Origin of the sequence: Sphingomonas sp. (genome assembly GCA_019635535.1) — a bacterium.
Classification (GTDB): Bacteria; Pseudomonadota; Alphaproteobacteria; order Sphingomonadales; family Sphingomonadaceae; genus Allosphingosinicella.
Window position 1 is genome coordinate 1,928,424 of record JAHBZH010000001.1, and the last position, 444,213, is coordinate 2,372,636.

Annotated in this window: 466 protein-coding genes and 12 tRNA genes (2 of these 478 running past the window's edge); 224 read left to right on the plus strand and 254 right to left on the minus strand. The window is 67.9% G+C overall.

The window, feature by feature from the left end; genetic code table 11:
* Window positions 1-243 carry the beginning of an amino acid permease gene (locus KF780_09870; protein MBX3562104.1) on the minus strand. It extends 1,167 nt beyond the left edge of the window, so only the first 243 of its 1,410 coding nucleotides appear in the window; the start codon lies at window positions 241-243; its stop codon lies off the left edge, out of view.
* A 238-nt stretch (window positions 244-481) separates the two neighbouring features.
* Window positions 482-784, minus strand: a complete 303-nt coding sequence (locus KF780_09875) for an Hpt domain-containing protein (GenBank protein ID MBX3562105.1) — start codon at window positions 782-784, stop codon at window positions 482-484.
* Between the two features lie 68 nt (window positions 785-852).
* On the opposite strand from KF780_09875, the gene KF780_09880 reads away from it, so the two are divergent.
* Window positions 853-3,144, plus strand: a complete 2,292-nt coding sequence (locus tag KF780_09880; protein MBX3562106.1) for a hypothetical protein — start codon at window positions 853-855, stop codon at window positions 3,142-3,144.
* On the opposite strand, the gene KF780_09885 is transcribed toward KF780_09880, so the two are convergent.
* The 30 genes from KF780_09885 to tkt all read right to left on the minus strand — a co-directional run bounded on the left by KF780_09885 (window position 3,145) and on the right by tkt (window position 31,947).
* Window positions 3,145-3,408 carry a DUF1467 family protein gene (locus KF780_09885; GenBank protein MBX3562107.1) on the minus strand — a complete coding sequence of 88 codons (264 nt, stop codon included), beginning with the start codon at window positions 3,406-3,408 and terminating at the stop codon, window positions 3,145-3,147.
* 3 nt (window positions 3,409-3,411) lie between these two features.
* Window positions 3,412-5,049, minus strand: coding sequence for a ribonuclease J (locus KF780_09890; GenBank protein ID MBX3562108.1), 1,638 nt, complete (start codon window positions 5,047-5,049; stop codon window positions 3,412-3,414).
* 103 nt (window positions 5,050-5,152) lie between these two features.
* Window positions 5,153-5,935, minus strand: coding sequence for a type III pantothenate kinase (locus KF780_09895; GenBank protein ID MBX3562109.1), 783 nt, complete (start codon window positions 5,933-5,935; stop codon window positions 5,153-5,155).
* A gap of 11 nt (window positions 5,936-5,946) precedes the next feature.
* Window positions 5,947-6,642: a biotin--[acetyl-CoA-carboxylase] ligase gene (locus KF780_09900; protein ID MBX3562110.1), complete on the minus strand. Its 696-nt coding sequence runs from the start codon at window positions 6,640-6,642 to the stop codon at window positions 5,947-5,949.
* Complete coding sequence (nuoN, locus tag KF780_09905) at window positions 6,627-8,069, minus strand: NADH-quinone oxidoreductase subunit NuoN (GenBank protein MBX3562111.1); 1,443 nt, start codon at window positions 8,067-8,069, stop codon at window positions 6,627-6,629. Before nuoN ends, KF780_09900 begins: the two co-directional genes overlap by 16 nt.
* A complete protein-coding gene (locus KF780_09910) occupies window positions 8,069-9,598 on the minus strand; it encodes an NADH-quinone oxidoreductase subunit M (protein MBX3562112.1) in 1,530 nt (509 codons plus the stop codon). The genes nuoN and KF780_09910 overlap by 1 nt, the downstream gene beginning before the upstream one ends.
* Window position 9,599: 1 nt before the next feature.
* Window positions 9,600-11,654 carry an NADH-quinone oxidoreductase subunit L gene (gene nuoL / locus KF780_09915; GenBank protein ID MBX3562113.1) on the minus strand — a complete coding sequence of 685 codons (2,055 nt, stop codon included), beginning with the start codon at window positions 11,652-11,654 and terminating at the stop codon, window positions 9,600-9,602.
* Between the two features lie 3 nt (window positions 11,655-11,657).
* On the minus strand, window positions 11,658-11,963 hold the full coding sequence (gene nuoK, locus KF780_09920; protein MBX3562114.1) for an NADH-quinone oxidoreductase subunit NuoK: 306 nt from the start codon (window positions 11,961-11,963) through the stop codon (window positions 11,658-11,660).
* A 139-nt stretch (window positions 11,964-12,102) separates the two neighbouring features.
* Window positions 12,103-12,714 carry an NADH-quinone oxidoreductase subunit J gene (locus KF780_09925; protein MBX3562115.1) on the minus strand — a complete coding sequence of 204 codons (612 nt, stop codon included), beginning with the start codon at window positions 12,712-12,714 and terminating at the stop codon, window positions 12,103-12,105.
* Window positions 12,715-12,875: 161 nt separating this feature from the next.
* A complete protein-coding gene (gene nuoI / locus KF780_09930) occupies window positions 12,876-13,367 on the minus strand; it encodes an NADH-quinone oxidoreductase subunit NuoI (protein MBX3562116.1) in 492 nt (163 codons plus the stop codon).
* Window positions 13,364-14,185: a hypothetical protein gene (locus KF780_09935; GenBank protein ID MBX3562117.1), complete on the minus strand. Its 822-nt coding sequence runs from the start codon at window positions 14,183-14,185 to the stop codon at window positions 13,364-13,366. The genes nuoI and KF780_09935 overlap by 4 nt, the downstream gene beginning before the upstream one ends.
* Window positions 14,179-15,252: an NADH-quinone oxidoreductase subunit NuoH gene (gene nuoH / locus KF780_09940; protein ID MBX3562118.1), complete on the minus strand. Its 1,074-nt coding sequence runs from the start codon at window positions 15,250-15,252 to the stop codon at window positions 14,179-14,181. The genes KF780_09935 and nuoH overlap by 7 nt, the downstream gene beginning before the upstream one ends.
* Window positions 15,253-15,382: 130 nt before the next feature.
* Window positions 15,383-17,404 (minus strand): NADH-quinone oxidoreductase subunit NuoG, encoded by a 2,022-nt coding sequence (nuoG, locus tag KF780_09945; GenBank protein ID MBX3562119.1) that lies wholly within the window; start codon window positions 17,402-17,404, stop codon window positions 15,383-15,385.
* Window positions 17,405-17,407: 3 nt separating this feature from the next.
* Window positions 17,408-18,151, minus strand: coding sequence for a hypothetical protein (locus tag KF780_09950; protein ID MBX3562120.1), 744 nt, complete (start codon window positions 18,149-18,151; stop codon window positions 17,408-17,410).
* A gap of 4 nt (window positions 18,152-18,155) precedes the next feature.
* Entirely contained in the window at window positions 18,156-18,821 is a 666-nt protein-coding gene (locus tag KF780_09955; protein MBX3562121.1) for a hypothetical protein, read from the minus strand.
* Window positions 18,818-20,110 (minus strand): NADH-quinone oxidoreductase subunit NuoF, encoded by a 1,293-nt coding sequence (nuoF, locus tag KF780_09960; GenBank protein MBX3562122.1) that lies wholly within the window; start codon window positions 20,108-20,110, stop codon window positions 18,818-18,820. Before nuoF ends, KF780_09955 begins: the two co-directional genes overlap by 4 nt.
* Entirely contained in the window at window positions 20,100-20,264 is a 165-nt protein-coding gene (locus tag KF780_09965; protein MBX3562123.1) for a hypothetical protein, read from the minus strand. The genes nuoF and KF780_09965 overlap by 11 nt, the downstream gene beginning before the upstream one ends.
* A complete protein-coding gene (locus tag KF780_09970) occupies window positions 20,261-20,653 on the minus strand; it encodes a hypothetical protein (protein ID MBX3562124.1) in 393 nt (130 codons plus the stop codon). Before KF780_09970 ends, KF780_09965 begins: the two co-directional genes overlap by 4 nt.
* A 107-nt stretch (window positions 20,654-20,760) precedes the next feature.
* Window positions 20,761-21,423: an NADH-quinone oxidoreductase subunit NuoE gene (nuoE, locus tag KF780_09975; protein MBX3562125.1), complete on the minus strand. Its 663-nt coding sequence runs from the start codon at window positions 21,421-21,423 to the stop codon at window positions 20,761-20,763.
* Window positions 21,423-22,643: an NADH-quinone oxidoreductase subunit D gene (locus KF780_09980; protein MBX3562126.1), complete on the minus strand. Its 1,221-nt coding sequence runs from the start codon at window positions 22,641-22,643 to the stop codon at window positions 21,423-21,425. Before KF780_09980 ends, nuoE begins: the two co-directional genes overlap by 1 nt.
* Window positions 22,640-23,482: an NADH-quinone oxidoreductase subunit C gene (locus KF780_09985; protein MBX3562127.1), complete on the minus strand. Its 843-nt coding sequence runs from the start codon at window positions 23,480-23,482 to the stop codon at window positions 22,640-22,642. Before KF780_09985 ends, KF780_09980 begins: the two co-directional genes overlap by 4 nt.
* 2 nt (window positions 23,483-23,484) lie before the next feature.
* The gene (locus KF780_09990; protein ID MBX3562128.1) at window positions 23,485-24,045 is read right to left on the minus strand and encodes an NADH-quinone oxidoreductase subunit B; all 561 of its coding nucleotides are present in this window, start codon (window positions 24,043-24,045) and stop codon (window positions 23,485-23,487) included.
* Window positions 24,036-24,413: an NADH-quinone oxidoreductase subunit A gene (gene ndhC / locus KF780_09995; protein ID MBX3562129.1), complete on the minus strand. Its 378-nt coding sequence runs from the start codon at window positions 24,411-24,413 to the stop codon at window positions 24,036-24,038. Before ndhC ends, KF780_09990 begins: the two co-directional genes overlap by 10 nt.
* A gap of 129 nt (window positions 24,414-24,542) precedes the next feature.
* Window positions 24,543-25,361 (minus strand): inositol monophosphatase, encoded by an 819-nt coding sequence (locus KF780_10000; protein MBX3562130.1) that lies wholly within the window; start codon window positions 25,359-25,361, stop codon window positions 24,543-24,545.
* Between the two features lie 162 nt (window positions 25,362-25,523).
* Entirely contained in the window at window positions 25,524-26,087 is a 564-nt protein-coding gene (gene efp / locus KF780_10005; protein MBX3562131.1) for an elongation factor P, read from the minus strand.
* A 36-nt stretch (window positions 26,088-26,123) separates the two neighbouring features.
* Window positions 26,124-26,834: a thiamine phosphate synthase gene (gene thiE / locus KF780_10010; GenBank protein ID MBX3562132.1), complete on the minus strand. Its 711-nt coding sequence runs from the start codon at window positions 26,832-26,834 to the stop codon at window positions 26,124-26,126.
* Window positions 26,835-26,837: 3 nt separating this feature from the next.
* A complete protein-coding gene (locus tag KF780_10015) occupies window positions 26,838-27,731 on the minus strand; it encodes a fructose bisphosphate aldolase (GenBank protein MBX3562133.1) in 894 nt (297 codons plus the stop codon).
* Between the two features lie 23 nt (window positions 27,732-27,754).
* Window positions 27,755-28,954 (minus strand): phosphoglycerate kinase, encoded by a 1,200-nt coding sequence (locus KF780_10020; protein MBX3562134.1) that lies wholly within the window; start codon window positions 28,952-28,954, stop codon window positions 27,755-27,757.
* A gap of 4 nt (window positions 28,955-28,958) precedes the next feature.
* Window positions 28,959-29,966: a type I glyceraldehyde-3-phosphate dehydrogenase gene (gene gap, locus KF780_10025; protein ID MBX3562135.1), complete on the minus strand. Its 1,008-nt coding sequence runs from the start codon at window positions 29,964-29,966 to the stop codon at window positions 28,959-28,961.
* A 13-nt stretch (window positions 29,967-29,979) separates the two neighbouring features.
* Window positions 29,980-31,947 (minus strand): transketolase, encoded by a 1,968-nt coding sequence (tkt, locus tag KF780_10030; GenBank protein MBX3562136.1) that lies wholly within the window; start codon window positions 31,945-31,947, stop codon window positions 29,980-29,982.
* Between the two features lie 125 nt (window positions 31,948-32,072).
* On the opposite strand from tkt, the gene KF780_10035 reads away from it, so the two are divergent.
* The 4 genes from KF780_10035 to KF780_10050 all read left to right on the plus strand — a co-directional run bounded on the left by KF780_10035 (window position 32,073) and on the right by KF780_10050 (window position 33,562).
* Entirely contained in the window at window positions 32,073-32,285 is a 213-nt protein-coding gene (locus KF780_10035) for a hypothetical protein (GenBank protein ID MBX3562137.1), read from the plus strand.
* The gene (locus KF780_10040; GenBank protein MBX3562138.1) at window positions 32,285-32,614 is read left to right on the plus strand and encodes a cell division protein ZapA; all 330 of its coding nucleotides are present in this window, start codon (window positions 32,285-32,287) and stop codon (window positions 32,612-32,614) included. The genes KF780_10035 and KF780_10040 overlap by 1 nt, the downstream gene beginning before the upstream one ends.
* A gap of 154 nt (window positions 32,615-32,768) precedes the next feature.
* On the plus strand, window positions 32,769-33,353 hold the full coding sequence (locus tag KF780_10045; GenBank protein ID MBX3562139.1) for a 5-formyltetrahydrofolate cyclo-ligase: 585 nt from the start codon (window positions 32,769-32,771) through the stop codon (window positions 33,351-33,353).
* Window positions 33,344-33,562, plus strand: a complete 219-nt coding sequence (locus KF780_10050) for a DUF2842 domain-containing protein (GenBank protein ID MBX3562140.1) — start codon at window positions 33,344-33,346, stop codon at window positions 33,560-33,562. The genes KF780_10045 and KF780_10050 overlap by 10 nt, the downstream gene beginning before the upstream one ends.
* Before the next feature lie 64 nt (window positions 33,563-33,626).
* Here the strand turns inward: KF780_10050 and KF780_10055 are convergent, their stop codons facing one another.
* The 5 genes from KF780_10055 to KF780_10075 all read right to left on the minus strand — a co-directional run bounded on the left by KF780_10055 (window position 33,627) and on the right by KF780_10075 (window position 36,553).
* Window positions 33,627-34,325: a hypothetical protein gene (locus KF780_10055; GenBank protein ID MBX3562141.1), complete on the minus strand. Its 699-nt coding sequence runs from the start codon at window positions 34,323-34,325 to the stop codon at window positions 33,627-33,629.
* Between the two features lie 123 nt (window positions 34,326-34,448).
* Window positions 34,449-34,525 (minus strand) — tRNA-Asp (locus KF780_10060).
* Window positions 34,526-34,599: 74 nt separating this feature from the next.
* Entirely contained in the window at window positions 34,600-35,817 is a 1,218-nt protein-coding gene (locus KF780_10065; protein ID MBX3562142.1) for an AI-2E family transporter, read from the minus strand.
* 45 nt (window positions 35,818-35,862) lie between these two features.
* Window positions 35,863-35,947: transfer RNA gene (locus KF780_10070), tRNA-Leu, on the minus strand.
* Between the two features lie 54 nt (window positions 35,948-36,001).
* A complete protein-coding gene (locus KF780_10075; GenBank protein MBX3562143.1) occupies window positions 36,002-36,553 on the minus strand; it encodes a DUF805 domain-containing protein in 552 nt (183 codons plus the stop codon).
* 381 nt (window positions 36,554-36,934) lie between these two features.
* Here KF780_10075 and KF780_10080 point away from each other — a divergent pair, with 381 nt between their 5' ends.
* Window positions 36,935-38,053: a GGDEF domain-containing protein gene (locus KF780_10080; GenBank protein ID MBX3562144.1), complete on the plus strand. Its 1,119-nt coding sequence runs from the start codon at window positions 36,935-36,937 to the stop codon at window positions 38,051-38,053.
* The gene (locus KF780_10085; protein MBX3562145.1) at window positions 38,050-38,625 is read left to right on the plus strand and encodes a hypothetical protein; all 576 of its coding nucleotides are present in this window, start codon (window positions 38,050-38,052) and stop codon (window positions 38,623-38,625) included. The genes KF780_10080 and KF780_10085 overlap by 4 nt, the downstream gene beginning before the upstream one ends.
* Here the strand turns inward: KF780_10085 and KF780_10090 are convergent.
* From KF780_10090 to KF780_10100, 3 genes are read right to left on the minus strand one after another with little or no spacing between them, the layout of a single operon-like run.
* Window positions 38,622-40,418: an acyl-CoA dehydrogenase C-terminal domain-containing protein gene (locus KF780_10090; protein MBX3562146.1), complete on the minus strand. Its 1,797-nt coding sequence runs from the start codon at window positions 40,416-40,418 to the stop codon at window positions 38,622-38,624. The two genes, KF780_10085 and KF780_10090, sit on opposite strands and share 4 nt — an antisense overlap.
* A gap of 19 nt (window positions 40,419-40,437) precedes the next feature.
* Window positions 40,438-40,863: a MerR family DNA-binding transcriptional regulator gene (locus KF780_10095; GenBank protein ID MBX3562147.1), complete on the minus strand. Its 426-nt coding sequence runs from the start codon at window positions 40,861-40,863 to the stop codon at window positions 40,438-40,440.
* Between the two features lie 46 nt (window positions 40,864-40,909).
* The gene (locus KF780_10100) at window positions 40,910-41,209 is read right to left on the minus strand and encodes a DNA-binding protein (protein MBX3562148.1); all 300 of its coding nucleotides are present in this window, start codon (window positions 41,207-41,209) and stop codon (window positions 40,910-40,912) included.
* 152 nt (window positions 41,210-41,361) lie between these two features.
* Here KF780_10100 and KF780_10105 point away from each other — a divergent pair, with 152 nt between their 5' ends.
* Together KF780_10105 and KF780_10110 are read left to right on the plus strand one after the other, a co-directional pair.
* The gene (locus tag KF780_10105; GenBank protein MBX3562149.1) at window positions 41,362-42,816 is read left to right on the plus strand and encodes an amidophosphoribosyltransferase; all 1,455 of its coding nucleotides are present in this window, start codon (window positions 41,362-41,364) and stop codon (window positions 42,814-42,816) included.
* A complete protein-coding gene (locus KF780_10110) occupies window positions 42,816-43,526 on the plus strand; it encodes an SDR family NAD(P)-dependent oxidoreductase (GenBank protein MBX3562150.1) in 711 nt (236 codons plus the stop codon). Before KF780_10105 ends, KF780_10110 begins: the two co-directional genes overlap by 1 nt.
* On the opposite strand, the gene KF780_10115 is transcribed toward KF780_10110, so the two are convergent.
* The 4 genes from KF780_10115 to KF780_10130 all read right to left on the minus strand — a co-directional run bounded on the left by KF780_10115 (window position 43,516) and on the right by KF780_10130 (window position 48,523).
* On the minus strand, window positions 43,516-44,082 hold the full coding sequence (locus KF780_10115) for a hypothetical protein (protein ID MBX3562151.1): 567 nt from the start codon (window positions 44,080-44,082) through the stop codon (window positions 43,516-43,518). The genes KF780_10110 and KF780_10115 overlap by 11 nt on opposite strands.
* 40 nt (window positions 44,083-44,122) lie before the next feature.
* On the minus strand, window positions 44,123-45,388 hold the full coding sequence (locus KF780_10120) for a class I SAM-dependent methyltransferase (protein MBX3562152.1): 1,266 nt from the start codon (window positions 45,386-45,388) through the stop codon (window positions 44,123-44,125).
* 147 nt (window positions 45,389-45,535) lie between these two features.
* Window positions 45,536-46,558: a 2-oxoacid:ferredoxin oxidoreductase subunit beta gene (locus tag KF780_10125; GenBank protein ID MBX3562153.1), complete on the minus strand. Its 1,023-nt coding sequence runs from the start codon at window positions 46,556-46,558 to the stop codon at window positions 45,536-45,538.
* Between the two features lie 84 nt (window positions 46,559-46,642).
* Window positions 46,643-48,523: a 2-oxoacid:acceptor oxidoreductase subunit alpha gene (locus tag KF780_10130; GenBank protein ID MBX3562154.1), complete on the minus strand. Its 1,881-nt coding sequence runs from the start codon at window positions 48,521-48,523 to the stop codon at window positions 46,643-46,645.
* 140 nt (window positions 48,524-48,663) lie between these two features.
* Here KF780_10130 and KF780_10135 point away from each other — a divergent pair, with 140 nt between their 5' ends.
* The 6 genes from KF780_10135 to KF780_10160 are packed head-to-tail and all read left to right on the plus strand — an operon-like array spanning window position 48,664 to window position 53,902.
* A complete protein-coding gene (locus KF780_10135) occupies window positions 48,664-49,134 on the plus strand; it encodes an RNA pyrophosphohydrolase (protein ID MBX3562155.1) in 471 nt (156 codons plus the stop codon).
* A 19-nt stretch (window positions 49,135-49,153) separates the two neighbouring features.
* The gene (locus KF780_10140; protein MBX3562156.1) at window positions 49,154-50,140 is read left to right on the plus strand and encodes a DUF481 domain-containing protein; all 987 of its coding nucleotides are present in this window, start codon (window positions 49,154-49,156) and stop codon (window positions 50,138-50,140) included.
* A gap of 43 nt (window positions 50,141-50,183) precedes the next feature.
* Window positions 50,184-51,392, plus strand: a complete 1,209-nt coding sequence (locus tag KF780_10145; protein MBX3562157.1) for a hydrolase — start codon at window positions 50,184-50,186, stop codon at window positions 51,390-51,392.
* Window positions 51,389-52,408, plus strand: a complete 1,020-nt coding sequence (locus tag KF780_10150) for an arginine N-succinyltransferase (protein ID MBX3562158.1) — start codon at window positions 51,389-51,391, stop codon at window positions 52,406-52,408. Before KF780_10145 ends, KF780_10150 begins: the two co-directional genes overlap by 4 nt.
* A 3-nt stretch (window positions 52,409-52,411) precedes the next feature.
* Complete coding sequence (locus tag KF780_10155; GenBank protein MBX3562159.1) at window positions 52,412-53,665, plus strand: N-succinylarginine dihydrolase; 1,254 nt, start codon at window positions 52,412-52,414, stop codon at window positions 53,663-53,665.
* Between the two features lie 51 nt (window positions 53,666-53,716).
* Complete coding sequence (locus KF780_10160) at window positions 53,717-53,902, plus strand: DUF3008 family protein (protein MBX3562160.1); 186 nt, start codon at window positions 53,717-53,719, stop codon at window positions 53,900-53,902.
* Here KF780_10160 and KF780_10165 read toward each other — a convergent pair.
* Both KF780_10165 and KF780_10170 read right to left on the minus strand, forming a co-directional pair.
* Window positions 53,899-55,452, minus strand: a complete 1,554-nt coding sequence (locus KF780_10165; protein ID MBX3562161.1) for a caspase family protein — start codon at window positions 55,450-55,452, stop codon at window positions 53,899-53,901. The genes KF780_10160 and KF780_10165 overlap by 4 nt on opposite strands.
* A gap of 76 nt (window positions 55,453-55,528) precedes the next feature.
* Window positions 55,529-55,605: transfer RNA gene (locus KF780_10170), tRNA-Arg, on the minus strand.
* An 85-nt stretch (window positions 55,606-55,690) separates the two neighbouring features.
* On the opposite strand from KF780_10170, the gene KF780_10175 reads away from it, so the two are divergent.
* Window positions 55,691-56,200, plus strand: coding sequence for a hypothetical protein (locus KF780_10175; GenBank protein MBX3562162.1), 510 nt, complete (start codon window positions 55,691-55,693; stop codon window positions 56,198-56,200).
* Here the strand turns inward: KF780_10175 and KF780_10180 are convergent.
* From KF780_10180 to hemB, 4 genes are read right to left on the minus strand one after another with little or no spacing between them, the layout of a single operon-like run.
* Window positions 56,187-56,729, minus strand: a complete 543-nt coding sequence (locus tag KF780_10180; protein ID MBX3562163.1) for a gamma carbonic anhydrase family protein — start codon at window positions 56,727-56,729, stop codon at window positions 56,187-56,189. The genes KF780_10175 and KF780_10180 overlap by 14 nt on opposite strands.
* Window positions 56,726-57,274: a GNAT family N-acetyltransferase gene (locus KF780_10185; GenBank protein ID MBX3562164.1), complete on the minus strand. Its 549-nt coding sequence runs from the start codon at window positions 57,272-57,274 to the stop codon at window positions 56,726-56,728. Before KF780_10185 ends, KF780_10180 begins: the two co-directional genes overlap by 4 nt.
* A 1-nt stretch (window position 57,275) precedes the next feature.
* Window positions 57,276-59,558, minus strand: coding sequence for a fused MFS/spermidine synthase (locus KF780_10190; GenBank protein ID MBX3562165.1), 2,283 nt, complete (start codon window positions 59,556-59,558; stop codon window positions 57,276-57,278).
* Window positions 59,521-60,519 carry a porphobilinogen synthase gene (hemB, locus tag KF780_10195; GenBank protein ID MBX3562166.1) on the minus strand — a complete coding sequence of 333 codons (999 nt, stop codon included), beginning with the start codon at window positions 60,517-60,519 and terminating at the stop codon, window positions 59,521-59,523. Before hemB ends, KF780_10190 begins: the two co-directional genes overlap by 38 nt.
* A gap of 71 nt (window positions 60,520-60,590) precedes the next feature.
* On the opposite strand from hemB, the gene KF780_10200 reads away from it, so the two are divergent.
* Complete coding sequence (locus tag KF780_10200) at window positions 60,591-61,487, plus strand: diacylglycerol kinase (protein ID MBX3562167.1); 897 nt, start codon at window positions 60,591-60,593, stop codon at window positions 61,485-61,487.
* 58 nt (window positions 61,488-61,545) lie between these two features.
* On the opposite strand, the gene KF780_10205 is transcribed toward KF780_10200, so the two are convergent.
* From KF780_10205 to KF780_10225, 5 genes are all read right to left on the minus strand, one after another.
* Window positions 61,546-64,170 carry a valine--tRNA ligase gene (locus tag KF780_10205; protein ID MBX3562168.1) on the minus strand — a complete coding sequence of 875 codons (2,625 nt, stop codon included), beginning with the start codon at window positions 64,168-64,170 and terminating at the stop codon, window positions 61,546-61,548.
* Between the two features lie 10 nt (window positions 64,171-64,180).
* Window positions 64,181-66,244: a S9 family peptidase gene (locus KF780_10210; GenBank protein MBX3562169.1), complete on the minus strand. Its 2,064-nt coding sequence runs from the start codon at window positions 66,242-66,244 to the stop codon at window positions 64,181-64,183.
* Window positions 66,245-66,301: 57 nt separating this feature from the next.
* Window positions 66,302-66,715 (minus strand): DUF2497 domain-containing protein, encoded by a 414-nt coding sequence (locus KF780_10215; GenBank protein ID MBX3562170.1) that lies wholly within the window; start codon window positions 66,713-66,715, stop codon window positions 66,302-66,304.
* Window positions 66,716-66,732: 17 nt separating this feature from the next.
* Window positions 66,733-68,109 carry a TolC family outer membrane protein gene (locus tag KF780_10220; GenBank protein MBX3562171.1) on the minus strand — a complete coding sequence of 459 codons (1,377 nt, stop codon included), beginning with the start codon at window positions 68,107-68,109 and terminating at the stop codon, window positions 66,733-66,735.
* Between the two features lie 137 nt (window positions 68,110-68,246).
* On the minus strand, window positions 68,247-68,897 hold the full coding sequence (locus KF780_10225; GenBank protein MBX3562172.1) for a protein-L-isoaspartate O-methyltransferase: 651 nt from the start codon (window positions 68,895-68,897) through the stop codon (window positions 68,247-68,249).
* A gap of 33 nt (window positions 68,898-68,930) precedes the next feature.
* Between KF780_10225 and KF780_10230 the strand changes: the two genes are divergently transcribed.
* Window positions 68,931-70,007 (plus strand): methyltransferase domain-containing protein, encoded by a 1,077-nt coding sequence (locus KF780_10230; protein MBX3562173.1) that lies wholly within the window; start codon window positions 68,931-68,933, stop codon window positions 70,005-70,007.
* On the opposite strand, the gene KF780_10235 is transcribed toward KF780_10230, so the two are convergent.
* The gene (locus KF780_10235) at window positions 70,004-70,393 is read right to left on the minus strand and encodes a (deoxy)nucleoside triphosphate pyrophosphohydrolase (protein ID MBX3562174.1); all 390 of its coding nucleotides are present in this window, start codon (window positions 70,391-70,393) and stop codon (window positions 70,004-70,006) included. The genes KF780_10230 and KF780_10235 overlap by 4 nt on opposite strands.
* Before the next feature lie 107 nt (window positions 70,394-70,500).
* Between KF780_10235 and KF780_10240 the strand changes: the two genes are divergently transcribed.
* On the plus strand, window positions 70,501-70,668 hold the full coding sequence (locus KF780_10240) for a Flp family type IVb pilin (protein ID MBX3562175.1): 168 nt from the start codon (window positions 70,501-70,503) through the stop codon (window positions 70,666-70,668).
* 122 nt (window positions 70,669-70,790) lie between these two features.
* Window positions 70,791-70,964 (plus strand): Flp family type IVb pilin, encoded by a 174-nt coding sequence (locus tag KF780_10245; GenBank protein MBX3562176.1) that lies wholly within the window; start codon window positions 70,791-70,793, stop codon window positions 70,962-70,964.
* Between the two features lie 69 nt (window positions 70,965-71,033).
* On the opposite strand, the gene KF780_10250 is transcribed toward KF780_10245, so the two are convergent.
* The 4 genes from KF780_10250 to KF780_10265 are packed head-to-tail and all read right to left on the minus strand — an operon-like array spanning window position 71,034 to window position 74,855.
* Complete coding sequence (locus KF780_10250; GenBank protein ID MBX3562177.1) at window positions 71,034-71,975, minus strand: acetyl-CoA carboxylase carboxyltransferase subunit alpha; 942 nt, start codon at window positions 71,973-71,975, stop codon at window positions 71,034-71,036.
* A gap of 12 nt (window positions 71,976-71,987) precedes the next feature.
* Window positions 71,988-72,908 (minus strand): tyrosine-type recombinase/integrase, encoded by a 921-nt coding sequence (locus tag KF780_10255; GenBank protein MBX3562178.1) that lies wholly within the window; start codon window positions 72,906-72,908, stop codon window positions 71,988-71,990.
* A gap of 5 nt (window positions 72,909-72,913) precedes the next feature.
* The gene (locus KF780_10260) at window positions 72,914-74,695 is read right to left on the minus strand and encodes a hypothetical protein (GenBank protein ID MBX3562179.1); all 1,782 of its coding nucleotides are present in this window, start codon (window positions 74,693-74,695) and stop codon (window positions 72,914-72,916) included.
* The gene (locus KF780_10265) at window positions 74,676-74,855 is read right to left on the minus strand and encodes a hypothetical protein (GenBank protein ID MBX3562180.1); all 180 of its coding nucleotides are present in this window, start codon (window positions 74,853-74,855) and stop codon (window positions 74,676-74,678) included. The genes KF780_10260 and KF780_10265 overlap by 20 nt, the downstream gene beginning before the upstream one ends.
* A gap of 46 nt (window positions 74,856-74,901) precedes the next feature.
* On the opposite strand from KF780_10265, the gene KF780_10270 reads away from it, so the two are divergent.
* Window positions 74,902-75,462, plus strand: a complete 561-nt coding sequence (locus KF780_10270; GenBank protein MBX3562181.1) for a shikimate kinase — start codon at window positions 74,902-74,904, stop codon at window positions 75,460-75,462.
* A gap of 72 nt (window positions 75,463-75,534) precedes the next feature.
* Window positions 75,535-77,421 (plus strand): monovalent cation:proton antiporter-2 (CPA2) family protein, encoded by a 1,887-nt coding sequence (locus KF780_10275; GenBank protein ID MBX3562182.1) that lies wholly within the window; start codon window positions 75,535-75,537, stop codon window positions 77,419-77,421.
* On the opposite strand, the gene KF780_10280 is transcribed toward KF780_10275, so the two are convergent.
* From KF780_10280 to radA, 5 genes are all read right to left on the minus strand, one after another.
* Window positions 77,324-77,773: an iron-sulfur cluster assembly scaffold protein gene (locus KF780_10280; protein ID MBX3562183.1), complete on the minus strand. Its 450-nt coding sequence runs from the start codon at window positions 77,771-77,773 to the stop codon at window positions 77,324-77,326. The genes KF780_10275 and KF780_10280 overlap by 98 nt on opposite strands.
* A gap of 138 nt (window positions 77,774-77,911) precedes the next feature.
* Window positions 77,912-79,291 (minus strand): cysteine--tRNA ligase, encoded by a 1,380-nt coding sequence (gene cysS / locus KF780_10285; GenBank protein MBX3562184.1) that lies wholly within the window; start codon window positions 79,289-79,291, stop codon window positions 77,912-77,914.
* On the minus strand, window positions 79,288-79,824 hold the full coding sequence (locus tag KF780_10290; protein MBX3562185.1) for a CvpA family protein: 537 nt from the start codon (window positions 79,822-79,824) through the stop codon (window positions 79,288-79,290). Before KF780_10290 ends, cysS begins: the two co-directional genes overlap by 4 nt.
* Before the next feature lie 158 nt (window positions 79,825-79,982).
* Window positions 79,983-80,681, minus strand: a complete 699-nt coding sequence (locus KF780_10295; protein ID MBX3562186.1) for a hypothetical protein — start codon at window positions 80,679-80,681, stop codon at window positions 79,983-79,985.
* Window positions 80,682-80,726: 45 nt separating this feature from the next.
* Entirely contained in the window at window positions 80,727-82,100 is a 1,374-nt protein-coding gene (gene radA / locus KF780_10300) for a DNA repair protein RadA (GenBank protein ID MBX3562187.1), read from the minus strand.
* 112 nt (window positions 82,101-82,212) lie between these two features.
* On the opposite strand from radA, the gene KF780_10305 reads away from it, so the two are divergent.
* Together KF780_10305 and KF780_10310 are read left to right on the plus strand one after the other, a co-directional pair.
* Entirely contained in the window at window positions 82,213-82,527 is a 315-nt protein-coding gene (locus tag KF780_10305; protein MBX3562188.1) for an HPF/RaiA family ribosome-associated protein, read from the plus strand.
* Window positions 82,528-82,786: 259 nt separating this feature from the next.
* Window positions 82,787-83,581 (plus strand): endonuclease/exonuclease/phosphatase family protein, encoded by a 795-nt coding sequence (locus KF780_10310; GenBank protein MBX3562189.1) that lies wholly within the window; start codon window positions 82,787-82,789, stop codon window positions 83,579-83,581.
* Between the two features lie 33 nt (window positions 83,582-83,614).
* On the opposite strand, the gene KF780_10315 is transcribed toward KF780_10310, so the two are convergent.
* Both KF780_10315 and KF780_10320 read right to left on the minus strand, forming a co-directional pair.
* Window positions 83,615-83,890 carry a hypothetical protein gene (locus tag KF780_10315; GenBank protein ID MBX3562190.1) on the minus strand — a complete coding sequence of 92 codons (276 nt, stop codon included), beginning with the start codon at window positions 83,888-83,890 and terminating at the stop codon, window positions 83,615-83,617.
* A 321-nt stretch (window positions 83,891-84,211) separates the two neighbouring features.
* A complete protein-coding gene (locus tag KF780_10320; protein MBX3562191.1) occupies window positions 84,212-85,513 on the minus strand; it encodes a beta-lactamase family protein in 1,302 nt (433 codons plus the stop codon).
* A gap of 152 nt (window positions 85,514-85,665) precedes the next feature.
* Here KF780_10320 and KF780_10325 point away from each other — a divergent pair, with 152 nt between their 5' ends.
* From KF780_10325 to KF780_10345, 5 genes are all read left to right on the plus strand, one after another.
* On the plus strand, window positions 85,666-87,966 hold the full coding sequence (locus KF780_10325) for a patatin-like protein (GenBank protein ID MBX3562192.1): 2,301 nt from the start codon (window positions 85,666-85,668) through the stop codon (window positions 87,964-87,966).
* Window positions 87,967-88,037: 71 nt separating this feature from the next.
* Window positions 88,038-88,349 carry a LapA family protein gene (locus tag KF780_10330; protein MBX3562193.1) on the plus strand — a complete coding sequence of 104 codons (312 nt, stop codon included), beginning with the start codon at window positions 88,038-88,040 and terminating at the stop codon, window positions 88,347-88,349.
* Window positions 88,346-89,020 (plus strand): orotidine-5'-phosphate decarboxylase, encoded by a 675-nt coding sequence (pyrF, locus tag KF780_10335; protein MBX3562194.1) that lies wholly within the window; start codon window positions 88,346-88,348, stop codon window positions 89,018-89,020. Before KF780_10330 ends, pyrF begins: the two co-directional genes overlap by 4 nt.
* 48 nt (window positions 89,021-89,068) lie before the next feature.
* Window positions 89,069-89,920: an acetyl-CoA carboxylase, carboxyltransferase subunit beta gene (gene accD / locus KF780_10340; GenBank protein MBX3562195.1), complete on the plus strand. Its 852-nt coding sequence runs from the start codon at window positions 89,069-89,071 to the stop codon at window positions 89,918-89,920.
* Window positions 89,921-89,926: 6 nt separating this feature from the next.
* Entirely contained in the window at window positions 89,927-91,255 is a 1,329-nt protein-coding gene (locus KF780_10345) for a bifunctional folylpolyglutamate synthase/dihydrofolate synthase (GenBank protein MBX3562196.1), read from the plus strand.
* Window positions 91,256-91,258: 3 nt separating this feature from the next.
* Here KF780_10345 and KF780_10350 read toward each other — a convergent pair whose 3' ends face one another.
* The gene (locus KF780_10350) at window positions 91,259-92,971 is read right to left on the minus strand and encodes an MFS transporter (GenBank protein ID MBX3562197.1); all 1,713 of its coding nucleotides are present in this window, start codon (window positions 92,969-92,971) and stop codon (window positions 91,259-91,261) included.
* Window positions 92,972-93,085: 114 nt separating this feature from the next.
* Here KF780_10350 and KF780_10355 point away from each other — a divergent pair, with 114 nt between their 5' ends.
* Window positions 93,086-94,219, plus strand: a complete 1,134-nt coding sequence (locus tag KF780_10355) for a Rieske 2Fe-2S domain-containing protein (GenBank protein ID MBX3562198.1) — start codon at window positions 93,086-93,088, stop codon at window positions 94,217-94,219.
* A 395-nt stretch (window positions 94,220-94,614) separates the two neighbouring features.
* On the opposite strand, the gene KF780_10360 is transcribed toward KF780_10355, so the two are convergent.
* A complete protein-coding gene (locus KF780_10360) occupies window positions 94,615-95,049 on the minus strand; it encodes a response regulator (protein MBX3562199.1) in 435 nt (144 codons plus the stop codon).
* A 119-nt stretch (window positions 95,050-95,168) separates the two neighbouring features.
* Between KF780_10360 and KF780_10365 the strand changes: the two genes are divergently transcribed.
* The 9 genes from KF780_10365 (at window position 95,169) to KF780_10405 (ending at window position 104,227) form a co-directional block, all read left to right on the plus strand.
* Complete coding sequence (locus KF780_10365; GenBank protein MBX3562200.1) at window positions 95,169-96,029, plus strand: rRNA pseudouridine synthase; 861 nt, start codon at window positions 95,169-95,171, stop codon at window positions 96,027-96,029.
* On the plus strand, window positions 96,026-96,568 hold the full coding sequence (gene rsmD, locus KF780_10370; GenBank protein MBX3562201.1) for a 16S rRNA (guanine(966)-N(2))-methyltransferase RsmD: 543 nt from the start codon (window positions 96,026-96,028) through the stop codon (window positions 96,566-96,568). The genes KF780_10365 and rsmD overlap by 4 nt, the downstream gene beginning before the upstream one ends.
* A 68-nt stretch (window positions 96,569-96,636) precedes the next feature.
* On the plus strand, window positions 96,637-96,810 hold the full coding sequence (locus KF780_10375; GenBank protein ID MBX3562202.1) for a DUF1508 domain-containing protein: 174 nt from the start codon (window positions 96,637-96,639) through the stop codon (window positions 96,808-96,810).
* Between the two features lie 86 nt (window positions 96,811-96,896).
* A complete protein-coding gene (locus KF780_10380; protein MBX3562203.1) occupies window positions 96,897-99,182 on the plus strand; it encodes a UvrD-helicase domain-containing protein in 2,286 nt (761 codons plus the stop codon).
* 215 nt (window positions 99,183-99,397) lie between these two features.
* The gene (locus KF780_10385; GenBank protein ID MBX3562204.1) at window positions 99,398-100,294 is read left to right on the plus strand and encodes a hypothetical protein; all 897 of its coding nucleotides are present in this window, start codon (window positions 99,398-99,400) and stop codon (window positions 100,292-100,294) included.
* Between the two features lie 330 nt (window positions 100,295-100,624).
* A complete protein-coding gene (locus KF780_10390; protein MBX3562205.1) occupies window positions 100,625-101,962 on the plus strand; it encodes an MFS transporter in 1,338 nt (445 codons plus the stop codon).
* Window positions 101,963-101,965: 3 nt separating this feature from the next.
* On the plus strand, window positions 101,966-102,883 hold the full coding sequence (cysK, locus tag KF780_10395) for a cysteine synthase A (protein ID MBX3562206.1): 918 nt from the start codon (window positions 101,966-101,968) through the stop codon (window positions 102,881-102,883).
* 10 nt (window positions 102,884-102,893) lie between these two features.
* Window positions 102,894-103,685 (plus strand): AraC family transcriptional regulator, encoded by a 792-nt coding sequence (locus KF780_10400; protein ID MBX3562207.1) that lies wholly within the window; start codon window positions 102,894-102,896, stop codon window positions 103,683-103,685.
* A gap of 29 nt (window positions 103,686-103,714) precedes the next feature.
* Window positions 103,715-104,227 carry a hypothetical protein gene (locus tag KF780_10405; GenBank protein ID MBX3562208.1) on the plus strand — a complete coding sequence of 171 codons (513 nt, stop codon included), beginning with the start codon at window positions 103,715-103,717 and terminating at the stop codon, window positions 104,225-104,227.
* Window positions 104,228-104,244: 17 nt separating this feature from the next.
* Here KF780_10405 and KF780_10410 read toward each other — a convergent pair whose 3' ends face one another.
* Complete coding sequence (locus tag KF780_10410; protein MBX3562209.1) at window positions 104,245-105,771, minus strand: M20/M25/M40 family metallo-hydrolase; 1,527 nt, start codon at window positions 105,769-105,771, stop codon at window positions 104,245-104,247.
* A 121-nt stretch (window positions 105,772-105,892) separates the two neighbouring features.
* Here KF780_10410 and KF780_10415 point away from each other — a divergent pair, with 121 nt between their 5' ends.
* Window positions 105,893-106,150 carry a hypothetical protein gene (locus tag KF780_10415; protein ID MBX3562210.1) on the plus strand — a complete coding sequence of 86 codons (258 nt, stop codon included), beginning with the start codon at window positions 105,893-105,895 and terminating at the stop codon, window positions 106,148-106,150.
* Between the two features lie 29 nt (window positions 106,151-106,179).
* On the opposite strand, the gene KF780_10420 is transcribed toward KF780_10415, so the two are convergent.
* Window positions 106,180-106,854 (minus strand): TetR/AcrR family transcriptional regulator, encoded by a 675-nt coding sequence (locus KF780_10420; protein MBX3562211.1) that lies wholly within the window; start codon window positions 106,852-106,854, stop codon window positions 106,180-106,182.
* A 165-nt stretch (window positions 106,855-107,019) separates the two neighbouring features.
* Between KF780_10420 and KF780_10425 the strand changes: the two genes are divergently transcribed.
* Together KF780_10425 and KF780_10430 are read left to right on the plus strand one after the other, a co-directional pair.
* A complete protein-coding gene (locus KF780_10425; GenBank protein ID MBX3562212.1) occupies window positions 107,020-107,175 on the plus strand; it encodes a hypothetical protein in 156 nt (51 codons plus the stop codon).
* Window positions 107,176-107,211: 36 nt separating this feature from the next.
* Complete coding sequence (locus tag KF780_10430; protein MBX3562213.1) at window positions 107,212-108,150, plus strand: homocysteine S-methyltransferase family protein; 939 nt, start codon at window positions 107,212-107,214, stop codon at window positions 108,148-108,150.
* Here KF780_10430 and KF780_10435 read toward each other — a convergent pair.
* The 3 genes from KF780_10435 to KF780_10445 form a co-directional block, all read right to left on the minus strand.
* Window positions 108,147-109,655 (minus strand): YifB family Mg chelatase-like AAA ATPase, encoded by a 1,509-nt coding sequence (locus tag KF780_10435; protein ID MBX3562214.1) that lies wholly within the window; start codon window positions 109,653-109,655, stop codon window positions 108,147-108,149. The genes KF780_10430 and KF780_10435 overlap by 4 nt on opposite strands.
* 57 nt (window positions 109,656-109,712) lie before the next feature.
* Window positions 109,713-110,855: a PqqD family peptide modification chaperone gene (locus tag KF780_10440; GenBank protein ID MBX3562215.1), complete on the minus strand. Its 1,143-nt coding sequence runs from the start codon at window positions 110,853-110,855 to the stop codon at window positions 109,713-109,715.
* 62 nt (window positions 110,856-110,917) lie between these two features.
* Complete coding sequence (locus KF780_10445; GenBank protein ID MBX3562216.1) at window positions 110,918-111,193, minus strand: hypothetical protein; 276 nt, start codon at window positions 111,191-111,193, stop codon at window positions 110,918-110,920.
* Between the two features lie 187 nt (window positions 111,194-111,380).
* Between KF780_10445 and KF780_10450 the strand changes: the two genes are divergently transcribed.
* The 8 genes from KF780_10450 (at window position 111,381) to dapE (ending at window position 116,856) form a co-directional block, all read left to right on the plus strand.
* Window positions 111,381-111,698: a hypothetical protein gene (locus KF780_10450; protein ID MBX3562217.1), complete on the plus strand. Its 318-nt coding sequence runs from the start codon at window positions 111,381-111,383 to the stop codon at window positions 111,696-111,698.
* A gap of 89 nt (window positions 111,699-111,787) precedes the next feature.
* Window positions 111,788-111,922 carry a 50S ribosomal protein L34 gene (gene rpmH / locus KF780_10455; protein ID MBX3562218.1) on the plus strand — a complete coding sequence of 45 codons (135 nt, stop codon included), beginning with the start codon at window positions 111,788-111,790 and terminating at the stop codon, window positions 111,920-111,922.
* Between the two features lie 20 nt (window positions 111,923-111,942).
* Window positions 111,943-112,371 (plus strand): ribonuclease P protein component, encoded by a 429-nt coding sequence (gene rnpA, locus KF780_10460; GenBank protein ID MBX3562219.1) that lies wholly within the window; start codon window positions 111,943-111,945, stop codon window positions 112,369-112,371.
* Window positions 112,368-112,580, plus strand: a complete 213-nt coding sequence (gene yidD, locus KF780_10465; protein ID MBX3562220.1) for a membrane protein insertion efficiency factor YidD — start codon at window positions 112,368-112,370, stop codon at window positions 112,578-112,580. The genes rnpA and yidD overlap by 4 nt, the downstream gene beginning before the upstream one ends.
* A gap of 29 nt (window positions 112,581-112,609) precedes the next feature.
* Window positions 112,610-114,388, plus strand: a complete 1,779-nt coding sequence (yidC, locus tag KF780_10470; protein MBX3562221.1) for a membrane protein insertase YidC — start codon at window positions 112,610-112,612, stop codon at window positions 114,386-114,388.
* 17 nt (window positions 114,389-114,405) lie between these two features.
* On the plus strand, window positions 114,406-115,023 hold the full coding sequence (yihA, locus tag KF780_10475; GenBank protein MBX3562222.1) for a ribosome biogenesis GTP-binding protein YihA/YsxC: 618 nt from the start codon (window positions 114,406-114,408) through the stop codon (window positions 115,021-115,023).
* Between the two features lie 27 nt (window positions 115,024-115,050).
* Window positions 115,051-115,716: a glutathione S-transferase family protein gene (locus KF780_10480; GenBank protein ID MBX3562223.1), complete on the plus strand. Its 666-nt coding sequence runs from the start codon at window positions 115,051-115,053 to the stop codon at window positions 115,714-115,716.
* A gap of 3 nt (window positions 115,717-115,719) precedes the next feature.
* Entirely contained in the window at window positions 115,720-116,856 is a 1,137-nt protein-coding gene (gene dapE / locus KF780_10485) for a succinyl-diaminopimelate desuccinylase (protein ID MBX3562224.1), read from the plus strand.
* Here dapE and KF780_10490 read toward each other — a convergent pair.
* The 3 genes from KF780_10490 to KF780_10500 form a co-directional block, all read right to left on the minus strand.
* Window positions 116,831-117,352, minus strand: coding sequence for a Smr/MutS family protein (locus KF780_10490; GenBank protein ID MBX3562225.1), 522 nt, complete (start codon window positions 117,350-117,352; stop codon window positions 116,831-116,833). The two genes, dapE and KF780_10490, sit on opposite strands and share 26 nt — an antisense overlap.
* Window positions 117,333-118,490 carry a murein transglycosylase A gene (locus KF780_10495; GenBank protein ID MBX3562226.1) on the minus strand — a complete coding sequence of 386 codons (1,158 nt, stop codon included), beginning with the start codon at window positions 118,488-118,490 and terminating at the stop codon, window positions 117,333-117,335. Before KF780_10495 ends, KF780_10490 begins: the two co-directional genes overlap by 20 nt.
* Window positions 118,491-118,566: 76 nt before the next feature.
* Window positions 118,567-119,250 carry a Tim44 domain-containing protein gene (locus KF780_10500; protein MBX3562227.1) on the minus strand — a complete coding sequence of 228 codons (684 nt, stop codon included), beginning with the start codon at window positions 119,248-119,250 and terminating at the stop codon, window positions 118,567-118,569.
* A 167-nt stretch (window positions 119,251-119,417) separates the two neighbouring features.
* Here KF780_10500 and secB point away from each other — a divergent pair, with 167 nt between their 5' ends.
* The 6 genes from secB (at window position 119,418) to KF780_10530 (ending at window position 125,519) form a co-directional block, all read left to right on the plus strand.
* Window positions 119,418-119,936 (plus strand): protein-export chaperone SecB, encoded by a 519-nt coding sequence (gene secB, locus KF780_10505; protein ID MBX3562228.1) that lies wholly within the window; start codon window positions 119,418-119,420, stop codon window positions 119,934-119,936.
* 31 nt (window positions 119,937-119,967) lie between these two features.
* Entirely contained in the window at window positions 119,968-121,527 is a 1,560-nt protein-coding gene (gene murJ / locus KF780_10510; protein MBX3562229.1) for a murein biosynthesis integral membrane protein MurJ, read from the plus strand.
* Complete coding sequence (trpS, locus tag KF780_10515; protein ID MBX3562230.1) at window positions 121,524-122,531, plus strand: tryptophan--tRNA ligase; 1,008 nt, start codon at window positions 121,524-121,526, stop codon at window positions 122,529-122,531. Before murJ ends, trpS begins: the two co-directional genes overlap by 4 nt.
* A 158-nt stretch (window positions 122,532-122,689) precedes the next feature.
* The gene (locus KF780_10520) at window positions 122,690-123,352 is read left to right on the plus strand and encodes a DUF4136 domain-containing protein (GenBank protein ID MBX3562231.1); all 663 of its coding nucleotides are present in this window, start codon (window positions 122,690-122,692) and stop codon (window positions 123,350-123,352) included.
* Window positions 123,353-123,423: 71 nt separating this feature from the next.
* Window positions 123,424-125,250, plus strand: a complete 1,827-nt coding sequence (locus KF780_10525; protein ID MBX3562232.1) for a DUF885 family protein — start codon at window positions 123,424-123,426, stop codon at window positions 125,248-125,250.
* 119 nt (window positions 125,251-125,369) lie between these two features.
* A complete protein-coding gene (locus tag KF780_10530; GenBank protein MBX3562233.1) occupies window positions 125,370-125,519 on the plus strand; it encodes a hypothetical protein in 150 nt (49 codons plus the stop codon).
* Window positions 125,520-125,590: 71 nt separating this feature from the next.
* Here the strand turns inward: KF780_10530 and dnaA are convergent, their stop codons facing one another.
* The 3 genes from dnaA to mutM all read right to left on the minus strand — a co-directional run bounded on the left by dnaA (window position 125,591) and on the right by mutM (window position 128,573).
* On the minus strand, window positions 125,591-126,985 hold the full coding sequence (gene dnaA, locus KF780_10535) for a chromosomal replication initiator protein DnaA (protein MBX3562234.1): 1,395 nt from the start codon (window positions 126,983-126,985) through the stop codon (window positions 125,591-125,593).
* Between the two features lie 412 nt (window positions 126,986-127,397).
* Window positions 127,398-127,661, minus strand: a complete 264-nt coding sequence (rpsT, locus tag KF780_10540) for a 30S ribosomal protein S20 (GenBank protein MBX3562235.1) — start codon at window positions 127,659-127,661, stop codon at window positions 127,398-127,400.
* A gap of 96 nt (window positions 127,662-127,757) precedes the next feature.
* Window positions 127,758-128,573, minus strand: a complete 816-nt coding sequence (gene mutM / locus KF780_10545; GenBank protein ID MBX3562236.1) for a bifunctional DNA-formamidopyrimidine glycosylase/DNA-(apurinic or apyrimidinic site) lyase — start codon at window positions 128,571-128,573, stop codon at window positions 127,758-127,760.
* A 38-nt stretch (window positions 128,574-128,611) separates the two neighbouring features.
* Between mutM and KF780_10550 the strand changes: the two genes are divergently transcribed.
* Genes KF780_10550 through KF780_10580 form a run of 7 tightly spaced genes read left to right on the plus strand, consistent with a single transcriptional unit; the run spans window position 128,612 to window position 134,405 of the window.
* Entirely contained in the window at window positions 128,612-129,340 is a 729-nt protein-coding gene (locus KF780_10550) for a class I SAM-dependent methyltransferase (protein ID MBX3562237.1), read from the plus strand.
* Window positions 129,337-130,869, plus strand: a complete 1,533-nt coding sequence (gene ubiB / locus KF780_10555; protein ID MBX3562238.1) for a 2-polyprenylphenol 6-hydroxylase — start codon at window positions 129,337-129,339, stop codon at window positions 130,867-130,869. Before KF780_10550 ends, ubiB begins: the two co-directional genes overlap by 4 nt.
* Window positions 130,870-130,900: 31 nt before the next feature.
* Window positions 130,901-131,134 carry a type II toxin-antitoxin system CcdA family antitoxin gene (locus KF780_10560; protein MBX3562239.1) on the plus strand — a complete coding sequence of 78 codons (234 nt, stop codon included), beginning with the start codon at window positions 130,901-130,903 and terminating at the stop codon, window positions 131,132-131,134.
* Window positions 131,135-131,152: 18 nt separating this feature from the next.
* Entirely contained in the window at window positions 131,153-132,373 is a 1,221-nt protein-coding gene (gene coaBC, locus KF780_10565) for a bifunctional phosphopantothenoylcysteine decarboxylase/phosphopantothenate--cysteine ligase CoaBC (protein ID MBX3562240.1), read from the plus strand.
* On the plus strand, window positions 132,374-133,213 hold the full coding sequence (locus tag KF780_10570) for a DoxX family protein (protein ID MBX3562241.1): 840 nt from the start codon (window positions 132,374-132,376) through the stop codon (window positions 133,211-133,213).
* Window positions 133,210-133,647 (plus strand): dUTP diphosphatase, encoded by a 438-nt coding sequence (gene dut / locus KF780_10575; protein ID MBX3562242.1) that lies wholly within the window; start codon window positions 133,210-133,212, stop codon window positions 133,645-133,647. Before KF780_10570 ends, dut begins: the two co-directional genes overlap by 4 nt.
* Window positions 133,644-134,405 carry a HesA/MoeB/ThiF family protein gene (locus tag KF780_10580; GenBank protein MBX3562243.1) on the plus strand — a complete coding sequence of 254 codons (762 nt, stop codon included), beginning with the start codon at window positions 133,644-133,646 and terminating at the stop codon, window positions 134,403-134,405. The genes dut and KF780_10580 overlap by 4 nt, the downstream gene beginning before the upstream one ends.
* On the opposite strand, the gene KF780_10585 is transcribed toward KF780_10580, so the two are convergent.
* The 4 genes from KF780_10585 to plsY all read right to left on the minus strand — a co-directional run bounded on the left by KF780_10585 (window position 134,396) and on the right by plsY (window position 139,159).
* Complete coding sequence (locus KF780_10585) at window positions 134,396-134,878, minus strand: FKBP-type peptidyl-prolyl cis-trans isomerase (protein ID MBX3562244.1); 483 nt, start codon at window positions 134,876-134,878, stop codon at window positions 134,396-134,398. The two genes, KF780_10580 and KF780_10585, sit on opposite strands and share 10 nt — an antisense overlap.
* Complete coding sequence (topA, locus tag KF780_10590) at window positions 134,875-137,415, minus strand: type I DNA topoisomerase (protein ID MBX3562245.1); 2,541 nt, start codon at window positions 137,413-137,415, stop codon at window positions 134,875-134,877. The genes KF780_10585 and topA overlap by 4 nt, the downstream gene beginning before the upstream one ends.
* An 81-nt stretch (window positions 137,416-137,496) precedes the next feature.
* The gene (gene dprA, locus KF780_10595) at window positions 137,497-138,585 is read right to left on the minus strand and encodes a DNA-processing protein DprA (protein ID MBX3562246.1); all 1,089 of its coding nucleotides are present in this window, start codon (window positions 138,583-138,585) and stop codon (window positions 137,497-137,499) included.
* A 1-nt stretch (window position 138,586) separates the two neighbouring features.
* Window positions 138,587-139,159 (minus strand): glycerol-3-phosphate 1-O-acyltransferase PlsY, encoded by a 573-nt coding sequence (plsY, locus tag KF780_10600; protein ID MBX3562247.1) that lies wholly within the window; start codon window positions 139,157-139,159, stop codon window positions 138,587-138,589.
* Window positions 139,160-139,286: 127 nt separating this feature from the next.
* Here plsY and KF780_10605 point away from each other — a divergent pair, with 127 nt between their 5' ends.
* From KF780_10605 to KF780_10630, 6 genes are all read left to right on the plus strand, one after another.
* On the plus strand, window positions 139,287-140,084 hold the full coding sequence (locus tag KF780_10605; GenBank protein MBX3562248.1) for a glutamate racemase: 798 nt from the start codon (window positions 139,287-139,289) through the stop codon (window positions 140,082-140,084).
* Window positions 140,085-140,170: 86 nt separating this feature from the next.
* Window positions 140,171-141,385 carry a 5-aminolevulinate synthase gene (gene hemA / locus KF780_10610; protein MBX3562249.1) on the plus strand — a complete coding sequence of 405 codons (1,215 nt, stop codon included), beginning with the start codon at window positions 140,171-140,173 and terminating at the stop codon, window positions 141,383-141,385.
* Window positions 141,386-141,704: 319 nt separating this feature from the next.
* The gene (rpiB, locus tag KF780_10615) at window positions 141,705-142,163 is read left to right on the plus strand and encodes a ribose 5-phosphate isomerase B (protein ID MBX3562250.1); all 459 of its coding nucleotides are present in this window, start codon (window positions 141,705-141,707) and stop codon (window positions 142,161-142,163) included.
* Entirely contained in the window at window positions 142,160-143,476 is a 1,317-nt protein-coding gene (locus KF780_10620) for a serine hydroxymethyltransferase (GenBank protein ID MBX3562251.1), read from the plus strand. Before rpiB ends, KF780_10620 begins: the two co-directional genes overlap by 4 nt.
* Window positions 143,477-143,938 (plus strand): transcriptional regulator NrdR, encoded by a 462-nt coding sequence (gene nrdR / locus KF780_10625; GenBank protein MBX3562252.1) that lies wholly within the window; start codon window positions 143,477-143,479, stop codon window positions 143,936-143,938.
* Window positions 143,939-144,009: 71 nt separating this feature from the next.
* On the plus strand, window positions 144,010-145,125 hold the full coding sequence (locus KF780_10630) for a GIY-YIG nuclease family protein (GenBank protein ID MBX3562253.1): 1,116 nt from the start codon (window positions 144,010-144,012) through the stop codon (window positions 145,123-145,125).
* On the opposite strand, the gene KF780_10635 is transcribed toward KF780_10630, so the two are convergent.
* Window positions 145,089-145,400 carry a chorismate mutase gene (locus tag KF780_10635; protein MBX3562254.1) on the minus strand — a complete coding sequence of 104 codons (312 nt, stop codon included), beginning with the start codon at window positions 145,398-145,400 and terminating at the stop codon, window positions 145,089-145,091. The two genes, KF780_10630 and KF780_10635, sit on opposite strands and share 37 nt — an antisense overlap.
* Window positions 145,401-145,578: 178 nt before the next feature.
* Here KF780_10635 and rpsD point away from each other — a divergent pair, with 178 nt between their 5' ends.
* Window positions 145,579-146,193 carry a 30S ribosomal protein S4 gene (gene rpsD, locus KF780_10640; GenBank protein ID MBX3562255.1) on the plus strand — a complete coding sequence of 205 codons (615 nt, stop codon included), beginning with the start codon at window positions 145,579-145,581 and terminating at the stop codon, window positions 146,191-146,193.
* A 54-nt stretch (window positions 146,194-146,247) separates the two neighbouring features.
* On the opposite strand, the gene KF780_10645 is transcribed toward rpsD, so the two are convergent.
* Window positions 146,248-148,221, minus strand: coding sequence for a S9 family peptidase (locus KF780_10645; GenBank protein MBX3562256.1), 1,974 nt, complete (start codon window positions 148,219-148,221; stop codon window positions 146,248-146,250).
* A gap of 72 nt (window positions 148,222-148,293) precedes the next feature.
* Here KF780_10645 and KF780_10650 point away from each other — a divergent pair, with 72 nt between their 5' ends.
* The 3 genes from KF780_10650 to aguB are packed head-to-tail and all read left to right on the plus strand — an operon-like array spanning window position 148,294 to window position 151,827.
* Window positions 148,294-149,976 carry a M28 family peptidase gene (locus KF780_10650; GenBank protein MBX3562257.1) on the plus strand — a complete coding sequence of 561 codons (1,683 nt, stop codon included), beginning with the start codon at window positions 148,294-148,296 and terminating at the stop codon, window positions 149,974-149,976.
* A gap of 7 nt (window positions 149,977-149,983) precedes the next feature.
* The gene (locus KF780_10655; protein MBX3562258.1) at window positions 149,984-150,982 is read left to right on the plus strand and encodes an agmatine deiminase family protein; all 999 of its coding nucleotides are present in this window, start codon (window positions 149,984-149,986) and stop codon (window positions 150,980-150,982) included.
* On the plus strand, window positions 150,979-151,827 hold the full coding sequence (aguB, locus tag KF780_10660) for an N-carbamoylputrescine amidase (GenBank protein ID MBX3562259.1): 849 nt from the start codon (window positions 150,979-150,981) through the stop codon (window positions 151,825-151,827). The genes KF780_10655 and aguB overlap by 4 nt, the downstream gene beginning before the upstream one ends.
* Here the strand turns inward: aguB and KF780_10665 are convergent.
* The gene (locus tag KF780_10665; GenBank protein ID MBX3562260.1) at window positions 151,800-152,465 is read right to left on the minus strand and encodes a uracil-DNA glycosylase; all 666 of its coding nucleotides are present in this window, start codon (window positions 152,463-152,465) and stop codon (window positions 151,800-151,802) included. The genes aguB and KF780_10665 overlap by 28 nt on opposite strands.
* Window positions 152,466-152,488: 23 nt before the next feature.
* Here KF780_10665 and folK point away from each other — a divergent pair, with 23 nt between their 5' ends.
* Window positions 152,489-152,977 carry a 2-amino-4-hydroxy-6-hydroxymethyldihydropteridine diphosphokinase gene (gene folK, locus KF780_10670; protein MBX3562261.1) on the plus strand — a complete coding sequence of 163 codons (489 nt, stop codon included), beginning with the start codon at window positions 152,489-152,491 and terminating at the stop codon, window positions 152,975-152,977.
* 16 nt (window positions 152,978-152,993) lie between these two features.
* A tRNA-Lys gene (locus tag KF780_10675) sits at window positions 152,994-153,069 on the plus strand.
* Here KF780_10675 and KF780_10680 read toward each other — a convergent pair.
* Window positions 153,064-154,821: an adenylate/guanylate cyclase domain-containing protein gene (locus KF780_10680; protein ID MBX3562262.1), complete on the minus strand. Its 1,758-nt coding sequence runs from the start codon at window positions 154,819-154,821 to the stop codon at window positions 153,064-153,066. The two genes, KF780_10675 and KF780_10680, sit on opposite strands and share 6 nt — an antisense overlap.
* 101 nt (window positions 154,822-154,922) lie before the next feature.
* Between KF780_10680 and KF780_10685 the strand changes: the two genes are divergently transcribed.
* On the plus strand, window positions 154,923-155,642 hold the full coding sequence (locus KF780_10685; protein ID MBX3562263.1) for a response regulator: 720 nt from the start codon (window positions 154,923-154,925) through the stop codon (window positions 155,640-155,642).
* Entirely contained in the window at window positions 155,639-157,018 is a 1,380-nt protein-coding gene (locus KF780_10690; protein ID MBX3562264.1) for a HAMP domain-containing histidine kinase, read from the plus strand. Before KF780_10685 ends, KF780_10690 begins: the two co-directional genes overlap by 4 nt.
* Before the next feature lie 4 nt (window positions 157,019-157,022).
* On the opposite strand, the gene KF780_10695 is transcribed toward KF780_10690, so the two are convergent.
* The 3 genes from KF780_10695 to KF780_10705 form a co-directional block, all read right to left on the minus strand.
* Window positions 157,023-157,211 carry a hypothetical protein gene (locus KF780_10695; protein MBX3562265.1) on the minus strand — a complete coding sequence of 63 codons (189 nt, stop codon included), beginning with the start codon at window positions 157,209-157,211 and terminating at the stop codon, window positions 157,023-157,025.
* Between the two features lie 155 nt (window positions 157,212-157,366).
* A complete protein-coding gene (locus KF780_10700; GenBank protein ID MBX3562266.1) occupies window positions 157,367-157,975 on the minus strand; it encodes an EF-hand domain-containing protein in 609 nt (202 codons plus the stop codon).
* 119 nt (window positions 157,976-158,094) lie between these two features.
* Window positions 158,095-160,239, minus strand: a complete 2,145-nt coding sequence (locus tag KF780_10705) for a TonB-dependent receptor (GenBank protein ID MBX3562267.1) — start codon at window positions 160,237-160,239, stop codon at window positions 158,095-158,097.
* A gap of 268 nt (window positions 160,240-160,507) precedes the next feature.
* On the opposite strand from KF780_10705, the gene KF780_10710 reads away from it, so the two are divergent.
* Together KF780_10710 and KF780_10715 are read left to right on the plus strand one after the other, a co-directional pair.
* Complete coding sequence (locus tag KF780_10710; protein MBX3562268.1) at window positions 160,508-161,608, plus strand: serine hydrolase; 1,101 nt, start codon at window positions 160,508-160,510, stop codon at window positions 161,606-161,608.
* Window positions 161,609-161,648: 40 nt separating this feature from the next.
* Window positions 161,649-162,227: a TetR family transcriptional regulator gene (locus KF780_10715; GenBank protein MBX3562269.1), complete on the plus strand. Its 579-nt coding sequence runs from the start codon at window positions 161,649-161,651 to the stop codon at window positions 162,225-162,227.
* Here the strand turns inward: KF780_10715 and KF780_10720 are convergent.
* From KF780_10720 to paaI, 7 genes are all read right to left on the minus strand, one after another.
* The gene (locus tag KF780_10720) at window positions 162,215-163,291 is read right to left on the minus strand and encodes a ferredoxin--NADP reductase (protein MBX3562270.1); all 1,077 of its coding nucleotides are present in this window, start codon (window positions 163,289-163,291) and stop codon (window positions 162,215-162,217) included. The two genes, KF780_10715 and KF780_10720, sit on opposite strands and share 13 nt — an antisense overlap.
* Before the next feature lies 1 nt (window position 163,292).
* Window positions 163,293-163,820, minus strand: coding sequence for a phenylacetate-CoA oxygenase subunit PaaJ (gene paaJ / locus KF780_10725; protein ID MBX3562271.1), 528 nt, complete (start codon window positions 163,818-163,820; stop codon window positions 163,293-163,295).
* Window positions 163,814-164,668, minus strand: coding sequence for a phenylacetate-CoA oxygenase subunit PaaC (gene paaC / locus KF780_10730; GenBank protein MBX3562272.1), 855 nt, complete (start codon window positions 164,666-164,668; stop codon window positions 163,814-163,816). Before paaC ends, paaJ begins: the two co-directional genes overlap by 7 nt.
* Entirely contained in the window at window positions 164,668-164,952 is a 285-nt protein-coding gene (gene paaB, locus KF780_10735) for a 1,2-phenylacetyl-CoA epoxidase subunit B (protein MBX3562273.1), read from the minus strand. Before paaB ends, paaC begins: the two co-directional genes overlap by 1 nt.
* The gene (gene paaA, locus KF780_10740; protein MBX3562274.1) at window positions 164,949-165,929 is read right to left on the minus strand and encodes a 1,2-phenylacetyl-CoA epoxidase subunit A; all 981 of its coding nucleotides are present in this window, start codon (window positions 165,927-165,929) and stop codon (window positions 164,949-164,951) included. Before paaA ends, paaB begins: the two co-directional genes overlap by 4 nt.
* A gap of 157 nt (window positions 165,930-166,086) precedes the next feature.
* On the minus strand, window positions 166,087-167,289 hold the full coding sequence (gene pcaF / locus KF780_10745; protein ID MBX3562275.1) for a 3-oxoadipyl-CoA thiolase: 1,203 nt from the start codon (window positions 167,287-167,289) through the stop codon (window positions 166,087-166,089).
* Window positions 167,290-167,382: 93 nt separating this feature from the next.
* On the minus strand, window positions 167,383-167,808 hold the full coding sequence (paaI, locus tag KF780_10750) for a hydroxyphenylacetyl-CoA thioesterase PaaI (protein MBX3562276.1): 426 nt from the start codon (window positions 167,806-167,808) through the stop codon (window positions 167,383-167,385).
* A gap of 11 nt (window positions 167,809-167,819) precedes the next feature.
* On the opposite strand from paaI, the gene paaG reads away from it, so the two are divergent.
* The 4 genes from paaG (at window position 167,820) to KF780_10770 (ending at window position 172,096) form a co-directional block, all read left to right on the plus strand.
* Window positions 167,820-168,599 (plus strand): 2-(1,2-epoxy-1,2-dihydrophenyl)acetyl-CoA isomerase PaaG, encoded by a 780-nt coding sequence (gene paaG, locus KF780_10755; protein MBX3562277.1) that lies wholly within the window; start codon window positions 167,820-167,822, stop codon window positions 168,597-168,599.
* Between the two features lie 109 nt (window positions 168,600-168,708).
* Entirely contained in the window at window positions 168,709-170,727 is a 2,019-nt protein-coding gene (gene paaZ, locus KF780_10760) for a phenylacetic acid degradation bifunctional protein PaaZ (GenBank protein ID MBX3562278.1), read from the plus strand.
* Between the two features lie 14 nt (window positions 170,728-170,741).
* On the plus strand, window positions 170,742-171,545 hold the full coding sequence (locus tag KF780_10765; protein MBX3562279.1) for a glutaminyl-peptide cyclotransferase: 804 nt from the start codon (window positions 170,742-170,744) through the stop codon (window positions 171,543-171,545).
* A 41-nt stretch (window positions 171,546-171,586) separates the two neighbouring features.
* On the plus strand, window positions 171,587-172,096 hold the full coding sequence (locus KF780_10770; GenBank protein MBX3562280.1) for a hypothetical protein: 510 nt from the start codon (window positions 171,587-171,589) through the stop codon (window positions 172,094-172,096).
* Here KF780_10770 and KF780_10775 read toward each other — a convergent pair.
* From KF780_10775 to KF780_10785, 3 genes are read right to left on the minus strand one after another with little or no spacing between them, the layout of a single operon-like run.
* Window positions 172,093-173,325, minus strand: a complete 1,233-nt coding sequence (locus KF780_10775) for a 2-oxo acid dehydrogenase subunit E2 (GenBank protein ID MBX3562281.1) — start codon at window positions 173,323-173,325, stop codon at window positions 172,093-172,095. The two genes, KF780_10770 and KF780_10775, sit on opposite strands and share 4 nt — an antisense overlap.
* Before the next feature lie 3 nt (window positions 173,326-173,328).
* Window positions 173,329-175,416, minus strand: coding sequence for a pyruvate dehydrogenase (locus tag KF780_10780; protein MBX3562282.1), 2,088 nt, complete (start codon window positions 175,414-175,416; stop codon window positions 173,329-173,331).
* Entirely contained in the window at window positions 175,409-176,602 is a 1,194-nt protein-coding gene (locus tag KF780_10785) for an aspartate/tyrosine/aromatic aminotransferase (GenBank protein MBX3562283.1), read from the minus strand. The genes KF780_10780 and KF780_10785 overlap by 8 nt, the downstream gene beginning before the upstream one ends.
* Window positions 176,603-176,730: 128 nt before the next feature.
* Between KF780_10785 and KF780_10790 the strand changes: the two genes are divergently transcribed.
* Complete coding sequence (locus KF780_10790) at window positions 176,731-177,201, plus strand: Lrp/AsnC family transcriptional regulator (GenBank protein MBX3562284.1); 471 nt, start codon at window positions 176,731-176,733, stop codon at window positions 177,199-177,201.
* A gap of 4 nt (window positions 177,202-177,205) precedes the next feature.
* Here the strand turns inward: KF780_10790 and KF780_10795 are convergent, their stop codons facing one another.
* Complete coding sequence (locus tag KF780_10795; protein MBX3562285.1) at window positions 177,206-178,045, minus strand: helix-turn-helix transcriptional regulator; 840 nt, start codon at window positions 178,043-178,045, stop codon at window positions 177,206-177,208.
* 207 nt (window positions 178,046-178,252) lie between these two features.
* On the opposite strand from KF780_10795, the gene KF780_10800 reads away from it, so the two are divergent.
* On the plus strand, window positions 178,253-178,633 hold the full coding sequence (locus tag KF780_10800; GenBank protein ID MBX3562286.1) for a BlaI/MecI/CopY family transcriptional regulator: 381 nt from the start codon (window positions 178,253-178,255) through the stop codon (window positions 178,631-178,633).
* A 19-nt stretch (window positions 178,634-178,652) separates the two neighbouring features.
* On the opposite strand, the gene KF780_10805 is transcribed toward KF780_10800, so the two are convergent.
* The 3 genes from KF780_10805 to KF780_10815 all read right to left on the minus strand — a co-directional run bounded on the left by KF780_10805 (window position 178,653) and on the right by KF780_10815 (window position 180,332).
* Window positions 178,653-179,303 (minus strand): cytochrome b/b6 domain-containing protein, encoded by a 651-nt coding sequence (locus KF780_10805; protein MBX3562287.1) that lies wholly within the window; start codon window positions 179,301-179,303, stop codon window positions 178,653-178,655.
* The gene (locus tag KF780_10810; GenBank protein ID MBX3562288.1) at window positions 179,300-179,794 is read right to left on the minus strand and encodes a cytochrome c; all 495 of its coding nucleotides are present in this window, start codon (window positions 179,792-179,794) and stop codon (window positions 179,300-179,302) included. Before KF780_10810 ends, KF780_10805 begins: the two co-directional genes overlap by 4 nt.
* Before the next feature lie 145 nt (window positions 179,795-179,939).
* Entirely contained in the window at window positions 179,940-180,332 is a 393-nt protein-coding gene (locus tag KF780_10815) for a glycine zipper 2TM domain-containing protein (protein ID MBX3562289.1), read from the minus strand.
* A gap of 216 nt (window positions 180,333-180,548) precedes the next feature.
* On the opposite strand from KF780_10815, the gene KF780_10820 reads away from it, so the two are divergent.
* From KF780_10820 to KF780_10830, 3 genes are read left to right on the plus strand one after another with little or no spacing between them, the layout of a single operon-like run.
* Window positions 180,549-181,760, plus strand: a complete 1,212-nt coding sequence (locus KF780_10820) for a toxic anion resistance protein (protein MBX3562290.1) — start codon at window positions 180,549-180,551, stop codon at window positions 181,758-181,760.
* Between the two features lie 16 nt (window positions 181,761-181,776).
* Window positions 181,777-182,526, plus strand: a complete 750-nt coding sequence (locus KF780_10825; GenBank protein ID MBX3562291.1) for a hypothetical protein — start codon at window positions 181,777-181,779, stop codon at window positions 182,524-182,526.
* Window positions 182,523-183,245: a hypothetical protein gene (locus tag KF780_10830; protein MBX3562292.1), complete on the plus strand. Its 723-nt coding sequence runs from the start codon at window positions 182,523-182,525 to the stop codon at window positions 183,243-183,245. Before KF780_10825 ends, KF780_10830 begins: the two co-directional genes overlap by 4 nt.
* A 4-nt stretch (window positions 183,246-183,249) precedes the next feature.
* On the opposite strand, the gene KF780_10835 is transcribed toward KF780_10830, so the two are convergent.
* Genes KF780_10835 through KF780_10845 form a run of 3 tightly spaced genes read right to left on the minus strand, consistent with a single transcriptional unit; the run spans window position 183,250 to window position 185,715 of the window.
* Complete coding sequence (locus KF780_10835; protein ID MBX3562293.1) at window positions 183,250-184,998, minus strand: alpha/beta hydrolase; 1,749 nt, start codon at window positions 184,996-184,998, stop codon at window positions 183,250-183,252.
* A gap of 10 nt (window positions 184,999-185,008) precedes the next feature.
* Window positions 185,009-185,401 carry an SdpI family protein gene (locus KF780_10840; GenBank protein MBX3562294.1) on the minus strand — a complete coding sequence of 131 codons (393 nt, stop codon included), beginning with the start codon at window positions 185,399-185,401 and terminating at the stop codon, window positions 185,009-185,011.
* Complete coding sequence (locus KF780_10845; protein ID MBX3562295.1) at window positions 185,398-185,715, minus strand: winged helix-turn-helix transcriptional regulator; 318 nt, start codon at window positions 185,713-185,715, stop codon at window positions 185,398-185,400. The genes KF780_10840 and KF780_10845 overlap by 4 nt, the downstream gene beginning before the upstream one ends.
* Before the next feature lie 82 nt (window positions 185,716-185,797).
* Between KF780_10845 and KF780_10850 the strand changes: the two genes are divergently transcribed.
* Window positions 185,798-186,769 carry a bile acid:sodium symporter gene (locus KF780_10850; protein ID MBX3562296.1) on the plus strand — a complete coding sequence of 324 codons (972 nt, stop codon included), beginning with the start codon at window positions 185,798-185,800 and terminating at the stop codon, window positions 186,767-186,769.
* Window positions 186,770-186,986: 217 nt separating this feature from the next.
* On the opposite strand, the gene KF780_10855 is transcribed toward KF780_10850, so the two are convergent.
* The 3 genes from KF780_10855 to KF780_10865 form a co-directional block, all read right to left on the minus strand.
* Complete coding sequence (locus KF780_10855) at window positions 186,987-188,153, minus strand: aminotransferase (protein MBX3562297.1); 1,167 nt, start codon at window positions 188,151-188,153, stop codon at window positions 186,987-186,989.
* Window positions 188,154-188,270: 117 nt separating this feature from the next.
* Window positions 188,271-188,870 carry a hypothetical protein gene (locus KF780_10860; protein MBX3562298.1) on the minus strand — a complete coding sequence of 200 codons (600 nt, stop codon included), beginning with the start codon at window positions 188,868-188,870 and terminating at the stop codon, window positions 188,271-188,273.
* A 93-nt stretch (window positions 188,871-188,963) separates the two neighbouring features.
* Window positions 188,964-190,232 carry a S8 family serine peptidase gene (locus KF780_10865; protein ID MBX3562299.1) on the minus strand — a complete coding sequence of 423 codons (1,269 nt, stop codon included), beginning with the start codon at window positions 190,230-190,232 and terminating at the stop codon, window positions 188,964-188,966.
* A 34-nt stretch (window positions 190,233-190,266) separates the two neighbouring features.
* Here KF780_10865 and KF780_10870 point away from each other — a divergent pair, with 34 nt between their 5' ends.
* Window positions 190,267-190,812 (plus strand): sigma-70 family RNA polymerase sigma factor, encoded by a 546-nt coding sequence (locus KF780_10870; protein MBX3562300.1) that lies wholly within the window; start codon window positions 190,267-190,269, stop codon window positions 190,810-190,812.
* On the plus strand, window positions 190,809-191,522 hold the full coding sequence (locus tag KF780_10875) for an anti-sigma factor (GenBank protein ID MBX3562301.1): 714 nt from the start codon (window positions 190,809-190,811) through the stop codon (window positions 191,520-191,522). Before KF780_10870 ends, KF780_10875 begins: the two co-directional genes overlap by 4 nt.
* A 7-nt stretch (window positions 191,523-191,529) precedes the next feature.
* Here KF780_10875 and KF780_10880 read toward each other — a convergent pair whose 3' ends face one another.
* Entirely contained in the window at window positions 191,530-192,606 is a 1,077-nt protein-coding gene (locus KF780_10880) for a cell wall hydrolase (GenBank protein ID MBX3562302.1), read from the minus strand.
* 302 nt (window positions 192,607-192,908) lie between these two features.
* Here KF780_10880 and KF780_10885 point away from each other — a divergent pair, with 302 nt between their 5' ends.
* Both KF780_10885 and acs read left to right on the plus strand, forming a co-directional pair.
* Entirely contained in the window at window positions 192,909-194,132 is a 1,224-nt protein-coding gene (locus tag KF780_10885; protein MBX3562303.1) for a hypothetical protein, read from the plus strand.
* Window positions 194,133-194,181: 49 nt separating this feature from the next.
* Window positions 194,182-196,110, plus strand: a complete 1,929-nt coding sequence (acs, locus tag KF780_10890) for an acetate--CoA ligase (GenBank protein MBX3562304.1) — start codon at window positions 194,182-194,184, stop codon at window positions 196,108-196,110.
* A gap of 5 nt (window positions 196,111-196,115) precedes the next feature.
* On the opposite strand, the gene KF780_10895 is transcribed toward acs, so the two are convergent.
* Window positions 196,116-196,550 carry a hypothetical protein gene (locus KF780_10895; protein MBX3562305.1) on the minus strand — a complete coding sequence of 145 codons (435 nt, stop codon included), beginning with the start codon at window positions 196,548-196,550 and terminating at the stop codon, window positions 196,116-196,118.
* 123 nt (window positions 196,551-196,673) lie between these two features.
* Here KF780_10895 and KF780_10900 point away from each other — a divergent pair, with 123 nt between their 5' ends.
* Window positions 196,674-197,627: a glucokinase gene (locus tag KF780_10900; protein MBX3562306.1), complete on the plus strand. Its 954-nt coding sequence runs from the start codon at window positions 196,674-196,676 to the stop codon at window positions 197,625-197,627.
* Window positions 197,628-197,630: 3 nt separating this feature from the next.
* Here the strand turns inward: KF780_10900 and KF780_10905 are convergent, their stop codons facing one another.
* Genes KF780_10905 through KF780_10915 form a run of 3 tightly spaced genes read right to left on the minus strand, consistent with a single transcriptional unit; the run spans window position 197,631 to window position 200,553 of the window.
* Window positions 197,631-198,773: an acyl-CoA dehydrogenase family protein gene (locus KF780_10905; GenBank protein MBX3562307.1), complete on the minus strand. Its 1,143-nt coding sequence runs from the start codon at window positions 198,771-198,773 to the stop codon at window positions 197,631-197,633.
* A gap of 1 nt (window position 198,774) precedes the next feature.
* Window positions 198,775-199,770 (minus strand): CoA transferase, encoded by a 996-nt coding sequence (locus KF780_10910; GenBank protein ID MBX3562308.1) that lies wholly within the window; start codon window positions 199,768-199,770, stop codon window positions 198,775-198,777.
* A complete protein-coding gene (locus tag KF780_10915) occupies window positions 199,771-200,553 on the minus strand; it encodes an SDR family oxidoreductase (protein MBX3562309.1) in 783 nt (260 codons plus the stop codon).
* 154 nt (window positions 200,554-200,707) lie between these two features.
* Between KF780_10915 and KF780_10920 the strand changes: the two genes are divergently transcribed.
* Both KF780_10920 and KF780_10925 read left to right on the plus strand, forming a co-directional pair.
* The gene (locus KF780_10920) at window positions 200,708-201,130 is read left to right on the plus strand and encodes a PilZ domain-containing protein (protein ID MBX3562310.1); all 423 of its coding nucleotides are present in this window, start codon (window positions 200,708-200,710) and stop codon (window positions 201,128-201,130) included.
* An 874-nt stretch (window positions 201,131-202,004) separates the two neighbouring features.
* Window positions 202,005-202,463 carry a YaiI/YqxD family protein gene (locus KF780_10925; protein MBX3562311.1) on the plus strand — a complete coding sequence of 153 codons (459 nt, stop codon included), beginning with the start codon at window positions 202,005-202,007 and terminating at the stop codon, window positions 202,461-202,463.
* A 97-nt stretch (window positions 202,464-202,560) separates the two neighbouring features.
* Here KF780_10925 and KF780_10930 read toward each other — a convergent pair whose 3' ends face one another.
* A complete protein-coding gene (locus KF780_10930; protein ID MBX3562312.1) occupies window positions 202,561-203,721 on the minus strand; it encodes an acetyl-CoA C-acetyltransferase in 1,161 nt (386 codons plus the stop codon).
* 136 nt (window positions 203,722-203,857) lie between these two features.
* Here KF780_10930 and KF780_10935 point away from each other — a divergent pair, with 136 nt between their 5' ends.
* Window positions 203,858-204,094 carry a hypothetical protein gene (locus KF780_10935; GenBank protein MBX3562313.1) on the plus strand — a complete coding sequence of 79 codons (237 nt, stop codon included), beginning with the start codon at window positions 203,858-203,860 and terminating at the stop codon, window positions 204,092-204,094.
* A 105-nt stretch (window positions 204,095-204,199) separates the two neighbouring features.
* Here KF780_10935 and KF780_10940 read toward each other — a convergent pair whose 3' ends face one another.
* The 4 genes from KF780_10940 to KF780_10955 form a co-directional block, all read right to left on the minus strand.
* Window positions 204,200-205,801: an NAD(P)/FAD-dependent oxidoreductase gene (locus KF780_10940; GenBank protein ID MBX3562314.1), complete on the minus strand. Its 1,602-nt coding sequence runs from the start codon at window positions 205,799-205,801 to the stop codon at window positions 204,200-204,202.
* A gap of 85 nt (window positions 205,802-205,886) precedes the next feature.
* The gene (locus KF780_10945) at window positions 205,887-207,143 is read right to left on the minus strand and encodes a hypothetical protein (protein ID MBX3562315.1); all 1,257 of its coding nucleotides are present in this window, start codon (window positions 207,141-207,143) and stop codon (window positions 205,887-205,889) included.
* 69 nt (window positions 207,144-207,212) lie between these two features.
* The gene (locus KF780_10950) at window positions 207,213-207,833 is read right to left on the minus strand and encodes an energy transducer TonB (GenBank protein MBX3562316.1); all 621 of its coding nucleotides are present in this window, start codon (window positions 207,831-207,833) and stop codon (window positions 207,213-207,215) included.
* A gap of 261 nt (window positions 207,834-208,094) precedes the next feature.
* A complete protein-coding gene (locus KF780_10955) occupies window positions 208,095-208,577 on the minus strand; it encodes an Lrp/AsnC family transcriptional regulator (GenBank protein MBX3562317.1) in 483 nt (160 codons plus the stop codon).
* Window positions 208,578-208,694: 117 nt separating this feature from the next.
* On the opposite strand from KF780_10955, the gene KF780_10960 reads away from it, so the two are divergent.
* A complete protein-coding gene (locus tag KF780_10960; GenBank protein ID MBX3562318.1) occupies window positions 208,695-210,023 on the plus strand; it encodes a S41 family peptidase in 1,329 nt (442 codons plus the stop codon).
* Between the two features lie 3 nt (window positions 210,024-210,026).
* Here the strand turns inward: KF780_10960 and gorA are convergent, their stop codons facing one another.
* Window positions 210,027-211,376, minus strand: a complete 1,350-nt coding sequence (gene gorA, locus KF780_10965) for a glutathione-disulfide reductase (protein ID MBX3562319.1) — start codon at window positions 211,374-211,376, stop codon at window positions 210,027-210,029.
* A complete protein-coding gene (pgi, locus tag KF780_10970) occupies window positions 211,373-212,881 on the minus strand; it encodes a glucose-6-phosphate isomerase (GenBank protein MBX3562320.1) in 1,509 nt (502 codons plus the stop codon). The genes gorA and pgi overlap by 4 nt, the downstream gene beginning before the upstream one ends.
* A 141-nt stretch (window positions 212,882-213,022) precedes the next feature.
* On the opposite strand from pgi, the gene KF780_10975 reads away from it, so the two are divergent.
* The 6 genes from KF780_10975 (at window position 213,023) to KF780_11000 (ending at window position 217,535) form a co-directional block, all read left to right on the plus strand.
* Window positions 213,023-213,436, plus strand: coding sequence for a MarR family transcriptional regulator (locus KF780_10975; protein MBX3562321.1), 414 nt, complete (start codon window positions 213,023-213,025; stop codon window positions 213,434-213,436).
* Window positions 213,433-214,629, plus strand: coding sequence for an MFS transporter (locus KF780_10980; protein ID MBX3562322.1), 1,197 nt, complete (start codon window positions 213,433-213,435; stop codon window positions 214,627-214,629). Before KF780_10975 ends, KF780_10980 begins: the two co-directional genes overlap by 4 nt.
* A 160-nt stretch (window positions 214,630-214,789) precedes the next feature.
* Window positions 214,790-215,638: a signal peptidase I gene (gene lepB / locus KF780_10985; GenBank protein ID MBX3562323.1), complete on the plus strand. Its 849-nt coding sequence runs from the start codon at window positions 214,790-214,792 to the stop codon at window positions 215,636-215,638.
* Window positions 215,635-216,300, plus strand: a complete 666-nt coding sequence (rnc, locus tag KF780_10990) for a ribonuclease III (GenBank protein MBX3562324.1) — start codon at window positions 215,635-215,637, stop codon at window positions 216,298-216,300. Before lepB ends, rnc begins: the two co-directional genes overlap by 4 nt.
* Window positions 216,297-217,190, plus strand: a complete 894-nt coding sequence (gene era / locus KF780_10995) for a GTPase Era (GenBank protein MBX3562325.1) — start codon at window positions 216,297-216,299, stop codon at window positions 217,188-217,190. Before rnc ends, era begins: the two co-directional genes overlap by 4 nt.
* 51 nt (window positions 217,191-217,241) lie before the next feature.
* The gene (locus KF780_11000; protein ID MBX3562326.1) at window positions 217,242-217,535 is read left to right on the plus strand and encodes a GIY-YIG nuclease family protein; all 294 of its coding nucleotides are present in this window, start codon (window positions 217,242-217,244) and stop codon (window positions 217,533-217,535) included.
* 53 nt (window positions 217,536-217,588) lie between these two features.
* Here KF780_11000 and KF780_11005 read toward each other — a convergent pair whose 3' ends face one another.
* From KF780_11005 to KF780_11015, 3 genes are read right to left on the minus strand one after another with little or no spacing between them, the layout of a single operon-like run.
* Window positions 217,589-217,930, minus strand: coding sequence for a GFA family protein (locus KF780_11005; protein MBX3562327.1), 342 nt, complete (start codon window positions 217,928-217,930; stop codon window positions 217,589-217,591).
* Window positions 217,927-218,628, minus strand: a complete 702-nt coding sequence (locus tag KF780_11010) for an NAD-dependent deacylase (GenBank protein MBX3562328.1) — start codon at window positions 218,626-218,628, stop codon at window positions 217,927-217,929. Before KF780_11010 ends, KF780_11005 begins: the two co-directional genes overlap by 4 nt.
* Window positions 218,629-218,669: 41 nt before the next feature.
* Window positions 218,670-219,017 (minus strand): hypothetical protein, encoded by a 348-nt coding sequence (locus KF780_11015; GenBank protein ID MBX3562329.1) that lies wholly within the window; start codon window positions 219,015-219,017, stop codon window positions 218,670-218,672.
* Between the two features lie 98 nt (window positions 219,018-219,115).
* Between KF780_11015 and KF780_11020 the strand changes: the two genes are divergently transcribed.
* Window positions 219,116-221,116, plus strand: a complete 2,001-nt coding sequence (locus KF780_11020) for a sulfatase-like hydrolase/transferase (GenBank protein MBX3562330.1) — start codon at window positions 219,116-219,118, stop codon at window positions 221,114-221,116.
* A gap of 1 nt (window position 221,117) precedes the next feature.
* On the opposite strand, the gene KF780_11025 is transcribed toward KF780_11020, so the two are convergent.
* Window positions 221,118-221,318, minus strand: a complete 201-nt coding sequence (locus KF780_11025) for a hypothetical protein (protein ID MBX3562331.1) — start codon at window positions 221,316-221,318, stop codon at window positions 221,118-221,120.
* 123 nt (window positions 221,319-221,441) lie between these two features.
* Between KF780_11025 and dapB the strand changes: the two genes are divergently transcribed.
* The 5 genes from dapB (at window position 221,442) to KF780_11050 (ending at window position 225,357) form a co-directional block, all read left to right on the plus strand.
* The gene (gene dapB / locus KF780_11030) at window positions 221,442-222,173 is read left to right on the plus strand and encodes a 4-hydroxy-tetrahydrodipicolinate reductase (GenBank protein MBX3562332.1); all 732 of its coding nucleotides are present in this window, start codon (window positions 221,442-221,444) and stop codon (window positions 222,171-222,173) included.
* Complete coding sequence (locus KF780_11035) at window positions 222,170-223,510, plus strand: amino acid permease (GenBank protein MBX3562333.1); 1,341 nt, start codon at window positions 222,170-222,172, stop codon at window positions 223,508-223,510. Before dapB ends, KF780_11035 begins: the two co-directional genes overlap by 4 nt.
* Window positions 223,507-224,574 carry an aminotransferase class I/II-fold pyridoxal phosphate-dependent enzyme gene (locus KF780_11040; GenBank protein MBX3562334.1) on the plus strand — a complete coding sequence of 356 codons (1,068 nt, stop codon included), beginning with the start codon at window positions 223,507-223,509 and terminating at the stop codon, window positions 224,572-224,574. Before KF780_11035 ends, KF780_11040 begins: the two co-directional genes overlap by 4 nt.
* Window positions 224,571-225,227 carry an endonuclease III gene (gene nth / locus KF780_11045; protein ID MBX3562335.1) on the plus strand — a complete coding sequence of 219 codons (657 nt, stop codon included), beginning with the start codon at window positions 224,571-224,573 and terminating at the stop codon, window positions 225,225-225,227. Before KF780_11040 ends, nth begins: the two co-directional genes overlap by 4 nt.
* Window positions 225,228-225,280: 53 nt before the next feature.
* Window positions 225,281-225,357 (plus strand) — tRNA-Arg (locus KF780_11050).
* Window positions 225,358-225,361: 4 nt separating this feature from the next.
* On the opposite strand, the gene KF780_11055 is transcribed toward KF780_11050, so the two are convergent.
* Window positions 225,362-226,582 carry an FAD-binding oxidoreductase gene (locus KF780_11055; GenBank protein MBX3562336.1) on the minus strand — a complete coding sequence of 407 codons (1,221 nt, stop codon included), beginning with the start codon at window positions 226,580-226,582 and terminating at the stop codon, window positions 225,362-225,364.
* A gap of 50 nt (window positions 226,583-226,632) precedes the next feature.
* Between KF780_11055 and KF780_11060 the strand changes: the two genes are divergently transcribed.
* The 4 genes from KF780_11060 to KF780_11075 are packed head-to-tail and all read left to right on the plus strand — an operon-like array spanning window position 226,633 to window position 230,664.
* Window positions 226,633-227,550 (plus strand): dihydrodipicolinate synthase family protein, encoded by a 918-nt coding sequence (locus tag KF780_11060; protein MBX3562337.1) that lies wholly within the window; start codon window positions 226,633-226,635, stop codon window positions 227,548-227,550.
* Window position 227,551: 1 nt separating this feature from the next.
* The gene (locus tag KF780_11065; protein MBX3562338.1) at window positions 227,552-228,550 is read left to right on the plus strand and encodes a 4-hydroxyproline epimerase; all 999 of its coding nucleotides are present in this window, start codon (window positions 227,552-227,554) and stop codon (window positions 228,548-228,550) included.
* 4 nt (window positions 228,551-228,554) lie between these two features.
* Complete coding sequence (locus tag KF780_11070) at window positions 228,555-229,202, plus strand: GntR family transcriptional regulator (GenBank protein ID MBX3562339.1); 648 nt, start codon at window positions 228,555-228,557, stop codon at window positions 229,200-229,202.
* Window positions 229,203-229,227: 25 nt separating this feature from the next.
* A complete protein-coding gene (locus KF780_11075; GenBank protein MBX3562340.1) occupies window positions 229,228-230,664 on the plus strand; it encodes an amino acid permease in 1,437 nt (478 codons plus the stop codon).
* Here KF780_11075 and KF780_11080 read toward each other — a convergent pair.
* Window positions 230,661-233,078, minus strand: coding sequence for a glycoside hydrolase family 127 protein (locus KF780_11080; protein MBX3562341.1), 2,418 nt, complete (start codon window positions 233,076-233,078; stop codon window positions 230,661-230,663). The genes KF780_11075 and KF780_11080 overlap by 4 nt on opposite strands.
* A 127-nt stretch (window positions 233,079-233,205) precedes the next feature.
* Between KF780_11080 and KF780_11085 the strand changes: the two genes are divergently transcribed.
* Window positions 233,206-234,936 (plus strand): DUF885 family protein, encoded by a 1,731-nt coding sequence (locus KF780_11085; GenBank protein MBX3562342.1) that lies wholly within the window; start codon window positions 233,206-233,208, stop codon window positions 234,934-234,936.
* Here KF780_11085 and KF780_11090 read toward each other — a convergent pair whose 3' ends face one another.
* Genes KF780_11090 through KF780_11120 form a run of 7 tightly spaced genes read right to left on the minus strand, consistent with a single transcriptional unit; the run spans window position 234,937 to window position 241,042 of the window.
* Window positions 234,937-235,254, minus strand: coding sequence for a hypothetical protein (locus tag KF780_11090; protein MBX3562343.1), 318 nt, complete (start codon window positions 235,252-235,254; stop codon window positions 234,937-234,939).
* Window positions 235,251-237,074 (minus strand): glutamine--fructose-6-phosphate transaminase (isomerizing), encoded by a 1,824-nt coding sequence (gene glmS / locus KF780_11095; protein ID MBX3562344.1) that lies wholly within the window; start codon window positions 237,072-237,074, stop codon window positions 235,251-235,253. Before glmS ends, KF780_11090 begins: the two co-directional genes overlap by 4 nt.
* A 2-nt stretch (window positions 237,075-237,076) precedes the next feature.
* Complete coding sequence (gene glmU / locus KF780_11100) at window positions 237,077-238,438, minus strand: bifunctional UDP-N-acetylglucosamine diphosphorylase/glucosamine-1-phosphate N-acetyltransferase GlmU (GenBank protein ID MBX3562345.1); 1,362 nt, start codon at window positions 238,436-238,438, stop codon at window positions 237,077-237,079.
* Window positions 238,439-238,495: 57 nt separating this feature from the next.
* A complete protein-coding gene (locus KF780_11105; protein MBX3562346.1) occupies window positions 238,496-239,500 on the minus strand; it encodes a nucleotidyltransferase family protein in 1,005 nt (334 codons plus the stop codon).
* A complete protein-coding gene (locus KF780_11110) occupies window positions 239,497-240,360 on the minus strand; it encodes an HprK-related kinase A (protein MBX3562347.1) in 864 nt (287 codons plus the stop codon). Before KF780_11110 ends, KF780_11105 begins: the two co-directional genes overlap by 4 nt.
* Window positions 240,357-240,623, minus strand: a complete 267-nt coding sequence (locus KF780_11115; GenBank protein MBX3562348.1) for an HPr-rel-A system PqqD family peptide chaperone — start codon at window positions 240,621-240,623, stop codon at window positions 240,357-240,359. Before KF780_11115 ends, KF780_11110 begins: the two co-directional genes overlap by 4 nt.
* A 14-nt stretch (window positions 240,624-240,637) precedes the next feature.
* The gene (locus tag KF780_11120) at window positions 240,638-241,042 is read right to left on the minus strand and encodes a hypothetical protein (protein ID MBX3562349.1); all 405 of its coding nucleotides are present in this window, start codon (window positions 241,040-241,042) and stop codon (window positions 240,638-240,640) included.
* Window positions 241,043-241,155: 113 nt separating this feature from the next.
* On the opposite strand from KF780_11120, the gene KF780_11125 reads away from it, so the two are divergent.
* The 11 genes from KF780_11125 (at window position 241,156) to KF780_11175 (ending at window position 252,169) form a co-directional block, all read left to right on the plus strand.
* Window positions 241,156-242,370 (plus strand): ATPase, encoded by a 1,215-nt coding sequence (locus KF780_11125; protein ID MBX3562350.1) that lies wholly within the window; start codon window positions 241,156-241,158, stop codon window positions 242,368-242,370.
* A gap of 58 nt (window positions 242,371-242,428) precedes the next feature.
* Window positions 242,429-243,604, plus strand: coding sequence for a porin (locus KF780_11130; protein MBX3562351.1), 1,176 nt, complete (start codon window positions 242,429-242,431; stop codon window positions 243,602-243,604).
* 108 nt (window positions 243,605-243,712) lie between these two features.
* Window positions 243,713-244,768, plus strand: a complete 1,056-nt coding sequence (locus KF780_11135) for a substrate-binding domain-containing protein (GenBank protein ID MBX3562352.1) — start codon at window positions 243,713-243,715, stop codon at window positions 244,766-244,768.
* Between the two features lie 20 nt (window positions 244,769-244,788).
* Window positions 244,789-246,171, plus strand: a complete 1,383-nt coding sequence (gene pstC / locus KF780_11140) for a phosphate ABC transporter permease subunit PstC (GenBank protein ID MBX3562353.1) — start codon at window positions 244,789-244,791, stop codon at window positions 246,169-246,171.
* Between the two features lie 49 nt (window positions 246,172-246,220).
* Window positions 246,221-247,435 (plus strand): phosphate ABC transporter permease PstA, encoded by a 1,215-nt coding sequence (gene pstA, locus KF780_11145; GenBank protein MBX3562354.1) that lies wholly within the window; start codon window positions 246,221-246,223, stop codon window positions 247,433-247,435.
* A complete protein-coding gene (locus KF780_11150) occupies window positions 247,435-248,211 on the plus strand; it encodes a phosphate ABC transporter ATP-binding protein (GenBank protein MBX3562355.1) in 777 nt (258 codons plus the stop codon). Before pstA ends, KF780_11150 begins: the two co-directional genes overlap by 1 nt.
* Window positions 248,212-248,222: 11 nt before the next feature.
* On the plus strand, window positions 248,223-248,936 hold the full coding sequence (gene phoU / locus KF780_11155; protein MBX3562356.1) for a phosphate signaling complex protein PhoU: 714 nt from the start codon (window positions 248,223-248,225) through the stop codon (window positions 248,934-248,936).
* A complete protein-coding gene (gene phoB / locus KF780_11160; protein MBX3562357.1) occupies window positions 248,929-249,627 on the plus strand; it encodes a phosphate regulon transcriptional regulator PhoB in 699 nt (232 codons plus the stop codon). Before phoU ends, phoB (KF780_11160) begins: the two co-directional genes overlap by 8 nt.
* Before the next feature lie 67 nt (window positions 249,628-249,694).
* Window positions 249,695-250,006 (plus strand): hypothetical protein, encoded by a 312-nt coding sequence (locus KF780_11165; protein MBX3562358.1) that lies wholly within the window; start codon window positions 249,695-249,697, stop codon window positions 250,004-250,006.
* Window positions 250,007-250,078: 72 nt separating this feature from the next.
* On the plus strand, window positions 250,079-250,972 hold the full coding sequence (locus KF780_11170; GenBank protein MBX3562359.1) for an SDR family NAD(P)-dependent oxidoreductase: 894 nt from the start codon (window positions 250,079-250,081) through the stop codon (window positions 250,970-250,972).
* Between the two features lie 84 nt (window positions 250,973-251,056).
* Complete coding sequence (locus KF780_11175; protein MBX3562360.1) at window positions 251,057-252,169, plus strand: hypothetical protein; 1,113 nt, start codon at window positions 251,057-251,059, stop codon at window positions 252,167-252,169.
* Here KF780_11175 and KF780_11180 read toward each other — a convergent pair.
* Together KF780_11180 and KF780_11185 are read right to left on the minus strand one after the other, a co-directional pair.
* Window positions 252,166-252,513: a DUF2794 domain-containing protein gene (locus KF780_11180; protein MBX3562361.1), complete on the minus strand. Its 348-nt coding sequence runs from the start codon at window positions 252,511-252,513 to the stop codon at window positions 252,166-252,168. The two genes, KF780_11175 and KF780_11180, sit on opposite strands and share 4 nt — an antisense overlap.
* A complete protein-coding gene (locus KF780_11185) occupies window positions 252,513-253,238 on the minus strand; it encodes a serine acetyltransferase (GenBank protein MBX3562362.1) in 726 nt (241 codons plus the stop codon). Before KF780_11185 ends, KF780_11180 begins: the two co-directional genes overlap by 1 nt.
* Window positions 253,239-253,534: 296 nt before the next feature.
* On the opposite strand from KF780_11185, the gene katG reads away from it, so the two are divergent.
* The 7 genes from katG to KF780_11220 all read left to right on the plus strand — a co-directional run bounded on the left by katG (window position 253,535) and on the right by KF780_11220 (window position 259,624).
* Window positions 253,535-255,724, plus strand: coding sequence for a catalase/peroxidase HPI (katG, locus tag KF780_11190; GenBank protein ID MBX3562363.1), 2,190 nt, complete (start codon window positions 253,535-253,537; stop codon window positions 255,722-255,724).
* A gap of 88 nt (window positions 255,725-255,812) precedes the next feature.
* Window positions 255,813-256,103 (plus strand): hypothetical protein, encoded by a 291-nt coding sequence (locus tag KF780_11195; GenBank protein MBX3562364.1) that lies wholly within the window; start codon window positions 255,813-255,815, stop codon window positions 256,101-256,103.
* 138 nt (window positions 256,104-256,241) lie between these two features.
* Entirely contained in the window at window positions 256,242-256,763 is a 522-nt protein-coding gene (locus KF780_11200) for a sigma-70 family RNA polymerase sigma factor (protein MBX3562365.1), read from the plus strand.
* Window positions 256,760-257,377 carry a hypothetical protein gene (locus KF780_11205; GenBank protein MBX3562366.1) on the plus strand — a complete coding sequence of 206 codons (618 nt, stop codon included), beginning with the start codon at window positions 256,760-256,762 and terminating at the stop codon, window positions 257,375-257,377. Before KF780_11200 ends, KF780_11205 begins: the two co-directional genes overlap by 4 nt.
* A 59-nt stretch (window positions 257,378-257,436) precedes the next feature.
* On the plus strand, window positions 257,437-257,628 hold the full coding sequence (locus KF780_11210; protein MBX3562367.1) for a hypothetical protein: 192 nt from the start codon (window positions 257,437-257,439) through the stop codon (window positions 257,626-257,628).
* Between the two features lie 71 nt (window positions 257,629-257,699).
* The gene (locus tag KF780_11215) at window positions 257,700-258,698 is read left to right on the plus strand and encodes a HEAT repeat domain-containing protein (protein MBX3562368.1); all 999 of its coding nucleotides are present in this window, start codon (window positions 257,700-257,702) and stop codon (window positions 258,696-258,698) included.
* Entirely contained in the window at window positions 258,698-259,624 is a 927-nt protein-coding gene (locus KF780_11220) for a transposase (GenBank protein MBX3562369.1), read from the plus strand. The genes KF780_11215 and KF780_11220 overlap by 1 nt, the downstream gene beginning before the upstream one ends.
* On the opposite strand, the gene KF780_11225 is transcribed toward KF780_11220, so the two are convergent.
* Complete coding sequence (locus KF780_11225) at window positions 259,621-259,767, minus strand: hypothetical protein (GenBank protein ID MBX3562370.1); 147 nt, start codon at window positions 259,765-259,767, stop codon at window positions 259,621-259,623. The genes KF780_11220 and KF780_11225 overlap by 4 nt on opposite strands.
* 51 nt (window positions 259,768-259,818) lie before the next feature.
* Between KF780_11225 and KF780_11230 the strand changes: the two genes are divergently transcribed.
* Together KF780_11230 and KF780_11235 are read left to right on the plus strand one after the other, a co-directional pair.
* Window positions 259,819-260,496, plus strand: a complete 678-nt coding sequence (locus KF780_11230; protein ID MBX3562371.1) for a response regulator transcription factor — start codon at window positions 259,819-259,821, stop codon at window positions 260,494-260,496.
* Window positions 260,493-261,851, plus strand: coding sequence for a HAMP domain-containing histidine kinase (locus KF780_11235; protein ID MBX3562372.1), 1,359 nt, complete (start codon window positions 260,493-260,495; stop codon window positions 261,849-261,851). Before KF780_11230 ends, KF780_11235 begins: the two co-directional genes overlap by 4 nt.
* 20 nt (window positions 261,852-261,871) lie before the next feature.
* Here KF780_11235 and KF780_11240 read toward each other — a convergent pair whose 3' ends face one another.
* On the minus strand, window positions 261,872-262,390 hold the full coding sequence (locus tag KF780_11240) for a carboxymuconolactone decarboxylase family protein (protein ID MBX3562373.1): 519 nt from the start codon (window positions 262,388-262,390) through the stop codon (window positions 261,872-261,874).
* 102 nt (window positions 262,391-262,492) lie between these two features.
* Window positions 262,493-263,035, minus strand: a complete 543-nt coding sequence (locus tag KF780_11245; GenBank protein ID MBX3562374.1) for a peroxiredoxin — start codon at window positions 263,033-263,035, stop codon at window positions 262,493-262,495.
* 110 nt (window positions 263,036-263,145) lie between these two features.
* Here KF780_11245 and KF780_11250 point away from each other — a divergent pair, with 110 nt between their 5' ends.
* Window positions 263,146-264,042, plus strand: a complete 897-nt coding sequence (locus KF780_11250) for a hydrogen peroxide-inducible genes activator (GenBank protein MBX3562375.1) — start codon at window positions 263,146-263,148, stop codon at window positions 264,040-264,042.
* Here the strand turns inward: KF780_11250 and KF780_11255 are convergent.
* A complete protein-coding gene (locus KF780_11255) occupies window positions 263,989-265,197 on the minus strand; it encodes an acyltransferase family protein (protein ID MBX3562376.1) in 1,209 nt (402 codons plus the stop codon). The genes KF780_11250 and KF780_11255 overlap by 54 nt on opposite strands.
* A gap of 128 nt (window positions 265,198-265,325) precedes the next feature.
* Between KF780_11255 and KF780_11260 the strand changes: the two genes are divergently transcribed.
* Window positions 265,326-266,126 (plus strand): LytTR family transcriptional regulator, encoded by an 801-nt coding sequence (locus tag KF780_11260; GenBank protein ID MBX3562377.1) that lies wholly within the window; start codon window positions 265,326-265,328, stop codon window positions 266,124-266,126.
* A 13-nt stretch (window positions 266,127-266,139) separates the two neighbouring features.
* Here KF780_11260 and pgsA read toward each other — a convergent pair whose 3' ends face one another.
* Window positions 266,140-266,715 carry a CDP-diacylglycerol--glycerol-3-phosphate 3-phosphatidyltransferase gene (gene pgsA / locus KF780_11265; GenBank protein ID MBX3562378.1) on the minus strand — a complete coding sequence of 192 codons (576 nt, stop codon included), beginning with the start codon at window positions 266,713-266,715 and terminating at the stop codon, window positions 266,140-266,142.
* Between the two features lie 101 nt (window positions 266,716-266,816).
* Here pgsA and KF780_11270 point away from each other — a divergent pair, with 101 nt between their 5' ends.
* On the plus strand, window positions 266,817-268,373 hold the full coding sequence (locus KF780_11270) for a leucyl aminopeptidase (GenBank protein ID MBX3562379.1): 1,557 nt from the start codon (window positions 266,817-266,819) through the stop codon (window positions 268,371-268,373).
* A 35-nt stretch (window positions 268,374-268,408) separates the two neighbouring features.
* The gene (locus KF780_11275) at window positions 268,409-269,749 is read left to right on the plus strand and encodes an MFS transporter (protein ID MBX3562380.1); all 1,341 of its coding nucleotides are present in this window, start codon (window positions 268,409-268,411) and stop codon (window positions 269,747-269,749) included.
* On the opposite strand, the gene KF780_11280 is transcribed toward KF780_11275, so the two are convergent.
* A complete protein-coding gene (locus KF780_11280; protein ID MBX3562381.1) occupies window positions 269,632-270,027 on the minus strand; it encodes a hypothetical protein in 396 nt (131 codons plus the stop codon). The genes KF780_11275 and KF780_11280 overlap by 118 nt on opposite strands.
* A gap of 28 nt (window positions 270,028-270,055) precedes the next feature.
* Window positions 270,056-270,232 (minus strand): hypothetical protein, encoded by a 177-nt coding sequence (locus KF780_11285; GenBank protein MBX3562382.1) that lies wholly within the window; start codon window positions 270,230-270,232, stop codon window positions 270,056-270,058.
* 302 nt (window positions 270,233-270,534) lie between these two features.
* Here KF780_11285 and KF780_11290 point away from each other — a divergent pair, with 302 nt between their 5' ends.
* The 4 genes from KF780_11290 (at window position 270,535) to KF780_11305 (ending at window position 274,219) form a co-directional block, all read left to right on the plus strand.
* Complete coding sequence (locus tag KF780_11290) at window positions 270,535-272,088, plus strand: YadA-like family protein (GenBank protein MBX3562383.1); 1,554 nt, start codon at window positions 270,535-270,537, stop codon at window positions 272,086-272,088.
* Window positions 272,089-272,229: 141 nt separating this feature from the next.
* Window positions 272,230-272,679 (plus strand): hypothetical protein, encoded by a 450-nt coding sequence (locus tag KF780_11295; GenBank protein MBX3562384.1) that lies wholly within the window; start codon window positions 272,230-272,232, stop codon window positions 272,677-272,679.
* 2 nt (window positions 272,680-272,681) lie between these two features.
* Window positions 272,682-272,981, plus strand: a complete 300-nt coding sequence (locus KF780_11300) for a transcriptional regulator (GenBank protein MBX3562385.1) — start codon at window positions 272,682-272,684, stop codon at window positions 272,979-272,981.
* A 41-nt stretch (window positions 272,982-273,022) separates the two neighbouring features.
* Window positions 273,023-274,219, plus strand: coding sequence for a YcaQ family DNA glycosylase (locus tag KF780_11305; GenBank protein MBX3562386.1), 1,197 nt, complete (start codon window positions 273,023-273,025; stop codon window positions 274,217-274,219).
* On the opposite strand, the gene KF780_11310 is transcribed toward KF780_11305, so the two are convergent.
* Window positions 274,190-274,265, minus strand: a tRNA-Ala gene (locus KF780_11310). The two genes, KF780_11305 and KF780_11310, sit on opposite strands and share 30 nt — an antisense overlap.
* Before the next feature lie 105 nt (window positions 274,266-274,370).
* The gene (locus KF780_11315) at window positions 274,371-274,700 is read right to left on the minus strand and encodes a TIGR02300 family protein (protein MBX3562387.1); all 330 of its coding nucleotides are present in this window, start codon (window positions 274,698-274,700) and stop codon (window positions 274,371-274,373) included.
* Window positions 274,701-274,860: 160 nt separating this feature from the next.
* Here KF780_11315 and cmk point away from each other — a divergent pair, with 160 nt between their 5' ends.
* The 5 genes from cmk to KF780_11340 all read left to right on the plus strand — a co-directional run bounded on the left by cmk (window position 274,861) and on the right by KF780_11340 (window position 278,765).
* Window positions 274,861-275,490 carry a (d)CMP kinase gene (gene cmk, locus KF780_11320; protein ID MBX3562388.1) on the plus strand — a complete coding sequence of 210 codons (630 nt, stop codon included), beginning with the start codon at window positions 274,861-274,863 and terminating at the stop codon, window positions 275,488-275,490.
* 559 nt (window positions 275,491-276,049) lie between these two features.
* Window positions 276,050-277,756, plus strand: a complete 1,707-nt coding sequence (gene rpsA, locus KF780_11325) for a 30S ribosomal protein S1 (protein MBX3562389.1) — start codon at window positions 276,050-276,052, stop codon at window positions 277,754-277,756.
* A 213-nt stretch (window positions 277,757-277,969) separates the two neighbouring features.
* Window positions 277,970-278,248, plus strand: a complete 279-nt coding sequence (locus KF780_11330; GenBank protein MBX3562390.1) for an integration host factor subunit beta — start codon at window positions 277,970-277,972, stop codon at window positions 278,246-278,248.
* 65 nt (window positions 278,249-278,313) lie between these two features.
* Window positions 278,314-278,400, plus strand: a tRNA-Leu gene (locus KF780_11335).
* A gap of 119 nt (window positions 278,401-278,519) precedes the next feature.
* Complete coding sequence (locus tag KF780_11340; protein ID MBX3562391.1) at window positions 278,520-278,765, plus strand: hypothetical protein; 246 nt, start codon at window positions 278,520-278,522, stop codon at window positions 278,763-278,765.
* 20 nt (window positions 278,766-278,785) lie between these two features.
* Here the strand turns inward: KF780_11340 and KF780_11345 are convergent, their stop codons facing one another.
* The gene (locus KF780_11345; GenBank protein ID MBX3562392.1) at window positions 278,786-279,136 is read right to left on the minus strand and encodes a hypothetical protein; all 351 of its coding nucleotides are present in this window, start codon (window positions 279,134-279,136) and stop codon (window positions 278,786-278,788) included.
* Window positions 279,137-279,304: 168 nt separating this feature from the next.
* On the opposite strand from KF780_11345, the gene KF780_11350 reads away from it, so the two are divergent.
* Together KF780_11350 and KF780_11355 are read left to right on the plus strand one after the other, a co-directional pair.
* Window positions 279,305-280,723: an ABC transporter substrate-binding protein gene (locus tag KF780_11350; GenBank protein MBX3562393.1), complete on the plus strand. Its 1,419-nt coding sequence runs from the start codon at window positions 279,305-279,307 to the stop codon at window positions 280,721-280,723.
* A complete protein-coding gene (locus tag KF780_11355; GenBank protein MBX3562394.1) occupies window positions 280,723-281,163 on the plus strand; it encodes a DUF4112 domain-containing protein in 441 nt (146 codons plus the stop codon). Before KF780_11350 ends, KF780_11355 begins: the two co-directional genes overlap by 1 nt.
* On the opposite strand, the gene nadC is transcribed toward KF780_11355, so the two are convergent.
* Genes nadC through KF780_11370 form a run of 3 tightly spaced genes read right to left on the minus strand, consistent with a single transcriptional unit; the run spans window position 281,160 to window position 285,724 of the window.
* On the minus strand, window positions 281,160-282,005 hold the full coding sequence (gene nadC, locus KF780_11360; protein MBX3562395.1) for a carboxylating nicotinate-nucleotide diphosphorylase: 846 nt from the start codon (window positions 282,003-282,005) through the stop codon (window positions 281,160-281,162). The genes KF780_11355 and nadC overlap by 4 nt on opposite strands.
* Window positions 282,006-282,056: 51 nt before the next feature.
* Window positions 282,057-284,369 carry an EAL domain-containing protein gene (locus KF780_11365; GenBank protein MBX3562396.1) on the minus strand — a complete coding sequence of 771 codons (2,313 nt, stop codon included), beginning with the start codon at window positions 284,367-284,369 and terminating at the stop codon, window positions 282,057-282,059.
* A 47-nt stretch (window positions 284,370-284,416) separates the two neighbouring features.
* Window positions 284,417-285,724 (minus strand): FecR domain-containing protein, encoded by a 1,308-nt coding sequence (locus KF780_11370; GenBank protein ID MBX3562397.1) that lies wholly within the window; start codon window positions 285,722-285,724, stop codon window positions 284,417-284,419.
* A gap of 204 nt (window positions 285,725-285,928) precedes the next feature.
* Between KF780_11370 and KF780_11375 the strand changes: the two genes are divergently transcribed.
* Window positions 285,929-287,557: a ShlB/FhaC/HecB family hemolysin secretion/activation protein gene (locus KF780_11375; protein MBX3562398.1), complete on the plus strand. Its 1,629-nt coding sequence runs from the start codon at window positions 285,929-285,931 to the stop codon at window positions 287,555-287,557.
* 4 nt (window positions 287,558-287,561) lie between these two features.
* Here KF780_11375 and KF780_11380 read toward each other — a convergent pair whose 3' ends face one another.
* Window positions 287,562-288,542 (minus strand): zinc-dependent alcohol dehydrogenase family protein, encoded by a 981-nt coding sequence (locus tag KF780_11380; protein ID MBX3562399.1) that lies wholly within the window; start codon window positions 288,540-288,542, stop codon window positions 287,562-287,564.
* Between the two features lie 80 nt (window positions 288,543-288,622).
* On the opposite strand from KF780_11380, the gene KF780_11385 reads away from it, so the two are divergent.
* A complete protein-coding gene (locus tag KF780_11385; protein MBX3562400.1) occupies window positions 288,623-289,591 on the plus strand; it encodes a nitronate monooxygenase in 969 nt (322 codons plus the stop codon).
* A gap of 24 nt (window positions 289,592-289,615) precedes the next feature.
* Here KF780_11385 and KF780_11390 read toward each other — a convergent pair whose 3' ends face one another.
* Window positions 289,616-289,969, minus strand: coding sequence for a glyoxalase (locus tag KF780_11390; protein ID MBX3562401.1), 354 nt, complete (start codon window positions 289,967-289,969; stop codon window positions 289,616-289,618).
* Window positions 289,969-290,997 (minus strand): aspartate-semialdehyde dehydrogenase, encoded by a 1,029-nt coding sequence (locus tag KF780_11395; GenBank protein MBX3562402.1) that lies wholly within the window; start codon window positions 290,995-290,997, stop codon window positions 289,969-289,971. Before KF780_11395 ends, KF780_11390 begins: the two co-directional genes overlap by 1 nt.
* Before the next feature lie 113 nt (window positions 290,998-291,110).
* Between KF780_11395 and KF780_11400 the strand changes: the two genes are divergently transcribed.
* The 9 genes from KF780_11400 (at window position 291,111) to KF780_11440 (ending at window position 299,619) form a co-directional block, all read left to right on the plus strand.
* Complete coding sequence (locus tag KF780_11400) at window positions 291,111-291,905, plus strand: DUF2189 domain-containing protein (GenBank protein MBX3562403.1); 795 nt, start codon at window positions 291,111-291,113, stop codon at window positions 291,903-291,905.
* 43 nt (window positions 291,906-291,948) lie between these two features.
* Complete coding sequence (locus tag KF780_11405) at window positions 291,949-294,159, plus strand: M20/M25/M40 family metallo-hydrolase (protein ID MBX3562404.1); 2,211 nt, start codon at window positions 291,949-291,951, stop codon at window positions 294,157-294,159.
* 34 nt (window positions 294,160-294,193) lie between these two features.
* Window positions 294,194-295,516, plus strand: a complete 1,323-nt coding sequence (locus KF780_11410) for a replication-associated recombination protein A (GenBank protein MBX3562405.1) — start codon at window positions 294,194-294,196, stop codon at window positions 295,514-295,516.
* Window positions 295,500-296,885: a serine hydrolase gene (locus KF780_11415; GenBank protein ID MBX3562406.1), complete on the plus strand. Its 1,386-nt coding sequence runs from the start codon at window positions 295,500-295,502 to the stop codon at window positions 296,883-296,885. The genes KF780_11410 and KF780_11415 overlap by 17 nt, the downstream gene beginning before the upstream one ends.
* On the plus strand, window positions 296,882-297,610 hold the full coding sequence (locus KF780_11420; protein ID MBX3562407.1) for a hypothetical protein: 729 nt from the start codon (window positions 296,882-296,884) through the stop codon (window positions 297,608-297,610). Before KF780_11415 ends, KF780_11420 begins: the two co-directional genes overlap by 4 nt.
* The gene (locus KF780_11425) at window positions 297,603-297,959 is read left to right on the plus strand and encodes an MmcQ/YjbR family DNA-binding protein (protein ID MBX3562408.1); all 357 of its coding nucleotides are present in this window, start codon (window positions 297,603-297,605) and stop codon (window positions 297,957-297,959) included. Before KF780_11420 ends, KF780_11425 begins: the two co-directional genes overlap by 8 nt.
* Window positions 297,946-298,668 carry a hypothetical protein gene (locus KF780_11430; GenBank protein MBX3562409.1) on the plus strand — a complete coding sequence of 241 codons (723 nt, stop codon included), beginning with the start codon at window positions 297,946-297,948 and terminating at the stop codon, window positions 298,666-298,668. Before KF780_11425 ends, KF780_11430 begins: the two co-directional genes overlap by 14 nt.
* Window positions 298,638-299,513 carry a hypothetical protein gene (locus tag KF780_11435; GenBank protein MBX3562410.1) on the plus strand — a complete coding sequence of 292 codons (876 nt, stop codon included), beginning with the start codon at window positions 298,638-298,640 and terminating at the stop codon, window positions 299,511-299,513. The genes KF780_11430 and KF780_11435 overlap by 31 nt, the downstream gene beginning before the upstream one ends.
* Window positions 299,514-299,543: 30 nt before the next feature.
* A tRNA-Thr gene (locus tag KF780_11440) sits at window positions 299,544-299,619 on the plus strand.
* 6 nt (window positions 299,620-299,625) lie between these two features.
* On the opposite strand, the gene ispH is transcribed toward KF780_11440, so the two are convergent.
* Genes ispH through KF780_11455 form a run of 3 tightly spaced genes read right to left on the minus strand, consistent with a single transcriptional unit; the run spans window position 299,626 to window position 301,777 of the window.
* Window positions 299,626-300,609: a 4-hydroxy-3-methylbut-2-enyl diphosphate reductase gene (gene ispH, locus KF780_11445; protein MBX3562411.1), complete on the minus strand. Its 984-nt coding sequence runs from the start codon at window positions 300,607-300,609 to the stop codon at window positions 299,626-299,628.
* Window positions 300,610-300,669: 60 nt separating this feature from the next.
* On the minus strand, window positions 300,670-301,077 hold the full coding sequence (locus tag KF780_11450; GenBank protein ID MBX3562412.1) for a DUF2141 domain-containing protein: 408 nt from the start codon (window positions 301,075-301,077) through the stop codon (window positions 300,670-300,672).
* Window positions 301,043-301,777, minus strand: a complete 735-nt coding sequence (locus tag KF780_11455; GenBank protein MBX3562413.1) for a sterol desaturase family protein — start codon at window positions 301,775-301,777, stop codon at window positions 301,043-301,045. Before KF780_11455 ends, KF780_11450 begins: the two co-directional genes overlap by 35 nt.
* A 67-nt stretch (window positions 301,778-301,844) precedes the next feature.
* Here KF780_11455 and crtY point away from each other — a divergent pair, with 67 nt between their 5' ends.
* Genes crtY through KF780_11470 form a run of 3 tightly spaced genes read left to right on the plus strand, consistent with a single transcriptional unit; the run spans window position 301,845 to window position 305,330 of the window.
* The gene (crtY, locus tag KF780_11460; protein ID MBX3562414.1) at window positions 301,845-302,963 is read left to right on the plus strand and encodes a lycopene beta-cyclase CrtY; all 1,119 of its coding nucleotides are present in this window, start codon (window positions 301,845-301,847) and stop codon (window positions 302,961-302,963) included.
* Window positions 302,960-304,441, plus strand: a complete 1,482-nt coding sequence (locus KF780_11465) for a phytoene desaturase (GenBank protein MBX3562415.1) — start codon at window positions 302,960-302,962, stop codon at window positions 304,439-304,441. Before crtY ends, KF780_11465 begins: the two co-directional genes overlap by 4 nt.
* Window positions 304,425-305,330 (plus strand): phytoene/squalene synthase family protein, encoded by a 906-nt coding sequence (locus tag KF780_11470; protein MBX3562416.1) that lies wholly within the window; start codon window positions 304,425-304,427, stop codon window positions 305,328-305,330. The genes KF780_11465 and KF780_11470 overlap by 17 nt, the downstream gene beginning before the upstream one ends.
* A 101-nt stretch (window positions 305,331-305,431) precedes the next feature.
* Here KF780_11470 and KF780_11475 read toward each other — a convergent pair whose 3' ends face one another.
* The 5 genes from KF780_11475 to phoB (KF780_11495) all read right to left on the minus strand — a co-directional run bounded on the left by KF780_11475 (window position 305,432) and on the right by phoB (KF780_11495) (window position 311,895).
* Window positions 305,432-305,932: a sterol desaturase family protein gene (locus tag KF780_11475; GenBank protein MBX3562417.1), complete on the minus strand. Its 501-nt coding sequence runs from the start codon at window positions 305,930-305,932 to the stop codon at window positions 305,432-305,434.
* Window positions 305,933-306,032: 100 nt separating this feature from the next.
* Window positions 306,033-308,711 (minus strand): TonB-dependent receptor, encoded by a 2,679-nt coding sequence (locus tag KF780_11480; protein MBX3562418.1) that lies wholly within the window; start codon window positions 308,709-308,711, stop codon window positions 306,033-306,035.
* Between the two features lie 76 nt (window positions 308,712-308,787).
* Window positions 308,788-310,359, minus strand: coding sequence for a hypothetical protein (locus KF780_11485; protein ID MBX3562419.1), 1,572 nt, complete (start codon window positions 310,357-310,359; stop codon window positions 308,788-308,790).
* A gap of 185 nt (window positions 310,360-310,544) precedes the next feature.
* Window positions 310,545-311,054, minus strand: coding sequence for a hypothetical protein (locus KF780_11490; protein MBX3562420.1), 510 nt, complete (start codon window positions 311,052-311,054; stop codon window positions 310,545-310,547).
* Between the two features lie 148 nt (window positions 311,055-311,202).
* On the minus strand, window positions 311,203-311,895 hold the full coding sequence (gene phoB, locus KF780_11495; GenBank protein MBX3562421.1) for a phosphate regulon transcriptional regulator PhoB: 693 nt from the start codon (window positions 311,893-311,895) through the stop codon (window positions 311,203-311,205).
* Window positions 311,896-312,053: 158 nt separating this feature from the next.
* Between phoB (KF780_11495) and KF780_11500 the strand changes: the two genes are divergently transcribed.
* From KF780_11500 to KF780_11530, 7 genes are all read left to right on the plus strand, one after another.
* Window positions 312,054-314,345 (plus strand): bifunctional salicylyl-CoA 5-hydroxylase/oxidoreductase, encoded by a 2,292-nt coding sequence (locus tag KF780_11500; protein ID MBX3562422.1) that lies wholly within the window; start codon window positions 312,054-312,056, stop codon window positions 314,343-314,345.
* Window positions 314,342-315,079 carry an SDR family oxidoreductase gene (locus KF780_11505; GenBank protein MBX3562423.1) on the plus strand — a complete coding sequence of 246 codons (738 nt, stop codon included), beginning with the start codon at window positions 314,342-314,344 and terminating at the stop codon, window positions 315,077-315,079. Before KF780_11500 ends, KF780_11505 begins: the two co-directional genes overlap by 4 nt.
* Window positions 315,076-315,570, plus strand: coding sequence for a MarR family transcriptional regulator (locus KF780_11510; GenBank protein ID MBX3562424.1), 495 nt, complete (start codon window positions 315,076-315,078; stop codon window positions 315,568-315,570). Before KF780_11505 ends, KF780_11510 begins: the two co-directional genes overlap by 4 nt.
* Entirely contained in the window at window positions 315,567-316,376 is an 810-nt protein-coding gene (locus KF780_11515; protein MBX3562425.1) for an enoyl-CoA hydratase family protein, read from the plus strand. Before KF780_11510 ends, KF780_11515 begins: the two co-directional genes overlap by 4 nt.
* 138 nt (window positions 316,377-316,514) lie before the next feature.
* Window positions 316,515-317,681: an acyl-CoA dehydrogenase family protein gene (locus KF780_11520; GenBank protein ID MBX3562426.1), complete on the plus strand. Its 1,167-nt coding sequence runs from the start codon at window positions 316,515-316,517 to the stop codon at window positions 317,679-317,681.
* The gene (locus KF780_11525; GenBank protein MBX3562427.1) at window positions 317,678-318,070 is read left to right on the plus strand and encodes a RidA family protein; all 393 of its coding nucleotides are present in this window, start codon (window positions 317,678-317,680) and stop codon (window positions 318,068-318,070) included. Before KF780_11520 ends, KF780_11525 begins: the two co-directional genes overlap by 4 nt.
* Before the next feature lie 109 nt (window positions 318,071-318,179).
* On the plus strand, window positions 318,180-319,751 hold the full coding sequence (locus KF780_11530) for an AMP-binding protein (GenBank protein ID MBX3562428.1): 1,572 nt from the start codon (window positions 318,180-318,182) through the stop codon (window positions 319,749-319,751).
* Here KF780_11530 and KF780_11535 read toward each other — a convergent pair.
* From KF780_11535 to KF780_11545, 3 genes are read right to left on the minus strand one after another with little or no spacing between them, the layout of a single operon-like run.
* Window positions 319,748-320,368, minus strand: coding sequence for a glutathione S-transferase family protein (locus KF780_11535; protein MBX3562429.1), 621 nt, complete (start codon window positions 320,366-320,368; stop codon window positions 319,748-319,750). The two genes, KF780_11530 and KF780_11535, sit on opposite strands and share 4 nt — an antisense overlap.
* Complete coding sequence (locus KF780_11540; GenBank protein ID MBX3562430.1) at window positions 320,365-320,907, minus strand: hypothetical protein; 543 nt, start codon at window positions 320,905-320,907, stop codon at window positions 320,365-320,367. Before KF780_11540 ends, KF780_11535 begins: the two co-directional genes overlap by 4 nt.
* Before the next feature lie 19 nt (window positions 320,908-320,926).
* Window positions 320,927-321,922, minus strand: coding sequence for an NAD(P)H-quinone oxidoreductase (locus KF780_11545; protein MBX3562431.1), 996 nt, complete (start codon window positions 321,920-321,922; stop codon window positions 320,927-320,929).
* A 72-nt stretch (window positions 321,923-321,994) separates the two neighbouring features.
* Between KF780_11545 and KF780_11550 the strand changes: the two genes are divergently transcribed.
* The 4 genes from KF780_11550 (at window position 321,995) to KF780_11565 (ending at window position 326,266) form a co-directional block, all read left to right on the plus strand.
* Complete coding sequence (locus KF780_11550) at window positions 321,995-322,192, plus strand: DUF1192 domain-containing protein (protein ID MBX3562432.1); 198 nt, start codon at window positions 321,995-321,997, stop codon at window positions 322,190-322,192.
* Window positions 322,193-322,325: 133 nt separating this feature from the next.
* Window positions 322,326-324,656 carry an ATP-dependent Clp protease ATP-binding subunit ClpA gene (gene clpA, locus KF780_11555; protein ID MBX3562433.1) on the plus strand — a complete coding sequence of 777 codons (2,331 nt, stop codon included), beginning with the start codon at window positions 322,326-322,328 and terminating at the stop codon, window positions 324,654-324,656.
* Between the two features lie 102 nt (window positions 324,657-324,758).
* Complete coding sequence (locus KF780_11560; GenBank protein MBX3562434.1) at window positions 324,759-325,391, plus strand: glutathione S-transferase family protein; 633 nt, start codon at window positions 324,759-324,761, stop codon at window positions 325,389-325,391.
* The gene (locus tag KF780_11565; GenBank protein ID MBX3562435.1) at window positions 325,388-326,266 is read left to right on the plus strand and encodes a dienelactone hydrolase family protein; all 879 of its coding nucleotides are present in this window, start codon (window positions 325,388-325,390) and stop codon (window positions 326,264-326,266) included. Before KF780_11560 ends, KF780_11565 begins: the two co-directional genes overlap by 4 nt.
* A 53-nt stretch (window positions 326,267-326,319) precedes the next feature.
* Here the strand turns inward: KF780_11565 and KF780_11570 are convergent, their stop codons facing one another.
* The 3 genes from KF780_11570 to KF780_11580 form a co-directional block, all read right to left on the minus strand.
* Window positions 326,320-326,769, minus strand: a complete 450-nt coding sequence (locus KF780_11570; protein ID MBX3562436.1) for a hypothetical protein — start codon at window positions 326,767-326,769, stop codon at window positions 326,320-326,322.
* Between the two features lie 83 nt (window positions 326,770-326,852).
* Window positions 326,853-327,614, minus strand: coding sequence for a hypothetical protein (locus tag KF780_11575; protein ID MBX3562437.1), 762 nt, complete (start codon window positions 327,612-327,614; stop codon window positions 326,853-326,855).
* Window positions 327,611-328,219, minus strand: a complete 609-nt coding sequence (locus tag KF780_11580) for a sigma-70 family RNA polymerase sigma factor (protein MBX3562438.1) — start codon at window positions 328,217-328,219, stop codon at window positions 327,611-327,613. The genes KF780_11575 and KF780_11580 overlap by 4 nt, the downstream gene beginning before the upstream one ends.
* Before the next feature lie 100 nt (window positions 328,220-328,319).
* On the opposite strand from KF780_11580, the gene KF780_11585 reads away from it, so the two are divergent.
* The gene (locus KF780_11585) at window positions 328,320-329,159 is read left to right on the plus strand and encodes an autotransporter domain-containing protein (GenBank protein MBX3562439.1); all 840 of its coding nucleotides are present in this window, start codon (window positions 328,320-328,322) and stop codon (window positions 329,157-329,159) included.
* A 62-nt stretch (window positions 329,160-329,221) separates the two neighbouring features.
* Here the strand turns inward: KF780_11585 and KF780_11590 are convergent, their stop codons facing one another.
* Window positions 329,222-329,947 (minus strand): Bax inhibitor-1/YccA family protein, encoded by a 726-nt coding sequence (locus KF780_11590; protein ID MBX3562440.1) that lies wholly within the window; start codon window positions 329,945-329,947, stop codon window positions 329,222-329,224.
* Window positions 329,948-330,095: 148 nt separating this feature from the next.
* Between KF780_11590 and thpR the strand changes: the two genes are divergently transcribed.
* The gene (gene thpR, locus KF780_11595) at window positions 330,096-330,629 is read left to right on the plus strand and encodes an RNA 2',3'-cyclic phosphodiesterase (GenBank protein ID MBX3562441.1); all 534 of its coding nucleotides are present in this window, start codon (window positions 330,096-330,098) and stop codon (window positions 330,627-330,629) included.
* Here thpR and KF780_11600 read toward each other — a convergent pair.
* From KF780_11600 to KF780_11615, 4 genes are all read right to left on the minus strand, one after another.
* Window positions 330,614-331,285 (minus strand): SdpI family protein, encoded by a 672-nt coding sequence (locus tag KF780_11600; protein ID MBX3562442.1) that lies wholly within the window; start codon window positions 331,283-331,285, stop codon window positions 330,614-330,616. The two genes, thpR and KF780_11600, sit on opposite strands and share 16 nt — an antisense overlap.
* On the minus strand, window positions 331,282-331,572 hold the full coding sequence (locus tag KF780_11605) for a winged helix-turn-helix transcriptional regulator (protein MBX3562443.1): 291 nt from the start codon (window positions 331,570-331,572) through the stop codon (window positions 331,282-331,284). The genes KF780_11600 and KF780_11605 overlap by 4 nt, the downstream gene beginning before the upstream one ends.
* Window positions 331,569-332,519 (minus strand): alpha/beta fold hydrolase, encoded by a 951-nt coding sequence (locus KF780_11610; protein MBX3562444.1) that lies wholly within the window; start codon window positions 332,517-332,519, stop codon window positions 331,569-331,571. Before KF780_11610 ends, KF780_11605 begins: the two co-directional genes overlap by 4 nt.
* 69 nt (window positions 332,520-332,588) lie before the next feature.
* Window positions 332,589-333,053, minus strand: a complete 465-nt coding sequence (locus KF780_11615; protein ID MBX3562445.1) for a low molecular weight phosphotyrosine protein phosphatase — start codon at window positions 333,051-333,053, stop codon at window positions 332,589-332,591.
* Window positions 333,054-333,124: 71 nt separating this feature from the next.
* Between KF780_11615 and KF780_11620 the strand changes: the two genes are divergently transcribed.
* Complete coding sequence (locus KF780_11620; GenBank protein MBX3562446.1) at window positions 333,125-334,696, plus strand: MFS transporter; 1,572 nt, start codon at window positions 333,125-333,127, stop codon at window positions 334,694-334,696.
* Window positions 334,697-334,712: 16 nt separating this feature from the next.
* On the opposite strand, the gene KF780_11625 is transcribed toward KF780_11620, so the two are convergent.
* The 13 genes from KF780_11625 to KF780_11685 all read right to left on the minus strand — a co-directional run bounded on the left by KF780_11625 (window position 334,713) and on the right by KF780_11685 (window position 346,066).
* A complete protein-coding gene (locus KF780_11625) occupies window positions 334,713-335,234 on the minus strand; it encodes a superoxide dismutase family protein (GenBank protein MBX3562447.1) in 522 nt (173 codons plus the stop codon).
* 107 nt (window positions 335,235-335,341) lie between these two features.
* Entirely contained in the window at window positions 335,342-336,655 is a 1,314-nt protein-coding gene (locus tag KF780_11630) for a UDP-glucose/GDP-mannose dehydrogenase family protein (GenBank protein MBX3562448.1), read from the minus strand.
* Between the two features lie 198 nt (window positions 336,656-336,853).
* A complete protein-coding gene (locus KF780_11635) occupies window positions 336,854-338,002 on the minus strand; it encodes an OmpA family protein (GenBank protein MBX3562449.1) in 1,149 nt (382 codons plus the stop codon).
* A gap of 198 nt (window positions 338,003-338,200) precedes the next feature.
* Complete coding sequence (locus tag KF780_11640) at window positions 338,201-338,695, minus strand: DUF2793 domain-containing protein (protein MBX3562450.1); 495 nt, start codon at window positions 338,693-338,695, stop codon at window positions 338,201-338,203.
* An 11-nt stretch (window positions 338,696-338,706) separates the two neighbouring features.
* Window positions 338,707-340,860 carry a phage tail protein gene (locus KF780_11645; protein ID MBX3562451.1) on the minus strand — a complete coding sequence of 718 codons (2,154 nt, stop codon included), beginning with the start codon at window positions 340,858-340,860 and terminating at the stop codon, window positions 338,707-338,709.
* Complete coding sequence (locus tag KF780_11650) at window positions 340,861-341,262, minus strand: peptidoglycan endopeptidase (protein ID MBX3562452.1); 402 nt, start codon at window positions 341,260-341,262, stop codon at window positions 340,861-340,863.
* Window positions 341,249-341,398, minus strand: coding sequence for a hypothetical protein (locus KF780_11655; protein MBX3562453.1), 150 nt, complete (start codon window positions 341,396-341,398; stop codon window positions 341,249-341,251). The genes KF780_11650 and KF780_11655 overlap by 14 nt, the downstream gene beginning before the upstream one ends.
* A gap of 62 nt (window positions 341,399-341,460) precedes the next feature.
* Window positions 341,461-342,276, minus strand: a complete 816-nt coding sequence (locus tag KF780_11660) for a DUF2163 domain-containing protein (protein ID MBX3562454.1) — start codon at window positions 342,274-342,276, stop codon at window positions 341,461-341,463.
* 58 nt (window positions 342,277-342,334) lie between these two features.
* Window positions 342,335-344,506 carry a DUF2460 domain-containing protein gene (locus KF780_11665; protein MBX3562455.1) on the minus strand — a complete coding sequence of 724 codons (2,172 nt, stop codon included), beginning with the start codon at window positions 344,504-344,506 and terminating at the stop codon, window positions 342,335-342,337.
* A gap of 98 nt (window positions 344,507-344,604) precedes the next feature.
* Window positions 344,605-345,171: a tail tape measure protein gene (locus KF780_11670; protein ID MBX3562456.1), complete on the minus strand. Its 567-nt coding sequence runs from the start codon at window positions 345,169-345,171 to the stop codon at window positions 344,605-344,607.
* Complete coding sequence (locus KF780_11675; GenBank protein MBX3562457.1) at window positions 345,164-345,352, minus strand: phage tail assembly chaperone; 189 nt, start codon at window positions 345,350-345,352, stop codon at window positions 345,164-345,166. Before KF780_11675 ends, KF780_11670 begins: the two co-directional genes overlap by 8 nt.
* Window positions 345,345-345,662 (minus strand): gene transfer agent family protein, encoded by a 318-nt coding sequence (locus KF780_11680; GenBank protein MBX3562458.1) that lies wholly within the window; start codon window positions 345,660-345,662, stop codon window positions 345,345-345,347. Before KF780_11680 ends, KF780_11675 begins: the two co-directional genes overlap by 8 nt.
* Entirely contained in the window at window positions 345,659-346,066 is a 408-nt protein-coding gene (locus KF780_11685; protein ID MBX3562459.1) for a phage tail protein, read from the minus strand. The genes KF780_11680 and KF780_11685 overlap by 4 nt, the downstream gene beginning before the upstream one ends.
* A 47-nt stretch (window positions 346,067-346,113) precedes the next feature.
* On the opposite strand from KF780_11685, the gene KF780_11690 reads away from it, so the two are divergent.
* The gene (locus tag KF780_11690) at window positions 346,114-346,500 is read left to right on the plus strand and encodes a hypothetical protein (GenBank protein MBX3562460.1); all 387 of its coding nucleotides are present in this window, start codon (window positions 346,114-346,116) and stop codon (window positions 346,498-346,500) included.
* A gap of 9 nt (window positions 346,501-346,509) precedes the next feature.
* Here KF780_11690 and KF780_11695 read toward each other — a convergent pair whose 3' ends face one another.
* The 7 genes from KF780_11695 to KF780_11725 form a co-directional block, all read right to left on the minus strand.
* Window positions 346,510-346,899 (minus strand): DUF3168 domain-containing protein, encoded by a 390-nt coding sequence (locus KF780_11695; GenBank protein MBX3562461.1) that lies wholly within the window; start codon window positions 346,897-346,899, stop codon window positions 346,510-346,512.
* Window positions 346,896-347,111: a hypothetical protein gene (locus tag KF780_11700; protein MBX3562462.1), complete on the minus strand. Its 216-nt coding sequence runs from the start codon at window positions 347,109-347,111 to the stop codon at window positions 346,896-346,898. Before KF780_11700 ends, KF780_11695 begins: the two co-directional genes overlap by 4 nt.
* 6 nt (window positions 347,112-347,117) lie before the next feature.
* Complete coding sequence (locus KF780_11705; protein MBX3562463.1) at window positions 347,118-347,657, minus strand: phage head-tail connector protein; 540 nt, start codon at window positions 347,655-347,657, stop codon at window positions 347,118-347,120.
* Window positions 347,657-347,935 carry a hypothetical protein gene (locus tag KF780_11710; GenBank protein ID MBX3562464.1) on the minus strand — a complete coding sequence of 93 codons (279 nt, stop codon included), beginning with the start codon at window positions 347,933-347,935 and terminating at the stop codon, window positions 347,657-347,659. The genes KF780_11705 and KF780_11710 overlap by 1 nt, the downstream gene beginning before the upstream one ends.
* A 16-nt stretch (window positions 347,936-347,951) precedes the next feature.
* Window positions 347,952-348,104: a hypothetical protein gene (locus KF780_11715; protein MBX3562465.1), complete on the minus strand. Its 153-nt coding sequence runs from the start codon at window positions 348,102-348,104 to the stop codon at window positions 347,952-347,954.
* Window positions 348,101-348,571: a hypothetical protein gene (locus KF780_11720; protein ID MBX3562466.1), complete on the minus strand. Its 471-nt coding sequence runs from the start codon at window positions 348,569-348,571 to the stop codon at window positions 348,101-348,103. The genes KF780_11715 and KF780_11720 overlap by 4 nt, the downstream gene beginning before the upstream one ends.
* A 215-nt stretch (window positions 348,572-348,786) precedes the next feature.
* On the minus strand, window positions 348,787-349,137 hold the full coding sequence (locus KF780_11725) for a hypothetical protein (GenBank protein ID MBX3562467.1): 351 nt from the start codon (window positions 349,135-349,137) through the stop codon (window positions 348,787-348,789).
* A 125-nt stretch (window positions 349,138-349,262) separates the two neighbouring features.
* Between KF780_11725 and KF780_11730 the strand changes: the two genes are divergently transcribed.
* On the plus strand, window positions 349,263-349,640 hold the full coding sequence (locus tag KF780_11730; protein ID MBX3562468.1) for a PRC-barrel domain-containing protein: 378 nt from the start codon (window positions 349,263-349,265) through the stop codon (window positions 349,638-349,640).
* A gap of 150 nt (window positions 349,641-349,790) precedes the next feature.
* Here KF780_11730 and KF780_11735 read toward each other — a convergent pair whose 3' ends face one another.
* Window positions 349,791-351,227, minus strand: a complete 1,437-nt coding sequence (locus KF780_11735) for a DNA-packaging protein (GenBank protein MBX3562469.1) — start codon at window positions 351,225-351,227, stop codon at window positions 349,791-349,793.
* Window positions 351,228-351,772: 545 nt separating this feature from the next.
* Here KF780_11735 and KF780_11740 point away from each other — a divergent pair.
* Window positions 351,773-352,699 (plus strand): IS1595 family transposase, encoded by a 927-nt coding sequence (locus KF780_11740; protein MBX3562470.1) that lies wholly within the window; start codon window positions 351,773-351,775, stop codon window positions 352,697-352,699.
* Window positions 352,700-352,834: 135 nt separating this feature from the next.
* Here KF780_11740 and KF780_11745 read toward each other — a convergent pair whose 3' ends face one another.
* The 4 genes from KF780_11745 to KF780_11760 all read right to left on the minus strand — a co-directional run bounded on the left by KF780_11745 (window position 352,835) and on the right by KF780_11760 (window position 355,939).
* Window positions 352,835-354,505 carry a DUF262 domain-containing protein gene (locus tag KF780_11745; GenBank protein ID MBX3562471.1) on the minus strand — a complete coding sequence of 557 codons (1,671 nt, stop codon included), beginning with the start codon at window positions 354,503-354,505 and terminating at the stop codon, window positions 352,835-352,837.
* Window positions 354,506-354,705: 200 nt separating this feature from the next.
* Window positions 354,706-355,080, minus strand: a complete 375-nt coding sequence (locus KF780_11750; GenBank protein ID MBX3562472.1) for a transcriptional regulator — start codon at window positions 355,078-355,080, stop codon at window positions 354,706-354,708.
* A 12-nt stretch (window positions 355,081-355,092) separates the two neighbouring features.
* A complete protein-coding gene (locus tag KF780_11755) occupies window positions 355,093-355,395 on the minus strand; it encodes a type II toxin-antitoxin system HigB family toxin (GenBank protein MBX3562473.1) in 303 nt (100 codons plus the stop codon).
* A 283-nt stretch (window positions 355,396-355,678) separates the two neighbouring features.
* On the minus strand, window positions 355,679-355,939 hold the full coding sequence (locus KF780_11760) for a hypothetical protein (GenBank protein ID MBX3562474.1): 261 nt from the start codon (window positions 355,937-355,939) through the stop codon (window positions 355,679-355,681).
* Between the two features lie 129 nt (window positions 355,940-356,068).
* Between KF780_11760 and KF780_11765 the strand changes: the two genes are divergently transcribed.
* Window positions 356,069-356,188, plus strand: coding sequence for an entericidin A/B family lipoprotein (locus KF780_11765; GenBank protein ID MBX3562475.1), 120 nt, complete (start codon window positions 356,069-356,071; stop codon window positions 356,186-356,188).
* A gap of 95 nt (window positions 356,189-356,283) precedes the next feature.
* Window positions 356,284-356,973: a hypothetical protein gene (locus KF780_11770; GenBank protein ID MBX3562476.1), complete on the plus strand. Its 690-nt coding sequence runs from the start codon at window positions 356,284-356,286 to the stop codon at window positions 356,971-356,973.
* Here the strand turns inward: KF780_11770 and KF780_11775 are convergent.
* From KF780_11775 to KF780_11790, 4 genes are all read right to left on the minus strand, one after another.
* Window positions 356,970-357,617 carry a glutathione S-transferase family protein gene (locus KF780_11775; GenBank protein ID MBX3562477.1) on the minus strand — a complete coding sequence of 216 codons (648 nt, stop codon included), beginning with the start codon at window positions 357,615-357,617 and terminating at the stop codon, window positions 356,970-356,972. The genes KF780_11770 and KF780_11775 overlap by 4 nt on opposite strands.
* A 61-nt stretch (window positions 357,618-357,678) precedes the next feature.
* Window positions 357,679-358,518: a c-type cytochrome gene (locus KF780_11780; GenBank protein MBX3562478.1), complete on the minus strand. Its 840-nt coding sequence runs from the start codon at window positions 358,516-358,518 to the stop codon at window positions 357,679-357,681.
* Window positions 358,515-359,852 (minus strand): DUF418 domain-containing protein, encoded by a 1,338-nt coding sequence (locus KF780_11785; GenBank protein MBX3562479.1) that lies wholly within the window; start codon window positions 359,850-359,852, stop codon window positions 358,515-358,517. Before KF780_11785 ends, KF780_11780 begins: the two co-directional genes overlap by 4 nt.
* A 67-nt stretch (window positions 359,853-359,919) precedes the next feature.
* On the minus strand, window positions 359,920-360,321 hold the full coding sequence (locus tag KF780_11790) for a hypothetical protein (protein MBX3562480.1): 402 nt from the start codon (window positions 360,319-360,321) through the stop codon (window positions 359,920-359,922).
* Window positions 360,322-360,533: 212 nt separating this feature from the next.
* Between KF780_11790 and KF780_11795 the strand changes: the two genes are divergently transcribed.
* Window positions 360,534-361,097: a helix-turn-helix transcriptional regulator gene (locus KF780_11795; protein MBX3562481.1), complete on the plus strand. Its 564-nt coding sequence runs from the start codon at window positions 360,534-360,536 to the stop codon at window positions 361,095-361,097.
* Window positions 361,098-361,123: 26 nt separating this feature from the next.
* Window positions 361,124-361,678, plus strand: coding sequence for a hypothetical protein (locus KF780_11800; GenBank protein MBX3562482.1), 555 nt, complete (start codon window positions 361,124-361,126; stop codon window positions 361,676-361,678).
* Window positions 361,679-361,694: 16 nt separating this feature from the next.
* Here the strand turns inward: KF780_11800 and KF780_11805 are convergent.
* From KF780_11805 to KF780_11835, 7 genes are all read right to left on the minus strand, one after another.
* Window positions 361,695-361,770, minus strand: a tRNA-Val gene (locus KF780_11805).
* Between the two features lie 34 nt (window positions 361,771-361,804).
* Window positions 361,805-362,725: a MarR family transcriptional regulator gene (locus KF780_11810; protein MBX3562483.1), complete on the minus strand. Its 921-nt coding sequence runs from the start codon at window positions 362,723-362,725 to the stop codon at window positions 361,805-361,807.
* A 270-nt stretch (window positions 362,726-362,995) separates the two neighbouring features.
* Window positions 362,996-364,408, minus strand: coding sequence for an NAD(P)(+) transhydrogenase (Re/Si-specific) subunit beta (locus KF780_11815; GenBank protein MBX3562484.1), 1,413 nt, complete (start codon window positions 364,406-364,408; stop codon window positions 362,996-362,998).
* A 42-nt stretch (window positions 364,409-364,450) separates the two neighbouring features.
* Window positions 364,451-364,738, minus strand: a complete 288-nt coding sequence (locus KF780_11820; protein MBX3562485.1) for an NAD(P) transhydrogenase subunit alpha — start codon at window positions 364,736-364,738, stop codon at window positions 364,451-364,453.
* Window positions 364,739-364,750: 12 nt separating this feature from the next.
* Window positions 364,751-365,173, minus strand: coding sequence for a hypothetical protein (locus KF780_11825; GenBank protein MBX3562486.1), 423 nt, complete (start codon window positions 365,171-365,173; stop codon window positions 364,751-364,753).
* A complete protein-coding gene (locus KF780_11830; protein ID MBX3562487.1) occupies window positions 365,170-366,297 on the minus strand; it encodes a Re/Si-specific NAD(P)(+) transhydrogenase subunit alpha in 1,128 nt (375 codons plus the stop codon). The genes KF780_11825 and KF780_11830 overlap by 4 nt, the downstream gene beginning before the upstream one ends.
* 16 nt (window positions 366,298-366,313) lie before the next feature.
* A complete protein-coding gene (locus KF780_11835; GenBank protein MBX3562488.1) occupies window positions 366,314-366,451 on the minus strand; it encodes an aa3-type cytochrome c oxidase subunit IV in 138 nt (45 codons plus the stop codon).
* Between the two features lie 144 nt (window positions 366,452-366,595).
* On the opposite strand from KF780_11835, the gene KF780_11840 reads away from it, so the two are divergent.
* Complete coding sequence (locus KF780_11840) at window positions 366,596-368,056, plus strand: sigma-54-dependent Fis family transcriptional regulator (GenBank protein MBX3562489.1); 1,461 nt, start codon at window positions 366,596-366,598, stop codon at window positions 368,054-368,056.
* Window positions 368,057-368,245: 189 nt separating this feature from the next.
* Window positions 368,246-369,001, plus strand: coding sequence for an SDR family oxidoreductase (locus KF780_11845; protein MBX3562490.1), 756 nt, complete (start codon window positions 368,246-368,248; stop codon window positions 368,999-369,001).
* Between the two features lie 71 nt (window positions 369,002-369,072).
* On the opposite strand, the gene KF780_11850 is transcribed toward KF780_11845, so the two are convergent.
* The gene (locus KF780_11850; protein ID MBX3562491.1) at window positions 369,073-369,432 is read right to left on the minus strand and encodes an energy transducer TonB; all 360 of its coding nucleotides are present in this window, start codon (window positions 369,430-369,432) and stop codon (window positions 369,073-369,075) included.
* A gap of 429 nt (window positions 369,433-369,861) precedes the next feature.
* Between KF780_11850 and KF780_11855 the strand changes: the two genes are divergently transcribed.
* From KF780_11855 to KF780_11880, 6 genes are all read left to right on the plus strand, one after another.
* Complete coding sequence (locus KF780_11855) at window positions 369,862-372,171, plus strand: TonB-dependent siderophore receptor (GenBank protein ID MBX3562492.1); 2,310 nt, start codon at window positions 369,862-369,864, stop codon at window positions 372,169-372,171.
* A 61-nt stretch (window positions 372,172-372,232) separates the two neighbouring features.
* Entirely contained in the window at window positions 372,233-372,898 is a 666-nt protein-coding gene (locus tag KF780_11860; protein MBX3562493.1) for a Fe2+-dependent dioxygenase, read from the plus strand.
* 7 nt (window positions 372,899-372,905) lie between these two features.
* Window positions 372,906-373,994: an alpha-hydroxy-acid oxidizing protein gene (locus KF780_11865; protein ID MBX3562494.1), complete on the plus strand. Its 1,089-nt coding sequence runs from the start codon at window positions 372,906-372,908 to the stop codon at window positions 373,992-373,994.
* 28 nt (window positions 373,995-374,022) lie between these two features.
* On the plus strand, window positions 374,023-374,382 hold the full coding sequence (locus KF780_11870) for a GFA family protein (protein ID MBX3562495.1): 360 nt from the start codon (window positions 374,023-374,025) through the stop codon (window positions 374,380-374,382).
* Window positions 374,383-374,449: 67 nt separating this feature from the next.
* Window positions 374,450-375,091: an SRPBCC family protein gene (locus tag KF780_11875; GenBank protein ID MBX3562496.1), complete on the plus strand. Its 642-nt coding sequence runs from the start codon at window positions 374,450-374,452 to the stop codon at window positions 375,089-375,091.
* A complete protein-coding gene (locus KF780_11880) occupies window positions 375,091-375,468 on the plus strand; it encodes a winged helix-turn-helix transcriptional regulator (GenBank protein MBX3562497.1) in 378 nt (125 codons plus the stop codon). Before KF780_11875 ends, KF780_11880 begins: the two co-directional genes overlap by 1 nt.
* On the opposite strand, the gene KF780_11885 is transcribed toward KF780_11880, so the two are convergent.
* A complete protein-coding gene (locus tag KF780_11885; protein ID MBX3562498.1) occupies window positions 375,465-376,517 on the minus strand; it encodes a transcriptional regulator in 1,053 nt (350 codons plus the stop codon). The two genes, KF780_11880 and KF780_11885, sit on opposite strands and share 4 nt — an antisense overlap.
* Window positions 376,518-376,608: 91 nt before the next feature.
* Between KF780_11885 and KF780_11890 the strand changes: the two genes are divergently transcribed.
* Window positions 376,609-377,166: a hypothetical protein gene (locus tag KF780_11890; GenBank protein MBX3562499.1), complete on the plus strand. Its 558-nt coding sequence runs from the start codon at window positions 376,609-376,611 to the stop codon at window positions 377,164-377,166.
* Here the strand turns inward: KF780_11890 and folP are convergent.
* From folP to KF780_11920, 6 genes are all read right to left on the minus strand, one after another.
* Window positions 377,163-378,230, minus strand: a complete 1,068-nt coding sequence (gene folP, locus KF780_11895; GenBank protein ID MBX3562500.1) for a dihydropteroate synthase — start codon at window positions 378,228-378,230, stop codon at window positions 377,163-377,165. The genes KF780_11890 and folP overlap by 4 nt on opposite strands.
* Window positions 378,231-378,335: 105 nt before the next feature.
* Window positions 378,336-379,463, minus strand: coding sequence for a site-specific DNA-methyltransferase (locus KF780_11900; GenBank protein MBX3562501.1), 1,128 nt, complete (start codon window positions 379,461-379,463; stop codon window positions 378,336-378,338).
* Window positions 379,464-379,692: 229 nt separating this feature from the next.
* On the minus strand, window positions 379,693-380,295 hold the full coding sequence (locus KF780_11905) for a ribonuclease HII (GenBank protein MBX3562502.1): 603 nt from the start codon (window positions 380,293-380,295) through the stop codon (window positions 379,693-379,695).
* Between the two features lie 5 nt (window positions 380,296-380,300).
* Window positions 380,301-381,116: a bifunctional hydroxymethylpyrimidine kinase/phosphomethylpyrimidine kinase gene (gene thiD / locus KF780_11910; GenBank protein ID MBX3562503.1), complete on the minus strand. Its 816-nt coding sequence runs from the start codon at window positions 381,114-381,116 to the stop codon at window positions 380,301-380,303.
* On the minus strand, window positions 381,113-381,337 hold the full coding sequence (locus KF780_11915; GenBank protein ID MBX3562504.1) for a DUF1272 domain-containing protein: 225 nt from the start codon (window positions 381,335-381,337) through the stop codon (window positions 381,113-381,115). Before KF780_11915 ends, thiD begins: the two co-directional genes overlap by 4 nt.
* A complete protein-coding gene (locus KF780_11920; GenBank protein MBX3562505.1) occupies window positions 381,337-382,671 on the minus strand; it encodes a phosphoglucosamine mutase in 1,335 nt (444 codons plus the stop codon). Before KF780_11920 ends, KF780_11915 begins: the two co-directional genes overlap by 1 nt.
* Before the next feature lie 84 nt (window positions 382,672-382,755).
* Here KF780_11920 and KF780_11925 point away from each other — a divergent pair, with 84 nt between their 5' ends.
* Genes KF780_11925 through KF780_11935 form a run of 3 tightly spaced genes read left to right on the plus strand, consistent with a single transcriptional unit; the run spans window position 382,756 to window position 385,707 of the window.
* Complete coding sequence (locus KF780_11925; protein MBX3562506.1) at window positions 382,756-384,033, plus strand: cation:dicarboxylase symporter family transporter; 1,278 nt, start codon at window positions 382,756-382,758, stop codon at window positions 384,031-384,033.
* Entirely contained in the window at window positions 384,030-384,431 is a 402-nt protein-coding gene (locus KF780_11930; protein MBX3562507.1) for a DUF4383 domain-containing protein, read from the plus strand. Before KF780_11925 ends, KF780_11930 begins: the two co-directional genes overlap by 4 nt.
* 40 nt (window positions 384,432-384,471) lie before the next feature.
* A complete protein-coding gene (locus tag KF780_11935; protein ID MBX3562508.1) occupies window positions 384,472-385,707 on the plus strand; it encodes a L,D-transpeptidase family protein in 1,236 nt (411 codons plus the stop codon).
* Between the two features lie 379 nt (window positions 385,708-386,086).
* On the opposite strand, the gene KF780_11940 is transcribed toward KF780_11935, so the two are convergent.
* Entirely contained in the window at window positions 386,087-386,761 is a 675-nt protein-coding gene (locus tag KF780_11940; protein ID MBX3562509.1) for a murein L,D-transpeptidase catalytic domain family protein, read from the minus strand.
* A 265-nt stretch (window positions 386,762-387,026) separates the two neighbouring features.
* Here KF780_11940 and KF780_11945 point away from each other — a divergent pair, with 265 nt between their 5' ends.
* Both KF780_11945 and msrA read left to right on the plus strand, forming a co-directional pair.
* A complete protein-coding gene (locus KF780_11945; GenBank protein ID MBX3562510.1) occupies window positions 387,027-387,686 on the plus strand; it encodes a response regulator transcription factor in 660 nt (219 codons plus the stop codon).
* A gap of 17 nt (window positions 387,687-387,703) precedes the next feature.
* Window positions 387,704-388,246, plus strand: a complete 543-nt coding sequence (msrA, locus tag KF780_11950) for a peptide-methionine (S)-S-oxide reductase MsrA (protein ID MBX3562511.1) — start codon at window positions 387,704-387,706, stop codon at window positions 388,244-388,246.
* On the opposite strand, the gene aqpZ is transcribed toward msrA, so the two are convergent.
* Genes aqpZ through KF780_11965 form a run of 3 tightly spaced genes read right to left on the minus strand, consistent with a single transcriptional unit; the run spans window position 388,247 to window position 391,179 of the window.
* Window positions 388,247-388,981 carry an aquaporin Z gene (aqpZ, locus tag KF780_11955; GenBank protein ID MBX3562512.1) on the minus strand — a complete coding sequence of 245 codons (735 nt, stop codon included), beginning with the start codon at window positions 388,979-388,981 and terminating at the stop codon, window positions 388,247-388,249.
* A gap of 42 nt (window positions 388,982-389,023) precedes the next feature.
* Complete coding sequence (locus tag KF780_11960) at window positions 389,024-390,262, minus strand: threonine synthase (GenBank protein MBX3562513.1); 1,239 nt, start codon at window positions 390,260-390,262, stop codon at window positions 389,024-389,026.
* Window positions 390,259-391,179, minus strand: coding sequence for a threonylcarbamoyl-AMP synthase (locus KF780_11965; GenBank protein ID MBX3562514.1), 921 nt, complete (start codon window positions 391,177-391,179; stop codon window positions 390,259-390,261). The genes KF780_11960 and KF780_11965 overlap by 4 nt, the downstream gene beginning before the upstream one ends.
* Window positions 391,180-391,227: 48 nt before the next feature.
* On the opposite strand from KF780_11965, the gene KF780_11970 reads away from it, so the two are divergent.
* Window positions 391,228-392,907: an acyl-CoA dehydrogenase gene (locus tag KF780_11970; GenBank protein ID MBX3562515.1), complete on the plus strand. Its 1,680-nt coding sequence runs from the start codon at window positions 391,228-391,230 to the stop codon at window positions 392,905-392,907.
* Between the two features lie 10 nt (window positions 392,908-392,917).
* Here the strand turns inward: KF780_11970 and KF780_11975 are convergent, their stop codons facing one another.
* From KF780_11975 to KF780_11995, 5 genes are all read right to left on the minus strand, one after another.
* On the minus strand, window positions 392,918-394,075 hold the full coding sequence (locus KF780_11975; GenBank protein MBX3562516.1) for a hypothetical protein: 1,158 nt from the start codon (window positions 394,073-394,075) through the stop codon (window positions 392,918-392,920).
* Between the two features lie 147 nt (window positions 394,076-394,222).
* On the minus strand, window positions 394,223-394,636 hold the full coding sequence (locus KF780_11980; GenBank protein ID MBX3562517.1) for an MliC family protein: 414 nt from the start codon (window positions 394,634-394,636) through the stop codon (window positions 394,223-394,225).
* Window positions 394,637-394,688: 52 nt separating this feature from the next.
* A complete protein-coding gene (locus KF780_11985; GenBank protein MBX3562518.1) occupies window positions 394,689-394,829 on the minus strand; it encodes a hypothetical protein in 141 nt (46 codons plus the stop codon).
* A gap of 19 nt (window positions 394,830-394,848) precedes the next feature.
* The gene (locus KF780_11990; GenBank protein MBX3562519.1) at window positions 394,849-395,193 is read right to left on the minus strand and encodes a GntR family transcriptional regulator; all 345 of its coding nucleotides are present in this window, start codon (window positions 395,191-395,193) and stop codon (window positions 394,849-394,851) included.
* Between the two features lie 60 nt (window positions 395,194-395,253).
* Window positions 395,254-395,844, minus strand: a complete 591-nt coding sequence (locus tag KF780_11995; GenBank protein ID MBX3562520.1) for a nitroreductase — start codon at window positions 395,842-395,844, stop codon at window positions 395,254-395,256.
* A gap of 130 nt (window positions 395,845-395,974) precedes the next feature.
* On the opposite strand from KF780_11995, the gene KF780_12000 reads away from it, so the two are divergent.
* From KF780_12000 to KF780_12015, 4 genes are all read left to right on the plus strand, one after another.
* The gene (locus KF780_12000) at window positions 395,975-397,828 is read left to right on the plus strand and encodes a peptide MFS transporter (GenBank protein MBX3562521.1); all 1,854 of its coding nucleotides are present in this window, start codon (window positions 395,975-395,977) and stop codon (window positions 397,826-397,828) included.
* 119 nt (window positions 397,829-397,947) lie between these two features.
* Entirely contained in the window at window positions 397,948-399,228 is a 1,281-nt protein-coding gene (locus tag KF780_12005) for an amidohydrolase (GenBank protein MBX3562522.1), read from the plus strand.
* On the plus strand, window positions 399,225-400,571 hold the full coding sequence (locus KF780_12010) for an amidohydrolase family protein (protein ID MBX3562523.1): 1,347 nt from the start codon (window positions 399,225-399,227) through the stop codon (window positions 400,569-400,571). Before KF780_12005 ends, KF780_12010 begins: the two co-directional genes overlap by 4 nt.
* 25 nt (window positions 400,572-400,596) lie before the next feature.
* Window positions 400,597-401,289, plus strand: coding sequence for an MFS transporter (locus tag KF780_12015; GenBank protein MBX3562524.1), 693 nt, complete (start codon window positions 400,597-400,599; stop codon window positions 401,287-401,289).
* Window positions 401,290-401,295: 6 nt separating this feature from the next.
* Here the strand turns inward: KF780_12015 and KF780_12020 are convergent, their stop codons facing one another.
* From KF780_12020 to KF780_12075, 12 genes are all read right to left on the minus strand, one after another.
* Window positions 401,296-402,837: an EAL domain-containing protein gene (locus KF780_12020; GenBank protein MBX3562525.1), complete on the minus strand. Its 1,542-nt coding sequence runs from the start codon at window positions 402,835-402,837 to the stop codon at window positions 401,296-401,298.
* A gap of 100 nt (window positions 402,838-402,937) precedes the next feature.
* On the minus strand, window positions 402,938-404,437 hold the full coding sequence (locus KF780_12025) for an aldehyde dehydrogenase family protein (protein MBX3562526.1): 1,500 nt from the start codon (window positions 404,435-404,437) through the stop codon (window positions 402,938-402,940).
* Entirely contained in the window at window positions 404,434-405,231 is a 798-nt protein-coding gene (locus KF780_12030; protein ID MBX3562527.1) for a DUF72 domain-containing protein, read from the minus strand. The genes KF780_12025 and KF780_12030 overlap by 4 nt, the downstream gene beginning before the upstream one ends.
* A 24-nt stretch (window positions 405,232-405,255) precedes the next feature.
* Window positions 405,256-405,330: transfer RNA gene (locus KF780_12035), tRNA-Gln, on the minus strand.
* A 75-nt stretch (window positions 405,331-405,405) separates the two neighbouring features.
* Window positions 405,406-406,503: a branched-chain amino acid aminotransferase gene (locus KF780_12040; protein MBX3562528.1), complete on the minus strand. Its 1,098-nt coding sequence runs from the start codon at window positions 406,501-406,503 to the stop codon at window positions 405,406-405,408.
* A 54-nt stretch (window positions 406,504-406,557) separates the two neighbouring features.
* On the minus strand, window positions 406,558-407,403 hold the full coding sequence (proC, locus tag KF780_12045; protein ID MBX3562529.1) for a pyrroline-5-carboxylate reductase: 846 nt from the start codon (window positions 407,401-407,403) through the stop codon (window positions 406,558-406,560).
* 267 nt (window positions 407,404-407,670) lie between these two features.
* Window positions 407,671-408,180 (minus strand): YbjN domain-containing protein, encoded by a 510-nt coding sequence (locus tag KF780_12050; GenBank protein ID MBX3562530.1) that lies wholly within the window; start codon window positions 408,178-408,180, stop codon window positions 407,671-407,673.
* A 97-nt stretch (window positions 408,181-408,277) separates the two neighbouring features.
* Window positions 408,278-408,562: an accessory factor UbiK family protein gene (locus tag KF780_12055; protein ID MBX3562531.1), complete on the minus strand. Its 285-nt coding sequence runs from the start codon at window positions 408,560-408,562 to the stop codon at window positions 408,278-408,280.
* Window positions 408,563-408,585: 23 nt separating this feature from the next.
* Entirely contained in the window at window positions 408,586-409,140 is a 555-nt protein-coding gene (locus KF780_12060; protein MBX3562532.1) for a tryptophan-rich sensory protein, read from the minus strand.
* Window positions 409,141-409,153: 13 nt separating this feature from the next.
* Window positions 409,154-412,264, minus strand: a complete 3,111-nt coding sequence (locus KF780_12065; protein ID MBX3562533.1) for an efflux RND transporter permease subunit — start codon at window positions 412,262-412,264, stop codon at window positions 409,154-409,156.
* A 3-nt stretch (window positions 412,265-412,267) separates the two neighbouring features.
* The gene (locus tag KF780_12070; protein MBX3562534.1) at window positions 412,268-413,392 is read right to left on the minus strand and encodes an efflux RND transporter periplasmic adaptor subunit; all 1,125 of its coding nucleotides are present in this window, start codon (window positions 413,390-413,392) and stop codon (window positions 412,268-412,270) included.
* Window positions 413,393-413,422: 30 nt separating this feature from the next.
* On the minus strand, window positions 413,423-414,175 hold the full coding sequence (locus KF780_12075; GenBank protein ID MBX3562535.1) for a TlyA family RNA methyltransferase: 753 nt from the start codon (window positions 414,173-414,175) through the stop codon (window positions 413,423-413,425).
* Between the two features lie 223 nt (window positions 414,176-414,398).
* Between KF780_12075 and KF780_12080 the strand changes: the two genes are divergently transcribed.
* Window positions 414,399-414,785 (plus strand): hypothetical protein, encoded by a 387-nt coding sequence (locus tag KF780_12080; GenBank protein ID MBX3562536.1) that lies wholly within the window; start codon window positions 414,399-414,401, stop codon window positions 414,783-414,785.
* 18 nt (window positions 414,786-414,803) lie between these two features.
* Here KF780_12080 and dxs read toward each other — a convergent pair whose 3' ends face one another.
* Window positions 414,804-416,732, minus strand: coding sequence for a 1-deoxy-D-xylulose-5-phosphate synthase (gene dxs, locus KF780_12085; GenBank protein MBX3562537.1), 1,929 nt, complete (start codon window positions 416,730-416,732; stop codon window positions 414,804-414,806).
* Window positions 416,733-416,885: 153 nt separating this feature from the next.
* Window positions 416,886-417,077, minus strand: coding sequence for a hypothetical protein (locus KF780_12090; GenBank protein MBX3562538.1), 192 nt, complete (start codon window positions 417,075-417,077; stop codon window positions 416,886-416,888).
* A 62-nt stretch (window positions 417,078-417,139) separates the two neighbouring features.
* Between KF780_12090 and KF780_12095 the strand changes: the two genes are divergently transcribed.
* The gene (locus KF780_12095; GenBank protein MBX3562539.1) at window positions 417,140-418,126 is read left to right on the plus strand and encodes a hypothetical protein; all 987 of its coding nucleotides are present in this window, start codon (window positions 417,140-417,142) and stop codon (window positions 418,124-418,126) included.
* Window positions 418,127-418,154: 28 nt separating this feature from the next.
* Here KF780_12095 and KF780_12100 read toward each other — a convergent pair whose 3' ends face one another.
* Both KF780_12100 and KF780_12105 read right to left on the minus strand, forming a co-directional pair.
* Window positions 418,155-418,616, minus strand: coding sequence for a transcriptional repressor (locus tag KF780_12100; GenBank protein ID MBX3562540.1), 462 nt, complete (start codon window positions 418,614-418,616; stop codon window positions 418,155-418,157).
* Between the two features lie 41 nt (window positions 418,617-418,657).
* Entirely contained in the window at window positions 418,658-419,089 is a 432-nt protein-coding gene (locus KF780_12105) for a MerC domain-containing protein (GenBank protein MBX3562541.1), read from the minus strand.
* 65 nt (window positions 419,090-419,154) lie between these two features.
* Between KF780_12105 and KF780_12110 the strand changes: the two genes are divergently transcribed.
* From KF780_12110 to KF780_12150, 9 genes are all read left to right on the plus strand, one after another.
* Complete coding sequence (locus KF780_12110) at window positions 419,155-420,198, plus strand: COX15/CtaA family protein (protein ID MBX3562542.1); 1,044 nt, start codon at window positions 419,155-419,157, stop codon at window positions 420,196-420,198.
* Entirely contained in the window at window positions 420,195-420,515 is a 321-nt protein-coding gene (locus KF780_12115; GenBank protein ID MBX3562543.1) for a divalent-cation tolerance protein CutA, read from the plus strand. Before KF780_12110 ends, KF780_12115 begins: the two co-directional genes overlap by 4 nt.
* Before the next feature lie 57 nt (window positions 420,516-420,572).
* On the plus strand, window positions 420,573-421,502 hold the full coding sequence (locus tag KF780_12120; protein ID MBX3562544.1) for a hypothetical protein: 930 nt from the start codon (window positions 420,573-420,575) through the stop codon (window positions 421,500-421,502).
* Between the two features lie 151 nt (window positions 421,503-421,653).
* The gene (rplM, locus tag KF780_12125) at window positions 421,654-422,133 is read left to right on the plus strand and encodes a 50S ribosomal protein L13 (protein MBX3562545.1); all 480 of its coding nucleotides are present in this window, start codon (window positions 421,654-421,656) and stop codon (window positions 422,131-422,133) included.
* Window positions 422,133-422,744, plus strand: a complete 612-nt coding sequence (gene rpsI / locus KF780_12130) for a 30S ribosomal protein S9 (GenBank protein MBX3562546.1) — start codon at window positions 422,133-422,135, stop codon at window positions 422,742-422,744. Before rplM ends, rpsI begins: the two co-directional genes overlap by 1 nt.
* A gap of 106 nt (window positions 422,745-422,850) precedes the next feature.
* On the plus strand, window positions 422,851-423,384 hold the full coding sequence (locus KF780_12135; protein ID MBX3562547.1) for a sigma-70 family RNA polymerase sigma factor: 534 nt from the start codon (window positions 422,851-422,853) through the stop codon (window positions 423,382-423,384).
* Complete coding sequence (locus tag KF780_12140; protein ID MBX3562548.1) at window positions 423,381-423,971, plus strand: hypothetical protein; 591 nt, start codon at window positions 423,381-423,383, stop codon at window positions 423,969-423,971. Before KF780_12135 ends, KF780_12140 begins: the two co-directional genes overlap by 4 nt.
* Window positions 423,968-425,404 (plus strand): beta-lactamase family protein, encoded by a 1,437-nt coding sequence (locus KF780_12145; protein MBX3562549.1) that lies wholly within the window; start codon window positions 423,968-423,970, stop codon window positions 425,402-425,404. Before KF780_12140 ends, KF780_12145 begins: the two co-directional genes overlap by 4 nt.
* Window positions 425,405-425,461: 57 nt before the next feature.
* Window positions 425,462-425,728: a hypothetical protein gene (locus tag KF780_12150; GenBank protein MBX3562550.1), complete on the plus strand. Its 267-nt coding sequence runs from the start codon at window positions 425,462-425,464 to the stop codon at window positions 425,726-425,728.
* Here KF780_12150 and KF780_12155 read toward each other — a convergent pair.
* A complete protein-coding gene (locus KF780_12155; protein ID MBX3562551.1) occupies window positions 425,725-428,244 on the minus strand; it encodes an FtsX-like permease family protein in 2,520 nt (839 codons plus the stop codon). The genes KF780_12150 and KF780_12155 overlap by 4 nt on opposite strands.
* Window positions 428,241-428,939, minus strand: a complete 699-nt coding sequence (locus KF780_12160) for an ATP-binding cassette domain-containing protein (GenBank protein MBX3562552.1) — start codon at window positions 428,937-428,939, stop codon at window positions 428,241-428,243. The genes KF780_12155 and KF780_12160 overlap by 4 nt, the downstream gene beginning before the upstream one ends.
* An 18-nt stretch (window positions 428,940-428,957) precedes the next feature.
* On the opposite strand from KF780_12160, the gene KF780_12165 reads away from it, so the two are divergent.
* From KF780_12165 to KF780_12175, 3 genes are all read left to right on the plus strand, one after another.
* Window positions 428,958-429,656, plus strand: coding sequence for an arylesterase (locus tag KF780_12165; GenBank protein ID MBX3562553.1), 699 nt, complete (start codon window positions 428,958-428,960; stop codon window positions 429,654-429,656).
* 95 nt (window positions 429,657-429,751) lie between these two features.
* Window positions 429,752-429,838 (plus strand) — tRNA-Leu (locus tag KF780_12170).
* A gap of 110 nt (window positions 429,839-429,948) precedes the next feature.
* Window positions 429,949-430,022, plus strand: a tRNA-Gly gene (locus KF780_12175).
* Between the two features lie 26 nt (window positions 430,023-430,048).
* Here KF780_12175 and KF780_12180 read toward each other — a convergent pair.
* The 3 genes from KF780_12180 to KF780_12190 form a co-directional block, all read right to left on the minus strand.
* On the minus strand, window positions 430,049-431,485 hold the full coding sequence (locus tag KF780_12180; protein MBX3562554.1) for an aldehyde dehydrogenase family protein: 1,437 nt from the start codon (window positions 431,483-431,485) through the stop codon (window positions 430,049-430,051).
* Between the two features lie 75 nt (window positions 431,486-431,560).
* Window positions 431,561-432,727, minus strand: coding sequence for a glycosyl transferase-like UDP-glucuronosyltransferase (locus KF780_12185; protein ID MBX3562555.1), 1,167 nt, complete (start codon window positions 432,725-432,727; stop codon window positions 431,561-431,563).
* A 5-nt stretch (window positions 432,728-432,732) separates the two neighbouring features.
* Window positions 432,733-433,491: a competence/damage-inducible protein A gene (locus tag KF780_12190; protein MBX3562556.1), complete on the minus strand. Its 759-nt coding sequence runs from the start codon at window positions 433,489-433,491 to the stop codon at window positions 432,733-432,735.
* Window positions 433,492-433,613: 122 nt separating this feature from the next.
* Here KF780_12190 and KF780_12195 point away from each other — a divergent pair, with 122 nt between their 5' ends.
* From KF780_12195 to KF780_12205, 3 genes are read left to right on the plus strand one after another with little or no spacing between them, the layout of a single operon-like run.
* Window positions 433,614-434,036 (plus strand): PilZ domain-containing protein, encoded by a 423-nt coding sequence (locus tag KF780_12195; protein MBX3562557.1) that lies wholly within the window; start codon window positions 433,614-433,616, stop codon window positions 434,034-434,036.
* 18 nt (window positions 434,037-434,054) lie between these two features.
* The gene (gene map, locus KF780_12200) at window positions 434,055-434,885 is read left to right on the plus strand and encodes a type I methionyl aminopeptidase (GenBank protein ID MBX3562558.1); all 831 of its coding nucleotides are present in this window, start codon (window positions 434,055-434,057) and stop codon (window positions 434,883-434,885) included.
* Window positions 434,885-435,457, plus strand: a complete 573-nt coding sequence (locus KF780_12205; GenBank protein MBX3562559.1) for a hypothetical protein — start codon at window positions 434,885-434,887, stop codon at window positions 435,455-435,457. Before map ends, KF780_12205 begins: the two co-directional genes overlap by 1 nt.
* 28 nt (window positions 435,458-435,485) lie before the next feature.
* On the opposite strand, the gene KF780_12210 is transcribed toward KF780_12205, so the two are convergent.
* The gene (locus KF780_12210) at window positions 435,486-435,893 is read right to left on the minus strand and encodes a hypothetical protein (GenBank protein MBX3562560.1); all 408 of its coding nucleotides are present in this window, start codon (window positions 435,891-435,893) and stop codon (window positions 435,486-435,488) included.
* A gap of 79 nt (window positions 435,894-435,972) precedes the next feature.
* The gene (locus KF780_12215; GenBank protein ID MBX3562561.1) at window positions 435,973-437,280 is read right to left on the minus strand and encodes an HD-GYP domain-containing protein; all 1,308 of its coding nucleotides are present in this window, start codon (window positions 437,278-437,280) and stop codon (window positions 435,973-435,975) included.
* Window positions 437,281-437,437: 157 nt separating this feature from the next.
* On the opposite strand from KF780_12215, the gene KF780_12220 reads away from it, so the two are divergent.
* Together KF780_12220 and KF780_12225 are read left to right on the plus strand one after the other, a co-directional pair.
* The gene (locus KF780_12220; GenBank protein MBX3562562.1) at window positions 437,438-437,776 is read left to right on the plus strand and encodes a P-II family nitrogen regulator; all 339 of its coding nucleotides are present in this window, start codon (window positions 437,438-437,440) and stop codon (window positions 437,774-437,776) included.
* Between the two features lie 27 nt (window positions 437,777-437,803).
* Window positions 437,804-438,013: a transcriptional regulator gene (locus tag KF780_12225; protein MBX3562563.1), complete on the plus strand. Its 210-nt coding sequence runs from the start codon at window positions 437,804-437,806 to the stop codon at window positions 438,011-438,013.
* Window positions 438,014-438,025: 12 nt separating this feature from the next.
* On the opposite strand, the gene KF780_12230 is transcribed toward KF780_12225, so the two are convergent.
* Window positions 438,026-438,862 carry an alpha/beta hydrolase gene (locus KF780_12230; GenBank protein ID MBX3562564.1) on the minus strand — a complete coding sequence of 279 codons (837 nt, stop codon included), beginning with the start codon at window positions 438,860-438,862 and terminating at the stop codon, window positions 438,026-438,028.
* Window positions 438,863-439,097: 235 nt separating this feature from the next.
* On the opposite strand from KF780_12230, the gene glnA reads away from it, so the two are divergent.
* Window positions 439,098-440,510 (plus strand): type I glutamate--ammonia ligase, encoded by a 1,413-nt coding sequence (gene glnA, locus KF780_12235; protein ID MBX3562565.1) that lies wholly within the window; start codon window positions 439,098-439,100, stop codon window positions 440,508-440,510.
* Here glnA and KF780_12240 read toward each other — a convergent pair.
* The 4 genes from KF780_12240 to KF780_12255 form a co-directional block, all read right to left on the minus strand.
* Window positions 440,498-442,093 carry a hypothetical protein gene (locus KF780_12240; GenBank protein ID MBX3562566.1) on the minus strand — a complete coding sequence of 532 codons (1,596 nt, stop codon included), beginning with the start codon at window positions 442,091-442,093 and terminating at the stop codon, window positions 440,498-440,500. The two genes, glnA and KF780_12240, sit on opposite strands and share 13 nt — an antisense overlap.
* A complete protein-coding gene (locus KF780_12245; protein MBX3562567.1) occupies window positions 442,090-443,481 on the minus strand; it encodes a class I SAM-dependent methyltransferase in 1,392 nt (463 codons plus the stop codon). The genes KF780_12240 and KF780_12245 overlap by 4 nt, the downstream gene beginning before the upstream one ends.
* A gap of 4 nt (window positions 443,482-443,485) precedes the next feature.
* Window positions 443,486-443,710, minus strand: coding sequence for a hypothetical protein (locus KF780_12250; protein MBX3562568.1), 225 nt, complete (start codon window positions 443,708-443,710; stop codon window positions 443,486-443,488).
* A 91-nt stretch (window positions 443,711-443,801) separates the two neighbouring features.
* Window positions 443,802-444,213, minus strand: partial view of a translocation/assembly module TamB domain-containing protein gene (locus KF780_12255; protein ID MBX3562569.1) — the 3' end only. It continues 3,698 nt past the right edge of the window; only the last 412 of its 4,110 coding nucleotides appear in the window; its start codon lies off the right edge, out of view — the gene reads right to left on this strand; it ends in the stop codon at window positions 443,802-443,804.

Sequence of the window (444,213 nt, forward strand, 5' to 3'; positions counted from 1 at the left end):
CGCCATCTCGGCATAAGCGAGCGCGGCGGCGGCGCAGATCAGGCCGGCAATGGCGAAGGAGAGGATGACGGCCGGCCCCGCCTTGGCCGCGCCGACGCCGATCAGGGTGAGGATGCCCGTGCCGACGATCGCGCCGACGCCGAGCGCGATCAGGTGCGGCCAGGAGAGCGTGCGCTGAAGGCGGTGCTCGGGGGCGATCTCGTCCGCCGTCGTGATCGGCTTCTTCGTATTCCAGTTCGCCACGCGCGCCCCTCCAAAGCTTCATATGCGCGCACACATTGGGGCGGTCGGCGGGGTTACGGCAAGCGGCAAAATGAGGGATTCGCAATATCCCCTTCCCGCTCATCCTGAGTAGGGACTGAGCCTGGCGAAGGCCCGTATCGAAGGACCGGGTGAGTAAGCTGTACGTCCTTCGATACGCCAGTTCGACAAGCTCACTGGCTACTCAGGATGAGCGGGATTGGTGGGAGTTTGAAGGAGCTCACCCCGCCGCGAAATCGTCGATCGCAGCGGCGATCTTGCGGCGGACGACCGGATCGCCCGGCGCGCCCTCCAGCGCCTCGTCGGCGAGCGCGGCGAGGCCGTTCGCGCCGAAGCTGGCGGCGACGCTCTTCAGGCGCGCGGCGGCGATGGTCCAGTTCGCGTCGCAGCGCGCGCGGTTCATCAGATCGAGCTGGCGCGCCGCGCTTTCGATGAACGCGCCGCGCAGCTCGTCGACGAGGCCCGAATCGTTGCCGACGGCGGCGGCCAGCGAGGCGGTCAAGGCTCCCGGATCATATGCCATGCCCGGTTTATGGGCCGAGCCGTGTTAACGCCCCGTTTCATATCCGCCCCAAAGTGATACAAAAGGCCATGAGCATGGGGGCCGAGCGCGCCGAGGCGCAGCCGCAGGGCGAAACGGTTTGGGGCCGCACGGAAGAGACCGTGCCCGCCGCGACCGAATCGTTCGACTATCAATATCTTGCCGAGGAGGAGCCGGCGCCGCGATCGGCCGGCATCCGCGTTTTCGCGGGGCTGCTCGCCATGCTGGCCATCGCCTGGCTGGGGCTTGCCGGCTACGCGATCCTCACGGCCTGGCCGGGCTGGAGCGCGACCGCCTGGGCGAGCTGGGCCGCGACCGTCTGCGCGCCGCTCATCCTGCTCGGCCTTGCCTGGACGATGTTCGGGCGAAGCTCCCGCCGGGAGACCGAAGCCTTCACCCGCGCCGTCGCCGCGATGCGCGCCGAAAGCCAGGCGCTGGAAAGCCTGCTCGGCATCGTCGCGGCGCGGCTTCGGGAGAATCGCGCCGCGCTGGGCGACGAGGCGGCGCGGCTGATGGCGCTGGGCGACGAGGCTTCGGACCGGCTCGGATGCGTGACGCGCGCGCTGGCCGAGGCCAGCGCGGGCGTGGACCGCAGCGCGCAGGCGCTGGACAATGCGGCGGCGAGCGCGCGGGTCGATGTCGGCGTGCTGCTGGCCGATCTTCCCCGCGCCGAGGAACAGGCGCGCGCGGCGGCCGAATCGCTGCGCGCGGCGGGGCTTGCCGCGCATGAGCAGGCGGCGGCGCTCGAGGGCCACCTGGCAGCGTTGAGCGCGCGCGGGCGCGAGGCGGACGAAACGGTCGGCGGTGCGGCCCAGCGGCTGGGCGCTCATGTCGCACGGATCGAAAGCAGCGCCGGCGCGGCGGCCGAGCGGATGAACGAGGCGTCGGCGCAGATGAACGCGGCGGTGGACGGCGCGATGGCGCGGGCCGCCGAATCGGTTGATCGCGCGCGCGGCGGGCTGGAGACGCAGGGCCAGGCGATGCTGGCGATGGTCGAGCAGAGCCGGGCCGCCTTCGAGCAGGCCGGCGCCGAGGCGGCGCAGCGGCTGACCGCCGCGCTGGAGACGGCCGAGACCAAGATCGCGGCGCTGGCCACCGGGCTGGAGGCGCAGGAAGCGGCGAGCCGGGCGCTGATCGAAGGCATAAGCGGGCAGCTGGGCGAGCTGGATGGCAGGCTGGCGGCTCTCGGCGCTGCGGGCGAGGAGCAGAATATTCGGCTCACCCAGGCGTTGGGCGTATTGCGCGACGTCGCCCGGCAGCTCCAAAACGAGATCGAGGCCGGCAACACCGCGTCCGGCAACCTGATCGACCGCACCCACGAAATGGCCGACGCGCTGACCGGCGTTTCGGCGCAGTTCCGCGAGCTGCTGATCGGCGCATTGGGCGAAGTCGAAGGCCAGGCGGAGCGGACCCGCGAGGCGGTGAAATCGGTCGTGCCGGAGATGGAAGCGGTGCAGGCCGCCGCCGCGCTCGCCGCGGAATCGATGAGCGAGAGCGAAGCCAGCGCGACACGCCAGCGCGCGGCGCTCGACGCGATGATCGCCACCGTCGAGGGCGCGGTCGCCCAGGCCGGCGAGAAATTGCAGGCGCTGGGCGGATCGGTCGGCGAGACGGACGCCGCCGCCGCCCGACTGGTGCAGGAGACCGGGCCGCAGCTGATCGAGGCGCTGGTCCGGGTGCGCGAGGCCGCGAACCAGGCGGCGGGGCATGCCCGCGAGGCGATCCTGTCGGCGATCCCGGACAGCGTCGCCGCTTTGGCCGAGGCGAGCCGCGAGGCGATGAGCGATGCGGTCGGCGAACCGCTACAGGAACAGCTCGCGGAGATCGCCGGCGCCTCCCAGCACGCGATAACGGTCGCGCGCCAGGCGAGCGAGCGGCTGACCCGCCAGCTCCTCGTGATGAGCGAGACGGCGGCGGCGATGGAGGACCGGATCGCCGAGGACCAGGCGGCGCGCGAGGAGCGCGATGCGGGCGCATTGTCGCGGCGCGTGTCGCTCCTGATCGAAGCGCTGAATTCCACCTCGATCGACGTCAACAAGCTCCTCTCCAACGAGGTCGCCGATACCGCCTGGGCGGCCTATCTGAAGGGCGACCGGGGCGTCTTTACGCGGCGGGCGGTGCGGTTGCTCGATTCCGGCGAAGCGCGCGAGGTGCAGCGCCATTACGAGGAGGAGGCCGATTTCCGCGACCAGGTGAACCGCTACATCCACGATTTCGAGACGATGCTGCGGCGCGTGCTGGCGGACCGGGAGGGTGCGACGCTCGGCGTCACCCTGCTCTCCTCCGACATGGGCAAGCTCTATGTCGCGCTCGCCCAGGCGATCGACCGGCTGCGGAAATAGCTAGCGGCTCGCCCAGTCGAGCTGGTCGACCGTCAGCCAGCCCTGCGTGTAATTGGCATAAAAGAGGCCGAACAGGATCGCCGAGACGATCGTGGTGCGCAGCGCGACGCGGGCGAAGCTGAAGCTATGCGGCGCGCTTTCGGCATGGCCGGCGACGGGCTCCGCGCCCGCCTCCTCGCTGGTCCGCACGCCCCAGGGCAGGACCATGAACAGGCTCATCATCCAGAAGAGCAGATAGATGGCGAGGATCGAGGTGAGTTTCATGGGTCAGGTCCGGACCAGGAGCACCGTAACGACCGGCTTCTTGCCCGTCCAATCGGTGGCGCAGCGGCGGACGGCGAGGCGGACCTCTTCGCGGAGCTTGTCCTCCTTGCCGCTCTGCTTCGCGACGGCGGCGCGGGCTGCGTCGCAGGCTTCCTCGAGGAAGGTCGCGCGGTCCTCCTCGACGGGGACGCCCATCAGGTCGATCTCGACGTCGCCGACGACGCGATCGGCATCGTCGAGCGCGATGGCGACCGAGATCAACCCCTGAAAGGCCAGCTTGCGCCGCTCGTTCATGGTGGTGCCGTCGGCATTGAGGATGACGTCGCCGTCGAGGATCAGGCGCCCCACCCGTTCCTCGCCGAGCTTGGCCGGCCCATCGGGCGCAAGGCGGATGAGGTCGCCGTTCTTCTGGACGATGCCGTGCGGCACGCCGCGGGCACGGGCGAAGCGGGCCTGCTCCATCATGTGGCGCATCTCGCCATGGACCGGGACGATGATCTCGGGCCGGATCCAGTCGTACATCGCGGCGAGCTCGGGGCGGCCGGGATGGCCGGACACATGGACCGGCGCCTGGCGATCGGTGATCATCTCGATCCCCTGCCCCGCCAGCTCGTTCTGGATGCGGCCGATCGCGATCTCGTTGCCGGGGATCTGCTTGGACGAGAAGACGACGAGATCGCCGGGATCGAGGGCGAGCTTGTGCTGGCCGAAGGCGATGCGGGCGAGCGCGGCGCGGCTCTCCCCCTGCCCGCCCGTGGCGATGATCAGCACTTCGGGCGGCGGCAGCCGCATCGCCATTTCGAAATCGATCGTCTCTGGAAAATCAATGAGATAGCCGACACTCTTCGAAACGCGCAGGATGCGGTCCAAACTGCGGCCGGCGACGCAGACCTGGCGCCCGGTATCCTGCGCGACATGGCCGAGCGTCTTGAGGCGGGCGGCGTTGGAGGCGAAGGTGGTGACGAGGACGCGGCCGGTGGCGCCCTTGATCACCTCGTCCAGCCCCTCGCGCACGCCGGCTTCGGAGCCGGACGGCTGTTCCTGGAAGACGTTGGTGGAATCGCAGACCAAGGCCAGCACGCCCTCGTCGCCGATCGCGCGCAATTCCGCCTCGGTCGATGGATCGCCGAGCTGCGGCGCATCGTCCAGCTTCCAGTCGCCGGTATGGAAGATACGCCCGTAAGGCGTTGAGATCAGGAGCGCATTGCCCTCCGGAATCGAATGGGCGAGCGGGATATATCTGAGGCCGAACGGGCCGATCTCGAAGTCGCTCAGCATGTCGATCACGTTGACCTTCACGTCCTGCGACAGCCCCTCCTCCTCCAGCTTGCCGGCGATCAGACCGGCGGTGAAGGGCGTGGCGTAGAGCGGCACGCCGAGATCGCCGGCCAGATAGGGGATCGCGCCGATATGGTCCTCATGGCCATGGGTCAGCACGACGCCGAGCAGATCGTCGCGCCGTTGCTCGATGAAGGCGAGATCGGGCAGGACCAGTTCGACGCCCGGATAGGCCGGATCGGCGAAGGTCATGCCGAGATCGACCATGAGCCATTTGCCCTGGCAGCCATAGAGATTGACGTTCATGCCGATCTCGCCCGAGCCGCCGAGCGCGAGGAAGAGAAGTTCGTTGCCGGGTTTCATATCTTTTCCGCTTAGCCGTCATTGCGAGCGAAGCGAAGCAATCCAGTTGCGAATATGCGGGAAAATCTGGATTGCCGCGTCGCTGCGCTCCTCGCAATGACGATCAGACGCCGTTCCGGCTCCGCGCGTAAAGCATTGCCAGGCCCTGGATCGTCAGGTCCGGCTCGATCGCGTCGAACAGCTCCGTGTGCTGATCGAACAGGATGGCGAGGCCGCCGGTGGCGACGACGGTGACCGGGCGGCCGACCTCCGCCTTCATCCGGGCGACCAGCCCCTCCATCATCGCGACATAGCCCCAATAGATGCCGATATGCATCTGCGCCTCGGTCGTGCGGCCGATGACGGTGCGGCTGTCCGGCGCCTCGATCGCGACGCGGGGCAGCTTGGCGGCGGCGGCGACCAGCGCGTCCAGCGACAGATTGATGCCCGGCGCGATGATCCCGCCTTTATAGGCGCCGGAATAATCGACCAGATCGAAAGTCGTCGCCGTGCCGAAATCGATGACGATGAGGTCGCCTTCATGGTTGGCATGGGCGGCGATGGCGTTCAGCGCGCGATCGGCGCCGACCGAGCCGGGCTCGGCGACGTCCAGCTCGATCCCCCAATCGGCCGCGCCCTCCCCCGCGATTAGCGGTTCGACGCCGAAATATTTGGAGGCCAGCACCTCGAGATTGTGGAGCGCGCGCGGGACGACCGTGCCGATGATGACGGCGGAAACGTCGGCGCGGGTGAAGCCCTCCAGCTCGAGCAGCTGGTGCAGCCAGACGGCATATTGATCGGCGGTGCGCCGGGGATCGGTCGCGATCCGCCAGCGTGCGCGGATGACCCCGTCCTCGACCAAAGCGAAGACGATGTTGGTGTTGCCGGCGTCGATGGCGAGAAGCATCGTGATGGCCTTCAGATCAGGAACACGTCGCCCGCATGTATGACGCGGGTGGTGCCGTCGGCAAGGCGCAGGCGCAGGGCGCCGGCTTCGTCGAGGCCGTCGAACAGGCCCTGCCCTTCGCTGGTGGAGAACGCGGTGCCGATCGGATGGGCGGCGGCGAGCCAGGCCTTGCGGATGGGGGCGAGGCCCTCGGCGCGCCAGCGGGAAAGCCAGCGGGCGTGGGTTTCGGCGAGGATTTCGGCGAAGGCCGCGGGGTTTTGCGGGATGCCGGCGAGATCGGCGAGGCTGATGGCGGGGCGATCGGGGAGATCGGGGGCGTGGGCGAGATTGACGCCGAAACCGATGACGACGGCCTCCTTATGCCGTTCGAGCAAGATGCCGGCGAGCTTGGCCGGCCCGGCGATCAGGTCGTTCGGCCATTTGATGATGACGCCGGGGGCGTGGAGCGCGACCGTTTCGTGCAGGGCGATTGCGGCGAGGAGGGCCAGCGTCGGCGCGGGGGGGTCGGTGGGGCGCAGGCGGACCAGGGTGGAGATGTAGAGATTGCCGGGCGGGGAGAGCCAGGCCCTGCCCTGCCGGCCCTTGCCCCCGGTCTGGCGCTCGGCGCGCAGCCAGGTGCCTTCCGGGGCGCCATCCCGGGCGAGCGCGGCGAGATCGTCGTTGGTGGAACCGGTTTCGGCGACGGTGCGGATCAGAACAGGGCCCATGCGGCCGCGACCGTGGCCGGGCCGAGCAGCGGGATCGTCAGATAGCCCAAGGGCGAGACGAACAGGGCCGAGCCGAGGATGAGGCCAGTGCCGACCGGTTCCTGCTCGCGCACATAGGCCGGGGCGGGATCGTCGAAATACATGACCTTGACGATCATGATGTAATAATAGGCGCCGATCACCGAGGCGGCGATCGCGATCGCGGCCAGCCAGGTGAGGTCCGCCGCCACCGCCGCCTGGAAGATCAGGAATTTCGGCCAGAAGCCGAAGAGCGGCGGGATGCCGGCGATCGAGAACATGAAGATCGCCATCGCCATCGCCAGCATCGGGCGGCTGCGCGACAGGCCGGCGAGCGAGGCGATCGTCTCGACCGGACGGTCATGCTCGTCGCGCATCCTGAGGACGACCAGGAAGGTACCGAGCGTCATCACGACATAGACGACGAGGTAGAAGAGCATCGCCGCGACGCCCTCCGGCGTGCCGGCGGCGAGGCCGACGAGCAGGAAGCCGACATTGTTGATCGAGCTGTAGGCAAGCAGGCGCTTGATGTTCGTCTGCCCGATCGCGGCGACGGCGCCCAGCACGATCGAGGCCAAAGCCGCGAAGATCACGATCTGGCGCCAGGCGTCGGTGGCCGGGCCCATGCCCTCCATCACGATGCGGACCAGGATCGCGACCGCCGCGACCTTGGGCGCCGTGGCGAAGAAGGCCGTCACCGGGGTCGGCGCGCCTTCATAGACGTCCGGCGTCCACATGTGGAACGGCACGGCGCTGACCTTGAAGGCGAGGCCCGCGAGGACGAAGACGATGCCGAACAGGGCGCCCAGCGAGACGTCCCGGGCCAGCGCATCGGCGATGCTGTCGAACATCGTCGTGCCGGTGAAGCCGTAGAGCAGCGAGATGCCGTAAAGCAGGATGCCGCTGGCGAGCGCGCCGAGCACGAAATATTTGAGGCCGGCTTCGGAGGAGCGCGCATCGTTGCGCAGGAAGGCGGCGAGGACATAGGCGGCGAGGCTGTTCAGCTCGAGCCCGATATAGAGCATCAGCAGGTCGCCGGCGGAGACCATGATGCTCATGCCGAGCGCGGCGAGCAGGATCAGCACCGGATATTCGCCATGCGCCTCGCCCTCGCGCCGAAGGAAGCCCGGCGCCATCGCGATCGCGACCGCCGAGGCGAGGAAGATGACGAGCTTGGCGAAGGCGCCGAACGCGTCGGCGCGGAACTGGCCGCCGAACAGATCGCCCGCGTAAGAGGCCGGGCCGAGCAAGGCGGCGGACGCGCCGAGCAGCAGGATCACCGACATCACGCTGATCGTGCGGATGACGTTCGGATTCTTCGAGAAGGCGGCGAGCAGCAGCAGATCGGTCGCGCCGATCGCGAGGATGATCTCCGGGCCGATCGCCTGAAGGGTTTGCCACAGGGTCATCAATGAGCGCCTTCATCATGATGCGCGTCGGCGGCGGGCGCACCTGCCGTGAGCAGCGCATCGCCCTGCGGCGCCGCCCGCTCGACCCGCGCCAGCAGGATCGCCACGTCGTCGCGCATGACGCGCAGGAAACTCTCCGGATAGACGCCCATCCACAGGACGGCCGCCGCGATCGGCGCGAGCAAGGCCCATTCGCGCTTCGAGAGATCCGGCAGCGTCGCCGCCTCCTCCGTGCGCGCGACGCCGAAGGCGATCCGCCAGTAGAGCAGCAACATATAGGCCGCGCCCAGGATGATGCCGGTGGTCGCCACCGCCGCCACCCAGGAGTTCGCCATATAGGCGCCGGTGAGGCTCAGGAACTCGCCGACGAAGCCCGACGTGCCCGGCAGGCCGACCGAAGCCATGGTGAACAGCATGAAGAGCAGGGCATAGCCCGGCATGTTGTTGGACAGGCCGCCATATTTCGCGATCTCGCGCGTGTGCATCCGATCGTAGACCACGCCGACGCACAGGAAGAGCGCGCCCGAGACGAGGCCGTGGGAGAGCATGACGACGAGGCCGCCCTCGATCCCCTGCCGGTTGAAGGTGAACAGGCCGATGGTCACGAACGCCATATGGGCGACCGAGGAATAGGCGATCAGCTTCTTCATGTCCTGCTGCACCAGGGCGATCAGCGAGGTGATGACGACGGCGGCCATCGACAGGCCGAAGATGATCCAGACCAGCTGGGCCGACGCCTCCGGGAACATCGGCAGCGAGAAGCGGACGAAGCCGTAGCCGCCGAGCTTCAGCAGCACGCCCGCGAGGATGACCGAGCCCGCCGTCGGCGCCTGGACGTGCGCGTCCGGGAGCCAGGTGTGGAACGGCCACATCGGCATCTTCACCGCGAAGCTGGCGAAGAAGGCGAGCCAGAGCCAGGTCTGCGCCTGCGGCGGGAAATCGGTGTTGAGCAGCTCGGGAATCGAGCTCGTCCCGGCGAAATTCACCATCCACAGCATCGCGACCAGCATCAGCAGCGAGCCGAGCAGGGTGTAGAGGAAGAATTTGTAGGCGGCGTAGATCCGGTTCGCGCCCCCCCAGATGCCGATGATCAGATACATCGGGATCAGGCCGGCCTCGAACATGATGTAGAAGAGGAAGATATCCTGCGCCATGAAGACGCCGAGCATCAGCGTCTCGAGGAACAGGAACAGCGCCATATATTCGGGGACGCGCCGGTCGATCGCCTCCCAGGACGCGCCGATGCAGATCGGCATCAGGAAGGCGGTCAGCACGATCAGCATCAGCGCGATGCCGTCGATGCCGAGCGCCCAGGCGAAGGTGTCGCCGAAAATCTCGGCCCGCTCGACGAACTGCCATTGCGGGCCGCCGACCTGATAGGTCAGCCACAGGCCGATGCAGAGCGCGAGCGTCGCCAGCGTGGTGCCGAGCGCGATCCAGCGCGCGCCGTTCGCGCCGGCGAACAGGCAGGCGGCCGCGCCCAGGATCGGCAGCGCGAGGATCGCGGAAAGGATGGGAAAGCCGTCCATGTCAGCGCGCCATCGCCCAGGTTGTCGCGGCGGCGATGCCGAGCAGCATCACCAGCGCATAGGTGTAGAGATAGCCGGTCTGGAACCGCGCGGTGACGCGGGTGCCGGCCTTGACCAGAGCGGCGACGCCGTTCGGGCCGAAGCGATCGATCGTCCCCTCGTCGCCGCGCTTCCAGAAGATGCGGCCGAGCCAGATTGCCGGGCGCACGAGGAGGATGTCGAAAATCTCGTCGAAATACCACTTGTTGAGGAGGAAGCGGTACAGGGTGCCGAGATTGGCCGCGGCCGCCGCCGGGAAGCGGGTGTTGCGGATATAGGCGTAGAAGGCGATCGAAAGGCCGATCAGCATCGCCACCGCAGGCGACAGCTTCACCCAGAGCGGCACCTCGTGCATCGCGTGCATTAGGTGCGTGTCGAAGGCGATAGAGCCGGCCCAGAAGCGCGCGCCCTGCTCCGCGTCGATGAAATAGCCGGTGAAGACATAGCCGGCGAAGACCGCGCCCAGCGACAGCAGGCCGAGCGGCACCAGCATCGTCCAGGGGCTTTCGTGCGGGTGATAGCCGCCGGTGCCTTCCGCCATGTCGTGCGCGCCGGCCTCATGCTCGTGCGTGTCGTGGCCGGCATCCTCCGCGTCCGGATGATCGTGGTGATCGCCGTGGAGCGCGTGCCGGATATGCTCGGACTGGGTCCAGCGCGGCGTGCCGAAGAAGGTCAGGAAGATGAGCCGCCACGAATAGAAGCTGGTGAGCAGCGCCGCGAACACGCCGACGAAGAAGGCGAAACCGCCGAAGCTCACGCCGCTCGCGAACGCCGCCTCGATGATCGCGTCCTTGGAGTGGAAGCCGGCAAAGCCCGCATGGAGCCAGTAGATTCCGACCCCGGTGATGGCGAGCGTGCCGAGCGTCATCGCCCAGAAGGTGAGCGGGATATGCTTACGAAGGCCCCCGTAATAGCGCATGTCCTGCTCGTGGTGCATCGCGTGGATGACCGAGCCCGCGCCGAGGAACAGCAACGCCTTGAAGAAGGCGTGGGTGAAGAGGTGGAACATCGCCGCGCCATAGGCGCCGACGCCCGCCGCGAAGAACATGTAGCCGAGCTGCGAGCAGGTCGAATAGGCGATCACCCGCTTGATGTCGTTCTGCACCATGCCGACCGTCGCCGCGAACAAGGCGGTGGCGGCGCCGACGAAGGTGACGAGCGCCAAGGCGGCATCGCTCGTCTCGAACATCGGCGAGAGGCGGCAGACCATGAACACGCCGGCCGTGACCATCGTCGCGGCGTGGATGAGGGCGGAGACCGGGGTCGGACCCTCCATCGCGTCCGGCAGCCAGGTGTGCAGGCCGAGCTGCGCCGATTTGCCCATCGCGCCGATGAACAGCAGGATGCAGATGAGCGTCATCGTGTCGATGCGCATGCCGAGGAAGCCGATCGTCGAGCCGGTCATGTTGGGCGCGGCGGCGAGGATCTCGGTGATCGAGACGGTGCCGAAGACCAGGAAGGTCGCGAAGATGCCGAGGCTGAAGCCGAAATCGCCGACGCGGTTGACGAGGAAGGCCTTCATCGCCGCCGCGTTGGCGCTGGGCTTGTGATACCAGAAGCCGATCAGGAGATAGGAAGCGAGGCCCACGCCCTCCCAGCCGAAGAACATCTGGACCAGATTGTCCGCCGTCACGAGCATGAGCATCGCGAAGGTGAAGAGGCTGAGATAGGCGAAGAAGCGGGGCTGGCTGTCGTCCTCCGCCATATAGCCCCAGCTATAAAGGTGGACGAGCGCCGAGACGGTGGTGACGACGACCAGCATCACGGCGGTCAGCGCATCGACGCGCAGCGCCCAGTCGACCATCAGGTCGCCGGAATGGATGAAGGCCAGGACCGGGTGGAGCGCGCTTTCCTCAGTGCCCGTCATGAAGCCGATGAAGATCGGCCAGGACAGGCCCATGCCGACGAACAGCGCACCGGTCGTGACCAGCTTTGCCGCAGTCTTGCCGATGAACCGGCCGCCCAGGCCGGCGATGATGGCCGCCAGCAAGGGCAGGAAGACGATCGCCTGGACCATCTCTTACCCCTTCATCCGGCTGATATCGCCGACCGCGATCGTGCCGCGGTTGCGGAAATAGATGACGAGGATGGCGAGGCCGATCGCCGCCTCCGCCGCCGCGACGGTGAGCACGAACATCGCGAACACCTGCCCCACCATGTCGCCCAGATAGGCGGAGAAGGCGACCAGGTTGATGTTCACCGCGAGCAGGATCAGCTCGATCGCCATCAGGATGACGATGACGTTCTTGCGGTTGATGAAGATGCCGAGCACGCCCAGCACGAACAGGATCGCGCCGACGGTCAGGTAATGGCCCAGCCCGATCATGCGTGGCCTCCGCTGATCTCGTCATGCCGGACTTGATCCGGCATCCACCTGTCCTTCGACGACAGCCGAACGAAAGAAGATGGACCCCGGATCAAGTCCGGGGTGACGGTTTGGAAGGCGAACGGAGCGGGTGTCATGCTCACAGCTCCACCCCCTGCCCCACGGGCGGCTGCGTGTTGACGACCGCGTCCTGCGGGCGACGGCGGACCTGCTGCGACACGTTCTGCGGGCGGACGCCCTTGCGCGCGCGGCGGGTCAGCACGATCGCGCCCACCATGGCGACGAGCAGGATGATGCCCGCCGCCTCGAACACGAAGAGATAGCGGGTGTAGAGCACCTGCCCCAGCGCCGCGATATTCGGCGTGTCGGCCGGGGTCGGCGCGGCGCGGGCGGCGAGATCGATGCCGCCGGCGCTCCAGGCGAGCTGGGCGGCGAACATCTCGACCAGCAGCAATCCGGCGAGCAGCAGCAGCGGGAACCAGTAGCGCGAAACGCCGGAGCGGATTTCCGCCTGGTCCACGTTCAGCATCATGACGACGAACAGGAAGAGGACGGCGACGGCGCCGACGTAGACGATGATCAGCAGGAAGGCGAGGAACTCGGCCCCGATCAGCACGAACAGCCCCGCCGCGTTGAAGAAGGCGAGGATCAGCCACAGCACCGAATGGACCGGATTGCGCGAGGCGATGGTCATGACCCCGGAGAGGATCACGAGCGTCGCGAACAGGTAGAAGACGGCGGCCTGGATCATGCGCGCGGCCCCTCCCCAAGGCCGCTCATCCCGAGCGAAGTCGAGGGACTATACCGAGCGAAGTCGAGGCTTCTCGCACAGGTTCTCGGCTGCGCTCGAACTGGTCCCTCGACTTCGCTCGGGATGGCCGGATGGAAAGGGTGGAGAATCACGATGGGCGCTTACCGATACGGCGCGTCGGCGGCAAGGTTCGCGGCGAGGGCGCGCTCCCACTTGTCGCCGTTCTCGAGCAGCTTCGCCTTGTCGTAGATCAGCTCCTCGCGGGTCTCGGTGGCGAAGTCCATGTTCGGGCCTTCGACGATCGCATCGACCGGGCAGGCCTCCTGGCACAGCCCGCAATAGATACACTTCGTCATGTCGATGTCGTAGCGCGTTGTGCGCCGCGACCCGTCCTCGCGCGGCTCGGCCTCGATCGTGATGGCGAGCGCCGGGCAGACCGCCTCGCACAATTTGCACGCGATGCAGCGTTCCTCACCATTGGCGTAACGGCGCAGCGCATGCTCGCCGCGGAAGCGGGGCGAGATCGGGTTCTTCTCATAGGGATAGTTGATCGTCGCCTTGGGCTTGAAGAAATAGCGCAAGGTCAGGGCATGCGCCTTCACGAACTCCCAGAGCGTGAAGGTTTTGATCCAGTGTGCGACTAAGGATGTCATCGGGACGATGGCCTCCGTACGATCTGGCTAAAGCCGCAAATGCCATAGCCGGTAAGGTTGGGATAAGATGCATCGCCAAACTGCCGCAGCCGGATCAGCCGCGTTGCCTGCGACTGCTCAACGAACAGCACCTCGATCCCTTGCGGGCCATCTCGCCTCCCAAAGGTACCGACCCGCATGTTCGATGCGTCCCTCCACTGAATCGGAATCGTTACCGGACGGCCGGACCAAAGTTCGGGACTCTCAAGACGTACCTGATCGCGTCCGACTATCTGGAAAGACAACCGAGCGCGCCTGCCGTCGCTGATGAGAAGTCCGCAATCATTGTCGCTCCAGTTCGCAGGCGTGAGCGCCGGAATGTCGGTTCCGATCTCACGCGGATCGGTGGAGGTGTCGACCGGGCTGTGGATGAGCGAGATGTGCTCCGCTGGTTCCCCGCAATAGCCATAGGCCAGAGGCAAGCCAGCCCTTTGCCGGTCGCGCCGAAACAGCGTCGCCGCACGCGCAGACGAAGCCTCACCACCGGGCTCGCCGATTTCGAGTGCCACGCCATTGCCCGATCCGAACGCGAACAGCCGATCCGCGCGCGGTGTTCCCCGCATGACGTTGCGAGCACCAGGAAGCGTTCTGTTCGGCCAAATCGATCCCTGTCCGGGGACAAGGGAGATTTCGGTGTCTTCCTCATTCCAAGCGGGAATTGTGAAGCTGATATTGTCGCCTGATGGAGTCACAAGTGCACACTGGAGCATGCGCGCTCCATCGTCAGGGACAGCCGTCTGCGCGAAACCGAGCGCGGCAATGGCAACGATGCTCACCACGGCAGCATCCCCTGCTTCTGGAGCATCAGATATCCGGACACGAGGAACACCCAGATGAGCGAGATGGGCAGGAAGATCTTCCACCCCAAGCGCATGAGCTGATCGTAGCGGAAGCGCGGCACGGTGGCCTTCACCCAGGAGAAGACGAAGAAGAAGAACAGGATCTTCGAGAAGAACCAGAACATGCCCGTTAGCGTGGCGTTGAACAGGAAATCGTAGAGGATCGGGATGTCCAGCGGCGGGAGCCAGCCGCCCCAGAAGAGCAAAGCCGTGATGCCGCACATCAGCAGGACGTTGCCATATTCGCCGAGCCAGAAGAGCGCGAAGCTCATCGAGCTGTATTCGGTCTGGTAGCCGGCGACGAGCTCGCTCTCCGCCTCGGTCAGATCGAACGGCGCGCGCGCCGTTTCGGCCATGGCGGAAATGAGGAAGATCACCGCGAGCGGGAAGAGCAGCGGATTGAAGCCGAAGCCGTTGAGCAGGCCGAAGACATGGCCCTGCTGCGCCGCGATGATGCCGCCCAGGCTGAACGTGCCGGCCCACAGCACCACCGGGATCAGCACGAAGCCGATCGACACCTCATAAGACACCATCTGAGCGGCGGCCCGCAAGGCGCTGTAGAACGGGTATTTCGAGTTGGACGCCCAGCCGGCGATGATGATCCCGTAAACGCCCAGCGACGAGACGGCGAGCAGGTAGAGCAGGCCGACATTGATGTCCGCCAGCACCGCGCCCGGCCCGAACGGGATCACCGCCCAGGCGATCAGCGCAACCGCGAAGGTGATGATCGGCGCCAGGAGGAACAGGCCCCGGGCCGCGCCGGAGGGGACGATCGTCTCCTTGAGAAACACCTTGAGGCCGTCGGCGAAGCTCTGGAGCAGGCCGAAGGGGCCGACCACGTTGGGGCCGCGCCGGAGCGCCATCGCTGCCCAGATCTTGCGGTCCGCATAGATGATCATCGCGACGGCCAGCATCAGCGGCAGCGCGATCAGCAGGATGCCCGCAATGGTGGCGACGAACCACGCCCATTCATAGGGTAGGCCGAGATATTCGAAGAAGGCGGTCATTGGATGCCCCCCTCACAAACCGTTCGGGCTGAGCTTGTCGAAGCCCTGCCCTTCATTTCTTCCGCGCAGGAAGAAGGGAAACCCTTCGACAGGCTCAGGGCGAACGGTGCGGGGTTGCAAGCGTGGCGCTTCATTCCGCGGCCTCCGCGAAGTCCTGCCCATGCAGGATCTCGGCCGAGCAGCGCTGCAGTGTCGGCGAGGAGCGGGCGATCGGGTTGGTCAGGTAGAAATCCTTGACCGGATAGGCGACCTGCGTCCCCTTCTCGATCTTCGGCGCGTCGAGCTTCGGCGGCGCCCAGTCGAACGTCACCAGCCCCGGCGTCGCGAAGGCGGGATGATCGGCGAAGAGGCGCCGGCGCAATTCGCCGAAGCTGTCGAACGGCAGGGTCTTGCCCAGCGCCTCGGACAAGGCGCGCAGGATCGACCAATCCTCGCGGGCGTCGCCGGGGGGATCGACCGCCTTCTCGCTGTACTGGACGCGGCCTTCCAGGTTCACGTGGATGCCGTGCTTCTCGCTATAGGCGGCGCCGGGCAGGATCACGTCCGCCGCATGGGCGCCGCGATCGCCATGATGGCCGAGATAGACCTTGAAGCTCTTCTTCAACGGAGTGAGGTCCGCCTCGTCCGCGCCGAGCAGGAAGAGCAGCTTCGGCGCCTTCTCCGCGAGCGCGGCCATGCCGCCGTCCATCGCATAGCCGAGCATCAGCCCGCCGGTGCGCGCGGCGGCGATGTGGAGGACGTTGAAGCCGTTCCAGCCGTCGCGGACCAGGTTGAGCGTCTTGGCCAGCGCGAGGCCCGCCGCCTGCATCGCCGGCGTCTTGAGCGCCGCGCCGCCGATGATGACCGCCGGGCGCTGCGCGTCCTCGAACGCATCCGCCGCCGCCTTGGGCAGCTTGTGGAGCAGCGACAGATCGTTGCCGAGCCATTCGACGGGATAAGTGAGATCGACCTCCGGGCCGATGGCGAAGACCCTGGCCCCTCCCCTCACCGCCTTGCGGATGCGGGTGTTGACGAGGCTGGCTTCCCAGCGCGGATTGGTGCCGACCAGCAGGATGGCGTCCGCCGTCTCGATGCCGGCGATGGTCGTGTTGAAATTGACCGCGGCAAGGTTCGACGCGTCATAGGCGAGACCCGTCTGGCGGCCTTCGACCAGATCGGAACCGAGCGCGTTCACCAGCAGCTTCGCGGCATACATGGTCTCGACATCGACCAGGTCGCCGGCGACGGCGGCGACGCTCCCCTTGGCCCTGGCCGCGACTTCGGCGATCTTCGCGAAGGCTTCTTCCCACGTCGCCTGACGCAGCTTGCCGCCCTCGCGCAGCCAGGGCCGGTCGAGACGGTTGCGGGTGAGGCCGTCGACGACATGGCGGGTCTTGTCGCTCGCCCACTCCTCGTTCACGTCCTCGTTGAGGCGCGGGAGGGCGCGCATCACCTCGCGGCCGCGCGCGTCGAGCCGGATATTGGTGCCGACCGCGTCGGTGACGTCGATCGCCGGCACCTTGCGCAGCTCCCAGGGGCGCGCCTCGAACGTATAGGGCTTGGAAGTCAGCGCGCCGACCGGGCAGAGATCGACGACATTGCCGCTGAGCTCGCTCGACAGCGCGTGCTCCAGATAGGAGGTGATCTCCATATCCTCGCCGCGGCCGATCGCGCCGATATCCTCGACGCCCGCCACCTGCTCCATGAAGCGCACGCAGCGGGTGCAATGGATGCAGCGGGTCATGATCGTCTTGACCACGGGGCCCATATATTTCTCGGTGACCGCCCGCTTGTTCTCCTCGAAGCGGCTGTGGCCCCGGCCATAGGCGATCGACTGGTCCTGCAGGTCGCACTCGCCGCCCTGATCGCAGATCGGGCAATCGAGCGGGTGGTTGATGAGCAGGAACTCCATCACCCCTTCGCGCGCCTTCTTCACCATCGGCGTCATGGTGGAGATTTCCTGCCCCTCGGCGGCGGGCAGCGCGCACGACGCCTGCGGCTTGGGCGGCCCGGGCTTCACCTCGACGAGGCACATGCGGCAATTGCCGGCGATGGCGAGGCGCTCATGATAGCAGAAGCGCGGGATTTCCTTGCCGGCAAGCTCGCACGCCTGGAGCACGGTCGCCCCCTGCGGAACCTCGATCTCGACGCCGTCGACCTTCACCTTGGGCATGGATCAGTTCCCCGCAGCGGCGGGCGCCGCATTGTGCTGGACGAGCCGATAGGCGGCGAGCGCGAGCATCGAACGGATCGCCGGCCGGTTGAACTCGCCGGTGGAACCCGCCGGAAGACATCCCGCGATGTGCGGCGTGATCGCACGGACGGCGGCGGCCTCCTCGGCGCTGGCCGGCGCGGTCGCGAAGATCGCGGCGGTTTCCGCCGGTGCCGCGCGGACCGTGCACAGGCTCATCAGTTCCTCATCGTTGCGCGCTTCGATCGACGGGCGCGAAGGATCGAGCGCGACGCGGCCCGCAAGATCGCTTCCGTCCAGATCGGACACCAGCAGCGCCTCGGCCATGCGGCCGGCGAACAGGCGCTGGTTGAAGCTGGCCCGTATCCCGCGGTTGCGCTCCTGCTCGCCCAACTGCTCCTGACAACGCGGTTCCGGATCGTAGAGCCGGCGCAGCGCCCGCTGATAGTCCCCGTCGCGAAAGTCCATGGCGAGCACGTCGCGCGTGCGCTGAGTGCGCTCCCGCGCGATGCAGCGGGCATAATTGTGGACGGAGCGAATGTCTTGCGCGGAAGAGCTTGGCGGCGGGCGCGTCTCGCCGCCTTGTGCGGCCAGGGCCGGAGCGGCAAAGCCGGCCACCGCGACCAGAGACGCGAGGAAAGCAAACCTTGTTCCGCCACTTTCCGCAGACTTCGAACCCGACACTTGCGGACTGCCGATCCTGGCGCGGGCGATGCTCATGCCGAACATGAAACTACCTCCCCACGCTTGCGGCCAGCGAAAGGCGATAGAGGCCTTCCGACACAAGGCCACGAAGAATCGAATGATTGAATGTCGCGACCACGCCTTCCGTCAAACAAGCTTCGAACATCGGATGCAGTGCGGCAAATGCCGCGTTTTCCCCGGCGGAGCCTATGTCGCTCAGCACCAGATTGCGCGCCCCGACTTCATTGGCCCGCACCACGCAATCGGCGAACATCTGCCATGCCACCCAGCTCCGCCGGCGCTCGCTCGCCGAGGCCAGATCCGTTTCGCCATAGTCGATCGCGGGCGCATCGCGTATGTCCACCGGCGCACGGGATCTGAAATCGACCCGATAGAGGGCGCCATATAAGGCACCCCGAAAGATGGCGGGCTGGAACCGGAGAGTGCCGCCATGCAGGCAGTCGGCGCTGGCGAGACGGGCGCCTTCCTGGCCGAAACCCGGCGAAGCGGCGTCGATCCGCAGAAAACGTTCCACGCCGCGGCGATTGCGCCGCACGGTGCAAAGCCCGAAATCAGACATCACGCGGCGCGCTTCCAGGGTATCGGTGCGGCCTTCCGCCGGCCGCGCAGGAACGCCCGGATTCGGAATCAGGCTGCCCGGAACAGATTCCTGTGCCCCATGCAGCAGGGCAAGAGCCGCAAACAGCGAGATCATTCCGCCGCCTCCAGCGTCTGCGCGTCGCGCGCCGCGATCCGGCGTTCCAGCTCGGGGCGGAAATGGCGGATCAGGCCCTGGATCGGCCAGGCGGCGGCGTCGCCCAAGGCGCAGATCGTGTGGCCCTCGACCTGTTTGGTCACGTCCCACAATTCGTCGATCTCGTGGATCGCGGCATCGCCGGTGACGAGGCGCTCCATCACGCGCCACATCCAGCCCGTGCCCTCGCGGCAAGGGGTGCACTGGCCGCAGGATTCGTGCTTGTAGAAATAGGAGATGCGGCTGATCGCCCGCACCACGTCGGTGGACTTGTCCATGACGATGATCGCGGCGGTGCCGAGGCCGGACTGGAGATCGCGCAGGCCGTCGAAGTCCATCGGCGCGTCCATGATCTGCGCGGCCGGGACGAGCGGGACCGAGGAGCCGCCGGGGATGACGGCGAGCAGGTTGTCCCAGCCGCCCCGGATACCGCCGGCATGGCGGTCGATCAGCTCGCGGAACGGGATGCTCATCGCCTCCTCGACCACGCACGGCTTGTTCACATGGCCGGAAATCTGGAAGAGCTTGGTGCCGGCATTGTTCTCGCGCCCGAAGCTTTTGAACCAGTCGGCGCCGCGCCGCAGGATGGTCGGGACGACCGCGATGCTCTCGACATTGTTGACCGTGGTCGGACAGCCATAGAGGCCCGCGCCGGCCGGGAAAGGCGGCTTCAGGCGTGGCTGGCCCTTCTTGCCCTCCAGGCTTTCCAGCATCGCCGTCTCTTCGCCGCAGATATAGGCGCCGGCGCCGCGATGGACGAACAGGTCGAAATCATAACCGGACTTGGCGGCGTTCCTGCCGAGCAGGCCGGCGGCATAGGCCTCGTCCACCGCCGCCTGGAGGACGCGCGCCTCCTGGATGAACTCGCCGCGGATGTAGATATAGCCGGCCCGCGCGCGCATCGCGAAGCCGGCGATCAGCGCGCCTTCGATCAGCTTGTGCGGATCGTGGCGGATGATCTCGCGGTCCTTGCACGAGCCCGGCTCGGATTCGTCGGCGTTGACGACGAGGAAATTGGGGCGACCCGGAGTCGGCTCCTTGGGCATGAAGCTCCACTTCATGCCGGTCGGGAAGCCGGCGCCGCCGCGACCGCGCAGGCCCGAGGCCTTGATCTCCTCGATGATGGCGTCCTGGCCGCGCGCCATCAGCGCCTTGGTCTTGTCCCAATCGCCGCGCTTTTCGGCCGCCTTCAGCCCCCAGGGCTGGAAGCCGTAGACGTTGGTGAAGATGCGATCCTTGTCAGCGAGCACCGCCGCCTCCGATTTTGTCGCGGACCATGCCGTAGAGCGCCAGCGCGCCGACCACGACGAGGCCGATCACGATCAGCTTGAGCGCCACCTTGAGCAGCGCCAGCACGATCAGCACCGCGATAAGCGCCACGATGATGCCGAGCAGGCCCTTCATTGCGCGTTCTCCTGAGGCGCCGGCGCGGCCGGCTGGGCGGGGCGCTGCGCGCCCTGCGTGCAGAATTCGGCGAAGGAGGCGTCCATGTCCGCTTGGCTCATGTTCGCCTCGACGAACACGTCCTGATTGTCGACGACGATGTAGCGGCGCGCCGGCTCCTCACCGCGCGTATAATGGCCGCAGATGATCGTCACGCCTTCGCTGCGCGAACGGATCGGATCGGCGAAGGTCAGCGCCTCGGGATTGCCCAGCGCCTCGCGCGCCAGTCGCTCGGCCAGGGTCACCTCGCCCTCGATCGCGTTCGAGGCGATGTTCATCGGGACGGCATTCTCCACCGGCGCCTCGGCCTCGCCGCAGGCGGCGAGGAGAGACAGGCAAAGAACTCCCAAACCCGTTCGGGCTGAGCCTGTCGAAGCCCCGCCCTTCCCCTTCTTCCAAAAAGAAAGGCAACCCTTCGACAGGCTCAGGGCGAACGGGTGGTGGGGATGGAAACGCATCACCACTCCCCCCGATAATCGTGATTGGCCTTGGCCATTTCCGGCAGGGTCGTCGGCTCGCCTTCCGGGGCGCTGGTCTGGCGATCGATCTGCGGGCCGGGCCTGGGCGTGCCGCCATTGGCCAGCGTCTCGAGGATCGCGGTCATGCTCTCGAAGGTCAGGTCTTCGTAATTCTCGTCGTTGATCTGGACCATCGGCGCGTTGGCGCAAACGCCGAGGCATTCGACCTCGGTCAGCGTGAACAGGCCATCTTCGGTCGTGTGGCCCTTCTTCAAGCCCTTGGCGTAGCAGGCGGCGAGCACGTCGTCGGAGCCACGCAGCATGCAGGGCGTGGTGCCGCAGACCTGGACATGGTGGCGACCGACCGGCGCGAGATTGAACATCGTGTAGAAGGTCGCGACCTCATAGGCGCGGATCTTCGGCATATCGAGGAAGGCGGCGACATATTCGATCACCGGGATCGGCAGCCAGCCCTGCGTCTTCGTCTCCTCGCCCACCTGCCGCTGGGCAAGATCGAGCAGCGGAATGATCGCGCTCTGCTGACGGCCCGACGGATAGCGATCGATCACGACGCGCGCGTGCTTCTCGTTCTCCTTCGTGAAGGCGAAGGACGACCAGCGCTCGCGGATTTCCGGCGTGTCGGGAAGGCGTTTAGCGGCCATTAGCGATCGCACTCCCCGAAAACGATGTCCATCGCGCCCAGGATGGCGGTCACGTCGGCGAGCATGTGGCCGCGCGACATGAAATCCATCGCCTGGAGGTGGCTGAAGGCGGTGGGGCGGATCTTGACGCGGTAGGGCTTGTTGGTGCCGTCGGCGACCAGATAGACGCCGAACTCGCCCTTAGGGCTCTCGGTCGCCACATAGACCTCGCCGGCGGGGACGTGGAAGCCCTCGGTGTAGAGCTTGAAGTGATGGATGAGCGCTTCCATCGACTGCTTCATCTCGCCGCGCTTGGGCGGCACGACTTTGCGGTCGAGGCTCGCGATCGGGCCGTCCGGCATTTCATTCAGGCACTGGCGCATGATCCGCGCGGACTGGCGCACCTCCTCGACCCGGACCATGAAGCGATCATAGCAATCGCCCTTGGTGCCCACCGGCACGTCGAAGTCCATCCGGTCATAGACCTCGTAGGGCTGCGACTTGCGGATGTCCCAGGGGATGCCGGCGGCGCGGATCATCGGGCCGGAAAAGCCCCAGGCGAGCGCATCCGCCTTGGAGACGGTGGCGATGTCGACGTTGCGCTGCTTGAAGATGCGGTTGTCGGCGACCAGGCTGATCGCGTCCTCGAACAAACGCGGCAGGCGGGTGTCGAGCCAGTCGCCGATGTCGGCGAGCAGCTTCAGCGGCGCGTCCTGGTGGACGCCGCCGGGGCGGAACCAGGCGGAGTGCATCCGCGCGCCCGACACGCGCTCGAAGAAATTGAGGCAATCCTCGCGGATCTCGAACATCCACAGGTTCGGCGTCATCGCACCCACGTCCATGACGTGCGAGCCGAGATTGAGCATGTGGTTCGAGATGCGGGTCAGCTCGGCGAAGAAGACGCGCAGATACTGGGCGCGCAAGGGCACCTCGAGATCGAGCAGCTTCTCGATCGCCAGCACATAGCTGTGCTCCATCGACAACGGCGAGCAATAATCGAGCCGGTCGAAATAGGGCAGAGCCTGGATGTAGGTCTTGTATTCGCACAGCTTCTCGGTGCCGCGGTGGAGCAGGCCGATATGCGGATCGACGCGCTCGATGATCTCGCCGTCCAGCTCCAGCACGAGGCGCAGCACGCCGTGCGCGGCCGGGTGCTGCGGGCCGAAATTGATCGTGTAATTGCTGATCGCGGTCTCGCCCTCTTCCGGGGCGGCGTCCGTCAGGGTGTGAAGATCGGTCATGCGTCACCCTTCGGCTTGCGGGGGGCGCGCGGCTTCTTCGCGGCGGCGGCCTTGCGTTTGCGGCTCGGCTTCGCCGCTTCGCTGTTGGCCGGCTCCCCTGCCCCGGTCTGGCTCGCCTTCCCGGTCGTCTTGGGCGTGGGCGGTGGCGCCTTGGCCGGGCTTTTCTCCGCGTCCGCCTTCTTGATCTCGTCGGCCTTGAGCGGCGTCGGCGCGCCCTTGGCTTCAGGCAGCTTCCCCTTCTCGTCGCCCGGGAGAATATACTCGGCGCCTTCCCACGGGCTCAGGAAATCGAAGCTGCGGAAATCCTGGGCGAGCGTGACCGGCTCGTAGACGACCCGCTTCGCCTCTTCCGAGTAACGCAGCTCGACATAGCCGGTGAGCGGGAAATCCTTGCGCTGCGGATGGCCGCGAAAGCCGTAATCGGTGAGGATGCGCCGGAGGTCCGGATGGCCAGCGAAGAACACGCCGTACATGTCGAAAATCTCGCGCTCCAGCCAGCCGGCGGCGGGGTAGACGCCGGTCACGGTCGGCACCGGCTGTTCCTCGTCGGTCGAGACGCGGACGCGCAGGCGGTGGTTCTTTGTCACCGACAGCAAATGATAGACGATTTCGAACCGCTCGGCGCGCTCGGGATAGTCGACCCCGGCGATCTCCATGAGCTGCTGATAGTCGAACCGGTCGCGCAGGATGGTCAGCGCATCGGCGGCGCTCTCGCGCGCCACATCGATCGAGATTTCGCCCACCTCGTCCCTGGCGGACAGGAAGGCCGGGCCGAGCGCGGCCTTCACCGCGTCGATTAGCCCATCACGGGCCGGAACGAGGGGAGCGGGGCTGGCCATCATCAGCGCTCGATCGTGCCTTCGCGGCGGATCTTCCGCTGGAGCTGCATGATGCCGTAGAGCAGGGCCTCGGCGGTCGGCGGGCAACCGGGGACGTAGATGTCCACCGGCACGATCCGGTCGCAGCCACGCACGACGCTGTAGCTGTAATGATAATAGCCGCCGCCATTGGCGCACGACCCCATCGAGATGACGTAGCGCGGTTCGCTCATCTGGTCGTAGACGCGGCGTAGCGCCGGGGCCATCTTGTTGCAGAGCGTGCCGGCGACGATCATCACGTCCGACTGGCGCGGAGATGCGCGGGGCGCGGCGCCAAATCTTTCAAGATCATAGCGTGGCATGTTCACATGGATCATCTCGACCGCGCAGCAGGCCAGGCCGAACGTCATCCACCAGAGCGAGCCGGTGCGCGCCCACTGGAACAGATCCTCGGTCGTGGTGACGAGGAAGCCCTTGTCGGCGACCTCCGACTGAATCTGGTTGAAGATATAGGGATCGGGCGGCGTGCCGTCGGCGGGAGCCGGCTGCATCGGTTGCCCGCGCGCGTCGAGGATCATTCCCATTCCAGCGCCCCCTTCTTCCAGGCATAGGCGAAGCCCAAAGCCAGCTCGGCGAGGAAGATCATCATCGCGATCCAGGCGCCCCAGCCGATGTCGAACACCGTCACCGCCCAGGGGAAGAGAAACGCCGCCTCCAGATCGAAGATGATGAACAGGATCGCGAGCAGGTAGAAGCGCACGTCGAACTGGGCGCGGCTGTCCTCGAACGCCGGGAAGCCGCATTCATATTCGGCGAGCTTGTCCGGATAGGGCTTGGCTGCCCCGGTCAGCTTCGCGACAATCATCGGCAGCACGACGAAGGCGAGCGACAGCAGCAGCGCGATCCCCAGGAACAGGAGGATTGGCAGATACTGGATCAGGTCGACGGAAATCGTCTCGGGCAAGGGGTGTCTCGCAGCCGCAAAATTGCTGGGGACCCCTTAAAAGGGGGCGGCGGGAGTCGCAAGGGCGGGACGGGTGAGAATGACTCGCAAGAAGCCTGTTTTCACGCGCATTTCAGGTCAGCGCAGCGCGCCGGCGACGAGCTTGTGGAGGCGCGAGTGGATCTGGTCGTTGCCGGCCAGGATCTGGCCCCTGGCGACGCCCGCCTCGCCGCCCCGGAAATCGGTGACGAAGCCGCCCGCCTCGCGGACCAGCAGCAGGCCCGCGGCGATGTCCCAGAATTGCAGGTCTTCCTCCCAGAAGCCGTCGTAACGGCCGGCGGCGACCCAGGCGAGATCGAGCGCGGCCGAGCCGAAACGGCGGATGCCGGCGACCTCGGGCGCGACGGCGTCGAGGATTTTCTGGAAGCGGCCTACGTCGCCATGGCCCATGAACGGCACGCCGGTGGCGATCAGCGCCTCGCTGAGGTCGCGGCGCGAGGAGACGCGCAGCCGCCGGTCCTGCAGCCAGGCACCCCGCCCCTTCTCCGCCCAATAGCTTTCGTCGGTGATCGGCTGATAGATCAGGCCATGGCTGATCTCGCCCCAGCCCTGCCCGCCGGGCTTCGGCTCCTGCACCGCGATCGACATGGCGAAATGCGGAATGCCGTGGAGGAAATTGGTGGTGCCGTCGATCGGATCGACGACCCAGCGCGGCTTGGCCGGATTGCCCTCGATCGCGCCGCCTTCCTCCAGCAGCAGGCCCCAATCGGGCCGGGCTCGGCGGAGTTCCTCGACCAGCACCTGCTCGGTCCGCTCGTCGGCGAGGCTGACGAAATCGGCCGGGCCCTTCCGGCTCACCTGAAGCTGCTCGACCTCGCCGAAATCGCGGCGCAGGCGCCCGCCCGCCTTGCGCACGGCGCGTTCCATGACGGTGATGAGGCCGGAATGGGATACCAAGGCACTAGCTCCAGCCCCTCCCTTTCAAGGGAGGGGATAGGGGTGGGTCGCGGGATGACCGGCTCGATGCCGGGCAGGCCGCTCGAAACTCGGAGGCCGTGGGCTCGCTACGCTCGCCACCCACCCCCTTCCCCTCCCTTGAAAGGGAGGGGCTAGACGCTGTCAGTCGGCTCTACGAACGTAGGTCTGCTCGTACACATCGACGACGATGCGGGTGCCGCTCGCGATATGCGGGGGCACCATCACGCGCACGCCGTTGTCGAGCACAGCGGGCTTGTAGCTGGAGGAGGCCGTCTGGCCCTTCACCACCGCGTCGGCCTCGACGATCGTCGCTTCGATCGTGTCGGGCAGCTGCACGCTGATCGGCTCCTCGTCATAGAGCTCCATGATCACGTCCATGCCGTCCTGCAGGAAGGCGGCGGCATCGCCGAGCAGGTCGCGCGGCAGCGTCGTCTGCTCATAATTGTCCTTGTCCATGAAGGTCAGCGTCTCGCCGTCCGCGAACAGGAACTGGAAGTCCTTGGTGTCGAGACGGACGCGCTCCACCGTCTCGGCCGAGCGGAAGCGGACATTGTTCTTGCGGCCGTCGCGCAGATTCTTCAGCTCCACCTGCATATAGGCGCCGCCCTTGCCGGGCTGGGTGTGCTGGATCTTCACGGCGCGCCAGATGCCGCCTTCATATTCGATGATGTTGCCGGGACGGATGTCCACGCCGCTGATCTTCATGCTCTGCTCGCTGGATGAGAAGGATTGGCGGGCGCTTTAGCGGGCGGAGCGCTGTCCGGCAAGAATGTCGCGAAACGCCGCGACACCGGCCGCCGGCCCTTGCGGGTGCGACCAGACCGCACCCGAGACGGCGAGAAAGTCCGCGCCCGCCTCCACCAGAGCGTGGCCATTTTCGGCCGTGATCCCGCCGATCGCCACGCAGGGAATCTCGAACAGGGTCGTCCACCAGGACAGGATCGATGGATCGGGCCGGTGACGCGTTTCCTTGGTCGTGCTGGGGAAGAAGGCGCCGAAGGCGACATAATCGGCCCCCGCCTCTCCCGCCTCCATCGCGAGGTGACGGCTGTCATGAGCGGTGACGCCGATCTGGGCGTTGTGGCCGAGCAAAGCGCGGGCGTCGCGGGGGTCGCCGTCCCCCTGCCCGAGATGCACGCCGTCCGCGCCGATCCGTTTGGCCAGCGCCATGTCGTCATTGACGATGAAGGCGACCTCGCGCGCGGCGCACAGGCGCCGGAGCGGTTCGGCGAGGCGGGCGGCCTCGTGCTGATCGACGCCCTTCACCCGGAACTGGAAAGCCGCGACCGGGCCGCCGTCCAGCGCCGCCGCGAGCCGATCCGGGAAATCGCCGCCCATATCGAGCGGCGAGACCAGATAGAGCTGGCAGGCCGGGCGGCGCGGATCGCGCTCGAATCGCGCGGCGAAGCCGGGATCGAGGCTGAGATCGTCGTCTTCCGCCGGTTCCGTCATCGCTCAGGCCTTGTTGACCGAAGCCTCGTAGATCTCGTCGATCGCCTCCCCAAGCGCGGCGTCGAATTCGTCGTCGCTCATCTGGTGGCGAAGATCCTCGAGCAAGGCGCGGCTGAAGCTGGCGATCACGCCGCGATTCTTCGCCAGCTCGACGCAGGCCTCGGGGCGCGCATAGCCGCCCGACAAGGCGACGACGCGCAGCACACGGGGATGATCGACGAGGCTGTCGAACAGGCCCGGTTTCACCGGCAGGCTGAGCTTCAGCATCACCTTCTCGTCGCCGGGCAGTGCATCCAGCGCCTTGGTCAGCTCGTCGAGCAGGATCGCGTCCGCCTCGGCGCGATCCGGGCTCTTGATGTTGACCTCCGGTTCGATGATCGGAACCAGTCCGGCGGCAAGCACCTGTTTGCCCACCTCGAACTGCTGGGCGACCAATGCGGCGATGCCCGCGCGATTGGCGAGGTTGATGACCGAGCGTTCCTTCGTGCCGAACACGCCGAGCCCCTTGGCGCGGGTGAGGAGCGCGTTCAATTCCGGCATCGGCTTCATGAGCTGGACGCCGTTCGCTTCGTCCTCCAGCCCCTTGTCGATCTTGATGAAGGGGATGACGCCCTTGGCGATCAGCGCCTGCGGCGTCGGCTTGCCGCCGACCTCGCCGTCCATCGTCCGCTCGAACAGGATCGCGCCCAGCACCTTGTCGCCGGTGAAGGCGGGCGAGGTGATGATCCGGCTGCGCATCTTGTGGATGAGGCCGAACATCTCCTCGTCATTCGCATAGGCGTCGGCTTCGATCCCGTAGCCCTTCAGCGCCTTGGGCGTGGAGCCGCCGCTCTGGTCGAGCGCGGCGATGAAGCCTTCGCCGGTTTCGATCTGGGCGAACATCTTCGGGTCGGTCATTGCATCATCCTCAACGGTCGGGGTCAGCGCATCAGCGCGGCGACGCCGGGCAGCTCCTTGCCTTCCATCCATTCCAGGAAGGCCCCGCCGGCAGTGGAAACGAAGGTGAAATCGTCCGCGACGCCGGCCTGATTCAGCGCCGCCACGGTGTCGCCGCCACCGGCGACGGAGACGAGACCGCCTTCCTGCGTCAGCGCCGCCGCGGTGCGGGCGAGCGCGACGGTCGCGGCGTCGAAGGGCGGCGTTTCGAACGCGCCCAGCGGCCCGTTCCAAACGAGCGTGCGGCAGGTCTTGAGCGCGTCGGCCAGCGCCTCGACGGCGGCGGGGCCGATGTCGAGGATCATCTCGTCTTCGGCGACCTCGTGGACGTTGCAGGTGCGCAAGGAGGGCGGATTGGCGGCAAATTCCTTCGCCACCACCACGTCATAGGGCAGATGGACGATGCAGTTCGCCTTGTCGGCGGCATCGAGGATCGCCTCGGCCGTGCCGGTCAGGTCGCGCTCGGCGAGGCTCCTGCCGATCGCGACGCCGCGCGCGGCGAGGAAGGTATTGGCCATGCCGCCGCCGATGATCAGGTGATCGACCTTGCCGACCAGGTTCCTGAGCACGTCGAGCTTGGTCGAGACCTTCGCGCCGCCGACCACGGCCGCGACGGGGCGCTCGGGCTGGCCGAGCGCGACCTCCAGCGCCTTCAGCTCCTTCTCCATCGCGCGGCCGGCATAAGACGGGAGGAGATGGGCGATACCCTCTGTGGAGGCATGAGCACGGTGTGCGGCGGAGAAAGCGTCGTTGACGTAGAAGTCGCCATTGGCGGCGATCGCGGCGGCGAGTTCGGGATCGTTCGCCTCCTCGCCCGCATGGAAGCGGGTGTTCTCGAGGATCGCGACGTCGCCTGGGCGCAGCACCTTCAGCGCGTGGGCGACCCCTTCCCCCTGACATTCCGGCACGAACTGGACCGAGCGGCCCAGCACATGGCTGTAGCCACGCGTCACCAGCGACAGCGACATGTCAGGGCGTTTCTGCCCCTTAGGCCGGCCGAAATGGGCGAGCAGCAGCACGATCGCGCCGCGATCGGCGAGCTCGGTGACGGTCGGCAGCGTCGCGCGCAGCCGGGTGTCGTCGCTGACCGAGCCCTCGTGCATCGGCACATTGAGATCGACGCGCACCAGAGCGCGCTTGCCGCTCACGTCGCCGAGATCGTCCAGAGTGCGAAACGACGCCATGACGTCAGATCAGCGCCGCGATCGCCTTGGCCGTATCGACCATGCGGTTCGAGAAACCCCATTCATTGTCGTACCAGGAGACGACGCGGACCAGCCGGCCCTCCAGCACCGCCGTTTCCAGGCTGTCGACGGTCGAGCTGGCCGGATTGTGGTTGAAGTCGATCGAGACGAGCGGCTCCTCGGTATAAGCGAGGATGCCCTTCAGCGCGCCTTCGGCCGCCGCCTTCAAGATCGCGTTCACCTCCTCGGCATTGGTGTCGCGGCTCGGCGTGAAGGTGAGATCGACCAGGCTGACATTCGGCGTCGGCACGCGCACCGAGGAGCCGTCCAGCTTGCCCTTCAGCTCCGGCAGAACCTCGCCCACAGCGCGCGCGGCGCCGGTGGTGGTCGGGATCATCGACATGGCGGCGGCGCGGGCGCGGCGCTTGTCGCTATGGATCTGGTCCAGGATCTTCTGATCGTTGGTGTAGGCGTGGATCGTGGTCATGAAGCCGCGCTCGATGCCGAGCGCGTCGTGCAGCACTTTCGCGACGGGCGCGAGGCAGTTGGTGGTGCAGGACGCATTGGAGACGATCGTGTGGCCCGCCTCCAGCTTGTCGTGATTGACGCCGTAAACGACCGTCAGATCGACATTCTTGCCCGGCGCGGAGATGAGGACGCGCTTCGCGCCGGCATCGAGATGCTTCTGCGCGCTCGCCCGGTCGGTGAAAAAGCCGGTGCATTCCAGCGCGATATCGACGCCGTTGGCGGCGTGCGGCAGGTTGGCGGGGTCCTTCTCGGCCGTCACCTTGATGCGCTTGCCGTCGATGACGAGATCGTTGCCGTCGGCCTTCACCTCGCCCGGATAGGGACCGTGGACCGAGTCGCGCTTGAAGAGGAGCGCGTTGGATTCGGCATCGGCGAGATCGTTGATCGCCACCAGCTCCAGGCCGCTATCCTTGTTCTCGAGGATGGCGCGGGCGACGAGGCGGCCGATGCGCCCGAACCCGTTGATCGCAACTTTGGTTGCCATATAATCGATCTCCTTAGGATTTAAGCGCCGCGATCACCCGCGGCACGATCGCTTCGGCGGTAAAGCCGAAGCGCTTGAAAAGCTCATCCGCCGGCGCGGAGGCGCCGAAGCGGTCGAGGCCGATAGTGAGCCCGTCGCGGCCGGTATATCGCTCCCAGCCGAAGGTCGCGCCCGCCTCGATCGAGACGATCAGGGCGTCGTCCGGCAGGATGTCAGCGCGATAGGCCGCCGGCTGCGCGTCGAACGCCTCCCAGCAGGGCATGGAGACGACGTCGGCGCCGATCCCCTGCCCTTCGAGCGCGTCGGCGGTGGCGAGAGCGACTTCGACCTCCGAGCCGGTAGCCAGCAGCACGACCTTGCGCGCGCCCGATGCGGCGCGGAGCCGATAGGCGCCTCTGGCGGACAGATTTTCCGATGCTTCCGTGCGGACTTGCGGCAGGTTCTGCCGAGTCAGCGCGAGCAAGGACGGCTTGCCTTTCGCCCGCAACGCCAATTCCCAACATTCCGCCGTCTCGACTACGTCGCAGGGGCGATAGACGTCGAGATTGGGCATGGCGCGCAGCGAAGCGAGCTGCTCGACCGGTTGATGGGTCGGGCCGTCCTCGCCCAGCCCGATCGAATCGTGCGTCATCACATAGATGGCGCGGACCTGCTGGAGCGCGGACAGGCGTATCGCGGGACGGCAATAATCGGAGAAGATCAGGAAGGTGCCGCCATAGGGAATGATCCCGCCATGCAGCGCCATGCCGTTCATCGCCGCCGCCATGCCGAATTCACGGATGCCGTAATAGATATAGCGCCCGGAATAATCGTCTTTCGTCAGCGGCTTCTGGTTCTTCGTTTTGGTGTTGTTCGAACCGGTGAGGTCGGCCGAGCCGCCCACCGTTTCCGGCACCATCGCATTGATCGCCTCCAGCGCCATCTCCGACGCCTTGCGGGTCGCGACCTTCTTCGGATCGGCGATCAGGCCGGCGATATAGTCCTTGAGAGAAAAGCCTTCGGGCAGGTCGCCGGCCATGCGGCGGGTCAGCTCCGCGCCCCTCTCGCTCGCGGCGAGGCGGTCGCGCCACGCGGCGTGGTCCCCGGCGGCGCGCCGGCCGGCCTCGCGCCAGGCATCGGCGATGTCCGCCGGAATCTCGAAGGGTGCGGCCGCCCAGCCCAGCTCCGCGCGGGCGGCGGCCACTTCGTCCGGGCCGAGCGCGGCGCCGTGCGTGGCCGACGTGCCCTGCTTGTTGGGCGCTCCCTTGCCGATGATGGTGCGGCAGGCGATCAGCGACGGGCGTGGATCGGCCAAAGCGGCATCATAGGCGCGGCGGATAGCGGCCGGATCGTGGCCGTCGCAGCGCACGACATGCCAGCCATAAGCGACATAGCGTGTCTCGATATCCTCGCTGGTCGAAAGGTCCGTGCCGCCGTCGATGGTGATGCGGTTGTCGTCCCAGATCACATTGAGCCGGCCGAGGCCGAGATGGCCGGCCAGGCCCGCCGCCTCGTGGTTGACGCCTTCCATCAGGCAGCCGTCGCCGGCAATGGCCCAGGTGCGGTGATCGACCAGATCGTCCCCGAACGCTGCGTTGAGGTGCCGTTCGGCGATCGCCATGCCGACCGCCATCGCCACGCCCTGCCCCAGCGGTCCGGTGGTCGCCTCGACGCCATCGAGCAGGAAATTCTCCGGATGGCCGGCGCAAGGGCTGCCAGACTGACGGAAATTGCGGATCTCGTCCATCGTCGGATGCGCGTAGCCGGTGAGATTGAGCAGGCTGTAGATCAGCATCGAGCCATGGCCGGCCGAGAGCACGAAGCGGTCGCGGTCCGCCCAGTGCGGATCGGCGGGATCGTGCTTCAGATATTCGGTCCACAGGATCGTCGCGGCGTCGGCCATGCCCATCGGCATGCCGGGATGGCCGGAATTGGCCGCCTGGACCGCATCCATGGACAGGGCGCGGATGGCGTTGGCGAGCGATCTTATGTCGGCGGACATGCGGTCCCTTCGAAGGCGGAATCGTGGAGCGCGCGGCACGGCGCGCTGGCCTCCCTTTATCGGCGGGGGCAGTTCCGTCAACCATGGCGGCTTGCCGCGCGCCACGGCTGTGTTATCGTCATGACATGGCCGACCAGCGCGCCCTTGACGCCGTCAGCCGCATCGAGCGGGCCCTCGCGCGCATCGAGGCGGTGGCTTCGCGTCCGTCTCCGTCTTCCGATCCGCAGGACAGCGAGGATTATCGCCGGCTCAGCGCGGCGCATGACGCGTTGCGCGCCCGAGTCGCGGGCGCGATCGGTGAGATCGACCGGTTGGTCGCCGCCGGGGAGAGAGGCTGATGGCCAGCATCGACGTCGAGGTGGCGGGCCGCCGTTACAATGTCGCCTGTCGCGATGGCGAGGAAGCGCATCTGCGCGGCCTCGCCGCCACCGTGGACCGGCGCGCCCGCGATGCCGAGACCGCGCTGGGCGGACTGACCGAATCGCGCCAGCTCCTGTTCGCCGCCCTGCTGATCGCCGACGATCTCAAGGAGGTCCGCGCCGGCAACGGCATCGCCGATCCGGAGCCCTTGCCGCCCGATCCCGCCGTCGCCGAAGCGCTGGAGCGGCTCGCGGGGCGGATGGAAAGACTCGCCGATGCTCTTGAGAGCGGCGGTCCGAACGCCTAGATTGGCGATGACGGGTACTGCCCGGTGCGCGCTTTCGAGAACATCCCTGAGGCGATAAGACATCCTCGGGAGCTGTCCCTGCCCAGGCCCTGGCCTGACGCACATGGTTCCCACCTGACGTTCTAGGCGTCAGAGGATATTCCAGCAAACGGCCATGGCGGTCCCGTCACCCTTCCCGCCCGACAAGAGTGCACAGCGCGCCGAGGCATTGCGCCGGCGCCGCGATTTCGCGCGTGGGCTGACGCGGGAGGTGAGATCACAGCTTGAGAACGATCTGGCGCGGCAGGTGCTGCCCCGGATCGGCAGCGCGCGGGTGATCGCCGCCTATCGGCCGCTGGCGAGCGAGATCGGCCCCGACGCGATCCTCGCCGGACTCGATCCGGGCGTGCGGATCGCCTTTCCCTGGTTCGCCGATCGGGTGTCACCCATGCAATGGCGCGAGGGGCCGGCGGAGACGCCCGGCCCCTGGGGCATGTTGCAGCCTCATACAGATGCGGAGGCGCTGGCGCCCGATGTCCTGCTCGTCCCGCTCGTCCTCGCCGACCGGCGCGGCACACGGATCGGCCATGGGCAGGGCCATTACGATCGCACGCTGGCCGCCTTGCGCGCCGCCGGGCCGGTCATGACGATCGGGCTTGCCTGGCCGGGCCAGATCGTCGATTCGGCCCTTCCCGCCGATCTTTGGGACATTCCCCTGGATGCGATCGCGACGCCGGAGGAGTGGATTGCATGCGCGTAGAGCCGACCTGGCGCCAGCCCTTCGGCATATTGCTGATCCTGCTGTTGATCGCCGGCTGGGCGGTGATCGTGGCCAGCGTCGCGCCGTATCTCGACTGGGCGCCGGGCTGGATCCATGCCCTCTATTACCTGGTCGCCGGGATCGTCTGGATCCTGCCGCTGAAGCCTCTGCTGCGCTGGATGGAAACGGGAAAGTGGCGAGGCCCGTGATAGCCCAGACGCCACGGTTCCCTGGCAAAGGCAGGGTGCCGACACGGATCGGGGTCTGGGCCTCTCAGATCGAGCGCGACCGCGCCAAGATACCGACACCGAAATTGAGCCAAGGCGGTCCTAGCCGGAATGGGTGTCCCTCGCTCGCAATTATGTCGAAACGCTGGCCAAGCAAAGCTCGCAGCCAGCGATAGTCGAACCCTTTGTGCTCCCCTCGACGAACGCGCGAAGTCCGTCCGATCGTGGCGTTCATGACTTCGCCGAGCGTATATGAGCGCACTTCTCCATCTTTTTCGGAAAATGAACCCACGAGCTGTTTCGCAAGATATTTCCCAAGGAAAACGGGGCCGAATTCAACCGGCACCGTTATGAGCACATGGCCGCGTGTAATATCCGCAAGGAAATCGATATAGTCGGGCACGATGGCTGGCGGGATATGTTCGAACGTCTCCATCGCAATAGACAGAGAAAACGGACCGCTCACCTTATCCAGGATATCATCGGGATGACGGCAATTGTGAAACTCGAATTGCGGCCAGAGCTTGCGCGCATCATCGAGGCCGCCTTCCCAATTCGCGTCGGCACCGACATAACGCTCCGGCTTTCTCGGTAGATAATTGATCGCCTTGCCATCGAAGCAACCCAGTTCGAATACCGTCGAACAATCAAGGGATCGGGATGCCTTTTCGAGCCAATGAAATCGCGCCTCGTGTAAACGCTTTCGTACGCCCCCGCCGAACAGACGTTCATTGTAGCCAGGCATTCGGTGCTCCTATGGCGGACGGCGAAAATTATTGCTGCCAAATGCAAGAAACAATGGCTTTACCCATTGTCGGGCGCGCTATGACGCCTTGGCAAACGCCATGGGTCATGGCGGAGGGGGAAGTGGCGCGAGTGACGGGGCTCGAACCCGCGACCTCCGGCGTGACAGGCCGGCGCTCTAACCAACTGAGCTACACCCGCGTAAGGCAGGCGGGCGAACTAGAAGAGGGCATCGGGGCTGTCAAGCGACCCGGGCGGGAGAATTTGACGCAAGATCAACCCGGCGGCGGCTGGGCGCGATGGTCCTCATGATGTTCTTGGATGAGCGTTCCCTCCTCGAACAGGAAACCGGCGATGTCGGGCTTGCCGGCCGCGTCGAGGACGGTGCGGAAGATGATCAGCAGCGGTACGGCGAGCAGCGCCCCGGTCGTCCCCCAGACCCAGGCCCAGAAGCTCAGCGACAGGAGGATCATCAGGGGATTGATGGTGAGCCGCCGGCCGACCACCATCGGCGTCACGAGGTTCGCCTCGATCATGTGGATGGCGACGAAGGACAGCGCTGGCAGCATCGCGTACCAGGGATCCTCGAACGCCATCAGCCCGCCCAGCGCGAGCAGCAATGTCGAGGCGATCGGGCCGAGATAGGGGATGTAGTTCAGCACCGCGACGATGCCGCCCCACATCAACGGCGTCGGCATTTCGAGGAAGTAGAGGATCAAGGCGACGATCAGGCCCATGCCGATATTCACGACGGTGATCGTGCCGAGATAGGTGGAGGTCGCGTCCACCACCTGCTGGATCACCCGGGCGGTCGTCATCGCCCCGTCGAAGCTGGCGCGGGTGGTGATCGTGCGCTTGCGCATCCGGGTCCAGCCCGAGAGAAAGAAGAAGATGACGAGCACCGCGAAGAACATCTGGATCGCCGCGAACGGCGCCGAGGTGGCGACGATTTGCAGGAGCGAATTGGGCGTTTCCACGCGCACGGCCTGCGGCGTCGCGGCCGGCACCGGCGAGCGGCCGAATTCGCGCACGACATTGTCGATGAACCGCTCGAGGTTCGCATAAACATCGACCAGCGGCGCCAGCGTGTTGCGGAGCTGCCCGATCCGGTCGGGCAGCATCTGGAACCATTCGGCCGCCGGCAGCACGATCGCCGCGACGGCGACATTGGCCATGGTCAGGAACAGGACGACGCACAGGAAGGCGGCGAGCGCCGAAGGCACGCGCCGGCGCTCCATCCATTCGAGCAGCGGCACCAGCGCGATCGCGATCACCAGAGCGGCGGTGACGGGCAGGAAGAATTCCGCGCCCGCGCGCAGCGCGAACGGCATCGCCATGATCAGTGCGATGCCGAGCATGAGCGCCAGCGAGGCGAGCAGCCGGTCGCGGCGGAAGGCCGCGGCCTCGATATCGGCTTCGAAATGCGATTCGGGAGGCGTGGCCGGGCGCCGCGGCGCGGGCGGTTTGGGCGGTTCAGCGGGATGCTCTTCCATATGACCGACAATGCCCCAGGGCGCGGCGGGTGAGAAGAGTGCGAATGGTGCCCCTGGCCCGAGTCGAACGGGCACTCCTTGCGGAACTCGATTTTGAGTCGAGCGCGTCTACCAATTCCGCCACAGGGGCACGCGGATCCGCCCTAGTGCAGGTGCGGGCCCGTCGCAACCACGGCGCGATGGCTCAGCCGAAGACGTTGGCCGCGTCGGCACGTCCCTTGGGGTCCGGGCCATAGCGGTTCGCGCCCGGCGTGCCGTCCAGAAAGAAGAAGACAAGCAGCACCAGCGCGTACACGAACAGGCCCATCACCAGCAGGGTCATCACGCCCCCGGCCGCGATCGCCGATTCGAGCGAAGTGACCGCTATCGCGAGCAGCGAGAAGCTGAGAGTGTTCAACCCCAGGCTCGCCAGGAAATAGCCGCCAACCCACCATCCCGACCGATTGATATCGTGCAGGCGGCGGACCGAGACGGCCAGGCTGGGCACGAGCAGGACCAGCCAGATCAGCCCGAAAAGCATGATGAACAACATGAAGCCCAGACCCGCGCCGATCGCGCCGGCGATATCGTTGGTCTGGCTCGCGCTCCAGATCGCCGCCCCGGTCACCGCGAACATGACCACGGACAGCGCCGTGTACAGGATGAACTGGAACAGCACCCACATCCAGAATTCCATCCGCCGTGAACGGCCGGAAAAATCGGCGTAGCGGCGCAGTGGCATCATCATCCAGTCCATCTCGCCCCCCCTCGGTCGCGGCCGTTCCTCCATGCTGCCGGCGCCGCGACCGCGCGACGCGGGCAGGAATTCAGGCCGATCCGAAAATCGATCCCCGCAGCGCGATACGAATATCAATCGCCGCCACTCCCCCGAACGACAGGCAGGCAGCGTCCGTCATTTCCGTGTCGCGATCAAGCCCGCATGGCATTCACAGAAATGCGGGCCCTGCTTCGTCGAATGGCAGTTGCAAGCGATGTCGCAGCGCGCACGTTCGGCCGCTCTCCCTTTTCCTTCCGGTTATGGTAAGGATCGGGGCGAAAATCCGGGCAGCCCGCCGTGTTCCGCGGTCGTGGCTCTCACAGAACGACCAGATCGAGGACCGACCGGGGGGTAGGGACGATGGGAATTGGCGACCGTTTTGCCAGGTGGGCGCAGCGTTTCGCGTCCGTTGCGCCCTCCGCCGAGGTGCGAATCGACCTTGTCGGCGAATCGCCGCGGCGGGCCGTCAACCGGCACCGGGCGCTCTACGCCCAGGCCGGCGAGTTCCTCTTCGAGCATGATCTGGATATCACGCCGCTCAATTTCGGGCTGGCGCTGGATTATCTGGCCGGCGATCCGGTCGTCGAGCGCGCCGTCGGCGAATCGCTGCGCATCCATGGCTGCCTGACCAACGGCATCGTCGAGGAGATCGCCGCGGAGCGCGAGGCCGACAAGATGACGCCCGAAGCTCTCGCCGAGATGCTCGATAAGGTCGAAACGCATCTCGATCAGGTGATCCAGCTCACCGATCATTCGCGGGAATCCGCGCACGACTACGGGACCGAACTCAAGCGGCAGGCCGACGACCTCGATTCAGGCACGCCGTCCGCGCCGGCGATCGAGAAGCTGGTCCAGCTGACGCGCACGATGGTGGAGACCATGCGCAAGGCGGAAACGCAAATGCGCGCGCACCAGAAGGATGCCCGCGCGCTGCAGCAGAATCTGGAAGCGGCGCGCAAGGCGGCCGAGCAGGACTACCTGACCGGACTGCCCAACCGCCGCGCGTTCGAATCCGTGCTGCGCAGCCGCGCGCAGGCGGCGCGGGACAACGGCACGCCACTCGCCATCGCCTTTTGCGACCTCGATCATTTCAAGGCGATCAACGACACGTACGGCCACGACACGGGCGATCGCGTGCTGCAGTTCGTCGCCCGCCTGCTGGCGGAGATTTCCCGCAATGCCTGTCATGTCGCGCGTCATGGCGGCGAGGAATTCGCGATGCTGTTCGAGGCAAGCACGGCCGAAGCAGCGGAGATCGTCGACGCCGCGCGCGAGGATCTCGCCGAACGCAACCTGGTCAATCGCGAGGACGGCGCGCGGCTCGCCCCGGTCAGCTTTTCGGCGGGCATCGCCGACGTGCTGGCCTATGCGGACGGACGCGCCGCGCTGAAGGCGGCGGACGAAGCGCTCTATCTCGCCAAGCAACAGGGCCGGAACCGGGTCTATATCGCCGCACGGCCGCTCGCTGACGGGGCATGAAACAGCGCGTCGGTCTCGCGCTCGGCATCTGGCTGCTCGCCTGCGGGGCGGCGCCACCGCTCAGTTTCGTCGCCATGGCGCCGCGGTTCGAAGCGGCAACGGCGGAATATCGCCGCATCTGGCAGGATGACGGTCGGCTGATCGTCGCCGCCATGGAAGCCGCGACCGGAGGGTCCTTTCCCCTGTCGGAGATCGAGGTGCTGGTGCGCGACGGCGCGCCGATGATCAGCTTCGACGGGCGAACTATCCGGCTGCGCGCCAGCACCCATCGCGCCTATATGAAAGCGACCCTCGTGCACGAGATCGGGCACCGGCTGGCGATGACCCTGCCCCGTTCGCCGGAGCTGGACGATCACCGGCTGCTCTATCTCTTCCTCTACGATGTCTGGACGGACCTGTACGGTCGGGACTTCGCCGACCGGATGGTCGCGATCGAACGCCGCATCCGCGCGCCCTACGATTATGATGCGGCATGGAGCTGGGCGCTCTCGATGACCCGCGAGGAACGCCGGGCGCGGCTGCGCGCGCTCAGCCCGCGCCTGCGCTACGCGATCGAGGAGATCGCGCCCTAAAAGGCCTCCACCGGCAGCGCCATCAGGCTGTCGGCGCCGGCCTCGATCTTGCGGCGCAGCGCGTTGCTTTCCGGCATGATCTTCTCGGCGTAGAAGCGCGCGGTCGCCAGCTTGGCCTCGTGGAAGGCGGGGTCCTCCGTGCCGTTCGCCAATGCCGCGGCGCTCGCCCTGGCCATGCGCAGCCACATGAGGCCGAGGCAGACCACGCCCATCAGCGACATATAGGGATAGGCCGCCGCGCCCGCCTGATTGGGATTGGTCATCGCATTCTGCATCAGCCAGAGCGAGGCGGTCTGCAAATCGCCATTGGCGCGCTCGACGGCGCCGGCGATGATGGCGAGTTTCTCGTCGCCTTTCGCAGCGTTCGCCTCCTCCCCGACCAGCTTGAAGAAGGCCTGGATCGCCCGGCCGCCATTGGCCGGCAGCTTGCGGCCGATCAGGTCGAGCGCCTGAATGCCGTTCGTACCCTCGTAGATCTGGGCGATGCGCGCGTCGCGGACGAACTGCTCCATGCCCCATTCGCGGATATAGCCGTGGCCGCCGTGGATCTGCTGCATGGCGACCGCTGCCTCGAAGCCCTTGTCGGTCAGATAACCCTTGATGACCGGGGTGAGCAGGCTGAGCAGATCGTCGGCCGCCTCGCGCTCCTCCCCGGTCTGCGCCTTGCGGGCGATGTCGACCTGCAGTGCCCCCCACAGGATGAAGGCGCGCGCCGCCTCGTTGAATGTTTTGGTCTCCATCAGCATCCGGCGCACGTCCGGATGGACGATGATCGGGTCCGCCTTCGCCTCGGGATCGCGCGCATCGGGGTCGAGCGCCCGACCCTGCCGCCGGTCCTTCGCGTAGGCGAGGCCGTTCTGGTACGCGATCTCGCCCTGCGCGAGACCCTGGAGCCCGACGCCGAGACGGGCGGCGTTCATCATGATGAACATCGCGGCCAGCCCCTTTTCCGGCTCGCCGATCAGATAGCCGGTCGCGCCGTCATAATTGAGCAGGCAGGTCGAATTGCCGTGAATGCCCATTTTCTCCTCGATCGAGCCGCAGGAAACGCCGTTGCGTTCGCCGAGACTGCCATCGTCATTCACCAGGAACTTCGGGACGATGAACAGGGAGATGCCCTTCACATTGTCCGGCGCGCCGGCGATCTTCGCGAGGACGAGGTGGATGATGTTTTCCGACAGGTCGTGTTCGCCGGCCGAGATGAAGATCTTGGTGCCGGTGATCCGGTAGCTGCCGTCCGCCTGCGGATCGGCCTTGGTCTTGAGCAGGCCGAGATCGGTGCCGCAATGCGGCTCGGTGAGGTTCATCGTGCCGGTCCAGCGGCCGGACACCATGTTGGGCAGATAGGTGTCCTTCTGCTCGTCCGAGCCCTTGACGATGATCGAGGCGATCGCGCCCTGGGTCAGGCCGTTATACATCTCGAACGCCTGGTTGGCGGAGAGCAGATATTCGGTGACGGCGGTGGCGAGGACGGAAGGCAGCCCCTGCCCGCCATATTGCTCCGGTGCCGAGAGCGTGGTCCAGCCGCCCTCGACGAACTGCGCATAGGCTTCCTTGAAGCCCTTGGGCGTCGTCACGCTGCCGTCGGCGTGGCGGGTGCAGCCTTCCTCGTCGCCGCTGCGGTTGAGCGGGTGAAGCACTTCCGAGGCAAAGCGGCCGCCTTCGGAGAGGATCGCCTCGATCATGTCGGGCGTCGCATTCTCGAACCCCGGCAGGTTGGAATAACGCTCGATGCCGAGCACCTGCTCGAGCACGTAGCGCGTGTCGCGGACGGGCGCGGTATAGCTGGGCATTGTCCTCTCCCTGGGAAGCTTATTCGGTGGGCACGGTCTCCGCCGCTGCCACCATGGCGATGAATCGTTCGAGCTCGTCGATCGTGGCGTCGATGTCGATCTTCTGCTTCTTCAGCACATCGACCCGGTGCCGGCATTTCTCCAGCGTCACCCGGCGCTGCTCATGACGGCCGTCGCCGACATCGTAGAGATCGATCATCTCGCGAATGTCGGCGAGGCTGAAGCCGACTCTCTTGCCGCGCAGGATCCAGGCGAGCCGGGCGCGATCGCGCCACGAATAGATGCGCGCCAGGCCGCTGCGCTCGGGCGAGATCAGGCCCTCGTCCTCGTAGAAGCGCAGCGCGCGGGCGGTGACGCCGAACTCCTCGCAGAGCTGGGTGATGGTGTAGCTGCGCTCGTCGCGGCCGGATGCGTGATAATCGGAATGGAGCGCGGTTTCGGGCATGGGGCAAAGCTATTTTACGTTAACGTTAGCGTCAAGCGCCCCCGCGTCACACATCGTCGTCGCCCACCGGGCCGCCCTCGCCTTCCAGCCGGGCGATCGCGCGCACATCCTTGCGGGCAAATTTGAGATGGACGCCGCGTCCGCCGCCGTTTTCCGGAATGAAAACCGCGCCGCCGCCTTCAAGAACCGCGCGCAGCCGGGCGATAGCCGCATCGTCCAGCGGCGCCGTTCCGGCTTCGAACCCGGCCAGCGCCTCCTCCTCGAGCCGCGCCTTGCGCGCCACGAAGTCCCGTGGCCATTGCACCAGCGCCCGCGCGGCGCGGGCGAGCGGTCCGTCGATCGTCACAAACGCCTCCTTGCTCCGGCTGGGACCATAGCGCCCCGCCGGCCGATGGCGAAGCCCCGGCGATATTTCAGATTCTTTGCACGGCGGGGGCGACAAGCCGGCCCGCCGCCCCTATATGCCCGCCCAACCCAAGCGTGACTCCCGGGAAGGCCATGCTGACCACCCATCCATATGACGACGACAAGCTGCGCGAGGAGTGCGGCATATTCGGCATCTGGGGCGCGGAGACCGCCGCCGCGGTGACCGCGCTCGGCCTCCATGCGCTCCAGCATCGCGGCCAGGAAGCGGCCGGCATCACCTCGTGGGACGGCGCCGCCTTTCACAGCCACCGGGCGATGGGCCATGTGGCCGGCAATTTCGACAAGGATTCGGTGATCCGCGCGCTGGCCGGCCAGGCCTCCATCGGCCATGTCCGCTATTCGACGACCGGCGAGACGGCGATGCGCAACGTCCAGCCGCTCTTCGCCGAGCTCTCCACCGGCGGCTTCGCCGTCGCGCATAACGGCAATATCTCCAATGCGATGCGGCTGCGGCGCGAATTGAACGCGCGCGGCTCGATCTTCCAGTCGACCAGCGACACGGAAGTGATCATCCACCTGGTCGCGACCTCAACCTACCGCACCCTGCTCGACCGCTTCATCGATGCGCTGAAGCAGGTCGAGGGCGCCTACAGCCTCGTCTGCCTGACCGACGAGGGTCTGATCGCCTGCCGCGATCCGCGCGGCATCCGCCCGCTCGTCATGGGCCGGCTGGGCGAGGCCTATATCTTCGCGTCCGAAACCGTGGCGCTCGACGTGGTCGGCGCAACCTACCTGCGCACCGTCGAGCCGGGCGAGCTGGTGATCGTCTCCGAACAGGGCGTGCGGTCCTTGCGCCCCTTCGCGGCGGAGCGGCCGCGCCCGTGCATCTTCGAGCATGTCTATTTCTCGCGCCCCGACAGCATCGTCGACGGCTCCTCGGTCTATTCGGTCCGCAAGGCGATCGGCGCGGAGCTGGCACGGGAGAATCCGGTCGAGGCCGATTATGTCGTGCCGGTGCCCGATTCGGGCGTTCCCGCCGCGATCGGCTATGCCCAGGAAAGCGGCATTCCGTTCGAACTGGGCATCATCCGCTCCCACTATGTCGGGCGCACGTTCATCCAGCCGGGCGATCAGGTCCGCCATCTCGGCGTGAAGCTGAAGCACAATGCCAACAGCGCGCTGATCGCCGGCAGGAAGCTCGTCCTCATCGACGATTCCATCGTGCGCGGCACGACCAGCCTCAAGATCGTCCAGATGCTGCGCGAGGCCGGCGCGCGCGAGGTGCATATGCGGATCGCCAGCCCGCCGACGCGCCATAGCTGCTTCTACGGCGTCGATACGCCGGAGCGGAAGAAGCTCCTCGCCGCGCAGATGAACGTCGCGGAGATGAACAACTACATCAAGGCGGACAGCCTCGCCTTCCTCTCGATCGACGGCCTTTATCGCGCGCTGGGCGAAGTGGTGCGCGACGAGGAGGAACCGCAATATTGCGACGCCTGCTTTACCGGTGCCTATCCGACCCGCCTCACCGATCATGAGGACCAGGAGCAGCGCGATCAGCTCCTGCCGGCGCAAAGCTACGCCTGATGGCGGGGTTTCTTGAAGGAAAGCTGGCGCTGGTGACCGGCGCCAGCCGGGGGATCGGCGCGGCAACGGCGGAAGCGCTGGCCAGAGCGGGCGCGCATGTCGTGCTGACCGCGCGCACCGCCGAGGATCTGGAGGCGGTCGAGGAGCGCATCCACGCGGCCGGCGGCTCGGCGACGATCGCCCCGCTCGACCTCGCCGAGCCGGGCAGCATCGGTAAACTGGCCCAGGCGATCGGCGGACGCTGGGACGCGCTCGACGTGCTGGTGCTCAACGCCGCGATGCTCGGCACATTGGGACCGGTCGCGCAGATCGACGGCAAGGAGCTGAACAAGGTCTTCACGCTCAACGTGCTGGCCCAGCAGGCGATGATCGCCGCCTTCGATGCCATGTTGCGGCGGAGCGAGGCGGGGCGCCTCGTCGCCATCTCGTCCAGCGTCGGCGCGGCGCACCGGGCCTATTGGGGCGCTTACGGTTCGTCCAAGGCGGCGCTGGAGGCGCTGGCGACGAGCTATGCGCAGGAAATGGAGAATGTGACGGGCGTGAAGGTCGCGATCGTCGATCCCGGCGCGACCCGCACCGAGATGCGCGCCCGCGCCTTTCCCGGCGAGGATCCCGAAACGCTGAAGCCGCCCTCGGCCGTCGCCGATGCGATTCTGGAGCTGCTCGCCGGCGATTTCGAAACCGGCCACCGGCTCGTGCTCAATCGATAGGGAAGTTCGATCCCAGCATCGCGGTCAGCGCCTTGGCCGGCGCTTCGGCATAAGCGGCGCCCTCCCCCTCCGGCCGCGTCATCGCGGCGAGGTGCAGCGCGTTGAACAGACGGCCGAAGGCGCGCGCTTCGTCGCCCTTGATGCCATAAACCTCGGCCAGCATCGCGCTCACCATCATCTCGCGCCGGTCGTCGGCGATCCGCACGATCTCGGCGATCTCGGCATAATCGGCGGCGAGCGCGCGCACGCCCCGGTCCAGCGCCGGATCGGAGACGCCGCTCAGCGACAGCACCGCCATCAGCCGCTGCATGGGCGGCCCCTCGCTCTGCGCCGCCTGCGAGACGATCCGCGCCTCGGCATTGGCCCAATGCTCGGCCAGCTCGAGAGCGAGCGAGCCGATCCCCTTGAAATGCATGTTGAATGCGGCCGCGTCACGCTTCACCCGGTCGCACAGGCGCTCCACCGTCAGCGCTGCCGGGCCTTCACGGCGCAGGAGCTGGACGGCCAACACGATCCATTCGGCTTTGCGCATCTCGGCTTGCGGCGCGTCGGTCATGCGTGGGGCGTAACCGAAGGCCGAAGGAGCGGCAAGACGATCACGCCTTCGCCAGGGTGACCTGCGCGACGTCGATCCCGCCGCCGCGAAAGCCCCCTTCGCAATACATCAGATAATAGCGCCACAGAGCGTGGAAGGCGGCGTCGAAGCCATGGTCCAGGGCGCCGCGCGCGACCGCACTGTCATAGCTTTCGCGCCAGCGCCGCAGCGTCTCGGCATAATGGAGGCCATAACCGGCGCGGCCTTGCCATGACAGGCCCGCCTGCTCGGCGATGCTACGGAACCGCCCCTCCTCGATCAGCAGACCGCCGGGGAAGATATAGGCCTGGATGAAATCGGCATTGGCGGCATAGGCATCGAACAGGTCGCCCCGCATCGAGATGAGCTGCAACGCCGCCTTCCCGCCCGGTTTCAGCGCTTGGGCGATCGTCTGGAGATAGGCCGGCCAATATTCCTGCCCCACCGCCTCCACCATCTCGACGCTGGCGACGGCATCGAATTGTCCTTCGACATCGCGATAATCGAGGAGCCGGATGTCGACGCGGTCCGTCAAGCCCGCCGCGGCGAGTCGGGCATCGGTATAAGCTTTCTGTTCCTCGGAAAGGGTCAGGCCGACGACCTGCGCGCCATGTTCGTGCGCGGCGATCTCGGCGAGGCCGCCCCAGCCGCAGCCGATCTCGAGCAGGCGCTGGCCCGGCTTCAGGTCGAGCCGGTCGAGCAGCAGCCGAACCTTGCGCGCCTGCGCCGCCTCCAGCGGCTCGCTCGCCGCGATCGGCTCGGCGAAGACGGCGCTCGAATAGGTCATGCCGGGGTCCAGCCAGGTCGTGTAGAAATCGTTGCCGAGATCGTAATGGTGGGCGATGTTCCGCCGCGCGCGGCCGGGCGAATTGGCCCTGAGGGCATGGGCGATGTGGTTGACCAGCTTCCACGGTCCCTTCGCCCGCCCGGTCTCGCCCAAGGTCGCCGCGTTACGCATGAACAGTTCGAACAGGGCGACCGGTTCCGGGCTGGCCCATTCGCCCTTCGCCCAGGCCTTGTACCAGCCGACCGATCCGGACGTGGCGAGCCGGACCAGCGCGTGCCAGCTCCTGAGATGGACGCTCGCGACCGGCCCTGGCGCGCGATTGCCGAATATGCGGGTCGAGCCGTCCGGCAGCAGCGCCTCCAGCCGCCCCCCGGATATGCCCCGGTCGATGGCGTCGAGCACATGCGCGAACCCGCCCGCGAACAGGCGCGCGAACAGCCCTCCCCCGGTGGCGAAACCCCGGTCGGCGGCGACCAGATGAAGTCCCCTGCGCGTGGCCACGACGGCTAAATGGGCAGGATCGACCGCTGGCGCAAGCGAAGGATTGTAGGCCACGCGGCGTTATCCGGCCGGAAGCCGGGCCCGGGCGGACTCCACGCTGGCAGGATCGCCGCCCGGACCGGCTTCCGCCGGCGGGTCGGAGCGGGATCAAATCTCGCGCGGTTCCTTGGTCACTTCCCAGGTCTGCCCCTTGGCGACGAGGGCCTGGAGGTCGGCGGCCTTGCCGGCGGTGGCGGCCTCGGTCTGCTCCCTGACGGCGCTCTCGAAGGTGGGCCTGGGATCGTCGTAGATGACGCCCAGCGCCATCGGGAAGCTGCCGATCGGCATGTCGATCAGCATGTGGGCGACGGCGCGGTTGGCGGGATCGTGGACGATCACGCCCGCGCCTTCCCAGTCCCCGTCCGCCACATCGACCACCTTGAGGTTCAGCGCCTCGCGGTCCAGGGTCAGGCCCTTGGCGCCGCCGTCGAACAGCATCGGTTCGCCCGGCCTCAACCACAATTGCTTGCCGCTATGCTCCTTGGCGGTGAAAGGCGCGAACACGTCGTCATTGTAGACGATGCAGTTCTGGAAAATCTCGACGAAGGCCGTGCCCTTGTGGGCGTGCGCCGCCTTCAGCACGTCGGGCAGGTTCTTGTGCACGTCGATCGCGCGGGCGACGAAGCGGCCGCCGGAGCCCAATGCGAAGGCGCAGGGACGCACCGGCCGGTCCACCGATCCGAACGGCGTCGACGGGCTGCGCGTGCCGACCCGGCTGGTCGGGGAATATTGCCCCTTGGTCAGGCCGTAAATCTCGTTGTTGAACAGCAGGATCTGGCAATCGAGATTGCGCCTCAAGAGGTGCATCGTGTGATTGCCGCCGATCGACAGCGCATCGCCGTCGCCGGTGATGATCCACACGTCGAGCTCGGGATTGGCGAGCTTCACCCCCGTCGCCAGCGCCGGCGCGCGGCCGTGGATCGTGTGGAAGCCGTAGGTCTCCATATAATAGGGAAAGCGGCTCGAGCAGCCGATGCCGGAGACGAACACCGTATTCGCCGGATCGACGCCGAGATCGGGCATGGTGCGCTGCACCGCCTTCAGCACGGCATAATCGCCGCAGCCGGGGCACCAGCGCACCTCCTGATCGGTGGCGAAGTCCTTGGGGGTCAGCTTGACCATCTCGGTCATCGGATCAGCCTCGCATCGAATAATAAATGAGCGCACACACCACGACGAGCATCAGCAGCAGCGGGAGCAGACGGGGTGGGCCGTTCATCCCAGCGTCGCCTCGATCGCCGCTTCGATCTCGGCGATCTTGAAGGGCTGGCCGGAGGTCTTGTTGACCGGGCGGGCATCGACCAGATACTGGTCGCGCAGCAGGGTCTTGAGCTGGCCGGTGTTCATTTCCGGCACGATGACCCGCTCGTAAGACCTTAGAAGCTCACCCAGATTCTCCGGCAGCGGCCAGATGTGGCGGATGTGGATGTGGCTCACGTCCCGGCCCGCCTTGCGGGCGCGGCGGACGGCCTGGTGGATCGGGCCGAAGGTGGAGCCCCAGCCGACCACGGCGAGCTTGCCGCCCGGCTCGCCCAGGCACACATCCTGATCCGGGCAGCTCCCGGCGACGCCCAGCACCTTGCTCGCGCGGATATCGGTCATCGCCTGATGGTTGTCCGGCGCATAATCGATATGGCCGGTGCCGACATTCTTCTCGATGCCACCGATCCGGTGCATCAGCGCCGGCGTCCCCGGCCTGATCCAGACGCGCTTCAGCTTGTCGTCGCGCGCATAGGGATTGACCGCCTCGCCCTCGCCCGGCGCGTCCGTGTGGAACGCCACCTCGAACGGCGCATAACCGTCCATGTCCGGCACCTTCCAGGGCTCGGCGGCATTGGCGATATAGCCGTCGGTGAGCAGCATCACCGGCGTCATGTACTGGACGGCGATCCGGCAGGCCTCGATCGCGCAATCGAACGCATCGGCGGGAGAGCGCGCGGCGATGACCGGCATCGGCGCGTCGCCGTTGCGGCCATAGACGGCCTGGTAGAGGTCCGATTGCTCGGTCTTGGTCGGCAGGCCGGTCGAGGGCCCGCCGCGCTGCGAATTGACGATGACGAGCGGCAGCTCGGTCATGATCGCCAGCCCCATCGCCTCGGTCTTGAGCGCGATGCCGGGGCCGGACGAGGAGGTGACGCCCAGCGATCCAGCGAAGCTCGCGCCGATCGACGCGGCGATCGCGGCGATCTCGTCCTCCGCCTGGAAGGTGGTGACGCCATATTCCTTGAGGCGCGACAGGTGATGCAGGATCGCGCTGGCCGGCGTGATCGGATAGCCGCCGAAGAACATCGGCAGCCCGGCCAGCTTCGCGCCCGCCACCAGCCCCAGCGAGATCGCCTCGGCGCCGGTCACGGTGCGGTACAGGCCCGGCTCGACCGGCGCGGCGCCGACATGGTGCTGCGTCACCTGCCCGCCCAGCTCGGCCGTCTCGCCATAGGCGTGGCCGGCGTTCAATGCGGCGATGTTCGCCTCGGCGAGCTGCGGCGCCTTGGCGAACTTAGCGTTCAGCCAGGCGACGATGGGCTCGCGATCGCGATCGAACATCCACAGCGCCAGCCCCAGCGTCCACATATTCTTGCAGCGCAGCGCCTCCTTGTTGCCGAGGCCGAAGGGCTTCACGGCGTCGAGGGTGAGCTGCGAAATGTTGAGCTTCATCACCTGCCATTTGGCGAGCTGATCGTCCTCCAGCGGATTGGCCTCGTAGCCCGCCTTGGCGAGGTTGCGCGCGCCGAACTCGCCTTCGTCGGCGATGATCAGGCCGCCGGCCTTCAAATCCGCGACATTGGTCTTCAACGCCGCCGGATTCATCGCGATCAGCACGTCGGGCGCGTCGCCCGCCGTCTCGATCGCCGCCGAGCCGAAATTGATCTGGAAGGCCGAGACGCCGAAGGTCGTTCCCTGCGGCGCGCGAATCTCCGCCGGGAAATCCGGGAAGGTCGCGAGATCGTTGCCCGCGAGCGCGGTGGAGAGGGTGAACTGACCGCCGGTCAGCTGCATGCCGTCGCCGGAATCGCCGGCGAAACGAACGACCACCGCCTCGAGCGGCGCGTCGGATCGGGCGTCTTGCGATGTCTGGTAATGGGTGGCCGTGGCCAAGATGAAATCCTTATCCTCTCACGCGCGCGGACCCTAGACCCGCGCGAGCGGCGCGACAACCGTCCGTGGACGCCTTGGGTGGCACAGGCAGGCCGCAGACCATAGATAGGAAATCCGAATCGCAATCCCAGGGAGACAGGATGGCGGATCCCCTCGCCTATCGCCCCGCGGCGGGCGTGATGCTGATCAATCCGGCCCGACAGGTCTGGGTCGGCCAGCGGCTCGATTCGACGCTTGAGGCCTGGCAAATGCCGCAGGGCGGGCTCGACGAGGGCGAGGCCCCGCTGGCGGGCGCGCTGCGCGAGCTGGAGGAGGAGACCGGCATCCGGCGCGATCTGGTCGAACTCATCGCCCAGGCGAAAGGCGAGCTGACCTACGATCTGCCGGACGAGCTGGTCGGCAAGCTGTGGAAGGGCAAATGGCGCGGCCAGCGGCAAAGCTGGTTCCTGATGCGCTTCAACGGCACCGACGCGGATGTGAACCTCGCCACCGAACATCCCGAATTCCGCGCTTGGCGCTGGGTGGCGCCGGTGGAGCTTCCGGCCTTGATCGTGCCGTTCAAGAAGAAGCTTTATGAAGATGTTCTGGATGCCTTCTCCGACTGGTTGTGAAATTCCGAGGTTTTTTGAGATGATCGTTCGCACCCTCCTGGCCACCCTGCTGATCGTCTACGCCGCCCCTGCCCTCGCGCGCGGCGACGTCGATCCGCCAGTCGCGGTGCAGATCGAGCCGGCGGCAGCAGCAGCCGAAGAGGCGCCGGCGGCGGAAGAGGAGCAGGAGCCGCAATTGCCGCCGACCGTGCAGCAGATGGTCGACGACGCCTTCGCCACCGGCAATGACGCGGAGATCGCGGCGGTGGTGAAGTTCGCCCGACGCGCGCATCCCGAATTCGCCGGGGAGCTCAACGCCCGGCTCGCGGCGCGCAACGAGGAGCGGCAGGCGGCGCGGCAGACCCGGCTCGCCCGGCGCGGCGTGCTCGAAAACTGGTCTGGCCGCGGCGAAATCGGCGCCTCGCGCACCTCGGGCAATGTCGACAATCTCGGCATCTTCGCCTCGCTCAATGCGACGCGCGAGGGGCTGCGCTGGCGCCATCAGGTCCGCGCCAGCGCCCAGATCCAGGAGATCAACGGCTTCCGCACCCAGGAGCGGCTGCTGCTGACATACGAGCCGCACTACAAGGTGAACGAGCGGCTTTCGACCTATGCGCTGCTCCAGGCGGAGCGCGATCCGCCGCTCGGCTTCGACGGCCGTTATTCGGCCTCGGTCGGTCTCGGCTATGCGCTGGTGAAGACGCCGCGCTTCAACGTCGACCTCCAGGGCGGCCCCGCCTTCCGTCACACCGAATTCACCGACGGTTTCAACGAGGACACGATCTCCGGCCGTGCCGCCCTCGATGCGCGGCTGCGCCTGCGTCCCGGCGTGACGCTGACGCAGACCGCATCGGCCTTCATCGATTCCGGCAGCAACACCTTCACCTCCGCGACCGGTCTCGAAACGCAGATCATCGGCGCGTTGTCGGCCCGGCTTTCCTACAATCTCCAATATGAGAGCGAGCCGGTGCCCGGCCGCGTCTCGACCGACACGCAGAGCCGCGTCACGCTCGTTTACGGTTTCTAGGCCGGGGGTTCCGGCGGACGCCGCGTCCGGCTAGACAGCTTCGATGCAATCGCTGGACGCACAGGAACGGGCCGCAATCACGCGCGCCGCCGATGCGCCGATGCTGGATCAGGTCATGGCCTGGTCCGCGATCAACAGCGGCTCGCGCAATCTGGACGGCCTGGCGACCATGGCCGGCCTGCTCGCCGACTCCTTTTCCGTGCTGCCGGGCGAGCTGGCGCTGTTCGATCCGGCGCCGGTCGAGGCGATGCTGCCTGACGGGGCGCTGCGGTCGGTGCCGCATGGCCGCAACCTGCATCTGAGGGTGCGGCCCGAGGCCCCCGTCCAGCTCCTCTTCACCGGCCATATGGACACGGTGTTCGGCGTCGATCATCCCTTCCAGACCGTCTTCTGGCGCGAGGAAGGCGTGCTCGGCGGACCGGGCGTCGCGGACATGAAGGGCGGCATCGCGGTGATGCTCGCGGCCCTGCAGGCGATCGAGGCAGTCGGCGCACCCGGGCTCGGCTATGAAGTCGTCCTCAACAGCGACGAGGAGGTCGGCTCGCCCGGCTCGGGGGCGTTGATCGCGGCGGCGGCGCGCGGCAAGGCGGCGGCCTTGACCTACGAGCCCTCCGCCCTCCCCGACGGCACCCTTGCCGGCGCGCGGCCGGGCAGCGGCAATTTCTCGATCCGGATCACCGGCCGTGCCGCCCATGCCGGGCGCAATCCGGAGGAAGGCCGCAACGCGCTGCTGGCCGCCGCCGATCTCGCGCTCCGGCTGGCCGCCGGCAAGCGCGACGGGCTCAGCGTCAATCCGGCGAAGATCGACGGCGGCGGGCAGAACAATGTCGTGCCGGACCATGCCGTACTGCGCGTCAACCTGCGCCCCCGCTCGCCGGAATTACAGGCCGCGGCGCAGGCTTTGCTCGACGACAGCATCGCGGCGGTCGCGGCTGCGCATGACGTTTCCGTCCACGTCCATGGCGGCTTCGCCCGCGCGCCCAAGCCGCTCGACGACAGGGCGCTTGCCCTGTTCGGGCTCGTAAAGCGCTGCGGCGCCGATCTCGGCCAGGACATAGACTGGCGTGACACGGGCGGAGTGTGCGACGGCAACAACATCGCCGCCTGCGGCGTGCCGGTGGTGGATACGATGGGGGTGCGCGGCGGCGCGATCCATTCGGACCAGGAATTTCTGATCGCGGCCAGCCTGGCCGAGCGCGCGCAATTGTCCGCGCTCACCATCTTGCGGCTGGCCAAAGGGGAGGGTTTGTGAGCTTCAGGGTGCGTCCGGCGAAAGCCGGGGATTTCCAGGCGATCTACGAAATGGCGAAGCTGACCGGCGGCGGCTTCACCAATCTGCCCGCCGACAAGGGCACTCTGGTCGCCAAGCTCGCCCGTTCCGACAACGCGCTGGCGCGGACCGAGGACAGCGCGGAAGGCGACCTGTTCGTCTTCGTGCTCGAAAATGCCGAAACCGGCCAGATTCGCGGCACCTGCCAGGTGTTCAGCCGGGTCGGCATCCGCGAGCCCTTCTACAGCTACCGGGTCAGCACGCTCACCCAGACCTCGCCGGAACTGGGCCGGACCTTCCGCGCCGAGATGCTGACGCTCTGCACCGATTTCGAGGGGAGCTCCGAAGTGGGCGGCCTGTTCCTCCATCCGAACGAGCGGGCCGGCGGGCTCGGCGTGCTGCTGGCGCGCAGCCGCTACCTGTTCATCAGGCTCCACCGTGCCCGCTTCGCCGACAAGGTGCTGGCCGAATTGCGGGGCGTGATCGACGAGGCCGGCGGCTCGCCCTTCTGGGACGCGATCGCCGGGCGCTTCTTCGGCATGACCTTCCAGGAGGCCGACAGCTTCAACGGCGCGCACGGCACCCGCTTCATCGCCGATCTCATGCCCAAGACGCCGATCTACACCGCGATGCTGCCGGAAAGCGCGCGCGCGATCATGGGCGTCCCCCACCCCTCCGGCCGCGCCGCGATGCGGATGCTGGAGCAGGAAGGCTTCACCGGCGACGGCTATGTCGACATTTTCGACGGCGGCCCGACCATGGCCGCCGCGACCGACAATATCCGCACGATCCGCGAGGCGCGCCAACTGACCTTGAGCGAGATCGGCGAAGCGCCGGACGCGATCCGGATGATGCTCGCCGCCGGCGACCGGCGCGATTTCGCCGCCGGCTATGGCAAGGTCGCGATCCGGGACGATGGTTCGGCGACGCTGGACGCGGCCAGTGCCGCTCTGCTTGGGCTGGAAGTGGACGACGCCTTCCTCGCCGTTGGGCGCTAGGCCATGGCGCTGGTCGAGATCAATTTCGATGGGATCGTCGGGCCGACCCACAATTATGCGGGGCTGAGCTTCGGAAATCTCGCCGCCACCGCCAACAAGGGCGAAACCGCCTATCCCCGCGCCGCCGCGCTGCAGGGGATCGCGAAAATGCGGCACAATCTGCGGCTCGGGCTCGTCCAGGGTCTGCTGCTGCCGCACCGCCGGCCGGATCATGATTGGCTGGCCTCGCTGGGTACCAGCGCGGAGCAGGCGTCGGACACGCTGCTCGCCGCCGCCCTCTCCGCCTCGTCCATGTGGGCGGCCAATGCGGCGACCGTCTCCCCGGCCCCCGATACGGCGGACGGGCGTTGTCACCTGACGGTCGCGAACCTCAATACGATGGCGCATCGCAGCCACGAATGGCCGGAGACGCTGGCGCAGCTCCGCCTCGCCTTTGCCGACGCGGCGCATTTCGCCGTCCATCCGCCCGTCCCCGCCACCTTCGGCGACGAGGGCGCGGCCAATCATATGCGCCTCGCCGCGCATCACGGCGCGCCGGGCGTGGAGGTCTTCGTCTATGGCGTGCGCGGCGGCGCCTTTCCGGCGCGCCAGCATGTCGAGGCGAGCCGGGCGCTGGCGCGGCTGAACCGGGTCGATCCGCGGCGCAGCCTGTTCGTCGCCCAGTCCGAGGAGGCGATCGCCGCCGGCGCCTTCCACAACGATGTCGTGGCCGTCGCCAACGAACATGTCCTGTTCGCCCATGAGCAGGCCTTCGCGAACAAGGACAGCTTCTACGCCGACTTGCGGCGCCTGCTGCCTGAGGTCGAGATCGTCGAGGCGCCGGCCAGCCTGGTCAGCCTCGAAGACGCTGTGAAATCCTATCTCTTCAACGCCCAGCTCGTCAGCCTGCCCGAAGGCGGCATGGCTTTGGTGCTGCCCGAGGAGGCACGTGAAACGCCGCGCGTCTGGGCCTGGCTGGAACAGATGGCCGCCGGCAACGGGCCGATCCGCCGGCTCGCACTGGTCGATGTGCGCCAGTCCATGGCCAATGGCGGGGGCCCGGCCTGCCTGCGCCTGCGCGTCGTCGCCGATCCCGCCACGGTCGATTCCCGCTTCCTGGTCGATGAGACGAAGCTGGACGCGATCGCGGCGGTGATCGCCGAGACATGGCCCGAGGCGGTCGCGCCCGACGGTCTCGTCGATCCCGCCTTGTGGGCACGCGCGGCCGAGGTACGCGGCGCGCTGCTCGATCTGCTGGGTCTTTCCGAGCTGGCCTGAGCGGAACGGCCGTCGCGCGCCGCTCGTTTTCTCCTTCGAAGGAGAAAGCCCATGCCCGCCAAGTCCGCCGCCCAGCAAAAGGCCGCCGGCGCCGCTCTGTCCGCCAAGCGCGGCGACACGCCCAGGAGCAAGCTCAAGGGCGCTTCCAAGTCGATGGTCGAATCGATGAGCGAGAAGGAGCTTGAGGAGCTCGCCTCCACGAAGCGCAAGGGCAAGCCCGAGCGCGTCGGGAACTAGTTCGCCGGGCGGTTCAGCCGGACGATCACGTCGTCGATATGGACGCCGCCGCGCTCGATCAGCAGGTTCTGGTAATTGCGCTCGTCCTCCCGCGTGGTCGCCGGAATGTCGCCCTCCACGCGGAAACGGCGGCGGACATAGGTGGACAGCTCGCCCGCCGTGACGATCCCGTCGCCGTCGTCGTCCGCCTCGCCGGTTATGCCGGCGCGCAGGAAATAGGACAGGAACCCGCCCGCCTGGAAACGGCTGGCGACGAGGCTGGTGAGATCCTCCTCCGAGCTGAACATGCCGACCACGTTCGGCCGGTCGACCAGGCTGCGGAAGCCGCCCGCATAGCAGGCGTCGATCACCAGCAGCGACATGCGCGCCTGCACGCTGGCGAAGAGCGGCGCCAGCTCGCTGTCGCGCATCGCCCTGTCATAAAGTTCGATCGTTTCCGCGCGCCCGTCCAGTTCAGCCGCACTGACGTCCACGTCGATCTGATCGCCATGGCCGGAAAAGAGGAACAGGAACAGGTCCTCCGGTCCGGCCGCAGCGGCGATGCGGCGGAAGGCGTCCGACACGCTTTTGCGTGTCGCCTGCGCGTTGGTGAGCGCGACGCTGGCCGGATGGAGCAGGCCGGCTTCGCGCAGGTCCGCATAGAGCTCGGATGCATCGTCGTCCGTGTTCGGCAGGTTGGAGGTGCGGCCGCCATAATCGGCCACGCCGACCGCCAGGGCGATCACCCGCGGCCCGCCCGGCACGTTCGCCTGGCGCGCCAAGCCGGGACTCCGCTCCAGGGTCAGACGATATTCGCCCGCCGCACGCGGCAAGAAGCTCGTCGCCACGATCACATATTCGCCGTCCTCCGGCAGCACGACGTCGATCCGGCTGTCGGTCGATCGCGCGCCTTCGATTCGGCCGTCGTCGTTGAAATCCTCCGTGCCGTCGGGGTGGCGGAGCGCCAGATAGGTGTCGAGCTTGGCCGATCGCATCTCGATCCGTACCCGCTCGCCGCGCCGTGCGGTGAAGCGGTACTGATCGGCATAATGATCGGCTTCGCGCCGTCCGTCGCGCGCCTCGAGGCGGCCGTTCACGCTGGCGCCGAGCTGGATCGCGGCGGCCGGCGGCGGCCGATCGATCGCCGCGTCCGCCGGCGGCGTGGCGGCCGACAGGCGATAGACGCCCGTCTCGCCCGGCCGGAAGGAGGTGACGGAGATGCGGTAGGTGCCGTCGGACGGCAGCTCGACGACGAGCCGGCTGTCCAGTCCTTCGCCGCCGTCCGCGTCATCGTTGATGAGGTTGAAGCCGTCCGGGCCGGTGACCAGCAGGAAGGCATCGAAATCGGAGGAAGAAAGTCGCAGATCGACGCGCTGCCCACGCCGTCCCTGCAGGACATAGACATCCTCGAACTTGCCGGAGCGGCGGCGGACATCGCCCTGGGCGAGCGTGCCGTCCACGCTTTGCCCGGAGGCGATCGCCACCGGCGCAGGCCCCGCGCTGTCCTGCGCATACGCCGGCGACAGGCCAAGCGACAAAGCCGCCGCGACGATGAAACCCCAACGCGTCATACGCACACCCCCCAACCCGCATCGCGATAGATGCCGGGCCGCCATGAAGGAAGGCTGAATTCAGTGGAAAAAGAAATGGCGCGCCCGGAAGGATTCGAACCTCCGGCCCCCAGATTCGTAGTCTGGTGCTCTATCCAGCTGAGCTACGGGCGCGCGGGAAGGGGCGACATAGGGGCAAGATCGCAGGGGCGCAAGCCCTTGGTTGCCCGCTTCGCCGCCCCCGAATAGAGAAGGCCCGATGAGGTTCAGATCCACTCCGGCCTTGGCGGCCATGGCGTTCGCTTTGCTGCTCGGCGGCTGCGTGTCGCAAGGCCCTTTTCCCTCGCTCGCGCCGCGCCCCGGCGAGGGCGATTTCACGCTGGCCGAGCCGGATCGCCCGGCACCCGTGACCGCCGACGATCCGGCGCTGCGCCGCCAGGTCGAAACGCTCCGTGCAGGCGCGCAGGATGGGCGCCGCGCTTTCGATGACGTCTATGACGAAGGACATGCGGCGATCGGGCGGAGCGGCGTGGAAGGCTCCGACGCATGGGTCGAGGCGCAACAGGCTCTCTCCCGTCTCGAAGCCGCACGCGCCACGACCGCCGACGCTTTGACCCAGCTTCATGGGCTGGCGACCGAGCGCGCCGATCTTCCCACCAGCCGAGCGGATTTCGCGCTGATCCAGAGCGCTATCGCCGAGGTCGAAGACATAGATCAGGCACAGCAGGCGCGGATCGCGCCGCTGCGGGAGCGCCTTACGCCCCGCTGAGCGCGGCCGCGTGTCGCTTGGCCATCTCGACATAATGGGCGACCCCGGCGCGCATTCCGGCGATTTCGGCCTCGCCGAGGTCGCGGACATATTTCGCCGGGCGCCCGGCCCAGAGCTGGCCCGACGGGATGCGCTTGCCCGGCGTCAGCATCGCGCCGGCGGCCAGCATCGCGTCGCCCGCGATGACGCAGCCGTCCATGACGATGGACCCCAGACCGACGAAGGCGCGGTCCTCCAGCGTGCAGCCATGGATCATCGCCATGTGGCCGATCAACACATCCTCGCCGATGATCGTCGGGAAGCCCTCGTCATGGCCCGGCTCGGGCGAATCGACATGAATGACGGTGCCGTCCTGTACATTGCTGCGCGCGCCGATCCGGATGCGGTTCACGTCGCCGCGCAGCACGCAATTGTACCAGATGCTCGCCTCCGGCCCGATCTCGATGTCGCCGATCAGCCGCGCGCCGGGCGCGACGAACGCGGCGGGGTCGATTAGCGGCGTCTTGCCGGCGAAGCTGAGCAGGGTCATGGCCGCCACTCGCTCCGCTCGATGCGGTAGACGATGGTCGGGCTGAGCTCGCCAGTGAAACGGGGGTCGACATAATCCAGGTCCGCCCGGCGAGTCATGCCGAGCTTTTCCATCAAGCCCCAGCTCGCCTCGTTCCCGATGCAGGTGAGCGCCACCACATGGGGCGCGGCGAGCGGGCCGAAGGCGAAATCGAGCGAAGCGATCGCCGCTTCTTTCGCATAGCCCTGCCCCCAGGCGTCTGCGCGCAGCCGCCAGCCGATCTCATGATCGCCGGCGACCGGCGAAGTGTCTCCTTCGGCGATCTTGAGCCCGCAAAAGCCGAGCAATTCCGCGTCTGTCTTGCGCTCCATCGCCCAGAAGGTGAAGCCAAGCTCCTCCTGCCAACGCATGATCCGCTCGCGCACCGGCGCTTCCGCTTCCTCCGGCGCCAGCACGCCGCCCAGCCAGCGCATCACCTCGGGCGTGTTGGTATGGCGCACGAACGGCGCGATATCCGCCTCCGTCCAGTCGCGCAGGCACAAGCGCTGCGTTTCGATCGCGGTCATATCAGCTTCCGGGCCACAGGCTGGGATAGTTGATGATCGGCAGGATCGAGGCGTGATCGTCGCTCCAGCCCGAGAAGCCCGGCCTGGGCTCCAGCGTTTCCCACAGCGCGCTGTCTTCGCCGGACAGGGCCACCAGCCGCTCGATCGTGCCGGGATCGCGCGACAGGGCGATCCAGACCGAGATCGTCGCGTTGAGCTCGCTCTCTTCGTCGCGCTCCGGCACATATTGCATCATCGCCGCCGTCCAGCCGCCGCGCTGCGCGATGTCGGCGATGACGGGCCGCAGATCGAGATAGCGGTTGGAGACGTGGAACAGGACGATGCCGCTATGCTGCACGGCGCGCCCATATACCGCCAGCGCTTCGCGGGTGAGCAGGTGCATTGGCACCGCGTCGGAGGAGAAGGCGTCCACCGCCAGCAGGTCGATCGAATCGGCCGGTTCGTGATCGACGCTGATCCGCGCGTCGCCCAGCACCATCCGGGCGTCGGGCGCACATTCTCTCAGGAAGGTGAAGCGGTCGCGCGCCACATCGACCATCGCCGGATCGATCTCGAAGAAGGTCCAGGGCTGGCCAGCCTGGCGGTAGCAGGCAAGCGTTCCCGTCCCCAGCCCGATCACGCCGATCCGCGCGCCAGGACCGTACAGCGCGTCGGCATTGGCGAGCGCGAGGCCGATGCCGGAGCGGCGAGCATAATAGCTGGTCGGCACCGTCTCCAGTCCCGGCGTCAGATTCTGGATACCGTGGAGCGTCGTGCCGTGAGTCAGCACCCGCGCCGATCCGTCGGCCCGGTCATAGACCTCGTAGATCCCGAAATAGGACCGGGTGCGTTCGTCGCCGGTCGAACGTGCGAGCGTCGACCAGCCGCCATAGCTCAGCATCAGCGCGGCGAGCGCCACCGTGAACGGCCAGCGCCGGCCGAGGCAGGCGAGCGCGAACAACGAGACGGTGATGCTGCTCGTCATCGCCGTCATCGGCGTCCTGCCGAGATAGCCCTGCTCGCCCAGGAAGGAGAGCGCGAGCGCGCCGGCGGGCAGCGCGACGGCCAGGACGCGGATGAGCCGCTCCGGCCAGGGCACCAGCGCATATTGGGGGACGAGCAAAGCGGCGGCGAGGATCAGCAGCGGATGCTCGTAGGCCCAGTCGAACAACAGGGGCGCGACGATGGCGCAGAACAGCCCGCCCAGCATCCCGCCGAAGGACAGGAGCAGGTAGAATCGGGTCAGATGGTCCACCGCCGGACGCAGCCGGAACATCTCGCTGTGCAGCGCCACGGCGACCACGAACAGCAGGACGAGCCCCAGGCTGGCCGAAACGAACGGATTGCGCGTCCCGTCGCTGAAGGCGAGACCGCCGGCGATCAGGATGACGAGCGGCGCGGCGACGGTGATGAGCTCCGCCGGGCGCCGCCGCGCCGCGAAGGCGATCACCCAGCTCAGCAGATAGAGGCCGAGCGGCAGCACCCACAGCAGCGGCATCGCCACGATATCGGTGGTGAGGTGCGTCGTCGTCGACAGCATCAGCCCGGACGGCACGGCCGCGAGCAGCGCCCAGTGCGCCATGCGCCGCGTGCTGGGGGGCGGCGTGGTTTCTTCCGGCACCGCCTCCACCGCGTCGGCCGGCACCGTGAAGGCACAGCCGGCCACGAGCACGACCAGCACCGCATAGATGCCCGTCCACAGCCAGCTCTGCTGCTGCAGCGTCATCAGCGGCTCGACGATCAGCGGATAGGAAATGAGGCCAGCGAAGCTGCCGAGATTGGAAGCGGCGTAGAGCGGATAGGGATCGCCCCGGCTGGTTTCGAGCGCATACCAGCGCTGCATCAATGGTGCCTGCGCGGAAACGATGAAGAAGACCGGTCCGATCGACGACAGCAGGAACCAGGGCACCCAGAAGGCCGGCTCGCCGGTCGCGGGAGGGAGCGCGGAGGTGAGGCCGATCGGGAGCCACAAGGCGGCGACGCCGAACAGCAGCAGGTGGATGCCGGCCTGGCGCCGGGGCCGCAGATGCGCGATCCGGTGGGCATAGGCATAGCCGGCGAGCAGCAGGAACTGATAGACCAGCATCGCACTGTTCCAGACCGACGGCGCGCCGCCGAGCCGGGGCAGCGCCATGCGCGCGATCATCGGCTGGGTCAGGAACAGCAGGAACGAGCCCAGCACGATGGTGGTGAGGAAGAGAGGGCGCGCGTAGCGCTCGTCGAGCCGGGCACCGGTCAGTTCGCTGGCCAAGATTCCCGTCCCTTCGTTACTGAGATGATAGCAGCCGCGCCGCGACCGGCGCATGATAGGTCAGCACGCCCGAAGCGCCGGCGCGCTTGAACGCGGTCAGCGTTTCGAGCAGCAGCGCGTCGCGGTCCCCAGCCCCTGCCGCCGCCGCGGCCTCGATCATCGCATATTCGCCGGACACCTGATAAACGAAAACAGGGACTTCGAAGCGTTCCTTCACGCGGCGAACGATATCGAGATAGGGCAGGCCCGGCTTCACCATGACATGATCCGCACCCTCGACGAGATCGGCGGCGACCTCGCGCAGCGCCTCCTCGGCATTGGCCGGGTCCATCTGGTAGGTCTTCTTGTCGCCCTTCAGCAGCCCGCGCGAGCCGACCGCGTCGCGGAACGGGCCGTAGAAGGCGCTCGCATATTTGGCGGCATAGGCCAGGATCTGGACGTTCGCATGGCCCGCCTGCTCGAGCGCCGAGCGGATCGAGCCGACGCGCCCGTCCATCATGTCCGACGGCGCGACGATGTCCGCCCCCGCCTCGGCCTGGATCAAAGCCTGGCGGGCGAGGATCTCCACGGTGGCGTCGTTCAGCACATAGCCGGCATCGTCGGTGATCCCGTCATGGCCGTGCGCGGTATAGGGATCGAGCGCGACATCGGTGAGCACCCCCACCTCAGGCGCCGCGTCCTTGGCGGCCTTGACCGCGCGGCAGATCAGGTTGTCGGCGTCGAGCGCCTCGCGCGCATCGTCGGTGCGCAACCGAGCCGGCGTGTTCGGAAAGAGCGCGATGCAGGGAATACCGAGATCGCGCGCCTCGCGCGCCCGCGCCGCGATGCCGTCGAGCGACCAGCGCGACACGCCGGGCAGCGCGGCGATCGGCTCCTCAACGCCCTCCCCTTCGGTCACGAACAAAGGCCAGATCAGGTCCGACGGCGTGAGCACCGTCTCGGCGACCAGCGCGCGGCTCCAGGCGGCGGCACGGGTGCGGCGCAGGCGCAAGGCGGGGTAAGCGGCGGCGGTCATTGCGGTGAGGGCTTAGCGTGGCGGCGCGCATCCGCAAAGGGTCATGGATACGGAAAGGTTCTGGCGTGTTAATGGCGGCCATGTCCGCGTCCATCCCCAAGGAAGCCGTCCTCATCGTCAACGCACATTCGCGCAAGGGGCGCGCCTTGTTCCGCAAGGCCGCATTCGCGCTGCGCGAGGCCGGCATCCGCCTCACCGCTGCACATGGGCTGCGCGATCCCGGGGAGCTGATCCCCACCGTCAAGGCGGCGGTGGCGGGCGGCGCGCCGATGGTGATCGTCGGCGGCGGCGACGGCTCGCTCTCCTGCGCGGTGGACGAGCTGGTCGGGCGCGACTGCGTCTTCGCTTTGCTCCCGCTCGGCACCGCCAACAGCTTCGCGCGCACGCTCGGCATCCCGCTCGATCTGGAAGGCGCGGTCGAGACGATCGCCACCGGGCGCCGCCGCCGGGTCGATCTCGGCGTGATCGACGGCGATTATTTCGCCAACAGCGCGGCGATCGGCCTGTCGCCGCTGATCGGCGCGACGGTGCCGCATGGTCTGAAGCGGTGGCTCGGACGGATCGGCTATCTCTCCTGGGCACTGCTGTGCATGCTGCGCTTCCGCCCTTTCCGCCTCACCGTCGAACAGGGCGGCCGGACCGAGACGCTCTCCGCGCTCGAGGTTCGCATCGCCAACGGCGGCTTCCACGGCGGCGTCGAGGTGGTCGAGGGCGCCGAGGTCGACAGCGGCGAAATCGTCGTTCAGGCCGTCACCGGCCACGAAAAGAGCCGGCTGGTCCGCAACTGGCTGGCGATCCTCGCCAGGCCCTCCGCGCGCAAGGAAACGGTCCGCGACTTTCGCGGCAAAAGCCTGCGCATCGTCACCGATCCGCCGCTGCCCATCTCGATCGACGGCGAAGTCACCGGCCGCACGCCCGCCAAGGTGGAGATCGCCGGGCGCGCGATCGAGGTGGTGGTGCCGGCCTGAAGCTGTCGCCTTTGAAGCGCCCTCAATATGCTCCCGCGAAAGCGGGAACACAGAAAAGTCAGCCCAGCCGCGCCAGCGCGGCGCGATATTTCTCGGCCTCCGCCGCCTTCTCGGCATGATCGGAGCGGGCCTTCTCCACCGCCTCCGGCTTGGCGCGCTCGACAAAGCTGGGATTGGCGAGCCGTGCGGCCAGCGAATCGCGTTCCTTCTCGGCGGCTTCGGCGGCCTTGAGAAGTCGCGCCTTCTCGGCGGCGATATCGATCACCCCTTCGAGCGGCAGGATATAGGTCGCCTCGTCCACCACGATCTGCGCCGCGCCGCCATCAGGCGCATCGCCCGCCGCCAGCTCGGTCCGTGCAAGCCGGGCCAGCGCCGCCTGATGACGGCCCAGCCGCGCCGCGGTGCCGGCATCGGCCCCGCGCACATGGAGCGGCAGCTTCGCTCCAGGCGGCACGTTGAGCTCGGAGCGCGCGGCGCGGATGCCGCTGACCAGCCGGATCAGCCAGTCGATCTCCGGCCCAGCCTCCGGATCGAGCGCGCGCGCGTCGGCCATCGGCCATTTCGCGGTGATCAGCGGATAATCCGCCCGCACACCCATCGCGCCCCACAGCTCCTCGGTGACGAAGGGCATGAACGGGTGGAGCATGACCAGGATCTGGTCCAGCACCCAGCCGGCGATCTCCTTGGTTTCCGTGTCGATCTGCCCCTTGATCAGCTCCAGATACCAGTCGCAGAAGGTCGCCCAGGTGAACTGGTAGATGGTGTTGGCGCTCTCGTCGAAGCGCAGCTCGGCCAGCGCGAGGTCGAGCGTCTGGACGGTCTTCACCGTCTCGCCGACAATCCACTTGTTGACCGGCAGCGTCGCGGCCGGCGGCTCGATCGCCTTGGATGCGCCGATTCCGTTGGCCTGGCAGAAGCGCGCCGCGTTCCACAGTTTGGTCGCGAAGTTGCGATAGCCCTCGACGCGCTTCTCATCGAGCTTGATGTCGCGCCCCTGGCTCTCCATCGCCGCCAGCGTGAAGCGCAGGGCGTCCGCGCCGTATCTGTCGATCAGCCCCAGCGGATCGACCGTATTGCCCTTGGACTTGGACATCTTCTGGCCCTTGGCGTCGCGGACCAGCCCGTGGAGATACAATGTCTTCCACGGCCTTTCTCCCATGAACTCATAGCCCTGCATCGCCATGCGGGCGTCCCAGAAGAAGATGATGTCGAAGCCGGAGACGAGCACGTCGTTCGGATAATGCCGGCGCAACTCCTCGGTCTGCTCCGGCCAGCCCAAGGTCGCGAACGGCCACAAAGCGGAGGAGAACCAGGTGTCGAGCACGTCGGGATCGCGGGTCAGCTTGCGGTTGCCCGCCTTGCGCTGCGCCTCCTCCTCGGTCTCCGCGGCGTAGCACTTGCCGTCCTCGTCATACCAGGCCGGGATTTGATGCCCCCACCAGAGCTGGCGCGAGACGCACCAGGGCTGGATATTCTCCAGCCAGTTGAACCAGGTCTTCTCCCACGTCTTGGGAACGATCCTGATCTCGCCGGAGCGCACCGCCTCGATCGGTTTCTTCGCCAGCGTCGCCGCATCGACATACCATTGGTCGGTCAGCCAGGGCTCGATCACCACGCCGGAACGGTCGCCATAAGGCGTCTGGATAACGCGATCCTCGACCCGCTCGAGCCGCCCCGCTTCCTCCAGCAATTCGACCACCCGTTTGCGCGCCTCGAACCGGTCGAGGCCGAGCAGTTCGTCGGGGATCAGCCCGTCGGCGGTCTGGATCACCTTGGCGTCGGCATCGAGCATGTTGAGCATCTCGGCCGGCTTGAACCCCGCGCGAACGCCCACCTCGAAGTCGTTGAAATCATGGCCCGGCGTGATCTTCACCGCGCCCGAGCCCAGCTCCGGATCGGCATGTTCGTCGGTGATGACCGGGATCAGCCGCCCGGTGATCGGATGGCGGATATTCCGGCCGACGAGCGCCGTATAGCGTTCGTCCTCCGGATTCACCGCCACCGCCATGTCGGCCAGCATCGTCTCGGGCCGGGTGGTGGCGACCGAGATATGGCCCGAGCCGTCCTCCAAAGGATAAGAGAGGTGCCAGAACTTGCCCTGCACCTCCTTCGTCTCGACCTCCAGGTCGGAGATGGCGGTCTTGAGGCCCGGGTCCCAGTTCACCAGGCGCTTGTCGCGGTAGAGCAATTTGCGCTCGTACAGCTCGACGAAGACCTTGAGCACGGCCTTCGAGAAGCCCTCGTCCATCGTGAACCGCTCGTTCGACCAGTCGCACGATGCGCCGAGCCGGCGGAGCTGGCGGGTGATCTGCCCGCCGCTCTCCGCCTTCCACTCCCAGACCTTGTCGATAAAGCCGTCGCGGGTGAAATCGGTGCGCTTCTCGCCGCGCGCGTTCATCTGCCGCTCGACCACCATCTGGGTCGCGATGCCGGCATGGTCCATGCCGACCACCCACAGCGCGTCCTTGCCCTGCATCCGCGCGTGTCGGATCAATATGTCCTGCAGCGTATTGTCCAGCGCATGGCCGATATGAAGCGATCCCGTCACGTTGGGCGGCGGGATCACGATCGTGAAGGGCTCGGCCGTATCGCGCGCGGGCCGGAACAGCCCCTTGCCTTCCCAATGCGCGTACCAGCGCGCCTCGATCGGACCGGGCTCGAATGTCTTGGGCAGTTCGCTCATGACAGGCGCTTTAGCGCGCCGGCGCGTCTCCGCCAGCCCCCCTTAGCCATCTCTCCAGCCAGCCATGCACCTCGCGATACCATTGGATCGAGTTTTGCGGCCGCAGGATCCAGTGATTCTCGTCGGGATAGACGACGAGGCGCGAGGGGATGTTCCGCCGCTGGAGCGCGGTGAAGATGCCGAGCGACTGGCTGTAGGGAATGCGGAAATCGAGCTCGCCGTGGATGACGAGCGTCGGCGTCTGCCAGCGATCGACCAGGCTCACCGGATTGTGCCGCTCATAGGCTTCGGCGCTCTGGAAATAGGGCCCGCCGAACTCCCATTCGGTGAACCACAATTCCTCCGTCTCATAGGCCATGGCGCGCAGGTCGAAGATGCCGGCATGGGTGACGAGGCATTTGAAGCCGTCCGGCCAGGCGCCCGCGATCCAGGTCGTCATATAGCCGCCATAGGAGCCGCCCAGCGCGCAGGCATTGGCGATGTCGAGCTGGGCGTCCTGCCGCCCCGCGGCGGCAAGGCCGAGGCGCAAATCCTCCAGCGGCGCGCCGCCCCAGTCGCGGTTGATCGCGTCGGTGAAGGCCTGGCCGTAGCCGGTCGACCCGTGGAAATCGACCGACACGGCGGCATAGCCCGGCGCCGCGAACAGGCGCGGATTCCAGCGATAGGACCATGAATTGCCGAACGAGCCCTGCGGCCCGCCGTGGATCAGGAAGGCGACGGGCAGACGTCCGGGCACATTGGCGGGCCGCAATATCTGCCCCCACACCGTGTCGCCATTGGCGCCGGCGAAGCTGAACCGCTCATAGCGCACCGGATCGAGCTCGCCGAGCAAGGCGGCGTTGATCGCGGTCACGGGAACAACCTCCCCGGCGCGGTTCATCCGGTACAAATCGTCCGGCTGCTCGATCGTGTTGCGGGTGAAGACCGCGCCCTCGTGGGTCGGCACGACATTGCCGATCGTGCCGGCTTCGGTGAGCCGGGTGACGCGCCCGCTGCGCACATCGACACGGAACAGCGGCGTGTCGAGCGTGTCCTGCGCGGTCACCAGCAGGCTGCGCGAATCGGGCGCCCAGGCGATCGAGCCGACCGAGCGGTCCCAGTCCGCCGTCAGCGCCCGCGTCTCGCCGCTGCGCAGGTCGCGCAGCTGGACGACCAGGCGGTCGGCCTCGTAGCCGGGCCGCGCCATCGCCGCATAAGCGAGCCAGCGCCCGTCCGGCGAGACGGCCGGTGTCGTATCGGTCGCGCGGTTGGCCGCGGTCAGATTGACCGGTGGGGCGCTGCCGTCGGCGGGCACGGCATGGATGTCGAGATTGGTGGACAGGGGCTCGTCCCGGCCGGCTTCGCGCAGCGTGAAATAGAGCGTGCGCCCATCCGGGCTCCAGGCGGTCTCCTCGCCGCCCCCGAACGGCTTGGTCGGCGCATTGCCGCTGGTTCCGGACACCGCAACGCCGCCGCCCTGCGGTCGTCCGTTCACCATCGGGAAGGTGAAGATGCGCGAATGGATGCCCGGCTCGATCCAGCTGTCCCAATGGCGCACGAAGGTTTCGTCATAGACGCGGGCGCTGCCGTGCGGCTCCAGCTCGGGCACATTGGCGCAGTTGAAATCCTCGCAGGCGCGGTCGAGATCGGCCCACAAAGCGATCCGATCGCCGCTCGGGGCGAGCGCATAGCCCGAAATGCCGTTGGCGAGATCGGTGACCCGCTCCGGCGCGCCCGACGGCAAAGCGACGCGCCAGAGCTGGTCGCTACCCGATGCGTTGCTGAGATAATAGAGCCAGCGCCCGTCGGCGGAGAAGGCAGGCGATTGCTCGTTATGCTCTGGCGTCGAGGCGATCCGCACCGCTTCGCCGTCCGTCCTGTTCAGGTCCAGCAGCCACAGGTCGGTACGGCCGCGATTTGCCTCCAGGTCCGTCTCGCGCAGCTGATAGACGACCCATCGTCCGTCCGGCGACACGGCCGGCGCGCCGATCCGCTTCATCGTGGCGAGGTCGGTGGCGGTCATCGGGCGGGCGGAAGCGGCGGAGGCCGAGGCGATGGCGAGCGCGGCGAGGCTCGCGGCGAGCAGCTTTTTCATGGTGCGATGGCTAGCACCGGCACAAAGGTGCGGAAAGCCTTTCCTTTGCCGGAACGGCTAGAGGCTGCGGCCGGTGATCCGGGCGATCTCGCGGGTGACGAGCTGCTCGACGATGCCGGGCAGATGCTCGTCCAGCCAGTCCTTCAGCATCGGACGCAGCATGTCGCGCACCGCCGCTTCCAGAGCGCCGGGCTCGACCGGCGTCTCGGCCTGCTGGCGCAGGGTCGAAAGCGCGGCAAGCCGTTCGCGGCTGACGGCGGCGACGTCGTTGGACATCAGGCCCCGGTCTTCGGCGACCGGATCGTCAAGCTCCAGAACATCCTCTTCCGGTTCTTCGACGACAGGCGGCTCGGCCGGCGCGGCGCGGCGCACGCGCGGGCTTGCCGGCGCGATGCGGCCATCCTCCGCGATCACTTTCTTGATCGAGGCGAGTATCTCTTCCATCGACGGATCCGGTTGCGCATCACCCATGACGCGCGGCTTATCGCTTATTGCCGCGGCGCTGTCACGGGGCTGTTTGCGTCGGCCGGAACGGTGCGTGTGCCAACCGGGCGGATGGTGGGTCCGTCGTCCCAGTCCGACCAGCTTCCCGCATAGCGGCGGTAATTGACCATGGGGTCGTAAAGCGGCCCGCCGTCGAGATTGAGATCCTCGGCCTCGGCCTGGCCCATCACGTTGAGCAGCTGGAAGCCGGCGACATAAGCGTCGCGGCGGGCGGTGACGAGCAGGACCTGGCTGTTCAGCAGCTCCTGCTCGGCATTGAGCACGTCGAGCACGTTGCGGGTGCCGACGGTCTGCTCGGCGCGAGTACCCTCCAGCGCCAGCTCGTTGGCGGCGACCGCGATCGTGTTCGATTCGATCGCGTCATTGGCGGCCGCGTAAGCGGCGAAGGCCGCGCGGCTGTTCGCGACGACGGCGCGCTCGACCGAAATCGATTGCTCGAGCAGCTGTCCGTGCCGGGCATTGGCCTGACGCACGCGCGCGCCCGCCGCGCCGCCCTGGTAGAGCGGCACGGTCAGCGACACGCCGACCCCGGCGCTCGTGGTGTTTTCCGGGCTCAGCGCGGGTCCGGTCACGCCGCGGTCGTTGGTGCCCAGCGTGTCGATATAGCGGACCCGGCTGGTGCCGGAGATGGTCGGCAGGCGATTGCCCTGCGCGGCGCGGACATCGAAGCCGGCGGCGCGCGCCTGGGCGGCGATCGATTCGAGATCGGCGTTGTTGGCGAGCGCGACCTCGGCCGCGTCGTCCTGTGCGGCCGGCAGCGGCGGCAGGGACGGCGGCGGCTGCAGGTCGCCCGGCGCCACCCCGATCACCCGCTCGTAATTCTGCTCGCTGGCCTCCAGCCGCCCCTGGGCGATGGCGAGATTGCTGCGCGCCAGCGCCAGCCGCGCCTCGGATTGGGCGACATCGGTGCGGGTCAGGTCGCCGACCTCGAAACGATCGCGCGTCGCCTGTAAATTGGTGTCGAGCACGCGGACTTGGTTGAGGTTGAGCTGGACGATCGACCGGTCGCGGATCACGTCCATATAGGCGGCCACCGCCTCGGTGAAGATATCGCCCTCGGTCGCGCGCAGGTCGGCCCGCCCCGCATCGACGCGGCTGTTGGCGGCGCGCACGGAATTGCGGATCGAGCCGCCGGCGTAAAGCGGCACGCGCAGATTTGCCCCAACGCTGATGTCCCGCTGATTGACACCGATATTGCGGGTCACGAGATCCTGATCGAAGACGGCGTCGCCGTTGAGCTGCGGCCGGCCCTGCGCCCGGGCGATCGCCACGCTCTCGTCGGTCGCGCGCAATGACTGGCGCTGGGCCATCAGCGTCGGATTGGTCTCGTAGGTGCGCACCAGCGCGTCGCGGAGCGTCATCCCCGGGCCGGCCGCAACCGCCTGAGCCTGCGCCGTTTCCGCCGGCGCCTGCGCGAGAGCGGCGCCGTTCCACGTCATCGCGGCCAACCCCACCGCAGCAAGCAACCGTCCCCGCATCACTGGTCTCGCTCCATCCTTCAAAAGCTGAAAATCTTGGGCTTCTCGAAGCCCGGCAGCGGCGCCACGGCGGCATCCGCATAAGTGACCGCGCCGAACGCGCCGCCGACCACCCGGCCGACGGCAAGCCGCGCGACGCCCCGGTCGAGCAGCGCCAGCGCGATCCGGCCACCGTCGGCGACCTGATCGACGATCTCCTGGGGCACCTCCTCGACGGCGCCGTCGATCAGCACGACATCGTAGGGCGCGCCGGCCGCCCAGCCCCGGCCCAGCGGACCTTCGACCAGCTCGACGGCGGTGCCGGCCAGCGCCGCGCGCGCCTCGGCCGCCAGCTTCGCGTCCTGCTCCAGCGCCACCACCGAAGCCGTCAGCCGCGCCATCACCGCCGCCGCATAGCCGGTCGCCGCGCCGATCACGAGCGCGCGCTCGCTTCCGTCCAGCCGCGCCTCGGTGAGCAGCCGCCCCAGCGCCATCGGCGGGTTCATCGCCCGGCCGTCGCCCAGCGGCAGCATCGTATCTGCATAAGCGAGCAGGGCACGCTCGGCGGGGAGGAACGTTTCGCGCGGGACCTCGCCCATCGCGGCGATCACGCGCGGGTCGTTCACTCCGGTGGTCCGGAGCTGGCTCGCCACCATGGCGCGGCGCATCGTTGCGAAATCCAGGTCTGTCATCGTCGCGGCTCTACTCGCATAACTGTTATAGTGATGCAATACACTTGTTGGTCCTTGCGGCTTTTATCGGCAAGCATCCGCCCCGCCAAGCGGAAGCGTCCCCGTCTTGCCACCAGCAAGGGACGTGCCACCCCGCCCTTCTCGGAGCGCCGGGCCGGGGGCCGCCGAATCTGTCCGCCGCCGGACGGAAATGTCCGGATACGGACATCTCGCGCCGCCTTTCGGTTCTGCTATGGCGCGGGTGTGAGCGAGCAACGGCATCCGGACGGCCCCTTCGACCGCGCGCTGCGGCGCTTGCGGCGCGACCGCGCGGCGCGGGCCGGCGCGGACCCGCGCTATCTTCACCGCCGCGCCGCCGACGAGCTGCTGGAGCGACTCGACCTGGTGGCGCGCGATTTCCGTACCGCTCTTGATCTCGGCGGCGGCGATGGCTGGCTGGCCGGCCGGCTCGAAGCGCGCGGGCTCGATGTGATCCGTGCCGATTCGGGCCGGTTCTTCGCCGCCGGCGGGGTCCGGTGCGACGAGGATCGCCTTCCCTTCGCCGACGGGGCCTTCGACCTGGTCGTCTCGGTCGGCGTGCTCGACACGGTGAACGATCTGCCCGGTGCGCTGACCCTGATTCGCCGCGCGCTGCGGCCGGACGGGCTGTTCCTCGCCGCTTTCGCCGGGGCGGGCAGCCTGGCGATGCTGCGCGCCGCCCTGCGCGCGGCCGAGGAAGCGGAAGGCCGCGATCCCGCGCCGCGCCTCCATCCGCAGATCGATGCGCGCGCCGCCGGCGATCTGCTTGCGCGGGCCGGTTTCGCGCTGCCGGTAGTGGATCGGGACAATGTCATGGTGCGATTCGGCACGTTCGCGGCCCTGCTGCGCGATCTGCGCGGCATGGCGGGCGGCAATCTGCTCCTCTCCCGCGCCCGCCGCCCGTTCGGCCGGTCCGGCTATGCCGCCGCCGCCGCGGCCTTCGCGGCCCGCGCCGATGCCGACGGCAAGACCGCAGAGACGTTCGACATCCTCTATCTGAGCGGCTGGGCGCCATCGCCCGATCAGCCGCGCCCGGCCCGGCGCGGCAGCGCCACCGCCTCGCTCGCCGACGCGCTGAAGCCGAAAGGCTAGATCAGCCGCTCCAGCAGCTCGATCAGCGGCGCGTCCGCCGGCGGCATCGCCAGCCCACGCATGTCGGCCGGATATTCCCAGCGCAGCGCGCTCGCGTCGAGCGGTTCGGGCGTTCCCGCCCATTCCCGGCACAGGTAGAGCAGCAGGATCATGTGCCGCTCGCCCAGGGTGGCGCTGGCGAAACAGGCGGGGACCAGCGCCGCTTCGTCAATCCGGATGCCCAGCTCCTCGGCCAGCTCCCGCGCGAGCCCCGCCTCTGGACGCTCGTCGGGTTCGACTTTCCCGCCCGGAAACTCCCAGAGCCCCGCCATCGCCCGCCCCGGCGCGCGTCGTTGCAGCAGCACGCGCCCCGATTCGTCGATCAGCGCCGCCGCCACCACCATCATCGTCGGATTTTTTTGCAACAGGGCGCTTCCCGATAGGATTTCATTAACGACGCAGGGCTTAATTCGGCCGTCAGGGCTGTCACGCCCGGCAAGGGAGGCCGGAAGCGATGCGGGTTTTCATCGGTATATTCAAGGACGAGAGCGGCGCGACCGCGGTGGAATACGGCCTGATCCTGGCGTTGATCTTCCTCGCCATGGTCGGCGCGGTGTCCCAGTTCGCCGATGGCACCATCACGATGTGGGACAGCATCTCCAACCAGGTGCGCAACGCCTGACCCATTAAATGTTTGGAAACTAGTCTGCCGTAGGACGAACGAAGCTGACCCCAGAATAGCCAAGCGCGGGCGGCATGGAAGTGGACACTTCCGAAGTGGAATTGGAACCAAGGAGACCGGAAATGCAGTTCATTCGCAAGATGATCAAAGACACCAAGGGTGCGACCGCCATCGAGTACGGCCTGATCGCCGCCCTGATCGCGGTTGCCGCGATCACCGCCATGCAGGGCCTCGGCTCGCAGCTCGGCACGACCTTCAACACGGTCACCGACGAAATGGCCAAGGGCAACCCGTAAGCCATTCGATCCTGTCGAACGGACGGGGCGGCGGAACTCAGGTTCCGCCGCCCTTTTCGTATCCGAAGGTCAGCCGATCGCGAGAAACTTCTCGCGTCGCTGCGTCCTGAGCGCGGCGCGCCCGAGCGGCGCGAATGCGTCCAGCTCCTCCTGGATCGCGGCGCCGAGTGCCGCCATCGCCTCGCCGGGATGGCGATGCGCCCCGCCGACCGGCTCCGGGACGATCCGGTCGATGACGCCGAGTTCGGCAAGATGCGCGGCCGTCACCTTCATCGCCTCGGCCGCGTCGGCGGCCTTTTCCGCGGTGCGCCACAGGATCGAGGCGCAGCCTTCCGGCGAGATCACCGAATAGATGCTGTGCTCCAGCATCAGCACGCGGTTCGCCGCCGCGATGGCGATCGCGCCGCCCGATCCGCCCTCGCCGACGATCGCCGCCACCATCGGCACGCCGAGCGCCAGGCATTGCTCGGTCGATCGGGCGATGGCCTCGGCCTGCCCCCGCTCCTCGGCTTGCACGCCGGGGAAGGCGCCGGCGGTGTCGACCAGGGTGACGACGGGCAGCCCGGCCCGGTCGGCGATCTCCATCAGCCGGATCGCCTTGCGATAGCCCTCCGGCCTGGCCATGCCGAAATTGTGCTTCAGCCGGCTCGCCGTGTCGTCGCCCTTCTCATGGCCGATCAGCATCACCTTGCGGTCGCCCAGCCGCGCGAAGCCGCCGACGATCGCTTCGTCCTCGCCGAACGCGCGGTCGCCGGCAAGCGGCAGGAAGTCGGTGACGAGCGCCGCTACATAATCCTTGAAATGCGGGCGCTCCGGATGGCGGGCGACCTGCGTCTTCTGCCAGGGCGTCAGCTTCGCATAGGTGTCGCGCAACAGGCGTTCGGCGCGCTCCTCGAGACGGCCGATCTCCGCCTCGATATTGGCCTCGCCGGCGGATGCCGTGTCCCGGAGCTCGGCGATCCGCGCCTCCAGCTCCGCCACGGGCTTTTCGAAATCGAGATAGGTAACCATTGGCGCGGGGGGTTAGGCTCCGCCGCCGTCCGCGTCAACGCGCGGCCGCTTCGCCCGCGGTGCGTCGGCGAGAGGATGACGGCTGTTCACCAGATCGATCAGCCGGCGCGAATCGACATGGGTGTAGATCTGCGTCGTCGCGATGTCGGCATGGCCGAGCAGCATCTGCACGGCGCGCAGGTCCGCCCCGCCCTCCAGCAAATGGGTGGCGAAGGCGTGGCGCAGCACATGCGGGCTGATCCGTTCCGGCGGGATGCCGGCGGCGGCGGCCAGCTCGCGCACCAGCTGGTAGAGCCGCACCCGGCTGAGATGCTTCTTGCCCGAGGGAAAGAGCCAGAGCGAATCGCGCGGCACATGCGCCGCCCAGTCGGCTACCGCCAGCCGCGCCCGGTCGGAGATCGGCACCAGCCGTTCGCGCCCGCCCTTCCCCTTCAGGATCAGGAAGGGCCGGTCGGGTGCGAGCGCATGGCGGGGCAATGAGACCAGCTCGGTGGCCCGCAGGCCCGAGCCGTAGAGCAGTTCGATCAGGGCGGCGAGGCGCAGCGGCATGATGCCGCCCTCCTCCTTGCGCCGGTCGATCTCGACGAAGAGGGCATCGACGGCGCGATGATCCAGCACCTTTGGCAAGGGCCGCTCCGTGCCGGGCCGCGGCAAGGCGGCGGAAGGATCGTCAGGCCGGTGCCCTTCGTCCTGCAGGAAGCCGAAGAAGCGCCTGAGCGCCGCCGCCTTGCGTGCCACCGTCGCGCGGCTGAGCGGCAGCCAGGCCTTCGCGAGGCCGTGCAATCGCTCGGTCGAGGCCGCCGCGAGCCCGCCCTCCAGCAGCTCGGACGCGCCTTCGAGGTCGCGCCCGTAAGCGAGCAACGTATTGCGCGCCGCACCCGCCTCGGCCGCCATCATCTCGAGGAAGGCGGCGATCAGCCGCCGGTCCTCCAGCGCCGTCACAGCCGCGCGATCGCCTCGGCGGCGATCATCCGCGCTTCGAAGTCGAGCCCGACGGCGCGCAGCGCGCGGACGATGCGGAACAGGTGGCGGGGCGGCACGCTGCCCCAATGATCGGTCTGCATGCCGAGTCCGGCGAGCAGCACGACCGTGCCCGGCTGGCGCTGGCGCGCCGCCTGGTCGATCGCGTTGGCCCAGCGGTCCGCCGCGCCGATCGACAGGCCGGCGGCGGAGGCGAGCCGCTGCCCGTCCGCGTCGCCGACCTTGCCGAGCCCAACCAGGGCCGCGACCAGCATCCGCGCCCGGATGCCGTCGGCGCTGTCGTCGTTGCCGATATAGGTTTCGATCCGCCCCGCGCCGAGATCGACCGCGGCGCCCGGCGCGCCCACCGCGAGCAACGCCCAGGCCCGGTCGTCGCCCTGCGCCGTGTCCGCCCAGCGGGCCGCCTCCGCATCCATGCCCGCCGCCAGCATCGCCGCGATCAGATTGGCCGCGTCGGACGCGTGATCGGCCGACACCGGGATCCGCGCCGCCGCACCGGAGGTAAGGATCAGCCGCGCATAGCGCCCGCGCGGGTCGGCCGGCTCGGTCCACAGCCCGCGCAGGGCGGTCAGCCGCTCGGTCGGGCCGGCCCCGGCCCAGGCGATGCGCAGCCGCGCCGCCACTGTCCCGCCTTGCTCGGCGACATCGGTGAGGTCGAAGGCCAGGCTGTGCAACTGGACCAGCGCACTGGAGGAGAAGATGCCGAGCGCGGCGGCGATCGAGGCGGCTTCCAGCCGCTGTTCCAGCGGCACCATCGGCGCACGCGCGAACCAGGCCCGCATCGGCAGGCCGGCATTGCCGATCAGCGGCGCGGGAATCTCCGTGCCGGTCGCGCTGGCCAGCCCGAAACGCCAGGGCGTCAGCTCGTTCACCCCGTCCCAGCTCACGGCGGCGGCCCGGCGGCTCGATGCGCCCGCGCCGATCACCTTCTCGGCCAGCGCCAGATCGATGCCGCCCTGCGCACGGGCCTGATCCGCCAGAGCGGCGGCGCGCGCCGGCTCGCTCTCCAGCGCCGCGCACATCGCTTCCGCCAGGCTCCAGACCGCGCCGCGATTGGCGCCGCGCGTCGTCCCGACCAGCGGGCACAAGGCGGCCGGATCTGCGGTGGCGAGCGCGGTCCGCGCCGCGACTTCGATCAGGCGGGGCGTGTAATTCTGCTGGTCCACCGCCTGCACGAGCATCCGTGCCGCGTCCGCCTCGCCCATGCGCAGCAGAAGATCGGCGCGCTCGGCCACCCAGTCGACGGGATTGATGCCGGCCGGTGCCTGCAGCCGCGACATCAGCGCGCGGCGCAGCAGGATCGAGGTCCAGCGCGACGGCAGCGGCGCATCGAGCCGGCGCATGATCTCCGCCGACAGCGCGCCCTGATCGGGGCCGAAGGCGTCGGGACCAAGCCCGTATCGCCCCCCCGGCAACGGGCCGACCAGATCGGTCGGCCGCGCCTCGCCGTCGGGAATCGCGAAATAGTTGGTCGGCCGCGGCCGCTCCAGCAGCGCCTCTTCGGGCGAAATCCCGCCGCTTTCCTGCTCGGCCGGTTGCGCGGCGGCGTCGGGGCGCGGCGCGTCGGGCCGGGGCGCCTGCGGCTGGGCGGGCGTCCGCTCGGCCGGGGGAGGCAGCGCCTGGGGGTCGCCGAAGCCCGGCGGCAGCAGCGATTCGGGCGATTCCTGGCTGAGTGCGGGAATGGCGATCAGCAGCGCCGCCCCGGCGAGCAGCCCGGCCTTAGCCCGCCTGGATATCATTGGTCACATCCTGCTCGATCCGCTCGGTGGGGACTTCCTGATCGCTCAGGCCGAAATAGATCAGCAATCCCAGGATCAGCGCCAGGACGGCCAGAAGGATCGGGCCCAGCGGCGAGCGGCGGCGGCGGGTCGGGGCGAAATCGTAACGCGGTCTCGGCATGGCGGCCTTTTGCCCCAGCCGTCGCCGCTCTGTATAGCCCCCGCGCATGAACGTTGCGTCCGACAGGCCCGCAGCGGCGCCGAGCGTCGTCCCCGACCGCACGATCGTGCTGGTCGGCCTGATGGGTGCCGGCAAGACGACGGTGGGGCGGCGCCTCGCAGCCCGGCTCGACCGCCCGTTCGTCGATGCGGATGTGGAGATCGAGGCGGCGGCGGGGCTCGATATCGCCGAGATTTTCGAACGCCATGGTGAGCCCTATTTCCGCGACGGCGAGCGCCGCGTGATCGCGCGGTTGATCGACGGTCCCGTCCAGGTGATCGCGACCGGCGGCGGCGCCTTCGTCAACGGCGAGACTCGCGCGCTGATCCTCGATCGCGCCGTCGCGGTCTGGCTGGACGGCGATATCGCGATGCTGGCCCGGCGGATCGGCCGGCGCGATCATCGCCCGCTGGTTCAGGGCAAGGACCCCGCCATCGTGCTCGCCGCCCTCGCCGCGCAGCGCAATCCGTTCTACGCCGAGGCCCATGTCCGCGTGCTGGTCGCCGACGGGCCGCCGGATCGCACCGTCGATGCCATTATCGAAGCCATGGCCCTCCATCGCCGCTGACGCGCGGGTTGCACCGCACCTCGTTAAGCTGGCACGACGCGAATCGCAGCTGACAGGGGAGCGAATCGCCGCATGGCCGACGTCGAAGGTCTGAGCCTCGAATATTCGGTCGCCCTGTTGGGCGCCGCGGTGGTCGCCGTCCCCATCTTCACTCGCCTCGGCCTCGGCGCGGTGCTCGGCTATCTCGCCGCGGGCCTGCTCGTCGGCCCCTTCGCGCTGGCGCTCGTCGCCGATCCGGTCACCTTGCTTCACGTCGCCGAGATCGGCGTCGTGATGTTCCTGTTCGTGATCGGACTCGAAATGCGCCCGAGCCGATTGTGGACGCTGCGGCGCGCCATCTTCGGGCTCGGCGCCGCGCAGGTGCTCACCTGCGGCGCCTTGCTCACTCTGCTCGGGCTGGCCGCGGGCTTCCCGCTCATCCCCTCCTTCATCGGCGCGATGGGCTTCGTCCTCTCCTCCACCGCTGTCATCATGCGGATGCTGGAGGAGCGGGGCCAGCTCGCCTCCGGCACCGGCCAGCGCTCGATCGCGATCCTGCTGTTCGAGGATCTGGCGATCGTGCCCCTCCTCGCCATCGTCGCCGTCCTCGGCTCCTTCCTCGGCACCGGCGCGGAGGAAGGGCGCCCCGCCTGGCTCGCCGTCCTGATCGCGCTCGGCGCCATCGCCGCGGTGATCGCCGCCGGGCGCTGGCTGCTCGATCCCCTGTTCAAGATCCTCGCCCGCACCGGCGCGCGCGAGGTGATGACCGCCGCCGCTCTGCTCGTCGTGCTTGGCACCGCCTTGTTCATGGACTGGGCCGGCCTTTCCATGGCGATGGGCGCCTTCCTCGCCGGCGTGATGCTCTCCGAATCGACCTTCCGGCACCAGCTCGAGGCCGACATCGATCCCTTCCGCGGCATCCTGCTCGGCCTCTTCTTCATGAGCGTCGGTATGGCGCTCGATCTCGCGCTGGTCGCCCAGCAATGGCAGTTCCTGGTCGCCGGCGTGCTGGCGGCGATGCTCGTCAAGGCGTTCGGCATCTACGCCATCGCCCGCCTGTTCAGGACGGGCAGGAGCGAGACGATCCAGCGCACCGCCCTCTTCGCCCAGGGCGGCGAGTTCGCCTTCGTGCTCTATTCGGCCGCGCTCGGCGTCGGCCTGTTCGACCAGGCGACCGGCGCGCTGATGACCGCGATCGTCATCCTCTCCATGGCGCTCACCCCGCTTGTCGTCATCGCGGTGCGCTATCTCGAGCCGGAGGAGGAGATCAACACCGACACTGTCGAGGCGCCGGACGGGCTGCGCGGCCGCGTCCTCTTCGTCGGCTTCGGCCGCTTCGCCCAGGTGGTGAGCCAGCCCCTCCTCGCCCGCTGCGTCGAGCTCTCGCTGATCGAGACCGACATCGAGATGATCGAGGCCGCCGGCCAGTTCGGCTTCAAGGTCTATTATGGCGACGGCACACGGCTCGACGTGCTCCACGCCTCCGGCGCCGGCAAGGCGGAGGCGATCCTGGTCTGCGTCGACAAGCCGGACGTGGCCGACCGCATCGTCGAGCTCTGCAAATCCGAATTCCCCTATGCCAAGCTCTTCGTGCGCGCCTTCGATCGCGGCCATGCGATGCGCCTCGTCCATGCCGGGGTGGACTATCAGATTCGCGAGCTGTTCGAATCCTCCCTGGTGTTCGGGCGCGAGGTGCTGCTCGGCCTCGGCTTCGACGAGGACGAGGCGGACGAGGCGATCGAGGATGTCCGCCGCCGCGACGAGGAAAGGTTCGAAATCCAGCTCGTCGAGGGCCTCACGGCGGGCCGCTGGCTGCTGCGCGGCAACATGCAGACGCCCCAGCCCGAACCCTTCACCCGCCCGGCGCGCGAGGGCGAGGTGGTCAATCCGGAAGCGGCGCTCCAACAAGCCGAGCCGCGCGCGCCGAAGCCTCGGCGGCGGCCGCGAACGCCAGCAAAATCGAAGGATGCCGCGCGGTAACGGCCCGCGCGCTCGAAAACACGTCCAGCCCCGGCCAGCCACCCGGATCGCCCCTGCGCCCGGCGAGGTAATCCGCCAGCGCCGCGTGCGCCGCCGCGATCTCGCCCGGCGTCCGTCCGATCACATGCGCGCCCATCAACGCCGCCGAAGCCTGCCCCAAGGCACAGGCCTTCACCTCCTGCCCCAACGCCGCGACCCGCCCCTCCGCATCGGCGACGATATCGACCACCACCCGGCTCCCGCACACCGGCGAGCTCTTCTCGACGGACGCGCCCGCGCCCTCCAGCCGCGCCAGATGCGGGATCGAAGCGGCAAGACGCAGGATATCGCGGGAGTAAAGAGCGGAGGTCACCGGCACGATATAAGCAATCCTCCCCGGAACGGGGAGGGGGACCAGCCGCAGGCTGGTGGAGGGGTCGAGGGACTCCGAGCCGACCCCTCCACCATGTCGCTTCGCGCCACGGTCCCCCTCCCCGTTCCGGGGAGGATTTCAGGCCCGCCGCCAGCTCGTCCCCTGCGGCCCGTCCTCCAGCACGATCCCCTCGGCGGCCAGCGCGTCGCGAATCCGATCCGCCTCCGCGAAATCGCGCGCCTTCTTGGCTTCGGTCCGTGCGGCAATTCTAGCTTCTATTCTTTCAATCAGTTCTTCTGAAACGCACGGTAGGATCGCAGATCGAGGAACCCCCAGAAGATCGAAACAGGCGACTACTTCACATGCAAATTTCATATACGTCGTAAAATCTACATCTTTGGCCGCTCGCAGTTTTCTAACATGAGACTGAAGCACATCTATTGCGACACCAGTATTCAAATCGTCACATATCGCTGAAATGAACCTCTTTGGCGGGGGCGATGCACTGATCATATCAGGGTAAAATCTCAACGCATCTTGTGCTTTTTGAAGAAAATTCTCCATTTTGTTAACGAGAATATCCCCCCACTCCAACGGCTGGCGATAGTGTCGAGAAAGAAGTGCTAGTCGGATTGCCCCGCCAGACCAGCGAGTTAAAAGCTGATCGACAGTAATAATGTTGCCCAAACTCTTGGACATCTTCTCCGCGCCCGCCATCGACAGAAAGCCGTTATGCACCCAGTAATTGGCGAGCGGCGCCCCGTGATGCGCACAGCGGCTCTGGGCGATCTCGTTCTCGTGGTGCGGGAAGATCAGGTCGAGCCCGCCGCCGTGAATGTCGATCGTCTCGCCGAGATGTTCGCGGATCATCGCCGAGCATTCGATATGCCAGCCCGGCCGCCCCCGCCCCCAGGGCGAATCCCAGCCGATCACGCCGTCGGCAGAGGGCTTCCACAGCACGAAGTCGGCCGGATCGCGCTTGTAGCTCGCCACCTCGACCCGCGCCCCGGCGATCATCGCCTCGCGGTCGCGCCGCCCGAGCGCGCCGTAATCCGGATCGCTCGGCACATGGAACAGCACATGGCCGTCCGCTTCATAGGCGTTGCCGGTCTCCACCAGCCGCGCGATCATCGCGATCATCGCGGCGATGTTCACCGCATCGGTCGCATGCGGCGCGATGTCGGGCGGCGCCACGCCCAGCGCGCCCATATCCTGTAGATAGAAATCCTCGTAACGCCTTGTGATCACGGCAGGATCGACGCCCTCCGCCTCCGCCGCCGCGATGATCTTGTCGTCTACGTCGGTGACGTTGCGGGCATAGACCAGGCTGCCCGCGCCATGGACATGCCGGAGCAGCCGGGCGAGCACGTCGAACACAACGGCGGGGCGCGCATTGCCGATATGGGCGCGGTTGTAGACGGTCGGCCCGCACACATACATCGTCACCCGCGCGGGGTCGGCGGGCGTGAAGGGGCGCTTTTTACGCGCCATCGTGTCGTACAGATAGATTTCGGTCATTGCGCGTTGGCCGTGGCGCCATCCTCCGCCGCCGCTCCGCGCTGCGCTTCGACCAGCTCGACGATCGTCTCGCCGGAGGATTTGAGCAGCGGCCAGGTGCGCGATTCCGAAATCCATTCCGGCCGTGCCGCCGCCTGCCCCCAGATCACGTCATAGACGAGGCTGAGCGCGAGGAAGAGCAAAGTCGCGACGATCAGGCCCTTCAGCGCGCCGAAGCCCGCGCCCAGCACCCGGTCGATCGGCCCCACGATCGACTGGCGCACCCGCTCGCCCAGCCGCCGCGAGGCGAGCTTGCCGCCGAGGAAGACCAGCCCGAAGACCAAAGCGAAGGCGAGCACCGCCGCCCCGGATTCCGTGCCGATCGGCCCGACCAGCCAGCCGCGCACCGGCTCGTACAGATAGCGCAATGCCACGATCGCCAGGAACCAGGCGAACAGCGACAGCGCCTCCGCGACGAAGCCGCGCAGGAAGCCGAAGACGAGCCCGGCGCCGACCAGCAGCAGGACGATTATGTCGAGGGCGGTGAGGTCCATGAGAGGGGTGGTTAGTGGAGGATGCGACCAGTTCAAACCACAATTTTCCCCCGCTCATCCTGAGTAGGGACCGAGCTTGTCGAGGGGCACATCGAAAGGTCTTCGGAAGGGCTTTGCGTACAATGCACCGACAAGCCTACCAAAGGGCCGTCTTAGCCTTATTGGATCAGTCGCACCTCGGTGGAGCGGACGTTATAATTGGCACCGCCTTGGCCATCGGCGGTGAAGGTTATCGGGACATCCGCGCTTTTCCCACACACAGTGAAAGTCCAGACTTCACTCCATGAGCCAGCATAATAGGCTCCATGGAAATTCGTTCCAAGGTCGGGGCTCCTCTCGGTAACGCGCGTACCGCCCATCCTCAGACCTTCGCCATTGCATGTCGGGTCGGCCGCGCGCACAGCATGCAACGCGCTCATCGCTGCCATTGCGCTGGTATCCCGCATCAGACTTGGATTGGCGAGGCTCTCGCCCTCATTCACCACCCTCGCCCTGATACTGTCATCCGGCATTTTGAGAACGATGAAACGCAAGCGCGGAGCATCTGGACACCCTTCCGCGCGACCATAAGCGGTCCATCCGTTCTTCACCTGCCCCGACGTAACGCCCTGACTGATCATCCTTATCGCCGTCGCGGTCTCAAGTGGGTCCAAACGCACGCCGGTCGGAACGCATGAATTCTGTTCGTTTGCGATCGCCTGAAGCGTAAGAAGCGCGTCCGCCTGGACCGCATCCATGGCAGGTGGTGGCTCTGCGGCATTGGTGCGCTCAACAAACGCTCTAAAGGATTCGTCCTGCGCCAGTGCCATATCGTTGATGCTGAAGACCGCGAGCGCAAGTAAAGCGAGTTTCTTCAAAATCCCCTCCCGTTTTTACCAAAATTATCTCGGTAATACGTAGGATCAAGTACGCCCCAGCAAATGATCCACCAACTGCCCCAGCGTCCGATGGGCCGAAAGCGCCATCGCCCCCTTCCCGTTCCCCAGCGCCGCCGGCACCAGCGCCCGCGCGAAGCCCAGCTTGGCCGATTCCTTCAGCCGCAATTCGCCATGCGCCACCGGCCGCAATTCGCCGGACAGGGCCACTTCCCCGAACGCCACCGTCTCGGCCGGCACGGGCCGCTCGGACAAGGCCGAGACAAGCGCCGCCGCCACCGCCAGGTCCGCCGCCGGATCGGTGACGCGATAGCCGCCCGCCACGTTCAGATAGACCTCCGCCGAGGAGAAGCTGAGCCCGCAGCGCGCCTCCAGCACGGCGAGGATCATCGCGAGGCGCCCCGAATCCCAGCCCACCGCCGCCCGCCGCGGCGTCGCGCCGCTGGCCAGCCGCACGGTCAGCGCCTGGATTTCCACCAGCACCGGCCGCGTGCCCTCCAGCGCGGGGAAGACCACCGCGCCCGGCACCGCCTCGCCCCGCTCGGTCAGGAACAGGGCCGAAGGGTTGGCGACCTCCGCCAGCCCCCCCTCGCCCATCGCGAACACGCCGATCTCGTCGGTGCCGCCGAAGCGGTTCTTCACGGCGCGCAGGATGCGGTATTGATGGCTGCGCTCCCCTTCGAAGCTCAGCACCGTGTCGACCATATGCTCCAGCACGCGCGGCCCGGCGATCGCGCCGTCCTTGGTGACATGGCCGACCAGCACCACGGCCGTCCCGCTCTCCTTGGCGAAGCGGATCAGCTCGTGCGCGGCGGCGCGCACCTGGCTCACCGTCCCCGGCGCGCCTTCGATCAGGTCCGAATACATGGTCTGGATCGAATCGATCACGACCAGAGCCGGCGGCGCCCCCTCCCCCAAAGTCGTCAGAATATCGCGCACCGAGGTCGCCGCCGCCAGTCGCAGCGGCGCCGCGCCCAGCCCCAGCCGCCGCGCGCGCAGCCGCACCTGATCCGCCGCCTCCTCGCCGGAAATGTAGGCAACGCCAGCACCTTGCGCGGCGATCCTCGCGGCGGCCTGCAACAGCAAAGTCGATTTGCCGATGCCCGGATCGCCGCCGATGAGCGTCGCCGATCCCGCCACCAGCCCGCCGCCCAGCGCCCGGTCCAGCTCGGCGATCCCGGTCGCGAGCCGCGCCGGCAGCACCGCCTCCGCATCCAGCCCGGTCAGCTCGACCCGCCGCCCGCCGCTGCGCAGATCGTGCTTGGCCGAAAAGGGCGTCACCACCCCGGCCGCATCCTCGACCAGGCTGTTCCACTCGCCGCAATCCGCGCACTGCCCCGCCCAGCGCGGGCTGACGGCGCCGCACAACTGGCAGACATAGCGTTTCTTCGGCCTGGCCATGCCCCGGCTTAGCGGAACACAAACGGAACATCCAGCCGGAAAAACACCTATGGAACGCTTCGCCGCGCCCCGGCATTATCCCGTCATATCCAAAGCGAGGAGGCGCAATAACGTGTTCGTTCAGGTCAAGACCGATAACCGGATCGTCACCGATGCCGAGGCCAATGCCCGGCTGGAGGAACGGGTCCGCGCCAAGCTGAAGCGCTTCGAATCGCGCCTCACCCATGTCGAGCTCCACGTCACCGACGTGAACGCGATGAAGGGCGGCGACGGCGACAAGCGGGTCAGCCTGGAGGCGCGCGCGTCCGGCCACGCGCCGGTCACGGTCCATGCCGAGGCCGAGCGGATCGACACCGCCGTGACCGCCGCCGCCGACAAGGCCGCCCGCGCCCTCGATCATGCTCTGGGCAAGCAGCGCACGCATTAGAATTCTGATTCACTCGGATTTTGGAGCCTGTGAAGATGAAAGAGTCATCCCGGCGAAAGCCGGGACCCATGAACACCGGGGTGGAGGAAAGAAGCGCAACCGCCGACACCCATTCAGGAAATTCCGAGTTCATGGGTCCCGGCTTTCGCCGGGATGACGCCGAGATCGAAGGCGGATACGTCCATTCAGATCGAACGCATTCATGGCGAGCAGGCCCGGACTTGCCTGACGCCCCGCTCGCCGCCACATGCCCGCTCCCATGATCCGCGTCGCCAGCTACAATATGCGCAAGGCCATCGGCACCGACCGGCGCCGCCGCCCCGAGCGCACGCTCGACGTGCTGAACGAGCTCGACGCGGACGTGATCGCGCTCCAGGAGGCCGACCGCCGCTTCGGCGCGCGGGTGAGCGCCCTGCCGCTGAGTCTCATCGAGGCGCATAGCGATTACCGCCCCGTGCCGTTCGAGGCGCGCGACGGCAGCCTGGGCTGGCACGGCAACGCGCTGCTGGTCCGCAAGAATGTGGAGGTGCGCGAGCGCCACCTCTTCCACCTCCCCTCGCTGGAGCCGCGCGGCGCGGTGCTGGCGGAGGTGGAGGTCGGCGGACATATGCTGCGCGTCGTCGGTATGCATCTGGATCTGTCCGGCCTGTGGCGGCGGCGGCAGGCCCATGCCATCCTCTCCCACCTGCACGAGCGCGCGGGCGATCCGCCGACCGTGCTGATGGGCGATCTCAACGAATGGAGCGCGCGCGGCGGGTGCCTGCGCGATTTCGCCCATCACCACCATTTCGCGCCCTGCGGCCACTCCTTCCACGCCCGCCGCCCGGTCGCCCGGCTCGACCGGATCATGGTGACGCCCGATCTCGACATCCTCGACAGCGGCGTCCACTTCAGCCCCACCGCCCGCCGCGCCTCCGATCACCTCCCCATCTGGGCCGACATCGCGCCGGGCGACGAAACCCGCCGCACCCTCGGCCCGCCCCCGCCCCGCCTCACCTGGCGCGCCAAGGTGAGCGCGACTTTGATCCGGCGGGAGCGGCGGATCAGGGGATAAAAGAATGACGGTACTGGGTAGAAGGCAGACTCCCTAGGGTTGGCGATCCGCCGATCGTCTCAGAAGTTCGAGCAGTATCGGTCGAAGCTCGCGATAGGTTTCGAGATATCCATTGTTTCCCTGGTGTCTTGCCGTTCTGCACATGAAGAAGAGTTCGTTGCGAACTGCTTCAACTGTGTCGCGCTTCCGCTGTGTCGCAGCTTCCGCGCATGCCCCAAAGGAACCATGATGCTTGTAACCATTGAAGCTCATGGCGAATTTCAAAACCGCTGCGGCATCATTCTCTGATGGAAGATCGGCAATTTCCATTCCAAGACCTTCGATAAACCCACAGCTTCAGAAGGCGGTGTTCCCACAGACGATCACCTTCCGCAATAGGTCGGTAACAGACATCCCGCCGATCTCTGGCAATGTAGGAAATGCTCTGTCACGCTCGCCCCGAATCGGGGTCTCGGCCTCGCTTCGCCGGCTCTTTGAACCGTTCCGTTCAGCGCGAAGAAATTTCGCGGGCGCACCATCGCGCATATGGGCGAAGATGGTGAAATTCCGCGCCGCGATCCGTTTCGGAAATACCCCCATGGCCAGTGGGAACATTGGGGAACATTCGCCATGCCGGCCTAAGCACCGCGCTCAGCCGTTCCCGCCCTCATTCTCCGGCCGCTCCGGCGCCGGCGCGCCGTCCTCCGGCGTGTCCAGTTCCAGCCAGTCGCGGAAGGGCAGGCGGTAGACCATGTCCATCACCTCATATTCGAGGCCGGCGGGCACGTTGGTCGTCGCGTTCCACAGCGCGACCACGCCGGAGCGCCGCGCCGGATCGAACAGGATCATGGAGCGGTAGCCCATCACCCCGCCATGATGGCCGACGACGCGGCGGCCGGCATAATCGAAGCTGCGCCAGCCCAGCCCGTATCCCGACGCGGAGGTGCGCTCGGCATATTTGCGGCGGCGGCGGTCCTCGCCCGGCGTGGCGACGCGCGGCGCGTGGGCGGCGGCCAGCACGTTGGCGGGGATCACGCCCGGCGCGCCGCCCATCTGGGCGAGCATCCACTGGGTGAGGTCCTCGATCGAGCCGTTGACCCCGCCCGCCGCCGGCACGCGGTAATAATTCTCGTTCACCTCCGCCATGCGCCGGTTGCGCCCGCCGATATGCGGCCGCGCCCAGCTCGGCGCGCTCTGGAGGCCGGCGCGGCTGAGGCTGGCGCTCCGCATGCCGATCGGCTCGAACAAGGCGCGGCGCACCGCCGTCTCGTAGCTCTCGCCGGTCAGCCGCTCGACGATCTCGGCCGCCGCGTCATAGGCGACGTTCTGATAGGCGTGGCAGGTGCCCGGCGGGCAGATCGGCGTCAGCGCCGCCAGCCCGGCGCGCAGCAGGCGCGGGTCCTCGCCGTCCTCCAGCTTGGCGTCCTGGGCATGGGCGAACAGGCCGGTGCGGTGGGCGAGCAGGTCCGCCACGCTGACGCTGGCCTCGCCGCCGCCCGGCAGGCGCAGGGTCGCCGCATGGCGCGCCACCGGGTCGCCGAGCCCGATCCGCCCCTCGCCGGCGAGCAGCGCCACCATGTCGCCCGCCACGCCCTTGGAGAGCGAGGCCCAGCGGAACACGGTCGCGGTCGTCACCGGATCGCCGCTGCCCAGGCTGGTCTCGCCATAGCCCTTGAGGAAGCGGATGCGCCCGTCCTCGACGATGCCGACGGCGAGGCCGACCATCGCCGGGTCCTCCATCACCCGCCGCAGCCGCGCGTCGATCCGGGCATAATCGATCGTCCCGCCCGCGATCGGCGCGGCGTCCGCGATGTCGAACTCGACGGGGCGATAGGATGGCGCCTCCGCGTCTCCCGTGCCGCTCGCGGCCGGCGCGGCCGTCCACACCGTCATCGCCCAGACGATGCCGAACGCGCTCATCGTCACGATCAGGAACGAAAGGAGGCGCTTCACCGACACGATATCAGAACTTGTCTCCGGTTCGGCCGGTCGCTTTGCCCGGCTGCCGGTGCCTTATCCCTGCAAGGCGGCAAAAGAAAGCAGCGATTCGAGCGCGTTCCGCCATCCGCTCGACAGCGGCGCGGCTTCCTGCCACCCTTCCGGACATGCGGGAGAGGGAGCTCCGGATCGCGCTGATCTGCTATGGCGGGATCAGCCTTGCCGTCTACATGCACGGCATCACCAAGGAGATCTGGCGCCTCGCCGGCGCGAGCCGCGCCTTCCATGCCGGCGATGCGGATGATCCGGCCTGCACCGGCGTCTATCACACATTGCTGCGCCGCATTTCGGAGCAAAGCGGCGTCAGGCTGCGGGTGATGGTCGATATCCTCGCCGGGGCCAGCGCGGGCGGGATCAACGCGATCTTCCTCTCGCACGCCATCGTCACCGGCCGCCCGCTCGATCCGCTGACCGATCTGTGGCTCGAATCGGCCGATGTCGACAAGCTGATCGATCCGCAGGTCAGCACCATGTCGCGGATCGCCAAGACCGCCGCCGTGCCCTTCGCCTGGATGCTCTCCGCCCGCTCCGGCACGGTCGAGGAGACGGTGGACAAGGAGCAGCGCGCCGAGGTGAAGGCGAAGCTGGCCAGCTTCGTGCGCGCCCGCTGGTTCGCGCCGCCCTTCGGCGGGCCGGAATTCACCACCCTGCTGCTGGACGCCTTCGACGCGATGGACGCCGCCCCCGCCGGCCCGCCGCTGATCCCGGACCAGCAGCCGATCGACCTGTTCGTCACAGTGACCGACTTCCGCGGCCATCTCGGCCCGCTGCGCCTCAATTCGCCGCCGGAGGTGATGGAGCGCGAGCATCGCGTGACGCTCCATTTCCAGGACCAGGGCGGCAGTCCCAAGGTTTTCGCCGATCCGATCGAGCTGGTCTTCGCCGCCCGCGCCACGGCCAGCTTTCCCGGCGCCTTTCCGCCCTTCGGCGTCAAGGAACTGGATCGGGTGATTGCCGCGAAGGGCAAGAGCTGGCCGGGCCGCAACGCCTTTCTCGCCAGCGCTTTGCCCCGCCATGCCGAGCAGGGCGACATGGAGCAAGTGATCCTGATCGACGGATCGGTCCTCGCCAACGCGCCCTTCCGCCCTTGCATCGAGGCGCTCGACAAGCGCCCCGCCCGGCGCGAGGTGGACCGGCGCTTCGTCTATATCGATCCCAAGCCGGGCCGGCGCAGCGTCAATCTCGCCGGTGGCGCTTCGGACTCGCCCGGCTTCTTCGCGACCATCCTGGGGGCCCTGTCCGACATTCCCCGCGAGCAGCCGATCCGCGACAATCTGGAGACGATCGAGCGCCTCTCCGGCCGCATCCGCCGCCTGCGCCGGATCGTGCGGACGATGCGGCCCGAGGTGGAGGACGCGATCGAACGGGCGCTCGGCTCCTCCTTCCTGTTCCTCAGCCCCACGCCGAAGCGGATCGGCAGCTGGCGCTCGCGCGCCAACGATCTCGCCGCGCGGATGGCCGGCTATGCCTATGCCGCCTACGCTCATCTCAAGATTTCGGCGGTGGTCGAGGAGACGGCGACGACGATCTTCCGGCTCGGCGGCGCCGGCGACAAGGCGCGCCAGGAACGGGTACGCAAGGCGATCTGGCGGGTCGTGCGCGAGGGCGGGCTGGTCGATCCGGAGGCGGTGACGGCGCATGGCCTCAACACCGACGCGATCGCCTTCCTGCGCGATTTCGACGCCGGCTTCCGCACCCGCCGGCTGCGCTTCGTCACCCGCCGACTGACCCGCATGCGGACTGAGTCGGACACCGATCGCGCCGCCCGCGACGACGCCCGCCGGCGGCTCGACGACATGCTAAGCCGCCATCAGTCCCACGAACCGCCGGCGATCGACGAGGCGACGCGGCGCATCCTCGCCGACGCCGAAATCCGGCCCGAGGCCGCGATGACCACGCTCGCCGCCCTGCTTGATCTGCGGACGCTCGACCGCGAGACCGACGAGCGGCTCGCCGAGGCATTCAATGCTTTGCCCAAGTCGGACCGGCGCCCATTGCTGCTCACCTATCTCGGCTATCCCTTCTACGACGTCGCCACGCTGCCGATGCTGCAGGGCGAGGGGCTGGACGAATTCGATCCGATCAAGGTCGATCGCATCTCGCCCGACGACGCGGTGGCGATCCGCAAGGGCGGTACCGAAGCGACCTTGAAGGGCATCCAGTTCAACAGCTTCGGCGCCTTCTTCAGCCGATCCTATCGCGAGAACGACTATCTGTGGGGCCGCCTGCACGGCGCCGACCGGCTGATCGACATCACCCTGTCGTCGCTCGAGCCCGAGGCGGGGCTCACCGAGGAATCGGTTAAGGCGCTGAAGCGCGAGGCGTTCCGCGCCATTCTCGACGAGGAACGCGAACGGCTGACCGCGATCCCGGCCTTGTTCGAGCAGCTGGAGCGCGAGATCGGCTGAGGCGGCCCGAAACGGGCCATGGGCGAAAGCATGGCTGGACGCGGCCGGCTTTTTTGGGGAGGATGCGCCTCATGCAATTCCTTAAGACGCTGTTCTGGGTGCTCCTCGCTGTCGCGGTCGTGCTGTTCGCCAGTGCGAACTGGAACACGATCGTCACCGTCGATCTGTGGGGCGGGCTGCAGGCCGATTTCAAGCTGCCGGTGCTCGCGATCGGTGCCTTCCTCATCGGTTTCGTACCGACCTTCCTGGTCTATCGCGCGCGACTCTGGAGCCTGACACGCCGGCTGGAGCAGCAAGGGCAGACCCATGTCGCCAATGTGCCGGACGCGCCCGCCCGCACGCCAGTGCCGCCACAGGAGGCCGAGCCGCGGGCCAATATATGACCAGCCCGGTCTATGTCGCGCTCGACACCACCGATCTCGACACGGCGCGCGCGATCGCCGCGCGGGTGCGTAACCATGTCGGCGGGATCAAGCTCGGCCTGGAATTCTTCTGCGCGAACGGTGCGGACGGCGTGCGCGCGATGGCCGGGCTCGGCCTGCCCGTTTTCCTCGATCTCAAGCTACACGACATTCCCAACACCGTCGCCAAGGCAGTGCAAGCGTTACGCCCACTGGAGCCCGCGATCCTGACCGTCCACGCCGCCGGCGGCCGGGCGATGATGGAGGACGCTAAAGCGGCCGCGCCGTCTGGTACCAAGGTGGTGGCTGTCACCGTGCTTACCAGCCTCGACGATGACGATCTCGGCGCGATCGGCATCGCCGGCGATTCCCATGCCCAGGTCGAACGGCTGACCGCGCTCGCCCGCGAGGCCGGGCTCGACGGCGTCGTCTGCTCCGGCGCGGAGGTGAAGGCGGCGCGCAAAGCCTGGCCGGACGGCTTCTTCGTTGTTCCGGGCGTGCGTCCCGCCGAAATGGGCGCCGGCGACCAGAAGCGGGTGGTGACGCCGCGCCAGGCGCTGGACAATGGCGCTTCCATTCTGGTCATCGGCCGGCCCATCACGCAGGCTGAGGACCCGGACCTCGCCGCCCGCGCGATCGCGGCGACGCTGTAGACTTCCTCTCTCCGCCGTCCTATCCGCCTCGGCCCGAGGAGCAAGAAGATGAGCTGGCTGAACCGCGTCCGCAACAAGATCCCTTTCCTGCCGAAGCGGGAAACGCCCGAGACGCTCTGGCACAAATGTCCGGAATGTGCGGCGATGGTCTTCCTCAATGAATATGAGGAGAATCTTTTCGTCTGCCCGCATTGCCAGCATCACGGCCGGATCGGCCCGCGCAAGCGCTTCGAAATGCTGCTCGATCCCGGTTATACCGTGCTGCCCCCGCCCCAGGTGCGCGAGGATCCGCTCAAGTTCCGCGATTCCAAACGCTACACCGACCGGATCAAGGCCGCCCGCGCCGCCACCGGCGAGCCCGACGCGCTGATCAACGCGCGCGGCTCAGTGGACGGCCAGCGGGTCGTGATGGGCGTGCAGGATTTCGCCTTCATGGGCGGATCGATGGGCATGGCGGTCGGCGCCGCCTTCGTCGCCGGCGCGCGAGCGGCCGTACAGGACCGCGCGCCCTACATCATCGTCACCGCCGCCGGCGGGGCGCGGATGCAGGAAGGCATTTTGAGCCTGATGCAGATGCCCAAGGCGACCGCCGCGATCGCCGAACTCAAGGAAGCGGGCCTGCCCTATGTCGTCATCCTCGCCGATCCGACGACCGGCGGCGTCACCGCTTCCTATGCCATGCTGGGCGACATCCACATCGCGGAGCCGGGCGCCCTGATCGGCTTCGCCGGCCAGCGCGTGATCGAATCGACGATCCGCGAAAAGCTGCCCGAAGGCTTCCAGCGCGCCGAATATCTGAAGGATCACGGCATGGTGGATATGGTCGTCCACCGCAAGGACCTGCGCGCGCGCCTCGCTTTGCTGCTCGACTATCTGACGCCCCAGCGCGAGGCGGCCTAGCTCCGGGTGGCCGATCGCGCCGCCTCCGATCATCCCGCCGTCCAGGCCCAGCTCGATCGGCTGGCGCGCCTGTCGCCAGGCCGCGACATATTGGGGCTGGAGCGGATCTCCGCTTTACTCGACCGGCTCGGCAACCCCGAGCGGTCGCTGCCGCCCGTCTTCCATGTCGCCGGGACCAACGGCAAGGGATCGACCTGCGCCTTCCTGCGCGCCGCGATCGAGGCGGCGGGGCTCACCGCCCATGTCTATACCAGCCCGCATCTCGTCCGCTTCAACGAACGCATCCGGCTCGCCGGACGCCTGATCGACGACGAGGCGCTGGCCGCCGTGCTGGCCGAAGCGCTCGATGCGGCGAGTGACATGACGATCAGTTTCTTCGAGGTGACGACCGCCGCCGCCTTCCTGGCCTTCGCCCGGACACCGGCCGATGCCTGTATTGTCGAAGTCGGGCTGGGCGGTCGGCTCGATGCCACCAATGTCATCCCCGCCCCGCTGATCTGCGGCATCGCCGAGCTCGGCATCGATCACAATGCCTTCCTCGGCGACCGGATCGAGCAGATCGCCATCGAGAAAGCCGGCATCGCCAAGGCGGGCGTGCCGCTCGTCACGCAGCGTTATCCCGTCCCCGTCGCGCTCAAGATCGCCGAAGCCGCGCAGGATAAGGGCGCGCCGTGGCTGCCGCGCGGCCAGCTCTGGGACGCCGACCTGCGCGAGGGCGGAATCGACTATCGCGACCGGAGCGGGAGCCTGCGCCTCCCTGCCCCCCGCCTGCCCGGCGCGCACCAGGCGATGAACGCCGCGCTGGCCATGGCGATGCTGCGTCACCAGAGCCGGCTGGCCATCCCCGAATCCGCGTTGCGCGCCGCGATCGGCTGGACGGAATGGCCGGCCCGGCTCCAGAAGCTCGCCCCCGGCCCGCTCGCCGATCTGCTGCCGCGTGGGGCCGAACTCTGGCTGGACGGCGCCCACAACCCCAATGCCGCGCGCGCCGTGGCCGATTTCTTCCGCGGCCACGTGCCGGCTGGCACACCCTTTCACATCGTCTTCGGCCTGCTCGCCAACAAGGATGCGCCGGGCGTGCTGCGCGCCTTTCGCGGGCGGCAGGCGACATTCCACATGATTCCGGTGCCGGAGCACGAACATCACGCTCCCGCCGCCCTGGCCGCGACGGCGAAAGAAGCCGGGCTCAACGCGATGACGGCAAAGGACGCCCCGGACGCCCTGCGCTGGATCGCCCGCCATGCCGACCGGGACAAGCCGCCGGTCGTGCTGATCCTGGGCTCGCTCTATCTCGCCGGCGAGATGCTGAAGGCCAACGATCAGCCGCCGGGTTGAAACCTATTCCGCCGGCGCCGCCACAGGGTGATCGGGGGCCACCACGCCCGAGGCCTTGCCTGCACGAACCTCGCGGATCCATTCGAGCACGCACAGCACCACCGCGATCACGCCGATCAGCGCGGTGAAGACGAACACGAAATAATAGCCGCGCTCCTGGATCATCTCGCCGAGCGCGCCGCGGCCGAGCGTGCCGACCAACAAGGTCAGCGACGCGAGCAGCGCATATTGCACGGCGCTGTAACCCTTGGCGACGATCGAGGAGAGCCAGGCGACATAGGCCGCCCCCGCGATGCCGATGGCGAGATTCTCCGCCCCGATGGTGATCATCAGCCGCGCCAGCCTCTCGCTGCCGCCGAGCTGCTCGACCGCCCAGGTGAAGCCGGTCGCATTGCTGACCGCCGACATGGTCGCGCCGCCCACGGCCAGATCGGCGTAAAGCAGGTTGGTGGCGGCCGCGAGCGCCGCGCCGAGCGTCAGGGTGAACATCCGCCCGAGCACGGTGATCATCCAGCCGCCCAGCGCCAGCCCGAGGATGATCGCGCCGATCCCGAAGAACTTGGACGCGATCGCCACTTCGTCATTGGTGTAGCGCAGCTCGCCCAGATAGAATGGATAGGCGAACGTGCCCCAGATCGAATCGGTGATGCGATAGGTCAGCACCAACGCCAGGATCAGCACCAGCGACCAGCCCATGCGGCCGACGAACTCGACCAGCGGCAGGACAAGCGCGCGATAGAAATGATCGGTCACCTGGGTGGCGCGCGCTTCCAGCCCGCCTTCCGTCGGGATCACATGCCGCCCTTCGCGCCGGAGCTTCGCCAGCCAGGCGGCGACGAAGGCGGGCAGGATGATCGTGGCGACGATGATCAGCGGGCCGTACGTGGCCGTGAACTCGGTCGGGTTGGGACGGTCCTCGGGCAGCGCGGTCATCGAACGGACCATGAAGACCAGGACCGTTCCGATCGCCAAGGTCCAGAGCAGCCCGACGGCCAGCAGGCCCCATGTGCGCACGCGCGGTAGCAACTCTCCCGGCTGATAGAGCTCGTCGATCTCGTCGCCGGAGGCGATGACCGCGCTGGCCTTGTCCGTATCGGGAGCGAACAGGCCGGCCACGCCGATCGCGAGCAGCATCAGGCCGAGCAGCACATAGGTTTGCGGCCAGCCGATCCGCGCGGCGATGATCAGGCCAAGGGCGCCGCCGACCAGGGACGAGAGACGGAAGCCCATCTGATAGACAGTCGAGAGGATATCGATCGTCGCTTCCTCGTCGGCGATATCGATGCGCCAGGCGTTGATCGCGATATCCTGCGTGGCGCTGGTGAAGGCGCCGATGCCGGCGAGCAGGCTGAACAGGCCGAGCGAGCTCTTGGGATCGAGCAGGCTCATCGTGACGAGGATGATGCCGAGCAGAAGCTGTGCCGGCGCGATCCACTGCTTGCGCTTTCCCAGCCGGCGCAGGAACGGGATATCGACCTTGTCGACCAGCGGCGACCACAGGAACTGGAACGAATAAGCGAGCCCGATCAGCGAGAACACGCCCATCGTCTCGAGGTCCACTTCCGCCTCGGTGAACCAGGCGTAGAGCGTGCCCAGGAACAGCGCGAACGGCAGGCCCGAGGCGAATCCGAACAGCGCCATGAAACCCGATTTGGGATTGCGCAGCGAGCGAAACAGGCTGCGCCAACCGGGCTTCTGCGCTGCACTCGTGGCCATGCTCGTTTCTCCTGCTCGCTGGGCAGCGACCCTAGCGGCTCGCGGGATCATTACTAGGCCGATCAGAGCCGCCCTTCGCTTGCCTTACGTTCGCGTAAGGCGCACAGTCGTCGCATGGACATGCCGGCCCGCCGCACACCCACCAACGGTCAGCTCGCCCTCGCCCGGGCGATCGCGGCGGGCGAGAATGCGCATGGCGATGCGATCACCACGATTCCCGCCTCGGTCTATACCGATCCGGCGCGCTTCGCGGCGGAGAAGGCGCGGCTGTTCGACCGGTTGCCGCAGGTCATCGCGCCCTCCGCTTTGCTGGAGCCGGGCAGCGCGGTGCCGCATGACGGCTTCGGCATCCCGCTGCTGCTGACCCGCGACAAGGCCGGCCAGGCCCATGTCTTCTGGAATGTCTGCCGGCATCGCGGCACGCGGCTGGTGGAGGGCCAGGAGGTACAGTGCGCGCCGATGCTGGTCTGCCCCTATCATGCGTGGAGCTACAAGCTGGACGGGCGGCTGGCGGGCGTGCCGCGAGCCGAGACCTTTCCGGGGCTCGACAAGGCGGCGCACAATCTGGTCGAGCTGCCCTCCACCGAGGCGGGCGGGCTGATCTGGTTCGCGCGCGCGCCGAGCAATTTCGAGGATGCGGCGATGCTCGCCCCGGAATTCGACGCCTTCGGGCTGGCCGGGCACCATCTCTACCGCCGCCGCGTCCATGACGTCGCCTCCAACTGGAAGCTGATCATGGACGCCTTCCTGGAAAGCTATCACGTCCAGCGACTGCACGCGCCGACGATCGGCAAGTTCTTCGCGGACGGGATCACCACAGCGGACAAGATCGGGGTCCACCAGCGCTCCGCCGTCGGCCGCGCCGATTATCTGGCCAATATCGACCCGCAGGACTGGCCGGCGTTGCGCGCGGCGATCACCTATGCCTATCAGCTCTTCCCGGCGACCGTGATCGTGGTCAGCCCCGATTATGTGAACGTGATGACCCTGATGCCGCAGGCCGAGGACCGCACGCTCGTCGAGAATTTCATGCTGATCCCGGAGCCGCCCGAAACGCCGGAGGCCGAAGCGCACTGGGCGAAGAGCTGGACGCTGCTCGACGAAGGCACGTTCGGCGGCGAGGATTTCCGCGCCGCCGCGCTCGGGCAAAACGGCCTTTCCTCCGGATCGATCGCCGAAGTCACGCTCGGCACGCTGGAAACCGGCGTCCGCGATTTCCACGACGAAGTGGAAAAGGCGCTGAGCTAAATGCGTCTCGGCGCCTGGTCCAAGAACCAGGTAGCAGCCAGCCAGGCAACGGGTGTCGCACCAGCGCGATTCGCGATGTGGAAGTTGACGAACCTGACGCCACGTGCGGGGGCAACGCCCCTTCCCGTAAGGTCCAGAGCGCTCCGCAGAGCCACTCCGGTTCGAAAGGAAAGCCGACTTGGGCATGCCGGCAGCGTGACAGAGCATTTCCTACATTGGAAGCGACGGATGGGAGGTCCGTAATCGACCCGTTGCTGTCCTTCCCAATCGTCACCCCGGACTTGATCCGGGGTCCAGCTTTTCTCTTCAGGCTATCGAAAAGAAGCTGGATGCCGGATCAAGTCCGGCATGACGGTAATGAGAAACCAATGACCGACTTCCACCCACAACAACCCTCACGCCTCCTCCGCCGGCGCATAGAGGGTGAGCTGGCGCGGCGCCCTGCGCGAGCGGCCCTGCAGGCGGGCGTCGATCGCTTCCAGCGCGTTCAGCAGCACCTTGCCCGCATAGGGCTTGGCGAGGCAGCCGATGGCGAGGCTTTGCGCTTCCGGGCTGCAATTGCCGGTGGCGAAGAGGACGGGGATGCCCTTCGCCCGCGCCGCGCGGGCGACGTCCACGCCGTCGCCCACGCCGTTGAGCGCGATGTCGCTCAGCACCAGATCGAGCGGCTCGGCCGCGATCACCGCGAGGGCGGCGGCATGATTGTCGACGGTGGCGACCACTTCGTAGCCCGCCTCGCCCAGCAGATGCTCGTTGTCGAACGCGACCAGGGGCTCGTCCTCGACGATCAGGATTCGGCGGATCAGCCTTTCGCGCTTGCCGAAGAGCATGTAACGGAGCCCCCATTCACAGACTGGCTTCAACGCGTAACGAGCGATGGCGGCGCTGGTGCCGCGTTCCCGGCTCGTTTCATCGCGAAAAGCCATCGGCCCCCGCCGGAGACCAATCCATGCCCCCGTCCCGCGAAACCCATCGCATCGCCAAGCTGCTCGCCCGCGCCGGCATCGCCTCGCGCCGCGAGATCGAGCGGATGATCGCCGAGGGGCGGATCGCGATCGACGGGCAGGTGGTGGACACGCCCGCGACCCTGCTCACCTCGCTCCACGGCGTCACGGTGGACGGCAAGCCGGTCAAGGCCCCTGCCCCCGCCCGCCTGTTCCGCTTCCACAAGCCGGCGGGCCTGCTGACCACCGAGCGCGATCCCAAAGGACGCCCGACAATCTACGATCGGCTGCCCAAGGGATTGCCGCGCGTCATGCCGGTCGGGCGACTGGACATGAACACCGAAGGGCTGCTGCTGCTCACCACCGACGGCGAATTGAAGCGCCAGCTCGAGCTGCCCGCCACCGGCGTCGAGCGCAGCTATCGCGCGCGGGTATTCGGCGAGATCAGCCAGGCGCGGCTGGAGACGCTGATCGAGGGGGTCGAGATCGACGGCATCCGCTACGGCCCGATCGACGCCAATCTGGAGCGGCGGACCGGCCGCAACGGCTGGGTCGAAATGCGGCTGAAGGAAGGCAAGAATCGCGAGGTGCGCCGGGTGCTGGAGCACTTGGGCCTCCAGGTCTCCCGCCTGATCCGTACCGCTTATGGCCCCTTCCCGCTGGCCGACCTGGCGGCGGGCATGGTGGACGAGGTGCGCCAACATGACCTGGTGGCGTTTCGGAAGGCGCTCAACAATCCTCCCCGGAACGGGGAAGGGGACCGCGGCGCGAAGCGTCGTGGTGGAGGGGCCGGCGCCGGTTCCCCGACCCCTCCACCGCGCTCCGCGCGGTCCCCCTCCCCGTTCCGGGGAGGATTTAGGAAGTGAGGATCATCGCCGGCCAATGGCGGGGGCGCCCTCTGCTCGCGCCCGCCGGTCAGGCCACACGGCCGACCAGCGACCGGGCGCGCGAAGGGCTGTTCTCGATGCTGGCGAGCCGGATCGGCAGTTTCGAGGGGCTGGTCGTGGCGGACCTGTTCGCCGGGACCGGGGCGCTCGGCATCGAGGCGCTGTCGCGCGGCGCGGCGCATTGCAGCTTCTATGAGAAGGACCGGGAGGCACTCGACGCGCTGAAGCGCAATCTGGACAAGGTCGGCGCGACGGACCGGGCGGAGATCCGCGCCCAGCCGGTCGAACATGCGCTGCCGCCGCGCGCACCCTGCGACCTGATCCTGATGGACCCGCCTTATGCCACCGGGCTCGCCCAGGCGGCGCTCGACAGGATCGGCGCGGACGGATGGCTGGCGCCGGGCGGGTGGCTCGGCATCGAGACGGCCGGCGAAAGCCTCGCCTTCCCGCCCGCGCTGAAACCCGAGGCCGACCGCCGCTTCGGCAAGGCCCGCATCCTGCTGCTCAGCGCCGCCTGACCCCGCTTTTCCCACGCGCGCGCATCCGCTATCGTTTCGCCTCCAACCTGTTGGGAGGGAGTAAAAAGATGGCGCACAAGTTCACGATCAAGAAGGACGCGAAAGGCGAGTATCGCGCCTATTTCAAATATAACAGCGAGACGATCTTCTGGACGGAAGGATACAGCTCGCGCGCCAATGCGGTGAACGCCATCGAATCGGTCAAGAAGAACGGACCGGGCGCCCCGACCGAAGACGAATAAACGGCGCGGTTGCCCGCGGACAGCTGCCGGAAAAACGGCGCGCGAGCGGCTTGCCCGCGCGCGCGCCGTTCCCTACCTGTTCGCGGGTGACTCGCGCGCCCGCCCCCGAACCGCCTTATCTGGCCGGCCTCAACGCGCCGCAGCGCGAGGCGGTGCTGACCACCGAGGGGCCGGTGCTGGTGCTGGCCGGGGCGGGCACGGGCAAGACGGCGGCGCTGACCGCGCGGCTGGCGCATCTCGTCGCCACCCGCCGCGCCTGGCCGAGCGAGATCCTCGCCGTCACCTTCACCAACAAGGCCGCCCGGGAAATGCGGGAACGCGTCGGCCGGCAGATCGGCGAGGCCGTGGAGGGCATGCCCTGGCTCGGCACCTTCCACTCGATCGGCGCGAAGATGCTGCGCCGTCATGCCGAGCTGGTCGGGCTCAAGAGCAATTTCACCATCCTCGACACGGACGACCAGCTCCGCCTGCTCAAGCAGATCATCCTCGCCGCCGACATCGACGAGAAACGCTGGCCCGCCCGCCTGCTCGCCGGGATGATCGACAAATGGAAGAACAAGGGCTGGACGCCCGACCAGGTCGATGCCGGCGAGGCGGAGGGCTATGCGAACGGCAAGGGCGCCCAACTCTACAAGCTCTATCAGGCCCGCCTGCGCGATCTCAACGCCTGCGATTTCGGCGATCTGCTGCTGCACATGCTGGTGATCCTGCGCACGCACCGCGACGTGCTGGAGCTCTACCAGCAGCGCTTCCGCTACATCCTCGTCGACGAATATCAGGACACCAACCAGAGCCAGTATCTCTGGCTCCGCCTGCTCGCGCAGGAACGCCGGAACATCTGCTGCGTCGGCGACGACGATCAGAGCATCTATTCCTGGCGCGGCGCGGAGGTCTCGAATATCCTTAGGTTCGAGAAGGACTTTCCGAACGCTGTTATCATCCGGCTTGAACAGAATTACCGCTCCACCCCGCACATTCTCGGCGCCGCCTCCGGCCTGATCGCGCAGAATGCGGCGCGGCTGGGCAAGACGCTCTGGACCGAGGCGGACGCGGGCGAGAAGGTCCAGGTGGTCGGCGTGTGGGACGGGCCGGAGGAGGCGCGCCGGGTCGGCGAAGAGCTGGAAACTCTCCAAAGGCGCGGCGGACGGCTCAGTCAGGCCGCCATCCTGGTCCGCGCCCAGTTCCAGACCCGCGAGTTCGAGGACCGCTTCATCGCGATCGGCCTCAATTACCGCATCGTCGGCGGCTTTCGCTTCTACGAGCGCGCCGAAATCCGCGACGCGCTCGCCTATCTGCGCGTCATCGCCCAGCCGGCCGACGATCTCGCCTTCGAGCGGATCGTCAACACGCCCAAGCGCGGGCTCGGCGACAAGGCGGTGGCGAAGCTGCACGCCCTGGCGCGGGCCGAGGGCATCCCACTCAGTCTCGCCGCCGCGCAGATCCTCGACACGGACGAGTTGACCCCCGCCGCGCGTCGCAGCCTCGGCAACCTGGTCGGCGATTTCGCCCGCTGGCGGGGCAAGCTGGAGGAATTGCCGCATCCGGAGCTGGCCCGGCTCGTGCTCGACGAGAGCGGCTATACCGCGATGCTGCAGGCCGATCGTTCGACGGAAAGCGCCGGCCGCCTCGAAAATCTCGCCGAACTGACCCGGGCGATGGAGGATTACGAGACGCTCGGCGCCTTCCTGGAGCATGTCGCGCTCGTCATGGACAATGACGCGGCCGAGGACGCCGACAAGGTCACGATCATGACCATCCATGCCGCCAAGGGGCTGGAATTCGACACCGTCTTCCTCGCCGGGTGGGAGGAAGGGGTCTTCCCCTCGCAGCGCGCGCTGGACGAGGGCGGCAACGCCTCGCTGGAGGAGGAACGCCGCCTCGCTTATGTCGCGATCACAAGAGCGCGGCGCAAGTGCTTCATTTTCCATGCCGCGAACCGCCGCATCTACGGCCAGTGGACCAGCAGTATCCCGAGCCGCTTCGTCGCCGAACTGCCCGAGGACCACCTCGAACAGGAAACCACGATGAGCGGCGGCGAGTCGCTCTGGCGCGCCAACTGGTCGGAACGGGCCGATCCTTTCGCCCATCTCGCCGCCGCCCAATCCACCCGCGCCAGCACGCGCGGCCCTGGCTGGCAGCGCGCCGCCGCCTCGGGACAATTCGACCGCACCCCCGCCCGCGTCGTCGAAGCCCGCGCCAGCGCCGTCAGCTTCGGCAATCCGGGCCGCAGCGACATCGCGGTCGGCATGCGCGTCTTCCACTCCAAATTCGGCTATGGCGAGGTCGCCGAGATCGAGGGCAACAAGCTGGAGATCGACTTCGAACATTCGGGGCGCAAGCGCGTGCTGGATAGTTTTGTGAGTGCGGCCTGATGGTCACGCAAAAACGAGTGCCTGGCAGCAACCTCTACGAACAGACGCGCGAACGATACTTGGAGACCCTGTCCCCTCTTTTCTTTCCAAGAAACCCGTTTGCGCACGACATAGTTAGATACTTCTCGTCTCTGCTAAGGGTGGTTGGCTTAGAGGATCATGGGTGGGACCCGTATGCTGAGTCTAGGGCCTTATTGGAGGACCTTAACTCACTTATGCAGATGCCCCTGCCCAAGGAGGATTTTCCGGATAACTTTACGGTCTTCCGCCTTGGCCTGATACTTTACAATCACATCATCGAGATGAACGCCCCTTATGAGGTAATAGCCAATTTACTCCGATTTCATTTAAACGAGGGGTATTACCCGAATCCATTCTATAAATATCTGAGCTCTGATCAGAAGAAACGTGCATCTAGATTTGGCGTAAGCCCACGCCAAAAAGTCTCAGTGATAACACATTTATCAAAACGTTCCGGAATAGATGTTGGCTGCATTTTGAATGAATTTATTAATTGGGACCTTCGGAACGCGATAGCGCATTCCGATTATATATTGACGGAGGATAGTTTTCGCTCGCGAGGTGAGAAGCTCTCCTCCTCATTCAAAATCTCTCTGGATGAGATCGACAAGCTCATCACCTCGGCAAAGGCCTTCATCTCAGCCTTCTTTGTCCTTGAGCGAGAGGCGCGTCTCTCATGGGGAGGGTTTGCAGAACGAGCCGTACCGTATGATCCGATTTACAAAGGCCTGATGGAAGTCCTTGCCGATGGAGATGGCCTGATGACAGGCTATAAAGTGCACTGGCCCAACGGAGAGGAATCTTATTACAGACGGACCCCCGATGGGGTCGATATGGTAAACTGCTTCTTGAGCTCGAAAAACGAAACTGTTGAACTTTTTGTCGGAATGTATGCGCAGCAGAGAAGTGAATTTAGCCCTTTGGTCGAGAACGGGCGTGAGCCCGTATATTCACCCATTGCCAATGGAGAGGTTCCATATTGGAACCTAGAAGCAGCCGTAGCAAAGCAAGAACCGTTTCCTGCGGTTAAAGTCAGCATTAAGGATAATCAGATTGTTCAGCGAGCCGTAGATAGCGACACGATTAAATAGAGAACTTTCCTACAGCCCCCGCTGTCCATCATAAGCTGGCGGATGACCGACTCGTTCCCCCACGACCTCGCCTTCGATCCCGTCCCCTCGGCCACCGGGCGCCGCGACGGGTGGACGCCCGAGCGGCAGCGCGCCTTCATCCGCGCGCGCTCCCGGATTGGCCTCGTCACCGCCGCCGCGGCGCGGGAGGTGGCACCTTCGTCACTTTTCTCGCTTGAACATCGTCCCGCCGGACAGGAATTTCCCCCATCGCCCGCTCCTCCGCGATAATCCTCCAATCGCCCACGGCTTTGTTGCCGCCCGCCGCGCTCCGGCCTAAGTCCGCTCCCGATGTCCGCCGCCGTCCCCTCCTCCCCCTTCCACTATCGCGATTACCGGTTCTTCTGGTTCGCGCGGCTGGCGAGCACGATTGCGAACACGATGCTGATCGTCGTCATCGGCATCCACGTCTACGACATCGCGCGCGAGACGATGAGCATCTACGAGGCGAGCTTCTGGCTCGGCATGATCGGGCTCGCCCAGTTCCTGCCCTTGCTGCTGCTCGTGCTCGTCGCCGGCTATGTCGCCGACCGGATCGACCGGCGGCTGATCGTCGTGCTGGCGCTGGGCGGGGAGATGCTGTGCGGCCTGTGGCTCGCTGCCCTGGTCTGGGCCGATGCGATGAGCCTGGTGCCGCTCTTCGCGGTGTCGGTCGCGCTCGGCATCGGCCGCGCCTTCGCCGGGCCGGCGCTCGCCGCCTTCGCGCCCAATCTGGTGCCTGCCCCGCTGCTGCCGAGCGCGATCGCGCTGAACTCGATCGCCTGGCAGAGCGGCGCGGTGGCCGGGCCGCTGATCGGCGGCGGCGCCTATGCGCTCGGCGTCGCCCTCCCCTACGAGCTCTCCGCCTTGCTCTTCGCCCTCTCGGTCGGCGCGATGCTGATGGTGAAGCGCATCCCGCGCGGCAATGCCGGGGAGAGCAAGCCGCTGCGCGCGGTGATCGAGGGCCTGGCCTATGTGCGCGACAACAAGATCGTGCTGGGCGCGATCACGCTGGACCTGTTCGCGGTGCTGCTCGGCGGCGCGACGGCGATGCTGCCCGTGTTCGCGCGCGACATCCTCCATGTCGGCTCGGAGGGACTGGGCGCGCTGCGCGCCGCGCCGGCGATCGGTGCCGCGCTCACCGCCGCCTTCCTGGCGCGCCGACCGTTGCAGCGCCATGTCGGGCGCAAGATGTTCATCTGCGTCGGCATCTTCGCGGTGGCGACGATCGTGTTCGGCGAAAGCCGCTGGATGTGGCTGTCGTTGGCCAGCCTGTTCGTGCTCGGCGCCGCGGACATGGTCAGCGTCTATGTCCGCGCCTCGCTGATCCAGATCCACACGCCGGACGCGATGCGCGGGCGGGTGTCGTCGGTCTCCGGCCTGTTCATCTCCACCTCCAACGAGCTGGGCGAATTCCGTGCGGGCCTCGCCGGCGCCGCCTTCGGGCCGGTCGCGGCGGTGGTGGGCGGCGGCGTGCTGGCGCTGGGCGTCACCGGCCTGTGCGCCTGGGCCTTCCCGGCGCTGCGCAAGGCCGACCGCTTCGTGCCGCCCGATGCCGAAATCCTCGACGCGGAGGCCGGAAAGGGCCAACCTGACGTCGAGCTACCTCCGCTGGTCGCCGGCCAGAAACTTGAGACCGAGAAAGGATAGCAGATGAAAGCCGCCAGCATTCTCGAGACGATCGGCAACACGCCGCACATCCGGATCAACCGCCTGTTCGGCGATGCCGAGGTCTGGGTGAAATCCGAACGCGCCAATCCGGGCGCCTCGATCAAGGACCGCATCGCGCTGGCGATGATCGAGGATGCCGAGAAGTCCGGCAAGCTCCAGCCCGGCGGCACGATCATCGAGCCGACCAGCGGCAATACCGGCATCGGTCTCGCCATGGTCGCCGCGGTGAAGGGCTACAGGCTGGTGCTCGTCATGCCCGAAAGCATGAGCCTGGAGCGCCGCCGGCTGATGCTGGCTTATGGCGCGACCTTCGATCTCACGCCCAAGGAAAAGGGCATGAAGGGCGCGATCGCCCGTGCGCAGGAGCTGATCGAGCAGACGCCGGGCAGCTGGATGCCGCAGCAATTCGAGAATCCGGCGAACCTGGAGGTCCACCGCCGCACGACCGCGCAGGAAATCCTGAACGATTTCAAGGATTCGCCAATCGACATTCTGATCACCGGCGTCGGTACGGGCGGCCATATCACCGCCTCGGCCGAAGTGCTGAAAGCCGCCTGGCCCGGCCTGCAGGTCTTCGCGGTCGAGCCGACCCTGTCGCCGGTCCTCTCCGGCGGGCAGCCGGGGCCGCACCCGATCCAGGGCATCGGCGCCGGCTTCGTCCCCGCCATCACCGATGTGTCGCTGTTCGACGGCATCCTCCAGGTCGACCCCGCCGACGCCAAGGACTGGGCGCGGCGTTCAGCCCGCGAGGAAGGCCTGTTGGTCGGGATCAGCTCCGGCGCCACGTTGGCGGCCATCTCGCAGAAGCTGGCCGAGGTCGGCACCGGCAAGCGCATCCTCGGCTTCAACTACGACACCGGCGAGCGCTACCTCTCGGTGCCGGACTTCCTGCCCGAATAGCCGCGCGGCGATGCTCTTCCGCGAACTGCCCTTGCCGGAGGCGGCGCGCGGCGCCGCCGCCTGCGCCTGGCGGTTCGCGCTGGAGGATCACGATCCGCCGGCCATCGAGCACATCGCCCCGCCGGACGGCGCGACCAATTTCGTCGTCATCGTCGGTCCGGACGGGCAGCTCATGGCGCGGTTCATCGGCCCGGCGCTCGCAGCGCGGCGCATTCCGGTCATGCGCGGCTGGTCCTATGCCGGCCTGAGGCTGCGGCCCGAGGCGGCGTTGGCCGTCACCGGCCGGGCGCCCGATCCCGCATTGTCGGAGCCGCTGGCGACGGACGGGCCCTTCGCGGCGATCATCGTCGATCTTGCCGCCCTCGCCGTCGACGACTGGCGGGGCGGCGAAGGCATCGCGGCGGCGCTCGCCGGCATAACCGGCCAAGATCGGGCGGTCGCCGACGCGGTCGATCGCCTCGCCCTCAGCGGCGGCACGATTCCGATCGCCCGGCTCGCCGAGCAGGCCGGGATCGGCGCCCGGCAATTTCGCCGCCGTTTCCTCGCCGCGACGGGCATCCCCGCCAAGCAATATGCCTCGATCCAGCGCGTGCGCCGCGCGCTGCTGCTGTCGCTCGGCGATCCCGACTGGGCGGGGATCGCCAGCGCGGCCGGCTTCGCCGACCAGCCCCATCTCGCCCGCGACATCAGGGGCCGGTTCGGCGCCGCGCCGGTGACGGTGCGCGGCTATCTCGGGGGCATCCGGCACGAGCTGATCGCGCCCGTCCGTTTCGTTCAAGACGCCGCTCCGCGCGGCGGCTAGGAGCCGGCCAGCCACCGATGGAGCCCGCCATGCGAATCATCGTCGCCCTTGTTATGCTGTTCGCCATGTTTCCCGCCGCCGCCCAGACACCGCCGCCGCCGAGCGAGAGAATGGCGCCTTTCGCCGCCCTGGTCGGCGACTGGCACGGATCGGGCTGGATCGTCACGCCGCAGGGCCGGCGGGCCGAGGTGCGATCGCGCGAGACGGTGACGGCGCGGCTGTCCGGCAATGCCCTCCTCGTCGAGGGCCGGCATTTCGAGGCCGGCCAGCCCGATCGGCTGGTCCACGACGCGATGGCGATGATCGTCTGGGACGCCCCGACCGGCGCCTACCGCATGCGCAGCGCGCTCGCGAGCGGCCTCAACGGCGATTTCGCGATCGAGCCGCGCGGCGAGACGATCGCCTGGGCGATGGACACGCCCGGCGGCCGGATCGACTATCTGATCACGATCAGCGGCGACACCTGGATCGAGCACGGCACGCTCACTGCGCCCGACGGCCGCCAGATCGCGTTCATGGAATTGCGGCTCACGCGGCAATAGCCGTGCGAGCCCTTCACCTACCGGATCGTCGCCAGCTCGTAGAGCATGTCCGCGTACATCATCGCGCTCTCGTTCAGGCCCGCGACGCGCGGATTGCTGCTCTCGACGATGAAGAACTCGTTGGGCGCGTGGGCGCCGCCGCCATGGCCGATTCCGAAATGACCCGCCGGCTTGCGCAGCGGATCGCCGGTGAAGACCACGCCGGGCCATGAACCCGCGCTGCGCGGAAACAGGCTGAACGGCACATTGGCGCGGGTGAAGACCGCCTGCTGGGCACGGATCAGGCGCGAATCCTCCGCCGTCTCGGTCGGGTTGTAGCCGCCGCTCATATTGACCTCGACATCCCCGAAGCCGTTCGCGGCGAGATGGGCGCGCAGCTTGGCGAGGCAATCCTCGACCGTCATATTCGGGACCAGCCTCAGGTCGAGCTTGGCGACGCCCCGCGCCGGCAGGATCGTCTTGCCCCCCGGTCCCGTATAGCCGGCGACCAGCCCTTCGATATTGACGGTGGGTTGCGACACGAGCCGTTCGAGGGATTCGCGCCAGGGCAGATCGTCGATCCAGCGCGGCACGCCGAGCTGGCGCTTAGCCTCATCCTCGTTGCGCACCCGGGCATTTTCGGCAACGAGCGCGCGCTCCCGCGCGGTCAGGGGGCGGACATGATCGAACCAGCCCTCGATCGCCGGCGTGTTGCCGCCATCGCGGACCAGGCTGTTCAGCGCCATGACGAGGTGCCAGACCGGGCTGTCGACCTGCGCCTTCAGGCTGGAATGGATGTCCTGTGCCGGGCCCCGTCCCCAGCGCTCGCCGCTGGCGACCAGCTCCAGCTCGATGATGCCCTTGGAGCCCAAGGTGATCATCACTTGCCCGTCCGGCCCCTGGCTGGCGAAGGGAATGAACACCCCTTCCGCCCGACGGAAGGCGCGCAGCACCTCGGCATCCTGAAAGACGTTGTGGAAATTGGGCGAGCCGATCTCCTCCTCGCCCTCGGCGAGCAGCACCAGATTGACCGGCAGCCGCTTGTTCGCCGCCCTGAAGGCGTGGAGCGCGGCGAGGAAGGCCCCTTCCGGTCCCTTCTGGTTGACCGCGCCGCGCCCCCGGATCGCGCGGCCGACCGGATGATCGAAGAATTGCGCCTCGAGCGGCGGCGTGGTCCATTCGGACGCGTCATACTGCTTCACGTCGTACATGAAATAGATGCCGATGGTGCGGGGCGCACTGGCGTCGAGCACGCCGAACACCGCCGGGATGCCGCCGGTCGAAACCTTGCGCACGCCGGTGAAGCCCGCCTCCGTCGCGAGCCGCATCATATGATCGGCGCCGGGATCGATGTTGAGCCCTTCGGCGGCGATGGTGGGCAGCGCGATCCAGTCACGGATCCGTGCCACCGCCTCGTCATGCCCGGCCTCGATGGCGCGGCGCAGCGCGTCCCGGTCGCCATCGCGCCGGCTCTGGGCGAACGTCGCGCCCGGCGCCAGCAATGCGGCGGAGGCCGCGGCGGCTTTCAGGATATCGCGGCGGTTCGAAGACGGCTGATCGGTCATGGCGCTCCCCTGTTCGACGGCGGGGAGGAATGAACAACCGTCGTCGCGCGCTGTCCAGCCCCTTCCGGAACCGACCGGCGAAGGACGGCGTTCTGGCGGCGTAACCAAGGGGAGCTTCCAGATGGACGAACAGGAACGGCCGACGGTCGAGCGCGAGACGACCGTGATCCACACCCGCGAAAGCGGCGGCGGGGGCGTGATCGCCGCCGTGGTGCTGCTGTTCGTGGCCGGCGCGATCGCCTTCTTCTTCTTCGGCGGCTATTTCGAGAAGGCGGCGGACGACGTGAACGTAAACGTCAATGTCGATGTGCCGAAGGTCGAGTTGCCCGATGTGGAGATCGCGCCGCCGCCCGCGACGGAGCCCGCCAACAAGACATAGTTTCCCGGCCTACGCCGCCGAGAGCGCGCTTACCGCGTCACGGGCGCGAAAATCTCCCGGATCATCGCGCGATGGAGCAGCGATTGACGCTCGATCACGCCGGCGTCGCCGAGCGCCCGCCACAAGATGATGCTGCCGTCCGTCACCACCGTGATCTGGTCGGCAAGATCGGCGAGGTCGATGGCGATACGCGGCGGATAGACGCGCGCGACCGCTTCCAACCAGGCGAGGTTGCGTCGGCGCCAGTCGATCATGCCCTCGCGATTTAGCCGCGTCACCTCCGAATCGAACAACCGGTCCTGATAGGTCAGCGTCGAGACCAGGCAGCCGGGATGGGTCGTGAGCATGTCCGCCATCGTCTCGGACATCAGCTTGAGGTAGATCAGGAAGGCATGGAGCGGGTCGTCGCTGAGCTCGCGTGCGCGCGCCTCGAGCCGGTCGAGCAACGCTGCATTTTCCGCCAGATAGCGTTCGATCAGCGCGCGGGCGAGATCGTTCTTGTCTTTGAAATGATAGAAGAAGCCGCTCTTGGTGATGCCGGCGGCCTCGACCAGTTCGTCGATCGAAGTGGCGGCGAACCCCTTGTCGAGAATCCGCTCATAAGCGAGGTCGAGCAATCGTCCGCGGGTCCGCGCGCCCTTGCCGCCGGTGGAAGTGCCGGACTGTACCGCCGGTGCTTTTTTCGCTGTCGCCGGGCCCGGCATCGTTCGTTTCCCTCGCGTGATGACCCCGAATTTCCCTAGCATATTCGTGGCTTGGCCGCACCATGGAGGAAAGCGACCGCGAGCAGGCTGGATGCGCAACGACGTCCGGCCCTAGTTTGGCGGCATCCCCCGGCGACCGTCGGGGGCTCTCTTCGGGAGTGTGACATGAACCGTTCGGCGGGCGCGATGCTGTGCCTCCTTTTCTTCCTGTCCGGCGCGATGACGACGGCCGCGGACGGCAGCCTGCTTCGAATCGACGTGGAAGCAACCGCCCATCCGGGTGACCGGATCACGGACGTGCTGCTCGACGGCCGATTCTAGTCTCCTCCCTCCCCGACAATTCATCAGGATTCGATCATGAACACCCACTCCCTGCCCCAGCCCGGCCGCCTGTTTCTCACCGACGGCGGGCTCGAGACCGACTTCATCTTCAACCGCGGCATCGACCTGCCCTGCTTCGCCTCGATCATGCTGCTCCGCGACGCGCAAGGGCGGCACCAGCTCGAAGCCTATTTCCGGCGCTATCTGGAAATCGCGCGCGGCACGGGCGCCGGCTTCATCCTTGAAAGCGCGACCTGGCGCGCCAGCCCGGACTGGGCTGCGCCGCTCGGCCTGGCACTTGCAGAACTGGAGCATCTGAACCTCGCTGCGATCGAGATGCTCAAAGCACTGCGCGCCGAATATCAAACGGAAACCATGCCGATCTTCGTCAGCGGCTGCCACGGCCCGCGCGGCGACGGTTACGATCCCGAGCGGATCATGAGCATCGGCGAGGCGCGGGACTATCATGCCTGGCAGGCCGAAATTCTTGCCCGCGCCGGCGCGGACATGCTGAGCGGGTTGACGATGACCAACGTCAACGAAGCGATTGGCGTCGCGCGCGCCGCCCGCGACGTCGGCCTGCCCGCCGTCATCTCGTTCACGGTCGAGACCGACGGCCGCCTGCCCACCGGCGACATGCTCGGCGACGCGATCGAAGCGGTGGATGCCGCCACCGACGGCTATCCCGCTTACTTCATGATCAACTGCGCGCATCCGAGCCATTTCGAGACCAGCTTGGCCGAAGGCAGCGGCTGGACCCGCCGCATTCGCGGCCTGCGCGTCAACGCGTCGCGGTGCAGCCATGCCGAGCTGGACGCGATGACCGTGCTCGATGATGGCGATCCTGCCGAGCTGGGCCGCGAACATCGCGCACTGCGCGCGCAATTGCCTTGGATCGATGTGCTGGGCGGCTGCTGCGGCACCGACCACCGCCACGTCGCGGCGATCGCCCAGGCCTGCCTGGAAACCGCCTAGCTGCGCGGCGCCTGACGCCGGTAGCTGAGCGCTTCGGCGACATGGACCCTGCCGACCTCGCCGGCGCCGGCGAGGTCGGCGACGGTGCGCGCGACGCGCATGACGCGGTGATAGCCGCGCGCGGAGAGGCGCATCGCCTCGGCGGCTTGGGCGAGCAGGCGCTTGCCGGGATCGTCGGGGGCGGCGACGGCGTCGAGCAACTCGCCGTCCGCCTCGGCATTGGTGCGCGGGCCCTTTCCGTCGTAGCGCGCGGTCTGGACGGCGCGCGCAGCGGCGACCCGCGCGGCGACTTCGGCGGAGCCCTCGGCGGGCGGCGGCAGCGCGAGATCGGCGGCGGCGACGGCGGCGACCTCGACATGCAGGTCGATCCGGTCGAGCAAGGGCCCTGAAACCTTGGCCTGGTAATCGGCGGCGCATCGGGGCGCGCGGGCGCAGGCGAGCGCGGGATCGCCGAGATGGCCGCAGCGGCACGGATTCATCGCCGCGACGAGCTGGACCCGGGCCGGGAAGGTGACATGGGCGTTGGCGCGCGCGACCTGAACGACGCCCGTCTCCAGCGGCTGGCGCAGCGAATCGAGCGCGACGCGCTGGAATTCCGGCAGCTCGTCGAGGAAGAGCACGCCGAGATGGGCGAGGCTGATTTCGCCGGGCCGCACCTTCAGCCCGCCGCCGACCAAAGCGGGCATCGAGGCGCTGTGGTGCGGCGCGCGATAGGGCCGGGTGCGGATCAGGCGGCCGTCCTTCAGCTCGCCGGCCACCGAGGCGACCATCGAGACTTCCAGCGCCTCGGCCGGATTGAGATCGGGCAGGATGCCGGGCAGGCAGGCGGCGAGGAGCGACTTGCCGGCGCCGGGCGGGCCGCTCATCAGCAGGTTGTGGCCGCCCGCCGCGGCGATCTCCAGCGCGCGCTTGGCGGTTTCCTGACCCTTCACCTGGGCGAGATCGGGGCCGCGGCCCGGCGGCTCCGCCTCGCCCGGCACGGGCGGGGTCAGCACCGCCTGCCCGCGCAGATGATTGGTGAGGGCAATGAGATCGGGCGCGGCGATCACCTCGACATCGCCGGCCCAGGCCGCCTCCCCGCCCTGCGCAGCCGGGCAGATCAGCCCCAGCCCCTGCGCCGAGGCATGGAGCGCGGCGAGCAGCACGCCGGGCGACGGCGCGATCCGGCCGTCCAGCCCCAGCTCGCCGACCGCGACATAGCCGGCCAACGTTTCTGCATCGACCGCGCCCATCGCGGCGAGCAGGCCGAGCGCGATCGGCAGATCGTAATGCGAGCCTTCCTTGGGCAGGTCCGCCGGCGAGAGATTGACCGTGATCCGCTTGGGCGGCAGCGACAGCCCGATCGCGGCGAGCGCGGCATGGACCCGCTCCCGGCTTTCGCCCACCGCCTTGTCCGGCAGGCCGACGACGAGGAATTTGGGCAGACCCGGCGCGATCTGCACCTGCACCTCCACGGCGCGCGCCTCCAGCCCCAGAAACGCCACCGTGGCGACATGCGCGACCATCCTGCCCCCTCTCCCCCTGCCCGCACCTTGGCGGCAAGTCGACAGGAAGTCGAGATGTCAGGCGGGACGAATAAGATCGCGCTCTGTCAATGTTTCGAAGAACAGGCGCACGTCGCGCTCGATCTCGTCCGGATCGCGATCGGGAAAAGCGCTCTGCACTATTGCGGCGGCCTCGCCTGTTCCGACCGGTTCGGCCATCAGGTTCCAAAGACCGAAGGCGAGATCGTCGAGTCGATAGACGCCGTCGCTGCGCGCGCAGACCAGATAGCGCACGCCGTCCACCTCATGCACGGCGACACCTGGCGCTGGTCTGAACTGCGGCTCGCTCGGGCCGGACCAGGCCGGGCGTTCGCCCGAAGGCGCGGGCGGCGCGGCGCGATCCGGCGCCATCCACATCGCGCCGCTGCGCACCGTCCTTGCCAGCAGCTCGGCGGCATCGTCGAGATCGGAATAATGCAGGACATGGCAGGGCACGGCCTCGATCAACGCGGCGATCCGGCCGATCGCACCGCTCGCGCCGACGCGCGGCGACAGATTCTGGAGGAGCAGTGCCTCCACGCCGTCGCCGGGCGAAGCGGCCTCGATACGGGCGCCGGGCACGCCGCGCTCGAGCAGGACGACCGCGCCGATCCTCGCCGTCTTGCCGAAGCGCGGGCGGACCGCGCCCGGCAGGTCGAGATAGAGATAATCCTCGTCCCCCGGTCCCTCATGCGCCGCCAGGAAGTCCCGGAACATGTCGCCGATCCCCGGCGGCAGGGGCCGGCGCAGGCGCGGCGCGATGCCGAAGGAGCTGCCGGATCGTTCGTCCGCGCCGCCGAGAATCAGCATGTCGTCGGCGAACAGATCCCAGCCGGCGGCGGCAAGGCGTGCGGCGAGCGTGCTCTTGCCCGCCCGCGCCGTGCCCGGAAAGATGATCAGGCGTCCGTCCAGCGCCGCCGCCGCGCAGTGCAAAGTCAGCCGGTCCGGATTTTCGGCGAGCCAGGCTTCGGCAAGATCGACCGCCAGATTGGCGGCGGCGCGGAACGGATCGGGCTCCACCACCGGCGCGTCCAGCCAGGGCGCTTCGATATGGAAGGCGCCATCGCGGCGGGCGACGCGCAGTGGCGTCTCGCCGTCGTCGGATGTCGGTTCCGCGCCCCAGCCGTCGCACAAACGGCCTAGCCAGCCGATCAGGCTGTCGCTGTCGCCCTCGAACGACACCGGTGCAGAGAGCGGCGGAAAGGAAAACCTCACGCCGCCCTAGGCCCCGGCCTCAAACCGGGTCACCAACGGTAATAGGGCCGCCGGGGACGGGACGGCCGCGAAGGCCTCGAGAAGCGACGGTAATTGGCCCTGTGGCGCCGCCACCGCTGGCGTGCGCGGGGACGCGATGGGCGAGACGGGCGAGACGGGCGCGACCAGGAGCCGCCGCGCCGCTGCGCCTTCGCTTCGCTGATGCCGAGAATGGCGGGGCCGGCATAGGCGGCCAGCGCGCCGAGGCCGAGCAGGCCCAGCATGCGGCGGCGCTCCGGATGCTTGATGTCGTTTTCGTCGCTCATCAATTCCTCCCGCTACACGTCACATTATCGCAGCACCGAACTGAACGTTTCGCGGCTGAACCCTTTCTTAATCCGCCGCCAAGCGCGACGAACCGCCCGCGTAACGCGTGGAGTCGAGCCGATCGCGCATTGCGCTTATCCTGTCGGGCGACTTGCAGGCCTGCCTCGTGCTGCCCAGATGAGCTTGATGACGCCGCGGCAGAAATGGCTGGCATGGGGTCGGGTGCCCGTGGTCAGGCAATGCCTGTTCCTGCTCGGCTGCTTCCTGATCCTCGTCTCGCCTCTGGTCGGCGCGATTCCGGGGCCCGGCGGCGTGGTCGTCTTCGCGCTCGGGCTGGGCCTGATGCTCAAATATAGCGAATGGGCGAAGCGCAAATATGTCGCGTTCAAGCGCCGCCATCCGAACAAGGGCCGCTGGGCCGATTGGGGCATGCGCCGGAGCAGCGCGGCGCGGCGCGAGGAAATCCGCCAGCAGCAGGGTGAAAATGACGCCGCCGGCGATTGACTTTGCTTCGGCTCTTGCCTATCGGCGCCCTCAACGAGGCCGCCCTAGCGCGGCCCTTTTCTTTCGATACGAATTACGAGGAATGAGCGATGAAGCGCACCTTCCAGCCGAGCAATCTCGTGCGCAAGCGCCGGCACGGCTTCCGGGCCCGGATGGCGACCGTCGGCGGCCGCAAGGTCCTTGCCGCGCGCCGCAGCCGCGGCCGCAAGAAGCTTTCGGCGTAACCAAACCCGATATCGGGAAGCTGACCCGCCGCGCGGACTTCCTGGCCGCGAACGGCGGGTTTCGCGCGCCCACGTCCGGCTTCGTCCTGCTGGTGCGGCGGCGCGACGACGGCGACGCGACGATGCGCCTCGGCCTCACCGTTTCCAAGAAGGTCGGCAATGCGGTGATCCGCAACCGGATGAAACGCCGGTTCCGCGAATTGGCCCGCGCCGTTCTGCCGGAGCGGGGCATAACCGGCGCCGATCATGTGCTGATCGGCCGGATGGGCGGCATCGAACGGCCGTTCGAGATGCTGACCGCCGATCTTACGAATGCTTTGGCCAAACTCCAAAGAAACACCGTTCGGCCTGAGCCTGTCGAAGGCCTGCCCTTTCCTTCCGACCTCCCGAAGAACAAAAGCAGGGCTTCGACAGGCTCAGCCCGAACGGATGGGGAGCGTGATGGATGATCGCGAAGGCGCTGATCCTGATCGCGCGAGGCTGGCAATTGGGCCCGTCGCGCGTGCTGCCGCCGAGCTGCCGCTTCCAGCCAAGCTGCTCGGCCTATGCAATCACCGCGCTTTCCCGCTATGGCGCGCTGCGCGGAAGCTGGCTGGCATTGCGCCGGCTGCTGCGCTGTCACCCCTGGGGGGGATCCGGCCACGATCCGGTGCCATGACCAATGTTGCGAATGATGAGGGGCAATAGGTGAACGATCACAAGAACATGATCCTGGCGATCGCGCTGTCCGCGCTCGTCCTTATCGGCTGGACCGTGATCGCCGACACCTGGTTCCCGCCCGCCAACCCGCCGGTGACCAAGATCGAGGACGGCCGCGAGGTGGCGGTCGAACGGCCGACCGTGACGCCCGTCGCCGAAACGCCCCGCGTGACCCGGGCACGCGAGACCGTGCTCGCCGAAAGCCCGCGCGTGCGCATCGAGACGCCCCGCCTCGCCGGCTCGATCAACCTGGCCGGCGCGCGGATCGACGACCTGGTGCTGACCGGCGAGCGCGAGGGGATCGGCCGCGATTCCCCGCCGGTGCGGCTGTTCTCGCCCTCCGGCTCGCCCGGCGCCTATTTCGGCACCTTCGGCTGGACCGGCGACGGCATGCGCCTGCCCGACGCCGAGACCGTCTGGCGCGCCAGCGGCGGAACGCTGACGCCCGAAACGCCGGTGACCCTGAGCTGGGACAATGGCGAAGGGCAGCTCTTCGAGATTCGCCTGTCGGTCGATGCCGGCTATCTGTTCACCGCCGATCAGCGTGTCGTGAACCGCGGCGGCGCGCCGGTGGTGGCCCGCCCGTTCGCGCTGGTCAGCCGGGTCGGCGTCTCCGCCGATCCGGACTGGTGGACGATGCATGTCGGCCCGGTCGGCGTGTTCAATGGCGTCGCCGACTATGACAACAATTGGACCGACGTCGCCGAAGCGGGCGCCCGGACCTTCTCGACGCGTGGTGGCTGGCTCGGCTTCACCGACAAATACTGGCTCGCGGCGATCGTCCCCGATCAGGCGCGCACCGTGGAGGCCGCGTTCCGCCACAATGGCGGCACCGACAGCTACCAGGCCGATTTCACCATCGCGCCGACCGTCGTCGCGCCCGGCCGCGGCCTTGCGACCACGACCCGTTTGTTCGCCGGCGCGAAGGAAGAAGGGCTGCTCGCCACCTATACCGACGAACTCGGCACCCGACTCGACAAGGCGATCGACTGGGGCTGGTTCGAATGGTTCATGCAGCCGATCTTCAAGCTGCTGCTCTGGCTGTTCGCCTATCTGGGCAATTTCGGCCTGGCGATCATTTCGCTGACCGTGATCGTCCGCCTGCTGCTCTATCCGATCGCGCAGAAGCAGTTCGCCTCGATGGCGGCGATGCGCGTCGTCCAGCCCAAGATGAAGGCGATCCAGGAGCGCTACAAGGACGACCGGCCGAAGATGCAGGAAGAGATGATGAAGCTCTACCGCGAGGAGAAGGTGAACCCCCTCGCCGGCTGCCTGCCCATCTTCCTGCAAATCCCGATCTTCTATGCGCTCTACAAGGTGCTGATGCTGTCGGTGGAGATGCGGCACGAGCCGTTCGTGCTGTGGATCCGCGATCTTTCCGCGCCCGATCCGCTCACCCCGGTCAACCTGTTCGGCTTCCTGCCCTTCACGCCGCCGGCCTTCCTGATCATCGGCATCCTGCCGATCCTGGTGGGCGTGACGATGTGGCTGCAGATGCGGCTCAATCCGGCGCCGATGGACCCGATCCAGAAGCAGGTCTTCGCGATCATGCCCTGGGTGCTGATCGTCATCATGGCGCCGTTCGCGGCCGGCCTGCAGCTTTACTGGGTGACCAACAACCTGCTGTCGATCGGCCAGCAGAAGCTGCTCTACATGCGCCATCCGCAGCTCAAGGCGCAGGCCGGCGCCGTGGCGACGGCCACCGCGCCGCCCTCGCCGCCGGCCGATCCGGCGCCGAAGACGAAGCCGCGTCGTCCCCGCAAGTGAGCGGCGACGACGATCTGATGGAGGCGGCCCGGAAGCTCTTTTCCGGGCCGGTCTCTTTCCTGAAATCGGCGCCGGAGCTGAAATTCCTGCCCGATCCGGAGGTACCGGAGATCGCCTTCGCCGGCCGCTCCAACGTGGGCAAATCCTCGCTGCTCAACCGGCTGACCAACCGCTCGGGGCTGGCCCGCACCTCCAACACGCCGGGCCGCACGCAGGAACTCAACATCTTCGAGGTCGGCGATCCGGTACGGCTGCGGCTGGTGGACATGCCGGGCTACGGCTTCGCCAAGGCGCCGAAGGAGCTCGCCAGGAAGTGGCGCTTCCTGGTCAACGACTATCTGCGCGGCCGGCAGGTGCTGAAGCGCACGCTGCTGCTGATCGACAGCCGGCACGGCATCAAGGAGATCGACCGCGAGCTGATGAAGATGCTCGACGACGCGGCGGTCAGCTATCATCTCGTCCTCACCAAGGCGGACAAGATCAAGGCGAGCGCGCTCGACGAGGTGACGCAGCGCACGGCGGAGGAAGCGCGCCGGCATCCCGCCGCGCATCCGGAGATCATCGCGACATCGAGCGAAAAGGGGCTGGGCATGGACCGGCTGCGCGCGGCGGTGCTAGAGGCGGCGCAAGTCTGACGCCGCGCGTCCAGCGAGAGGAACGGGATGCTCAAGCTCATCATCGGCAACAAGGCCTATTCCTCCTGGTCGCTGCGCGGCTGGCTGGCGGTGAAGCAGTCCGGTCTGCCGTTCGAGGAGATCACCGTCCCGATGTTCGACGCGGACTGGGACAGGCGCGCGGAAGGCGACGAGTTCGCGCCTTCGGGCGGCAAGGTGCCGATCCTGTGGGACGACCAGACCGTGATCTGGGACAGCCTGGCGATCGTCGAATGGCTCGCCGACCGGACCGACAAGGCACGCTACTGGCCGCGCGACGACACCGCGCGGGGCATGGCCCGGTCGATGGCCGCCGAAATGCATTCCAGCTATCCGAATCTGCGCCGCGAGCTGTCGATGAACGTGCGCAAGCAATTCCCGACGCCACAGCTCGACGATACGGTGAAGGCCGAGATCATCCGCATCCTGGAGCTGTGGGCCCAGGCGCGCGCGCGCCATGGCGGCGGCGGACCCTATCTGTTCGGCGATTTCGGCGCGGTGGACATCATGTTCGCGCCGGTGGTGACGCGCTTCGTCACCTATTCGATCCCCGTCCCCCGCTTCGCCGCCGCCTATATGGAGACGATCCTCGACCATGCCTGGATGCGCGACTGGATCGACGCGGCACAGAGCGAGCCCTGGGTGATCGAGCAGTACGAAACGCCGCAGGCATAGCCGATGAGCGAGACGATCGACCCCATCGCACTGAGCGAGCGCCTGATCGCCTGCCCCAGCATCACCCCCGCGACCGGGGCGGTGTTCGATGTGCTGGAGGCGGCTTTGGTGCCATTGGGGTTCGAGGTGCACCGCTTCACGATGGGCGAGGCGCCGGACGGGCCGGTCGAGAATCTCTACGCCTCGCGCGGATCGGGCGGGCCGCATCTCGGCTTCGCCGGCCATCTCGACGTGGTGCCGCCGGGCGACGGCTGGGCGAGTGACCCGTTCTTGCCGGAGCTGCGCGGCGGGCTGCTGCACGGGCGCGGCGCGGTGGACATGAAGGCGAGCATCGCCGCCTTCGTCGCCGCCTGCGCGGACGCGGCCGACCATCCCGGCACGATCAGCTTCATCATCACCGGCGACGAGGAAGGGCCGGCGACCTTCGGCACGCCCAAGCTGATCGAGTGGATGGCCGAACGCGGCATCCGCCCCGACATGATCCTGATCGGCGAACCGACCAGCGAGGCGCGGCTGGGCGACGTGGTGAAGATCGGGCGGCGCGGATCGGTCAACATGTGGGTGACGGTGCCGGGCACGCAGGGCCATGTCGCCTATCCGCACCGGGCGGACAATCCGGTGCCGGGGCTCGCGAAGGTGATCGAGGCGCTGGAGGCGATCCATCTCGACGACGGCAACGAGGCGTTCCAGCCCTCCAATCTGGAGATCACCGCGGTCGAGACATCGAGCAAGGCGACCAATGTGATCCCCGGCTGGGCGCGGGCGCAGCTCAACATCCGGTTCAACAATCTCCACAAGGGCGCCGATCTTGTCGAGCTGGTGCGCCGGACCGCCGAGGCGGCGGCGCAGGACGCGACGGTGGAAGCGAAGATTTCCGGTGAGGCCTTCCTGACGCCGCCGGGGCCGATCCACGACATCGTCGCCCGGGCGATCGAGGCGGAGACGGGCATCACGCCGAAGCTCTCCACCCATGGCGGCACCTCGGACGGGCGCTTCCTGATCGCGGTCTGCCCGGTGATCGATTTTGGCCTGCCCAATGCGACGATGCACAAGCTCGACGAAGCGGCGGCGGTGGACGACATCCACGCGCTCCAGCGCATCTATGCGCGGACGATCAGGCTGGCCCTCGGCGTCTCCTGAGGACGATATAGAGCGCCCCTGCCCCGCCATGGCGGGGTGCGGCGTTGCGGACGGCGGCGATGTTGCCGGCATGGCGCGAAACGGCGAGCCAGTCACCCACCGCCGCGCGGATCGCGCCGCGCCCGTTGCCGCTTTCCGCGCGCGGCTTGCCGGTGACGAGGAGGACGAGACGGTCGCCCGCCGAGATGGCGGCGTCCAGCCTCTCGTCGATCACCGCCCAGGCGGTCGCGAGATTGTGGCCGTGCAGATCGACGACGCGGTCCGGCGCGACTAGCCCGCGCGACAGGCGGCGGTCCCAGCTTGCATCGAGGGTGGTGCCGGGCCCCTTGCTCTTTTCGGTCGGCTTGGTGACAGGCTTCGGCGCGGATCGCGGCAATGGGCGAAGAGCAGCCGCCGCCTCGGGTTCAACGGGCGGCGGAGCGCGGCCTTCCAGCGGGCTGACCGTTTCGACCACCTTGCGCCAGAGCGCGCGTTCCTCAGTGGTCAGCCGCCGCACGGGCGCGGATCCTTTCCAGCGCGCCGCGCGGCAGCAGGACGATGGCGCGGCCCCGCGCCTGCATCCCGCCGGCGATCAAGGCCGCTTCCTCGCCGGCGCCCCAGAAGGTGTCGACGCGGTTCGCGCCCCGGATCGCGCCGCCCGTATCCTGTGCGATCCACAGCCCGTCGGCGCGTGGATCGCTCATGCCGGAGAGGATGACGGGCGCGCCCAGCGGGACGAAGCGCGGATCGGCGGCGATGCTGACCCGCGGCGTGACCGGCAGCTCCAGCGCGCCGAGCGGGCCGGGGCCGGTCAGTTCGCGGAAGAAGACATAGCTGGGGTTTTCGCGCATCAGCGCGCGAGCGCCTTCGGGATTGGCGGCCATCCAGGCGCGGATCGCCTGCATCGATACCGGCGTCTGGAGAATGCCCCGATCGCGCAGCAACCGGCCGATCGCGACATATTCGCGGCCATTCTGCCCGGCATAGCCGATCCGCATCACCTCCCCGTCGGGCAGCTTGAGGCGACCGGAGCCCTGGATCTGGAGAAAGAAGAGATCGGCGGGATCGGTGGCCCAGCCGATCTCCAACCCGCGCCGGGCGAGCGCGCCATCCTCGATCGCCGCGCGGTCGTGATAGAGGACGTAGGCGCCGGTCTCATCGACGCGCCCCCTGCCCCGTTCGCCCGTCGCCGGATTGGCGTCGAGCAGATCGGGCGGAACGGCATAGACCGGCACCTGATAGCCCGGCGCCCGGACGCGCGAGCCGGGAATCTCCGGCTCGAAATAGCCGGTCGCGAAGGCCGCCGCGTCGCCGACTTCCACCGCCTCGAAATATGTGCGGAAGAAAGCCGGCGCATCGGCGGCCGTGGCGGCGGCGTCGCAGGCGGCGCGCCAATCCTCCGGCGCGGCCAGGCCGCTCGCATCCTGCCGCCGGACCAGCGCGGGGCAGGAGATGCGGAAGGCGGCCAGGGCGGCCTGGGCGGCGGATGGGCTCAGATCCGGGGCCCGGGCGGCACGAATTCCGGCCTCGATCGCATTGGCGGGCTCCGGCGCGGGCGCTTCAGGTAAGGGCGGCGCGGACGGGCGGACGGGCGTGACGCAACTCGCCAGCGGCAGCAGCAGGGCCAGGCAAAACGCCCAGCGCGCCTTCGTCATGCGTGCGGATTCGAACAGGGGCATGCCTTCGCATAACCCCGAAAGGACATGGCGGGAAAGCGTCGCGGAAACGCGCTCAGTCAGCGGCTTCGTCGGTCTCGACCAGCAGCCAGTTCGGATCGCCGCTCTTGAGATCGCGGCGGAAGGTCCAGATGTCGTGGGTCGGGATCGCGTCGCTCAGCGAACCGGCGACGACCTCGCCCTCGGCATTGCGGGTGATCGCCGCGACGAAGGCGTCGAAACGCACCTCGATCTCGGCCTCGCTGCCGGTGAGCCGCGCATCCTCGATCAGCGCGCGCTCGATCGCGACCAGGCGATTGTCGAGCGTGTGGCCGGCCGCCTCGCGCTCGGCGATCGCCGCGGTGAAGGCGTCCCGGACATCCGGCGCGGCGAGATAGCCGAGCTCCTCGCGGTCGCCCTTCCAGAAAGCCTCAAGGATCATCCGGTAGGCGCCCTGCGCACCTTCGAGGAAGCGGGCGACGTCGAAGCTCGCATCCGCCGCGATGATCGCGCGGATACCGCCGGACGCGCCTTGCTCGAAGGCCAGGCTGGAAGGCTCGCTGGCAGCGATAGGCGCATCCGCCTTGGCGGGCGCGGGCTCGACCCCCGGCGCGGCTTCGGGCCGGGTGACGGGGCGCTGCTCATGACCGGTGCGCTGGCCCAGCACGGCGTAGAGCCGCAGCCCCACGAACAGGGCGATCATGGCCAGAAGCACGATACCGACAGTCAACGAACGTCTCCTTGAAACAGCCCGCAACATAGGCCCGAACCGGGCCGGTTTCAAATCCCATCAGGCGTAACGGCCAACGCGCGCGGATGTTGCGCCGGAAAGCACCGGCTGCTACCCGCGCTGCGCACGGCCGCGCCGTCGGAATCCTCCGAAGGGCGGCAGCCTATTATTCCACATCCAGATCGAGGTTTGAAGAGATGGCCGAAGAGAATGGCGCGAACGGCGCGGGCGAGGCACCGGTCGGCGCAGAGTCGATGCCGCAGGTCGGCGTGATCGCCCAATATGTGAAGGATTTGTCCTTCGAAAATCCGAACGCGCCGGCGGTCTATCAGTGGCAGGGCCAGCCCCAGATCGACGTCCAGTTCAACATCGGGGCCCAGGCGGTCGGCGACGATCTGCACGAAGTCGCGCTGAAGATCGAGGTTTCGTCCAAGACCGACGACGGCACCGTCTTTTCGATCGACCTGCTCTATGGCGGCCTGTTCGCGCTCAAGAACATCCCTGCCGAGCAGCTCCAGCCCTTCCTGCTCGCGGAAGCGCCGCGCATTCTCTTCCCGTTCGCGCGCCAGGTGCTGGCCGACGCCAGCCTGCAGGGCGGCTTCCCGCCCTTCCTGCTCGATCCGATCGACTTCGGCAGTCTCTACATGCAGCGCGCGGCGCAACAGCAGGCCGAGCTGAGCGGCGGTCAGGCCGGCGAGGTCACAGGCCAGGCCTGATCCGAAACGCCGACCCCGGAAGGGTGCACGGATGAACCTCATCAAGGCGACGGGCACGATCGGCGGGCTTACCATGGTCAGCCGCGTGCTCGGCTTCGCGCGCGAGATGGTGTTCGCGCGGATCATGGGCGCCGGCATGGCCGCCGACGCCTTCGCCCTCGCCTTCCTGATCCCCAACCTGTTCCGCCGGCTGTTCGGCGAGGGCGCCTTCGCGGCCGGCTTCGTGCCCCTGTTCAGCCAGCGCCTCAACGGCGAGGGCGGAATGGAGGAGGCGCGCAGGTTCGCCGAGGAGGTGATGGCGGTCTTCCTGCCGATCCTGATCGCGGTCACCGCCATCTTCATGATCTTCATGCCGGCCTTCGTCTGGATGCTGGCCTCGGGCTGGCGCGACGATCCGGAGAAATTCGCCCTCGCCGTCGAGCTGACGCGGATCACCTTCCCCTATGTGATCTTCATCAGCCTGGTCTCGCTCTTCTCGGGCGTGCTCAACTCGCTGACGAAATTCGCCGCCGCCGCTTTCGCGCCGGCCCTGCTCAACATCGCCCTGATCGCGGCGCAGCTCGTCGTGCCGGACGGCGGGCCGGAAACGGCGCGCGCGATGGCGTTCGGCGTGATCGCCGGCGGCGTGCTCCAGCTCGCCTTGTGCTGGGGCAGCGTCCAGCGGCTCGGCCTGCCGATCGGCTTCCGCTGGCCGCGCATGACCGCGCGGGTGAAGGAGCTGCTGCTGCTGATCCTCCCCGCCACTCTGGGCAGCGGCATCTATTATATCAGCCAGTTCTTCTACGCCTATTTCGCGACCCGGCTGCCCGAGGGGAGCCTCGTCTATCTGGGTTTCGCCGACCGGCTGAACCAGCTTCCGCTCGCGATCATCGGCTCGGCGCTCGGCACCGCGATCCTGCCGACGATCAGCCGCGCCGTCGATCGCGGCGAAGACGGGCGCGCCGCCCATGTCCAGGGTCAGGCGACCGAATTGTCGATGCTGCTGACCCTGCCCGCCGCGATCGCGCTGATCGTCACCGCCGGGCCGATCGTCGCGGCCCTGTTCCAGGGCGGGCGCTTCACCGCCGAGGACGCGGCGACCACCGGCCTCGTCCTGTCGATCATCGTCGCGGGGTTGCCGGCCTATGTGATGATCAAGGTGCTGACCCCCGGCTTCTACGCGCGCAAGGACGTGAAGACGCCGGTCAAGATCGCCTTCGCGATCCTGGGCGTGGCGGTGGCCGCCAATTTCCTCCTGATCCCGATCCTGGGCATCGCCGCGCTGGCGCTGACCACCGCCGGATCGGCCTGGCTCAACGCGATAGCGCTCTATGCGATCCTCCATGCGCGCGGCCATTTCCGGATGGAAGGCTGGCTGATCGGCCGGATCGCGCGGCAGCTCGTCGCCGCGGCGGCGATGGCGGCGGTGCTCTGGCTGCTCCAGGGCCAGCTCATGGAATATTTCGACGGTTCGGCCGGGCGCCGCATCCTCGCCGTCGGCGCGCTCGTCTCGGCGGGCGGCCTGGTCTATTTCTCCATTGCCTGGTTCATCGGCGCGATGAACCGCGAGGACATATTGATTCTGCTGAAACGCAAGAAGGTGAGCGAATGACCCGCCCGGACAAGCGCGTGGTTTCCGGCATCCAGCCGACCGGCAACCTGCATCTCGGCAATTATCTGGGCGCGATCCGGCGCTGGGCGCGGATGCAGGACGAGGTGGAGTGCATCTTTTTCCTGGCCGATCTGCACGCCGTCACCGTCTATAACGACCCCGCCGAATTGCGCGCCAATGTGAACGGCATGGCCGCCGCCCTGATCGCCTGCGGGATCGATCCGGACAAGTCGCTGCTGTTCAACCATGCCCGGGTGCCGGCCCATCCGGAAATGGCCTGGCTGCTGTCCTGCACGGCGCGGATCGGCTGGCTGAACCGGATGACCCAGTTCAAGGAGAAATCCGGCAAGAACCGCGAGGGCGTCAGCGTTGGCCTCTATGCCTATCCGATCCTGCAGGCCGCCGATGTGCTGCTCTATCAGGCGACCCATGTGCCCGTGGGCGAGGACCAGAAGCAGCATGTCGAGCTGATCCGCGACATCGCGGCCAAGTTCAACACCGACTACGAGGTCGATCTCTTCCGCCTGCCCGAGCCGGAGATCGGCGCGACGGCGGCGCGGATCATGAGCCTGCGCGACGGCACGGCCAAGATGTCCAAATCCGATCCCTCCGACATGAGCCGGATCAACCTCACCGACGACGACGAGGCGATCGCCCAAAAGATTCGCAAGGCGAAGACCGATGCCGCGCCGCTGCCGGACGACGTCGCGGACCTCGCGGGACGCGCGGAGGCGCTGAACCTGATCGGCATCTATGCCGCGCTGACCGACCGCACCGCCCAGTCCGTGACGCAGGAATATGCCGGCAAGGGCTTTGGCGCGTTCAAGCCGGCGCTCGCCGCCCTGCTGGTCGAGACGATCGCGCCGATCCGCGCGCGGCTGAAGGATTTCGAGGCCGATCCGGCGACGCTGGAGGCAACCCTCGCCAAGGGCGGAGCGAAGGCGGCTGAACTGGCCTTCCCGACGCTGGAGGGGGCCTACCAGGCGCTGGGCCTGCCACGCTGATGCGGGATCTCCGCCCCGGCGGCGTCTGACCATCGACACACCTGGCGGCCGAACGCTTCGTTCAGGCGCGCTTCAGCACCGGTTCAGCGGAACTTTGTCAGGGTGGTCGGGTTGATTTATATCCGGGGCGATGCTCCGGATCGGAAAGGTGTGGCGCCATGTCATTGTCCAAGAAACTGCTGACGCTGGCCGCCCCGGCTTTGCTGCTCGCGCTCAACGCCTGCGCGACGGGTTTCCCCACCCAGGTTTCGCGTTTCCAGGCGATGCCGGCGCCGGACGGCCAGAGCTTCGTCATCCAGCCGGCGCGCGCCGAAAATGCCGGCGGGCTGGAATTCTCCCAATATGCCGATCATATCCGCCGCAACCTGACCGAGCTGGGTTATAGTGAAGCGTCCTCCGCACAGGCCGCGACCTTCGTCGTCGAGGTCGATTACGGCGTCGACGACGGCCGCGAGCGCGTCGTGGCGCGGCCCGATCCCTTCTGGGGCAGCCCGTGGGGCTACCGTCCCTTCTACAGCCGTTTCGGGTATTTCGGCCGTTACCGCAGCCCCTTCTACTGGGGCTGGCACGATCCGTTCTGGGGCGGCGGCTACGACATCGACAGCTACACCGTCTATACCAGCTTCCTCGACATGGACATCCGCCGCACCGCGGACGGCCAGGCCCTGTTCGAAGGCGTCGCCCAGGCCCGCTCGCGCACCAACGAGCTGCCGGTGCTGGTGCCGAACCTGATCGAGGCGATGTTCACCGGCTTCCCCGGCAATTCGGGCGAGACGGTACGGATCACCGTGATGCCGGAGCGCGAGCAGCGCCGGAACTGACGTCCCGGCGACTTGTCACCCTAATACACGGCCTCTAGGGTAGGGCATATCCCGCACCCTGGAGACCCGTCATGCTCGATCGCCGCACGTTCCTGCTGTCCACCGCCGCCGGCCTGGCCTTTGCAAGCTCGCGCGGCGCGTTCGCCCAGGAAGCCCCCACTGGACCCGCCGCGGAGCTCAACGCGCTGATGGACCGCGCGCTGAACGACCTTTTCGACGAGTCGCCAGAATTCGTTACCACCCTGGGCCTCGACAGCGGCGCGCGCGCCGACGCGCGCGCCCGGCTCAACGACCGTTCGCGCGACGCCGTGCTGGCGCGCCACGAACGCGACAAGCAGGGTTTCGCCGCCTTGCGCCGGATCGACCGCGAGGCGCTCACCGGGCTCGATGCGGTCAATTACGACACGCTGCACCATTATATGGAGACGGTCGTCCCCACCTATGACCGCTTCGGCTACGGCACCCATGGCTGGCCTGAGCCCTATACGGTCAGCCAGTTGAGCGGATGCTATCGCAGCGTCCCGGATTTCCTCGACAGCCGCCATCCGATCGCGACCGCCTCCGACGCGGAGGCCTATCTCACGCGCCTGTCCGATTTCGCCCGGCAGATCGACAACGAGACCGCCCGGATCGGCCATGAATATGGGATCGGGGTCGTTCCCCCCGATTTCGTGATCGACAAAACGCTGGAGCAGCTTGCCAGCGCCGCCGCCGCGCCTGCGGCGGAATCGGGTCTCGTCACGTCACTGGCGCGCCGCACGGCGCAGCGCGACATCGCCGGCGACTGGGCGGCGCGCGCCACCCGGATCGTCGAGGGCGAGGTCTATCCCGCGCTGACGCGGCAGGCGGAGGCGGTGCGCGGCCAGCGCACCGGCGCGGTGCACGATGCCGGCGTCTGGCGGCTGCCGGACGGCGGGGCCTATTATGAATACGGCCTGCGCTACGCGACGACGACGTCGATGACCGCGGACGAAATCCATCAGCTCGGGCTCGACCAGATGGCCGAGCTGACCGCCCGCGCCGACGAGATTTTCCGCGCGCAGGGCATGACCCAAGGCACCGTGGCGGAGCGGATGGGCGCGCTCGCCCGCGATCCGGCGCAGGTCTACCCGAACACGGATGCCGGCAAGGAACGGCTGCTCGCCGATCTCAACGCGCAGATGGCGGACATGGCCGAGCGGCTGCCCCGTGCGTTCGGGCGCATCCCGCGCGCACCCGTCGAGGTCCGCCGCGTGCCGGTGGCGATCGAGGCGGGATCGCCGGGCGGCTATTACCAGTCGCCGGCGCTCGACGGTTCGCGGCCCGGCGCCTATTATATCAATCTGCGCGATACCGCCGAATGGCCGAAATGGACGCTGCCGACGCTCACCTATCACGAGGCGTCGCCCGGCCATCATCACCAGATCGCGCTGGCCCAGGAATCGACCGCGATTCCGATGCTGCGGCGTTTGATGGGCTTTTCCGCCTACTCGGAAGGCTGGGGCCTTTATGCCGAGCAGCTCGCCGACGAGCTCGGCGTCTATGATAACGACCCCTATGGCCGGCTCGGCTATATCCAGTCCTTCATGTTCCGCTCCGCGCGGCTGGTGGTCGACACCGGCCTGCACCACAAGCGCTGGAGCCGCGAGCAGGCGATCCGCTACATGGTCGAGACGCTGGGCGACCAGGAATCGAGCGTGACCACCGAGGTCGAGCGCTATTGCGTATGGCCGGGCCAGGCGACCAGCTACAAGGTGGGGCAGACCCGCTGGCTGCAATTGCGCGAAAGCGCGCGCGCGCGGCTGGGCGACCGCTTCGACATCAAGGGCTTCCACGACACCGCGCTCGCCGCCGGCGGCATCCCGCTCGCCGTGCTGGAGCGCGTGATCGAGGATTGGGTGGCGAGCCGGAGCGGCTAGGGTCGTTTTCAGCTACGCTGAATCGGCACCGCCTCTGTTGCAAAGCTGAACCAGGCCTAGCCGCGCAACGAAGCCACCGATCGCGCGTTTCAACACCGAACAAGCCGAGGAGGAGTCCGATGACGGATCTGGTTCCCCGGCGCTTCACCTTCGCCGCGCCGCCCAACGCGACGGCGTGGATCGGCGATGCCCTGCGACGGATTTTCGCCTGCACGAACCGAATACCCGGCCCGCTGGCGAGGCTGATCGAACGGCTGGACCGGGTATAGTGAGAGCGCCGGAAAGGACGAGGCGGACGAGTTAGCGACTCGTCCGCCTCTTTCGCTTCGGAAGCCTTGGTTCAGCTTTCGAGCTGGCGAGTGAGCAGGCGGATGTCGGAATCCAGTTCCGGGTCCTGCGCGCGCAATTTCTCGATCTGGCGCACGGCATGAATCACCGTGGTATGATCGCGTCCGCCGAAGCGCCGGCCGATCTCGGGCAGCGAGCGCGGCGTAAGCTGCTTCGACAGATACATGGCGACCTGGCGCGGCCGGGCGACCTCGCGGGCACGCCGTGCGCTCGTCATCTCCGCCTTGCGAATGCGGTAATGCTCGGACACGCGGGTCTGGATCTCGTCGATCGAGATGCGGCGCTGGTTGGCACGCAGGATGTTGGCGAGGACCTCGGCGACGAAATCGAGATCGATCGCGCGATTCTGCATCGCCGCATAGGCTGCGATCCGGTTCAGCGCCCCTTCCAGCTCGCGCACGTTCGAGCTGATCCGCCGGGCGAGGAACATCACGACGTCCTCGGGCACCTTCACGTCGGGAAGCTGCTCCAGCTTCTTCTGGATGATGCTGAGGCGCAGCTCGAGATCGGCGGCATTGATGTCGGCGACCAGGCCCCAGGACAGCCGCGAGAGGATACGCGGTTCGATTCCGTCCAGGTCCTGCGGCGCGCGATCCGAGCTGATCGCCAGCCGCCGGCCGGCGGAGATGATCTCGTTCATCGTGTGGAAGAACTCTTCCTGCGTCGATTCTTTGCCGGCGATGAACTGCACGTCGTCGATCATCAGGAGATCGGCGGACCGCAGCTGCTGCTTGAACTGGATCGTCTCGTTGGCGCGCAAGGCGGCGACGAACTCGACCATGAACTTTTCGGCCGACATGTAGATGATCTTCGCGCGCGGCCGGACCCGGTGGAATTCGTGCCCGATGGCATGCAGCAAGTGCGTCTTGCCGCGCCCCGTGCCGCCATGGATGAACAGCGGGTTGAATGCGACCTTGTCGGCGGCGGCCAGGGTGCGGGCGGCGTTGAAGGCGACCTCATTCGCCTTGCCGACGACGAAATTCTCGAATCGGTAGCGCGGCTCCAGCGCCACCGAATAGATGCCGCCCGCCGCCTTAGCCGGAATCGGTTCCTCGGGCGCCGGAATCTCGACGACGGCGGCGGTGCGCGGCGCGGCGGGTCCAACACCGATCAGGATCTGCCGAATCTCGGGCAGGCGTGCGCGCCAGGCCAGCGCGAGCCGTTCGGCGAAATGAGTCTGCACCCAATCGGCCATGAACTGCGACGGCAGTTCGAGAACGAGCGTGCCGGAATCCGAATCGAAGCCGCCGAGCGCGATCGGGCGCAGCCAGCCGTCGAAAGTGCGTGCGCCGCAATCGCGACGCAGATCGGCGCGAATCGATTCCCAGGCAATCGCGACCGGCGCCATGCCGACGTCGCGCTCTTCGCCTGGATTCCCGGCCGTCATCTGTGGCACCCGATCCCCCTCGCTCTCTTTGCCGCCCCCCGATAGCGGACTATTTCACGCGCGCGCAGTTTCCCGAGCGGCGAATCAAACCACACGCCGCGTCTCAACGCCATTTTGCTTGCGTCCGACAGGGAGATTCGCCCGGCCGGAAAGGCTGTTTTAGGAAGCCGGGCGGAGTCCGATCAAGAGGGTAATGGAAGCGTCACAAAAAATAAAAATGTTGACACTGGAAAAGCGCGAAAACCCGAGGGTTTGAAATTTTTGCATTTTAAATCAATAGCCTGTACCGATTGCGGCTGTGCAGCATCGCGCGAATCGCGGAAAATGCTGGATTTTCGCGTCGGATGCCCCGCAGACGCAAAAAACCCGCCGACGAAAGGCCGGCGGGCCTGTTTTCTGGCTTTAGAACGACTTAGGCGAGTGCAGTCAGACGCCGCGACAGGCGCGACAATTTCCGCGACGCGGTGTTCTTGTGCACGACGCCCTTGGCGACGCCGCGAGCCAGCTCGGGCTGGACGCGCTTCAGCGCTTCGGCGGCAGTTGTCTTGTCGCCGGCGGCGAGCGCGGCCTCGACCTGCTTGACGAAGGTGCGGATGCGGCTGACGCGCGCGCCGTTGATTTCGGCGCGGCGGGTATTGCGGCGGATGCGCTTCTTGGCTTGCGGCGTGTTCGCCATCGTATTTCACTGCCTCTTTGCGAAAATGAAAAAGGCGCGGCTTTCCCCGCACCCGTCAGGCGGCGCCTCTACGCCGGGATGGCGTTCCGGTCAAGGTCAACGCTGGCAATTCGCGCAGAAGAAGGTGGAGCGGCCCGAATCGACCCGGCGCCGAATCACGCTTGCGCATGCCGGACAAGCCTCCCCTTCACGGCCATAGACCCGCCAGTCCTTCGAGAAATAGCCGAGCTCGCCATTGGGCTGGGCATAATCGCGCAGCGTCGATCCCCCCGCTGCGATCGCCGCGCCGAGCACACCCTTCACCGCCTCGGCCAGCCGATCGAGCCGCGTGCGGGAGATGCGCCCGGCCTCCCGCCCCGGATGGATACCGGCCAGGTTGAGCGCGTCGCAGACATAGATGTTGCCCAGGCCCGCGACGATCCGCTGATCGAGCAGCATCGCCTTGATCGGCGCGACCCGCCCGGCCAGAGCGGCGGCGAGCCGGGCGCCGTCGAACTCGGCGCCGAGCGGTTCGGGGCCCATCCCCACGAACGGCGGAGTCGCGGTCAGCGCGGCCGTTGGAACGAGGTCGAGCGAACCGAAACGCCTGGGGTCATTGAGCGCGAGGCGACGGCCCTCTTCCGTCTCGACCACCACATGGTCGTGCTTTCCGATGTCGTCCGGATCGATTCGCCAGCTCCCCGACATGCCGAGATGGAAGACGAGGGTGTCGTCCCGGTCGGTTTCGATCAGGCCGTATTTCGCGCGGCGCGACAGGCCGGTGATGCGCGCCCCGGTCAGCCGCTGGCGCAGGTCCGGCGGGAAGGGCCGCCTGAGATCGGCGCGGCGCAGTTCGATGGACGCGATGCGGCGCCCGTCCAGCACCGCAGCGAGGCCGCGCACCGTGGTTTCGACTTCGGGAAGCTCAGGCATGTTTCACCATGCCGCCTCCCCTGCTAGAGGCGGCGGCGATGGACAAGGTTTCTTTCGGCCATGAGGACGTGGCGCCAGAGGAAAAGACCCGCCGGGTGCGCGGCGTCTTCTCTTCCGTCGCGTCCAGCTACGATCTGATGAACGATCTCATGTCGGGCGGCCAGCACCGGCTGTGGAAGGACGCGTTCGTCCGCAAGGTGCGCCCGCGCGCCGGCGAGGCGATCCTCGACATGGCCGGCGGCACCGGCGACATCGCCTTCCGCATGGCACGCTCGGGCGCCGCGATCACGGTCGCGGACATCAACCCGGAAATGCTCGCGGTCGGTCGCGAGCGCGCGGAGAAGCGCGGCATCGAGGGCCTCGCCTGGTCCGAGCAGAATGCCGAGAGGCTGGGCTTCGCGGACAGGAGCTTCGATGCCTATACGATCGCGTTCGGCATCCGGAACGTGACCGACATTTCCGCCGCGCTCCGGGAAGCCCATCGCGTGCTGACGACCGGCGGGCGCTTCTATTGCCTGGAATTCTCTCAGACCCGCTGGCCGGGCTTCGCGACGCTCTACGAAACCTATTCCCGCCGGATCGTGCCGAAGATCGGCAAGGCCGTCGCGAAGGACGAGGACAGCTATCGCTACCTGATCGAATCGATCGAGCGCTTTCCGGACATGGCGACGTTCGCGCGGATGATCGGGACGGCGGGTTTCGGCAATGTGAAGGCCGAGCCGATCCTCGGCGGCCTCGTCGCCATCCACAGCGGCTGGAAGATTTGACCTCCCCTGCGGTTCATGTCTGGCGGCTGCTGAAATGGGGCCGGGTGCTGGCGCGGCACGGGGCGCTGCGCGGGATCGAGCGCGACCCGAACACGCCGCCCCCGGTGCGTCGCTTATGCCGGATCGCGCGGCTGGGCGCCCGGGTGCCGAAGGTGCCGACTTATGCCGAAGCCTTCGAGGCGATCGGCCCGGCCGCGATCAAGCTCGGCCAGGCGCTCGCCACCCGCCCCGATCTGGTCGGCGAGGAGGCGGCGCGCGATCTCTCGCGCCTGCAGGACCGTCTGCCCCCCGCCCCGTACGAGACGATCCGCGCGGCGATTGAGCAGGGTCTCGGCCGGCCGATCGAGTCGATGTTCCAGAGCATCGATCCCGAGCCGGTCGGCGCCGCCTCGATCGCGCAGGTCCACCGCGCCGTCACGACCGAAGGGCGGCAGGTGGCGATCAAAGTGCTGCGCCCGAACATCGAGGAGGACTTCGCCCAGGCGATCGAGACCTATGAGTGGGCGGCGGCGCAGGTCGAAGGCATGGGCGGCGAGGCGGCGAGGCTCCGACCCCGCCTCGTCATCGCCACCTTCCGGCAATGGACCAACCGCGAGCTCGACCTGCGGCAGGAGGCGGCTTCCGCCTCGGAATTGCGCGAGAATCTGGTCGCCGAGGAAGGCTTCTTCGTTCCCGAGATCGACTGGAGTCGCACCGCCCGCCGGGTGATGACGCTGGAATGGATCGACGGCATCAAGCTGACGAACCGCGCGGCGCTGATCGAGGCCGGCCATGACCTGAAGGCGCTGGCGCAAATCCTGGTTCGGGCTTTCCTGCGCCAGGCGGTCGTTGACGGCTTCTTCCATGCCGATCTGCATCAGGGCAATCTGTTCGCGCTGCCGGACGGGCGGCTGGCGGCGATCGATTTCGGCATCATGGGCCGGATCAACCGCCAGGCGCGGATCTGGCTCGCGGAAATCCTCTACGGCCTGATCACAGCCAATTACCGCCGCGTCGCCGAAATCCATTTCGAGGCGCAATATGTGCCCGGCCACCACAATATCGACGAGTTCGCCACCGCATTACGCGCGGTGGGCGAGCCGATGCGCGGGCTGCCGGCCAAGGATGTGTCGATCGGCCAGATGATGGACGGCCTGTTCAAGATCACCCGCGATTTCGACATGCCGACCCAACCCCATCTGCTGCTGCTGCAGAAGACCATGGTGATGGAGGAAGGCGTCGCCACCGCGCTCGATCCCGACATCAACATGTGGGAGACGGCCGAGCCCTTCCTGACCGAATGGGTGCGGAGCGAGCTGGGGCCGGAGGCGCGCGTGGCCGACGAGATCGTGCGCACCGTGCGGCTGATCCGCAAGCTGCCCGACCTCATCCGCCGCATCGATCATTACTACCCGCCGCCCGGCGCCGCGCCGCCCGCGCCGCCATTGCCGGAAGTGATGGTCGTGCGGCCCCTCAGCTTCCTGCGCCATTTCGTGACGGCCGCGATCGGCGCGGCGGCTGGCGCGGCGGCGGTTCTGCTCCTAAGTTGATGCGGCTCCAATCAGCGGAAGAGGCGAGCGCATGACCAGGCTCAATGTGAAGGCCAACCGGACGAGGACGATCAAGATACCGCCGCGGGCCGAATTGGTCGATGAGGCGAAACGGCTCAACGTCGATATTTCCGAAGCGTGCGAGCGCGGCCTCGTGGAACATGTGTCCAATGCATGGCGGAAGGAAAACCGGGGCGCGATCGAAGACTGCAACAGGTACGTTGAAGAAAACGGCCTGCCCCTTGCGCGTTATCGGCTTTTCTGAGGCGCCCGGCGAACACCGATGCACGGCAAGAAAATCCTCCTGATCGTCGGCGGCGGGATCGCGGCCTACAAGGCGTGCGAGCTGGTGCGGCTGATCCGCAAGGCGGGCGGCAGCGTACGCTGCGTGCTGACGAAGGGCGGCGCGCAGTTCGTGACGCCGATGACGTTGGCGGCGCTTTCGGAGCAACAGGTGTTCACCGACCTGTTCGACCTCAAGGACGAGGCCGAGATGGGTCATATCCAGCTCAGCCGCGAGGCGGATCTCGTGGTCGTCGCGCCGGCCACCGCCGATCTGCTCGCGAAGATGGCCGCGGGCATTGCCGACGATCTCGCCACCACCTTGCTCCTCGCTACCGACAAGCGGGTGATCGCCGCGCCGGCGATGAACGTACGGATGTGGGAGCATGCGGCGACGCGGCGAAACGTCGCGCAGCTCCGCGCCTACGGCGTCACCGTGTTGGAACCCGACGAGGGTGAGATGGCGTGCGGCGAATATGGGCCGGGGCGGCTGCCCGAACCGGAGGCGATCCTGGCGGCGATCGGACACGAGCTTGGCGCGCCCGATCCGCTCGCCGACCAACCCGATTTCGCGCCGGATGCGCCGCTGGCCGGGCGCCACGTCATCGTCACCGCCGGGCCGACGCACGAGCCGATCGATCCGGTGCGCGTGCTCGCCAATCGGTCCTCCGGAAAGCAGGGTTTCGCGATCGCCGGCGCGCTGGCCGCGCTCGGGGCGCGCGTCACCCTGGTCGCGGGACCGGTGCACCAGCCAACGCCGTCGGGCGTGGCGCGGGTCGATGTCGAGACGGCGCGCGAGATGGCCGAAGCGGTCGGGGCCGCCCTCCCTGCCGATGCCGCCGTCATGGTCGCCGCCGTCGCGGACTGGCGGGTCGAGCCGGTCGCGACCAAGATCAAGAAGGGGCCGGACGGCCCGCCCGGCCTGCCGCTCGTCGAAAATCCCGACATTCTCGCCGAACTCGCCGTGTCGCCCCGGCGCCCGCGCCTTCTGATCGGCTTCGCGGCGGAAACCGACAATGTCGTCGGCAACGCGCGGGCGAAGCGGGAGCGCAAGGGGGCGGACTGGATCCTCGCCAACGACGTCTCGGGAGACGTGATGGGGAGCGCCGACAACCGGGTCCACTTGGTCACCGCCGAAGGCGTCGAGGACTGGGCCGAGGCGCCCAAGACCGAAATCGCCCGCAAGCTCGCGCAGAGGATCGCCGTCGCACTGGAGGACTAGATGCGGCACGATTGGTTGTTCCTAACGCCGGCGACGCGCTTCGGCGATCATGCTCTGCTGGCGTTGCGCTGGCTCACCGGCGCCTTCCTCGTCTGGGAAATGTGGTTCAACATTTCGAACCCGGCAACGATGGCGCGGGTCGTCGACTATTTCGCCGCCAACGGGTTCGCCTGGCCGCACTTTTTCGGACCGCTTTCGGCCTGGGCACAGTTCCTGATCGGCATCGCGCTGATCCTCGGCCTCGCCACGCGCTGGGCGGGGCTGGCGCTCGCCTTCAATTTCGTCGTCGGCATGGTCATGGTCCATCTCGACGACACGTTCCGCCAGCAATGGCCGGCGCTGGCGCTGTTGTTCACCGGACTGCTGCTCGCCGCCTGGGGCGGCGGACGTTATGCGCTGGACGCCCGGATGAACTGGCCGCCGTTGCTGCTCTCCCGCCTTGAAAGGCTGCGGGACGTCGCGCTGCTCGCGCTGCGACTGGTGACCGGCACCTTTCTTGTCCACGGCGTCTGGGACAACATCACCTCCGCCGAACGTATGCGCGAGTTCGCTGACTTCCTGGCTGCGCACGGTTTCGCCTGGCCGCATCTGATGGCGCCGCTTTCGGTTTACGCGCAGCTGTTCATCGGTATCGCGCTGATCGCCGGCTTGGCGACGCGCTGGATCGGCCTGCTGCTCGCGTTCAACTTCGTCATCGCCGTGACGATGGTGCATTGGGAGCAGGGTTTCCGCGACTGGTGGCCGGCGATCGTGCTGGTCGCGTTCGGTTTCCTCTTCGCAACCATCGGGGCGGGGCGCTATGCAGCGGACAACCTGCTGGAGCGACGAACCGCCACATGATCCAAATCGAACTCAAGCGCCTGCCCCATGGCGAGGGCCTGCCCCTCCCCGCTTACGCCACCGCCCATGCCGCCGGCATGGATGTCGTCGCGGCAGAGGACGTGACGCTCGCGCCCGGCGCGCGCCATGCGGTCGCCACCGGCTTCGCCATCGCCATCCCCGAAGGCTATGAGGTGCAGGTGCGCCCGCGCTCCGGCCTCGCGCTGAAGCACGGCATCACCTGCCTCAACACGCCCGGCACGATCGATGCCGACTATCGCGGCGAAGTGAAGGTGATCCTCGCCAATCTCGGCGCCGCGTCGTTCGAGGTGGCGCGCGGCGAGCGGATCGCGCAGCTCGTGCCGGCGGCGGTCACGCAGGCGGCGTTCGCGGAGGTCGCGGAGCTGAGTGAGACGGCGCGGGGCAGCGGGGGCTTCGGCTCGACGGGGCGATGAGCCTCACCGACGCCCAGCTCGATCGCTATGCCCGGCACATCGTGCTGCGGGAGATCGGCGGCGCCGGGCAGGTGAAGCTGCTCGCCGCGTCGGTCGCGGTGATCGGCGCGGGCGGGGTCGGATCGCCGGCCATCCAATATCTCGCCACCGCCGGGATCGGGCGGCTGCGGGTGATCGACGACGATGCGGTCAGCCTCGACAATCTCCAGCGCCAGGTGCTGTTCGGCACCGGCGACGTGGGACGCGGCAAGGCCGAGGTGGCCGGCGAGGCGGTGGCGCGGCTCAATCCCGACACACGCTTCGTGGGGGTGGCGGCGCGGCTGACGGCGGACAATGTAGCCGAGCTGATCGGCGAGGTCGATCTGGTCCTCGACGGCTGCGACAATTTCGCTACCCGGCTGGCCGTGTCCGACCATTGCACCGCCGCGCGCATCCCGCTTGTTTCGGCCGCGATCGGGCGCTTCCAGGCGCAGGTCGGCACCTTTCGGGGTTGGGAAGCGGACCGGCCCTGTTATCGCTGCTTCGTCGGCGATGCCTTTGACGCCGACGATTGCGACACCTGCGCCGAGCTGGGCGTGCTCGGCGCGATGGCGGGGATCGCCGGCAGTTTCGCGACGATGGAGGCGATCCGCGCGCTCGTCGGCTTCGGCGACGACGCGGCGGGCAAGCTCCACATCTTCGATGGGCTCAAGCCCGCGATGCGCACCGTGCGGATCGCGAAGGATCCGGCTTGCCGGGGTTGTTCCGGTCAGGGCTGAGCGGCGATCGCGATCAGCTCGATGGTGAACAGCAAGGTCGCGCCGGCGGGGATCGGGCCACGGCCGGTCGGGCCGTAGGCGAGCGTGTAGGGGATGGCGAATTCGTAGCGGTCGCCCACCGCCATCAGCGGCACGCCGTCCTGCCAGCCGCGGATCAGGCGTTGCAGCGGGAAGGTGGCCGGCTCGCCGCGCGCGACCGAGCTGTCGAACTCGGTGCCGTCGATGAAGGTGCCGACATAATGGATCGTCACCGTATCCTCGACAGTGGGGCGAGGGCCCGCGGCGGTACCACTGATCTTGCGATAGCGCACTCCGCTCACCGTCCGGCGCCAGCCCTCGGCGGGGTCGAGCCGGTTGAGATACTGGAAATGCCAGTCGGCATTGGCCGGGTTCGGCGCCGGCGCCGGCTCCTGCGCGATCACGCCGGCCGGGATGGCCGCGAGCGAAGCGGCGACGAACATGGACCTGATCATTTCTTCCCCCTTGCCGGCGCCTTCTTCGCGCCCGTCTTCTTTGCAGGCGTCTTCTTCGCGGGCGCCTTGCGGCCCCGTCCTTTGGCCGGCCCCTTGGCGGCGCGATCGTCGATGAGCTGCGCCGCCTCCTCCAGCGTGAGCTGATCGGGCGCCAGCGTCTTGGGCAGGGTCGCATTGGTGGTGCCGTCGGTCACATAGGGACCGAAGCGCCCTTCCATCAGCCTGATCTCCGCCTCGGTGCGCGGATGCGGCCCGAGCACCTTCAGCGGCTCGCGCGAGCCGCGCGCCCGGCCGCCGCCATTGGCCGCGTCGGCGAGCTTGGCGACCGCCGCGTTCATGCCGACCTCGAACACCTCGGCGGTCGAGCCCAGCTTCGCATATTTGCCGTCATGGGCGAGATAGGGGCCGTAGCGGCCGATGCTTGCGGTGATCGGCTTGCCCGTCTCGGGATGATCGCCCACGGCGCGCGGCAGCGACAGGAATTTGAGCGCGATCTCCAGATCGGCCTCCGCCGCCGGCACGTCCTTGGGCAGCGAGGCGCGCTTCGCCTCCTTGCCCTCGCCGAGCTGGAAATAGGGGCCGAAACGGCCGGAGCGGAGCGTGACATCCTCACCCGTCTCCGGATCCTGCCCCAGCACCTGCGGGCCGCTGTCCGCCCCGGCTTGATCGCCCTGGCCGAAGCGGCGAGTGAACTTGCACTCCGGATAATTGGAGCAGGCGACGAAGGCGCCGAAACGACCGCCGCGCAGCCCCAGCCGGCCGGTGCCGCAAAGCGGACAGAGGCGCGGATCGGACCCGTTGTCCTTGTCCGGAAACAGATAGGGCGAGAGAAATTCGTCGAGCGCGGCGGTGATCTCGGAAGGCTTGCTCTCCATAACCTCGCCGGTCTTCGGCTTAAAATCGCGCCAGAAGGCCTCGAGCACCTGCTGCCATTGCGCCCGCCCGCCGGAAATGTCGTCCAGCTCGTCCTCGAGATGGGCGGTGAAATCATAGGAGACGTAACGCTCGAAGAAGCGCTCCAGGAAGGCCGTCACCAGCCGACCGCTCTCCTCCGGGAAGAAGCGGTTCTTCTCCAGCCGGACATAGTCGCGGTCCTTCAGCGTCTGGAGGATCGAGGCGTAGGTGGAGGGCCGTCCGATGCCGAGCTCCTCCATCTTCTTGACCAGCGAGGCTTCGGAGTAGCGCGGCGGCGGCTGGGTGAAATGCTGCTCGGCGGCGACGCCCTTCTTCGCCGGCACGTCGCCGTCCTTCAGGCGCGGCAGGCGGCGGCTGTCCTCGTCCTCCGCGTCATCCCTGCCCTCTTCGTAGAGCGCGAGGAAGCCGGGGAAGATCACGACCTGGCCGGTGGCGCGCAGCGCGTGCTGGCCGGTGCCGTCGGTCAGCTCGGCGGTGGTACGCTCCAGCCGGGCCGAAGCCATCTGGCTGGCCAGCGCGCGTTTCCAAATCAGATCGTAGAGCCGGGCATGATCGCCCGAGCCGGCGCGCTCGCGGGAGAAATCGGTCGGGCGGATCGCCTCGTGCGCTTCCTGCGCATTCTTCGCCTTGGTTTCGTAATGACGCGGCTTGTCCGGCACGTAGCCGGCGTCGTAGCGATCGGCGACCGCGCGGCGGGCGGCGGAAATCGCTTCCTGCGCCATTTGCACGCCATCGGTCCGCATATAGGTGATCGCGCCGTCCTCGTAGAGATTCTGGGCGAGCCGCATCGTGATGCTGGCCGACAGGCCGAGCTTGCGCGCCGCCTCCTGCTGCAGGGTCGAGGTGGTGAAGGGCGGCGGCGGGTTGCGGGTGAGCGGCTTGGTCTCGACCGAGGCGACGGTGAACCGCCCTTCCTCAACGGCCTTCCTGGCGGCCAGCGCGGTGCCTTCATCGCCGATCGTCAGGCGATCGATCTTCTCGCTCTTGTAGCGGACCAGCCGGGCGAGGAATTCCGTGCCGTCCGCCTCCAGCGTGGCGGTGACCGACCAATATTCCTGCGGGCGGAACAGCTCGATCTCGCGCTCGCGATCGACGATCAGGCGCAACGCCACGGACTGGACCCGCCCCGCCGACTTAGCGCCGGGCAGCTTGCGCCACAGCACCGGCGAAAGGGTGAAGCCGACCAGATAATCGAGCGCGCGGCGGGCGCGATAGGCGTCGATCAGATTCTCGTCGAGCGCGCGTGGGTGCGCCATCGCCTCGGTCACGGCGGATTTGGTGATCGCGTTGAACGTCACCCGCTCGACATGGGCGGGCAACGCCTTCTTCTTCGCCAGCACCTCCTGCACGTGCCAGGAAATCGCCTCGCCCTCGCGATCCGGATCGGTGGCGAGGATCAGCGCGTCGGCCTTCTTCGCCTCGTCGGCGATGGCCTTCAACTGCTTCGCCTTGTCCGCATAGGGCTCCCATTCCATCGCGAAGCCGGCGTCGGGATCGACCGACCCGTCCTTCGGCGGCAGATCGCGGACATGGCCGTAGGAGGCGAGCACCCGATAGCCGCCGCCCAGATACTTCTCGATGGTTTTCGCCTTGGCGGGCGATTCGACGACGACCAGCTTCATGGAGAGAAAAGACCCCTTACGCGTACGCGCATAGGTGAGGAGCGGGGTGGCGCTCCGTCAAGCCTCTCCTCACGGGAAAGGCTAAGCGAGACTGACCCGCCCTCCCGCGTGCCGCTCCAGCCGGCCGGCCAGTTCCAGCTCCAGCAGCACGGTCTGTACCTCGGCGGGTGAGCGGCCGGACTGGCGGATCAATTCGTCCACCGGCACCGGGGTCGGCCCGAGCAGGTCGGCGACGGTGCGGCGGGTGACCTCGTCGGCGTCGGCGGAGGCCGCCGGAGCGGCATAATCCTGCTTGCGCTGGCGGAAGGGGCGCGGGTGGATCGGGCTCAGCGCCTCGATCACGTCCTCGGCAGTCTGGACCAGGGTCGCGCCCTCGCGGATCAGCAGGTTGCAGCCCTGCGCGCGCGGATCGAGCGGGGAGCCGGGGACCGCCATCACCTCGCGGCCGAATTCGGCGGCGAGCCGGGCGGTGATCAGCGAGCCGGACTTGGGCGCGGCCTCGACCACCACCGTCCCCTGCGCCAGCCCGGCGATGATCCGGTTGCGATAGGGGAAGTGGCGGGCGCGCGGCTCGATGCCGGGCGGCTGCTCGGCGAGCAGCAGGCCGCGCTCGGCGATCGCGCGCTGCCGCTCCTCATTCTCGGGCGGGTAGAAGATGTCGATGCCGCCGGCGATCACCGCGATCGTGCCGGTCGCCAGCGATCCGTCATGCGCGGCCGTGTCGATGCCGCGCGCCAGGCCGGAGACGACCGCCTGCCCCGCCTCGCCCAGCGCGCCGGCGAGCTGGCGGGCAAAGCGGCAGGCCGCGGCTGACGCGTTGCGCGCGCCGACCATGGCGACGGCGGGCCTATCCAGGAGCGTGGTGTCGCCCTTCGCGATCAAGGCGGGCGGCGCGGTTTCCAGCTCGGCGAGCAGCGCCGGATAGGCGGGCTGGCCGAGGAACAAGTGCCGCGCGCCCAGCCGCTCGGCCGTTTCGATTTCGCGCTCGGCCTGACCGGCGGGGGCGAGCTTCGGCGCGCGGCCGCCGCCGCGCGCGGCGAGATCGGGGATGGCGTCGATCGCCGCCTGCGCCGAACCGAAGCGGGCGAGGAGCTGGAAATAGGTGATCGGCCCGATATTGTCGGACCGGATCAGGCGCAGCCGGGCGACGGCGTCGCGCGGCGCCGGCATCTCAGCCCCGCGCCTTTCCGACCCTGGGCTCCGTCCCATCGATCAGGCGGGCGATATTGGCGCGATGCGTCCACAGGATGAGCAGGGCGAAGCCCAGGAACAGGATGGTGAGATCGAGCCGGCCCAGAACGAAAGTTGCGACAGGCGCGGCGAGGGCCCCGCTCATCCCGCCGACCGAGGAGCGGCGGCTGACGGCCAGCGCGAGCAGCCACACCGCCACCACGATCAAGGCCGCCGGCCAGAGCAGGGCCGCGACGATGCCGATCATCGTCGCCACGCCCTTGCCGCCCCTGAAGCGCAGCCAGACCGGATAGAGATGGCCGAGAAAGGCGGCGATGCCCGCCACCCCGCCCAGATTGGCATCCGGCCAGATCGCCTGCGCGATCAGCACGGCGGCGGCGCCCTTCGCGGCATCGAGGATGAGGGTCACGGCGGCCAGCCCCTTGCGGCCGGTGCGCAGCACGTTGGTCGCGCCGATATTGCCCGACCCGATGTCGCGCACGTCGCCCAGTCCGGCGAAGCGGGTGAGGAGGAGGCCGAACGGGATCGAGCCCAGGACATAGCCGAGCAGCAAGGCGAAAAGCGGCGGCTGAACTATTTCCCAAGTAATCACATCATCCCCCGGACAGTCATGCCTAAGCAATGGCCCGGGCGGGCGCAACCGGTTTGCCCGCCGCCGCCGCGCCCGCTACATCGCCGCGATGGACACCGCGCGGCCTCTCCTCATCTTCGATTCCGGAGTTGGCGGACTGTCGGTGCTGAAGGAGGTGCGCGCGCTGCTGCCGGACGCGCCGACCGTTTATGCGGCGGACAGCGCCGGCTATCCCTATGGCACGAAGAGCGCGGCCGAGATCGCGGCGCGGGTGCCGGCCCTGCTGGGGCGGCTGGCGGAGCGTTACGATCCCGCGCTGATCGTCATCGCCTGCAACACCGCCTCCACGATCGCGCTCGACGCGGTGCGCGCCGCGCTCGATCTGCCGATCGTCGGCACCGTGCCGGCGATCAAGCCGGCGGCGGTATTGACGAAGACGCGCGTCATCGGCGTACTCGGGACCGACGCGACCATCGTCCAGCCCTATGTCGACAGGCTCGCCGCCGAATTCGCGGCGGATTGCACGGTGGTGCGCCACGGATCGGCCGAACTGGTCGATCTCGCGGAGGCCAAGCTGCGCGGCGCCCCACCCGACCGCGAGGCCTATCGCCGTGTGTTGGACGGACTGCTGTCGCGCCCCGATGGCGAGCGGATCGACACGATCGTGCTGGCCTGCACCCATTTCCCGCTGGTCGTGAAGGAGCTGACCGCCGCCGCACCGCGCCCGCTCGCCTTCGTGGACGGCAATGCCGGCATCGCCCGGCAGACCGCCCGGCTGGCGGACGGCATGGAATGGCCCGGCGGGCCGGGCGAAGGCATCGCCGTCTTCACCGGCGATCCGGCGCGTGCGGCGGCCTATCGCGACGGCCTCGTCCGCTTCGGATTGAACCGGATCGAGGCGCTCTAGGTTCCCTAAGTAGTTGCGAACCGTTCTCACTGGCCTTCCGGTGGAGAAATCCGCTATTGGCGGGCCGAGCAACGGGGACGAGAGTCTTGGATTATCAGCGCATCTTCGCGGAGGCGATCGAACGGCTGCATGCCGAGGGCCGCTACCGCGTGTTCATCGACATCCTGAGGAACAAAGGCGCCTTCCCCAACGCGCGCTGCTTCCATCACCATAACGGGCCGAAGCCGATCACGGTGTGGTGCTCCAACGATTATCTGTGCATGGGCCAGCATCCGGACGTGACCGGGGCGATGGAGGAGGCGCTGCACGATGTCGGCGCCGGCTCCGGCGGCACGCGCAATATCGGCGGCAACACCCATTATCATGTCGAGCTGGAGGCCGAGCTGGCCGACCTGCACGGCAAGGAATCGGCCCTGCTCTTCACCTCGGGCTATATATCGAACGAGGCGGCGCTCTCGACGATCGGCAAGATCCTGCCCGGCTGCATCATCTTCTCCGATGCGCTCAATCACGCCTCGATGATCGCGGGCATCCGCAATTCGGGCTGCGAGAAGCAGGTGTTCCGGCACAACGACCTGGCGCATCTGGAAGAGCTGCTGGCCGCCGCACCCGCCGACGCGCCCAAGCTGATCGCGTTCGAGAGCGTTTATTCGATGGACGGCGACATCGCGCCGATCGCGGAAATCTGCGACCTCGCCGACAAGTACAAGGCGCTCACCTATCTCGACGAGGTCCACGCGGTCGGCATGTACGGCGCGCGCGGCGGTGGCATTTCCGAACGCGACGGCGTGGCGCACCGCCTCACCATTATCGAAGGCACGCTCGGCAAGGCGTTCGGCGTGATGGGCGGCTATATCGCGGCGGACCGGAACATCGTCGACGTGGTGCGCTCCTATGCGCCCGGCTTCATCTTTACGACCTCGCTCTCGCCGGTTCTGGTCGCCGGCGCGCTGGCGAGCGTGCGCTACCTCAAGAGCTCGTCGGTCGAGCGCGACGCGCAGCAGGCCAATGCCGCGAAGCTGAAGGCGATCTTCGCCGAGGCGAGGCTGCCGGTCATGCCGTCCGTCACCCATATCGTGCCGCTGCTGGTCGGCGATCCGGTGAAGGCGAAGCGGATCAGCGACATCCTGCTCGCCGAATATGGCGTCTATGTGCAGCCGATCAATTATCCGACCGTCCCGCGCGGCACCGAGCGGCTGCGCTTCACCCCCGGCCCCGCGCACAGCGAAGAAATGATGCGCGATCTCGCCTCGGCGCTGGTCGAGATCTGGGATCGGCTGGAGATATCGCTCGCCGCCTGAGCGGGGTCGACGATCGCCCGTGCAGCGCCGAACAGGCGATTCCGTGTCTCGGAAGTTGACTAAGTTGACGCTACGTCGGGAGTGAGTCCCCCTTCGCCAAGGATATTCACGACACAACAAGCGGGAGGGGCAAGGCGGGGAATGGTGGGTCATGGCGCCGAGTCGCGGCGATCCTGACAATGCAAATCCTACATTCCAAGGGCCGGATCGAAGAAACCGCGCCTGTCGAACCTGAAGCACCCCGGGTGACGATTGGTTGTGGCGAATCCCGCGCGCCTCCCCTAGGGGATGTGCGTCACTCCATCTGCAGGGATTCAGCATGGCCGAGCGCATCGCCATCGCTTCCGATCATGCCGCCATCGAGCTGAAGGCCGCGCTTGTCGCCTGGCTGCGCGAGAGCGGCCGCGACGTGACCGATCTCGGGCCCGAAGGCGTCGAATCGGTCGATTATCCCGATTACGGCTACAAGCTCGCCGAGGAGCTCGCCGCCGGCCGCGCCGATTTCGGCATCGCCCTGTGCGGCTCCGGCATCGGCATCTCGATCGCCGCGAACCGCCATCCCGCCTGCCGCTGCGCCCGGGTCGACGAACCGCTCTCCGCCCGCCTCGCGCGCGAGCATAACGACGCCAACGCCATCGCCATGGGCGCGCGGCTGATCGGCATCGAAATGGCCAAGGCCTGCGTCGAGGCCTTCCTCGCCGAGCCATTCCAAGGCGGGCGCCACCAGCGCCGCGTCGAGAAGCTCACCCACCCGTCCTTCACCCGGGAGTCCGCATGACCACGAACGCCGCCAACGATCTCCACGGGGTTCAGCCGTACGGATTCTTCACCCGGGGCCTCGCCGACGCCGATCCGGCGGTGTTCGCCGGCGTGCGCCACGAGCTGGACCGCGAGCAGAACCAGATCGAGCTGATCGCGTCGGAGAATATCGTTTCCAGGGCGGTGCTGGAGGCGCAGGGCTCGGTCTTCACCAACAAATATGCGGAGGGCTATCCGGGCCGCCGCTATTATCAGGGCTGCCACCCGTCCGACGAGGTCGAGACGCTGGCGATCGAGCGGGCGAAGGAATTGTTCGGCTGCGGCTTCGCCAATGTGCAGCCCCATAGCGGCGCGCAGGCGAACGGCGCGGTGATGCTGGCGCTGACCAAGCCGGGCGACACGATCATGGGCCTCAGCCTCGACGCGGGCGGGCACCTGACCCACGGCGCGAAGCCCGCCATGTCCGGCAAATGGTTCAACGCCGTCCAATATGGCGTGCGCGCCGACGATCACCTCATCGACTATGACGAGGTCGAGGCGCTGGCCAGGGAAAGCCGGCCGACGCTGATCATCGCCGGCGGCTCGGCCTATCCGCGCCACATCGATTTCGCGCGCTTCCGCGCCATCGCGGACGAGGTCGGGGCCCTCTTCATGGTCGACATGGCCCATTTCGCAGGGCTGGTCGCGGCGGGCGAGCACCCCTCCCCGTTCGGCCACGCCCATGTCGTCACCACCACCACGCACAAGACCCTGCGCGGCCCGCGCGGCGGCATGGTGCTGACCGATGACGAGGCGATCGCCAAAAAGATCAATTCGGCGGTCTTCCCCGGCCTGCAGGGCGGCCCGCTGATGCATGTGATCGCCGCCAAGGCGGTCGCGTTCGGCGAGGCGCTCCAGCCCGAGTTCAAGACCTACGCCAAGGCCGTGATCGCCAATGCCAAGGCGCTGGCCAGCCGTTTGAAGGAGCGCGGCGCCGATCTCGTCTCGGGCGGCACCGACACGCATCTGGCGCTGGTCGATCTGAGGCCCATCGGCGTCACCGGCAAGGACGCCGACGAGGCGCTGGAGCGGGCCGGCATCACCTGCAACAAGAACGGCGTGCCCAACGACCCGCTGCCCCCGGTCAAGACCAGCGGCATCCGGGTGGGCTCCCCCGCCGGCACGACGCGGGGCTTCGGCGTCGCCGAATTCCGCGACATCGCCGACATGATCGCCGACGTGCTCGATGGCCTGAAGGCCAACGGGCATGAGGGCAATGGCGCGGTCGAGGCCGAGGTGAACCGGCGAGTGCGCGGTCTGTGCGCGCGTTTCCCGATCTACCAGGATCTGTAGTTGCGCTGCCCGTTCTGCGCCCATGAGAACAGCCAGGTGAAGGACAGCCGTCCGACCGAGGACGGCTCGTCCATCCGCCGCCGCCGCCAGTGCGAGGACTGCGGCGCGCGCTTCACCACGTTCGAGCGGGTGCAGTTGCGCGAACTCACCGTGCTCAAGTCCGAGGACAAGCGCGAGCCGTTCGACCGCGCCAAGCTGGAGCGCTCGATCGCCATCGCCTGCCGCAAGCGCCCGGTGCCCGGCGAGCGGATCGAACGACTCGCCTCCTCGATCCAGCGCCAGATCGAGACGAGCGGCGAGAGCGAAATGCCCTCGGCGCGGATCGGCGAGATGGTGATGGAGGCGCTGCAGGCGCTCGACCCGGTCGCCTATATCCGCTTTGCCTCCGTCTACAAGGACTTCCGCGAAGCCAAGGATTTCGAGGATTTCGCGGGGACCGTGAGCGAGGCGGGGAAAGAATAATCCTCTCTTCCGCATTCCCGAGCGCAGTCGAGGGACTAGGCCGAGCGCAGCCGAGGCCCTAAGCGGCAGTCATGAGCTTCTGGACCTACATCCTCCATTGCGCCGACCGGAGCTACTATACCGGCCATACCGACGATCTGGATCGGCGCATCGGCGAGCATCAAAGTGGCGCTATTCGCGGTTACACGTTCGAGCGGCGTCCGGTCGAGTTGGTCTGGGCAGACAGTTTTCCGACCCGCGCCGAAGCGCAAGTGGTCGAAATCAAGATCAAGGGCTGGTCGCGTGCGAAGAAGGAAGCTCTGATCGCTGAGAATTGGGATCGGTTGAAGCGGCTTGCGATCCCGCCTGCGGAACGAGCTGGAAGGGCCTCGGCTTCGCTCGGCCTAGCCCCTCGACTGCGCTCGGGAAAGACGGAATTGGGGGTGCCGAAAAAAACGACTCCACCCGCCATCGTCCTGGTCCGCCCCCAGCTTGGCGAGAATATCGGCAAGGCAGCGCGGGCGATGCTCAATTTCGGGCTGACCGATCTGCGCCTGGTCGCGCCGCGCGACGGGTGGCCCAATCCGTCGGCCGGGCCGTCGGCCTCGGGGGCCGATATCGTGCTGGAACGCGCGCAAGTGTTCGCGACGGTGGCCGAAGCGGTGGCCGATTGCCCGTTCGTCTATGCGACGACAGTGCGCAAGCGCGGGCTGGTGATTCCGGTCATATCGCCCGAGGAAACGGCGCGTGAGATTCGTGGGCATGACGCCCCTTCCGCCATCCTCTTCGGCGCCGAACGCTCCGGGCTGGAGACGGACGAGGTGGCGCTGGCCGGCAAGATCGTCACCGTGCCGGTCAATCCGGAATTCCGGTCGCTCAACCTCGCCCAGGCCGTGCTGCTGCTCGCCTATGAATGGTCGAAGCACGAGACTTTGGCCGTGCCGACGCTCGGCGACGAGGCCGAACCGCGCGCCGAGCATGTTCATCTCGAGGGATTGATCGGGCAGCTTTACGATGCGCTCGACAAGGCGGACTATTTCCACCCGCCCGATCGCACCCCGGCGACGAAGAACACGATCCGCACCGTCCTTACCAAGGCCGGCTGGTCGGCGCGCGAGGTGCAGGCGATGCGCGGCATCGTGCGGGCGCTGGCGGAACCGCGGAAGGCACGTCAGCCGCGCAGTTCGTCGAACCGGGCGAATTCGTAAGCGATCGAGGCCTCGACGAGACGTTCGTAGAGATCGGCGACCGCCGCTTCCGGCACATTGGCGGCGGCGGCATGGCGTTTCGCATTGGCGATCACCTGTGCCTTGCGCGCTTCGTCGCGTACCGCCCCCCGGTCCGGCTTGATCCGCGCCGCCGCGTCCATGTAGCGGAAGCGCTCGCCGACCAGCGCGACGATCTCGGCGTCCAGCCGGTCGACGCCGGCACGCACTTCGGCCATGGTCGCGCAGGCCGCGGGCTTCACTCGATCTTCGGTCATGCCGCTCCTTTAGCGGCGCGGCGCGTCCTGTCGAGGTTGACTTTCCAGGCGCATGCCGCCATGTGCCCGCCTTCGCAATTGGCCCCGCACCCCTGGTGAAGCGGTGGCCGCGCCGGACGATCAAGGTCCGGCGGTGCGGTTCCAGGGACTTTATCGAAGCAGATTGGAGTTTCATACGATGTCGAAGCGCAGCAGCGCCAAGTACAAGCTCGACCGCCGCATGGGCGAAAACGTCTTCGGACGCCCCAAGAGCCCGGTCAACAAGCGCGAATATGGCCCCGGTCAGCACGGCCAGCGCCGCAAGGGCAAGATGTCGGACTTCGGCATCCAGCTGCGCGCGAAGCAGAAGCTGAAGGGCTATTACGGCGACGTCACCGAAAAGCAGTTCAAGCGCGCCTATAGCGATGCGTCCAAGATGAAGGGCGACACCGGCCAGAACCTGATCGGCCTGCTCGAGCGCCGGCTCGACATGGTCGTCTATCGCGCCAAGTTCGCGCCGACCATCTGGGCCGCGCGTCAGCTCGTCAGCCACGGCCACATCCGCGTCAACGGCGTGAAGTGCAATATCGCCTCGCGCCGCGTCGATGTCGGCGACGAGATCACTTTGGGTTCGAAGGCGCAGGAAATGGCGCTGGTCATGGAGGCGCAGGGTCTCGCCGAGCGCGACATCCCCGATTATGTCGTCCCCGACGGCGCCGCCAAGGCGACCTTCACCCGCGTGCCGACCCTGGACGAAGTGCCCTATCCGGTCCGCATGGAGCCGAACCTGGTCGTCGAGTTCTACTCGCGCTGACCGTCCGGCCTTGCCGAAAGCGATGAAGGGCGGCCTTGCGGGGCCGCCCTTTTGCTATTCGATGCCCAGAGCGGCGCGCAGGAACCTGTCGCTCCGCCGCAGCATGTCGGCACGCGCCGCGCTGTCGTCGAGCTGATGATCGAGACCGGGATAGGTCACCAGCTCCACCCGCCCGCCGGCGGCGCGCAGCCGGCTCTCCATGCGCCGCGACTGGCCGATGCCGACATTGCGGTCGAGATCGCCGTGGAAAAGCAGGACCGGCACGAGAATCGCCTGCGCGTTGTCGGCGGGCGAGCCTTCGCGGACATGCGGCCCGCTGCCGACATAATCGCGGACGGCGGCGAAGCTGGTCCAGTTGCGCCATTCCTCCTTGAGCAGGTTGAGATCGGTCACCGGCGCGATCGCCACCGCCGCCCGGAAGAGCCGCGGATCGAGCACATTGGTCTGCAACGCGGCATAGCCGCCATAGGACCAACCGACGATCGCGAGCTTCGCCGGATCGGCGATGCCTTCGGCGATCAGCCAGCGGCCGGCATCGTTGACGTCGCCGATCGCGGTGCGCCAGGCCTGAAAGCCGTTTTCCCGGAACCAGTCGTCGCCATAGCCGGACGAACCGCGGAAATTGGGCTGCAGCACCGCATAGCCGCGATAGGCGAAATATTGCGCCAGCCAGTCAAAGCCCCATTCGTCGCGCGAGTCCGGACCACCATGCGGCATGACGATCGCCGGCAGGCCGCGCCCGGTGCCGCCGGGGGGCAGCGTCAGATATGCGGGGATCGCCGTACCGTCCGCCGCCCGATAGGTTACGGCGCGCACCTCGGCGAGCGTCACCCGCTCCAGCTGGGGCCGCGCCAGCATGATCTCGTTGAGCTGCCGCGTGTCGCGATCATATGTGAAATAACGCCCGGGATCGCGATCGCTGCCCGCCAGGATGAGCAACCGGTTCTCGTCCTGCGAGGAATCGACGAAACGGATCAGCGGCAGGCTCGGCATGGCGCGCGCCAGCTGTGTCGCCAGCTGCCGAAGCTCCGCATCGAAATAGACGACCTGGCGCACATCCGTGACATAGGTCGCGCCGATGACCCGTCCGCCGCGGCCGATCCGCACGATATTGTCAACATCCACGACGTCATTGGAAAGCAGCAATTCCTCCCGTCCCGAACCGTCCAGCGCGAGCCGGTAGAGCGCAGCGCGGCCGTTCAGCTTGCGGGAGATGAAGGCGGAGTTCGTCACGCGATCGACCGCCAGGGGATAAAGGCCGTCGCGCGTCGAGACGGTATAATCGCCCAGCGGCGTCCAGCTGTTCGATCCGGCGGCGCGATAGAAATAGCTGATCCGGTCGCCCGTCATGCCGGTCTCGCCGCGCGGCGGCCGCATGCCCATGATGCGGATCGTGCCCTGTCCGTCCGTGACGTAGCGGACGGCATTGAGCCGGCCCTGTTCAACCGTACGGGACTGAAGGTTCGACGTATCGACGCGCACCACCCCATAACCCTCGCCGCGGCGCTCCAGATTGGTGCCCGCGCGCCGCTCGGGCACGAAATTCTGCCCCATCAGCACCGCACCGTCCTGCCCCGGCAGCCAATCGACAATATTGCCGCCCCACAGGCTCGCATATCGCTGGTAGAGGCTGTCGGTCTGCCCAAGCACGCGGATATTGCCGCCGTCGCGGTTCAGCGCGACGAGCCGGGACACCGCCACGATCTCGCCGGGTGTGTCGGTCAGCGCGAAGACGGTGCAAAGCAGCCGTTCCTCCGACACCCAGCCGCAGCCGCCCAGCCGCTGGCGCACGCCGTCGGCGCTGGTGGTGACGCGCGATTCGCCCGTATCCAGATCGACGGTGTAGAGCCGGGATGCCTGCCCTTGCGCGGGAGCGACATAGGCAAGCCGCCGTCCGCTCGGCGACAAGGCAATGCTTTCGATGCTTTCCCGGGCGCCAAATGCCGCAGCGGGATCGAATGATTGTGCGTAGGAAGAAACAGGAAAGGCAAAGAACAGCAGCAGGTAACCGGCAATATAGCGACGCATGACACCCCCTCTTGTTATGAACGTGATGCCTGCAAAGCGGTGCACGCGCAAGGTTGCCTCCAACGCGCCGCGATGCCAGAAGCCCCGCTTCCTCATTCAGGGAGAGACAGCTTGATCCGCCTGATCGCGCCCGCCGCCGCCTTACTCATCGCCGCCTGCACCCTGCAGGAAGCGACACCCCAGATCGCTCCGCCCGAAATCTCCCAGGAAACGCTGCAGCGCCTGACGCAGCAGCTGTCTTCGGACGAGTTCCAGGGCCGCGCGCCGGGCACGGAGGGCGAGACGTTGACCGTCGAGCTGCTGGCGCGCGAATTCGAGCGCGCGGGACTGCAGCCGGGCAATAATGGCAGCTGGTATCAGGACGTGCCGCTGGTCGAGATCACGGCGCAGGGCAGCCCGCAACTGCGCATCGGCGGGGCGCAAGGCCTGAGCTTCAACTTCCGCACCGATTTCGTCGCCGGCTCCTATCGCGCGCAGCCGCGCGTCAGCGTCGAGGACAGCGAGATCGTCTTCGTCGGCTACGGCATCAACGCGCCGGAGCGCGGCTGGAACGATTATGAAGGCCTGGACGTGCGCGGCAAGACCGTGGTCATCCTGGTCAACGACCCGGACTGGAACGCGGCCGGCCTGGAAGGCCCCTTCGGCGGCCGGGCGATGACCTATTACGGCCGCTGGACCTACAAATATGAGGAAGCCGCGCGGCAGGGCGCGGCGGCCGCCTTCATCATCCACGACACCGAGCCCGCCGCTTATGGCTGGAACGTGGTCGAGAACAGCTGGACCGGCCCGCAGCTCTACATGCAGACGCCGGACGGCGGCGCCAGCCAGACGGCGGCCAATGGCTGGCTCACCAACGACGCGGCGCGCCGGCTGTTCGCCGCCGCGGGGCAGGATTTCGACGCGCTGACCCAAGCGGCGGCGCAACAGGGCTTCCGGCCCGTGCCGCTGAACCTCAATGCCTCGCTGACCCTCGACAACACCATTCGCACCGCAGCATCGCGCAACGTGATCGGCATTCTGCCCGGCACGACGCGGCCGGACGAATATGTCCTCTACACCGCGCACTGGGACCATCTCGGCATCTGCGCCGACACGGGCGAGGACCGCATCTGCAACGGCGCCACCGACAATGCGACCGGCACCGCCGCCTTGGTTGCTCTGGCGGAAGCCAATGCCCGCGCCGGCGCGAGCGCGCGCAGCCAGGTGTTCATCGCCGTCACCGCCGAGGAATCGGGCCTGCTCGGATCGGCCTATTACGGCGCGAACCCGGTCTATCCGCTGGCCCAGACGGTGGGCGGCATCAACATCGACAGCCTCACCATGACCGGCGACGCGCGCGACGCCTATGCGGTCGGCGCCGGCAAATCCGAGCTCGACGCCTACTTGCAGCGCGCCGCGGCGGCAGAGAGCCTGACGCTGACGCCGGAGCCTTCCCCGCAGGCGGGCTATTACTACCGCTCCGACCATTTCAGCCTCGCCAAATATGGCGTGCCGATGGTCTATGCGAAGCTCGGTCCCGATCTGGTCAACGGCGGTCGCGAGGCGGGCCTCGCCTGGCAGGAAGACTACCGCGCCAACCGCTATCATGGCGTGGCCGACGAATATGATCCCAATTGGGACTGGTCCGGCGCGATGCGCGAGATGCGTCTCTTCTACCGGATCGGCCGCGAACTGGCGGACGGCAATGCCTGGCCGAACTGGAACGAAGGCGACGAGTTCCGCGCCATCCGCGACCAGTCCCGCGCCGGGCGGTAATTCGCATATGACCTGGCGCCAGCCCGCCGAATGGGCGCCGCATGATTGCGTCTGGATCGGCTTTCCCAGCCATGCCGAGCTGTGGGAGGCCGACCTGGCGCCAGCGCAGGCCGAGGTCGCGGCCTTCGCGCGGATCGTCCATGCCGATGGCGCAGGCGAGGAGGTCCGGCTGGTCGCGGCCGACCCCGCCGCCGCCGACGCCGCCCGTGCGCTGGCACCGTTCGCGACCGTGCTGGTGGAGCCGTTCGGCGACATCTGGCTGCGCGATACCGGGCCGATCCTGCTGAAAAGCCCCGCCGGTCCGCGGGCGGCACGGTTCCGGTTCAACGGTTGGGGCGGAAAGTACGAGCTGGCGGGCGACGACACGATCGGCCTCAGGCTCGCGCGAACGATCGGGCTCGAGGCGGTGTCGCACGACTGGGTGCTGGAGGGCGGCGCCATCGACGTGGACGGCACCGGGCTTGCCGTCACCACCGAGCAATGCCTGCTTAACCCGAACCGCAATCCGGGCATGTCTCGCGAGGATGTCGAAGCGCGGCTGAAGGCCGATCTCGGCATCGATCGCCTGCTCTGGCTCGGCAATGGCCTGCTCAACGACCATACGGACGGCCATGTCGACAATCTCGCCCGCTTCGTGGCGGAAGGGACGCTCGCCATGCCCGTCGCGGTCGAAGGCGATCCCAATGCAGCCGTCTACGCGGATGCCAAGGCCCGCGCTGAAGCCTTCGGCGTGAAAGTCATCCCCCTCCCCTCGCCCGGCCGCGTCGAGCGCCCCTCGACTTCGCTCGGGACAGGAGACGGCGAGATCATCCCCGCCTCATACATGAACTTCTATGTCGGCAATGCCGCCATCGCCGTGCCGCTCTATGGCGCGCCGAACGACGAAGCCGCCATTGCCGCCATCGCCGCGCTCTTTCCGGGCCGGAAGGTGGCAGGCTATCGCGCCGATCATATATTGACCGGCGGGGGCAGCTTTCACTGTATCAGCCAGCAGGTGCCAGCATGACCAAGCTCACCGTCGCCGCGCTTCAACTCGCGTTCGGGGACGATCTGGACGACAATATCCGCAACGTCTCCGAGCTGGTCCGCGAGGCGGCCGGCAAGGGCGCCCGGGTGGTGCTGCCGCCGGAGCTCTTCGAAGGCCCTTATTTCTGCCGCAGCCAGGACGAGGCGCTGTTCGCCACCGCGCGGCCGGTCGATGCCCATCCGGCGGTGCTGGCGATGCGGAAGCTTGCGGCGGAGCTGAGCATCTTCATTCCCACCAGCTTCTTCGAGGCAGACGGGCCGCATTTCTACAACAGCCTGGCGATGATCGACGACAAGGGCGCCGTCATGGGCGTCTATCGCAAGAGTCACATTCCGGACGGGCCGGGTTATCAGGAGAAATTCTATTTCCGCCCCGGCAATACCGGCTTCCGCGCCTGGCCGACGCCGGGCGGCACGCTGGGCGTCGGGATCTGCTGGGACCAATGGTATCCGGAGACGGCCCGTAGCCTGATGCTGCACGGCGCCGACATCCTCTTCTACCCGACCGCGATCGGCACCGAGCCGCACGATCCCGATCTCGACACCAGCCGCCTGTGGCGCCGTGCGATGATCGGCCATGCCGTGTCGAACGTCGTGCCGGTTGTCGCTGCCAACCGGATCGGCGATGAAGGCGGCCAGATCTTCTACGGCCACTCCTTCATCTGCGACGAGCGCGGCGACATCCTCGCCGAGTTCGGCGCGAAGGAGACGGGCGCACTCGTCGCCACGCTCGATCTCGACGCCGCCAAATGCCACCGCGCCGCCTTCGGCTTCTTCCGCGACCGGCGGCCGGACCTTTACGGACGGATCGTCGAGGACATCTGAACCGCCCGCGCGAACACCGCTTCGAACATCGCGGGCGTCAGGCGGCCGGTATTCTGGTTGTAGCGCGAGCAGTGATAGCTATCGATCAGGGCCCGCCCGTCCGGCAGGCGATGCTCGGCGAGATGGGCGAAACGGTAGCGCGCCGGAATGCCGCCTGACGCCCGCACCGCCGCGTCATGCGCGATGCGGCCGAGCGCGACGATGACGCGGACATTCGGCAAATGCGCCAGCCCGGCCTCGTAATAGGGACGGCAGGCAGCGGATTCCGCGGGCGTGGGCTTGTTCGCCGGCGGCAGGCATTTGACGGTGTTGAGGATGACGCAGCCCTTCAGGCGCAGGCCGTCATCGGGGTGCGCATCGTAAACCCCTTCCGCCAGACCGGCCTTCAACAGCGTCTCGTAGAAAAGCGGGCCGGACTGGTCGCCGGTGAAGGGCCGCCCGGTGCGGTTCGCGCCCCACATGCCGGGGGCGAGCCCGGCGATGGCGAGCCAGGCCCCGGGATCGCCGAATGCGGGCACCGGCGCGTTCCACCAGTCCGGATGCTCGACGCGCAGATCCTCGCGCAGCGCGACGAGGCGCGGGCAAAGCGGGCAATCGCGCGGGGCTTCCGCATCGGCAACCGGGCTTTCGGGGATCATGGGAAGCGTCTAGGCGGAGCGCGATGGCAAGAACAAGCTATCTGATCGCTCTCGGCTCGAACCGCCGTCATGTCCGCCATGGCGGACCGGCGGGTGTGCTGCGCGCCGCGGTCGATAGGTTGCGGACATTGGGAAATGTCGAAACCGTCTCGGCGATCCGCGCCACCCCTGCGCTCGGCCCGGCCGGACGGAGCTTCGCCAATGGTGCCGCGCGTCTTTCCACCGATCTTGATCCGGACGCGCTGCTCGACGCGTTAAAGGGGATAGAGCGCCAATTCGGGCGGCGCGGCGGGCGGCGCTGGGGGCCGCGCGTGCTCGATCTCGACATCGTCCTGTGGTCGGAGGGCATGTGGGCCGGTGCGCCGGTCATCCCCCACCCCGAGTTCCGCAAGCGCGGCTTCGTGCTCGATCCGCTCACCGAAATCGCCGCCGACTGGCGCGATCCGGTCACCGGCCTCGCCATCCGCCATCTCCACGCCCGGTTGACCGCGCCCCGCCGCGCGCATAGGTGACGTGTCCCCTTGGTCAGGGCCCTTAGCTCAGTCGGTAGAGCAACTGACTTTTAATCAGTAGGTCGCTGGTTCGAACCCAGCAGGGCTCACCATCCTCTCGGTTCCCTTCGACTCAACCGATACATGGGAAACTCCCCGTAATTCTTGGCGAGTGCGATGCGGCCGACATAGCGGCTGACGAAGCGGTCCCCCGCTTCCAGCGCCAGGATCGCGGCGAAGGGCTCGGTGACGAAGACGGCGCCGGGCGGGGTCACCGGCTCGATCCGCGCGGCCTTGGAGACTTCGGTGCCGTAGAAGGTGGTACGCCCGGTGATGGGATCGCTGGTCCGCCAGGCCGGGCCGTAATGCGCGCCGACCCGCATCCCGCCCGTCGCGAGCCCCAGGGTCGTGTAATCGACATCGGCCAGTGCGTCCTGCAGCTCCAGCGCGACCTCGGCGGCCAGCGTCGCGCTCGACGCCACCGCATAGAGCGCGTCGCCCCAGCTGTTGCGGCATTCGATCCCCGCGCCATGCGTGTCGAGCACATCGGCGACGCGGCGCATCACGCCGTCCCAGAAGGCCGGCAGCGCGGTCTCCTTCAGGGTCGAGAAGCCGGCGAAATCGGTGAACAGGATCGCCGCCAGCGCGCGGGCACGATCGCTCGCGACGCGCGGCGGCGGCCGGTCCAGCGCGCGATCGACGACATCTGGCTCGATCGCAATCACGCGCCCGCCGCTGCCGCGCCAGGCGGCGACGTCCGCGCCCGTGCCCGCCGGACCGTTCGAATCCTCGCCGTCCCAGATCGCGACCTGGACCGGTTCAGCGCCGAGATGCCGGGCGCGCAATTGGGCAAGGCCCATCGCCATGCGGCTGCCATAACCATATTGGGCGGGGTCGCCGAAAAACTCCATCTCGCTGGCGATTGTGATGCCCGCCGCCCGCGCGAGGCAGGCGCGGTAGCGCGCTTCCCAACCCGGCCCGCCCGGCCGGACCGATTGGGCGAGGAAATCCTCCTCGACGAAAGGCAGGACGATATTGAGCTCGATCCCGCGCGCCAGCGCCGCTTCGGCGACCAGCAGGTCGCCGCCGCAAGCCAGTGCGCCATAGGCGAAGCCAATCCCCTCCCCGTCCAGCGCCGCGCCGATCCGCTCCGCAAGCTCTGCTTCCATCGCAGGATCGGCGGCGAACATATGACCGCAGAAATGCGCGACCCGGGGCGGCGTCAGCGGCGCGAGCAGATCGGCGGCGTCGGCGATGCCGAGATGTGCCGCGATCATGGCAAGCTGCCGCGCCGTGCCGGCACGGGCGCCATGATCGGTGGCGGCGCCGATCGCCTCGCCGCGCAGCAATTCGGCCACCTCCGCGACGCGGCCGAGCAGCAGCAGGGCCTCGGCGCGGGTCGCGGCCTGATAATAATCGCCGCCGGCCGTCACGGCGAGGTCGGCGAGCAGCCTTTCGGCCAGTGCCGCCGCCTCGTCTTCATCGCCCGCCAGCAGCGCCAGGGTCGCGGCGTTGATGCCGGGAAAGGGATCGCCGCTTTCCGCATAGATGGCGTGATAGGCGCCGAACGCCGCCCGCAATGCCGCGCGGCGCGCCTCGCCCGCCGGCAGCTCAAGCGCCCGATCCTTGAGCAGCCGCGCGCCGATCGCGCGATGATGGGGGTCAGCGGAGCGATCGAGCCCGTAGGCTGCGAAGCGCTCCATCGCCCGCCCGGTGTCGCCCATCCGCGCCAGCGCCAGCACCTGCCGGTGCCTTATATCTGCCGAGGCGTCGCCCGCCGCGATCGCGGAGACGGTAAGGTCGTAGGCGCCGATCAGGTCGCCGCGCGACAAGGCGGACAAAGCAAGATCTGCGGCGTTGCTCATCGCCTGTCCTTATGAGACCGGTGGCGGCGCGAGACAATTCACGACAAATCGCGACATACTGAGGGTGGCACGATGCCTTCACGGAAACGTAAAGGAGCGACATGGCCGACGAACCGCATATCCTGCTGGTCGACGACGAGCGCGACATCCGCGATCCGCTCGCCGCCTATCTGTCGCGCAACGGCCTGCGCGTCACCAAGGCGGAGAATGCGGCGGTCGCGCGCCAGATGCTGTCCGCCTATGCGATCGATCTGGTGCTGCTCGACATCATGATGCCGGGCGAGGACGGCCTGTCGCTCGCCAGCCATATCCGTGCCACGACCAAGCTGCCGATCATCCTGGTCACCGCGCGCACCGAGGAGACCGACCGGATCGTCGGGCTGGAATTGGGTGCTGACGATTATGTCAGCAAGCCCTTCTCCCCGCGCGAGCTGCTCGCCCGGATCAAGGCCGTGTTGCGCCGCGCGAACGAGAATGGCGGGCTGGTGCGTGCGCCCGATACCGAATCCTATGCCTTCGGTTCCTGGGTGCTGAAATCGGGCGAGCGCGAGCTGGTCGATGCCGATGGCGTCGCCATTCCGCTTTCGACCGGTGAATACAACCTGCTGCACGCCCTGGTGACGCATCCCCGCCGGGTCCTGAGCCGCGAGCAATTGCTCGATCTCAGCCAGGGCCGCGAGCTTGCCGCGTTCGAACGCAGCATCGACAATCATATCAGCCGGCTGAGGAAGAAGATCGAGGAAAACCCGTCCGATCCCAAGCTGATCAAGACGGTGTGGGGCGGCGGCTACACCCTGGCCACGGACGTCCGCAAGCTGTGAGGCGCTTTCTGCCCAAGAGCCTCATCGGCCAGATCGCGCTGGTGATGGCGGTCGCCTTGCTCGTCGCGCAGGCGATCAATTTCAGCCTGATCTTCACCGAGCGCCAGCGGGTCAGCCGCGCCCAGATCGAAGGGCCGGCGGCCAGCCGCTTCGTCATGACCGCGCAACGGCTCGCCGCCGCTCCGAGCGAGGAGATGAGCGAATGGCGCGAACGCCGGCGCCGCGGCCGCTATGTGCTGGGCGACGAAAGCGTGGTGCCGCCCGGGGTCAGCGATCCGGCCCTGGTCGCCCGGCTGCGTGAAAGCGCCGCAACGGTCGGTCTCACGCTGCGCGACGCGCGGGCCATATCGGGCGGCACGGTCGATCCGCCGCAACGGCTTCGCGACCGGCTTACGCCCGATCGTCGCGACCGGATGGAACGCCGGCTGGATCGGCTGCAGACGCTGATCCTGTCGATCCAGCTCGAGGACGGACGCTGGGTCAATGCGCGGGTGGTGACGCCCCGGCCCAATCCCTGGCTGATGCTGCGACCGCTGGCGGCGACACTGCTCACCTACGCGATCATTCTCGCCGCGATGCTGTTGATCGCGGCGCGGATCGCGCGGCCGCTGCGCGACCTCGCCGGAGCGGCGGACCGGTTCCGCGGCAATGGCGAGTCGCCGCAGGTCGAGCCGCGCGGACCGGCGGATGTCCGGCGCGCGATCCTGGCCTTCAACGCGATGAGCGCCCGCGTGGGCGCGATGCTGGACGAGAAGGACCGGATGCTGGGCGCGATCGGCCATGACCTCAGGACCCCGCTCGCCTCGCTGCGTATCCGCGCGGAGAGCGTCGAGCCGGAAGAGGAACGCGCGCGAATGATCGCGACGATCGAGGAAATGACCTCGATGCTGGACGACACGCTGGCGCTGGCACGTACCGGGCGCGGCGTGGAGCAATTGCGGGCGATCGACGTCACTGCCCTGGCCGACACCGTGGTCGAGGAATTCCACGCACTCGGCCAGCCGGTCGAGATGGCGGCTGGCGCGCGGGCGATCGCGCGTATCCAGCCAAATCTGATCCGCCGCGCGGTGCGTAACCTCATCGAGAATGCGGTCAAATATGCCGGCGCCGCACGCATAGCGGTGCGCGAGACGGACGACCGCGTCGTGATCGAAGTCACCGACGACGGCCCCGGCATCCCGGCATCCGAGCTCGCCAATGTCCAGGACGCCTTCTATCGGATCGAGCCCTCGCGCAGTCGCGAAACCGGCGGGTCGGGGCTCGGCCTCACCCTGGCCCGCGCCGCCGCGCAGGCCCATGGCGGCGATCTGGAACTGGCCAATCGCGCCGAAGGCGGCCTTGTCGCCCGCATCCTTTTGCCGCGCGGCCAACCCTGAAAGGTCAGCCTTCGGGCTGCACGGCGGGAAAGGACTTCACCTTGCGCTCGCCGCACCACAATTCGAGCGGCTTCGGCCCTAGATGGGCCTCGGCGCGGCCTATTGCCTGGGAATCGTCGGCAGCCTCGATCTCCTCGAAACCGATGAAGCGGCCGTCGGGAGCGTTCAACACATAAAGTCGATAATAGCTCACGACACATACCCCCGGCGCGAATCCCTACACCGATTCGCTCGCATGAGCTTGTGCCACGAAGCCGGCACACGCGACTTAAACGAGATTAGTTACCGCAGCGGACGCGAAAAGGAGCCGAAGCATGGCTCCGGCTCCCCGTTCGCGCTCGTGCGAAACTACTGGGCCTGGCTGCGACGCTCCTGAACGCGCTGCCGGACCTGCTCGCGCATCTGCTGACGCGCCTGCTGGCGCTCGGCGGCAGTCACAGTGCCGTCGCGATTGGCGTCGAGCCGATCGAAGCCGGCCAGCGCCCGCTCGCGCATCTGCTCGCGCGTGACATAACCTTGCTCGGCGAACATGCGTGCACCATGGGCCGCGCGCATGTTCCGCATGCCCCGCATCGCGCGCATGCCCCGCATGTGCGCGGCGCGCTCGCCGGGCCCGGCCTGGGCGCGGCGTTCGGCCATGCGCTCGGCGCGCTGGGCGCGAGCCTGGGTCCATTCCTCGCGGGTGATGCTGCCGTCGCGATTGGCATCGAGCCGGTCGAACATCCGCTCGGCGCGCTGCGACCGGCGCTGCTCGCCATGCTGGCGCATTTCCTCGGGCGTCACCCGGCCGTCGCGGTCCGCGTCGAGTGCGGCGAAGCGCTGGTCGACGCGGTCGATCACTTGCTGGCGGGTGACATCCGCATTGCGGTCGCGGCGCGGGCCGTCGCCCGGCTGGGCGAGGGCCGTGCCGGCGATGGCGAGCAGCGCGGCGCCGGCGGCGAGGCTGATCTTGTTCATGAGACTTCCTTCCAAAGAGTCGGGATTGGGGTGATCCCGTCTATGGAAGGAGTCTGTCCCGCAAGCTTGTCGGCGACAACCGAAAAGTGTCGCAGATTGTCTTGCCCGTCTGCCCGGCTTCAGAAGCTGATCCGCGCTGCGATCCGCAGATCCCGGCCTGCCAGCGGCACGAAATCCTTGGTGAAGGAGGCATGGCGGCGCGCCTCGACATCGAAGATATTGTCGGCCGACAGGATCAGGCTGGTCGGATTGTCCTCGCCCCAGGGCCGCCAGGTCAGCGACGCGTTGACCAGGGTGAAGCCCGCGGTCGGATTCTCGAAATCGCTGATCCTGTTCTGTGCGAAAGCGCGCTCCACCTCGACGCGCCCGTCGAACGCAGCCGAGCTGGCCTCGAGGCCGCCTTTCAGCCGCAGCGGCGGGATGCGAGGCGCCGGACCGCCATTGTCGGCGATCGTCGCGCGCACATAATCGGCGACGCCGTCCGCCGACAGGCGCCACCCTTCATGGCGGGCGAGCACGATCGAACCGCCCAGCTCGAAGCCCCAATAGGTCGCGTCGCGCTGCAGGTAACGGAAGACCGGAAGATCGTCCTCCTCCTCGCCGGTGGCGAGCTGGAAGATGTAATTGTCAAACTTGCTGGCATAGAGCGTGGCGGTCAGCCGGTAGGCGCCGGTCTGCGCGCGCAGGAACAACTCGCCGCCCAGGCTGCGCTCGGTGGCCAGCGTCGGATCGCCCAGCTCGAATGCCTGGGTCGCGATATGCGGGCCGTCGGAGAACAGTTCCTCGGCCGACGGCGCGCGCGCGGCGCGGGACAGATTGGCCCCGAACCGGACATTGGGCGCGACCTCGTAGGAAGCACCCGCCGCCAGCGAAAAGGCGTCGAAGTTCCGCTCGATCCCCAATGCGGACGCCCGCACCGAAGTGCGGTCGTAACGCAGCGCGCCTTCCACCTCGAACGGCCCCAGCTCGACTTCCTGGAGCGTGAAGAGGCCGATCTGCGACGTCGTGTTGGGCGGCACGAACGCCTCCTCGCCGATCGCGTTGAAGTCGCGCACGAAGAACTGGCCGCCGATCACGCCGCGCCAGCCGCCGCGATTGTTCTGCACCGCTTCGAACCGGCCCTCCATGCCCTGGGTCCGGAATACGGTGCCGATCTCGGCGCCCTCGAATTCGGTATGCTCGTAATCGGCGGCGGCGAGCCGGACACGCAGGCGCTCCAGGAAGCCCTCGCCCAGCATCAGCTCGCCGCGCAGGTCGGCACGATATTGCCGCATCTGGATCGAGACGGCCTCCGCGCCATGATCTTCGTCGTCATGACCTTCATCGTCGTCGTCATGCGCATGTTCGGCGCCGGGCCGCATCGGCACGCCGTAGCGGCTGTCGAAGATTCCGAAGGAGACGCCGAGACTGCCGCGCTCGCGGATCAAAGCGAGGCCGGCGCCCGCCGTCCAGGTCTCCGTCGCGCTGTTCGGCAAACGGCCGCGCAGCCCGGCCAGCGCGCGCGCCTCGGCCGCTTCTTCCGGATGACCTTCCGCTTCCTCCTCGGCGGCGATCTCGAGCTGTTCGGCGCGCAGCTCCGGAGAGAGGACGAAGCCGCCGACGCGCATGTCGTCGCTGCGCCGATAGCTGCCATCGACATGCAGGACCACGCCGCCATCGCCGACGGGCAGATCGATGCCGGCGCCGGCGCTGCGCTCGTCCGCCGCCGAGCCGTAGGCGGCGACGCCATCGATATGGACGGGATCGTCCGGCACGGTGCGCGGGATGCGCCGGTCGAAGACGTTGACCGCGCCGCCGATCGCCTGGCCGCCGAACAGCAGCACCGCCGGCCCGTGCAGCACCTCGACGCGGTCGGCGGTGATCGGATCGATCGTCACCGCATGGTCGGTCGAGGTGTTGGAGACGTCGATCGAGCCGATGCCGTCCACCATCACGCGTACGCGCTCGCCCTGGAAACCGCGCAGCACCGGCCGCGACGAGCCGGGCGAAAAGGACGTCGCCGAAACGCCCGGCAGGCCGGCCAGCGTATCGCCGAGCTGCGGGCGGATGTTGCGGACGAGCGTGTCGCCCGACAGCGATACCGCGCCGGCGAGCAGATCGAGATTGCGCACGAACGGCGCCGTGATGACGATCTCTCCGCCCTGATCCTCATGGACATGATCGCCGGCGCGCGACGCCTCGGGCGGGCGCTGGCCAGCCTCTTCGGCATAAGCGGGCGCAGCGACGAGCATGGAGGTGACGAGTAAGCAGGCAACGCGGCGCATGACGGCTCCAAAGCTGAATTCACAATGTCGCCGCCGCTGCTATCCGATATGATACACTATATCAATCCCGGGATGATGTTATATTGTCATCTGCTCGTCGCGCCGGGCCAACGGCTCGTCGATCCGTGCCGGCCCCGGACTGCAACCTTGCAACGCGCCGATTCGTCCTGCCGCGCCCAGAACACGGCTTGTCTCGATAAGTCGATGATTCATATGGTGGAAATACTTGGTTCTGTAACAATAGCGGCCAGGGCAAGGGCGTTTGGAGATGCGAATGACGGGCGGGGCGGCATATTGGGCGCGCAGGATGCGCATGCTGGGGCTGGCAGGACTGGCCCTTATCGCCACGACCCCTCATGCCAATTCCGCCCAGGCGCCTGCCCGCATGGCCGCGTCCGCCGAGGCGCCGACCCAGGCGCAACGCATTCTCGACTCCCGCATCCGCGAACTTGGCCGCGGCTTCGACGGCGCCGTCGGCATCGCCGTGCGCGAGATCGACAGCGGCTGGACCGCCAGTTGGCGTGGCGAGGATTATTTCCCGCAGCAGAGCGTCAGCAAGTTCTGGGTGGCGCTGGCCGCGTTCACGGCGATCGACGCCGGCATGCTCTCGCCGGACGACCGGGTGACGATCCGCCGCGAGGACCTGACCTTGTTCCACCAGCCCGTCGCGGCCGAGGTCGGCGCCAGCGGCTACACGACCAGCCTCGACAATCTGATCTTCCGCGCGATCACGCAAAGCGACAACACCTGCAACGACAGCGTGCTGCGCACCGCCGGGGGGCCGGAGGCCGTCCGGGACATGCTGACGCGGCACAATCTCCAGGGCATCCGCTTCGGCCCGGGCGAGCGACTGATGCAGAGCCAGATCGCCGGCCTGCAGTGGCAGCCCGGCTATTCGGTCGGCCGCGCTTTCTACACCGCGCGCAGCGCCGTTCCCGAAAGCCGCCGCCGCGAGGCGTTTCAGGCCTATGTCGCCGATCCGATCGACGGCGCGACGCCGGTCGGGCTGGTGGACGGTTTGGCCCGGCTCCAGCGCGGCGAATTGCTGTCGCCGCGCTCGACCGCGCGGATGCTGTCGATCATGCAGCAGACCCGCACAGGGCGGCAGCGTCTGACCGGCGGCCTCGCTCCGGGCTGGCGGATCGGCCACAAGACCGGCACCGGCCAGGTGCTGGGCGCCACCCAGGCGGGCTATAACGATATCGGCATCCTCACCGCGCCGGACGGCCGCCATTATGCCGTGGCGGTCATGATCGGGCGCACCTCCGCCCCGGTGCCGCAGCGCATGGCGCTGATGCAGGATGTGACCCGCGCGGTGATCGCCTATCATGACAACCGAAGCGCGGGCGGCTTCGGCGGCAGCCGCTAAGTCTGGCGGAGGCCGCGCCGCCGCGCCATAAGGTGCGCGTATGGCGAGGCCCCAATCCCCCGATTACGACAAACGGCGCGAGGCGATTCTCGAGGAGGCCGCGCACCTTTATGCGCGGCGCGGCTTCCCGGGCGCCTCGATCGCCGATCTCGCCAAGGCGGCGGGCACGTCCAAATCGCTGATCTATCATTATTTTCCGTCGAAGGACGACATTCTCCACGAGACGATGGCCGCGCATCTCGACGCGCTGGTGTCGGCGGCGGACGACGCCACCCGCGCCGGCACCGCCGAGGACAAGCTGCGCGCCCTCACCCGCGCCTTCATGCGGCTCTATGTGGGCGCGCAGGACAGCCATAAGGTGCTGCTGAACGAGCTCGACAACCTGCCGCCCGCGCGGCGTGCCGAGGTGGTCGCCAAGCAGAGGCGGATCATCGCGGCGGTCGAAGCGCTGATGTGCGAATTGCGCGGCACGGACGCGGACGCGCTGCCGGTCGCCATGCTGTTCTTCGGCATGATCAACTGGACCCACACCTGGTTCCGCCCGGGCGGAACCCTCACCGCCGACATGCTGGCGGACATGGCGGTCGCCATGGCGCTGAACGGCATTCAGCCGTCGTAATCGAGCTCGACGCCGGCGCCTTTCGGCACGGACTGGCAGGTCAGCACATAGCCCGCCGCCACTTCCTCATCGGTGAGGCCGTAGCGTGCCGCCATCTCGACCTCACCGGAGACCACTTTTGCCCGGCAGGTCGCACAGACGCCCGCCTTGCAGGCGAAGGGCGCGGGCAGGCCGGCGAGCCGCGCGGAATCGAGGATGTTGCCCGCCGCCGCGTCGAACGGCACCCGGCGCTTGCGGCCGTCCAGCGTGACCGTCATCGCCAGCCCCGCCGCCTCGCGCGACAGCTCGGCGAGCTGGGCCTGCAAGGCTTCGGGCGGGCGATCGGCGGTGAAGCGCTCCAGGTGGATGCGCTCTTTCTCCACGCCCTTCGCCAGCAGTGCCTGCTCGGCGGCGTCCATCATCGGGCCGGGGCCGCAGATGAAGAAGGCGGCGGCATCTTCCGGAGCGATCAGCGTGCTCAGGATCTCGTCGCATTTGGCGCGATCGAGCATGCCGTTGAACAGATCGATATCCTCCGCCTCTTCGGCAAGGAAATGATGGACTTGCAGCCGGTCCATGAAACGGTTCTTGAGCTGTGCCAGCGCTTCCAGGAAGATGATCGAGCCGCTGTCGCGATTGCCGTAGAAAAGGGTGAAACGGCTCTCCGGCTCGGTCAGCAGCGCGGTCTTCAGCAGCGACATGACCGGGGTGATGCCGGAGCCGCCGGCGAAGCCGACATAATGATTGGCCGCCGCAGGATCGAACTCCCAGGTGAAGCTGCCATGCGGCGGCATCACGTCGAGCCTGTCACCGGGCTTCAGATTGTCGTTCGCCCAGTTGGAGAAGGCGCCGCCCGCGATCCGCTTGACCGTAACGGTCACGCAGCCGTCCTGCGGCGCGACGCAGAGCGAATAGTTGCGGCGCAATTCTTCACCTGAAATCTGAGCTTTCAGCGTCAAATGCTGGCCGGGCTTGAATTTGAAGGCGTCGCGCAGCGCCTCGGGAATGGCGAAACGGATCGAACGGGCGTCCGCCGTCTCGTCGATCACATCGGCGATGGTGAGTTTGTGGAAACCGGCGCTCATCTCAATGGCACTTGAACAGGTCGAACGGCTCCAGGCAGGCGCGGCAGCGCCACAGGGCCTTGCAGGGGGTGGAGCCGAAGCGGCTGACCTCCTCGGTCTGGGTGGAGCCGCATTGCGGGCATTCGACCGCGCGCGTGCCGGCGGGCACGGGCGGCGCGATGCCATAGGCCTTGAGCTTGGCCCTGCCCGCCTCGCTGATCCAGTCGGTCGTCCAGGGCGGCGACAGCGTGGTCTCGATCGCGACGTCGGCGAAACCCGCTTCGTCGAGCGCGGCGCGGACCATCGTCTCGATAACGAAGGTGGCGGGGCAGCCGGTATAGGTCGGCGTCAGCACCACGCGGTCCGGCGAGACGTCGCGGACGATGCCGAGATCGACGATGGAGACGACCGGGATTTCCGGATCTGGGACGGAGTCGAGGACGCGCCATATTTCGTCACCCCGGCGAAGGCCGGGGTCCAGACTCCCTTCAGCCTGTCGGGCTGGACCCCGGCCTTCGCCGGGGTGACGGATTTGGACTGCGGCTACCATGTCGCGTCCGGATAGGTGCGGGGCAGGAACTGCATCACTGCCAGCAGATGGCCGAGATGCTCGCCATGATGGCCGCGCCGGCCGCCGAAAATGGGGCGCTGGTCCTTGGGCGCTTCCAGCGTCGCCTCCGCCAGCACGGCGGCGATGCGGGCGTCATAATCGGCGCGGAAGGCGCTGACGTCCGCGCCGATCCCGCGCGCGGCAGCTTCGGTCGCGATCTCGTCCATCTCGAACAGCTCAGGCACGAAACGCCACATCCAGTCGAGCCCCGCCTCCATCCGGCTCCGGCTCTCCTCGGTGCCGTCGCCCAGGCGGATCACCCATTCGGCCGCCAGCTCGGCATGATAGGTGACTTCCTTCACCGCCTTGGCGGCGATCGCGGCGATGGTCTCGTCGCTGGAGCCGCTCAGCCGTTCGAACAGCAATTGCTGCCAGGTCGAAAAGAGGAATTGCCGCGCCATCGTCTGGGCGAAATCGCCGTTCGGCTGTTCGACCAGCCAGCAATTGCGGAAATCCAGCACGTCGCGCCGGAAGGCGAGCGCATCGCCGTCCCGCCCCTGCCCTTCGGCGGCGCCGGCGGCGTTCAGGAAATGCGTCGCCTGCCCGATCAGGTCGAGGCCCATGTTCGCGAGGCTGAGATCGACCTCGACGCTGGGCGCATGTCCGCACCATTCACCGAGCCTTTGCCCCATGATCAGGCTGTCGTCGCCGAGGCGCAGGAGAGTGTCGAACAGCACTGCATCCGTTCGGGCTGAGCTTGTCGAAGCCCTGCCCTTCTCTTCTGCCTCAAGGCAGGACAGCCCTTCGACAAACTCAGGGCGAACGGGTGAAGTTTCGGTGCCAGCCATCAAATGTGCGTGATCCCATCCGGGATGTCGTAGAAGGTCGGGTGGCGATAGACCTTGTCGGCGGCGGGATCGAACATCGCGGCGTCATCCGACGGATCGGACGCGACGATCGCGGCGGACGGGATGACCCAGAGGCTCACCCCCTCCTGCCGCCGCGTATAGGTGTCGCGGGCGTGGCGCAGCGCTATCTCGGCATCCGGCGCGTGGACGGAGCCGACATGCCGATGCGACATGCCGCCCTTCGCGCGCACGAACACTTCCCAGAGCGGCCAGTCCTTGCTCACGCCGCCTGCCTCGCCGCGCGCTTCTCGGCATGAGCGACGGCGGCCTCGCGAACCCAGGCGCCGTCTTCCCACGCCTCGCGGCGGGCCTTCATCCGCTCCTTGGCGACCGGCCCCTCGCCGCGCACCACGGCGTAGAATTCCTCCCAGTCCACCGCGCCGAAATCGTAGCCGCCCTTCGCCTCGTTCCATTTGAGATCGGGATCGGGGACGGAAAGGCCGATCGCGTCGGCCTGCGGCTTGGTGATGTCGACGAATTTCTGGCGCAGCTCGTCATTGGTGTCGCGCTTGATCCGCCAGCGCATCGACTGGGCGGTGTTGGGACTATTGTCGTCGGTCGGGCCGAACATCATCAGCGAGGGCCACCACCAGCGGTTCAGCGCATCCTGCGCCATCCGCTTCTGCTCCGCCGTGCCGGCGGCGAGATGCATCATGATCTCATAGCCCTGGCGCTGGTGAAAGCTCTCCTCCTTGCACACGCGCACCATCGCGCGGGCATAGGGGCCGTAAGAGGTGCGCTGGAGCGGCACCTGGTTCATGATCGCCGCGCCGTCCACCAGCCAGCCGATTGCGCCGATATCCGCCCAGGTCAGCGTCGGGTAGTTGAAGATGGTGCTGTACTTGGCCTTGCCGGAATGCAGCGCCTCGATCATCTCCTCCCGGCTCGTGCCCAATGTCTCGGCGGCCGAATAGAGATAGAGGCCGTGTCCCGCCTCGTCCTGCACCTTGGCGAGCAGGATCGCCTTGCGCCTGAGCGACGGCGCCCGCGTGATCCAGTTGCCCTCCGGCAGCATGCCGACGATCTCGCTGTGCGCGTGCTGGCTGATCTGCCGGGTCAGCGTGCGCCGATAGGCCTCCGGCATCCAGTCCTTCGGCTCGATGAACTCGTCCGCGGCGACCCGCGCCTCGAACGCGGCGAGCCTGTCCGGATCCTCGATCGCCTCGACCCGCTTCGTCTTGCTCAGCTCGGTGGTGTACATGCAGCCTCCTGAGCTTGGTTCCTACCATTAATCGACCGATCGGTCAATGAATCGCTTAATCTGTCATTGCGAGCGGAGCGAAGCAATCCAGCGCAGCCTCCGAAGCCCACCGGGTTGCCGCGTCGCTACGCTCCTCGCAATGACGACGAGAGGCACATCACACCCGCTCGATCACCAGCGCGATCCCCTGCCCCACGCCGATGCACATGGTGCACAGCGCATAGCGGCCGCCGGTGCGGTGCAACTCCTCCGTCGCGGTCAACGCGAGGCGGGCGCCGGACATGCCGAGCGGGTGGCCGAGCGCGATGGCGCCGCCGTTCGGGTTCACGTGCGGCGCGTCGTCGGCGAGGCCGAGGCGGCGCATCACGGCGAGGCCCTGGGCGGCGAAGGCCTCGTTCAGTTCGACCACGTCCATGTCGCCGATGGTCAGGCCCAGCCGGGCGAGCAGCTTCTCACTGGCCGGCGCCGGGCCGATGCCCATGATGCGCGGCGGCACCCCGGCGACGGCGGCGCCGAGGATGCGGGCGCGCGGAGTGAGGCCGTTGGCCTTCGCGGCCTCCTCCGAAGCGACGATCAGGGCGGCGGCACCGTCATTGACGCCGGACGCATTGCCGGCGGTGATCGTGCCGCCTTCCTTCACGATCGGCTTCAGCTTGCCGAGCGCCTCGGCGCTGGTCTCGCGCGGATGCTCGTCGCGATCGACGACGAGGGGATCGCCCTTGCGCTGCGGGATCGACACCGGCGCGATCTCGGCGGCGAGCCGGCCATTGGCCTGCGCGGCGGCGGCGCGGCGCTGGCTTTCTGCGGCGAACTTGTCCTGATCCTCGCGGCTGACGCCGAACTCCCCGGCGACATTCTCGGCGGTCTCCGGCATCGAATCCACGCCGAACCCGGCCTTCATCAGCTTGTTGACGAAGCGCCAGCCGATCGTGGTGTCGTACATCTCCGCCTTGCGATCGAACGCGCTGGCCGCCTTGGCGACGACGAAGGGCGCGCGGCTCATGCTCTCGACGCCGCCGGCGATGAGGAGGTCCCCCTCCCCGGCCCGGACCGTGCGCGCCGCCATCGCCACCGCGTCGAGGCCGGAGCCGCATAAACGGTTCAGCGTCACGCCGCCCGCCGTGTCGGGCAGACCGGCGAGCAGCCCCGCCATGCGCGCGACGTTGCGATTGTCCTCGCCCGCCTGATTGGCGCAGCCGTAGATCACGTCCTCAACGGCCGCCCAGTCCACCTTCGGATTGCGTTCGATCAGCGCCCGGATCGGATGCGCCGCCAGATCGTCGGCCCGGACCGAGGACAGGCTGCCGCCATAGCGCCCGATAGGCGTGCGGATCGCATCGCAGATATAGGCCTGGGTCATATCGCTCCCTTCACGTCATTGCGAGCGCAGCGAAGCAATCCAGCTTCCTACGCCACCTGGATTGCTTCGTCGCTACGCTCCTCGCAATGACGGTCAAGGAGCAATCACCTCGCCGCCAAGCGTGCGGCTATAGCCCTGAAATTCCGCGATGGCGCGCCCGTCAGCCCCGCGCACGCTCACCTGATAGACGCCGGAGCGCCCCGCCGTCGCCGCCTCGCGCGCTTCGGCGATCAGCGTCTCGCCCTCGCGCGCCGCGTCGAGGAACACGATCGAGGCCTGCGCCGCGACGGTGCGGACGTTGCGGCTGTTACAGGCATAGGCGAAGGCGGTGTCGGCCAGCGCGAAGACCATGCCGCCATGGGCGATGCCATGGCCGTTCAGCATGTCCGCCCGCAAAGTCATGCGGATGCGCGCATAGCCCTCGCGCGCTTCCTCGATCGCCACGCCCCAGGCCGGGCCGGTGCCTTCCGCCGCCAGCATCGCGCGGGCGACCTTGTCCGCCAGTTCGTTTGCGCTCATGAACAGCGGCCATGGCTTACGAAACGATCGACTTCAAGCTGGCGGACGGCATCGCCCGCCTGACGCTGAACCGTCCGGATCGGCTGAACAGCTTCACCGTGCAGATGCACGAGGAAGCGGCCGACGCGCTAGGCCGGCTGGATGACGCGCGGACCCTGGTGCTGACCGGCGCGGGGCGCGGCTTCTGCGCGGGGCAGGACCTGAACGACCGGGCGGTGGCGCCGGGCGAGGCGGTCGATCTCGGCGAGTCGGTGGAGGTCAGGTACAATCCGCTGATCCGCCGGCTGACGTCGCTGCCCATCCCCGTCATCGCGCGGGTGAACGGCGTGGCGGCGGGCGCGGGGGCGAATATCGCGCTGGCCTGCGACATCGTGATCGCGGCGAAAAGCGCCAAGTTCATTCAGAGCTTCGCCACGATCGGCCTCATTCCCGACAGCGGCGGCACCTGGGTGCTGCCCCGGCTGGTCGGGCAGGCCCGCGCGCTGGGCCTGGCGCTGACCGGCGAACCGCTGGAGGCCGAACGCGCCGCCGAATGGGGGCTGATCTGGAAGGCGGTGGAGGACGACCAGCTCGATGCCGAAGTGGACGCGCTCGCCCAGCGTTTCGCCGCCGGGCCTACGCGGGGTCTGGCGAAGATCAAGCAGATGATCCGCGAAAGCTGGCACCAGACTCTGGACGTGGAGCTCGACCGCCAGCGCGACGCGATGCGCGAGCTCGGCTTTTCCGAAGATTATCGCGAGGGCGTGGCGGCCTTCATGGAAAAGCGGAAGCCGAATTTCACGGGGAAGTGATCAAAGACCGTCATTGCGAGCGAAGCGAAGCAATCCAGAACAACGCCCGAGGCCCGCTGGATTGCTTCGTCGCTATGCTCCTCGCAATGACGGCGGAGAGGATGGACAAATGAAAACGCTGAAACTCCTGAACTACGCCGCCGGCCAGTGGGTGCCGGGCATGGGCGATCTGGAAGAAGTCCGCAGCGCGGTCAACGGCGAGGTGGTGGCGCAGACCGGTGCGGCGGGGCTCGATTATACCGGAATGCTGGACCATGCCCGCAAGGTCGGCGGCCCCGCCTTGCGCAAGCTGACCTTCCACGAGCGCGCCCATATGCTGAAGGCGCTCGGCAATGCGATCATGGCGAAAAAGGAGGAGCTGTACGAGCTTTCCTTCGCCACCGGTGCGACGCGCAGCGATTCGTGGATCGACATCGAGGGCGGCGCGGGGACGCTCTATTCCTTCTCGTCCAAGGGCCGGCGCGAGCTGCCGAACGGCCATGTGCTGGTGGACGGGGCGATGGAGCCGCTGTCCAAGGGCGGCAGCTTCGTCGGCCAGCATGTCTTCACGCCATTGCAGGGCGTGGCCGTCCACATCAACGCCTTCAACTTTCCCGTCTGGGGCATGCTGGAGAAGCTCGCCCCCACATTGCTCGCCGGTGTTCCGGCGATCGTGAAGCCGGCCAGCCAGACCGGCTATCTGACCGAAGCGGCGTTCCGGATCATGATCGAAGCGGGCGTGCTGCCGCCGGGCGCGATCCAGCTGCTGGTCGGCATTCCGGGCGACCTGCTCGATCCGCTGACCTGCCAGGACGTGGTGAGCTTCACCGGCTCCGCCGCGACCGCGATGAAGCTGCAATCCCATCCGGTGATCGGCCGCGAGAGCGTGCGCTTCGTCGCGGAGCGCGACAGCCTCAACGCCTCGATCCTCGGCCCGGACGCCGGACCCGGCACGCCGGAATTCGACCTGTTCGTGAAGGAGGTCGCGCGCGAGATGACGACGAAGGCGGGGCAGAAATGCACCGCCATCCGCCGCGCCATGGCACCCGCCGCGCATCTCGACGCGGTGCAGCAGGCGCTGGCAGACCGGCTGGCGAAAATACGCATCGGCGATCCGCGCGAGGAAAGCACGCAGATGGGCGCGCTGGCCAGCCTCGCCCAGCGCGACGCGGTGCGCGCAGCGGTGGCGGAGCTGGCGAAGTCGGCGCGGATCGTCGCGGGCGACCCCGACGCCGATCCGGTGCCGGGCGACGGCGCCTTCATCTCCCCCATCCTGCTGCGCTCGGACGAGCCCTGGGGCGCGGCGGCGGTGCACGACGTGGAGGCGTTCGGACCGGTCTCGACGCTGATGCCGTACCGCGATCTCGACGACGCCATCGCCCTTGCCAATCGCGGCATGGGCAGCCTCGCGCTGTCGCTCTTCACCCATGACAGCGATGCGGCGCGCGACTTCGTGCTGGGCGCCGGCGCCTATCATGGCCGGATGGTGATCCTCGACCGCACCTCCGCCAAGGAATCGACCGGCCACGGCTCCCCCCTCCCCGTCCTCGTCCATGGCGGTCCCGGCCGGGCCGGCGGCGGCGAGGAGATGGGCGGCGTGCGCGGCGTGAAGCATTATATGCAGCGCACCGCGCTCCAGGGCGGGCCGGAAGTGCTGTCGAAGATCGTCGGCCAGTGGCTGCCGGGCGCGGAGAAGCCGACCGGCGACATCCACCCCTTCCGCAAGCGCATCTCCGAACTCGACATCGGCTACACGCTGAAGACGGCGAGCCGCACCGTCACGCTCGAGGATATCGAGCATTTCGCCCATTTCACCGGCGACACCTTCTACGCTCACATGGACGAGGAAGCGGCGAAGGCGAATCCGATCTTCGACGGCCGCGTCGCGCACGGCTATCTGATCCTTTCCTTCGCCGCCGGCCTGTTCGTCGATCCCGATCCGGGCCCCGTCCTCGCCAATACCGGGCTGGAGACGCTGCGCTTCCAGACGCCGCTCTATCCGGGTGATTCCATGCGGGTGGAGTTGACCGTGAAATCGAAGAGCGTGCGCGATGCCGAGAAGGGCGAGGTGCGCTGGGCGGTCGAAATCTTCAACCAGAAGGACGAACCGGTCGCGACCTACGAACTGATGACGATGAACGCGCCCTGATGTATCGCGGCGCGATGCGCTTCCTGTTCCTTCCCCTCCTCGCCCTCGCCGCCTGCGGGCAGGCGACCGCGCCGGCCGCTCAGAGCCAGGCGCCGGTCGAGGCCGCCGCCGCCTCGCCCGCGCCGATCCAGGGCTATCGCGTCGTCAACGTCTTCCCGCACGATCGCGCCGCGTTCACGCAGGGGCTATTCTGGCTGGACGGCCATCTCTACGAGAGCACCGGTCATATCGGTCAGTCGACGATCCGCCGGGTCGAGCTGGAGACGGGCCGGGTGCTCCAGTCGATCCACATTCCGTCGAACCTGTTCGGCGAGGGGATCGTGAACTGGGGCGACGAGATCGTCTCGCTCACCTGGCAGGACCAGATCGGCTTTCGCTGGGACCTGCGCACGTTCGAACGGCGCGGCGAATGGCGCTATGCCGGCGAAGGCTGGGGCCTGACCCAGAACGGCCGCGACATCATCATGAGCGACGGCACCGACCAGCTCCGCTTCCTCGACCCCGAAACGCTGGCGGAGCGCCGCCGCCTCGACGTCACCGACGCCGGCGCGCCGGTCATGCGCCTCAACGAGCTGGAATGGGTGGACGGCGAGATCTACGCCAATGTCTGGCTCTCGACGATGATCGCGCGGATCGACCCGGAAACCGGTCACGTCAAAGGCTGGATCGATCTAAGCCCGCTCCACGCCGAGGCGGCGAGCGGCCGCACCGACGACGTGGTCAACGGCATCGCCTGGGACGCCGAACGCCGCCGCCTGTTCGTCACCGGCAAGAACTGGCCGCGCCTTTACGAGATCGAGGTTCTACAGACGCGCTGAGCTTATTTGGCATTGCGCGGAACCGGGCGTAAGATGGGCCGTTGATCGCGATCAACGGGGAGGCGCACATGCTGTTCGTCATCCGCTTTTCGGCCCTCATTCTCGCCGCACTCACCTTCGGCCTGTCCTTCGCCTACATGCTGGCGTCTGGGCCCCGCATGGCCTGGACGCCGGAATTGTGGATCGGCGCCATGGCCGGCGGCGGCCAGGCTGCCCTGATCGGGCTCGTCACCATGATCGTCGATCCGCTGGCGGTGCTTGCGGCCGCCCTGGTCGCCTATCTCGTGCGACGGCGCGGGCCCGTGATGACGATGTCGCTCGCCGCGGCATTGCTGCTCACGGCTGCCCTGGCCTGGTGGTTCGTGACCGTGCAGCCGATGAACGAAGCCATGGCCGCCTGGCCGCGCGGCGCGGTGCCGGCCGATTTCGAGGCGGTGCGCGCGCAATGGGAGAGCGGACACGCGGTCGCGGCGGTGCTGAAGGCGCTGGCCTTCGCCGCCCTCGCGTTCAGCGTTCTGCTGGAAACCGACGGGCGCACCGTCCGCCGCTAGTCGATCGGCCAGCCCTCCAGCAGCTCGACGAAGCGGCTGAGCCAGGCGTTGGTCTGGTGGCCGTCCACCACGCGATGGTCGATGGTGAGGCTGACATAAGCCATCGGCCGGATCTGGATTGCGTCCACCCCGCCGACCTCGCGCACCACGACGCGCTTCTCCAGCTTGCCGACGCCCAGGATCGCCGATTGCGGCCCGTTGAGGATGATCGGCGCGGCGAAGAGCGAGCCGGAAACGCCGTGATTGGAGATGGTGAAGGTGCCGCCCTTCACATCGGCGGCGGTGAGCTTCTCCTTGCGCGCCTTCTCGACCAGCACATCCAGCCCGGCGGCGATGCCTTTCAGGTTGAGCTGCTGCACCTTGCGCAGCACCGGAACGATCAGCCCCTTGTCGCCCAAAGCCGTGCCGACGCCGATATCGATGTCGTCGTACAGCTCCAGCCGGTCGTCGTGCCAGCGGCTGTTGATCGCCGGCGCGACCTTCATCGCCTCGGCCGCGGCGGCGACCAGATAGGCGGTGTAGGTCAGCTTCACGCCCTTCTTCGCCCAGGCGTGCTTGTGCGCGGCGCGGTGGGCGGCGATGGCGCTGAAATCCGCCTCGAACACCGCCGTCACATGCGGCGCCTCCTGCAGCGAACGCTGCATGTTGCGCGCGATGGCGAGGCGCATCCGGTCGTGCGGCACGAAATGGGAGCGGATATCTCCCGTGGCGGCCGGGACGACGCCCTCGACCGGCACCTTGACGCCGCCCTCGACGGCACGGTCCACGTCGGCGCGGGTGATCCGCCCGTCGCGGCCCGTGCCTTCGATCGCCGAGGGTTCGAGCTTATGCTGGCGCAGCGCGCGCTTCACCGAGGGGGAGAGGCGCGTTTCCCCACCACCCGTTCGGGCTGAGCCTGTCGAAGCCCTGCCTTTTGCTTCCACAGCCGAAAGAGAAGAATGGGGTTTCGACAGGCTCAGCCCGAACGGAGGTTGTTGCGCTTCGATTGAAACGTCACCGCCCGGATCGATCCGCCCCAGCACCGCCCCCGGCACCGCCTCGGCATCGCCCGCCAGCACGATCTCGGCCAGCACGCCGGAGGCCGGCGCGGGGACCTCCATCGCGACCTTGTCGGTCTCCAGCTCGACCAGCGGGTCGTTCTCCTCGACCCGCTCGCCCACCTGCTTCAGCCAGGCGCGCACGACCGCCTTGGTGCCTTCCTGCTCCATCGGCATCAGCACGTCGATCATGGCCTAGAAACCCACCAGCTCGTCGATCTTGGCGCGGATGCGATCGACCGAGGGCACCGCCCATTCCAGCAAAGCCGGATTGTGGGGGCTCGGAATGTCCGGCATCGTCACGCGGGCGACCGGCGCGTCGAGGTCGAGGAAAGCCTCGTCGGCGACCACGGCAGCGATCTCCGCGCCGAAGCCGCCGGTGCGCAGATCCTCGTGCACGATCAGGCAGCGGCGGGTGCGCGCGACCGATTCCAGCACCATCTCCCTGTCCCACGGCATAAGCGTGCGCAGGTCGATGACGTCCGCCGACACATGCTTCGCCGCTTCCTCGCAGCGCGGCACCATCGCGCCCCAGGTGACGATCGTGATCGCATCGCCCTCGCGCGTCTTCCGCGCCTTGCCGAAGGGCAGGACGAAATCGTCGCCCGGCCAGGGCCGGCGCGCCCACACATCGTCCAGCATCGCGCGATGCTCGAAGAAGACGGTGGGATCGTTGCCGCGCAGCGCCGCGCGCAGCAGGCCCACCGCGTCCTCGGCATTGCTCGGCGCCGCGACGCGCCAGCCGGGATTGTGGACGAACTGCACCTCGTTGGTCTGGCTGTGCCAGGGATCGCCGCATTTGAAGAAGCCGACCGGCATGCGCAGCACCATCGGCGCGGCGAAGCGGTTGTGGGTGCGCCAGCGCATCGTGCCGCAATCGTTGATCTGCTCCAGCGCCGGCTCGGCATATTTGCGGAACTGGATTTCGGGCACCGGCAGCAGCCCGGCCAGCGCCAGGCCGACGGCGCGGCCGATGATCCCCTCCTCGCTGAGGCTGGTGTCGAACACCCGCGCCGCGCCATATTTGTCCTGCAGGCCGAGCGTCACCGCATGGACGCCGCCCTTCGGCCCGATATCCTCGCCGAACAGCAGCATGCGCGGGTTGGCCGCCAGCTCCTGATCGAGCGTGCGGCGGATCGCCGTCACCATGTTGATGCGCTGGCCCTCCGGCCGGGGGGCGTCCGTCGCCTCTGGCGGCTGGTAGCCATGCGCCCATTGCCCGCCCATAAGCTGCATGTCGCCTTCGAAGAAGACGTGGGAGGTGACGCTTTCCGGATCGGAGACGCCGCGCGCCTCCGCCTCATCTCGCGCCTTGCCCACCTCGGCTTCGGCGGCGGCGGCGATCGCGTCCCATTCGGCCTCGTCCATCACCGATCCGACGAGGTACGACTTCAGCTTCGGCAGCGGATCGCGTGCCCATTCGGACTTCACGAAATCCTCGTCCTTGTAGGTCTGCGTGTCCTGGAAACTGTGCCCCTGCAGGCGCGGCACGGTAAGGCGCAACAAGGCCGGCCCCTGCCCGTTCCGCACATGCTCGCTCGCCTCGGCGATCAGCCGCGCCGCCTCGGCCGGCTCGGTGCCGTCGCCGGAGACGATCTTCAGATTCCGGAAGCTGCCAAGATTGCGCGCGATGTCGCCGCCCGGCGTCTGGAAGGTGGACGGCACCGAAATGCCGTATTGATTGTCCTCGACATAGAAGAGCATCGGCAGCTTCTGCGTCGTGGCGATGGTGAGCGCCGCCCAGAAACCGTTGGTGGCGCAGGAGGCGTCGCCGCCCAGCACCACCGCGATCGCGCCCCGATAGGCCGGATCGCCCAGCACGTCGCGATAATAGGTGATCGCCTGCGCCCAGCCGGCGGTCGGCGTATATTGCGCGCCGACCCCGCCGCACATCGGCAAGGCCGGGCAGCCGTTCGGGTTCGGATAGTTGAACACCACGCCGATGTCGCGGCCGTCCGAATAGCCCCCTTCCCGGCCCATGCCGGAGCCCAATGCGTCGGCGAGCGGCACGCCGAGCGAGAGCAGCAGCGGGCGCGAGCGGTAATAGCCGCAGGCGCCGTCATGGGCGTGGGACAGGCGGCTGCCCAGCATGACCTGCGCCATGTCGTGCCCGCGCGCGCTGAACTGGTAGAGGACCTTGCGCTCCGGGACGAGCCGCTCCTCCTCGAGCCGATCCATCGCCCGGCTGACCTGGACGAGATGCGCGATGCGCCGCCAGTCGAAGGCGGGGTCGGGCGCATTGGCCCGGCCCGGCGGTTTGCGACTGGCGAGGGCCTCAGCCATCGAGCTCCCCGACGACCGCGGCGGCGAAATGATCGACATTGCCGTCCGACAGCCCCACGACGTTGAAGCGGCCGGAGCCGGCCATGTAGATGCCGTGCTTCTCGCGCAGGTTCAGCACCTGCTGCGGCGAGATGGGCAGCATCGAGAACATGCCCTTCTGCCCGGCGATATAGGCCAGGCGCGGATCGAAGGCGGCGAGCCGGTCGCGCAGCGAGCGGATGCGCGCACCCATCTCGACGAGCTGCGCGCGCCAGTCGGCGGCGAGGTCGGCGTCATCGAGGATGATCCGCACCGCCGCCGCCATATGATCGGGCGGCATCGACCACATGGTCCGCGCCAGGCCGAGCAGATTGCCCAGCACCTTCTGCGCGCCCGCCGCGGTCGGCATCTTCACGAACAGGCTACCGAGCCGGTCGCGGTAGCAGCCGAAATTCTTGTCGCAGCTCTGCGCCACGATCGCCTGCTCGGCGGCCTCGACGACCAGTCTCGTGCCCGCCGCGTCGGCCTCCAGCCCGTCGCCCAGCCCCTGATAGGCGATGTCGATGAAGGGGATCAGCCCGCGCCTGGCGACGATGTCGGCGACCGCTTTCCACTGATCGAGATCGAGGTCAGCGCCGGTCGGATTGTGGCAGCAGCCGTGCAGCAGGACGAGATCGCCCGCCTTCGCGCCATTAAGCGCGTCGGCCATCGCGTCGAACAGGATGCTGGTCGCCGCCTTGTCGTAATAGGGATAATCGACCATCGCGACGCCGGCGGCACCGATCAGCGGCTCGTGATTGGGCCAGGTCGGCGTGCCGACCAGGATGCGCGCCGATGGATCGGCCTTGACGATCAAATCGGCGCCCAGCCGCAGCGCGCCGCAGCCGCCCGGCGTCTGCACGCCGACGATGCGCTCGTCGCCCACCGCGTCCGCGCCGAACACGATCGGCTTGATCAGCTCGACGAAGCGCGGATCGCCCTGCGAGCCCAGATAGGATTTGGTGTCCTGCGTTTCCCACAGGATGCGCTCGGCCGCCTTGACCGCGCGCAGGATCGGCGTGCCGCCGGCGCTGTCGCGATAGACGCCGACGCCGACGTCGATCTTGCCCGGGCGCGGATCGGCCCTGGCGAGCGCGATCAGCGCAAGCAGCGCGTCGGCCGGCTGTTCCTCCAGCCGGCTCAGCAATGTCGGCCGTTCGCCCACCATGACCCCCTGTTCCATGCACGCCTCCATGGCCAGCGGTCTAACCTAGCCGGAGGAGCGCGCAAAGGCTTGTCAAATTTGATGCGAAAGCGCGATTGTATGAAATGTTCATTTCATGATAATGCAGTTTTATGATGGAAGAATTTCACATGGATGCGGTGGACCGCCGCATCGTTCGCGCGCTTCAGCGCGATGCGAGCCTCAGCCACGCCGCCCTGGCCGAGACGGTCGGCGCCTCGGCCGCCTCGGTCTGGCGCCGGGTGCGCAATCTCGAGAAGGAGCAGGTGCTCGGCCCCTCCGTTCGCCTCGCCAGCGCGGAGCGGCTGGGGCGCAGCGTCAATGTGATGTGCCAGGTGCGGATGACCCGCCAGACGATGGACGCGCGCGACGAGTTCGAACGGTTCATCGCCGGGCGCGAGGAGATCGTCGAATGCTATGCCATGTCGGGGGAGTGGGACTATCTGCTGCGCATCGCGGTCAAGGACGTGGCCGATTACGACCGCTTCATCCGCCAGGGCGTGCTCGCCCATCCCAGCGTCGCCAACGCCGCCAGCAATTTCGCGCTGCGCCAGGTGAAGTACACCACTGAAATCCCGGTCTGAGGCCTCAGCCCCGGCGGCGTTCCGTCGCCCAGAGCTGGGGCGGCTTGCCGTAATGGCGACGGAAGGCGTGGCTGAGCGCGACCTCGTCGGAATAACCGGTCAGATCCGCGATCTCGATCAGCGAGTGATTGTCCGAGATCAGCAGCGTCGCGGCGCGCTCCAGCCGCAGCTTGCGGTGATAGGCGATCGGCGCCTCGCCGAAGGCCAGTTTGAAATAACGGGCAAGGTGGAATTGCGAGAGGCCGGCGACGGAGGCCAGTTCGCCCAGCGCCACGCTGCGGTCGTCATTCTCGTGAAGATGGCCGCGGGCACGTTCCAGCCGCTGGAACAAAGTCCGTCGGGTGGACACCTTCACGGCGGTCAGCCGGGCCATCGCGGCCTGGCTCTCGTGCAGGGGGCTTTCGATCGCGGCGGTGACGGTGCGCACCAGATTGTCGGCGAGGCGATGGCCAAGCCGCGGATCGCGCGCGATCCGGCGGCCATATTCCTCCAGCACGCGGCCCATGCCGCTGGTGCGGGTCGACAGGACGAGCGAGCGCCCAAGCAGATGCGCATGGCCGCTTCCCGCGACCCCGGGCTCCCCGCGCGCGGGCAGGATCACGCACATCCCCGTCATGTCGCCGCGATGGGAAGCGATGCAATTGGCCCCGCTGTCCAGATAGAGGAACTGGCCCGGCCGCACCCGCAGCATCGCCCCGTCCACCTCGTAGCGGCACTCGCCTTCCAGCACGATCTTCAGCGACGGATTCCTCGCGCCAAGCGGCGAGCTGCCGCCCTTGAGTCGCGACAGCACGAGCTTGCCGACATCGCTCGGCGTACGAGGCGCCTCGAGATGTTGATCCATGATCGTGAAAGAGCTCGACATTTTAACCTGTGTGTTATTTCGATACATCACCTTGCCGGCGCGAATATGAACCGCGCATGACTGGCTACAAATGTAGCAGGATTGCCTTGCGAATTCGCAAGATCGATCAGCCCTTTCGCAACAGCGATCATGCCGGAACCGGCATGATCCTCCTACCCTCGCCTCCGGAATTGGTCGGAGCCGAACATGATTCACCGATTGCCCAGGCGGGAGCGCGAGGTCGCGGAGATCATCTATGCGAAAGGCGAGGCGAGCGCCGACGACATCTGCCGGGCGCTCTCCGATCCGCTCAGCAATGCCGCGGTGCGCTCCATGCTGCAGCGGATCGCGGCGAAGGGCATGATCCGGCGACACAAGGTCGGGCGGAAATTTCTCTATAGCGCGGTGCGCCCCTGCCGCCTCGCGCGCGAAGCGGCCTTGCGCCGCATCAGTCGCGACTATTTCGATGGCTCGCTGGCATGCGCTGCGCGGGCACTGGCCGAAATGATGCACCGGGAAAGCACCGCGCCCGGCATCGCGGCCGCGATTCCACGGCACGATGCCGTCGGCGGCATCGCGCGGCGCTAGGGGACTGGCCGCGCGCTGCCTAGGTCAGCATGCCGGTTTGGATCGCGACAGCCGCCGCGACAGCCGCGGCCGCCCAGAATCGCCAGACGGGAGCGGGTCGCATCGGCACCGCGTCCGCAGGTGCATCTCCTTTGCCGAGCAGCATGGCGCGCACCAGATTGCGGCGGCGGACGATCAGGTAGAAGAGGATTGCCGCCACATGCAGCGCGATCAGCACGAGCAGGACATCGAACAGATCGTGGTGCAGTTCGGTAAGCCGCTCCGACGCATCATAGCTCACGAAATGCGCAAGCGGACCGGAGGCCAGCCCGTCCTCGTCCACCGCGAACAGGCCGAGCCCGACCTGGGCGGCGAGCACAGCCAGCATCGCGATCACGCTGAGCGCGCCAAGCGGACTATGCCCGGCAGACGGTGCGCCGCGCCCGGCAATCTGGTCGCGCAGCGCGCGCGGTCCCTTGATGAAACCGGCGAAACGCGCGGTCGAGCCGCCGGTCACGCCCCAGAGCAGCCGGAAGACGAGCAGGCCCAGCATCGCGATCCCGGCGGGGATGTGCAGATCCATCCGGCCTTCCTGTGCGCTCCACCACAGGAACGGGATCAGCGGAACGATCGACCAGTGGAAAATGCGGGTCGGCAAATCCCAGATCGGGATATGGACGACACGCTTCATTCCTGTTCCGGCGCCCGAAAGCGATCGTGACAGTTGCGGCAGGCCGGTCCCAGATCGGGTTGCAAGGTGCGAATCGCATCGAGGTCGCCCCCGCCGGCGATCGTGCTGAACTCCTGGCTGGTCGCGACGAAACGCGCGGCGGCCTCGCCGAAACCTTCCTGGTCCGTCCAGATTTCGGGCCGGGCTCGGGTCCTTATTCCTGATTCCGGGCCGCTGCCGGCGGGAAACCAGGTCAGGATTTGCGGCGCGAGGTCGGCAAGGCGGCGCGCATTGCCCTGGATTTCCCCGACGGCCGGATTGCGCGCCTTGAGCTGATCGCCGATCGCTTTGGAAAGGCGCGCCATCTCTTTGTAATGCGCCTGGCGCGTGCGGATCGTGCCGGCGACGCTGTCGTCGCCCTCCACCGCGTCGGTCTCGTTCGAGGCAACGGGTGACTGTGCGCCGTTGCAGGCCGCAACGCCGGCCAGCGCCAGCACAGTGATCCCCATCATCGCTAGCCTTCGCATCCGCTTGAACCTCCGTCGTAATCCGGACGAGGCCCTTCATAGGAGACGCCCCGGCCTGGGGGAAGGTCGGGGCGTCCTGTGCTCCGATCCGGCGAGGGGTCACGCCGAATGCGAAGGGCTTGTCGCCGGATTAGCGGCAGCGGCGGCCGCCATCGCGGTCGATCTCGCGGCCGATCAGGCCGCCGACGACGGCGCCGATGATCGTGCCGGCGGTGCGGTCGCGGCCGCCGTCGATCGCCCGGCCGGCCAGTGCGCCCGCCGCGCCGCCGATGATCAGGCCGGTCGTGCCGTCGCTGCGGCGGCAATGATAGCGCCCGTCGCGCCCGCGCCAGGTCGGCCCGTGATAATAGCCGCGCTGGTCGTAATAGCGGGCATAGGCGCGCCGGTCGCGATAGTCGCGGCGATCGTAGCGGTCGTAACGATCGTAACGGCTCTGCGCCTCCGCCGTCGCGCCGATGGTAGGAACGGTGACGGCCGGAACCGCCATGAGGGCGGCAGCGGTGCCAAGAACAAGGGTACGCATGACAAACTCCCTTCGAGTCCTGCGCGGGAAACAGACATCCGCGTCTGATTCGAGTTCTACGCCTGTTGGGCTGAGCCGGTTCTGAATCGATGGGTTAGGCGGCGTTCAGCTTGACAGCAGACCCGGGTGACTTATCGAAATAAGACACGTTGTCCCTTGCGCTCGGCCCCGCGAAGCCCCAATCTCGCTCGAAACCGCAAGGAACGGGGACGAAGCATGGCCACGCAGACCGAAACGCAGACCGGGACCGAAGGCGCGCCGACGCTGACGCTCGATCCGCCCCAGCCGCTCCAGTCGCTGCAGCCCGAGCAGGCGGCCGGCCTCGTCCCGCTGAAGGACGACCAGAAGAGCCAGCTCGAGGAGCGGGTCGACAAGTTCGTCGCCGACCTGGTCGCGCTCGACGCCAATTCGCCCGATTTCGGCAAGAAGGTCGATCAATTGACCACGATGGGCCGCAAGGAGATCGCGGAAGCCGCCGGCCATTCCAACCGCTTCCTCGACCGGCCGGTGAAGGCGATCGACAAGGACACCGGCATCGGCGCCAACCTCACCGAGCTCAGGAAGACCGTCGAGGGCCTCGATCCCGGCCGGGGCGTGAAGCCGCGCAAGCTGTTCGGCATCATCCCCTGGGGCAATTCGCTGCGCGGCTATTTCATGAAATATCAGTCGGCGCAGACCCATATCTCGTCGATCCTCGCCGCGCTCGCCAGCGGCAAGGACGAGCTCCTCATGGACAATGCCGCGATCGACGTCGAGCGCGCGAACATGTGGAAGACGATGGGCAAGCTGGAGCAGATGATCCACATCTCCAAGGCGCTCGACCAGAAGCTGGAGGACACGGCGGCGGAGCTCGACGCCACCGAGCCGGCCAAGGCCAAGGCGATCCGCGAGACCGCGCTCTTCTACACCCGCCAGCGCACCACCGATCTGCTCACCCAGATGGCGGTGACGGTGCAGGGCTACCTGGCGCTCGATCTGGTCAAGAAGAACAATGTCGAGCTGGTGAAAGGCGTCGATCGCGCGTCCACCACCACCGTCGCGGCGCTGCGCACCGCCGTCACCGTCGCCCAGGCCCTGACCAACCAGAAGCTGGTGCTGGAGCAGATCACCGCGCTCAACACCACGACGGCCAACATGATCGAGAGCACCGGCGACCTTCTGAAGCATCAGTCGGGAGAGATCCACCGCCAGGCGGCGAGCTCGACCATCCCGCTGGAGACGCTGCAGCGCGCCTTCCAGAACATCTACGACACGATGGACACGATCGACAAATTCAAAATCGAGGCGCTCGGCACGATGAAGCAGACGGTCGAGACTTTGGGCAAGGAGGTCGAGAAGAGCCGCGGCTATATCGCCCGCGCCGAGGGGGTGGCGCAGAACCAGCTCTCCGGCCCCAGCGAATCCCCGCTGACCGCGCTCGAGGGCTGAAGGGAGCGCGCCGCCCATGCCGGACCATCCGCGCAGCGTCGATCAGGCGATCGCCCGCTTCGAGGAAGTGATGGGGCGGATCGACCGCACCGCATCCTCGCGCACGGCGGCGGACCGCGCCGCCGATCGCGCGCGGACCCGCCATTATGCCAGCCAGGTCGCCCGGCGCGCCACCAATGTCGGCATCGCGCTCGGCGTGGTGCTGCTCGGCGCGATCGTCGCCGGGATCGTGCTGAACGGCATCGGCATCACCGGCGTCTTCATCGTCATGGCGCTGATGTTCCTGGCCGTGATCGTCTTCTCGCTCTGGTCGGGCGAGCGGCCGATCGTCGAATATAAGGATTCGATGCCGAACAAGGCGGTGGTGCAGCGGCTCGACAGCCTGCTCGGCCGCAAGCGCGCCGCCCTCCCCGCGCCCGCCGCCAGCCGGCTCGACGCGATCAGCGCGCAGCTTCCGCTGCTGGAGAACCGGCTCGCCGAGACCGCGACGCTCGATCCGCTGGCGCAGGACGCGCGCCGGCTGATGGGTCGCCATCTGCCCGAACTGATCGAACGCTACGAGCGCGTCCCCGCGCAGTATCGCCGCGACCGCGACGGAGAAGGTCTGACGGTGGACGAGCGGCTCGTCCAGGGGCTCGACGCCGCGCGCGTCGCCCTTGACGATCTCGGCCGCAAGCTCGCCCGCGAGGATCTCGACGCGTTCGAGACGCAGGGCCGTTTCCTCGAAAGCCGCTACAAGGAAGACGGCGGCATCAAGAGCGAATGAGCATGGCGTTCGAGCTGGAACGAATCCTCTACGACACCGAGGATTTCCTGCGCCGCAGCCTCGGCTCGTCCGCCGCGCGCGAGGCGAAGAAGCGCAAGGCCCGGCGCGCCTGGGAAGAAGCGCTCCGCCGCACCCGCCGCGCCGGGCTGATCTTCGTCGCTCTGGTCGGCCTGCTGATCGCCTGGAGTCTGTTCGCCGCGGTGCCGCTGCTGACCTGGATCGTCGCGCTGCCGACCATCTTCCTGTTCGCGCTGATCAGCCTCTTCTGGCCGAGCCGCCGGACGCGCCGGCAAAGCGATCCGCGCCGCCCGATCGATCTCGGCACGCTGGCCGCGCGCGCCGAGGAAGGGCTGCTCGACCGGCGCCGCGAGCTGCCCGGCCGCGCCTTGCCCGCCGCCGACCGCATCCTGACCCGCCTCGCCGAGCTGCAGCCCGATCTCGCCATGCTCGACCCCGGCTCCCCGGTCGGCGGCGACGCGCGGCGGCTGATCGGCGAGCATCTGCCGCGGCTGGTCGATACCTATCTGGAGCTGCCCGCCAGCACTCGCGCGCCGGGCTCGGAAAGCAGCAAGCGCTTCGGCGAAAGCCTCGACATCGTCGCCGGCGAGCTCGACCATCTCCTCGACCGCGCCAGCAGCGACCGCCATCTCAGCTTCCAGACCCAGAGCCGCTTCATCGAAACGCGTTACCGCGAGGACAAGAGCCTGCGCGGCGACTGAGCGTTCAGTGCCCGCCAGCCGGGAAGCGCGCGTTGATCCAGTCGGTGATCGTCTCCATCGCCCCCGGCGCCATCGTCTCCTCGATATCGGCATACTCGCCGATCCCGCCGGTGCGGGCGGTCTGGAACATATGGTTGAGGCCGGGCAGCTCGACGATCGTGACATCGGGATTGCCGGTCGTCGCGGCGCGGATGCCGGCGAGATTCTCCGCAGCCGGCACCTGCCGGTCGAGCGCGCCGTTGATCGCCAGCACCGGCATCCTCATCCGCGCCAGCACCGAGGCCGGATCGTGGCGGGCGAAGAAGCGGAACCAGGGATCGCGCATGCGCTGGACCATGCCGTCGCGCTGCGCCGCCGGGATGCCCGCCCCCGCCAGCGCGTCGCCGGTCAGCGCGGCCTCCAGGGCGGCCACGGCCGCCGTCTCGTCGAGATCGCCGGCCGCGATCGCGAAATAGCGGCGCTGGATCGGCTCGGAGCGGTCGAGATCGGCCGCGCTCATCCCCACCGAGACGCCGATCGCGCGGCGCTGCGATTCCATGAGCGTGGCGGTATCGGTCCCCGGCCCGGCCATCAGCACCAGGAACGCGACGCGGTCATTGTCGAGCGCCGCCAGCGGCCCGATCAGGCCACCCTCGCTGTGGCCGACGAAGCCGACCCCGCGCGCGTCGATCTCCGGTCTGTCGGCGAGCCAGGAAAAGGCGGCATCGGCATCGGTGGCGAAATCGGCCGAAGTGGCGCCGGCATGGCTGCCGGTCGACTGGCCGGCGCCGCGATCGTCGTAGCGAAGCACGGCGATGCCGGCGCGCGTCAGATGGTCGGCGAGCACGGCGAAGGGCTTGTGGCCGAACACCGTCTCGTCGCGGTCCTGCGGGCCGGAGCCGGAGATCAGGATCGCGGCCGGGAACGGCCCTTCCCCTTCCGGCACGGTCAGCGTCCCGGCCAGCGTCACGCCCGGCGCGCGCGGATTGTCGAAACGCGCCTCCTCGGTGCGATAGGGGAAAGGCGGCTGGGGCAATTGCGGCCGCGCGCGCGGCCCGGTCGGCGCGGCATCGCGCGCGAAGGCCAGCGCGGTATCGGGGTAGCCCGGGAGGCGCCAGGTGCCGGCGATGCGCGCACCGTCCCCCGACAATATGCCCTGGAAGCTCGCGCCCGACGCCGGCACGGTGAAGGCCACGTCCCGCCCCTCGCGGGTCAGGCCGGTCACCGGCAGGCCCATCGCCATCATGTCGGGCGCATCGAACGCGGCGATCGTGCCGCCCGGGCCGGTGGCGATGCGCACGATCAGCCGCAGATCGACGCCGTTGCGGTTGACGACGCCCCGCCATGCGCCGTCCAGCCCCTCGATGACCGGCCGCGACTCCCCGGCGCCGCGGGCGAAATCGAGCGGCAGCCCGCCGCCCTGGCTGAACGTGCCGGAGAAGATCTGGCGGTCGGGCTGCCAGTGTCCCTCGTAGCGCGCGCCGATCGCGGGAATCGAGAAGGTCAGCCGCCCGTCGGCGATCGCGATCGGCGAAACCGGGATTTTCTGTCCCGGGGCCTGATCCAGGCTCTCCAGCTCGGCGGCGAGCGCGCCGTCGTCGCTTTGGCTGATCGTCAGCAGCAAGCGCAATTCGCCACCCGGGATCGCCAGGGTGCCGTGCCAGTCGCCGGTCCAGCCCTGCTCGGCGCGGGCGGCGGGCGTCAGCAGTAAGACGGCGAGAACGAGGCCGATCATCGCGAGAATGCGGGGCGGTATCCGGACGAAAAGCGTCATGTTCTTCTCCTCATGCATTGCCGGACGCCGATCTCGACGACGCGCAGCGCAGGCCGACCAGAATCAGGCCGGCCGCGACGGGGATCATCGAGAGGAGCGTCGCCCGGTCGATCGGCGCGAGCGCCCAGACCAAAGCGTGGGCGAGGCCGGCGATCACGAAGACCCGGCCGGAAAAGCGGATGAACGCCTGCTTGCGCGCCGGCCGCGGGGACTCCGGATCGTAACGGACCAGTTGCTTCGGGGCGATATTGCCGTAGGCGGCAAGGATCAGCCCGATCGCCACGCCGGACAGGCGTTGCCCCAGCCCCGCGTCCAGAACGTCCGCCGCTCCCAGGAGCGGGAGGGCGATGAGCAAGGCGGCGCCGGCCAGCGCGTAGGCGAGCTCTCTTTGTCTCTGCGTCATGCTTCTTCTTCCTTTTCCTTCTTTTCCCCGGCGGACGCGGCCTCGCCGCGCGCCATGTCGAGCCCGACGGCTTGGGCGAGCTCCATCAGCGCCTCCTCCAGCACCGACATCCGCAGGCGGTAGATGATCGACTTGCCGTGCTTGCTGGCATCGATCAGGCCCGCCTCGCGCAGCACCGCGAAATGGGCCGACATGGTCGGCTTGGAGACGTCGAACCGGTCCGCCAGTTCGCCCGCGCTCATCGGCCGTTCGCGCAGCAAGGCCAGCACCCGACGGCGGGTCGGATCGGCGAGGGCTTTGAACACGCTGCTCATGATTCGATATTTAGCTATTTATCGAATTGAGTCAAACACACATGGCTTGCCTCCTCGCGCCGAAGCCGCCTAACCCGTCCCCGTGCTCGATCGCATCCTCCCAGACCGGTTCATCCTCTGGCTGATCGCGGCGGTCGCGCTCGCGGCGCTGCTACCCGTCGCGGGACATGGGGCCGGGGCGCTCGACTGGGTCACCTATGCGGCGATCTTCTCGCTCTTCTTCCTGCACGGCGCGCGCCTGCCGCGCGAGGCGCTGATCGCGGGCGTCACCGGCTGGCGGCTGCATCTCGCCATCCTGGCGCTCACCTTCATCGCCTTCCCGGCGATCGGCATCGCTCTGGCGCGCGCCTTTCCCGGCCTGCTGTCGCCGGAATTGTGGACCGGCATCCTCTATCTCTGCGCCCTGCCCTCCACCGTGCAGACCTCGATCGCCTATACCTCGATCGCGCGCGGCAATGTCGCCGGGGCGGTCGCGGCGGCGGCCTTTTCCAACCTGCTCGGCGTGTTCCTGACCCCCTTCCTGGTCGCGGCGATGCTGCAGGCGGAGGGGAGCGAGATCGCCTTGGGCGGCATCTGGCGGATCGTCGCTTTGCTCTTCCTCCCCTTCCTGCTCGGCCACGCGCTGCGGCCGTTCGTCGCGCCGCGAATCGAAGGAAAGCCCCGGCTGACGACCATCGTCGACAAGGGCACGATCCTGCTCGCCGTCTACGGCGCCTTTTCCGCCGCGACGGTCGAGGGCGTGTGGAGCCGCATCCCGCCGGGCGAGATCGCCGTGCTGTCGGCGCTGCTCGCCGCCCTGCTCATCTTCGTCCTCGCGCTGGCCTGGGCGGTGGGCCGCTGGGGCGGCTTCACACATGAGGACCGCGCGGCGATCCTGTTCTGCGGCTCGGTGAAGGGGCTGGTGAGCGGCGTGCCGATGGCGCGCATCCTGTTTCCCGGCCCGATGGCGGGGATCGTGATCGTGCCGATCATGATCTTCCACGCCATCCAGCTCGTCGTCGGCGCCTGGATCGCCGGGTCGATGGGGCGTGAGGCGAAGGCGCAAGGTCAATGATCGCAACCGATATCGGGTCCGCCCTTGGAATGTAGGATTTGCTCTGTCAGAATCGTGGCGACTTGGAGCGACCATGATTTTCGGCCCCTTGCGTCCTCTTCTCCTTTCATTGCGTCTCGAACATCCTTGGCCGGGGGCGACTCGTCCCCGACGTGGCGTCAGGTTCGTCAACTTCCGCGCCCTGCGATCCGGCGATCGGGGCCATGCGGACGAAACGCTAGATCGTCTGGCCGCGATACAGGCCGCGCACGGTCTTGAGCCGCGCGATGCCCTCGGCCAGCACGTCCGGCCGCTTGGCGAAGCACAGGCGGATCACGTTGCGCACCGGATTTTCCGCGTAGAAGGCGGACAAAGGAATCGCCGCCACCCCCGCCTCGCGCACTGCCCGCTCGCAGAAGGTCGTGTCGTCGGCGTCGATGCCGGACGCGGCGAGATCGACGGTGAGGAAATAGCTGCCTTCCGCCGTCAGCACCGCGAAGCCCGCCGCTTCCAGCCCCGCGCGCAGCCGGTCGCGTCCCTCGGCGAAGCCGGCGCGCATCGCGGCATAATAATCGTCGCCCTTTCCCAGCCCCCAGGCGACCGCGCTCTGCAGATTGGGCGGCGTCGTGAAGGTGACGAATTGATGGGCGCGAGCAACGGCGTCGATCAACGGCGGCGGTGCCACCGCCCAGCCCACTTTCCAGCCGGTCAGCGAGAAGATCTTGCCCGCCGATCCGACCTTCACGGTTCGCTCGGCCATGCCGGGCAGCGACGACAGTGGGACATGCCGGCGTCCATCGAACGCGACATGCTCCCACACCTCGTCGGCCAATGCGATCGCATCCGCCTTCACGCAGGCTGCGGCGATCAGCCCCAATTCCTCCGCGTCGAACATCCGCGCCGTGGGATTGTGCGGATTGTTGAGGATGACGAGCCGCGTCCGCTCGGTGAACGCCTCGGCCAGCGCTGCTTCGGTGATCTGCCAGTCCGGCGGGGTCAGCCGCACCAGCTTCGGCACCCCGCCGGCGCGCTTCACCAGCGGCAGATAGGCATCGTAGAGCGGCTGGATCAGCACCACCTCGTCGCCCGGCGACACCAGCGCCAGCATGCTCGCGGCCAGCGCCTCCGTCGCGCCCGAAGTCACGACGATATGCGCCGGATCGACCTCGATCCCCTGATGCGCCCGGTAATGCGCCGCCACCGCTTCGCGCAGCTCCGGCAGGCCGCGCATCGGCGGATATTGGTTGGAGCCGGCCGCCAGCGCCTCGGCGGCCTTCGCGATCACATCGTCGGGCCAGCCGAAATCGGGAAAGCCTTGCCCCAGATTGATCGCATCATGTTCGCGGGCGAGGCCGGACATATGCTCGAAGATCGAGGTCGGCATCTCGGCGAAAAGCGGGTTCATGTCGCTTTCTTAGGGGTCGCCGCAGTGTCCAGGCAAAGGAAAAGGCCCGGAGCGACTGGCTCCGGACCTTCCCCGAGGGCATCGGGCAGGAGGGTTGCCCTCGACCCCCTGTTGTCGTCAGCGCGGATCGCGGCGCGCCTCGGCATTGCCCGACGCATTGCCGGACGCCGAACCGCCGACCGAAGCCGAGCCGGCCGTGTCGCGGACACGGGACACCGTATCGTCGGCGCGGTTGCGGACCTGACCGACCTTGTTCTGGGCGGTGTTGCGGACGCTGTCGGCCGTGTTGCGGGCCGTATCTACGGTGCCGCGCACCCGTTCGCGGGCGCCGCCGACCGTCTCTCGCACCGCATCGGTGCCGATCAGCTGGGCGTCGCCGCCGGCTTCGCCCGAGGCGCTGCCGCCGGCATTGCCGTTCAGGCCGACCGAACCGAGCGCGCCGCTGGTGGCACTGCCGAGGACGCCGCTGCCTTCGGCATTGCCCGAAGCGCGGGCATTGGCTCGACCCGAACGGCGATCGACATTGCGCTCGATGCGCGAGTCGGCGCGACCGTTGAGCGTGCCATTGACCGTCTGGTTGACGCCGCCGAGCGGGCCGGCCAGCGTGCCGCCGAGGCCGCCGCCCAGACCGCCGCCAACGCCGCCCAGAAGCTGAGCCGAAGCGGGCGCCGCCGCGAGGATCGCGCAGCCGGCGATGAGCTTGATGGTGAGTTTCATCTCTCGTCTCCCATGTCTTGCGAGGACGATTTCCGTCCTCCTGACCGGCTAACGAGAGCGCGATCGGGTTTAATCCCGGACCGCCGAAAGAATTTATCGAAGCGGCGTCCGGCAAGCCCCGCAGATCACGCCGCGGCCGAGGCCCCGCCCTCTCGGGCTGGCCTCGGAGTCGAGCGCGGCGATCGGGTTTTGCGCCCCGAGATGTCCGGCCAGTCGCCCGGCGACGAGCGGTGCGGCATAGGAGGTGCCCCGCACCGCCGCCACGCGCCCGTCCGGGGCGGCGGCGGCCATGTCGGCGCCCGGCGCGGCATAATCGAGATGGCGCGCCCGCCCCGCCTCGATCAGCGGCCGGTTGCGGGCGTCCACGCCGGTCACCGCGATCACGCCGGGATAGGAGGCGGGATAGGCCGGCGGCGCGGCCGGGCCGTCATTGCCGACCGCCGCGACGATATGGATGCCGCGCCCGCGCGCTTGGGCGACGGCGCGCTCGACCAGCGGATTGGGGGGGCCGACCAGGCTGACCGTCACCACCCGCACCCGCTGCTGTGCCAACCAGCCGAGCGCGCGGGCCAGCGCCACCGCATTGCCACCGCCCGGGTCGCTGCCATAGACATCCGCGACCAGCAACGGCCGGCCCGGTGCCGCGCCGCGCACCGCGCCCTGCCCCGCGATCAGCGAGGCGACCGCCGTGCCGTGCGCGCTCGGCCGGGGGGCGCCCTGCGCGAAACCCTGTTGCCGCACCGCGCCGCGCAATGCCGGATGCGCGGCCACGCCGCCGTCGATCATGCCCACCGCCGCCGCGCCGCCGCCCGAACCCTGGGCCAGCGCGCCGGTGGCCGCCCCGCCCGCGCCGCTCCGGTCGTGCAGGTGATTGGCGGCGAAGCTGCCGTCCGGCGCGATCCGGCGCAGCCGCGACAACGCCCTATCCACCGACCAGCCGCGCGGCACGCGCAAGGTCACGGCGCGCAGCTCCAGGCCCTCGATCGCCTCTTCGCTTATCCGCGCGAAGCCCGCCGCCTCCACTGCCGCCAGCACGGTTGCGTCGGGATCGATCGCGATCACCTCCCCGCGCAAGGCCGGGCCGAGATCGGTCATCTCCAGCAGATCCGGATAGGCCCGCACCAGCTCCCGCTGCCGCAGCAGTCGCGCGCTGGCCAGCTCGCGGGCGCTGGTCCGAACATTGTCGATGGCACGCGTTGCGTCGTTCACCACGTCCCGGCCGACCCGCCCGACATCATCGATCACATCGCCGACCGGCGGCACCGGGGGCACGGGCGGCAGCAATTGCGCCTGCGATGCCATGTCCGGCGCCAGCAACAACGCCGCCGCGACCGCCCAGCGCATCAGGTTTCGGGTCCGCATGACCTCTCCTTGCCACAAAATCGCTTGCTCGTGGATGAAACGCGCGAGACCATCCGTTTCCTCCCTGAAAGGCGATTGGAGGACGCCCCCGTTGCAGGCTTTCGAGCGCGAGTTGCTGACGCTGCTGCCCCGGCTGCGCCGGTTCGCGCGTTCGCTCGCCCGCGACGCGGCCGATGCCGACGATCTTGCCCAGGTCTCTGTCGAGCGGGCGTTGAAGGCGCAGGCGCAATGGGCGCCGGGAACGAGACTGGATGCGTGGATGATGCGGATCATGCGCAATTGCTGGATCGACGAGATACGCAGCCGCACCCGGCGCGCGCAGACCTTCGCGCCCGCCGAGGAAGGCGAGACGGTGGGATCGGATGCGCATCGCGACATCGAACGGGCGGCCGAGATGAAGGATGTGGATCGCGCGATGAACGCCTTGCCCGACGAGCAGCGCGAGGCGATCGCGCTCGTCCTGGTCGAAGGGCTCGCCTATCGCGAGGCGGCGGACCTGCTCGACATTCCGATCGGCACCCTGACCTCGCGCCTTACCCGGGGGCGCCAGGCCCTCGCGCAGATGCTGGAGGCCGCATGATGGGCGTGAACGACGACATGCTGATGGCCTATCTGGACGACGAACTGGATAGCGACGCGCGCGCCGCGATCGAGGCCGCTCTGGCCGCCGATCCGGCGCTCCGCGATCGGCTGGAAACCCAGCGGCGCCTGCGCGACCGGTTGACTGCCCATTACGGCCCTGTCGCCGACGAACCGGTGCCGGAGCGGCTGCGCGCGCTGCTGGAGCCTTCGGATGAGAAGGTCGTCGATTTCGCCGCAGCACGGGTCCGACGTGCCCGGCCGGTCTGGCAGAATTTCGCCGCCATCGCCGCGACTTTGGTGCTGGGCCTCGTCATCGGACGCGGTCTGCCGAGCGACAGCGGGCCGATCGCGATCGAGGACGGCATGATGGTCGCGCGTGGATCGCTGGCGGAAGCACTGGATACCCAACTCGCCTCCGCCCAGGCGCCCGATGCGACGACCCGGATCGGGATCAGCTTCGCCCGCGCCGACGGCAGCCTGTGCCGCACTTTCGACGGCGCCGATTTCTCCGGCCTCGCCTGTCGCGAGGCGCAGGGCTGGCGGGTGATGACGACCGCCGGTGGCTCGGGCGGGCAGACCGGCGGCTATCGCCAGGCCGGCGGCGCGGCGATCGTGCTGCAGGCGGCGCAGGAGATGATGGCGGGCGAACCGTTCGACGCCGATGCCGAGCGCCGCGCCCGTGACGCCGACTGGCGCGGCGGACGCTGATCCAGGCTTATTGCGCGGCCTGGGCGGCCTCGTCGCCGGCCGGCGCGGGCGGCGGCGGCGCGACGTGCACGGGGCGTTCCGGCGGCGTCACGCCCCAGCGGCCGAGCGGGCGTTGCGGCGGGGCTTCGGCCTCCTCCTCGCCGGTCAGGGCCCAGCGTTGGCTGGCGCTCATCGTCCGGTCGGCGCGGGCGCGCTGGGCGATCACCTCGGTCGCGCTTTCGCGCGCCAGCGGCTCGTAGCGACGCAGCACGGAGCGCTGGAAGCTGTCCACGCTGTGCCCGCCGGACGCTTCCTGCGCGGCCTGCGCAGCTGCGGCATCGCGGCCCGAGACATCCTCCGCCGCCAGCCGCTCGGCGGCGTCGGGCTGGCCGAAGCCGCCGCGCCACGCGATCGCCGGCTCGGCCCCGGCATAGCGGTTGAGGAACGCGCCCGGCCGACCCCAGCCGCCGCGCCAGCGGTAGAAGATATGAGCGCCGATCGTCGCCGATTTGACCAGGCTGGAGGCCCAATAGGGCACGACATAATTGGCGTGATAATGCGTCGCCCAGCCGACCGGCGCGTGGACGTAGCCGTTCAGCGCCGCTTCCGCGACCGCGCGCGCGCGGTCCCAATAGCCCGCCATCGGCGCGCGGCGCAGCGAGCCGTCACAACTGAAGGAGAACTGGCAGCCGGTGTAGCGCCGCGCACCTTCGAAGACGACGCCGCAGACCGTGCTCGGATAGGCCGGATGACGTACCCGGTTCAGCACCACCTGGGCGACGCCGCGCTGCCCGTCGGTCGTCTCGCGCGCCGCCTCGTAATAGATGGCGGCGGTCAGGCAATCGAGCGAGCGGAGCCGATCGACGGCCGCGCCGGTGGCGATGAACGGACGCGCCGCCGGATTGGCGATATCGGCGATCGGGATGCCGGCATTGATCGACACCGCGTCCTGCGGCGCAACCTCGCGCAGCTCGGTCGCGCTGGTCGCCGCCACTTCCGCGCGCAGCCGCTGGACCGGAACGGCCTCGGCCTCGATCAGCACCGCGTCGGCGGCCGGATCGCGCAGCGCCAGCCCCGCGATCGTCGCGACCCACAGCATCAGCATCGCCGCGACCAACGGCAAGGTCCACCAGAAACGGTGCAGGCCGACACCGCCGTCCGACGCGGTTGCCGTATCGGCTGTCGTCACGCTCATCGGCGCGCCTCAAGAGAATATGGTGCTTTACTCATATAATACACACATATATATAAACCCACTTGTCCGCAACATGAAGAGCCGCGCGATCATCCGCTGTTCGCATGTCCCGTTCCTCATGGCACGACGCCAGCCACGGGCCGCTCGTTCCACTGGAAAGCCGCCGTAACGAGCGGTAACGTTCACCGCAGTTCGTATGGGAGAGTATGCGTATGAGACCGATATTGTTGTTCGGCGCGGGCACTTTCGCGCTTGCCGTCGTCGGGATGGCCGTCGCGCAGCCGCGCGCGGGCGGGACCGTCACCTACTGGATGTCCGCCGATACGACGAGCGGCCTGCCGATCGGCGCGATGGGCCAGGGCCGCGGCGCTGGCAATATCATGAGCGCGCTGATGTCCGGCGGCGGGGGCGACGGCTTCAACCGCACGCTCAATCTGCAGCTCGGCAGCCCGCGCGCCGCGCAAGGCGCGCCTTCGGCCGAGCATCTGCCGCCGGCCGCGCTCGGCGCCGGCCCGTCGCTGCCGCTGGTCTCGCCCGCGCCGACCCAGCGCGAAACGGTCACCGATAATCGCTGGCCGCAGAACATGGAGCGGCCGCGCGGGCGCATCCTCTTCTACTGGGGCTGCGGCGAGCGGGCCGGGCCGGGCCAGCCTTATGTGATCGACATGGAGCGGATCGCGGCGGGCCAGATACCACCCGAATTCGCCTCGCTCGATCTCAGGACGATGACGCCGCCCTCGGCCTCGCGCAGTACGACCTATGGCGAATGGCCCAATGCGCGCAGCCAGACGCGCGTGCCGCCGACCGGCTCGCTGGCCGGCGAGCATGTCGTGCGCGGCAATTACACGCCCGATATCCGCTTCACGCTCGGCCAGGGGCAGGATTTCCTCGCGCCCATCCAGCTTTCGGCCAACGCGCCGACGCCGTCCGGCTCGGTCAATGTCGCCTGGCGCGACGTGCCGAACGCGCGCGGCTGGTTCCTCACGGCCATGGGCGGCGCGCGCGACGGCACAGTGGTGATCTGGTCTTCCAGCGCCTCGCGCTTCGCCCATATGGGCCTGATCGACTATCTGGCCCCGGACGAGGTCGCGCGGCTGATCGGCCAACGCGTACTGCTGCCCGCCGAGGCGCGGCAATGCACGGTGCCGGCCGAGGTGGGTGGCGCCGTCGAAGGCGCGATGCTCAACGTCGTCGCCTTCGGGCCGGAGGCCAATTTCAGTTATCCTGATCGCCCCGCCAATGCGCCACGCGGTTGGACGCCGGACTGGACGGTGAAGCTGCGTACCCGCTCCGCCCATGCCGGCATGCTCGGGATGGACATGGCGGCGATGATAGGCGGCAGCGAGCGTGCCCGGGACCGGCGCCCGCAGCAGGAGGAGCCGCGCCGCCGCCGTTCGTTGGGCGACAGGCTTCGCGAGCGCGTGCTGGGCCAATAGGCGGTCATCACCGGCTGGCGCGCGCGCCGGGGAGAGGTTAGGCTCGGCCATGGTCGATCGCATCCCGCCACCCGCCGCCGCGCGCGCCGTCACCCATTGCACCGCCGAACAATATGAGGAGCTGTATCGCCGCTCGCTCGACGATCCGGGCGGCTTCTGGGCCGGGCAGGCGCAAAGGCTCGATTGGGTGAAGCCGCCGACGCGGATCGCGGGCTGGTCCTACGATCCGGTCGAGATCAGATGGTTCGAGGACGGCGTCCTCAACCTCTGCCACAATTGCGTGGATCGCCACCTGCCCGAGCGCGCCGACGACGTCGCGATTATCTGGGAGGGGGACGAACCGGGCGTGGTGCGCCGGATTACCTATGGCGCGCTGCACGCCGAAGTCGTGCGGATGGCCGGCGCGCTCAAGCGGCTCGGCGCCGCGAAAGGCGACCGCGTCACGCTCTATCTGCCGATGATCCCGGAGGCGGCGGTGGCGATGCTCGCCTGCGCACGGATCGGCGCGATCCACAGCGTCGTCTTCGGCGGCTTCTCGCCCGAGGCGGTGCACGGCCGGATCGAGGATTGCGGCAGCCGCTTCGTCATCACCGCCGACGGCGGCCTGCGCGGCGGCAAGTTGGTGCCGCTCAAGGCCAATGTCGATGCCGCGCTCGCCCATGGCGGCACGCCGGTCGAGGCGGTGATCGTGGTGCGCCATCTCGGCAACGAGATCGCGTTCAACCCGGACATCGATCGCTGGTATGACGAGATCGCGCAGGACGGCGCGGACGTCCCCTGCGAGCCGATGAACGCGGAAGACCCGCTGTTCATCCTCTACACGTCCGGCTCCACCGGCAAGCCCAAGGGCGTGCTGCACACGACCGGCGGCTATGCGGTCTGGACCGCGGCGACCTTCCATTACGTCTTCGACTATCGGCCCGGCGAGATTTTCTGGTGCACCGCCGATGTGGGCTGGGTGACGGGGCACAGCTACGTCGTCTACGGCCCGCTCGCCAACGGCGCGACGACCTTCATGTTCGAAGGCGTGCCGAACTACCCCGATTTCTCCCGCTTCTGGGACACGGTCGAGCGGCACAAGGTCAACATCTTCTACACCGCCCCCACCGCGATCCGGGCGCTGATGCGCGAGGGTGAGGCACCGGTGACGAAGCACAACCGGAGCTCGATCCGCCTGCTCGGCACGGTCGGCGAGCCGATCAATCCGGAGGCCTGGCTATGGTATCACCGCGTCGTCGGCGACGAGCGCTGCGCCATCGTCGACACCTGGTGGCAGACCGAGACCGGCGGCGTGATGATCACCACCCTGCCCGGCGCGTACGACATGAAGCCGGGATCGGCCGGCAAGCCCTTTTTCGGCGTGGTGCCGGAGCTGGTCGATGCCGAAGGCGGCGTGCTCGAAGGCGCCACCTCCGGCAATCTGTGCATTACCCGATCCTGGCCCGGCCAGATGCGCACCGTCTATGGCGATCACGAACGCTTCGCCCAGACCTATTTCAGCGCCTATCGCGGCAAATATTTCACCGGCGACGGCTGCCGCCGCGACGAGGACGGCTATTACTGGATCACCGGGAGGGTGGACGACGTCATCAATGTCTCCGGCCACCGGCTAGGCACCGCCGAAGTCGAAAGCGCTTTGGTCAGCCACGAGCTGGTCGCCGAGGCCGCCGTGGTCGGTTACCCGCACGACATCAAGGGCCAGGGCATCTATTGCTACGTCACCCTGATCGCCGGCGAGGAGGGCAGCGCCGCGCTGGAAGCGGAGCTGCGCCAACATGTCCGCACCGAGATCGGCCCGATCGCCTCGCCGGACCTCATCCACTTCACGCCCGCTCTGCCCAAGACCCGCTCCGGCAAGATCATGCGCCGCATCCTGCGCAAGATCGCGGAGAACGAGTTCGGATCGCTCGGCGACACCTCGACGCTGGCCGATCCTTCACTGGTCGATGCGCTGATCGAAGGGCGCCGCAACCGCTAGCCGATTCAGCGCAGCACGCCCGCCCGCCGCATCCGCAGCGCATACCAGAGCAAGCCGATCGCGATGGCCCAGATCGCCACGTTCATCGCGATCATGCCTCCCGTCATCATGTCCGCCGGCGGGGTCATCAGCACATATTGATAGACGGTGCTCACGGCCAGGCCGAGCAGCGAGACGGTGAAGGCCATCACCGCCCAACGGCTGCGCAGCAACAGCAGCAGCGCGCCCGCGAAACCACCCCAGACGCCCAGCGCCCAGGTCGCTTCCATCCAGATCGGAAAGCTTTCGAAATAGATACGCTGCGGATCGGTGAAGCCCGCGAGATAAGCCTCGTTGCGCGTCTGGGTCATCACATAGTCGAACGCGCCCAGGCCGTTCCAGACAGTCGCGACCGCGCCGACGATCCAGAAATGCACCGGCGTCCTGATCGAATCGCTCATATATTCCTCCCCCTCGCGCCGCACTCTCATCATGCGGTCTATGTGCAAAATCTCACCGTTCACCGCCGACGGCAAGCAGGCTTCGCTCTTTCGCCGAAACGCCATCGCGACTAGGAAACCGGCATGCGGATCGTCGTCGGCGACATCGGAGGTACCCATGCGCGCTTCGCCATCGCCGTGCTTGGCGATGGGCGCCCCGACATCGGCCCGATGAAGCGCTACCGCACGCGCGAGCATGACGGGCTCGAGGCCGCCTGGGCGTGCTTCGCAGAGGATTGCGGGGAGCCGCTGCCGAAAGACGCCGCGCTCGCCGTCGCCGCGCCGATCGAGGGCGAAGTGTTGCGCTTCATGAACAGCGACTGGCGCATACCGCGCTTCACCATCGCCGAGACCCTGAGCCTCAACCGCCTGTTGCTGCTCAACGATTTCGGCGCGGCGGCGCATGCCGTGTCGATCCTGGGACCGGACGAACTGGAGCATGTCGCTGGCCCGCCAACCTTGCCTGAGGATGGCGTGGTCAGCGTGCTCGGCCCTGGCACCGGACTCGGGGTCGCCCTCTTCTCGCGCCGTAAGGGCAGGGTTTCGGTGATCGAGACCGAGGCCGCCCATATCGGCTTCGCCCCGTTCGATCCCGAGGAGGAGGAGCTGTCCGACGCGCTGGTCGAACTGTACGGCCGTGCTTCGGTAGAGCGGATCGTCTCCGGTCCCGGCCTGATCGATATCTACCGCCATCTCGCGGGCAGCATGGAGGTCGAAGCGAACAATGCCGGCGACCTGTGGAGCGTAGCGATCGATGGCCGTGACGCCATTGCCGTCCATGCGCTCGACATCCTGGTCCGCTGCTTCGGCGCCGCAGCGGGCGATATCAGTCTCGCCCACGGCGCGATGGGCGTCGCGATCACCGGCAGCCTCGCCAATCGCATCGCCCACCTGCTCCGCGCCCCCGCCTTCGCCGCTCGCTTCACCGCCAAGGGGCGCTACCGGGAGCGCATGCAGCGCGTCTCCGTGGTGCTGGCGACCTATCCGGAACCCGGCCTGCTGGGTGCGGCAGTAGCTTTCGAGCGGGAATATCCCTGACCGTCAGATCGAGCGGCTCACCACTTCCTTCATGATCTCGTTGGTGCCGCCGAAGATGCGGGTGACGCGGGCGTCGCGCCACAGGCGGGCGATCAGATATTCGTTCATATAGCCCGCACCGCCATGCAATTGCAGGCTCGCATCGCACACCTCCCATTGCAGTTCGGTGTGCCACAGCTTCGCCGCGCTCGCCTCGTCCGGCGTCAGCTTGCCCGCCATGTGACGCTGCAGCGCCCAGTCGAGATGCGCCCAACCGACCTGAAGCTTGGCCTGCAGATCGGCCAGGGTGAATCGGGTGTTCTGGAATTCGAATACCGTACGCCCAAACGCCTTGCGCTCCTTGGTGAACTTCACCGCCTCGTCGAAGGCGCGCTGGGCGGATGCCTGGGCGCCGACGGCGATGTTGAGCCGCTCCTGCGGGAGCTGGTTCATCAGATAGGCGAAGCCCATCCCTTCGGCGCCGAGCAGGTTCGATTGCGGCACCCGGACGTCCTGAAAGAACAGCTCCGACGTGTCCTGGCCGTGCAGCCCGATCTTGTCGAGATTGCGCCCGCGCTCGAAGCCCGGCCGGTCCGCCTCGACCAGGATCAGCGAGGTGCCCTTCGCGCCCTCGCCCGGATCGGTCTTGGCGACGACGATCACCAGCTCGGCATGCTGGCCGTTGGTGATGTAGGTCTTTGAGCCGTTGACGATGTAGTCATCGCCATCCTTGATCGCGGTGGTGCGGATGCCCTGCAGATCGGAACCCGCGCCGGGCTCGGTCATGGCGATCGCGGTCGGCGTCTCGCCGGAGATCATCCGGGGCAGCCAGTGGCGCTTCAGCGCCTCGGAACCGTAATGCTCGATATAGGGCGCGACGATGTCGGAATGGAGTCCGATGCCGGCGGTGGAGCCGAGATAGCCCAGCTCCTCGTCGATCACTGCATTGTAGCCGAAATCGAGGCCGAGCCCGCCATAAGCTTCCGCAACATTGGGACAGAGCAGGCCCGCCTCGCCCGCCTTGCGCCAGAAGTCACGGTCGATCTCGCCCTGCTCCTCCCAGCGCTCCAGATGTGGCGTCAGCTCGCGATCGAAGAATTTGCGGACCTGGTCGCGGAACAGATCATGCTCCTCCGAAAAGGCGAAGCGGCGGGAGAGGTTCAGCATCTCACAGATCCTTGAAACGGGGAGCAGGGCAGGGCTGCACCATGTTGTCCGCCTCGACGAAGAGGCCCCGCGCGGCATTGTGCGGGTGGGACGGCGCTTCGGCAAGACTGAGCACGGGGGCGAAGCAGGCGTCGGTCCCCTCCAGCAGCGCGCACCAATGGTCGCGCGGCTGGGTGCGGAAGGTCGCGGCCAGCTCGTCACGCAGACCGGGGTCGAACTGCCCCGCCACGAGACCGAGCTTTTCCTTCAGCAAGGCGAAGAAGTGCGGCTCCAGCGCACCGATCGCCACCCATTTGCCGTCCGCGCATTGGTAGCTGTCGTAGAACGCCGCTCCCCCGTCGAGCAGGTTCGTGGCCCGTGCATCGCGCCACATGCCGGCGGCGAGCAGACTCCAGGTCTGCGCGGCCAGGATCGCGGCGCCGTCCGTCATCGCGCAATCGATCACGCAGCCTCGCCCGGTCGCGCGCGCCTGCAGCAATCCCGCGCACATCGCGAAGGCGAGCAGCATCCCGCCGCCGCCGAAATCGCCGACCGCATTGGTGGGCGGGGTCGGTGGGCCGTCGGCGCGGCCATAGCCGTGGAGATTGCCGGCAAGCGCGATGTAGTTGATGTCGTGCCCCGCCGCTGCGGCCAGCGGCCCCTCCTGCCCCCAGCCGGTCATCCGGCCATAGACGAGCCGGGCATTGTCGGCGCGCAGATCGTCCGGCCCCAGCCCCAGCCGTTCCATGACGCCGGGCCGGTAGCCTTCGATCAGCCCGTCCGCGCCCCGTGCCAGCTCCCGCACCCGGGCGAGGTCATCCGTATCCTTCAGATCCAGCGTCAGGATCTCCAACCGCCCCCGCCGCAATATGTCCCGGTCCGGCGGGATGGGCGGGGTCCAGCCGGCCCGCTCGATCCGGACGACTTCGGCGCCATGATCGGCCAGCATCATCGCCGCGAAGGGCGCGGGCGCGAGCCCGGCCAGTTCCACGATGCGAATGCCGGCGAGCGGCTTCACTTAGCGCGGCGCCATCCGGATCGCGCCGTCGAGGCGGACATATTCGGCGTTGAGATAGGTGTTCTCGGCCATGAAGATGGCGAGCCTCGCATATTCCTCGGACTGGCCGAGACGCTTCGGGAAGGGCACCTGGGCGGCGAGGGCGTCCTTCACGTTCTGCGGCATCATCGCCACCATCGGCGTTTCGAACACGCCGGGCAGGATGGTGTTCACCCGGATGCCCTCGCCCATCAGGTCGCGGGCGATGGGGAGCGCCATGCCGAGCACGCCGGCCTTGGAAGCCGAGTAGGCGGCCTGGCCGATCTGCCCGTCCTGCGCGGCGACCGAGGCGGTGTTGACGATCAGCCCCTTCTCGCCATCCTCCAGCGGATCGAGATCGGCCATGCCGGCGGCCGACGCGGCGAGCACGCGGAAGGTGCCGATCAGGTTGATCTGGATGGCCAGCTCGAACTGGTGGATCGGATAGCGCTTCACCGCGCCCGTCTCCTTGTCGCGCCCGACCGTCTTCACCGCATTGGCGACGCCGGCGCAATTGACGCAGATCCGTTCCTGTCCGTGCGCCGCGCGCGCCGCCGCGAAGGCCGCGTCCACGGCCTCATCGGAGGTCACGTCGCATTGCGCGAAGATGCCGCCGATGTCCGCCGCGACCTTGCCGCCCTTGTCGGCGTCGCGATCGAAGACGGCGACCTTCACGCCCCTGGCGGCCAGTGCCCGGGCGGTGGCCTCGCCGAGGCCGGAGGCCGCGCCGGTGACCACGGCGGCGATCGAGGAATCGAGCTTCATGTGCGTATCTCCCTTTGCCTTCGCTCCTAGAGCGGGCGAGCTGGGCTCCGCAAGACTCGCGCATGCGCGCGAACGACGTTTCGGGGGCGTACTTAACCCGGGATTAGGGTTTACGGCGCATAAACCACGGCATCGCAATTCTACGGGGGTTTCAGTGAGCAGCAGCCGCATTCTCAACATGGCGTTCGAAAACGGCGTCGGCTGCCGCCGGCAATGGCCGCGCCAGTTGATGATCCTGTCGGCCCGGCTCTGCACCGTCACGAAGGACTATCCGGTCCGCATCCGCGACCTTTCCGCCGGTGGCGCGCGCATCGAGGGCGCGGAGCTGCCGATGGTCGGCACCGACGTGATGCTGAAGCGCGGCGAGGCCGACGTGTTCGGCGAGATCGCCTGGATTTCCGGCAACCAGGCCGGCGTGGAATTCGAGGAAGAGCTGGACGATGCCGCGCTCGACGCCTTCACCAGCGCGCCCGAGCTGCCCGCCGCCAATGCCGGCGACACCCGCCGCCCCGGCTTCGGCCGCAAGAGCGGCCAACATCCGCGCTGGTCCAACGGCACCGGCTGGGTGGACGGCTGAGTCGCGAGCCGCGAGCGCGCTTCCCGAACGGGCAGCCCTCTATCTGTTAAGTTGACAAAGTTGACAGGGTGAGGGGTGTTTTGGCGGGGTCGTTGTCCTGGCGATCGGGCTGAACATTTCAAAGAACCGGCGAGCCGGGGCTGAACCCGAGTCGCGGGCGAGCCTGACAGAGCATTTCCTACATTGGAAGCGGGGAGCACGATGTCCGCTACCGACCCTTAACAGACATATTGCGAAACTTGCTTTGGTGCTCGCGATGAGCGATCCAATCCAGTCATGTGGAAGGCCTTCGCCGTCGTCCTTCTTGCTCATGTGAGCACGTCCTCAAGTCAGAGGACTCAAGACGATACGCCCTTGATCATTGAAAGTCCGTGGCACTTGAGTGACGCTGACGATGCCCGCCATGTCCTTGAGCGTGTGTGTTCGGAGGAGTCCCAGGTCCGTGACTCGTGCTCCCGCTATCGAAACGCATCCGCGACCCGCGTTGACCAGACCCGCTGTTTGATCAACTATTCAGCGGAGCCTGAAACCAAGGATTGCACATTCACCGTTGTGGCGTCTGGACGCTCCATGTCCTGCTCGGTGCATTATGTGCGCCGTGTTGATTTGGTAGGATATTTCGACCACCGATCCGACCCGCCTCCTCTGCTTCCGAGCCCACCTCCTCCTGTAAGAGGAGACGGTTCATTGGCGATACAACCGCCACTACCGCCGCGCCTTGGGCCGACGACCTTGCGCTGTTCAACTGGAGTTGTGGATTTTGTCGAAAACCTGTCACGTTAATCTCGTCCAAAGCGAGTATCCAACCAAACGTCCGCCTCCCACCCATAACCGCCATTGAGCCGCGCCGCCCAAAGCGGCTAAGCGCCCGGCCATGCCCTCCCCCGTGATCCTGGTCGATGCCGATGCCTGTCCGGTGAAGGACGAGGTGTACAAGGTGGCGTGGCGGCGCGAGGTGGCGGTGCGGATCGTCAGCAATGCGCGGATCCGGGTGCCGGAGCATCCGTTGATCGAGCGGGTCGTGGTGTCGGGAGCTTTCGACGCGGCGGACGACTGGATCGCCGAGCAGGCGCGGACGGGCGCGGTGGTCGTCACCGCCGACATCTTGCTCGCCGACCGCTGCCTGAAGGCGGGCGCGGCGGTGATCGCGCCGAACGGCAAGCCCTTCACCACCGCATCGATCGGCGGGGCGATCGCGACCCGGGCGATCATGGCCGACCTGCGCGCCGGTGCGGACGGGATAAGCGGGGGCCCCGCGCCCTTCGCGAAGGCCGACCGCTCGCGTTTCCTGTCGGCGCTGGACGAGGCTTTGGTCAGGCTTAAGCGGAGCTAGCGTTCGTTCTCCGGCGAAAGCCGGAGTCCAGGCGGCGCTGTCGCGCCGTTCCTTGTTTGAGCTGGACCCCGGCCTTCGCCGGGGAACGATGTCCGGATTATAGCCGCTCGACGATGGTCACGTTGGCGATGCCGCCGCCTTCGCACATAGTCTGAAGGCCGTAGCGCAAGCCACGGTTCTTCAAGGCATGGACGAGCGTCGCCATCAGCTTGGCGCCGGACGCGCCGAGCGGGTGGCCCAGCGCGATGGCGCCGCCATTGACGTTGAGCTTCGCCGGATCCGCGCCGGTCTCGCGCAGCCAGGCCAGCGGCACGGGCGCGAACGCCTCGTTGACCTCGTACAGGTCGATATCCCCGATCGCCAAGCCGGCGCGCGCCAGCGCCCGGGCGGTGGCCGGAATCGGCTCCTCCAGCATGATGACCGGATCGCCGGCCGTGACGGTGAGATTGTGGATGCGCGCCAGCGGGGCGAGGCCGTGCGCCTTCAGGCCGGCTTCGTTGACGATCAGCACGCCGCTCGCCCCGTCGCAGACCTGGGAGGCGTTGGCGGCGCTGATCCGGCCGCCTTCGCGCAGCAACTTGACCGAGGCGATGCCCTCCAGCGTCGCGTCGTGGCGGACGCCCTCGTCTTCGACATGGATGCCGCCGTCGATCTCCAGCGGCACGATCTCGTCGGCGAAATCGCCGGCCTTGACCGCGCGCGCCGCCTTGCGGTGGCTGTCCAGCGCGAAGGCGTCCAGCTCCTCGCGCACGAAGCCGTATTTCTCGGCGATCATTTCGGCGCCGTCGAACTGGCTGAACATGGCGACGCCGAACCGGTCCCGGATGCTCTGCGGGAACGGGCCGGTGCCGATGCCGTGCTGCATGGGCAGGGTGACGGGCAGGCCCATCGGCACGCGGGTCATCGATTCAACGCCCGCGGCGATCACCATGTCCTGCGTGCCCGACATCACCGCCTGCGCGGCGAAATGGATCGCCTGCTGCGAGGAACCGCATTGCCGGTCGATGGTGACGGCGGGGACGCTTTGGGGAAGCTTCGAGGCGAGCACGGCGTTGCGCCCGACATGGAAGGCCTGCTCGCCCGCCTGGCCGACGCAGCCCATGACGACATCCTCGATCGCGGCAGGGTCGATGCCGGTGCGCGCCACCAGCGTGTCGAGCACCCGCGCGGCCATGTCGGCCGGATGCCAGTCCTTCAGCGCACCGCCCCGCTTGCCGCCGGCCGTGCGCACCGCATCGACGATATAGGCTTCGGCCATAGCCGCGATTCTCCCTTACGTTTACGTCAAGGGAATATAGCGGCTCATTTCGGCACTGGAAGTGTCGGCGCACGCGCGCTATGATTGTTCCAATCGACGCGGCTCGAACGACCATAATCTTCTAATAGGAAGCAAAATGGCGCATAATCCTTTCACGCACCATCCCCGCGAAGTCGGCGAAAGCTATGGCCGGCATTTCGGTCATGCCGCATATTTCGGCGTGCGGATGATCGGCGGCGGCATCGCCTGCCTGATCCATGCCGTCTTCCCCTTCCTGTGCGTGCGCACCGGCAGCGAGACGATGAACAAGCTGCACGCCAAGCTGCACGGCCGCGCCGACAAGGCGAACTGGGAACGGCATCCGATCATCTAAATCCGGATGACCTTCATGGGACGGGTTCGTTCCCCCGCGAAGGCGGGGGTCCAGTTGCGGACTCCGGACTGGACCCCCGCCTTCGCGGGGGAACACCAAAATCGACTAAAGCCCCAGTCGCCGCCGGTCCTTCAGGATCGCCGCCGCCGCGTTGTGCCCCGGCGCGCCGGTGACGCCGCCGCCGGGATGGGCGCCGGAGCCGCACAGATAGAGGCCGGAAAGCGGCATCCGGTAATCGGCATGGCCCAGCATCGGGCGCATCGAGAAGAGCTGGTCCAGCCCCATCTTGCCGTGGAAGATGTCGCCGCCGATCAGGCCGAAGCGGCGCTCCAGATCGAGCGGCGAGAGCGCGAGGCGGCCGACCACGGATGCGGCGAAGCCGGGGGCGTAGCGGTCCACATAAGCGATGATGTGGTCCGCGACCTCGTCGCGCCGCGCGTCCCAGCCGCCGTCGATCGCATAGGGAAAATGCTGGCAGAACAGGCTGGCGACATGGGCGCCCGGTGGCGCGAGGCTGTCGTCGAGCGTCGAGGGGATCAGCATCTCGACGATCGGCTCCTTAGAATAACCCTCCGTCCGCGCGGTCAGATACGCCCGGTCCATATGATCGAGCGACGGGGCCATGATGATCCCGGCGGTGAGATGATCGCCCGGCGCCGGCTTCGAGGTGAAACGCGGCAGTTCGGAGAGCGCGACATTCATCCGGAAGGTCGCGGATTCGCTGGCCCAGCCGGCCATGCGGCGTTCGGTCTCGGGCGCCACCGCGCCGGCGGGGAGCAGGCGATCGAACAGCAGCTTCGGATTCACGCCCGCCGCGACCGCTTTGGCGCGATACGCCTTGCCGCCCGCGACGGCGCCCGCCGCCCTGCCGCGCTCGACAATGACCTCCTCGACCGGCGCATCCAGAACGATCTCGACCCCCGCTTGCCCGCAGGCCCTGGCCATCGCCTGCGTGATCGCGCCCATGCCGCCGATCGCGTGGCCCCAGGCGCCCGCCACCCCCGCCGCCTCGCCGAAGACATGGTGGAGCAGCACATAGGCGCTGCCCGGCGCATGGGGGCTGGCATAATGGCCGACCACCGCGTCGAAGCCGAACAGAGCCTGGACGAGATCGTGGCTGAAATAGCGGCCGAGAATGTCGGCGGCGGACTTGGTGAAGAAATCCATGATGTGGCGCTGGTCGCCGAGCGGCAGCCGCCCCACCCCGCCGCCGAGCCTGAGGAGCGCCAGCAGGTCGCCGATCCCGCCCCCGGCATTGGGCGGCGCGCGCAGCAGCCATTGCCGCACCACGCCGACCACCGCGTCCAGCGCGGCAGCATAGGAATCGTAATTGTCGGCATCGGCGGGCGACAGGCGCGCGATCTCGCGTTTCGTCAGCCCCTCGCGTCCGGCGAGGAGATGATCGGGGCCGAACGTTGGCAGGAAATTGTCTTGTCGGCGCAGCACGACCTTGAGGCCATGTTGGTAGAGCCGCATGTCGCGGATCACCGTGGGGTTGAGCAGCCCGACCGTGTAGCTCGCCGTCGAGTTGCGGAAGCCGGGATGGAATTCCTCGGTCACCGCCGCCCCGCCCACCACCGCGCGCGCCTCCAGGACGGTGACCTTGAAGCCCCGCGACGCGAGATAGAAGGCGCAGACGAGGCCGTTATGTCCGGCGCCGATAATGAGAATGTCGCTGGTTCGATCCGTCACGAATTGTCTTCGCATCATCCGTCATTCTGCCGCCGCGCATCGGACGGCCGCCGGCTCGCCATAGTCGATTTCCCGCCGGCCGCCAGCCGAAACGCGCCGCTCACCGCCTGCGCGCGCGCAGCGGGCCGGGCACTTCGCAACGGTCGATCTCGATATCGGCGAGCGGGGCGCCGTTGCCGACGGAGTAGGAATAGGTGAAGCGGCCGCCCAGGGTCACGATTTCGGCCATTCCGGGATTCCCGCACACTTCGCTGCTCAGCTGCGCGGTCATTTCCCGCCGGAACGAGCCCCGATCGATCGCGCTGGCGGGAAGATCGAGCCGGTAGCCATAGACGAGGGTGCCGCCGGCGGCGGAAATGGCGTGAAAGGTCGTGATGTCGTCGAGCCGCCTCGGCAGCGTCGGCCGCACTTCCGCAACCGCCTGTTCGAGGATCTCCTCGACCTGGTGGCGGGCGTCGGTCAGCACATTCGCCCCGACCAGCTCCGCAACGGTGGGCACCCACATGTCGTCGGCCGAGGTCGCGGCGATCCGGCGCACGAAATCCCGGGGCAGCCCCGCGGACAGATAATATCTCGTCATCTCGTCGTTCGACGCATTGTCCTCCGCGGGCGTGGTGCCGGGAAAGGCCACGCGATGGAAACCGACGGCCGAATTGCGCCCGGCGGTCCGCTCGACCCCGGCCAGCAACAGCATCGTGCAGGCGGATGCACATTCCCCATCGACATGCGTGGCCAGTCCCCGCGCCCGGATCAGCTCGGCCATCCGCTCCGCCTCGAATACGCGGCCTCCCGGCGAGGACAGGACGACCCGCTCCAGGCCCGGCGCATCCGCCGCCATCTGGCGGAACGCGCCCGCGATACCCTGCGTGATGTTGCCGTGGACGACCAGATCGCGCCCGTCCCGTGCCAGCGCCAGGCGCGCCGGTTCGCCGATCGGATCGCTGCCCGCCGCGAGCTGGGCGAATTCGCTGAACTGCAGCCACAGATCGCGCAGCTGCGCCCCCGATCCCAGCACGCCGAGGACGACCATGGTCCGCGCCGCCGTGGCCCAGAATTGCGCCCCGCCGCGCGCCACATGCCGGCCTGCGGAGCGCCAGATGCCCACGACGGCCCAGACGCGCATGACGACGAACAGGAGGATCAGGACCGCCGAGACGATCGCGATCGCCCGCAACGACGAGGAGTTTGAAATGGCGAGCAATATCACATTGCCGACCATTGCCGTCACGATGAACAGGATGCTTCCGTTCACCCAGTAGGAAATCGGCAAGGACAAATGCCCGCGCCAGTGCCGGACGACATAATTGCTTTCGGAATATTCTTCGGCTTCGTCGGCATAAGGCGACACGAATGACATGAAATGCCCCTCCCCCTGTGCGAACGCCCGACCAGAATGACAGGGTCGCGCCGTCCGGTTGTCACGGCCTCATTGCATTTCCCACCGGACAGGTATCACCATCTGGGTTGCGACCGGTTCGCCATCGGCGCCGATCGCCGGTCGGAAACGCCCGCGCGAAAGCATCAACCGACATGTCCCTTCATCGAGCGAAGCATGGCCGCTCGATTCGGCCACGGCGCACGCACTGACCCGGCCATCAACATCGACAGTATAGCGTATGACGAGCGCTCCACTCACTCCCCGATGAAATGCCGCCGACGGGTAATCGCCGGGGGTGAAGATCGTCACCAGCTCCGCTATCGGCTCGGGACGCGTCCGCAGACTGTTCCACAGGGCGACATCCACGCCCCATTGGCTCAGCAGATTATCGTTGCACATACGCAGCGCCTGCACGGCGCCCTCCGCGTTGGGGAGCGGCAACGATATGAGCGTTTGCCCACCCGCCTCGATCGACAGCGCGGCCGATCGCGCGAGACGATCGAGAAAGACCAAATCCAGCTCGTCGATCTGCATGAAGCGGTGCCCTGTCGCCGGCACGCGCGCATCGCGAGCCGCGTGCCCGAAACGCGCCTCGTCCGGCCGCAGCGCGATCTCGACATGATCGGGCAGGCGCCTGCGCACAGACCATGCCGGATTGACGAGTGTCATTTGGATCAGGTGGTTCGCCGGACTGAGTTGCAGACTCAAAATGACCGGATCGGCACCGCCGGTCGTCCGGGACAGACGGCACTGCCGATCGCCATAATCGATCTCCCAGCGCGCTTCGGGAACGGGATCGCCTTGCGCCGCCAGGGATGCCGAGGCCAGTGCCGCCCCCGCCAGCATGGTCCATGAAATTCGCAAGGGCCCCCTCCTTTTTCGGCCGATCCTAGTCAGCCTTCTCTCCCGACACCAGCGCGTGGCCCATGCTCATGCCGGCAGCGGCACCGCCAGGGTCGCCTTGACGCGTTTCTTGACGAAGATGCTTTCGAAGCGGCGAACGGCGGGATGTTCGGCGAGGGTGGCGTCGGCGAAGGCGTTGTAGTCGTCCATGTCGCGGGCGACGACGAGCAGCAGGATGTCGAACGCGCCCGCAATGTCGAGGCAGAGCTGGACATGCGGGCTGGCGACCAGGCGGCGGCGCAGCCGGTCCCCTTCCTGCGGCGCGTGCCGCTCGAGCTGGATGTGGACGACCGCCGACAAAGGATGGCCGGCGGCGGTCTCCGACACCAGGGCCACGTCCGCCGCCACCGCACCGGTCGCGCGCAGCCGCCGCAGCCGCCGCGCCACCGCCGAGGGTGAGCGGCCGACCTGCTCCGCCAGCCGGTCGGCGGTCTGCAGATTGTCCTGCTGGAGGCAGGCGAGCAGCTTCAGGTCCAGCGCATCGAGCCGTGCGGGCATCCGGCGTCCCATCCCCTTCCATTTGCCAGAATCTGGCAAGCCCGTGCCGGTCTTTGCCCGAAATCGCAGCCGATCCCAAGGGATAAGGCGTCCGGGGACATGGCCGCGCGCCATATCGGAGGAGAGATTATGCGCCGGGTGCTTTCGATCATGCTGACGGGTCTTGCGGCGAGTATCGCGCCGCCGGCGATCATGGCCGCGCAGGGCCAGCCACCCGCCGCACCCGCCGCGCAGGCCGATCCGCGCGCCGTCGTCGCCCAGGTGCGCCGGATCCTCGCCGAACGCTATGTCCTGCCCGAGCGACGCCCGGCGCTCGACGCGATCCTCGCGCGCGGCCTGGCAGCGGGGCGCTACGACGTGTCCGATCCGGCCACGCTCGCCGATCGCATCTCCTCCGACCTGGCCGAAGCTGGCAACGACAAGCATCTGGGATTCAGCTACAATCCGCAGCAGGCGGCGATGCTGAGCCGCCAGCCGGAGGGCGGCCCGCCCAACCCCGAAATCTTCCGCAGCATGGCCCGCGCGAACAATCACGGCGTGAGCGAGCTGCGCGTCTTGCCGGGCAATATCCGGTACATGAACTATACCAGCTTCATGTGGACGGGGCCGGACAGCGCGGCCGCGCTGGAGCGGGCGATGCGCTTCCTGGCCGACGGCGACGCCGTGATCATCGACCTGCGCTACAATGGCGGCGGCAGCCCGGCGGCGGTCCAGTATATCGTCAGCCATTTCCTGCCGCCGGACCGCCCGCTGGTCGAATTCCACATGGGCGGCCAGCCCGAGCCGGACCGGCTTTCGACGCTCGCCGAGCTCCCCGCCGGCCGGATGATCGGCAAGCCGCTCTACGTGCTGACCAGCCGCGGTTCGGCCTCGGCGGCGGAGGAATTCACCGGCCATGTCGCCGGCTTCCGCCTCGGCGAGACGGTCGGCGCGACCACCGCCGGCGCCGCCTTCCGCAACGAGCTGGTCCCGGTTGCCGGCGGCTATGTGCTCAGCGTCTCGGTCGGCCGCCCGGTGCTGGCCGCGACCGGCGGCGACTGGGAAGCGACCGGCATCGCGCCGACCGTCCCCGCCGACGTCGAGCGCGCGCTCGACGTGGCGCAGCTCCACGCGCTGCGGCGGCTGGCGGCGGAGGGACCGGAGCCGCAGCGCGCCCAGCGCGGCGCGCTGGCCGAGGCGGTCGCGGCCCGGCTGGAGCCGCGCGCGCCCGCCCGCCGGCTCGATGCCTATGCCGGCAGGTTCGGCATCCGCCGCGTCACGGCCGAGGACGGGCGCCTTTTCTATCAGGTCGAGGACCGCCCCCGCATCGCGCTGATCCCGCTCGGCGGCGACCGCTTCGCGCTGGAATCGAGCCCTGGGACACGGCTCGATTTCGAAGCATCGGACGGGATTGCCCGCGCCATCTCCCTTGGCCCCGCCGGCGGCCCACCGCAGGGACGTTACGAGCGCACGCCCTGAACGTCAGCGCATCAGCACCAGCTCCTCCGACATGGTCGGGTGGAGCGCGATCGTTTCGTCGAACTGGGCCTTGGTGAGGCCGGCCTTCACGGCGATCGCGGCGGCCTGGAGGATTTCGGGAGCGTCGGGGCCGATCATGTGGAGGCCGACCACCTTGTCGGTGCCTTCGTCGACGATCAGCTTGTAGAGCGAGCGTTCGTTGCGGCCGGCCAGCACGTTCTTCATCGGCCGGAAATCCGACGTGAAGGTCCGCACCGAGCCCAATTTGTTGCGCGCCTCCCCCTCCGTCATGCCGACGCCGGCGATCGGCGGGTGGCTGAAGACGGCGGCCGGGATGTTCGCATAATCGACGCGGGTCGGCTTGTCGCCGAACACGGTGTCGGCGAAGGCCTGTCCCTCGCGGATCGCGACCGGAGTGAGCTGCACCCGGTCGGTCACGTCGCCGATCGCGTAGATGCTCGGCACCGAGGACTGATTGTCCTCGTCCACCAGCACCGCGCCGTTCTTGCCGAGCTCGACGCCCGCCGCCTCCAGCCCCAGCCCCGCCGTGTTCGGCGCGCGGCCGACCGCCCAGAGCAGCAGGTCCGCCTCGATCGGGTCCTGCCCCGAAAGATGGATGCGCAGCGTGCCGTCCTTCTTCCTGACGATCTTCTCGAACGGCGCGTTGAACTTGAAATCGATGCCCTTGGTCAGCGAAATCTGGAGCAGTCGGTCGCGAATCTGCTCGTCATAGTGGCGCAGGATGCGGTCGCCGCGATTGACGATCGTGACGTGGCAGGAGAATTCGTGGAAGATGCCGGCGAACTCGTTGGCGATATAGCCGCCGCCGGCGATCACCACGCGCTTCGGCATCTTCTCCAGATGGAACACCTCGTTCGAGGTGATGCCGTGCTCCGCGCCGGGCACGTCGGGGATCACCGGATGGGCGCCGGCGGCGATCAGGATCGTGCCCGCGCTGAGCTTCGTGCCGTCGGCCAGGGTCACTTCGTTGGGGCCGGTGACGGTCGCGCGCTGCGGGACGATCTCGACCTCGTGCCGGTCGAGGATGTCGTGATAGATGCCCTCCAGCCGCTCGACCTCGCCCAGCACATTGTCGCGCAGCGTCGGCCAGTCGAACGTGCACTTGCCAAGCTTCCAGCCGAACCGGGCGGCATCCTGCAGATCCTCGGCGAAATGGGCGCCGTAGACGAGCAGCTTCTTGGGCACGCAGCCGCGAATCACGCAGGTGCCGCCGACGCGGAACTCCTCCGCCACCGCGACGCGCGCTCCATGCGAGGCCGCGACCCGCGAGGCGCGCACGCCGCCGGAACCGGCACCGATAACGAAGAGATCGTAATCGTAGGTCCTGGTCATTCTGGCTGGTCTCCGAAAGCCCGCGCGATCAGTGCCTCGGTCGAGGGATCGAAGGCGGGCGGCTCGTCCTCGTCCATCGCCCTGGCCATTTCCTTGCCCAGCTCGACGCCGAACTGGTCGAACGGATTGATGCCGAGCAGGACGGCATTGGCGAAGGTGCGATGCTCGTAAAAGGCGATCAGCGCGCCCAATGTGGCGGGATCGAGCCGGTCGAGCAGGATCGTCGTCGAGGGACGGTCGCCCGGATAGGCGCGATGGGGATCGTCCGCCGCACGCCCGGCCATCAAGGCGGCGCCCTGCGCGAAGGCGTTGGCGAGGAGCTGGCGGTGATGCGCCATGTCGAGATGGTGGCCCGGCTCGATCGACGCGACGAACTCCACCGGCACGAGATGCGTGCCCTGATGGAGAAGCTGGAACATGGCATGTTGCGCGTCGGTGCCGACGCCGCCCCAGACGATCGCGGCGGTGGCGCGGCCCACAGGCGCGCCGTCCAGCCTGACCGACTTGCCGTTGGATTCCATCTCGAGCTGCTGGAGATAGGCGGGAAGCAGGCGGAGGCGCTCGTCATAGGCGAAGGCCGCGCGGGTCCCGGCGCCGGCGATGTTGGCGTAATAGCGATCGACGAAGGCGGCGAGCAAAGGCGCGTTGCGCTCCGGCGGGGCCAGACGGAAATGGCGGTCCATCGCCGCTGCGCCCTCCAGCAGGCTCTCGAACGCGTCCCAGCCCAATGCCAGCGCCGCCGGAAAGCCGATCGAGGACCAGAGCGACCAGCGCCCGCCGACCGTTTCGGAAAAGGGCAGGATGCGCGTTTCGTCGATGCCGAATTCGATCGCCTTGTCGGGGCTGGCGGTGAGCGCGATCGTGCGGCCGAGCGGATCGATCACGCCATGCTCGTCCATCCAGGCGAGGGCGGATTCCGCATTGAGCATCGTCTCGGCCGTCGTGAAGGTCTTGGAGGCGATGACGAGCAGGGTGGCGTGCGGATCGAAATCCGCGATGGCCTGTTCCAGCGCCGCGCCGTCCACGTTGGAGACGATGGCGACGTCATAGCGCCCGGCCTTCCGGCCCAGCGCATCGACCAGCAGCTCCGGCCCCAGCGCCGAGCCGCCGATACCGATATGGAGGATGTGGCGCACCGGCCCGAACGCCTCGCCCTCGATCGCGTCGATCAGCGTGCGCATCCGGGCGTGAAGGCGCCGCGCCATCGCGACGCTGTCCGGCGCGCCCTCCCCCCGCTCCGCCGGATGTTCGGCGGCGCGGCCTTCGGTGGGGTTGGCGAGATCGCCCGCGAACAGCGCGTCGCGTCGGGCGGCGAAACCCGACGCTTCAGCCAGCGCGACGAAGGCGTCGAGATGATCGCGGTCGAGATGCGTCTTGGAGAAATCGAAAAAGACACCGCTTTCCGCGATCGCGAGACGCGCCAGCCGGTCGGGCTCGGCGGCGAACAGGTCGGCGAGCCGGCGCCGGGGCAGTTCCGCGAGCGCGGTCCATTGCGTGTCGGTCATCGGGCCTATCTAGGGGGCCGCGCCCGGATTGCCTAGCAAGCCCTCATCGCGTGGCGCGCTCGAGTCCGTCGGCCCGGCGAGGGCCGGGATGACGTGGGGACGGCAATTGACCCACGAATAAATACGTGCATATGCACGTAAATGCTCGAAACCCACTGCGCATGCTCGAAGCTGCGCCGGTCTGCGCGGATCGTGACGTCGCTCTACGACGCGGCCCTCGCGCCGTCCGGCCTGTCCGTCGCGCAATTCGCGCTGCTGCGCAGCCTCGCCCGCACCGGCCCCTGCTCGCTGACCGCGTTCGGGGAAGCGACCTGCTATGATCGTTCGACGCTCAATCGCACGCTGCGGCCGCTCGAAGAGGCGGGCTATATCGCGTCCGCCGCCGGCCCGGATCGCCGCGCGCGGCTGATCGATATCACCGACAAGGCGCGATCGGTCATCGCCGCCGCCGAGCCGCACTGGCGGGACGCCGAAGCACGGATCGACGAAGCGCTGGGCGAAGAGCGCGTCGCCCTGTTCGCGATTCTCGACCGGGTCGAGGAATTGCGCGCGTGACCATGAAAAAACCCTGGATCGTCATCGCCTGCGCGGCCTTCATCGTCACGCTGGCGATGGGCGTGCGGCAGGCGTTCGGGCTGTTCATGCCGCAGATGAGCGTCTCGCTCGGCATCGGACGGGAGAGTTTCGGGCTCGCCATCGCCATCTCCAACCTCGTCTTCGGCCTCGCCCAGCCCTTCATCGGCGCATTGGGCGACCGTTACGGCGCGGGACGCGTCGTGCTGGGCGGCACGATCATCTACATTATCGGCCTGATCGGCGCGGCCTGGGTGGGGAGCGCGCTGGGGCTGCACCTGACGCTCGGCTTCCTGGTCGGAATCGGGCTGGCCGCGACCACCTTTGTGATCGTGCTCGGCGCGGTCGGCCGGGTGGTGCCGCCGGAGCGGCGCGGCCTCGCCTTCGGCATCGTCACGGCGGGCGGCTCGCTCGGCCAGTTCCTCGTCGTCCCCGCCGCGCAGATGCTGCTCTCCGATCTCGGCTACCGGCTCGCCCTCATCGTGCTCGCAGGAATGGTCGCGGTCTGCGCGGTGCTGGCGATCGGCGTGGCGGGCAAGCCGGCGAACGGCACGGAGGAAGGGCCGCGCCAGTCGCTGCGCGAGGCGCTGGGCGAAGCCGCCGCCTATCCGCGCTACTGGCTGCTCAATCTCGGCTTCTTCGTCTGCGGCTTTCACGTCGCCTTCATCGCCACCCATTTCCCGGCCTATCTCGACGACAAGGGATTGGGCCTCGCCGTCGGCGCGACGGCCCTGGCTTTGGTCGGCCTGTTCAACATCTTCGGTTCCTACCTGTTCGGCCTGTCCGGCGATTACTGGCGCAAGAATTATGTGCTGAGCGCGCTTTATGCCGCGCGCGGCGTGGTGATCGTCATCTTCCTGCTGCTGCCTCTCACCCCGGCCACCGCACTCGCCTTCGCCGGGGCGATGGGCTTCCTGTGGCTTGGCACCGTGCCGCTGACCAGCGGGCTGGTCGGCACGATGTTCGGCACGCGCTATCTTTCGACGCTCTACGGCATCGTGTTCCTCAGCCATCAGGTCGGCAGCTTCTTCGGCGCCTGGCTCGCCGGCTATTATTTCGACCGCAGCGGCACATACGACTGGGCCTGGGGCGCCTCGATCGCGCTCGCCGTCTTCGCCGCGCTCATTCACCTGCCGGTGCGCGACGCGCCGGCGCGCCGGGTGCAGCCGGCATGAAGCGCGCATTGCCCTGGATAGCCCCGCTCGCGCTGGCCCCGGTCGCGATCGCCGGGCTCGCCATGTGGCAGAGCCAGGCCACCCCGATCTGGCTGGCAGGTTTCATCGCCGCCTGCTTCTGACGCTTGACCGCCCGCCGCCCCCAAGCGAAAGCGGCGCGATGAACGTCCCCGTTCCCCGCCCGGCCGAAGCCGACGCCGCGCCGCCCGCGAAAAAGGCGGAAAGCTGGTGGGACACTTTGCGCTTCTTCCTGCTACTCTTCCTCGCCGCAATCGTCCTGCGCAGCTTCGTCGTCGCGCCGTTCAGCATCCCGTCGGGGTCGATGCTGCCCAGCCTGGTGATCGGCGATCACCTCTTCGTCTCCAAATGGTCCTACGGCTATTCGCGCTACGCCATGCCGTTCGGCCTTGGCGGGTTCGAGGGACGGTTCCTCGGCCGGCTGCCGGCGCGCGGCGACATTGTCGTCTTCCGCTATCCAGGGCCGGAGGAAGAGGATTATGTGAAACGGGTGATCGGCCTGCCCGGCGACACGATCGAGGTGCGGCGCGGGGTGGTCATTCTGAATGGCGCGCCGCTGCCGCGCCAGCGCATCGCCGATTTCGCGATGCCGATCACCCCCAACAGCCCGTGCCGCGCCGTGACCCGTGAAGGCGCGCGGCGGATCGACGCAGACGACGGCGCATCGGTCTGCGCCTATGCCCGCTTCCGCGAGACGCTGCCGGGCGGACGCAGCTATGACGTGCTGGACCAGACCGAATCCGGCCCCGGCGACAATATCGCGCCAGTCGTCGTGCCGGAGGGCCACCTCTTCGTGATGGGCGACAATCGCGACGACAGCCTCGACAGCCGTTTCTCCGTCGAGGATGGCGGCGTCGGCCTGCTGCCGCTCGACAATCTGCTCGGCCGCACGCTGATCGCCTTCTGGTCGACGGACGGATCGGCCGAGTGGGTCAAGCCCTGGACCTGGTTCAGCGCCGCCCGCTGGGACCGGATGGGAGAGACCTGGTGACGCAGGGTCTTGCCGAGTGGATCGCTCAGGCCACCGGCCACCGCCCGAACGATCTTGCGCTGTTCGAACGCGCGTTGACCCATGGCAGCCATGGCGGCCCGGATTACGAGCGGCTGGAGTTTCTCGGCGACCGGGTGCTCGGCCTCGTCGTCGCGCGCTGGCTCTACGAAAGCTATCCGGACGAGCCGGAGGGCAAGCTGTCGCACCGGCTCAACGCGCTCGTCACCCGCGAGGTCTGCGCCGAGATCGCACGGGAGATCGGCGTCGCCTCCCGCCTGCGCCTCGGCAAGCAGGCGATCGACGACGGCGTGTTCAAGAGCGACAATGTGCTCGGCGACATCGTCGAGGCGCTGATCGGCGCGCTCTATCTCGACGCCGGGCTGGAGGCCGCGCAGAGCTTCGTGCGCGCCGCCTGGCAGGACAGGGTCACCCGCCTCGCCGCGCCGCCCAAGCATCCCAAGGCCGCGCTGCAGGAATGGACCGCCGCCCACAAGCGACGCCCGCCCGAATATCGGGTCGTCGACACCAGCGGGCCGGACCATGCCCGGCGCTTCACCGTCTCGGTCAGCGTGAACGGCGTGGGCGAGGCCACGGGCACGGGCCTCTCCAAGCAGGAAGCCGAGACCGAGGCCGCCAAGGCGCTGCTGGGAGAGCTGAAATGACCACCCGCTGCGGCTTCGTCGCCGTCGTCGGCGCGCCCAATGCGGGCAAGTCCACCTTGGTCAACGCTTTGGTCGGCCAGAAGGTCGCGATCGTGACGCCCAAGGCGCAGACGACGCGCGTGCGCCTGATGGGCATCGCGATTCTGGGCGAGGCGCAGGTCATGCTGCTCGACACGCCCGGCATCTTCGAGCCCAAGCGCAGGCTCGACCGGGCGATGGTCGCCGCCGCCTGGGGCAGCGCGCAGGACGCCGACCTGATCGCCCTCGTCGTCGATGCCGGCGCCGGACTGAAGCGCGGCGTCACCGAATTGCTCGATGTGCTGAAGGACCGGCGCGAGCCCAAGATCCTGATCCTCAACAAGGTCGATCTGGTGAAGAAGGAGGAGCTGCTCACCCTCGTCACCCAGTTCGACGGGCGCGGATCGTTCGAAGAGATTTTCATGATCTCCGCCGCGACCGGCGACGGCGTGGCAGACCTGAAGACGACGCTGGCGGCGCGCATGCCGGAAGGGCCGTGGCATTTCCCGGAGGACCAGGTGTCCGACGCCACCGACCGGATGATGGCGGCCGAGATCACCCGCGAGCAGCTCTATCTCCAGCTCCACAACGAGCTGCCTTATGCGAGCGCGATCGAGACCGAGAAATATGAGGAGCGCAAGGACGGCTCCGTCGTCATCCACCAGCAGATCCTGGTCGGCCGCGACAGCCAGAAGGCGATCGTGCTGGGCAAGGGCGGCGCCCGCATCAAGGCGATCGGCGCCGCCGCCCGCCAGGAGCTCGCCACCGCGTTCGGCCGCAAGGTCCACCTCTTCCTCCATGTGAAGGTGAACCCGAGATGGGAAGAGGATCGCGGGCTGTATCAGGAGATCGGGCTGGATTGGGTGGAGTGATGACTACATTTCTCCCGTCATTCCCGCGAACGCGGGAATCCAGCTAAGCTTATGAAAGGCGGCTGGGTTTATTTCCTCGCCAACCGCTATCGCGGCACGATCTATACGGGCGTCACTGCGATCCTCCCCCGACGCATAGGGCAGCACCGCGCCGGCAAGGGCTCGCAATTCGCCGCGCAATACGGCGTCACCCGGCTTGTTTACGCCGAGGAATATCCCACGATCGAAGAAGCCATCGCGCGGGAAAAGGCTTTGAAGAAATGGCGGCGCGAATGGAAGATCGAACTGATTGAGGAGGGAAATCCGAACTGGGACGATCTCTACGATCATCTCATCGGCCTCTAGGAAAAGCTGGATTCCCGCGTTCGCGGGAATGACGATTTAGATAAGCTCAGCGCCTACCAGCTCGCGCCGTCGATGAGCCGTCGCGGCAGCTTCTCCCACACGTCAGGATCGAACATCCGGAGATTGACGCCCATCCGCTCATAGGTGGGATCGCGAGGGGACCAGTGTGTGGTGCAGCCGCAAGTGCCGCAATGCCAGGTGGTGAGGGCCTCGTCGCCCTGGACATAGCCGACGAGGCGCGTTTCGGAATCGCGGACGTCCACCTCGTCCGGCCGGTAATAGCCCCAGAGCCCGCCGGTGCGGCGGCAGATCGAGCAATTGCAGCTGCCGAGATCCTCCGGCGGCTTCGGCACGGTCAGGCGGATCGCTCCGCAATGGCAGCTCCCCTCGATCATTTCAGCATCTCCTCCACCCATTCCGGCACCAGCACGCCCGCCGGGCCCGTCCGGCTCTCATGGAAATGAGAGCTGCCCAGGCTCGGCTCCAGGTTCATCTCCAGCGTTTGCGCACCCACGTAACGCGCGGTCTGGACATAGCCGGCGGCGGGATAGACGTTGCCGGACGTGCCGATCGAGACGAACAGGTCGGCGTCCATCAGCGCCCGGTCGATCCGCTCCATCTCATAGGGCATCTCGCCGAACCAGACGATGTCGGGCCGCATATGGCCCGCCGCGCCGCAGCCGGGACAGGCCGGATGGTCGCCCAGCCCCTCCTCCCAGCGCGCGCGGCCGTTACAGGCCAGGCACCAGGCGGAGCGCAATTCGCCATGCATGTGCAGCACCCGCTTCGCCCCGCCCCGTTCGTGCAGATCGTCGACATTCTGGGTGACGATCAGCAAGTCGCCGGGCCATTCCGCGTCCAGCCGCGCCAGCGCCCGGTGCGCCGCATTGGGCTCGACACTCTTCAGGTTCGCCCGCCGCGCATCGTAGAAACGCTGCACCAGCACGGGATCGCGCGCGAACGCCTCGGGCGTCGCCACATCCTCCACCCGATGCCCCTCCCACAGCCCGTCCGGCCCGCGAAAGGTCGCGAGGCCGCTTTCGGCGGAAATGCCGGCGCCGGTGAGGATGACGATGTTGCTTATGTCGGCCATGCAGCGGCCTTAGCGGGAAATCCGGCCGTCTGAGAAGGTCGTCAGGCGGCGCGGCGGACCGTTACCGCCTCCGCGGGGAACATCGGCGCTTCCAGGAACCAGTCGCGGGCCAGCCCGGCCAGTTCGCGCTCGGCGGCGCGGAATTCGGCTTCGGTGCGGGCGAGCAGCGACTGGCGCAGGCGGAAGACGGCGATCGAGATCGCCTCCAGCCGGCCGAGCGCCGCCCGATCGCCTTCCCGCGCGAAATGGAGCTGGGCGCGGCCGATCGCGCCGTCCGTGCCCGCCGGGAGATGCCGCGCATCCGAATCGAGGAAGCGTGTCAGCGTGCAATGCACCGCTGCATAGTGGCTGGCGCGCCAGGCTTGATCCAGGGCGGCGGACGGCGTCATGCCCTCGCTTTGCCGCGAAATCGTTAAAAGGCTGTTAGCCATGCATGCCGGCGCCGGCCGCAAACCCTCTTTTAAGGCCCGCGCGCTAGTCTCGCCGGATGCGTTTCGACACCATCTTCCCTCGCGCGTCAGCCGCGGCGCGCTCCGCATGGACGCGCGCCGCGCGACTCACGCTGCCGGCGACGATCCTCGTCACGCTGATCGTCGAGCTGGCGCTGGCCGAGCGCAAATACGGCCTGTTCGGCGGCGGCTTCGGCCAGTCCCGCGCGCTCGACGCGCCGCTGGAGACCGGCGCCTTCCTCGCCGCCCTGCTCGCCTGCCAGATCCTGCTCTTCGTTCTGCTCTACCGTCTCGTGAGGCGGCTGCACGGGCGGCAGGGCGACAGCCCGCTCTTCCACTTCAACTTCGCCTTCTGGATCGGCGGCGGCGCGATCGGGCTGACGGTCGCGAAATTTCAGGCGCTCGCTTATTTCAGCGACGCGATGAGCCTGCAGATCGTCCGCAATCTGGGCGGCGGCAGCCTCGTCGACGCGCTGCTCTACACGCTGAGCGAAGCGGGCCTGATCGCCATCGCCGCTTTGGGCGCGGCCTGCCTCTATGCGCTGGGCTGGTGGGCGCTGCGCCGGCGCTGGCGGGGCGCGCCGCCGTTGCCGGACCATTACCGCTTTGGCTGGCGGGGCGGGATCGCCGCCTTCCTCGCCGTCGCGTTGTTGCTCTTCGCCGCCAATCGGGTGGACGACGCCCGCTCGGCGCTCAGCCGGTTCAACGCCGTCCAGCTCTTCGGCGCGATCCTGCACGAGGCCACCGATTTCGATCGGGACGGCTGGAGCCTCTATTCCCACCCGATCGACCGCCAGCCCTTCGACTCCGCGCGCCATCCCTATGCGCTCGATATCCCGAACAACGGCATCGACGAGGACGGGCTGGGCGGCGATTTCACCTTCTCCGGCGGACTGCCAGCCGAGCGCGCGCCGGTCATCGCGGGGCGCAAGCGCAACGTGATCCTGATCGTGCTGGAAAGCACCCGCGCGGACGCGCTCGGCAAGCGGATCGACGGCATTGCGGTCGCACCCAATCTCGAAGCGCTGGCCCGCACGGGCAGTGCCGCGCCGGCCGCCTACAGCCATGTCGGCTTCACCACCCAGTCGCTGCACAGCCTGTTCACCGGCGAGCTGGCACCGGCGGACGGGCGCCATTCGCTGGTGAACGCCTTCCTCGCCAACGGCTATCGGGTCGGCGTGCTGTCCGGTCAGGCCGAGGATTTCGGCGGCACGGCCGAGCGGGTCGGCATGCGGCGCGGCGACCTGTTCGTCGATGCGACCACGCACCGCGAAGAGCGCGCCTCGGTCTTCGCCGCGCAAGGCTCGCTCACCATCGACGGGCGCGTGCTGCTGCGCGAATTCGATGTCCGGCTCGGCGAGCGGCGTGCATGGGACCGGCCCTGGTTCCTCTATGTGAATCTCCAGTCCGCGCACTTCCCCTATGCCTGGCCGGGCATGGACCGCATCCTGCCCGGGGAGCCCCTGCCCCGCCGCGAGATCGACGCCGCCAATCGCGACCGGCTGGAGCGGACCTACTGGAACGCGGTGGCCTATAACGACCGGCTGATCGGCGAGCTGATCGAACGGCTGCGCGGCCTCGGCGTGCTGGAGGACACACTCATCGTCGTCACCGCCGATCATGGCGAATCGCTGTTCGACGACGGCTTCCTGGGCCACGGCCACACGCTCAACGACGAACAGACGCGCATCCCCTTCGTCCTCAGCGATCCCGGCATCCGCTTCGCCGGCCCGATCGGGCTAGCCGACATGCGCGCGATCCTGCTGCGCGCGGCCGGCGCGGTGGTGGCCGCCCCAGCGAATGACGGCGTGTTCCAGTATCTCGGCACGCTCGACCGGCCAGGCGCGATCGGCCTGGTCGAGCCGGACGGACGGCGCGTCGTCTACGACCTGTATCGCGAGGCGGTGCAGGGATCGGACGGCCGCTGGACGCCCTATGCCGAGCTGCCGCCGCAAAGCGCGTTACGGGCGAGCGCCGATGACGTGATCGACCGCTGGGCGCGCGAGCGCTGGCTCGCGCATCTACGGGCGAATCGCTAGCTCAGTTGGACGGGGCCGGAGCGGCGGGCGTTTCGATCTTCACGTCGGCGTTGATGTCGGTCTTGCCATCGCCCATCAGATTGCTGCCGAACATAAAAAACAGCCCGACGATCACCGCCAGCAACAGCAGCACCACGACGATCAGGCCACCGCTGCCGCCGCCATCGCTGGTGACGATCACTTCCTTCTCACGCTCGGCCATAAAGCCTCCCTGAACTGCGACTCGCGTCCCAACGCGGTCCACGCGTGGACGTTCCGCGCAAGCGGTCTTGCGGCGCGCGCGCGGCAAGCCCATGAAAGCCGCCGACTCGTCGGTGGGAGCAACATGACGCGCATCGGAATCATCGGCGCCGGCGGGCGCATGGGCATCGCTATTGCCTCCGCCATCGACGCGCATCGGGACGCCAGCCTCGCCGGCGGCGCCGGCCGGGGCGACGACGCGGCGGCGCTGGCGCGCGAGAGCGACGCGCTGATCGATTTTTCGACCACCGACGCGCTGTCCGCCAATCTCGATGCGGCGGTGGCGGCAAACGCCCCGATCGTGATCGGCACGACGGGGTTGGGGCCGGTCCACCAAGCCTTGATCGCGCGCGCGGCCAAGCAGGTTCCGGTGCTGCATTCAGCCAATATGTCGCAGGGCATCGCGCTCCTCTCCCATCTCGTGCGCGAGGCGGCGGCGCGGCTGGGCGAGGATTGGGACATCGAGATCGTCGAGATGCACCACCGCCACAAGATCGACGCGCCTTCCGGCACCGCGCTGTTGCTGGGCGAGGCCGCCGCCGCCGGGCGCGGCGTCGATCTCGGCGCGGTGGCCGAGCGGGGCCGCGACGGCATGGCGGGGCCGCGCACGCCTGGCGATATCGGCTTCGCCTCGCTGCGCGGCGGTTCGGTCCCGGGCGATCATCAAGTCATCTTCGCCACCGAACGCGAGCGGATCGAGATCGGGCATCGCGCCGAGAGCCGGGCCATCTTCGCGCGCGGCGCGGTCAAGGCCGCGTTCTGGCTGAAGGACCAGCCGCCCGGCCTTTACACGATGGCGGACGTGCTCGGCCTGTGAACGGCGCGACGGACGAAGGATCGCCCCGCCTGGTCCGCCGGCTCGGCCGGTTCGACGCCACGATGCTCGTCATGGGGGGCATCATCGGCGCCGGCATCTTCGTCAATCCGGCCGAGGTCGCCCGCCATGTCACCTCGCCCGGACTGATCGTCGGCGCCTGGCTGATCGGCGGCATGGTCGCGATCGCCGGCGCCTTCGTCTATGCCGAACTGGCCGCGCGGCGGCCGCAGGTGGGCGGCCAATATGCCTATTTGCGCGACGCCTGGGGGCCGATGCCGGCCTTCCTCTATGGCTGGTCGCTGCTGCTGGTGATCCAATCCGGCGGCATGGCGGCGGTGGCGATCACCTTCGCGCGCTACTTCCTCGACGTCGCCCCGCTGCCGATGAGCGAAAGCGCCGTGGCGGTCGTGACGCTCGCGCTGCTGACCGCGATCAACTGCCTGGGCGTGCGCGTCGGCGGCACGCTGCAGAGCGTGCTGATGGTCATCAAGATCCTCGCGCTCATGGCCCTGGTCCTGTGCGGCATCGCGTTGGCCCCGGTCTTCGCCGGCGCGCCGCCGCCCGCGCCCGCCGCGCCGCTGCCGACGCTCGGCACGATGGCCGCGCTCGCCGCCGCGCTGACGCCGGTCATGTTCGCTTATGGCGGCTGGCAGACCTCCGGCTTCGTTGCGGGCGAAATGCGCGATCCGGCGCGCGACCTGCCCCGCGCCCTGCTGTTCGGCGTGATCGGGGTGGTGACGCTCTACGCGCTGGTCGCCTTCACCTTCGTCCATGTGCTGGGTCCGCAGGGCCTGGCCGAAAGCGCCACGCCCGCGACCAGTGTGATGCGCGGCGCGCTGGGCGACACCGGCGCCACCCTGATCGCGCTCGGCATCGCCATCTCGGCGTTGGGCTTCCTCAGCCAGGGCATGCTGACCACGCCGCGCGTCTATTTCGCGATGGCGCAGGACAAGCTCTTCTTCCCGGCCGTCGCCACGGTGAGCCCGCGCACGCACGCCCCGATCGTCGCCATCCTCCTCCAGGGCGCGACGGCGATCGTCATCGCGCTGACCGGCACGTTCGGCCAGATATTGAGCTATGTCGTGTCGGTGGACTTCATCTGGTTCGCGCTGACCGGCGCGGCCCTGTTCGTCTATCGCCGCCGCGATCCCGAAACGCCGTCCTTCCAGGTGCCCGGCCATCCCTGGACCACGCTCTTCTTCATCCTCGCCTGCGCGATCACGGTGACGGGCACGATCTGGAACCATCCGGCGAACAGCGCGGTCGGCTTCCTGATCCTGCTCGCCGGGGTGCCGGCCTGCTTGTTCTGGTTGCGGCGGCAGGGGCGCGGCGCATGAAGGCGATGGCGTCCGACTACATGTACTGGGCGAAGAACCGTCCGCCGGTGCGCTACAATCTCGGCTCCAGCGAAGTGCCGCATGTGCGGATGGACCGTTTCGGCATCGACATCGCCGCTCTCGAGCTGGACGGCGCCAGCCGCTACCGCGATCCGCCGCTGCGCGCGGCCATCGCCCGCACATGCGGCGTCACGCCGGACATGGTGGTGATGGCGGACGGCACCTCGATGGCCAACATGCTGGCGCTGTCGACCCTGTTGTCGCCCGGCGACGAGGTTGCGGCGGAAAGCCCGGTCTACGAGCCGATGATCGCCGCCGCCCGCCATGTCGGCGCCGTCATCCGCCCGTTCCAGCGGCGGGCGCCGGATTTCGCCATCGACCTCGACGCGCTCGCCACCGCGATCACCTCGCGCACCCGCCTCATCCTCCTCACCAATCTCCACAATCCCACCGGAAACCTCGTCGGCGAGGAGGTTCTGCGCGCAATCGGCGAGATGGCGGCGCGGGTGGGCGCTTATGTGCTGGTGGACGAGGTCTATCGCGATGCCGGCCTGCCGCGCCCGCGCAGCGCCGCCTTGCTCGGCGAGCGCTTCATCGCCACGGGTAGCCTCACCAAATGCTACGGGCTCAGCGGCCTGCGCTGCGGCTGGATTCTCGCCGCGCCGGAGCTGGCCGAACGGATCTGGCGGGTGAACGAGCTGTTCGGCGTGGCCCAGGCCCATGCCACCGAATGCCTGTCCCGCATCGCGCTGGAGCAGCTGGACGAGGTGTCGGCCGGCGTGAACGAATTGCTGGCGCGCAACCGCCACCTGGTGAGCGATTTCCTCGCCACGCGGGACGACCTGGAATGCGCACCGGTCACGCAGGGCATCACCTGCTTCCCGCGCCTCGTGCGCGGCGATGTCGATGCGCTGAACGACCGGCTGCGGACCCGGGACGCGGCGATCGTGCCGGGCCGCTTCTTCGGCGCGCCCGACCATTTCCGCCTGGGCTTCGGCCAGCCGACCGGGATCGTTCAGGGCGGGCTGGAGCGGCTCGCCGCCGCGCTGGACAAACTGAAGTGAAGAAGGCCGACATCGCCTTATTCTACCGCCGGCTGGACGAGCGGACGCCCGATCCGGTGACCGAGCTCGAATATGTGAACGATTACACCCTGCTCGTCGCCGTCGTGCTCTCCGCCCAGGCGACGGACGCGGGCGTGAACCGCGCCACCCGCGATCTCTTCGCCGCCGTCACCACGCCCGAACAGATGGTCGCGCTCGGCGAGGAGGGGCTGAAGCGCCACATCCGCACGATCGGCCTGTTCAACACCAAGGCGAAGAACGTCATCGCTTTGTCCCGCACGCTGATCGCGGAGCATGGCGGCCGGGTGCCGGTCGATCGCGATGCGCTGCAGGCCTTGCCCGGCGTCGGGCGCAAGACCGCCAATGTCGTGCTCAACGTCGCCCATGGCGCCGAGACCTTCCCGGTCGACACCCATGTCTTCCGCGTCGCCAACCGCACCGGCCTCGCGCCCGGCAAGAATGTGAACGCGGTGGAAAAGAAGCTGGAGAAGGAGACGCCGGCGCCCTGGCGCAACATCGCGCACCATCTTCTGATCCTGCACGGCCGTTATGTCTGCAAGGCGCGCCGGCCCGAATGTTGGCGCTGCGTGGTGGCCGATCTGTGCCGTTACAAGCCCAAGACCCCGCCCCCGGCCGAAAAACACGCCGCCTGAACTTAGCTCTGGCCCCCTCGCCACCCCTTTGCTAAGCGCCCCTTCCGGCTCAGGCACCCGTAGCTCAGCTGGATAGAGCGCTGCCCTCCGAAGGCAGAGGCCAGAGGTTCGAATCCTCTCGGGTGCGCCACCTTTCAGGCGAAGCGATCGAGATCGAAGGACGCGAGATCGAGCGCCGGCGCGCCCCCGCCGATCAGCGCGCCAGCCAGCTCGCCGGTGATCGCGGCGAGCGTGACGCCCAGATGATTGTGGCCGAAGGCGTAGAACAGGTTCGGCGCGCGGCGGCTGCGGCCGATGGCGGGGAGATAGTCCGGCAGGGTCGGGCGCGATCCCATCCATTCGGCAACTGGCTCGGAGAATGGCAAGCCCAGCGCCGCGACATGCGATCTGAGCCGCGCCCATTTGCGCGGGTCGGGCGGCGATGCGGCGCGGGCGAATTCGACGAAACTGGTCGCGCGCAGGCCGGAGCGGAAGCCGGTGACGAACATCGACCGGTCCGCGAACAGGATCGAGGGCATGTCGGCCGGCCAGTCCGGCGCGGTCGCCTGGATGTGATAGCCGCGCTCGGCGATGATCGGCACGCGATGGCCTGCGGGACGAAGCACTTCGCCGGAGGCCGGGCCGGCGGCGACGAGGATCGCGTCGGCATCGAGCCGCTCGCCGGTCTCCAGCCGGACGACATTGCCGTCGAGCAGCGCCCTGCCCCGCATCCTGACGCCGCCCAAGGCCACGAACCGGTCGCGCAGCGCCGCCGCCAGCATCGGCAGGTCCACGATCTGCGCCGTGCCCTCGAACCGCACCGCGCCGGCGGGCGGTCGTGCCAGCGATCCGAGCAAGGCCTGCTCCTCCGCATCGGCATCGCGCCAGCGCGTCGGACCATGATCGGCGGCGGCGAGCGCAGCGCGTCCCGCGGCCGCCGTCGCTGCGGATTCCCAGACGACGAAATGCCCCTTCTCGCGCAACAGCTCCGGCGCGCCGATCTCCGCCGCCAACCGCCGCCAGGCCGGCAGCGCGCCGCCGGCCAATGCCGCCAGCGCGGCCTTCCCCGCCGTGAAACGCCATGGCTGGCTGGCCGCCACCAGCCGGAGCCCGAAGGGCAGCCAGGCGCCGATGTCGCGCAGCGGCAGGCCCGCCGGGCCGCCGCGCGCGAACAGCATGTTGGGCAGGTTGCGCAGGGTCGCCCGCGAGGCGAGCGGCTCGACCTCGTTCACCGCGATATGCCCGGCATTGCCGATCGAGGCGCCGCGCCAGTCCGGATCGGGATCGATCAGCCGTGTCGCGATGCCGCGCGCCTGCAGGTTCAGCGCACAGGCCGAACCGATCACCCCGCCGCCGATCACGATCGCTGTTGTCATTGAAAATCGTATACGATATAAGATTTTTACATTCAACGGAGGACAGAGATTTGGCCGCCCGCAAGATATGGACCGGCGTCTATCCGGCCGCGACCACCCAGTTCACCGCAGACGACAAGGTGGACATCCCCGCCACCCAGCGCGTGCTGACCGCATTGGTCGACGACGGCGTGGACGGCCTGATCGTGCTCGGCACCTGCGGCGAGAACAATTCGCTGCGGCCCGAGGAAAAAAGCGACGTCCTGAAGGCGGCGGTCGAGGCCGTGGGCGGCCGGGTGCCGCTGGTGACGGGCGTGTCGGAGCTCTGCACCGCCCGCGCCATTGATTATGCCCGCGAGGCCGAGGCGATCGGCATGGACGCGCTGATGGTGCTCCCCGCCATGGTCTATGTGCCGACCGAGGCCGAACTCGCCGCCCATTTCCGCGCGGTGGCCGGGGCGACGACGCTGCCGGTCATGCTCTACAACAATCCCCCCGCTTATCGCATCTCGATCGGGCTCGACGCGCTGGCGCGGCTGGCGGACGTGCCGAACATCGTCGCGATCAAGGAAAGCGCGCCGGATTCGCGCCGCTTCACCGACATCATCAACCGCTTCGGCGACCGCTTCGCGGTGATGGCCGGGCTGGACGACGTGGCGCTGGAAGGGCTGATGCTCGGCGCGTCGGGCTGGGTCTCCGGCCTCACCAGCGCCTTCCCGCGCGAATCGGTCGCTTTGGTCGAAGCGGCGGAGCGCGGCGACTGGACCGAAGCGCGGCGCATCTACCGCTGGTTCATGCCCCTGCTCCATCTCGACGCGGATCACGACCTCGTCCAGTCGATCAAGCTCGCCGAGCAGATCATGGGCCGGGGCTCGGAGCGCGTGCGGATGCCACGCCAGCCGCTCGCCGGCGCGCGCCGCGCCGAGGTGATCGCGATGGTCGAGGAGGCCGCGCGCACCCGCCCGGTCGGCGATCGCCTCGCGGCCTAGCGTGCGTCACACATTCTTCTGCATCGATGGCCACACGGCGGGCAATCCGGTCCGCCTCGTCGCGGGCGGCGCGCCGTTGCTCAACGGCGTCACGATGGCCGAGCGGCGGCAGGACTTCATCGCCCGCTGCGACTGGATCCGCACCGGCCTGATGTTCGAACCGCGCGGGCACGACATGATGTCGGGCGGCTTCCTCTATCCGCCGGCGAGCGCGGATGCCGATGCCGGCATCCTGTTCATGGAGACCAGCGGCTGCCTGCCGATGTGCGGCCATGGCACGATCGGCATCGTCACCTTCGCGCTGGAGCATGGCCTGATCGTGCCGCGCACGCCCGGGCATCTGACGCTCGAGGTCCCGGCGGGGAGGATCGAGATCGATTACACGCAGGACGGCGCCAGGGTGACGTCGGTGAAGATCCGCAACGTCCCCGCCTATGTCGCGGCGCGCGGCATCGCCGTCGATCTGCCCGGCTTCGGTTCGCTCAATGTCGATATCGCCTATGGCGGCAATTTCTACGCGATCGTCGAACCGCAGGGCGCCTATACCGGCCTCGACGATCTCGGCGCGGCGCGGATCGTCGAGCTGAGCCGGGCATTACGCGCATTGCTGCGCGAAGCCCATGAGCCCGTCCATCCGCTCGATCCGACTATAAGGGGCGTCAGCCATGTCCTGTGGGCGGACCGGCCGAAGGGCGACGGCGCGGACGGCCGCAACGCCGTCTTCTACGGCGAGCGCGCCATCGACCGCAGCCCCTGCGGCACCGGCACGTCGGCCCGCCTGGCCCATCTCGCCGCGCAGGGCCGGCTGAAGGTCGGCGACAGCTTCGTCCACGAATCCTATATCGGCAGCCGCTTCATCGGCCGGGTCGAGGCCGAAACGGAGGTCGGCGGCATCCCGGCCATCGCCCCCTCGATCGAAGGTTCGGCGATCGCGACCGGGCTGAACACGATCTGGATCGATACCGACGATCCCTTCCACGCCGGCTTCACGGTGGTCTGAACCCATGGCCGCGCTTACTTTCCGCAGCCTGCCCGACCAGCTCGCCGAACGGCTGCGCGAGCGCATCCTCGCCGGGACGATCGAACCCGGCGCGCCGGTGCGGCAGGACAATCTCGCCGCCGAACTGGGGGTGAGCAAGATTCCCTTGCGCGAAGCGATGGCGCGGCTCGAGCAGGAGGGGCTGCTGCGGTCCGAAGCCAATCGCGGCTATTTCGTGCGCGAATTGAGCGCCGCCGAGGCGCGCGAAGTCTATGCGCTGCGCCTGAAGCTGGAGCCGCCCGCCGCCGCCCAAGCCGCCCTGGAAGCGAACGAAAGCGACCACATGGCTGCCAGAGCGGCTCTCGACACGCTCGATCATGCCATCGCAGCCCATGGCGAAGGCACCGGCGCACTCAACCGCGCCTTCCATCTCGCTTTGGTCCGCCCGGCCCGACAGCTCGTCACGCTGGAGATCATCGAGCGGCTGCACATCTTGTCCGAACGCTATGTGCGCAAGCATCTGGAGCCGCAGGGCCGCGACACGCGCGCGAACCGCGAGCATCGCGACCTGCTCGCCGCCTGGCTGGCGCGCGACGGCGATGCGGTGACGGCCCTGCTCCACACCCATATCGCGCAGACCCATGAGGATCTGACGCGGCAGCTCGATACATAGACGAATATAAGGGGAGGAAAGCGGGATGGAGCGATCGTTCTGGGGACCGGTAAAGCCGATCGTGACGGGCGGCGGCATCGACGAGCAGCACCGGCTCCGCAAGACCTTGAGCTGGCCGCATCTCGTCGCGCTCGGCGTCGGCGCGATCGTCGGCACCGGCATCTATGCGCTGACCGGCGTCGGCGCCGAACGGGCCGGCCCCGCCGTCATCCTCGCCTTCGCCATCGCCGGCGCGGTCTGCGCCTGCGCGGCGCTCGCTTATGCCGAGCTGGCGACGCTCATCCCCACCTCCGGCAGCGCCTATACCTACACCTATTCGGTCGTCGGCGAGACGATCGCATGGATCGTCGGCTGGAGCCTCATCCTCGAATATTCGGTGGCGTGCAGCGCGGTGGCGGTGAGCTGGGCGGCCTATCTGGTCGGCTGGCTGCACTCGGCGGGCATCGCCCTGCCCGCCGCCCTGCTCGCCGGGCCGCATGCCGGCGGGATCATCAACCTGCCCGCGGTCATGGTCGCCCTCGCCATCGCCGGACTGCTCATCGCCGGCACCCGCGAGAGCGCGACCGTCAATTTCGTCCTCGTCATCATCAAGCTGTCCGCGCTCGCCGCTTTCGTGCTGATCGCGCTGCCCGCCTTCAATGCGGACAATATGACGCCCTTCATGCCTTATGGCTTCGGCAGCACCGTCACCGCCGAGGGCGCGACCCGGGGCGTGATGGCCGCCGCCGCGATCGTCTTCTTCGCCTTTTATGGTTTCGATGCGATCGCCACGGCGGCAGAGGAGACGAAAAATCCCGGACGCGACCTCAAGATCGGCATCATCGGATCGATGGCGCTGTGCGTCACCATCTACATGCTGGTCGCGATCTCGGCGGTCGGTGCGGTCAATTACAGCGCCATGGCGAGCTCGGCCGAGCCGCTCGCCTTCGTGCTGCGCGCGCTCGATCAGCCGATGGCCGCATGGGCGATCGGCCTCGCCGCCTTGATCGCGTTGCCTTCCGTCATCCTGGTGATGATGTACGGGCAGAGCCGCATCTTCTTCGTGATGGCGCGCGACGGGCTGCTGCCGCGCAAGCTCAGCCAGGTCTCGCCGCGCACCGGCACGCCGATCATCATCACCGCCGTCACCGGCATCTTCGTCGCCGCAGTCGCCGGCTTCTTCCCGCTCGCCGAGATCGCCGAGCTCGCCAATGCCGGCACGCTCACCGCCTTCATCGCGGTGGCGGCCTGCATGATGATCCTGCGCCGCACCCGGCCGGACCTGCCGCGCGTCTTCAAATGCCCGGCGCCGTTCCTCGTGGGCACGCTGGCGATCCTGGGCTGCCTCTATCTGCTGTCCAGCCTGCCGGTGCTGACCTTGCAGCGTTTCCTGATCTGGAACCTGATCGGGATAGGCGTCTATTTCGCCTATAGCCGCTGGCACAGCCAGGCGCGGCAGGAGCATCCGGTGACGGGGATCTAGGCCGCTCCCGACCCGGTCTCGGCGGCGAGTATCCGTACGCCGAAGACCGGGCCGCAGCGGTCCCGGTCCGTGGTCGGACGGAAGCGGATCGTCACGCGCTCCTTGCCATGGGTCAGGGCCTCGGGGATCGGATAATCGACCTCGAAGAATTCGCCGGGCCGTTCGGCATCGAGCGTCTGGGTGGCGATCCGCTCCCCATCGACCATGATGTCGAAGCGCTTGGCCCGCTCCTCGCCCCAATAGGTCGCCTGTAGCACCAGCGGGCCGGGGCGTATTCGGGCGGCGAATTCGAAATAGCCATGGTTGCGCGCATCGCGCCCGTGGCGGCCGCGATAGGTGACCGGATAGGAGTTGTCGGCGGCCAGCCCTGCGTCACGCTCCGGCTGCATCTCGCCGAGATGGATGACATCGACCGATCGCGCGGCAATGGCGCGGCGGCGGGCCTCGGCGGCAGCGAGCGCTGCCTGCTCGCGCTCCCAGCCGGCCGCGTCGAAGGCGCGGAAATAGACGGCAGTGCGCCGGTCGCGCCGCGAGAAGAAGGGCGCGAAGGCGAGATCGCCGGGGCGGCCGATACCGTCGGTGCGGAACCGGCCCTGCGCCGCGTCGACGGGCGTGAAGCCGGAGAGGATGTTCGCCGAAACCAGCGCCGGCGCCGGTCCGTCGAACGGCCGGTCGATCGGCCCCAGATCGGCGGCGAGCACGACCGGGCCGTGCAGCAATGCGACCGTCGCCGGATCGTCCACCGTGGCCTCGCTGCGCAGGCGCATCGGCAGATCGAGCGTGACGACATCGCCGCGCCGCCAGCGCCGGCGCAGCATGAAATAGCCATCCTGCGCGGCCACCTCCTGCGCCGTGCCGTTCACCGCCACGCGCGCGCCGTCGCACCAGCCCGGCACGCGCAGCGCCAGCGCGAAGATGCCCGTCCGCGCCAGGCTGTCCAAAGTCAGCGTCACGCGCTCGCCGAAAGGATAGGCGGTTTCCATCCGCACCCGCGCGCCGCGCCGCGCCCAGTTTCCGATCGAGGGGATGTAGAGATTGGCGATCAGCATGTCGCCGTCGCCGCGCTCGCCCTCCCCTTCCCACCAGATCGATTCGCCATGTTTCGAATGGCTTTCGATGCCGCTGCCGACACAGCACCAGAAGCTGTCGAACGGCCGCGAGAAATTGCGGTGCGTGCCGGACATGAGCGGGACCATATAGGCGAACATGCCGGTCGCCGGGTCCTGGTGCGCCATGATGTGATTGAGGTGGGCGCGCTCGTAATAGTCGAACAGCCGCGCTTCGGGCCGCCAGCCATAGAGATGGCGGGTGAGCTTGAGCATGTTGTAGCTGTTGCAGCTCTCGCAGGTCTGCTCGGTGATGTGGCGCGAGACGGTGCGCGGCGCGGGGAAATATTCGCGATCGGCATTGCCGCCGATCACGTAGGTATAGTCGCGCACGACCGTTTCCCAGAAGAAGCGCGCGGCCGCCCCGTCACCGGCATTGCCGGTCAGCTCGTGCAGGCGGGCAAGGCCGATCAGCTTGGGAATCTGGGTGTTGGCATGGATCCAGGGCAGCACGTCCCGCCCCTCGCTCAGCGGATCGAGGATGCGGCGGTGGCGCAGCCGCTCGGCGAGGCGCAGCCAGCGCGGATCGCCGGTCCGAGCGTGCAATTCGGCGAAGCTCTCGTTGATGCCGCCATGTTCGCAATCGAGCACCTGTTGGACCTGATCGTCGTCGAGCGCCGCGAAAACCCGGTCGATATAGGCGGCAAGGCCGAGCGCGACGGCGCGCGCCTGGCGATTGCCGCACCAGGTCTCCGCATCGAACAGGCCGGCGAAGGTCTTGTGCCAGTTGTAGAAGGGCACCCAGCAGCCGTTGAGATCGAAGCCCAATGAGCGGATGTCGCCGCGCATCAGCTCCGGGAACAGCGCCTTGCCGTCCTCGACCGCGCCGTCCGGACGGCGCCGGGTGAAGCCGGCCACATAACCGTCGCCATGCGCCGCCTGACATTCGGCCAGCTCGCCGACGATATAATCGACCCGGCGGCGGCATTCCGCGTCGCCCGTCTGGGCGTGCATCAGCGACAAGGCGGTGAGATAGTGGCCGAGCGTGTGGCCGGCGATCGTATCGCCCTCCCAGCCGCCATAACGCTCGCCCTTCGGCGCCAGCCCGGCACCGACGCGGAAATTGTGCAGCAGCCGATCCGGCTCGAGACGATGAAGATAGGCGCGGTTGGCCTCGATCGCATCGAGATAGATGGAAGGGAGAAGCCGCACGGCATCGAGCGGCAAAGCCGTGGCGCGGTCCGCCGGACCTGTACGGCCCTGCGGGAGACCGGCGGCAGGTTGCGCGGCCGCGAAAGCCGCATAGGGTATTGCGGTGAATGCCGCGGCGCCGCCCAGCAGGCGGCGGCGGTTGATCCGGAAAGCCATGCCGGCCTCGTTGACGAAGGACATCAATAGTATACGATATACGGTAATCGGCCTCGGTCAACAACTCACGGGAGACGTGTAAATGCCCCTTTCGCCCCGCCTGTGCCTTACCGCCGCTGCGCTGTGCATGATCCTCCCCGGCACGGCGCTGGCCCAGCAGAATCCCGCGCCGGCGGCGGCGACGCCGTCAAGCGCGGAACAGCGGCTGCGCCAGCTCTACGAGGCGGAATGGGAATGGCGGCGCGAGCAGGAAGGGCGGTTGCGCGGCGACGGGCCCGGCGCGGCGACGGACCGGCTGCCCAGCGTGACGCCCGAAGCCTATCAGGCACGGCTCGCTTATTGGGAGCGCGCGCTCGCCGAGCTCGACACGATTCCGCTCGACCGGCTTTCGAACGAAGAACGGATCAACGCCGCCGTCTTCCGCACCGTGCTGGAGGAGCAGATCGGCGACGTGCGCTATCGCACCTATGAAGCGCCGTTCAATTCGGACAGCTTCTTCTGGACCTGGATCGCGCCGCGCTCCGGCTTCGCCAATGCCGAGGAATATCGCCGCTACATCTCCCGGCTGCGCGACATTCCGCGCCATTTCGGCGAGCATATCGCCAATATGCGCGCCGGCCTGGCGCGCGGTTTTTCCGTGCCGCGCGTGACACTGACCGGGCGCGACGAGACGATCGTGCCCTTCACCGCCGACAGCGACGAGAATCCGCTCTACACGCCTTTCGAGCAGATGCCGGCGAGCATCTCCGCCGAGGAGCAGGCCCGGCTGCGGACCGAGGGCATGGCGGCGATCCGCGAGGCGGGGGCGCCGGCCTATCGCGACCTGCTCGCCTTCATCCGGGGCGATTATATGCGCCAGGCGCGCACCACGATCGGCGCGTCCGAGATGCCGGACGGCGCGGCCTATTATCAGGCGATGATCCGCAAGTTCACGACGCTCGACATCACCCCGCGCGAGATCCACGAGACGGGGCTCAGCGAAGTCGCGCGCATCCGCGCCGAGATGGATGAGGTGATCCAGCGCGCCGGCTTCACCGGCAGCTTCGCAGAATTCACCCACTTCCTGCGCACCGATCCGCAATTCTACGCGGAAACCCCCAATGAGCTGCTCGGCTATGCCAGCTATGTCGTGATGCGGGCACATGGGCAGCTGCGCAACACGATCGGCACCCTGCCCCGCTACCGCCACGGCATCATCCCCGTGCCGGACGACATCGCGCCCATCTATACCGGCGGGCGCGGCGGGCTGCAGAACTGCCAGTTCAACACCTGGAACCTGCCGCAGCGGCCGCTCTACAACATCCCCGCGCTCGCCCTGCACGAATGCACGCCGGGGCACAGCTTCCAGGCCGCGCTCGCGCTGGAAGGCCCGGATCGCCCGGAATTCCGCCAGCGCACCTATTTCTCGGGCTATGGCGAAGGCTGGGGCCTCTATGTCGAATGGCTCGGCACCGTGATGGGCATCTACCAGACCCCCTACGAGGATTTCGGCCGGCTGACTTATGAGATGTGGCGTGCCGCCCGGCTGGTGATCGACACGGGCATCCACGCTTATGGCTGGGACCGCGACCGGGCGATCGCCTATCTGACCGAGAACACCGCCATGTCGGAGCTTGAGATCGTCAACGAGATCGACCGCTACATCTCCTGGCCCGGTCAGGCCGTCGCCTACAAGCTGGGCGAGCTGACGATCCGGCGGCTGCGCGGCGAAGCGGAGCAGAGGTTGGGCGCGGGCTTCGACCAGCGCGGTTTCCACGACACCATCCTCGGTCTCGGCTCGGTGCCGCTGCCGGTGCTGGAGGAGCAGGTCCGCGCCTGGATCGCCGCGCAGGAGCAACAGGCGTCCGCAGCGCGCTAGCTAGCGCGGCCCGGTCTCGCGCAGGAAACGGGGCAAGACAGAACCGGCAAGGCGCCGCAGCCTGTGGCGCCAGTTCGCGAGGAGAACCCAACCGACGGCAAGGATCACGGCCGCCGCGAACATGCCTTCGCGACCGAGCAGCGGGCCCATCAGCCATTTGAGCGCGCCGAAAACGATCACGACAAGAACCAGGTCCAACGGCACCGATTTGAGCATCGACAATTCCCCTGCTTCCGCCGGCGGGGTTCTGCGCATATTCGCTTTAAGGAAGGGTGAAACGGAAGAAGGCGCCGCCGGAGTACGGCGCGGGAACATCACTCGACGGTGACGCTCTTCGCCAGATTGCGCGGTTGGTCCACGTCCGTCCCTTTCGCCACCGCGACGTGGTAGGCCAGAAGCTGGACCGGAACGGCATAGACGAGCGGGGCGATCAGCGGATGGACCTGCGGCATGGCGAGCGTCGCCATCGCGCCGTCGCCGGCCTGGGCGATGCCCTCGGCGTCGGAGATCAGCACCACCTTGCCGCCGCGCGCCTGGACCTCCTGCATGTTGGAGACGGTCTTCTCGAACAACGGGCCGGAGGGCGCGAGGACGATGATCGGCACCGCGTCGTCGATCAGCGCGATCGGCCCGTGCTTCATTTCGCCCGCCGCATAGCCTTCGGCGTGGATGTAGCTGATTTCCTTCAATTTCAGTGCCCCTTCCAGCGCCAGCGGATAATCCTGCCCCCGGCCCAGATAAAGCACGTCGCGGGCCTCGGCGATCAGCGGCGCGAGCGCGGCGATCTCCTCGTCGAACGCGAGCGCGGCGTTCATCGCGGCGGGCGCTTCGGTGAGGTGCGCGACGATCTCGCGCTCCTCTTCCGCGTTCATCGCGCCCCGATCGCGCGCGACCTTGGCGGCGAGCGCGGCGAGCACCGCGAGCTGGCAGGTGAAGGCCTTGGTCGAGGCGACGCCGATCTCCGGCCCGGCATGGGTCGGCAGCAGCAGGTCCGCCTCGCGCGCCATCGAGCTGGTCGGGACGTTGACGACGACGGCGATCTTCTGCCCCTGCGCGCGGGCGTGGCGCAGCGCCGCCAACGTGTCCGCCGTCTCGCCGGACTGACTGATGAAGAGGGCGAGTCCGCCCGGCTCCAGTACCGGATCGCGGTAGCGGAACTCGCTCGCCACATCGAGATCGACCGGCAGCCGCGCGAACCGCTCCAGCCAGTATTTGGCGACCATGCCGGCATAATAGGACGTGCCGCAGGCGACGATGGTGACGCGCGGCACCGACGCGAACGAGAAATCCATGTCGGGCAACGCCACTTTCTGCTCGAGCGGGCGGAGATAGGAGCCGAGCGTGTCGCCGACGACCAAAGGCTGCTCGAAAATCTCCTTGAGCATGAAATGGCGGTAATTGCCCTTCTCGATCCGCGCCGCGCTGGCGCCGGATTCGACCGTCTCGCGTTCCACGGGAACGTTGTCGCGATCGAAGATGCGGACCCTGTCGTGGGTCACGACAGCCCAGTCACCCTCCTCAAGATAAGCGATGCGGCGGGTCAGCGCGGCGAGCGCCAGCGCGTCGGAGCCGAGATAATTCTCGCCCTCGCCATAGCCCACGGTCAGCGGTGCGCCGAGCCGGGCGCCGACGATGAGGCCGGGATGATCCCGGAACAGGATGGCGAGCGCGAAGGCACCGTGGAGGCGCGGCAAAACGGCGGCGACGGCGGCCTCGGGATCGTCGCCCTGCTCCAGCCGGTCCGCGACCAGATGGGCGACAACCTCGCTGTCCGTCTGGCTGGCGAAGGTGCGGCCCCTGGCCTGCATTTCCTCGCGCAGCGGCTTGAAATTCTCGATGATGCCGTTGTGGACCACGGCGACGCCGCCCACGACATGGGGATGGGCGTTGCCGACCGTCGGCGCGCCGTGCGTCGCCCAGCGGGTGTGGGCGATGCCGACCGTGCCGGGCAGCGGCTCGGCCTCCAGCACCTGCGCGAGATTGTCGAGCTTGCCCTCCGCCCGGCGCCGCTTCAGCCGGCCGTCGACGATGGTGCACAGCCCCGCCGAGTCATAGCCGCGATATTCGAGCCGCCTGAGGCCGTCCATCAGGCGGGGCGCCGCCTCTTCCTTGCCGACAATTCCGATGATACCGCACATGGTTACACTTGTTTCTTCTTACGTTCCGACATGATTTCCCGAAACCGCTTGGCGCGGCCGGGTTTGTCGATTTGCTCCCCACGCGCGATGGCAACGGCATCGGCGGCGACGTCCCTGGTGATGACCGACCCCGCGCCGACGATCGCGCCGGCACCGATCGTCAGCGGCGCGACGAGCGCGCTGTTCGAACCGATGAACGCACCCTCCCCGATCGTCGTCCGGTATTTGAGGAAGCCGTCATAATTGCAGGTGATCGTGCCCGCGCCGATATTGGCGCCCGCGCCGATCTCCGCGTCGCCGAGATAAGTCAGGTGATTGGCCTTGGCGCCCTTGCCCAGCTTCGCCTTCTTCACCTCGACGAAATTGCCGACCTTCGCGCCCTCGCCGATCTCCGTGCCGGGGCGCAGGCGGGCATAGGGGCCGATCTCGGCGCCCGGCGCGACGGTCGCGCCCTCCAGATGCGAGAAGGCCCGGATACGCACGCCCTCGCCCACGCTCACGCCGGGGCCGAAGACGACATTGGGCTCGACGATCGTGTCCCCGCCGACCTGGGTATCGTGGCTGAACCAGACCGTATCGGGCGCCACCAGGGTCACGCCGTCGGCCATCGCCTTCAGCCGCCGCCGGCGCTGCCATTCGGCCTCGACCAAAGCCAGCTCCGCGCGGCTGTTGACGCCGGCCATTTCCCAGGGCTCGGCCTCGATCACCGCCGATCTGCGACCGTCCCGCGCGGCCAGCATCACCACGTCGGGCAGATAATATTCGCCCGCCGCATTGTCGTTGCCGACGCGGGCGAGGAGCGGAAAGAGGTCCGCCGCGCGCGCTGCCATCATGCCGGAATTGCAGAGGTTTACGGCCCGTTCCTCGGGCGTGGCGTCCTTATATTCGACCATCTTTTCGATCGTGCCGTCAGGCCCCGCGAGGATACGGCCATAGCGGAGCGGATCCTCGGGCCGGAAGCCGACGACGACAACGGCCGGGGCATCCGGCGCGTGGAGCCGATCCAGCATATGCGCCATCGTCTCCGCCTCGATCAGCGGGGTATCGCCGTAGAGAATGAGCACGTCTCCGGCGAAGCCGGCCAGGGCGTCTTGTGCCATGCGCACGGCATGGGCGGTGCCGAGTTGCTGGTCCTGCACCGCGATCTCGCCGCCGCGCGCCTCGACCAGGCCGCCGACCTGTTCGCGCCCAGCGCCGACCACGACCACCTTGCGCGCCGGCGCCAGCGTGTCGATGACGCCGAGCAGGTGATCGAGCATGGCGCGCCCCGCGATCGGGTGCAGCACCTTGTGCACGTCCGATTTCATCCGCGTACCTTTGCCGGCGGCGAGGACGATGGCTGCGAAGTCGCGTTGTCTGGTCATAGGCAGAAGCGCCCCTGCCACGGAAAGCGCCCCATTGCCAGCGCCGGAAAGCGCGGCCTAGCCCCGCGCCTTGGTCCACAAATGCCGGGCCAGCATCAGCGGGGGCATGCGAAGCCAGTGCGAGCGCACGTAGAAAGCGAAGCGCAGCATCTTGCGCTTCTCCTGCCCCCAGCCATTGCGGGCGAGCAGACGGGCTTCGAACAGGCGATCGGACAGGCGTGGGCGACCGGCGACGGCGCGGTCGACCGGCGTGGCATAGAACCTTTCGGCGAGACGCAGGGTGCGCGCGACGGGGCGTTCGAGCTGGTGGCGCCGCGCCCGTCCGGCCAGCGCCGGCCAGAAGTCCGGATCGGCCGCGAACTGGCGGACCAGCCGGTCGATATCCCACAGGTTCCTGAGGCCGCCCGCCAGATCCCCGTCCGCGATCAGGTGCGCGGCGGCGTGGACGATCATGTCGGCGGGCGAAAGGACGCGCAGGCCGTTGTCCAGCGCCACGCTGTCCGCGATCAGCGCCGCGGCATCCGGCGTCGGGCGCGCGGTGAGCGGAAGGATGGTGTGGTGGACATCGATCATCCCGTCGCGCGTGGCATGCACGAGCGGCGGCAGTTCGTGCATCCAGCGGCGGTAATAGAGATCGTCATAGCCGTCCGCGGCCTTCATCCGCTCCCAACCGGCAGCGATCAGGGCGGCTTCCGCCTCCTCGATGCGATCGCGCGGCACCAGGATGTCGAGATCGCCGACCGAGCGGCCGATGCTCGCGTCCAGATCGGCGGCGTGGAAGGCGGTTCCCTTGAGCAGCACCACCGGGATTTTGGTGTCCGCCAGCGCGCGGCGGCACATTTCCGCCTCCCAAAGCGCTTGGGTGCGCGCCTGCGCCGCATCGCGCCGCGCGGCGCCGAAAACCGCCGCAATGCGGGGCGGAATTGCCAGGTTTTCGAGACGAAAGGCGAGGCTGCCGATCAGCTGCTCGGCACGCGCCGCGGCGATCAGCGCGGACCAGTCGGGATCGCGCAGCGTCTCGGGCGCGCGCAGCGCCTGAACGAGCAGCCGGGCGCTCCTCATGCCGCAGCCTTCCAGAGCGTCTCGACCAGATCGAGCGCGGCATCGGTGTCGGGATAGTCGATCGCCGCCGAGGGCACCGCTCCCACCAGCCCGGTCAGCGCGTCGAAGCCCGCGCGGCCCAAAGCGACATAATTGGTCGAGGCTTGCGTCAGGCGCATGAAGACTTCCGCCTGTCCCACCCCGCGCGCCGCCGCCGCTTCGCCGAAGCGCGGGAAGAGGATGAGCGCGGGACGAGCCGGCTCCTCCATCCGCGCGATCGCCTCGGCCTGGGGGCGCAGGTGGCGGATCGTGCCCTTGGGCGTGCCCGCGATGCGCGGGCCGAAGCGGGTCGGGATTACCTCGCGCTCCATCACGGAAATCGCTCCGTTCTTGAGGCTGATCGCGCGCGGGAACGGGTGCAGCGCGCCGGATTCCATGTCGAGCAGGGCGAACTCGTCGCCCATCAGCCGCCAGCCGCGCTCGCCGAGCAGGGCGGCGAGCGTCGATTTGCCCGCGCCGGATTCGCCGGTGAGGATCAGCGCCCGGCCGTCCTTCTCGACGCTGGCGGCGTGGAGCAGCAGATGGCGCTTCTGACCCAGCGCCATTTGCAGATTCATGCCCATTTCGGCAGCCAGAAGCCCCATGCCGAGCGGCAGCGGCGCGGCGTCAGGCAGGATATAATCGCCCCGGATCGCGACCGACGGACGCAGCCAGCGGCGCCAGATCGTCTCCGGCTCCAGCCGCACCGTGAAATCGCAGGCGCCGTCCTCGGGCGCGGCATAGCCGGCATAAAGGCCGGCCAGCGCATCGATCGGCGCGCGCCAGGCGGAGCCGACGCGGAAGGCGACCGGGCCGATGGTAAGGGAGAGGCTGTGCCTCATGCGCGGCGCACCAGGCCGGCCTGCTCCAGCTCCTCCAGCCGGGCTTCGAGCGCATCGCCCTCGATCTCGTAATGACGGCGGAGGCGGCGCAAGAGCTCGGCGGCGTCGGCCGGCCCTTCGCGCAGCGCGGCGAGGATTTCGGGGGCGGGCGGCGCGACGATGTGGGTGATGCCGGACGGGGCGTGGAACAGCGCCGAGAGGCCGTCCAGTTCGACGACCGTCACGGCCCCTTCGGGATCGGCGACGTAGCGGAGGGCGGCCATGCCCGCCGCCCGGATCAGCGCGGCATCTGCAGCGAGGCGTAGCAGGTGAAGCCGCTCATCCCCGACTGCAGGCGCCTGATATAATTGGCATAGGCCTGCGAGGATCCGGGCTGGACGCCGGGCGGAGTCGAGCCGCGCAGCAGCAGCCGGGCCTCTTCGCCGCGCAGCGGCCGGGCCAAAGGCGGCGCGGCGCCGGGCGAGCCGGGCGGGACGAGGCTGCCGTCGCGCGCGATGTGGCTGCCGGCGGCATGGGGTCCGGGCACTGGAATCTCGCAGTTGAGCACCGACCCGGCGGTCTGGGCGAGCGCCGGGCGGATCGTGACCACGGTCGAGGCCGCGGCCGCGCCGAGCGCCAGCACCGTGCGCCGGCTGGGCATCACGGAGCCCGCCTCCGCCGCTTTGTCGTCGCTGCCGCTCATGTGAAATTCCGATACTCGCCCCCCCTTTAATAAGGGTAAAGCCGGGGCGAATCGAGCAAGCGCGGGGCGCTGTCCCGCTTCGGGACGTGCGCGTGATGGAACATCAACAGGCGATGCGGGGACTGGCCGCGGCGGGCGTGGGCGCCGCCGGCATCGCGCTCGCGATCTGGGCGGGCGCGCCGCTACCCGCCGCGCTCGCCGCGCTCGCCGCCGGCATCGCGATCTGGGCGATCCTGCCGCGCGCCGGCACCGAGCAGGCGCTGGATATCAGTGCCACCGGCGAGGACGGCGCGGCGCTGCCCGGCATCGCCGAATTGCTGCGCGCGGTGGACGAGCCGATGCTGGTGGTGCGCGACCGGCGAGTGATCGCCGCCAATGCGCCCGCCCGCGATCTGCTCGGCCAGCATATCGAGGGCGTGGACGTGCGCCTCGCCATCCGCCACCCCGCCGCCGCCGAACGGCTCGCCGCGCCGGCCGAAAGCGAGGACCCGCGCGAGCGCACCGAACTGGTCGGGCTGGGCGACGCCGACCGGCAATGGACGATGGCCGTTACCGTGCTGCCCGACGAAAGCCGGCTCGTGCGCCTGATCGACCAGAGCGCGGCGCGCGCGGCGGAGCGGATGCGGGTCGATTTCGTCGCCAATGCCAGCCACGAGCTGCGCACCCCGCTCGCCACCGTGCTCGGCTTCGTCGAGACGCTGGAGGACGAAGAAGCCGGCGGCGATCCGGAGACGCGCAAGCGCTTCCTCAAGATCATGCATGACGAGGCGGTGCGGATGCGCAGCCTGGTCGACGATCTGATGTCGCTCAGCCGGATCGAGGCGGAGCGCTATGCCGTGCCGCGCGATCCCGTTGCGCTGCCGCCGCTGATCGACGAGGTGAAGGCGGCGCTCGCCCGGCTGATCGAGGAGCGCGGCGCGACCCTCTTGGTGGAGCGCGAGACGGACGATCCCGTCGTGCTCGGCGACCGGCCGCAGCTCGGCCAGCTCCTCAACAACCTGATCGCCAACGCGCTCAAATATGGCCGGGCGGGCGCGCCGGTCCGGGTGCGGATCGAGGATGCGGGAACGATGGTCCGCGTCGCGGTGAGCGACGAAGGCGACGGCATAGCGGCCGAGCATCTGCCGCGCCTGACCGAGCGTTTCTACCGCGTCGATGCCGGCCGCAGCCGCGCCGTCGGCGGCACCGGGCTCGGCCTCGCCATCGTCAAGCATATCGTCGCGCGCCATCGCGGCCGGCTCGACATCGACAGCGCGCCGGGTCGCGGCACGATCGTCAGCGTGGAACTTCCGCGTGCCGAGACTGTCATGCAACCGTCATCATCTTGATATTTATCCGTCGCCAATCTCTCACGGATTCGTCACATCCGATCAGGCCGGAGGACAGATGCGCATTATCCTGGCGACGGCGCTGGCGACGGCAGCGATGCTCGCAAGCGACCCAGCCATGGCCGAAGACGGCCGCTTCAGCGGCGCGCCGCGAATCGGCTCCAGCGACGGCTGGTCGATCAAGCCGCGGGGACGCATTCAGCTCGATGCCGGCCATGTCTCCGGCCCCGCCGAACCCGGCCTCATCGGCGAACTGCGGCGGGCCCAACTCGGACTGGAAGGGACCGCGCCGGGCGGTTTCAACTGGCTGGTCGAGGCGGAGTTCGCCGAGGGCATAGCGGAACTCACCGAGCTGACGCTGACCTGGAAGGCGTCCGACGCCTTGTCCTTCACGATCGGGCAGCACAACAATTTCCAGTCGCTGGAGGAGCTGACCAGCGACCGGTTCAGCGCCTTCATGGAGCGCGCCGCCTTCACCGACGCCTTCAATTTCGAGCGGCGGATCGGCCTTTCCGCCGAGATCAGGCATGGGCCGCTGACCGCGCAGCTCGGTGTTTTCGGCGACAATCTGCTGGAGATCGACGAGGCGGACGGCGCCTACAGCCTGGACGGGCGGATCATCTACGCGCCGGAGATCGGCGATGCCCGGCTCCATCTCGCCGCCTCCGCGCATCGGCGCGACAATGGCGACCGGGTCGATAACGGGATCGCCAGCCGCTTCCGGGTGCGCCCGCTCTTTCACGCCACCGACACGCGCTTCGTTTCTTCCCCCGCATTGCTGGCGGACGGCGAATCGCGCTTCGGGCTCGAAGCCGCCGTGATAAGCGGGCCCTTCCACGCTGCCGCCGAAGCGCAGTGGCTCGATGTCGATGTTCCGGCTGGCGCCGCCGACCGCGACTATTTCGGCGGCTATGCCGAGATCGGCTGGTTCCTGACCGGCGAGACGCGCGGCTACCGCTCGGCGCGCTGGGACCGGACGCGGGTGCGCCGGCCGGTCGAAACCGGCGGGCCCGGCGCGTTCCAGGTGAACCTGCGCTACGACCGGCTCGATCTCGACCGGGACGGGACGCAGGACGGCCTCGTCGCCGCTTTGATCTGGATTCCGACCGATCATGCGCGGCTGATGATCAATTACGGCCGCTTGTGGATCGACGATGCGGCGATTCCCGACGCCGCCGGGCGCCGCGCCTATGCCGTCGACATGATCGGCGCGCGCGCCCAGTTCGATTTCTGAGCTTTCCGGGCACGCTGTCATCAACTTGTCATCGAAGCGTCACACAAGGCTCGCCGATCCGACCTAATGCCGCAGCGAAGACCCGTTAACCCAGCCCAGGAGGGGCATATGAAGAAGACGCTGTTTTCCTTGCTGGCGGCCGCGATCGTGCTCGCCGGATGCGGCCAGGGCGCGACCGGCGGCGGTGGCGGCGCGGCCTCGCGCAGCCAGATCCGCGTGGTCGGCTCGTCCACCGTCTATCCCTTCACCGTCGCGGTGGCCGAGCGCTTTCATCAGGCCAATCCGGCCTTCAATTCGCCGATCGTCGAATCGACGGGCACCGGCGGCGGCCTGCAGCTTTTCTGCAACGGCGTCGGCCCGCAATTTCCCGACGTCGCCAATGCCTCGCGCCGGATCAAGGCGACCGAGATCGAGACCTGCGCCCGCAACGGCGTGACCGAGATCATCGAGGTGTCGATCGGCATCGACGGGCTGGCGCTGATCGAATCGGCCACCCGCCCGACCGGCTTCAATCTTACCGAGCGCGACATCTATGCGGCGCTCGCGGCCAATCCGTTCGGCCGGCCGCAGACGGCGCGCACCTGGCGCGACGTCAATCCGGCGCTGCCCAACGTGCCCATCCGCGTCTACGGCCCGCCGCCCACGTCCGGCACGCGCGACAGCTTCGCCGAGTTGATCCTGGAAAAGGGCTGCGACAGCGATCCGCAGATGGTGGCGCTGAAAGCTTCCGATTCCGATCGCCACCGCACCGTGTGCACGCAGCTGCGCGAGGACGGCGCCTTCATCGAGGCGGGCGAAAACGACAATCTGCTCGTCCAGCGCGTCGCCGAGAATCAGGGCGCGGTCGGCATCCTCGGCTATTCCTTCCTGGAGGAGAATACCGACCGGGTGCGCGGCATCCCGATCGAAGGCGTGACGCCGAGCTCGGAGACGATCTCCAACTTCACCTATCCCGGCGCGCGCAAGCTCTACATCTATGTGAAGGGCGAGCATCTCAACGCCATTCCGGGCTTGCGCGAATTCCTCACCGTCTTCTCGCAGGGCTGGGGACCGGGCGGCTACCTCACCCAGCGCGGCATGATCCCGCTGCCGGAAAATGAACGCGCCGCTGCCCTTGCCACCGTCCAGAATCCCCGGCCGATCACCGCCGCGGACCTGAACTAACCGATCGAGAGCCAAGACCCGTGTCGTTCGCCGCCATCGCTTTGCTCGTCGCCGGCCTCGGGCTCATCGCCTGGGTCTCGGCGCGGGCGCGCGCGGCGGCGTTCGCCGGTCCGGGCAAGCCGCGTCCCCATTCGCTGCCGAGCCAGCATGGCTGGTATGTGGCCTTGTGGACGGTCGTTCCCGCCCTCCTCTTCCTGGCCCTGTGGAGCAATCTCTCCGGCCCGCTCATCTACGACCGGGTGATCGCCAGTCCCGAAGCCGCGTCGCTGCCCGCCTTCGGCATGCAGCGTTCGGCGATCCTGGGCGAGGCCTATGCGCTCGCCACCGGCACCTCGACGACCGCGTTCAACCGCGAGGCCTTCGCGCTCGCGCCCATCTATGAGGAAGCGATCGCCTTCTTCTCGCGCATCGGCCTCGCCGTCGCCTTGCTGATCGCCTTTGCCGGCGGCGCCTGGGCGTTCAGCCGCATGTCCCCCGTCTTCCGCGCCCGCACCCGGGTCGAGCGGGTGGTGATGGGCGTGCTGCTCGGCGCCTCGCTGATCGCGATCCTGACCACGCTCGGCATCGTCGCCTCGCTGATCTTCGAAAGCTTCCGCTTCTTCTCGATGGTCTCGCCGATCGAGTTCCTGTTCGGGTTCAACTGGAGCCCGCAAATGGCGATCCGCGCCGATCAGGCGGGCTCGTCCGGGGCGTTCGGCGCGATTCCGCTCTTCTGGGGTACGATCTTCATCGGCGCGATCATCGCCATGATCGTCGCGATTCCCCTGGGACTGATGAGCGCGATCTACCTGACCCAATATGCCTCTCCCCGGGTGCGCGCCTGGATGAAGCCCTTGCTCGAAATCCTCGCCGGCGTGCCGACCGTGGTCTACGGCTATTTCGCCGCGCTCACCGTCGCGCCCGCGATCCGCGATCTCGGCCTCTCGCTCGGCATCGCGTCATCGACGGAGAGCGCGCTCGCCGCCGGGCTCGTCATGGGCATCATGATCATCCCGTTCGTCTCCTCGATGGCCGACGACTCGATCGCCGCCGTGCCGCAGGCGATGCGGGACGGCAGCCTGGCGATGGGCGCGACGACCAGCGAGACGATCAAGAAGGTGCTCGTCCCGGCCGCGCTTCCCGGCGTGGTCGGCGGCGTGCTGCTCGCCGTCTCCCGCGCGATCGGCGAGACGATGATCGTCGTGATGGCCGCCGGCCTCGCCGCGAACCTGACGCTCAATCCGTTCGACAGCGTGACCACGGTAACGACCCAGATCGTCCAGCTGCTCACCGGCGACCAGGAATTCAACAGTCCGAAGACGCTCGCCGCCTTCGCGCTCGGCCTGGTGCTGTTCCTGGTGACGCTCGCCCTCAACATCGTCGCCCTGCGCGTCGTCAAGAAATACCGCGAAGCCTATGAGTGACGCCTTCACCACCGTCGATCCGACGCCGACCGACTGGAAGAGCGCGGCCATGCAGGCGCGCATCCGGCGGCGCTATGGTGCGGAGAAGCGTTTCAAGCTGATCGGGCTGCTCGCGATCCTGATCTCGGCGGGCTTCCTCGCCTTCCTGCTCATCACGATGATGGGCAATGGCGCGCGCGGCTTCACCCAGACCGAAATCCGGCTCGACCTGGATTTCCCGCGCAGCGCCCTGTTCCTCGATCCGGCGGCCGTCAGCGGCTTCGGCGCGGACCAGGCGCTCGCCAATGCCGATTTCGAAGGCGCGGTCGCGGCCGCCGCCGAAGCGCAGTATGGCGAGGGCGGCGCGCGGCTCTTCTCCAACGGCGCGCGCCTCCGGCTGCGCGACGCGGTGCGCGACGATCCCTCGATCCTGTCGGGCCAGGCGACCCTGTGGCTGCCCGCCGCGACCGCGATCGACATCGCCGCCAAGGGGCGCGGCACCGAGGAGGCCGAGCAGACCTACCGGCGCCTCGCCGACAACGGGCAGGCGCGCACCGGCCTCAACTGGTCCTTCCTGACCGGCGCCGATTCCACCGATCCGACCTTGGTCGGCATCTGGGGCGCGTTCAAGGGATCGCTGCTCACCATGCTGGTGACGTTGCTGATCGCCTTCCCGATCGGCGTGCTCTCCGCCGTCTATCTTGAGGAATATGCGCCCCGGAACCGCTGGACCGACATGATCGAGGTCTCGATCAACAATCTCGCCGCTGTGCCGTCGATCATCTTCGGCCTGCTCGGCTTGGCCGTCTTCCTCAACGTCATGCACCTGCCGCGATCGGCGCCGATCGTCGGCGGCCTGACGCTGGCGCTGATGACGATGCCGGTGATCGTCATCGCCGGCAGGAACGCGATCAAGGCGGTGCCGCCCTCGATCCGCGACGCGGCTTTGGGCGTCGGCGCGAGCCGGGTGCAGGTCGTCTTCCACCATGTCCTGCCGCTCGCGCTGCCCGGCATCCTCACCGGCACGATCATCGGCATGGCCCGCGCGCTGGGCGAGACGGCGCCGCTGCTGATGATCGGCATGCGCGCCTTCATCGCCGCGCCGCCGGGCGGCCTCACCGATCCGGCCACCGCGCTGCCGGTGCAGATCTTCCTCTGGTCGGACGAGGTCAGCCGGGGCTTCGTCGAGAAGACGAGCGCGGCGATCATCGTTCTCCTGGTCTTCCTGCTCGCGATGAACGGGCTGGCCATCTATCTTCGCAACAAATTCGAGAAGCGCTGGTAATGGACACCGAAACCACCACCCTCCCCAAGATGACGGCGCGGGGCGTCAGCGTCTTCTACGGCGAGAAGAAGGCGATCGATAATGTGTCGATCGATGTCAGCCGCGAGCATGTGACGGCCTTCATCGGCCCGTCGGGCTGCGGCAAATCCACCTTCCTGCGCACGCTCAACCGGATGAACGACACGGTGGCGAGCGCCAGGGTCGAAGGCGACATCCGGCTTGATGGCGAGGACATCTATTCGCCCGACATGGACGTGGTGCAGCTGCGCGCCCGGGTCGGCATGGTGTTCCAGAAGCCCAACCCTTTCCCCAAATCGATCTACGAGAATGTCGCCTACGGCCCGCGCATCCACGGCCTCGCCGCGAACAAGGCCGAGCTGGACGTGATCGTCGAACGCTCGCTGAAGCGCGCCGGCCTGTGGGAGGAGGTCAAGGACCGCCTCGCCGAAAGCGGCACGGCGCTGTCGGGCGGCCAGCAGCAGCGGCTGTGCATCGCGCGCGCCATCGCGGTCGATCCCGAAGTGATCCTGATGGACGAGCCCTGCTCGGCGCTCGACCCGATCGCCACCGCCAAGATCGAGGAGCTGATCCACGAGCTGCGCGGCCGCTACGCGATCGTGATCGTCACCCACAATATGCAGCAGGCCGCGCGCGTTTCGCAGCGCACCGCCTTTTTCCACCTCGGGCATCTCGTCGAATATGGCGAGACTTCCGCGATCTTCACCAATCCCCGCGAAACGCGGACCAAGGATTACATCACCGGCCGTTACGGCTGAGGAGACATCAGATGGCGACCACCGGCCACACCGTCAAAGCGTTCGACGAAGAGCTCGACCAGCTGCGCGCCACCGTGTGCGAGATGGGCGGGCTCGCCGAAGCCGCGATCCGCGACGCGATGGAGGCGCTGGTGCGCCGCGACGCCGCCGGCGCCGCCGCCGTGGTCGAGCGCGACAAGAAGATCGACGCGCTGGAAGCGGAGATCGAGCGGCGCGCCGTGCAGATCATCGCCTTGCGCGCACCGATGGCGGACGACCTGCGCGAGGTCGTCGCCGCGCTCAAGATCGCCGGCGTGGTCGAGCGGATCGGCGATTATGCCAAGAACATCGCCAAGCGCGTGCCGAGTATCGAGGACAGCAAGATCCGCCCGCTGTCGCTGCTGCCGGAAATGGCGCGGATTGCGGGCGAGATGGTGCACAATGCGCTGGACGCCTTCGCGGCGCGCGACGCGGCCAAGGCGGCGGCGGTGCAAGAGCGCGACGCGGCGGTGGACGATTTCTACAATTCGATCTTCCGCGCGCTGCTCACCCATATGATGGAGAACACGCACAACATCACGCCGGCGACACACCTGCTCTTCGCCGCCAAGAATTTGGAGCGGATCGGCGACCATGCCACCAACGTCGCCGAGATGGTCTATTTCGCCGCGACCGGCGAGCATCTCGCCGACCGGGCCAAGGGAGCCGATACGACCGAGATCGCCCGGGGCGATCTCGTTGACTAAACCCCGCGTCCTGCTGGTCGAGGACGACCAGGCGCTGGTCGAGCTCTTGAGCTTCCATTTCCGGCGCGAGGAATTCGAGCTGGAGGCGACGGCGGACGGCGAGGAAGCTTTGCTGCTGGCGCGCGAGGCCGCGCCGGACGTCGTGATCCTCGACTGGATGATCGAGGGCGTTTCCGGGATCGAGGTCTGCCGCCGCCTGCGCCGCCTGCCCGAGACGGCGAACGTGCCGATCATCATGCTGACCGCGCGCGCCGAGGAAGCGGACCGCATCCGCGGGCTGGAAACCGGCGCCGACGATTATGTGACCAAGCCCTTCTCCCCGCGCGAGCTGATCGCCCGGGTCGGCGCGGTGCTGCGCCGGGTCCGCCCGGCGCTGGCCGGCGAACAGCTCGCTTATGACGATATCGAGATGGACCTGGTGAGCCACAAGGTGAAGCGCGGCGGCGCGGCCGTGCAGCTCGGCCCCACCGAATTCCGCCTGCTGCGGCATTTCCTGGAGCATCCGGGCCGTGTGTTTTCGCGCGAACGGCTGCTCGACGCGGTCTGGGGACAGGACAGCGAGATCGAGCTGAGGACTGTGGACGTCCATATCCGCCGGCTCAGGAAGGCGATCAACGCGGACGGTCGTACCGATGTGATCCGCACCGTCCGTTCCGCCGGCTACGCGCTCGACAGCGAAGGCGTGGCTTAGTCACGGAGAAAAATCGCCGCCGCAACGTTTGAGCCTCCATCACTTCCCCGATCCGAGGAGGACAGACGTGAAGATCCTGTTGTGCGCGGCCGCGCTGACCATGAGCGCCGCCGCCATCGCCCAGACCGATGCACCCGCCCAGGCGCCCGAGCGCGACGCGCGCGGCATCCCTGTCGTGTCCACGCCCGCCACCGCCCCCGGCGGCGCCAACCAGCCGTTCAGCGTCCCGCCGGGCGCGCAGGTGGTGCTCAGCCCCAACCAGCAGCAGGTGTTCACGCCGCAACCCGCGCAAGGCGAAATGCCGCCCTGCACGCGCGAGGTCACGGATCGCTGCACCCAGACCTACGAGCGAAGCCGCACCCGCGCGCCGCGTTCGTAATACCGGGCTTTCCGCCCGGGCCCCGATCCCCTACTCCGCGTTAAACTGGCAAGCGCGGAGTAGGGGATTTTCATGACCATCGACTTCACCGATCGCGTCGCGATCGTCACCGGCGCGGGCGGCGGCCTGGGCCGCGCTTACGCGCTCGAGCTGGCGCGGCGCGGCGCGAAGGTCGTCGTCAACGATCTGGGCGTGGCACGCGACGGCACCGGCCATAGCGACGCGGCGCTGAAGGTCGTCGAGGAGATCGAGGCGGCGGGCGGCACCGCCATGCCGAACGGCGGCAGCGTCACCGATTATGCGCAGATGGAGGAAATGGTCGCCAGGGCCAAGGATACCTGGGGCGGCGTCCACATCCTGATCAACAATGCCGGCGTGCTGCGCGACAAGAGCTTCGCCAAGATGACGCCCGAGGATTTCCGCTTCGTCGTCGACGTGCATCTCAACGGCTCGGCCAATTGCACCAAGGCGGTGTGGGATCTGATGCGCGAACAGGCTTATGGCCGCATCCTGATGACGGCGAGCTCGACCGGGCTCTACGGCAATTTCGGCCAGGCCAATTACGGCGCCGCCAAGCTCGGCCTCGCCGGCCTCGCCAAGACGCTCGCGCTGGAGGGCGCCAAGTACAATGTGAAGGTCAACACGATCGCCCCGACGGCGGCGACGCGGATGACCGAGGACATCTTCCCGCCCGAATTGCTGGAGCGGTTCAGGCCCGAGTTGGTCGCGCCCGCCGCCTTGTTCCTGGTGAGCGAGGACGCGCCGACGGGCGCCATCCTCGGCGCCGGCGCGGGCGTCGTCCAGGCCGCCTATGTGACGCTGACGCGAGGCGTCGCGCTCGACGAGGCGACGCCGGAGGCGGTGGCGGCGAACTGGGCCGCGATCACCGAGCGTGCCGGCGAGATCGTGCCGCAGTCCGGCGCGGAGCAGGCGATGACGATCCTGCAGCGGCTGCAGGGGCAATGATGCCGCCTTCTCCTCGCCAGCACAGGTGTATTGTATAAATACAACACCCGTGCTAAGCGTGCCGCAAACGGGGAGGAAACGGATATGTACAGCGAGAGCGATCTCGATGCCGCGGTGAGCGGCGGCGCGCTGACGGCGGAGCAGGCGGCTCAGTTCCGCGACTTCATCGCTGCGGAACGGCGGATGCCGGCTGTGGACGAAGAGCATTTCCGGTTGCTCACCGGTTTCAACGACATTTTCGTCGGCATCGCCGCCGCGATCCTGCTGGTCGCGATCGGCTGGATCGGCCAGACGATTCCGCCGCGTCTCGACGGCGACGGACCTTCGCTCTTCGCCGGCCTGTTCGTCGCCGCAACCGCTTGGGGCCTTGCCGAATTCTTCACCCGCAAGCGCCGCATGGCCTTGCCCAGCATCCTGCTGCTGCTCGCCTTCACCGGCGGCGTGTTCTTCACCGTGCTGGTCGGCGCGGTGACGATGATCGGCGACGACCGGTTCGATAATAACGGCCAGGCGGTCGCCCTGGTCATGGCCTTCGCGGCCGCGATCGCCTGCGGCGCCACCTGGGCGCACTGGCGGCGCTTCCATGTGCCGGTCACGGTCGCCGCCGGCGCGGCGGCCGGCGTCGCGGTGATCCTCGGGCTGATCGCTTCCGTGCTGGTCGGGAGCGGCGGCGGCGGCGATCTCTCCTTTGCACAGCAGGAGCGAATCGAGACGGTGATGCTGTCCGTCGCCCTGCTGCTCGGCGTCGGCACCTTCGTGCTGGCGATGCGGTGGGACGGCAGCGATCCCAGGCGCGAGACGCGACGGTCCGACGTCGCCTTCTGGCTGCACCTGCTCGCCGCGCCGCTGATCGTCCATCCGATCTTCTCGCTGCTCGGGCTCAACGAAGGTCACGTTTCGACGATGGGCGCGGCGACGGCGATCCTGCTCTACGTCCTGCTCGGGCTGGTCGCCCTGGCGGTGGACCGGCGGGCCCTGCTCGTCTCGGCGCTCGCTTATGTGCTCTATGCGCTCAACAGCCTGTTCGAGACCTATGGCGCGGTCGAATTGAGCGTGGCGCTCACCGCCTTGGTCATCGGCTCGGCGCTGCTGCTGCTCTCGGCCTTCTGGACCAGCGCGCGGCGCGCGGTGGTGACGCCGCTGCCGGACGGGCTGAAGCTGCGGCTGCCGGTGGTGGACCGGACGGCGGCGGCCTAGCCGCCCTCGCCCACCAGCTTGAGCAGCCGGCGCTCGATCGGGGCGAGGACGGGGCCGAGCTCGGCCCCGCGCCGCAGCACCTGCCCGGCCTCGCCGATCAGCGCCCACACGCCCTGCCGGCCGCGCAGCGCGGGGCGCTTCTCGATGCGATATTCGGGGCGCTCGGCGGCGCGGCGAAAGGCCCAGAAGCTCGCCGCGTCGGGCCGGAACTCGATCGCATAATCCTTCCACAGGCCGGCGGCGACCATGCGGCCGTAGAGATCGACGATCCGGTTCAGCTCGAACCGGTCGAAACCCACCTGCATTTCGGATGACGGTCCCGGAAATGGCAGGACCGTCCCCATCAGGCGCGGCCCTTGCTCTTCTTGACGTCGCGATCCTTCAGATCGCCCTCCCCGGCCGCCTGGTCGCGCTCCGCGATCAGCTCGGCGAGCCGCTTCCTGAGCTGCTCGATCTCGCACTGCAGGATTTCCAGCTTCTGCGTCGCCGGATCGTAGATTTCCGAACAGGGCGTGCCGTAAGGCAGGAAGCTCGCCTGGCTGCTCTGCCCGGCATCGACCAAAGTGGAGCGGGCCGGGATGCCGACCATCGTCGCGCCCGGCGGCACGTCCTTCGTCACGACCGAATTGGCGCCGATCCGCGCGCGCGCGCCGACCGTGATCGGACCAAGCACCTGCGCGCCGGAGCCGATGATCGCGCCGTCGCCGATCGTGGGATGGCGCTTGCCGGGCACGCCGTCCGTCGGATTGGTGCCGCCCAGGGTGACCTGCTGGTAGATGGTGACGTCGTCGCCGATCTCGGCGGTCTCTCCGATCACGACGAAGCCGTGGTCGATGAAGAAGTTGCGCCCGATCACCGCCCCGGGGTGAATGTCGATCGCGGTCAGCATCCGGGACAGATGGTTGACCAGCCGGGCGAGGAAGTAAAGCTCGCCCTTGAACAGCCAGTGCGCGGCGCGGTGGAAGCCCAGCGCCCAGACGCCGGGATAGAGCAGCACTTCCCAGCGGGAGCGCGGCGCCGGATCGCGGGCCTTGATCGAATCGAGATAAGCCAGGAGGCTGGAAGACACGATGTTGCCCTTGCAATTGCCGGATGAGAGATAAACCGCGCCCGCGCGGATTTCCAGAGCAGGCGATCGCTTGCCATCGCCGGGGGTTGGACGAGGATTGCGTCTGCCCCTGCCGCGACCGTCACATAGGTATGCCGCAGCGCAATAATATCGCCCCACTCGATAACACTTACCGCTTTTAATCGTTTCCGTCTGTGAGAATGAGGGCCTAGCCTGCACCCTGCATGATCGTTGCTCTCCTTATTCCGGGAGAGCGGCGCGACAGGTGCCGGACATGGATGGAATTGGAGAGAGAAATGGACGCGAAGACTGGTGACCCCATGGGCTGCCCGATGAACAACGATGGCGGCATCCGCTCGCTGCTGGGCCGTACCAACCGCGACTGGTGGCCCGATGCGCTCGCCCTCGACATTCTCGCGCCGAACGGAAGCTCCAATCCGATGGGGGCGGACTTCGATTATGCGGAGGCGTTCAAGGGACTGGATTATGCCGCGCTCAAAACCGATCTCACCGCCCTGATGACCGACAGCCAGCCCTGGTGGCCGGCCGATTACGGCCATTACGGTCCCTTCTTCATCCGCATGGCCTGGCACGCGGCGGGCACCTACCGCACCGGCGACGGGCGCGGCGGCGCCAATTCGGGGCAGCAGCGCTTCGCGCCGCTCGATTCGTGGCCGGACAACGGCAATCTCGACAAGGCCCGCCGTCTGCTCTGGCCGATCAAGCAGAAATACGGCCAGGCGATCAGCTGGGCCGATCTCTTCATCCTCACCGGCAATGTCGCGATCGAATCGATGGGCGGGCCGGTCTTCGGCTTCGGCGGCGGCCGCGCCGACGTCTACGAGCCCGAGAAGGACATTTACTGGGGCACCGAGGACAAGTGGGTCAATGAGGGCGTCCAGACCCGCATCGATCCCGACCGCGGCCTCGAGGACCTCGACGGCCCGCTCGCCGCGATCCAGATGGGCCTCATCTACGTCAATCCCGAAGGCCCGGGCGGCAATCCCGATCCGCTCCTCTCCGCGCGCGACATGAAGGCGACGTTCGAGCGCATGGCGATGAACCACGAGGAGACCGTCGCGCTCACCGCCGGCGGCCACACCTTCGGCAAGGCGCACGGCAATGGCGATGCGTCGCTGCTCGGCGCGGCGCCGGCGGGCGGCGATCTCGCCGCGCAGGGCTTCGGCTGGGTCAGCGCCCACGAGAGCGGCGGCATCGGCGAGCATAGCGTGACCAGCGGCATCGAAGGCTCGTGGGTGAACACGCCGACCTCGTGGAGCGAGAATTATTTCCGCCTGCTCCTCGACTATGACTACGAACTGGTCCGCAGCCCTGCGGGCGCGCAGCAGTGGCAGCCGGTCAACCAGAAGGAAGAGGACATGGCCCCGGCGGCCTGGGATTCTTCCAGGAAGGTTCCGACGATGATGACCACCGCCGATATGGCGCTCAAGATGGACCCGGAATTCCGCGCGATCAGCGAGAAGTTCCGCAACGATCACGAGGCGTTCAAGGACGCCTTCGCCCGCGCCTGGTTCAAGCTGTGCCACCGCGATATGGGCCCCAAGGTCCGTTACCTCGGCCCGGAAGTTCCGACCGAAGACCTGATCTGGCAGGATCCGGTGCCCGCCGGGACGATGCCGTCCGACGCCGATATCGCCGCCGCCAAGCAGCGGATCGCGGCGAGCGGCCTGACGGTAAGTCAGCTCGTCAAGACCGCCTGGGCCTCGGCCTCGACCTACCGCAAGTCGGACCATCGCGGCGGCGCCAATGGCGGGCGCCTGCGCCTCGCGCCGCAGAAGGATTGGGAGGTGAACGAGCCGGCGATGCTGGCCAATGTCCTCGCCAAGCTGGACGAGGCGCGCGGCTCGCTGTCGATGGCCGACGCGATCGTGCTCGGCGGCGTGGTCGGCCTCGAAAAGGCGATCAAGGATGCCGGCTTCAACGTCGCTGTCCCCTTCACCGGCGGGCGCGGCGATGCGACCGACGAACAGACCGACGTCGACAGCTTCGCGGTGCTCGAGCCGCAGGCCGACGCATTTCGCAACTATCTGCCCAAAAAGCTGCGGGTGAAGACCGAGGAGATGATGCTCGATCGCGCCAGCCTGCTCGGCCTGTCGGCGCCGGAGCTTGCGGTCCTGATCGGCGGCCTGCGCGTGCTCGGCGCCAATCATGGCGAGCGCGGCCACGGCCATTTCACCAGGCGGTCGGGCCAGCTCACCAACGACTATTTCGTCAATCTGCTCGACATGACGAACGTCTGGCAGGCGGTCGATGGCAGCAGCGATGAAGAATATGTCGCCACCGACCGCACCAACGGCGGCGAAACCTGGCGCGCGACCCGCGCCGACCTCGTCTTCGGTTCCAATGCGGAGCTGCGCGCGATCGCCGAGGTCTATGCCGAGAAGGGCCATGAGGAGAAGTTCGTGAAGGACTTCGTCAAGGCCTGGGCGAAAGTGATGAACGCGGATCGTTTCGATCTCGCCTGAGATCGAAACGACAAAAGACCGGCGCGGCGGACCGCCCCACCCCTCCGCCGCGCCGGTTCGACAATAGAAGCAGGGAGAGGACGGGGCCATGCGCAAGGCGGACGTCGATCTGCTCGACGGCGCGAAGACCTATTGGGTGCCGGCGGTGCACGCGCCGGTGTGTGACTGGCCCGGTGCGCCCGGCTGCCGGCGCGGCGCCCGCTTCCTGATCGACGAGGCTTCGCTGCGGCCGGCGCGCGACAATTATCCTTTGTTCGAAAGCCGCGGCGACTGCCTGCGCTGGATCATGGCGCATCGCGTCGAACTGGTCCGGACCGCACCCGATGCGGATGTGACGCCGGTCGATCTCGCGCGCTGGCTGCTGGGCCTTTCGGGCTAACCGTCTCCAACCCGCAAGATTTGCCCGTGCATCTGTTCCTTCGCGGGACTTGATGACACGCGCGCCTTGCCCGGTTCTTCGTCTATGTGATTGATCGCCATCTTGTGCGACAATCCCGGACGGGGAGCAGGCGAACGGGTGGCCACCTTATCGGACATCGCTGAAGGCAAGCAGCCGCCGTTCGAGCGTATCGTCGCCGAACATGGCGCGCTGATCACCCGCATCGCGATGACCTACGAGGCCGATCCGGCGCTGCGCGAGGATCTAACCCAGCAGATATTGCTCGCCGTGTGGCAGGCCTTGCCCAGCTACCGGGCCGATGCGAGCCTCAAGACGTTCATCGCCCGCATCGCGCAAAACCGGGCGATCTCGTTCGTCGCCAAGCAGGTGCGCCAGCCGCGCACCGCCGAGATCCCCGAAAAGCTGGAGGCGGATGCCCCCAATCCGGAGGAAAGCGCGATTGACGCCAGCGAGCGCCGCGCCCTGCTGGAAGCGACGCGGCGACTGCCGGTGCCCCAGCGCGAAGTGATCGTGCTCGTTCTCGAAGGTTTCAGTTACGCGGAGATCGCGGACATGTTGAGTATCGCCCCCAATGCACTCGCATTGCGCCTGTCGCGCGCCAAGGCGGCGCTCAAGGCCATGCTGGAGCAGAGCCGATGACCGATTTCGACCTCGAACGTCTCGGCGACATGTGGCGCCAGGAACCCGATCCGGCCGAAATGGAAGCGCTGCGCCGCACCGCCGAAACGGTCGCGCGGCGCGCACGACGCGCGCAGACGATGGATGTCGGGCTGGCGATCGTCGTTTCGATGGTGGTCATGACACTCGCCTTGTCCAATCCCGAGCCGGAAACGCTGCTGGTGGGCGCCGCCGCGATCGGGCTGATGCTCTACAGCAGCATCCGCCAGCGCCACCTGAGAAAGCTCGAGCTGATGACGTTGACCGGCAGCGCCGAGGAGATGCTCGATCAGTCCATCGCCCGGTTGCGGGCGACGGTGAAGCGCACCCGGCTGGGACTGATCGGTACCATTCCGGCAATGTCGGTCGGCATCGGCTTCGGCGCGATGCTCGACCGAGGCCCGGGCAGCGGCCTGATCGCCAGGTTCGCCTCCGAGCCCTGGTTGCCGATCGGAGTCGCCCTGGCTTCGATCGCGATCATAGCGGCCGGATTCGTACATTATATCCGCACGATGCGAAGGGACCGCAACGAACTCGACCGGCTTGTCACGCTTCGCGAGGCATTTAGAGAGGAGCAGGAAACCAACGGTTTCTGATCTTTGTCACAACTTTCCGTCTATTTCCAGGCAGCCAAATTTTAGCAAAGTATAAACGATTGGCTGCGAAAACCACCCTGTCAAAACAAAGACAGGGAAGCGTGACGATGGAAAAGAAGCTATTGGAGGTCGAGGAGCTTCCGGAACTGGCCACTGAAGTCGCCATTGCCGGTTCGACCAAGCAACAGGAAGTTGGCGGCATGGTCTGCCTTGGCGTTGCCTCGGGCATCGCCATCTACGTCGCGTTCTAACAAAGAGCGCTGATCATGCGGCCGACCCGGCGGCGCGGATCGTTCGTCCCGCCGCCGGGTCGGCGTGCATATTGAGAGAGGCTCGAAAGACGATGATCGTCGGCGAGGAACTGCGGCTCTGGCTCGGGAACCATATCCGGCAGCGCGCGACTCAGGCGAAGATCGACGCGCTCGGCGCGCAATGGAACCGGGGGTCTGTCCACCAGCATTTCGTCGCGACCGTCGCCAATGCCAGCCCGATCAGCGCGGCAACCATCGCCGAGGCCTTTCGGGCGATGTTCGCCGACGATGCCTGGATCGATGTCCTGATCGGCGAGCTGGCGAACGCCATGCGGGACGATCCTTATTTCGTGCCCCCGTTTCGGGCGCTCAAGAACGACATCCATGCCGGGCTGCTCGTCTATGAGGACGCGCATGTGATGGTCGCCGCGGGCGTTACCCGTGCGCTTGAGCTCGCCACGCACAAGCAAGGGAAGCAAGGCGGGTCGATCAACTTCAGCGGTCAGATCACCGTGCTGAAATTCGTCCATGGGGGCGGAGCGATGCTTTCATTCTGGGAAGCGCCGCGCATCGCCGACGATTTTACCGCGGCCGGCGCCGGCAGCTGCCGGCTGGTCGACCGCCGTCGCATCTCGGATGGGGAAATCCTGGTCATCGACGGCCGCTCGCAGAGCTATGTCGTCGATCATGCGGGCGCCAATCTGCTGCTGCTCCAGGCGGCGATCAAGGTGGACCAGGCGCCGTTGGCCGTCGAATATGACGCCGCTACCGGCGCCTATCTCGGCAGCAGCGCGACCGACGACGCGGATTCGCGCGTGCAGATGATCGCCACGCTGGTGCGCAAGCTCGGCCATGACGGCGCTTTCGGAGCGGTTGCAACCTTGCTCGATCATCCGCGCTTCTTCGTGCGCTGGCACGCAATGCGCGAGCTGATCGGGATCGACGCGCGCGCCGCCTTGCCGCACCTCACCGCCATGACCGCGCGCGACCCGCATGCCGACGTGCGGGCCGCCGCGCAGGCGACGCTCGAGCGGGTGCGCGCCGGGCTTGGCGAGAAGGAAGCGGCCTGATGCCCCGAATCGTCGAGTGTGGCGATGCCGCGCCGCTGGCACTGGGCGAGCTGATCGCGGCGCTGAATGACTCCGCCTTCGATCCAGCTGACGAGGACAGCTTCGCCGCGATGGGGCCGTTGCTGAAGGGCCTCGCGGCCAATCGCGCGTTTCTCGCCGAAATCGCGATCGCCGAACTGAAGGACCGCTGCACCCAGCAGAGCCGGGAAAACAACTACACGCCACAGGTTATCATGCTGCACAGGGCGAGCGAGAAATATTTCATCCGCGCCAATTTCTGGCCCTCCCCGCGCGACAGCCTGTTCAAGGCGAGCGGCGCCTCGCCCTTCTTCTACGGGGTGCCGCACGATCACAATTTCTCGTTCCTGACCGTCGGCTATCTCGGCCCCGGCTATTGGAGCGAATATTACGAATATGAGTATGACAAGGTCGTCGGCGTGCCGGGCGAGAAAGTGGACCTGCGGTTCGTCGAGAAGGCGAAGCTCGATCCCGGCAAGGTCATGCTCTATCGGGCGCACAAGGACGTGCACAACCAGCTTCCCGCCGACGAGATGTCGGTGTCGATCAACATCATGGAAGCCTCGCCGGGTCAGCCTTTTCTCAGCCAGTATCGGTTCGACGTAAAGACATGCGAGATCGCCGGTATCCTGACCCGCACCCCGAGCGAAACGCTGTTGGCGCTCGCCGCCAATCACGACGGCGGTAATGCACGCGACCTGGTGGAGAGCTTCGCCGCGCATCATCCGTGCGATCGCATCCAGTTCGCCGCGCTCCGGGAGCTTGCGGCGGCCGAACACTCGACCGACGACGGCCTCGACGTGTTGGCGCGCGGCACCGGTTCGGGCAACCGCTTCGTCGCCGCGATGAGCGCGCAGGAGATCGCCCGGATCGAAGCGACCCGCAGCTGGATCGAATACGGCCCCTAGCCGTGCCGCCCCGCATTGCGGGTCGCCCAGAGCAGGAAGCGGATCATCGCCGCCAGGAAGAGGCTGTTCTCGCGCGCGAACATAGCGCGATCGTGCCCCAACACCGTTTCGGTCGCATTGCCGCAACATTTGAAAATCGTCATGTTCGCGTCCATGCGCTTCCTCCGCGCGCGGAAGGCTGACAAAGCGAGGACATGCAGATCCTGCTGATCGAGGATGACGAACGTGTCGCCGATTATGTCGGTGCTGGGCTGCGCGAGGCGGGCCACATCGTGACTCATGTCGCGGACGGCAAGGCCGGTCTGATCCAGGCGACAGCCGAGCAATATGACCTCATCATCCTCGACCGGATGCTGCCGCAGCTGGACGGGCTCACCATCCTCAAGACGATCCGCGCGACCGGCGATGCCACGCCCGTGCTGCTGCTGTCCGCGCTGGGCGACACGGACGAGCGGGTGAAGGGGCTGCGCGCCGGCGGCGACGACTATCTCGCCAAGCCCTTCGCCCTGTCCGAACTGGTGGCGCGCGCCGAAGCGCTCGGCCGGCGCGGGCCGGGCCTTGCCGAGCAGGCCGTGATCCGCATCGCCGACCTGGAGATCGACTTGCTCGGCCGGATCGTACGGCGCGCCGGGCAACGGATCGAGCTCACTTCACGCGAGTTCCGCATCCTCGACTATCTCGCCCGCCATGCCGGCCGGGTGGTGACACGATCAATGCTGCTGGAGCATGTCTGGGACTATCATTTCGATCCGCAGACCAATGTGGTCGATCAGCATGTCAGTCGCCTGCGCCAGAAGGTCGAGCGGGGGGCAGCCACGCCGCTGATCGAGACGGTGCGCGGCGCGGGCTATCGGATGCGGACCGGCGCGTGAAGCTTCTCGCCAGCTTTTCTTTCCGGCTCGCTTTGCTTTACGCGACGTTGTTCACGCTTTCCGTCTCGATCCTGCTCGCGCTCTTCTACTGGATCAGCATCCGGCGCCCGATCGAGCAGGTCGAAGCCAGCCTGGCCGCCGAAAGCGCGCGGTTCGAAATGCTGTATCGGGAGCAAGGCGCACAGGCGCTGGTCGTGAAGCTCGAACGGCGGGCCACCCTCCCCGCGCCGCGCCAGGCCTATCATGCGCTGATCGCGCCGGACGGGACGGTGCTCGCCACCAACCTGCCGAGCTGGCCGCCCGAGCCCAACCTGCGCTGGCTGCGGATCGAGGCCGACATCTATCGCGACGGCGAGGAATATGATCACGAAGCGCTGGTGCTCGACCGCCGGCTGCCGGACGGCGCCAGGCTGATGATCGGCCGCGACGTGCAGGACATCGACGATCTCGACGAGGGCATCCGCGTCGGCGCGCTGTGGCTGATGCCGGTGATGGCGCTGCTGGTGATCGCCGGCGGCGGCCTGATGAGCCGCGCCATCGGGCGGCGGATCGACGCGGTCGGCGCAACGGCGCGCCGGGTGATGGCCGGCGATCTTTCGGAACGCATACCGGTGCGCGGCAGCGGCGACGATATCGACCGATTGGGCGAGACGCTGAACGCGATGCTGGAGCGGATCGAAGCCTCGGTCGAATCAGTCCGGCGCGTGTCGGACAATGTCGCGCACGAACTTCGTACGCCCCTGACCCGGCTCCAGGCCGAGCTCAACGCGCTCCAGGCCGCTTCGCCGGAGCGAAAAGCGGCGCTGATCGAAAGCGCGAATGACGAGGCGGAGCGGCTCGGACGGATGTTCGATGCAGTGCTGCGCATCTCGCGCATCGAGGCCCAGCGCCACCAGCCGGAAATGCGCGAGGTGAATATTTCGGCGCTGATCGAGGACGCCGCCGACTATCATGCGCCTCAGGCCGAGGAGCGCGGCCTGATTCTCGACACGCAAGTCGAGCGCGATCTCGCCACCGTGGGCGATCGCGACCTGCTGTTTCAGGCGGTGAGCAACCTGATCGACAATGCGATCAAGTTCACCCCGCCGGGCGGGCGCATCGCGCTGTCGGCGAGCCGGGCGGACGACGGCATCGCGCTGCGCGTCGCCGACACCGGGCCGGGCATTCCGTCGGAACATCGCGAAAAAGTCATCGAACGCTTTTTCCGCGCGCCGGCGGCCGAGCCCGTGCCCGGCTTCGGCCTGGGTCTCTCGCTGGTCGCCGCAGTCGCCAAGCTGCACGGATCGAGCCTGCGCTTCGGCGACGCCGCGCCGGGACTCGCGGTCGAATGGACGCTGCCGGCGCGGAGCGGTTGACCGCCGCGCCGCGCCCTTTCTCACAGCGTGGCGTGGACCGTCGCCACCGCCGTCATCACCGCGCCGATGCGGGCGGCGGCCTGGATCGTTTCGGCCTTCACGCCGTGCTGGGTCAGCACGCGTTCGTGGCTATCGATGCACATGCCGCAGCCGTTCTGGGCGCTGACCGCGAGGCTGAACAGCTCGAAGTCCGCCTTGTCGATGCCGGGATTGCCGATGCAGTTCATCCGCAGCTTCGCCGGCAGCGTCTCGTAAACCGGGTTGGAGGCGAGATGGACGAAGCGGTAATAGACATTGTTCATCGCCATGACCGCGGCGGCAGCGCGCGCCGCATTGGCATAGGCATCGTCGAGCTTGCCGGCGATTTCCGCTTCGGCGGCTGCGACGATCGGCTTGTAGCCGGTGCCGTGGGCGCAGGCGAGGATGAGGCCGTATTTGCGCGCGTCGCCGAGCGTCTGATCAGCGAGCAGCGAGCCGATATTGAGCCGGAGGTCCTTCGCATATTCGGGAAGGGCGTCGGCGAATTCCTTGAGGGACATGGGGATTTCCTTGGTTCTCGCGCACGCAGCTTAGCCCAGCGCGGGGTTCGCAAAAAGGGGCGCGGCAACTCGCGGTCGCCGCACCCCTCAGAGGTCTGAACCCTAGGCCGCCGGCCTCAGGACCTCTTCGCCGGCCGTCCAGTTGCACGGGCACAATTCGTCGGTCTGCAGCGCATCGAGGATGCGCAGCGTCTCGGCCGGATTGCGGCCGACATTGAGGCCGTTCACCGTGACATGCTGGATGATATTGTCCGGATCGACGATGAACGTGGCGCGGAAGGCGACATGCTCGTCCTGGTCGAGGATGCCGAGCGCGCCGGCGAGCCGCGCGCCATTGTCGGCGATCCACGGGAAGTCCGCGCCGGCGAGCTGCGCGTCCGAGCGGCGCCACGCGAAGTGGACATGGGCGGTGTCGGTCGAGGCGCCGATCAGCACCGCGTCGCGATCGGCGAAATCGCGGGCCAGCTCGCCATAGCCGACGATCTCGGTCGGGCAGACGAAGGTGAAGTCCTTCGGCCAGTAGAACAGGATCTTCCACTTGCCGTTGGTCTCGGCGAGATCGATCGTCTCGCCGGCGGGCAAAGCGGATGTGCCCTGCTGGACCGGGAGGGTGAGTTCGGGAAGCTTGTCGCCGACGGTAAGCATGCGCGCGTTTCTCCTCTTGTGCACTGCATCAAAACTCTTGTGCAGCGCATATAAGGGCTGGGAATCATCGTTCAAATTGATTAGATCGACCGCATTGATCGAGCAGAGCGATGAACGTCCATCTCCCCACGCTGAAGCAGCTGCAATATCTGGTGGCCCTGAAGACCCACGGCCATTTCGGCCGCGCGGCGGAGGCCTGTTTCGTCACGCAATCCACCCTGTCGGCCGGGATCAAGGAGTTGGAGACGCTGATCGGCGTCACGCTCGTCGAGCGCACCCGGCGCGTCGTGCGCTTCACGCCGCTGGGCGAGCGGGTGGCGGACAAGGCGCAGCGCATCCTGCGCGAGGCCGAGGATCTGACCGACATGGTGCGCGCGGCGGGCAAGCCGCTCGCCAGCGAACTGCGCATGGGCGTGATCCCGACGATCGCACCTTTCCTGCTGCCCACCCTGCTGCCGCGCCTGCGCGAGCAATGGCCGGACCTCAGGCTCTATCTGCGCGAGGAGCCCAGCCAAGCGGCATGCGACGCGCTGCACCGTGGCAAGCTCGATTGCGTCCTGCTCGCCTTGCCCTTCGCCTGCGGCGAGGTCGATTCGGCCGCCTTGTTCAACGATCGGCTGATGGTCGCCTTTCCGCCAGGCGGCGCGGATGGGCTGCCCGATTGCGTCCCGGCGGCCGCCATCGACGAGAACAGCCTGCTGCTGCTCGAGGACGGACATTGCCTGAAGGACCATGCCTTGTCCGCCTGCAACCGTCCGGAACTGCGTGCCGAGGCGTCGATCCTCGGCACGTCGCTGCACACCCTGGTCCAGATGGTCGATAACGGGCTCGGCATGACGCTCATCCCCGAAATGGCCGTGCAGGCGGGAATATTGGAAGGTACCCGCGTGGTCGCCCGGCGCCTCGACGCCGAGCATCCCACCCGCCGGATCGCCCTGGTCTGGCGCAAGGGCTCACCGCGGGAGAAGGAGTTCCGGCTGCTCGCCGACGCACTCAAGGCGGCGTGACGCGGCCGGCTTGAGCCCGAACAGCGGCCGCGCCCAGGCGGAGCGCCGCGCGATTTCATAAGCCAGCGCGCAGCACGCGACCGTGACGACCAGCAGGATCGCGAATTCCATCCCGGGGCCCAGCCCGAACGGCTTCAGCCAATAGCCGGCAAGGACGATGATGGTCTGGTGCGCGATATAATAAGGAAAGATCGCATCGGTGAGATAGCGCCGCACCGGCCCGTCGCGGTGCAGGAAAAGCTGGGCCATGCCGAGCAGCGCCAGGATCGCGCTCCATGCCTGCACCGCGCGGGCGAAGCGGGCGAAAGCGAGTTCCCAGGCCGAAGGGGCGGCGGACGGCAGGATGTCGTGCACGACGTAGAACGCCGCGAAGCCGAGATAGCTGATGATCGCCGCCAACGCCGCCGGCTTCCACCACCCGACGATCCGCTCCCACAGCGCCTGCGAACGGGCCAGGCCGACGCCGAAGAAGAAGGCGAAGGCATAGACGCTGTGCGCGTAGAGATCGTCGACCAGCGCATGGGTGTCCCCGAAAGCGGGATAGAGAAGCATGCGCCCGACGAACAGCCACAGGACCGGCAACGCGATCAGCCGCCAGCCGGCGAATAGCCGATCAAAGCCCTTCTGCATCAGCGCACGACCGCGCGCCGGCACCAAGGCCAGCAGCGCCAGCGCCATGGTGTAGACCCACAGATAGGCGACGAACCACAGATGGTTGTAGGTCGGCAGGATGAGGCCCCGGCTCGCGCCGAACTCGAAATAGTCGGTGATCCAGAACGACCAAAAGCCGGCCGCATAGCCGCTCTTCTCGCGCAGCTCGACCCAGGCCTGGGGTGCCACGAACAGGGCCATACCGGCGATCAGGGGAATGAGCAGCCGCGTCGAACGTTCGCGCGCGAAGCCCTCCTGCCCACCCATCTTGGCGAGCAAAGCGCGCGAGGCGATGCCGGCGATCAGGAAGAGCAATGCGAGGCGCCAGGGATTGAGCGCCAGCATCGGCAGCGCCGCCCAGTCCAGCGGCCGGGCGGTCTGCACATGCCAGCCCCAGGGCACGAAGAACATGCCGATATGATAGACGATGAGCAGGCCGAAGGCCGCGATCCGGAGCCAGTCCAGCCCATAGCGGCGTCCGCCCACATAATCCGTCGCTTGCATGATTTCGTCCCTTTCTGCCATTCCGCCAGGGGACTGGCGGCGGCGCGGCGGCGGCGCCATCGTCCGGGGATGGGCGGCGGCGCGGCGAGGACGATCGGAAAAGGCGTGTGACGAACGGTTGGGCGAGGATGACGAGCGGTTGGCGCCACAGCGACGGCGGACGCTTCGCCGCGGCCTGGCTCGCTTTCGCGCTGATCGCGATTCTCCAGGCGGTGGTGAACGCCTTCAGCGTGATCGACGAACGCGCCGCCGGCGGCCAGCCGATCCCGACCTGGGAGCCCTGGACCTGGGAGCTGACCAGCATCGCCGCCTGGCTGCTGCTCGCGCCGCTCATCTTCCTCGCCGCGCGGCGGCTGCGTCCGCCGCAGCTGCGGCCGCTGCCGGCGATCGGCGCGCATGTCGCGGCCAGCATCGCGGTCTCGCTGGGTCATGTCACGCTGATGCAGGCCGGGCGCACCTTGATCTATTGGCTCGCCGGCAGCCGATATGGCGAAACGATCGCCAGCGCCTTCCTCTACGAATATCGCAAGGACCTGGTGACCTATGTGCTGGTCGTCCTGTTCTTCCTGCTGTTCGAGCGGGTGACGCGACCCAATGCCGCGCCCGCTCCGGTCGCCGATGCGTTCCGCATCGAAGTGCGCGACGGCAGCCGGACGTCATGGCTGGCGCCGGAGGACGTGGAATGGGCGCAGGCGGCCGGCAATTATGTCGAGCTCAACGGCCCGTTCGGGACGCTGCTCCATCGTCGGACCCTGGCGGCGCTGGCGGAAGAGCTGGCCCCGCACGGCTTCGTGCGCGTGCAGCGCTCCCGGATCGTCCGCAAGGCGGCGGTCACGGGCACCGAAACGCGGCCGAGCGGCGATTTCGAGATCCGGATGGCGAGCGGCGTGATTTTGGGCGGCAGCCGGCGCTATCGCGACAATCTGTGAGGCCGCCCGCCCCTCAATCCATGTGTTTGAGGCCGACCCGCAGATAGTCCCAGCCGGTCACCAAAGTCAGCGCCGCCGCCGCCCACAAGGTGGCGAGACCGAGCTGCAGCACCCAGGGCCAGTGCGGCAGCGCCCCGGCGAGGATGAGGGCGCCCAATGACACGAGCTGGAAGGTCGTCTTCCATTTGGCGAGGCGGCTGACCGGAACCGACACGGACAGGCCGGCGAGAAATTCGCGCAGGCCCGACACGATGATCTCGCGCAGCAAAATGACGAGCGCCGGAATCAGGTGCCAATCGGCGATGATCGGCCCGCCGAAACCCGGATCGGCCGGCGCGCGCGCGACCAGCAAAACGATCACCGCCGCCACCATGATCTTGTCCGCGATCGGATCGAGGAACTGGCCGAGCCGCGACACCGTCCCCTGGGCGCGGGCGAGATAGCCGTCGAAATAATCGGTGATGCCGACCAGGCAGTAGAGCACGAAGGTGATCGCATAATCGAACCAGCCCGGTTTCCACAGAAGGAAGACCAGGATCGGCACCGCCAGGATGCGCGACAGGGTGAGCAGATTGGGCAAAGTCAGCATCGAAGCGACCCGCTTAGCCGCAAATTCCGCAAAATGGGAGGCTTGTGCGCGCTCCGCGGGTCGGCCAAACAGAGCCTTTCCACCGATCGACGGAGACCCGAATGCGCCGCCTTGCCGCCCTCGCCCTTCTCGCTTCCACTGTCGCGACGGCGGCTTTCGCGGCCCGGCCCGTCGCTTTCTCGGCGGAGGCGCCGTCGTCGGGCGTGCTGGTTTTGCCGCTGGGCAGCGCCGAGGAGCTGGCGACGCGCGGCACGATGCTCGACGCCGCCTCTCGCGAAGCCGTGTCGCGGGCGCTGACCGCGGCCAATTTCCGCTATCGCGTGTCGAACACGCTGAGCCTGCGCGGCATCGGATCCTGGTCGCAGATTCTGGTGGTCGGCACGGCCGGCGACGCGCCGGAGGATGTGCGCCTGCAAAATGTCGGGGGCACCGCCGCGCGCGAGACGGCGCGTGAGGACGGACCGGTGGCGATCGCCGCCGGCGGCTATGCCGACAGCGCCAATGCCCTGGTCCAGATCGGCGTCGGCGCCCGCCTCGGCGGCTACAGCTTCGATCGCTATCGTTCGGAAAATCCGGATCGTCCGCGCCGGGCCGGGCAGGATGCGCCGATCACCGTCGTGACACCGCTCGCCCGCGAGGCGCAGGCCCAGTGGCGCGGCCAGGGCGAGGCGCTGTCCGAAGGCGTCTATTTCGCGCGCGACCTCATCACCGAGCCCGCCAATATCCTGTCGCCCGAAGCCTTCGTAACCCGCACGCGCGAGGCGTTCCGCGGGGTTTCTGGTGTGACCATCGAGGCGATGGACGTGCCGCAGATGCAGCGGCTGGGCATGAACGCGATCCTGTCGGTGGGCATGGGTTCGGAGCGCCCGCCCCGCATGCTGATCGTCGAATATCGCGGGCGCGGCGCCCAGGGCCAGCCGATCGTGCTGGCCGGCAAGGGCATCACCTTCGATTCGGGCGGCATTTCGATCAAGCCGGCCAACAACATGTGGCGGATGAAGGGCGACATGGCCGGCGCGGCGGCGGTGGTCGGCGCCGTGCTCAGCCTCGCGCGCAGCGGCGCGCCGGTCCATGTCGTCGCGGTCGCGGCGCTGGCCGACAACATGCCCGGCGGCGGCGCGGCCCGGCCTGGCGACGTGGTGGCGGCCTATGGCGGCCGGACGATCGAGCGGCTCAATACCGACGCGGAAGGCCGCATCGTGCTGGCCGATGCCGTCTCCTATGCCGACCGGCGCTACCGGCCGGCGGCGATCGTCGACGTGGCGACGCTGACCGGGGCGATCGTGACCGCCCTGGGCTCCGATTATGCCGGCCTGTTCTCCCGCCACGACGGGCTTGCCAGCCAGTTGCTGACCGCCGGAGAATCTTCCGGCGAGCTGTTGTGGCGCATGCCGCTCAACGAGCGTTACGCCAGCGCGATGGAATCGCCGATCGCCGACATTCGCGACATTTCGGAAAATGCGCCGGGCGCGGGCGCGGGCGCGCATTTCATCGGCTCCTTCGTCTCGCCGGCGACGCCCTGGGCGCATCTGGACATTGCGGGCACCTCCTGGCGCACCGACAGCCAGCCGACCGTCCCGTCCGGCGCGGCGGGGACGACGGTGCGGCTGCTCGATCGCTTCGTGCGCGATTTCCGCCCGGTTCCGACCGCGGGCTGATCGCCAGGTCCGGACCTTAAAGGGCCACGCCCACCATGGCCTCCACCTCCATGCACCTGCTGCGCAAGCGGCGGTTCCTGCCTTTGTTCACCACCCAGTTGCTGGGCGCGTTCAACGACAATCTGTTCAAGAACGCGATGGTGCTGTTCGTCGTCTACCAGGTCTATGACGACGAGGCGTCGGAGACCTGGTTCAGCGCGGTTGCGACCGCGCTGTTCATCCTGCCCTTCTTCCTGCTCTCGGCGCTCGCCGGGCAGCTCGCCGACGCGCGCGACAAGGCCCGGATCATCCGGATCGTCAAATTCTGCGAAATTCTGATCATGCTGGTCGGCGCCGCCGGCCTGGTCCTGGCCTGGCTGGGCCTGGCGGTACACCAGTTCGCGATCCCGCTGATGCTGGCCGCCCTGCTCGCCATGGGCATTCATTCGACATTTTTCGGACCGATCAAATATGCGATCCTGCCACAGCATCTGAAGCCGGATGAGGTGCTGGGCGGCACCGGGCTGGTCGAGGCGGGCACCTATATCGCCATCCTCGGCGGCACGATCCTCGCCGGCGTCATCTCGGTCGAGGCGTCCGCCGTCGCCGTGCTACTGATCGCGATCCTCGGCTATATGTCCGGTCGGCAGGTCCCGCCCGCCCCCGCTCTGGAGGAAGGCCACCGGATCGATCTCAACGTTTTGCGCTCGTCGATCACATTGGTCCGCGCGACCATGCACATCCCGCGCCTCTTCCTCGCCATCTGCTCGATCAGCTTCTTCTGGACGATCGGCGCGGTGCTGTTCATCCAGTTCCCGCCGCTGGTGAAGAACGTGCTGACCGCCGACAAGGCGGTGGCCAGCCTGTTCCTCGCCATCTTCTCGATCGGCGTCGCGATCGGCTCGGTGGCGGTGAACCGGCTGCTCAAGGGAAAGGTCTCGGCGCGCTATTCGATGCCCGCAGTGCTGGTGATGGGGCTGTTCGTCGTCGCTTTCCATCTCGTCTCCGTCAGCTGGGCCGGGGCGCCCGAGGATGTGCTGTTCGGCATCGACGAATTCCTGGTCCATCCCGGCGCGGCGCCTTTGCTCATCTCGCTGCTCGGCATCGCCATTGCCGGCGGCATGTTCGTGGTGCCGCTCTACGCTTTCCTCACCACCACGGTGAAGAAGAGCGAGGCGGCCCGCACCGTCGCCGCCAACAACATCGTCAATGCCGGGGCGATGGTGATCGGCTCGCTGATCGCGATCGGGCTTTCGGTGGCGGACGTCGCGGTGGCCGATCAATTGCTGCTGGCCGCCGCCATGTGCATCGTCTCGGCCTGGCTCGCCTGGAAGCTGCACAAAGCCTGCGACGATGTCGAATGTGACGACACCGAAGGCCTGCCGCCGACGGTGTGAGCGATCGGCTCACCAGCCGACACTGATCCCGCTAAGCCGTGGTGGCTCTCATAGCCACTGCCGAACCGGCCGTCATAGCCGAGCACGAGCGCGGCATTGACCGCGAGCGGGATGCGCGCCCGTGCGCCGATCTCGCCGTTATCCCCGACCAGCGGCGCTCCGGGCGCGATCGCGAACGCCACCGGCAGCGTCCGTTCCTCCCCGTACAGCACCGCGACATTGCGGTTATAGGCCTCCAGCGTGACGCCGCCGCCCCGCTCCGGCAAGCGCCGCAGCAAACGGTCCGCCTGATCTGACGAAGCGGGCTCAGCCCAGCAAGGTTCCGAAGAAGATCAGGCCGCCGATCCAGCCGGTCGCGAACAGGCGCAGATCGTCGAGCCACGCTCCGGGCCCGGCGCCCCCGAAGAGCGCGGGCTCGTCCGCGTGCAGCGCCACGGCCCAGGGACCGACACGGCGGACGATGAGGGGCGACAGGCGATTCACACCACCATTAAGAGTTCATTTACCAAAAGGTTTCAAGGCGCCGCGCGCCGCGCACCGGCTCCGTCCCGACGCGGGACAATGCACTATCCGACCCTTTATTCGCACGGGCGCGCAACGACAAATTTCAATGCGACTGGATCAAGATAAGCTACCATAGCGAACTTCAAAATGGATGAAATATAGTTCAAAGTAAATTGTAATAATAAAATCACATTAACCTTTGACGTTGATGATATATCTCATTGATTTATTGTTTCTGGAGAAAAATCATGACACGTCGAGGTGTTGCATCAGTCGGTCGCATGAAATTCGTTCGTCGTGCGCTGATCGCCATGCTGGTCACGACCGCCGCGGCCGGCGAAGCCGCCGCGCAGAACACACCGCCGGCCGTCAACGCCTGCACCGGCCTGCGCCTGCCGCGTTCCGCCGTGACAGACCTGCTCGCACCGGTGGTGAACGGCATCGTCGCGCCGGTCGAGAACCGGGTCAATTCGATCCTGGGCGTGGTCGCGATCATCCCGCTCGTCGGTCAGGTCCTGCCGCAGCTCAACATCAATGCCGCAAGCCTGTTGGCGGACGCCGCGGCCGGCGATCCGCTGTCGCTGCAGATTTTCGACACGGACGGAAACCTGGTCGACCCCGCCGGCGGCTGCGACCTCCAGAGCTCGTCGCTCAGCCTGGCGCAGGAAGGCGGCATCGAGATCGGCGGCAATCGGATCAGCGGGCTCGGCGCCAACGGCCGGGAGGCGTTTGCCGGCGATATCGATTCGATCGCGTTCGGCAATGGGGCTCGGACCGAGACGACGGCGACGGCATCGGTCGCGATCGGGAACGAGGCTCAGGTCAGCGCCGCCAACAGCGTCGCGATCGGCGCCGGATCGACCGCCACGCGCGGGCCGCAGCTTGCCTATGCCGCGCTCGCGCTCGACGGCGCGCAATTCTCGGCCGGCGAATTTTCGGTAGGCACGGCCGGGGCCGAGCGCCAGATCACCAATGTCGCGCCCGGATCGGCGCCGACCGACGCGGTCAACGTCGCGCAGCTCCAGAGCGTCGCGAATGCGGTGGCGAGCCATGACACGCGCATCTCGGCACTGGAAGCGGGCAGCGGCGGTGGTACACCGGCGCCCGGTCCGCTCCGCTATGCCGACGCGGCAACGCCCACCGCGCCCAATGCCGGCGCGCCGACCGACGATGCCACCCTGGTCGGCGCGAGCGGCGGGCCGGTGGGCCTACACAATGTCCGCACCGGGCAGCTCGCCGCCGGATCGACGGATGCGGTGAACGGCGGGCAATTGTTCGACACCAACCAGCAGGTCGCGGCCAACAGCAATCGGATCACCGTGCTGGAAAACAGCGTGTCGGGCAGCGCGATCGGCCCGGTCCAATATGCCAATGCCGATACGCCGACCGTTCCCAATGGCGGCACGGTCTCCAATGACGTGACTCTGGTCGGCGCCAATGGAGGACCGGTCACGCTGCACAATGTCGCCGCCGGGGTGGCGCCGACCGACGCGATCAATGTCGCCCAGCTCAACAATGCCATGAACAGCGCTGTCGCCGAGGCCCAGGCCTATACCGACCTGCGCTTCGACCTGATGGGTCGCGACATGACTGCCTTGCGGCGGGACGCCAATGGCGGCATCGCCGGCGCGCTCGCCGCCGCTGCCCTGCCGCAGGCCAGCGATCCCGGCCGCGGCATGATAGCCATGGGCATGGGCACATGGCAGGGTCAGGCCGCCGTCGCCGTCGGGCTTTCGACCCGGCTCGACAACGGCCAGGCGGTCGTGCGCGCCGGCGCGACGGTCGATACTCGCGGCCGCGCCGGCGCCAATGCCGGGGTGGGCATCCAGTTCTGATCGCTTTCTGGCCGCGCTTGGTCGGAACGGAGGAGGCGCACCCCCACCGCGCCTCCTCCCAACGCTTTCCGATGCAACGGATTCCCGTCACTTGACAATATGGAAAGCCATAGTACTTTCCATGATGGAAAGTGAGGAAATATGCAGCAGGACGACACAGACCCGGCAACGGCGCTGAGCCTTGCCAATACCGCGCGCAAACGGATCGCGGCCCGCGCCGACGTCCCGAACTGGTATGGCTGGTGCTACGGCATCTTCTGTGGCTTGCTGGTTACGGGCGGCGGGCTCGGCAACGCGCTTGGTATGAGCATGGTAGCCGTTGGCATATCCGGACTCGTGGTCATTTATCGGACCTGGGTCGATCGAACCGGTATCGAAGTGAATGGCTACCGCGCGGGCAGGACACGGACGATCGCGACCCTGCTTGCGATCGTTCTCGTCGCGCTGATGCTGGGCGGCATGGGCGCGCGCCTCCTCCTGGAACTGCCATGGGCGCCCTATGCGACCGGAATCATCGGGGCCATCTGCGCGATTATCGGGGGCTATGCCTGGGACCGCGCCTGGAAGGCGGAATTGCGGAGCGCCCGATGAGCATGGAGGGCATCGACCCCGTCATTCATGCTCCGCTCCGGTTGCAGATCTGCGCGATCCTGTCCGCCGTGGACGAAGCCGAATTCGCCCTCGTCCGCGAGGAAACGGGCGTCAGCGAATCGGTGCTGTCCAAGCATGTGAAGCAGCTCGAGGAGGCCGGCTATGTGAAGGTCCGCAAGGCGACCTTCGCGTCGCGCCAGCGCACTTGGCTCGGCCTGACCCCGGCGGGGCGCAAAGCCTTCGCCGCGCATCTGGACGCGCTCACCCGTCTCGCCGCCACGGCACGGCTGGCGGCGGAATAGGAAGCGGTTGACACAAGTTTGCGTTTTGTTCTCATGGGCAGATGACGCCCGAGCCCCTTTCCACCGCCGCCGCGCGCCGCATCGCACTGGCGGCGCAGGGCTTCGGCGCTCCTCGTCCCGCTTCGGTGGATCGCGGCCATCTGCGCCGGACACTCGATCGGATCGCGCTGCACCAGATCGACAGCGTCAACGTGCTCGCCCGCGCCCATTATCTGCCCGCCTTCTCGCGGCTCGGCCCCTATGACCGCGCATTGCTGGACAATGCCGCATGGGGACCGCGACGGCAGCGGCGCCTGTTCGAATATTGGGCGCACGAGGCCTCGCTGCTGCCGCTGGAGCTGCATCCGCTGCTGCGCTGGCGCATGGCGGAGGCCGAGCGCGGCGCGGCCGGCTGGAACGGATTGCGCGCCTTCGCGTCGGAACGGCGCGCGGAAGCCGAGGCGATCCTGGCACGCATCCGCGACGAAGGACCGATGGCCGCATCCGACTTCGAGCACGGCAGGAGTCGCAGCGGCTGGTGGGAATGGGGCGCCACCAAGCAGGCGCTGGAATGGCTATTCTGGTCCGGGCGGATCGCCACCGCCACCCGGCGCGGCAATTTCGAACGGGTCTACGATCTCGCCGAGCGCGCGATCCCCGCCGCGATTCGCGACTTGCCGGCGGCCGAGCCCGCCGAGGCGCAGCGGCGGCTAACGGACATCGCCGCCCGCGCGCTCGGGGTGGCGACGGCCGGCGACCTGCGCGACTATTTCCGGCTGGGGCTGGAGGAGAGCCGGGCAGCGGTCGCGGCGCTGGTCGAAGAGGGCGCCTTGCTCCCCGTCGCAGTCGAGGGGTGGCGGCAGCCCGCTTATCTCCATGCCGAAGCGCGCCGCCCGCGCCGAATCGCGGGCCAGGCATTGCTCGCCCCGTTCGATCCCTTGATCTGGGAACGCGGCCGCGCCGAACGGCTGTTCGGCTTCCGCTACCGGATCGAGATCTACACGCCCGCACACAAACGGACGCACGGTTATTATGTGTTGCCCTTTCTGATGGACGACGCACTCGTCGCCCGCGTCGATCTCAAGAGCGACCGGCAAGCCGGACGATTGCTGGTGCAAAATGCCCACCTGGAACCGGGCGCGCCACCGGAGACGACCGAGCGATTGGCCACCGAACTGACGACGATGGCCGGATGGCTTGGACTTGAACCGCCGATTCCAGAGGGAAAATGGTGGAGCCGAGGGGGATCGAACCCCTGACCTTCGCAATGCCATTGCGACGCTCTCCCAGCTGAGCTACGGCCCCGAACCTTTTCGCGCCGGGCCTGGGCGACCCGGGATGAGCGGCGCATTTAAGGGAGGCGCCGCCCGGTGGCAAGGGCGCTATTGCGTCCCGCCGATCCCCAGAGACTCAGCTCTCTTCGTCGTCCCCGGACGAGCCGGCCACGCCGATATCGTCGTCGCCGCCCAGATCGACTTCGTCGTCCGGATTCTCCTCGGCATCCTCATCGACGTCGATGTCCAGATCGTCACCGGCCGCCAGGTCCGTATCTTCCTTCTCGACCTCCGCCTCGGGCTTGGCCGATTCGAACGGCAGCGGCTGCTTGGACTTCAACACCGGCTCGGGCTGCCAGGCGACGCCGCAGGAGATGCAGTGGACAGGATCGTCCTTGCCGAGATCGTAGAAGCGGGTGCCGCATTTCGGACAGGTCCGCTTGGTGCCCCATTCAGGCTTCACCATGGGTGAAAGTCTCCGTCAGAAGAAAAGAAAGGCGGGCGTCCGGCCGCGCGGGTGGACACCGATCGGCGGGCGCCTTGCCACATGGCCAAGCGGCTGTCAAAGCCCGCCGCATGAAGCGCGCTTTCCGCCTCGTTTCCGCGCCCCGCGCGTCGGGGCCGGCATGATCGTCGCCGTCGACGGACCCGCGGCAAGCGGCAAGGGCACGATCGCCCGGGCGATCGCCCGCCATTTCGACCTGCCGCACATGGACACCGGGCTGCTCTACCGGGCGGTGGCGCTCAACCTGCTGCAGACCGGCGGCGATCCGGACAGCGAGTTCGCCGCCGCGCGCGCCACCGCGATCGAGCAGATCGATTTCGCCGATCCCGAGCTGAAGAGCGAGACGGTGGGCGGCATCGCCTCGCGCATCTCGACCTACCCGCTCGTCCGCCAGGCGCTGCTGGAGCGCCAGCGCCGCTTCGCCGGCCAGGCCGGTGGCGCCGTGCTCGACGGGCGCGACATCGGCACGGTGATCGCGCCCGAGGCCGACGTGAAGCTCTTCGTGACCGCCAGCCCGCAGGTGCGTGCCGAGCGGCGCTACATGGAGCTGAAGCGGCTCGGCCTCAACGTCCATCTGCCCGACGTGCTCGCCGACATCCATGCCCGCGACGAGCGCGACACCAGCCGCGGCGCCGCGCCGCTTCGGCAGGCCGGAGACGCGATCCTGATCGACACCAGCGACATGAATGCGGCGCAGGCGATCGAAACGGCGATCGCGGCGGTGAAGCGCGGGGCGAAATCCCCGAACTGAGCCGGGCGGGAAGCACCGGCCGTCCCGCCGATTCGCCGTGCCGGGGATTCCGCGCGGACGCCCGGAATGCCGGCCGGAAGTTGACGAAGTTGACGCCATGTCGGGGGGAGGCGCCCTTCCCCGCGCGATTTGTCCGGAGCGGGTCTGCCGGAACGGCCGCGTCGGGCCACATGGCGAAGAATGGACGGCGGGCATCCGAACAGCGTTGCGCTTCAATTCCTACATTGCAAGAACATTCGGGGAACAATCAAGGCGCCCGACCATGGGGGCCGCCGAGAGATGCCATGCCAGCGGCGCATCGCTTGCCCCCTTCCCGCTTCTCCCCTATATGCGCGCCCGTCCGGCGGGTGGTGGATGCCCGCGGGAGCCAGGACAAGGCAGCGCGTTTGGGCGGGCATCGGGCCGCGTCCCGGCGCGCCTTTTGCCTTTCCGGCTTGCCGCGCATCCGCCTGTCCGCAGGGCGCCGGAGCGGCATGGGGCCGCCTCGGCATGCTGGTGCAAAAGACCGGGGGAGACAACCCCCAGGCCGGCAAAACAGACATGTAAGGAATTGAGTTTCATGGCCACCACGGCAAACCCGACCCGCGACGATTTCGCGGCGCTGCTCAACGAATCGCTGGGCGGCGAAAATGAAAGCTTCGAAGGCCGCGTCGTCGTCGGCACCGTCACCGGCATCGAGAACGATCTCGCTGTCATCGATGTCGGCCTCAAGAGCGAAGGCCGCGTGCCGCTGCGCGAATTCGCCGCGCCGGGCCAGAAGGCCGAGCTGAAGATCGGCGACCAGGTCGAGGTCTATGTCGACCGCATCGAGAACACCCATGGCGAAGCGATGCTGTCGCGCGACCGCGCCCGCCGCGAAGCCGCCTGGGACAAGCTGGAAGGCGAATATAGCGCCGGCAACCGCGTCGACGGCGTGATCTTCGGCCGCGTCAAGGGCGGCTTCACCGTCGACCTGGGCGGCGCCGTCGCCTTCCTGCCGGGCAGCCAGGTGGACATCCGCCCGGTCCGCGACGTCACCCCGCTGATGGACATCGCCCAGCCCTTCCAGATCCTGAAGATGGACCGCCGCCGCGGCAATATCGTCGTGTCGCGCCGCGCCATTCTGGAGGAGACCCGCGCCGAGCAGCGTTCGGGCCTGATCCAGAGCCTGACCGAAGGCCAGGTCGTGGACGGCGTCGTCAAGAACATCACCGATTACGGCGCCTTCGTCGATCTGGGCGGCATCGACGGCCTGCTCCACGTCACCGACATCAGCTACAAGCGCGTCGGCCATCCGAGCGAGGTGCTGGAGATCGGCCAGACCGTGAAGGTCCAGATCGTCCGCATCAACCGCGAGACGCAGCGCATCAGCCTCGGCATGAAGCAACTCGAAAGCGATCCGTGGGAAGGCGCCGGCGCCAAATATCCGGTTGGCGGCGTGTTCACCGGCCGCGTGACCAACATCACCGAATATGGCGCCTTCGTGGAGCTGGAAGCGGGCATCGAGGGCCTGGTCCACGTCTCCGAGATGAGCTGGACCAAGAAGAACGTCCATCCGGGCAAGATCGTCTCCACCTCCCAGGAGGTCGAGGTCGCCGTGATCGAGGTGGACGAGGAGAAGCGCCGGATCAGCCTCGGCCTCAAGCAGGCGCAGGCCAATCCCTGGGCCGCCTTCGCCGACAAGCACCCGGTCGGCACCGAAGTCGAGGGCGAGGTCAAGAACGCCACCGAATTCGGCCTGTTCATCGGCCTGGACGGCGACGTGGACGGCATGGTCCACATGTCCGACATCGCCTGGGGCGTTTCCGGCGAGGACGCGCTCAACCTGCATCGCAAGGGCGAGATGGTGAAGGCGGTCGTGCTCGACGTCGATGTCGAGAAGGAGCGCATCAGCCTCGGCATGAAGCAGCTCGAGCGCGGCGGCGTCGCCAAGGGCACGAGCGCCAGCGCCGGGGGCGTTTCCAAGAACGACATCGTCACCGTCACCGTGCTCGACGTGCGCGACGGCGGGCTCGAGGTCCAGATCGGCGACGACGGGGCGACCGGCTTCATCAAGCGCACCGATCTCGGCCGCGACCGCGACGAGCAGCGTCCGGAGCGTTTCCAGAACGGCCAGAAGCTCGACGCGATGGTGATCGGCTTCGATCGTTCGAAGAAACCGAACTTCTCGATCAAGGCGCTTCAGATCGCCGAGGAGAAGCAGGCAGTTGCACAATATGGCTCGTCCGATTCCGGCGCGAGCCTGGGCGACATCCTGGGCGAAGCGCTCAAGCAGAAGCAGAGCTGATCCGGGACAAGACCCTCCAGGCGGGCGGCACGAGCCGCCCGCCTGGTTCGCTGTCTTTGGTTAGCCTATTTGAATTGCTCGGATTTTCCTTGAGCCACGACCTTGCTTTTTGCGATCGTCGGTGCAACTAATCCGAGTCGAGGCGCCGCATCGGGGGATTGCGGCTGGTTCGGCCTGTTCTCCGGACCGCGTTTGTCGAACAGGGGGGGAAACGTGATCCGATCCGAACTCGTGCAGAAATTGTGCGACGATCATCCCGATCTGACGCTCAAGGAAGTCGAGCGCGTCGTCGGCGCCTTCTACGAGGCGATCATCGCGCAGCTCCAGGATGGCGGTCGGATCGAGCTGCGCGGCTTCGGCGCCTTCTCGACACGCGGTCGCGATGCGCGCAAGGGCCGCAATCCGCGCACCGGCGAGGCGGTGGACGTCGATGCCAAGCGCGTCCCCTATTTCAAGCCCGGCAAGGAAATGCGCGAGCGGCTGAACGTCTGACGTTCGGCGAATCGAAGCAGCACGACGTTGACGCGGCGCCGCGACCCGGCCACCTCTTGTCCCGCGCGAACGTGGCGGAACCGGTAGACGCTGGAGACTTAAAATCTTCTGCCCCCAGGGGCGTGCGGGTTCGAGTCCCGCCGTTCGCACCAATCCAGCGCGGAAACAGGTCGGCGTCGCGGCGGCCCCGTTGAACTCATGACAGGCATCCTTTCCTCGGCAGTGCCGTTCGCCTTGCGGCACCTTATGCCACAATCGGAAAGGAAATCAGATGTTTGCGAAATTTCTCGCGCCGATGGCCGGCGCCGCGCTGATCGCAGCGCCGGCGGTGGCACAGTCCGCAGCGGCGCTTTCGGTGCAGCCAGCCGTAATCGAACGGGCCGCCGGCGCCGACGAGGGCAATGAACTTGCGGGCGGCGCCTGGATCGCACCCGTGCTGGCCGCCGCGATCGTGATCGGGGGCGTCCTGCTCGCGGCGGGCGTATTCGACGACGATGACGCGCCGGTCAGCCCGTAGACGCGAGAAGGCGTCGGAGGTCAGGCGGCGGCGGATGCCGGGGCGGCCCTGACGCCCACCCATTCGCAGCGCACGAGGCTGATCGGATCGAGGAACATGCCGCCCATCCGGGCGCCGATCTGCCAGCGCACCTGAGCATGGACCGGGCCGATGCCCGGAACGTCCAGCGCGACATAGCTGCCGATCCGAACCGGTTCCTTGCATTCGGCCATGAAGCCGAGCGTGGACACATCGCGGACCCTGATCTCGATATTGTACAGATTCTGCGGCTGCATGTGCGTCGCGCAATCGACCGCGAGACGCGGCGCACGGCGCATCTTGTAGTCGGAATCGTATCCGTCGGCCGGTTCGTCGTCGAAGCCGTTGTCCATCTCGCAGATTTAGCCGTTCACAGATGAAGGAGGAGTAAAGGCGGGGCTGCAATTGCGCGGCGACCGGCTAAAAGAAGCCGGCCGGCGCGACCTGCCCGGAGCTGATGACGGCGAGAGCGGATGCGGATTGCGGGACGAAGGCTGTTGTTGGGGCTGGCTTGCCTGACGATGCTGGCGCCCGCTGCCTGCCGCCAGCCCGCGACAGGCCCGGTGGAGGTGAGTGCGATCGGCGCGCCGGCGCGCCTGCACAATCCCAATCTCGAGCCGCTCGATCCGCCTTCCGCCTTCCTGCTCGAAGCCGTGGCACAGGGGCTGGTCCGCTTCGACGCAAACGGCGAGATCGAGCCCGCGCTGGCGCAGAGCTGGATCGTCTCCGACGACGGCATGCGCTACACCTTCCGCATCCGCCGCACCCACTGGCCCAACGGCCGGCGAGTCACTGCCGAACAGGTCGCCGCGCGGCTGCGCGCCGCGATCAGCCGTGCCAGTCGCAACCCCTTCAAACCCGTGCTGGCGGCGATCGACGACATCATCGCGATGACCGACGAGGTGCTGGAGATCCAGCTCCATGGCGCGCGCCCCAATTTCCTCCAGCTCCTGGCGCAACCCGAATTGGCGATCATGCTGGGCGGGCACGGTACCGGGCCCTATCGCGTCCTGCCCGGGGGCAACGCACCGGCGCGGCTGATGCCGATCCGCGATGAGGGCGAACCGGAAGACGGCGACGAGGAGGAGCAGCCCGCCATCCTGCTATGGGGCCAGCGCGCGGCGATCGCGGTGACGCGGTTCGCCGAGGGCGAAATCGAATTCGTCATCGGCGGCACGATCGGCGATCTCATGATCGCGCGCGCCGCCAGCCTGCCGCGCAATACGCTGATGTTCGATCGGCCGGCGGGACTGCTCGGCCTGGCCTTCGCCACGGCCGACGGGCCGCTCGCCGACGCACGGGTTCGCAGGGCGCTCGCGATGGCGATCGATCGCGAGGCGATCGCCGGCGCACTCGATGCGCAGGGTTTCGATCCGCGCCCCGCTTTGGTGCCGGGGGGAGTCACCGAGCTGCCCGAACCCACCGCGCCGGACTGGGCCGATTCGCCGATGCCGATGCGCCGCGAGCTGGCGGCACGGACCATCGCGGCGCTGAATTTGGCGACGCCCCCGATGATGCGCATCGCCATGCCCGACGCCCCCGGCTATCGCCTGCTCTTCGCCCATTTGCGGCGCGACTGGCGCCGGATCGGAGTGGACGCGGTGCGCGTCGCGCCGGACGCCGCCGCCGATCTGAGGCTGGTCGACATGGTCGCACCGGCCAATCTGGGAGCCTGGTATCTGCGTCAATTCTCCTGCGAAGCCGGCCCGGTCTGCGACCCGCGAGCCGACGAAGCGCTGGCCCGTGCCCGTGCCGCCGCAACGGCGGAGGAGCGGCGGGCGGCACTGGTCGAGGCCGATCGCGCGCTTGCCGCGATCACGCCCTATATCGCGCTCGGTTCGCCGGTGCGCTGGTCGCTGGTCTCCCGCCGGCTGACCGGCTTCCGCCCGAATCAGTTCGCGCGCCACCCCGCCAGCGAGCTGATCGCGGAGGAATTCTGATGCCCCGGATCGACCGGGCCGAAATCGAGCGGATGGCGCGCGACCTCCCGGTGGGACGCGACCCCCATTCGGTGCGCCGCCGGATCGAGGCGATGGAGGCGCTGCTGGAGCGCGTCTTCGTCGTGCCGGGCATCAACCGGCCGGTCGGCCTGGACGCGATCGTCGGCCTGGTGCCGGTGATCGGCGATATCGTGACCGCCGCGATGGGCGCGTGGATCGTCTGGGAAGCACGCAATCTGGGCATGTCGAAATTCCACCTGGCGCGCATGACCGCCAATGTCGGCTTCGACGCGCTGATCGGTGCGGTGCCGATTGCCGGCGACCTGCTCGATTTCGTTTTCCGTTCCAACAGCCGCAACGTGCGGATCGTCCGCCGCTGGCTGGACAAGCACCATCCGGCGACGCGGACGATCGACGGCGATGTGACACAGCACCGCTAAAGGGCGGCGAAGTCCAGTCCGATATCGGCGGCAGGCGCCGACTGGGTGATGCGGCCGACGGAAAGACAGGTGACGCCGGTTTCCGCTTTGGCGCGGATCGTTGCCAGATCGATCCCGCCGCTCGCTTCGGTCGGCACCCGGCCGGCAACCAGCGCCACGGACTCGCGCAGCATCGCGGGGCCCATATTGTCGAGCAGCAGGTGCGTGGCCCCGGCGGACAAAGCGGGCGCGATCTGATCGATCCGGTCGACCTCGACGATGATCCGCGTCAGCCCCGCCGCGACGGCGCGGCGCACCGCTTCATCGACCGATCCCGCCACCGCAACATGATTGTCCTTGATCATCGCCGCATCGTCGAGCCGCATCCGATGGTTCGTGGCGCCGCCCATCCGGGTCGCATATTTTTCCAGCACGCGCAGGCCCGGGATGGTCTTGCGGGTGTCGAGCAGGATCGCCCCGGTGCCGGCGATCGCATCGACATAGGCACGGGTCAGCGTCGCGATGCCGGACAAATGCTGGACGGTGTTGAGCGCGGAGCGTTCGGCGGCGAGCATCGCGCGGGCATTGCCGGCAAGGCGCAGCAGGTCCGTTCCAGCCGGCACTGCATCGCCGTCCGTCGCCAGCCGTTCGATCTCCACTTGCGGGTCGAGGGTTCGGAAAAAGGCCTCGGCGACCGGCAGGCCGGCGACGACGATCGCCTCGCGGCTGTCCATCACGCCGGAGAAGCGCGCATCGGCCGGAATGACGGCGGCGGACGTGACATCGCCATGATCGCCCAGATCCTCGGCGAGCGTAGCGGCGACGAAGGCGCCCAAATCGAAGCGGTCGAGCGTGAAGGTCATGGCGCAGCCCTGCCACCGGGGCCGCGTTCGGACAAGCGGCGAAGGGCCGGCTCAGGCGGCCGCCGCCTGTTCCCTGGAGACGAAATCGAGCAATTCGGCCGCCGGCATCGGCTTGCCGACATGCCAGCCCTGCGCGGTGTCGCAGCCCATCCCTGCCAGCAAGGCGAGACATTCGGCATCCTCGATGCCCTCGGCCACCACTTTCAGCCCGAGCTCATGCGCCATGGCGATGGTCGAGCGGACCATGATCGCGTTGCGCTGGTCCTCCACCAATGTGCGCACGAAGCTCATGTCGATCTTGAGCTCGCTCGCGGGGAGCTTCTGCAAATAGCCCAGCGAAGACTGGCCGGTGCCGTAATCGTCGATCGAGATATTGACGCCGAGCGCGCGCCAGCGCTCCAGCGCGGCAATCGCTTGTTCCGGCTGGTTCATCGCCGCGGTTTCGGTGACTTCGATCGTGATCGCGCCCGGCGAAATCGGGGCGTCGGCGATCAGACCCGCCAATTCGGCCACGAAGGCCTCGTCGAGCAGCAGGGCGGCCGAGACGTTAACCGCGACGCCGAGCGGCCGGCCGGCCCGATGCCAGACCGCTGCATCGCGCAGCGCGCCGGTGAAGACATAGCGGGTCAGCGCGCCGATCCGGCCATGATCCTCGACCAGCGGAATGAAGGCGTCGGGCGGAATCCGGCCGCGTTCGGCATGATCCCAGCGCACCAGCGCTTCCACCGCCACGATCCGGCCCGTGCGCAGGTCCAGCTTGGGCTGATAGGCGTTCCAGACATGGCCGGCCGCCATCGCGGCGTCGAGCTCGCCGAGCAGCGAGAGGTGCCAATCCGTCTCCTCGCTCTTTCCTTCCGAGAAGCGCGCCCAGCGCGCACTCTCACGAGCGGCCCGGCCCGCCGCCAAAGCGGCATTGGCGATCTGTTGTCGCATGCCCTCCGGCGCGGGATCGGCAATACCGAAACTGAGCGTCACATCTACGAGACGCCCGCAATCGACCGGCGCCCGCATCAGTGCGGCCAGTGCATCCAGCCGGCCGGGCAAGCTTGCCGCACCGTCCGCCGGCTCGGCCCAGCCCAGGCTGGCTTCATCCAGGCGATGAATGACACGGCCCTCGAAACCGAGCCGGTCGGCGACGCGCAACAGCAAGGTGGCCGTTGCGGCAGGCCCGAGCCCGGCCGCGATCGCATCGAACCGCTCGATCCGCGCGAACACCACGGGCGCGATACCGACCTCCGCCTCGAGCGCGGCGCGATTGGGCAGGCCCGTGGCGCGATCCGTCAGCGCGCGACGATGATATTGCCCCGCGCCGTGGAAACCAAGGGCAAGCAGCCCAGCGCTCGCCAGAGCCAGCAGGCCCGGCGCGATCGCGAAAGAAGCGGCGAACCATTGCTCGGCGGCGAGCGGCAACGCCAGAATGGCGATCGCGCCTCCGGCGAAACCCGTCATGCGCACCGCCCGACGCCCTGGTCGGATCGTGACCGCAAGGAGCGTTATGGCCAATGCCAGCGCCCAGCCGCCGGCCCATTCGCGCGGCCCCGGGCCCGCGATCAGGGTTTCAGCCGCCAGCGCCTGGATGACGACCCCGGGAATCACGCCATGCCTGGGAACCGCATAGCGATCGCCCATTTCGATTGCGGTCGCGCCCACCAGGATGCGCTTTCCGGCCAACGCCGCCGCCGGAACGCGGCCTTCGACGACATCGATGAAGCTGTGGCGGGGAATCGTTTCGGGCCGGATCGATGTATCGATACGGAAGACCTGGCCGATTTCGGCGCTGCTTTCAGCAAGCAGCGCCGCCAGTGCGGGACGCGGGGCGCCGTCGATCGCCAGACCGGTCAGCATCGTGCGCACCTGCCCGTCGCGATCGGCGATAATGTTGACCGATGCGGTAAAGGCATTGCTCCGCAACGGCTCTATCGGCATGTTCTCGACGATCTCGGCGCTGCCGGCACCGGCATGCTGGCGCAGACTGGCGAGAATGACGCTGCCCCCCGCCCGATCGAGCGCGGCGGCGAACGCGGCATCGTCGGCCGGATTGGAGCGGGCGGAAAAATCGACGTCAAAGGCGATAGATCGGGCGCCCGCTTCGTGCAGGCGATCGACCAGCCGGGCATGATTACGCCGCGGCCAGGGCCATTGCGAGATCGCCTGCAGGCTCCGTGAATCGATTTCGACGACATGCACCTCGCCGCTGGCGGGATGTGCGCGCACCGCATCGCGCGCATCGCGCAGCATGCGATCGACTCCCACGCTGCCCTCGCTGGACAAGGCGGCAAGCCCCATCAGCGCCGACAAAGCGAAGACAATCGCATGCCGGCGCTGAAGCAACCGCGCGAGCAACCTGAGATCGAGCCGTGCCATGACGGAGGCCAAACCTCAGAACGTCTGACCGGGCACGGCGACGGCCGTCATCGCCGACACAGCAAAGGCAGACAGAGCGGCGGATTCGGATTCGACTCTTCTTCGTCATTGCTTCCGCCAAGACCCGGCAGATTGATATCGAGGCAGAGCAGGTCTCCAGGCAAGCAGACCCCGACGTCACTGTCATCGCCGCCGGCGTCTTCGCCTATTCCGATACAGACGAGGTCGCCGGGCAAACAGATACCGATTCCGCCGTCATCGTCATCGGGAGGCGTGCCCGCATCGTCATCCGGCGGCGTGCCCGCATCGTCATCCGGCGGGGTACCGGCATCGTCGTCCGGCGGCGTGCCCACGTCGTCGTCCGGCGGCGTGCCCGCATCATCGTCCGGCGGGGTACCGGCATCATCGTCCGGCGGCGTGCCCGCGTCGTCGTCCGGCGGCGTGCCCGCATCATCGTCCGGCGGGGTACCGGCATCATCGTCCGGCGGCGTGCCCGCGTCGTCGTCCGGCGGCGTGCCCGCATCATCGTCCGGCGGCGTGCCCGCCACATCGTCATCGGCAGGAGCCGGCGCTGGCGGGTTCACCACCAGCCGGGACTGATCGGCGATATCGGCAAGGGCCAGCTCGATACCGATCCGTCCGTCGATCAGCCCGCCGGTCGCTTCGGCAAGCAGGACCACGTCCTCGCTGACCGGCGCGACGATTTCAATCGTCGAGGCGGCGGGTCCGACATAGGCCGCCGGCTGCGGCGCTGGGACCGTGACCGCGCCCGCGCCGTCGGAACGGATCGAGCGGCTGGTCTCACCCTCGATGTTGAGCTGCATCAGGTCGCTGGCCGACACGCTGACGATCATGCCGGGCCGGATCAGCTCCGCCGCGCCGCCGTCGATCGTCGAAACCTCGACCACACCCTCGGTCACCTGCACCGAGCCGCCGGCCTCGCCGATCGTGACGGTGAAGACCGTACCTTTCACCACGGCGGCGAGATAGGGGGTCTGGACGCCGAAATGCGGCGTCGCGCGCCGCTCGATCCGGAACAGGGCCGTGCCCCAATCGGTCAGCATCTGAACGATGCCGCCGCGCTGCTCGGCCGCTTCGGGAAGGCGGAGCCGGCTGGCGGGAGACACCACGATATATTCCTGCCCGCGTGCGATGACGGCCCGCCCATTGGCGGCGGTCGCGATGGTCGATCCCGATGAAAGCAACGCGCCGCGCGTCGCCACACGGCTTTGGCCGCCTTGCGTGATTCTGACGTCACCGCTGACTTCCGTGACCCGCCATTCCGGCGCCTGCGCTGCGGCCGCGCCGCTGATCGCCATCAACAAGGGAGCAAGCCCCAGGATCGCCTTGCGCATGATGTCGTCCTTCTTCCCCACGGCGCGCCCGCCGGTCTCCGCGGCGGATCGAACCAAAGTGACGCCATAGGGTCAGCGACTTGCGCAGGGGTGAAAGGCGAAGGTTAATCGCGGGATAAGGGCTTCAAGGGAAAATTTACCGGGCTGTCCGTAAAGACCGGGGCAATGGTCTTCCGGTCGGTCTTGCGTTCTCGCCCTGTGCGGATGGCGATGCTTGCGGCGTTTTTCGCGGCGGTTTCGCCTTGCGCAGCGCAGGCCCAGCCCGAGCTGGACCGCTCCGATCCCGGCGTCATCACCGAAGAGATCGGCGCCGACGATCCCGCGCGCCCCGCGCCTCAAGCGCCGGAGCTGACCACCCCCGAGGATGACGTCACGACGCCGGAATCGACGTTCGTGGTCGGCGCGGTCCGGGTCGAGGGCGCGACGATCTTGCCGCTGGCGGCCTTCGCGCCGGCGATCGAGCCCTATCTCGGCCGTTCGCTCGGCCCGCAGGAGCTGCGCGCGCTTGCCCGTGCGGTCGCCGAAGTGGCGCGCGGCGCGGGCTATGGCCTCGCGACGGCCTGGATCCCCCGGCAAAGCGTCCAGAACGGCATCCTACGGGTGCGAATCGACGAAGGGCGGATCGACGCGATCGACGCGCGCGGCCCAGGCGGCCCGACCGTCGCACGCGTCTTGCAGCCCCTCGCCGACGGCCAACCGGTGCGCACCGCGGCGCTGGAGCGGCGCTTGCTGCTCGCCGGCGGTCAGCCAGGCGTCACCGTCGGACGGGCGCGGCTGGTCCGCCAAGGCGGGCGCAACATCCTGCGCATCGAGACGCGCTATGATCGTGTGCGCGTGCGGGCCACGCTCGACAATTGGGGCACATCGGCGATCGGGCCGCTGAAGGCGCGCGTCGTCGCCGACCTTCACGGCCAGATCGTGCGCGGCGACCGGCTGACCCTCGGCGGGATCGTCACGCCGCTCCAGCCGCGCGAGTTCCAGTTGCTGCAGGCCGGCTATGCGCTGCCGCTGGGCGCGGCGACGGAGCTGTCGGCGACCGGCTATCTCTCCCGATCCAATGCCGGCGGCGCGGCCCGCGCGCTGGAACTGGACGGCGATGCGGCTGAGGCGCAGCTTTCGCTCTCCCATATTGTGCTGCGCAGCCGCACCGCCAATCTGTGGGTCTATCTCAACCTCGCCCATCGCGAGAGCGGGCTGGATCGCCGGGGTGCGCGCATCCGCAACGACACGTTGACCACGGCTTCTTTCTCCACCTTTGGCGCATCCCGGCTGGGCGGCGGAACGCTGCGCGTGCGCCTTTCGCTGGTCCAGGGCCTGAACCTGCTGGATGCGACCATCGGCGGCGATCCCCTCGCCTCGCGGCGCGACGGCAGCGGCGTCTTCACCAAGGCGGCCTTCTGGGCCGATTACACCCGCGTGCTGGGCGACGGTTTCAGCGTCCAGCTCAGCGGCCAGGGCCAGCTCGCCTCTCGGCCCCTGCTCGCCAGCGAGGAGGTGGGCCTGGGCGGCCGCGCCTTCCTGCGCGGCTACGACTATCGCGAATTTTCCGGCGACGAGGGCGCGGCCGGAGCGATCGAACTGCGCTACGATCTTCCGCTCACGACCTCCGTCATCCGCCGTGCCCAGCTTTACGCCTATGCCGATGGCGGGCGTGTGACCAATTTGCGCGGTGGCTTCGGCAGCGGCTCGCTGGTCTCGGCCGGCGGCGGCGTGCGGCTCAGCCTGCCCCGCCGCATCGATGCGGGGCTGGAGCTGGGCGTGCCGCTCAGCGACGGCTTCGACGGCACGCGGCCGGACCCGCGCCTCTCCTTCACGCTGGCCGCGCGCTTCTGATCTCTCAGGGGAGCAGTACCGCTGCGCCTTCGATCTTTCCCGCCCGCAACGCGTCCATCGCGTCATTGGCTTCGGCGAGCGGGAAGGTCGTGACATGCGTCGCGATCGGCGCTTCGGCAGCCATCGCCATGAATTCGGCGCCGTCCGCGCGGGTCAGATTGGCGACCGACAGGATCGCCCGTTCGCCCCACATGTCGGCATAGGGAAAGGCCGGAATGTCGCTCATATGGATGCCGGCGCAGACCACCCGCCCGCCTTTGCGGACATGGCGGAGCGCCTCCGGCACCAGCGCACCGACGGGCGCGAAGATCAAGGCGGCGTCGAGCGGCTCGGGCGGCGGCTCGTCTGAGCCCCCCGCCCAGACGCAGCCGAGCGAACGGGCGAAATCCTGCCCCGCAATGTCGCCGGGCCGGGTGAAAGCGTGGACCCGCCGCCCCTGCCAGGCTGCAACCTGGGCGAGGATATGGGCGGCGGCGCCGAAGCCATAGAGGCCGATCGCATCTCCCTCCCCCGCCAGCCTGAGCGCCCGCCAGCCGATCAGGCCCGCGCACAGCAAAGGTGCGGCTTCCGCGTCGGAGAAGCGCGCCGGGATCGGCAGGCAGAAGCGGGCATCGGCGAGGCAATGGGTGGCGAAGCCACCGTCGCGGGTAAAACCGGTGAAGATTGGCGCGTCGCACAGATTCTCGCGATCCGCCCGGCAATAAGGACATTGGCCGCAGGCCTGTCCTAGCCAGGGGATGCCGATCCGATCGCCGATGGCAAAGCCGTCCGCGCCCACGCCCAGCGCCGCCACGCGCCCGACGATTTCATGCCCCGGCACGATCGGCAGTGGCCCGGACAGGTCGCCGTCCGCGACGTGCAGATCGGTGCGGCAGACACCGCAGGCGGCGATCTCGACCAGCAGCCCGCCCGGCCCCGGCACGGGCATCCGCCGTTCGACCGGCCGCAGCGGCGCCCCGGCCGTGTCGAGCTGCATCGCGCGCATCATGCACCCTTCTAGCTCCGGCCAACGGATCGCCGCCAGCCCCGCTTGTCACCTCGGCAGTTTACGTTAAGGTCAAGCACATGACCTTGCCCGCCATCTTCGATCGCCTGCGGCTGCCCGTGATCGGCTCGCCGCTGTTCATCGTCTCCAGCCCCGATCTCGTCATCGCCCAGTGCAAGGCTGGAATCGTCGGCTCCTTTCCGGCGCTGAACGCCCGACCGCAGAGCCTGCTCGACGAATGGCTGCACCGGATCACCGAGGAGCTGGCCGCCTGGGACCGCGACCATCCCGACACGCCCGCCGCGCCCTTCGCGGTCAACCAGATCGTCCACAAGTCCAACGACCGGCTGATGGCCGACATGGCGACCTGCCAGAAATGGAAGGTGCCGATCGTCATCACCTCCTTGGGCGCGATTCCGGAGCTGAACGACGGCGTCCATGGCTGGGGCGGCATCACGCTCCACGACATCATCAACGACCGCTTCGCCCGCAAGGCGGTGGAAAAGGGCGCGGACGGGATCATCGCGGTCGCCGCTGGCGCCGGGGGCCATGCGGGCACGCTGTCGCCCTTCGCGCTCGTGCAGGAGATTCGGGCCTGGTTCGACGGGCCACTGATCCTCTCCGGCGCGATCGCCAATGGCCATGCCGTCCTCGCCGCCCAGGCGATGGGCGCGGACCTCGCCTATATCGGATCGCCCTTCATCGCGACCGCCGAGGCCAATGCCGGAGCGGACTACAAGCAGGGCATCGTCGAGGGCCGCGCCGCCGACATCGTCTATTCGAATCTGTTCACAGGCGTGCACGGCAACTATCTGAAAAAATCGATAGAACTGGCCGGCCTCGACCCCGCCAACCTGCCCGAGGGCGACATCAGCACGATGAACTTCGCCAATGCCGGCGGCTCCAAAGCCAAGGCCTGGCGCGACATCTGGGGCTCCGGCCAGGGCATCGCCGCGATCGACTGCGTACGACCCGCAGCAGACTATGTCGCCCAGTTGGTCACGGAGTATGCCGAGGCTAAGGCTGCCCTTCTCGCGAAGACCGGATGAGCCCGGATCCGTGAGCGACCGGCGCTAGAGGGAGCGGCCCACTCGCACGAGAGTACCATTTGGATCGCTCAGCGCGAACTCATAGGTGCCCCAATCCGTCATCATGGGAGGATGGATGAGGTCGCCGCCGACCTGCGCCGCCAGCCGATCGACGTCGTTGACGTAGATATAGACCCCGAACGGATTGCGTGGTGGCTCCACCCAACCCTTCTCCCCGGAACGCAGATGCAGGCGCAGGCCATCCGGCGCCTCGAGCAGGCGATAGTCGCCATAGTCGCTCTCCACGGCGAAACCGAGCTTCGCGTAGAAGGCCGTGCTCTCGTCGATATCGATGCAGGGGATGATCGCCACCACGCCCGGTCTGGTCGTCACAGCCATCACGCCGCTTTCTGCAGATGCCGCCGGCCGAGCAGCTCCGCGATCTGGACGGCGTTCAGCGCGGCGCCCTTCCTGAGATTGTCGGAGACGCACCACAGGTTGAGGCCGTTCTCGACCGTCGGGTCCTCGCGCACGCGGCTCACATAGGTCGCATATTCGCCGACACATTCGACCGGCGTGACGTAACCACCGTCTTCGCGCTTGTCGACGAGCATGACACCGGGCGCCTCGCGCAGGATCGCCTGCGCCTCGGCGGCGGAAATCTCGTTCTCGAACTCGATGTTGATCGCCTCCGAATGGCCGACGAAGACGGGCACGCGCACGCAGGTCGCCGTCACCTTGATCCTGGGATCGAGGATCTTCTTGGTCTCCACGACCATCTTCCACTCCTCCTTGGTCGAGCCGTCGTCGAGGAAGGAATCGATATGGGGAATGACGTTGAACGCGATCTGCTTGGTGAACTTCACCGGCTCGCTGGAATCGCCGACGAAGATGTTGCGGCTCTGCTCGAACAGCTCGTCCATCCCGGCCTTGCCCGCACCTGAGACAGATTGATAGGTTGCGACTACAACCCTTTTGATTTTCGCGATATCATGAAGCGGTTTCAGCGCCACCACCAGCTGCGCGGTAGAGCAATTCGGGTTCGCGATGATGTTCCTGGCGCGATAGAGGTCGATCGCCTCGGGGTTCACCTCCGGCACGATCAGCGGCACATCCGGGTCCATCCGGTAGAGCGACGAATTGTCGATCACGGTGCAGCCGGCCGCGGCCGCGCGGGGCGCATGGACCTTGGTCGGTCCGGAGCCGGCGGCGAAGAGGGCGATGTCCCAGCCTTCGAAATCGAAATGCTCGATGTTACGGACCTTCAGCTCCCGCCCGCTGTCGCCGAAATCGATGATATCGCCGGTCGAGCGCGGGCTTGCCACCGCGGCGATCTCGTCCGCCGGAAACTGGCGCTCGGCCAGGATGTTCAGCATCTCGCGACCGACATTGCCGGTCGCGCCGACGACGACCACCCGATAACCCATCCGATTTCTCCGCTTGGCAGGGTGGCGATCTAGCGACTGGCAGGCGCTTTACCAAGGGGCGAGCGTCGCATTTTCTGCTATAGGCGACTCGGGGGCCCGCAAGGAGACACCCGATGGCCGCGACCCGCATTGCCGCCACATCCGCCGAACCGGCGCTGCCGGTCCGCAAGATCGGCGCGAAAGACCTCAATGCCGCCCTGGGCGAAGGCTATCGCGATTTCCTGGACAAGCGCGGCGACCTGATCGTCGTCGGGCTGATCTATCCGATCATCGGCTTCGCCGCGGCGGCGATCTTCCTGCAGGGCGGCTTCGTGCCCCTTTTCTTCCCGATCCTCGCCGGCATCGGCCTGCTCGGGCCGGTGGCGGCCCTGGGCTTCTACGAACTGGCGCGGCGGCGCGAAGCGGGGCTGGAATCGACCTGGTCGCACTTCTTCGACGTGACGAAGCGCCCCTCCCGCGATGCGATCCTGGCGGTGACGGGCATATTGCTTGTCGTCTTTTTCGCCTGGGTCCTCGCCGCCTGGGTTCTCTACGCCGCCTTCATCGAGGCGCAGCCCCGCTCGATCGGCGATTTCCTCGTCGCGCTCTTCACCACCGCCAACGGCTGGGGGCTCATCATCGTCGGCAATATGGTCGGCCTCGCCTTCGCCTGGGCGGTGCTCTCGATCAGCGTCGTCGCGCTGCCGCTGCTGGTCGATCGCGACACCGACGCGCGCACCGCGATCGCCACCTCGCTCAATGCCGTCCGCGCCAATCGTTGGGTCATGGCGCGCTGGGGCACGATCGTCGCGGCTTTGCTGGTGGTGGGATCCATTCCGGCCTTCATCGGCCTGGCCTTCGTCCTGCCCTGGCTCGGCTATTCGACCTGGCATCTCTACACCAAGCTGGTGGACCGCAAGGCGGGCTGACAGCGGCCGATCACCTGCTATCGTCTCCCCGAAAGGGGCGCGCATGAAGCAGGGACTGTGGCTGGCGATCATGATCGCCGTACTGCTGACGGCGATGGCGCTGAAAGGCGAGTTGGTCCGCCTCCCCGCCCCGGCCGAGACGCCGGCCGCCGACCGGTTCGACGCGAACCGCTCAGCCGCGCGACTGGCGCGCATCCTGGGCGACGAGCGCCCGCATCCGGTAGACAGCGACGCCAATGACGCGGTGCGCGAACGGCTGATCACGGAAATGCGCGCGCTGGGTCTCAGCCCCCGCGTCACCGACGATTTCGCCTGCAACGGCTTCGAACGCAGCCGCGCCATCTCCTGCGCGCGGGTGCGCAACGTCATCGCCACCTTGGGGCCGGCGCAGGGCCCACATCTGCTGCTCTCCGCGCACTATGACGGCACCTTCGCCGGGCCGGGCGCGGCGGACGCGGGGATCGGCGTAGCGGCACTGCTCGAGATCGCCCATCACCTGCGCGGGCAGAGGCTGGCGCGGTCCGTCACCCTGCTCTTCAACGAAGGCGAGGAAATGGGGCTGATCGGTGCCCGTGCCTTCCTGGAGCGCGATCCGCTCGCCGCGCGCGTCGACACGCTGATCAATCTCGAGGCACGCGGCGTCGAGGGCCCCGCGATCATGTTCGAGACCAGCCGGCCCAACGGCGCCGCGATCGCGCTCTACCGCGCCGCCTCGGCACGGCCTGTCGCCAATTCGCTGACCGCCGATCTTTACGGTCTCATTCCCAATTCCACCGACGTGACCGTGTTCGCCGAACGGCCCTGGACGATCCTCAACTTCGCGATCATCGGCAACGAGACGCGCTATCACAGCGCGGGCGACGATCTGGCCGCGTTCGATCGCCGCAGCCTGCGGCATATGGGCGATCAGGCGCTGGCTTTGACCCGGACGATCGCGGCCAGTGCCGCGCCGGCCGAAGCGAGCGGGCAGCGCATCTACATGGACCTGCTTGGCCTTCACCTGATCGAGATGCCGCAGATCGCCGGGCTCGCATTGCTCGGCCTGCTGCTCTTCTTCTTCGCGGTGACGTCATGGCGGCGTCGCGCGATCGGGCGACCGCTGGCAACGCTGGTCGCCGCGCTGGGGGCGGGCCAGATGCTCGCCTGGGCCGGGCAGTTCGCGCTGGGGCTGATCCGCAGCGGAGACTATTGGCGCGCCTGGCCTGTCGCGACGACCACAGCCGTCTATGCCTGCGCCCTTGCCGGCGCGCTGCTGACGCTGCGCTTCATCGCCCGGGACGCCGACACGCGGCAATTGCGCGCCGCCTTCTGGTTCCTCTTCATGGTTCAGGGTGCGGTGCTCGCGGCGGTCGCGCCGGGCGGCACTGTCTTCTTCCTTCTGCCGCCGCTCGTTATGGCGACCGGCATGATGCTGGCGGATCGGCACCGTTTCGCCGAACGGATCGGAGCAATTGCCGCCATCCTGTTGCTTTTCATCACTTTCGGGCCAGCACTCGCCTTGTTCGAAGAGCTGATGAGCAATGGCCCGCATTTCCTGCTGGCGCCGCTCGGGGCGATCATCCTGCTGCCCGCTCTGGTCGAGCTCAAGCCGCTGATCGCGCGCATCCGGCCGGTCTTCGCGGCGGCGGGAGCAAGCGATCTGGCGCTGATCGCCTGGATCGCCGTCGCCTTCGTCCCCGCCTACAGCGCCGATCGCCAGCAGCGCTTTGGGATCGACTATCTATGGGACGCCGATGCGCGCGAAGGCCGCTGGGCGATCAACAATGACGGCGCGCCGGTGCCGTACGATGCGCCCTGGGAACGGCGCAAACTGCCTTTTTCCGACGCGCGGCGCTGGCAGGCCCCCGCGCCGGCGCTTGATGTGCCGGCCCCTCGGGCGACGTTGATCGGCGAAACGCGCGACGGAGAGGCCCGGCGGCTGCGCCTGCGCATCGCTACCAATGGAGCTCCGATCGTCTCGCTGATCACACCGCCCGATTCCGCATTGATTGCCGCCGGCATGCCCGGCTTCCTGCGCCCCTATGGCGAAGGCGCGGCGGACGATCGCTGGGTGCTGCGCTGCGTCGGCAGAAGCTGCGACGGCGCGGAGCTCGATCTGGTCGTGCGCGGCGCGGATCCGATCGAGTTCTTCATCCTCGGCAGCCGGCCCGGCCTGCCCGAGGAGGGCGCGGCGCTCGCCGCCGCCCGGCCGGTTGCCGCCCGTCCCCAATATAGCCCCGATTCAACATTGTCCTTCGCCAGGCTGCGTTTCTAGTGCGCCGCGCAGGCAAATCGGTTAGTGAGGGCTTGTGCCCGATCTGTTCCAGGACGATTCCCCGCCCGAAGCGCCGCCGGCGCCGGTGCCGGACGGCGCCCCGCTCGCCGACCGGCTGCGCCCGCGCGCGCTCGCCGACGTGGTCGGGCAGGAGCATCTGACCGGGCCGGACGGCGCGATCGCCCGACAAGTCGCGGCGGGCAAGCTCGCCTCGATGATCCTGTGGGGGCCGCCCGGCACCGGCAAGACGACGGTCGCCCGGCTGCTCGCCAATGCGGTGGGCATGCGCTTCGTCGCCATCTCCGCCGTCTTCTCGGGCGTCGCGGACTTGAAGAAGGTGTTCGCCGAGGCCAGGGATCATGCGAAGATCAGCAAACAGACCCTTCTTTTCGTTGACGAAATCCACAGATTCAATCGCGCGCAGCAGGACGGATTCCTGCCTTATGTGGAGGACGGCACGGTCGTGCTGGTCGGCGCCACGACGGAGAATCCCAGCTTCGAGCTGAACGCGGCCCTGCTGTCGCGCGCGCAGGTGCTGATCCTCAATCGGCTTGACGGCGCCGCGCTCGGCCAGCTGCTCGACCGGGCCGAAGCGCTGATCGAGCGGCCTTTACCGCTCACCCCCGAGGCACGCGAGGCGCTGGTCGCCACCGCCGACGGCGACGGGCGCTTCCTGCTCAACCAGGCGGAGACTTTGTTCTCGATCGACATCCCCGCGCCGCTCGATCCGGCGGGGCTCGCCGCCCTCCTCCACCGCCGCGTCGCGGTCTACGACAAGGACCGGGAGGGGCATTACAACCTCATATCGGCCCTCCACAAATCGATCCGGGGCTCCGACCCGCAGGCGGCGCTCTACTATCTCGCGCGGATGCTGACGGCGGGCGAGGAGCCGCTCTACGTGCTGCGCCGGCTGACGCGGGCGGCAAGCGAGGATATCGGGCTTGCCGATCCCAATGCGCTCGCCCAGTGCCTCGCCGCCAAGGAGGCCTATGACTTTCTCGGCTCCCCCGAAGGCGAGCTGGCGATCGCGCAGGCCTGTCTCTACCTCGCCACCGCGCCCAAATCGAACGCGGCCTATGCCGCGCAGAAAGCGGCCTGGCGCGCGGCGAGGGAGACGGGATCGCTGATGCCGCCGAAGAACATCCTGAACGCGCCCACGAAGCTGATGAAGCAGATCGGCTATGGCGCGGGCTATCAGTACGATCACGATGCGGACGAAGGCTTTTCCGGCGACAATTACTGGCCGGAGGAGATGGCGCCGCAGACCTTCTACACCCCGACCGACCGCGGTTTCGAGAAGCGCGTGGCCGAACGGATCGCCTATTGGGAGAGCCTGAGACGTGAGAAACAGCCTTAAGTTCGCTGCCTTGGCCCTTCTGATCGCAGTGCCGGCTGCGGCACAGCATCCGGAGACGGCGCTGTACGATCGCGCGCTGGCGGCGGGCTACAAGGCGCAGTTCCTCTGCTCCGGCCTGTGGAACGGCGGCAAGAGCAAAACGCAGATCGAGGCGGACGAGCTGACCGGTATCTATCCGCATATCGCCGGGATCGTCCCGACGCTGACGGCCGAGATCGACGAGGAACGCCATCAGGTGCGCGTGCGCTATGCCGAGGACGCGCCGCCCCGCGTCGCGCAATGGCGCGAGGGGCTGGGCTGCGCGGGCCTGCCGATCGGCGCGGACGCCGCCGCCGCGTCGGGCATCCCCGCCTTGCGCTCCACGACGGGCATGGACCTGTGGGACGGTCGCCCCTGGCCGATGGGCGACGCCGGCGCGATCGCCGAGCTTCCCCGCAATCTGACCCGGATCGAGCGCGTCGCCAGCGAAGCCGTCCTGGGCGACGATTTCGGCGGGCGGACGAGCGGGGTCGTGATCGTCCATGACGGCCGGATCGTCGCCGAGAATTATATGCGGGGCCACGATCTCCACACCTCGCAGCGCACCTGGTCGGTCGCCAAGTCGCTGGCCGGCACCCTGGTCGGCCACGGCGTGCAGCGCGGGCTGATCCGCACGGACGAGGCCGCCGATCTCGCCGCCTGGCGCAGCCCCGGCGATCCGCGCGCGGCAATCACCGTGGACCAGCTGCTGCGCATGGCGAGCGGCCTCACCAGCGACACCGCCGGCAACCGCACCGACGCGGTCTATATGGGCGGCGCCTCGGTCCTAGAGAGCGCCACCCCCTGGCCGCTGCTGTGCCGCCCCGGCACGTGCTATCGCTATGCGAACAACGACACGATGCTGGCGGCGATAGCTCTGATGGAGCGGCTTCCAGCCGACCAGCGTCTCGGCTTCCCGGTCGAATTCTTCCGCCGCATCGGCATGACCCGCACCATCGCCGAGACCGACTGGCGGGGCGATTTCATCCTCTCCAGTCAGGTCTGGACGACGGCGCGCGATCTCGCCCGATTGGGCCTGCTCTATCTCAATGACGGCATGTGGGAGGGCGAGCGGCTGCTCCCCGAAGGCTGGCGCGACTATGTGACGCGCGCGTCCGGCCCGCAGCCGGACGGCGCATTCGGCTATGGCGCCACCTTCTGGCTGATGAGCCGCTCCGAGGGCGTCCCCGCCGACGCCTTCGCCGCCTTCGGCAATCGCGGGCAATATCTGGTGATGATCCCCTCGCGAGACCTGGTCATCGTCCGGCGCGGCTACGACACGGCCGAGAACCGCTTCGACATCGCCGCCTTCACCCGCGCCGTCGTGGCGGCGCTGGGACCCGATTCATGATCCCGGCTGTCCGCACGCGGGGCCTCGTCCCGGCTCTGGCCGTCCTGCTGGCCTTCGCGCCGGCATCCGCGCAGCCCCAGAGCGCGCTGGCGGAATATGAGGAGCTGACCGGCCGGCCGAAGCCCGTCCCCGACATCCCGCCCGCCTTGCGCGAGATCATCACCGAGGCCAGCGCCGAGCGGCTGGTGATTCGCGGCCTCGGCGGCGCGGCCATCCCGGTCGAGATCGACTGGATGGAGCCGCTGCGCTTCGACAGCTTCGGCGACGGCCGCTTCGTCGGCTTCGAATATGGCGGGGTCGAGGAGTTCGGCTACGTCCTCGTCGATCGCGCCGCCGCAGGCGAAGCGGCGATCATCGGGACCGGCCAGATCCCGGCTTTCTCGCCGGACGGACGCTGGTTCGCCGCGGTCGAGATGAGCGGCTCCGGCTGGGGCAATCTGAACGGCGTCGCCCTCTGGGAAGTGCTGCCCGATCGAGCGGCCCGCCGCCTGTTCAGCGACATCTTCCGGATGGAGCAGGATTGGCGGATCGACGGCTGGGCGAGGCCGGATTGCGTCGATTTCAGCAGCGTGGCGGACGATTGGCGGGCTCCCGAAGGCGCCGACTGGGAGGCCGCGCTGCGCGGCGCCCCGCGCCTCCGCTACATGATCGACATGTCTTCCGGCCTGTCGCTGCGCATCGCGGGCGAACGGCCGGGCTGCGCGCCGGAGGAACGGGATGGCTAAGCCCTTCGCCGGCTGGGACGAGGTCGTCGCCTTCGCACTGGCCTTGCCCGACACGGAGCTCGGCACATCCTACGGCAAGCCGGCGGTGAAGCTGCGCGGCAAGGCCTTCATCTATCCCAGCCGAGAACCGGACAGCTTCGGCGTCGCCTCATCGCTGGGCGAGAAGCAGATATTGATGGAGACCGACCCGGACACCTTCTGGGAAACCGACCATTATCGCAACTGGCCGGCGGTGCTGGTCCGTTACGGCAGCGCGGATCGCGAGCGGATCGAGACTGTCATCACCCGCGCCTGGTGGGACCGGGCGACCAAGGCGCAACGGAATGAATATGGCAATGAACGGCCTTAGCCTTTTTGCGGCAACGGCAGTGCTTGCGCTTGCCGATCTCGGCACCACGCAATCCTTTGTTCCGCGCACGCAATATGAGGACCTTGTAGAGCGGCCCAAGCCGATGCCCGAAATCCCTGCGCACCTGCGCTCGATCCTGTCCGCGTCCTCTCCGGACCAATTGCTGGTGCGCGATCTTCATGGCCGCGATATCCCGGTCGATATCGAATGGTATGAGCCGGAGGATTTCGTGCTTCTCCGGGACGGGCGCTATTTGGGTTTCGCGTTACAAGGTTATGAGGGTTTCGGTTATCTGCTGATCGACCGAGCCGCGAACGGAGAAGCGGCGGTGATCGCGACGGGAGAAGCGCCGCTCTTCTCGCCCGACGGCCGCTTTTTCGTGGCGCTACAGCAGTCCGACGCCGGTTGGGGGAATCTGGAAGGAGTCGGGCTGTGGGAGGTGCGCGCCGACATGACCTTCCGGCGCTTCTACAACGGCGCCCTCCCCTACGCCTATGACTGGCGGCTGGACGGCTGGGTGAGGCCGGATTGCGTGGCGCTGAGCGCGGTTCTCGGGGATTGGCGTCCGCCCGACGGCGAGGATTGGGACGTGGCAATCCGGACAGCGCGCCGTGTCCAATACAACCTGCTGGTGGAATCGGAAGGCATTGCGATGGAAATGACGTTCGATGCGCCGCCATGCGTCTCCAACGCAGAGGACGAACCCTGAGCTTCGTCCGCTTCGCCGCGATCGACTGGTCCGGCGCGAAGGGCGGGCGGCACAAGGGCATTGCCGTCGCCATCTGCGAAGCGGGCCAGACCGCGCCAAAGCTCGTCCGTCCAGGCCATGCCTGGTCGCGCGGCGAGGTGCGGGACTGGCTGAGCGATGCGGCGGCGGAAGCGCCGACCCTGTTCGGATTCGATTTCAGCTTCGCCCCGCCGATCGTCGGACGCGGCGCCTATCTGCCCGGCGAGCGCGGCGTGCCGGACGACGCCAAAGCCTTCTGGGCCTATGTCGACGGCCGCTGCGACGACGAGGATCTGGGCGCGGCCAGCTTCCTCGAACGCGCCCACCGCCGCCATTTCTATTTCGGCGCGGCGGACGGGCCGAAGCGCGATTTCCTGCATCACCGGGTCTGCGAGACGATCTTCAACGCGAGCGGCGGCGGCAAGGCCTCGACCGTCTATGACGCGATCGGCGCGGCGCAGGTCGCCAAGGCGAGCTTCGCCGGGATGCGGCTGTTGCACGCTCTGGCGGGGCGCGTTCCCGTCTGGCCGTTCGATCCTCTGCCCGCCCAGGGCAGCCTGATCGTCGAAATCTATACCCGCGCCTTCATCCGCCTCGCGGGCTTGAGCGGCCGCAAGGTCCGCGACCGGGACCAGCTCGACGCGGCGCTGGCCGCGCTCGGCAGCGATCCGGCGCGCCTGGAAGGGCCGTCGTCCGACCATGAAACCGACGTCCTGATCGCCGCCGCCGGCCTGCGCGCCATCGCGTCCGACGCGCGTTACTGGTCGCCGGCCGGTATCACGCCAAAGATCGCGCGCACGGAGGGCTGGACGTTCGGCGTGACTTAGCCCATTTGGGCGCCGGCGCGGCAGCGCCATGCCGGTTTAGCTCAGCTGGTAGAGCAGCGGTTTTGTAAACCGAAGGTCGCGGGTTCGATCCCTGCAACCGGCACCACAATCCTCAGATCAGCCGCATCGGCTTGAAACGGGTCGCTTCGGCGATCGCCTCGCGCTCCTCGATCTCCAGATCGAAGCGCATGGCCAGCGCATCGAGGATCGCGACGACGCTCGCTTCCGGCGTCGAGGCCGCGGCGGTGATGCCGATCTGGCGCGCGCCGTCCAGCAGCGCGAAATCGACCTCTCCGGCCTCGGCGACCAGTTGCACCGTACCGCAGCCGGCGGCGCGCGCGACTTCGGCGAGCCGGCAGGCGTTGGACGAGAAGGGGGCGCCCGCGACGATGATCGCGTCGGCCTCGCCGGCGAGCGCGCGCACCGCCGCCTGGCGGTTGGTCGTCGCGTAACAGATGTCGCTAGCCGGCGGCGCGGCGAGATCGGCGAAGCGCGCTTCGAGCGCCGCGATCACGATGGCCGCCTCGTCCACCGAATAGGTCGTCTGCACCGCATAGGCGGCCGGCACATCGTCGGCGAGGTCGAGCGCCATCGCCGCCTCGGCCGATCCGACCACGCTCGCCGCGCCGTCTGGAAGCTGGCCCAGGGTCCCGGCGATTTCCGGATGGCCCTCATGGCCGATCAGGATGACGTGGCGGCCGGCGGCATGGTGGCGCGTCACTTCGCGATGGACCTTGGCGACCAACGGGCAGACCGCGTCGAACCAGGTGAGCTCCCGCCGATCGGCCTCACGCGCCACACGATCGGGGATGCCGTGCGCCGACATGATGACGACCGCGCCGTCCGGCACCGCGTCCAGCTCCTCGACGAAGACCGCACCCTTCGCCTCCAGATCGCGGACGACGGCGAGATTGTGGACGATCGGGCGGCGGACATAGACGGGCGCGCCATAGCGCTCCAGCGCCGCCTCGACCCCCGCGATCGCCCGGCGCACGCCCGCGCAGAAGCCGCGCGGCGCGGCCAACAGGACGCGCAGCGCGGGTTTCGTGGCCGATCCCTCCACGGGCTCGGCCAGGGACAGTTGCGGCTGGGCCATCATTCCCCCCAGCCCCTCTTATGCCGTCAAAGCTGAGCGAGGGAAAGCGGTTCGCTTGCCTCAGATCAGGTAGCGCAGCCGGACGTTCTGGCGGACGGAGCCCTCCGTCACCTCGAAGCGCACCTCGTCGAAGCGCGGCGGGCCCATGCGGAGGCCGGGGTTGCGGGAAAAACCGAAGCCTTCGCGCGGGATCGCCATGAAGCGGTCGAGCCGGCCGTTCGAATTCTCGTCATGGATCACGGCCAGCGCGTAGCTGCCGGAGGCAGCGCCCTCGATCCGCACATGCGCCGCCTGCGCGGCGGGTATCGAGCGCTTGATCGCCGCCGGATCGCCGTTGCAGTCGGGAAAATGCGCCTGGTTGCGGGTCAGGCAGAGGCGGACGATGCCCTGCATGTTGCGCAGCCCCTCGATATGAATCTCGATCGTCGCACCATCATAGGCCGCCGCCGGCTGGGGCAGCAGCAGCATCGCCGCCAGGATCGGGAAGGCGGAACGTACCCAGCCCCTTGTCGGTACCGCACAGGCGGTCCCAGAAGCGGAAATAGAGACCATAATTGCACCCATAATGCTGATGGTGGCGCTGATGGTGACTGGCGGTGATCAGCCAGTCGCCCGCTCTACTCTCGACGAGCCGGCGAGGGAACATCTCCCAGCCCATATGATTGGTGACGCCCATCACCGTCATCACGGTCAGCACCACGCCGAGCGCGCCGACATGGATCGGGATGGTCAGCACCAGCGCCGGGATCACCACCGCCCCGGTCAGCGCCTCCCAGGGATGGAAGCTCATCGCCGCCCAGGCGGTGGGCGGGCGGCTGGCATGGTGGACGGCATGGGCGACGCGGAACAGCCTGGGCCGATGCATCCAGCGGTGCGTCCAGTAAAACCATGTGTCGTGGAGGAAGAGATAGACGAAGATCGAGGCGGGCAGCCACCAGAGCGGCCAGGCGCTCACATCGGCATAGACCTTCGTCCAGCCATGTTGCTGCCAGCCCCAGGCGAGCAGCCCGGCCGGCGCGCCGTAAATGAAGGCGCTGGCCAGCGACCAGCCGATCTCGCGCCGGATCTGGGGATCGAGCCCGGCATAAAGGCCGGGAAAGCGCGCCCGGGTCAGCAGTGCGAAACCCCCGCTGACGATCAGGTAGCGCACGCCCACGATAAGGGTCATCGCGACGATCGACAGCGAAATGGCGAGGATGAGGCTCACGGTGCGTTCCTTACAACAGCCGGTGGCGATGCGCGACGGCCATCGTTATGAGGGCCGCGTGTCGGGGCGGGAACCATTGATCATCGCGGGCGGCGGGCTTGCCGGGTGCCTGACCGCGCTCGCTTTGGCGAAGCTGCGGCCGGAGGTGCCGTTTCTGCTGGTCGAGCAGGGCGAAAGCTTCGGCGGGAACCATGTCTGGTCCTTCTTCGACGCGGACGTGGCGGCGGGGGATCGCTGGCTGGTCGAGCCGATGATCGCGCGGAGCTGGGACGGCTACGACATAAGCTTCCCCGAACGCCGCCGCACTTTGCCCACCCGCTACAACAGCACGCGCTCCGATCTGCTCGACGCGGCGGTGCGCGAAAGGCTGCGCCCGGACCAGTATCGGCTGGGCGAAACGGCGGATCGGATCGACGTGGACGCGCGCGGCGCGGCCCATCTGGAGGCGCTCGATCTCGGCTGGCAGAAGTTCGTCGGGCGGGAATATCGGATGCGCGCTCCGCACGGCCTGAGCCGTCCGATCGTGATGGACGCTTGCGTCGATCAGGCGGACGGCTATCGCTTCGTCTATTGCCTGCCCTTCACCGAGGACCGACTCCTGATCGAGGACACCTATTACAGCACCGATCCGACGCTGGACCGGGCGGAGCTTGGCGCACGGATCGAGGCCTATGCGGCGGCGCGGGGTTGGCATCCGGCGGCGCTGGAGCATGAGGAAGCGGGTGTGCTCCCCGTCGCGATGGGCGGGGATTTCGACGCCTTCTGGCCGGAAGGCGACAAAGCGGCGCGGATCGGGCTGCGCGGCGGCTTCTTCCATCCGACGACCGGCTATTCGCTGCCCGACGCGGTGCGGATCGCCATGCTGATCGCCCGACAGACGGACTTTTCGACGCTGCCGCGGGTGCTTCGCGCCGAGGCGAAGCGGCTGTGGCGCGCGCGCGGTTTCTATCGCCTGCTCGACAGGATGCTGTTCCGCGCCGCCGAACCCGCCGAGCGCTACAGGATACTCCAGCATTTCTACCGCCTGTCGCCCGATCTGGTGGAGCGTTTCTACGCCGCGCAATCGACGCTGGCGGACAAGGCACGCATCCTCTCCGGCAAGCCGCCCGTGCCGATCGGCCGCGCGCTGAAGGCGCTGACGGCATGACAAAGAGCGTCGCGATCATCGGCGCCGGCTTCGGCGGCCTCGCGCTCGCCATAAGGCTGCAATCGGCCGGCATCGCCACGACCGTGATCGAGGCGCGGGACAAGCCCGGCGGGCGCGCCTATTTCTGGGAGAAGGACGGCCATGTCTTCGACGCGGGGCCGACCGTCATCACCGATCCCGATTGCCTGAAGGAACTCTGGGCGCTCTCCGGCGCGGACATCGCGGCGGACGTGACGCTGGAGCCGGTCACGCCCTTCTACCGCCTCTCCTGGCCGGACGGGACGGTCTTCGACTACAGCAATGACGACGCACTGCTGGAGAAGCAGATCGCCGCGCTCCGGCCCGAGGATGTCCAAGGCTATCGCCGGTTCCTCGATTATTCGGCCGGCGTCTATCGCGAGGGCTATGAGAAATTGGGCGCCGTCCCCTTCCTCGATTTCGCGTCGATGCTGAAGGCGGGGCCGAGCCTGATGCGCTACCAGGCCTGGCGCTCGGTCTATTCGATCGTCTCGGGCCATGTGAAGGACGAGCGGCTGCGCGAGGCCTTGTCGTTCCACACCCTGCTGGTCGGCGGCAATCCGATGACGACCAGTTCGATCTACGCGCTGATCCACAAGCTGGAGCGGGATGGCGGAATCTGGTTCGCCAAGGGCGGTACCAATGCGCTGGTGCGCGGCATGGCGCGGCATTTCGAACGGATCGGCGGCGAAATACGGCTCGGCGATCCGGTGCGGGAAATCCTGACCGACGGCGCGAAGGCGACGGGGGTGCGGACGAAAAGCGGCTGGCACGCCTTGTTCGACGCGGTCGCCTCGAACGGCGACGTGGTGCACAGCTACGATCTGGTAAAGGGCCACAAGAGGGGAGCGACAGCTGCGAAGCGCTTGCGCCGCAAGCGCTTCTCCCCGTCCCTCTTCGTCGTCCATTTCGGCGTGAAGGGCCACTTCCCCGAGGTGAAGCACCACAATATCCTGTTCGGGCCGCGCTATCACGGGCTGCTCGCCGACATCTACCGGAACGGCAAGCTGGCCGCCGATCCTTCCCTCTATATCCATCATCCGACCGCGACCGATCCGGACATGGCGCCGGCGGGCCATTCGACCTTCTACGCGCTCGCCCCGGTGCCCCACCTCGGCAAGCTCGACGTGGACTGGGCGGTGGAAGGGCCGCGTTATCGCGACCGCATCCTGGAGGTGGTGGAGCAGCGGCTGATCCCCGGCCTGCGCGCGAACATCACCACCTCGTTCCACTATACGCCACGGGATTTCGCCCACGATCTCGGCGCGCATCTGGGCTCGGCCTTCAGCCTCGAGCCGCTGCTGACCCAGAGCGCCTGGTTCCGCGTCCACAATCGCGATGACGTCATTCCCAATCTCTATTTCGTCGGCGCCGGCACCCATCCGGGCGCGGGCATTCCCGGCGTGGTGGGGAGCGCCAAGGCAACCGCCGGGCTGATGATCGATGATCTCGGCCGCTGAGAGATCATCTTTGGTGGCGGAAGCCGAGCGGATCATCCGCGCGGGCTCCAAGTCGTTCCGCTTCGCCAGCAACCTGTTCGACCAGGAAACGCGCGAGCGGGCGTGGCTGCTCTATTCGTGGTGCCGCGCCTGCGACGATCTGGCGGACGGCCAGACGCTCGGCCATAGCGCGATCGCGCCGGCCGATCCGGAGCGGCGCATCGCCTATATCCGCGAGACGACCGACCGGGCGCTGGCGGGCGAGACGGTGGGCGTCGCGCCGTTCGACGCGCTGCGGGTGGTGGCGGGCGAATGCGGCATTCCGCGCCGCTACATGGACGATCATCTCGCCGGCTTCGCGCTGGACGCGGAGGGCTGGCGGCCGCGGAGCGAGGACGACCTGCTGCGTTATTGCTACCATGTCGCCGGCGCGGTCGGCTGCATGATGGCGGTGATCATGGGCGTTTCGCCCAATGACGAGGATACGCTGGACCGGGCCAGCGATCTCGGCCTCGCCTTCCAATTGTCCAACATCGCGCGCGACATCGTCGAGGACCATGGCGTCGGGCGGGTCTATATCCCGACGGACTGGGGCAGGGTCGATCCGGCCGACCGCGCCGGGCTGGCCGCGATCGCCGAGCGGATCGGCGCGCTGGTCGAACGCTACGAGGCTTCGGCCCGCGTCGGCGCCGCCCGCCTCCCCTTCCGCGCACGCTGGGCGGTGCTGTCGGCGGCGAACATCTATGGCGGCATCGCCCGCAAGGTGGTGGCGCGTGGGACAAGCGCCTGGGACAGCCGCACCGTGGTCCACAAGCCGGAAAAGCTGCTGCTGGTGATCAACGCCCTCGTCGAATGCGGCGACCGCCCCGAGCCGGTGGACCGCGCGGGGCTATGGACCCGGCCGAGGTGACATCGCCAATCGTCATTGCGAGCGGAGCGAAGCAATCCAGTGCGGCCTCCGAGACCCGCTGGATTGCCGCGTCGCTGCGCTCCTCGCAATGACGATGGGGTTCAGCGCCCCGCCGGCGCCCTGATCCCCGCCCGCGCGCGGCGCTTGAGTTCCGCCTTCAGTGCCTCCGGCGGCGGGGCGTAGAGGAAGCCGAAGCTGACTGTCCCCTCCTTCGTCTCGACCGCATGGTGGAGGCGGTGGGCCTGGACGATGCGCTTCATGTAGTTGGAGCGCGGCACGTAGCGGTGATTGAGGCGCTTGTGGACGATCACGTCGTGGAAGCCGAAATAGATCGCGCCATAGGCCGCGATCCCCGCGCCCATCCAGATCGTCCAGCTTCCCCAGCCCAGATTGACGCCGCCATAGAGCAAGGCGATCGACGGGACGGCGAAGATCACCGCGTAGAGATCGTTCAATTCCCAATTGCCGGTGCGCGGGCGGTGGTGGCTTTCGTGCAGGAACCAGCCGGGGCCGTGCATGATCCAGCGGTGCGCCGCATAGGCGACGGCCTCCATCGCGATCACCGTCGCGAGGAAGACGAATATGCCGAAGAGCCAGTCCATGACGCGCGCCCTATACGCCTTCCGGTCGGGATTCGCGCGCTAATTTCGATGCCGGGGATCGATCGGGGCGCCGTGACGGCACGGCGCCCCTCCTCGCAGGTCAGAAATTGACGGTCGCGCTCAGGCTGAAGCTGCGACCGCGGCGATAGGAATTGATGTCGATCCGGTTGTCGCCGAATAACTGGAACTCCTCATAATCGCGGCCCAGGATGTTGCGTGCCTCCGCCTTGAACTCGACGCGCGAGCGGAACAGCGGCACTTCCTGGCGCAGCACGAAATCGAGCTGGAAACCCGGCCGCTCAATGATGTCGGGCTGCCGCGCCAGACCCTGGATCGGCCCGCGATTGGTGACCCGCTCGCTCGCATAAGAGAGCAGGAAGGTCGCCTGGCTGAGGCTGTCGGTGTCCTCGATGCCGAATTGCAGGTTCGCGACATGATCCGACTGGCCGGTGAGCGGCGCGCCGTCCTGGAACAATAAGTTCGCGGCCACCGGCTGGAGGTTCGGGCCGATGATGATCGTGTCGTCCGCCGTGATGCTCGACTGGGTGTAGGTGTAATTGGCGATCAGCAGCAGGCGGCTGGTGGAGAAGAAATCGCCGCCCAGGCTGTGCAGCGGGAAGAAAGCCTGAACCTCGGCTTCCATACCATAAAGCTCGGCGCTCGGCGCGTTGGCGAAGCCGGTGCGCAGCTGGCCGCCGCCGGCGAAGAAGGCCGCCGCCTCGATCGGATTGTCGATCCTTTTGTAGAAGCCGGCGACCGACAGCCGCTGGTTGGGCCGGAAATAATATTCCCAGCGCCCTTCCAGGTTGAGCAGCTCGCTGTCCACCAGGAACGGGTTGCCGGTGAACTCGCGATCGGATTCGAAATCCTGATAGAGCTGCTGCGCCAATTCGCGGAATTGCGGGCGGGCGATGGTCTTGGAAGCGTGGAGCCGAAGCTGCATGTCGGGCAGGAAGCTCCACGTCAACGTCGCCGCCGGCAGCCAATAACTGTTGGTGAGGCCGGTGCCTGCCAGCGTGCCGCCGATCGGCAGCACATTCTGCTCCGCGTCCTCGTAACGCACGCCGATCGCCGCACGCAACCCGTCGACCGGCTCGATCTCGACCTGGCCGTAGCCGGCATGGACGGTGAGATCGGCTTCATAGGCCGCCGCGCCCTCCGCGCCGGACACGTCGCGCAACTGGATGTCGTAGGTGAAGATATTGAAGTCCGAGAGCAGGTAATCCGGCCGCTGCTGCGCGACGGCCAGCGGCAGCGCGCCGTCCGGGCGGAAATAGCGGAACTGGTAGCGCGACGCGTTGCGCTCAGTGCGCTGATAGGCATAGCCGGCGGCGAGCGTGATCGGCAGCGCGCCGGGCACGCGATAGGCGAAATCGATGCCGCCCGACCACACATCCTCGTTGAGCTCGCTGAACGCGATCGTCGCGAACTGGCCGCCCGAGGACAGGTTGTTGACGTAATCGTCGACGTCGCCGTCGCCTTTCGTCGCGGGATCGCCGTCGCCCAGATAGAAATAGCCGATCGAGCGCTCATAGGGGGATTCGCGCCGCGTATTGGCATAGGCGCCGCGCAGGTCGACGCTGATATCGCCGAAGCGCAACTCGCCGACGAGCTGGCTGTTAAACAGCTGGCGTTCGAACCAGAAGGTGTTCTGCTCGATCAGCGAGGGCGGCAGGTTCGGATCCTGGTCCGCGACGTTGCGGTTCGAACCGGCGCCGAGCCGTCCCTGCTTCAACGTGTCGCGGATGAACAGGTTGGTCCAGCGTAAGCGATGCCGGCCGAAATCGGCGCCGATGCCGAACAGGCCGTTGAGAATGACGCGATTGTCGGTCGTCACGGTGCGGAAATCGGTCTGAGGCGCGCCGGCCAGCTCCGGATCGATCGAGGTCTGCTGGATGGCATCGCGCGTGTGCCAGCTGTTGCTGAGCCCCAGCGAGGCGAGCAGGCCGATCCGGCCGGCGCCCGCGTCGAAGGACGTGCCCGCGCTGATCTCGCCGGAGAAATTGGCGGGAATGTCGCGATTGGTCTGCAAGACGGTGGTCGATGCGTTGGATAGGCTGGCGGCGAATTCGCGGCGCTGCTGCGCCGTCGTGCCGCTGAAATTGCCGCCGACCACGGCGTCCCGCAACGGCGCCGGGAAGCGGCGCGTGCCATCGTCGAAGCCGACCCGGTCGTAATCGCCGCCATAATAGACATAGCCGAGATTGAAGCTCGTCTCGGTATCGCCGCTCACGCCGGCGCCGATCGTCAGGAAGCTTTCGCGCGGCACGGCGGGGGTGGTGAGATTGATGACACCGCCGCCGAACTCGCCGGGAAAATTGGCCGAATAGCTTTTCTGGACGAGCGCGCTGGCGATCACACTGGTCGGGAAGATGTCGAGCGGCACGACCCGGCGCAGCGGTTCGGGGCTGGGCAGCGGCGAACCGTTGAGCAGCGCCGAGGAATAGCGATCGCCCAAGCCGCGCACGAAGACGAAGCCGTTGCCGACCACGCTGAGACCGGTGACGCGCGACAGCGCGCCCGCGATGTCGCCCTCGCCGGTGCGGGCGATGTCCTCGTTCGACAGCAGGGCGACCACCTGGGGCGCCTGGCGCACGATGTTGCGCTGGCGCGTACCGGTGATGACGATGTCCGGACCGGAATAAGCGGCGCCGGGCACGGACACCTCGATCTCGGGTTCGTCCTGTGTTGCATCCGGCTCGGCACTTTGCGCGAGGGCGGCGGGCGCAACAAGCGCGCTGGTGAGGAGCAGCCCTCCGAAGATGATCGACTTTCGCATTGGGTTACCCCCGTATCTGACAAACACGAAGGGGGCGGCGGTCGCGGCCGCCGCCCCACTGAGCGTGGCGCGGCGATCAGCTCGTCGGGATGGCGGTGCACGAGCCGCTGGTGGCGCCGAAATTGGCGTAGCCCGAATTGCAGGCCCAGCCGGCATACCAGGTGTCCGCAGCGTCCCTGACCGCGCCGATATAGCTGACGCTGGTCAGCCGGTTCGGCGCGGCCGAGTTAGGCTGGCCGGCGCCGGCATAGGGGTCGTCGTTGAACGGCGTCGGATCGGTCGCCGTCACCGCCGTCTCGTTCGGCCCGTTCACGAACAGATTGGCGAGCGAGGAGGTGAAGGCGGAGTTGTTGTTGTTCGTACCCGAGCCGAAGATCGCCGCGACCTCCGCGACCGTCACGTTGCCGTCGTCGCGGAACGCCGTCGGACAGCTCAGCACGACCGAGCGGAACACCGGCGCGCCATTGTCCTGCAGACCGGCATCGGCGGCGCGAATGGTCGTGCCGCCCGTCGCGTCGATATCGATGCAGGCCTGCGGGCCGACGACGATGCTGTTCAGCAGTGCATAATCGGTACCGCCGCGCAGCAGGATGGCATTGCCGCCCTGGGTGGTGCCGCGCTGGATGAAGGTGGCGTTGGAGACGCGGGTATATTGCCTGGGCAGCGCGTCTTCGTTGCCGTTCGAATCCGCCTCGATCATCGAGTCGCCGTTCGACGAGTCGCGATGCGCGGCGATCACGAACTGGATCGTGCCGCGATAACCGAGATCGGTGTCGAGCGAATCGTCGTCGGCGCCGGTCACGATCAGATATTTCACATTGTGGCGACCGCCGAAGAATTCGACGCCGTCGTCCGAACTGTTGTGGACCTGGATATGATCCAGGGTGGTGAGCTGGCCGACGCCGCCGGTGGTGAGGCCCTGCAGCTCGTTGCCCGGCGCGATCGAGAAGCCGGAATAGCGGATTTGCACATATTGCAGCGTACCGCTGTTGTCGTTGGGCGAGGCGCCGCCGTAGAAGGAGCCGGTCGTGCCCTCGATCACGTTCTGGCAGTTCACCGAGCCGCCCGGAACGGCGGTGTTGCAATCGCTGATCGGCGCGCGGCCGAGCAGGATGATGCCGCCCCACAGGCCTTGGCTGCTGTCCGTCACCGTGCCTTCCAGATTGGCGCGGGCGGTAAAGATGATCGGGCTGGTCGGCGTGCCCACCGCCTGGATGCGCGAGCCGCGATTGACCACCAGATAGTCGTTGCCCGACGAGCCGAACAGCACGGCGCCGGCCTGGACGGTGAGCGTCACCGACTGTCCGCCCGCGGCGGCGCCATCGCCGCCGACATCGGTGCCGACGTTGACCGGACCGACGAGCGCGTAGGCGACGCCGGGCACGTTCTGGATGACCGTGTCCTGGGTGAAGCGGCTGGGAAGCTGGCAGGAGCGGCGCGAGCCGATCACGCCGCCATCCGTGGTGCCTGTCGGGCAACTCGCGGCGGGCTGACCCGGCTGCGGGTTAGGATTCGGATTTGGATTCGGGTTGCCGGTGGGCGGCGGAACGACGATGACCCCTTCGCCCGGCGAGGCGATATCGTCGGCGCCGCAAGCGGCGAGCGGAACCAGGGCGCTGGCGAGCAGCAGGGCACGAAGCTTGGACATGGTGACAACCCCCTTGTGAATATGCGCAGGCGACTCGCGGGAACGGGTCGTCCTCGGGGGCGAGCTAGGCGGCGATTGTGATGCTTCGATTACACGTCAGACAAAATAACCCGTTTTATCTCAAGTAATTAAACTGAAATATCCCGATCACGATTCAGGCACGCAATTGCAATCCAATCGTCATGTCAGCGGGGCGGCGAAAGGCGCAGGGGCCGACCGCCCCGCTCGATCTCGAACTCGGTGCGATCGGAATTGGCCAGCATCCAGGCCAGCTCCGCCACCCTTTCCTCGTCGAGCCGGCTGCCGTTGACGCTGAGGATCACGTCGCCGGGCCGGATGCCCGCCGCCGCCAGTGCGGGCAGCGCCGCGCCGGCGCGGACTTCATGCCCGACGACACGGCCATCGACGCGATGCGGCGCGAGGCCCAGGCGATAGCGCAAGGTGTCATCTTGCTCGGCGGACGCCACCGGGGCCGAGGGTACGGCTGAGGCGGAGGCGCCGGTGAAATCGAGGCGGAGGTCGCCTGTTGCCGAGCGCAGCAACGCATGGTCGACGCGCATCTGCACCAGCGTGAGGCCCGGCAGCACGTCGCGGCCGATCGCCACCAGCCGCTGGCGCCCGTCCGCGCCGGATATGATCGCGCCCGCGCCCGTCACGCCGTGCAGGCGCAACCCGTCCGGCGATGCAGCCGGCACGGGCGCTGCTGGTGCTTCGGCTGGAAGCGCAGGAGCAGGCGCAGAAGTGGGAGGAAGCATGGGGGGTGCGTCATCACCGCCTCGCAATTGATAGCCGGCGATCAACAACAGCAGGACAGCGACGCCGCCGAGCGCCGATAGCCGTCGCTCAATGCGCATCATTGTCGAGCGCATAGCCGGCCGAGCGCACCGTGCGGATCAGCTCGGGCCGCCCTTCCACGCTGATCGCCTGGCGCAGGCGGCGGATATGGACATCGACGGTGCGCAGCTCGATGTCACGGTCGCGTCCCCACACGGCGTCGAGCAGCCGCTCGCGCGAGAAAACCCGGGCGGGATGCTCCAGGAAATATTTCAGCAGGCGGAATTCGGTCGGTCCCAGCGCGATGTTGCGCCCCGCCCGGCGCACGCGATGGCGCGCCACGTCCATCTCCAGATCGCCCAGGCGAAGCTGCTCCCCCGCCAGAGCGGGGCGGACCCGGCGCAGCACGGCGCGCACCCGCGCGATCAGCTCGCGCGGGCTGAACGGCTTGGCGACATAATCGTCAGCGCCGCTCTCCAGCCCGTGCACGCGATCCGTCTCCTCGCCCCGGCCGGTGAGCATGATGATCGGCACCTCGGCGGTGCCCGGCGCGCGGCGCAGGCGACGGCAGACCTCGATGCCGGACGTGCCCTCGATCATCCAGTCGAGCAGGACGATATCCGGCGTGGCTGCCATCGCCATTTCCAGCGCCTCGTCGCCGTCCGGCGTATGCAGGACGTCGAAATCCTCACGCCGGAAATGCCATTGCAGCAGATCGGCCAGCGCGGCATCGTCCTCGACCAGCAACAGGCGCGGCTTCATCCCTGCCTCCTCAAGCGAAACGGCGTCGAGGCTCCGGGCTAACCGGCTTGCGCGCCAGTTCGGTGACAGCGGGATGACAGTTCGGTGACGATCCGCCCCCGGCTTGACGTGCAAAATGCGCGCGATAGTTTAGCAGTAAAGCAATTCGGGAGGCCGTGATGCGGATCGCGTGCCTGGGCGGGGGTCCGGCCGGGCTGTATTTCGCGATTTCGATGAAGCTGCGCGACGCGCGGCACGACGTGCATGTGTTCGAGCGCAATCGGCCCGACGACACGTTCGGCTGGGGCGTCGTCTTCTCAGATCAGACGGTCGAAAATCTGATGGCGAACGATCCCGTGTCGGGCGAAGTCATCGCCGGCGAGTTCGCGCATTGGGACGATATCGACGTCCACATCCATGGCCAGACGATCCGCTCGTCAGGCCATGGTTTCATCGGCATCGGCCGCAAAAGGCTGCTCAACATTTTGCAGAACCGCGCGCGCGAACTGGGCGTGGACCTGCATTTCGAGCATGAGGCGAGCGCCGATCTGGCCGATTGGACCGATTACGACCTGGTGATCGCCGCCGACGGCGCCAACAGCCGCACCCGCGACCGTTACGAGCCGCATTTCGGCGTCGATATCCAGGTGAAGCGCAACAAGTTCTTCTGGTTCGGCACCGCCAAGACGTTCGACGCCTTCACCTTCGCCTTCGAGAAGACCGAGGCCGGCTGGGTCTGGGCGCACGCCTATCGCTTCGACGACGATCTTTCGACCTTCATCGTCGAAATGGACCCGGAAACCTGGACGGAGCTCGGTCTCGACCGGATGAGTCAGGCGGAAGCGATCGCCTTGTGCGAAAGCATCTTCGCCAAATATCTGGACGGCAACGCGCTGGTGTCCAACGCCACGCACCTGCCGGGGCCGCAGGCATGGCTGAACTTCCGCCGGATCGTCTGCGACACCTGGCATCACGAGAACCTGATCCTGCTCGGCGACGCGGCGCACACCGCCCATTTCTCGATCGGGTCGGGGACGAAGCTGGCGCTGGAGGACGCGATCAAGCTCGCCGAGGTGCTGAACCGGTCGGGCCTGGACCGCGAAGCTGCGCTCGCCGAATATCAGGCGGAGCGCAATCTGGAGGTGCTGAAGCTCCAGAACAGCGCGCGCAATTCGACCGAATGGTTCGAGACGCTGGACCGCTATCTCCATTTCGAGCCGATCCAGTTCGCCTATTCGCTGCTCACCCGATCACAGCGCGTCAGCCACGAGAATCTGCGGCTGCGCGACAGGGACTGGCTGGAGGGCGTAGAGCGCTGGTTCCAGTCCAAGGCTGCGGGCCATGACGTGAACGAGGCCGCGCCGCCGATGTTCGCGCCGTTCCGGCTGCGCGGGATGGAGGTGGCCAACCGCGTCGTCGTCTCGCCGATGGCGACCTATTCGGCGGGGGACGGTCTGCCGAACGATTTCCACCTCGTCCATTACGGCGCGCGGGCGCAGGGCGGCGCGGGGCTGCTCTATACCGAGATGACCTGCGTCTCGCCCGAGGGACGGATCACGCCGGGCTGTCCGGGCATCTACAGCGACGGACAGGTCGCCGCGTGGCGCCGGATCGTCGATTTCGTCCATGCCAATTCCCAAGCGAAATTCTGCCTCCAGCTCGGCCATTCGGGGCCGAAGGGATCAACCAAGGTCGGCTGGGAAGGCTATGACGTGCCGCTGGAGAGCGGCAATTGGCCGATCATGGCGGCATCCGACATACCGTGGAGCGCCGGCAATCAGGCGCCGCGACCGATGACCCGTGCCGACATGGATGCAGTGCGCGACCAGTTCGTCGCCGCGACGAAGCGCGGTCTCGAGGCGGGCTTCGACATGATCGAGCTGCACGCCGCGCACGGCTATCTGCTCTCCAGCTTCATCACGCCGCTGATGAACAAACGGGCGGACGATTACGGCGGGAGCCTGGAAAACCGGCTGCGTTTCCCGCTCGAGGTGTTTCGCGCGATGCGCGCCGCCTGGCCGGCGGACCGGCCGATATCGGTGCGCATTTCGGCGAACGACTGGATGGGCGATGCCGGCGTGACACCGGACGAGGCGGTGGCGATCGGCCGCGCCTTCGCCGAAGCCGGCGCGGACCTGATCGACGTCTCCGCCGGCCAGACCTGGGCGGATTGCCAGCCGGTCTATGGCCGCATGTTCCAGACGCCGTTCGCCGATCAGGTACGCAACGAAGGACGGCTCACCACCATGGCGGTCGGCAATATCTACGAGCCCGATCATGTGAACTCGATCCTCGCCGCCGGCCGCGCCGATCTGGTCGCGCTCGCCCGGCCGCATCTGGTCGATCCGATGTGGACGCTGCGCGCGGCGGCAGGACAGGATTATCGCGGCGTCGCCGTGCCCCCGCCCTATCTGGGCGGCATGGCGCAGCTCGCCCGCAATCTCCAACGCGAAGCGGAGCTGAAGGCATGAGACTCACCGGGCATCATGCACTCGTCACCGGCGGCGGCACCGGTATCGGCGCCGCCATCGCCCGCGCGCTGGCGGCGGAGGGCGCGAAGCTGACGCTGGTCGGACGGCGGCGCGAGAAGCTGGAGGAGGTGGCGGCGAACATCGCGGGCACATTGGTCGCCCCGGCCGACGTGACCGCGCCCGATCAGGTCGAAAGGACTTTCGCGCTGGCCCGGGAAGCGCAAGGGCCGATCACCATCCTCGTCAACAATGCCGGTGCGGCGGCGAGCGCGCCCTTTCGGAAGGTGAGCGCGGAGGATTGGCGCGCGGCGATGGCGGTCAATCTCGATGCCCTGTTTCACTGCTGCCAGGTGGCCTTGCCCGATCTCACCGCCGCCGCAGCCGGGCGGATCGTCACCATCGCCTCCACTGCGGGCCTGAAGGGCTATGCCTATGCCGCGCCCTATGTCGCGGCGAAGCATGGCGCGGTCGGCCTCACCCGCGCGCTGGCCGCCGAGTTCGAAGGATCGGGCCTGACCGCCAACGCCGTCTGCCCCGGCTTCACCGACACAGAGCTGGTCGCCCGGGCGCTCGCCAACATCCGCGCCAAAACCGGTCGCGATGAAGAGGCGGCGCGAGAGGAATTGGCCCGGATGAACCCGTCGGGCCGTCTGATCGCACCGGCCGAGATCGCCGATGCGGTCGTCGCACTCTGCCTGTCGGGGCGCAATGGCGAGATCGTGGAGGTCGCATGAAGCATGTCGCGCCCATTGCCGAGAAGCATGACGGCAAGCTCGGCGACCGCGCCAATGTGCGCGTGTGGCTGCGCCTCCTCTCCTGCACGATGGCGATCGAGAAGGAAGTGCAGCGCCGCTTCGCCGAGCGCGGCATGACCCTGCCGCGCTTCGACGTGCTCGCCGCATTGGACCGGCAGCGCGAGGGGATGACGATGGGCGCGCTGTCCAGGGCGCTGCTCGTCTCCAACGGCAATGTAACGCAGCTCACCCAGAAGCTGAAGCGCGACGGCCTGATCGAGGTCACCCCCCTGCCCTCCGACCGGCGCACCCAGATCGTGCGGATGACCGACGAGGGCAGGCAGCAATTCCACAAGCTCGCCCGCGCCCATAACGACTGGATCGACCAGATGCTCGGCGATCTCGATTTCACCCAGCGCGAGCGGCTCTATGTCGCGCTCGGCACGATGAAGCTGTCGATCGCCCGCGCCTCGCAAAGGAAAGCCAGATGAACCCCGCCAGCTTCGCCCCAGCCCATTTCAAATGGGACTATGCGGACGGCGTCGCGACCGTGACGCTGAACCGGCCGGAGCGGAAGAATCCGCTGACGTTCGACTCCTATGCGGAGCTGCGCGATACTTTCCGGGTTCTGGTCTATGCGCGGGAGGTGAAAGCGGTCGTTGTCACCGGCGCGGGCGGCAATTTCAGCTCCGGCGGCGACGTCCACGAGATCATCGGCCCGCTGACCCAAATGGCGATGCCGGAGCTGATGGATTTCACCCGGATGACCGGCGATCTGGTCAAGGCGATGCGCGGCTGCCCGCAGCCGATCGTCGCCGCGATCGACGGGGTCTGCGCGGGCGCGGGCGCGATCGTGGCGATGGCGTCCGACATAAGGATCGCGACGCCGGAGACGAAGGTGGGTTTCCTGTTCACCCGCGTCGGGCTGGCCGGCTGCGACATGGGCGCCTGCGCGATCCTGCCGCGGATCATCGGCCAGGGGCGCGCGTCGGAATTGCTTTTCACCGGCCGGATGATGGGCGCCGAGGAAGGCGAACGCTGGGGCTTCCACAACCGTCTCGTGCCCGCCGATGCGCTCATGGCGGAAGCGCAAGCGCTGGCCCAGAACCTCGCGGCGGGCCCGAATTTCGCGCATGGCATGACCAAGACGCAGCTCAATACCGAATGGGCGGTCAGCCTGGAGACGGCGATCGAGATGGAGGCGCAGGCCCAGGCGATCTGCATGGCCACTCAGGACTTCCGCCGCGCCTTCGAAGCCTTCGCGGCGAAGACAAAGCCGGAGTTTCAGGGTGATTAGAGGCGAGAAATCTCCCCTCCCTGCAAGGGAGGGGCCGGGGGTGGGTCGCGCCGACAGGCGCGATTGCCGCCAAAGCCCAAGGCTCGCTGCGCTCGCCACCCACCCCTCAATCCCCTCCCTGACAGGGAGGGGAGGAAGATGAGCGACCGCACCTTCCTCGATTGGCCGTTTTTCGACGACAGTCACCGGCGGCTGGCGAATGAACTGGAAACCTGGTGCGCCACCCATCTGACCGACGATCACGGGGCCGATGTCCATTCCTCCTGTCGCGCGCTTGTCCGCAAGCTCGGGCAAGGCGGATGGCTGCGCTATTGCGTGCCGGCGGCCTATGGCGGGGTCCATGAAACGATCGACGTGCGCTCGCTCGCGATCATCCGAGAGACGTTGGCGCGGCATGACGGACTGGCCGATTTCGCCTTCGCCATGCAGGGGCTTGGATCGGGGACGATCAGCCTGTTCGGCTCCGAGGCGCAGAAACAGGCTTACCTCCCGGCCGTCGCCGCGGGCGAGAAGATCGCCGCCTTCGCGCTGACCGAACCCACCTCGGGGTCCGACGTGGCGTCGATGGAAACAGCGGCGCGGGCGGATGGCGGCGGCTTCGTCGTCGATGGCGCCAAGACCTACATCTCCAATGGTAGCATCGCGGATTTCTACGTCCTGTTCGCTCGCACGGGCGAGGCGCCGGGCGCGCGCGGAGTCTCCGCATTCATCGTCGAGGCCGGCACGCCGGGGCTGGACGACAGCGAACGGATCGAAGTGATCGCGCCGCATCCGCTGGCGACGCTGAAATTCGATGCCATGCGCCTGCCCGCCGGCGCGCTGCTCGGCGAGCGTGGCCGGGGCTTCGCACAGGCGATGGCGACGCTGGACGTGTTCCGCACCACGGTCGGCGCGGCGGCCCTCGGCTTCGCGCGCCGCGCGCTGGACGAGGCGACCGAGCGCGCCGCCACCCGCAAATCGATGGGCGCGACGCTGGCCGACAATGCGATCGTGCAGGCGATGCTGGCGGAGATGGTGCTCGACGTCGAAGCCTCCGCCCTCCTCGTCTATCGATCGGCCTGGGTCCGCGACGTCCAGGGCAAGCGCAACAGCCGCGAGGCGGCGCTCGCCAAGCTTCACGCGACCGACAGCGCGCAGCAGGTGATCGACAAGGCCGTGCAGATTTTCGGCGGGCTCGGCGTCACCGTCGGCGTGCCGGTGGAGCGGCTCTATCGCGAGATCCGGGCGCTGCGCATCTATGAGGGGGCATCGGAGGTGCAGAAGGTGGTGATCGCGCGCAATCATCTCAGCGAGTTCGGCCGATGAAGGCGTTGCTACCGCCCGGCTGGTCGCGCCCGAAGGGCTATGCCAACGGCATTTCGGCGAAGGGCCGCGTGATCGTCACCGCCGGCGTGGTCGGCTGGACCGCCGAGGAGAAGTTCGAGGCGACCGACCTGCCCGGCCAGTTCCGGCAGGTGCTGCGCAACACGCTCGCCATCCTCGCCGAGGACGATGCGGGGCCGGAGCATATCGTGCGGATGACCTGGTTCGTCACCGACATCCCCGCCTATCGCGCCAGCCTGAAGGAGATCGGTTCGGCCTATAAGGAGCTGATCGGCAAGAACTTTCCGGCCATGGCCGTGGTGGGCGTCACTGCCCTGGTCGAGCCGCAGGCGATGATCGAAATCGAAACGACGGCGGTGGTGCCCGAATGAACCCGGAAAAGCCGTCATTGCGAGGAGCGAAGCGACGCGGCAATCCAGCGGGCCTCGAAGTCCACTCTGGATTGCTTCGCTCCGCTCGCAATGACGGGAGGAGCACGACATGACTTCGCCATCCATCGATACCTTCATCAAGGACCGGCTGCCGCCGGCGGACCAGCAGCCCGAATTCCTGTTCGACCTGCCCGACCTGCACTATCCCGAGCGGATGAACGCGGCGGTCGAGCTGATCGACACGCAGGATCCGGACGCGCTGGCCGTGGTCAACGATGCGGGAAGCTGGACCTACGGCCAGATGCGCGACCTGTCCGATCGGATCGCACGCCTGCTGGTCGAGCGAGAGGGGCTGATACCGGGCAATCGCGTGTTCCTGCGCGGACCGAACAACGCGATGCTGTTCGCGTCCTGGCTCGGCGTGCTGAAGGCGGGCGGGATCGTGGTGGCGACCATGCCGATGCTGCGCCCCGGCGAGATCGCGACCATCCTGGAGCGCGCCAGGGTCACGCACGCCATCGTCGATTCCCGCTTCCGCGCCGATTTCGACGCGGCGGGCGGCACCGGATCGGTCATCGAATATGACGGCGACAAGGGGATTGCCGGAATCGAGGGCATCGCCCCCGGCTTCACGCCCGCGGACACGCATCGCGACGATGTGGCGCTGATCGCCTTCACTTCGGGCACGACGGGCAATCCGAAGGGCTGCGTCCATTATCACCGCGACATCCTCGCGCCCGCCGACAGTTTCGCGCGCCACATCCTGCAGCCCCGGCCGGGCGACCGCTGGGCCTGTTCGGCGCCGATCGCCTTCACCTTCGGGCTCGGCATGCTGCTGATCTTCCCCTGGCACTTCGGCGGCACGGCCGTGACGATAGAGACGCCGGGGCCCAAGCCGCTGCTCGACGCGATATCGCGGCACAAGGTGACGACGCTCGCCACCGCGCCGACCGCCTACAAGGCGATCATCCCGCTGCTCGCCGAGCACGATATTGCCAGCCTCAGGACCTGCGTTTCCGCCGGCGAGCACCTCCCCGCCGCGACCTGGCATGCCTGGCACGACGCGACGGACATGAAGATCGTCGACGGGATCGGCGCGACCGAGATGATGCACATCTTCATCTCCGCTTCGGGCGACGACATCCGCCCCGGCGCCACCGGCAAGGCCGTACCCGGCTATGTCGCGACCGTGCTGGACAAGGACGATCGGCCGCTGGAGACCGGCACCGGTCGCCTCGCAATCAAGGGCCCGACCGGCTGCCGCTATTTCGACGATCCGCGCCAGGCCAATTATGTCGTCAACGGCTGGAACGTCACCGGCGACACCTACCGCAAGGACGAGGACGGCTATTTCTGGTATCTCGCCCGCTCCGACGACATGATCATTTCGTCCGGCTACAACATCGCCGCGCCGGAGGTGGAGAATGCGCTTCTCGGCCATGCGGCGGTGCAGGAATGCGCGGTGATCGGCTGCCCGTGCGAGGAGCGCGGTCAGAAAGTGAAGGCGTTCGTCGTGCTGGCGCCGGGCTATGCGCCGGACGCGGGCGTCGTCACGGTGCTGCAGGACCATGTGAAGGCCGCGATCGCCCCCTACAAATATCCGCGCGAAGTGGCGTTCGTGGACGCCCTGCCGAAGACCGCGACGGGCAAGCTCCAGCGGTTCGCGCTGAAAGAGTCCTAAGCAGAAAGCGGGATATGGCCAGGCGTCGCGGCCACCCGGTCGAGCCATGCCCGCACCGCCGGGTAATCGGCGAGGACGAAGCCGCCCTCCCCGGCGACATGGGTATAAGCGTAGAGCGCGATGTCGGCGAGGCTGAGACGGCCGCCGACCAGGAAATCGCGCGTCTCGAGATGATCGTCCATCAGCTTCAGCGCCGCCTCGCCCGCCGCGCGCTTGCCCGGAAGCTGGATGCGTTGCGCCTCGGTCCAATTCTCCTTGCCGACCCAGCCGTACCAGAAGCGCAGGGTCGCGACATTGGGCTCGTGATTATATTGTTCGAAGAACATCCAGCGCAGCATGTCGGCGCGGTCGAACCGGTCCTCCGGCACAAGCTGCGTGCCTTCCGCCAGATAGAAGCAGGCGGCGTTGCTCTCCGGGATGAAGCGGTCGCCGACCTGCAGCACGGGGATGCGGCCGTTGGCGTTGACGCTGGCGAGAAAATCCTCGGCCCGCGTCGCGCCCTTCATGATGTCATATTCCCGCCGCTCCAGCGCGAGGCCGAGCAAGGCGGCGGTCAGCCGGATCTTGTAGCAATTTCCCGACGCGGCATATTCGTGGAGGATCAGGGCCGTGCTCATGCCGCCCAATGCGCCTCCTCGCGTGCCAGGTCTTCCCGGTGCCGCAGCCAGGTCCACAGCAACATGGCGGCAACGAACAACCAACCCCAGACATGCCGATACCAGCGGAACCCGTTTTCCGCGACGATCTCGCTGCCGATCAGTTCGTCGAGCAGCGGTCTTTGACCGGGCGAGATGATCGCGAAATGGCGCCACGTCGGCGTTTCAAGATAGGTGACCAGGCCGATCTCGCCCGAAGCCCAAAACGGCAGTTTGAGAAGGCTGAATTCACTATAGGCCCAGCCGATCTTCAGCGGCTGGGGCGCGCGCATCGCGGGGCGCTCCTCCCCCGGCAGATAGGCAATGGCCCCCGATCCGATCTCCGTATAGCGCCGCAACTGCGCGAGGCGCGGATCGTCGGGCAAGGCAGCGATTTCGACGATCCGATAGCTTGTGGCGGCGTTCCATGGCCGGTCCGAAAGCAAGGCAATCGCCGCGAACGCCAGCGCAATCAATGCCAGCAGTGTCCGAGATTTCGCGATCTCTTCCGTCAGTTTCATGGCTCCCCCCCAATCGAGTCTATGTCGTCAGCACGATTTTGCCGACATGATCGCCCGCCTCCATACGGCGATGGGCCTCGGCGGCCTGGCCAAGCGGGAAGGTCTTGTCGATCACCGGCCTGAGCCGCCCATCGGCCACGAGCGGCCAGACCGTCTCGCGCAATTCCTGCGCGACCAGCGATTTGAACTCGACGGAACGCGGCCGCAGCGTCGACCCGGTCAAGACGAGCCGACGCTGCATCAGCTTCACGATGTTCAGCTCGGCCGTCAGCCCGCCCTGGACAGCGATCGAGACGTGGCGCCCCTCCTCCGCCAGGCAATCGAGATTGCGCGGCAGATAGTCGCCGCCCACCATGTCCAGCACGATGTCGACGCCGCGCCCGCCCGTCAGCTCCTTGGCGCGCGCGACGAAGTCCCCGGTCTTGTAGTTGATCGCGCCGTCCGCGCCGAGTTCCAGCGTCCGCGCGCATTTCCCGTCCGATCCGCAGGTGACGAAGACCCGCAATCCGAACAATCCGGCAAGCGCGATCGCCATCGTGCCGATACCGCTGGTGCCGCCATGGACGAGCAGCGTCTCGCCTTCGCGCGCATAAGCCCGCTGGAAGACGTTGGTCCACACGGTGAACAGCGTTTCCGGGATCGCCGCCGCCTCAACCGGGGTCAGCGCGTCGGGCACGGGCAGGCACTGGCCGGCCGGCGCCAGCGCATATTCGGCATAGCCGCCGCCGGCGACCAGCGCGCAGACCAGCTCGCCGACCGCGAACTCCGCGCCCTCCCCCGCCGCGACCACTTCGCCGGCGACTTCGAGGCCAGGGATGGACGGCGCGCCGGGCGGCGGCGGATAGCCGCCCCTGCGCTGGAGCACGTCCGGCCGGTTCACGCCCGCCGCGGCGACCTTCACCAGCACTTCGCCGGGGCCGGGCCTCGGCACCGGGCGGCGTACCAATGTCAGCACCTCCGGCCCGCCGGGCGCGGCAGGATCGATGGCGTTCATTTCATCCGACAGGCCGGTCATGCGGCGAATCCGATTCGTGATTTGATGCCCGGATTTATTGACTTCGCCGCCATGCCGGTCAACGCTTCGGCCATGGACCTCGACGAGCTCTTTCCGGACAAGCCGGACGACCCGTTGAAACTGCTGACGAAGCAGGATCTCGATCCGCTTTCTGTGGACGAGCTGCAGGCCCGCATCGCCGCGCTGGAAGGCGAGATCGCACGGGTGAAGGCGAAGCTCGAAAACGCGGTTAACTTCCGCGCAAGCGCGGATGAGCTATTCAAGAAATGAGGGATCGCGGGCGGCGGCCAGGCGGGACTTTTCCCCAACAGTTTCGCCCCGCCGCTTGATGAAGGGAGAGCGAAGCCCGACATTGGGGGCAAGTGGCCCCGCGGATTCGGCCGCGGGGCGGTAGGAGTATCCGATGCCGTCCTTTGCCCGTGAACTCGAGCAGACCCTTCACAACGCCCTCGCCGAAGCGAGCGGCCGCCGCCACGAATATGCGACGCTCGAGCATCTGCTGCTCGCCCTGATCGAGGACGTCCATGCCGGGCGCGTCATGGAAGCCTGCGGCGTCGACACCGACGAGCTGCGCGATCAGGTCCGCCACTATCTCGACAACGAGCTGGAGGCGCTGAAAGTCACTGCCGACACCGATCCTTCGCCCACCAGCGGCTTCCAGCGCGTCGTCCAGCGCGCCATCCTCCACGTCCAGTCCTCGGGCCGCGACGAAGTGACCGGCGCCAACGTGCTGGTCGCCCTCTTCTCCGAACGGGAAAGCTACGCCGTCTATTTCCTGCAGCAGCAGGACATGAGCCGGCTCGACGCCGTCACCTACATCAGCCACGGTGTCGGCAAGGGCGAGGCGACGACGCAGCCGACCGAGGCGAAAAGCACCGAGGAGCCCAAGCAGGAGGAAGGCAAGAAGAAACCCGAATCCGCGCTGAAGCAGTTCACGATCAATCTCAACGACAAGGCCGAGGAGGGCCGGGTCGATCCGCTGATCGGCCGCGGGCCGGAGGTGGACCGGACCGTCCAGATCCTGTGCCGCCGTTCCAAGAACAATCCGCTCTATGTGGGCGATCCGGGCGTCGGCAAGACGGCGATCGCCGAAGGCCTGGCGCGCAAGATCGTCGAGGGCGACGTGCCGGACGTGCTGAAGCCAGCCGTCATCTATTCGCTCGACATGGGCGCACTGCTCGCCGGCACGCGCTATCGCGGCGATTTCGAAGAGCGGCTGAAAGCAGTGGTGAACGAGCTGGAGAAGCTCCCTCACGCCATCCTGTTCATCGACGAGATCCACACCGTGATCGGCGCCGGCGCCACGTCCGGCGGCGCGATGGACGCCTCGAACCTGCTCAAGCCGGCCTTGTCGGGCGGCACGATCCGCTGCATCGGCTCCACCACCTACAAGGAGTTCCGCAACCATTTCGAGAAGGACCGTGCCCTTCTCCGCCGTTTCCAGAAGATCGACGTCAACGAGCCGACGATCGAGGACACGGTGAAGATCCTGGCCGGCCTGCGCAGCGCCTTCGAGGAGCATCACGGCGTCAAATACACGCCCGACGCGATCAAGGCGGCGGTGGAGCTGTCCGCGCGCTACATCAATGATCGCAAGCTGCCGGACAAGGCGATCGACGTGATCGACGAGGTCGGCGCGATGCAGATGCTGGTCGTGCCCTCGAAGCGCAAGAAGACGATCACGGTGAAGGAGATCGAAGCAGTCATCTCGACGATCGCACGCATCCCGGCCAAGAGCGTGTCGAGCGACGACAAGAAGGCGCTGGAGCATCTCGACAAGGATCTGAAGCGCGTCGTCTTCGGCCAGGACGAGGCGATCGACCGCCTGTCCGCGGCCATCAAGCTCGCCCGCGCAGGCTTGCGCGACCCCGACAAGCCGATCGGCTCCTACCTCTTCTCCGGCCCGACCGGCGTCGGCAAGACCGAGGTGGCGCGCCAGCTCGCCTCGATCATGGGCATTCCGCTCCAGCGCTTCGACATGAGCGAATATATGGAGCGCCATTCGGTGAGCCGCCTGATCGGCGCCCCGCCGGGCTATGTCGGCTACGATCAGGGCGGCCTGCTCACCGACGCGGTCGACCAGCATCCGCACTCCGTGCTGCTGCTCGACGAGATCGAGAAGGCGCATCCCGACCTGTTCAACATCCTCCTGCAGGTGATGGACAACGGCAAGCTCACCGATCATCACGGCAAGACGGTCGATTTCCGCAACGTCATCCTGATCATGACCACCAATGCCGGCGCGTCCGACATGGCGAGCGAGGGGATCGGCTTCGGCAACATCTCCAAGGAGGATGCCAGCGAGGAGGCCGTGAAGCGGATGTTCTCGCCGGAATTCCGCAATCGGCTCGATGCGATCGTGCCGTTCGGCTACCTGCCGACCGAGGTGGTCGCCCGCGTGGTCGACAAGTTCATCCTGCAGCTCGAGCTCCAGCTCGCCGACCGCGATGTCCATATCGAGCTGGACGAGGAGGCGCGCGCCTGGCTCACCGAGCGCGGCTACGACAAGCTCTACGGCGCGCGGCCGATGGGCCGTCTCGTCCAGGAGAAGATCAAGCAGCCGCTTGCCGAGGAGCTTTTGTTCGGCAAGCTGGTCCATGGCGGCGAGGTGAAGGTCAGGATCAAGGAGGGCGCCCCGGCGTTCGAGATCATTCCCGCGCCGCCCAAGGCTTCGAAGAAAAGGAAGCCCGCCGGCAAGGCGAAAACGCAGGACCAGAGCGAAGCGCAGGGCTGAAACGGAATTCCCGTCGAAAGAAAGGGCCGCCCTATCGAGGGCGGCCTTTTTCTTTGCCGCCAAGAGACGATAGAATGGCGCAACCCAGGATGGAGCCGCGCCATGACCGATCTCACCTTCTACACCAATCCCCAGTCCCGGGGCCGGATCATCCGCTGGATGCTGGAGGAGGTCAGCGTGCCTTACGAGACGGTCGTGCTCGATTACGGCACGACGATGAAAGGCGCCGATTATCTGGCGATCAATCCGATGGGAAAGGTCCCCGCGATCCGGCATCGCGGCACTGTCGTCACCGAAGGCGCGGCGATCTGCGCCTATCTGGCCGACGCCTTTCCAGATGCGGGCCTCGCGCCGCCGCCCGGCGATGCCGCGCGCGGACCCTATTATCGCTGGCTGTTCTTCGCCGCCGGCCCGGTCGAGGCGGCCGTGACCGACAAATCGCTCAAAGCCGAGGTCCAGGACGAACAGCGCGCCTTCGTCGGCTATGGCAGTTTCGATGAAGCGATCGACAATCTGGCGCGCGCCATCACGCCCGGCCCCTATGTCTGCGGCGAGCAATTCACCGCCGCCGACGTCTATGTCGGCGCGCAGATCGGCTGGGGGATGATGTTCGGATCGATTCCGAAACGCCCGGCCTTCGAGGACTATTTCGCTCGGCTCCAGGCCCGCCCGGCGGCGATCCGCGCCAACGAGCTGGACGATATGCTGATGCCCAAGCAGGAGGAGCCGGCATGACCGATCCGAAGCTCACCGCCGCCATCGCGCTGCACGACCGCTTCACGCACGGCCACATGGACCGGCGGGCCTTCATGGCGGAGCTGACCCGGATCGCCGGCTGCGGCGCGGCGGCAACGATGCTGCTGTCCAGCGTCGCGGCCCATGCCCAGGCCGCGCCGGCCATGGCGGCGGACGATCCGCGCATCCGGGGCCGCGATGTCGATTGGGAGGTCGCGCCCGGGCGGCGCTATCGCGGCTACCGGGCATCGCCGGCCGGAGCGGGCGCGAGCACGCCCGTGGTGATCGTCATCCACGAGAATCGCGGCCTGAACGAACATACGCGCGATGTCGCGCGGCGGCTCGCGGTGGCGGGTTATGTGGGGCTGGCGCCGGATTTCCTAAGCCCCGCGGGCGGCACGCCGGCCGACGAGGATCGCGCGCGGGAGATGATCGGCCAGCTCGACATGCCGCAGACGGTCGCCGATGGCGTCGCGACCATTCGCATGGCTAAGGTCGTGGATAGCGGCCCGCGCAAGGTGGGGATTGTCGGCTTCTGCTGGGGCGGCGCGATGGTGAACCGGCTGGCGGTGGCGTCCGGCGACGCACTCGATGCCGGCGTCTCCTTCTACGGCCCCGCGCCCGATCCGGCGGAAGCCGCGCGCGTCCATGCCGCGATGCTGGTCATCCTTGCCGGGCTCGACGCGCGCGTAAACGCGACCGGCGAACCCTGGATCGCCGCCCTGCGCGCCGCCGGCAAGGGCGACGGCATCACCTATCCGGACGTCAACCACGCCTTCCACAACGACACATCGGAAGCGCGCTACAATCGCGATGCGGCCGAGGCCGCCTGGGCGGCGACATTGGCGCATTTCGCGCGCCATCTCGGCACATAGGCCAGCGTCCGCCCCGCGCGAAGCGGAGCGGGCGCGTCGGGCGGCTGAGGGGCTCAGCGGCTGCCGCGGGATCGGGAAGGCGTCGGCGCCGGCGGGTTCGCGGCGTTCCAGCGCCGACGGGCGGGATTGTGTGCCGTTTCACCCGGATTGGCGGCGTTCCAGCGCCGACGGGCCGTGCTGTGCGACGGCTCTTTCGGATTGGCCGCGTTCCAGCGGCGGCGAGCCGTGCTGCGGTCGCGCTCGCCTCGCTCCGGCCGCTCGACTCTGGGCCGGATGGGTTGCAGCCGGGTTCCGGTCAGGACTTCGTCACGCACGCTGCCACCGCGCAAGTCGCCGCCGCGCACCGCGTCGGGATTGCGCGCCGTTGCGGCCGTACGGCCCGCGTCCATACGCTGATCGACGCGCGGGGCGCCGACCGTGCCTCCCGCTTCGCCGCGTTGCGCCGATACCGCCGCCGACGCGCACAACGCGGCGGCGAGGCCGATCATGGTGATGATTCTCATGTCGCTCTCCTTCACAATCGAGGGAGAGGGCGGCCGCCGCTCCCGAAACCCTAACGCGGCGGCCCGGAAAACCCTTCGGCGGATCAGTCGCGCCGCAATCGGCGCATGCGTTCGCGGCGCTCCTGCAGCCGCTGCGTCCGCTCGATCTGGGCCTGGCGCGCGGCGCGCAGCCGTTCGGCCCGCTCGATCCGCTCCCGCCGCAAGCGCAGCTGCTCGTCCGCGACAGGCGACGGAGTGCGAAGCTCGGGCGTTGCGACGCGAGCCGGCTGCTCCTCGCGAAGGACGGGTGGTGGCGCGGCGATCTCGATGCGCGGGAGGACAGGGATTTCGGACCGCACCAGTGGCGGTTCGGGAGATGCCGTGGCCGGCGCCTGCACATCCGTCGCGGGCGGCTCCGGCGGCGGCGCTTCGCGCGAAGCCTGCGGTGTGGCGACGGAAGGCGGCGCTTCCGGCAAAGGCGTCAAAACGGGCGGCGGCACCGAAACGGGCGGCGGAGCGGCAGGTACGGGAGGTGCGCTCGGCGCGGCCGGCGCGCGTTCGATAAAGGGCAGCCGGGTCAGCACCGCCTCCACCAGCGGCAGCCCGTCGAGCTTCACGCCGGCCAGGGTCGCGGCCACCGCGCCGGTGACTGCAAGCCCGAACGCCACGCCCCCGGCGAGCAGCGGACGGCGCAGCCACGCCCCGCGCCGGTCGCGTCGCGGCAGGCCTGCGGCACGGCGGGCCTGCGCCGCGCGCGGTTCCTGCGGCAGCGCCAGCGCGGCGGCGACCGCGCGGGCGGCCAGATCGGCCGGCGGCGACGGCGGCGCATATTCGGCGAGCAGCGCGTCGAGGGCATGATCGGTCATTCGCGCGCTCCTTCGTCCAGCAACCCCCGGTCCGCCAGCGACCGGGCCAGCGCCTGGCGCGCACGGACCAGCAGCGATTCGAGCGCCTTGACTCCGATGCCCAGAATTGCCGCCGCCTCGGCGTTCGACACACCCTCATGGTAAGTGAGCACGATCGCAGCGCGATGACGGTCGGGCAACGCCTGGATCGAAGCCGCGATCGCCTCGCCCCGCCGTGTCGCGTCGAGCGTGACGTCCGCCGGCGGCGCCTCGTCTGCGCGCTCGGGCAGCCCTTCGTCACCGACAAAGCGGGGGCGGCGCAGCCGATCCAGGCAGGCATTGGTGGAAATCCGCCTGAGCCAGCCGCCCAGGCCCCCGCCCGCCGGCGTCCAGCCCCTGGCGTTGACCCACAATTTGACGAACGTCTCCTGCACCACGTCTTCCGCTTCCGTCGCATCGCCCAGCACCCGCCAGGCGATCGCATGGACCATCGCCGTGTGCCGGGCCACCAGCAGTTCGAACGCCGGGGCATCGCCCGCCGCGACGCGGGTCATCAGCGCGCGCTCGTCCGTGTCGCGGCCGGCGCGCACGGATTTCTCGTTCGCCTCTATGCCCAAATTCAGCACATTTCCGTTCCCGCGGCTGAAGGCCTAACGCGGATACGCCGAATTTCCTTCGAAGGGTTTTACCGCGCCCGCCGTTAAGGGAGAAGAGTGGGAGGGGGCCATGTCACCACGCCATCTGATCTGGGCACTTGCCCTGTGGCCGGCTGGCGCGTCGGCAAGCGACTGGTCGCTGTCGCTGAGCGGCGGCATCGCGACCGTCGCAGGCGAAGGCGGGCAGCCTTTCGCTTCCGCCACGATCTACCGTTATGTCGGCGCCGGTTTCGTCCGCGCCGGCGCGACCTGGTTCGACGGCGAAGGCGATCCGGATGTCGCCGAGCCGCTGCCTGCCCAGACCCGCCAGGTCACTTTCGGCGGCGGCTATCAGGCCGGACGCATCTTGCTCGACGCCTATGTGACGCTGGGCAGCCGCGATTTCACGCCGCCCGGCCCCGACCGGACGAACGGGCGCATCGTCCGCGCCGAGACCGACGGCGGCCTGTTCACCCTCGGCGGCTCGGTCACGCTGGACGCGCCGGTCGGCGACAGGTGGCTGGTCGCGCCGTTCCTGTCGCTGAGCTACAGCGAAGTGGACACGGCGCGCACGCTTGTACCACAGGCCGGCGATCCCGTGATCGTGAAAAGTCGGGAAAGCGGGCTGACCGGTATCGCCGGCCTCTCGGCGGAACGGCTCTGGGAAGGCGGCAGCCTCGGCGTTTATCTGGCTGGCGCCGCGACCTCGAACCGCGCCTCGATCAACCGGCAGGGAAGCGGGCTGCTCGCCGCGCGCACACCGCAATTGATCCGGGCCGAGGATGAGAAGGACGGTTGGGTCGAATATGGCCTGTCCGGCTCGATCCGTCTGTCCGATGCCCTCACGCTGGACGCGGCGCTGGTGCGCACCGCCGGCTTCAGCCGAGGCGAGACGACGTCCGCTTCGGCGGGCATCGGCATCCGGTTCTGACGCTCATGCAAAAAGGCCCGGCGCTTCCGCCGGGCCTTCCCGTTTCGCGTCTCGGTCGCCGACTATTCGCGGCCGCCGAGGAACTGCAGCAGGAAAGTGAACATGTTGACGAAGTCGAGATAGAGCGACAGCGCCCCCATGATCACCGTCTTGCCGATCATGTCCGTGCCCGCGACATAGGCGTACATGCTCTTGATCCGCTGCGTGTCATAAGCGGTGAGGCCCGCGAACACGAGAACGCCGATCGCGCTGATCGCGAGCTGGAGGGCCGAGGATTGCAGCCACAGGTTGAACAGCAAGGCGACGATGATGCCGACCACGCCCATGATCAGGAACGTGCCGAAGCCGCTGAGATCGCGCTTCGTCGTGTAGCCGTAGAGGCTGAGGCTGACGAATGCCGCAGCGGTCGCGAAGAAGGTGGTCGCGATCGACGTGCCGGTGAAGACCAGGAAGATCGACGACATCGACAGGCCCATCACGACGGCGAAGGCCCAGAACAGGGCCTGCGCGGCGCCGGTCGACAGCCGGTTGATGCCGAAGCTCAGCACCATCACGAACGCCAGCGGCGAGAGCATGATGACCCAGCGAAGCGGCGTCACGAGAACCTGTTCCGCGAAACCGGAGCTTGCGAACAGCAAAGCGACGATACCGGTGAGCAGCACGCCGCTGGCCATGTAATTGTAGACCGACAGCATGTAGGAGCGAAGACCGGCGTCGAACGCGACATCGCGCGTTCCGGCCGTTGCCTGCGCCGGCCCGCCATATTGCGGGTCAGACCAATTCGCCATTTTCAAACTCCTTGTTTCCGGTCGAATATCAAACACGGCCAATATCGGGAGATTCCGGCCTCCTTTCAAGCAAAACCGGTCCCGGAAGGCGTGATGCGCCGTTCCAAATCCTGTGATTCTTGCCGAAAGCTTTGATATCGAGCCTGTCATGCAGCGCTTGTTCGTCGCCATCCGCCCCCCGTCCGATATCCGCGCGATCCTGCTCGCCGCGATGGGCGGAATCAGCGCCGCGCGCTGGCAAAGCGACGCCCAGCTCCATCTCACCTTGCGCTTCATCGGGGAGGTCGACCGCCATCTCGCGAGCGATGTCCGCGCCGCACTGGCCAGCGTCCATCATCCCGGTTTCGAGATCGCGCTCGACGGGGTCGGCGCGTTCGAGAAGCGCGGTCGCGTCGATGCTGTCTGGGCCGGCGTGACCCCGCACGCGCCGCTGCGGGCGCTGCACAAGAAAATCGATCAGGCGCTGCTCCGGGTGGGAGTGGAGCCGGACCGACGCGCCTATCTGCCGCATATCACATTGGCCCGTCTGAGCCGCCACGCCGGTTCCGTGGGCGGTTTCGTCGGGCTGTCGGGCGGCCTGTCCAGCACGTCTTTTCGTATCGACGGATTCGCTCTCTTCGAAAGCCAGCTGGCGCCCGAAGGCGCCGTCTATGGCGAAACCGCGCGCTATTCGCTCGATTGATCCTTGCGCAGCCGGCGCCACAGCAGGAAGGAATAGGTAACCGGGACCAATATGGTCAGCGCGATCACGGCCATGAACACCGGCACGGTGATGGAGGGCGGCGCGCCGGTCACGGCGAGCACGAGCAGCAGCAGCCCGGAAGCGACCATCAACCAGCCGCCCAGCCTGTGCGTGCGGATCCACACCTCCTCATTGGCCAGCGTCCAGGGTGTACGGATGCCGACCATGAACATGCGCCGCGACTTGCCGAGTTGATTGCCGATCAGCAGGAAGAGGATGCCGATGCCGCCGGTCAGAAGCTGGGGGACCGCCACGGGCCGGTCCAGCGCGACACCAAGGATCGCGACATAGGCCAAGCCCAGCACGAACAATGTGCCAAGCCAGCTCGCCAGATAAAGGCCCTGGCTGCGCTCCAGCCCTCTCTTCTTGGGCTCCAGCGCCGGCAGGAAATAGAGTAGCAACGACACGCCGGCGGTCATACCCGGCAGCATCAACAACGCCTCCCATTTGCCGGCGAAGCGATCCGCCTCTCCCGCGATGTTCCAGTGCACCGGCAGCAGCGCATCGTCGGGCAGACGCAGTCCCACCCACAAGCCGGCCGCCAGCATCGTCAGCACCACGATCGCCGAAGCGATCCCCATCGTCTTGCGCGTCATGCCCCCTCTCCCCTTCCCACCTTTTCGGCACGGCCGCCGAAGCGGCCCATGAAACCCATCACGGCTTCCTCCAGCACCGACATGTTGATCGAATAGACGATGCTGGTGCCATGCTGGTCGGCATGGATCAGCCCCGCCTCCCTGAGCTTGGCGAAATGGCCCGACATGGTCGGCTTGGAAACGTCGAATGCCTCCGCGATCTCGCCGGCCGTTTTCGAGCCGCTCTTCAGCATTTCGAGGATCGCGCGGCGCGTCGGATGCGCCAGCGCCTCGAAAACCGTGTTCACCGCGCCGCCCGTACGAAATCCGCGATCGCGTCCGCTACGCCGGGCGCAAGCGGCAGGTCGGGGTCACCATAGGTGGCGAGATTGACGCCGCGATCGTCCGAGCCCACCGCCTTCAGCACATGATTGACCTCCGGCAGGATGACGAGCCTCGCCGCGGGATTCGCCTCGACGAGGCGTCGCGCATCGGCATCGCCGACCTGAATGTCGCGCCCGCCGTGCAGGATCAGGATCGGCCGCTCCGATCGCGCCGCTAGCGCAGCGGGATCATAGGAGAAGAGGCTGATCAGGAACCCCTGAATCTGCGGTGAGAACAGGCCCTGCAGCGCGGGATGAAAGCCGGAGGGATCCACTCGCTCTCCCCGCTCAAGCCGGTCGATCGCCGGCAGCGCGTCCTCGAGCAAGGGCGCGTTGGCCGGGTTGGCGCGAAGTTGTTCGCGCAACACTTCGGCCAGCGGGCGGCCCGGTGCGGCGACGAGCAGCAGCCCGCACAGCCCTTCGCCCGCATCCTGCGCCGCTGCCAGCGCGACCAGCGCGCCTTCGCTGTGGCCCAGCAGCCAGGCGCAAGACGCACCGGTACGGCTCCTAGCCGCGGCAATCCATGCCTGCATGTCCGCCGCATAATCCGCCACGGTCACGGCATTGGCGTCCGCCAAAGCGGCAGCGCTGCCGAACAGGCCGCGCTTGTCGATCCGGATCGTCGCGACGCCGCGCTCGGCCAGCGCCTCCGCGAGCAGGCGATAGGGCGCGGCGCGCACGCCCATCGGATTGTTGCCGTCCCGGTCCGTCGGCCCGGACCCGGGGATGATCAGCACTACGGGGGCGTTCGCGCCGTCCGCTGGCGCCAGCATCGTCCCCGCCAGCGTGCCCGACGGCCCCTGAACGTCGATCGCGGCTTCCACCGGCGTCATGCCCAGGCTCGCGGCCAACAGGATCTCGATCCCACTCATTTTCGCCTCCTCGCGGTTATTTCGTTATTTAGGCAATAACCAAAACAATGCGCGCGAGTCAAGCCGCGATCATGGCCGAGAGCGAAGACCATGGACAAGACCGCGCACGCCCGCGCCAATGTCATTCCAGGCCGCGTCGAAATCCGCATCGTCGCCATAATAGGGATCGGCGACCGCCTCTCCCGCCCGATCCGCATGGTCGAGCAGGAGGGAAATCCGGGCCTGCGAATCGCGCGGGCGCAGCGCCAGAAGATCGCTCAGATTGTAACTGTCGAGCGCGACGATGTGATCGAACCTGTCGAAATCGCCGCGCGTCACCTGCCGGGCACGAAGGTGGGTGATGTCGGCTCCGTGGCGCGCCGCGACGGCGCGGGCCCTCGGATCGGGCGGATGGCCGACATGCCAATCGCCGGTGCCGGCGGAATCCGCTTCGACATCCAGGCCCAGCCGCTCAGCCTCGACGCGAAAAGCCGCTTCGGCGAGCGGGGATCGGCAGATATTGCCGAGGCAGACGAAAAGGACTGAGACCGTCATCGCATCCCCGCTGTTGCCAATGCGCTCCGCTCTGCTAGCCCTAAGCGATAACCGCGACAACGGAGAGGTGGATGGCGACGGACGTTTCAGGCGGGGCCGCCGCATCCGACACCCGCGGCAGCGAATCCTATGCCCGCTATGTGCTCGGTACCCTCGTGCTCGTCTATGTCCTGAATTTCGTCGATCGCCAGATTCTCTCGATCCTGGCGGAGGACATCAAGGCCGATCTCGGCCTCAGCGACGCCGATATCGGTTTTCTCTACGGCACGGCCTTCGGCGTCTTCTATGCGCTGTTCGGCATTCCGCTCGGGCGGCTGGCGGATAGCTGGAACCGGGTGAAATTGATGGCGGGCGGCCTTGCTCTCTGGTCGGCGGCGACCGCTTTGTCCGGCTTCGCCAAGACCGGCGCGATGCTCACCACCACACGCGTCGGCGTCGGCGTCGGCGAGGCGACGGCGAGCCCGTGCGCCTATTCGCTGATTTCGGATTATTTCCCGAAGGAGAAGCGTGCCACCGCGCTCGCCATCTATTCTTCCGGCCTCTATATCGGCGGCGGCCTGTCGCTCTTCATCGGCGGCGCCATCGTCCAGAACTGGAATAACGCCTATCCGGGCGGCGGCCCGCTCGGCCTGGTCGGCTGGCAAGCGGCCTTCCTCGCGGTCGGCCTGCCGGGTCTCCTGCTCGCTATGTGGGTGGCGACGTTGCGCGAGCCATTGCGCGGCCAATCGGAAGGCATCGTCACCCCGCCTCCGGCGCGACCGTTTCACGGTTTCTTCCAGGAATTGCTGACAGTCATTCCGCCGCTGACCCTGATTGGCGCGGCGAGACGGGGTGTCGTCCCATTCGCCGTCAACATCGCCGTGGCGGCGCTGCTGGCCGCAGGCGCGGCGGGCCTCATCGCGCTGACCGGCGATTATGCACAGTGGATCGCGATCGCGCTGGGCTTCTACGCGATCTTCTCCTGGGCGACGGCGCTGCGGCTGCGCGACGCGCCGACTTTCCAGCTCATCTGGGGATCGCCGGCCTTCCTGTGCACCGTGCTCGGCTACGGCCTCATCGCGTTCCTCGCATATTCGGCGAGCTTCTGGTCGGCACCCTATGCGCTGCGCATGCTCGGCGCCGATCCTGCCATTGCGGGCTTCATCATCGGCGGGTCCGGCGCGGCCGGCGGCTTTCTCGGCGTGGTGCTGGGCGGACGGCTCGCCGATCGGCTGCGGCGTACCAATCCGGCCGGCCGGGTGATCGTCATCGCCTGCGGTCTGCTTCTGCCGCTGCCGCTTATCGTCGCGGCCTTCACCGCGCGCGATCTCACTTTCTTCTACCTGCTTCAATTGCCGATGACGGCGCTGTCCAGCATGGCGCTGGGTGCCGCCGCCGCGACCACGCAGGATCTCGTCCTGCCGCGCATGCGCGGCACGGCGACGGCCACCTTTTTCCTCGGCACGACTTTGATCGGCCTTGCCCTCGGCCCTTATCTGGCCGGCCGGCTTTCGATTGCGTTTGGCGATCTCGGCCTCGGCATGGTCGCCTTGATCGCGGTCGTGCCGTTCTCGCTCGCGGCCTTGCTCTATCTTTATCGGTCGCTGCCCGCGGCCGAAGCCACCGCGATCGAGCGCGCCCGCGCGGCCGGCGAACCGGTCTGACGGCCGTCGCTGCGGCCTAACCGATCACGCCGCAGGCGATCCGCGCGCCGCTATTGCCGCTCGGATCGGTTCGATAATCGTCGGGATCGGCATGAACGATCACGGCCGCGCCATCTTCGTCCATGACCGGATTGCCGGCGCCGCGCAGAGTCGCGCCCGTGATGTCGAACGAAATCGCGCCCGATCCGTCGGCGGCAACGACAAGATTGGGCAGGTCGCCCATATGCGCGCCCTGCGGATTGTCGCGGCCATGCCGGTGATCGGTCGGATTCCAGTGGCCACCGGCGCTGGCGAAATCGGGCGCGTCGCAGCGGCCGGTCATATGGACATGCGCGCCATAGGTGCCTGCGGGAAGTCCGGCCGCGTCGATGCGAACGCGTACCGCATCGCCGGTTTGTTCGAGCGTCGCCCGCGCCAAGGTCTCGCCATTGATGTCGCGAAGATCGGCGCTCAGCCCTTCGACGGTCTCGACAACATTATTTGCCTGCACGGCTGCCTCATTCTCATAGAGCGGCTCCGAGGAGCATCCGGCCATCATCGCCACGCTCGCCACCAGTCCGCTCCCAAATCGACAATTCATCACATTCTCCCCTTAAGCCTGTGATGTGAACCAACGATGCGCCGCCGGGTTGCCGCCGCTGTGCGTCAACCGCGCGGCGGCTTGCCGATGCCATGCCACGCAAGACCGGCGGCCTCGACTTCCTCCGGCGGATAGACGCTGCGCAGGTCGACGAGGATGGGTGCGGCCATTGCGCCCGCCAGACGCTTCAGGTCGAGCGCGCGCAGCACGTCCCATTCGGTGACCAGCACGACGGCATCGACACCCGCCGCGGCCTCATAAGGATCGCCGCACAAATGCACATTGGGCATCAGCGGCCGGGCCTGCTCCATGCCCTCGGGATCGAAGCCGCGCACCTGCACTCCGGCATCTTGCAGCGCCTGGACGATCGCGATGGACGGCGCCTCGCGCATGTCGTCGGTGTTCGGCTTGAAGGTGAGGCCGAGCAGCGCGACGGTCTTGCCGCGCGCGTTGTCGCCCAGCGCGCGCAGCACCTTGCGACCCATTGCCCGCTTGCGCGCGTCATTGACCTTCACCACCGCCTCTACGATCCGCAACGGCGCGTGATTGTCCTCGGCGGTCTTCAGGAGCGCGAGAGTGTCCTTGGGGAAGCACGAGCCGCCATAGCCGGGTCCTGCGTGCAGGAACTTGGCGCCGATCCGGCCGTCCAGACCGATGCCCCGCGCCACATCTTGCACGTCGCCGCCCACGATCTCACACAAATCGGCGATCTCGTTGATGAAGGTGATCTTGGTCGCCAGGAAGGCGTTGGCGGCATATTTGATCAATTCGGCACTGCGCCGCGAAGTGATCAGCAGTGGCGCCTTGTTGAGATAGAGAGGCCGGTAGATTTCGCGCATGATCTCGGCCGCGCGCGCATCCTCGGCGCCGATCACGATCCGGTCCGGGCGCTTGAAATCCTCGATCGCCGCGCCCTCGCGCAGGAATTCGGGATTGGAAACGACCCAGGCGGTCACTTCCGGCGCGGCCTCGCGCACAATCCGTTCGACCTCGTCGCCGGTGCCGACCGGCACAGTCGATTTGGTTACGATCACGGCGGAGCCGGTCATTGCCTCGGCAATCTCGCGCGCGGCACCGTGGACATAGCTGAGATCGGCATGGCCGTCACCGCGCCGCGACGGTGTGCCGACGGCGATGAAAATGGCATCGACGCCCGCAACGGCCGCCGAAAGGTTCGTGGTGAAGGAAAGCCGGCCGCCGGCAGTATTGCGCGCGACGAGCTGGTCCAGCCCAGGTTCGAAGATCGGCATCACGCCGCGTTCGAGTGCCTCGATCTTGCCTTCGTCCTTGTCGACGCAAACGACCTTGTGGCCGAAATCCGAAAAGCAGGCGCCGGAAACCAGGCCGACATAGCCGGTTCCGATGATCGCGATGCGCATTGCGTCTCCTTGTGGACATGATTTGGCGCGGCGTTACCAGAGCCGGCACGGCGTGAACAAGGCGGCAGATGCTCCAGCTTCCGCCGCCGGTGCGGAATTTAGGGTGGCCGCGATCGCATTCAAAAGAAAAGGGAGCCGGCCCGCAGGCCGACTCCCGATTTCCTTGCGTGCCCGCCGCCGAAGCGGCGGACCACCTTCTTACCAGCCGGAGCCGGGGCCGAAGGTGATTTCCACGCGCCGGTTCTGCGGCTCGCGGACGCCATCGGCCGTCTCGACCAGCGGGCGGCTTTCGCCGAACGCTTCGGTCGACTGCGCGGACCGCGGCACGCCGCGACCCTCGAGATAGCTCGCAACCGAGTCGGCGCGACGCTGAGACAGGCCAACGTTGTAGTCGGCCGGACCCGAACGGTCGGCGTGACCCGCGAGAACCACCCGCGCCTGGCCGGTCTGCTGATAGGCAGCAGCCGCATTGTCCAGGATCGCAGCCGCCTGCGGCGTGATGTCCGACTTATCCCAGTCGAAGAACACGATGAACGGCCCCGGCGTCACCGGCGGAGGCGGCGGAGGCGGCGGAGGCGGCGGAGGCGGCGGGGGCGGCGGCGGAGGCGGAGGCGGAGGCGGCGGCGGGGGCGGCGGCGGAGCGCCGAAGTTGAACGTGATGCCACCCAGCAGACTGTGCGACCGGAACCGCGACTGCGACACGTCGCCAAGGAAGTTCACCGTCTCGAGATCGTTGACGTTGAAGAAGCGATAGCGCAGCGTCACGTCGACATTGTCGCTGATCGCCTGACGCACGCCGGCGACGATCTGCCACGCGAAGCGCGTGTCGGAATCGTCGAGGAAGGCGCCCTGATTGGCGAAGATCCGCTGATTGTTGTAGTCGACGCGCGCGATGCCGACGCCGCCGCCGATGAAGCCGCTCAGGCCCTCATCGTCGCCGAAGTCGATCAGGCCGTTGACCATGAAGCTCAACGCGCTGGTGTTGCCACCGACCGGCGAATAGACGGTCTGCGGGAAAGCTGCGCCGGTCGGGTTGGAGGAGCCCGGCAGGCCGATGGCCGTCTCGACGGCTTCCAGATCCGCCCGCTTGTAGGCAACTTCGGCTTCGATCCGGAAAGAGCCGAGATCGTAGCCCACGAAGAGCGCGCCATCGAAGCCATATTCGTGATCGATTTCGACCTGCGCACTGCCACCCGGAATGCTGGTGGCTCGGCCAAAATCGAACCCGATATCCTCGACGATCATGGCACCAAAATCGCCGCCGACATACCAGGCGCCGTTGCGCGCAAGTGCCGGAGTCGCGATCACGGTGGACGACAGCGCCACAACAATGGCGAGCTTCCGCATAAATCTTCCCCTTTCTTCTGCGTTCCGATCGGGAACGACGATGAACTTCTTACGGTAAGCGGAGTTTGGGCGCAAGCACGGTTCGCCACCTACCTGTTGCTGAAAAGCCGCAGTTCTCCAAGAAGATGAACGGCAGCTTACAGAACCGCGGCGTAACGATGCGGCCGTCGATCTGGTTGCATGGAGAAAGACGATTTTTCATTCGATCAGGCCATGTGACTTTAATGTCGCAATGACCGCATCGATCGCGGCGCGCGCTTCGGCGTCGATTGTCGTTCCGCCCGAAGGGTTTGGCACCTCCGCAAGGCGCGGCCCGATCACCTGAAGTCCGGCGATGTTGATGGACGCCGCCGGCAAGCCGCCGTCGGACCATGCCGCGCCCGTCCAGTATCGCCAGAAGGCGGCGTGCTTGTCCCAGGCGACGAGACCGGGGGTCGGCCCGGTGAATCGCCATCCGCCGCCGGTCCACGTCGCGATGGTGTCTTGCCGGTCCGCCCATGCGCCGCCCGCGCCTGCGCCGACGATCCAGCTTTCGCCCGGATCGGGCGTCGCCGGCGGATCGATCGCGACATCCTCGATGGACGGGTGCAGGGCGCAATCGATCGCGGCCAGCGCCTCGTTATGAAACATCTCCTTCTGCGCCTGTCCGGGCAGGATGAAGGGCAAGGCGAAACGCGCGCTCGTCTCGGACATGGATCGGTCTCCTATTCGAAAGTCAGCAAAGCGGGTCGCGACGCGGCATGCGTGCCGATCTGCGACAGCACGATCCCGAGCGGGCCGCTCAATCCGTCGCTGGCCTGCAGCGCGGCGCTATAGACATGATGCGGTGCATCGAGCACGATCGTCCGCGCGAAACCGTCACCGGACAACGTCAGTCGATATGCTTCGCGCTCCTCGCCCAGCGGCGTGTCGGCGCCGCTTTGCCAGACCCAGCCGCCCCGGCTGCGCCGGACCCAGCGGATCAGGATGTCGCCGGCACCGTTCCGCTCGGCCGCGAGATGGACCGGGGACGGCGGCCGCAGCGATTCCCCGACGATGGCAAGCGCCGCCGATACGGGCGCGGCGTCCCCGACCCCGCTGGCCGTCAGGCGCGCCTCGCCGCCGATGCTTCCCGCCGGTGCCACGATCGCCGCCAGGCTTTCCCGCTCGATCAGCGTGAAAGCCTCGCCCGCCTCGTGCGTCCCGGCAGCCCATTCGGTCCCGCGCCGTCCGCGCAATAGCCGCGACAGACGGAAGCGGCGCGGCGCGATCCACGTCGCCGCGCCGAACTGAACGAGCTCATCGCCGATCAGCGCCAGATTGACGCCTCCGGCCAGCGTCACGTCGCTCGCGCCCGCCAGCCACATCGCATCGTTCAGCAGCTCGATCTCGACATTCGACGACAAATCGAACAGGGCCGCTCCCCCCGGCTTCAGCATGGTCAGCGCAACGCCCATCATGGTCGCCGGCGCCGTCTGCCCAAGCTCGCGCCAGGTGCCGCCGCCGTCGAAGCTCGCCAGCAGCGCCGCGCGCCGCCATCCGGGCTCGACGCCCGCCGCCGCCGCGAACAGCACGGGCTGCGCGCCCGAATCGCCGATCGGCAGGTCGAACAGCCGCAAGGTCGTCGGCCCGTGCGGCCGATCCTCCTCCTTTACGCCGCTCCCCGGCGCCGCCTCGGCCGCGGGCGGCAACGCCCCGGCGCTCATCCGCCGCAGCTCCAGCGACAGGCCCTCCGCGCCCAGCGTCCAGCGATCTACCCGCCAGCGCCCCGCTTCGCCCGCCAGCGCCACGCCGTCGCCCGGCCGCAGTCCGCAACGCGCCCAGCCGAGCCCGATCGTGGCGCCGACCCGTCCGGCGCGCAACCAGGCGAGCCGATGCTCAGCCAGCCCTTTCGCCGCGCCGGCATCGACCGCCGCAGGCAGCGCCCGGCGATCGGCATTGCTCTCGTCCGTCCCGCCGACGCTCGCGCGCTGCAGCCCGGTCTGATAGTCGCGCGCCGGATCGTAATAAACGATGCTGACCTCGCCCGGCACGGCGCCCGCCGCGCGCCGCACGATCCGGCGGCGTCCCCGCTCTTCGCCCGCCCCGACCGCGACCGGCGCGTCCGTCCCCGCGCGCATCCGCAGCATCCCGTCGCGATCGGCCAGCGACAGCGGCACGATGTCGGACAGGGCTTCGACCGCGCCGCGCACGCTGTCCCCGCTCGCCGCATAGCCGGTCAGCACCGGCGTTTCCCCGGCAACAACCGCCCCGCCGCTCAGCTCATGTGCGATCGTCCCGATCGCCACCGGCCCCGGATCGGCCTCGACCTCGAAGGTCAGCGAGGGAATGCGGTTGCCGAAATCGGCAAGCTGGAAATTCTCGAACATCGCATAGGCGATGCCGCGAAAGGCGGGCGCCTGCCCCACGCCCTCGGCCGAAGCGATCAGCGGGTCGATCGCCTGGTCCTCGTCGCCCACATAAAGCCGAAATCCGGTCGCGCTCTTGAAGTCGCCCGCCGCGCCGCGCAGCAGCTTGCCGTCCGCCCAGATCCGCCGCACCGCGCGGATCGGCCGTCCCGACAGCGCCACCGCGAAGCTCGCCGAATAGGCATAGGAGACGGTCTTCGGCTGCCCCTTGCCGCCGCCGCTGGACGACCGCGTCTCATTGAGGTCGGTCGCCCAGATCACCGTCCCGGCCACGCGCATCATCCCGAACAGCTTCGGAATGGCGGTGCCGTAAGTGGAGGTCTGGACAGCCAGATCGCCCAACCGGGGCCCATGCCGCGCCTTGGGGCCGAGCACCGCCTGGTCGATCCGCTGGCCAAGGATCGCGCCGACGGCGCCGCCGATCGGTCCGCCGATCGCGGTGCCCACCGCGGTCAGGATCAAGGTCGCCATTCATCGCCTCCCGCGCCACAGCCGCCAGACGCCGAGCACTGGCCAAAGCAGTTCGCCCGGCCGCTCGACGATCCGCCGCAGCCCGGCATCGGCATGGATCAGCCCGTCGCCCGTCCAGATGCCGAGATGAAGCTGCTCCGGCCCGGTCCGCAGCGTCAGCACATCGCCCGCTTCCATCGCTCGGACGGGCCGGAATCCCGCCGCGCGCAATCCCTTCGCCAGCACCTCCGCCGATCCGCCGCGCAGCGCATAGCCGGACGGCGGATCGGCGATCCCCGCCGCCGCCGCGACCAGCCCGATGCAATCGAGCCCCGCCGCCGGATCGCGCCCCTGCGCCCGAAAGCGCACGCCGATCAGGCCGCGCGCCCGCGCGACGATCCGCGCCGCCTCACTCTTCCTCATCGTCCGCGTCTTCGGCCGGCGGCGCCTTCACCAGCTCGATCCGGCTCCCGTCGACGATCACCAGCACATGTTCGGGAATATGGGCGCAGCCGCTCGTGACGAGCGCCAGCAGCCCCGCGCAGACACGCAGTCGCATGGGTCTTCTCCTTCGGTTGAATCCCCCTCCCGCTCGCGGGAGGGGTCAGGGGTGGGCAGCCCTCAGCCGCCCGGATAGCGCGTCAGCAGGTCGATCCCCGGCAGGTGCGGCTCGCCGCGAAAGTTCGCCGCATTGCCGAACCGCCCGGCGCAGGTCGCCAGGCTCCGGTCGCACCCTTCGGTAATCTCGACCAGGTCGCCGACCTCGGGCACGAAATGCGGCGGCTCCCGCAACGTCAGCAGCGTCCCCTCGCTCCGCAAGATCGCGCTCTCCAGCCCGCTGTTGCGCCCGCCGATCCAGCGCAGCCGGCCATAGCCATAGGCATTCCCCGCCGCCGCGCCCGTCACCTCGATCGCGTCCTCGTCCACTACCGCCGCGATCCGCGTCAGCCGCGTGCGCGGCGCCATGTCGATCCGGCAGCGCGCGTCGCCCAGCATCGCCCGGCATTCCGGCGAGGTCTGCTCGACCACCGGCCGGTCCAGCATTGCGGCCGGCCCCTTCAGCTCCGCCTCGAAGCTCTCGCCCTCGGTCGAAACCTCGCCCAGCACCCCGCGCGCGATCTCCAGCCGCTCCACGCCCGGCGCCTCCCAGTCCGTCATGAAGACCGCCACCGCCGCCCCGTCCCAGCGCCCGGCGGCAAGATCGCCGGCCCGGATCGCGTCGCTGGTCAGCGCGCCCTTCACGTCCAGCGCGTCGGCCGCGAACCCGTCCGACAGCGTGATCGCCGACGGCAGCATCCCCGGCGCCGCGCGATAGACCAGCCCGTCAACCACCAGATCGCGGTCGTGCGCCGTGAACCCGATCGCCACCCCGTCCCGTCGCTCGAGCCGCCAGCACAGGGCGAAGCTGATCAGGTCCCGCGCCAGAAAATCCGCCATATCCACCCACCATCGTCATTCCCGCGCACGCGGGAATCCAGCTCTCTTGAAAGAGCGATCAGCTTTCCCGAATCTCGATCAACGGCACGGACGGAATCTCTCCCGCCGCGAAGGTGGCGCGGCTCACGCTCAGGCGGTCCTCGGCGAAGCGTACCGGCACGTCGAAGCGGAAACCCGCCGTCACCGCCGCACCGTCGGCCGGCGGCTCGGCGAAGCTCACCACGCCTCCTTCGCCCAGCGCCCAGCCGCTCATCCGCTCCACACCGTCCACCGCGACCCGCACGCTTCCCGCCACCGGCCGCGTGATCCGCCGCTCCTGCCCGCCATAATGCTTGATCAGCGCGAAGTCGGTCCGCGCTCCGTCGCCCGTCCCGATCGCTTGATCAGTGGCCTCAGCTTCGCCCGTCATCCCGTTGGAACTATTGTCGAAAGGATCTTCGAACCGAAAGCCCACAGCCGCCCCGCGCCGCGCCCGGAAGAAAGCGATCAGCGTGTGCAAATCGGCCTCGCCCCGCACGCCCGGCCCGGCATCGAAGCGCAGCCGCGCATCGGCCCATTCCGCGTTGCGCTGCTCCGCCCCGCTTGCCGTCGTCGCGATCGCGGTCGAGAAAGCCGGCTCCACGCTCGCCTCGCGCCCCAGGCTGATGGGAAAACGCACATCGTCGAAAGCGTCCACGTCCTTGTCTCCGATTTCAAACCAGGTGAACCCGTCGCGCAGCACCTGCGGCAGCGCCCAGAAGAACGTCTCCGCCGTCCCCCGCCGGCGCGCCGCTTCGGCCGCCGCTGCAATGGCGTGCCACTGGCCGCGATCCTCCGCGTTCAGCACGAAGCCGGCCAGATAATGCTGCTCGGCGACCGGATAGCCGAGCCGCGCTTCCATCTCGGCCACCGCCGGCCCCGTCGCGCCGGAGCGCCCGGCGGTGATCCAGTCATAATCCTCGAGCTGGAGCACATCGAAGGCCGGCGACGCCCAGCCAAGCGGCACATTCGCCCGCTTCACCTCTTCGCCCTCCAGCACGGTCGGCAGAAAGACGAGCAGCAATATCTCGGCATCCTCGTCCACTTCCCGCACCGCATCGCACAAGGCCGCGGTCGAGGCCGCCAGCACGGCCCCCGCCGCGTCCAGCGTAGCGATCTGCGCCGCATCGAGCGCCCCGCGCACGTCCGCGATCGCCACCGGATCGAACGCCGCCACCGCCGCGTCGTCATAAAGGCAGATGCGCCCCTCACCCGTCACCCACCACCAGGGCTCGCCGACCTGGAACCGCACGCGCTGCCCTGCCGCCACGGCCAGCCCCGCAAAGGCCGTCGCCACGTCCCGCAACCACCCCATCGCCGCCTCATTGGCCGGCGACAGCAGGGCCGAGGGCGGCTCCCACCCGGTCAGCGCCGGGTTGCCCTCCCCGTCCCGCTGCTTCCACGCCTCCGGGCAATGCGCGTCGAGCAGTTCGTAGCTCAGCGACAGGATCGCCTCGAACCCCAGCGTCTTCGCCCGCGCCAGGAAATCCGCATGCCAGGCCGCGCAGGGCGCGTTCAGCGCGCCGGTCACCTTCAGGGCACCGTCGAGCCGGAAATAATGGCTCATGCCGACATAATGATTGATGAGCCCGCGATAGCCGAGCCGCAGCACATTGTGCAGCATCCGCTCCGGCGTCAGGTGATAGAGATCGTCATAGCCCGTCGCGATCCGCAGCTCATGCTCCGGCACGATCGTGTCGCCGATCGCCAGCACCGATCCGGAGCCGTCGCAGGCGATGCCCTGCATCTCCGCCCAGCCCTCGGCCGGCGCCGGCAACATCTCGTCGGTATCGGTGTAGCCGGGCGGCACCAGCGAGATGAACATCCGGTCCACATCGCCCGCCCACACCGGATCGTCCTTGTCCCACCCCCCGGCCAGCGCCGCGAAGTCGAGGCTCACCGCCGCATCCTCCGGCGATCCTTGCGCATAATTCCACAGCCGCACGAACCAGCTCCGCGCCGCCCCGCTCGCGTCCCGCCCCTCGATGGTCAAGGTCGGCCCGTGCACCGCATCCAGCGGCACCAGCCCGCCCGACCGCCAGCGAAAGGACAGCCGGCACCGCCTGAAGTCCCTGTCCGTCCGATATTTCAGCAGCGGATGATCCCACCGATCCTCCGCGTCCCAGATCAGCCCCGCCAGATCGTCCGCCTTGTAGAACACCGCCTCGATCCGAAGCGCGTTCGGCCCGGTCGTCACCGCGCTCGCCATCATCGGCCGCGGAAAATCGACGGTCCAGTAACGCGCGTCGAACCGTTTGACGGTCCCGAGCGCTTTCGCGCTGCCGGGCGGGGCGAGCCAATGTCCCACGCTCAATCCTCCACCCGCATCAGCGCCGCCCTGACGGCCCGCGCCACCTGCCGGCTCGACGCCTTGAGCGCTCCCGCCGGCTCGCCCGCCGGCGCGTTGATGCTGATGCTCACCCGCACCTCGCGCGCCCCTTGGGTTCCCATCGCCTCCACCCGCCCGCTCGCGGTCGGCACGAACAGCTCCGGCCCGCGCTCGCCGACCAGATAGGGCCGCCCCGGCGCCACCGGCCCGCCGGCCGCGCGCCCCGGCAGCCCGCCGATCGCGCCGAGCAGCGCCCCGATCGTTCCGCCCAACCCCCTGCCGCCGCCCAGCAAGGCGCCGAGCCCGGTGCGGATCGAGGCGGTGGCGATCTCCGCCATCGCCGACAGCGCCACCCGCTTCAGATCCTCGAAACCCAGCCGCCCGGTCCGGAGCGCCCGCGCCAGCGCCGTCTCCAGCGCCCGCCCGGCCCGCTCCGCGCCGCCGGCCAGCGGCCCGTCCAGCTCGGCCTTCATCGCCGCCACGTCGCGCGCGAAGGCGGCGGTGTCGGCCCGCACGCCGATCACCAGCCGCTCGATTTCCTCATCCATCGGGAAACATCTCCATCAGCTGCGCCAGGTCGCCTTGCGTCGCGCAAGGCTCCTCGCCGCCTGTCATCGCATTCAGCACCGCCGTCAGCTCCGCCGGCGTCGCCGCCCAGAACTCGTCCGGCCGCCAGCCCAGCAAGACGCCGGCCAGGCCCGCCAGCCGCGCCGCGCTTTCGCTAAACACGCCCTTGCAATATCTGCGTCAGCAGCGCCTTCAGCACCGGCGTCGCCCGGACGAGCCCGCCCTCCGCCACCGCCACGCCGATCGCCTCGCGCGTGCAGCTTTCCGGCCGCTCGTGGACGCAATGCCAGAACAGGCCCGCCATCTCGGCCAGGGTCAGCCGCCCCTCCGCCGCCCGCTCGACGAGCGCGAAAAGCGGCCCCAATTCTTCCTCCGCCGCGACCAAGGCGGAAAAGCTGGGCCGCAGCACCAGAACCGTGCCGCTCACCAGCATCGCCACCTCGCCCCGCGCCGGATTGGCCGGCCGGCTCATATCGCCGCCACGGTGCCGGAGCTTTCCAGCGCCAGCGCATAGGTCCGCTCGCCATTGTGATCGCCGGCATAATCGAGCCGCGTCACCAGGAAGCGCCCGCGCATCCGCTCGCCGCTTTCGAAGCTCAGCTCGTACTCGTCGAGCGCCCCCGCGAGCGCATTGGTCCTGAGCCGCGTCTCCGCCGCCGAGCCGGTGAAGATCCCGCTCGCCGCCACGGAAACGGAGCGAATGCCCGCCCCGGACAGCAGCTCGCGCCAACCGCCGGAATCCTTGGACGTCACGTTCACCGCCTCGCCGTTCACCGACATCTGCGTGGTCCGCATCCCGGCCACCGTCGCATAGGCGGGCGGGTCTTCCCCGCCACTGATCTTGAGCAAGAATGCACTTCCTTTTTCGGCGCCCATGGCGCAATCTCCTTTCCGTCAAGCAAATGAAAAATTTGGGGGTTCGGATGCTTTCAATTCTGCTTGCGCTCGCCGCGATGGGGCAGACCGAGGCGATCAACACCGCCCGTCAGGGCTATTCGAGTTGCCTGCGCCAATATTTGAACGAGAGCATGGAGCAGAACGTGGCTCCCGATGCTTTCGAGCGGGGCATTGGCGCCCAGTGCACCAGTCAGGCCACCTCCTTCCGCGAGGCGTTGATCCAGCGCGATGTCCGCGCCGGCGGCGGTCGTGCGCGCGCCGAAGAGGATGCGCGGATCACGATGGAAGACCTGCGCGCCAATTTCATCGAGATGTATCGCGACGAAATGGGCGCCGCGGCCCCGCAGGCCCAGGCGTCGAGCGAGCCGCAAACCGAAGAACCTCAGGCCGACGCGCCCGAAACGCCGCAATAGCTCCACCGGTCAGCCCTCGATCGCCAGCATGCGGGCGCGATAGTCGATCGTGCCGATCCAGCCGTCGCGCCCGTCCGGAACGATCCGCATGCGCAGGAAGGCCAGGCTGACGATCCGCCAGCCACCCGTCGCCATGTCCGGTCCGGCCATTGCCGCCTCGGCCGCCGCGATCAGCCGCCGCAACCGCTCAGGCCGTTCGCCCTTGTCGCGGATCGCGATGGCGAGCCGGACCTCGCGTCCCGCGCCGGTCTTGTGGCTCCAGTCCGCTTCCGCGCCGGCGTCCACCGTCGCATAGGGGTGCGCCGCCTGCCACGGCCGGGCGTCGAAGATTCCGCTGAGCCCGGCGATCCCGGCCAGTTTCGCCGTCGCCGCCTTGGCCAGCGCCTCACCCGCGCTCATCGCAATGCTCCCATCGTCAGCCAGCGCAGGGCCGGATCGAGCGCGAAGCGCCGGGCGAGCCCGCGCCCGGCAATCCGCACGCCGTCCGGCCCGGCCTCGGTCTGGACGCCCGGCGACGCCTGCGCGGCCAGCCGCGCCGCGATCTTACGCGTGCGTTCGTCGGCTTTCTCGCGCGCGCGCCTGTCGGCATGCGCGCTCAGTTTCTCGAACATCCTTGCTTATCCCATTCTCAGCCGGCGCCAGGGCCGCCACAGGGCCGTGACCGATGCCGGCGGCGGCAGGGCGCCCGGCCCGTTCGCCTCGCGATGCGCGTGGAGATGCGCCGCCAGCCGCACGATCCCCTGACGGATCGCCTCCGGCAGGTCGGCAGCGTCTTCCGCCAGCCCGGCGCGGTAACCGACGCGCACCCGCCCGGCCGCGATCGGCCCGGTCAGCCGCACCCAGCCTTCGCCCGCCGCGTCGATGTCGATCGCATAGGCATCGGTCGGCAGCGGTTCGGCCGTGCCGTCCGCCGCGACCGTCTCGATCGCCCGCACCGGCGCCGACGCCAGCCGCGTCCAGCCGCGCGGGGCCGGGATCGTCTCCTCGACGGTGCGGGCGACGAGCAACCGCCCGAGAAACGCCTCGCAGACCGCCGCCGCACCGCGGATCAGCCCCGCCAGGATCGCGTCCTCGGCGCTGCCCTCGATCCGCAGCCAGGCTCTGAGCTCGCCGATCGGCACGGGGATCGGCCCCGCCTCGGTCGCCGGCAGGGTCATCACCTCTCCTCCACGCGCAGCGTGATCGATCGCTCGTCCACGCTGCCGTCGGACATCGTCACCCGGTTGGCGACACTGTAGACGCGCCCCGCCAGCCCGCCCGCGATGCGCGCGGCGCTGCGATTGAGGTCGAAGCTCGCCGCCTCCACCACGATGCCGCCGGCTTCGTCCGGCGTCGCCGACCATATGCTTTCGGCGATCGCCTGCCCGTCCATGTAGCCGCCCCAGTCGATCGCATAATCGACCCGCGATTGCGGGTCCTTCAGATAGAAGCCCATTGCCCCGCTCCTTCATTCATGGCCGCGTCGCCCGCGCGTCGCGCGGATCCGCCGCGATCCGGTTCGTCTCGGATGTCCCGGCCGGCCTGGGGCCGGTCTGCTCGCTCGCCAGCACGCGCCGTCCCGCCGCGCCGATCGCGCGCGCCGCGATGGCCGCGCCCAGCATCACGAAACCCCCGCGCCGGAGACGATCGCCTCGGTCGTGCCGTTGAACCAGATCGTCGCGAAGCCGCGTGCCGCCAGCGTTCGGTTGCCGGTCGTGCCGGTTCCGGCGAGCCGCAGCGTGAGGCCGCTGCCCTGCGTGATCGTGATCGCCGATCCGCTGTCGTTGTAGATCGAATAGGTGCTGCCCGCCGCCGCGCCGGTGTTGAGCGTGACGCCGCTGCTGGCCGCATGGCATTTGCCCCGCTCGATCCCGCCCGTCACGCGCGGAATGTCGCGATAGCCCAGTTCGAGACTGCCTTCGGCGAGCACGATACCGGCGAAAGTCGCCTGTGTCGCCGTGAACTGGAACAGCCAGCCGTCATCAGTGGCATTGACCGCGCCAAAATTGTTCGACTGTCCGACGATTGTGAGCATGTTGTTGTTGGAGCCGTCCCGCACGTTGATCTGGCCCTGCGAGGAGCCGCGCAGCACGATCTTCTGGTTCTGCGCTCGATCAACGGTAATCGCGCCGCTGAACGTACGCCCCGCGCGAGGCTCCGCGCGAACGCCCCGGCTCGCACCACGTCCCCGCCCCGGTCCGGATGTCCGAACACGGCCGCATAACCGGCGAACCGCATCACCTCCCCTCCCTTTCAAGGGAGGGGATCGAGGGGTGGGTGGCGAGCGCAGCGAGCCCTCGGCCTCGCCTACCCACGCAGCATCTCCAGCAGCCCGGCCCGGAGCGCGATCCCCGCCACCAGCAGCGCCAGCGCGATCCGCACCAGCCAACTCACCACCGCCTCGCGCGCCGATCGCTTCGCGTCGCGCCAGGCCCGCAGCAATTCGCGCAGCTCGTCCATGTCGCGCCGCGCATTGTCGTCGGTCAGCCCGATCGCGGCGAGCGCGCGCTGCGCGATCGGATTGCCGAGATAAGCCTCCCGCACCCGCGCCTCGTAGGAACGCGGCCAGGGCTCCCCGCTTACGCCGGCACCCCATCCGCCAAACAGAAAAGGCCGCCCGGCATCCCGGGCGGCCTTGCGGCCGAACCACCATTTCATGCGTCTCTCCATGATCGCCGGCGCTTGCCGGAATTTTCCCCCGCATCGCCGCCCCACCGGAACGACGCGCGGTCTAAATCGTTGAATCCGAACCCTTAACCCCCCGTAACGAGGAGCCTATCGTCATGGCCTACGACACCGTCGATCGCACCGTCGCGCGCAGCGAAACCACCGATCTCATCGCCTCCGACAAGGTCGAAGGCACCAATGTCTATAACCGCGACGGCGAGAAGCTCGGCTCGGTCAGGAACTTCATGGTCGGCAAGCGCAGCGGCCGCGTCGATTACGCGGTGATGAGCTTCGGCGGCCTGTTCGGCCTGGGCGAGCGTTACTATCCGCTCCCCTGGGACACGCTCGATTACGACACCGACCGGGGCGGCTATGTCGTCGACATCGACAAGCAGCGCCTCGAAGGCGCGCCCTGGTACGAGCCCGGCAAGGAGCCGACCTACGACCGCGTCTACGGCGAGCGTGTGTACGGCTATTATGGCGTGCCTTTTTAAGACGTGGCCGTCCCGACAATAGCGCCGCGGACGCGAAGCGGCGCCGAAGCTATTGTCGGAGTCGGCCCGTCCGGCCGGCGGGTCGGGCGGTTAAACCCGCCCGAACCCGTTCGACGTCACGGCACAATGGTGCCGTGACGTTCGGGCCGATCACAACCCCCGCACCCTCGGCGCCCGCGCCTTGCCCAACAGCAACTCCGCCATCGCCCAGACCATCGCATCGGCCCGGTCCGGCGACCGCCCCGGCCCCTCATAACCCGCCACGGTCATCCCGCAGAGCTGGTCCTCCAGCTCGGGAAAACCGCCCGCGAACAACGCTTTGCCCGCCTCGAAGCGCAGCGCCACCGGCTCGGCCCGCAGTCCCTTGCCGAACCGCGCCGTCACCGGCCGCACCGGCAAGGCGCAATCCACGCCGCGGAGCATTGCCTCGACCATCTCGCCGCCCTGATTGGTCTCGACCACCACCCGGTCCGCCTCCCACAGCTCGGCGGCGCGCACCACGGCCCGCGCCCAGCCCTCGGGGCTCAGTCCTTCGACGCTGCAATCGTCCAGAACATAGCCGATGCCGTCCGCGCCCAAAGCGCAGGCGACGATGCCGCAGCCGCCCCCGCCCGCCGGCGGATCGACCCCGATCACCACCCGGCGCCGCGTCGCGGGGGCGGTGGCGCGCCTCTTCTCGATCAGCGCGCGCGTCCACAGCGCCCCGTCCGCCTCCTCGATCAGCTCCCCGTCCAGCTCCTGCCGGCCCAGCCGCGTGCCGCCGTACAGATCGGTCATCGCCGCCACGAAATCGTCCGGCAGGTACGCATTGTCCGCGGTGCGCCCGCCGGTCCCTGCCGTGTCGGGGCTCTCCTTCAGCGTGCGGATCAGGGCGATCGGCCGGGGCGTCGTCGTCACCAGCACCCGCGCCTCCTCGCCCAGCCTGAGGCCCAGCAACAGATTCGTCCAGGTCGCCTCGGGATAGGCCCATTTGGCCAGCTCGTCGCACCAGGCGATATGATGCTCCGGCCCGCGCAGCCCGTCGGGATTGGCGCCCGAATAGGCGAAGGCCCGTGCCCCGCTCGGAAATTCCAGCAGCCCGCGCGTCCGGTACCAGGGCAGTTCCTCATCGAACCGCGCGACCGCCTTCAGCCCGCTTTCGCCCCGGATCATCACCCGTTCGACCTCGTCGATCGTCGCGCCGACCAGGGCGATCCTCAGGTCCCCGTCGGCCCGCGCCAGCGCGCTCACCCATTCCGCGCCGGCCCGGGTCTTGCCGAAGCCGCGCCCGGCGAGCATCAGCCACACCCGCCAGCCGCCCTCGGGCGGCAGCTGGCCGTCATGGGCCAGGATCTCCCACGCCTCGCCGAAGGCGCGCTTCTCCGGATCGGTCAGCCGCGCGGCGACCCAGGCCCGCTCTTCCGGCGCGCGCCGCGCGAGCGCGTGGATCGCGGCGCGCAGCGCCTCCGCTTCGCTCACTTGCTTTGCCTCGCCAGCCGGCGGTCCAGCGCGTCGAGCAGGCGCAGGATCGCCGCGGTGAGCTCCGCCTTGCTCGCGCGGCGGAGCCGGGCGCCCCGGCGCGGCGCGCGGCCCGCCCGGCCCGGCCATGGCCGGCTGAGCACCTTGAGCGCCAGTTCGGGATCGAATGTCGCGATGTCTCCCGGCGGCGTTTCGCCGGGCTCGACCGGGGCCGTCCGCCCTCCCGTCGCGGCATAGCGCACGGCCATCTCCTCCAGCCGCAGCAAGGCGACCGCGTGCGCCTCGTCATACTGCCGGGCGAAATCGGGATCGCGGCGGCGCAGCTGATAGGCGGCGCCCTCGTACATGCCGGCGGCGCGGCAGGCCTCGCCGGCATTGGCGCTGGCCGCGTAATGATCGAGGAAGATTTCGCGCCGTTTGGCGCTCCACCCGTCCTTGCGCACCTTGCGCACCTGCCGCCCGGCCTTCCCGCCCGACACGAATGTCTCTTGTGCCTCTTGTGCGCCTTGTATCGCTTGCGCCCCGTCCCGATCCATCGCCCGCTCCTCCGGCCGAAACGAAAACGGGCTCCCGAATTGGGAGCCCGTCGGCGAATCGGCACATGTGTCCAGCTTGTGCGTCTTGTGGCGAATGTGCACTTGACATACCATGCGAGAGCGGGGTAGTCAGAGGGCATGACAAAGCTAACCGACCCTATTTTCACCAATGAGGATGCAGCCCGCGCTCACTTTGAGGCGATCCGCTGGCCCGATGGTCGCATCTGCCCGCATTGCGGATCGGTCGATAATTCACACCTCATGCAGGGTAAGAGCACTCGCCCCGGCCTCTATAAATGCCGCGACTGCCGTAAGCCGTTCACCGCCACCATCGGGACGATCTATGAGCGGTCGCATATCCCTTTGCACAAGTGGTTGCTCGCCACCCATCTTATTGTGGCCAGCAAGAAGGGCATGAGCGCAAAGCAGTTAGAGCGGATGCTTGGTTTCGGTTCCTACCGGACCGCATGGTTCATGGCGCACCGTATCCGCGAAGCGATGAAGCCGACTGACAACAGCCCTATGGGCGGTGACGGCGGCGCCGTGGAAGCCGATGAAACCTACATTGGCCGCAAGAAGGGCAAGGATGCCGCCGTCGCTGGAAACGCTCACAAGATGGCGGTGCTGTCGCTGGTCGAGCGCAATACCGGCCAGGTTCGCTCCTTCACGATCGAGAACACCCGCGCCGATGAAATCCACCCGATCATCCTGTCCAACATCGCCCGCGAAGCCCGTCTAATGACGGATGAGGCCCGCATGTATTGGAAGATCGGCAAGGGCTTCGCCGCCCATGGTCGCACCCTTCACGGTCGCGGTGAATATGTTCGCGGCGACATTCATTCCAACACCGTCGAGGGCTTCTTCTCTATCTTCAAGCGCGGGATGCGCGGCATCTACCAGCATTGCGGTCAGCACTATTTGAGCCGGTATCTGACCGAGTTCGATTTCCGCTACTGCTACCGTGAAGCCAATGGCTTTAACGACGCTGATCGGGCCAAGGTCGCCATTCAGGGTGCGGTCGGTCGCCGCCTGACCTGCCAACAACCTCACCAGCGGGCGTCCTGAAACGGCCAAGCCGGGACGGAGGCCCCGTAATCAGCGGTGGCGCACTAAGTCTTAGCTTTCGCCTTCTTGGGTTGTGGTGGGGTGGCAAGCATACGCTTGACCACTTCGTCACGACGGCGCGCTATTTCCACTTCCTCATGTTTTTTGTTCGCCTCGTTCATCCTTATCCCTTTCACTATTGCACCGCGGATGGACCCACCGGCGATTGCCCTTACCAGACGAGCCGCCATCGGCACGTTTAACCGAATGATCTAAGGTCTTTCCGTTGCGATGCAAAAGGCCACCGCAGAGTGCGCATCGCGGGACTGAAGCAAGATCGGCAAACGTCGCGGCGCTCTTGGCCTTACCTGTAAATTTGGCGCCAGCCTGTGCGCCTTCTCCTTCCTCAGCCTGCTCCCGTTCGTCCGACGCCAGATGCGGAAATTCATTCTGGAGCATATTCCAGGTTCTACCTGCAGCCCACTCCGGCCCTCTGCCTGAGTTCGCCTCCAACAGACCAAGCACCTTATTGAACAAGGCGAGCATTCTCTTACGGGTGCGCGCGCCGCTGCCGAGCTTGTGCGTAGCCGGTTTCACAATAACAGGGTGGGCTAGGAGTAGTGTCTCGAAGGCGCCTCTCTGCTTTCGGAAAACATCCAGCCTTCCCTCCTTTTCCAGATCATCCAACCACGCGATCATGTTGAGCAAGGCTGCTGGCTGGAAAGAGCCACCCGCCGTGTAGAAATACAAAGCGGGATGAAGACCTAATGACGATTTATGATTCGACAAGATTAAACGTAGCTTACGCAAAGTGATATGAAGATACTTGACGGTGTCTTCTCCGCTAATGTCGTCAGGCGGCGGCTTATCAGCCGTACTTGCACTTCTGCGCGTTGAATCCGGTACAGGGATATTATTGGTAAGTGCGACCAAGTCGAAGGCCAACCTCACTACACCCAAATTATATTCGGAACCGGCGAGCGGGACATCCATAGTCTTGATCGGAGTTTCGAGGGGCGGGTGAAACAGCAAATCATAAATCTCAGCGCCGAGCTTCGGAACGCGTTCGCGCGCGGCGGCGTCCGTGAAATGCTGCCAATATGAATGGCCTCCGCCACCGCGGGTAATGGCCCTAGTGGTGACTGATAACGCAGCCCGAGGAGCACGAACAATTCGGACCTCTAGAGCGTCTATTTCTGTGCCACCTCTGTTGATGCGGATAAACGCTTCGGCGACCTGCTGAGGCTCCCGATTTTCAATCCACTGCGCATCAAGTCCCTTCACCATAAAGGCGCTGTTCGTGGCCCGAAACTTCTCCCATGGCCCCACGCTGCCAGCCACCAACTCGCGCGTTTTGTCGTGCATGGCGCGCTGGTGGGAAGAGATTGTGCGGAAGTAGCTTTGAGACATAACGCCCGCCCCGTAGTCATCTCTCACCCATGCTACCAAAGCACTCAGTCGATGAGCACCATCCACTACAAAAATATGCGGTCCGTTCTGCCACAAGATCATCGAAGGGATGAGATCTTGCTCAGCAAAAGTTTGGATGAGAATTGCCACTTGCTGAGGTGACCAGTTAGCTGTTTCTCGCTGAAAGTCAGGCTTTCGCAGCATGTCATAAATTGCGCTGTCTGTCTGAAGGTCGCTAATACGGATGGCGTGTGTCTTGCCAGTCACGGTGCTGGCTGGGCTGAGAAGATCGGCACGCTGAATGAGTGCGTCGAGGTTCACTACATTGCGACTTGAGCTAGCCATATCATCCCACTCCTCTGTGGGATGCTGCGCACCAAGGGGAAGACTTGTAAAGTCCCGTTCCAGCGGTCCCATGGTTTTCACCTAGCAGGTCCGCTTGAGTATGTTAAGTGCACATTCGCCCGTCTTGTGCCATATCAGCGCATCGCTGTCAAGCTATTTTTACCGATTTGGTTATTATATTTTCACCCACCCTTGCCCGTTCGGGCTGAGCCTGTCGAAGCCCTGCCTTTCCCTTTTACGCTCAAATCAACGTGCCTGCCGCGCCCTTCGCCTCAGGCCGCGTCCCGCCGCAGCTCATAATCCTTCACCAGTACCTGCTCGGGCACGTGCCACGCGGCGGCGATCTTGCGGATCATCGGCAGGGTCAGCGCGCGGCGGCGGCGCAATATTTCGGTCGCGCGCGATTGGCCGATCAGCGCCGCCAGGTCGGCGCGGTCATAACCTTCGCTGGCCATCGCCGCCTCGATCGCCTCGACCGGATCGAGCTCCGCCGCCGGCCAGCGCCGGTCCTCATAGGCTTCCGCCAGCGTCGCCAGCACATCCAGCCGGTCGCCCTCGGGCGTGCCTTCCGCCGCGCCCCACAAGGCGTCGATTTCGGCGAGCGCCGCGCGATGATCCTCGTCGGTGCGGATCGGTCTGATCTCCATGACTGCCACTCCTCAAAACTCGCTCACCGTCAGTGCGTCGATGCGGTCATATTCGGCATGGGTGCCGATGAACTTCACGAACGCGATGCCGCGCCGGAAATCGAAGGCGGCGATCATCCGGTAATCGCCGCCCGCCACCTCGAACCGGACCCGCTCTCCGTTCAGCGCCTTCGCCTTGGAAAAGCTCGCCTGCACGTCGGCGGCATTGGCCCAGCTCGCCGCCTTCGTCACGCTCACCCAGTGCGCCAGCGACGCCCGGCTTTGCGGATGCCGCTCGGCGAACCGGACCAATGTGCTCCGCGCGATCAGCCGCATCTATCGCCCTTATCATTTCCCATATTGGGAAGCAACAGAATTTCCCGCAACGGGAAATACCCGCCGCCCTATCCCCTTCCAATCCCCCTCCCTTCCAGAGAGGGTTAGGTTGTATCGACATTCAACCCATAGCTCCCTCTCCCTTGAGGGAGAGGGTAGGGTGAGGGTGTCGGGCGGTCGTGGCTATTCTCGGTCGCCGAACCTCCTCACCCCAGCCCTCTCCCCCTCGGGGAGAGAAAAGAGTTGAATGTCGATACAACCTAGGGGTGGGTAAGGCGCGCCGTTAGCTTCGCGAGGCGAGTTCGCGCCGCGCCATGAACACGATGAGGCTGGGCGGTTCGGTCGGATCGGTGGCGATCCAGTCGGAGCCGGCGAAGGCGGCCAGCGCTTCATAATCGGCCGACCATTTGATCAGATCGGTGCGCCGCTCGTCGGTGATATTCTCTTCGTTCAGCGCCCAGCGCTCAAACATTTTGGACAACGCGACCATCTCCCGATAATCGAGTGTTGCCAGCGCCTGATCGACATCGACATGATGAGTCATCGGCTCGGGCTGGTCCCCCCTCAAATCAATGTCCCCTCCGCGCCATCGCCCGATAGCGTCCATCCCCGCCCATATTGCGGCACGCGCGAAACGATGCCAGAGATTTCCCGTCTCGATAAGGAAATCGCCATGCGCACAATCGCTCTCCTGATGGGCGCCGTAATGATCCTCACCGCCTGCAACACGGTGCGCGGCATCGGCCGCGATGTGGAATCGGTCGGCCGTACCGTCTCCGACACGGCCGACTGATCCGGCCGCGGCGGCGCGGCGATAGAACCTCCCGCCGCATCGCGCGTTGTCGCCGTTCAGGGCGCGCTCAGCCCCTGAATGGGAAGATGCGCACGATGCGAACGACATTGCCATGCCTGGCCCTCGCCGGCCTTGCCGCGCTCGGGCTCGCCGCGCCCGCCGCCGCGCAGGACCGCGATCGCCCGCTCGGCGATCTGCTCGACGCGCTGCCGGACGACGGGGCCGAAGCGCCCGAAAAGCCGGAGCCCGCCGCGGCGGCGCCCGAACGCCCGTTCGCGCCGCTGCTGCGTCCGCCGCCGCCCAGGGCTCGCCCCGCTCCCGCGCCGGTCCCCGGCCGGATCGGCACGACCGAGCTGCCCCCCTCCGCCGCCCTCTATCCGGAAAACGATCCGTCGCCCGCGCCGCCGGCGGGCTTGTCCGGCGATGCGTTGGGCGCTCCGGTCGCCATCGATCCGCCGCCGCCGCCGACCGAGGCCGATCTCGCCTGGCAGGCGCTGCAGGAGCAGCGCCGCCGGGAGATCAACGCCGTCGAGGCGCCGCTCGTCGCCCGCCTGAACGCACAGGTCGCCGCCGATCAGGAGGCCGCCCGCCTGCGCGCCGAACAGGACCGGGCCGATTACGAACGGGCGCTGCTCGATCGCGATGCCGAGGCCGCCCGCATCGAGGCCGATCACCGGGCCGCGATCGAGGCGCACCGCCGCGCCGTCGCGCGCCAGCGCGCCGCGCATGAGGCCCGCGTCGCCGCCTGCCTCGCCGGCGACCGCGCCGCCTGCGCTCCGCGCTAGGCCGCCATCCGCGTGAGGAAGGCCGTCTCGCGCGCCACCAGCGGCGCGAAGCTCTCCCGCGCCAGCATCGCATCGACCCAGGCCGCCAGCTTCGGCTGCGTCGCCGGATCGGGCGCGATCCCGAGATGCCGGAAATTGACGAACGGCGCCGCCACCGCGATGTCCGCCAGCGTCAGCCGGTCCGCAACGAGGAACCCGCTCTCCGGGATCACGCCCTCCAGATAGTCGAGCAGCGGCGGCAATTCCTCCCGCTCGGCCCTGTCCGCCGCCGCCAGGTCGCCCGGCTTGCCGGTCAGCATCGGCGCGACGATCCGGTTGAAGAACAGCTTGCGCCCGCATTCGAACAGGATCGTATCCATGAATTCGTCGTACCAGATCGTCCGCGCCCGGTCCTTCGGATCGGCCGGGATCAGCTCCGGCGCCGGCTTCAGCGCATCGAGATAGGCGATGATCGCCGAGGAATCGCAGACCCGGAAATCGCCGTCCTGGAGCGCCGGGATCTTGCGGAACGGGCTCGCCGCCAGGAAATCCGGATCGTCGGCGCCGGGCACGACCACCTTGCTGTCCACCGCGATGCCCTTCTCGGCGGCGAAGACCAGCACCTTGCGCACGAACGGCGACAAGGACGAACCATAGACGATCATGGCGACGACTCCCCGAGTTTCAGAAGGAAACTCTAGCGTCGGGCTGCTGCGTGCACAAATCTCACTGCGGCCGGTTCGCCCGCGCAACCAGATAGGCGTGGATCGCGTCGATCTCGCGGTCGGTCAGATGGGCGTAGCGCCCGCGCGCCACCTCGGCCATCAGCGCGAGCTGCCGCCCGCCCGTCGCCGCGCCGGTGCGCAGCAACTGGCGGAATTCGTCGCGCGAATAGGCGCCGGCGATGACCAGATCGGGCCGCGCGGCGGCTCCGGGCGCGGGCGGCGGCCCGCCCTGCAGGTTCATGCCATGGCATTCGGCGCAGGTCGCGCGCACCATGTAGCGCGCCCAGTCATGCGATCCGTCGAGCGCCGGCGGCCCCTGCTCGCGCTCCTCGCGCACATGCTGCGCGGCGGGCTTCACCTGGCCGGCGTCGATCATCTGGCGCCCGGCGGGGCCCAGCACCATCCGGGGATGCGCCTCGCCGGCCGGCGGCACGGTGCGCAGCCAGGCGATCAGCGGCGCCATGTCGGCCTCGCTCAGCTGCGTGAACAGGCTCGACGGCATCTCCCACAGGTCCGATCCGTCCGGCCGCGTCCCTTCGCGCAACGCCTGTTCGAGCTGCGCGTCGCTATAGCCCGGCAAGGCGCGGGTGAGATTGGACGTGAACAGCACGGCCAGCGCCGGCTCCTCGATCCATGGCCCGCCGGTCAGGTCGTCGCCATGGCAGCCCATGCAGCCGAGCACGCGCGCCATCCGCTCGCCATGGGCCAGTTGCGCGTCCGGCGCTGCTCCGGCCGCCATCTCGAATTGCGGCGCGGACGGCGCCTCGGCCGTCGCGTTGCCGTCCGCGCCGCCGCAGGCGGTCAACATCACCGCCGCCAGGATCGGGATCGTCCGTCTCATGCCGCTTCCCTCCTTATCGGCGGGCGCTGCAGATAAGTGAGCCAGCGCCACAGCCATTCCAGCGGACCGAAGCGGAACCAGTACAGCCACAACATGCTGAACCCGATCTGGAACGCCCAGATGCCCGCCACGACATAGTAGAGCTGGTACCGTTCGAGCTGGCCGAACCAGCCGAGCCCGACGAACAGCACCAGCGCGATCGCCGAGTGCATCAGGTAATTGGTGAAGGCCATCTGCCCGACCGCGGCGAAGGCGCGGCGGATGAAGCCGAGCATGCCAGATCGCACGAACAGCAGCAGCGCGCCCAGATGCCCGATCGTCATCGCCAGCCGGCCGAGATCGTAGCTGACATTGGCCTGGGCGAAGGCGAGCGCGCCGAACTGGTGATCGATGATCCAGCGCGTCTCCAGGAAATTCACCGTCAGCCCGACGGCATAGCCCCCCGCCATCATCGCCACATACAGCCCCGTCCGCCGCTCCAGCGTCAGCACACCCGCCCGGAACAATCCCATTCCAATTAGCATCATACCGAACACATCGAAGAAGAACCGGTAGGTGCCCCAGGTCTGCCACATGAGGTTGATCTGCCGCGCTCGTTCGAACGCGGACCAATAGCCCGCCTGCATCCGCGCATCGACGGCGGCGACATTTTCCGGCACGGCCTGAAACGACGCGCGCGCGTCCTCCCAGGCATAGATGGCCTGCTCCTGCTTCGTGGTGAGCGCGTTACCGGCGTCGAGCTGCAATTGCGCCGCCTCGCCGGCATCATGCTTGCGCAGCATCTCCAAACTGTCGTGCAGGTTCCACAGCGCCGCGAGCAGCAGCACGAACGCGCCCGTCGCCAGCAGCCAGCGCGCGGACAGCTTTCGGAACGGGAAGAGCGCCAACGCGGCAATGCCATAGGCGTAGAGGATATCGCCCCACCAGAGCAGCACATAGGCGTTCACGAAGCCGAAGCCAATCAGCCACAGATTGCGCCGCATGTAGATGTCCGCCGCATCGCCCCGCCCCGCCGCTTCCAGCCGCGAGACGAGCAGGATCGCGCTCGCGCCGAACAGCATCGAGAAGAGCGCGCGCTGCGTGCCCTCGACGCCGATCTGCATGACGATCCACACCAGCAGGTTCGCACCCTCGGCACCGCCCGCATTCATCGGATTGAGTTGCGCGTCGGCCAGTCCGAAGCCGACGATGTTGATCAGGAGGATGCCGAGCAGGGCGACGCCGCGCACGAAGTCCAGTGCCTCGATCCGCCGCGCCGCCGGCGCCGCGCGGGAGGTCGGCGCGACCGGGATCCGCGTCGCTTCCACGCCGTCGGCCGCTATGACGCTCGCCATCGTCCCTCCCCGCCCCTGCCTGCTTTTCAACCGGGATCGTTCCGGCGACAAGATGAAATCCGCGCAGTCACCGCATCCGGTAATGGTCCGCCAGCCGGTCGAGTGCGAAGGTCAGCACAATGCGCCCGGCCCGCGCCGGCCAACCCAGCGCCCGCTCCGCGTCGCGCATCCCTTCCCCGGCGCAGACGATCCGCCAGAGAATGTCGTTCAATCCCGGTCCAACCGCCGCGACCGCCGCTTCGAAACGGCGCTTTGCCGCGAGCTGCGCGGTAGTGGGATCGAGCGCGGGCGGCGCAGCGCCCCGCGCGCGCGATGCAGGTGCCGCGTCCCAGCGCATCGTCACCGACGGCGCGAGCTGGGCGCGCTCCCAGTCGGCGCGAAGCTGCTCGCCGGCGTCGAACTGGCGGTCGCTCACCAATCCGCGCGCCCTCAGCCAGCCCAGCGGGGATTCGGCGATGTTGACGGTCACGCTCCGCGCGGGGCCGGCGCGGCCCTTCTTCGGCGGCGTCTTCGCAGTCTGCTCCGCGCCGTCGCGCGGCAACGCCCGTTCCGCCAGCAGCCTGTTTCTCATGCCTCTCTCCAGATCGAATCGATGCGGTTTTCTCTTGCCATTCCGGCGTGACTGTAGGAAAGTGAATAACCGTATCGGTTCAAATATTATCGGATCGAAGGGACGAACAGATGATCACCCGCATCCGCGAGGTGCGCCGCGCCCGCAAGCTGACGCTCCAGGACGTCGCCGACCGCTGCGATCCGCCGACCACGCCGCAGACGATCGGCCGGCTGGAGACCGGCATGCGCACCGTCTCCGTCGGCTGGCTGAACCGCATTGCCGCCGCGCTCGGCGTCGAGGCGTCGGACCTCGTCCAACTGCCCGAGCGCGCCGACGTGCCGGTCGCCGCGACACTCGACCATGAGGGCGCCCACGCTCCCCGCCGCGAAGGCGTGGTGGTGCCGCCGCAGACCGCGCCGGGGCTGGTCGCGATGACGGTCTCGTCCGGCGTCGGCGACTATCGCAGCGGCGACGAGATCTGGCTCGCCCGCCTTGCGCCCGAGCAATTTTCCGGCGCGCTCAATCGCGACCTCCTCGTCCCCCGCCCCGCCGGCCGCTTCCTGTTCGGCCGCCTGATCGGGCGGGAGGATGGGAAGCTCCACATCCTGCCGCCGGGCGCGGGAGGCCGCCAGACGGTCGTCGCCGATCCCCCCTGGGCGGCGGTGGCGGTGAAGCTGATCCGGAGTCTCTAGAAATGGGATCGACACGCCGCATCGCCATGACCATCGCAGCGCTGGCCGCGTCCGGCGCCGCGCAGGCGCAGCCGAACGCGGGCTTCTGTGCCGATCTGCAAGCGATCGTCGCGGCCGGACGGGAGACGCCGCCTTTCGCTTCGCTGCCGAACTGGAGCCGGAACGGCCGCCCGATGCTCGCCTTCGAGCTGTGCGGCACCAATCCGGATAACGACGGTAGCCTCCACTTCGTTTGCACGAGATACGATCCGGCGCGACTGTCCGCACCGCCGGGACTCGGTTTGAGCGGAACGCTCGATTACCTGGCCTCCCGGATCGAGCTTTGCCTGCCGCTTGCCACTCGGACGCGCGACGAGCGTCCGATCATGAACCCACGCGCCCGACAGCGCATCCAGTCCTGGGAGGATCATGTCATCGACGTCCACCTCGATGGCCTGCGGTTCAGCGTCACTCTTACCGTCAGGCCGCGCTTCACATGGCTGGAGCTCCAGGCCTACGATGTCGCGCTGCGCGAGGCATATCTCGCGGCGCAGGCGGAAAGGTGGCGTCAGGCCCGCGAGGCGGCGGACGAACGGGATTGACCGCTGATCGATGCCCTGGTGGGCGCTGACGGGCTCGAACCGCCGACCCTCTCGGTGTAAACGAGATGCTCTACCAACTGAGCTAAGCGCCCTCGGCCGCCCCCCTGCCACCAAGCGTTGCGGCGGTCAAATCGCTGCGGGCGCGATCCTTTGCGCGGCGCGCAGATAGGCGGCCATCGATCGCGCCGCGTCGTCCGACAGTTCGATGAACACCCGCCGGCCGTCCCGCGGATCGGCGGAGCGGAGGAAGATACCCCGATCGGTCAGCGCCTTGATCCACCTGAGCGCCGTCGTCGCTGGCACGGCGGCGGCGATGCACAGGCTGGAGACGGCGACCCGGCTCTGCTCGATCCGCGCCGCCATCAGATCGAGCAGCATGTCCCAGGCCGGATCGGCGAACAGGTCGCCCCGGAAGAACTGATCGCGCAGCCGCCGGGCGCGGATGATCGCGCGGATCGCGGCGGCGTCCGTGAACGGTTCCTCGTCCGTCAGCGCCCGCGCCCGCTCCGGCCCGGCCTCGTCCTCGTCGGAAAGCGAGGCAAGGATGCCGGCGATCCGCCCGACTTCCTCGGAAAGCTGGTGCAGCAGGGCATGCTGCATCAGCCCTTCGCCTTCCCGGCCGATATCGTGCAACCGCTCGCGCCGGCGCGGCGCGGCCAGCATCAACGCCAGCCGGCGCTCGGCCTCGCCCGGATCGGCGAGATGAGCGATGGCGGGATGGAAGACGTGCGCGGCGATCAGATCGATCATCGCCGCCGGCGCGGCGATGATGCCCGCATGGCCCTGTTCGGCTCGTTCCTGCATCCGCGCCAGCAGCTCAGGCAGCGTCGGATCGGCCCGTGCCGCGTCGAGGTCGACATAGATCGGCGCGGCGGGGAGCCTCCCCAGACAGGCGGGAGCCTCGGCGACCGGCGCCGCGGCGGCGACGCGGTAGCCAGCCTCCCCGGCGAGATCGCGCGCACGCTCTAATATCCCCGCGTCGTCTGCGAAGACAAGGATCGACGGATCGTCGCGATATTCGATCATGTTCAGAACATCCCGCGCCATCTTGTCGCCCCCACCGTAATTCCATGACGGCGACGATTGCCCGCAATCTTGCCGAGATGAATCGGTTTCGGCTCCGAAGCGGAGTTGTCTTTAACCATGTAGCGGCTTTGATTGTCAGCCTATTTCGCTGACCGGCGCGCGATCGCGCCGTGCGCCAAGTCCATTTCGGACCCAGCAAGGAACGTCCCATTCCGGCTTCAGTCGCGCCAAAGCGCTGCTTCTGTCGCGCAACCCCGTCCGTTTCGGATGAAGTTCGGACCGTTCGCGGACCTAGCCCATCGCCTTGACGATCTCCTCGACCATCTTCTTGGCGTCGGCGAGCAGCATCATCGTGTTGTCGCGGTAGAAAAGCTCGTTATCGACGCCGGCATAACCGACGCCGCCCATCGAGCGCTTCACGAACAGCACCGTCTTGGCTTTCTCCACGTCGAGCACCGGCATACCGTAGATCGGCGAGGACTTGTCGGTCTTGGCCGCCGGATTGGTCACGTCGTTGGCACCGATCACGAAAGCGACGTCGGCCCGGCTGAAATCGGAGTTGATGTCCTCCAGCTCGAACACCTCGTCATAGGGCACGTTCGCCTCGGCAAGCAGGACGTTCATATGGCCCGGCATGCGGCCCGCGACCGGGTGGATCGCATATTTGACGTTCACGCCCTCATGCTTCAGCAGATCGGCCATCTCGCGCAGCGCATGCTGCGCCTGGGCAACCGCCATGCCGTAGCCGGGCGCGATCACGACCAGCTCGGCCTGCTTCATCAGGAAGGCGGCGTCCTCGGCGGAGCCGCGCTTCCACGGCCGGTCGATCGCCTCGGCCGCGCCCGCCGCCGTCTCGCCGCCGCCGAAGCCGCCGGCGATGACGGAGATGAAGTTGCGGTTCATCGCCCGGCACATGATGTAGGAGAGGATCGCGCCGGAGGAGCCGACCAGCGCGCCGGTGATGATCATCGCGCTGTTCTGCAGCGTGAAGCCCATCGCGGCGGCGGCCCAGCCCGAATAGCTGTTCAGCATCGAGACGACGACCGGCATGTCCGCGCCGCCGATCGGGATGATCAGCAGGAAGCCGATCGCGAAGGCGAGGCCGGTGAGCGTCCAGAAGATCCAGGGGCTCTGGTCCTGCGTGAAATAGGCGGTGAGGCCGAGGATCGCGGCCAGCGTGCCGAGATTGATGACATGCCTGAGCGGCAGGATGATCGGCTTGCCCGACATGTTGCCGTTCAATTTGAGGAAGGCGATCACCGATCCGGAGAAGGTGATCGCGCCGATCGCCGAGCCCAGCCCCATCTCGACCCGGCTGACCGGGAAGATCGTACCGGCCGCGTCGGCGATGCCGAAGGCGATGGGATTGAGGAACGCGGCCGCCGCCACCGCCACGGCGGCGAGGCCGACCAGGCTGTGGAAGGCGGCGACGAGCTGCGGCATCGCCGTCATCGCGATGCGTCGCGCAGTGACGAGGCCGATGGCGCCGCCGATCGCGATGGCGGCGGCGATCTCCCACAGGCCGGCGATCTCGTGCGTCGCCAGCGTGACGCCCACCGCGATCGCCATGCCGATCATGCCGAAGCGGTTGCCGGCGCGCGAGCTTTCCGGGCTGGACAGCCCGCGCAGCGCGAGGATGAAGCAGACGCCCGCCACCAGATAGGCGAGCATCACCCAGGCGGGCAAAACGGCGGTCTCATGCATGGCCGGTATTTCCCCCTTCGCGCATCAGGCGGTTCGTCCCCCTCACCCCTTGCGCTCCTTCTTCTTGTACATGGCGAGCATCCGCGCCGTGACGGCGAAGCCGCCGAAGATGTTGACGCTCGCCATCACGATCGCCGCCAGCCCCAGCCATTTCGCGCTCGGGCTGCCCCCCGCCATCGCCGCGATCAGCGCGCCGACGATGATCACCGATGAAATGGCGTTGGTGACGCTCATCAGCGGCGTGTGCAGCGCCGGCGTCACCGACCAGACGACATAATAGCCGACGAAGCAGGACAGCACGAAGATCGACAGGATGGTGATGAAGTCCACTGCGCTTCCCCCTCAGGCCAAACCCAGCCGCATTTCGAGCAGCCGCAGCAGGCGGGCATGTTGATGACGCCAGTGCAGGTCCGGCACCTCCGGACAATCCACGCTGCGCCCGGCATCCACTTCGGCGCCCCGCACCGCGTCGGCGCCGTGGCGGGCGATCAGCCGCGCCGCGACGGCGGATTCGCGCGCGCCGAAATCGCGCTCCCAGTGCGCGCGCACGCTGGCCGGGCTGAAGCCGCCGCACAGCATCGACTGCTCGCGCGCCGTCCGGCCATAGAGATTCATCGAGGCATAAACGGAAAGGTCCGGCGCCCGGCTCCACCCCGTCCCCGGGCCGCCCAGAGATCCGTCCGCGCAGCCCGCCAGCACGGGCAAGGTCAGCGCGAGCAGCAGCGGCGAGAAACGGGAGACGCTGGCGGCGGCGCCCGTGCTCACCCCAGCAGCCTTTCGCTCACCACCGTGCCGCCCTTGGTCAGCCGCGCGCCCTGCACGATCTCGTCGTCGTCGGGCAGGACCAGGGCCTTGGTCTCGGCGTCCCAGAAGGCGGAGAGCAGGTTGAAGAGGTTGCGCGAATAGAGCGCCGAGGTATCGGCCGCGAGCCGGCTCGGCACGTTCTTGTGCCCGACGATCTTGACGCCATGTTTTTCGACCACTTCGCCGGCGACCGCGCCTTCGACATTGCCGCCCTGCTCGACGGCGAGATCGACGATCACGCTGCCCGGCCGCATCGTCGCGATCTGCGCGTCCGTGATCAGCCGCGGCGCGGGACGCCCGGGGATCAAGGCGGTGGTGATGACGATGTCCTGCTTGGCGATGTGGGACGAGACCAGCTCCGCCTGCGCCGCCTTGTATTCGTCGGACATTTCGGTGGCATAGCCGCCCGTACCCTCTCCCTCGATGCCGGCGACCGTCTCGACGAAGATCGCCTTGGCGCCCAAGCTCTGGATCTGCTCTTTCGTCGCCGCGCGCACGTCGGTGGCGGAGACCTGCGCGCCGAGCCGCCGCCCGGTCGCGATCGCCTGCAGGCCGGCGACGCCGACGCCCATGACGAACAATTTGGCGGCCGAGACCGTGCCCGCCGCCGTCATCATCATCGGAAAGGCCCGGCCATATTCGGCCGCCGCGTCCAGCACCGCCTTGTAGCCGGCAAGATTGGCCTGGCTGGAGAGCATGTCCATGCTCTGCGCCCGGGTGATGCGCGGCAGGAACTCCATCGCGATCGTCTCGTATCCAGCCTTGGCATAGGCATCGACCCGCTCGCGCTTGCCGAACGGATTGAGCGCGCCGACCAGCAGCGCGCCTTTCTTCGCGCCCTTTAGCGCGTCCGGCTCCGGCCCCTGCACGGCCAGGACGATGTCGGCGTTTTTCAGCACCTCGCCGCGCGGCCCCACGACGGCGCCCGCCGCGACATAATCGCCGTCGGCGATGCTCGCGCCTTCGCCGGCGCCCGCCTCGACGGCGACGCTGGCGCCCAGCGCGATATATTTCTTGACCGTTTCCGGCGTTGCGGCGGTCCGGCGCTCGCCGGCTTCGCCTTCCTTGAGAACCGCGATTTTCACCCCCCGCGGTCCCGGCTCAGTTCGCGATGATCAGGACGACGATCACCGCGACGATGGCGCTGATGATGGTCCCCCATTTCATCAGGCCGGTGAAGAACCCGTAGGTCTCCTCATGGGCCTTGGTCTGCCTGGCGGTATCGACGTCCGCAGCCATGCTCGCTCCTCGTATCCCTGTTCGGCGCCTTGTTTAGCAATGGCCGCCGAAAGGGCAAGCGGCAAGGATGCGACGGGCACGTCTTTAAGCCCGCCTTTACCCAATCCGGGTTAGGCGCATCCTTCAAGCATATAGAGGGAAGCGATGCGACCGGACCCGACCCGTTGCCTGTTGCTGATCGACGACGAGCCCGCCCAGCGGCGGCTGATCACCGCGATCGGCGCGCGCGCCGGCTGGTGGGTGCGCGGCGCGAACGACGTCGATGCGGCGCGAGCGATGTTCGCGGACCCGCAGGAGCCGAAGTTCGATGCCATCCTGGTCGATCACTGGCTGCCAGGCGAGGAAGGCGCGGAGCTGATCCGCCAGATCCGCGCGCTGAAGCCGGAGCTGCCGCTGCTCGTCCTCACCGCGCAGACCAGCGTCGACATCGCGGTCGAGGCGATGCGCGCGGGCGCCAACGATTTCCTGGTCAAGCCGGTCGCGCCCGACCGGCTGCTCGCCGCGCTCAACACCGCGACCGACCGACGCAGGTCGGCGGGCGAACTGCGGCCGCTGTCCGAGAAGATCGCCAAGAGCCTGGGCTTCGACGAGATCGTCGGCTCCGCCCCCAAGTTCCGCGCGGCGCTCGCGGTCGCGGCCAAGGCGGCGCGCGCCCGCGTCTCGGTGCTGATCGAGGGCGAGAGCGGCGCGGGCAAGGAGATCATCGCCCAGGCGATCCACGCCGCCTCCCCGCGCGGCAAGAAGCAGCTTCACGTCGTCAATTGCGGCGCGATCCCGGAAAATCTGGTCGATTCGGTGCTGTTCGGGCACGAGAAGGGCGCGTTCACCGGCGCCTTCGACCGCCATATCGGACGGTTTGAGGATGCCGATGGGGCCACCCTCTTCCTCGACGAGGTCGGCGAGTTGCCGCTCGACACCCAGGTCCGGCTGCTGCGCGTGATCGAGGCCGGCGAGTTCCAGCGCGTCGGCAGCCGCGTGACCCAGACGGTGGACGTGCGGATCATCGCGGCGACCAACCGGCGCCTTGCCGACGAGGTCGCCGGCGGCCGCTTCCGCGAGGATCTCTATTATCGGCTCAATGTCGTCCATGTGCCGGTGCCGCCGCTGCGCGACCGCGCCAGCGACATTCCCGCCCTCGCCCGCCATCTGCTGGCCCGGATCGCCGACCAGCCGGGCATGCGGCCGCTCTCCATCACCGACGACGCGCTGGCGGTCCTGATGTCCTATGGCTGGCCGGGCAATGTCCGCCAGCTCCAGAACGCTTTGTTCCGTGCCGCCGTCCTGTGCGAGGGCGACGCGCTCACCGGCGCCGATTTCCCGCACATCGCGACCGAGGCGAGCTTCGGTCGGCGCGCCGACGATTATCACGCCAAGCCGCTGAGCGGCCAGTCCGCCACCGCCGCGCTGGCGCACGGTCCGGGCGTCACGCTTTACGATTCCGACGGCCATCTGCGCTCGCTCGAAGCGATCGAGGCGGACGTGATCCGCCTCGCCATCGGCCATTATCGCGGCCGCATGACCGAAGTGGCGCGGCGGCTGGGGATCGGGCGCTCCACGCTGTACCGCAAGCTCGGCGAGCTGGGCATCGGGGACATCGCGGCGTAGACGCGGCCGCCCCCACCTTAGAGCATTCCGGTTTAGCCCCCCACCCGTTCCGTTCGGGCTGAGCTTGTCGAAGCCCTATTTTTCTCCCTTTCAGAAAAGAAGGGCAGGGCTTCGACAAGCTCAGCCCGAACGGTGTTGGAGGAATGACCCCAACTTCCTTTTATCGGATGCGATCTGCTAAGCGGGCATATGCCCGATCTTTCCAATGCCGTCGCCCTCGTCACCGGCGGCGCCTCCGGTATCGGAGCGGCGACTGCCGCAGCGCTGGCCGAGGCCGGCGCCAAAAAACTGATCCTCGTCGACCTTGACGAGACCCGCCTGCGCGATTTCGCCTTCACCTTGCCCTGCGAGCGCGACGTCCGGATCGGCGATGTCGCGGACGAGGCCTTCTGGGACGAGCTCGATCTCACCGGCCTCACCCATGCCGTCGTCAATGCGGGAATCGCCGCCGGCGGGCCGGTGGAGCAGACGGAGTTCGACGACTGGCGCAAGGTGATGGCGGTCAATCTCGACGGCGCCTTCCTGACGCTGCGCGCGGGGATGCGCGCGATCCGCGCCACAGGCGGCGGCGCGATCGTGCTCACCGCCTCGGTCGCCGGCCTGAAGGCGGAGCCCGGCATCGGCGCCTATGGCGCGTCCAAGGCGGCGCTCATCCACCTCGCGAAGATCGCCGCGCAGGAAGGCGCGCCTGCCATCCGCGTCAACGCAATCGCGCCGGGCGGGGTGGAGACGCCGATCTGGAGCGGCCAGCCCTTCTTTCAGGACCTGGCCGCGCGCAAGGGCGGCGAAGCGGCGGCATTCGAAGCCCTCGCCGCGATGGCGACGCCGATGGGGCGCTACGCCAGGCCGGAGGAGATCGCCGGCCAGATCGCCTTCCTGTTGTCGGACGACGCCGCCTTCATCACCGGCGCCTGCCTGGTCAGCGACGGCGGCTACGCCAAGTAAGGTCGTTTTCAGCTACGCTGATCCGCACCGTCTCTGTTTCAGCCTTGCTGAGACAGACTTCAGATCCCGCCTCAGGACAGGAAGAAACCAATCGGCACCAGCACGCGCGCGGCGCGCGGCTGGCCGTTCTGCTGCGCCGGCACGAAGCGCCAGCGGCGCACCGCCGCGGCCGCCGCGCGGTCCAGCCGGGCATGGCCGCTGCTCTGGTGCACGCTGACCGACGTCGCCCGTCCCTGCTCGCTCACCATCACCATCAGCACGACCTCGCCCTCTTCGCGCGCGCGGCGCGACTCCATCGGATAAGCGGGTGCCGGATTGTTGAGATAGGCGGCGTCGAAGACTGGCGGGGTGATGGGCGCGGGCGGAGCCGGCGGGGCGGGCGGCGCCGGAGGCGCGACGGCGACGGGCTCCTCCGGCGGCGGCACGACCATCACCGGCGCGGGCAGGTTCACGATCTGGCGGGAGGTTTCGATCCGCACGGGCGGCGGCGCGGCCCGGGGCGGCGGCGGCACCTCCACCGGCGGGGGCGGCGCCATTTCCGGCATCAATGTGACGAGCAACGGGGCGTCGCGTTGCGGCAGGATGCGGATATCGAGCGCGGCGAACAGGCCGACGAGCGCCACGCCATGCAGGACGAGCACGACCACGAGGGCCGGAAGGTTCGCGGGCCGCCCCATCGCGATCAGCGGGCCGGAGGCCGCGCTCGATTATTGCGAATGCCTTGCATCAGCGCCCGATGCCCCGCCCGGACCCGTTTGGCAAGGCTTCGCTGCAGTGCGAAGGAAAGGGTTGACGCTGGAGGCGCGAGCGGGCAAGGGCGCTGTTGCTAATCATTATCAATAAAAAGAAGAGCGGGGCACATGACCAACCTGATCGATACTTCGCCGCGTCGCGGCCGCGCCGCGCCGTCCTTCCTGGCCGCCTCCTGCATCGGCTTCCTGGTCGTGCCGGGCGTCGCGGTCGCCCAGCAGACCGGCGACGACCAGGGCGCGACCCGCCTCGGCCGCGTCACCGTGACCGACACGGCGATCGACGACAGCTACAACCGCGCCGAGACCTCGTCGGACAAGCAGACCGCCGAGCTCGTCAACACGCCGCAGACGGTCAGCGTCATCCCGCAGGAGATCATCCGCGAGCGCGGCGCCACCAACCTCACCGAGGTGCTGCGCAACACGCCCGGCATCAGCTTCAACGCCGGCGAGAACGGCTTCGCCACCTCGACCAGCAATTTCCAGCTGCGCGGCTTCGACACCAGCGGCAACATCTTCATCGACGGCACCCGCGATTCGGGCGCCTATTCGCGCGATGTCTTCAACATCGAGCAGGTCGAAGTGTTCAAGGGCGCCTCGTCCGACAACGGGCGCGGCGGCGCAGGCGGCTATGTCAACCTCGTCACCAAGGTTCCGACGCTGGAAAGCTTCATCGGCGGCAACCTCGCCTTCGGTTTCGACCAATACGGCACCCGCGCCCGGCTGCGCGGCACCGTCGATGTCAACCAGGTCGTCTCCGACGGCATCGCGATCCGCCTCAACGCGGTCGGCGAGCGCAGCGGCGTCGCGGGCCGCGACGTGGCCGAGCGCAATCTGTGGGGCATTGCGCCGTCCATCGCGGTCGGCCTCAATGGTCCGCTGCGCGCCTATCTGAGCTACGAGCACACCTCCGGCGACGACATTCCCGACTGGGGCGTACCGGGCGCGTCCATTCCGGGCCTCATCACCTACAACCCGCTCACCGACGGCGTCGATCGCGACAATTTCTACGGCCTCGCCAGCGATTTCGACGATGTCGACACCGATGCCGTGCTCTTCCGCGTGGAATATGATGCAGCGCCGGGCATCACGCTCAGCAACCAGACCCGCTGGGCGCAGGTCGATCGCTTCGCGCGCTACACCGTGCCGACCGCGTTCGTGCCGGCGACGCTGACGGTGAACAGCCAGACCCAATTTTACGAGCGCGACAACGAGACGCTCACCAATCTCACCAACCTGCGGGCGTCGTTCAACACCGGCGCGGTGGCGCACACCTTGTCGGCGGGCCTGGAGTTCACCCGGGAGCGTTCGAACGCCAGCCGCTACGGCACCGCGAACCAGACCGGCAACGATCTCTTCAACCCCGATCCGAACCGCGTGCCCGCCCCGGCGCTGGCGCCGACGCAGTTCAACGAGGTCGATATCGACACGATCGCCTTCTACCTGTTCGACACGATCGAGCTTTCGGAGCAGTTCCAGATCACCGGCGGCATCCGCGGCGAGAATTACGATGTCGAGATCGTCAGCACCGACATCGCCGGCGTCGGCACCGGCGCCGTGGATGGCTATGACGATTCGCGCTTCTCCTGGTCGGGCCGCCTCGGCCTCGTCTACAAGCCCGCGCCGGACGGCTCGATCTACGTCTCCTGGGGCACCTCGGCCCAGTCGCCCGGCTCGTTCCTGTCCAACCCGGACATTTCGCGCACCGGCGACAACGCTTTCCCCGGCTTCGTCCCCGGCGCCCGCGCCGTCCGTTCGGACAATTACGAGATCGGCGTGCGCTGGAACTTCATGGACGGCGCGCTGTCGACCAGCATCGCCGGCTTCCGCACCGAAAAGCGCCGCGTGCCCGTGGTCGGCCGCCAGCCCGGGGACACGGCGGACAGCCTGCAGGGCTATCACCGGCAGATCGTCCAGGGCGTCGAGCTCGGCATCACCGGCCAGCTCACGCCGGAATGGCAGATCTTCGCCGGCGCCCTCATCATGGACAGCGAACGCCAGATCAGCGCCGAGCTGAACGAAGCCCGCCGCCTCGCCAACCCGGGCGACTATGGCACGTTCACCACGGTGGATGGCGATCGGCTGGCCTTCACGCCGAACTTCACGGCGAACCTGTGGACGACCTACCGCTTCCCGTTCGGCCTCACCGTCGGCGGCGGGTTGCAGCATGTCGGTTCGTCCTATCTCGGCCGGCCGGACGACGCGATCCGCTTCATCCCCAACGGCCAGTTCGGCAAGCTGCCGAGCTACACGCTCGTCAACGCACTCATCTCCTACGAGCTGACGCCGAACATCGACCTTCGCCTGAACGTCGATAACCTGTTCAACGAGCAATATGCGATCAGCACCAACTGGCCCGGCACCCGCGCTTCGCTCGGCGCGCCGCGGACCTTCCTGGTCAGCGCCGGCTTCCGCTTCTGATGCCGCGCGGATGCGGGGCGGCTTTCCACGCCGCCCCGCATCCGGCATCATGCGCGGCGACATGATCCGGATCGCCGACATCCTGACGCCCGAAGAGGCCCGCGCCTGCCGCGACAAGCTGGCGGTCGCGGCATGGCTGGACGGTCGCGCCACCGCCGGCCATCTCGCCGTCCAGGCCAAGGCGAACGAGCAGCTCGCCGACGACGATCCGATGGCGAACGAGCTGGCCGATCTGGTCCTCGCCCGGCTCGGCCAGAGCCCCCGCTTCATCGCCGCCGCCTTGCCGCTCAAAATCCTGCGCCCGCGCTTCAACCGCTACCGGGGCGGCGGCGCCTATGGCGAGCATATCGACAATGCGATCTTCGCCGTGCCCGGCACGCGCGCCCATATCCGCTCCGACCTCTCCGCCACCCTCTTCCTCAGCGATCCCGACGAGTATGAGGGCGGCGAGCTGGTCAGCGGCGGCCAGCGCGTCAAGCTTCCGGTCGGCCATCTCGTTCTCTACCCGGCGAGCACGCTCCACCATGTCACGCCGGTGACGAAAGGCGCGCGGATCGCCGCCTTCTTCTGGGTCCAGTCGATGGTCCGCGACGGTCATCGCCGCGCGATGCTGTTCGATCTCGACGAATCGATCCAGGCGCTCAGGATCGATCATCCGGACCACCCTTCGATCGTCCGCCTGACCGGCCTCTACCACAATCTGCTGCGCGACTGGGCCGAGGTCTGAGCCGCGCATGGCCCCGCGCGACACGCTCACTCGGATTCCGCCGGAGATCGCGACGCCGGCCGATTACGCGCCTTATGCGCGCGAGCGGATGGACGATGCGGCCTGGACCTGGCTCACCGGCGGCGCGGGCGACGGCCGCACCGCCCGGCGCAATGCCGAGGCCTATGACGACCTGCTGCTGACCACCCGCCTGCTGCGCGACATGTCCGCCGCGCATACCCGGCTGGAGCTGTTCGGGCGGGCGCTCGACCATCCGATCCTCCTCGCCCCCATCGCCAGTCACAGGCTGTTCCATCCCGACGGTGAGATGGCGACCGCCGCCGCCGCCGCCGCGATGGGCGCGCCGATGGTGGTGAGCACGCAGGCCAATCACCGGATCGAGGACATCGCCGCCCAGCCGGGCGCGAACCTCTGGTTCCAGCTCTACCTCCAGCCCGACCGCGAGTTCACCGTCGCCCTCGTCGGCCGCGCCGAGGCCGCCGGCTACCAGGCGCTGGTCCTCACCGCCGACGCCCCGGTCGGCGCCCTGCGCGCCGGCCTCGCCTTGCCCGGCGGCGTGGTGCCGGTGAACCTTGAAGGCATGCGCCCGCTCCCGCCCCATCATGGCGCACCGGGCCAGCCGCCTCTTTTCGGCAGCGATCTCGTCGCCGCCGCGCCGACCTGGGCCGATATCGCCTGGCTGCGCGGCCTCACGCCCCTTCCCATCCTGCTGAAAGGCGTGATGACGCCCGAAGACGCCGCCCGCGCGATCGACGAAGGGCTGGACGGCGTCATCGTCTCCAATCATGGCGGCCGCATCCTCGACGGGCAGCCGGCGGCGATCGAGGCCCTGCCCGGCATCGCCGAAGCTGTGGCCCGGCGCGTCCCCGTCCTTCTCGACGGCGGCATCCGCTGCGGTGGCGACATCTTCCGGGCGCTGGCGCTCGGCGCCGATGCGGTGCTGGTCGGCCGCCTCTACATGCTCGCGCTCGCCGCCGCCGGGGCGCCGGGCGTCGCCCATGTCATCCACCTGCTGCGCGCCGAGCTGGAGGCGACGATGATCGCCACCGGCTGCGCGACCCTCGCGGAGATTGAATCGTTTCTCGTCCGGCGGTAGATCTTCGTCGAACAGAAGGAGAACAGTGATGTCGTTCACGGGAAGCTGCCATTGCGGCGCGATCGCCTTCACGGTCGATGAGGATGCGCCCGAAAAGGCGATGGACTGCAATTGCTCGATCTGCCGCCGGCGCGGCGCGCTCCACCATTTCACCAGCGCCGCGAAGGTGACGCTCGACACCCCGCGCGATGCCCTCACCGCCTATCGCTGGAACACCGGCAAGATCGCCTTCCAGTTCTGCAGCACATGCGGTTGCGCCCCGTTCGGCGAAGGCGAGAGCCCGGACGGCCCGGTGATGGCGATCAACCTGCGCTGCACCGAGGTCGATCTCGACACGCTCGACATCCAGCCGTTCGACGGTGCGCATCTGGTCCCGGGCCCGCAATAAGCCGGGCTGGACTTATATAAGCTGATATTTATATAAAGCTCCCGGCATCACGAATCGGGAGAGCATCATGGACTTCGATATCGCGCATGAGATCGGCGCCGTCCGGCGCGGCGTCACGATGGGCGAGCGCGACGGCAAGCCGACGCACGTCGTCACCGCCAGCCGCAGCTTCGCGACCGGCATCGACGACACCTGGGACGCGGTGACCAGCGCCGAGCGGCTGCCGCGCTGGTTCTCGCCCGTCACCGGCGATTTGCGCCTCGGCGGACGCTATCGGGTCGAGGGCAATGCCTCGGGCACGGTCGAGCGCTGCGAGCCGCCGCGCCGGCTGGCGCTCACCTGGGAATTCGCCGGCAATGTGAGCTGGGTCGAGGTCGATCTCCTGGAGGAGCCGGGCGGCACGACCCGGCTCGAGCTGCGCCACATCGCCATCCTCGACGACGAATATCTGAAATTCTGGGACCAGTTCGGCCCCGGCGCGGGCGGTGTCGGCTGGGATCTCTCCTTCCTCGGCCTCGCCTGGCATCTGGAGAAAGGCTGGGACAAGCCGCCCGAGACCGACACCGAATGGGTGAAGACCGACGCATACAAGTCCTTCGTCGCCGGCAGCAGCGCCGGCTGGCACGACGCCTCGATCGCGCTCGGCACCGACGCGGAGGCTGCCGCCAAGGCCCGCGACGCCACCACCAGCTTCTACACGGGCGGCTGATGCACCCCTTCGACGTCCTCGGCGATCCCGTCCGCCGCCGCATCCTGGAGCTGCTGGCCGAGGGGGAGCGCGCGTCGGGCGAGATCGTCGGGATCGTCGGGCGCGAATTCGCCATCAGCCAGCCGGCGATCTCCCAGCATCTGAAGGTGCTGCGCGAGAGCGGCTTCGCCACCGTCCGCGCCGATGCGCAGCGCCGCCTCTACGCGCTCGACCCCGGCCCGCTCCGGCAGGTCGATGCCTGGCTCGATCATTTCCGCCTGTTTTGGGACACGAAGCTCGACGCGCTCGCCACCGAAATCGCCCGCGGCAAGCGCACGCGCAGGCTCGCGGCGGGGAAAGCGGGCCCGGAGGAAACGGAAACGCGCAAGGCGGGTTAGGGCCTGTCCAAACTCCGCCGCGCCAGCAGCAGCGCGCCGCCGACCACGCCGCCGAACACCAGCCCTTCCAGCGCGCCGGTCGCGGCTTGGCTCATCGGGCCGAAGCCCGCCTCGCCGAACAAAGCGCCGATCTGGTCGATCCTGAGGCGCGAGTCCTGGAAGACCCCGGCAAGCAGATCGAGGCTCCCGCCCATCAGCCGTCCGCCGAGCAGCGGGATCGCGATCCCCGCCGCGCCGCCCGCCAGCGCCGAGGTCGCCGCACCCCGTCGCGGCGAAAATCGCGCGCCCAGCCACACGCCGAGCCCCACCGCGCCGCCGAGCAAGGCCCCTTCCGCCGCGCCCGTCATGTCGCCCGGCGATCGCCCCAGCAGCAGCTCGAACGCGTCGAGCCCGAGCAGTTTCGCCACCGCGCCGACGACGATCCCGCCGCCCGCGCCGCCCGCCACGCACCAGGGCCCGAACCGCCCCGAAAACGCATGCGCCGCGCCGATCCCGAACCCGACACCGGCCCCGCCAATCAGCCCGAGCATCACGTTCACGCACAGCAGGACGACCAGCACCGATGCCGCGCCCATGCCCGGCCCCGCGCCGATGAATCCGTAGAACAATCCGCCGACGATCCCCGCCAGCGCCCCGCCGATCGCGCCCGCCGCGCCGATCAGCAGGACATGCCGCCAAGGCACCGCCGACGCTAACGCCACCCTCTGCGCGGGCGCCACGCCCTCCCCCTCCGCCGCCTCGACCGGCGCGATGAAGCGATAGCCGTGCTTGGGCACCGTCTCGATGAAGCGCGGCCGCGCGGCATCGTCGCCGAGCGCGCGGCGCAGCGCACGAATGCCCTGGGTCAGCGCCTCGTCGGTCACCGGCACGCCGCGCCACACTTCGTCCATGAACCGGTCCTTGGTGACCAGCCGCCCCGCTTCGCCGACCATCAGCGCCAGCGCATCCAGATAGCGCGCGCTCACTTCCACCGGCACGCCGTCCCGCCGCAGCAGCCGATCGGCGGCATCCAGCTCGAAATCACCGAAGCGAAAGCGGCCCGACGTCATTTTTCAGCACAACCTCAGATCTTGCTCATGCCGCTCACCGGCCGCCGCGCCATGCTGTCGGCCATGCTCATTCATGCATGGAGACAAGGTCATGGCAAGTGAAGGCGTTCGGACATGGAGCTGGTGGCGGCTCCTCCCCTGGGGGATCGCGGCGGTCCTGCTGCTGCTCCCGGCGGTCGCGATGCGGTTCACCGACGAGGTCAAATGGGATCTGGCGGATTTCCTGATCATCGGGACATTGCTCGCCATGGTCTGCGGCGCGATCGAGCTGGCGGCGCGGACGACGACCAACGGCTTCTATCGCGCGGGCGTCTGTCTCGCGGTGGTCACGACCTTCCTGCTCTTCTGGATCAACGCGGCGGTCGGGATGATCGGCGACGAGAACAATCCGGCCAACCTCATGTATGCGGGCGTCCTGCTCGTGGCCTTCGCCGGCGCGCTGATCGCCCGCTTCCGCCCGACCGGCATGGCCCGCGCCTTCTTCGCCACGGCGGGCGCGCAAGGGCTCGTTGCCCTGATCGCGCTGATCGCCGGTCTCGGCGCTAGCGAGCCGCCGGGCCCGGTCGGCATCCTGATCCTGAACGGCTTCTTCGTCGCCCTCTGGGTGCTCGCCGGCGGCCTGTTCTTTCAGGCGGCGCGGGACGCCTAAGCGGACGGCGGGGTCAATGCGGTATCGCGCAGGCCCCGCCAGACGCGCAGCGCCTGCAGCGTTTCCGGCACGTCATGGACGCGCAGCAATTGTGCGCCCTGCCCGGCGCCCTTCAGCGCCAGCGCCAGCGATCCGGCCAGCCTTTGGTCCGCCGGCGCCTCGTTCGACAGCGCGCCGATCGTCCGCTTGCGGCTCGCGCCCAGCATCAGCGGGCAGCCCAGCCCGTGCAGCATCGCCAGCCCGTTCATCAACTGGAGATTGTGCTGCACGCTCTTGCCGAAGCCGAAGCCGGGATCGACGATGATCCGCTCGCGCGCGATCCCCGCCGCGACCGCCGCCTCGATCCGCCCGGCCAGCCAGTCATAGACTTCGAGGAGAACCGGCCGGTCATAACGCGGATCGTCCTGCATCGTCTCGGGATCGCCCTTGTGATGCATCAGCACGACCGGACAGCCCGCCGCCGCCACGACCTCCATCGCGCGCGGATCCCAGCTCAGCCCCGACACGTCGTTGACCAGCCCCGCACCGGCCGCCAGCGCCGCCTCCATCACCGCCGCCTTGCGCGTATCGACCGAGACCGCCGCGCCCGATGCGGCGAGCGCCCGCACCACCGGCTCGATCCGCGCGATCTCGTCGCCTTCCCAGACCGGCTTAGCGCCCGGCCGGGTGGATTCGCCGCCCACGTCGATCATCGCCGCGCCGGCCGAATTCATCTCATGCCCGGCCGCGATCGCCGCCAGCGCATCGCCATGCGCGCCGCCGTCCGAAAAGCTGTCGGGCGTGACGTTGAGGATGCCCACCGCCTGCGGCTGATCGAGCCGGATCACCCGCTCACCGAGCGTCAGCGGCGCGCGCGGGCCGGTCAGGTTGGCCCACACCGCCTGTTCCGCCGGCCCCAGCCGCGCCTCGATCCCCTCGACCGGCACCAGTTCGGCGCCGCCGGGACCGACGATCTCGACCATCGAGAACCACAGCAGCCCGCCGGCCAGCCGCGCGACCTTGCCGTCATGCCCGAACGGCGCATCGACGAAGCCGGTGGGTCGGAGATAAATGCGAGAAGTCATCACCACTCCGTTCGCCCTGAGCCTGTCGAAGGGCTGTCCTTCCCTTCTCCACGGCTGAAAGAAAGTACAGGGCTTCGACAAGCTCAGCCCGAGCGGGTGAGGTTTCTAACCGAGCGCCGCCAGATAGTGCTGCCGGATCGCGTCGAGCGGCACCGTCTTGCCCTCATGCTCGATGTGCCAGAAGGTCCAGCCGTTGCAGCTCGGCGCGCCCTGCACGCTCGCGCCGATCTTGTGGATCGAACCCTGCTCCCCGTCATGTTCGATCGTCGCATCGGCCAGCACCCGCGCGCTCCAGCGCCGCTTGGTGTCCGTCACCATCGTGCCCGGCGCGATCAGGCCGCTTTCGATCAGCGCGCCGAACGGCACCTTGGGCTGGCTGGCGCGCGAGGCCATCACCTTCATCGCGCTCTCGTCGAGCGGCAAGGTGGAATCGATCCGCGCCCGCGCCACCTTGATGTACCGGCTCTCCCGCTCGATCCCGATCCAGTCGCGCCCCAGCCGTCGCGCGACCGCGCCCGTCGTGCCGGTGCCGAAAAAGGGATCGAGCACGACGTCGCCCTTGTTCGTGCAGGCGAGCAGCACGCGGTAGAGCAGGGCTTCCGGCTTCTGCGTCGGATGGGCCTTCGCCCCGGCCCCGTCCTTGGCGCGCTCGCCCCCCGCGCAGATCGGGATCACCCAGTCGGAACGCATCTGCAGCTCGTCGTTGAGCGCCTTCATCGCGCGATAGTTGAAGGTGTAGCGGCTGTCCTCGCTGCGGCTCGCCCAGATCAGGGTCTCGTGCGCATTGGTGAAGCGGGTGCCGCGGAAGTTCGGCATCGGGTTGGACTTGCGCCAGATGATGTCGTTCAAAATCCAGTAGCCCGCGTCCTGGAGCGCCGCGCCGACGCGGAAGATGTTGTGGTAGGAGCCGATCACCCAGAGCGTGCCGTTGGGCTTCAGGATGCGCCGCGCTTCCGTGAGCCAGGCGCGGGTGAACCGGTCATAGGCCTCGAACGTGTCGAACTTGTCCCAATCGTCGTCCACCGCATCGACCCGGCTGCCCTCCGGCCGGAACAGATCGCCGCCGAGCTGAAGATTGTAGGGCGGATCGGCGAAGATCATGTCGACCGATGCGTCCGGCAGCCGCGCCATCGCCGCCACGCAATCGGCCTGGATGATCGTGTTCAACGGCAGCTCGGGCGCGGGTGCGGCTGCCTTGCGTTTCACCTTCGCGACCGTCTCGATCCGCCCCATCACGCTCATCTTGCCGCCCCTCGAACCCAAAGAGGGTCATGCTGAATCCCCGGGACTCCCCGGTCAAGTTCAAACACTTACCGGCCAAGGCTTAAGAACGGATGGAGGCCGGTGGAACGAAAGGAGTCTGCCGCAACATCTTGTGGCCGGCGGCTGGCGCAAGACTCAACCGGCGGTGGTGTGGCCCGAAAGACTCAAACGTAAAATTCCTCCCCGTTCCGGGTAGGAATTACAGCCCCAGCACCAGTTGCCGCACCGGCGCGAAGCTGCGGCGGTGGAGCGGGGTCGGCCCCAGCTCGCGCAGCGCGCGCTGGTGCGCCGGGGTCGGATAGCCCTGGTTCGTCTCCCAGCCGTAACCCGGATAAAGCCGCGCATGATCCGCCATGATCGCATCGCGCGTCACCTTGGCGACGATCGAGGCGGCGGCGATCGATCGGCATTTCGCATCCCCGCCGACGATGGCGACGCTCGGCCGCCCCCAGTCCGGGCAGCGATTGCCGTCCACCAGCACCATCGCCGGATCGACCCCCAGCGCGTCCACCGCGCGCTGCATCGCCAGCATCCGCGCCCGGAAGATGTTGATCGCGTCGATCTCCTCGACGCTCGCCATGCCGACGCCCACGACCGCGACTGCCTTCAGCTTCGCGCAGATCGCCTCGCGCGCCGATGCCTTCAGCGCCTTGGAATCGTCGATGCCCCGGGGAAAGCGCGCCCGGTCCAGGATCACGGCGGCGGCCACCACCGGCCCCGCCAGCGGCGCGCACCCCGCCTCGTCCACCCCCGCGAGCGGCATGGGATGGTCCTTCTCCAGCTTGAAGCAGGGCCGGGGCATGGCGGTCAGCCCCTGATCGCGTCGAACGGCACGACGCCGAGCGCATGTCCCATCGGGCCGTTGCCCCGGCCGAAGCCCGGCGCGGCCAGGATCGCGGCGCGGACATAGACCCGGGCGCGCGCCACGGCATCGTCGAGCGAAAGCCCGGCGCCAAGTCCCGCCGCCAGCGCGCTCGCCAGCGTGCAGCCCGTCCCGTGCGTATGCTTCGTGTCGATCCGGCTGTCCGACCAGCGCGTCACCCGTCCGTCCGGATGGGCAAGCAGATCGGCCAGTTCGTCGCCCGGCAAATGCCCCCCCTTGGCCAGCACGGCGCGGCCGCTCTGGCGGGAAAGCGTCAACGCAGCGGCCCGCATGCCCGCTTCGTCCGTCACGCTGGTCCCGACCAGCGCCCCAAGCTCGGGGATATTGGGCGTAATGACGGTCGCATGCGGTGCGATCTCGCGCAGCGCGTCGATCGTGCCGATGTCGTTGAGCGCGTCGCCGCTCGTCGCCACCATTACCGGGTCAAGCACAACGGGCGTTCTCGCGAAGCGCGATTTCAGCAGGCCGCCCACCGTGCGCGCCAGCTCCGGCGTGGCCAGCATCCCGATCTTCACAACGTCGATGCCGAGATCGCCGTCCACCGCCTTGACCTGCTTCAGCAGGAAATCCTCCGGCACCGGAAAGACATCCTCGACGCCCAAGGTGTTCTGCGCGGTGAGCGCGGTGATCGCGGTCATCGCGAAGCCGCCAAGCATCGTGACGGCCTTGATGTCCGCCTGGATGCCCGCCCCGCCGCCGCTGTCGGAGCCGGCGATGATCAGCACGCGCGGCGGCGTCATGCCGGTCCCTTCCGCTCCGTCGAAGCCGGATATGTCGCCAGCAGATGCGCGGGCCGGATCGGCCGCCGCTCGAAATTCCCGCCGCAATTGGGGCAGGTTCCGCCAAGCGGACCTTCGGCGCAATCGACGCAGAATGTGCATTCGAACGTGCAGATACAGGCCTGGGCCTCGGGCGGCAGGTCCGCACCGCACCGCTCGCAATCCGGCCGCAATTCCAGCATCAGGCCGCGCTCACCGCCGCGCAGATCGTATCGACCACTTCGGCGACCAGCGCCTCGTCGTCGCCCTCGGCCATCACCCGGATCAAGGGCTCGGTGCCGGATTTGCGGATCACCAGCCGGCCGCGCCCGTCGAGCCGCGCCTCGCCCTCCGCGATCGCCGCCTTCACTCCGGTCGTCTCCAGCGGCGCCCCGCCGGCGAAGCGGACATTCTTCAGAAGCTGCGGCAGCGGCTCGAACAGGTTCAGCACCGCGCTCGCCGGCCGCCCCGCCTGGATCAGCTCGGCCAGCACCTGGAGGCCTGCGACCAGCCCGTCGCCGGTCGTGCCGTGATCGGCGAGGATGATGTGCCCGGATTGCTCGCCGCCGACATTGAACCCGCCCGCGCGCATCCGCTCCAGCACATAGCGGTCGCCGACCTTGGTGCGCTCCAGCTTCAGGCCCTGCCCGGCCAGATATCGTTCCAGCCCGAGATTGGACATCACGGTCGCGACCACGCCGCCGCCCTTCAGCGCCCCGCGCCGGTGCCAGGACGCCCCGATCAGCGCCATCAGCTGGTCGCCGTCCACCGCCGCGCCCTTCTCGTCGATCACGATCAGCCGGTCCGCGTCGCCGTCCAGCGCCAGGCCGATATCGGCGCCGCTTTCGGTCACCGTCCGGCGCAGCAGCGCCAGATCGGTCGATCCGCATTCGTGATTGATGTTCACGCCGTTGGGCGCGACGCCGATCGCCGTCACCTCCGCGCCCAGCTCCCACAGCGCCGAGGGCGCGACCTGATAGGCGGCGCCGTGCGCGCAATCGATCACGACCTTCAGCCCGTCGAGCCGCAAATGGGAGGGGAAGGTCAGCTTGGCGGCGTGGATGTAGCGCCCGCGCGCATCCTCGATCCGCTTGGCGCGGCCGATCGCCTCGGCCGGCGCCAGCAAGGGCGGCGTCTCCAGCAGCGCCTCGATCGCCGCCTCGTCCGCGTCGGACAATTTGTAGCCGTCCGGGCCGAACAGCTTGATGCCGTTGTCGACGAACTTGTTGTGGCTGGCCGAGATCATCACGCCGAGATCGGCGCGCATCGATTGGGTCAGCATCGCGACCGCCGGCGTCGGCACCGGACCCACCATCACCACGTCCATGCCGACGCTGGTGAAGCCGGCGACGAGGGCGGTCTCCATCATGTAGCCGCTGAGGCGCGTGTCCTTGCCGATCACGACCCGGTGGCGATGATCGCCGCGCAGGAAATGGGCACCCGCCGCCTGGCCGACCTTCAGCGCCATCTCGGCGGTCATCGGCATTTCGTTGGTGCGGCCGCGGATCCCGTCCGTGCCGAAATAGTTTCGCGTCATTCTTTCCTCACTCGCGCCAAAAAGACGAGAATCAACCAAAAAGTGAATCTTCCTCCCTTCGAAACGCCCCGCTAAGACATCGCAATGTCGCCGCCCACCCGGATTCTCCTCGCTCTGGCCCTGGGCATCGCGCTCGGCATCGCCAGCATCGCAACCGGCGGCGGCTGGGTCGACCAGGTCGTCGCCATCGCCGAGCCTCTGGGCGGTCTCTGGCTGAGCGCGCTGCAGATGACGATCGTGCCGCTCGTCGTCTCGCTGCTGATCACCGGCATCGCCGCCTCGGCCCAGGCGGCGCGGGCGAGCAAGCTGGCGACGCGCGCGATGATCCTGTTCGTCGCCCTGCTCTGGCTGTCCTCGATCGCTTCGGCCCTGCTCACCCCGCTGCTGCTCGAGCTGTTCCCGCTGCCGGTCGCCGCGGCCGGCGCCCTGCGCGATGCGCTGGTTACGGCCGGGCCGGCCGGCGCGGCGCCGGGCTTCGCCGATTTCCTGCGCTCGCTGGTGCCGACCAATCCGATCGCGGCGGCCGCGCAGGACGCGATCCTGCCGCTGATCTTCTTCACCCTGATCTTCGCCTTCGCGATGACCACCCTGCCGGCCGAGCCGCGCGAGAAGCTGACCGGTTTCTTCAAGGCGATCGCCGATACGATGCTGGTCGTGATCGGCTGGGTGCTTTGGGTGGCGCCCGCCGGCGTCTTCGCCCTCGCTTATGTGGTCGGCGTGCGCGCCGGCGGCTCGGCCTTCGGGGCGCTGCTCCATTATGTCGTGATCGTCTCGGCGGTGGGCGTGGTGATCTGGCTCGCCGCCTGGCCGGTGGCCTGGATCGGCGCGCGCATCTCGCCGATCCGCTTCACCCGCGCGATCGCGCCGGCCCAGGCGATCGCGATCAGCACCCAATCCTCGCTCGCCTGCCTGCCCGCCATGCTGCGCGCGGCGAACAGGCTGGACGTACCGGTCGCCGCCTCGGGCGTCGCGCTGCCGATGGCGGTGGCGATCTTCCGCTCCACAGGCCCCGCGATGAACCTCGCGGTGGCGATCTACATCGCCTATTGGTTCGGCATCGAGCTGACGCCGGGGCAGATGGCGATCGGCGTCGCGGCGGCGGCGACCACCACCATGGCCGCCGCCGGCATCCCCGGCCAGGCCAGCTTCATCACCTCGATCGCGCCGATCTGCCTCGCCATGGGTCTCCCGATCGAGCCGCTCGTGCTGCTGATCGCGGTCGAGGTGCTGCCCGACATCATCCGCACATTGGGCAATGTCAGCATGGACGTCGCCGCCACCGCCACCGCCGCCAAGCGCTCCGGCTTCGACGAGGAGGATGCGACGAGCCGGGAGGACCGGCTGCTCGAGGAAGGTGCGTGAGGCGGGGCACGCGCGGCTTCGCCGCCGGCCTGGGCGGGCTGCTCGTCGCCGGCGCGGTGCTGGGTTTCGTGCCGTTCCTGCTGTGGAGCGGCGCCGACATCCACCCGCTCGCCGCCGATTCGCCGCACGATCAGCTGTTCGGCCTGTTTCCGGTCAACACGGCGGACAATGTCGTGCACGGCCTGCTCGGCCTGTGGGGCCTTTTCGCCGCCCGTTCGGTGCGCGGCGCGATCCTGTTCGCGCGGGCGATGACCGGGATTTTCGCGGCGCTGACGCTGGGCGGCTTCGTGCCGGCGGCGGGCGATCTGCTGCCGCTCTACGGCAACGACATCTGGCTCCACGCGCTGCTGGCCGCCGCCAGCGCCTGGTTCGGCTGGATTCACCATGTGTCCGCATAGGCGTCTGGCCTCCGCGCGCGGCTTTTAGTAAGAGGGGCCCATGAAGAGTGGGCTCAAGCTTTCGGCGATGATTGTGCTTCTCGCCTCCCCGACCATGCCCGGCGCCATCCAGGCGGCGGTCACCCAGCAACCCGTGCCCGTCCAGGTGCCGCCGCCCCGGCTCGATTATCAGCCGGTTCAGCCCGCGCCGATCCTGTGGCAGCGCGCCGCCGTCGATGAGCTGATCGCCTATGCCGAGGGGATCGGCGCCGAGGGCCTCGATCCCGCCGCCTACGCGCCGGACCGGCTGCGCGCCGCGCTCGCCACCGGCGACGACGCGGCGATCACGCCGGCCGCGAGCCAGCTCTTCCTGCGCCTCGCCGCCGATCTGTCCGGCGGCGCGGTGCGCGGCAATGCGCGCGGCGAATGGTATATGCCGGACACGGCGATCGACGGGAACCGGCAGCAGCTCCTGCTCGCCGAGGCCAGCCAGGGCGGCGTCGCCGCCGTGCTGGACAGCCTCCACCCCACCCATCCGCAATATGCGATGCTGAAGCGCGCGCTGGCCGTAACGCCGGCGGAGGAGACCGCGCGGCGCGAGCTGATCCGCGCCAACATGGAGCGCTGGCGCTGGATGCCGCGCGCGCTCGGCGAGCGCCATGTGCTGGTCAATGTGCCGGCCTTCACCGCCGCGATCGTCGACAATGGCCGTGTCACCCTGCGCCACCGCACCGTGGTCGGCGCGCGCCGCACCCAGACGCCGTCGCTCAGCGCCAACATGACGGCGGTGACGCTCAATCCCTGGTGGACCGTGCCGCAAAGCATCATCCGCGAGATGGGCGGCCGCTTCAACGATTCCTACGTCGTTACGCGCACCGGCGGCACGATCACGGCGCGCCAGCGCCCCGGCCCCGGCAATTCGCTCGGCCGGGTGAAGATCGAGATGCCGAACGAGCACGCCATCTTCCTGCACGACACGCCGGCCCAGGCGCTGTTCAGCCGGCCGGTGCGCGCCTTCAGCCATGGCTGCGTCCGCACCCAGGGCATCCGCGATTTCGCCGCCGAGCTGCTCGCCGCCTCCGGCCAGTGGAGCCGCGCCGAGATCGACGGCGCCATCGCCTCGGGCCGGACGCAACAGGTGGCGCTCGACCGCCCGATCCCCGCCTACATCGCCTATTTCACCGCGGCGGCGACCAATGACGGCAACATCGTCACCTACGCCGATATTTACGGCCGGGACGCCGCGGTGCGCCGCGCCCTGAACAGCGCCGGCCCGCAGGTGGCGCGCGCGGACTGAGAAGGCTTCCGGAGCGCTAGCGTCCGTTAGGGGTGGTTGCTGACTTACATTCCCCTCCCTTTCAGGGAGCGGAGGAACGACCACAATGGGTCGAAAGCGGACCGTCCGCCATCCGCTTCCAATGTAGGAAATCCTCTGTCACGCTCGCCCCGAATCGGGGTTTAGGCTCCGGCTCGCCGGCTCTTTGAAACGTCAGTCTCGCGCGAAAGAATTTCGGCGGCACACCGACGCGCATATGGGTGAAGATGCTGAAGTTAAGCGCGCGTCGATACCCCCCGGAGAAACACCCTCCACCCTGACAACTTTGTCAACTTAACAGAGAGGGGAATCGCCGCGAGAGCAGGCGCTCCCGTCTATCCCTGGCGAGTTTTTTGAACCCTCAGGCAATGCGGTCGGCGTAAAGGAAATGGCCAGGACCGAGCCGGTCCATCACTTCCTGGAGGCTCCGGTGCGGAAAGGCGAAGCAGCCTTCGCTGCGGCCGAGCCGGCCCTGCTGGGCGACCACTTCGGGCTCGGCATACCAGGCGGTGTGGACGACGATCGCCCGCGCCTCGGCATTGTCGTTGGTGGGATCGAGCCCGCGCACCCGCATCGAACGACCGTAGCGGCCATGATAGTAATTGCCGATGATATAGGCGCCGTCGGAACTCGCCTCCGATCCGATCCGGTTGGAGAAATGCTGGAGCATGCCGGTATGCGACGGATCGGAGCCGCGCCCGTGCGACACGAAATGGCGGGTGACGGCGCCGGTATTGGTGTCGAGCAGGTAGAAGCGCGGCTCGCTGGAGAAGCGGGTGAAATCGGCGATGCCGACCACGTCGCCGTGCACGATCTGCGAACGGTGGCGGTCGAAGGCGGCGCGGGCGCGGGTGACGATGCGCGGATCGAGGCTGGGATCGACCATCACGCGCGGGCGGACGGCGGGGTCGATCGCCATGTCCGGCCGGCGCCGGTCGAGGTCGAGCGTGGCGGCGAGCAACGGCGAGCCGCCGAGCAGCGAGAGAGCGCCGGCCGCGGCGCCTGCCTCGATCATCTGCCGACGCGATAAAATCATTCACTCCCTCCCCGCACGGCTCCGGAAGCTATGGGGTTTTCCCTTTCCTCTCAATGAGTAGAATGGAAAGGTTCAACCGTCCGCCGCGACATCGCCGCGTTTCGCCGCATCCTGGCGCCCTACTGGTTAATGCTCTGTCCACCGCGGCGACGAAGCGTGGCCGAAGCGCGGCGAATGACTTTCGGGATGGGAATCAAGCGATTCGTCGGTGAAACGCGCGGCCGGCATCTTGCTCTTTGTTGTCGAAACAGTCATTTGCGAAGCCATGGTCCCGGCGCACGATCAGCAGGCCGCGCAGTCTTATTATGTCTATGTCGTGGACGACGACCGCGACGTGCGGCGTTCATTGAGCTTCATGCTCGGCACGTCGGACACGCGTTCCCACCCGTTCGGCTCCGGCGCCGATTTCCTCGACGCCCTGCCCGATCTCATTCCCGGCTGCGTCCTGCTCGATCTCAAGATGCCGCGCATGGACGGCTTCCAGGTGATGGCAGAGCTCGGCCGTCGCAATGTCGATTGGCCGGTGATCGTGATGACCGGCTATGGCGAGGTGCCGACCGCGGTACGCGCGATGAAGCAGGGTGCGGTCGATTTCATCGAGAAGCCCTTTTCGGAAGAAGCGCTGCTCGGTTGCCTGTCCACCGCCTTCGCCCTGCTCGACGAGCGCGAGACCGCGAGCCGCCGTCGCCGTGCCGCACGCGAGCGGGTAGATCAGCTCACGGCGCGCGAGACGGAGGTGCTGGAGGGGCTGCTCGCCGGCGAGTCGAACAAGCAGCTCGCCGAACGCCTCGGGATCAGCCTGCGCACGGTGGAGATGCACCGGGGCAATATGATGGACCGGCTCGCCGTCGCCAATCTCGCCGAGGCGCTGACCCTGGCGCTGGAGGCCGGAATGACCGCGGCGACGCCGGACCGGGTCGCCTGACCGGAAAGGGCAAGACAATGGCAAGCGAACAGGCCACGCTGGCGGGCGGCTGCTTCTGGTGCACCGAGGCGGTGTTCAAGGACGTGGTGGGCGTCGAGGCTGTCGAAAGCGGCTATATCGGCGGCCATGTCCCGAACCCGACCTACAAGCAGGTGTGCGGCGGCGACACCGGCCATGCCGAGGCGATCCGGCTGACCTACGATTCCGGTCAGGTCAGCTATGACGACCTGCTCGACATGTTTTTCGCCACTCACGATCCGACCCAGCTCAATCGGCAGGGCAACGATGTCGGCACCCAATATCGCTCCGCCATCTTCCCCCATTCACCCGAGCAGGAGGCCGCGGCCAAGGAGGCGATCGCCCGCGCCCAGCCGGACTGGCCCGCGCCGATCGTGACGACCATCGAACCGCTCGCCGGCTGGTATCCGGCGGAGGACTATCACCAGGATTATTGGGAGGGCGAAGGCCAGCGCAATCCCTATTGCCTCGCCGTCATCCCCCCCAAGCTCCGGAAGCTCCGCAAGAGCTTCGCCGAACGGCTGAAGACGCAGCCCGCCTGATCACTCCCCTTCGACCGGCGGCGCCTTGGCATCGGGCGACAGCGCGCGATAGGCCGCCCCGCCGATGATGCCGCCGACGATCGGCGCAACCCAGAAGACCCAGAGCTGCTCGAGCGCCCAGCCGCCCTGGATCAGCGCCGGCCCCGTGCTGCGCGCCGGATTGACCGAGGTGTTGGTGACCGGGATGCTGATCAGGTGGATGAGCGTCAGCGCCAGACCGATCGCGATCGGCGCGAAGCCCGCCGGCGCGCGGCCGTGCGTCGCCCCCATGATCACCAGCAGGAAGAAGAAGGTGAGCAGGATCTCGGCGATCCAGGCGGCGCGCATATCGAAGCCGCCCGGCGAATGCTCGCCATAGCCGTTCGCCGCCAGCCCGCTGTCGAGCGACCAGCCCGGCGCGCCGCTGGCGATCTGGTAGAGGACGAAGGCCGCGACGATCGCGCCGACGACCTGCGCGATCACATAGCCAGGTATCTCGCGCCCCGGGAAACGGCCGCCGGCCCACAGGCCGAAGGTCACCGCCGGGTTGAGATGGCAGCCGGAAATATGGCCGATCGCATAGGCCATGGTGAGCACGGTGAGGCCGAAGGCGAGCGACACGCCGAGCAGGCCGATGCCGACCTCCGGGAAGCCCGCCGCCAGCACGGCGCTGCCGCAGCCGCCGAAGACGAGCCAGAACGTGCCGAGAAATTCGGCCGACAGCTTTTGCCAGGTCTGCATGATTCCCCCTCCCATCCTTGTTCCGGGTGGGAGCAGGATAACATGTCCGGAACGATCCTACAGCCGGGCGTGATCGATCTTCGCATTCCGGTCCAACGGCCGGGAGCGGTCCGCCATCGGATATTTGAGGCCGATGGCGCAGTTGAACAGGACCACGCGCTCCCCCTCGCGGACCAGCCCCGCCGCCCGGGCGCGGATGCAGGCGGCCAGGGTCGCCGCGCCCTCGGGGCAGAGCAGCAGCCCCTCCCCCGCCGACGCCGCGCCGGCCGCGACGATCTCGTCGTCCGGCACGGCGATGGCGGCGCCGCCGCTCTCGCGCACCGCGCGCAGGATCAGGAAATCGCCCACCGCCTTGGGCACCCGGATGCCGGCCGCGATCGTGTGGGCGTCCTCCCAGCGCTCGGCATGTTCGACCCCGTCCTCGAACGCCTTGACGATCGGCGCGCAGCCCGCCGCCTGGACGGCGATCATGCGCGGCCGCTCCGGCCCGATCAGGCCGATCGCCTCCAGCTCGTCGAACGCCTTCCACATGCCGATGAGTCCAGTGCCGCCGCCGGTGGGATAGAAGATGACGTCCGGCAGCCGCCAGCCGAGCTGCGCGGCCAGCTCCAGCCCCATCGTCTTCTTGCCCTCGATCCGGTAGGGCTCCTTCAGCGTCGAGAAATCGAACCACTCGCCCCGCGCCGCGCCCTCGGCGACGATCGCCCCGCACTGGTCGATCAGGCCGTTCACGCGCCAGACCCGCGCGCCCTGCGCCGCGATCTCGCGCACGTTGATCTCCGGCGTGTCGTCCGGGCAGAGCACGACGGTCTCGATCCCGGCGCGGGTCGCGTAGGCGGCGAGCGCGGCGCCGGCATTGCCGTTGGTCGGCATCGCGATCTTCGTGACGCCGAGCGCCTTGGCCATCGACACCGCCATGACGAGGCCGCGCGCCTTGAACGAGCCAGTGGGCAACCGCCCCTCGTCCTTCACCAGCAATTCGTCGAGGCCGAGCCTTCGCGCGGCGCCACCGAGCGGCACCAGCGGCGTCTCCGCCTCGCCGAGACTGACGATATGCTCCGCGCGGTGCACTGGCAGCAGTTCGCGCCAGCGCCAGAGATCGGTCGGGCGGGACGCCAGCACCTCGCAGCTCAAGGCCCCCCGCACCCCGTCCAGATCGTAGCGGACCAGCAAGGGCCGCCCCGCCGACGACAGGCCGTGCAGCCGGTCCGCCTCGTAACGCTCGCCCGTCATCGAACATTCGAGATGGGTGACGAAGCTCGGCCGCGCGCCGGCGAGATTGGCGTTCCAGCTCATCGCGGTGCCGCCGCCCGCTGCAGCCGGTCGTTGATCGCCATGCCCAGTCCTTCCTCCGGCACCGGCGCAACGGCGATCGCCGCGCGGCCGCTGGCATCGGCCTCGTGCAGCGCCGCGAACAGCCGCGCCGCCGCCTCGACCAGATCGCCGGACCGGCTGAGGCTGGCGTCGCCCGCCACCGCGCCGAAGCCGATCAGCCACTCGCTCGGCCGCGCCTCGGCCGCGTCGAGCCGCAGCGGCTTGGCCGGCGCATAATGGCTGGCAAGCTGGCCGGGCGCCTCGATCCCGCCGTTCTGCGCGATCTCCAGGCCGAGATCGATCGGCCCCGGCCGCAGCAGACGCAATCGCCCATCCGTCACCGCCACAATCGTCGACTCGAGTCCGTGCGCGGTTGGCCCGGCATCGACGATCAGCGGGATGCGCCCGTCGAGGCTAGCCAGCACATGGGCGGCGCGGGTCGGGCTGATCCGGCCGCTGGCATTGGCCGAGGGTGCGGCGAGCGGGCGCCCCACCGCCGCCAGCAGATCGCGCATCGCCGGATGGGCGGGCATGCGTAGCGCGACGGTGGGCAGCCCCGCCGTCACCAGCGAGGCCACCGGCGCCCCTTCGCGCAGCGACAGGGCGAGAGTGAGCGGGCCGGGCCAGTAGCGCTCCGCCAATGCACGCGCCATGTCATCGAATTCTGCGATTTCAGCGGCTTGCGCCACATCCCTGACATGGACGATCAGCGGATTGAAGCTCGGCCGCCCCTTGGCCGCGTAGATGCGCGCGACCGCTTCGCCCGATCCGGCGTCTGCGGCGAGGCCGTAGACCGTCTCGGTCGGCACGGCGACGGGCTGCCCGTCGCGGATCAGCCGCGCGGCCTCGGCGATCGCGGCCGCGTCATAGGGCATCACGCGGGTGTTTTGCGCGCTCATGGCGCCGCGCTATAGCCGGCGGGACCATCGCGCAACCGCGGAGCCGAGATGACTTACACGCCGCCCGTCAAAGACCAGAAATTCCTGCTCGATCATATCGTCGGTATCGCCGATCTCGTCGAGGACAACGACCTTGTCGGCGCGATCGTCGAGGGCGCCGGGGCCTTCGCGGCGGGCGAGTTCGCGCCGCTCAACCGGATCGGCGACGAGGTCGGCGCCAAATGGTCGGAAGAGAGCGTGACGCTGCCGGCAGGGTTTCGCGAGGCCTATCGCGCCTATGTCGAGGGCGGCTGGGGCACCCTGGCGGGCCCCGAGGAGCATGGCGGCCAGGGCCTGCCGCTCTGCCTCGCCACCGTCGTCATGGAGGATCTCGGCTCGGCCAATATGGGCTTCTCGCTGGTGATGATGCTCACCCCCGGCGCGGTCGAGGCGCTGAAGCATCATGGTTCGCCGGAGCTTCAGGCCGAGTGGCTCCCAAAGCTCATCACCGGCGAATGGACCGGCACGATGAACCTCACCGAGCCGCAGGCCGGCTCCGACGTCGGCGCGCTCAAGACCCGCGCCGTCCCGAATGGCGACGGCAGCTACAGGATCACCGGCCAGAAGATCTTCATCACCTTCGGCGAGCACGACCTGGCCGACAATATCGTCCATCTCGTCCTCGCCCGCCTGCCGGACGCGCCGGCGGGGACGCGCGGCATCTCGCTCTTCCTGGTGCCGAAAATCCTCTCCGACGGGACGAGGAACGACCTCAGATGCGTGTCGATCGAGCACAAGATGGGCATCCACGCCTCCCCCACCTGCGTCATGGCCTATGGCGATCTTGGGGGCGCGACCGGCTGGCTGATCGGCGCGGAGAACAAGGGCATGGCGGCGATGTTCACGATGATGAACAACGCCCGGCTCAATGTCGGCCTGCAGGGCGTGTCGATCGCCGAGCGGGCGACGCAGCAGGCCGTCGCCTATGCCCGCGAGCGCGTGCAGGGCAGCCGCGAGGGCCGGCCGGCGCGGATCATCGAATTTCCGGACGTGCGCCGGATGTTGCTCAGGATGAAGGCGCTGACCCAGGCGGCGCGGGCGCTGGCCTATTACACCGCCGGGCAGACCGACCGGGCCGGGCGCGGCGACGCGGCGGCGCGGGCCCGCGCCGACCTGCTGACCCCGCTGGTGAAGGCTTACGGCACCGATATCGGCTGCGAGGTGACGAGCCTCGGCGTCCAGGTTCATGGCGGCATGGGCTATATCGAGGAGACCGGCGCCGCCCAGCATTACCGCGACGCCCGTATCTCCCCGATCTACGAAGGCACGAACGGCATCCAGGCGGCCGATCTGGTCGGGCGCAAGCTGGGACTGGAGGGCGGCGCGGTGCTGGCGGCGCTGATCGCGGACATTCGCGCCGACGCGGCGGGCGAAGCCGCGTTGCTGGCGTTGGCGGACGATTGCGAGACGGTGACGCAGAGCCTGCTGGGAGCGGAGCCGGACGACCGGCTGGCCGCGTCCTATCCCTTCCTCACCATGCTTTCGGTCGCGACCTGCGGCTGGCTCATGACGCGCCAGCTCGCCGCGCTCGCCGGTCATCAGGGCGACCCGACTTTCGCCGCGATGAAGCGGGCATCGGCGCGCTTCTTCCTCGACCAGATCGTGCCGGAAGCGCGCGGGCTGCTGGCGGCGGCGACCGCGCCCGCCGACATGCTCTACGCGGCGGACGAGGAGGCGTTCGCGGCCTGACGGTAAGGGGTTAGACCCGCCGCGCCAGCTTGTGCGGGCGCTGCCCCACTGTGCGCCAGATGCGCGGGCCCTGATCGACTCGGAAGGCACCCATCCGCTCGCTTTCGGCCTGCAATTCGCGGCCGACGATGTAGGAGCGCGAGGTCTGGCCGGTGCGGCCGTCATCGCAATCGTAGAGTGCGTTGACCGCGATCACCGGGATGAACAGCATCCGGTCGTCCAGGCGGAGCGCCCGCATCTGATCGCGCGGCATGCCGACCTCACCGCGAATCACGCCGCTCTGCCCGGGCGCGATCGTCGGCAGATTGAGCCGCGTCGTTTCGCGTCCGGCGGTGCGGAAGAAAGCGCCGATCTCCTTGTCCTGCTGCTCCGAGCCGTTGAACATCTTGACGTCGATCCGCAGATTCTTCGCCGGGCTCTTGCCGCTGTTGCGGATCTCCAGCTCGAAATTGACACTGGCTTCGGCGTCGGTAAACGCGGCGCGCTCGGTCCTGATCTCCAGCTCCAGCCAGGGCCGCATGCCGGGTTCCGGGCGCGGCTTCGAGGACGCCGGCGCGGCGGCGGCGGGACTGGTGGCACCATCCTCGGCCTCCGGCCGCTCCTCCTGCCCGGCCAGCCGGCGGCGCAGCAGCGCGGCGCCGAGCAATGCGAGCAGCAAGGCGGGCAAAACGTAGAGCCACGGGAAAGCGCCGCTTTCCTCGACAACCGGCGCGTCCTCGGTCGCGCCAGCCTCGTTCTCGTCGGGCGCCTGCATCGGCGGCGACGCCTGCGGCAGCATCGCATCCGGAGAAGACGCGTCAAACGGAGATGGCGCGAGCTCGGCCTGGATCGGCGCAGCGGGCGCCGGCCGGAGAGTTTCCGACGTCGTCGGGCGCGGCTGTGCTGGCACCGGGCGCGACGACTGCTCGGGCGGCACGACATCAGATGACTGGGCGGCCGGAAGCGGCGGAGCGATCCGGACGAGGGGCGGCGTCTGGGGTTGTTGCGACTGCGGCTGGGCCTCCGGCGCAGGCGGCGCGACGATGCGGTTGTTGGGTTCGAGCGAGAAATCGCGCAATTGCGGCGGTCCGATCGTATTGCCGTCACTCTCCTGCGCCCATGCCGCCCCCGCGCCGCACAGCGCGGCGCAGATACCGGCGATGGACAGGCTCCGCTTGATCTTCACCATTGAATCCGTTCGAAATCCCACCCTCGCGCGGCCATTGCGGCCGCAAGCCGCTCACATAAGCGCGTCGGCAGCGGATTTTAACGACGTATCAAGGCCATGCGCCGAACGGTCGCCCCTGTGCGGCAAAAGGGTCACACCTTTACCGTGTCAGTGAACGCCCCCCGCATGCGCCATGGCCGCGCCGCCTCGGACGCGGACGCATTGCGCGATCGACTGGCCCGCCTCCTCGACATTGGCGGCGTCGCTGACCTGCGCCAGCGACGCATGCTCGCCGCGCAATGACCAGGCGAGCGGCTGTTCGCCCGTGCCGACATAGCGCAGGCCATAGAGCGTCGGCGCCGCGCTCAGCTCGGCGGTCTGCCCGTCATAGCTGAGCCGCACCCTGGCATGCAGATAATCGCCGCCATGCTCGTAGATCGCCTGTACTTGGCGCCCGTCTTCGCAGGCATAGGGGATCAAGGCGGGCCCGGATTTGACCCGGCCGCCGCCGCCGGCGAAGCCGGACAGCATCAAAACGGCACCGACCAAAGCCGCGACGGCAAGAGGAGAAGATCGTTTCATCGCGCGCCTCCACGCAGAAGCGCGGTCATGGTGCGCGCGACGCCGCGCGAAATCAAGCGTCGGGGATGGTGAGCGGGCCCTTCGGCGGCGCATCGACCGGCGTTGCCGTCAGACTGGAAATCAGGCTGTGCCCGCCGGTCAGCGCGAGCAGGCCGGCCGCGAACGAGCAGAAAAAGGCGCGCAATGGCGTCATCGACGTGTCGCGCGCGGGCTCAGACCAGCGCGCGCTCGACCAGGTCCTCGGCGTCGAGGCCCAGCATCCGCATGTGCGAGACGATTCGCGGCCAGCGATTTTCCAGGAAGTCCTTGCGCTCGGCGGTCCGCAGCCGCTCCGCCGCGCCCTTCGCCACGAACATGCCCACGCCGCGCTTCACGACCACCAGCCCTTCCTCCTGGAAGCTCTGATAGGCCTTGGCCACGGTGAGCGGATTGGCGCCGAAATCGGCGGCAAGGCTGCGCACCGAGGGCAGCGCATCGCCTTCGCCGACCCGACCCTCGAGGATCATCGCCGCGATGCGATCGCGCAGGCGGAGATAGACGGGACGATCATCGTTCATGCCGTCATATGATACTAATACACCGGCAAGGTCAAGGGTGGAATCCGGCTGTGACGGGAATTATTCGGCCCGTTTTCCCCATTCCGAGACGATTTCGCCATATTCCGGGCGGATGCGCTCCTCCAGCTCGACGCCGGAAGTGCCGATGAAGACGAAACCGGCGATTCGCTCGCCGGGCCGACCCCCGAGCGAATGCAGAACCGCGTCAGAATATGCTGCCCAGCCGGTCACCCAGCCGGCCGCATAGCCCAACGCATGGGCGGCGAGCATCAGGTTCATGCAGGCAGCGCCGCAGGACAGCTCCTGCTCCCAGACGGGAATCTTGTGACCCTGCACCGGCGCCGAGAGCGCGACGATCAGCTCCGGCGCCTGCTGGGCGAAGCGATGGACCGCCTCGATCTCGAGCCGCCCCGGATCGGGATTCACCGTGCGATAGGCCGCCTCCAGCATCGCCGCGAACTCGGCGCGCCGCTCCGCCGGGACATGGACGAACCGCCAGGGCGCGAGCTTGCCATGGTCCGGCGTGCGCATGGCGATGGCGAGGATGCGGCGCAGTTCCTCCGCGTCCGGTCCCGGCGCGACCAGATCGCGCGGGCGGGCGGAACGGCGGGTTTCGAGGAAGCGGAGTGCGGAGGAGCGATCGTTGAGCATGGAGCGGCGCTACCAGCCGCCGCGCTGGGCAACAATCCCGCTTCACAAGCGCAAAACACCCGCTAGTCTGCGCGCCACTCAACGGCCGCCCCAGACGGCCGAACCATGAATCCCCAGGGAGCTTCGCCAGATGGCCACCAACCCCGATTACGCCGCCGAGGAATCGCGCACGATTCTCGGCCATCCCCGCGGCCTGTTCGTCCTCTTCTTCGCCGAAATGTGGGAGCGCTTCTCCTATTACGGCATGCGGGCGCTGCTGATCTTCTACCTCGTCCAGCACTGGATGTATTCGGACGAACGCGCCTCGGTCATCTACGGCGCCTATACCGCCCTCGTTTACATCACGCCGGTGCTCGGCGGCTATCTGGCGGACCGCTATCTGGGGCAGCGAAAGGCGGTGCTGTTCGGCGCCATATTGCTCACCTTCGGCCACTTCCTGATGGCGTTCGAGGGCGACGACACGCTGGGCGCCGACAACCCGGCGATCAACATCTTCTGGCTCGCCCTCGCCTTCATCATCGTCGGCTCGGGCTTCCTCAAAGCCAATATCTCGGTGATGGTCGGGCAGCTCTATCCGCGCACCGACGTACGCCGCGACGGCGCCTATACGATCTTCTACATGGGCATCAATCTGGGCGCGGCGCTGGGCGCGATCATCGCCGGCTATCTCGGCCAGACCTATGGCTGGAGCTACGGTTTCGGCGCGGCCGGCATCGGCATGTTGCTCGGCCTCATCGTCTTCATCTGGGGCAAGCCGCTGCTGATGGGCAGGGGCGAATCCCAGGTCCCCGAAAAGCTCGCATCCACCGTTGCGGGGGTGAAGTTCGAATGGCTGCTCTACGGCCTCGGCATCGCGGCGGTCGGCGGCATCTGGCTGCTGATTCAGTATCAGAGCCTGATCGGATGGCTGCTCGCCCTGTTCGGCGTCGTGCTCTTCGTCTCGGTGATCTATTATTCGATGTTCGTCCTCGCCGGCGGGCGCTGGACGCTCGACAGCTTCGTCAAAGTCATGACCTTCGCGTTCGGCGCACTGATGTTCGTCGCCTTCTTCCTCCATGCGAGCGGCAGCCTGCTGGTGCCGGCCTTGCTGGAGACGACCTCGCGCGAAATCGCGATCGGCAACTTCACCATGCCGATCTACGGCATTGCCGCCGCCGTCGGCGCGTTCGGCATTTTGGGGATCATGATCGCGCAGGTCATGACGGTCGAAGGCCAGGACCGCGACCGCATCTTCGCGGCGATGTTCCTGATCTTCGGCTCCATCCTGTTCTGGGCGCTGTTCGAACAGGCGGGTTCGTCGCTCAACCTGTTCACCGACCGGCATGTGGACCGCGTCATGCTCGGCATCGACGTTCCCGCGGCGGTGTTCCAGTCGATCAACGCCATCTACATCGTGCTGCTGGCGCCGTTGTTCGCGATGCTGTGGATCGGGCTCGGGCGGCGCGGACTCGAACCGTCCGCGCCCGCCAAGTTCGGCCTGGGCATGATCCAGCTCGGCGCGGGCTTCCTGGTGCTGGTGGCCGGCGCCTATGCGTACGGGCTGGGCGTGCCCACCCCGATCATCTTCATCTTCCTCATCTACCTGCTGCACACCACCGGCGAGCTCTGCCTGTCGCCGGTCGGCCTCAGCGCGATGAACCGGCTGGCGCCGTCGCACATGGCGTCGATCATCATGGGCACCTGGTTCTTCGCCTCGGCGACCGGCAATTTCGTCGCGGGCCTGATCGCGGCGGCGACCGGCGCGGAGGGGCTTGAGAACGAGGCGGCCGGCAAGGAGATCGTGCTGAGCGTCTATTCGACGGTCGGCTGGGTCGCGATCGGCGTCGGCGTCGGCGTGTTCCTGATCTCGCCGATCATCAAGAAGCTGATGCACCTCGACACGCTGAAGGACGACGACCTCGCCGGCACGGCGGAGCTGGCCGAACCTGCCGCGCCGGGCATGCATCCGGGCACCCAGCCCAACGTGCCGGGAGGCGGCCTGTGAGGGGCGCGGGCTTCGCCGCGCTCGCCGTCTCCGCCCTGCTCGCCACCGCCTGCTCTCCGAGCCGGCCGGAGCCGCGCAGCGCATCGGCGACCACCCCTGCCCCGGATCGCCGGGCGGCGATGGAGGATCCCTATCCCTCCACCTACCGCCCCTATCCGGGCGTCACGACGGCGATCGTCAATGCGACGATCTTCGACGGCGAAGGCGGTCGGATCGAGGGCGGCACGATCGTGCTGGCGAACGGCATCATCCAGGCGGTCGGCGGGGCGGACACGCCAATTCCCGAAGGCGCGATGCGGATCGACGGCGCCGGCCGCTGGGTGACGCCCGGCGTGATCGACGTGCACAGCCATCTGGGCGATTATCCGAGCCCCGGCGTTGAGGCGCACAGCGACGGCAACGAAGTGACCGGTCCGGTGCGCCCGGAAGTGTGGGCCGAACACAGCGTCTGGCCGCAGGATCCCGGTTTCTCCCGCGCGCTCGCCAATGGCGGCGTGACGACGCTGCAAATCCTGCCCGGCTCCGCCAATCTCTTCGGCGGCCGGGGCGTGACGCTGCGCAACGTGCCGGCCCGCACGATGCAGGCGATGCGCTTCCCCGGCGCGCCGCGCGGTCTCAAAATGGCCTGCGGCGAGAATCCCAAGCGCGTCTATGGCGGCCGCAACCAGATGCCGCAGACCCGGATGGGCAATGTCGCGCTGATGCGACAGACTTGGCAGCGCGCCGCCGAATATCGCGACCGCCGCGCGCGAGATCCCAGCACGGCCCGCGATTTCGCGCTGGAGACGCTGGCCGGGGTGCTGGACGGCGAGATCCTCGTCCACAATCATTGCTACCGCGCCGACGAGATGGCGATCATGCTCGACATGGGCCGCGAGTTCGGCTTCGAGATCGCCAGCTTCCACCACGCGGTGGAGGCCTACAAGATTCCGGATCTGCTGCGCGGTGCCAACACCTGCGCCGCGATGTGGGCGGATTGGTGGGGCTTCAAGATGGAAGCCTATGATGCGATCAACGAAAATATCCCGCTGGTCCACAATGCCGGTGCCTGCGCGATCGTCCATTCGGACGATGCCAACGGCATTCAGCGACTGAACCAGGAAGCGGCCAAGGCGCTCGCCGACGGACGCCGCATGGGCATCGACATCTCCGACGAGGTCGCCTGGACCTGGCTGGCGATCAATCCGGCCCGTGCGCTCGGCATCGCGGAGGAGACCGGGTCGCTGCGCGTCGGCAAGCGCGCAGACGTCGTCTTGTGGAACGGCCATCCGTTCAGCGCCTATACCCGCCCGCAGCAGGTGTGGATCGACGGTGCCCTGCTCTACGACATGAATAATGCGAGGCTGCGTCCGGTAAGCGATTTCGAGCTCGGCCAGCCCGGCGAGGGAGACGTGAAATGAGGAGGCTGTCGCTGGTCCTGGCGGGCATCGTCGCCCTTTCCGCCGCGCCCGCTTCGGCGCAGACCGTCGCGATCACTGGCGGCCGCGTCGTCATTGGCGACGGCAGTGCCCCGATCGACGGCGGCACCGTCGTCATCCGCGACGGCCGTGTCGTGGCCGCCGGCCGTAACGTGGCCGTGCCGGCGGGCGCGACCATGGTCGATGCGACCGGCAAATGGGTGACACCCGGCATCGTCGCCGGCTTCTCTCGCGTCGGTCTGGTCGAGGTCGATGCCGTGTCCGGCACCAACGATGTGCGCGCGAACAACACGCCGTTCAACGCCGCGATCGACGTCGCCCCAGCGATCAATTCGCAGACCACCGCGATCCAGGTCAGCCGCGCCGCCGGCATCACCCGCGCCGTCGTCGCACCGGGAACGAGCCGCAGCATTTTTGCCGGCCAGGGCGCGATCATCGACATGGGCGGCGACATGGAGCCGATCACCCGGCCGCGCGCCTTCCAATTCATCGAGCTGGGCGAAACCGGCGCGCGCGACGCGGGCGGCAGCCGCCCGGCCGCGCATGTGCTGCTGCGCAACGCGCTCCGGGAAGCGCGCGACCTGCGCCCCGGCGCGGCACGGGCCGGTTCGGGGGCCAACAATCCACTCATCCAGTCTGATGTGCGTCGTTCTGAGGATGTGCTGCTCACCCGCTTCGATGCGGCGGCCCTGGTGCCGGTGCTGCAAGGAAGCCAACTGCTGCTCGTCCATGTCGAAAGCGCGAACGACATCCTTCAGACGTTGGCGCTCCGGCAGGAATTCCCGAATCTGCGGATCGTGCTCGTCGGCGCCACCGAAGGTTGGCGCGTCGCCGATCGGATCGCGGCCGCGCGCGTGCCGGTGATCGCCAATGCGCTCAACGATCTGCCCGCGACTTTCGAACAACTCGCCGCCACCCAGTCCAATGTCGGGCGGATGCGCGCGGCGGGCGTCGAGGTCGCGCTCGGCATGATCAACGACGACGAATCGCGTCAGGTTCGCGTGCTGACCCAATATGCCGGCAATCTCGTCGGCATCGGCCAGGTGCCGGGTCATACCGGCCTCAGCTGGGACGAGGCATTCGCCTCGATCAGCGCGCGGCCCGCCGCCGCGATGGGACTGGACGGCGAGATCGGCTCGCTCCGCCCCGGTCGTCGTGCCGACGTCGTGCTGTGGGACGGTGACCCTCTGGAGCTGGCCAGCGGCGTGGAGGCGGTCTGGATCGACGGCGTCCAGCAGGACCTGACCAATCGGCAGACCCGCCTGCGCGACCGCTACCGCCAGCCGCAGGAGGGCGCGCTGCCGCACGCCTACAACCCCAGGTGAGGGCCGAAATGAGGCTGCAGCGGACATGAGCCCGGTCGTCAGCCTCGCGCTGGCGACTCTCGCCTTCGTCGGTACGCATTTGGCGATGTCGCATCCCTTTCGGGCGGCCTTGGTCGCCCGGCTGGGGGCGCGCGGCTTTCTCGGCGCCTATTCGCTGGTTTCGGCGCTCACTTTGGGCTGGATGATCCTCGCCTGGTGGCAGACGGCGGGCCCTTCTCCGCTCTGGGTGGCGCCACTCTGGTGGTGGCCGTTCGCGTCCGCCCTGATGCTGGTCGCCAGCATCCTCCTTGTCGGTTCACTGATCCGCAATCCGGCCTTCCCGGAAGCCGGCAACAAGGGGACGATCGGGCCCGCGCGCGGCGTCTTCGCGATCACCCGCCATCCGATGAATTCCAGCTTCATCCTGTGGGCCTTGGTCCACATCTCGCTTTCGGGCAGCGCGCGCAACCTGATCGTCGCCGGCGGCATTCTCATCCTCGCGCTCGCCGGCTCACTCGGCCAGGACGCCAAGAAGGCGCGCCTCATCGGCGGATCCTGGCGCGACTGGCAGGCGCGCACCTCCTTCATGCCTTTCGCGGCATTGCTCGACGGCCGCACCACATGGCGCGCGGCCTTTCCTGGCTGGTTCGCATTGATCGGCGGAACGATCTTCTGGGCGCTGTTGACGTCCTGGCACGCGCCGCTCGTCTCGCCGCTGGGCGATTTGCTGAGCCGATAAGCGTTCTTAGGCGGCGTCGGAGAGAGACGATCCACGGCGCGCGGCGGCCAGATAGGCCTCCAGCTTCTCCGGCGCGAGCGCATGCGCATAGAGATGACCCTGAACGGCATCGCAGCCCGCTTCGAGCGCGATCTGCTCCTCTTCGGCGCAGGACACGCCTTCGGCCACGACCTCGAGATTCATCGCATGGCCGAGCGTGACGGCGGCGCGAATGATGGCGACGCTCTGGTCGCGCGCGGCAATGTCGATGAAGGAGCGGTCGAGCTTGATCTTGTCGACCGGGAAGCGACGCAGACACGAGAGCGAGGAATAGCCGGTGCCGAAATCGTCGAGCACGATGCGGAAGCCGTCGCGGCGCAGCTCCTCGATGGCATGGGCGCACAGGGAGCCATGCTCGATGAAAAGCCCTTCGGTGATCTCAAGCTCGAGCTGCTCGAACGGCACTTCATGCTCGCCGGCGATGCGGCGCAAGGTCGCGGGGAAATCGGCGTTGCGGAACTGCATCGGCGACAGATTGACGGCGACGGCCAGGTCCGGCCAGCGCCGCGCCACTTTGCAGGCCTCACGAAATGCCATCAGGCCAAGCTGGTCGATCACGCCACATTCCTCGGCGATCGGCACGATGTCCATCGGCGCCACCTGGCCGAGCGTCGGATGGTCCCAGCGCAGCAGGCCTTCGGCGCCGATGACCTGGCCGCGATTGCCGATGATCGGCTGGAAATGCAGCTGGAGCGCATCGGGTTCGGCGAGCTCCGCGCGCAGGCTGAGTTCGATCTGGTCGCGGCGCTGCACGTCGGCATCCATCGCTTCGGTGAAGATACGGAAACAGTCGCGCCCTGCCGCCTTGGCCCGGTACATGGTGATGTCGGCCTTGCGCAGCAGCTCGGAAGCCTCGGCCACTTCCTTGCTGGCGAAGACCGCGCCGATCGAGACGCCGACCCGCGCTTCGCGGTCACCGATGCTGAAGGGCTGGCGGATGACCCCGATAATCCGTTCGCACAGCCGGCGCACATCGGCTTCGCCCTTGGGGCTGACCTGGACGATGGCGAACTCGTCGCCGCCGATCCGCGCCACCGTATCGGTTTCGCGCACGAGCGCGCGCAACCGCTCGCCGACCTCGACGACCAGCGAGTCGCCGGCATTGTGGCCGAGCGTGTCGTTGACCTGCTTGAAGCGATCGAGATCGAGCATGAGCAGCGCGACATGTTCGCCGGCGCGGCGATAGCGGGTCAGCGCCTGGGAAAGGCGGTCCTCGAGCAGCGCGCGGTTGGCGAGGCCGGTAAGCTGATCATGCAGCGCCTGATGCTGCGCGATCGCCTGGCGCTCTTCAAGCTCGCTCACCAGATCGACGATCGAGCGATACAGGAACGACATGACGAGGATGACCGCGACAGCGGACGTGAGTACGATCGGCCAGATAGTCGTGAACAGATCGAGGCGGGACGTCGCGCTGTCCCGGATGATGCTGATCGTGGCGAAGTTGGTCAGGACGAGCGTCGCCACCGCTGCCGATACGATCGGCGGGCCGACCTTTCGTGAATACCCCACCCGATGCTCTCCCGCGAGAAGCGTCCCCGATAGCCGATCAAGGGTTAACAAATCGCTCAGAGATACCCTCGGCGGGAAGCTTTTCTGGCGCTGCTCAGCCTCAGTCCGGCAGCGAAAAATCGACGCCCTGGGCGAGCGGCAGCGCGCGGCCGTAATTGATCGTGTTGGTGGCCCGGCGCATATAGGCGCGCCAGGCATCCGAGCCGCTCTCGCGCCCTCCGCCGGTCTCCTTCTCGCCGCCGAAGGCGCCGCCGATCTCGGCACCCGAGGGCCCGATATTGACGTTGGCGATGCCGCAATCGGAGCCGGCGGCGGAGAGGAACAGCTCCGCCTCGCGCAAATCGGTGGTGAAGATCGATGAAGCGAGGCCCTGGGGCACATCGTTCTGGAGCGCGATCGCGGCGTCGAGACCGGCAAAGCGCACGACGTAGAGGATCGGCGCGAACGTTTCCTTGCGCATCACCGCGCTCTGGCCGGGCATCTCGACCAGCGCCGGGCGCACATGATTGCCGCCCAGCGCCTCGCCGCCATGGACGATGCCACCCTGGGCGCGTGCCTCGTCGAGCGCCGCCATCATCGCCGTGACCGCTTCGCCGTCGATCAACGGGCCGACCAGGATGCCCTCCTCCAGCGGGTTGCCGACCGGGAGCTTCGCCCAGACGGCGCGCAACCGGCCGACCAGATCGTCATAGACGCTGTCATGGACGAAGAGGCGGCGCAGCGTGGTGCACCGCTGCCCCGCCGTACCGGCGGCGGCGAAGGCGATGGCGCGGGTGGCGAGATCGAGATCGGCCGAAGGCGCGACGATCATCGCATTGTTGCCGCCCAGCTCCAGCAGGGATCGGCCGAACCGAGCCGCGACGCGCGGGGCCAGTTCGCGGCCCATCCGGGTCGATCCCGTCGCCGAGACGAGCGGCACGCGCGGATCGTCGGCGAGCGCCGCGCCGGCTGCGCGGCCGCCCTGCGCGAGCTCCAGCAATCCTTCCGGCGCGTCGCCGAAACGGGCAGCGGCGCGAGCGAAGAGCGCGGTGACGGCGGCGGCACAAAGCGGTGTCTTTTCAGATGGTTTCCAGACGACACTGTCGCCGCACACAAAGGCAAGGCAGGCATTCCAGGCCCAGACCGCCACCGGAAAGTTGAATGCGGAAATGACGCCAACGACGCCCAGTGGATGCCAGGTCTCCATCATCCGGTGATCCGGCCGCTCGGTCGCGATGGTGAGGCCGTGAAGTTGTCGCGAAAGACCGACCGCGAAATCGCAGATGTCGATCATTTCCTGCACTTCGCCGAGCCCTTCGGAGAGCACCTTGCCGCATTCCAGGCTGACCAGCCGGCCGAGCGCGTCCTTTTCCTCACGCAGCATCTCGCCGAACAACCGCACCAATTCGCCGCGGCGCGGCGCGGGCACTTGTCGCCAGGTGAGGAAGGCTTCGTGCGCGCGCGCCACGCCGGCTTTGATGGCCGCGGCATCGCTCGTCGCGACTCTTCCGATCACGGCGCCGTCGATGGGCGAGCGGGATTCGAGATCGCCCTCGCCAGCCTGGACGCCCAGCCGCTGCAACGACCGTGCAGCTTCGGTTGCGGATGAAGAACCGCTCATGCGAGCCGTCCGATCAGCGCTTCGGCCGCCTGCGGATTGCGAATCTTGTCGCCGGCGATGAAGAAGACGAACGTATCGCGCGGCGCGTCCGCCGCCGGTGCCTCGCTCACATAATCGAGCCCCGTCGGGCTTTCGCCAGCCGCCCAGCCGCGCGCGACATCGGCCCAGCGTTCGAGTTCGGCCGGCGCATAGCCCGCCGGTTCCGATTCCCTCGCGCGCATCAGCCGGGCATAGACGAAATCGGCGCCGAGATCGGCGATCTGCGGGTAGCTTTCATGATCCGCGACGACGACGGCGATATTGGCGGCGCGCGCCATCGCGACGAACGCCCGGTCCCTGAAACTTTCGTGGCGCGGCTCGATCGCGTGACGCAGCCGGATCCCGTCGCGACTGGTCGGCAGCAGCGCGAAGAAGGCGCGGATTTCGTCCGGATCGAACTTCTTGGTCGGCGCGAGCTGCCACAGGATCGGTCCGAGGCGCTCGCCCAGCTCGGTGAAACCCTGCGCGCAGAACTTGCCGATCGATTCCGCCGCTTCACCCAAATTGCGTCGGTTGGTGCAGAAGCGCGACGCCTTGAGCGCGAACTGGAAGCCGTCCGGCACCGCCTTCGCCCAGCGCGCGAACAGCTCAGGCTTCTGGGTGCGATAATAGGTCGCGTTGATCTCGGTCGCACTCAACTGCTGCCCGACATAGTCGAGCTGCTTCGCCTTGGGCAGGCCGGCGGGAAAGAAGCTGCCCCGCCAGGGATCGAAATCCCACCCGCCGATGCCGACCCGGATCGATCCAGCCCCCATGATCCTCGCCCGTTGATTTCCGCTTGGCTGGGGCGGCAGGATTCGAACCTGCGAATGCCGGTACCAAAAACCGGTGCCTTACCACTTGGCGACGCCCCAGCAGAGCGGTTGACGCGCGGCTTATAACCTCGTGCGCGCGGGTGGGAAGGGGCGACTGGCAGCCTCCGCGCCTTTTCAGGCGATCTCCTCGATCCAGCCGCGCGTGTCGGCGATCCGGCCGCGCTGGATGCCGACAAGTTCCTCGCGCAAACGGTGCATGACCGGGCCGGGCGCGCCGCCGCCGATCGCGAAGCTGTCCTCCGCGCCCTTCACCTGGACGATCGGCGTCACCACCGCAGCTGTGCCGCAGGCAAAAGTCTCCGTCAGGCGTCCGCTGGCGGCGTCCGCCCGCCACTGATCGATCGCATAGGGCTCCTCGCGCACCGTGAGGCCCTGGTCGCGGGCGATGGTCAGGATCGAATCCCGCGTGATACCGGCCAGGATCGTGCCGCCCAGAGGCGGCGTGGCGATCGAGCCGTCGTCGAACACGAAGAAGATGTTCATGCCGCCCAGTTCCTCGACCCAGCGGCGCTCGATCGCGTCGAGGAAGACAACCTGGTCGCAGCCCTGGCGCACAGCTTCGGCCTGGGCGATCAGGCTGGTGGCGTAATTCCCGCCGCATTTGGCGGCGCCTGTCCCGCCCGGCGCGGCGCGGATATAATCGCGCGTGACCCACAATGTGATGCCCCCCGGCACGCCCCGGAAATAGGGGCCGGCCGAAGAAGCCAGGACCAGGTAGAGATATTGCAAGGACGGCTTCACGCCGAGGAAGGCTTCGCTCGCGAACATGAAGGGTCGAAGATAGAGCGCGCCATCCGGACCGTCCGGAATCCAGTTCTTGTCGGCACGCACCAGCGCGCGCACCGATTCCAGGAACAGCTCTTCCGGCAGCTCAGGCATCGCCATCCGCCGCGCCGAGGCTTGGAAACGTCGGGCATTGGCTTCGGGACGGAACAAAGCCGCGCCGCCATTGGGCCGGCGATAGGCCTTCATCCCTTCGAAGATTTCCTGGGCATAATGGAGCACAGACGTCGCCGGATCGATCGCCAGCGATTGCCGCGCGGTGACGCGGGCGTCGTGCCAGCCGCCCTTGTCCGCGTCGTACCGCACGATCGCCATGTGATCGGTGAACACCTTGCCGAAGCCCGGATCGGCGATCCTCGCCGCACGCTCGGCCTCGGCAACCGGCTGGGCGCTGGGCTCGAACGCGAAGGTCGCGGCGACGGGCGGCATGCTGTTCCTCTCATGTCGGTTTGGAAAGCGGACTAGGCGGCGCGGGCCGGGAGGTCAAACCCTGCGCCGCGCCTCGACCGCCATTTCAAGGCTGCGGCGCCGCGCCGCATCGAGCGCGCGATCGACCAGGCTGCTCAGCACGTTGTCACCGTCGAGCTGCTTCAGCCCTGCGGCAGTGGTGCCGCCCGGGCTGGTGACCGCCGCCGCGAGTTCGGCGGGGCCGCGTGGATCGCTGCGCGCCAGGATCGCCGCACCCTCGACCGTGGCAAGCGCGAGATGCAGCGCCTGGCCGGGCGGGAAGCCGAGCTTCGCCCCGCCTTCGGCCAACGCCTCGATAAAACGGAAGACGAAGGCCGGGCCGCTGCCGGCCAGGGTGGTGACGAGGTTGAACAGGGCCTCGTCCTCGAGCCATTCGGCATGGCCGAGCGCGGCCATCAGGCCGGTGACGAGATTGCGTGCGGCGGTGTCATCACCGTCGCCGTGCAGACCGATCACGCCCTTGCCGACGCGGACCGGCAGGTTCGGCATGGCCCGCACGATCGTGCGCGACACCGGGAAGCGGGCACGCAGCGAAGCGAGCTCGGCGCCGGCCAGGATCGAGACGAGGATCGTGCCTTCGTCCAGGATCGGCGCCAGCGCCTCCGCGACGGCATCGAGCTGGTGCGGCTTCATCGCCAGCAGCACCATCGCCGGCACTTCGTCCTCGGGATAGGCGGTGGTGACGCGCACGCCGTATCCGACCGTTCTGCCGCTCGGCCGGATCACGCTGACATGGGCGGGATCGACGCCCTCGTCGATCCAGCGGGCCAGCATCGCCGATCCCATATTGCCGCAGCCGGCGAACCAGAGCGGGCCGGGCAGCAGCGGATCGGAGCCCGCGAAAGAAGGCGAGTCGGTCATGCCGCCCTCCTCCCATCGAGCCTGCGCGCCAGAGTCGGTCGGACTTCGCCCCGCGACGCGCCGGCGCCGGATTCGAACGCGCGGAAGTTGACTAAGTTGACGCCACGTCGGGGGTGAATCCCCCTTCCACAAGCGAGATGACGTCGTGGAAAGCGGGAAGGACGGTCAGGGAAGCCACAAGTCAAGGCGCACGCTCCGAATCGCGCGGACCCTGACAGATGAAATCCTACTTTCCAAGGGCCGGGCCGGCACCGATGCCGTCAGGGTCTATGCTTCGCCCTGCGTCTCGATCAAAGCGGCGGCGATCGCTTCCTGCGGCGATTTGTCGGCCCACAGCACGAACTGGAAGACCGGATAGAAACGTTCGCACTCCTCGATCGCGGCTTCCACCAGCGTCTCGGCCTGCTGCAGGCTCATCGTCCCGGTTTCCTCGCCTTCCAGCAAGGCGGCGTGGCGGAACAGGACCAGGCCCGAGGCGGACCACAATTCGAAATGGCCAAGCCAGAGCTGCTCGTTGATCAGTCCGATCGTCTCGTAAGTGACGTCGCGCTTCTCGGCCGAGACGCGGATGTCGGGGAGCGCCAGGAACTGGAGCACCTGATCTTCGGGCCGCCAGATCGCGCGCAGCTCGTACTGCGTCCAGCTGCCCTGGAAGCTCGAGACAATCTCGTCCTCGCCGTTGCGCTCGAAGGCCCAGCCCAATGCGCTGTAATAGGTTTCGAGCATGTCGATGGGGGCGCTCGCCTCCCGCTCCAGCTCGTATTCGTCCATGTTCATAAAGCGTCCCCGGACCGCTTTTGTTCGCGTTAACTGCCTTTCCGCGCGGCAAAGCGCAAGGAAAGGCGCGGTCCGTCGTTCAGAAAACTGTGGATAATCAGGCGCCTTTGCGAGGTGCCCTGCGTTTCGGCGCGGCGGTTCCGGTAGCGCCTTCCAGCGCCGCGACACGGGCTTTCAGCGCTTCGGATTCCTCGCGCGCGGCGACGGCCATCGCCTTTACCGCCTCGAACTCCTCGCGGCTCACCATGTCGAGCCCGCCGACCCAGTCGCGCGCGCGTTCGCGCATATTGTCCTGCGCTTCGCGGGTCATCCCCGCCACTGTGCCGGCAGCGCCGTTCAGCACCTTCACGAGATCGTCGAACAAACGGTTCTGGGACTGCATTGCGGTCCTCCTGCAAATATCGGTCAGAGGGCGATATCGGTGCTCGATGCCGCCGGCACAAGCGTCTCCGCGCCGGGATTGAGCGCCAGGATCTGGAAATTGAGCGCCGCGGCGAAGAGCAGCCAGCCGAGATAGGGCAGCAGCAGAGCCGCCGCGAGCGGCCGGATCCGCCAGATCAGCACGATCATCGCCACCGCGACCACGATCATCGCCGCGATCATCGACAGCGCGATCGAGACCTTGTGCATGCCGAAGAAGACCGGCGACCAGGCGAAGTTCAGCAGCAGCTGGAGCGCGAACAGGATCAGCGCCCGCTCCCGCCCGATCGCACCGCGCGCGTGCAGCACCATCGCCAGCGACAGGCCGAGCAGGACGTAGAGCAAGGTCCAGGCCGCGCCGAACGCCCAGCCCGGCGGCATGAAATCCGGCTTGGCGAGCGCGGCAAACCAGGCATTGTCGTAGCCGGAGCCTGAGAGGCTGCCCGACAGGGTGCCCAGCAGCACGATCGCAGGCACCGTCACCAGCGCATAACGCAGGAAGCTCATCCGGAGCTGCGATTTCGATGCGATGCCGGTCATCCGCGCGCCCCGATCATTCGGCGGGCTGCGGCGCGGCACCGTCCGCGATCTGCCGCTCCAGCTTGCGGGTAACGGCGAGCGGCGAGCCGGTGAAGCGGGCGAGGCGCGAATAGAGGAGCGGGATCAGGAACAGAGTGATCAACGTCGAGATCGAGACGCCGAAGACGATGACGACGCCGATCGTGCTGCGCGCGCCCGCGCCGGCGCCGCCCGACAGCATCAGCGGCATCGAACCGGCGACCAAGGCGATCGAGGTCATCAGGATCGGCCGCAGGCGGCGTTTCGAAGCTTCGCGGATTGCCGCACCGATATCGCGTCCCTGATCGCGCAGCTGATTGGCGAATTCGACGATCAGGATGCCGTTCTTGGCCGCGAGGCCGACCAGCATGACGATGCCGACCTGGCTGTAGAGATTGACCGTCTGCCCCATCACGGCGAGCCCGAGCACGCCGCCGGCCACGGCGAGCGGCACGGTGGTGATGATGACGCCCGGATGGACGAAGCTTTCGAACTGCGCGGCGAGCAGCAGATAGACGATCAGGATGGTGAGGCCGAACACGACCCAGATCGAGCTGCCCGCCTCCCTGAACGACTGGCTCTCGCCGCGATAGCCGATCGCGCTCACTTCCGGCGAGTCGGCGGCCTGCTGCTCCAGGAAGGCGAGTGCATCACCGAGCGGGTAGCCGTCGGCAAGACCGCCCGAGAGAGTGATCGCGCGCATGCGGTTGAAACGGCCGAGATCGCGCGCGCCGGCGGCGTCTTCGACCCGCACGAGATTGGACAGCGGCACCAGCTCGCCCGCCCGGCTGCGGACATAGATGGTGGCGAGATTGGCTTCGGTCGAGCGCGCCGAGGCTTCCGCCTGGACGACGACACGATATTCCTCGCCCCGGTCGACATAGGTTGAGACGCGGCGCGAGCCGAGCAGGGTCTGGAGCGCGAGGCTGACCTCCTCCACCGAAACGCCGAGATCGCCGGCACGACTGGTGTCGACCAGGACGCGAAGCTGCGGTTTGGTTTCCTTGTAGTCCGAGTCGAGATTGACGATGCCGGGATTCTCGCGCGCGGCGGCGAGGATGCGATCGCGCGCGACGGCGAGCTCGGCATAATTGGAGCCGGCGATCACGAAATTGATCGGCTGGCCCCGACCGCGCCCGAGGCCGGAGCGGGCCGCGGCATTGCCCCGCACCGCCGAAACGTCGGCCAGCGCGGCATTGATCTGGCGGACCATGTCCTGCGTGGTCACGTCGCGCTCTTCCCAGGGGCGCAGGAAGACGGTGAAATTGCCGCTGTTGAAATCGTCGCTGGTGCCCCAGCCGCCCGGGGTGCGCTGGATGATCGCGCGCACCGATCCTTCCTCCACCATCGGCAGCAGCCGGGCCTGCGCGTCGAGCATGTAGCGGTCCATCTCGGCAAAGCCGGTGCCTTCCGGCGCGGAGATGTTGACCTGGACGATGCCGGTATCCTCGGCCGGTGCCAGCTCGGCGTGAAGGGTGGTGAACAGCACGGCCGATCCGGCGATCATCGCCGCGACGACAAGGCCCGGCACGAGGGGCTTGCGGAGCGACCAATCGAGCCCGCGCGCATAGCCATCCTCCAGCCGTTTGAACTGCCAGTCGATCCAGCCTGCGAAACGGCCGCGCTCTTCGTTCTTCAGCACCTTGGAGCACAGCATCGGCACCAGCGTGAGCGCGAGGAAGCCGGAAAAGGCGATGGTGCCGATCATCGCCACCGCCAGCTCACGGAACAGCAGGCCGGTCTCTCCGGTGATGAACATGATCGGCACGAACACGGCGCAGATCACCAGGGTGATCGAGACGATGGCGAAACCGACCTGCCTTGTGCCTTCGAAGGCGGCCTTGAGCGGCGGATCGCCCGCCTCGATCCGGTGATAGATATTCTCCAGCACGACGATCGCGTCGTCGACGACGATGCCGATGCACAAAACGAGCGCGAGCAGGGTGAGCAGGTTGATCGAGAAGCCCGCCATCCACAAAACGGCGAAGGCGGCGAGCAGGCAGAGCGGCACCATGACCGCCGGGATCAGGGTCGCGCGCCAGCTTCCCAGGAAGAGGAAGATGACCAGGACGACCAGCAACGCCGCTTCGGCCAGCGTCACCCAGACCTTGGTGATCGCGCGGTCGATGAACAGCGATTCGTCCGATCCGACGATCATCTCCATGCCTTCCGGCAGGCTCGCGCGGGCCTCTTCCATTTCGGCCTTGGCGGCTTCGGCGACGGCGAGCGTATTCGCGCCGGACTGGCGAACGATGCCCATGCCGACCGCGGACGCGCCGTTGAGCCGGAAAGCGGTATAGGGGTTTTCGGGGCCGCGCTCGATCCGCGCGACATCGCCCAGGCTCACCTGATAACCGTCCGCGCCACGCCCGACGACGAGCCGCGCGAATTCCTCCGGCGTGCTGAACGGCCGCTCGACGCGCAGCGTCAGGTTCTGCGTCTCCGATTCCAGCCGGCCGGCCGGCAGCTCGACATTCTGCGAGCGCAGCGCGCGTTCGATATCCGCCGGGGTCATACTGAAGGCGGCGAGCCGCTCGGGCCTCAGCCACACCCGCATCGCGGGACGCGCCTCGCCGCCGATGAAGACGCGCGCCACGCCGTCGATATTGGCAAAGCGATCGACGAGGTTGCGGTCCACCCAGTCCGACAGCTCCAGCCGCGACCAGCCGGGCCGGGAGATGACGAAGAACATGATCGGCATCGCATCGGCATCGACCTTGCGCACCGTCGGCGGATCGATCTCGTTGGGCAGGTTGCGCGATGCCGCGCCGACCCGGTCGCGCACGTCGTTGGCGGCGTCGTCCACCGGCCGGCCGGGGCGGAATTCCAGCGAGATCGAGGATTGCCCGTCGCGCGAGCGCGAAGTGATCGTCTCCAGCCCCTCCAGGCCGGACAGCTGCTCCTCCAGCACCTGGGTGACGCGGGTCTCGACGACATTGGCGGCGGCGCCGACATAGATGGTGTCGACCGACACGATCGGCGGATCGACCGCCGGATATTCGCGCACCGGCAGGCTGAAGAAGCCGATGAACCCGACGACGCCGATCAGCAGCGCCATCACCGCCGCGAAGACGGGGCGCCGGACCGAGATGTCGGAAATCTGCACGGCCTAGCTTCCGGCGCCGCGCGCCGTCGACTGCCGCTCGCGCTCCGCATGAGCCTGGCTGTCGTCGAGCCGCACCGCCATGCCGTCGCTGACCTTGACGACGCCCTCGGTGATGACGCGCTGGCCCGGCGTCAGCCCCTCGACGATCTCGACCCGGCCGCGCAGCCGCACCCCGGTTCGCACCGGCGCGCGGCGCGCCCGGCCCTGCTCGTCCAGCACATAGACGAAGCGCGTGTCGCCCTCGCCGATCACCGCCAGCTCGGGCACGGACGGGCTGCTGCGCGGCGCGTTCTCGATATCGACGGTCAGCATCATGCCGGGCCGCAGCAGCCGATCGGCATTGGGCATGCGCGCGCGCACCGTCACCGCGCGGGTATTGGGATCGACGACCGGATCGACGCTGTGGATGCGCCCCCGGAACACCCGGTCCGGATAGGCGGCCGAACGCGCCTCGATCGTGAGGCCCGGCCGCATCGCGGCCAGCATCGTCTCCGGCACGGGGAAATCGAGCTTGATCGTGCTGATGTCGCTGATCGTCGCGATCGCCGTGCCCTGGCTGGCGATCGCGCCGACCGAGATGTTGCGCAAGGACACCCAGCCGGAGAAGGGCGCGCGGATCACCCGCTCGCCGATCGCGGCGCGCACGGCCTGCGCCTGGGCCTGCGCCGTCGCGGCGGCGGCGACCTGCGAATCGTAGCTGGAGCGGGTGGCGAAGCCGCGGTCCTTCAGCGCCCCGACCCGCTCGAGCTGCTGCTCGGCCTCGCGCTCGCGCGCCTGGATCTCGCGCAGTTGCGCGCTCTGTTGCGCCTGCTGGAGCACGGCGATGATCTGGCCCTGGCGGACATAGCCGCCATCGTCGAAATTGAGCCGGACGATCCGTTCGGTGACCGGCGCGGACAAAGTAACCTGCTCGTTGGCGACGGCGGTGCCGACCGCCTCGATCCGGTCGGCGAAATTCATCTCGGCGACCGGCTCCGCCTTGACCAGCGGCGTCGGCCGTTCGCGCTGCTTGTCCGCGCCGCCGCCATTGCCGCAGGCGGCCAGCGCCGCGGCCAGCGCGAGGAGGAGGAACGGCCGAGTCACATTGCGTTTCCAGCGGGTTGAACCATGTCCCGTCTCAATGACCATAATCGCGGCTTTGTCGAGAGAGGGCTTGTATCAAAATGTATCGCCTGGCGCTGCGTTGATCGCGCCGATCAGGAACTCGACATTGCCTTCCGGCCCGGTAATCGGGCTTTGCGTCACTCCGGCGACGGTCCAGCCGCGCTCTGTCAGCCAGTCCGCCGCCGCCGCGCAGACCCGGGCGTGGACCTCCGCGTCGCGCACCACGCCGCCCTTGCCGATCTCGTGCCGCTCCGCCTCGAATTGCGGCTTCACCAGCGCGATCAGCCGGCCGCCCGGTTGCGCGAAATTCAGGGCCGTGTCCAGCACCTTGGCGAGCGATATGAAGCTGGCGTCGCAAACCACGATGTCGATCGGCCCGGTGACGATCGCGTCGGTCAGGTAGCGGGCGTTGGTCTGTTCATGGACGATCACGCGCGGGTCCTGCCGCAGCTTCCAGGCAAGCTGGTTGGTGCCGACATCGACCGCGAAGACCTTCGCCGCGCCGCGCTGGAGCAGCACGTCGGTGAACCCGCCGGTGGAGCTGCCCACATCGAGCGCCACCGCGCCCGTCACGTCCCAGCCGAAATGCTCGAGCCCATGCGCCAGCTTGATCCCGCCGCGCGAGACCCAGGGATGCGCCTTGCCCCGCACCTCCAGCGGCGCGTCGGCGGCGAGCGCCTGCCCCGCTTTGTCGATCTTGCGCTCGCCCGAAAAGACCAGACCGGCGAGGATCAGCGCCTGCGCCTTGGCCCGGCTCTCGGCGAGGCCGCGATCGACGAGGAGCTGATCGGCGCGCAATTTTGTCATAGATCAAACCGGTCTTCTTCAAAACAACTTGATCGAATTCAGAAACTCTTATTCAGTAAGGTCGTCCGACTGTGTCACAAAAAGAGGGGGAGTAATGCGAAAGCCATATCAATCACCCACACCTCATCGTCGACCGAACCAGTCGCAGAAAGACATGGTTAAGCGTAAGCAGCCTGCCTCCTTTTTTCGGCGTTTCCGGACTGGTTTGACGACTCTTGGCGTCGTGTCCGGGATTGTTGCAGCCGGCATCGCAGGAGACAAATATGACCCATTGCAATTGGGGCGGGAAGCACCACAGACATACGCCATATCCCTTCCGATCTCCATGCCTATCAAACGCATAGAGTTCATTACCCCAGACAACCAAGAAAGTGATGCAAATGCAGATGAAACGGAAGATGCGTTGCATCGCACATGCATGGATCAAATTTTATCTGATTTAAGAAGGCAAGACGTATTACGGGTTGTTCATGAAAACAACGCATATGCGCCAGATGTATACACAGAAATTAGAAATTACAAAGCCGTTATGCGAGATGGTACAAATATTAATTTCCGCTGCACTATAACAACTAGGCCATTTGCAATAGTAGTTGTGCGTACAGTCTAGGTCATCAAGATGGGCGAGTCACGCCCGCGCCCCTTCCACCACCCCCGCGCTGTTGTGGCGGAGCGCCTTCAACACCGTCTCGACGATGCCGTCCGCGTCCAGGCCGGCTTCGGCATATTGCTTCTCGGGCTTGTCCTGGTCCTGGAAGCGGTCGGGGAGGCGCATGGTGCGCAGCTTCAGCCCGGCGTCGATCAGGCCGGCATCGCTCGCCAACGTCAGGACATGGGCGCCGAAGCCGCCGATCGCGGCTTCCTCGACCGTCACCGCGACCTCGTGGGTGGCGAGCAGGCGGCGGATCAGTTCCTCGTCGAGCGGCTTGGCGAAGCGCAGGTCGGCGACGGTGGTGGAAAGGCCCTGCGCGTCGAGCCTGTCGGCGGCCTTCAGCGCCTCGGCCAGGCGGGTGCCGAGCGAGAGGATCGCGACCTTCTTGCCCTCGCGCACCACCCGGCCCTTGCCGATCTCCAGTGCCCGCGGCACCTCGGGCATGTCCACGCCGACGCCGTTGCCGCGCGGGTAGCGCACCGCGATCGGGCCGCTGTCGTGCTCCTGCATGGTCCTGACCATATGGGCCAGCTCGGCCTCGTCGGCGGCGGCCATCACGACGAAATTGGGCAGGGTGCAGAGATAGGCGAGGTCGAAGCTGCCGGCATGGGTGGAGCCGTCCGCGCCGACCAGCCCGGCGCGGTCCATCGCGAAGCGCACCGGCAGGTTCTGGATCGCCACGTCATGGACGACCTGATCGTAGGCGCGCTGCAGGAAGGTCGAATAGATGGCGACGAAGGGCCGCATCCCCTGCGCGGCCAAGCCGGCGGCGAAGGTGACCGCATGCTGCTCGGCGATGCCGACGTCGAAGGCGCGGTCCGGATGGGCCTTGGCGAACCTGTCCACGCCGGTGCCGGACGGCATCGCGGCGGTGATCGCGCAGATCCGGGGGTCGTCGTCGGCGAGGCCGGCCAGCGTCTCGCCGAACACGTTCTGGTAAGCGGGCGGGCCGCCGCCGGGCCCCTTGTCCTGCTTGCCGGTGACGACGTCGAACTTGACGACGCCGTGATATTTGTCGGCCGCCGCCTCGGCGGGCGCGTAGCCCTTGCCCTTCTTGGTGACGACATGGACCAGCATCGGGCCGAAATCGGCGTCACGGACATTCTCCAGGATCTTGACCAGCAGATCGACGTCGTGGCCATCGACCGGGCCGACATAATAGAAGCCCAGCTCCTCGAAGAGCGTGCCGCCCGTCGCCATGCCCCGGGCATATTCCTCCGCCTTGCGCGCGGCGGTGTGGAGCGGCGTGGGGAGCTTGCGGGCGAAGCGCTGGGCGAGGCTGCGCAAAGTCAGATACTTGCCGGACGAGACCAGGCGGGCGAGATAGTTGGAGAGGCCGCCGACGGGCGGGGCGATCGACATGTCGTTGTCGTTGAGGATGACGACCAGGCGGTTGCCGGCCTGCTCGGCATTGTTCATCGCCTCATAGGCCATGCCGGCGCTCATCGCGCCATCGCCGATCACGGCGATCGCCTTGCCGGGCCGGTTCGACAGCTTGTTGGCCACCGCGAAGCCCAGAGCGGCCGAAATCGAGGTCGAGCTGTGCGCCGCGCCGAACGGGTCATATTCGCTCTCGGACCGCTTGGTGAAGCCGGAGAGGCCGCCGCCCATGCGCAGGGTGCGGATGCGGTCGCGGCGCCCGGTGACGATCTTGTGCGGATAGCATTGGTGGCCGACGTCCCAGACCAGCCGGTCGGCGGGCGTGTCGAACACATAATGGAGCGCCGTGGTCAGCTCGACCACACCGAGCCCGGCGCCGAGATGGCCGCCGGTCACGGACACGGCCGAGATCGTCTCGGCGCGCAATTCGTCGGCGAACTGGCGTAGCTGCTCGCGCTTCAGGCCGCGCAGCTCATCGGGCGTCCCGACGGTGTCGAGCAACGGCGTTTCGGGTCGGTCGGTCATGCTGTCCCCATCTACAAGCCGCCTACATAAGCCGGTCGCGCCGGGAAGTCGAACCTTCAGAGGAGGCGTCGAAGGGTGAAAAAGTTGAGGAAGTTGAGGATTGCCAAGAGCCGGCGGCCCTCCCGGCCAAGCCGGTCGGAAGTTTCACAAGTTTCAGCTTCCATGGCGGGGAAATCCGGCTGTCCGCACCATGCCGGTGTCGGCGAGCGCCTCGATGTGCTCGCGCTGCTTCGCGGGCGCCCGACCGTCGCGGCGGGGGCGGGCGGGGACCGGCTCGACGTCGAAGGGAGAGGCGGGCCCGTCGGTCGCCGCCTCGGAGATGAACGATGCATGACCCTGTTCCATCCGACAGCGTAGATCAGATGAAATCCTACTTTGGAAGAGCCTCCGCACCGGACCATTCAGATGTGACTCTGGCGGACGGGATCGATAGTCTTGCCAGCAAGGGAGCCGAACCGCTGTCCAATTGCAAATCCAACCCCGACCCGCGCGCGATCCTCCAGTGGAAGGACGACCCGCGCATAGTCTGGCCGAGGCCTCGCGACCCGCCACGACTCGACTATCTGATGGCGTTCTTCAGCCAGATCGCCTATGTTCCGACCCGCTTCGAGGCCAGCAACCAACGCGGCACCAAGGTGGTCCCGTCCCGCTTCTTTCAGGACCTGGCGAACCGAGGGCGGGCGCTCGACGTGGCGCGGCTCGTGCGCGACGCCTTTCCTCAGGAACTCGACATGCCCGTGCGGGTCGTCTCGACCGCCAACAGCATCACCCTTATCGCGCGCGTCAAGGAGGTCGTCATCATCGCATCACGCGGCACGATATTGTTTCATTCGCTCCTTCGGCCCTCCGGGGACGTGGGGATCGACCTCAACGCATGGCCGATCGCCTACGGCTCGGCGGACGTGAGCTATCATTTCGGCTTCCTCGAGGAAGCCTGCGCGTCGTTGCCGCAGATCGTCGAAGCCTATCGGCACGTCGGGGAGGGGCTCCCGATCTATTTCACCGGCCATTCGCTGGGCGGCGCTTTGGCGGCAGTCAACGACCGGCTATGGGATGAAAGTCTAGGCCGGTGCGTGGGACGCAAGACCATCGTGTTCGGCTGCCCGCGCTTCGGCAATGACGCGGCGGTGAAGCTCAGGCCCGTGCGCGCATTCGTGCGACCCGGCGATCCTGTGCCGAACCTGCCGCCAAGGATATTCGGATATGCCGACATTCCGAATTCCGAGGAGCTCCGCGACCCGGATTCCGACAGCTGGAACATCTTCAAGAACCACGCGATCGAAGGTTATCGTCGCGCGATCGCACATCGCGACGAGGTGCTTGCCGAGGACGAACGGCTCTATCGCCTGTTCGAGATCGCGATGGCGAAGGAACCCCGACAATGGGGCTTTTAGAATCTGTTTCAGCAAAGCTGAAACAGGCTCAGCCCTCCGCGCAATCCTCGCAGCGGCCGTGGACCTCGATCACCGGGCGGACCGGGGCGAAGCCGGCCTTCTTCGCGGCATCGCGGACGCCGCCGGAAAGGCGGTCGTCGTCGAGATGGGTGGCCTGGCCGCAATTGTCGCAGATCAGGAAGATGCAATCGTGCAGGCAGCCGGGATGATCGTTGGCGACATAGGCGTTGGCGCTTTCGACCCGGCGGGCGAGATTGGAGCCGACGAACAGGTCGAGGATGCGATAGACGCTGTTGGCGGCGACGCGCCGACCCTGATCCTGGCTCACCTTCTCGGCGATGTCATAGGCCGAGGCGGGCTTGTCGAAGCCGGCGAGCGCGTCGAACACGGCGGCGCGCATCGGCGTCCACTGCTCGCCCGCGCCCTCCATCGTGGTCCGCGCGGCGGTGGCGAGGTCCGCGCCGGCATGGCTGTGATGCTCGTGTCCCATGGGCCGGAATGTAAGCCTTCGCCGGGGTGACGGCAATGCCGTCAGATCACCGCGCGGCGATTGAGATCGTGGCCGAGCGCGAGGATGAGGACGCCGACCAGCGACCAGAGCAGCTCGCCGCCGCCCTCATGGCCGAGCGTCAGCGCGCCGGCCATCATGCCGAGGCCGAGACCGCCGATCGCCGCCGGCAGCATGAAGCCGTGGATCAGGATGCCGCGCCCCAGCCCCACGACGCCGAGCAGGATCGCGAGGACGAGCCCGATCTCGTGGACCAGCGGATGCAGGAACAGGCCGCCGGCGGACGCCAGCACCGTCACCAGCACCGCGCTCGCGATGCAATGGACGAGGCAAAGGCCGCTGAGGCCGATGGCCCAGCGGTCGATCGCATTCGCCCTGATGACGCCCTGAAACAAACCTGCGACTCCGTTCTGGCGGCGATATACGCTCGCCTTATCCAAGTTACAATATAACATTGGGTGAAAATCGACGAAATGCCGGGGCGGTTGGCAAGCGGCGCGGGCTCCGCCATAGGGCCGCCATGCCCCCGCTCCTCGCCCGCCCGGACGCGCCCCGGCCCCGCCCCAAGGCGATCGCCAACTGGCTGATCGTCGTCGCCGCGATGGTGTTCGCGATGATCGTGGTCGGCGGCATTACGCGGCTGACGGAATCCGGCCTGTCCATGGTGCGCTGGGAGCCGATCTCCGGCGCGATCCCGCCGATGAGCGAGGCCGCCTGGCAGGCGGAGTTCGACCATTATCGCGCCACGCCGCAATATCAGCAGGTCAATACCGGCATGACGCTGGCCGAGTTCAAGACCATCTTCTTCTGGGAATATGTGCACCGGCTGCTCGGCCGGCTGATCGGGCTGGTCTTCGCCTTGCCCCTGCTCTGGTTCTGGTGGAAGCGCGCGATCCCGGCGGGCTACGGCTGGAAGCTGGGCGGGCTCCTCGCGCTCGGCGGGCTGCAGGGCGCGATCGGCTGGTGGATGGTCGCTTCCGGCCTCGTGGACGTGCCCGAAGTCAGCCATATCCGGCTCGCCGTCCACCTGCTCACCGCCTTCCTGATCTTCGGCGCGACGATCTGGGTGGCGATGGACCTGAAACAGCTGGTGCGCGATGCGGCGGCGACGCCGGTGCGGCTGCCCCTGCTCGCCATCTGGGCGCTTTGCCTGATGTTCATCCAGTTCCTGTTCGGCGCCTATGTCGCCGGGCTGGACGCCGGCTATGCGTTCAACTCCTGGCCGAAGATGGGCGACGAATGGTTTCCGGCGGCGACGCCGATGATGGAGCCCTTCCTGCGCAACTTCGTCGACAATCCGACCGTCGTGCAGTTCGTCCACCGCTGGTTCGCCTTCGTGGCGGGCGGGGTGACGATCTGGCTGGGCGTGCGCGCCTGGGCGCGGGTGTCGTGGCAGGACGGCGGAATGCTGATCGGCGCGGTGTTCGCCCAGATCCTGCTCGGCATCCTCACCATATTGTCGGGCGTGCAGATCGACATCGCGGTGGCGCATCAGGGCATGGCCGCGTTGCTCCTCGCCGCGATGCTGAACGCGGCGCATGGAGTGGGGCGCAAGGCGCCGTGACCGGGATCGTCAGCGTCTATGCGATCTTCGCCGACGCCGACGAGGCCGCCCGGATCGGCCGCATCGCGGTGGAGGAACGGCTGGCGGCCTGCGTGAACATCCTGACGCCGTGCCGGTCGATCTATCGCTGGCAGGGCAAGATCGAGGAGGCCGAGGAAGTCCCCGCCCTCTTCAAGACCCGCGCCGACCGGGCCGAGTCGCTGATCGCCCGCATCGCGGAACTGCACAGCTATGATGTGCCGGCTGCGGTGGCGTGGCCGGTGAAAGAAGCGCTGGCTGCTTATACAACATGGATCACGGAAGAGACGTCGTTCTAGACTTTCGATTGCATCTCGGTATTCCAGTCATCCGAAGGATCCACCAAGGATATCGGAATGAATATATTTCTTGCGACTTTGGCCGCATTGTCTCTGTTCGCGACGCCTGCCTCCTATTCGCCCGACGAAGCCAATAACGAGAGCCTCGTCCACATTCCGTTCGATCCGCCGGTCAATCAGCCCATCCGCTACATGGTGGAGGAAATACGAGACCGGCAGGGAACCGAAACGCGGAACGGTTCGATCGTCACCGTCGAATTCCAAGCAACAGAAGACGGTTATCGGGCAGATTTCGTGCACAGCGAAGCGCCCGGCATGGATTTCTTGCCAGATTTGCCCGGCATGGACAGGCTTTCGGAGTTGGTTCGCCAGCCATATTCGGTACGAGTATCGCCTGCTGGAGAGATCATCGCCTTGGAGGATGAGGAGCGACTGATCGACAGGCTGTCATCCGCAATGGACGAGATCACGACAGGCGCCGACATGCCGGTCGAAGTCGCCGAGGCGCTGCGTGCTTATGTGCAGCGCGTTCGAGACATGCCTACGCAGGGACGTCTGGAGTTCATCATGCAAGGCGTCGCTCCGATCGTCGGTCTGGGAGATGTCGAACTCGGTCTTGGCGAAGCGCTGTCGGTTCCGATCGATTTGCCCACGCCATTCGGGCCGATACCGGTCACAGCCGATCTCAGCCTCGAGAATATCGTTGACGGAGTCGCTTTGGTGACAGTTCGTTTGAACGTGCCATCCGACGAGTTCCGGACCATCGTGCTGAATGCCATTGAGCAACTCGCGCCGTCAATTCCGGCCGCAGACATGCAGCGGGCACTGACCGAAAACCCTATCTCGATGATGATAAGCGAGACCTATTACATTTCCGTCGATCACGGCACGCTCGTCCGCTACGAACGGGAGAAGGTCGCCTCCACCGAAGCGGCCGCCAATCCAGTCGCAACCCGGGACGCGGTCGTGATCGTTAGGCTCGACTGAAGCTCGAACCGGAATTTCCGGATGCGGTATTATTTTACCACTCGCGAAACACCCGCTTTTCCTTGACTTTCTCCGTCCCTTTCGCCAATTGCCCGCCGTCCGCGCCGCTCCTCTTGGGCGGCGCCGTTCATTTCGAAGAGGTCCAAGCTCCATGAAGGCGCTGATGAAGACCACCAAGTCGGCCAAGCCGCGCGAGGTGGAGAAGAAGTGGCATCTGATCGATGCCGACGGGCTGGTGGTCGGGCGGCTCGCCTCGATCGTCGCCAATATCCTGCGCGGCAAGCACAAGCCGAGCTTCACCCCCCATGTCGATTGCGGCGATCATGTGATCATCATCAACGCCGACAAGGTGAAGTTCACCGGCAAGAAGCTGGCCGACAAGATCTATTACAAGCACACCGGCTATGCCGGCGGCATCAAGGGCGTCACCGCCGGCAAGGTGCTGGAAGGCCGCTTCCCGGAGCGCGTGCTGGAAAAGGCGATCGAGCGGATGATCCCGCGCGGGCCGCTGGGCCGCGACCAGATGCGCGCGCTGCACCTCTATAACGGCACCGAGCATCCGCACGGCGGCCAGAACCCCGAACTCCTCGATGTCGCGGCCATGAACCGCAAGAACAAGGTGGGCGCCTGATGTCCGACAATCGCCAGTCCCTTTCCGATCTCGCCAAGCTGACGGCCGAGCCCGAAGCCCCGGCCGAAACGCCGGCCGCCGAGACCGAGACCCCCGCCGCCGAGGCGGAAGCCGAGGCGCCCGCCGCCGAAGCCGAAGCCGCTCCGGCCGAAGCGCCCGAAGCCGCCGCCCCGGCCGCGCCGGAAGCCCCGGTCACGCCGCTGCGCGAGCAGCAGCTCGACAAGCAGGGCCGCGCTTATGCCACCGGCCGCCGCAAGGACGCGGTCGCCCGCGTCTGGCTGAAGCCGGGCAACGGCACGATCACGGTCAACGGCCGCGACCAGAATGTCTATTTCGCGCGCCCGACGCTGCGCCTCGTCATCAACCAGCCGTTCGGCATCGCCGGGCGCGAGGGCCAGTATGACGTGATCGCCACCGTCGTCGGCGGCGGGCTCTCCGGCCAGGCCGGCGCGGTCAAGCACGGCATTTCGCAGGCGCTGACCCGCTACGAGCCGGCGCTGCGCACCACGATCAAGCAGGCCGGCTTCCTGACCCGCGACAGCCGCGTGGTCGAGCGCAAGAAGTACGGCAAGGCCAAGGCCCGCCGCTCCTTCCAGTTCTCGAAGCGCTAAGCGGTCTTCAGGCCAACGAATTGGGGCGGTCCGGCGACGGGCCGCCCTTTTTCTGTAAGAAACCCTCCGCGCCTCCGACTACCTTGTCGAACTCAAGGGAGATGGCATGGCCGAGGAGCCCCAAATTGCGGATCAGGAGCGGCGCTATCGCGGCGCGGCCGAAACCTACGGCCCGGCGATCGCCCGGCTGGCGCGCGGCTATGAGGCCGATGCGGAGCTGGCCCGCGATCTCGTCCAGGACGTGCATGTCGCGCTCTGGCGCAGCTTCGCCGCGTTCGACGGACGCTGTTCCGAGCGGACTTGGGTCTATCGGGTCGCGCACAATGCCGCGGCCGATCATATCCGCGCCCGCAAGCGCCTGCGGGCCGAGACTTTGGTGGGGATCGAGGAGGCGGGCGAGTTCGCCGCCGGCGACGATCCCGAGACCGCAACCCATGAGCGCCACCTGCTCGCCCGGCTGACGCGGTTGATCCACCGCCTCAAGCCCGCCGACCGGCAGGTGATGCTGCTCTACCTGGAAGATCTGACGGCCGCCGAGATCGGCGAGATCACCGGCCTGTCCGCCGGCGCCGTTTCGGTGCGCATCCATCGCATCAAGGCGCTGCTCGCCGATCGCTTCACGCAGAAGGAACCCGCATGATGACCAGCCCCGATCCCCTCAAGCAGGCCTGGCAGGCTGGCGGCGGCGATATGCCCCTGCCCCGGCTGGACGACATCCGCACGGGCGCGGGCCTGTTCTATCGCCGCATCCGCCGCCGCAACATGATCGAATATGGGGCCGCCCTGATCACCGTTCCGGTCTTCGCGCACGCCGCGCTCACCGCGCCCAGTGTGACGATCCGGATCGGCGCCGCACTGGCCATTGTGGGCATCCTCATCATCGTCTGGCAGCTCCATCGCCGCGCCTCGGCGGTATCCCCCACCGGCGATGCCGTGCTGCCGCTGATCGCGCACCAGCGCGCCCAGCTCGTGCGCCAGCGCGACGCGCTGGCCAGCATCGGCACCTGGTACCTGCTGCCGCTGATCCCCGGCCTCGGGGTCATCGCCCTCGCGCCAGCGATCGACCTGGGACTGGCGGGGCTGAAGGAAATGGACTGGTTCCAATATGCCTGGATCGGGATCGTCGCGATTTTCTTCGCGCTGGTCTGGTGGCTCAACCATGCCGCCGCCCGCCTGCTTCAGGCCGAAATCGACGCGCTCGACGCGCTGGAAGGAGAAACGGAATGACCCGCTGGATTCGTCGTGGCCTCACGCTGCTCGCCGCCCTGATCGCGCTGCCCGCGCAGGCCGCCACGCAGGAGGCCGTCGGCGACTGGATCGGCACGCTGGAGCCCGCCCCGGGCATGACGCTGCGCCTCGCCGTGCACATCCAGGCGAGCGAGGCCGGTGGCCTGGTCGGCACGCTGGACAGTCTCGACCAGGGTGCACGCGGCATCCCGCTCGCCGACATCGAAGCGGAGGGCGGACGCCTTGCCTTCGCCATTCCGGCGGTGAGCGGGCGCTATGAGGGGCGCTGGGCGGAGGATCGCGCGGCCTGGACGGGCGAATGGAACCAGCCCGGCCTCGCGACCCCGCTGATCCTGACCGCCGCGCCGTCCGCATCGGCGGGCTCCGCCCGGCCCACGGCCTGGACCGTTCCAGACGATGCCGCCATCGCCGCTTTGGTCGAGGCGCGGATTGCCGCGCGGCCGGGCGTGGGCATGGTTGTCGGCGTGATCGGTCCCGACGGCCGGCGGGTGATCGGGCGCGGGCCTGCCGGGGAGACGCCATTCGACGGCGGCACGATCTTCGAGATCGGCTCCATGACCAAGGCCTTCACCGCCCTGCTGCTCGCCGACATGGTCCGGCGCGGCGAGGTCTCGCTCGACGATCCGGCGGCGCGCTATCTGCCCGGAGGGGCGGCCATGCCCCGGCGCGGGGACCGCGAGATCAAGCTGCGCGACCTCGCCAACCACCGCTCCGGCCTGCCCCGCCTGCCGGACAATCTGGCCCCGGCCGACATGACCAATCCCTATGCGGATTATGACGAGGCGCGGCTGCTCGCCTTTCTCGGCGGCTACGAACTGACTCGCGATATCGGCGCGCAGTTCGAATATTCGAATCTCGGCGCGGGGCTGCTCGGCTATCTGCTCGTCCGGCGCGCGGGTGCCGATTTCGAGAGCCTGGTGAGGGAGCGGATTACCCGCCCGCTCGGCATGGACGATACGGCCATCGACCTTGCCGCCGATCAGCGCGTCCGGCTCGCAACCGGCCATGACGCGGCGCTCCGGCCGACCGGTCCTTGGGACTTCCCGACGCTGGCCGGCGCCGGCGCCCTGCGCTCCAGCGTGGACGACATGCTCGATTTCCTCGCTTTGGCGACGGGGCTCGCGCCGTCGGAGCTGACGCCCGCCGCGAACGCGCTGTTGGCGGAGGACTGGCAGGGGCCGACGCCGAACGTGCGCACGGCGCTCGGCTGGGCGGTGCTGACGCTGGGCGAGCGGCGGATCGCGCTCCATGACGGCGGCACGGGCGGCCATCGCGCGATGATGGCCTATGATCCCCAGACGCGGCAGGGCGTCGTCGTGCTCACCAACGCCGCCGCCGAGCCGGGGGCGAGCGACATGGCGCTGCACCTGCTGGCCGGCCTGCCCCTGGCCCGCGCGGCCGCGCCGGAATGAGCGCGTGGCGCGCCGGAACGCCGCGCCCTCCTTCGCCCGCCATGCTAGGAGACGGCCATGCGTATCGTCCTCCTGCTGAGTCTCGCCTTCGTCCTGTCGGGCTGCGTCGCGCGCACGGCAGTGGATATCGTCACTCTGCCGGTGCGGGCGGTCGGGGCCGGGGTGGACGCGGTGACGACCAGCCAGTCCGAGGCGGACGAACGGCGCGGGCGACAGATCCGCAAGGAGGAGGAACGGCTCGGCCGCCTCGCCCGGCGCTGCGAGCGGCGGCCGGAGCGGGCGGAATGCGCCGAGCTGGACCAGCGGTACAACCCGCCGCGCTAGAGCTGCCTGAGCGCGGTCGCGGGGCGGATCGAGAGCAAGGGCAGCGAACCCAACAGGCCGATGCCGAGCGTCAGCACCGCGCCGCCGGCCAGCGTGCCCAGCACCACCGCCCAGTCCGGGCTCCAGCCGAATTCGAAGATGCCGACGATCACATACCAGGCGCCCGCCAGCCCCAGCGCCAGCGACACCGAGGCGAGGATCGCGGCGAGCAGGGCATATTCCAGCGCCTGCGCGCCCAGTATCTGCCAGCGCGTCGCGCCCAGCGTCTTCAGGATCACGCTGTCATAGCTGCGCGCCTGCCGGGCGGCGGCGATCGCGCCGATCAGCACGGCGATGCCGGCCAGGATCGCGACCGAGGCGGACAGCAGGATCGCCACCGACATTTGCGACATGATCGTGCCGACCTGCTCGATGATCTCGCCCACCGCGATGATCGAAACGGAGGGAAAGGCGCCGAGCAGCGAGCGCGAGACAGCGCCTTCGCGCGCATCGTCCATGCCGATCGTGGCGGCCAGGCTGTGCGGGGCGGCCTGGAGGACCGAGGGCGGGAACACCATCAGATAGTTGAAGCCCATCGTGTCCCAGTGGATTTCGCGCAATGAGGCGATCCGCGCCTCGATCTCGCGTCCCAGCACGCTGACGGTGAGCGTGTCGCCGACGCCGACGCCCATCACGCCCGCCGCCTCGCGGTCCAGCGACAATAAGGGTGGGCCGGCATAATCGGCGGGCCACCACTGGCCGGCGACGAGATCGCTGCCCTGCGGCAAGGCGGCGCTGTAGGTGACGCCGCGCTCGCCGCGCAGGAACCAGGCGCCGTCCGGCAGCTCGGCCAGGTCCGCGACGCGCTGGCCGCCGAATGCGACGATCGTGCCGCGCAAGGTGGGCACGACATTGATCTCCGCGCCCGGCGCGGTCTGCCGCACCAGGCTTTCGAAACGGCCCCGTTCGGCGGAGGGAATGTCGAGCACGAACTGGTTGGGCGCGCGCTCCGGCACGCTGCGCGCGATCTCCGCCGACAGGCTGGTCTGGATGCCGGCCAGAGCCACGAACAAGGTGAGCGCGAGGCCCAGGGCGATGACCAGCGCCACGGTCTGCGCGCCGGGCCGGTGCAGCCCCGCTATGGCGAGGCGCAGCAGCGGGCGGCGCGACTGCGGCAGGCGTTTCGCCGCCCAGCGCACGCCATGGCCGATGCCGTAGAGGATCAGGAAGACCGCCGCGACGGCGCCCAGCACCCCGGCGGCGAAGAGCGGATCGCGGGCCGTCCCGACCGCCAGCGCCACCACGGCAAGCCCCGCCAGCCCGGCGAGCAGCAGGCTCCTGCGGTCCATCCGCGCGCCTTCCTCCAGCCCGTCGCGGAACAAGGTGGCGACCGGGAACATCCGCGCCCGCGCCAGCGGCGGCAGCACGAACATATAGGCAACGAGCAGGCCGTAGGCGGCGCTGGTCGCGAGCGGCAGCCAGTGGATCGCGAAGCCCGGCCGCACCGGCAGCACGTCGCCCGCCAGCGCGATCAGCAGCGGCGGCAGCAGCGCGCCGATCAGCAGCCCCGCGACGACCGCGACCGAGGCGACCATGAAGATCTGCGCCAGATAGATGCGCGACACGTCCTTGGAGGTCGCGCCCAGCGCCTTCAGCGTTGCGATGCCGCCGCGCTTCAGCCGGAGATAGGAGGAGACGCCGTTGCTGACCCCGATCCCGGCGATGATGAGCGCGGCGAGCCCGATCAGGCCGAGAAACTGGCCCATCCGGGTGAAGAAGCGGTCGGCGCCCGGCGCGGCGCGGTCGCGGGTGCGGACCTGCCAGCTCGCCGACGGATTGTCGTCGCGCAGCCGCCCGGCGACCGTCTCGGGCGAAGCATTGCCGGGCAGGCGGATGCGATATTTGCTGACGAACAGGCTGCCCGGCTGCACCAGCCCGGTGCGCGCCAGCCCCTCCATCGACACGAGCGCGACCGGCCCCAGCGTGAAGCCCTCGCCCAGCCGGTCCGGCTCCTCGGCGACGATCGCGGCGATGCGGAACGGCGCCGTGCCGTAGCGCAGGCTGTCGCCCACGCGCAGGTTCATGCGCTCGGCCAAAGCCGGCGTGATCAGGATGTCCCCCGCCGCCAGCGCCGGCGCGGGCGTGCCGCCGCCGACCGTCAGCGTGCCGTAAAGCGGGTAGAGGCCGTCCACCGCCTTCAGCTCGGTGAGGATCGCCCCCTCCCCATCCGCCGTGTCCGCTCGCTGCGCCATGGCGCGCATCCGGATCGTCTCGCTCATCTCCCCGGCGGCGCGGAAGGCGGCCTTCTCCTCGGCCGTCGCCTCGCGCTGGGTCATCTGGACTTCGACGTCGCCGCCCAGGATGGACTGGCCGCGCGTGGAGAGCTCGCTGGTGATCGCCGCGGTCAGGCTGCCGATCGCAGCGAGCGTCGCGACGCCGAGGAACAGGCAGACGAAGAGCAGCCGCAGCCCCTGCAGGCCCGCATTGAGATCGCGCCGCGCCAGGGTGAGCGCGAGGCGCCAGCCGCCGGCGCTCACGCGGCGCGATCCAGCGCGACCAGCCCGTCCTGCATCTCGATCACCCGGCCGCAGCGCGCGGCCAGCTCGCGATCATGCGTGATGATGATCATCGTCGCCCCGGCCGCCGCCTTGCGGGCGAAGAGCAGGTCGATGATTGCGCCGCCCGTCCTGCCGTCCAGATTGCCGGTCGGCTCGTCGGCGAAGATGATGTCGGGGCCGGGCGCGACGGCGCGGGCGATGGCGACGCGCTGCTGCTCGCCGCCGGACAATTGCGCGGGATAATGGGCGAGGCGGTGGCCGAGCCCGACCGCCTCCAGCTCGCGTGCCGCCCTGCCGAACGGATCGTCGATCCCGGCCAGCTCCATGGGCACCGCGACATTCTCCAGCGCGGTCATCGTCGGCAGCAGGTGGAAGCTCTGCAAGACGATGCCGATCCGCCCCCGCCGCGCCAGCGCCAGCGCGTCCTCGCCCAGCGGCCCGTAATCGACGCCCGCAACCTCGACATCGCCGCCGCTGGCGCGCTCGAGCCCGGTCAGGATGGCCATCAATGAGGATTTGCCGGAGCCGGACGGGCCGAGGATCGCGACGCTCTCCCCGCGCGCGATATCGAGGTCGATGCCCTTCAGCACATCCGTCCTGGCTTCCCGGGAACCGAGAGTGAGGGTGACATTGCGCGCGCGGATGACGATATCGGAACCGGCTTCGGCACGCATAGACATGGAATCCCTCATATGATCGTTACGCTGCGATATGTGTTTCTCCTGCTGGTGGTTCAACTGGCCGTTGCCTGTTCCCCCGCCGCGCCGAGCGCCGAAGCGCCGGACAACCGGCCCGCAGCCAATGCCGAAACCGCCCGACAAGCCGAGGATGCCAGGCTCGTCCTCACCTTCGGCGACAGCCTCTATGCCGGCTACCAGCTCGAGCAGAATCAGGGTTTCGCGCCGGCTCTGCAGCGCGCGCTGGAAGCGCAGGGCATCGCGGCGCGCGTCGTCAATGGCGGCGTCTCGGGCGACACGACCGCCGCCGCGCGCCAGCGTCTCGCCTTCACGCTGGACGGGCTGGAGCGGCGCCCGGACCTCGTTCTGGTCGGCCTTGGCGGCAACGACGCGCTGCGCGGCCTCGGCCCCGACGAGACCCGCGCCAACCTCGCCGCCATACTGGCCGAGCTGCGCCAACGCGACATCCCGGTCCTGGTCACCGGCATGATGGCGCCGCGCAACATGGGCCCGGATTATGCCGCGCGCTTCGATCCGATCTTCCAAGAGCTGGCGCGCGAACATGACGCGGCGCTCTATCCCTTCCTGCTCGACGGGGTGATCACCGAGCCCATGTTGCTGCTGCCAGACGGCATCCACCCCAATGCGGACGGCGTGAACGCGATCGTCGCGCGGCTGGCCCCGGACGTCGCCCGGCTGCTCGGAGCACCCTGAAGCCGCCGCACGCCGACAGCGCGTGTTGACAAGCCCGAAGCCCCTCGCCTAAGGCCCCTCGCCTACCCCGCAGGGACGCTTCATGCCCTGCCCGTGCCCAGATGGCGGAATTGGTAGACGCACCAGCTTCAGGTGCTGGCGCTCGCAAGGGCGTGGAGGTTCGAGTCCTCTTCTGGGCACCATTTTCCATGGCCGGTGTTGACGGCGCTCGGCGGGTCATGGCAATCGCGGGCGGATCGCGGCGAACGGATGTGCAGACCGGGCCGCGCAATGACCGCCAGGTCATTGAAACGCGGGTGTAGCTCAATGGCAGAGCAGAAGCTTCCCAAGCTTACGACGAGGGTTCGATTCCCTTCACCCGCTCCAGCTTTGCAGTGCGTTCAGCCGCGCAGCTAGCCGCCGATATAGACCGTCTTCATCTGTGTGTAGAATTCCACCGCGGCGAAGCCCTGTTCGCGCGGGCCGTAGGAGGATTTGCGGGTGCCGCCGAAGGGGACGTGATAGTCGACGCCGGCGGTGGGCAGGTTCACCATGACCATGCCGGCGCGGACATGGCGGCGGAAGTGGCGGGCATGCTTGAGGCTGTTGGTGACGATGCCGGCGGAGAGGCCGAACCGGCCGCGATTGGCGATCTCCAGCGCGTCCTCATAATCCTTCGCGCGCACCGTGCTGACCACCGGGCCGAACACCTCCTCGTTGTTGATCCGCATGTCCGGATTCGTGTCGGCGATCACCGCGGGCGACATGAAATGCCCCGGATTGGCCAGGCTGAGCTGCGCGCCGCCGGTCACCAGCGTGCCGCCCTCGTCGGCGGCGATGTGGACGTAGCGCAGATTTTGCTCGAGCTGGCTCTCGCTCACCACCGGGCCGATCTGGCTGGCCGGATCGAGCGCGTCGCCGACCCTGAGGCTCTTCGCCTTCTCCGCCAGCGCCGCCACGAACCGGTTGTGGATGCCTTCGGTCACGATCACCCGCGACGAGGCCGTGCAGCGCTGCCCGGTGCCGAAGAAGCCGCCGTCGATGGCGATCGCGACGGCGCCGTCCAGGTCCGCGTCGTCGAGCACGACCAGCGGGTTCTTGCCGCCCATCTCCAATTGCACCCGCGCCTGGCGCTTCACCGCGGCCTCCGCCACCCGCGCGCCGACGCCCTGCGAGCCGGTGAACGAGATCGCGTCGACCTCGGGATGAGCGACCATCGCCCCGCCCATCGCGCCTTCGCCGATGATCAGGTTGAAGACGCCCGGCGGCGCGCCGCACTCGTGCAATATCTCGGCCAGCGCCCAGGCGGTCGCCGGGGTCGCACTGGCGGGCTTCAGCACCAATGTGTTGCCGAAGGCCAGCGCCGGCGCCGCTTTCCAGGCGGGAATGGCGATCGGGAAGTTCCACGGCGTGACGAGGCCGATCACCCCCAGCGGCTCGCGGTGCGTCTCCACGTCGATGCCGGGCCGCACCGAATCCAGCGTCTGCCCGTGGCGACGGATCGCCTCGCCCGCGAAATAGCGGAAGATGCGCGCCGCGCGCATCACCTCGCCCTTGCCCTCCGGCAGGGTCTTGCCCTCCTCGCGCGACAGCAATTCGCCCAGCGCGTCGGCGCGCGCCATGATCGCCGTCGCCACCTTGTCGAGCAGGTCGGCGCGGGCCTCCGGCGTCGAACTCGCCCAGGCCGGGAAGGCGGCCCGCGCGGCGCCGACCGCGGCATCCACCTCCGCCGCGCCGCCGGACGGATAGCGCGCCACGATCTCGGTGGTATTGGACGGGTTCAGGCTCTCCCTGTCCGCCGCCGCCGCCACGCGCTCGCCGCCGATGAAATGCGTCAAAACCTTCGTCATGATCCTAGCGTCTCCATCCGTCGCGCTGTCGCCGGTGGCGAATAGCCAGCGCACGGCCCGATTGCCAGCGCCGGTTCAGGCCAGCGCGGTGACCGCCTCCAGCATCGCCTGCCGGAACGGCGCCTGTCCGCGCCCGCGAAAGACCGGCGCCGCGGCGTGGGCCCGCCCGGCGATCGCCTCGTCGTTGAACAGCTGGACCAGGGACTGGGCGAATGGCTGCGGCCGGATCGCGGACAGGGCGACATGGCCGCCCAGGCCGACGCGCGCCAAGGCCAGGCCGTGCGTCAGCTTCTCCAGATCGAAATGGCACACGACATGAGGCAGACCCGCGACGAGGCCGGCGCAGATGAAGCCATGCCCGCCATGCGAAACCAGCAGGCGCGAACGTTCAGCGATGCGGGCGAACGGCACCGGCTCGGGCTCGACGATCAGGCCGTGCCGTGCGACGGCGGCCTGGAGGGCGGCGCCGCCGAGCCCGATATGGACGCGCACCTTCAGGCCGCTCGCCGCCAGCGCCAGCCACAGCGGCGAATCCGCCGGAATGAAATCGGGAAAATAGGCGAATATCTCGTCTCCGCCGCCGCCCGGCACGGCCGGATCGTGCGCATCGGGAAACACCAGCGGTTCGGCGCGGTCCCCCGCATAAGGGTCGAGCTCGGCGAAGGTCGCGACGACCGGCCGGTCGGCCGCGAACATCTGCGGCAGCGCGGCGAGCGGCGGTTCGCCGTCCTGCGCGAGCCCGTCATTGACGGCGGCGAGCAGCGCCGCCTGATCCGTTCCGGCCGCGCCGGAGATCAGCGCCGGCAGCGTCGCCATGCCCGATGGCGGCGAGGTGAATCCCGTGCCGACCGAAATCGTCGGCAGCCGCCCGCGCGCGGCGAGCAGCAGGAAGGGCGCGAAATCGGCGATGACGAGATCGGGCCGGATCGCGTCGAACAGCCGATGCCAGCCGCTCAGCATCGAGACGACGATCAGCGGATCGTCCATGCCGAGCCGCGCCAGGATATCCGCCATGCCGACCGCCGGGCCGATCGCGCGCGCGCGGCCGGCCATCATCCTGGGCGAAACGGGCGCCTGCCAGATCGACGCGGCAGGCACCTTCTGGGCGTGCATCGCATCGAGGCGGGTCACCGCGAAGCTGATGTCGTGCCCCGCCGTCTGCAACGCGTCGGCGATGGCCGTCAGCCGGACGGCATGGCCGCGATTGGCGCCGAATTCCCAGCCGATCAGGACGCGCGCCACCGCCGCTATGCCGCCTCTGGCTCGACGGCGAGGCCGGCGGCCTCGAGCCGGCCGATCAGATCGGCCCGGCAGGCGTCGAGCGCGTCGGCATCGGCCGAGCGAATGACGAAATCCGCGCCCACCCGGCCGTCGCGGAAGAAGGGATAGGAGCCGATGCCGCATCCGTCATGGTCGCGCTCGGTCCGGCGCAGGATATCGGCCACCTCGCTTTCCGGCGCCCAGCAGCGGATCGCGCGCGACAGCAGGGGCCGGCCGCCTTCGAGCGTGCCGCTCAGCGCCGCCAGCATCATCTCCGCCACACGCGGAATCCCGGCAAGCAGGAAGATGTTGCCGACGCGGATGCCCGGCGCGCCGGACACCTCATTCTCGATCAGCGCGGCGCCTTCGGGCACGCGCGCCATTCTGAGCCGGGCTTCGTTCAGCCCGCCCCGCGCGGCATAATAGGCTTCCAGCGCGGCCCGCGCCCGGGGATGGACGACGACCGGCACGCCCAGCGCGACGGCGATCGCATCGACGGTGATGTCGTCATGGGTCGGCCCGATGCCGCCAGTGGTGAAGAGATAGTCGTTGCGCGCGCGCAGCGCGTTCACCGCTTCGGCGATGGCGGCGAGGTCGTCGGGCACCATCCGCACCTCGGCGAGCCTGATACCCTGCAGATTGAGCCAGGCGGCCACCGGCGCGACGTTGCGGTCCTGGGTCCGGCCGGACAGGATTTCGTCGCCGATCACCAGCAGGGCCGCCGTCCAGATCCGCTCGTGCGCCATGTCCGGCGCATAGCATGACGGCGGCCTTGCGAAACCGGGCGATTTCGCGCGCTCGCTAATTTTTCGCTAACCCTGTCATGTCATAGACGAAGGGTGGAAACGGCAGCCGGCGGAGCCTGAACTTGGGTGTGGAATCCTGGACGAACGAGTTGCTTTCCGTGATCGGCCTCGCCGATGACGACGAAGCCCCGCGCCCGGAACGCCGCCGCAGCGAGGAACGGCACGACTTTGCCGGCCACAAGATCGTCCTGCGCCAGCGCCGCAGCCTCGGCATCCTCCACCTCAAGGACATTTCCGCGCACGGCGCGTGCGGCATCACCGACATGCCGCTCGCCGTCGGCTCGATGGTGTTCCTCGGCCTCTCGAAACCGCATTTCCGCGCCGCCGAGGTGCTCTGGTGCCGCCGCCTTACCGTCGGCCTGCGCTGGCTCCGCCCGGTCCGCGCCGAACAGCTCGACAAGCTGCACGGCGCGCATGTCGCCGCTCGGGCGGACCGCGAGAATTGGGGCATCCGCCCGGACTCAAGCCTCGCCAATCGGAGCTGAAGCGCCTATATTCGCGCCATGACCGATCTGCGTATCCAGGATATCGACGCCACCGTCATCGGGCGGCACGGCAATATCCGCCTCCACAACGAAGCGGGTTTCGTCGGCATGCGCGCCGCCGGACGCTGCGCGGCGGAAATCCTGGACGCGCTCGTTCCCCATGTCCGGCCCGGCGTCACCACGCAGGAGCTGGACGACATCGTCTATGCGGAAATGCGCGCGCGCGGCGCGATTCCGGCGACGCTCGGCTATCGCGGCTATACCAAAAGCTGCTGCACCTCGATCAACCATGTCGTGTGCCACGGCATCCCGGCCGCCGACCGGGTGCTGAAGGACGGCGATATCGTCAATATCGACGTGACCCCGATCGTGGACGGCTGGCACGGCGACACCAGCCGCATGTACCTGGTCGGCAACGCGCCGCTGAAGGCGCGGAAGCTGATCGACATCACCTATGAATGCATGATGCTCGGCATCGCGCAGGCGAAGCCGGGCAACCGGCTGGGCGACATCTCCCACGCCATCCAGACCCATGCCGAAAAGCACCGCTACAGCGTCGTGCGCGATTTCTGCGGCCATGGCCTCGGGCGCATCTTCCACGATGCGCCGGAAGTCGTCCATGCCGGCCGTCCCGGCACCGGGCCGGAGCTGCGCCCCGGCATGTTCTTCACGATCGAGCCGATGATCAATATCGGCCGCGCCGACTGCAAGATCCTCGACGACGGGTGGACCGCCGTCACCCGCGACCGCAGCCTCTCCGCCCAGTTCGAGCATTCGGTGGGCATCACCGAGGACGGCTGCGAGATTTTCACCAGGAGCCCGGCCGGACTCGACCGGCCGCCTTACTGATGGTGCTGGAGCTGGTCTCGCCGCAGGAGCTCGGACGGGCTCTGGGGATCGAGGCCGGTTCGCGGCCCTTGCCCGTCATCGCGCGCAGCCTCACCCGCGCCGAAAAGCGCGCCCCCGCGCTGCGCGAAACCGGCTGGCTGGTCGCCGTCTATCTGATGTTCGGCCTCGCCTGTCTCGGCGTCATCCGCTTCGCCACCACCAATCCCAGGGTGGTGGACTGGCTGCCGGCGATCTTCGCGCTGGCCGGCATCGCGCTGGCCGTCACGGCCTGGCGCAAACTGGCGCGGCACGGCGACTATCGCGATCCCGGCATCGAGGTCGAGGTGAACGAGGAGGTGGTGATCGTGCGGACCGCCGAAGGCGCACAGACCATTCCCCATGACGGCGTCGTCGTCACCCGGGTGCTGACCCGCAATCCGCACAACAGCGTCTATTTCGACGGCATCGTGCTGGAAACGGCGAACGGCGCGCTCCAGCTCGGCGACGAAGGCTTCGCCGGCGGGAATGTCGCCGCCGGCGCGATCCTCAGGAAGCTGGACGAACGGGAAACGGCGCCCGCCCGCGCCGCATGACGCGGAATCGGACGCCGTTTAGGCCGGATCAGCGCGCGCTGGTCTGAACGCGGCGATAGGGCACGAACTCGTCGAGAAAGACGATGCCGCGCATGATGTGCGACACCGGATCGATCATCTGCACCGTATCGATGCTGCACAGCCGCGACGAATGAAGCCGCGTCACCATCGTGTCCCAGCGATCGAGCGAGTCGGCGCCGACGCGCGGGCGGTTGACGTAGATCGTGCTGCCCATGTCGTAGAGGATCGCCGTTTCGTCGATGATCCGGGTGGACCGGACGCGGCGCAGATCGACGCAGTCGACGGGTTCGCCGGCGACACGGCCTTCGAGCGCGCGGGCCAGCTGCGCTTCGCGATCGACGGGGCGATCGGCCAGGGCAGGCGTGGCGGCGGCGAGAAGAGCCCCGCCGGCAAGCAGGGTCAGGGTCTTGGGCATGTGATTCTCCTCATGCTCCCCACCAGTGCGATAGTCTGCTCTTTGGCTGCTGAACGCAAGCTGACCCGTTCGGGCGGCCTCAGCCGGCCGCTGCGGCGCGCGGAGTGGCGCGGATCATCGCGGTCCATTGCGAATCCCACGCGGTGAACCCCCATTTGATCGGTTCCTCGCGCGACACCACCTTGTCGTCGGTCGCTTCCGCCAGGTTGAGATCGAAGGCGGGGATGCGCGCGCGCGTCTTGATGCAATAGAAGACGCGCACGATCGGCCGGGTGGTGTTGCTCTCGTCCTGGTCGACGACGACACCGAGCCGGTCCGATTTCAGCCGGACCAGGCTGCCCACCGGATAGATGCCGATGCTGCGGATGAAGGCGGCGAGCACATTCTCGTCGAAATGCCCTTTCGACTGGAACATGCCGGCGAGCGATGCCGCCGGCCCCGACGGGGCCTTGTAGGGGCGGCGCGACGTCACCGCGTCATAGACGTCGCAGACCGTCGCCATCTTCGCCTCCAGGCTGATCTCGTCGCCCTTGAGGCCGTGCGGATAGCCGGTGCCGTCGATCCGCTCGTGATGGTGCAGGCAGACGTCGAGCACGACCGGCGAATAGCCGCTCGCCTTCAATGCCGCATGGCCGCGTTCGGGATGCTCGCGCACCAGGGCCGTCTCGAACTCGGTCAGCGCCTGCGGCTTCTTGAGCACGCTTTCCGGCACCACGATCTTGCCGAAATCGTGGAGCAGGCCCGCCAGCCCCGCCTCGCGCACCCGCGCCTTCTCGAAGCCGAGCTGGCGCGCCAGGTTCACCATCAGCGCGCATACGGCGATCGAATGATAATAGGTATATTCGTCCTTGGACCGCATCCGGCTGATGCTGACCAGCGCATGGGGGTTGCGGTCGAGCGAGGCGGTGATGTCCTCCACCACCGGCAACGCCCGGGCGATGTCGGCGGCGCGGCCGAGGCGAACCTCGGCGAGCAGGTTGGCGATCGCCTTCTTGGAGCGATCGACCGTCGCCACCGCGCGCTCCACTTCCTCGTCGACGCTGCACGGCACGGGCGGCGGTGGCGGCTTCGGTACGGCGCGCAGGGCGGGACGGGCCGGCTTCGGGCGCTCCGGCTTGGGTTCCTCGGCGACGGGCGCCTCGGCGGCGGCCCGGTCCAGCTCCTGCTTCAGCAGGTCCACGCGCGACGGCGCGGGACCGGTCGCGGCAAAACCCTTCGATTCGTCGATGATGACGGCCGCGATGCCGCTGTCGCGGATCGCCTTCAGATCGGCCGGATCCTCGAGCAGGAAGCGCGTGCGCCAGAAAGGGTGGTCGAACCACGCCCCGTCCAGGCTCTGGATGTACATGCCGAGGCGCAATTCGCTCCCGGTGATCCGCCTCAGCATCCCCGCTTTCTCCCCGCGCTTTGCGCCTTGCTTGGGCCCTATCATCCGCTTCATTATTTATTTCTTACCGTCGCACGACGATTGCGGCGGGCCGTTCGCAAACGGGTTGCCAGTGGCGCCCATGCGCTTATGCTGCATCGCAGCAGCGGAGATTCGCGTGAAGAAGATCGAAGCGATCATCAAGCCGTTCAAGCTGGACGAGGTGAAGGAGGCGCTGCACGATGCCGGCGTGTCCGGCATTACCGTCACCGAGGCGAAGGGCTTCGGCCGCCAGAAGGGCCATACCGAGCTGTATCGGGGCGCCGAATATGTCGTCGACTTCCTGCCCAAGATCAAACTCGAGGTGATCGTGGAAGACGGCCTCGCCGATCGCGTGGTGGAGGCGATCGCCGGCGCCGCGCATACCGGACGGATCGGCGACGGCAAGATATTCGTCTCCTCGATCGAGGAAGCGATCAGGATCCGCACCGGTGAGCGGGGCTCCGACGCGATCTAGCGCGACAGGGGGACGAGGCGACGCCTGATGGAAGACCCACGCCTCGCCTCGATGCCGCCTGCAGAGCTGCGCGCCGCGATGCGTACGCTCGGCTATCGCACCCAAAGCGACGTCGCCGACGCGATCGGAGTCAGCCGCTCGGCGGTCAGTCTCTGGCTAGACGGCAAGGTCGGCGTGCCGCGACCGGTCGCGATGCTGCTGCGGATGCTGGTCGCGGCGCAGCGGCGGCAATTCTGAACCGGCCGTCGCTCAGGCGGTCTGGGTCCGGATTTCCTCGACGATCCTGTCCCAGTCCCTTTCGTTCAGCTCGTGCCCCGCATCCAGCACGACCATGCGCGCGGAGGGTAGCCCGGCGGCCAGCTTCCTGCCGTGCGCCAATGACAGGATGGGATCGTGCCTGCCGTGGATCACCAGCGCCGGGACGGCGATCTCGGACAGCCGGCCGGCCCAGTCTTCGCCGCCGCCGAGCATGACGTGATTCATCGCGCTTTGCGGGATCAACGCCCGGTCATATTCCCGCTCGGCGAGGCTGCGGGCGCGTCCCTCGTCGAAGGCGGCGTTCGGTCCCGCCGAGATGCGGAAGCTTTCGACATGGAAATCGACCACGGCGGCGCGGTCGCTCCAGTCGAGCGTCGCGATCCGCTGGAAATGGGCTAGCAAAGCGGGGTCCATCGGCGGCAGGTCCGCATCGTCCTCGTCGAACGCCGACGAGCCGATGCAGGTCAGCGACAGCACCCGGTCCGGCCGCTCCAGGGCGACGAGCTGCGCGATCATGCCGCCCAGCGACATGCCGACCAGATGCGCCCGCGCGAGCCCGTAACCGTCCATGATGGCGAGGGCGTCGCCGGCCATGTCGTCGATCGTGTAGCGCGGCGCGCCCGGCTCCTGCGTGGTCGTCCCGCCCGTATCCCGATTGTCGTAGCGGACGACGAAGCGCCCGGTCCCGGCGATCGCCCGGCAAAGCGCGTCCGGCCACCACAGCATCGATGCCGTCGCGCCCATGATCATCAGCACGGCCGGATCGCCGAACGATTCCGTCTGAAAGCGCACATCGCCGCGCGCGATGATCCTGGCCGAGCCCGTCATTCCATCCTCCATGATTGATTCTTCTATGACGGAGCCGATGCCGCCTTCCCACAGCCGAATTTCGGGCAAGGAAGCTGTCCGGAGGCATCGGGCCGCGCGGGCCGCGTGAATTATTCACTTTCCGGCGTTCCGCGCTGGACGCCCGCCGCGCGCGTTGAAATGGAAGAATGATGCGCGGCGGGCGAGTCCGGCGCGACACGAGCGAACCGGAACACGAACCGAGGGCAATAAACTCATGGCAAACGACGCGGGCAAGATTCTGAAGCGGATCGGCGACGAGGAGATCGAGTGGGTGGACCTGCGCTTCACCGATCCCAAGGGAAAGTGGCAGCACCTCACCATGTGCGCCGGCCTGCTCGACGACGACCAGCTCACCGACGGCCTGATGTTCGACGGCTCCTCGATCGCCGGCTGGAAGGCGATCAACGAATCCGACATGATCCTGAAGCCGGACCTCGACGCTTATTATGTCGATCCGTTCAGCGCCACGCCGATGGGCGTGCTCTTCTGCGACATCGTCGATCCGGGCACCGGCGAGCTCTACGCCCGCGATCCCCGCTCCACCGCCAAGCGCGCCGAAGCCTATCTGAAGGCGACCGGCGTCGGCGACACCGTCTATGTCGGGCCCGAGGCCGAATTCTTCATGTTCGACGATGTCCGCTTCGAGGACGGCTACAATGCCTCGTCCTTCGCGATCGACGACATCGAGCTGCCGACCAACACCGCCACCAAATATGAAGGCGGCAATCTGGGCCATCGGCCGCGCGCCAAAGGCGGCTATTTCCCGGTCGCGCCGGTCGACAGCGCCGTCGACATCCGCGGCGAGATGGTCGCGACGATGATCGAGATGGGCCTGCCGATGGACAAGCATCATCACGAGGTCGCCGCCGCCCAGCACGAGCTGGGCCTCACCTTCGGCACCCTGGTCGAGACCGCCGACCGGATGCAGGTCTACAAATATGTCGTCCACCAGGTCGCCGCCGCCTACGGCAAGACCGCGACCTTCATGCCCAAGCCGATCAAGGCGGACAACGGCTCGGGCATGCACACCCACATGTCGATCTGGAAGGGCGGCAAGCCGCTCTTCGCCGGCAACGGCTATGCGGGCCTCTCCGAAATGGCGCTCTATTTCATCGGCGGCGTCATCAAGCATGCCAAGGCGCTGAACGCCTTCACCAACCCGACGACGAACAGCTACAAGCGCCTCGTCCCGGGCTTCGAGGCGCCCGTGCTGCTCGCTTATTCGAGCCGCAACCGCTCCGCCTCCTGCCGCATTCCCTACGGCTCGGGCGAGAAGGCGAAGCGCGTCGAGTTCCGCTTCCCGGACGCGATGGCCAATCCCTATCTCGCTTATTCGGCGCTGCTGATGGCCGGCCTGGACGGCATCCAGAACCGCATCCACCCGGGCGACCCGATCGACAAGAATCTCTACGATCTCCCGCCGCAGGAGCTGGCCGAGGTGCCGACCGTATGCGGCTCGCTGCGCGAGGCCCTGCTCGCCCTCCACGCCGACCACGATTTCCTTACCAAGGGCGACGTCTTCAGCATCGACCAGATCGAGGCCTATGCCGAATTGAAGTGGGAGGAACAGCTCCGCTGGGAAACCACGCCCAGCCCGGTCGAATACGACATGTACTATTCGAGCTGAGCGGGCGGTCCGGATTCGGGGCGGGCCGCCGGCCCGTCCCCGCTCAGCCGTCCGGCGACGTCGCGGAAGCGGTACAAGGCGCCGTCGCCCTCGAAGACGAGATACCGGTCCGGGCGGTCCGGAAGACTGCCGCCGAAATAGCTGCGCAGGATCGCCGGATAGACGTTCACCGGACTGGCCGGGACGGCGAGCGGGCGCGCATCGGCGGGCCGGACCGCCATCAGGATGCCCATTTTCTCCCGCAGCCGCGCCGTATCCAGTTCCACCCAGTCGACCGAGACGGGATCGCGACCGATATAGCGCTCGTCGCCGACATGCGGGGCCGGCCAGGGGCCCTCGTCGGCATGGATGACGATCACGGCCGGGCGCGGCCCGGCGCGGATCGCGTCGATCAGCCGCAGCGCCTCGCGGTTCGCATATTGAAGCTGGGCGACATAATTGTCGCGCCGCGATGCCGCGCTCGCCGCCGCCAGCGAGCGGCACGAACCGTCGGCATTGAGCACGAAGGGCGGGTGCGGCACCAGGAAGTGCGCGAAGACATATTTGCGGCCGCCTTCGCCCGCCAATTCCCGCAGCGCGGCGAACTTGCGGGGCGCGCGGCGGCATTGATCGGTCCGTGTGTCGCCGAACGGCAGCCCGGCCTGGCGAAGCACGAAGCCCGGCGCGGATTCGTCCAGCACCACCCGCGCCAGCTCGGGCAGCGCCCGATAGTTGACATTGCGGTCGGCCAGCGCGCTGCGCCGGGTCGGATTCCACCACGAACCCGCGAACACCGTCTCATAACCCTGCGCGCGGAAGAAACGCAGCGCCCGGTTGCCGGTCATCGCGCGGTAGAGTGGCACCCAATCGTTCTGCTGCGCGACGTCGTCTGCCAGCGTGTCGAGATAGTCGCCGTTCAATGCCGAGGCGAGCGAATGGGCGGTGCGCTGATAATTGGCGTGATTGCCGGTGCCGACGACGAAGCCGCGGGCGCGCAAGGCGTCGAGGAACGGTTCGTTGTCGTAGCCATAGACGCCGCGCAGTGTCTCGCTGCCGGCATAACGGTCGAACACGATGTGCCAGACATCGGGGCTGTCGGCCTCGGCCTGCCCGGCGAACGGCGCGAACGCCGCGTGCGGGTCGGGCCGATCGGCCTCGGCCCGGACCTGCTGGATGGCGGCGGCGGCGCTCATGCCGATCGCGACGGACACCAGCAGCAGGTTGATCTTGCGGTTGATCTCGGCGGCGACGGCCGCGTCGCGCGGCACGCGGCGGGCGACCAGCACCGCCAGCACGGCACCGGCCGCGAGGAGCAGCCCCTGCACGAGCGCGGAAGCGCTCAACGCCGCGACCGGCGCCGGCAGATAAAGGCAATAGACCGCGACGATGCCGCTCATCAGTCCGGCGCCCGCCCAGCTGCGCGCGACCGGCCGCAGCAGGATCGTGACCGCGGCGGCGATCGCCAGCATCGCCGCGATGGTCGGCACGGCATCCTCGTAGGGAAGCCGGTTCATGTTCGGGAACCAGTGGGTCAGCGTCGCGAGCAGCGCGACGGCGCCGCCTGCCAGCGGCAGCCGGCCCGGCAGGTTGCGGGTCCGGCTCAAGCCCCGTGCCGGCGGTCGTAGGCAAGGATCAGCCGGCCGCCCTCGCCCAGATGCTGCCGCGCGGTGATCGCGCCGCGCGCGCCGACATGGGCCAGGAACGCCTCTTCCGTATAATCGGGGAAGATGTCCGGCCGGCCGGACAGGAGTTGCTGCACCATCGGGTCGCTTTTCGACGGGAATTCGATGACGCCCACCGGCGCGAGGCTCATCAGCCAGTCCACCGCCATGTCGAGCGGCACGTTCCTGGCGATGGCGAGATGGTGGATCACGGCCAGGGCGAGCAGCGAATCCGCCGCGCCGCGCGCGCCAAGGCTCTTGCGCTCCGCCCCTGCCCAGCCTTGCGACGGGCTCGGATTGGTCGCGTCCAGCCAGAGCGGCAGCATCCGTCCGCCATCGGCGTCGAAACGGACGAAGGCCCGTTCGAGCGCGCCGAAATCGAAGTCGAAGCCGACCACCGCGCGCGCGCCATGGTCGAGCGCGGTGCGGCTGAAATCGCCGCTGTTGCAGCCCAGGTCGAACAGCAGGCCGGGGCGCGCTTCGGCGACATGCCGCGCCACGAAATCGTGCTTCGCGGAGCGGCGCGCCGCGTCATAGCTGTTGCAGCCGGCATAATCGGACCAGATCGTCCTGCCGCCGGGCAGCGACAGCCCTTCGATATAGCCATGCAGGGTTTCGAGCAGCGCGACCAGATTCTTGCGGGGGAGCTTGATGTCGCGCGGCGGCGCCCCGGCCGTCCCCTTCGCGACGCGGCGCCGGTGCACCGCGGCAGGGCCCAGCACATGCGCCAGCACGGTGAAGGACAATTTGTCGCGAAGGCGCAGCAGCGGGGCCACATCTTCCGGCGCCAGCCCCTCGCCGCTGCCGCGGAACCAGGCATTGGGCGCGATTCCGCGCTTCGCCCAGAGCAGCAGCGGATTGAGGAACTGCATCGCGAACTGGCGCTGGCCGGTCCAGGGCGATCCTTCCTCGTAGCGGACCACGGACAGGTGATCGATGAAGACCGGCCGGGTGCCGTTGAACTGGATGTTGTAGGCGGTCGCGTCGGACAAGGTGAAACCGTCGGCGAGCAGGTCGATATGGAAGCGCAGGTGCAGCAGCGCCGCCGCCTTCAGGGCGGAGAAGGTCCATTCATAGGGATAGGAGACGAAGTCGATCTTCGGATGCTCGAGCAAATGCTCGGGAGCCGCATCGTCCGTGCCGATCCGGTCCGGCGCGATCTCTTCCATTCCGATCAGCTGGCCGCGCTCGATCGCCTTGCGATAGACGCCCGCGTCCCGCGCACCGGCGAAATTCTCGGCTCCGCCCCGGAATACGGCGCGATAGATGCGGTCGTCTGCGACCAGGATGCGGCCGGACGGATCCCGGAAGGAGCCCGGGTCGAACTTCATCGGCTCAGGCCTTGCTGTTGTCGCCCGCGACCGGCGTCTCGCCGCGGCGAAACAGCGCCTTGAAGCGCGCGAAATAGACCTTGCCGAACAGCAGGGCGCTGGCGAAGGCGCCCGCGACGGCCTGCAGGATGATGCTGATCGTGCCAGAATCCAGATAGGCATGCGCCGGCGCGGACACGAACAGCGAATAGACCACGATCGCGAAGAGGAAATCGGACGCGCGCTTCATGGGAAAGTCCCCCGCCTGTGAGACGACGGGATTTGCGGTCTAATGGTTAATATGTCGTTCCCGGAGCGCTGTCCCGCGCATCGGCCGCGCCTCAATAATCCCGCGACACGCGCACATTGGCGCTTTCGCGGCCGATCGTCGAGATCGACGCCAGCAGCGAGAGCCAGCGGGTGATCTGATATTCGATCGTCGTCGCCGAATAGCCGCGCCCGTCCGTCACCACCTCCACATAGACGCGACGGCCGAAATATTTGCCGGCCGCGATCTGGGTGCCGATGCCCTGGGTTACGTCGGCGGGCAGGATGCGCAGGCGATCGAGGCCGATGCCGCGCCGCAGCGCGTTGATCGGGTCGAGCCCGCCGCCCGGGCTGTTCAGCGCCGCCACCGCCGAGGCGAGCTGGATCGCCTCGGGCGCCGACAGATTGGTGATCGAGGTGCCGAACAGGATGCGCGACAGCAATTCGTCCTGCGGCAAAGCGGGCACGCTGGTGAAGGAGATTTCC

Bases quoted from the DNA above. Each gene is read 5' to 3' on its own strand.
- KF780_09950 (MBX3562120.1), bottom strand. From the start codon at position 18,151: ATGTTCGGCATGAGCATCGCCCGCGCCAGGATCGGCAGTCCGCAAGTG.
- KF780_12145 (MBX3562549.1), top strand. From the start codon at position 423,968: ATGACCCGCTGGATTCGTCGTGGCCTCACGCTGCTCGCCGCCCTGATC.
- KF780_10650 (MBX3562257.1), top strand. From the start codon at position 148,294: ATGCCAGAAGCCCCGCTTCCTCATTCAGGGAGAGACAGCTTGATCCGC.
- KF780_11515 (MBX3562425.1), top strand. From the start codon at position 315,567: ATGAACCCCGCCAGCTTCGCCCCAGCCCATTTCAAATGGGACTATGCG.
- dut (MBX3562242.1), top strand. From the start codon at position 133,210: ATGATCCAAATCGAACTCAAGCGCCTGCCCCATGGCGAGGGCCTGCCC.
- dnaA (MBX3562234.1), bottom strand. From the start codon at position 126,985: ATGACGGCCGGGAATCCAGGCGAAGAGCGCGACGTCGGCATGGCGCCG.
- KF780_11170 (MBX3562359.1), top strand. From the start codon at position 250,079: ATGACCATCGACTTCACCGATCGCGTCGCGATCGTCACCGGCGCGGGC.
- KF780_10605 (MBX3562248.1), top strand. From the start codon at position 139,287: ATGGACACCGCGCGGCCTCTCCTCATCTTCGATTCCGGAGTTGGCGGA.
- KF780_10200 (MBX3562167.1), top strand. From the start codon at position 60,591: ATGGCGGCCATGTCCGCGTCCATCCCCAAGGAAGCCGTCCTCATCGTC.
- KF780_11300 (MBX3562385.1), top strand. From the start codon at position 272,682: ATGGAGGGCATCGACCCCGTCATTCATGCTCCGCTCCGGTTGCAGATC.
- KF780_10390 (MBX3562205.1), top strand. From the start codon at position 100,625: ATGTCCGCCGCCGTCCCCTCCTCCCCCTTCCACTATCGCGATTACCGG.
- KF780_11015 (MBX3562329.1), bottom strand. From the start codon at position 219,017: ATGACGCCGTCCGCCGCCCTGGATCAAGCCTGGCGCGCCAGCCACTAT.
- KF780_12250 (MBX3562568.1), bottom strand. From the start codon at position 443,710: ATGAAGCGCGCGTCCGATTTCCTCTTCGCGATCGTGGTCTATTCGCTG.
- KF780_11365 (MBX3562396.1), bottom strand. From the start codon at position 284,369: ATGGCACGGCTCGATCTCAGGTTGCTCGCGCGGTTGCTTCAGCGCCGG.
- KF780_10115 (MBX3562151.1), bottom strand. From the start codon at position 44,082: ATGACCGACGCGCCGCAAGCCGAGATGCGCAAAGCCGAATGGATCGTG.
- map (MBX3562558.1), top strand. From the start codon at position 434,055: ATGACCGATCTGCGTATCCAGGATATCGACGCCACCGTCATCGGGCGG.
- KF780_10550 (MBX3562237.1), top strand. From the start codon at position 128,612: ATGGACAAGGTTTCTTTCGGCCATGAGGACGTGGCGCCAGAGGAAAAG.
- nuoN (MBX3562111.1), bottom strand. From the start codon at position 8,069: ATGACCCTGTGGCAAACCCTTCAGGCGATCGGCCCGGAGATCATCCTC.
- KF780_11510 (MBX3562424.1), top strand. From the start codon at position 315,076: ATGAAGCATGTCGCGCCCATTGCCGAGAAGCATGACGGCAAGCTCGGC.
- KF780_12210 (MBX3562560.1), bottom strand. From the start codon at position 435,893: ATGCCCAAGACCCTGACCCTGCTTGCCGGCGGGGCTCTTCTCGCCGCC.
- KF780_10220 (MBX3562171.1), bottom strand. From the start codon at position 68,109: ATGACGCTCCGCGACGCGCTGGTGCGCACCTACGAGACCAATCCGACG.
- KF780_10035 (MBX3562137.1), top strand. From the start codon at position 32,073: ATGGCCGACCAGCGCGCCCTTGACGCCGTCAGCCGCATCGAGCGGGCC.
- KF780_11860 (MBX3562493.1), top strand. From the start codon at position 372,233: ATGATCCGGATCGCCGACATCCTGACGCCCGAAGAGGCCCGCGCCTGC.
- KF780_10945 (MBX3562315.1), bottom strand. From the start codon at position 207,143: ATGTCATTCGTGTCGCCTTATGCCGACGAAGCCGAAGAATATTCCGAA.
- KF780_10765 (MBX3562279.1), top strand. From the start codon at position 170,742: ATGCGCTTCCTGTTCCTTCCCCTCCTCGCCCTCGCCGCCTGCGGGCAG.
- KF780_11885 (MBX3562498.1), bottom strand. From the start codon at position 376,517: ATGACGTCGGGCCGCTTTCGCTTCGGTGATTTCGAGCTGGATGCCGCC.
- KF780_10425 (MBX3562212.1), top strand. From the start codon at position 107,020: ATGAACCGTTCGGCGGGCGCGATGCTGTGCCTCCTTTTCTTCCTGTCC.
- KF780_10375 (MBX3562202.1), top strand. From the start codon at position 96,637: ATGGCGCACAAGTTCACGATCAAGAAGGACGCGAAAGGCGAGTATCGC.
- KF780_12225 (MBX3562563.1), top strand. From the start codon at position 437,804: ATGGAAGACCCACGCCTCGCCTCGATGCCGCCTGCAGAGCTGCGCGCC.
- KF780_10525 (MBX3562232.1), top strand. From the start codon at position 123,424: ATGCTCGATCGCCGCACGTTCCTGCTGTCCACCGCCGCCGGCCTGGCC.
- KF780_11525 (MBX3562427.1), top strand. From the start codon at position 317,678: ATGAAGGCGTTGCTACCGCCCGGCTGGTCGCGCCCGAAGGGCTATGCC.
- KF780_11840 (MBX3562489.1), top strand. From the start codon at position 366,596: ATGCGACCGGACCCGACCCGTTGCCTGTTGCTGATCGACGACGAGCCC.
- KF780_10810 (MBX3562288.1), bottom strand. From the start codon at position 179,794: ATGATGGGGATCACTGTGCTGGCGCTGGCCGGCGTTGCGGCCTGCAAC.
- KF780_10790 (MBX3562284.1), top strand. From the start codon at position 176,731: ATGATGGAAGAATTTCACATGGATGCGGTGGACCGCCGCATCGTTCGC.
- KF780_11890 (MBX3562499.1), top strand. From the start codon at position 376,609: ATGGCAAGTGAAGGCGTTCGGACATGGAGCTGGTGGCGGCTCCTCCCC.
- KF780_10815 (MBX3562289.1), bottom strand. From the start codon at position 180,332: ATGCGTACCCTTGTTCTTGGCACCGCTGCCGCCCTCATGGCGGTTCCG.
- KF780_12140 (MBX3562548.1), top strand. From the start codon at position 423,381: ATGATGACCAGCCCCGATCCCCTCAAGCAGGCCTGGCAGGCTGGCGGC.
- KF780_11120 (MBX3562349.1), bottom strand. From the start codon at position 241,042: ATGAGCGGCAGCGACGACAAAGCGGCGGAGGCGGGCTCCGTGATGCCC.
- KF780_11635 (MBX3562449.1), bottom strand. From the start codon at position 338,002: ATGCGGAAGCTCGCCATTGTTGTGGCGCTGTCGTCCACCGTGATCGCG.
- KF780_10365 (MBX3562200.1), top strand. From the start codon at position 95,169: ATGCCCCCGTCCCGCGAAACCCATCGCATCGCCAAGCTGCTCGCCCGC.
- KF780_10360 (MBX3562199.1), bottom strand. From the start codon at position 95,049: ATGCTCTTCGGCAAGCGCGAAAGGCTGATCCGCCGAATCCTGATCGTC.
- KF780_10830 (MBX3562292.1), top strand. From the start codon at position 182,523: ATGAGCATGGCGTTCGAGCTGGAACGAATCCTCTACGACACCGAGGAT.
- KF780_11945 (MBX3562510.1), top strand. From the start codon at position 387,027: ATGGTCCCGGCGCACGATCAGCAGGCCGCGCAGTCTTATTATGTCTAT.
- acs (MBX3562304.1), top strand. From the start codon at position 194,182: ATGGTCGATCGCATCCCGCCACCCGCCGCCGCGCGCGCCGTCACCCAT.
- KF780_10700 (MBX3562266.1), bottom strand. From the start codon at position 157,975: ATGAACAAGATCAGCCTCGCCGCCGGCGCCGCGCTGCTCGCCATCGCC.
- KF780_10975 (MBX3562321.1), top strand. From the start codon at position 213,023: ATGCTCGAAACCCACTGCGCATGCTCGAAGCTGCGCCGGTCTGCGCGG.
- KF780_12165 (MBX3562553.1), top strand. From the start codon at position 428,958: ATGATCGTTACGCTGCGATATGTGTTTCTCCTGCTGGTGGTTCAACTG.
- KF780_11600 (MBX3562442.1), bottom strand. From the start codon at position 331,285: ATGACGCGCAAGACGATGGGGATCGCTTCGGCGATCGTGGTGCTGACG.
- KF780_11375 (MBX3562398.1), top strand. From the start codon at position 285,929: ATGGCGATGCTTGCGGCGTTTTTCGCGGCGGTTTCGCCTTGCGCAGCG.
- KF780_11940 (MBX3562509.1), bottom strand. From the start codon at position 386,761: ATGATTTTATCGCGTCGGCAGATGATCGAGGCAGGCGCCGCGGCCGGC.
- KF780_10635 (MBX3562254.1), bottom strand. From the start codon at position 145,400: ATGACCGAAGATCGAGTGAAGCCCGCGGCCTGCGCGACCATGGCCGAA.
- KF780_10775 (MBX3562281.1), bottom strand. From the start codon at position 173,325: ATGATCGACGTGCTGATGCCGATGGAGCAGGAAGGCACCAAGGCGGTC.
- secB (MBX3562228.1), top strand. From the start codon at position 119,418: ATGGCCGAAGAGAATGGCGCGAACGGCGCGGGCGAGGCACCGGTCGGC.
- KF780_11105 (MBX3562346.1), bottom strand. From the start codon at position 239,500: ATGAGGAGCGCCCGGCTGCTCGTTCAGGCGCTGCGCGCGCCCGAGACG.
- KF780_12050 (MBX3562530.1), bottom strand. From the start codon at position 408,180: ATGAACATGGACGAATACGAGCTGGAGCGGGAGGCGAGCGCCCCCATC.
- KF780_11430 (MBX3562409.1), top strand. From the start codon at position 297,946: ATGAACGGCCTTAGCCTTTTTGCGGCAACGGCAGTGCTTGCGCTTGCC.
- KF780_11725 (MBX3562467.1), bottom strand. From the start codon at position 349,137: ATGAAATGGTGGTTCGGCCGCAAGGCCGCCCGGGATGCCGGGCGGCCT.
- KF780_10020 (MBX3562134.1), bottom strand. From the start codon at position 28,954: ATGGCGTCGTTTCGCACTCTGGACGATCTCGGCGACGTGAGCGGCAAG.
- KF780_11760 (MBX3562474.1), bottom strand. From the start codon at position 355,939: ATGACTCATCATGTCGATGTCGATCAGGCGCTGGCAACACTCGATTAT.
- KF780_10350 (MBX3562197.1), bottom strand. From the start codon at position 92,971: ATGGCCACGAGTGCAGCGCAGAAGCCCGGTTGGCGCAGCCTGTTTCGC.
- KF780_11875 (MBX3562496.1), top strand. From the start codon at position 374,450: ATGGACTTCGATATCGCGCATGAGATCGGCGCCGTCCGGCGCGGCGTC.
- KF780_10050 (MBX3562140.1), top strand. From the start codon at position 33,344: ATGCGCGTAGAGCCGACCTGGCGCCAGCCCTTCGGCATATTGCTGATC.
- KF780_10110 (MBX3562150.1), top strand. From the start codon at position 42,816: ATGGCGGGGTTTCTTGAAGGAAAGCTGGCGCTGGTGACCGGCGCCAGC.
- KF780_09875 (MBX3562105.1), bottom strand. From the start codon at position 784: ATGGCATATGATCCGGGAGCCTTGACCGCCTCGCTGGCCGCCGCCGTC.
- KF780_11400 (MBX3562403.1), top strand. From the start codon at position 291,111: ATGGCCGCGACCCGCATTGCCGCCACATCCGCCGAACCGGCGCTGCCG.
- KF780_11380 (MBX3562399.1), bottom strand. From the start codon at position 288,542: ATGCGCGCGATGCAGCTCGACACGGCCGGGGCGCCGCTGCGGCCGGTC.
- KF780_09880 (MBX3562106.1), top strand. From the start codon at position 853: ATGAGCATGGGGGCCGAGCGCGCCGAGGCGCAGCCGCAGGGCGAAACG.
- KF780_12230 (MBX3562564.1), bottom strand. From the start codon at position 438,862: ATGACGGGCTCGGCCAGGATCATCGCGCGCGGCGATGTGCGCTTTCAG.
- pyrF (MBX3562194.1), top strand. From the start codon at position 88,346: ATGACCAGCCCGGTCTATGTCGCGCTCGACACCACCGATCTCGACACG.
- era (MBX3562325.1), top strand. From the start codon at position 216,297: ATGACCACCCGCTGCGGCTTCGTCGCCGTCGTCGGCGCGCCCAATGCG.
- KF780_10420 (MBX3562211.1), bottom strand. From the start codon at position 106,854: ATGCCGGGCCCGGCGACAGCGAAAAAAGCACCGGCGGTACAGTCCGGC.
- KF780_12000 (MBX3562521.1), top strand. From the start codon at position 395,975: ATGGCCACCAACCCCGATTACGCCGCCGAGGAATCGCGCACGATTCTC.
- KF780_11110 (MBX3562347.1), bottom strand. From the start codon at position 240,360: ATGAGGCACAGCCTCTCCCTTACCATCGGCCCGGTCGCCTTCCGCGTC.
- msrA (MBX3562511.1), top strand. From the start codon at position 387,704: ATGGCAAGCGAACAGGCCACGCTGGCGGGCGGCTGCTTCTGGTGCACC.
- KF780_11260 (MBX3562377.1), top strand. From the start codon at position 265,326: ATGACGAGCGGTTGGCGCCACAGCGACGGCGGACGCTTCGCCGCGGCC.
- KF780_09965 (MBX3562123.1), bottom strand. From the start codon at position 20,264: ATGAAGGGCCTGCTCGGCATCATCGTGGCGCTTATCGCGGTGCTGATC.
- KF780_10580 (MBX3562243.1), top strand. From the start codon at position 133,644: ATGAGCCTCACCGACGCCCAGCTCGATCGCTATGCCCGGCACATCGTG.
- KF780_11545 (MBX3562431.1), bottom strand. From the start codon at position 321,922: ATGACCGGCCTGTCGGATGAAATGAACGCCATCGATCCTGCCGCGCCC.
- KF780_10840 (MBX3562294.1), bottom strand. From the start codon at position 185,401: ATGACGCAGAGACAAAGAGAGCTCGCCTACGCGCTGGCCGGCGCCGCC.
- KF780_10530 (MBX3562233.1), top strand. From the start codon at position 125,370: ATGACGGATCTGGTTCCCCGGCGCTTCACCTTCGCCGCGCCGCCCAAC.
- KF780_10135 (MBX3562155.1), top strand. From the start codon at position 48,664: ATGGCGGATCCCCTCGCCTATCGCCCCGCGGCGGGCGTGATGCTGATC.
- folK (MBX3562261.1), top strand. From the start codon at position 152,489: ATGGCAAGAACAAGCTATCTGATCGCTCTCGGCTCGAACCGCCGTCAT.
- KF780_12105 (MBX3562541.1), bottom strand. From the start codon at position 419,089: ATGTTATATTGTAACTTGGATAAGGCGAGCGTATATCGCCGCCAGAAC.
- KF780_10265 (MBX3562180.1), bottom strand. From the start codon at position 74,855: ATGCCGAGACCGCGTTACGATTTCGCCCCGACCCGCCGCCGCCGCTCG.
- KF780_10435 (MBX3562214.1), bottom strand. From the start codon at position 109,655: ATGGTCGCGCATGTCGCCACGGTGGCGTTTCTGGGGCTGGAGGCGCGC.
- KF780_11270 (MBX3562379.1), top strand. From the start codon at position 266,817: ATGCGCCGCCTTGCCGCCCTCGCCCTTCTCGCTTCCACTGTCGCGACG.
- KF780_11615 (MBX3562445.1), bottom strand. From the start codon at position 333,053: ATGACGGTCTCAGTCCTTTTCGTCTGCCTCGGCAATATCTGCCGATCC.
- nuoG (MBX3562119.1), bottom strand. From the start codon at position 17,404: ATGCCCAAGGTGAAGGTCGACGGCGTCGAGATCGAGGTTCCGCAGGGG.
- tkt (MBX3562136.1), bottom strand. From the start codon at position 31,947: ATGTCCGCCGACATAAGATCGCTCGCCAACGCCATCCGCGCCCTGTCC.
- KF780_10655 (MBX3562258.1), top strand. From the start codon at position 149,984: ATGACCTGGCGCCAGCCCGCCGAATGGGCGCCGCATGATTGCGTCTGG.
- KF780_10875 (MBX3562301.1), top strand. From the start codon at position 190,809: ATGATGGGCGTGAACGACGACATGCTGATGGCCTATCTGGACGACGAA.
- KF780_09895 (MBX3562109.1), bottom strand. From the start codon at position 5,935: ATGCTTCTCGCCATCGACGCCGGCAACACCAACATCGTCTTCGCTTTG.
- nuoL (MBX3562113.1), bottom strand. From the start codon at position 11,654: ATGGTCCAGGCGATCGTCTTCCTGCCCTTGCTGGCGGCCATCATCGCC.
- KF780_11115 (MBX3562348.1), bottom strand. From the start codon at position 240,623: ATGGCCGCCCTCCGCTACGTCGCCGATCCCGAAGGGGCCGTGACGGTC.
- KF780_12005 (MBX3562522.1), top strand. From the start codon at position 397,948: ATGGAGGATCCCTATCCCTCCACCTACCGCCCCTATCCGGGCGTCACG.
- pcaF (MBX3562275.1), bottom strand. From the start codon at position 167,289: ATGACCCAGGCCTATATCTGCGATGCGATCCGCACGCCTATCGGGCGC.
- KF780_10330 (MBX3562193.1), top strand. From the start codon at position 88,038: ATGCAATTCCTTAAGACGCTGTTCTGGGTGCTCCTCGCTGTCGCGGTC.
- KF780_11470 (MBX3562416.1), top strand. From the start codon at position 304,425: ATGATCTCGGCCGCTGAGAGATCATCTTTGGTGGCGGAAGCCGAGCGG.
- KF780_10960 (MBX3562318.1), top strand. From the start codon at position 208,695: ATGCGCCGGGTGCTTTCGATCATGCTGACGGGTCTTGCGGCGAGTATC.
- KF780_11925 (MBX3562506.1), top strand. From the start codon at position 382,756: ATGTCGCCGCCCACCCGGATTCTCCTCGCTCTGGCCCTGGGCATCGCG.
- KF780_10445 (MBX3562216.1), bottom strand. From the start codon at position 111,193: ATGAGCGACGAAAACGACATCAAGCATCCGGAGCGCCGCCGCATGCTG.
- aguB (MBX3562259.1), top strand. From the start codon at position 150,979: ATGACCAAGCTCACCGTCGCCGCGCTTCAACTCGCGTTCGGGGACGAT.
- KF780_09985 (MBX3562127.1), bottom strand. From the start codon at position 23,482: ATGGCCAGCCCCGCTCCCCTCGTTCCGGCCCGTGATGGGCTAATCGAC.
- dxs (MBX3562537.1), bottom strand. From the start codon at position 416,732: ATGACCGACCGACCCGAAACGCCGTTGCTCGACACCGTCGGGACGCCC.
- KF780_11795 (MBX3562481.1), top strand. From the start codon at position 360,534: ATGATCACCCGCATCCGCGAGGTGCGCCGCGCCCGCAAGCTGACGCTC.
- KF780_11835 (MBX3562488.1), bottom strand. From the start codon at position 366,451: ATGGCTGCGGACGTCGATACCGCCAGGCAGACCAAGGCCCATGAGGAG.
- KF780_11505 (MBX3562423.1), top strand. From the start codon at position 314,342: ATGAGACTCACCGGGCATCATGCACTCGTCACCGGCGGCGGCACCGGT.
- KF780_11685 (MBX3562459.1), bottom strand. From the start codon at position 346,066: ATGGGCGCCGAAAAAGGAAGTGCATTCTTGCTCAAGATCAGTGGCGGG.
- KF780_11690 (MBX3562460.1), top strand. From the start codon at position 346,114: ATGCTTTCAATTCTGCTTGCGCTCGCCGCGATGGGGCAGACCGAGGCG.
- KF780_10870 (MBX3562300.1), top strand. From the start codon at position 190,267: ATGAAACGCGCGAGACCATCCGTTTCCTCCCTGAAAGGCGATTGGAGG.
- KF780_10270 (MBX3562181.1), top strand. From the start codon at position 74,902: ATGAACGTTGCGTCCGACAGGCCCGCAGCGGCGCCGAGCGTCGTCCCC.
- gap (MBX3562135.1), bottom strand. From the start codon at position 29,966: ATGGCAACCAAAGTTGCGATCAACGGGTTCGGGCGCATCGGCCGCCTC.
- KF780_12190 (MBX3562556.1), bottom strand. From the start codon at position 433,491: ATGGCGCACGAGCGGATCTGGACGGCGGCCCTGCTGGTGATCGGCGAC.
- glmS (MBX3562344.1), bottom strand. From the start codon at position 237,074: ATGTGCGGTATCATCGGAATTGTCGGCAAGGAAGAGGCGGCGCCCCGC.
- KF780_11550 (MBX3562432.1), top strand. From the start codon at position 321,995: ATGGACCTCGACGAGCTCTTTCCGGACAAGCCGGACGACCCGTTGAAA.
- KF780_10860 (MBX3562298.1), bottom strand. From the start codon at position 188,870: ATGAAACTCACCATCAAGCTCATCGCCGGCTGCGCGATCCTCGCGGCG.
- paaC (MBX3562272.1), bottom strand. From the start codon at position 164,668: ATGGCTGGCACCGAAACTTCACCCGTTCGCCCTGAGTTTGTCGAAGGG.
- murJ (MBX3562229.1), top strand. From the start codon at position 119,968: ATGAACCTCATCAAGGCGACGGGCACGATCGGCGGGCTTACCATGGTC.
- KF780_11770 (MBX3562476.1), top strand. From the start codon at position 356,284: ATGCGAACGACATTGCCATGCCTGGCCCTCGCCGGCCTTGCCGCGCTC.
- KF780_12150 (MBX3562550.1), top strand. From the start codon at position 425,462: ATGCGTATCGTCCTCCTGCTGAGTCTCGCCTTCGTCCTGTCGGGCTGC.
- KF780_10800 (MBX3562286.1), top strand. From the start codon at position 178,253: ATGATTCACCGATTGCCCAGGCGGGAGCGCGAGGTCGCGGAGATCATC.
- rpiB (MBX3562250.1), top strand. From the start codon at position 141,705: ATGGCCGAGCGCATCGCCATCGCTTCCGATCATGCCGCCATCGAGCTG.
- KF780_11710 (MBX3562464.1), bottom strand. From the start codon at position 347,935: ATGGGCTTCTATCTGAAGGACCCGCAATCGCGGGTCGATTATGCGATC.
- KF780_12205 (MBX3562559.1), top strand. From the start codon at position 434,885: ATGGTGCTGGAGCTGGTCTCGCCGCAGGAGCTCGGACGGGCTCTGGGG.
- KF780_10260 (MBX3562179.1), bottom strand. From the start codon at position 74,695: ATGATATCCAGGCGGGCTAAGGCCGGGCTGCTCGCCGGGGCGGCGCTG.
- yihA (MBX3562222.1), top strand. From the start codon at position 114,406: ATGGAGGCGGCCCGGAAGCTCTTTTCCGGGCCGGTCTCTTTCCTGAAA.
- KF780_11650 (MBX3562452.1), bottom strand. From the start codon at position 341,262: ATGAGGAAGAGTGAGGCGGCGCGGATCGTCGCGCGGGCGCGCGGCCTG.
- KF780_10145 (MBX3562157.1), top strand. From the start codon at position 50,184: ATGCAATCGCTGGACGCACAGGAACGGGCCGCAATCACGCGCGCCGCC.
- pgsA (MBX3562378.1), bottom strand. From the start codon at position 266,715: ATGCTGACTTTGCCCAATCTGCTCACCCTGTCGCGCATCCTGGCGGTG.
- KF780_11205 (MBX3562366.1), top strand. From the start codon at position 256,760: ATGACCGATTTCGACCTCGAACGTCTCGGCGACATGTGGCGCCAGGAA.
- KF780_11025 (MBX3562331.1), bottom strand. From the start codon at position 221,318: ATGGCCGAGCGTGAGAAGGAAGTGATCGTCACCAGCGATGGCGGCGGC.
- KF780_10275 (MBX3562182.1), top strand. From the start codon at position 75,535: ATGGCCGACGTCGAAGGTCTGAGCCTCGAATATTCGGTCGCCCTGTTG.
- KF780_10245 (MBX3562176.1), top strand. From the start codon at position 70,791: ATGCAGTTCATTCGCAAGATGATCAAAGACACCAAGGGTGCGACCGCC.
- KF780_11560 (MBX3562434.1), top strand. From the start codon at position 324,759: ATGACCGATCTCACCTTCTACACCAATCCCCAGTCCCGGGGCCGGATC.
- KF780_11425 (MBX3562408.1), top strand. From the start codon at position 297,603: ATGGCTAAGCCCTTCGCCGGCTGGGACGAGGTCGTCGCCTTCGCACTG.
- KF780_11435 (MBX3562410.1), top strand. From the start codon at position 298,638: ATGCGTCTCCAACGCAGAGGACGAACCCTGAGCTTCGTCCGCTTCGCC.
- KF780_12040 (MBX3562528.1), bottom strand. From the start codon at position 406,503: ATGCCGCCCGTCGCCGCGACCTTCGCGTTCGAGCCCAGCGCCCAGCCG.
- KF780_11980 (MBX3562517.1), bottom strand. From the start codon at position 394,636: ATGAAACGATCTTCTCCTCTTGCCGTCGCGGCTTTGGTCGGTGCCGTT.
- KF780_10915 (MBX3562309.1), bottom strand. From the start codon at position 200,553: ATGAAGCTCGATTCCTCGATCGCCGCCGTGGTCACCGGCGCGGCCTCC.
- KF780_11815 (MBX3562484.1), bottom strand. From the start codon at position 364,408: ATGCATGAGACCGCCGTTTTGCCCGCCTGGGTGATGCTCGCCTATCTG.
- KF780_10160 (MBX3562160.1), top strand. From the start codon at position 53,717: ATGCCCGCCAAGTCCGCCGCCCAGCAAAAGGCCGCCGGCGCCGCTCTG.
- trpS (MBX3562230.1), top strand. From the start codon at position 121,524: ATGACCCGCCCGGACAAGCGCGTGGTTTCCGGCATCCAGCCGACCGGC.
- KF780_11225 (MBX3562370.1), bottom strand. From the start codon at position 259,767: ATGACGATTTTCAAATGTTGCGGCAATGCGACCGAAACGGTGTTGGGG.
- KF780_12135 (MBX3562547.1), top strand. From the start codon at position 422,851: ATGGCCGAGGAGCCCCAAATTGCGGATCAGGAGCGGCGCTATCGCGGC.
- KF780_10935 (MBX3562313.1), top strand. From the start codon at position 203,858: ATGGCGCATAATCCTTTCACGCACCATCCCCGCGAAGTCGGCGAAAGC.
- cmk (MBX3562388.1), top strand. From the start codon at position 274,861: ATGATCGTCGCCGTCGACGGACCCGCGGCAAGCGGCAAGGGCACGATC.
- nuoI (MBX3562116.1), bottom strand. From the start codon at position 13,367: ATGACATCCTTAGTCGCACACTGGATCAAAACCTTCACGCTCTGGGAG.
- aqpZ (MBX3562512.1), bottom strand. From the start codon at position 388,981: ATGGGAGGGGGAATCATGCAGACCTGGCAAAAGCTGTCGGCCGAATTT.
- KF780_11695 (MBX3562461.1), bottom strand. From the start codon at position 346,899: ATGAGCGCGGGTGAGGCGCTGGCCAAGGCGGCGACGGCGAAACTGGCC.
- proC (MBX3562529.1), bottom strand. From the start codon at position 407,403: ATGACCGACTCGCCTTCTTTCGCGGGCTCCGATCCGCTGCTGCCCGGC.
- KF780_11640 (MBX3562450.1), bottom strand. From the start codon at position 338,695: ATGTCCGAGACGAGCGCGCGTTTCGCCTTGCCCTTCATCCTGCCCGGA.
- KF780_11665 (MBX3562455.1), bottom strand. From the start codon at position 344,506: ATGATGGCGAGCGCGGTGACGACCGGGCCGAACGCGCTTCGGATCGAG.
- KF780_11355 (MBX3562394.1), top strand. From the start codon at position 280,723: ATGCCCCGGATCGACCGGGCCGAAATCGAGCGGATGGCGCGCGACCTC.
- KF780_10955 (MBX3562317.1), bottom strand. From the start codon at position 208,577: ATGGGACGCCGGATGCCCGCACGGCTCGATGCGCTGGACCTGAAGCTG.
- KF780_11965 (MBX3562514.1), bottom strand. From the start codon at position 391,179: ATGAGCGCGCAAAACACCCGCGTGATGCCCTATGACGCGGCCGCGATC.
- KF780_11005 (MBX3562327.1), bottom strand. From the start codon at position 217,930: ATGATCGAGGGGAGCTGCCATTGCGGAGCGATCCGCCTGACCGTGCCG.
- KF780_11345 (MBX3562392.1), bottom strand. From the start codon at position 279,136: ATGGACAACGGCTTCGACGACGAACCGGCCGACGGATACGATTCCGAC.
- nuoE (MBX3562125.1), bottom strand. From the start codon at position 21,423: ATGGCCGCTAAACGCCTTCCCGACACGCCGGAAATCCGCGAGCGCTGG.
- KF780_11960 (MBX3562513.1), bottom strand. From the start codon at position 390,262: ATGAGCTGGAACGCCAATCTCGCCGGCGCGCGGCCGAGCTTCGTCACC.
- KF780_10190 (MBX3562165.1), bottom strand. From the start codon at position 59,558: ATGCGCCGGTCGCGGCGCGGCTGCTATCATCTCAGTAACGAAGGGACG.
- KF780_11390 (MBX3562401.1), bottom strand. From the start codon at position 289,969: ATGGCTGTGACGACCAGACCGGGCGTGGTGGCGATCATCCCCTGCATC.
- KF780_11085 (MBX3562342.1), top strand. From the start codon at position 233,206: ATGATCCTCCCCGGCACGGCGCTGGCCCAGCAGAATCCCGCGCCGGCG.
- KF780_11625 (MBX3562447.1), bottom strand. From the start codon at position 335,234: ATGATGGCCGGATGCTCCTCGGAGCCGCTCTATGAGAATGAGGCAGCC.
- paaZ (MBX3562278.1), top strand. From the start codon at position 168,709: ATGAAAACGCTGAAACTCCTGAACTACGCCGCCGGCCAGTGGGTGCCG.
- KF780_11475 (MBX3562417.1), bottom strand. From the start codon at position 305,932: ATGGACTGGCTCTTCGGCATATTCGTCTTCCTCGCGACGGTGATCGCG.
- KF780_11730 (MBX3562468.1), top strand. From the start codon at position 349,263: ATGGCCTACGACACCGTCGATCGCACCGTCGCGCGCAGCGAAACCACC.
- dapE (MBX3562224.1), top strand. From the start codon at position 115,720: ATGAGCGAGACGATCGACCCCATCGCACTGAGCGAGCGCCTGATCGCC.
- KF780_10210 (MBX3562169.1), bottom strand. From the start codon at position 66,244: ATGAAAAAGCTGCTCGCCGCGAGCCTCGCCGCGCTCGCCATCGCCTCG.
- KF780_10885 (MBX3562303.1), top strand. From the start codon at position 192,909: ATGAGACCGATATTGTTGTTCGGCGCGGGCACTTTCGCGCTTGCCGTC.
- KF780_10085 (MBX3562145.1), top strand. From the start codon at position 38,050: ATGAAACAGCGCGTCGGTCTCGCGCTCGGCATCTGGCTGCTCGCCTGC.
- KF780_11995 (MBX3562520.1), bottom strand. From the start codon at position 395,844: ATGCTCAACGATCGCTCCTCCGCACTCCGCTTCCTCGAAACCCGCCGT.
- thiD (MBX3562503.1), bottom strand. From the start codon at position 381,116: ATGACGCCGCCGCGCGTGCTGATCATCGCCGGCTCCGACAGCGGCGGC.
- KF780_11180 (MBX3562361.1), bottom strand. From the start codon at position 252,513: ATGGGGACGGTCCTGCCATTTCCGGGACCGTCATCCGAAATGCAGGTG.
- KF780_11230 (MBX3562371.1), top strand. From the start codon at position 259,819: ATGCAGATCCTGCTGATCGAGGATGACGAACGTGTCGCCGATTATGTC.
- KF780_12090 (MBX3562538.1), bottom strand. From the start codon at position 417,077: ATGGAACAGGGTCATGCATCGTTCATCTCCGAGGCGGCGACCGACGGG.
- KF780_10185 (MBX3562164.1), bottom strand. From the start codon at position 57,274: ATGACCGCGATCGAAACGCAGCGCTTGTGCCTGCGCGACTGGACGGAG.
- KF780_10645 (MBX3562256.1), bottom strand. From the start codon at position 148,221: ATGCGTCGCTATATTGCCGGTTACCTGCTGCTGTTCTTTGCCTTTCCT.
- pstA (MBX3562354.1), top strand. From the start codon at position 246,221: ATGCAGGCGCGCATCCGGCGGCGCTATGGTGCGGAGAAGCGTTTCAAG.
- KF780_11040 (MBX3562334.1), top strand. From the start codon at position 223,507: ATGAAGGCGATGGCGTCCGACTACATGTACTGGGCGAAGAACCGTCCG.
- KF780_11150 (MBX3562355.1), top strand. From the start codon at position 247,435: ATGGACACCGAAACCACCACCCTCCCCAAGATGACGGCGCGGGGCGTC.
- efp (MBX3562131.1), bottom strand. From the start codon at position 26,087: ATGAAGATCAGCGGCGTGGACATCCGTCCCGGCAACATCATCGAATAT.
- KF780_11735 (MBX3562469.1), bottom strand. From the start codon at position 351,227: ATGGCCGGGCCGGGCGGGCCGCGCGCCGCGCCGGGGCGCCCGGCTCCG.
- nuoH (MBX3562118.1), bottom strand. From the start codon at position 15,252: ATGACCGCCTTCTTCGAATATCTCGGCCTACCCTATGAATGGGCGTGG.
- KF780_11630 (MBX3562448.1), bottom strand. From the start codon at position 336,655: ATGCGCATCGCGATCATCGGAACCGGCTATGTCGGCCTGGTTTCCGGC.
- KF780_10410 (MBX3562209.1), bottom strand. From the start codon at position 105,771: ATGACCGATCAGCCGTCTTCGAACCGCCGCGATATCCTGAAAGCCGCC.
- KF780_11370 (MBX3562397.1), bottom strand. From the start codon at position 285,724: ATGCGCAAGGCGATCCTGGGGCTTGCTCCCTTGTTGATGGCGATCAGC.
- mutM (MBX3562236.1), bottom strand. From the start codon at position 128,573: ATGCCTGAGCTTCCCGAAGTCGAAACCACGGTGCGCGGCCTCGCTGCG.
- KF780_10015 (MBX3562133.1), bottom strand. From the start codon at position 27,731: ATGACCGACCCGAAGATGTTCGCCCAGATCGAAACCGGCGAAGGCTTC.
- KF780_12060 (MBX3562532.1), bottom strand. From the start codon at position 409,140: ATGACCGGCATCGCATCGAAATCGCAGCTCCGGATGAGCTTCCTGCGT.
- KF780_09990 (MBX3562128.1), bottom strand. From the start codon at position 24,045: ATGGGAATGATCCTCGACGCGCGCGGGCAACCGATGCAGCCGGCTCCC.
- KF780_11670 (MBX3562456.1), bottom strand. From the start codon at position 345,171: ATGGATGAGGAAATCGAGCGGCTGGTGATCGGCGTGCGGGCCGACACC.
- KF780_10165 (MBX3562161.1), bottom strand. From the start codon at position 55,452: ATGACGCGTTGGGGTTTCATCGTCGCGGCGGCTTTGTCGCTTGGCCTG.
- KF780_11125 (MBX3562350.1), top strand. From the start codon at position 241,156: ATGCGGGGACTGGCCGCGGCGGGCGTGGGCGCCGCCGGCATCGCGCTC.
- KF780_11250 (MBX3562375.1), top strand. From the start codon at position 263,146: ATGAACGTCCATCTCCCCACGCTGAAGCAGCTGCAATATCTGGTGGCC.
- KF780_10055 (MBX3562141.1), bottom strand. From the start codon at position 34,325: ATGCCTGGCTACAATGAACGTCTGTTCGGCGGGGGCGTACGAAAGCGT.
- KF780_10665 (MBX3562260.1), bottom strand. From the start codon at position 152,465: ATGATCCCCGAAAGCCCGGTTGCCGATGCGGAAGCCCCGCGCGATTGC.
- cysS (MBX3562184.1), bottom strand. From the start codon at position 79,291: ATGACCGAAATCTATCTGTACGACACGATGGCGCGTAAAAAGCGCCCC.
- KF780_11000 (MBX3562326.1), top strand. From the start codon at position 217,242: ATGAAAGGCGGCTGGGTTTATTTCCTCGCCAACCGCTATCGCGGCACG.
- KF780_11680 (MBX3562458.1), bottom strand. From the start codon at position 345,662: ATGAGCCGGCCGGCCAATCCGGCGCGGGGCGAGGTGGCGATGCTGGTG.
- KF780_11565 (MBX3562435.1), top strand. From the start codon at position 325,388: ATGACCGATCCGAAGCTCACCGCCGCCATCGCGCTGCACGACCGCTTC.
- nuoK (MBX3562114.1), bottom strand. From the start codon at position 11,963: ATGATCGGGCTGGGCCATTACCTGACCGTCGGCGCGATCCTGTTCGTG.
- KF780_10855 (MBX3562297.1), bottom strand. From the start codon at position 188,153: ATGAACCCGCTTTTCGCCGAGATGCCGACCTCGATCTTCGAGCATATG.
- yidD (MBX3562220.1), top strand. From the start codon at position 112,368: ATGATCGCGAAGGCGCTGATCCTGATCGCGCGAGGCTGGCAATTGGGC.
- KF780_12075 (MBX3562535.1), bottom strand. From the start codon at position 414,175: ATGACAAAATTGCGCGCCGATCAGCTCCTCGTCGATCGCGGCCTCGCC.
- KF780_11880 (MBX3562497.1), top strand. From the start codon at position 375,091: ATGCACCCCTTCGACGTCCTCGGCGATCCCGTCCGCCGCCGCATCCTG.
- KF780_10400 (MBX3562207.1), top strand. From the start codon at position 102,894: ATGCTCTTCCGCGAACTGCCCTTGCCGGAGGCGGCGCGCGGCGCCGCC.
- KF780_11765 (MBX3562475.1), top strand. From the start codon at position 356,069: ATGCGCACAATCGCTCTCCTGATGGGCGCCGTAATGATCCTCACCGCC.
- KF780_11295 (MBX3562384.1), top strand. From the start codon at position 272,230: ATGCAGCAGGACGACACAGACCCGGCAACGGCGCTGAGCCTTGCCAAT.
- pgi (MBX3562320.1), bottom strand. From the start codon at position 212,881: ATGACCGACACGCAATGGACCGCGCTCGCGGAACTGCCCCGGCGCCGG.
- KF780_11080 (MBX3562341.1), bottom strand. From the start codon at position 233,078: ATGGCTTTCCGGATCAACCGCCGCCGCCTGCTGGGCGGCGCCGCGGCA.
- KF780_12245 (MBX3562567.1), bottom strand. From the start codon at position 443,481: ATGAAGTTCGACCCGGGCTCCTTCCGGGATCCGTCCGGCCGCATCCTG.
- KF780_09980 (MBX3562126.1), bottom strand. From the start codon at position 22,643: ATGACCGATCTTCACACCCTGACGGACGCCGCCCCGGAAGAGGGCGAG.
- KF780_11750 (MBX3562472.1), bottom strand. From the start codon at position 355,080: ATGGAGATCAGACCGATCCGCACCGACGAGGATCATCGCGCGGCGCTC.
- KF780_11385 (MBX3562400.1), top strand. From the start codon at position 288,623: ATGACCTTGCCCGCCATCTTCGATCGCCTGCGGCTGCCCGTGATCGGC.
- KF780_10705 (MBX3562267.1), bottom strand. From the start codon at position 160,239: ATGCGCCGCGTTGCCTGCTTACTCGTCACCTCCATGCTCGTCGCTGCG.
- KF780_11570 (MBX3562436.1), bottom strand. From the start codon at position 326,769: ATGAGAATCATCACCATGATCGGCCTCGCCGCCGCGTTGTGCGCGTCG.
- folP (MBX3562500.1), bottom strand. From the start codon at position 378,230: ATGACTTCTCGCATTTATCTCCGACCCACCGGCTTCGTCGATGCGCCG.
- KF780_11530 (MBX3562428.1), top strand. From the start codon at position 318,180: ATGACTTCGCCATCCATCGATACCTTCATCAAGGACCGGCTGCCGCCG.
- KF780_11255 (MBX3562376.1), bottom strand. From the start codon at position 265,197: ATGCAAGCGACGGATTATGTGGGCGGACGCCGCTATGGGCTGGACTGG.
- KF780_12015 (MBX3562524.1), top strand. From the start codon at position 400,597: ATGAGCCCGGTCGTCAGCCTCGCGCTGGCGACTCTCGCCTTCGTCGGT.
- KF780_11780 (MBX3562478.1), bottom strand. From the start codon at position 358,518: ATGAGACGGACGATCCCGATCCTGGCGGCGGTGATGTTGACCGCCTGC.
- KF780_10405 (MBX3562208.1), top strand. From the start codon at position 103,715: ATGCGAATCATCGTCGCCCTTGTTATGCTGTTCGCCATGTTTCCCGCC.
- KF780_10290 (MBX3562185.1), bottom strand. From the start codon at position 79,824: ATGGACCTCACCGCCCTCGACATAATCGTCCTGCTGCTGGTCGGCGCC.
- KF780_10570 (MBX3562241.1), top strand. From the start codon at position 132,374: ATGCGGCACGATTGGTTGTTCCTAACGCCGGCGACGCGCTTCGGCGAT.
- KF780_11500 (MBX3562422.1), top strand. From the start codon at position 312,054: ATGCGGATCGCGTGCCTGGGCGGGGGTCCGGCCGGGCTGTATTTCGCG.
- KF780_10685 (MBX3562263.1), top strand. From the start codon at position 154,923: ATGGCCGACGAACCGCATATCCTGCTGGTCGACGACGAGCGCGACATC.
- KF780_10820 (MBX3562290.1), top strand. From the start codon at position 180,549: ATGGCCACGCAGACCGAAACGCAGACCGGGACCGAAGGCGCGCCGACG.
- KF780_11935 (MBX3562508.1), top strand. From the start codon at position 384,472: ATGAAGAGTGGGCTCAAGCTTTCGGCGATGATTGTGCTTCTCGCCTCC.
- KF780_11775 (MBX3562477.1), bottom strand. From the start codon at position 357,617: ATGATCGTCTATGGTTCGTCCTTGTCGCCGTTCGTGCGCAAGGTGCTG.
- KF780_10175 (MBX3562162.1), top strand. From the start codon at position 55,691: ATGAGGTTCAGATCCACTCCGGCCTTGGCGGCCATGGCGTTCGCTTTG.
- KF780_10785 (MBX3562283.1), bottom strand. From the start codon at position 176,602: ATGGTGGGCGAACGGCCGACATTGCTGAGCCGGCTGGAGGAACAGCCG.
- KF780_11275 (MBX3562380.1), top strand. From the start codon at position 268,409: ATGGCCTCCACCTCCATGCACCTGCTGCGCAAGCGGCGGTTCCTGCCT.
- KF780_12025 (MBX3562526.1), bottom strand. From the start codon at position 404,437: ATGAGCGGTTCTTCATCCGCAACCGAAGCTGCACGGTCGTTGCAGCGG.
- KF780_10385 (MBX3562204.1), top strand. From the start codon at position 99,398: ATGCAGATGCCCCTGCCCAAGGAGGATTTTCCGGATAACTTTACGGTC.
- katG (MBX3562363.1), top strand. From the start codon at position 253,535: ATGGACGCGAAGACTGGTGACCCCATGGGCTGCCCGATGAACAACGAT.
- crtY (MBX3562414.1), top strand. From the start codon at position 301,845: ATGCGCGACGGCCATCGTTATGAGGGCCGCGTGTCGGGGCGGGAACCA.
- KF780_12160 (MBX3562552.1), bottom strand. From the start codon at position 428,939: ATGCGTGCCGAAGCCGGTTCCGATATCGTCATCCGCGCGCGCAATGTC.
- rplM (MBX3562545.1), top strand. From the start codon at position 421,654: ATGAAGGCGCTGATGAAGACCACCAAGTCGGCCAAGCCGCGCGAGGTG.
- KF780_10155 (MBX3562159.1), top strand. From the start codon at position 52,412: ATGGCGCTGGTCGAGATCAATTTCGATGGGATCGTCGGGCCGACCCAC.
- KF780_10065 (MBX3562142.1), bottom strand. From the start codon at position 35,817: ATGGAAGAGCATCCCGCTGAACCGCCCAAACCGCCCGCGCCGCGGCGC.
- KF780_11970 (MBX3562515.1), top strand. From the start codon at position 391,228: ATGACTTACACGCCGCCCGTCAAAGACCAGAAATTCCTGCTCGATCAT.
- KF780_10125 (MBX3562153.1), bottom strand. From the start codon at position 46,558: ATGACCGAGATGGTCAAGCTGACCCCCAAGGACTTCGCCACCGATCAG.
- KF780_10180 (MBX3562163.1), bottom strand. From the start codon at position 56,729: ATGACCCTGCTCAGCTTCGCCGGCAAGACGCCGCTAATCGACCCCGCC.
- KF780_10325 (MBX3562192.1), top strand. From the start codon at position 85,666: ATGCGGGAGAGGGAGCTCCGGATCGCGCTGATCTGCTATGGCGGGATC.
- KF780_10865 (MBX3562299.1), bottom strand. From the start codon at position 190,232: ATGCGGACCCGAAACCTGATGCGCTGGGCGGTCGCGGCGGCGTTGTTG.
- KF780_10230 (MBX3562173.1), top strand. From the start codon at position 68,931: ATGCAATACACTTGTTGGTCCTTGCGGCTTTTATCGGCAAGCATCCGC.
- KF780_10205 (MBX3562168.1), bottom strand. From the start codon at position 64,170: ATGAGCGAACTGCCCAAGACATTCGAGCCCGGTCCGATCGAGGCGCGC.
- KF780_09885 (MBX3562107.1), bottom strand. From the start codon at position 3,408: ATGAAACTCACCTCGATCCTCGCCATCTATCTGCTCTTCTGGATGATG.
- KF780_11055 (MBX3562336.1), bottom strand. From the start codon at position 226,582: ATGACAACAGCGATCGTGATCGGCGGCGGGGTGATCGGTTCGGCCTGT.
- KF780_10520 (MBX3562231.1), top strand. From the start codon at position 122,690: ATGTCATTGTCCAAGAAACTGCTGACGCTGGCCGCCCCGGCTTTGCTG.
- rpmH (MBX3562218.1), top strand. From the start codon at position 111,788: ATGAAGCGCACCTTCCAGCCGAGCAATCTCGTGCGCAAGCGCCGGCAC.
- KF780_09955 (MBX3562121.1), bottom strand. From the start codon at position 18,821: ATGATCTCGCTGTTTGCGGCTCTTGCCCTGCTGCATGGGGCACAGGAA.
- KF780_11845 (MBX3562490.1), top strand. From the start codon at position 368,246: ATGCCCGATCTTTCCAATGCCGTCGCCCTCGTCACCGGCGGCGCCTCC.
- KF780_11075 (MBX3562340.1), top strand. From the start codon at position 229,228: ATGGAGCGATCGTTCTGGGGACCGGTAAAGCCGATCGTGACGGGCGGC.
- KF780_09890 (MBX3562108.1), bottom strand. From the start codon at position 5,049: ATGAAACCCGGCAACGAACTTCTCTTCCTCGCGCTCGGCGGCTCGGGC.
- KF780_11175 (MBX3562360.1), top strand. From the start codon at position 251,057: ATGTACAGCGAGAGCGATCTCGATGCCGCGGTGAGCGGCGGCGCGCTG.
- KF780_11020 (MBX3562330.1), top strand. From the start codon at position 219,116: ATGCGTTTCGACACCATCTTCCCTCGCGCGTCAGCCGCGGCGCGCTCC.
- KF780_10075 (MBX3562143.1), bottom strand. From the start codon at position 36,553: ATGGACTGGATGATGATGCCACTGCGCCGCTACGCCGATTTTTCCGGC.
- gorA (MBX3562319.1), bottom strand. From the start codon at position 211,376: ATGACCAGGACCTACGATTACGATCTCTTCGTTATCGGTGCCGGTTCC.
- KF780_11990 (MBX3562519.1), bottom strand. From the start codon at position 395,193: ATGAACGATGATCGTCCCGTCTATCTCCGCCTGCGCGATCGCATCGCG.
- KF780_09925 (MBX3562115.1), bottom strand. From the start codon at position 12,714: ATGATCCAGGCCGCCGTCTTCTACCTGTTCGCGACGCTCGTGATCCTC.
- thpR (MBX3562441.1), top strand. From the start codon at position 330,096: ATGCAGCGCTTGTTCGTCGCCATCCGCCCCCCGTCCGATATCCGCGCG.
- KF780_10715 (MBX3562269.1), top strand. From the start codon at position 161,649: ATGGCGAGGCCCCAATCCCCCGATTACGACAAACGGCGCGAGGCGATT.
- KF780_10905 (MBX3562307.1), bottom strand. From the start codon at position 198,773: ATGCTGAACCTCTCCCGCCGCTTCGCCTTTTCGGAGGAGCATGATCTG.
- KF780_11455 (MBX3562413.1), bottom strand. From the start codon at position 301,777: ATGACCCTTATCGTGGGCGTGCGCTACCTGATCGTCAGCGGGGGTTTC.
- KF780_11755 (MBX3562473.1), bottom strand. From the start codon at position 355,395: ATGCGGCTGATCGCGCGGAGCACATTGGTCCGGTTCGCCGAGCGGCAT.
- nadC (MBX3562395.1), bottom strand. From the start codon at position 282,005: ATGACCTTCACGCTCGACCGCTTCGATTTGGGCGCCTTCGTCGCCGCT.
- glnA (MBX3562565.1), top strand. From the start codon at position 439,098: ATGGCAAACGACGCGGGCAAGATTCTGAAGCGGATCGGCGACGAGGAG.
- KF780_10680 (MBX3562262.1), bottom strand. From the start codon at position 154,821: ATGAGCAACGCCGCAGATCTTGCTTTGTCCGCCTTGTCGCGCGGCGAC.
- KF780_12055 (MBX3562531.1), bottom strand. From the start codon at position 408,562: ATGCAGTCCCAGAACCGTTTGTTCGACGATCTCGTGAAGGTGCTGAAC.
- KF780_12070 (MBX3562534.1), bottom strand. From the start codon at position 413,392: ATGGTCATTGAGACGGGACATGGTTCAACCCGCTGGAAACGCAATGTG.
- KF780_11915 (MBX3562504.1), bottom strand. From the start codon at position 381,337: ATGCTGGAATTGCGGCCGGATTGCGAGCGGTGCGGTGCGGACCTGCCG.
- KF780_11985 (MBX3562518.1), bottom strand. From the start codon at position 394,829: ATGACGCCATTGCGCGCCTTTTTCTGCTCGTTCGCGGCCGGCCTGCTC.
- KF780_10835 (MBX3562293.1), bottom strand. From the start codon at position 184,998: ATGACGCTTTTCGTCCGGATACCGCCCCGCATTCTCGCGATGATCGGC.
- KF780_10630 (MBX3562253.1), top strand. From the start codon at position 144,010: ATGAGCTTCTGGACCTACATCCTCCATTGCGCCGACCGGAGCTACTAT.
- KF780_10780 (MBX3562282.1), bottom strand. From the start codon at position 175,416: ATGGCTGAGGCCCTCGCCAGTCGCAAACCGCCGGGCCGGGCCAATGCG.
- KF780_11070 (MBX3562339.1), top strand. From the start codon at position 228,555: ATGGCCGCGCTTACTTTCCGCAGCCTGCCCGACCAGCTCGCCGAACGG.
- phoU (MBX3562356.1), top strand. From the start codon at position 248,223: ATGGCGACCACCGGCCACACCGTCAAAGCGTTCGACGAAGAGCTCGAC.
- rpsT (MBX3562235.1), bottom strand. From the start codon at position 127,661: ATGGCGAACACGCCGCAAGCCAAGAAGCGCATCCGCCGCAATACCCGC.
- KF780_12110 (MBX3562542.1), top strand. From the start codon at position 419,155: ATGCCCCCGCTCCTCGCCCGCCCGGACGCGCCCCGGCCCCGCCCCAAG.
- KF780_11705 (MBX3562463.1), bottom strand. From the start codon at position 347,657: ATGACCCTGCCGGCGACCGAGGCGGGGCCGATCCCCGTGCCGATCGGC.
- KF780_11660 (MBX3562454.1), bottom strand. From the start codon at position 342,276: ATGGCGGATTTTCTGGCGCGGGACCTGATCAGCTTCGCCCTGTGCTGG.
- KF780_11590 (MBX3562440.1), bottom strand. From the start codon at position 329,947: ATGGCGAATTGGTCTGACCCGCAATATGGCGGGCCGGCGCAGGCAACG.
- KF780_10480 (MBX3562223.1), top strand. From the start codon at position 115,051: ATGCTCAAGCTCATCATCGGCAACAAGGCCTATTCCTCCTGGTCGCTG.
- KF780_11485 (MBX3562419.1), bottom strand. From the start codon at position 310,359: ATGTCCAAGCTTCGTGCCCTGCTGCTCGCCAGCGCCCTGGTTCCGCTC.
- KF780_10045 (MBX3562139.1), top strand. From the start codon at position 32,769: ATGGCGGTCCCGTCACCCTTCCCGCCCGACAAGAGTGCACAGCGCGCC.
- KF780_11810 (MBX3562483.1), bottom strand. From the start codon at position 362,725: ATGGCGCGGGATGTTCTGAACATGATCGAATATCGCGACGATCCGTCG.
- paaI (MBX3562276.1), bottom strand. From the start codon at position 167,808: ATGAGCGCAAACGAACTGGCGGACAAGGTCGCCCGCGCGATGCTGGCG.
- KF780_11130 (MBX3562351.1), top strand. From the start codon at position 242,429: ATGCGCATTATCCTGGCGACGGCGCTGGCGACGGCAGCGATGCTCGCA.
- paaG (MBX3562277.1), top strand. From the start codon at position 167,820: ATGGCTTACGAAACGATCGACTTCAAGCTGGCGGACGGCATCGCCCGC.
- KF780_10095 (MBX3562147.1), bottom strand. From the start codon at position 40,863: ATGCCCGAAACCGCGCTCCATTCCGATTATCACGCATCCGGCCGCGAC.
- KF780_10090 (MBX3562146.1), bottom strand. From the start codon at position 40,418: ATGCCCAGCTATACCGCGCCCGTCCGCGACACGCGCTACGTGCTCGAG.
- KF780_11420 (MBX3562407.1), top strand. From the start codon at position 296,882: ATGATCCCGGCTGTCCGCACGCGGGGCCTCGTCCCGGCTCTGGCCGTC.
- KF780_10805 (MBX3562287.1), bottom strand. From the start codon at position 179,303: ATGAAGCGTGTCGTCCATATCCCGATCTGGGATTTGCCGACCCGCATT.
- KF780_10105 (MBX3562149.1), top strand. From the start codon at position 41,362: ATGCTGACCACCCATCCATATGACGACGACAAGCTGCGCGAGGAGTGC.
- KF780_10430 (MBX3562213.1), top strand. From the start codon at position 107,212: ATGAACACCCACTCCCTGCCCCAGCCCGGCCGCCTGTTTCTCACCGAC.
- KF780_12180 (MBX3562554.1), bottom strand. From the start codon at position 431,485: ATGACGAAGGTTTTGACGCATTTCATCGGCGGCGAGCGCGTGGCGGCG.
- KF780_10415 (MBX3562210.1), top strand. From the start codon at position 105,893: ATGGACGAACAGGAACGGCCGACGGTCGAGCGCGAGACGACCGTGATC.
- KF780_10495 (MBX3562226.1), bottom strand. From the start codon at position 118,490: ATGACGAAGGCGCGCTGGGCGTTTTGCCTGGCCCTGCTGCTGCCGCTG.
- KF780_10845 (MBX3562295.1), bottom strand. From the start codon at position 185,715: ATGAGCAGCGTGTTCAAAGCCCTCGCCGATCCGACCCGCCGTCGGGTG.
- KF780_10620 (MBX3562251.1), top strand. From the start codon at position 142,160: ATGACCACGAACGCCGCCAACGATCTCCACGGGGTTCAGCCGTACGGA.
- KF780_10560 (MBX3562239.1), top strand. From the start codon at position 130,901: ATGACCAGGCTCAATGTGAAGGCCAACCGGACGAGGACGATCAAGATA.
- KF780_10720 (MBX3562270.1), bottom strand. From the start codon at position 163,291: ATGAGCGCCGGTTTCCACAAACTCACCATCGCCGATGTGATCGACGAG.
- KF780_10225 (MBX3562172.1), bottom strand. From the start codon at position 68,897: ATGACAGACCTGGATTTCGCAACGATGCGCCGCGCCATGGTGGCGAGC.
- KF780_11575 (MBX3562437.1), bottom strand. From the start codon at position 327,614: ATGACCGATCATGCCCTCGACGCGCTGCTCGCCGAATATGCGCCGCCG.
- accD (MBX3562195.1), top strand. From the start codon at position 89,069: ATGAGCTGGCTGAACCGCGTCCGCAACAAGATCCCTTTCCTGCCGAAG.
- KF780_10355 (MBX3562198.1), top strand. From the start codon at position 93,086: ATGGACATGCCGGCCCGCCGCACACCCACCAACGGTCAGCTCGCCCTC.
- KF780_11290 (MBX3562383.1), top strand. From the start codon at position 270,535: ATGAAATTCGTTCGTCGTGCGCTGATCGCCATGCTGGTCACGACCGCC.
- KF780_11700 (MBX3562462.1), bottom strand. From the start codon at position 347,111: ATGTTCGAGAAACTGAGCGCGCATGCCGACAGGCGCGCGCGCGAGAAA.
- KF780_11195 (MBX3562364.1), top strand. From the start codon at position 255,813: ATGCGCAAGGCGGACGTCGATCTGCTCGACGGCGCGAAGACCTATTGG.
- KF780_11610 (MBX3562444.1), bottom strand. From the start codon at position 332,519: ATGAGTGGGATCGAGATCCTGTTGGCCGCGAGCCTGGGCATGACGCCG.
- KF780_11975 (MBX3562516.1), bottom strand. From the start codon at position 394,075: ATGGTGAAGATCAAGCGGAGCCTGTCCATCGCCGGTATCTGCGCCGCG.
- KF780_10080 (MBX3562144.1), top strand. From the start codon at position 36,935: ATGGGAATTGGCGACCGTTTTGCCAGGTGGGCGCAGCGTTTCGCGTCC.
- KF780_12030 (MBX3562527.1), bottom strand. From the start codon at position 405,231: ATGGGGGCTGGATCGATCCGGGTCGGCATCGGCGGGTGGGATTTCGAT.
- KF780_10930 (MBX3562312.1), bottom strand. From the start codon at position 203,721: ATGGCCGAAGCCTATATCGTCGATGCGGTGCGCACGGCCGGCGGCAAG.
- KF780_11785 (MBX3562479.1), bottom strand. From the start codon at position 359,852: ATGGCGAGCGTCATAGCGGCCGACGGCGTGGAAGCGACGCGGATCCCG.
- KF780_10450 (MBX3562217.1), top strand. From the start codon at position 111,381: ATGACGCCGCGGCAGAAATGGCTGGCATGGGGTCGGGTGCCCGTGGTC.
- KF780_10895 (MBX3562305.1), bottom strand. From the start codon at position 196,550: ATGAGCGATTCGATCAGGACGCCGGTGCATTTCTGGATCGTCGGCGCG.
- KF780_10825 (MBX3562291.1), top strand. From the start codon at position 181,777: ATGCCGGACCATCCGCGCAGCGTCGATCAGGCGATCGCCCGCTTCGAG.
- KF780_11405 (MBX3562404.1), top strand. From the start codon at position 291,949: ATGAAGCAGGGACTGTGGCTGGCGATCATGATCGCCGTACTGCTGACG.
- KF780_10235 (MBX3562174.1), bottom strand. From the start codon at position 70,393: ATGATGGTGGTGGCGGCGGCGCTGATCGACGAATCGGGGCGCGTGCTG.
- KF780_10315 (MBX3562190.1), bottom strand. From the start codon at position 83,890: ATGGAAATTGCCGATCTTCCATCAGAGAATGATGCCGCAGCGGTTTTG.
- KF780_11480 (MBX3562418.1), bottom strand. From the start codon at position 308,711: ATGCGAAAGTCGATCATCTTCGGAGGGCTGCTCCTCACCAGCGCGCTT.
- coaBC (MBX3562240.1), top strand. From the start codon at position 131,153: ATGCACGGCAAGAAAATCCTCCTGATCGTCGGCGGCGGGATCGCGGCC.
- KF780_11535 (MBX3562429.1), bottom strand. From the start codon at position 320,368: ATGAGCACGGCCCTGATCCTCCACGAATATGCCGCGTCGGGAAATTGC.
- KF780_11855 (MBX3562492.1), top strand. From the start codon at position 369,862: ATGACCAACCTGATCGATACTTCGCCGCGTCGCGGCCGCGCCGCGCCG.
- KF780_11350 (MBX3562393.1), top strand. From the start codon at position 279,305: ATGCTGGCGCCCGCTGCCTGCCGCCAGCCCGCGACAGGCCCGGTGGAG.
- KF780_10710 (MBX3562268.1), top strand. From the start codon at position 160,508: ATGCGAATGACGGGCGGGGCGGCATATTGGGCGCGCAGGATGCGCATG.
- KF780_11465 (MBX3562415.1), top strand. From the start codon at position 302,960: ATGACAAAGAGCGTCGCGATCATCGGCGCCGGCTTCGGCGGCCTCGCG.
- KF780_11245 (MBX3562374.1), bottom strand. From the start codon at position 263,035: ATGCTTACCGTCGGCGACAAGCTTCCCGAACTCACCCTCCCGGTCCAG.
- KF780_12120 (MBX3562544.1), top strand. From the start codon at position 420,573: ATGAATATATTTCTTGCGACTTTGGCCGCATTGTCTCTGTTCGCGACG.
- KF780_10215 (MBX3562170.1), bottom strand. From the start codon at position 66,715: ATGGGTGATGCGCAACCGGATCCGTCGATGGAAGAGATACTCGCCTCG.
- rpsI (MBX3562546.1), top strand. From the start codon at position 422,133: ATGTCCGACAATCGCCAGTCCCTTTCCGATCTCGCCAAGCTGACGGCC.
- clpA (MBX3562433.1), top strand. From the start codon at position 322,326: ATGCCGTCCTTTGCCCGTGAACTCGAGCAGACCCTTCACAACGCCCTC.
- KF780_12100 (MBX3562540.1), bottom strand. From the start codon at position 418,616: ATGGGACACGAGCATCACAGCCATGCCGGCGCGGACCTCGCCACCGCC.
- KF780_11865 (MBX3562494.1), top strand. From the start codon at position 372,906: ATGGCCCCGCGCGACACGCTCACTCGGATTCCGCCGGAGATCGCGACG.
- hemB (MBX3562166.1), bottom strand. From the start codon at position 60,519: ATGACCGCCGCCGCTTACCCCGCCTTGCGCCTGCGCCGCACCCGTGCC.
- KF780_12215 (MBX3562561.1), bottom strand. From the start codon at position 437,280: ATGCTGAGGCGGATCACCGGGAGCGAATTGCGCCTCGGCATGTACATC.
- paaJ (MBX3562271.1), bottom strand. From the start codon at position 163,820: ATGGTAGCCGCAGTCCAAATCCGTCACCCCGGCGAAGGCCGGGGTCCA.
- KF780_10880 (MBX3562302.1), bottom strand. From the start codon at position 192,606: ATGCTGATGCTGTGGGTCGCGACGATCGCGGGGCTGGCGCTGCGCGAT.
- glmU (MBX3562345.1), bottom strand. From the start codon at position 238,438: ATGACCAGACAACGCGACTTCGCAGCCATCGTCCTCGCCGCCGGCAAA.
- KF780_09900 (MBX3562110.1), bottom strand. From the start codon at position 6,642: ATGGGCCCTGTTCTGATCCGCACCGTCGCCGAAACCGGTTCCACCAAC.
- KF780_11010 (MBX3562328.1), bottom strand. From the start codon at position 218,628: ATGGCCGACATAAGCAACATCGTCATCCTCACCGGCGCCGGCATTTCC.
- KF780_10795 (MBX3562285.1), bottom strand. From the start codon at position 178,045: ATGGATCAACATCTCGAGGCGCCTCGTACGCCGAGCGATGTCGGCAAG.
- KF780_10140 (MBX3562156.1), top strand. From the start codon at position 49,154: ATGATCGTTCGCACCCTCCTGGCCACCCTGCTGATCGTCTACGCCGCC.
- ispH (MBX3562411.1), bottom strand. From the start codon at position 300,609: ATGGCCCAGCCGCAACTGTCCCTGGCCGAGCCCGTGGAGGGATCGGCC.
- KF780_11520 (MBX3562426.1), top strand. From the start codon at position 316,515: ATGAGCGACCGCACCTTCCTCGATTGGCCGTTTTTCGACGACAGTCAC.
- rpsD (MBX3562255.1), top strand. From the start codon at position 145,579: ATGTCGAAGCGCAGCAGCGCCAAGTACAAGCTCGACCGCCGCATGGGC.
- KF780_10585 (MBX3562244.1), bottom strand. From the start codon at position 134,878: ATGATCAGGTCCATGTTCGTCGCCGCTTCGCTCGCGGCCATCCCGGCC.
- rpsA (MBX3562389.1), top strand. From the start codon at position 276,050: ATGGCCACCACGGCAAACCCGACCCGCGACGATTTCGCGGCGCTGCTC.
- KF780_10940 (MBX3562314.1), bottom strand. From the start codon at position 205,801: ATGCGAAGACAATTCGTGACGGATCGAACCAGCGACATTCTCATTATC.
- dprA (MBX3562246.1), bottom strand. From the start codon at position 138,585: ATGCCGGCGCCGCGCGACGCCGTCGCCCGGCTGCGCCTGATCCGGTCC.
- KF780_11620 (MBX3562446.1), top strand. From the start codon at position 333,125: ATGGCGACGGACGTTTCAGGCGGGGCCGCCGCATCCGACACCCGCGGC.
- KF780_11745 (MBX3562471.1), bottom strand. From the start codon at position 354,505: ATGGGACCGCTGGAACGGGACTTTACAAGTCTTCCCCTTGGTGCGCAG.
- KF780_11800 (MBX3562482.1), top strand. From the start codon at position 361,124: ATGACCATCGCAGCGCTGGCCGCGTCCGGCGCCGCGCAGGCGCAGCCG.
- KF780_11135 (MBX3562352.1), top strand. From the start codon at position 243,713: ATGAAGAAGACGCTGTTTTCCTTGCTGGCGGCCGCGATCGTGCTCGCC.
- KF780_11645 (MBX3562451.1), bottom strand. From the start codon at position 340,860: ATGGCGACCTTGATCCTGACCGCGGTGGGCACCGCGATCGGCGGACCG.
- KF780_11655 (MBX3562453.1), bottom strand. From the start codon at position 341,398: ATGCGACTGCGTGTCTGCGCGGGGCTGCTGGCGCTCGTCACGAGCGGC.
- KF780_11900 (MBX3562501.1), bottom strand. From the start codon at position 379,463: ATGGGGCGGATCGAGACGGTCGCGAAGGTGAAACGCAAGGCAGCCGCA.
- KF780_10950 (MBX3562316.1), bottom strand. From the start codon at position 207,833: ATGACACTCGTCAATCCGGCATGGTCTGTGCGCAGGCGCCTGCCCGAT.
- KF780_11340 (MBX3562391.1), top strand. From the start codon at position 278,520: ATGTTTGCGAAATTTCTCGCGCCGATGGCCGGCGCCGCGCTGATCGCA.
- KF780_10240 (MBX3562175.1), top strand. From the start codon at position 70,501: ATGCGGGTTTTCATCGGTATATTCAAGGACGAGAGCGGCGCGACCGCG.
- KF780_10310 (MBX3562189.1), top strand. From the start codon at position 82,787: ATGATCCGCGTCGCCAGCTACAATATGCGCAAGGCCATCGGCACCGAC.
- KF780_09910 (MBX3562112.1), bottom strand. From the start codon at position 9,598: ATGGACGGCTTTCCCATCCTTTCCGCGATCCTCGCGCTGCCGATCCTG.
- KF780_11220 (MBX3562369.1), top strand. From the start codon at position 258,698: ATGCCCCGAATCGTCGAGTGTGGCGATGCCGCGCCGCTGGCACTGGGC.
- cysK (MBX3562206.1), top strand. From the start codon at position 101,966: ATGAAAGCCGCCAGCATTCTCGAGACGATCGGCAACACGCCGCACATC.
- KF780_11870 (MBX3562495.1), top strand. From the start codon at position 374,023: ATGTCGTTCACGGGAAGCTGCCATTGCGGCGCGATCGCCTTCACGGTC.
- KF780_10925 (MBX3562311.1), top strand. From the start codon at position 202,005: ATGCCCTCCCCCGTGATCCTGGTCGATGCCGATGCCTGTCCGGTGAAG.
- KF780_10040 (MBX3562138.1), top strand. From the start codon at position 32,285: ATGGCCAGCATCGACGTCGAGGTGGCGGGCCGCCGTTACAATGTCGCC.
- phoB (MBX3562421.1), bottom strand. From the start codon at position 311,895: ATGAAGCCGCGCCTGTTGCTGGTCGAGGACGATGCCGCGCTGGCCGAT.
- KF780_11585 (MBX3562439.1), top strand. From the start codon at position 328,320: ATGTCACCACGCCATCTGATCTGGGCACTTGCCCTGTGGCCGGCTGGC.
- KF780_11540 (MBX3562430.1), bottom strand. From the start codon at position 320,907: ATGAAACTGACGGAAGAGATCGCGAAATCTCGGACACTGCTGGCATTG.
- KF780_11395 (MBX3562402.1), bottom strand. From the start codon at position 290,997: ATGGGTTATCGGGTGGTCGTCGTCGGCGCGACCGGCAATGTCGGTCGC.
- KF780_11240 (MBX3562373.1), bottom strand. From the start codon at position 262,390: ATGTCCCTCAAGGAATTCGCCGACGCCCTTCCCGAATATGCGAAGGAC.
- lepB (MBX3562323.1), top strand. From the start codon at position 214,790: ATGAACGTCCCCGTTCCCCGCCCGGCCGAAGCCGACGCCGCGCCGCCC.
- KF780_10500 (MBX3562227.1), bottom strand. From the start codon at position 119,250: ATGTTGCGGGCTGTTTCAAGGAGACGTTCGTTGACTGTCGGTATCGTG.
- KF780_11850 (MBX3562491.1), bottom strand. From the start codon at position 369,432: ATGGTCGTGCCGCCGCCGGAGGAGCCCGTCGCCGTCGCGCCTCCGGCG.
- dapB (MBX3562332.1), top strand. From the start codon at position 221,442: ATGACGCGCATCGGAATCATCGGCGCCGGCGGGCGCATGGGCATCGCT.
- KF780_11450 (MBX3562412.1), bottom strand. From the start codon at position 301,077: ATGCTGCTGCTGCCCCAGCCGGCGGCGGCCTATGATGGTGCGACGATC.
- KF780_12010 (MBX3562523.1), top strand. From the start codon at position 399,225: ATGAGGAGGCTGTCGCTGGTCCTGGCGGGCATCGTCGCCCTTTCCGCC.
- KF780_10900 (MBX3562306.1), top strand. From the start codon at position 196,674: ATGCGGATCGTCGTCGGCGACATCGGAGGTACCCATGCGCGCTTCGCC.
- KF780_11315 (MBX3562387.1), bottom strand. From the start codon at position 274,700: ATGGTGAAGCCTGAATGGGGCACCAAGCGGACCTGTCCGAAATGCGGC.
- KF780_10250 (MBX3562177.1), bottom strand. From the start codon at position 71,975: ATGGTTACCTATCTCGATTTCGAAAAGCCCGTGGCGGAGCTGGAGGCG.
- topA (MBX3562245.1), bottom strand. From the start codon at position 137,415: ATGAAGCTGGTCGTCGTCGAATCGCCCGCCAAGGCGAAAACCATCGAG.
- thiE (MBX3562132.1), bottom strand. From the start codon at position 26,834: ATGACGGAACCGGCGGAAGACGACGATCTCAGCCTCGATCCCGGCTTC.
- paaA (MBX3562274.1), bottom strand. From the start codon at position 165,929: ATGTACACCACCGAGCTGAGCAAGACGAAGCGGGTCGAGGCGATCGAG.
- KF780_11920 (MBX3562505.1), bottom strand. From the start codon at position 382,671: ATGACGCGAAACTATTTCGGCACGGACGGGATCCGCGGCCGCACCAAC.
- KF780_11305 (MBX3562386.1), top strand. From the start codon at position 273,023: ATGACGCCCGAGCCCCTTTCCACCGCCGCCGCGCGCCGCATCGCACTG.
- KF780_11905 (MBX3562502.1), bottom strand. From the start codon at position 380,295: ATGCCCCGGCCCTGCTTCAAGCTGGAGAAGGACCATCCCATGCCGCTC.
- KF780_11740 (MBX3562470.1), top strand. From the start codon at position 351,773: ATGACAAAGCTAACCGACCCTATTTTCACCAATGAGGATGCAGCCCGC.
- radA (MBX3562187.1), bottom strand. From the start codon at position 82,100: ATGGCCAGGCCGAAGAAACGCTATGTCTGCCAGTTGTGCGGCGCCGTC.